The sequence below is a fragment of the Methylobacterium radiodurans genome (assembly GCF_003173735.1).
Lineage (GTDB): Bacteria > Pseudomonadota > Alphaproteobacteria > Rhizobiales > Beijerinckiaceae > Methylobacterium > Methylobacterium radiodurans.
In genome coordinates this window covers 4552374-5000556 of sequence record NZ_CP029551.1, presented here as the reverse complement: position 1 = coordinate 5000556, position 448183 = coordinate 4552374, and the positions used below count along the sequence as shown (strand labels likewise).

Below are 448183 nucleotides of genomic sequence, written 5' to 3'. Positions count from 1 at the left end.
GCGCCGCGGCCTCCGCGCTCACCCGCGCCATCCTTGAGGGCGGCCACCGGGTGCACGAGAACCCGGAGGAAGCCGCGCGGATCTTCTCGGGCTACGGCGGCAAGGGCTCGGTCGAGGATCTCGCCGCGATGCTGCGCAGCCAGCACCACGGCGACCGCCCGGTCGGGGCCGACCTGAAGCGGCAGCTCGTGCTCTACGGCGACGAGCTGAAGCAGGTGAACGTCCTCAAGCGCAGCACCGACACGGCGAAGTTCGCTGAGCGCGTCTACGCCGACGTGCTGAGCTGAGGGGGCCGGCATGGCAAGCTCACCGGCAAGCACAACCGGCGTCGCAGCCGGGGTCCCGCGCGAGGTCCGGCGCCGCGCCGCCGACCGGCTCCCCGTCCTGTCCCTGCGCGGCCTCGCGGCGGGCGCGGCCTGGCTCGCGCTCGCGGGCGCGACCTACGGCCTGCCGGAGGAGGGCGACTTCCCCTACACGGTCGCCTTCGCGACGGCCGCTCTCGCCGTTGGGCTGGCTCTGCCGCCAGCCTCGGCCCTCTCGGGGCGCCTCGGACGCGTCGGCGTGTCGCTCGCCTACTGGACGCCCTGGCTCGCCGCCCTGGCTCTGGCCTTCCTCGCCTGGGAGCTGATCACCGCCAAGTTCGGCCTCCTGCCGATGCCGTTCTTCCCGCCGCCGCAGGCGATCCTGGAGGTCTTCCTGGAGGATTGGCCGAAGCTCGGCGGCAGCATCCTCAACTCGCTGAAGCTGCTCCTCGGCGGCTACCTGATCGGAGCGGCACTCGGCTTCGCGGCGGGCGTCGCCATCGGCTGGTCGAAGGCGGTCGGCTACTGGGCCCACCCGGTGCTGCGCTTCGTCGGGCCTCTCCCCGCGACAGCGTGGCTGCCGCTCGCCTTCTTCGTCTTCCCGTCCTCATGGTCGGCCAGCACCTTCCTGGTCGCGCTGGCCACCGGCTTCCCCGTCACGGTGCTGACCTGGTCGGGGGTGGCGGGGGTCAACAAGGCCTATTTCGACGTGGCGCGCACCCTCGGCGCCTCGCCGGCCTTCCTCGTCCTGCGGGTGGCGGTCCCGGGCGCGCTGCCGCACGTCTTCGTCGGCCTGTTCATGGGCCTCGGCGGCTCCTTCGCGGTGCTGGTGGTGGCCGAGATGCTCGGCGTGAAATCCGGCCTCGGCTGGTACCTGCAATGGGCGCAGGGCTGGGCGGCCTACGCCAACATGTACGCGGCGCTGATCGTGATGGCGCTGATGTGCTCCGGGCTGATCACCCTGCTGTTCGCGGTCCGCGACCGGGTGCTCTCCTGGCAGAAGGGGCTGGTGCAATGGTAGCCGCGACGCGCGAGCACCCCGACCCCGGCACCTCTGCCGGGACGGTCCCGGCGGGCGCCCGGCTGACGGTCGAGGCCGTCTCGCACGCCTTCGACATCCGCGGCACGCCCCTGCCGGTGCTCGACCGGCTGAGCCTCGACGTGGAGCCCGGCGGCTTCGTGGCGCTGCTCGGCGCCTCGGGCTGCGGCAAGTCCACCCTGCTGCGGCTGGTCGCCGGGCTGGAGCCGCCCAATGCCGGCCGCATCGCGGTCGATGGCGCGGCGGTGACCGGACCCGACCCGTCCCGCCTCCTCGTCTTCCAGGATCCCACGCTCTATCCCTGGCGTACGGTGCGCGGGAACGTGGCGCTTGGCCTGGAGGCGCGGGGCATCGGCCGCGAGCGGGCGGCCCGCGCGGACGCGGCTCTGCGCCTCGTGGGGCTCGACGGGTTCGCCGAGGTCTACCCGCACCAGCTCTCAGGCGGCATGGCCCAGCGCGCGGCGCTGGCCCGGGCGCTGGTGAACGAGCCCCGCCTGCTCCTGCTCGACGAGCCGTTGGGCAAGCTCGACGCCCTGACGCGGCTCGCGATGCAGGCCGAGATCCTGCGGCTCTGGCAGCGCGCGCGCTTCACCGCGGTCCTCGTCACGCACGACGTGGAGGAGGCGCTGGTGCTGGCCGAGCGGGTGATCGTGCTTTCCGAGCGACCCGCCGCAATCCGGGCCGACATCCCGGTCGACCGGACCTACCCGCGCCACCGCGACGATCCCGAACTCGTGCGCCTGCGCCGCGAGATCCTCGGGATCCTCGGCCAGCCGACCTGAGCCTGCTCGCCTCCGTCAACAGGCTCGCGCCGCCGCGCGGGCCCTCTACCGCGTTTCCGAACCCCATTCTTCGAGGATCCGATGTCCCTGTCCCGCCGCGCCGTGCTCGCCGGCCTCGCCGCCCCCGCCCTCCTCGGCCTTCCGGCCCGCGCCGCGGCGACCTTGCGGATCGGCTATCAGCGCTCTTCCACGCTGGTCGCTCTGCTGCGTCAGGACGGCAGCCTGGAGGCGGCGCTCCAGGCCCAGAGCACAGGTCTGTCCTGGCATGAGTTCACCAGCGGCCTGCCGATCATGGAGGCGCTGAACGCCGGGCAGATCGACGTCTCGGCCGACGTCGCCGACACGGTGCCGGTCTTCGCGCAGGCGGCCGGCGCGGGCATCACCTACGTGGCTCAGGAGGCGGCCTCACCCGAGGCACAGGCGATCCTCGTGCCGGCCGGCTCCCCCGCCCGCACGGTCGCCGACCTGAAGGGCAAGCGGGTCGCGCTGACCAAGGGCGCGGGCAACCATTTCCTGGTGCTCGCCGCCCTGAAAGAGGCCGGGCTGAGCTTCCGCGACATCGTGCCGGCCTACCTCACGCCCGCGGACGGGCGGGCGGCGCTGGCGAGCGGCGGTGTCGAGGCCTGGGCTGCCTGGGACCCGTTCCTCACGGCGGCGCAGCAGCAGACGGGCGCGCGGATCCTGCGCGACGGGACCGGGCTGTCCCTCTACAAGCGCTACTATCTTGCGGCCGATGCCTACGTGGCGGCCAATGGCCCGGTGCTGGGCGTGCTCTTCGCCAAGCTCGCCCAGACCGGGGCCTGGGTGAAGGCGAATTCGGCCGAGGCCGCCGCCCGGCTCTCTCCGCTTTGGCGGCTGGAGCCGGACATCGTCGTCACGGCCAACGCGCATCGCAGCTATCGGGTCGAGCCTGTCACGCGCGAGGGCCTATCCGAGCAGCAGACAATTGCCGACGCGTTCCGGGCCGAGGGGCTGCTGCCGCGCTCCGTAGATACTACCGCCCTTGGGATCTGGGCGCCGCCCGTCCGCTGACTTTTGCAGGCGTCGGCGAGCGTGGACCTATCGAAAGACGAGGTCAGAGCGAGCCGAGATGAACCTGGAGGCTAGTCCCGATTTAGCCGAACACGAGACGATCAGTATCGATCGACTATCCCGCCCATCAGCCTGCCCGTATGCGGAAGTTGCGAGGATCTGCTTTAGGTCAGAAGCAGCGGTCTGGGTCCGACGACGCGAGTGTCGGCTTGTGCTGCAAAGATCTGTCATTCGACATTGGGCCTATCGGCAGCAGCGGGTTCCTCATGACGAGCTCCTAAACCCAGGAGCCTGTCATGCCCGAAGTCGTCACCGTTCCCACTAGCAAACGTGTACCCTGGAACCGCGGCCATTTTGTCGGACCTAAACCGCCACTGAAGCCGAAACACATCTGGGCCCTGCGCACGCGCCTACAGCTTGCCAATCGCACGCGAGACCTCGCCCTCTTCCACCTCGCCGTCCACAGCAAGCTGCGCGGGTGTGATCTCGTCCGCCTGCGCGTGAGCGACATCCATCTGGGCGATGCCGTGCGTCTCCGAGCCACTGTGTGCCAGCGTAAGACCGGCAGGCCGGTCCCGTTCGAGATCACCGAACCAACGCGCGAGGCTCTTCACGGCTTTGCTGGCTGCGCGCAGGTTGTGAGCCGGTGATTGGCTGTTTCCAAGCCGCAGCCGATGCGGAGAGCATCTCACGACACGGCACTACAGCGGGTTAATCGACCGCTGGGTCGGCTTGATCGATCTGGACCCTTCGGCTTCGGCACACACAGCCTGCGCCGCAGGAAGGTCGCGCTGGTTTACAAGCGAACCGGCAATATTCGAGCCTGCCAACTGCTGCTCGGCCACATCAAGCTGGAGAGCATGGTGCGCTACCTAGGCATCGAAGTCGACGACTCCCTCATCGCCTCAGAGCAGACCGAGATCTGAACCGGGCGCCGCGGTCGAAATGGCCGCGGCGTGCCAGTAGAATGATCGTCCCTTAGGGTGCCGAATGCTTCAAAGCGGGCGCGAAGGGGGTCCGCTTCGGGGCAGTCTGATATGCTGGTAAGGATCTCGAAAGTACATAATTTCCAATTTCATGCCGGTGCGCGCACATCCCAGTCCGATCCATCTCGGATCACGATGAGCGCTGGGACGGCTCATACACGACGATTTGGCGGTTGGGCGGCAACGAGGTCGAGGCACTAAATGTTCGGTCCCGGCATGCGGCATTGCTCAAGGCGCGCGGATGTCTGAACGGCCATTCCTATGAGAGGTGCAGGCATCATAAGATTGGAGGTCCGTGCCAAAACCTGACGTGACCGGCTGGTGGCTTTGGACCGGGCTGATCGAGAGGATCAGCTAGGACCGAAGGAGTCGGACATGCGACGAGGACAGAAGACGAGCGCGGAGCAGGTCGTGCTGAAGCTGCGCCAGATCGAGGTGCAGACCGCCCAGGGCAAGAGTTTGGCTTTGGCTCAGCTCAGGAGGCGGAGATCTCCGAGCAAAGCTATTACCGATGGCGCAAGGTGTACGGTGGCTGATCGGCCCCCACGCGGTGGTCCAAGTTCTAATTTAGTGCAGGGTCAGTGTGGGAAGCTTCCGCGATTGCAGCCATAGGGCTTCCGTGTCCAAGCAGGTCTGCTGCTAGAACAAAGCTATTTCGAGCGGGTGGCGGTCCGGTTGTCCTCGGTCCGCGTCATCGACGAGGGTGTGGAGTACGACGCGACAAACGTGCGAGCCTTGATGCTGGCCGCACGACTTAACTAAGAGGGGCGTGGCAGGCTGTCGCATCGGGAGATTGGCCAGCAGCTCTCGCACTTATAAGCCCCTGTGCCGACTCTTGTGCGTCGTCGATACACCGTCTGTTCCGGTGTATCGAAAATGTCTCGCTCCGCAAGCTGTTGAAGCGCTTCGGAAGTTTGGCTGGGGCGCCAGGATTCGAACCTGGGAATGGCGGTACCAAAAACCGCTGCCTTACCACTTGGCGACGCCCCAACGGCGGACGGCGCTCTCTAGCCCTGGAACGGGCCCGTGGCAACAGCTATGCAGCGCACGGCTTCTTCGGTCGAGGACGACGGGCATGGGCGCACGGATCGCAGTGATCACCGGGGCCGGATCCGGGATTGGGCGCGCCGTCGCGATGGCGCTCGGCGCCAACGGGTACCACGTCGTACTCAGCGGCCGGCGCCGAGCCTCCCTTGAGGCCGTCGCGCGGGAAGTAGAGGGCGAGACGCTCGTCGTCGAGGCCGACGTCGCGGTCGAGGCCGAGGTCGATCGCCTCTTCGCGCACACACGAGAGGCGTTCGGCCGCGTCGACGTGCTGTTCAACAATGCGGGCATCTTCCCGCGGGCCGCCGCCATCGACGAGATCGCGTTGGCCGACTGGCGCGCGAGCCTCGACACGAATCTTACCGGTGCCTTCCTGTGCACCCGCGCCGCCTTCCGCCTGATGAAGGCGCAAGAGCCGCGGGGCGGGCGCATCATCAACAACGGCTCGATCTCGGCGCAGGTGCCCCGTCCCCACTCCGCACCCTACGCCGCGACGAAGCACGCGATCACCGGGCTGACGAAGGCCACGGCCCTGGATGGGCGGCCCTACGACATCGCCTGCGGGCAGATCGACATCGGCAATGCCGAGACCGAGATGACGCGCGGCTTCGCCCAGAGCGTGCGGCAGGCCGACGGCTCCCTCCGGGCCGAGGCCGTGATGGATGTCCGCCACGTCGCCGATGCGGTCCTCTACATGGCGGGGCTGCCGCTCGCGGCCAACGTCCAGTTCATGACGCTCGCCGCGACCCAGATGCCCTGGATCGGCCGCGGCTGAGCGCGCCGCTTTTGCGCTCCGAGCCCGATCGGCTTACATGCGGACGACCCGCCCCAGAACCATCGAACCCGCCGCGACCGCCCGCCCGGACCCGCGGTGTTCCGAGCTTGCCCCATGCTGATGCAGACCCAGACGAAGGCCGACCCCGCCGAGCAGGATCCCGTGGCGCGGCGACGGACCTTCGCGATCATCTCCCACCCGGATGCCGGCAAGACCACGCTGACCGAGAAGCTCCTGCTCTTCGGCGGCGCCATCCAGCTCGCGGGCGAGGTGAAGGCCAAGCGCAACCGCGTCTCGACCCGCTCCGACTGGATGGGTATCGAGAAGGAGCGCGGTATCTCGGTCGTCACCTCGGTGATGACGTTCGAGTACGGCGACTGCGTCTTCAACCTGCTCGACACGCCGGGCCACGAGGACTTCTCGGAGGACACCTACCGCACGCTCACCGCGGTCGATTCGGCCGTGATGGTGATCGACGCCGCCAAGGGCATCGAGGCGCGCACGCGCAAGCTGTTCGAGGTCTGCCGCTTACGCGACATCCCGATCGTCACCTTCGTGAACAAGCTCGACCGCGAGGCCCGCGACCCGTTCGAGCTCCTCGACGAGATCGAGAAGACGCTCGCCCTCGATGTCGCGCCGGTCACGTGGCCGATCGGCCTCGGGCGCAACTTCGCCGGCACCTACGAACTCGGCGGCAACCGGGTGCGCCGGCTCGACGCCGCGGACGATGCCGGCACGATCCCCGTCTCCGGCCCCGGCGACGCGCTCTTCGACGAGCTCCTCACCGAGGACGGTGCCGCGCAGGCGTGGCGGGACGAGGTGGAACTCGCCGAGGGCGGGCTGAAGGCCTTCGACCTCGCGGCCTTCCGCGAGGGGCACCTCACCCCCGTCTTCTTCGGCTCGGCTCTGCGCAACTTCGGCGTGCGCGACCTCATCGACGGGCTCAGCCGGTTCGCACCGCCGCCGCGCGGGCAGGACGCCGACAAGCGCACCGTCGAGCCCTCCGAGCCGAAGATGACGGGCTTCGTTTTCAAGATCCAGGCGAACATGGACCCGAACCACCGGGACCGCATCGCCTTCATGCGTGTCTGCTCGGGGCGGCTGAACCGGGGCATGAAGGCGCGGCTGGTGCGCACCGGCAAGCCGATCTCGCTCTCGGCGCCGCAGTTCTTCTTCGCGCAGGACCGCGCCATCGCGGACGAGGCCTATGCGGGCGACGTCGTCGGCATCCCCAACCACGGGACCTTGCGCATCGGCGACACGCTCACAGAGGGCGAGGAGATCGTCTTCCGGGGCGTGCCGAGCTTCGCGCCAGAGATCCTACGCCGGATCAAGCTCACCGACGCGATGAAGGCCAAGAAACTGAAGGAGGCTCTCCAGCAGATGGGCGAGGAGGGCGTGGTGCAGGTCTTCCTGCCGCAGGACGGCTCCCAGGCCATCGTCGGCGTCGTCGGCGCGCTGCAGCTCGACGTCTTGAAGGAGCGGCTCGCCGCCGAGTACGGCCTGCCGATCGACTACGAGACCTCACGCTTCACGGTCTGCCGCTGGGTCTCGTCGGATTCGGAAGCCGAGCTCGACAAGTTCGTGGACAGCCACGGCTCCAGCATGGCACGCGACCTCGACGGCGCACCGGTCTTCATGGCCACCACCGCCTTCTCGCTGCGCTACGAGGAGGAGCGCTACCCGGCCGTGCGCTTCACCGACATCAAGGACTACCAGAAGCGGGCCGCCTGAGGGCGGGCCGCTGGGCGAGTCCTCAGAACTTGCCCAGCATCGGGAAGTCGACGCTCAGGCTCGTCTCGGCCGCGACCGGCGCCTCGCGCCGGCGCGGCTTGCCGTTCAGCACCTGCTTCAGCTTCGACTTCAGCACGGCCATGTCGAAGGGCTTCAGGATGAATGCGTCGGCGCCGGCCTGGTGGGCCACGTTGATGTCCTCGAAGTCGAAGGAGGCCTCCGTAAGGATGAAGGGCGTGTTCATCAGGGCGTCGTCGGCGCGAATCTCGCGCAGCAGCGCGATGCCGTCCATCGGCTCCATCTCGAGGTCCGAGATCACCAGGGCGTAGCGGCGCTCGCGCATGCGCTCGAGCGCCTGGAGGGCGTCGGTCACGCCCTCGACATCGGGGAAGCCGATGCGGTTCATCAGCATCACCACGAGGCGCAGGAGCTTTTCCTGGTCGTCGACCACGAGGATCGGAGGCGTCTCGGTCTCGCTCATCGGCGTCTACTCGGGTTCGGAACGCGGGCTGGGCAGTCGAACCGCCATACCCGAACTAGATGAACAGGTGGTCGATGCCCTGCTTAGACATGGCGTCGGACTGCAGCGCGGTCGCGAGCGCCAGGATCGCGCTCGCCTTCGGCGTGCCCCGCTGGAGCGACGGCGTGAGGTTCGCCTTGGCGAAATGGGCCTCGCTGGCCGGCCCGCGGACCACGACCTTGAACGAGTTTACGAACTCGCGCTTCGGAATCTCGCGCCACTCGCAGATGAGCACGTCGCGGTGGCGCTGGTCCTCCGCGATGCGGTTGAAGGTCTCTTGGACGAGCGTGCGCTCGCCCTCGATGATCTGCACGGCGAAGCTCTGGTCGATCATCAGGAAGCTGGTGATCACCGAGAACTCGTTCTTCTTCTGCGCCTGGCGGGTGATGTCGCCGATCTGGCTGGTCCGCAGCTGCGGCTCGGAGGACAGGCTCAACCGCGAGAAGTAGATCAGATGGACGAGGCTCGTCCGCTTGCCGCGCATGCTCCTTCCCCCGACGATCCGCGTGGAGCATGCTAGGCGAGGCCCGATAACGGCGCGTAAACGGCCGCCCGCCGGGCTTCAGCGGTGGAAAGCCAGGGAGCCGACAGGACGGTCCCAGGCGCGGCCGCGGTCTCGCACCGGACGCGGCGAGCGTCGCCGTCGCGTGTCCTGTGTCGGCCACCACGATCCCGCCGCTTTTCAGGGGCTCAGACGCGGGACGCAGCAGGTTCGCGCCGTGAGGTCCGCGCATGGGGTTCGTGTCGCCGTTTTGCTGGCTCGGATGCGCCGCGCTCCTGGTCCTGCTCGCCGGCCCGGCCGCGGCGCAGGACAGGCCCTCGCTCGCCCTTCCGGCTCTCGACTTGCCCAAGCTCGATCTGCCGAAACTCGAATCGCCCGATCGCGCGGCGCCCCCTCGCGCGGTACCGTGGCCGCGCGGCGCGGAAGCCTGCCCGACGCTGGGCACGGGCTTCGTCCGCCTGCCCGGCAGCCGGACCTGCCTTCGTCTCTCGGGGCGCGTCGCGGCGGGCCTCGACCTGCGCGCCGACCGCGCGGGCGCTGCCGCCAGGCCCGACGCGGCGGGCCGCTTCGCCCTGGACACCCGCACCGACACCGATCTCGGCCCGGTGCGCACCTATCTCCGGGTCGGCAGCGGGCATCGCTGAGCGGGGGCTCTGCCGCCCGTCTCAGCGCGCGCCGCTCACAGATTCCGCGACAGGATCAGCGGCCCGCTGCGCACGCCCCGTCCGTAGGGCGAGGGGGCGACCGAGGGACGGCCGTAGGTCATCGGAACAGCGGCCCGGCCGAGATCGTCGGCGAGCGACTTGATCAGGGTCTCCGACACTGAGCGCGCGGTGCCCAGCACCGTCTGGTTGCGCTCGACCGCGGCGGTGAAGCGGCGGTGCTCCGCGCGCAGGCGCTCCAGCCCGCCGGGGGCGAAGCGCGCGAGCGCCACGGCGTTCGCCTTCACGGCCTCCAGCCGCAGCACGTAGGCCGCCGCGAGCGCGCTCTTCTGGGCCGGATCGGCGAGGCCCTGGCGCAGGCGGCCGGTCCCGACCGCACAGCTCTCCGCGGCGAGCAGCGCCTCGAGCGCCTGCATGGCCTCGCTCACCGAGGCGACGAGCGCGTCGGCGCCCGCCTTGTCGGCGACGCGGGGGAGGGGGCTTGCGGCGGAATCAGCCACGGGCCGCCCCGTCCGTCGCCCCCTGGAGCTTCATCATCTCGCGAAACACCTGATCGGCGATGCCGACGCCGCCGCTCTTCACGATCTGGCCGGCATATTCCTTGGTCAGCATCGAGCGGTAGACGCCGCCGCCCGTGCCGTTCTCGCCGAGCGGCCCGTCCGTGCCCTCGGACTGGGTGAGCCGATCGAGCGAGGATTCGAGGAACATCGATTCGAAGTCGGTCGCGGTCTTGCGCAGCTTCGCCGCGGACTGGGCACTCGGCTGCGCGCTCGACTGGCTGGCGGACTGCGCGATGGAGGAGGCGATGGACTTGCCGACACCGATGGCGGCCGAGGCCGCGAAGGTCGCGAGCGGGAGCATGGCGGTTCGGTCTCCTGTATCCGGGGAAAAGTCACATCAGCTCGATGTCGGCCTGCAGCGCGCCCGCCGCCTTGATAGCCTGGAGGATCGAGATCAGGTCGCGCGGGCCGACGCCCAAGGCGTTGAGGCCGTCGACCAGCTCGCGCAGGCTCACGCCCTCCTTGACCAGGGCGAGCTTGTTGCCGTCGCCGGTATCGACCTTCACGCCCGTGCGCGGGACCACCACGGTCTGGCCGTTCGAGAGCGGGGCGGGCTGGCTCACCTGCGGCTGCTCGGTGATGGTGACGGTGAGGTTGCCCTGCGCGATCGCGACCGTCGAGACGCGCACGTCGCGGCCCATCACGATGATGCCGGAGCGCTCGTCGACCACGACCCGCGCGGTCTGGTCCGGCTCGACCTTCAGCTGCTCCACCTCGGTGATCAGTCGGATCATATTGCCGTTGTAGCGGGGCGGGATCTGGATCGTGACGGTGGCCGGATCGGTGGGCTCGGCCGTGTCGGCGCCCATGAAATCGTTGATCGCCGCCGCGATCCGCTTCGAGGTGGTGAAGTCGGGGTTGCGAAGCGACAGGCGCAGCGACCGCGCGTCGTTCAGCTTGAAGGCGATCTCGCGCTCGATATTGGCGCCGTTGGCGATGCGGCCGTTCGTCGGCACGCCGCGGGTGATCTTGGCCGCGTCCCCTTCCGCCGAGAATCCGGCGATGGCCACCGACCCTTGGGCCAGCGCGTAGACCTCGCCGTCGGCGCCGAGCAGCGGCGTTACGAGCAGCGTGCCGCCCTGTAGGGACTTCGCGTCGCCCAGCGAGGAGACGGTGACGTCGATGCGCGTGCCCTGCGCGGCGAAGGGCGGGAGATTCGCCGTCACCATCACGGCGGCGAGGTTCTGGGTCCGCATGGTGGCGCCGCGGGTGTTGACGCCGAGCCGCTCCAGCATCGCCTGGAGCGACTGCTTGGTGAACGGGATGTTGTTGAGCGTGTCGCCCGTGCCGTTGAGGCCGACCACGATGCCGTAGCCGACGAGCTGGTTCTGCCGCACGCCCTCGATCGCCGCGAGGTCCTTCACCCGCGAGAGCGCGAGCGCGGGCTGGGCGAGGCCGAGCACCGAGAGCGCGAGTGCGGCCACCAGACGGGTGAGGAAGCGGAGCGGGAGGGGCAAGGTGTGCATGCCGGCTGTCGGGGCGGTCGGGTCCGGCTTCACCGTTGCCAGCCGCGTGCCACCAGGATGCCGACCTGCAAGCATCTGGCCGGTAAGGATTTTATCGGACGCCCGCATCGAGCGGCCGGCCTCGGTGCCGGTCCCGTTCGTGCCGGGTCGGCAGCTTCTGCCGGGCCGTTTACTGCCGCTTAACCCTGCCGACCGTCTTGTCTCGTACCAGGACGCGCCCCCGCGTTCGGAGTAGTCCTGACGATGCGCGTCGATCCCCGCACCGGTCTCCCCGCCCTGTCCGCCCCGGCGACGACGCGCCGGGCGGAGGGGGCCGCCCGCTTCAACCTGGAGGCGCATGCGGGTGCCGCGCGGGCCGGCGCGACAGCCGGCACCGCTGGCGCGGCGACGCTCGCGGGACTCGACGCCGTGCTGATGCTGCAGACGGAGGCCGATACACCGCAGGAGCGCCGCCGCCGTAGCGTGCGCCGCGGACACGATCTCCTCGACGGGCTCGACCGTCTGAAGGCCGCGCTCCTCGGCGGGCGGGTGGCCGCGCAGGACCTGCGCGCCATCGCCGGGCGGCTCGCCGAGCGCTCAAGCGCCTCAGGCGACCCGCGCCTCGACGGGCTGATGGCCGAGATCGAGCTGCGCGCGGCGGTGGAGCTCGCGAAGCTGGAGAGGCGGCCCGCGGCCTGAACTCCGGACGGCCGCGTCAGGCCGATGAGAGCAGGATAACCCCGCCGATCAGCACCGCGCAGCCGGCGAGGCGCCAGGGGCCTGCCGCCTCGCGCAGGACGATCATGCCCAGCACGGCGCCCACCATCATCGACATCTCGCGCATCGGCGCGACGATGCTCAGCGGCGCGCCGCCGTCGAGCGCCGCCAGGACCAGGATGTAGGAGAGCGGCGACATCAGCCCGACGCCGAGCGCCACCAGCCGGTAGCCCCGCATCGCCGCCCAGGCGCGGCGCGGGTCGGCGAGCACCAGGGGCGCCAGGAGGACGAAGCGCAGCAGGTTGTTGCACCAGTCGAGGACCACGGGCGCGATGCCGAGCGATTTCACCGCGTACGCATCGACCACGGTGTAGGTGGCGATCAGGCCGCCCGTTGCCGTCCCCCACTGGACGCCCGCCGCGCCGCCGGGCCCGCGGAAGGCGGCGAGCCGCCCCTGCGTCGCGATGAGGCCGATGCCGGCGACCACCAGGGCCAGTCCGGCGAGCGCCCGGCCCGAGGGCAGCTCGCCGAGGACGAGGATCGCCCCGAGGCTCGACAGCATCGGCCCCGTGCCCCGCGCGACAGGATAGACGACCGAGAGGTCCGCCACTTGGTAGCCGCGCTGGAGGCAGAGGCTATAGGCCAGATGGATGAGCCCGCTCAGGCCGACGATGGCGGCACCCGCCCAGGTCCAGGCAGCGCCGCCGTTGGCGAGGTGCCAGACCACCCAGGGCGCGTAGGCGACGAAGGCGACGAGGTTGTAGGCGAAGACGAAGAGCGGGCCGAGCGGGGCGGCGCGCTTGGCCAGCAGGTTCCAGCCGGCATGCAGGAAAGACGCGAGGACGACGAGGGACAGGGAGGCGAGCGTCATGGAGATCTCCCGAGAGCGCCGCAGCGCCGGTGATCTCGACGTCTCCGCCCCTGGGCTTTTGTCCCTTGGGTGCAGCCGCGGAACGCCCGCGGTCTCTGCAACGCTCGGTCCAGCGGCGCGCCCGAAGGTGCCTTGCGCCCGGAACCCTAGTTGCCACTCGGTCGATGCGACGAGCCTAGCAGGGCCGGCGTCGGAGGATCAAGGGCGCGGCACGGCCCCGATTGACGCCCCGTCCCCGATCCCCGACAAGGCCGCGGCGAGCGGCCCGATCCCGCGGGCCCGACCGCGATCCGACTCCCTCCGGCGGTGCGGCCGGTTCGACGGCCGATGCTGTTCAACTCCTTCGTCTTCCTTCTCGCCTTCCTGCCGGCCGCCCTGGCGCTCCACGCGCTGACCGAGCGCGTCCGGCCGGATTGGCGTTTGGGCCTGCTCGTCGGGCTCTCCTTCGTCTTCTACGGCTGGTGGGACCCGCGCTTCGTGCCCCTGCTCGCGGCCTCGGTGCTGCTGAACTGGTGGGTGTCGCGCCTCTACCTGCGCGCGCCCGGCCCCTGGCTGATCCCGCTGGCGATCGCCCTCAACCTCGCGGTGCTGGCGCTCTTCAAGTATCTGGACTTCCTCACCGACCTCGCCGACCTGATCCCGGGCGTCGATCTCGCCCGGCCCGGCTGGGTCCTGCCGCTCGGCATCTCGTTCTTCACCTTCCACCACATCATGTACCTGACCGACCTGAGGGCCGGCCGTGCGCCGGGCTTCGGGCTGACCAAGTACGCGCTCTATATCGCCTTCTTCCCGCAGGTTCTCGCCGGCCCGCTCGTGCGCTGGAGCGAGATCATGCACCAGTTCGACGAGCGGCCCTACGACCGCCCGGACGCGGCCGAGCGGGTCGGGCGCGGGCTGATGCTGCTGACTGTCGGCCTCGCCAAGAAGGTGTTCCTGGGCGATCCGCTGGCGGCCTACGTCAACCCGGTCTTCCAGGCGGCCGCGGCCGGCAAGGCCGTGACGGCGGCCGAGGCGTGGCAGGCGACCCTCGGCTTCACCTTCCAGATCTACTTCGACTTCTCGGGCTACACCGACATGGCCCTCGGCATCGCGCTGCTGTTCGGCGTGGTGCTGCCGCAGAACTTCGACGTGCCCTACCGGGCGACCAGCCTGCAGGATTTCTGGCGGCGCTGGCACATGACCCTGTCGCGCTTCCTGCGCGACTACCTCTACATCGGCTTCGGCGGCAACCGCCGGGGCCTTGGCCTTCAGCTCCTGGCGCTCCTCGCCACCATGACGCTCGGCGGGCTCTGGCACGGGGCCGGGCTCACCTTCGTGGTCTGGGGCGCGCTGCACGGGGCGGGCCTCGGCGCGGGCGTGCTCTGGCGCCGGACCGGCCTGCCGATGCCGGCCCCTGTCGGATGGGTGCTGACCGGTCTCTTCGTGGTACTGACCTGGGTCTTGTTCCGCGCGACCAGCTTCGAGGCGGCGCTCGCGATCTACAAGGGGCTCTTCGGCCTCACCGAGTTCGGCTCCGGCTTCAAGTGGCGCGCCCTCCTGCCGGCGGCGCTCGTCGCGCTCGTCGGACCGACCGCCTGGGCCGCGGTCCACCGCCTGCCGCCCCGGCGCGGGCTCGCCATCCTGTTCGGACTCCTGTTCGTGGTCGTGCTCCTGAAGATCGGGGACGATGCGAACTACGAGTTCATCTACTTCCAGTTCTGAGCCGATGCCCGCGCGCGAAACTCAAGAGCGGAGCGGGGACGCGTGGCGCGGCTTCGCCCGGCTCCTCGTCGGCACGGCCGCCGCGCTGGCGCTCGGCTATCTGGCGCTCGCCTTCGCGGTCGATCCCTACGACAGCGGGCGCTCGAGGCTGTTCTCGGTCGGCGCGGTCCGGCCGCAGGGACCGCGCACCGCCGCGGCCGTCCGCGGGCGCGACGCCGCCTTCTCGGGCGCCATCATCGGCAACTCGCACATCCAGCTGATCGAGCCGGCGCGGCTCTCCGCGCTCACCCACATCCCCTTCGTGCAACTCGCAATCCCCGCCACGGGCCCCGGCGAGCAGCTCAGCGTCCTCGACTGGTTCCTGCGCCACCACCCGGCGCCCGCCGCCATCGTGCTGGCCCCGGACGACTTCTGGTGCACCGACGACCCGGCGCTCGCCAACGACAAGCCCTTCCCGTTCTGGCTGTTCGCCCGCGACCTGCCGGGCTACCTGCGCGGCCTGATGCGCTACGCCGTCGCCCAGGAGGTCGTCGGCCGGATCGGCTGGCTCGTGAAGACGCGGCGCCCGCTCGCCCGTGCGGATGGCTGGTGGGACTACGAGCCGGACTACCTCAACCTCGGCTTCGGCCGCGACCCGAAATGGGAGGCGACCCGCGAGGCGCCGGTGCCGGACACGCCCGATCCCCGCAAGGCCGGTCCCTTCCCGGCGGCCGAGCGCCTGCGGGCGGCTCTCGCCCAGGTGCCGGCGGAGACAGCGGTCGTCGCCGTGCAACCGCCGGTCTACCACGCCGGCCTGCCGCGCCCCGGCACCCCCCGTGCCGCCGCGGAAGCCGCCTGCGCGGCGGCGATCGGGCAGGCGCTGGCGACGCATCCCCGCAGTGCCCTCCTCGATTGGCGCCGGGACGGCGAGACGGCGCGCGACCCGGCCCTGTTCTTCGACCGGACGCATTACCGCCACCCGCTCGCCCGCCGCGTCGCGGAGGACATCGCCGCCGCGATCCTCCGTCTGCGCGCCCCGAAGGAGTAGTGGACCGTGGCCGCGAAGCCGCAGCCGCGCGGGCCCGTGACATCCGGGTCCGAACCTTGCGTTGGCCTCCGTTGTAGCAGCAAAGCGCCTCGACTATACGGCACGGGACATCGCCGCCGGCAGGCTGCACGCAGAATGTGAGGGCGAGACATGGCGAAGGTAACGCTGGAGGACGGCTACGCCCCGTCCGACGACGAGCCCTTCATGAATGACCGGCAGCGCGAGTATTTCCGGCGCAAGCTTCTGAGCTGGAAAAGCGACATCCTGCGCGAGGCGCAGGACACGCTGGCCGCCCTCCAGAGCGAGAACGAGAACCACCCCGACATCGCCGACCGTGCCTCTTCCGAGACCGACCGGGCGATCGAGTTGCGCGCCCGCGACCGTCAGCGCAAACTCACCGGCAAGATTGACGCCGCGCTCGCCCGGATCGAGGACGGCTCCTACGGCTACTGCGAGGAGACAGGCGAGCCGATCTCCCTGAAGCGCCTCGACGCGCGGCCCATCGCCACCCTGTCGCTGGAGGCGCAGGAGCGCCACGAGCGCCGCGAGCGGGTCTACCGCGACGACTGACCGGGATCCCGGAGGGGCGGGCGTGACGGGGTACGCGGAACTCGCCGTCCAGACCAACTTCTCCTTCCTACGCGGCGCCTCGCATCCGCAGGAATACGTGGAGCAGGCGCTGGCCTACGGGCTCGACGCCATCGGCATCGCCGACCGCAACACCACGGCCGGGCTGGTGCGCGCCTACGCGGCGGCGCGGGTGAAGCCCGGGGGCCCGCGAAAGCCCGGCGATCCCGAGACCTGGAAAATCCGCTTCCTGCCGGGCGTTCGCCTCGTCACAGAGGAGGGCTTCGAGGCGATCGCCTACCCGATGGACCGGGCGGCCTACGGCCGGCTCTGCCGCCTGCTCTCGGCCGGCAACCGGCGCGCGACCAAGGGTGCGTGCCGCTTCGGCTTCGAGGAGATGCTGGACGCGTGCGCGGGCCAGATCCTGATCGCGCTGCCGCCCGAGGGCGGGATCGAGCCGCCGGAGGACTTCATAGCACACCTCGCCCGCCTCGCCGCGGCGGCGCCCGGCCGGACCTATCTGGCCGGCAGCCACCGGCGACGCGGCGACGAGCGCGCCCGGCTCGGGCGCTTGGCCCAGATCGGCGATCGGCTCGGCGCACCGCTCGTCGCGGTCTCGGACGCGCTCTACCACCACCCGGACCGGCGCCCGCTGCAGGACGTGGTCTCCTGCATCCGGGAAGGCTGCACCCTGGCCGAGGCCGGCTACCGGATGGAAGCGAACGCCGAGCGCCACCTGAAGCCGGGCGACGCGATGGCCCGGCTCTTCGCCGACCATCCGGAAGCGCTGGCCCGCACGGTCGAGATCGCCGAGTCCTGCAGCTTCTCGCTCGGCGACCTCGCCTACGAGTACCCGGACGAGCCCGTGCCGCCCGGCTGGACGGCGCAGGCCTACCTGGAGGCGAAGACCTTCGAGCGGGCGCGCTGGCGCTATCCGGAGGGCGTGCCGAACCCGGTCGCGTCAACTTTGCGCGCGGAACTCGGGCTCATCGCGAAGATGGGCTACGCCCGCTACTTCCTCACCCTTTTCGACGTAGTGGAGTTCGCCCGCTCGCGGGGCATCCTCTGCCAGGGGCGGGGCTCGGCGGCCAACTCCGCCGTCTGCTACTGCCTCGGCATCACCGCGGTCGATCCGACCAAGATCCGGCTGCTGTTTGCCCGCTTCATCTCCGAGAACCGGGACGAGCCGCCCGACATCGACGTCGATTTCGAGCACGAGCGCCGCGAGGAGGTGATCCAGTACCTCTACGGGAAGTATGGCCGGGAGCGCGCCGCGATCTGCGCGACCGTGATCCACTACCGTCCCCGCTCGGCGATCCGCGAGGTCGGCAAGGTGCTGGGCCTCTCCGAGGACGTGGCCGCGTCCCTCGCCGACACGGTCTGGGGCTCCTGGGGCAAGGACCTGCCGGACGCCCACATCGCGCAGGCCGGCTTCGACCCGAGGAACCCCGCGATCCGGCAGGCGGTCGATCTCGCGACCGCTCTGGTCGGCTTCCCGCGCCACCTGTCCCAGCATGTCGGCGGCTTCGTGCTGACCCGGGAACGCCTCGACGAGACCGTGCCGGTCGGCAACGCCGCGATGCCGGGGCGCACCTTCATCGAGTGGGACAAGGACGACATCGACGTGGTCGGCCTGATGAAGGTCGACGTGCTGGCGCTCGGCATGCTGAGCTGCCTGCGGCGCGGCCTCGCCTTCCTGGAGGAGGATTACGGCCTCCGTTACGAGACCCTGGCCGACCTGCCGGCAGAGGAGGCGGACGTCTACGCCATGCTGGCCCGGGCCGATTCGGTCGGCGTGTTCCAGGTCGAGAGCCGGGCCCAGATGGCGATGCTGCCGCGCCTGCGGCCCAGGGAGTTCTACGACCTCGTGGTGCAGGTCGCGATCGTGCGGCCGGGCCCGATCCAGGGCGACATGGTCCATCCCTACCTGCGCCGCCGCACCGGCGAGGAGCCCGCCACCTACCCGGCGCCTCATCCGGACCACGGGCCGAAGGACGAGCTCCGCGCCCTGCTACAGCGGACCTACGGCGTGCCGCTCTTTCAGGAGCACGCCATGCAGATCGCCATCACGGCGGCGGGCTTCACGCCGGCCGAGGCGGACGGCCTGCGGCGCGCCATGGCGACCTTCCGGCATGTCGGAACGATCGGAGGCTACGAGCAGAAATTCGTCGGCGGCATGACGGCCCGCGGCTACGCGCGCGACTTCGCGGAACGCTGCTTCAAGCAGATCAAGGGCTTCTCGACCTACGGCTTCCCGGAGAGCCACGCGGCGAGCTTCGCGCTCCTCGTCTACGCCTCGGCCTGGCTGAAGTGCCGGCACCCCGACGTGTTCCTGGCCGCGATCCTGAACGCGCAGCCGATGGGCTTCTACCGGCCGGCCCAGCTCGTGCGCGACGCCCGCGCCCACGGCGTCGAGGTGCGGGGTATCGATGTCAACGCCAGCGCCTGGGACTGCACCCTGGAGCCCGCCGCCGAAGCCACGCCGCCCGGCACCGCGCGGCGGCTCGCGGTGCGCCTGGGCTTTCGCCTCGTCAGCGGCCTGCCGGAGGCCGCGCTACGGCGCCTCGTGGACCTCCGGGCCAACGGCTACGCCAGCATCGAGGGGCTGCAGGCGGCGCTGGGCCTGCCCCGGGCCGTTCTCGAACGGCTCGCGGAGGCCGACGCCTTCCGCTCGCTCGGCCTCGACCGGCGCGGCGCGCTCTGGGCCGTGCGCACCCTCGACGGGGGAGGGGCCCGCCGCGCGCCGGAGGCGGAGGAGCGGCGCGCGCATCTGCTGGAAGCGCCCCTGCCGCTCTTCGCCCTCCACGCCGACGACGGCCTGTTCCGCCACGAGCCGGCCGTCGATCTGCCCGCGATGCCGCCCTCCGAGGCGGTCGCGGAGGACTACACCGCGACCGGTCTCTCGCTGCAGGGGCACCCGGTCGCCTTCTTCCGCACGCGGCTCGCCCGGATCGGCGTCGTGCCGGCCCGCGACCATCTCGATCCGGGGCTGCCCCTGAACGCCCGCCTCAGCGTGGCGGGCCTCGTCCTGACGCGGCAGCGGCCGGGCACCGCCAAGGGCGTGGTGTTCCTGACCCTGGAGGACGAGACCGGCATCGCCAACGTCATCGTCTGGAAGTCGGTCTTCGAGGCGAACCGCCACGTCGCGATGAATGCCCGGTTCCTGGCCGTGCAGGGCCGGGTGCAGCGGGCGGGCGCTGTGGTCCACCTGATCTCGGAGCGGTTTCGCGATCTCACCGGCGAGCTGCGGCAGCTACGCGACGGCGGCCTGCGCCTCGACCCGGAGACGAACGATTTCAGCGCGGACGTCGACCGGCGGGTCTTCCGCAGCCGCGACTTCCACTGATCGCACGAAGGCTGGGTATCCTCCCCCTCGTGCAGGGACGGGGCTGCGTCAGCCGTCCCGCCGCGGGGGGCAGTGCACGGCCAGCCACACGGTCGGCTCGTCCGGGCTGGTCCACGCGACCCGGTGGCGGGTGCCTGCCGGCAGCAGAACATGATCGCCCGGCGTGAGGGCACGGTCCTCCGCCTCGTCGGCGAGGCGCAGGCGGGCGGCGCCCGCGAGAACCAGCACCCACTCGTCCCACGGCTGGTCGTACCAGAAGCCCGGAGGGCTGGCGTGACCCGTCGAGACGATCCGCTCGATCCGCAGGTCCGGCCGGGACAGGATCTCGGAGAGCATCTCCTCGGGCAGGCTGGGGGGCAGGCCGGCGAGAAGGTTGGCAGGGGCAGGGGGCATGGGACGCTCCGGTGACCTCGGACTCTGCCCCGCTGCCTACTGGAGGGAAAGCCTGCGCGGAGGCTCGACAGTGCGGCGGCCCTGCTTCATGCCTAGGTCCATGCTGCGCCTCGCCCTCGCCTGCCTCCTCCTCATCACTGGCGCCGCCCGCGCGGACGAGTGCGACGGTCTCGCCCGCCAGATCGCCGAGTCGATCGGCGGCAAGGTCGGCCGGCGCTCCGGCCCCAGCATCGACATCCGTATGCCGGGCGCGATCAAGGTCGACGTGACCTGCCGGGCCGAGCCGATCGTGCAGGCGAGTTCCGCCGAGGCTCAGCCCTCGCCGGCGTTCTTCAACGATCTCGCGGTCGCCTCGCAGATCCTGGTCGGCGAACCGGCCGCGACCGTCGCCCGAATCATCGCCCGGGCGCACGCCGCCTCGCTCGCCGAGCGGCGCAAGTCCTTCATCCAGCAGAACGGCTGGTCGGCGAGCTGCTACACCGATCCGGGGGGTAGCAGCTTCCGCACGCTCTGCTCGGTCGGGCGCATCCCGCCGGGGTGAGACGCGCCGGTCGAGCGCGTCCCGCGGCGATCAGTAGTCGATCACGTCTTCCAGCGCGTAGTGCTTCACCGTCTTGCGGTTGGCGATCAGCTCCTCGACGGTCGGCTCGCCCTTCATCGCGCGGCCGATGGCGAGCTTCGTGGCCTCGTAGTTGGTGCGGTAGAGGTCCTTGCGGTCGAGATCCTCGTGAGCGGCGCAGCGCTCGTCCAGCCAGATCATGATGATCATGCAGAGCTCGTCGAGCCCGTCCTGGGGAAGGATGCCCTCGATGATGCAGTCGATGATGGCGTCGCCGGTCGCCGCCTGGACGACGCCGCCGAGCAGTTCGGCGTACTCGGCCGTGTGGATGGTGACCTTGGTGGTCATCATGGTGGCCGGGCGCACCAGCTGGTTGAGGTCGCGCACCACGAACATGCGGGTGTGGCCCTGCACCTGACCCATCATCGACGCGAAGGCCTGGCCCACCGGGCCGCGGACCGAACCGATCAGCACCTCGGGCATCGCGTCTGTGTACTGCCCCTCGGCGGCGAGCACGGTGGCCTCGCCGGTGCGGAACCAGATCTCGGACATGGTCTTTCCCTTGCGCTGTTGTCGGGGCGTTTCTTCGGGCGCTGCTCGGGGCTGTTCTTGTGCGAGCGCCGAGCGGGGCCGCGCCTCGGGCGGGAGAAGCACCGCGGGCGCCGCAGGTCAATCGCCCGGGCCTCTGGTCAGGCGGGATTCGATCGGCCATTGAGGCGGACGGACCTGCCGCGGGGGCGGGCGTGTCCGGGACGGGAAGATGCGGATGCCGGGTCAGGGCAGAGAGACGGGCGGCTGGAGCCTCGCCGCCACGCCGGTCGCCGACGGCGTGCGGCTCGAACTCGGGCTCGCCGATCTCGGCGGCGCGCCGGCGACCGCGATCATCACCCTCGACCGGTCCGAGGCCCGCGCCTTCGCCCGGGCGCTGCTCGCCGCCGCGGGCGACGCGGCGGAGCGGACCTTCACGCCGCCGCCGGAGCGGGATTAGGCCTCAGCGCGGCCCGAGTCCCGGATTGATCCTGCCCGGCAGCCGCGGCACCGTGGTGCCGCGCGGCTCGATCGGCGCGGCGCAGGTGTAGCGGAACTCGGTCTGCAGGTCGTTGAAGACCCGCTCGCCGACGATCCTGCAATCCTCCCGCACGGTCTCATCCAGATAGGTGCGGGCCGCGAGCCGGAAGCGCTCGACCCGCGTCTCGGCCGGATCGCGCCCACGGAAGGCCTCGCCGACGCTGCAGCCGGTCACCTCCCGCAGGGTGTTGGAGACGACCAGCATGCTGCGGGTCTGGCGCTGGTCGTAGACCTCGTAAGGGTCCTTGCAGCCGATCGTCACCACCTGCGGGGTGAGGCTGACATAGGTCTTCGAGATGTAGGCGAAGCCCGTGCAGCCCCCGAGAGTGAGCGCCAGGACGAGCGCGCCTGCGAGCCGTCGCATCCTCGTCGCCACTCCGTCACGCGCCCTCGGGAAGGCGCATTGAAACGGCTCCGCTTGTCGGGTCAAGCGCGCGCGGGACACAGGGGGTGGATCACGGGCTGTGGAGCCTGCGATATCTCGGACGGAGGTACCGCAGGCGGTGTTCGCGCAGCCTATTCGGCGGCAGCCGCGAGGTAGCGGGCCGGGTCGTAGTTCAGGATCGGCCCGAGCCAGCGCTCGACTTGCGCCACGTCCATGCCCTTGCGGGCGGCGTAGTCCTCGACCTGATCGCGCTCGACCTTGGCGACGCCGAAATAGTGCGCCTCCGGATGGCCGATATAGATGCCCGACACGGAGGAACCGGGCCACATCGCGTAGGATTCGGTGAGCTTCACGCCGATGCGGCTCTCAGCCTTGAGGAGGTCGAACAAAGTCGTCTTCTCGGTGTGGTCGGGCTGGGCCGGGTAGCCGGGTGCCGGGCGGATGCCATCGTACTTCTCGTGCACGAGATCGTCGGCGGTGAAGCTCTCGTCGGGCGCGTAGCCCCAGAACTCCTTGCGCACCCGCTCGTGCATGCGCTCGGCGAAGGCCTCGGCGATGCGGTCGGCGAGCGCCTTGACGAGGATCGAGCGGTAATCGTCGTTCGCCCGCTCGAAGCGCTCGGCGATGCGCACCTCCTCCAGGCCCGCCGTCACGACGAAGCCGCCCACGTAATCGGCGATGCCGGTCCCCTCCGGCGCCACGAAGTCCGACAGGCAGGTATTCGGGCGCCCGTCGCGCTTCGAGAGCTGCTGGCGCAGGCCGTGGAAGGTCGCAAGCCGCTCCTGCCGGCTCTCGCCGGTATAGAGCGCGATATCGTCGCCGACGCTGTTGGCCGGCCAGAAGCCGATCACCGCCTTCGGGTTGAACCAGCGCTCCTCCACGATCTGCTTGAGCATGGCTTGCGCGTCCTCGAACAGGGCGCGGGCGGCCGGGCCCTGCTCGGGATCGTCGAGGATCGCGGGAAAGCGGCCCTTGAACTCGTAGGTCTGCAGGAAGGGCGTCCAGTCGATGTAGGGGACGAGGTCCGCCACCTCGTACGACCCGTAGACGCGCGTTCCGGTAAAGCTCGGCTTCGTCGGCTTGTAGCCCGACCAGTCGATCTTGAAGGCGTTGGCCCGCGCCTTGGCCAGCGGCAGGCGCTGCTTGTCGGCCTCGGAGCGGCGATGGGCGTCGGCCACCTTGGCGTACTCGGCCCGCACCTTGTCGATCGTCGCCCCGCGGGTCTCCTTCGAGATCAGGCTGGAGACGACGCCGACCGCGCGGCTCGCATCCGTCACGTAGACCGCCTGGCCGCGCTCGTAGGCCGGGTGGATCTTCACGGCGGTGTGGACGCGGCTCGTCGTAGCGCCGCCGATGAGGAGCGGCACCTCCAGACCCTCGCGCTCCATCTCGGAGGCGACGTGAACCATCTCGTCGAGGGAGGGCGTGATCAGCCCTGAGAGGCCGACGATGTCGACCTTCTCGCGCTTGGCCGTCTCCAGGATCTTGGCGGCCGGCACCATCACGCCGAGATCGATGATCTCGTAGTTGTTGCAGGCCAGAACCACGCCGACGATGTTCTTGCCGATGTCGTGGACGTCGCCCTTCACGGTCGCCATCAGCACCTTGCCGGCGGCCTGGCGCTGGCCGGTGCCGCCGTTGGCCCGCTTCTCCTCCTCCATGAAGGGTTCGAGATAGGCCACCGCCTGTTTCATCACCCGGGCCGACTTCACGACCTGGGGCAGGAACATCTTGCCCGACCCGAACAGGTCGCCGACCACGTTCATGCCGGCCATCAGCGGACCCTCGATGACGTGGAGCGGGCGCTCGGCCGCTTGCCGCGCCTCCTCCGTGTCCGCGACGATGTACTCGGTGATGCCGTTGACCAGAGCGTGCTCGATGCGCTTCTCGACCGGTCCCTCGCGCCAGGAGAGGTCGGCGGTCTTGGCCTGGGCGGAGGCGCCGGTCTTGAAGCGCTCGGCGGCCTCCAAGAGGCGCTCGGTCGAGTCCTCGCGCCGGTTGAGGACGACGTCCTCGCAGAGCTCGCGCAGCTCCGCCGGGATCTCGTCGTACACGGCGAGCTGGCCGGCATTCACGATGCCCATGTCCATGCCGGCGTTGATGCAGTGGTACAGGAAGACCGCGTGCATCGCCTCGCGCACCGGCTCGTTGCCGCGGAAGGCGAAGGACAGGTTCGAGACGCCGCCCGAGATGTGGGCGTGCGGCAGGGTCTCGCGGATCTTGCGCGTGGCCTCGATGAAGGCGACGCCGTAGGGGTTGTGCTCCTCGATGCCGGTCGCGACCGCGAAGATGTTCGGATCGAAGATGATGTCCTCGGGCGGGAAGCCGACCTGCTCGGTCAGCACCTTGTAGGCGCGGGTGCAGATCTCGACCTTGCGCTCGAACGTGTCGGCCTGGCCCTGCTCGTCGAAGGCCATCACGACGACCGCGGCGCCGTAGGAGCGGCAGACCTTCGCGTCGTGGATGAACTTCTCCTCGCCCTCCTTCATGGAGATCGAGTTCACGATCGGCTTGCCCTGCAGGCACTTCAGGCCGGCCTCAATCACCTCGAACTTCGAGGAATCGACCATTACCGGCACGCGAGCGATGTCGGGCTCGGCGGCGACGAGGTTGAGGAACTCGACCATCGCCTTCTGGGAATCCAGCAGGCCCTCGTCCATGTTGACGTCGATGACCTGGGCTCCCGCCGCGACCTGGTCGCGGGCGACGTCGAGCGCGGCCGCGTAGTCGCCGTTGGTGATGAGCTTGCGGAACTTGGCCGACCCCGTGACGTTCGTGCGCTCGCCCACGTTCACGAAGGGGATTTCCTTCGTGAGCACGAAGGGCTCCAGGCCCGACAGCCGCATCAGGCGCGGAATCTCGGGGATCGCCCGGGGCTTCTTGTCGGCGACGGCCTCTGCGATCGCCCGGATGTGGTCCGGCGTGGTGCCGCAGCAGCCGCCGACCATGTTGACGAGGCCGGATTCCGCGAACTCGCCGACGAGCTTGCCCATCGCCTCCGGGCTCTCGTCGTAGAGGCCGAACTCGTTGGGCAGGCCGGCATTCGGGTAGGCGCAGACCAGGGTGTCGCAGATGCGCGACAGCTCGGCGATGTGGCCGCGCATCTCACGCGCGCCGAGCGCGCAGTTCAGCCCGAAGGTGAGCGGGCTCGAATGGCGGAGCGAGTTCCAGAAGGCGGCGGGCGTCTGGCCCGACAGGGTGCGGCCGGACAGGTCCGTGATCGTGCCCGAGATCTGGATCGGCAATCGGATGCCGGTCTCCTCGAAGACCTGCCACGCGGCGGCGACCGCGGCCTTGGCGTTCAGCGTGTCGAAGATCGTCTCGATCAGGATCAGCTCGGCGCCGCCGTCGATCAGGCCGCGCACCTGCTCGACATAGGCTTGGCGGACCTGGTCGAAGGTCACGGCCCGGTAGCCGGGGTTGTTGACGTCCGGCGAGATCGAGAGCGTGCGGTTCGTCGGGCCGATGGCGCCGGCCACGAACCGGCGGCGGCCGTCCTTCTCCTGCGCCAGCTTGGCGGCCTCGCGGGCGAGCCGGGCGCCTTGCGCGTTCAGCTCGTGGATGATCGATTCCATGCCGTAATCGGCCTGGGCGATCGTGGTGCCGGAGAACGTATTGGTCTCGCAGACGTCGGCGCCGGCCAGAAAGTAGTCGAGGTGGATCTGCCGGATCGCGTCGGGCTGCGACAGGATCAGGAGGTCGTTATTGCCCTTCTGGTCGTGCGCGTGGTCCTTGAAGCGATCTCCGCGAAAGTCCTCTTCCGAGAACTTCAGGCGCTGGATCACCGTGCCCATCGCCCCGTCGAGGACGAGGATCTTCTCGGAGGCGCGCTGGCGCAGCGCGCGCTCGATCTCGGTGCCGTCGACGGGGGGGAAGTCGGTCATGTCAGCTTTCTCGATCGTCCGGCGCGGATATGCACCGAACCGAGGATGAAGTCAGGAGCGGGGATCGGGGCCGGTCAGGCCGCCTTGGCGGGCGCCACCTTCGGGGCCTGCGCCCGCAGTCCCAGCAGGTGGCAGATCGCGTAGACGAGGTCGGAGCGGTTCATCGAGTAGAAGTGGAAGTCCTGCACGCCCTCGTCCACGAGGTCGATGACCTGCTCGGCCGCCACCGCCGCCGCGACGAGGCGGCGGGTCTCGACATCGTTCTCAAGGCCCTCGAAGCGGGCGGCGAGCCAGTAAGGCACCGAGGCGCCGGCCCGGCGGGCGAAGTTCGCCGCCGCCTTGAAGTTCTGCACCGGCAGGATGCCCGGCAGGATCGGGATCTCGATCCCGGCCGCCCGCACCTTGTCGCGATAGCGCAGGTAGATCTCGTTCTCGAAGAAGAACTGGGTGATCGCCTGGTCGGCGCCGGCATCGACCTTGGCCTTCAGGGCGTCGATGTCGGCGTCCAGGCTCGCGGCCTCGGGGTGCTTCTCCGGATAAGCCGAGACCGAGACCTGGAAGTCGCCGATGCGCTTGATGCCGGCGACGAGCTCCGCGGTCGTGGCGTAGCCGCCGGGATGCGGCCGGTAGGCGTGGCCGACGCCCTCGGCCGGATCGCCGCGCAGCGCCACGATGTGGCGCACGCCCGCGTCCCAGTAGGATTGCACGACCGCGTCGACCTCCTCCTTCGTCGCGTCGACGCAGGTGAGGTGGGCGGCGGGCTTCAGGCTGGTCTCGCGCACCATGCGGGCGACCGTGTTGTGGGTGCGCTCGCGGGTCGAGCCGCCGGCCCCGTAGGTCACCGAGACGAATTTTGGCTGGAGCGGCGCGAGCCGCTCGATCGAGGTCCAGAGGATCTTCTCCATCTCCTCGGTCTTCGGGGGGAAGAACTCGATCGAGACGCGGATCGGGCGGTAGCCGTCGCGGCTGGCGCGGTGATGAGAGGCGGTGGGCATCGGGGCGTCCTCTAGGTCGTCGGTTCGGACGTGTGTGGGAAAGGGGTTCAGGCGACGGCGCGGGTGAGGGCGGGCGCCGCTCCCGCCGGCTCGCGCGCATCGTCCTGGGCGAGCCAGAGCGTGACGGTGAGCTGGCCCTGCTCTGCCGGTGCGAGATCGCGGGTCGCGATCCCGCTCAAGCCCGCCTCGGCGAGCCATCCGGCGACCTGATCGGCCGCGAAACCGAGGCGGCGGTGAGCCTGCGACTCGCGGAGGAATTCGAGGTCGTGCGGCGCGAAATCGACGACGAGCAGGCGGCCGCCCGGTGCCACGAGGCGGGCGGCCTCGCGGAGGGCGCGGGCCGGATCGTCGAGGTAGTGCAGCACCTGATGCACCACCACGAGGTCGAAGCTGGCGCGGGCGAAGGGCGGCGCGTGGATGTCGCCCTGGCGCAGGTCGACTCTGGCCAGCCCCAGGCGCTCCAGGTTGGCGCGGGCGACCGACAGCATGGCGTGGCTCGAATCGAGCCCCGTGGCGCGCTCGGCCCGGGGCGCGAGCAGGCCGAGCATCCGGCCGGTGCCGGTGCCGAGATCGATCAGGTTGCGGATCGGGCGCGGGCCCAGCGTGTCGAGCACCGCCGCCTCGACGGTCGCCTCCGGCACGTGGAGCGAGCGCAGCTGGTCCCATTTCGGTGCGAGCCGGGCGAAGAAGGTCTGGGCGGCGTCCGCGCGCTGGGCCCGCACGGCGTCGAGCCGGGCGCGGTCCTCGGAAAGCGGCGGGCCTGCGCGCTCCAGCCCGGCGATCAGCGGATCGACGAGGCCGGCGCGGGTGTCGCAGAGCCGGAAGAAGGCCCAGGCCCCCTCGCGGTGGCGCTCGACCAAGCCTGCCTCGACCAGGAGCTTGAGGTGGCGGGAGATGCGCGGCTGCGACTGGCCCAGGATGTCGGTAAGGTCCGAGACCGACAGCTCGCCCTCGGCCAGCAGGGCCAGGATGCGCAGGCGCGTCTCCTCGGCCGCGGCGCGGAGCACGCCGAGCGCGTGGGGAAACGAGACTGCGACAGGCGCCCGAGCGCTTTCGAGAGACATAAAGATATCTTTATGTTCGTTTCGAGGGCGGCGCAAGCGCCTTTTCGCGGGTGCGCGTCCGTCGGCTCCTCTCTCAGGCGAACAGCCCGTGCACGAACCAGGCCGCAGGCTGGCCGGGGGCGTGCGGGCCGCTGCGGTAGAGCCAGAGCCGCCGCCCGGCCTCGCACTCGATCACGTAGTAGTCGCGCTCCGGCAAATCCTCCGCATCGGCCCGCCACCATTCGGGGCCGATCCGCTCCGGTCCCTCGGCGTGGGCGACCAGGTAGCGGCGGGCGCGCCAGCGGAAGCGGCGGGGCGGCCCGTCCGGGACAAGGGCGAGCACGTCCTCGGCCGGCTCGCTGCGGGCGAGCAGCACCAGCGGGCGCGGGGGCAGGGGGGCCGCCGCCCACAGGCCGGCCTCCGGCGCGCCCGGCGACCAGGGCGCGAGCCGATCGGCCCGCTCGGGCAGGTGGCTCGCCCGCGGGATCAGACGGACCAGGGAACGGCCGAGGCGCTGGCGCAGGCGGTCGGCGAGATCGGCGACGTCATCACCGGGTGAGCCGGCGGCGCCGAGATCCGGCTGCCGGTCCGGCATCCGCTCAGCCGCGACGACGTCGAGGCCCACGCTCTCGAAGCCGAAGCCGGCATCGAGGCCGGGGCCCAACCGGTCGAGGCGCAGGCGCAGCAGCGCGGCGAGGGCGTCCGGGCAGCGGCTCGGGCGCGACAGGGCGAGATCGAGCGCCCGCATCACCCCATCGACCCGGTGCAGCGTCAGGCGGACGAGGCGGGCCCCGAGCCCGTCGGCCTCCAGCGCCGGGGCGATCCGCGCCATCAGGGCGCTGGCGGCCGCCACGACCGCCTCCTGATGCAGGATCGGGTCGAGGAAGCCGCGGCGCGCCCCGTAGCGGGCGGGTTCGGCCAGGTCCGCCAGGGGCTCGGGCCTGTCGCCGAGCGCCTGGTCGAGCCGGTGGATCAGGTCCAGCCCGAAGCGGCGGGCGAGCGGCGCCCGCGGTGCTCCGATCAGCGCGCCGACGCGCTTCAGGCCGAGCCGCTTCAGGGCGATCACGTTCGCGGGCGCGCAGCGCAGGGCCTCGACCGGCAGGGGGGCGAGCGCCGCGGCGGCGGCGCCCGGGGATATGTGGATCGCATCCTCAGACCCGTGGCGGGCGAGCGCGAAACCCGCGCCGGGGCTATCGGCGAGCGCCAGCCGCGCCGGGATGCCCGCCGCGGCGAGCCGCCGGGCGAGGTCGGCGAGAAGGCCGGCCTCGCCGCCGTGCAGATGGCAGGCGCCGGTCACGTCGAGATGCAGGCCGTGGCAGCCCTCCGCCGGGCCGAAGGGCGCGAGCCGCGGCGTGTAGCGCTGCGCCCAGGCGCAGAGGCGCGCGAGCGCGTCGGCGTCCGCCTCGGGATCGTCCGGCATCACCCGCAGAGGCACGCCGACTCGCGCCCGCACCCGGCCGAGGGGTTCCCCCGGGGCGAGTCCCAGCGCCCGCGCAGCCGGGTCGAGGGCGGTGAGGCGCAGGCCTCCGGAGCCGGCGGTGGCGAACGCCAGCGGCAGGCCGTCGTCAGGAACGCCGCCCGCCCGCCGCAGACGCGTGACCGGCCAGTCTCTCAGCCAGACCGAAACGACGCGCGGCACGGTCCCACTCCACGATCCAGGTGCCGGTGCGGCCGTTGCGGCAGCGGTCGAGCCGGAGGCGCCAGCGGGGCGCGACCGGATGGCCGAAGCAGTCGCGGGCCGCCGGCGCCGCGGCGATCCGCCAGCGCGTCGCGGCGCCGTTCGGCTGCTCGGCGCCGGTCGGGCGCAGGACCAGCAGCAGCGCGTCGCCGCCGACGATCCGGAGACGGCGGCCAGCGATGAGCGGCAGCCCCTCGCTCACCAGCCCCGCGACGGCCCGCAGGGCACGGGACTGCAGCGCCGCCTCGAGCGCGCGGAACACATCCGCCTCGCTGCCGACCTCCAGGATGAGCAGGCGCTCCGGATCGAGCCCGAGCCCGGCAAGGCCGTGGCCGTAGGGGAGGGGGTGGCCTGGGGCGAGGACGAGGAGCGCCTCCCCGGTCGCCTCCGCCAGCCGGCGCGCCACCAGCGCGAGCGCGAAGCCGAGAGAGGCGGCCTCGTCGCCCGGCCCGTCCGGCACGACCTCGTGCGGCAGGCCGAGCCCGAGCCCGCCGGGGAGACACCAGTCGATGAGGGGGACACCGAGGGGTAGGAGCGGGCAGGACGCGGCATCCGGCAGCACGATCCGGGCGCGCAACGCCTCGATCCGCTCGGCCCGCGCGGCCGGACTGGTCGAGGGGAGCAGGTCTTCGTCCGATCCATCACGTTGAGGCTCCATCCTGTCGGCTCCGACCCGGCCCAGGAATCCTCGATGCAAAGAACAAAGCAAGAACATAAAGGCATCGTGCGTCCCGGAGGCCAGTGAGGCCCTTCATTCAGACACTTAGCCTGTGGGTTGCTGTGGACAGCTGTGGATTGCGGGGACGGACGGTGTCGCCATTCCGGGTTGACCGGAGGCTGAGGGCTCCGCCAATGTCCCGCCGCCGGATCGACCGGCCGGGGGAAACGACAGATGGGTTCTGGCCTGGGTCCGACGCGCGCGCTCGCTCTCCTGGCGGGACTACTCCTCACGGCGGGCGCGGCCCCGGCCCAGAACGCACCCGCCGGTGCGGCCCCGCCATCCGGCGCCCGCGCCGCCCGGCCGGCGCCGCGCCCGCCGAGCCAGCCGATCATGGTCTACGACGCACGCATCGAGGCGGGAGACCTGCGCATCTCCGGCTCGGTGCGCAAGCCGAACGCCATCGTGGTGATGGACGAGGACATCTCGATCCAGGCCGACCGGCGCGGCCGCTTCGTCTTCCGGCTGCCCTATCGGCCGGGCACCTGCGTGGTCAGCCTGAAGAGCGACGAGGACGAGCGCGAGGCGGTGATCGCCAACTGCGCGCCGGAGGGCCAGCCCGGCCCGAAGGGCGATCCGGGCCCGGTCGGCCAGGCCGGGGCGCAGGGTCAGCCGGGGGAGACCGGCCCCAAGGGTGAGAAGGGCGACACGGGCCCGGCCGGGCCCGCTGGGATGGCGGGTCCCGTCGGCCCTCAGGGCCAGGCCGGGATCCCCGGGCCCAGAGGCGAGGCGGGCCCCAAGGGTGATCCTGGTCCGAAGGGCGATGCTGGCCCAAAGGGCGAGCCCGGCCCGCGTGGGCTGGTGGGAACGGCGGGCGCACCCGGTCCGGCCGCGAGTGCCCCCCTGCGGGCAGTGCGCGCCGAATCCTGCGGCGCGGGCGGCTGCACCGTCTCCTGCGAGCGCGGCGAGGTGTTCGTCTCGGCGTACTGCCTGAAGTCCGGGCATCCGGTCTACGCGGAAGGGGAGGGCGCCCCGAACGCGACCTGCCCGAGCGAGGCCGCCGGGATGGTAGGGATCTGCGGGCGGCTCTAGCTCGGTTCCCGAACAGCTCATCGCTAAGAGCGCGCGATCCATCCGGGCGGCGGCGAGGGCTTCAGCGCGCGCCGTCCGGCCGCGCCGCCAGCCAGATCCTGTGGCGCGCCCCGCCGCGCCGGCCGTTGGCCCGCACCGGCACCTCCTCGACCGTGAAGCCGGCGTCTCGCAGCCGCCGGGTGAAGGCTGCGTCCGGATGGGCCGACCAGACGGCGAGCACGCCCCCCGGCCGCAGGGCTCTTCGGGCGAGACCGAGGCCGCCGTGGTCGTAGAGGCGGTCATTGCCCGGATGGGTCAGGCCGTCCGGCCCGTTGTCCACGTCGAGCAGGATCGCGTCGTAGACCGCCCGCGCGGCGCCGATCGGGGCAGCCACATCCGTCTGGAGGAGCCGCACCCGGGGGTCGTCGAGGATGCCGCCGAACACCTCGGCGAGGGGCCCCCGCGCCCAGGCTGCGACGGAGGGCACGAGTTCGGCCACCTCCACCAGGGCCCGCTCCGGGAGCGTCTGGAGCGCGGCCCGCAGGGTGAAGCCCATGCCGAGCCCGCCGATCAGGACGCGTGCACCCGAGCGCGCGGCGATCCGGCCGCAGGCAAGTTCGGCCAGCGCCACCTCGGAGCCGCTGAGGCGGCTGTTCATCAGCTCGTTCTGGCCGAGCTGGATCGAGAATTCTTGCCCCCGCCGCATCAGCCGCAGGGTGCCGCCGCCGTTCGGGATCGTGCCCGTGTCGATGTGGACCCAAGGGATCATGCCGCGTCTCCTCGCTCCGCCGGAAGGTCCCGGAGCCATGCGAGCATGCCAGCCGCCGCCGCCCGGCCGGAGGCGAAGGCGCCCTGCAGCAGGTAGCCGCCGGTAGGCGCCTCCCAATCGAGCATCTCGCCCGCCGCGAACAGGCCGGGCCGCTCCGGCAGCATGAAGCGCGCGTCGACGCCCCGCAGGCCGCCCGCGGTCGAGATCGCGCGCGCGATCGCCTCCGGCCCGTCGAGGGTGAGGCGCGCGGCCTTGATCCGGGCGGCGAGGGCGCGCGGCTCGGCGGGCAGCGGGCCGCCGAGAGACTCGCGCAGCAGCCCCGCCGCGACGGGCGCGAGCCCGGCCGCCTTGCGCAGGCGGCTCGCCGTGGATTCGCCGGGCCGGGCTCGCGCGAGGCGCGTTGCCAGATCCGCCTCCGGGAGGTCCGGCCGCAGGTCGAGGGTCAGGACGGCCGACCCTTCCGCCTCCGCCGCCTCCCGCAGGACGCGCCCGAGCGCGTAGACCGCGCCGCCTTCGAGGCCGGTGCGCGTCACCACCATCTCGCCGCGCACCTGCCGCCCGCCGGCGCTGAGTGCCACGCGCTTCACCGGCTCGCCCGCGAAGCGCGCCCGGAACACCTCGGACCACGCCACCCGGAAGCCGACATTGGCCGGCCGCAGCGGCGCGACCGGGACGCCGAGCCCTTCGACGAGCCCGACCCAGGAGCCGTCCGAGCCGAGCCGCGGCCAGCTCGCGCCGCCGAGCGCCAGGAGCGCTGCCCTGGGCGCGTGGCGAAGCGGACCGTCCGGCGCGTCGAGGACGAGCGTCCGGCCGTCGATCGCCGCAAGCCTGTGCCGGGTGCGGATGCGGACACCGAGCCCGTCGAGCCGCCCGAGCCAGGCCCGCAGCAGCGGCGAGGCCTTGAAGGCGCGCGGGAAGACGCGCCCGCTCGACCCGACGAAGGTCGGCTGCCCGAGCCCCTCGCACCAGGCGCGCAGCGCCTCGGGCGGGAAGGCCCGGATGGCGGGCTCCAGGCTGCCGGCCGGGTGGTAGCGGGCGAGGAAGTCCGGCAGCGCCTCGCTGTGGGTAAGATTGAGCCCGCCCCGGCCCGCGATCAGCAGGCGGCGCGCCACGGACGGCATGCGCTCGTAGACCGTGACGGTGTGGCCGGCCTCGGCCAGACGCTCGGCCGCGGCGAGACCGGCGGGGCCGCCGCCAACCACGGCGAGATCCTGGTTCTGTGTCTCCAACGGCATGCGCCCGGCATGAGGCGGCCGGGCGCCGGCCTGTCAAGCGTAGGTGTATCCTTTAATCTGTGTCCTTGAATCGCGCCGCATGGCGCCCCACCTCGCGCCGGTCGGCTGCGGGCCCCTCTGGCGGGATGCGTCCTCATGCTCCCGTGATGTCGGAGCCGATGCCCCCTCGTCAGGAGCATCGCGCCCCCATGATGGACATTCTCACCTACGCGTGGCTCGGCAAGCCGATCTGGATGTGGATCGGCTTCCACGCCCTCGTCATCGGCCTTCTCGCCTTCGATCTCGGTCTGCTGCACCGGGACAAGAACCACGAGATCGGCGTAAAGGAGAGCCTCCTCCTCACCGCCTTCTACTTCGGCCTCGGCCTCGCCTTCGGCGGCTGGATCTGGTGGTACATGGGCCCCCAGCCGGCCCAGGAATACGTGACCGGCCTCGTGATCGAGAAGTCGCTGTCGATGGACAACGTCTTCGTGATCGCGGTGATCCTGACGTCTCTCGGCATCCCCCGGGCGGCGCAGCACCGGGTTCTGGTCTGGGGCATCCTCGCCGCGGTGCTGCTGCGCGGCCTGATGATCGGCCTCGGCGCCGCCCTGGTGAACCAGGCCCACTGGGTCCTGTCGATCTTCGCCGCCTTCCTGATCTATGCCGGCGCCAAGATGCTGTTCTCCCGCGAACAGGAGGAGGGCGACATCCGCGACAGCGCCATGGTGCGCTTCCTGCAGCGCCGGCTGCGGGTGACGCCGGAGCTGCACGGCCAGCGCTTCCTCGTGCGCAAGACCGACCCGAAGACGGGCAAGCTCGCCACCTTCCTGACGCCGATGGCCTTCGCGCTGGTGCTGGTGAACGCCGCCGACGTGCTCTTCGCCGTCGACAGCGTGCCGGCGATCTTCGCGATCACCACCGACACCTACATCGTCTACACCTCGAACATCTTCGCCATCCTGGGGCTGCGCGCGCTCTACTTCGCGCTCGCCGCGATGGTGGACCGCTTCGCCTACCTCAAGACGGCGCTCGCGCTGATCCTGATCTTCATCGGCGCCAAGATCGTGGTTGCCGACACCTTCGAGCTGGTCCACGTCCCGGCCTGGGTCTCGCTCGTGGTCACGCTGGTGCTGCTCGCGGGCGGCGTCGCCTACAGCCTCTGGCGCACCCGGGGTGCCATCGCCCACGCCTCGGAGCACGGGGCCGGCGAGCACAGGGCGGAGGCCGGCGGCCGCGCGTGAGGCGCGACCATCCCGCGCGCCGGGCGCGCCTCGCAAGGCGGCCTGCCCGGCCCTAGAATGAAGAGGCGCCCGGGCCGATCCGCGGGCGCCTCTTGCGAGCGGAGCGGCGGATGAGCGCCCTCGACTGGTTCGGGCTGACCCTGGCCTTCCTGGCGCCGCTGCCTCCGGAACGGCCCATACCGCCGGAGCCGATGCGCGGCAGCGCGCTGGCGGCGGCCCTGGTGATCGGCAGCATCTGCCTCGTGATGATCCTGCCGATGGTGATGATCTGGAGCTTCCACCGGCCGGAGGGCGATTTCCGCCGGCACTGCGAGGCCCGGGGTGGGCTGGTGCGGCCGACCTATCTCGACGGCAGCGGCCCGCAGCGCTGCGATCTCGGCGGCCGGCACTCCACGGCCTCCTGAGCCGGAGAGGCCCCTCGGCTGGCCATCGACTGGTCCTCGGCCGCGTTCGTCTCTAGACGACGGGCAGCCGGCGCGCCGGCTCTCCGCGGGAACCACGATGGCCATTGAATCGAAGCTTCTGGACGTCGGCCCGTCCGATCAGAACATCGTCGATCTGTTCCAGGGGGAGTGGTCCTCGCGGATGCCCGGCGATCTCGTGGCCGAGCCCGGCCACGCCGAGCTGTTCGCCGACCATCGCCTGCACTGGGCGAACGCGCAGATCGGCCCCTTCGCGGATCTCGACGTGCTGGAACTGGGCCCCCTGGAGGGCGCGCACGCGACGCTGCTGGAGGGCCTCGGCGCCCGCTCGGTCACCTCGATCGAGGCGAACCCACGCGCCTTCCTCAAGTGCCTGTGCGTGAAGGAGCTGTTCGGCCTCACCCGGACCCGATTCAAGCTCGGCAGCTTCCTGCCCTTCCTGGAGACCTGCGGGCGCTTCGACGCGGTAATCGCCTGCGGCGTGCTCTACCACATGGCCGAGCCGCTGCGCCTGCTCGACCTGATCACGGCGCGCACCGACCGGGTCTTCCTGTGGACGCACGTCCACCAGGGCGACATCGTTGCAACCCGCGCCGATCGCGCCCTGTTCTGGCCGCCACTGCCGATCGGCGGCACGCCCTATCGCGGCGCGCGCCGGCTCTACCCGGACGTCGCAAAGTCCTGGCAGGGCTTCAGCGGCGGCGGTGAGAGCCACGCGGTCTGGCTGGAGCGCGATAGCCTGCTCGCCTATTTCCGCGATCGCGGCTTCACCGTGACGATCGACTTCGACGAACCCGACCACGTGAACGGGCCGGCGCTGGCGCTCTGCGCGCGGCGCTGAAGAAGGTCTGGCCGCAGGAATTCAGACATGCCCTCTCCCCGCCTGCGGGGAGAGGGCCGCGACGATCCTGTCGTCGGCGCGGCGAGGCGGCGCATCGATCCCAAAGGTATCGGCCCGATGGTGAGGGGGCTTGTCCGTAAGAGCCTCCTTCGTCGAAGCCCCCTCACCGCCACTCCGGCTTCGCCTTCGCTTCCGGTCTGCACGACGAGGTGCAGACAGGCCTCTCCCCGCGCGCGGGGAGAGGGGTCCGCCGTCCCGGACCGATCAGCCGGCCTCCGGTGTCCCGACCTGGTCTAGCGCATCCACCACCTCCGCCATCAGCGGCCGCGCGCCGACGTCCGGCTGAACGCAGGCCCGCTCCAGTGCGCGCAGGGCCGCCATCTCCGCGGGCACCGGATCGCAGCGGTCGAGAATCTCGCCGAGCAGCAGCCCCCAGGCCCGCACCTCGACCCGCTGGAATGCGAAGCCGGACTCCTCTGGCAGGGCGCAGGCCGCGCCGAAATCGCTCAGCACGGCCGCGCCGGCCGACCCGTCCCAGAGCAAGTTGTGGGCGTAGAGATCGCCGTGCATCAACCCGCGGGCGTGGAGATGCGCTGCCCCCAGGGCAGCGGCGCGCGCGAGGCGAAGGCCCACCGCGGGCGCGAAGCGCAGGCTGTCGTCGTAGACGTCCCGGCTGCAACTCGCGAGGCTCGGCGGGCCGGCGAGCGCCCGCCATTCCGCCGGCAGGAGCGGCATCAGCAGCCCGTCCGCGCTCTCGGGATGGCCGACGAGCCGGCCGAGGCCGCCGGAGAGGTTCGGGTGGGCGCCGGCCGCGAGACAGGCCGCCATCTCGCGCTCGGGCAGGCCGTCGCTCGTCATCGTGCCCTTGAACAGCTTCAAGGCGACGTCGTGCGCCCCGTCGGCGCGGCGCCAGCGGGCCGCGTGGATCCGGCCCGACGCGCCCTCACCCAGAAGCGCGCCGGGTTCGAGGTCGTCCCAGGGCACGTCGGGCATCGGCGCGAGCGGCAGCAGCGGCTCGAACGGGTTGCCCGCGCAGGCGAGCCAGGCGAGCCGCGGCAGGCCGGCGAGCCAGACCGGGGGTGCGGCGAAGCGGTTCGCCGCAATGCGCAGGAGTTCGAGATTCGGCGCGCCCGCGAGGCTGTCGGGCAGGGCGGAGAGCCGGTTGCCGGAGAGCATCAGCTTCTGGAGCATCGGCCGTTCGCCGAGCGCGGCCGGCAGGGCCGCGATCCGGTTGTCCGTGAGCGTGAGCCAGCGCAGGCGCGGCGGCAGGGCCTCGGCCGGCACCGCCTCCACACCCGCGCCGCGGCAGCCGATCTGCTCCAGCGCCGGGCAATCGCCCAGCACCGGCGGCAGGCAGGCGAACCGACCGCCGGAGCAGAACAGCACCCGCAGGTGCCGCAGCCGCGAGAGATCCGGCGGCAGGTCGCAGAGCGGGCTGCCGCCGATGTCGAGGAGTTCGAGCGTGTCGGCGAGCCCGAAGATCTCGGTTGGGAATTCGGCGAGGCCCGGCGGCAGCCGCAGGACGCGCGCGCCCGCGAGATCGCCGCGGCGGAGGGCCCTGAGGGTGTCGGCCGGTTCTGTCATGGGGGAGGGGCCTAGCAGGTTCGGGCACGCCGCGCCGCATCCTCCCGCCGGGTATCCGCTGGGTATCCCTGAGGCTCGGCCTGTGGGAGAGGGAGCGCGCCCATCGACGCGCCCCGCGAACCACCGCCAGCTGACCATGTTCGAGCCCTTCCGCGCCATCATCGACGGCGACGAGCCGCCACCGCCGGGAAGCCGCGCTCCGGACGCCGAGGAGCTGTCGCGCGCGCTCCAGGTGCTCCTGAAGGCGCAGGTGATCTACTCGAGCACGCCCGGCATCGGCCGCTCCTACGAGCTGGCGCGGCACTATCAGCCCTTCTTCACCGACTACTTCGCCTGCCTCGGCTACCAGATGGCGGTCTCGCACCGGGACCAGATGGTCTCGCTGACCCTGCCGATCGACGCGGCGCGCCACGACATCGTCTCCGAGCGCCTGCGCAAGGACGAGACGCTGGTGCTGCTGGCTCTGCGGCTGGCCTACGAGGAGGGGGTGCGCGACCACCGCATCTCGACGGACGGCATCGTGGAGATCACCACCGACGATCTCGTCGAGTCGATCCGCACCGCCGCCCGCTCCGAGCCGCCAGACGAGGCCCGGCTGATCGAGACCCTGCGCCTGTTCGCTCGCCGCGGCGGCGTCCGGCTCGGGGAGCGCGACCGGTCCGAGCGGGTGACGCCCGTCATGGTCCTGCCCGGCATCCTCGTGCTGGCCTCGGATGGCTGGCTGGAGCGGATCGAGGCCTGGGCCGGCGCGGCGGACGGTGCAGGCGAGAGTACGGGCGAGAGTGCGGGCGACGGTGGAGAGTGAGACCCCGGCGGCTTGCATCCGCCGCGATCTGCCCGCACAGGGCGCCACGCTTCCGCAACCCCCGCTATGGCAAGACAGGGTGTACCGTCTCACCGACATCGCGATCTCGAACTGGTACCTCATCCGCCGCGAGCAGATCCGCGTGCGCGGCGCGACGGCGCTCGTCGGCCCGACAGGGGCCGGCAAGTCCACGATCTTCGACGCGGTCGGCACGGTGCTGGCCGGCAACAACGCGAGCCGGCTCGCCCTCAACGCCTCCGCGTCCGGCCGCAGCGCCCGGACGGTGCGCGACTACTGCCTCGGCTGGATCAGCGACCCTGCCGAGGGCGGGCGCCCGACCCGCGAGGCCTGCGAGACGGTGCTGGTCCTCGTCTTCGAGAACGAGCACACGGGCCGGGTCGTCTCGGTCGGGCTGGCGCTCGCCGCGCGTGCCGGCGAGAGCCGCGAGACCGTGCTGTCGCGCTTCATCGCGACCGGCCACCGCTTCGAGATCGGCGACTACGCCCGCCAGAACGGGGAGGGCAGCTACACCGCACCCTGGAGCGAGATCGCCGCTGACCTGCGCCGACGCTCCGAGAGCTTCGAGGAGTTCCGCTCCTCGGGCGAGCGCTTCACCGCGGAGCTCCTGGCGACGCTGCGCGAGGGCGCGCCGGTGCCGGACCCGCGCCATTTCCTGCGCAGCTTCGCCAACGCGGTCGCCTTCAAGCCGATCTTCGACACCAGCGCCTTCGTGCGCGCCTTCGTGCTCGACGCCGAGCCCCTCGACGTCGCGCGGGTGCGCCAGTCCGTCGAGAACTGGCGGGCGCTCCTCGACACCATCGCCGAGCTGGAGCTGAAGCTCGGCCGCCTGCGCCGCCTGCTCGGCCGCTACGAGGCTTGGGGCGACGCGGTGCTGGCGGCCGTGATCCACGAGGCGCGGGCGGCCAGCATCGAGCTGCGCCGCCGCTGCGTCGATCTGCTGGCGATCCGCACCCGCCTCTCGGAGGGCGCCGACGCGCTGCGCATCGCCCGCGAGAGCGTCGCGTCGAGCCGCGGCTACGTCCGCGACATCGACGCCGAGATCGCCGAGAAGAAGGCGCTGGTGGCAGCGCAAGCCGCGGAAGGGCGGCTCGCCGCCTCGAATCTCGGCCTCTCCATGCTGGACCGCGACCGGCGCGACCTGACGCTGCGCGTCACCGACCTCGTCGGCCTCGTTCTGCAGATGGGCAAGCTCCAGCCCGTCGCGTCCCTGCTGCGCCCGGAGGCGCCGGACGCGGCCTCCCTCGCCGAGGCCTGCGCCCGCTCCGGCCTGCGCAAGGAGGCGCCGCTGGCGGACCTCTTGCGGGGCGATGGCCAGCTCGCGACGCTGGTCGAGCGGCTCGGCCGCCTCGGGCCCTTCGAGGAGGTGCTGGAGCGCGCCGCCGAGGATACGGGCCTGCGCGCCCGCGCCAAGGAGGCAGAGGCCGAGCGCACCGCCCCGGCGCCGGTCTCGGGATCCGCCGCGCGCCTCTCCTCCGACACGGTGGCGTTCCGCAACGAGCTGGCGCGGCGCGGCATCGACGCGACGCCGATCTGCGAGCTCGCCGAGATCGTCGATCCGGTCTGGGGTCAGGCGCTCGAGGGCCTGCTCGGCCGCGCCCGCGAGGCCCTGGTGGTCGAGCCGCACCATCTCGACGACGCCTTCGGGGTGCTCCAGCAGAACCGCGACCGCTTCAGCCGCTGCATCCTGGTCAAGACCACGGACACCGCCCGCCAGAGGCCCCGCCGCTACGACGACGGGCCGATGGCGGTGATCGAGACGCAGGACCCGCACGCGGAGGCGTTCCTCGGCGTCCGGCTCGGCGGCTACGACCTCGCCAAGAACGACGCCGAGCTGAAGCATCTCGCCCGCGCCGTGGCGCCCTCCGGCCGCACCACCGCGGGCATGGCCTACACGGTTACGCGCTCGGTCGACCTCCTGATGACCCGCGGCCAGCGCGGCCCCACCGCCGACAGCCGGCGCCAGCACGAGGCGGCCGTGGCCGAGGCGCGGCGCCTGCGCAACGAGGCCGTGGTCCTGCGCGAGGCCGCCCGCACGGCCGCCGCGATCCGCGTCCGGATCGAGCGCGGCCTGGAGGACGTCGACACGCTCCGCGCCGAGGTCGACGGGCTGGAGGGGCGGCGCAAGACCCTGGCTACCGAGCGCGAAAACCTCTCGAAGCAGGATGCGGGCGGGATCGAGGCCGAGATCAAGGCACTCAACGGCGAGCGCGTCGCCTATCTGCGCGAACTTTCAGAGGAGCTGGAGCCCAAGCTCGACCGCCTGCTCGCCGACGAGGCGGCGCTGAAGGCGCGCCAGGGCTCGGCCCGCGAGGCGGCCCGCGCGGCGCTCAGCGCCCGCCGCGGCGCGATCAACCGGCTCGGCACGGGCGACGCCATGCGGGTGCGCCTGCTGCGCGAGACCCCGCCGGACTTCTCGGGCGTCGCCTCCGTGCGGCGGGACCTCGCCGGGCTCGACGGCAAGGGGATGAGCGCGCGGGCGGCGACCGAGCGCACGCTCGCCCGCGAGGCCGCCGAGACCGCGCGCGCGCAGGGACGCGCCGCCGAGCGCGACCTCACCGAGTACTGCGCGCAGTGGCGCATCGCGAACCCGCTGGGGCAAGGCGAGGCCCCGGCGAGCCTCGGCTACGACTTCGCCAAGCGCGAGCACGACGCGGTGGCGGGCCACGAGCTGCGCCGCTACCGCGCCCAGGCCGAGCGGGCCGAGGGCGAGATGCGCCGCCTGATGACCGAGGACCTGCTGACGCGGCTGGCCGACAAGTTCGAGCGCGTCCAGGCCCGGCTCGACGCGTTGAACGAGCGCCTGTCGTCGCGCAGCTTCACCGGGCAGACCTACGCCTTCGAGGCGGCGGTCGACCGGCGCTACGCCGCGGTGCACGCGCTGGCGACCGAGGTCGCGCGCTCGGCCGACGCCGCGCAGGCGCTCCTCGTCTCGGAGGAGGGCGGTGCGATGGCGGCGGCGCTGGAGGAGATCCAGGCGCTGATCGGGGGAGCCGAGGACGCGGCGCGGCTCGCCGACTACCGCAACTACTTCGTGTACGAGATCGGTATGCGCGGCCGGGACGGCTCGCGCACCACCATGTCGAGCCGGGCGCTGCGCGGCTCCGGCGGCGAGGCGCAGGCGCCCTTCTACGTGGCGATCGCGGCGTCCCTCGCCAGCGCCTACTATCCGGGCGACCGGCCGGGCGACGAGAATCCGGGCCTCGGCCTCTGCCTCCTCGACGAGGCCTTCTCAAAGCTCGACGTGCGCAACAGCCAGGCGCTGGTCGATCTCTACGGCGCCTGGGGCCTGCAGCTCCTGATCGCCGCTCCGGAGGACAAGCGCACCACGCTCACCGAGGTGATGGACACCATCGTGACCGTCTACAAGAGCCCGGACCTGAAGGCGGTGCGGATCGAGTCGGAGCATCCCCTGGAGGCGGCCAAGCGCGCGCTCGCCCAGATCAATCCGGAGCGGCACGGGATCGACGGCGCGGCGACCGAGGCCTGAAGCGGCCCGGTGATGCGGGCCCGGAAGGGGGGCGCCGCCGACACGAAAGCGATCGGGAGGAAAGATTCGGTCGGCGACGCCGGCCGGACGAGAGGGGGGATAACTCATCCGACTGGCTGCCAGACTAGGTGCGCTGCAACCGGCCGCATTCACATATGGCAAGGCTCGGTTGAAAAATCGAGCCTTGCACAACTTCGAGCGGCAGGGTCAGGGCGCCCGCGCGGTGGTCAGCGTGCAGCCGCTCTCCTCCAGCTTGGCGTACGCCTCGGGTCCCGGGATCGTCGCGAGCAGGCGGTAGAGGTCCCACGGCCCCTTCGATTCGGCGGGCTTCTTCACCTCGAACAGGTACATGTCGTGCACCATGCGGCCGTTCGGCAGCACCGTGCCGCCCTTGGCGAAGACATCATCGACCGGCATCGTCCGCAGCTTGGCGTTGACCGCATCGGTCTCGTCGGTGCCGGCCGCCTTCACGGCCTTGAGGTATTGCAGCACCGCCGAGTAGGTGCCGGTATGGACCATGTTGGGCATCTTGCCGGTGCGCTTCATGAAGCGCTGCCCGAAGGCCCGGGTCTCGTCGTTGAGGTCCCAGTACCAGCCCTCGGTGAGCGTCAGCCCCTGCGCGACCTGGAGCCCGAGACCGTGCACCTCGGCCAGGGTGAAGAGCAGCGCGGCCAGCCGCTGCCCTCCTTGCGTGATACCGTACTCCGCCGCCTGCTTGATGGCGTTCGAGGTGTCGAGGCCGGCATTGGCCAGCCCGATCACCTTGGCGCCCGATCCCTGCGCCTGGAGCAGGAACGAAGAGTAGTCCTGCGCCGCCAGCGGGTGACGAACCCCGCCCACGACCTTGCCGCCCTTCGAGGTGACGTAGCGGGTGACCTCGGCCTCCAGCGAGTGGCCGAAGGCGTAGTCGGCCGTCAGCATGAACCAGGTATTGCCGCCCTGTTGCACCAGCGCGCCGCCGGTGCCGACAGCGAGCGCCCGGGTGTCGTAGGCCCAGTGGTAGCCGTAGGTCGAGCACTGCTTGCCGGTGAGGTCGCTGGTGGCCGCCCCCGTGGTGATGGTGATCCGCTTCTTCTCCTTGGAGAGCCCTTGTACGGCCAGCGCCACCGAGGAGGTGGTCAGCTCCATGATGGCGTCGACCTTGTCCCGATCGTACCATTGCCGCGCGATGCCGGACGCGATGTCGGCCTTGTTCTGGTGGTCGGCCGAGACGATCTCGATCGGCGCGCCGTTCACGCTGCCGCCGAAATCCTCGACCGCCATGCGGGCCGCCTCGATCGAGGAGCGGCCGCCGAACTCGGCGTAGACTCCGGACTGGTCGTTGAGGATGCCGATGCGCACGGCGCCATCCGAGATGCCTTGCGCGGCGACTGGGCTCGCGAGGAGCGCTGTTGCGGGCAGCGCGGTGGACAAAGCGGTGGACAGTGCGGCGGCGAGCGCCCGGCCGAGACCCGGCCGTGTCGTTGTCATGCGTTCCTCCCGAAGGATCGTCTTCTCTGGGACGGCCACGCGTGGCGAATCGGGCCGTCATGACAGCGTAGGCTGCCGCCCGGGCGCAGCGCCAGCCGCAGAGGCGACAACAACGATCGGTTGAATGCGGCCGGCCCGCAGTAAGGCGCGGGAAGTGGTGGACCTCTCGCTTAACCATAGCGGTTAACCTTGCGTTTCGGCGGCTGATCCATGAAAAGCCCGGTGCTCCGGAAGCTGCGCCGTGCGGCGCCGGTGCAAGGCCACCGTCCCGGGTCGAGGAAAGACGATCCCATGCTCGATTACGCGCAGGCGCGACGCCTGATGGTCGATTGCCAGCTGCGGACGTTCGACGTGAACGACAACGCGGTGCTGGACGCCTTCGATTCCGTCCCGCGCGAGCGCTTCGTCCCACCGGGCCGCGAGACCTTCGCCTACATCGATCAGACGCTCCGCTTCGCCGGGACCGACGCAGAGGCACGCTGCCTGCCGGCCCCGATGGTGCTGGCCCGGATGATCCAGGCGCTCGCCATCCGGCCGGGCGATCGGGCGCTCGACGTCGCCGGCGCCTACGGCTACGCGGCGGCGATCATGGCGCGACTCGGCGCCGCCACGACCCTGCTGGAACCGGCCGCCGACCTCGCTGCCGGCGCGCGCGAGCGCCTGGCCGGAGAGGTCGAGGTCGTGGACGGTGCGCTCGCGGCCGGCGCGCCGGCGGGCGCGCCCTTCAACGCCATTCTGGTCAACGGTCGGGTGGAGGTGCGGCCTCAGAGCCTGCTCGACCAGCTCGCGGACGGCGGCCGCCTCGTCTGCGTGCTCGGTCCGGATCGGGCCGCCAAGGCGACGCTGTTCGTCCGGGCCGGCGACGCCTTCGGATCGCGGCCGATCTTCGACGCGGCGCTTCCCGCGCTCGCGGCCTTCGCCGCGGAGGCGGGCTTCGCCTTCTGACCCGGCGACGCGACTGTCGCCTTTATACGCCACCCGGACAAGATTCAGGTGCAGCGCCGCGGACAGCCTGGGCGCCGCGGCCTAGCATCGGTTAAGGTCAGGCCAGGGCGGGCTTGATCGGGTAAGCGCAGCGTAACGCGCAGCCGTCGCGTTTCGGCGGCCATCCGAGACAATCGAGAAACCGCAAGGGCTGTTCGACGTGAGAAGACGTACACCTGCGACGCGTGCCGCGTTCCGGCTGGCCGGCCTTGCCGTCACCGCCGGTCTCACGGCCGGACTCCCCGGGCAAGCCGCGGCCGAGTCGCTGGAGAGCGCGCTCGCCAAGGCCTATGCCGGCAACCCGCAGCTCAACGCGAGCCGCGCGCTGACCCGCGTGCGCGACGAGGACGTCGCCATCGCCCAGTCTGGCTACCGTCCGACGGTCGGCATCAACGTCCAGGCCGGTGTGACCCAGACGGAGGGCAACACGCTCTCCGCCCAATCCATCACCGGTGGAGCGGGCCGTAGCATCGCCATCCTGACGAAGCCCGCCACGGCCGGCATCACCATCAACCAGAACCTGTTCAACGGGTTCCAGACCGACAACAACACGCGCCGCGCCGAATCCGGCGTCTACAGCCAGCGCGAAACCCTGCGCTTCACCGAGCTGAGCACCCTGTACAGCGCCGTTCAGGCCTACATGAACGTGCTCTCGGACACCGCCACGCTGGAACTGCGCCGCAACAACGTCGAGGTGCTGGAGGAGCAGCTGCGCCAAACGCGCGACCGCTTCAACGTCGGCGAGGTCACCCGCACCGACGTCGCCCAGGCCGAGGCGCGCCTCGCCGGCGCGCGCGCCGAGGTGAGCGCGGCCGAGTCGCAGCTGCGCACCAGCATCGGCGTCTACCGCCAGATCATCGGGGTCGATCCGCGTCAGCTCGCCCCCGGCCGGCCCCTCGACCGCTACGTGCCGGCGAGCCTCGATGCGGCCATCGCGATCGGCCTGAAGGAGCACCCTCAGATCCTCTCAGCGCTCCACGCGGTCGACGCCTCCGAGGCGCAGGTGAAGGTCCTGGAAGGTGCGCTCGCGCCGCAGCTCAGCGTTCAGGGCGCGGTGCAGCAGTTCTACGACCAGCAGCTTCCGAACACGCAGGGCGTCGCTGCCTCGATCCTCGGCCGCCTGACCATCCCGATCTACCAGGGCGGCCAGGAATACGCCCAGATCCGCCAGGCAAAGGAGACGGTCGGCCAGACCCGCATCCAGGCCGAGTTCGTGCGCGATCAGGTGCGCGCGCAGATCGTCAGCTTCTGGGGCAACCTGGAGGCAGCCAAGGCCCGCGTGATCGCCTCGCAGGCCCAGGTCCAGGCCAACGAGGTGGCGCTGAACGGCGTGCGCGAGGAGGCCCGCGTCGGCCAGCGCACCACGCTCGACGTGCTGAACGCACAGCAGGAGCTGCTCAACGCCCGCGTGAACCTGATCGTGGCCCAGCGCGATCGGGTGATCTTCTCCTACGGCGTGGTGCAGTCGATCGGCCGCCTGACAGCTCGCTTCACGGCCGTGCCGGTGGCGCTCTACAGCCCCAAGACGCACTTCGATCAGGTCAAGGATCTGTGGTTCGGCGTCGGCACGCCGGACGGTCGCTGACGCGGCCGGCCCGGCGGATCGCATCTCTCCCGAGCGGATTATCCAGAGTGGATTTCCCCGGGACTGTGCTCCGGACGCGCTTGTACGGTTAGCCAAGCGTGAAATACTGGCGCTAGCCGATGCGGATCGGCGTCAGAACACCCCCGCCCGAGCGCCGTCCGGATGAGTGCAGCGAGCCCAAAGATTCAGGACAAGTCGGCGGAGAAGGCGCACGAGCCTTCGATGGAGGAGATCCTCGCCTCGATCCGCCGGATCATCGCCGACGATCAGGCGGCCAAGCCCGCGGAGCCCGCTCCCAAGCTCGCCGCGGTCCCGGAGCCCGACGACGTGCTCGACCTCGCCGAGTTCGCCGAGCCGGCTCCTGCGCCGAAGCCCGCCCCGCTCGATCCCGACCCGCTCGACTTCGGTGTCGACGAACTCGACTTCGACGCGATCAGCGTCGAGCCGGACCCCGTACCGGAGCCGCCCGCGCCTCCGCCGCCGCTGCCCCAGGCCCGCGCGCCCGAGCCGGCTTTCGCCGAACCGACGACGGCCGAGCCCCTGATCTCGGCCGCGACCGATGCCAGCGTGAACAGCGCCTTCAACGCGCTCGCCCACACGGTTCTGTCGCGCAACGCCCGGACGCTGGACGACCTCGTCGCCGAGATGCTGCGGCCGATGCTCAAGGCGTGGCTCGACGACAACCTGCCGGTGATGGTGGAACGGCTGGTCCGCGCCGAGATCGAACGGGTCTCGCGCGGGCGCTGATCCCGCCTCGGATGGGCGTGCCGTGTTGACGGGACGCCCGCGACGGGTTGAAAGCGGGCAGCTTCCAGACACGCCCGCGATCGGCCCGAACATCCCATGATGGACAAGACCTTCGACCCCGCCGCCGTCGAGGCGCGCGTCTCCGGCGCCTGGGAGGCGGAGGGCGCCTTCCGCGCCGGCCGGCCCGAGCGCGCCGGGGCCGAGCCCTACTGCATCGTCATCCCGCCGCCAAACGTGACGGGCACGCTCCATATGGGGCACGCCCTCAACAACACCCTGCAGGACGTGCTCTGCCGCTTCGAGCGGATGCGGGGCAAGGACGTGCTCTGGCAGCCCGGCACCGACCATGCCGGCATCGCCACCCAGATGGTGGTGGAGCGCAAGCTCGCCGCCGACGGCGAGCCGGACCGCCGCAGCCTCGGCCGCGAGGCCTTCCTGGAGCGGGTCTGGGCCTGGAAGGCGGAGTCGGGCGGCGCGATCGTCAACCAGCTCAAGCGGCTCGGCGCCTCCTGCGACTGGTCGCGCGAGCGCTTCACCATGGACGAGGGGCTCTCGGCCGCCGTCCTCAAGGTGTTCGTGGACCTGCACGCGCAGGGGCTGATCTACCGCGACAAGCGCCTCGTGAACTGGGACCCGAAGTTCCAGACCGCGATCTCCGACCTCGAGGTCCAGCAGATCGAGACCAAGGGCCATCTCTGGCACTTCGACTATCCGGTCGTGGACGAAAATGGCGCCGAGACCGGCGCGGTCATCACGGTCGCCACGACCCGCCCGGAGACGATGCTCGGCGACACGGCGGTCGCGGTCCACCCGGAGGACGAGCGCTATACCGCGCTGGTCGGCAAGCGGGTGCGCCTGCCCCTCGTCGGTCGCCTGATCCCGATCGTGGCGGACGCCTATTCCGACCCCGAGAAGGGCACCGGCGCGGTGAAGATCACGCCCGCGCACGACTTCAACGACTTCGAGGTGGGCAAGCGCCACGGCTGCGCGCTGATCAACGTGCTCGATCCCGAGGCCCGCATTCTCATCGACGGCAACGCCGCCTTCCTGGCGGATGCCGCGCCCGAGGCCGAGACGCTGGCGCTCCACGGCCTCGACCGGGCCGAGGCGAGGAAGCGCGTCGTCGCCCTGATGGAGGAGCGCGGCCGCCTGCGCCAGATCGAGCTGAACATCCACGCGGTGCCGCACGGCGACCGTTCGGGCGTCGTGATCGAGCCCTACCTCACCGACCAGTGGTACGTGAACGTCAAGCCGCTGGCCGAGCGCGCGCTCCAGGCGGTGCGCGACGGGCAGACCCGCTTCGTGCCGGACAACTACGAGAAGATCTTCTTCCAGTGGCTGGAGAACATCGAGCCCTGGTGCATCTCGCGCCAGCTCTGGTGGGGCCACCAGATCCCTGTCTGGTACGACGACGAGGGCGGCATCTACGTCGCGCCGGACGAGGCCGGGGCGCTGGAGAAGGCCGAGGCCGCGCGCGGCCGGCCGGTCGCGCTCACCCGCGACCCGGACGTCCTCGACACGTGGTTCTCCTCCGGCCTCTGGCCCTTCTCCACGCTCGGCTGGCCGGAGAACACCACGGAACTCGCCCGCTTCTACCCGACCAGCACGCTGGTGACCGGCAAGGACATCCTGTTCTTCTGGGTCGCCCGCATGATGATGCTGGGGCTCCACGTCACCGACCGGGTGCCGTTCGCGACCGTCTACCTGCACACGCTGGTGCGCGATGCGTCGGGTGCCAAGATGTCGAAGTCGAAGGGCAACGTCGTCGATCCGCTCGGGCTGATCGACCAGTACGGCGCCGACGCGCTGCGCTTCACCCTCGCCGCGATGGCGGCGCAGGGCCGCGACATCAAGCTCGCGGTCAACCGCGTCGAGGGCTACCGCAACTTCGCGACGAAGCTCTGGAACGCCGCCCGCTTTGCGGAGCTCAACGGCTGCCGGCTCGATCCGGCCTTCCAGCCGGAGGATGCGCGCCAGCCCGTCAACCGCTGGGCGCTCGGCGAGGCGGCCCGCGCGGTCGCGGAAGTCGAGGCCGCGCTCGACGCCTACCGCTTCAACGACGCGGCCACCGCCGCCTACCGCTTCGTCTGGAACATCTTCTGCGACTGGTATCTCGAACTGGCCAAGCCCGTACTGCAGGGCGAGGGCGTCGATGCGGGCCTGAAGGCCGAGACGCAGGCCAGCATCGCCTTCCTGATCGACCAGATCGCCAAGCTCCTGCACCCCTTCATGCCCTTCCTCACGGAGGAGCTCTGGGCGATCAAGGGCGCGGGGCTGCCCGGGCGCGGCCTGCTTGCGCTCGCCCCCTGGCCGGCGCTCGCCGGCCTCGCCGATCCCCGGGCGGAGGCGGAGGTCGGCTATGTAGTCGATCTGGTGACCGAGGTCCGCTCCGCCCGCTCCGAGACGAGTGTGCCGGCCGCCGCCCAGGTGCCGCTGGTGATCGTCGGCGCGAGCCCGGAGGTGCGCGCCCGGATCGAGGCGTGGCGCGACACGCTGGTGCGCCTCGCCCGGCTCTCCGACATCACCTTCGCCGAGACCGCACCGAAGAACGCCGTGCAGCTCCTCGTGCGCGGCAGCGTCGCGGCCCTGCCGCTGGAGGGCATCGTGGACCTCGCCGCCGAGGTCGCCCGCCTGCACAAGGAGGCCGCCAAGGCCGAGGGCGAGATCCGCAAGATCGACGGCAAGCTCGGCAACGCGGACTTCATCGCCCGCGCGCCCGAGGAGATCGTGGAGGAGAACCGCGAGCGCCGCGACGCGGAGAGCGAGCGGCTGGCCAGGATCCGCGAGGCGCTGAGCCGGCTGGAGACGTGAGGCCTCAGCTCGCGAACTTCAGCCCCGCGATCCCGGCCACGATCAGCCCGATGCAGGCGATCCGGGCGGCGGTCGCGGGCTCGCCGAACAGCACGATGCCGAGGATCGCCGTGCCCACCGCGCCGATGCCGGTCCAGACCGCGTAGCCGGTCCCGACCGGCAGGGTGCGCAGCGCGATCGAGAGCAGCACCACGCTCGCCGCCATCGTGGCGAGCGTCAGCACCGAGGGCACGAGCTTCGTGAAGCCCTCCGTATATTTCAGGCCGATCGCCCAGCCGGTCTCCAGCAGGCCGGCGAGGAAGAGGATGATCCAGGCCACGGTTCCGCATCTCCCGAGGTTGCCCGCGCTCTGTGCGCGATCGGCGCGCGCGAACCAACCCCGGGGCCGAACCTGACCAAAGCGTAATCCGCCAGCCACGGGCGGGTCAGGGGCGCCCCGGTAGGACGGTCTCATCGCCGCTCGCGCGGCGCAGAGCTTCCCGACCGGAGATCCCGATGCCCGAGACCCGTACCCAGCGCCGCGCCCTCGCTTCCGTGGCCGCAGCCGCCCTCGTGACGACCGGGGCGATCGGCGGCGCCTACCTGCCCGCCGCCACCCCGGCCTATGCCCAGGCCCTGCCCAAGACCCCGATCGAGGCGCCCGAGCACCCGCCGGGCTCGTTCGCCAACATCGTCGACAAGGTGAAGCCCGGTGTCGTCTCGGTGAAGGTCAAGCTCGACGACACGGCGAGCGCGGACGACGACGACGGCCCCGGCCAGAGCGGCCGCAACATGCAGAACGTGCCGCCGCAGCTGCGCGAGTTCTTCCGCCGCTTCGGCCAGAATGGGGCTCCGGGCGGCCCGCAGCAGCGCGGCGGCAGCCGCGGCGCCGTGGGCTCGGGCTTCATCATCTCGGCCGACGGCTACGTGGTGACGAACAACCACGTGGTCGATCACAGCAAGACCGTGCAGGTGACCCTCGACGACGGCCGCACGCTCGACGCCAAGGTCATCGGAAAGGATTCCAAGACCGACATCGCCCTCCTGAAGATCAAGGAGGCCGGCAGCTACCCCTACGTCCAGTTCGGCAAGGGCGCGCCCCGCGTCGGCGACTGGGTGGTGGCGATCGGCAACCCGTTCGGCCTCGGCGGCACGGTCACGGCCGGCATCGTCTCGGCCCGCGGTCGCGACATCGGCGCCGGCCCCTACGACGACTTCCTGCAGATCGACGCCCCGATCAACAAGGGCAACTCGGGTGGTCCCACCTTCAACGTCAACGGCGAGGTGGTGGGCGTGAACACCGCGATCGCCTCGCCGTCCGGCGGCAGCGTCGGCCTCGCCTTCGCGATCCCGGCCGAGACCGTCCAGGCCGTGGTCGAGCAGTTGCGCACCGACGGCAAGGTCGCCCGCGGCTATCTCGGCGTGCAGGTCCAGCCGGTGACGCAGGACATCGCCGAGGGCCTGGGCCTGGCCAAGCCCAAGGGCGCTCTGGTCGATCACGCCGAGGACGGAACGCCCGCCGCGAAGGCCGGCCTCAAGTCCGGCGACGTGATCGAGAAGGTCAACGGCGAGCCGATCAACGACGCCAAGGAGCTGTCGCGCAAGATCGCCGGCCTCAAGCCGGGTTCCAAGGTCGAACTCGCCTACCTGCGCGGCAGCAAGAGCGACACCGCGACGGTGACGCTCGGATCGCTCCCGACCGACGGCAAGGTGGCGAGCCGGGGCAGCGGCGAGGAGTCGAACGGCCAGCCGCGGCTCGGCCTGAGCCTCGCTCCCGCCTCCGAGGTCGGCCTCGCCGACCAGGGCGTCGCGGTGGTCGAGGTCGACCCCGACGGGCCGGCCGCCGCCAAGGGCATCGAGCAGGGCGACCTGATCCTCGATGTGGGCGGCCAGAGCGTCAGCAAGCCCTCGGAGGTCGCCGCGCAGATCCGCTCCGCCGAGAGCGCCGGCCGCAGGGCGGTGCTGATGCGGGTCAAGAACGGCAAGGGCGTCACCCGATTCGTCGCGGTGCAGCTCAACAAGGCGGGCTGACCGCAGGTTCGCCCGACGATCAACGGGAAGGCGCCGTCCGGCAGCGGGCGGCGCCTTCCTGGCTTCCGCGCCCCTGTTCACCGATGCCGGACGCGGGCTACATCGATGCCATGCGCGCCGCCCCGCTCCTTCTCGCTCTCGCCTGCCTGTCCGCCACCCCGGCGCGCGCGGATTCCTGCGACGCGCTCACCGCGCGGGTGATCCGCGTGACGGGCGCCTCGCTCGCGGGCCGGGCGGAGCCCGGCGCGGTGTTCCGGGCAGCGGACGCCGACCGGATGAGCCTCGATTGCCGGGCGCCCGCCCGGATCGTGATCGGTTCGGCCGAGCGCCGGCCGCCGGTCGGCTGGTTCACGCTGGTGGGGCTCGCGGCCGAGTCGCTGGGCAGGGCTCGGCTCCGGGACGCGCAGGTGGCGGCGCTCAACCTGCACCAGGACGCGCTGCTCGCCGGGGCGCCGATGCTGGCCCAGGTCGACGACGTGGCGATCCGCTGCGAGGCCGGCCCCGGCGCTGTGGCCCTCTCCGGCTGGGCCAGCCTCTGCGTGGTGGAGCGGCGGCGCGAGCGGCCGGGACGGCGGGGCGCCCTCGTGCGCAAGGCCGCCCTTCCGCAGGCGCGCCCGGCCGGTTAGACCGGCGCCATGTCGGACTCAGTCTCGCCTATCCCAGCCACCGCGCCCGCCACCGTGAAGGTCGGCGGCGCCGCCTTCGGCAACCACCTGCCGCTCGCCCTCATCGCCGGCCCCTGCCAGCTCGAGGGACGCGCCCACGCCCTGGAGATCGCCGCCGCCCTGAAGGCGATGGCCGAGGCGCGCGGGATCGGCCTCGTCTTCAAGGCCTCCTTCGACAAGGCCAACCGCACCTCCGGCATCGCCGCCCGCGGCCTCGGCCTGGAGGGCGCGCTGCCGATCTTTGCCGAGATCCGCGAGACGCTGGGGCTGCCGGTGCTGACCGACGTGCACGCGGCCGAGCAGTGCGCGCCGGTCGCCGAGGTGGTGGACGTGCTGCAGATCCCGGCCTTCCTCTGCCGCCAGACCGACCTGCTGCTCGCCGCCGCGCGCACCGGCCGGGCGGTCAACGTCAAGAAGGGCCAGTTCCTCGCGCCTTGGGACATGCAGCACGTTGCCGCCAAGGTGACGCAGGCCGGCAACCCGAACGTCTTGGTCACCGAGCGCGGCGCCTCCTTCGGCTACAACACGCTCGTCTCCGACATGCGCAGCCTGCCGATCATGGCCCGCGTCACCGGCGGCGCGCCCGTGGTGTTCGACGCGACCCACTCGGTGCAGCAGCCGGGCGGGCAGGGGGCAAGCTCCGGCGGCCAGCGCGAGTTCGTCGCCGTTCTCGCCCGCGCCGCGGTCGCGGTCGGCGTGGCGGGCGTCTTCATCGAGACCCATCCTGATCCCGACCGGGCCCCTTCGGACGGCCCGAACATGGTGGCGCTGCCGGACATGCCGGCCCTGCTCGACGAACTCGTCGCCTTCGACCGGCTGGCGAAGGCGCGGCCCGCCGCCTGAGCCGGCGTCCGGGCGCCCCCTTCGTCGTCGCGTCCGAGCCGTCGAGCCCAAGCCATCGTCCGGGTTCGCCCGCGGCGCCCCGGACTGACGATGGAGGGATCCTGACCGATCCGGTCGGCCGGGAACGGGATCACGCCACGCTGCGCTCGATCTGCTCCTCGTCGCAGATCACGCCCGCGCTGCCCTCGAACTCCGCGGTGATGTCGGCCGCGGCCTGGACCGGGGCCGGGACGGCGCGGTCCTTCGCGAAGGTCTGCAGGAACAGGCGCATCACGTGGCGCACGCCCGCGTCGTTGATGGTGCGCTGGTCGTCGTTGTAGTAGCGGCCCGCGTTCACGTTGCTGGTGACGATGTCGTAGGCGGGGAAGTACACGGCCCGCGGGTCGCCGGTGCAGACCTCGCCGGCCGCCACGCGCAGCACCGACTTGGAGTAGCTGTTCGACTCCATCACGTGTCGGTCCATGTAGGTCGCGATCATCGGCACGGGCGAGACCGTGAAGATCACCCGCGCGGCCGGGTTCACGCTCCAGAGCCGGTCGAGGAAGCCGCGTAGATCCCCCAGCACCTCCGCCGCGCCCGCATTGACGCACTCGTAGAGGTCCGGGTCGAAGGTGCCGCCCGCGACCCCCGGCGCCAGCGGCAGCGCGGCCCCGTCGGCGCGCCAGCGCCAGCCCTCGGTGAGGCCGAGCGTCAGCACGAAGACGTCCAGGGTCTCGAACAGGCGGCGCACCTCGGCGAGGTGCGCGTCGCGGGCGGCGATCACCTCCGCCTCGCTGGCGAAGCCGTCAGGCTCGACGGTCGGCCGGAACGGATCGACGTAGCGCCCGTCCTCGCGCAGCCACGCCGTCAGCTCGGGCTCGAACCGGCCGTAGGCCCGGTCGAAGAGCTGCACGAACTGGCGCGTGTAGTAGAGGTTGCCGTAGCGGGCCGAGAAGGTGCCGAACTGGCGGGCATTGGCCTCGTTGCCGCTCATGCCGGGCGCGGGCGCCTCGGTGAGGTAGTAGTTGAACCCGGCCTCCCGCAGGGCCTCGGCGACGCGCTGGGCGAAGCAGGAGCCGCCGGTCGCGACCTTGTCGGTCCGGGCGATCGCGAAGGTCTCCTTGGGGTGCGGGTTGACCGCGAAGGGCGGCACGTTGGTGACGACCTTGCGCCAGAATCGCTCGGCCGGTAGACCCGTATACGGATTTGAAGCCAACTTCCCGATCCTTCGTCCGATGCGGTAAGAGCGTCTCGCATAGACCGCGAACCCCGCTCCCGCGAGACCCCCGGCACAGCCTTGGCCATCAGCGATCTGCCCCGGCGCGCCCGCAGCGCGTTCTCCTTGTCGGCGCCATCCTGGGCAAGACCGTGGCGCGCGAAGGCGGTCGATGACGGGCGCAAGGGTCCGAGCATCGCAGTGCTGGGCAACTGCCAAGGGCGCGGCGTGGCGCAGGCGATGCGGCTCTTCGCTCCCGAGAGCCCGGTCCGCTATCTCTCGATGGGCACGCTCCGGCGCGACCACGGCACGCTCGACGGGCTCGCGGCGACGCTCGCGGGCTTCGACCACGTCTATTCCCAGGCCTTTCCGGGCGGTTTGCTGCCGGGCGGCGACAGCGGCACGCTGTTCGCGCGCGAGAAGCGCCTGAAGATGTTCCCGACGATCGTGTTCTCGGCCTTCCACCCGGACATGGTCTATGCCGGGCGCACCCAGAACCTCGCCGACCAGAAGCTCGCGGCCTCGCCGCTCGGCCAGTACCACTCGGCGATCGCGCTCTGCGCCCACCGCCTCGGCCTCACCGTGGCGCAGACCGCGAGCCTGTTCCGGGAGGACGTATTCCAGCGCCTCGGATATTTCGACCACTGGGACCCGGCGGTGCGCGAGCTGGTCACAAGCTCGGCGGGCATTGGCTTCGGCCTGGAGCGCGAGGTCGGCCGCTGGAGTCGCCGCGGCGCCTTCATGCACGTGATCAACCACCCGAAGGCCTACGTCATCGGCGACATCGCCCGGCGGCTGCTCGCCGAGAGCGGGTTCACGCCCGAGCCCGTCGCGGTCGAGGACTACCTCGGCGACGAGCTGGTCCACGACGTGGTCTGGCCGGTCTACCCGCCGGTGGCGGAGCAGTTCGGCATCACCGGCTCCTACCTGTTCAAGCGCAAGCCCCGCGGGGCGGCCTTCCCGGTCCTCTACGATCTGGAGGGCTTCATTGCGGCAAGCTTCCAGCTCTACGACGATGCCGCGCCAGGCGACCTCGCCTGTCCGCGCGTCGAGACCTGGGCAACCTCGCCCTGGATCGCCGAGATCTTCCTGGCGGCGAAGGGGTAGAACTCAGCCCGCGGCCCGCAGGCCCTGGTCCGACACGCCGTCGCGCATCATCCGGAACAGGGCGTTCACCTCGCGGATCTGGAACGGCTTGCGCAGGTAGAGGCTGCCCGGCACCGCCCGCGGTGGCAGCTTCGGGGCCGTCGAGGTGTAGACCACCGGCCGGTCGGGATGGGCGGCCCGGAACGTCTCCGCCACGGTCCAGCCGTCGATCAGGCCCGGCAGGTTGATGTCGGTGAACAGCCAGTCGATCGTCGCGCCGCGCTCCCGCAGGATCGTCAGCGCGGCCTCGCCGCTCGAGGCCTCGATGACCTGCGTGCCATGCGACGCGCAGAGCTGCGTGATGATCTCCAGGAGCATGAAGCTGTCCTCGACCACGAGGACGTTGTGTACAGGGCGCATCGTTCGAACCATTCCGTCGATCCGGCTGAATTCGCGGCCCTCTTGGTTGAAGAAGGGTTAAACCCCTCGGCGAGGACTGTTCTCCAGCCCCTGTCCTGTAGCGTCTGCGCAACGCTCGACCCGGATCGAGACGAGAAAACCCTGCATCGCCGCCGCGATGCCGCATTCCGGGCCTGTAAGCGCGGCCGTGGTGCGGTGCCGAAGGGCCGGCGCCGCGCCCCGGGCCGGACGGGGTGCGCGGGCACACGGCGGAGCGCCGCGAAGCCTGATCGAAAGCTCCTGTCAAGGTTGACGGAACCACTGCTTAACCGGGCCGGCCTATGAGGGTCGCAAGACACACGCAGCGGATGCGCCTTGAAGACCGGTTGCCGGCCTCGGGTGCCCGCCTCCAGGAGTTGAGACCAGCCATGACCGTTTCCCCGCGCCTGCGCGCCGTCTCCCTCGGCCTCGCGCTCTGCGCGGCGCTCGGCCTCGGCGCCTGCTCGAAGGACTCGAACCTCGCCGACGCCTCGGGCTTCGGCGCGGGCGGCGGCGCCGGCGGTGCGGGCGTGCCCGGCAGCGCCCAGGACTTCGTCGTGAACATCGGCGACCGCGTCTTCTTCGAGTCCGACTCGACCGACCTGACGCCGACCGCGACCGCTACCCTCGACAAGCAGGCCGCCTGGCTCCAGCGCTACCCGCGCTACAGCTTCCTCATCGAGGGCCACGCCGACGAGCGCGGCACCCGCGAGTACAACTTCTCGCTCGGCGCCCGCCGCGCCCAGGCGGTGAACGACTACCTCGCCTCCCGCGGCATCGCGGCCGGCCGGATGCGGACCGTCTCCTACGGCAAGGAGCGCCCGGTCGCGGTCTGCAACGACATCTCCTGCTGGTCGCAGAACCGCCGCGCCGTCACGGTGCTCGACCGCGGCGCCGGCTCGTAAGCCAAGCTCTTAAGCTTTACCGCGGCGCCGCATTTTTGCCGCGGCGCCGCGCATCTGCTACCGGCAGGCCGCGCCGGCGCGAGATCGCCGGCGCGGCCTGCCGCAACGTCCGGTGCCGACATCCATGCTCCGCCGCCTCCTGCTCTCGACCGCCCTCGTCCTCGCCACCGCGCTGCCGGCCGCGTCCCAGGACGCCTCCGAGTTCGTGGTGCGCCTCGGCCGCCTGGAGAACCAGTCGCGGATGATGGCCGGCCAGATCGAGACCCTCCAGTACGAGAACCGTCAGCTCAAGGAGCAGCTGCGCAAGTTCCAGGAGGACGTCGAGTACCGCCTGAACGAGAAGAGCGGCGCCAAGCCCTCCGGTGGGACGGGCCCGGTCAACGGCACGAATCCGGGCGCGGCCAAGCCGCAGAAGCGCGGTGACGCCTTCGACCCAGAGCAGAATCCCGGTCAGCCCGGCGCCCCGCGCCAGCTCGGCAGCACGGCGCCCTCCGCGCCCGTCGCCGTCGCCCCGCCCGTCACCCAGACACCTGCGCCGGTCGCGCGCCGCCTGCCCCAGGGCGCGATCGACGATGCCGAGGAGGCCGAGGCCGCCGCCCCCGGCTACGACGAGCCCGTCGACCTCGCGCCGCCGGCCCGCGTCGGCACCACCGGCGCCCTGCCGGCCCGCCCGAGCGCCAGCGTCGCGGCCACGGGCACGGGCGACGCCCGCTCGGACTACGAGACCGCCCTCGTGAATATCCAGGCCCGGCGCTACGAGCAGGCCGAGATGGATCTGCGCCAGTTCATCCAGTCGCACCCGCGCGACACGAACGTGCCGGCCGCGACCTACTGGCTGGGCGAGAGCTACCTGCAGCGCAACCGCAACCGCGAGGCCGCGGAGCAGTTCCTGAAGGTCTCGACCGACTATGCCCGCTCGCCCCAGGCGCCCGAGGCGATGCTGAAGCTCGGCGTCTCCCTGAACGCGCTCGGCGCCCGCGAGCAGGCCTGCGCCACCCTGGCCGAACTCGAGCGCAAGTTCCCCTCCGCCGGCCCCGGCGTACGCCAGGGCGTGGCGCGCGAGCAGAAGCGCGCCCGCTGCACCGCTTGAGCGGCGAGCCGGGCGACGCCCTCCGGGCGGCGCTCGCGCCGCATCTGACGGAACCCTGCCTGCTCGCCGTCTCGGGCGGGCCGGATTCCACCGCCCTGATGCACGCCGCGGCCGAAACCTGCGACCCGGCGACACTGCGCGCCGCGACGGTCGATCACGCGCTCAGGCCCGAGGCGCGGGCGGAGGCCGAGGCGGTCGCCCGGCAAGCCGCCGCGCTCGGCATCTCGCACAGCATCCTCACCTGGGAACCGGACGGTCCGCCCCCCCGAACCGGAATCCAGGCCGCGGCGCGCGCGGCGCGTTACCGCCTGCTCGCCGCCCACGCCGCGGAGACCGGCGCCGCGCGCCTCCTCACGGCGCATACCCGCGACGATCAGGCCGAGACGGTTCTGATGCGCCTCTGCGCCGGCAGCGGCCCGGCCGGGCTTGCCGGGATGCGGCCCGTCCGCGCGCTCGGCGCCGGGCTGGTCCTCGCCCGGCCCTTCCTCGCCCTACGGAAGGCCGATCTCGTCGCGTGGTGCGAGGCCCGCGGCGTCGCCTACCACCGCGATCCCTCGAATCAGGACGACCGCTTTGCGCGCGCCCGCTTGCGCCGGGTGCTCCCGCTCCTCGCCGGGGAGGGCCTGTCGGCCGAGCGCCTCGCCCGCCTCGCCGAGCGCGCCGCCCGCGACGACGACGCGCTCGGGCGAATCGCCGAGGACGCGCTGTCGCGCCTCGAGCACTCGGGGGAGGGGGCCCTCGATGGGCGCGCCCTCGCGGCCCTGCCCGAGGCGGTCGCCCTCCGGGTGCTCGACCGCGCCCTCGACCGGGCCGGAGCAGCCGCGGGACGGCTCGACCGCCTGGAGCGTCTGGGCGCCGCGCTCCTGCCGGCGCTGCGGGAGGGCCGGGCGCTGCGGCGCACCTTCCGGGGCTTCCTGATCGCGGCCGATCCGGGGGGGACGATCCGTCTCGCTCCGGCACCGCCGCGGGCGGCTCTCCGCGGCGACGACTTACTTGGCAACGGGTAGGCCTCTGCCTACATTGGACGCTGAGTGCCGGATCGCCCGCAGCGCCGGGCGAGGGGGCCTGCACTCGCTAAGGAATGGTCGATGAACCCGAATTTTCGCAATTTTGCCTTGTGGGTCGTCATCTTCCTGCTCGTGCTCGCCCTCGTGACCCTGTTCCAGAACCCGGGTCATCGCGGCGGCGGTAGCGAGATCGCCTACAGCCAGCTTCTGAACGATGCCGATGCCGGCAAGATCCAGTCGGTGGTGATCTCCGGGCAGGATGTCAGCGGCACCTATGTGGGCGGCGGCAACTTCACCAGCTACGCGCCGAACGATCCCGGCCTCGTGTCGAAGCTCCAGGGCAAGGGCGTGCAGATCACCGCTCGGCCCCCGTCTGACAACACGCCCTGGTTCATCCAGCTTCTCGTGAGCTGGCTGCCGATCCTCGTCTTCATCGGCGCCTGGATCTTCCTCTCGCGCCAGATGCAGTCGGGCGCCGGTCGCGCCATGGGCTTCGGCAAGTCGAAGGCCAAGCTGCTGAACGAGGCGCACGGGCGCGTCAGCTTCGACGACGTCGCCGGTGTCGAGGAGGCCAAGGAGGATCTTCAGGAGATCGTCGAGTTCCTGCGCGATCCCCAGAAGTTCCAGCGCCTCGGCGGCCGGATCCCGCGCGGCGTGCTCCTCGTCGGCCCGCCCGGCACGGGTAAGACACTGATCGCCCGCGCGGTGGCGGGTGAGGCCAACGTGCCGTTCTTCACCATCTCGGGCTCGGACTTCGTCGAGATGTTCGTAGGCGTCGGCGCGTCGCGTGTCCGCGACATGTTCGAGCAGGCCAAGAAGAACGCGCCCTGCATCATCTTCATCGACGAGATCGACGCGGTCGGCCGCCATCGCGGCGCCGGCCTCGGCGGCGGCAACGACGAGCGCGAGCAGACCCTGAACCAGCTCCTCGTGGAGATGGACGGTTTCGAGGCTAACGAGGGCGTCATCATCATCGCGGCGACGAACCGCCCCGACGTGCTCGACCCCGCCCTGCTGCGTCCCGGCCGCTTCGACCGCCAGATCATGGTTCCGAACCCGGACGTGACCGGCCGCGAGCGCATCCTGCGCGTTCACGTCCGGAAGGTGCCGCTGGCGCCTGACGTCGACCTCAAGACGATCGCGCGCGGCACTCCGGGCTTCTCGGGTGCAGACCTGATGAACCTCGTGAACGAATCTGCCCTTCTCGCAGCACGTCGCGGAAAACGTATCGTCACGATGCACGAGTTCGAGGACGCGAAGGACAAGGTGATGATGGGTGCGGAGCGCCGCACCTTGGTCATGACCGAGGACGAGAAGCGGCTCACCGCCTATCACGAGGGCGGCCACGCCATCGTCGCCTTCAACGTGCCGGCCACCGATCCCGTCCACAAGGCGACGATCATCCCGCGCGGCCGGGCGCTGGGCATGGTTATGCAGCTCCCTGAGCGCGACAAGCTCTCGATGAGCTACGAGCAGATGACCTCGCGGCTGGCCATCATGATGGGCGGACGCATCGCCGAGGAGATGATCTTCGGTCCCGAGAAGGTCACCTCGGGCGCGCAGTCGGACATCGAGCAGGCGACACGGCTCGCCAAGATGATGGTGACACGCTGGGGCTTCAGCCCCGAGCTCGGTACCGTCGCCTACGGCGACAACAACGACGAGGTCTTCCTCGGCATGTCGATGGGCCGGCAGCAGTCGGTCTCGGAGGCGACCGCCCAGAAGATCGACGCCGAGGTGCGCCGCCTCGTCGAGGCGGGCCTCGAGGAGGCGCGCCGGATCCTCGCCGAGCGCAAGGACGACCTCGAATGCCTCGCGCAGGGCCTCTTGGAGTACGAGACCCTGAGCGGTGAGGAGATCCGCAACCTGCTCAAGGGACAGCCCCCGGTCCGCGACGGCGGCGACGTGCCGCCGACCCCGGCCCGCGGTTCCTCCGTCCCCTCCGCCGGCCGCGGCCGGCCGCGGGAGAACGACGGCGGACTGGAGCCGCAGCCGCAGGGCTGACGAAACGGGGCCGTTCCCGGCCGACGACATCAAAAGGGCGCCTTCGGGCGCCCTTTCCTTTGGAACGAGCGGTGAGCGCCCGCGGGCATTCACCGTAATCGCAATCCATCGACCGGGCACGGCCGGGATCCGGTAGCGTGCGCGTTTGAGATCCGGTCGCTTGCGCGGAGTGGGACGTGCGGAAGTATTTCGGGACCGACGGCATTCGGGGTCGGGCCAACGGCGTGATCACGCCCGAGCTGGCGCTGAAGGTCGGTCAGGCGGCGGGCCTCGTCTTCCAGCGGGGCGACCACCGCCACCGCGTCGTCATCGGCAAGGACACGCGCCTCTCCGGCTACATGATCGAGACCGCCCTGGTCGCGGGCTTCACCTCGGTCGGCATGGACGTGCTGCTGCTCGGCCCCGTGCCGACGCCGGCTGTGGCCATGCTGACCCGCTCGATGCGGGCGGATCTCGGCGTGATGATCTCGGCCTCGCACAACCCCTTCGAGGACAACGGCATCAAGCTGTTCGGGCCGGACGGGTTCAAGCTCAACGACGAGGTCGAGCGCGAGATCGAGGCGCTGATCGACGGCGACCGCAACAAGAAGCTCGCGGGCGCCAACGACCTCGGCCGTGCCAAGCGCATCGAGAGCGTGCACGCCCGCTACATCGAATTCGCCAAGCGCACGCTCCCGCGCCACGTCACCCTGGACGGCCTGCGTGTGGTGGTCGACTGCGCCAACGGCGCCGGCTACCGCGTCGCGCCCGAGACCCTGTGGGAACTCGGCGCCGAGGTCATCGCGATCGGCACGGAGCCCGACGGCTTCAACATCAACCGCGCGGTGGGCTCCACCGCGCCGGCCGCCCTGGTCGAGAAGGTGCGCGAGCGCCGGGCCGATATCGGCATCGCGCTCGACGGTGACGCCGACCGGGTGCTGATCGTGGACGAGAAGGGGCAGGTGGTGGACGGCGACCAGCTCATGGCGGTCGTCGCCCGCTCGTGGAAGGAGGATGCCCTGCTGGCCCAGCCGGGAATCGTCGCCACCATCATGTCGAATCTCGGCCTGGAGCGATTCCTCGGCGGCATCGGCCTCTCGCTCGCCCGCACCGCGGTCGGCGACCGCTACGTGCTGGAGCACATGCGCGAGCACGGCTACAACCTCGGCGGCGAGCAGTCCGGCCACATCATCATGTCGGACTACACCACGACCGGTGACGGGCTGGTGGCGGCGCTCCAGCTCCTCAGCGTGGTGCAGCGGCAGAACCGGCCGGTGAGCGAGGTTTGCCACTGCTTCGACCCGCTGCCGCAGATCCTGAAGAATGTCCGCTATCGCTCGGGCGAGCCCCTGCGCCAGGACAGCGTGGTGACGGCGATTGAGCAGGCCCGCGAGCGCCTCGGCAATGCCGGCCGCCTCGTGATCCGCCCATCCGGCACCGAGCCGGTGATCCGCGTCATGGCCGAGGGCGACGACCGGGATCTGGTCAACGAGGTGGTGGACGAGGTCGTGGACGCCGTGACGAAGGCCGCGGCGTAGCCGGCCTCAGACCTCCACGATGACCCGGTTCGGCAAATCGTCCACCGCGTGGGGCCCGGCCGGCACGTGCTGCGCGAGGCAGGCGCCGAGGCGCTCCACGGCGCCGATCAGGCCCGCCTCCGTCTCGCCGCGGGCGAGCGCCGCCGTCAGTTCCGAGAGCGTGCCGCACCAGGATTCCGTGCCGACGCGCGCCACGATGCCGGCATCGGCCACGATCTCGGCGTGGTGCTCCGCCAGCGCCACGTAGAGGAGAAGGCCCGTGCGGGCGCGGGTACGGTCGAGCCCGCGTGCGTGGAAGGCGCGCACCGCCGCGTCGCGGGCGCGGGCCCGCAGAACTGGGCGCGGCACCAGGGCGAGGCGCAGCCGCTCGGAGAGGCCCGCCGCGAGCAGGGTCGCCACGAGGGCACCCTGCGCGAGAAGGATCGCCGCCGCGCTCCAACGCGTCAGCCAGAGCAGCAGCCAGGGCAGGACGAGGCCGCCCACGAGCGCGGCCGCGAGGGGCGCCGAGCGGTAGAGCCCGGCGCGGGCGCTCACCATCACCACGATCTCGCCCGCGGTGCCGGCCTCCGCGCGGGCCACCGCCTCGGCGATGCGGGCGCGCGCCGCCCGGGACAGGCCGATTTCACCAGTCACCGGACGCTCCTCCGCCACCCGAAGAGCCCCCACCGCCGGAGAACCCGCCGCCGAACCCGCCCGATCCGCCATCGCCCCAGGTGCCGCCGCTCCAGCCGCCGCCGATCGGGCCCGGCAGCACCACGAGGCCGCCGCGGCGCCCGCTCCGGTTCATCCGCCAGACCGCGAACAGGACGACGAGAAACAGGACAACGAAGATCGCGACCTGCGCGGGATCGACCTGATCCTCGCGCACCTCCGGCCGGCGCTGCCACTCCTCCGCATCCTTCGAGAGGATCGACAGGATGCCCTCGACCCCCGCCGAGACGCCGCCCGCGTAGTCGCCCTCCTTGAAGCGGGGGGTGATCGCGCTCGCGATGATCACCCGGGAGAGCGCGTCGGTGAGCGACCCTTCGAGTCCGTAGCCGACCTCGATGCGGACCTTGCGCTCGGTCGGCGCGACGAGCAGGAGGACGCCGTTGTCGGTCTTCGCCTGACCCAGCTTCCAGTGCCGGAACAGGCGGTTGGCGAAATCCTCGACCGTCGTGCCCTGCAGGCTCGTCACGGTCGCGACGACGACCTGATCGGAGGTCTTCTCCTCGTAGGCCTTCAGCCGCGCCTCAAGGGCCGCCCGCCGGTCGGCCGGAAGGATGTTCGCGGCATCGACTACCCGGCCGCTCAGCTCCAGGAAGGTCAGCTCGGCAGCGAGCGCGGGCAGGACCGCGAGCGCCAGCGCGAGGAGGCCGAGGAGCGGCGCGAGGAATCGGATCGTGCGCGGGACGGGCGGCACGCTGGGGAGCGGCCTAGAACTTCACGTTCGGCGGACGCTCGGAGCCCGGCGTCGCCGCGAAGGTCTCCATCGGCTTGGCCTCGGGATAGAAGATGCTCGCGATCCAGCGTCCCGGAATCGTGCGGATCTCGGTGTTGTAGGCCTGGACCGCGCCGTTGTAGTCGCGCCGCGCCACGGCGATCCGGTTCTCCGTGCCTTCGAGCTGGGACTGGAGCGCCAGGAAGTTCTGGTTCGACTTCAGGTCGGGATAGCGCTCGACGGTGACGAGCAGCCGGCCGAGGGCGCCGGAGAGCTGGTTCTGCGCGTCCTGGAACTCCTTGAGCTTCTGCGGGTCGCTCACCGTCCCCGCGTCGACTTTCACGCTCGACGCCTTGGCGCGGGCCTCGGTGACGCCGATCAGCACGTCCTTCTCCTGCTGGGCGTAGCCCTTCACCGTCTCGACGAGGTTCGGGATCAGGTCGGCACGGCGCTGGTACTGGTTCTGCACCTCGCTCCAAGAGGCCTTGGCCTGCTCCTCCAGGGTCGGCACCCGGTTGATGGCGCCACAGCCGGAAAGGCCGAGCGCCAGCATCAGCGCGACGAGCGCGCTCGCGACCCGCGCCGCCACGGAGGTCGGCGCCACCGCACCCTGGATCGACGACATGCTACGCATCCCTGAACCGCGGCCGCACCGTCGCCGCACCCTCTAGATAGGCGCGCCGGTCCCGGGACCAGAGCCGGGCGCGCGCCTCAGAGCAGATCCTCGCAGCGGATCGGCAGGCGGCGCAGGCGGCGGCCGGTGGCGTGGTGCAGGGCGTTGGCGATAGCCGCGTTGACGCCAATGATGCCGAGCTCGCCCAGGCCCTTGACCCCCAGCGCGTTCACGCCCGCATCGTCGTCGCGCACGAGGATCGCCTCGATCACGGGCGGCACGTCCGCCGCGGTGGCGACGAGATATTCGGCCAGATCCGCGTTCGGGTAGGTGCCGCGGTCCACCACCGTCTCCTCCAGGAGCGCCGAGCCCAGGCCCCAGATCATCCCGCCGGCAAGCTGGCTGCGGGCGGCCAGCGGGTTGAGCACGCGGCCCGCCGCGAAGGCCCCGGTGAGCCGGGCGACGCGGATCTCGCCGGTCTCCTCGTGCACCCGCACCTCGGCGAACTGAGCGCCGAAGGCCCAGGACAGGGCGGCGCCGCCCGCGCTCAGCGCGATGTGCCCGGCCTTCACCGCCGCGAGGCCCTCCGGGCCGACGCCGTCCGGCACGAACTCGGCGACGGTCTCCACGCCGCGCAAGTCGAGCGCGGCGACCGCGCGGCCCAGCGCGACGCTGCGACCGTCCCGGGCGGCGAGAGAGCCGCCGGCGAGCCGGATGTCGGCGGTCTCGGCGCCCGCGAGCGGGCCGCCCTCGGCGGCGGCCCCGGCCGCGAGCCGCGCCCGCAGCGACCGGCAGGCCTGATCGAGCGCGTTCATCAGGCTCGTCGTGGTCGAGGAGCCGCCCGAGAGGCCGGCCGGCGGCAGGTCGGTGTCGCCGAGCCGGACGGTCACGCTGCCCACCGGCACGCCGAGCCAGTCGGCCGCCCCCATGGCGAGCAGCGTGGTGATGCCGTTGCCGATCTCGTGGTGGGCGCTCTCCACAGCCACTGTCCCGTCCGGGGCGATCGCGACGCGCATCACCGCAGGCGCGATCTTCACCGGGCGCACCGAGGCCGCGCAGCCGAGCCCGACGAGCCAGGCTCCGTCCCGCTCCGGCCCGGCCCGGCGGCGCCCCCAGCCGAAGGCCTCGGCGCCCGTCTCGAAGCAGCGGATCAGCGGTCGGGTGGTGAAGGGCTTGCCCGAGACCGGATCGGTGCTCGTGTCGTTGCGCCGCCGCAGCTCGATCGGGTCGAGACCGAGCACGGCCGCCATCTCGTCGACCGCGCTCTCGAGCGCGAACAGGTAGGGCACCTCCGGCGGGGCCCGCATCGGCCCCGGCGTGTTTCGATCGAGGCGCACCGCCCGCTCCTCCGTGCGGATCGCCGGGCAGGCGTAGAGGCTTGCGGTAACGTCCGTTCCTTCCATCGCGAAGGGATCGAAGCGCGAGGCGCCCATTTCGGCCTCGTGCACCAGGGCGGTGAAGCGGCCGGCACGGTCGGCGCCCAGGTGGATCTCGTGGCGCGTCTCGGGCCGGTGGTTGGCGATGGTGAAGCATTGCCGCCGCGTCGGCACCAGGGCGACCGGGCGTCCCAGGCGTCGTGCGGCGAGCGCGACGAGGGCGGTGTGCTGCGAGAGCGCGAGCTTGGAACCGAAATGGCCGCCGATCGGACCCGAGACCACGCGCACGTTGCCGGGGTCGAGCCCGAGCTGCTCGGCGAGGCCGTGCTTCAGGGCGCCGACGTAGCGGGTCGGCTCGTGTACGGTGAGGCGCTCGCCCTCCCAGAGGCAGGTGGTGGTGAACAGCTCCAGCGGGTTGTGGTGCTGCACGGGGGTCCGGTAGAGCGCCGAGATCCGGTGGGGCGCTGCGAAGAGCGCCGCGTCGGCGTCTCCCCGGCGCGGGTCCTCGTGCTTCTCCTTGAGGTCGGCGAGGCGGACGGTCTCGGCACCCGGCGCGTCGAGGCTCGCCGCGAAGGCCTCGGGCTCGTAGCCGACCGTCACGAGCGCCGCCGCGGCCCGGGCCGCCTCATCCGTCTCGGCCACCACCAGCGCCAGGATCTGGCCCGCATAGGCGATCCGATCGGAGCCGAGCGGCAGGTGCGAGCTGTTGGCGTAGCCGCCCGCCATCAGGTGCGCCACGGGCCGGATCCCGCCGGCGAAGTCCCGATGGGTGAAGACGCCGAGCACGCCGGAAATCGCGGCGGCCGCCGCCGTCTCGATGCCCAAGATGCGCCCCCGCGGGATCGCGCTGGTCACGAGCGCCCCGTGGGCGAGGTTCGGAAACCGGCGATCCGAGGCGTAGCGGGTTGCGCCCGTGACCTTCTGCAGGCCATCCACGCGGATGTGCGGGCGCCCGAGCAGCGCGGCGTCGGCGTGAACGGCTCCAGCCATGGCGGGTCTCCTCGTACCGGAGCCCGGGAGGTGTGGCCGGCCGGCGCCGAGACAATGCGCGCGGCGCCGATGTCGCGGTCCGAAGCCGCGTCCGGGACGCTTGCCTCAGCGGAAGCCGGCGACCCGGCGCTCGCGCTTGCGCTCGGTGGCGGGCTGGTAGGCGATCTCGGCGTGGTGGGTGCAGTAGGGCAAGCCGGTGATCGAGCGGGCGCCGCAGAAGCGGAAATCCGGTGTCGTCGGGTCGCCGAGCGGCCAGCGGCACATCGAGTCCCGCAGGTCCATGATCGTCACGCGCTGCGAGACGGCCAGCGCCGTGGGCGCGGCGGGGGACGGAGGCGGCGGAAAGGCGGGCGCGGGGCGGTGCGCGACGATGGCCACGGGCTCGGGAGCCTCGGCCTCCACCACGGCGATGGCGGTCTCGATCTCGGCGACCGGAGCCGGCGCGCGGGCTGCGCGCGACACGCTCTGGGCCTCCTCGCCGGGCTTAGCCCGGCCGGCAAGACCGAGCCGGTGCACCTTGCCGATCACCGCGTTGCGGGTGACGCCGCCGAGCTGAGCCGCGATCTTGCTCGCGCTCTGGCCGTCCTCCCACAGACGGCGGAGGAGCGCCACGCGCTCGTCGGTCCAGCTCAGGCCCGCTTCCATAGTCCCCCTCCCAACCCTGCGCGCATGCGCGCCGCCCGCGAGGACGGTCGGCATGGGTGAGCGCGCGTAGGGCCGCAATCCCAGGTTCCACAGCGGCCGGGGCAGCTGTGAACCGGTGCGGAAATCCTCAACGCACGCCGGTGGTCATGGTCGGCGGCGGCGCCTCGCCTCCGTCGACAGGGAGACCCTACAAGAGGGCTCGCGGCGGAGGCAAGGGTCGTAAAAGAGGGCTCGGGGTCGGTCGCGGCGGCTGTCCACCGGCAATGGCCGGGGCCTCACCGGCACCGGCCCGGCCCGCTCAGAACCGGCCGCCCATGCCCACGCCGCCGCTCGGCGTCAGGGCAGGGCTCATGGAGCCGGAGCTGGTGCCGCCCGCGGCGTTCCCGCCCTCGATGTCCTCGCGCCGGATGCGGCGCTCGGCCTGCGCGGCGGCGCGCGTCTCGCCGCGGGCATTCTTGGGCAGGTCGAGGGAGCGGGTCGGGGCAGTCTGGAGCGGGCGACCGTCCTCGTCGACATTGGCGCCGCGCACCGGACGGTTCGGCAGGCTGCTACGCAGGGAGGGCGGCGGCCCGACATCGCCCGCCGGCATCACGCCGCCGCTGCCGCTGAGCGCCTGGCAGCCGCCGAGCGCGGCGAGGCAGGCCGTCAGCAGCGCGATGCGCGTCGGCGTGAGACGGGACGGCTGCGCCGGAGAGGCAGGCGACGGTGACATGGCAGGTCCTCGGGATCGCGACCGCGTTGAGTTCATCGCGGCTCGCATCGTTGCTCCGGCCTGTCTATGACGGAGATTGCGCGAAAACCAAGACATCGCGGCGGGGCCACGGCCCTCATCCGACGCGTTTCGGTGGGTGGCGTGGCGCGCGGGCCCGGATCTTGCCCGCAGACCATGCTCTCAGGTGCGGCCTGCGCAGTTGCTGGCCGTCCGCGGCCGGAGCCCGGCCGATCCATAACTTCGCCCAGGTCGGCGTGCAGACAGTGCCCGTCGGCGGGCCGGAACCCGCCGGAACGGCCGCGGTTGTGCCGGCAGCCCGAACGACCCCGAGAAACCGAGGCCCCCGCGTGTTCAGACTCGACCGGATGATCGCGACCGCCACGATCACCCTGTGGGCGGCCGTCGCCGCGGCGCAGACCGTTCCGAGCGGGGAGGGGCCGACTGCCCAACCTCCTGCTGCCCCGCCGGCGCAAGCCGTCCCCCCGCCGCCTCCGCCCGCTGCGCAGCCTCCGTCGGCCGTGCAGGCGCCATCCCCCGCGCCGGCTCAAGCACCCGCCCAGGCCCCGACCCAGCAGCAGGGCACGCCGGCGACCGTGCTCGACACGCAGGATTACGAGACCCTGCTCGGCAAGGGCGTGCGGGGTGCCAACGGCGACGAGTTCGGTCGCATCATCGACGTCGTGATCGACCGGGACGGCCGGCCCCGCGCCGCGATCATCGATTTCGGTGGCTTCCTCGGTGTCGGCTCGCGCAAGATCGCCGTCGATTGGCGGGCGCTGCGCTTCAGCACCGACGGCAAGGCGGGCCGTATCTCGCTCCAGCTGAGCCGCAATCAGGTCCGCGTCTCGCCCGAGTACAAGGCGGGCGACCCGATCGTGGTGCTCGGTCCCGCGAGCCCGGCCGGGCCGGAGGGCGACCAGGCGGCCCAGCCCTCCGCCTCCCAGCCCGTGCCGGCACCCGCGGCGCAGACGGCGCCCGTGCCGGCCTCGCCCGCGCCCACGCAGGCACAGCCGGCCGCGCCCGAGAAGGCTCCCGATAAGTGACGGTGGCGCGTACGAAGAACCGGCGGGTGATCCCCCACCGCGAGCGCGAGTTGCCGCGCCACGAGGCACGGACGCGACCGGTCCGCCTCAAGGATGCCGCTCCGGATCCGGTGGTGCCCGCGATGCCCGAGCCCGCGCCGACGAGCGGCGCGGTCTCCCGGGGCAGCCGGCGGGGCCTCGACGCCTTCGCGTTCTTCGTCGCGAATCTGCAAACCGGCTTCGGCCCGTTCCTCGCGGTCTACTTCTCCCAGGCGCAGTGGACGCAGTCCGACATCGGCTTCGCCCTGACGGTGGGCAGCCTCGTCAGCCTTCTGGGTCAGGTGCCGGGCGGCGCCTTCGTGGACGCGGTGCGCTCGAAGCGCTTCGCGGCCGGCGTCTCGGTGGCGGCGATCTCGGCGAGCGCGCTGGCCCTCGTCGTCTGGCCGAGCTTCCTCATCGTGCTGCTCGCCATGGCGGCGCACTCGGCGGCGAGCTGCATCCTGACGCCGGCGATCGCCGCGATCAGCATCGGCCTCGTCGGTCACGCCCGCGCGGGGGAGCGCCTCGGGCGCAACGCGAGCTTCCAGGCGATGGGCAATGCCTGCGCGGCGGCCGTGATGGGCGCCTGCGGCTACTACCTGTCGAACGGCGCCGTTTTCTACCTTACCGCCGCGCTGGTGCTGCCGACGATCATCGCGCTCTCCTTCATCCGCGCCGACGAGATCGACGCGAACGTGCGAACGCAGGACGTGGCGCCCGCCGAGAGCGGGGGGCTGCGCACGCTCCTCACCAACCGGGGCCTGCTCGCCTTCGCCGGCTGCATGACCCTGTTCTTTCTGGCGAACGCCGCGATGCTCCCGCTCGTCGGCAGCGCCCTGACGCTGCGGGCGAGCGAGACCGCGACGGCGCTGGTCGCCGCCTGCATCATGGTCCCGCAGGCGGTGCTGGCGGTCTGCGCGCCCGCGGTGGGCCGCGCCGCCGAGCGTTACGGGCGCTATCCCGTGCTGCTGGCCGGCTTCGCCGCGCTCCCCCTGCGCGGCCTGCTCTTCGCCTACACCACCGACCCCTACCTACTTGTCGCGATCCAAGTTCTCGACGGCGTCTCCGCCTCGGTGCTCGGCGTGATGGTGCCCCTCGTCGTCTCTGACCTGACCCGGGGAACCGGCCGGTTCAACCTCGCGCTCGGCGCGGTCGGCACCGCCATGGGCATCGGCGCGGCGCTCTCGACCTCGCTGGCCGGCGTCATGGCCGACAGGCTCGGCAGCCACGCGGCCTTCCTAGGTCTCGCGGTGGTGGGACTCGCCGCCTTCCTGCTGGTGGCGCTCGCCATGCCGGAGACCCGCCGGGAGCCGCGGGCGGCCTAACCGCGGCATCGGAATCGCATGTCGGTCAAGCGACGTTCAGATTCTGCAGGTAAAACGAGCTAGGGGGCTGATCGCCGCGGCTCATTGCAACATATGGTGGCGCTGTCGCGTTGCTGCCGCGGGCTGGCCCGCCCGCGCTCACGTTTCGTCCGGCCCCGAACACCCTGTCCGCCGCGCATCCGCGTCGTTTGAAATCGAGATCCCATCGCGATGGAAGACCTCTGCCAATACGCCGACAGGCCGTTCGCCTTCGTGGGGCGCTACCTGAAGCGCCGCTGGCTGCCGCACCTGGTGATCCTGATCTCGGTGCTCGGCGCCGTGGGCTTCTCGGTGAGCACCGACTACGCGCTGAAGGGCGTGGTCGACGCGCTCGGCAAGGGGCCGGAGGCCAACCTCGTCTGGGGGGCGCTCGCCGTCCTCATCGCCTTCATCGCCGCCGACAACCTGCTCTGGCGCGTGGCCGCGCTCGTGGGCGCCTTCACCTTCGTGGGCGTGACGGGCGACATCCGCCGGGACCTGTTCCGGCACCTCACCGGCCACTCGCCGACCTTCTTCTCCGACCGGCAGCCGGGCACCCTGGCCTCCCGCATCACGGCGACCTCGAACGCGATCTTCACGGTCGAGAACATGTTCGTGTTCAACGTGATGCCGCCCTGCGTCGCGGCGGTGGGCTCGCTCGTCTACATCAGCACCGTCAACGTCACGATGGCGGCCGTGCTCGCGGCGGTCTTCACCTCCGTCGTGGTGCTGATGTTCAAGATGGCATCGGCCGGCAAACCGCTCCACCACGACTTCGCCGCCAAGGCCGCGAGCGTGGACGGCGAGATGGTCGATCTCGTCGGCAACATGCCGCTGGTGCGCGCCTTCTCGGCCTTCAAGCGCGAGGGCATCCGCTTCGAGGGCACGATCAAGACCGAGATGAGCGCCCGGCGCTCCTCGCTGCTCTACCTCGAGAAGCTGCGCATCGTGCACGCGGTGCTCACCGTGCTGGCGATCTTCGGCCTGCTCTACTGGGCGATCTCGATGTGGCAGGTTGGCCAGGCCACGAACGGCCAGGTCGTGCTGGTCTGCACGCTCGGCATCCGCATCCTGGCCGCGACCCGCGACCTCGCGGTGGCGCTGGTCGACGCCACCCAGCACACCGCCCGCCTCTCAGAGGCCCTGCACACCCTGCTGCAGCCGCACGACCTCGTCGATCACCCGGAGGCGAAGGCGCTGACCGGGCAGGGCGCCAAGATCGACTTCCGGCACGTCGCCTTCGACTACCCGGACGGGCGCTCGGTCTTCACCGATTTCGACCTCGGCATCGAGCCGGGCCAGAAGGTCGGCCTGGTGGGCAAGTCGGGCGGCGGCAAGTCGACGCTGTTCTCGCTGATCCAGCGCTTCTACGACGTGAAGGGCGGCCAGATCCTGATTAACGACCAGAACATTGACCGGGTGACGCAGGAATCGCTGCGCGAGGCGATCACCGTCGTGCCGCAGGACGTCTCGATGTTCCACCGCAGCTTGCGCGAGAACATCCGGTACGGCCGACCCGAGGCGAGCGACGAGGATGTCTGGAAGGCGGCCGAGGCCGCGCACTGCACCGACTTCATCAAGGCGCTGCCGCAGGGGTTCGACACGATCGTGGGCGACCGCGGCGTGAAGCTCTCGGGCGGCCAGCGCCAGCGGATCGCCATCGCCCGCGCGATCCTGAAGAACTCGCCGATCCTGCTCCTCGACGAGGCGACCTCCGCGCTCGACGCCGAGTCCGAGGAGGCGATCCGGCACGCGCTCGCTAACCTAATGGAGGGCCGCACCGTGATCGCGATCGCCCACCGCCTCTCGACGCTGAAGGATTTCGACCGGATCGTCGTGCTGGAGGGCGGGCGCATCGTGCAGGACGGCTCGCCCGAGAAGCTGACGCATCTCGACGGCTTCTACCGCGAGCTGATCAAGAAGGAGTCGCTGTCGATGTCCCAGGCGGCGGCCTGAGCCGCCATTCCGGGACATCGAAGGCGAGCCCGGGATGCGCGGGCGGCGAAGCTCAGGCCGCGCGAGCGGCGGCCAGCGTCGCGTGCTCGGCCTGGACCAGCACGTCGAGCGCGCCCCAGGGCTTGCGGATGAAGACGGCCTCCTTCGGCAGGCGCGCGTCGTCGCGGGCGTCGTCGCCCGAGGTCACTACCACCCGGACCTCCGGCCAGCGGTCCTCGACGGTACGGGCGAGCGAGATCCCGTCCATCGCGCCCGGCAGGCGGACGTCGGCGAAGAGCAGCGCGACGTTGACGTCACTGCGCTCCAAGATCGAGATCGCGTCCTCGGCGCTTGCGCACGCGATGACGTCGAGGTCGGTCTCCTCCAGAACCGCGGCGGCGAGGTTGCGGACCGCGTCGTCGTCCTCCACCACGAGGGCGACGGGACAGTCTGGCAGTGCTTGACCCATGGGGTCTCCTTCGATCTGAGAGATGCCGGTCTAACGCCTTCACGGACGGCCTCGTTGGTGGGCCGCTGATTCCCCGATTCGGCAATGGTGCGCCGCCTGGAACCCCGGAACAAGAGTCGGGCGGCGGTCGATGCGCGTGCGGCGGGGCGGGCACGCGCGCTCGAACGTGATGCCGGCTCGCCCCACTGTGCCGGCAACGCATCAGACCGGCCGGTGTTGCGGCACGTTAAGAACCTGTTCACCCTGTCGCCCTGTAAATCACGGTTCCATGACGGCGGGTATCGAAACGGTACGCGCCTTGCCTGTCGGACAGGATGGGACCGGACCTGCGAGCCGGACGAGCGTCGCGATCGCGCCGCATCCGCATCACGCGGTTGGCGCAAATGGCGTGCTCTGTGCCGGATCTCGCGAACAGGAGGTGTGCGTCAGCCATGTGCCGCTTTCTCGCCTACAGCGGTGAGCCGGTCTTTCTCTCCGAACTGGTCTGCGCGCCCGCGCACTCCCTGGTGCACCAGTCGCTGCACGCCGACGAGGGGAAGACGGAGACGAACGGCGACGGCTTCGGCATCGGCTGGTACGGCGAGCGGGCCGAGCCCGGGGTCTACCGGGACATCTCCCCGGCCTGGTCGGACGAGAACCTCGTGAACCTCTGCGGGCAGGTGCGGGCCAGGACCTTCTTCGCCCATGTGCGGGCCGCGACCGGCACCGCGACCGCGCGGGCGAACTGCCACCCCTTCGCCCACGGCCCCTACCTGTTCATGCACAACGGCCAGATCGGGGGCTATCACCGGATCAAGCGTCGCCTGGAAGCGCTGATCCCGGACGAGTTCTACGACCGCCGCCGCGGCAGCACGGATTCCGAGGCGATCTTCCTGCTGGCACTCGCCAACGGGCTCGCCGACGACCCGGTCGGCGCGATGGCCGAGACGCTGGCGCAGGTCCGCGGTCTGATGCAGGCGGCGGGCGTCTCGGAGCCGCTGCGCTTCACCGCCCTCCTCACGGACGGCGAGACCCTCACCGCCTACCGCTGGGCCTGCGACGGGCGCCCGCCGAGCCTGTACTACCGCGAGACGGAGACCGGGCTCATCGTGGTCTCGGAGCCGATCGACGGGTGCCGCGAGGGCTGGACCGTGGTGCCGAAGGGCGGGACCCTGAGGGCCCGCCGCGGCGGTGCCGTGACGGTGCGGGGCGCGGAACCAGTGCGGACCCCCGTCGCTGCCTGATCCGCGCGGGTGGCAGCAACCCTTCCGGTGAACGGACGCGAGTCCGGCGCGTTTCCCGCCGAGAGACGGAGGGAACCCATGCAGCAGACCGAGTACGGCCGCACCGCGGCCAACACGCCCGACCACCGCTCGGGCCAGAATGTCGATACCCAGGACCAAGTGTCGAGTGTCACCCTGCTGGGCCTCGCGGCCGCGGGCGCGGCGGTGTCCCTGCTGCTCGTGCACCTCGCGGGCGGCTGACGCGCCTGACGCCGTGGCGCGCTCCGTCCCGCGCGGGGCGCGTCAGGCCGCTCGCGCGATGCAGGCCGCGATCGCGTCGATCATCCCCGTATCCTCGCCGGCCATCGCGTCCATCGCCGCCATCCGGCGCAGCACCGTCGCGGCGATCGCCTCCTCGACGGTGTCCTCCGCGTAGGCGTAGTGGATCACCGCGGCCTCGCCGTCGCGGTGGCAGCGGCCCTCGATCTGGGCGAGCTGGATCGCGCTGTGGCGCATGTCGTGGACGACAAGAGCCCGGGTCCTCTCACCGCCCGGCAACTCGTTCCGATGCAGTGAGATCGATTCGGTGACCGTGAAGACGACCGCGTCGAGGGCACCGGTCTGGAAGGCGAGACGGGCCGCCTCGTTCTCCTCGGCCGTGCGCGTGCCGTCGATCGCGTCGACCCGCCAGCCGCGCCCCCGCAGGGTCTCGATCAGGGAGGCGCCCGTCTCCAGAAAGGCCACCGAGAGCGCCACCTGCTCGCCCGCCTCCAGCAGAAGCTCGGCGAAATCCGCGGTGCCGGCGACGCGCAGCAGGCTCGCCTTCTGGCGGAAGCGCAGGTCGGCGGCCCAGCCGGCGGGGCGCCGGTTGCTGCCCCCGGCCAGCCCCCATTCCCGGCGAAACTCCCGCCAGGTCGCGTCGTAGAGGCGGCGCGCGTCGGGCCTCAGCGCGGTCGGCGCCAGTTCCCGCTGCACCTCCGGCCAGCCCGCGATGTCGGCCGGGCGGCGGCGCAGGCCGATCGCGCGCGGGCCCGTGTAGAGAAGGTCCGCCATCACCGCACAGTCGCGGGCGTTGGCGCTCCACGACCAGTTCACCCAGCGCCCCTTGGCGCGGCCGATGCCGAGGCGCTGCATCAGGGCACGGAAATCCGCGAGCGTCTCGGTCGGGCTGCCCACCGCGTGGCCGAGCAACCGGCCGAGATAGCCGAGCTCGTGCGGGGCCTGGCCCGCGGTGGCGCTCATGTAGACCGTGAAGGTGGCCGCGTCCGCGAGTTGGCGGCAGACCATCGTCTGCTGGGCGTAGGGGTTGCGCAGCCGGTGGCTCTCGTCGAACACCACCAGCGGCCAGACGCGCTTCAGGCTGCCGTGCTTCGCCAGCTCGTTGTTGCGCGCCCGGGTCGAGCGGCGGGTGCTGACCTGCGGCGGGGCCATCAGCGCCTTGGTGCGCTCGTAGTTGACGAGCGTCACGTCCTTCGGCGCAAGCCCCGCGTCGCGGATCGTGCGGCGCCATTGCGGCATGGCGCCCTTGGGGCAGACGACGAGCACGGCCGGCTCCGGCATCGCGGCGAGCGCCGACCAGACCGAGAGGGTCTTGCCGAGCCCCGTCATGTCGCCGAGGAGGAAGCCGGGCCGGCCCGCCGCGCGCGCCGCGAGGATCGCGCGGGCGGCCTGCGCCTGATGGGGCCGGGGGACCAGCGCGAGGCCGGAATCCGGCACCGGGTCCAACGCCATCCGCGCTGGCTCAGGCGGCGCGCAGCTGCGCGATTTCCGCCAACACCGCACTCCGCATGGCGTGCAGGCGGGCGAGCGCCGGCGCATATCCCTGCCGCGTCTCACACGCTTGCTCCACCTCACGGCAGAGCCGAGCGAAGGCAGTGAAGCCGAGCACGCCGCTCGCCGAGATCATGGCGTGCGCGTCGTGGGCCAGTTGCTCGGGGCCGGGCGGCGCGTCTTCCGCGCCGAAGCGCTCGGTAATCTCCTTGGCGAGGGTGGCGAGGAGCTGGCGCATTCGCTCCGGGCCCAGCACGGCGGCGACCTCGCGGTAGGTGTTGAGGTCGAGCGTCCCCGTCACGGCCCGCGGCGGCAGGTCCTGGGGCGCCCAGCGGTCGATAATCGCGTAGAGCGCGGCGCGCTTGAAGGGCTTGCCGATATGGTCGTCCATCCCGGCCTCCCGGAAGGAGGCGACTTGCTGGGGCAGGACGTTGGCGGTCATGGCGACGATCGGGACCCTGGCGGAGGGGTGCGCGAGCGCGCGGATCGCCCGCGTCGCGGCGAGCCCGTCCATGCCGGGCATCTGCACGTCCATCAGCACGAGGTCGTAGCACCCGGCCTGGACCGCCGCGATCGCCTCCGGCCCGCTCTCCACCGCGTCGACCCGGTGTCCGGCGTCGCGCAGCACGGCCAGCGCCAGCTCCCGGTTCAGGGCCACGTCCTCGACGAGAAGGAGATGCCGGGGTCGGGCGGGCCCGGCCTGCTGGACCGGCGCCTCCTCCGTCTCCGCCGACCCGGCGACGGGCAGCGGCAGGCGGAACCAGAAGGTCGAGCCCTCGCCCACCGCGCTCTCAAGGCCGATCGCGCCGCCCATCAGCTCGACGAGCTGTTTCGAGATGGCGAGACCGAGGCCGGTGCCGCCGTATTCACGCTGGATCGTGCCGTCCATCTGGGAGAAGCGCCGGAACAGGTGGGCGTGCTTCTCGGCCGGGATCCCGATGCCGGTGTCGCGCACGGCGAAGCGCAGATGCGCCGCATCGGCCGGGCCGTCCAAGCGCGCGACGCTCAGCGTGACGCTGCCGGAGGCAGTGAACTTCACCGCGTTGTTGAGGAGGTTGAGCAGGACCTGCCGCAGCCGGTCCGGATCGCCGACGACGCGCTCGGGAAGGCCGGGCCCGGTCTCGACCGCGAGGCACAGACCCTTCTGCTCCGCCGCCGCCCGCATGATCGCCACGGCCTCGTCGGTGACCGCACCGAGCCCGAACGGCTCGGCGGCGAGTTCCACCTGTCCGGCCTCGATCTTCGAGAAGTCGAGCACGTCGTTGACCACGGTGAGCAGGCTCGAACCGGCGCCGCGGATGCGCTCGGCATGGAGCCGGGCCACCGTCCCGGGCTCCAGCTCGTCCACCAGGAGTTCGGCGTAGCCGAGCACCCCGTTGAGCGGCGTGCGGATCTCGTGGCTCATCGTGGCCAGGAAGTCGCTCTTGGCGGCGCTCGCCCGCTCGGCATCGCGCTGCGCCGCCTCCGCGGCGGCCTTGGCCCGCAACAGGGCGTCCTCGGCCGCCTTGCGCGCCGTGACGTCGATGTTGAGGCCGATCACCCGCTGCGGCGTCCCGTCCGCATCGTAGAGGGCGCGCCCGGTCCCGAGGATCCAGCGCACCCCGTCGGGCGTGGGGATGCGGAACTCGACCGCGAAGCTCGTGTGCTGCTCCGCGGCCGCCGCGGCGGCAGCGAGCGCCGCCGCGCCGTCCGCGCGATCAATCATCGCGAGCCACTCCTCGGTGCCGAGCACGTAGCCGCTCGGGGCGTCGATGCCGTGGAGCTTGGCGCTCTCGGCCGACCACGTGATCCGGCTGGAGGCGAGGTCGAGATCCCAGGTGCCTGCGCCGGCCGAATCCTGGGCGAGCTGGAGGAGCTTGCCGGTTTCAGCCAGCTTGCGCCGGGCCGTGACGATGTCGTCGATGTCGAGCGCCGTGCCCAGCATCGCCACCATCTCGCCGCGCTGGCGGATCGGGATCATCACCAGCCGGTGCCAGCGATAGGCCCCGTCGTGGCGGCGCAGGCGTCCCTCGATCTGGTAGGGGCTGCGGGTCCGGATCGCGGTGCGCCACGCCCGGTCCATCCGCTCCGCATCCTCCGGATGGTTGCGGGCGAGGCGCTCGGCGCGGGACGGCCCGATCGAACCGTAGAAGCGCTCGAACTGCTGGTTGACGTAGGCGTTCTCGCCCGTCTCGATCGAGAAGATCCAGATCAGCTGCGGCAGGGCGTCGGCGAGCGCGCGGTAGCGGGCCTCGCTCGCCTCGCGGGCGGCGATCTCCTGCTGCTGCCGGATATTGGCCTCCTGCAGGCGCAGCTGGCCGACCACGATGCCGGCGAGGTCCCGCAGCTGGTTTTCCTGCGCCGGGGTAAAACTGCGGGGCCGCGTGTCCATCACGCACAGCGTGCCGACCCGCAGGCCCGGGGCGACGATGAGAGGCGCGCCGGCATAGAAGCGGATACCCGCCGGGCCGGTGACGAGGGGGCTGTCGGCGAAGTCGGGGTCACACAGGGTGTCCTCGATCACCAGCGGATTGTCGGACTGGATGGTGTGGGCGCAGAACGCGCCCTCCCGCGGGATCGGATGCGCGTCGGCGCCGCAGGCGGCCAGCGGGCGCAGCTGCGTCCGCTCGACGAGGGGCACCACCGCGATCGGAGCGTCGAACAGGCTCGCGGCGGTCCGGGCGATCGCCGCCAGATGCGCGGCCGCCTCGCCCCCAAGATCGCCGAGCGCTTCGAGCGCGGCGAGGCGCCTGGCCTCGTCGGCCGCGACCGGAAACGTCATCTTACCGCCCCTTCCGCTGGCGTTCCCGGAGGCGCGCTCGCGTCGCCACCGGCATCACTCGTGGGAAGGAAAGCATTAACCGCGCCTTAACCTCGCGCGCGCCGACAAAAGTTTCGAAGCTTTGTCAGGCGGTGTGGCCGCGAGCCGGACGGGGTCGAACGCGATCGTGATCGGCGGTCCTGGCCCGGGCACCGCCCCGCGCCATCTTCGGCGGACCCGACCGAGGCCCCGCCGGACCGCATGCGCGTCTTCTTCACCGCCGACACCCATTTCGGGGATACCCACATCCTACGCCAGCGCGGCGCGCGCTTCGCCTCGATCGAGGCGCACGACGCGGCGCTGATCGAGCGCTGGAACGCGGTCGTCGGGCCGGGCGACGCGATCTGGCACCTCGGCGACTTCGCCGCGCACGCGGACCGGAGCTACTGCGCCGCCGTGTTCGAGCGGCTCAACGGGGTGAAGCGGCTGGTCCGGGGCAACCACGACAGCAAGCGGGTGCTCGGACTCGCCTGGGCGGACCCGCCCGTCGAGAGCGCCCGCATCACGCTCAAGGACGGCGCGGGCGGCATCTGCCGCCTGTTCCTGGCCCACTACGCCCACCGGGCCTGGCCCGGCCTGTGGCGGGGCACCCGCCATCTCTACGGCCACACCCACGGCACGCTGGAGGACACGCGCCGCTCCTGCGACGTCGGCGTCGATGCCTGGGACTACCGGCCGGTCGCCCTGCCCGAGATCGTCGCCCGGCAGGAGGCTGCGACCCGCCTGCCCGAGGAACTCGCCCGGGACGCGCGGCGCGCGGACGCCGCGGAGGGCCGCGACAGGATTCCCGGCCCGGGCTTGGAAAACGCGGCCGGTGCCGCAGATTGACACCGATTGCGCCCGATCGATCGACGAGCCCGATGCCGACTGCCATCTGCCTGCACAGGCCCGAACTCACCACCGCGCTCGCGAACGGCGACCGGAAGCTCGACGACCTCACGGCGCCTTGCCCCCGTGCCTTCGCGGCGGGCACGACGATCGTCGCGCAAGGGGCGGAGCACGGCTTCGTCTACCGGCTGCGGACCGGCTGGGTCGGGCGCGTGCGCCAGCTCCCGGACGGCCGGGCGCAGTACCTCATGGTGTTCCTGCCCGGCGACCTCTTCGCCATCAAGAGCGCCTTCGTGGCGGCGCACCCCGACGCGGTCGTCGCCCTCTCCGACGCCACCGTCGAGCGCCTTGAGCAGCGGCGGCTGCGCGAGGCCTTCGAGTCGGATCCGGAGGTCGCCCTGCGCTGCACGTGGCAGATCGTCGAGGAGGAGCGGCGGCTGCACAACTGGGTGGTCAGCCTCGGGCAGGGCAGCGCGGAGGAGCGCATCGCCCACCTGCTGATCGAGTTCAGCGCCCGGCTGGGGGCCACGGCCGGCACGGCCCAGGCCCTCGAATACCCCTTTCCGCTGACGCAGGACCAGCTCGGCAACGTGCTCGGCCTCACCTCCGTGCACGTCAACCGCGTGCTCCGGCGCCTGCGCGAGGAGGGCCTCGTCAGCATCCGCAACCGGGTCGTCAGCATCCACGATCCCGAGGCGTTGGAGCGCATCGCGGAGCCGCTGCGAGACGCCACGGTGCAGAACGCCGGCGACGCGTTGGCCGCTGGCTGAGGCCGGGCGGCACTCAGGCCTCGGTTCCGGCCAGGACGCCCGCGAGGATCGACGGCACCGCGGGGGACAGCTCGCGGGCCAGGAAGCCGATGCCGCCGCAGTCGCGCGCGCACCTGCGGCCCGCCGCGCCGTGCAGCCAGACGCCCCAGAGCGCCGCGTCGCGAGGCTCGGCCCCGCGCGCGAGCAGGCCCGCGATCAGGCCAGCGAGCACGTCGCCCGAACCCGCCGTGGCGAGGCCCGGATGACCGGCCTCATGCCGGTAAGCCGTGCCGTCCGGCAGCACCACATGGGTGCGGGCGCCCTTCATCACCGTGACGGTGCGGAAGCGGCTCGCCGCCTCCCGGGCCGCGCCCAGCGGGTCGGTCTCGATCGCGTCGCGCTCCCGGCCGAGCAGGCGCGCCATCTCGCCCGCGTGCGGCGTGATTACCGCGTGCGGCTCCAGGCAGCGCACGAGATCCGGATCCTCGGCGAGCGCCGCCATCGCCCCGGCATCGAGCACGAGGGCCGCCCCGGGCGGATCTGCCAAGAGGGCGCGCACGAGACCGCTTGTGTCCGCGTCGTCCATCATCCCGGGACCGACGAGGAAGGCGTCGCATCCCCGCGCCTGCCCGGCGACGAGGCCGGCGGCTTCAGGGGCGATGCGGCCCTCCGGCGTCTGCGGAAGGGCGAGGACGCGTGCCTCCGGCAGGGCGAGGCCCACCGGCAGCGCGAGATCCCGGCAGGTGGCGATCCGGACCTTGCCGGCGCCGACGCGCAGGGCCGCCTCGGCGCAGAGCAGGATCGCGCCGGGCACCTCCAGGCATCCGGCCGCGACCAAGACGCGGCCCCGCGCGTCCTTGCTGTCGCCCCCGGGCTCCGGCAGGCCGACGGCACGCAGTAGCTCGGGGTTGACCGGGATGCTGGCGTCCACGCTCGGGGCTCCTGGGGCGGGCGCCCGGACCCGCCGTCCGGTGCCTTCAGGAGAACCCGCCTGCGGCCGAAACGTCCCCAGGGACGTGCCGCCCGGCGATGGCCGCGGCGGAGACACAGGGTTAACACTTTCCCCGGTAGGCTCTGCGCCGTTCAGCCGGAGTAAACCATGACGCTGCTGCTCGTCGTCCTTCTGATCCCGCTGGTCGCCGCCATCGTGCTTGCGGGCGGACGGCCGGGCCCGATCATCGGCTGCCTCTGCCTGATGGGGATCGGCTGCCTGATCGCCTGCTCGGGTCTAACCCGCCTCGTGCGCCAGCGAGCCTGAGCCGGCCGCTCAGCGCCGGCCGAGAGAAGCCCCCGGAGCGCCGCCGGTGGGCGGGACCAGCGCGGGGCCGTCCTGCGACGCGGCGGCGCGCAGCATCACGCTCTGCAGCTCCTCCGGGGCGACCTCGATGCCGTTGGCGCGCAGATCCGCCCGGACCCGCTCGACGAGATCGGCGTCGCGCTGCCCCTCGATCATCGCGGCGATGAGCACTCGCGCGTAGGCCTCGGCCGTGCGGCCATCGACGCCGAGCTTGGCCATGGCGAAGGCGGCGAGCACCCGGATGCCGCCGCAATGCGCCGCGAAGCGCGCCTCCTCGGTTCGGGCGAACAGGGTCTCGGCCGCGCGCTCGCGGTCCTCGAACGCCTTCAACATGCGTCTCGCCTCCCTGTTCTCGCGCCGCGCGTTCGGCGGAGATCAGGTTTGCGCCCCGGGCCCCGGGGGCGACAACCGCATTTGATAGGAGACCTTGATAGGGGACCTTGCACCGGGCCCGCCCCCGAACCTCATCCCGGCAGGGCGGCGATCAGGTCGCGCAGCGTCGTGATGGTCGAGGCGTCGGCAACGCCGTCCACCCGGGCAGGGCGGAAATGGCGCTGGAAGGCGGCGACGACAGCGTGGGTACGGTCTTCGAACATCCCCGTCACCGGCTGGTCGTAGCCGTAGAGGCCGAGCATCGCCTGCAGGGCCTCGACCGGCTGGCCGGCATCGCCCCGGGCGAAGAAGCGCCCGTCGCGGATCGGGACGGGGGGCACGAAATGCCCGACCCCCGCGGCGGCGAGCCGGTCCCAGGGGAAGTTCTCGCCCGGATCCTCCTTGCGCTCGGGCGCGACGTCGGAATGGCCGAGCACGCGCTCGGGCGGAATGCGCCAGCGCGCGCAGAGGTCGGCCGCCAGCGCGACCACCGCCTCCACCTGCGCCTCCGGATAGGGCGGCAGGCCGCCGGCATGGCCGGGATGGACGATCTCGACGCCGAGCGAGCGGGAATTGACGTCGCGCTCGCCCCGCCAGCAGGCGGCACCCGCGTGCCAGGCGCGGCGGGCCTCCGGAACCATCTGCAGGACGCGCCCGTCCTCGAACACGACGTAGTGGGCCGAGACCTCGGCCAGCGGGTCGCGGAGCCGTGAGATCGCGGCCGCCGCCGTCTCCATGCCGGTGTAGTGCAGGACCAGCATGTCCGGCCGCGCGGGAAGCCCGCCATCTCCCGCCTTGCCGCGGCGCTCGCCGTGGTTCGGCGAGGGCAGGACGCCCTGCGCGACTGGGCTCTCCGGCCTCGCCGCCGCCGTCACCGGAGGCCCCGCTCGGCCGCGATCCGGTCGTAGGCCGCGTTGATCGCGGCGAGCCGGTTCGTCGCGATGGCGATCGCCTCCTCGGGCAGGCCGCGGGCGATGGCGCGGTCGGGGTGGTTCTCGCCGACCAGCTGGCGGTGCCGCGCCTTGACCGCGGCATCGTCCGCCCCGTGCTCCAGGCCGAGCACGAGATAGGGGTCGTCGGCAAGCCGGACGTGGCGGGCGGCTATGCGGCGGAAGGCAGCCTCGTCGAGGCCGAAGATCTCCGCCACCGCGTGCAGGTAGCGCTCCTCACCCTCGTGGATCGCGCCGTCGGCCGTCGCGATGTGGAATAGGCCGTCGAGCACGTCCTCCAAAAGGGCCGGCTCGTCCCGGAAGGTCGCGGCGAGCTGCCCTGCGTAGGCCTCGAAGCCGGCGGTCGTGGTCTTGGCGAGGTTGAAGAGACGCTCGATCCCGGCGCGCTCGGCTTCCTCGACCTGCACGACCCGGCCGAAGGCCTCGATCTCGGAGGGCACCACCACGCCGTCCGACTTCGCCATCTTGGCGGCGAGCGCCACGAGGCCGGTGGTAAAGGCCACCGCGCGGGGCGTGCGGCCGAAGGGCGCGCCCTCGCGGTCGAAGAGGTAGTGTCCGGCGACGCTGCCCGCGAGCGCGCCGAGAGGGCCGCCGAGTGCCATGCCGATGCCCGCACCGCCGAGCTTGCCCCAGAGACCGGAGGTCATCGCGGCGTCCGCAAGGAGGGGGCTGGGAGGATCATCGTGGGCGCCGCAGGCATGGGAGCCGTCTGCGATAGCCGCTCGAGCCCGAACGGAAAAGGGCCGGAGCGCGAAGGCTCCAGCCCCGAACCATGCGGTTGCCGCAGGGTCGTTGAGGATCGCTCAGCGGCAGTAAACGTCGCCGTAGGCGTCGCGGTAGGTGCCGTAGGGGCAGCGCGGCGCCGTGGCGGCACCCGCGATGGCGCCGCCGGCGCCGCCGATCGCCGCACCCGCCAGGGCGCCGCCGGCCCGACCGGTGGCGAGGCCGCCGACCGCCGCGCCGAGGCCCGCGCCGAGGACGCCGCCGCCGAGCGCACGGTCCTGCGGCGTGTTGCACGCGCCGAGCGAGAGGGCCAGGGTGCCGGCGAGCGCCACAGCAGCGAGCTTCTTCATCATGGGGGTGTCTCCCTTGTGCGGTCCGGCGTTCCGCCGCGACGATGGTACGGATCGAGCTTAGCCGTTATGGCAGATGAACGCGAAGCGAACGGCCAAGGTTCCCTACGCACGAGGTTCCGTGCGCGACGGCTTCCCTTCGCGCCGCCGCGTCCCGACATGCGGGCTGCTGCCCGCGACGACGCAATCCCTTCAGGCTTCCACAGCGAGGACCCCATGCACAGAGCCACGACCCTGGTGCGCAGACCCGCGGTGCGGCCGGACGCCGTTATCGACACCGTCGTCCTCGACCACGCCGCGCGCGGCCGGACCAGCGGCCACCTGCACGCCGAGGGCGGGCTCGCCTTCGATCTCGCGCTCACCAAGGCCGCGGGCATCGAGGACGGCGACGCGCTGCGGCTGGAGGACGGGCGGCTCGTGGCGGTGCGGGCCGCGCCCGAGGCCCTGCTCGAGGTCCGCGCCGAGAACCCGGCTCGCCTGATGCGCCTCGCGTGGCAGCTCGGCGGCAACCACGTGCCCGCCGAGATCGCGGCCGACGTGCTCTACGTGCCCGACACGCCGGCCAATGCCGAGCTGATCCGGGGCCAGGGCTGTGCCGCGGCGGCGGTCTCGCGTCCCTTTCGCCCGGAACGCGAGGCCCACGACCACAGCACCTGCGGGCACGACCACGGCCACCACCACCACGGCCACGCGCACGAGCCCCACGATCATGGACACGATCATGGGCATGATCACGGACACGCGCATGGCCACTCGCACGACCACTCGCACGGGCACGACCACGCCCATGAGCACGGCCACGTGCACGGCCCCGGCTGCAATCACGGGCACTGAGCGGGATCCGCACACCCGATCCGCGCTGCCGGATCGTGCCGGCGGCGCCTTGAACCCGGGCGGCCCGTCCCCATTGGTCTGAAGGACGCTCACGAGCCCAGAGAGGACCAGACCGCCCGATGTCGGCTCCGCTTGCCTTCGACAACAGCTACGCCCGGCTGCCCGACCGCTTCTTCCGACGGCTTGCGCCGACGCCCGTCGCGGATCCGCGCCTGATCAAGCTCAACCGCGACCTCGCGCTGAGCCTCGGGCTCGATCTGGACTGGCTCGCCGGTCCGGAGGGGGTGGCGATGTTCGCCGGCAACAGGATGCCGGAGGGCGCGGAGCCGCTCGCCGCGGCCTATGCGGGCCACCAGTTCGGAAACTTCGTGCCGCAGCTCGGCGACGGGCGCGCCATCCTGCTCGGCGAGGTGACCGACCGCGACGGGCGGCGGCGGGACATTCAGCTCAAGGGCTCGGGCCCGACGCCGTTCTCCCGCCACGCCGACGGCCGGGCGGCGATCGGGCCGGTGCTGCGCGAGTACCTCGTCAGCGAGAGCATGGCGGCGCTCGGCATCCCGACCACCCGGGCGCTCGCTGCGGTCACCACGGGCGAGCCGGTCATGCGCGAGCGGGTGTTGCCCGGCGCCGTGCTCACCCGCGTGGCGTCGAGCCACATCCGGGTCGGCACCTTCCAATTCTTCGCCGCACGCGGCGACACGGACGGCCTGCGGGCGCTCGCCGACCATGTGATAGCGCGGCACTACCCCGAGGCCGGGACGGGCGCCGAGCCCTACCGGGCGTTGCTCGAAGGCGTGATCGGGGCGCAGGCCGACCTCGTTGCCCGCTGGCTGCTGGTGGGCTTCGTCCACGGGGTGATGAACACCGACAACATGTCGGTCGCGGGCGAGACGATCGATTACGGTCCCTGCGCCTTCCTCGACGCCTACGATGCGCGCACGACGTTCAGCTCCATCGACCAGAACGGGCGCTACGCCTACGGCAACCAGCCGCGCATCGCCCTGTGGAACCTGTCCCGGCTGGCCGAGGCCCTGCTGCCGCTGCTGGCCGAGACCGAGGACGCGGCGGTAATAGTGGCCGAGGCGGCGCTCGGAGGCTTCGCGCCGAGCTTCGAGGCGGCCTATCATGGAGGGCTCGCCCGCAAGATCGGTCTTCCGCTTCCAGGCGCGGGCGACGCGGAACTGGCAGGCGACCTTCTGCGGCGCATGGCCGAGAACCAAGCCGACTTCACCCTGACTTTCCGGCGCCTCGCCGACGCGGCCGCGGACCCGGCGGCAGACGGGCGGGTGCGCGACCTCTTCGTCGATCCGACCGCCTACGATGCCTGGGCCCTGCGCTGGCGCGAGCGCCTGGGGCGCGACGCGCGCGGGCCGGGCGAGACGGCGGCGGCGATGCGGGCGGTGAACCCGGCCTTCATCCCACGCAACCACCGGGTCGAGGCGGTGATCGAGGCCGCGGTCGAGCGGGCGGATCTCGGCCCGTTCGAGGAGCTGCTGCGCGTGCTGGCACAGCCTTACGCCGACCAGCCGGACTTCGCCCGATACGCCGAGGCGCCCGAGGGCGGGGGGGTCGGCTACCGAACCTTCTGCGGCACTTGAGCGGTTCCGGGTCGGCCACGACGACTGGCACGCGGCATCGCCTCCTCGGACGGGAGGCAGGACTCGGGCTTCCGCTCGCATCAAGGAACACCAGCATCGGACCAGTCCCGAACCGTGCCGCGCCCGCTCCCGCCGTTAGCGGGCCGGGCTTCACAGCTATCGATTGAACGCGCGGCGCAACTTCAAGCCTGGCGCAAGGCTGATCTGTTCGACCTGTCATCGTAAACCGGACACGCACGGCCCGGTCGTCCGCCATGCCGAACCTTCGGAGCCTGACATGCCCGAACTCTCGCACGCCGATCGCGAGGCCGTCGACCGGTTGACCTTCCGGCTGTTGAAAGAGATCTGCTGCTCGGTGACGGATGCCATGGGCAAGACGAACCCCGAGGCGGCGCGGACGCTTCTGCTCGGCGTCGAGACGCTGATCACGGCCGCGATCGGCCGCATGGCGGCGCAACAGACCGAGGGCGCGAACTCGACGGCCATCGCCGTCGCGGTCGGAGGCCGAATCGCGGAGGTTCTCGACCAAGCCCGCGCGGGTCTCGACGAGGGCCGTGATCGCACAGGTTACGCCGTGCCGCTACGCGTGGCGTGACGTCGGCGCCGCGCCCCGCAGGGACAGGTTTTCGAGGAGGTGTTCGCGATGAAGGTTTCGGCCGATTTCTGCATCGTTCCGATGGGCGTAGGCCCATCGGTCTCGCCCTACGTGCGCGAGATCAAGACACTGATCGAGGCGAGCGGTCTCGACGCGACGATGCATCCCAACGGCACCAACATCGAGGGCGAACTCAGCGCGATCTGCAGCCTGGCCGAGCGTTGCGAGGCGCGTCTCGCCGAGATGGGCGTACAGCGCACCTTCTTCACGCTGATCTTCTCGACCCGGCGGGACAAGGAGCAGTCGATGGCCGACAAGCTCCTCGCCGTTTCCTGACGCGCGTGGTGCTCAGCTCTTCCGGCGCCGGCCTCCGGCCGGCGGCTCCTTCTCGGCGGGTGCCGCCCGCTCGGCCATCGCGCCTGGCCGTCCGAGACCGATCTGCTTGGCGAGTGCCGAGCGCTGCGCGGCGTAGGCGGGAGCGACCATCGGGTAGTCGTCGGGCAGGCCGTAGCGCTGGCGGTAGGAGCGCGGATCGAGGCCGTGGGTGGTCAGGTGGCGCTTGAGCGTCTTGTAGGTCTTGCCGTCGATGAAGCTGATCAGGCCCTCATCGGTGACCGACTTGCGGATCTGGGCGGCGGAAGGCTTCTCGACCGGCTCCTCGGCGGGAGCGCTGCTCGCGCCCGCGAGCGTCAACCGCAGCAGCGCGGCGTGCACGCCGGCGATCAGACCACCGAGCTCGGCCGCAGGAACCGAGTTGTTCGAAACGTAGGCCGATACGATGTCGACCGCCTCTTCGACGAGATTGGACCGCACATCCGTCGCTTGTTCTGCCATCGCCAAAATCCGATCAGGAGACCTACAGGAGCTAGATCTGCGAGCAGTGCGCCAAGATCAAGCAGGAATGTCGATTTGTGCACACAAGCTTCCCCAAGAGGATCGAACATACCTACGGTCAGAAGCTGGTAGGAGCTTGAGCGCTGGCACCGGTCAGATCCCCGCTATAACTTCAGGTTGTTTTTAACAGTCCCTGAATTTTACTCGAAACTTAGAAAGCTCATTTGCAATACATGAGAATGGCGCTGGATTCTGCTCGGTCTGGCACACCAAAAACGCGCGCTGGACCTGCCCATCGAGGGCCGAGCACCATCTGGAACGAGTGTTGGGCATGATCTTCGTCACGAACGCCGCCGGGAAGGCGATCTATCTCAGCTCGGAATGGACCGCCCTCACCGGGCAGACACTCGCCGAGGCGGTCGATTACGGTTGGGCCCGGGTCGTGCATCCCATGGACCGGGACTTCGTGCGCGCGATCGTCGGCGAGGCGATCCGGCAGCAGCAGCCCTTCAGCGTGCGCTACCGCGTGCAGTGTCTCGATGGGCGGAGCGTCTGGCTGCTCGGCGGCGCAGTGCCCTCCTTCGGACCGCCGGACCGCAGGTTCCTGGGTTTCCTGGGATCGATCACGCAACTGCCGGACGCGTTGGTGACGGAGGGAAGGGCGCAGGGATCGGTCGGATCCTTCGAGCCGGCGCCGGATCCATCACGATCTGGCCTGGAAGCGGCCGCCGATCACCTTATCATGGCACACGTCCTGCTCGGCCAAGGCGGCGACGATCACCTGCTGACGGCGCTACGGACGGTGCTTTATCAGGTAGGGCTGAAACTGGCCGCAGGCGGTTCGGACGCCGGACAGTCGACGCAGATCCAATGAGACCACTATTGCGGCCTAGCCAGAGGCCGCGCCGGGACTACAACCATGCGGGCAGGACATGCCCACCTCTGTACCGATGCCGTGGTGCGGCGCAGCAATCCGTGTCATACGGAGATCGCGCAGCCGCGACGGCGTCGCGGTCGCGCAGCCCATCTTGGGCGTTTCCTCCCTAGACTTCGGGCCGCTCCCTCGGGAGTGGCCTTTTTTCTTGGGTGCGATGCGGACGACTTCTCTCAGCGAGATTGCGCATTGCCCGTGCGGCGGGTGGTAGGGCGGCGCAGGTCGGCGGGGAGACCAAACGATCGAATTCGCCAGGGCAGTCGCGAGACCGGCTAGCTCTGCTCGGCGACGATCGCTGCGAGGAAGGCGAGGATGCGCTCTGCGGCCTCCGGCTCGCGGACGCGCGACCAGAGCCGGAGCAGTTCCGCGGTCTCGGCGAGGCGCGCCTCGACGGGCGTACCGTCCGTAAAGATGGTCGGGGGATAGCCCAGCGCCACGGCGATGCGCTCGATCGGCGTGCTGTCGAGATCTATCGCCGACGCCTGCGCCGTGACATCCGGCCGCCGTCTCGTTCCTGTGCCCATCGGGATGCCGTAGCGTGGATTGGACCGCCCAGGGACTCGATTGCGCGCAATGCAGATCTGCGATCTGGGCTCGCCCCCGCGTCGGATCCTCCATCAAACGGGAAAGCCCCGGGCGTTTCCGCCCGGGGCTCTCAGTATTTTGGGTCGCTGCGCGACCCGGATGTTCGATCTTAGTACGAGCCGAACTTGTAGTTCAGGCCGGCGCGGACGACGGCGAACTCGGTGTCGCGGCGGTTGTTGGTGACGCCCGAGACCAGGGCGACGCCGGGCGAGGCGACGGTGACGAGGCCGCCGGCCGGCGTGGTGGCGAAGGCGCCGATGTTGCGGTTGCCCTGGTCGAGGTTCACGTAGAGACCTTCCACCTTCAGCGTCACGGCCGAGGAGCGGAAGAAGTTCAGGAACGAGTCGGTGGGCAGGGCGTACTCGATGCCGCCGCCGACCGCGTAGCCGGTCTGGAACTCGTCGCGCGAGGAGTTCGGCAGGCCGAAGTCGCGGCCGCCGCCCGAGCCGTAGGCGAAGCCGCCCGTGGCGTACACGAGGGTGCGGTCGAAGGCGTAGCCGAGGCGGCCGCGCACGGTGCCGAAGTAGTCGAGGGTCGACAGGCCGTTCGGGTTGAACACGCCGACACCCGGCAGCAGGCCGGCGCCGGCCAGGGCGAAGCGGTTCCGCTCACGGCCGAAATCGACGTACTGCGCGTCGGCCTCGATGCCGAACACCACGCCCGAGCCGGGGGTCAGCTGCCAGTTGTAGCCGATCTGGCCGCCGCCGACGAAGCCGTCGGTGTTGGAGCGGTTGTTGCTGAAGCCGAGGGCGGCCGAGGTGCCGGGGGCGACCAGGCCGCTGGCGCCGTTGACCAGCACCACGGTGGGGGCCTGACGATCGTTGCCCGTGCCGAAGCCGTAGCCCGCGTTGAAACCGGCGTAGAAGCCCGTCCAGGTGAAGACCGGAACCGGCGTGAACACCGGCGGCGGCGCAGCACGACGCGGAAGGTCGGCGGCAGACGCGGCAGCGGTCAGGCCGGCGAGCACCGTGGAGGCAAGCAGGATCTTCTTCATGGCTCAAATCCTCGTCCCCGGGGCGGGGACCATGAGCAGAGAGAAAAACCAAAGCGTCGCCGCTCGATAGTGCAGACCTGCAACACGGCCGGGACCGGCCGGCAGCCGCATGGCTCCTGGAGTGCGCGACCGCACAGCCCTGTAGCGCAGCCGTTGAATTTCGGTGAGAGCCAAGTCGGCATTAATGGAGCGCGAGGGATTTCCCGCTTGAGCCGCTCGATCGTGCACGATTGTGCCGTGCGACCTCAGGCGATGGAAGAGGGCGCACCAGCCTCGTCCTCAGAATACGTGTCTTCCGTCGTACGTTTGGGCCGGTAATACCGCTGCGGTCACCGCGACGCGGTGCGACATCTTGGGTCCGCCATTCGCGCACCCGGCGCTGAAACCTCCGCCGACCCGCCGCGTTGACCCGCCAGATTGGACTTCTTCTAATTCCGAACCGTGCGGTGTCCAGACCCGCACCGGCAAGCGAGGAGCAACCCGATGGCCAACACCATGAACGCCCAGTGCCAGAGCTGCCGCTACTTCGACACCCACAAGGCGGCGCAGACGGCCGGGCAGGGCGACGAGGGCCTGTGCCGCTTCAACCCGCCGGTGACCCAGCCGGGGCCGCAGGAGCACGGGCTCTGGCCGGTCGTGTCGGCCTCCGACTGGTGCGGCCACTACTCGCCCGAGATGATGGCCGGCGAGTAAGCGCCCTTTCCGGACTTTCCGCCCCGGCACGCGAAAGGCCAGCCCGCCGGGCTGGCCTTTTCTCATGGCCCCGGCGCCGTCGACCTACCGGGTGGGCCCGGGCGCGGCGTGCGGCACGGTTCCGGGATCCGCCTCATCGCGCGGGCCGACGAAGCGTCCCAGCAGGCGACCGAGCACGCGGGACAGGCTGTCCACTAGGAGGAAGACGGCCGGCACGAAGATCAGCGAGAGCAGGGTCGAGACGATCAGGCCGCCGATCACCGCCACCGCCATCGGTGCGCGGAACTCGCCGCCAACGCCGAGCGCCAGCGCCGAGGGCACCATGCCGGCCGCCATCGCGATCGTGGTCATCACGATGGGCCGCGCCCGCTTGCGGCCCGCATCGACGATCGCGGTCACCGGATCGACGCCGAGCCGCATCTCCTCGACGGCGAAATCGACCAGCATGATGGCGTTCTTCGTCACCAGCCCCATCAGCATCAGGATGCCGATGACCACCGGCATCGAGATCGACATGTTGCACAGGAGCAGGCCCAGGATCGCGCCGCCGATCGAGAGCGGCAGCGAGAACAGGATGGTCAGGGGCTGCAGGAAGTTGCCGAACAGCAGCACCAGCACCGCGTAGACCATCATGATGCCGGCGCCCATCGCCAGAAGGAAGCCGGAGAACACCTCCTGCATGATCTCGGCGTCGCCCGTCTGCTTGATGGTGACGCCGGGCGGCAGGTTCCGGGCGGTCGGCGTCTCGAGAGCCCGGGCGATCGCCGTGCCGAGGGCGTCCGAACCTTCGAGATTCGCCTCGACGGCGACGCGCACCGCGCGGTCGTAGCGATCGATCGCGCCCGGTCCCTGGTCGAGCTCGATGTCGGCGACCGCGGCCAGCGGCACGGCGGTGCCGTTCTTGGCCGGCACCTTGAGGTTCTCCAGCCGCGAGAGGGCGCCGCGGGCGCTCTCGGGCAGCATCACCCGGATGGGCACCTGCCGGTCCGCCGCGTTGAACTTGGCAAGGTTGAGCCCGATGTCGCCGATCGTGCCGACCCGCACGGTCTCCGCGATGGTGTCGGTCGAGACGCCGAGATCGGCGGCCGCTCCCTCGCGCGGGCGGATGCGGACCTCGGTGCGGTTGAGCGGCGCCGTCGACATCACCGAGACGAGGTGGGGGATCGCCGTCATGTCGCGCTGCAGGCGGGCTGCGACCTCGGTCACCACCGCGACGTCCGGCCCGCTCACCACGAGGGCGAGGTCGCGCTGGCCGCTCTCGCGCAGGGTCCAGGAGCGGATGTCGGGCTCCTCGGCGAGCATCCCGGCGATCTCGGCCTCGATCGTCCACTGCCGCTTGGCCCGCTCCGATTTCGGCGTCAGGTTCACGATGAGGGTGGCGAGCCGCGTCTCCTTCTTGCCCGGCAACTGGCGCCCGCCGTCGACGAAGACCGAGACGACCTCGGGCATCTGGCGGATACGCTCCACCACCCGGTCGGAGACCGCGACCGTGTCGGCGAGCCGGGCGCCCGGCGCCAGCTCGACCATGAACAGGGTGCGGGCGTTGTCCTGCTTCGGGATGAAGCCGGAGGGCAGCAGCCCGGTCGAGACGAGCGAGCCGGCAAACAGCGCGAGGCCGGCGATGAGCGTCAGGAAGCGGTGGCGCACCGACCACGTCACGACGCGGGCATAGGTGCGCATCACCGCGCCCTCGCGCGCCTCGTGGTGGCCGTGGTCGCGCAGGAAGTAGGCGGCCATCAGCGGCGTGATCAGGCGTGCGACGAGCAGCGACATGAAGACCGAGACCGCGATGGTCAGGCCGAACTGGATGAAGTAGCGGCCCGCGATGCCGCCCATGAAGGAAACCGGCGCGAAGACCGCGATCAGGGTCGCCGTGATGGCGATGACGGCCAAGCCGATCTCGTCGGCGCCCTCCAGGGCGGCACGGTAGGCGGACTTGCCCATCCGCATGTGCCGGACGATGTTCTCGATTTCCACGATCGCGTCGTCCACCAGGATGCCGGTGACCAGCGTGATGGCGAGCAGGCTGATGCCGTTGAGCGTGAAGCCCATCGCGTCCATCGCCCAGAAGGTCGGAAAGACCGAGAGCGGCAGCGCCACCGCGGCGATCAGGGTCGCGCGCCAGTCGCGCAGGAAGAGCAGCACCACCACGACCGCGAGCGCCGCGCCCTCGATCAGGGTGTGCATCGCCGATTCGTAGGAGCCGCGCGTCGCCTCGACCGAGGAATCGATCCGCTCGAAGCGGATCTCGGGATAGCTCGCCCGGATCTCCGCCATCTTCTTCTCGACGGCGGTCGCGACCTCGGCATCGCTCGCGCCCGAGCCGCGCGAGACGGCGAGCGCCACCACCGGCTCGCCGTTGAAGCGGGCGAAGGTCCGCGGCTCCTCGATCGTGTCCTCGATGGTCGCGAGGTCGTCGAGCCGGACCTTGCGGCCGCCGGGCAGCACGATCGAGGTGGCCTTCAGGTCGCGCACGGAGCGGGAGGCGGCGAGCGTCCGGATCGACTGCTCGCGCCCGCCGACCTCGCCGCGCCCGCCCGCCATGTCGGCGGAAGTCAGGCGCAACTGCCGGTTCACGTCGGCCGCGGTGATGCCGAGCGCGAGCAGCCGGTCCGGCTGGAGCGTGACGCGCAGCTCCCGCGCGACGCCGCCGACGCGCTCGACGCCGCCCACGCCCTTCACCCCCTGGAGCGTGCGGGCGACGTTGTCCTCGACGAACCAGGACAGGTCGGCTGGCGTCATCGCGGGCGAGGTGACGCCGTAGATCAGGATCGGCAGGCCGGTGATCTCGACGCGCTGGATCACCGGCTCGTCGATGGTGCGCGGCAGGTTGATGCGGATCTTAGAGATCGCGTCCTTCACGTCGTTGACGGCGCGGTCGGTGTTCACCTCCAGGCGGAACTCGACCGTGGTCACGGAGGATCCTTCCGTGATCGACGAGGTGATGTGCTTGACGCCCCGCACGCCCGCGATCGAATCCTCGACCCATTTGGTGACCTGGGTCTGAAGCTCGGAGGGCGCGGCGCCCGACTGCGTGATCGAGACCGAGACGATCGGCACGTCCACGTTGGGCATGCGGGTGACGGCCAGCCCCCGGAAGCTGACAAGGCCCAGCACCACCAGCACGAGGAAGAGGACGAGGGGCGCGATCGGGTTGCGAATCGCCCAGGCGGAGACGTTGAGGCGCATCGGGCGGTTCCTGGGGACGTTCCGGCGTGAGGGGCGGGCGGCGCGTCAGGGCGCGCCGGCATCCGCCGTGGTGCGCGCCGCCGGCATCGCGGCGACGGCCGGGGCGGGGGTGGCGACGAGGACGGGCCGCACCCGGTCGCCGTCGCGCAGGAAGCTGCCGGCGCGGGCGACGACGCGCTCGCCGGCCTCCAGGCCCTCGCGGATCTCGATGTCGTCGTCGTCGGTGAGGCCGGTGCGGACAGAGCGCGCCTCCACCTTGTCGCCGACCACGACCAGCACGCTGGAGCGCTTCGCCCCGCCGTAGAGGACCGAGGCTTGCGGAACGGTGACGCCGCGAGTGCGGGCGAGCTCGACGGCGCCGCGGGCAAAGGTGCCGATGCGCAGGCGCGGGTCCGGGTCCAGGCGAACACGGACCTTGCCGAGGCGGCTCGCGCGATCGACCTCCGGGTAGACCACGCGCACCCGTCCCTCGACGCGCTCGCCCTCGCCGATCTCGATCCAGGCCGGCGAGCCGTCGCGCAGGCGCGGCAGCTTGGTCTCCACCACCTCGCCCTCCAGCTCGATCTCGCCGCGGGCGATCAGGCGGAACAGGGGCTCGGCGGAGGCGGAGGCCGTCATGCCGACGCGGGCGGTGCGGCGGCTGACGATGCCGGCCTCGGGCGCGCGGATCTCGGTGCGGGCGAGCCGCAATTCCAGCTCGTCCTTCACGGCGCGCGCCTGGGCGAGCTCGGCCTTCGCGATGACGAGCCCGTTGCGCGCGAAGGCGAGCTTGCCCTCGGCCTGCCGCAGGGCGGCGGTGCGCGCCTCCATGATGGCGGCGGTGCCGTTGCCGGAGGTCAGGAGCTGGCGGGCCCTCTCGTAGGCGAGGCGCGCCTCGGTCTCGGCGGCCTCGGCCTGCTCGATGCTGCTCTGGGCCTGCGGCACGACCGCCGCGGCCTTGTCGATCAGCGCGTTCTGCTGAGCGAGCTGGCGGTCGATCAGGTCGCGCGAGAGCCGCGCCAGCACTTGGCCGCGCTCGACGCGCGCGCCCTCCTCGACCAGCAACTCGGTGATCCGGTAGCCCTCGATCTCCGGCGTCACCAGGATCTCGTCGCGCGGCATCAGGGTGCCGGTGACGACCACGGTCTCGGCGATCTCGCGGCGCGCGGCCTCGACCACGCTGACGGCGGGCAGGGGCGGTGCCTTGGGCGCGGGGGCTTCGGGCCGGGCGCCCGCCGGGATCCCAGCGAGCGCCAGCCCGAGCAGAAGCGCGGCGGGCGCGGCGCGCAGGAGGGGGGGTCTCATGATACGGTCTCCCCGAGGGGGCGTGCGATGGTCGCCAAGCGGCCTTCGAGGCCGGCATCCATCAGGGCGCTGAGGCGCGCGGCGGCCGGAGCCGGGTCGTAATCGGGGTTGAGTGCGCGGGCCACCACGATGCCCTTCATCTGAGCGTCGAGCTGCGCGTGGAGCGCGACCGGATCACAGTCGGGCGTCGCCGCGAGCGCGGCGAAGATCTCGGTCATCCAGCACCGTGCCTCGTCCTCGCCCTGCTTCACCAGGGCGGCGATGTCGGGATTGCGGGTCGCCTCCGACCAGAGATCGACGCGCAGGACCGCATCCTCCCGCGTCATGTGGGCGAAGTAATGTTCGATGATGCGCAGCAGCGCGCCGCGCCGGTCGCCCGCCCGCTCGAACTCCTCGACCAGCGCCATGCCGCGCTCGCGGTCGCGCTCGGCGAGGCCGCGCACCACGGCCTCCTTCGACTCGAAGTAGCGATAGATGTTGCCCGGACTCATGCCGGCCTCGCGGGCGAGGTCCTGCATCGTGGTCCGGTGGAAACCGTTGCGCACGAAGCAGGCTTCTGCCGCGTCCAGGATGTGCTCGCGCCGCTGCGCCTGCGCGCTGCGGACCTCCGCGACGGCAGCCGCGCCGCTCACGACGCGCGCCCCGGCTCGGCGGAGCGCAGGACGGCGGCCTCGTCCGTGACCTGGACGGCGCCGCAGGCGCGGGGCTGGAGATCGAGCCCGGCGCAGAGACGCGCCTGCCAGCCGGCAGGTCCGGCGCCGGTCCAGCTGACGAGGGCGAACCAGCCGAGCAGCAGCACCGCGCCGAGGGCGAGATTGGCGGGCGCCAGCGCCTCGCGCAGCACCGCGACGAGGCGCGGCTCGGACACGGCCTCGGTCCGGCGGCTCGGAAGGATCTGGCTCGACGCGCGCATACGCAACTCCTCGACTGCGACGCAGTGTAATGAACGTTCATTCTCACGTCAATGAACGTTCATTCTCACAGGTTGGCCGGGCGGCGGAGGGACGGCCCGGTACGGATGCCTCTCCACATCGGCCCGGATCGGCCCGGCGCCGGGCCAATCCGACGTTTCCACCAGCCGCACCCACGGATCGAGAGCGCACGGCCCTTTCCCGGACGCCTGGAGCGCAGCGGAAGGTGATCCGGGACCCCGCGGACGGGCCGGAAACGAACCGCCGGCCCTTCAACAGCGTATGGCCATCGCGTCCGGAGGGTCGGGACGGGAGCGCGAGGATGGACGGGATGCGGCGTTGGCTCGGGGTTCTGGCGCTGCTGGCGCTCGCGTCCTCCGGGGCGGCGGCCGCGGAGGCGGATGTCCGGATCGTCGGCACGGACCTGCGCCTGCCGCCGGATTCCCATGAGCCGCAGCGGGCCCTGGTCTCGCTCCGGAACGCGGGCGGCCCGGCGCGCGGGCTCGGCCTCGCCTGCACCTTCCGGGACGGGGACGGGCGGGCGCTCGAGACGGTGGAGGCGTCCGTGCGCGAGATCGCCGAGGCGGCGAGCGCGGTCGCGGAGGTGATCTACTACGGCTGGCCCCGGGCGAGCGGCGTCGCCTGCCGCCTCGTGGGAGAGCGTTGAGGCGCGGATTCTGATCTGCGCCGCGCGGATAGCAGGTCCGGTCGCCATCTCGCGGGCCTGCGCGCCGCCGGGATTGAATACGCGCTCTTGCGCCGCGACCGGTTACAGGTTCGGCCAACCCTCGCCGAGGCGCGGCCGGGCGGCGCCCCGGCGGGCGCTCGCCACGCTACTCCTGTCGCCAGCCGGACGGCAGCCGTCCGCACGAAGCGACAGACGGAGGAGATCCATGGCAAGCCCGACGCTGGACGCCGCGATCGGCGGCGAGGTGGCGGAGACCACCACGACCTCGCCGGAGCAGGTGCAGCGCCTCGTCTCGCGGGCGCGGGCCGCACAGGCCGTGTTCGAGACCTTCTCCCAGGAGAAGGTCGACGCGATCGTGCGCGACTTCGCCAAGTACGTCTACGACAACGCCGAGGCGCTGGCCGGCATGGCCCACAGGGAGACCGGCCTCGGCGTCTACGAGGACAAGGTCGCCAAGGCCAAGGGCAAGTCCCGTGTCATCTGGAACAACCTCAAGGGCAAGCGCTCCCGCGGCATCATCGGCGAGGACGCGGAGGAGGGGCTCATCCTGGTGGCCAAACCCATGGGCGTGGTCGGGGCGGTCTGCCCGGTGACGAACCCGATCGTCACGCCGATGTGCAACGCGATGTTCGCCCTGAAGGCCGGCAACGCCATTATCTTCGCGCCACACCCGAAGGCCGACGATTCCACCTGGCACCTGACCAGGGAGTACCAGCGGATCGTGCGCGAGCACGGCGGACCCGAGCATCTCGTCCAGGCGGTGCGGCGCGGCTCGGTCCAGACCACCCAGACCCTGATGCAGGCGGTGGACGTGGTGGTGGCCACCGGCGGCGGCGCCATGGTCAAGTCGGCCTACTCCTCGGGCAAGCCCTCCTATGGGGTCGGGGCCGGCAACGTGCCGGTGGTGATCGACCGCGGCGTCGACCTGCGGGAGGCGGCGGAGAAGATCGTGGCGGGCGCCTCGTTCGACAACGGCATCATCTGCTCGCACGAGCAGTTCGTGCTGACCCCCGAGGAGCGCTACGCCGACACGGTCGCGGCCTTCCGCGACACCGGGCGGGTCTTCTTCACCGACGACCCGGCCGAGGTCGACCGGGTGCGCGCCGTGGTGTTCGACCACGGCCATCTCAACAAGGACGTGGTCGGGCGCTCGGCCCAGGAGATCGGCGCGCGGGCCGGCCTTGCCGTGCCCGAGGGCGCGCGGATCATCCTCGTCCCGGCGGACGGGGCGGGCAACGACGACGTGCTGGCCAAGGAGAAGCTCTGCCCCGTGGTCGCGATCCTGCCCTACGGAAGCTTCGAGGAGGCGGTGGAACTCGCCAAGGCCAACCTCCTGGTCGAGGGCGCCGGGCACTCGGCGGCCCTGCACTCGGCGGACGAGGCGCATATCCGCGCGATGGGCGTGGCGTTGCCGGTGAGCCGGCTGGTGGTCAACCAGTCCTCGGCGCTGACCGCGGGCGGCTCGCTGACGAACGGCTTCGCGCCGACCACGACGCTGGGCTGCGGCTCCTGGGGCGGCAACTCGATCTCGGAAAACCTCGACTACAAGCACCTGATGAACGTCTCCCGCATCGGCAACGTCATCAGCCGACCGGTGCCGAGCGACGAGGAGATCTGGGCGGCCTGAGGCGAGGCCGCACGGCTCCAGGCCATTGTCTCGACGCGCTCTCGTTCGCCGGATCGGCATCCACTTCGGCGAAGCCCGCTCACTTCGCGTTGCAGCCGATGCAGATGCCGGTGCTGATCCCACCGCGCGTCTGCCCGTCCGGTGCGCGCTCCGTATCGCTCCGCGCGGTCGGGCTCGCGGCGCGGCCCGGCGGCTTGGTCTGGCCGGACGCCGTCACGTTGCCGGCGCGCTCCGTGGAGAGCGGACCGCCGCCGGTTCCGGTGCGGTCGGCCTGGGCGCGAGCGGGCGTCGGGAGCAGTGCGGCAACCAATACGGCGCGGGCGAGGGACAGGGGCATCGGATCTCCGGGTCTACGGGAGGCCAACGCGCGAACCCGTCATCGGCCCCCGACCACGCGGCGATCGGACGCCCGCTCAGAAGGGCCAGGGCGCCTCGGCCGTCTCCGCCTCGGGTGCCAGCCGCTCGCCCGGGGCGATCAGGCCGACGATCGCGTCGAGCGATTGCGGCACCCGGATCGTGCGGCCGGCAGCCGTGATGAAGGTCTCGTTGCGCAACGGATCGGTGTCGGAGAGCGCCTGGACGGCGGTGACGCGCAGGAGGTGTCGGCAGCCCTCCTCGTCCTGCACCTGAAGGTAGCTCCCGACCCGCTGCACAGCGTCCACGGCGATCCCCTGTCGCGGCCCATGTTCATCAAATGTTCTAAACCGGAACGCGGACCGATGCACGCGGAACCGCGAGCGAGCCGCGCGTCAGCCGGGAAGCGCGTAGCCGATGGCGGAGAAGGTCACGGCCATCGCGGTGGCACAGGCGGCGAGCCGGCCCATCCCGCCATGCGAGGGGGACTCGGTGACGATCCTCTCGTCCTGATAGCGCGCAATCATGGTCTCGACGCTCGGGAGCGCCCGCAGCGCGAGCCGGATCCACAGCGCGAGCGCGGTCAGTCCGAGGATCAGGCCGCCGTAGGTGAAGCTATCGTCCAGCACACGCGTTCCCGCTGCCAGACCCCCTTGGCCGGACCTTAGGCTTGCCGCGTGCCGGGCCGCAAGCGCGCCGACGACACGGTTCCGGGCCGCAGATCCGCGATGTGCTCTGGCGCGCATGGCCCGACTGCTGTTCGTGCAGGGCAGCCCCCTCGTCCGCGCGCTTCCGCATGGGCGTCGAGGGCTTACCTGACGGGCGCCGCGCGGGCCGCATGGTGTCCTGCCCGCGGCCGCTTCCCCGCGCGCGCGCCCTCCGCTCCGGGCGCCCCCAGCAGCAGATGGAGCTTCGCTGATGCGAACCTACACGCTTGCCATCGCCGACGACGTCCTGTTCGTGTGCCTGCCCGACGAGGCCGACATCGCGGGCGCCATCCGCGAGACGACCTGCACGGCCTACGGCCACGGGATCGAGCTGGAGATCAGCCGGGGGGCGATCCTCACCGACCGCCCCGAGGCGGAGGATCAGGTCATCTGGGCCGACAGCCCGAATGGCGAGCTGACCGACGCGGATGGCCGCGCCTACCGCTACGCCGTACGTCGCAGATCCTGAACTGCGGGAGCGCCGAGCCACTCGGCGAGCTTCGTGTAGCGGCGGCGATGCCCGCCGCGCACCGCCATGGCGATCGCCCGGCGCTGGCCGACCAGCACCACGAGCCGCCGCCCGCGTGTCACCCCGGTATAAAGCAGGTTGCGCGCCAGCATCGTGTAGTGCTGCGTCACCAAGGGGATAACCACAGCCGGGTACTCGGAGCCCTGGCTCTTGTGGATCGTGGTCGCGAAGGCCGGCACCAGCGTGTCCAGCTCACCGAACGGGTAGCTGACCTCCCGACCCTCGAAATCGACCACCACGGCGCCCTCGTCCTCGTCGAGGCGCAGGATCCGGCCGAGATCGCCGTTGAAGACCTCGCGGTCGTAGTCGTTCTGCGTCTCCATCACCCGGTCGCCGGAGGCGAAGCGCCAGCCGAAGCGCTCGACCTGGGCCGGCGGATCCGGATTCAGGACGCGCTGGAGGGCGACGTTGAGGCTGCGCGCACCCATCGCGCCGCGCTGCATCGGCGTCAGCACCTGCACGTCGCGGTTCGGGTCGAGCCCGAAGGCCGCCGGGATGCGCCGGGTCACCACCTCGATCAGGCGCTCCACGCCCGCTTCCGGATCCTCAACCTCGACGATGTAGAAGTCGGCCCGCTCGCCCGGTCGCGGGCGCTCCGGTATCCGCCCGGCATTGATCCGGTGGGCGTTGAGCACGATCCGGCTCTCGGCCGCCTGCCGGAACACCTCGGTCAGCCGCGCCACCGGCACGGCGCCCGAGGCGATCACGTCGGCGAGCACCTGACCGGGCCCGACCGAGGGAAGCTGGTCGACGTCGCCGACGAGGAGGAGGCCGGCCTGCTCCGGCACGGCCTTCAGGAGCGCGTGCATCAGCGGCACGTCGATCATCGAGCACTCGTCGAGGACGAGGAGGTCGCAGGGCAGGGGGTTCTGCTCGGTCCGAGTGAAGCCGCCGTGGCGCGGGTCGAACTCCAGCAGGCGGTGGATCGTGCGCGCCTCCAGCCCCGTCTGCTCGCTCATGCGCTTGGCCGCCCGGCCGGTCGGCGCGGCGAGCAGCACCCGCACGCCCTTGGCCGTGAGGATGCGCAGCACCGAATCGAGGGTGCTGGTCTTGCCGACGCCGGGGCCGCCGGTCATCACGGCGATCTTCGAGGCAAGCAGCAGGCGCACGGCCTCCCCTTGCGAGGGCGAGAGGGTCTTGCCCGTCCGCTCCTCGACCCAGGCGAGCGCCCGGTCGAGATCGATCGCCGGCCAGGGCGGGGCGCCCGCGGCCCGGCGCAGGAGCCGCTCGGCGATGCCGCGCTCGGCCGCGTGCAGGCCCTTGAGGAAGACACAGGGCTCGCCCGCCGCCGTGTCGGCGACGACGTCCTCGGCGCGGGCGAGCGCTTCGAAAATCGCCGCGCGCACCAGCGGCGCCTCGACCTCCAGGAGCTTCTCGGCGAGGCCCGAGAGGTGCTCCAGCGGCAGCGCGCAATGCCCCTCGTCCATCGCGGTCTGAAGCGCGAAGGCGACGCCCGCGCGCAGGCGTTGCGGCGCGTCGGGCCGGAGACCCAGCCTCATCGCGATGGCGTCGGCGGTGCGGAAGCCGATGCCGCGCACGTCCCGGGCGAGCCGGTACGGGTCCTCGCTCATCACCGCGATCGCCTCGTGACCGTAGGTCTTGAAGATGCGCACCGCGCGGGCCGTGCCGACGCCGTGGGCGTGCAGGAACAGCATGATCTCGCGCACCGCCCGCTGCTCGGCCCAGCCCGCGACGATGCGGGCGGCGCGGGTGCGCCCGATCCCGCCGATCTCGGTGAGCCGGTGCGGCTCGGCCTCGATGATCTCGAAGGTGCGTTCGCCGAAGGCCGCGACGATGCGCTTCGCCATGGCCGGCCCGATGCCGCGCATCTGGCCCGAGCCGAGGTAGCGCTCGATGCCCTCCGGCCCGGTCGGCGGGGTGACCTTCAGGGTGTCGGCCCGGAACTGCAGCCCGTGCTGGCGGTCGGAGACCCACGCCCCGGTGGCGGTGATCCACTCACCGGCCGCGATCGCGGGGGCGTGGCCGACGACCGGCACGAGGTCGCGCCGGCCCCTGGCCTGCACTTTGAGCACGCAGAAGCCGCTCTCGGGGCTGTGGAAGGTGACGCGCTCGATCGTGCCGGCCAGCACCTCGACGGGCGCGCCGCGCTCTACGCTCTGCGGTCTTACCCGCTGGTTCATACGCCGCACGCTCGCTCGCGCCGCCGGGGCCGGAGCACCCTAGCGCCGCCGAGCGGTGCCCGCGATCCGCGCCGCCCGCCCGTCACCAGGAGTCTCCAATCTCCGGACAAGAGATCGGCACGGGCGCGCCCGACGAGAAGGCGGCAGATCGTCCGACCCCGGGCCGTCCCTCAGCGGTCGTCGTAGAGGTCGTAGGGGTCGAGCACGGCGCGCAGCGTCCGCGTGCCTGGGTCAGTTCGTAGCGCGACTTCACGGTCGAGGCCGCGCAGGAAGGCCTGCCGTCCGTCCTGAAGGTCGCGGCCGAGCCCGGCGAAGCGCTCCTCCGGCTCGACATGGGGCGGGTTCGTGGTGACCACGAAGCCGATCCCGCAGCTGGGCAGGACGGGTGTCCCGGGCGGGCGCAGCCAGTAGCAGACCCGAACACGGGCAAAGCCCTCGCCGGGCCGGTGCTCGGCCCGGATCTCGGCGAGCCGGAAGCTGTCGGGCCGCTCGCGCGCCGCGTAGGCCAGGGTCTGCGCGACCGTGACGTAGCCGTTGGTCCGGTGCTCGCGCACCAGGCGCACCGCCTCGGCGACGGAGGGGAGGGCGGGTTGCGCCCCGGCCCCGGAGGCGCAGAGCGCACCCGCCGAGAGGGCAGCGGCCAGAGCGGTGCGGAGCAAGGCGTCGAGTCTCCAGGGGCAGGCGGGCGGCACTCTAGGCGAACGGCTCCGCCTGTCGAGGCGCTTCATTGGTCCGCCCTCGGGACCGACAGGATCAGAGCACGGCCCGGATCTGCTTCAGGGCGAGGTCCTGGCCAGCCGCGAGGTCGAGCGGGCCGACGAAGCGGCCGGCCGCATCCATCAGGTAGAGCATCGCGGTGTGCTCGAAGGTGTAGTCCCCGGCCTTCAGCGGCACCCGGCGCACCTCAGCGCGGAAGGCCCGCTCGACTTGGCCGATCTCTTCGGGCGTGCCGGTCAGGCCGGTGATCCGGTCGCTGAACGAGGCCATGTACTCGCGCATCACCGCGACCGTGTCGCGCTCGGGGTCCACCGTGACGTAGTAGACGCCGATGTCGCGGCCCTCCTTGTGAAGGGCCTCGATCAGGTTGGTGAGGTCGGCCAGCACCGTCGGACAGACATTCGGGCAGTGCGTGAAGCCGAAGCCGACGAGGTAGGGCTTGCCGGCGAGCGTCGCCGAATCGAGCACGCCGCCCTTGGTCGATTGCAGGCGGAACGGGCCGCCGATCACCGACATGGCCGGCGCGCTCGGACCGCCCGGCAGCAGCGCCACCGTGGTGCCGACGATCCCCGCGAGGCCGAGGCCGAGCAGGCCGAAGGTCAGGAGGACGCTGCGGCGCGAGGCCCGGGCGGCCCCCTCAGTGGGCATGTTTGTGCCCGGAATGATCGTCGGCCCCGCCCTCGGCCGGCGCCTTGGCGGCGATGCTCTCCACCGCGAACTCGACCGGCACGGTGCCGGCCTTCTCGAAGATCAGGGTGCCCTTGATCCGCGCGCCCTGCTTCAGCTGGGTCTTCAGGTCCAGGAACATCATGTGGTTGCCGCCGGGCGCCAGCTTGATCGTCTCGCCGGGCGCGATCGCGACGCCGCCCTCGATCGGGGCCATCTTCATCACGTCGCCCTGCATCGACATGCTGTGCAGCTCGGTCCGGCCGGCCTCGCTGAGCGAGCCGCCGACGAGCCGGTCCGGCTCGGTGCCCGTGTTGGTCACGGTGACGTAGCCGCCCGCGACCTTGGCACCGCCCGGCGTCGCCCGGGACCAGGGATGACCGATCTTGAGGCTGCCGGCCGCGTAGTCGTGCGCCGCCGCGAGGCCGGCCGAGCCGAGGAGCACCAGCCCAGCGAGGCCCAGCGCGCCGAGGCGGGAGAGGCGGGCGGCCGGCGGGATGCGGTTCATCGCGAGGTCTCCTGAGGACGTGTCATGGGGCAAGTGGTCGGCTGGGCGCCGGTCGGACAAGCGCGTAGCGCCCCGCGGCGCGGGCTGGAAGCCCCCGGGCAGACGGCGCCGGAGCGACATGATGACTACCCGATATGACGACCCGATGCCCGTCCGTCGAAGCCGGTGCACGGCCCGTCCCTCAGGCCGCCTCGGCGGCGAGCCGCTCCACCTCCGCGCGCAGGGCATCCTCGTTCTCGGCGATGCGGCCCGCGAGCCGCGCGGCGGCGACCGGCAGCGTCCAGGCCCGAATGTCGGCGAGCCCGACCCGCGGACCCGGGCCGCGGCGGTAGCAGAGCGTGTACCAGAAGGCCACGAGGGCGCGCAGCGGCGCCGCGGTGGCGGCCGCGCGCGGACCATCGACCACGCGGCCGAATCGGATGAGCATCGCGGTGCGCGCCGCATCCGCGGCCGGGTGTCCCGCCACCGCCTTCTGCCAGTCCACCACGCGCCAGCCGCCGGGCGTCACCAGGACGTTCTCGGGATGCAGGTCCCCGTGGCAGAGGGCCTCGCCCCCCGGCAGGCGCTCGAGCCGGGCGAGCGCGGCCGTCCGCGCGCCCTCCGAGATTCGGGCGCGCACGATACCCTCGCGCAGGACCGCGCGCTGGTCGGGTAGCCCCGCGCCCGAGCGGGCATGGATGCGCCGCTGCAGGAGAGCGAGGGAGCGGAAGCCCAGCATGACCCGGTCCGGCCGCATGCCGCAATGCCGCAGCAGGCTGCGCCCCTCGACGCGATCGAACAGGATGCCGGTGCGCGCCCCGTGCGCGACGACCGCGTGGGCGCGCGGAGCGGGCAGACCCTGCCCGTGAGCGAGGCGCGCGGCGCGGAACTCCGCCGCGATCGCCTCCGGATCGGATCCCTCGACGAAGAGCTTGAGGACGCGGCCCGGAGCGTCCGCGAAGACCTCGGCGCTGCGGCCGATGCCCAGACGATGGGCGGGATCCGGCGCGAGCGGGATCGACGAGAGAACGTGAGGCGAGGCCTGACCGGGCATGGCTTTCCACCATCGGCACCGGCCCCCTTGGGCTAAGCTATCGGCACGACGGTCCGTCCCGTCAACGGAACCGGAAGCCGGCGGCACCTGTCGGCACGCGCCTGTTGCGCCGGCTCAACAGGTCAGCGGATCCCGGGACGGTGCCCGGCGGCCAGCACTTGCGCCCGGCCCCGCGATCAGCGAGCCGCGCTTGAGTGGAGTCAGGCAGCGTCGACCCGCTGGTCGATCAACATCCGGAGGGTCGCCTCCGCCGGGGCGGGCCGACCGAGGTGGTAGCCCTGCATGAAGACGCAGCCCAGAGCTTCCAGCGTGTCGAGGTCCTCGGCGGTCTCCACGCCCTCGGCGACCACGTCGAGGCCGAGGGCGCGTCCGAGGCCGAGAACCGCCTGGACAAGCCCCCGCTTGTCGTCGGCGGCGGCGAGGCCGGTGACGAGGCTGCGGTCGATCTTGATCCGGTCGGCCCTCAGGGTGCGCAGCGAGGCGAGGGCCGAGTAGCCGACCCCGAAATCGTCGAGCGCGAGGCGGATGCCGGCCTGGGAGAGGGCGACGAGCTTGCTCTGCGTGGCCTCGATGTCGAGCGCCGTTTCCTCGGTGATCTCGATCTCCAGCATCGTGAGCGGCAAACCGAGGGCGCGCAGCCGGCCGAGGACGATCTCGTCCACGGCGATCTGGGCCATCTCGCGGGGCGAGACGTTCATGGCGACGCGCACATCGCCGCGGCCGCTCTCGCGCAGGCTCTGCATCATCGCGCAGACCCGCTCCAGAATGAAGCGCAGGAGCGACTCGGTGAGGCCGGCCGCCGAGGCAGCCGCAACCAGCTCGCCCGGCGGAATCCAGCCGTGCACCGGGTGATGCCAGCGCAGGAGCGCCTCCAGGCTCGCGACCCGCCGCCCCGCCTGGCCGAAGATCGGCTGGAACCACACCGCGAGGCCGCCCTCCGCCAGCGCGCGGGAGAGGTCGCGCTCGCAGGCGCGCCGCATCTCCAGGCGCCGCAGGAGGCCCTCGTCGAAGACGCGAAATCGGTTCCGGCCCGCGGCTTTCGCGGCGTAGAGCGCCTGATCGGCGCAGGTCAGCAGATGGGTCAGGCTGTCGGCCGGGATCTGGCAGATGCCGATGCTCATGCCGAGGCGCCCGATGTCGAAGCCCTCGAAGGGCTCGGCGACGCGCCCGATCAGGCTCTCGGCGAGCGCCTCCGGCGGGCAGCCCGAGGTTTCGGGGTCGTACAGGAGGGCGAACTCGTCGCCGCCGAGGCGGGCGGCGGAGGATCCCGGCGGAAGGCAGGCGGCAACGCGCCGGGCGACCTCGGCGAGCAGGCGGTCTCCCGTGGTGTGGCCGTAGATGTCGTTGACGGACTTGAAGCCGTCGAGATCCAGCAGCATCAGACAGGACTGGCCCGCGAGCCGACCTTCGGCCTGCTGCGCGAAGCCGGCACGGTTCAGGAGGCCGGTCAGCGCGTCGTGGGTCGCACGCACCCGCATCGCCTCGGCTAGCGCGCTGGCGCTCGCGTGGGCCACCTCGTGCGCTTCGGCCAGAGCCGTGGCCTCGTGCTTCAGGCGGCTCGTCTCGCGAAAGCTTGCCTCTGAGGAGAAGGCGCTGCGCGTGAGCGCCGCCAAGTAGAGCAGCACGGTGGCGGCAAGGCAGTTGCGGTCGAAGCCGCCGGCGACGAGCAGGCAAGCCGCGGCCGAGAGGAGCGGCGGGGCGATGAAGCAGACCGGGACCTGTGCGAAGGCCGTGCCGTAGGTGACCGCCCCCGCGGTGATCCCACAGGTGATGGTGAGATAGAACAGCGTCTGGTCGGAGGTGTAGCCCGCGCAGAGCAGCGGCAGGAAGGCCCAGACCGTGCCCGACAGGAGCGCCGCGAGCCAGCAGAGGCGCAGGTGCCGGTCGATCGAGCGCGCCGCGGCGGGCGCCTGCTCCGGTGATGTCGCAGGCGTCAGCGCGAGACCAGGGCACGGCGCCTGGCAGAGGCCGACGCGCAGCAGGTTGACGCCCGTCGAGACCGCGAACCAGATCAGTCCCGCGCGCATCTCGCCCGCATGGGCCGCCACGAGCGTGCCGGCGAGGCCGAGAAGCACGTTGATGGGGATCGCGCCGAGCACGCTGCGGCGGACGGCGTCGAGCTGGTCGCGCCGAATCAGCCAGTCTTGGGGAGGTTCGGCGCTCCGCAGGAGGCGCATGCCAAGTCGCTGTTCCAAGCCGCCCCGGCATTGGGGCTTTCCGGTTCTGTAAGCCGGAACAGGTAACGAAGCGTTGATGAGATCCGCAATGCCCGCGGCCCGGGATCTTGAACGGCGCTCGACAGCCGAAAGGACCGCCCATTGGGCGGTCCTTATGGTCTTTCCCACGGTTTCTGCTTGCGGAGATCTATCCGGGACTTTGTCCTACAGGCCGGCGAGCACGTCGAGAGAGCCCCAGAGCGTGAGACCGAGACCGACCACGAACACACCGATCATGCCGTAGGAGAACGCCTTCATCAACGTCAGCATCCGGAGTCCCTTCAGCAACGGTTGCCGCCCGCGGTCTGACCGTACTGCTTCACTGGGAAGTTCTGCTGGTTGGCGTTCCCCTCAGCGGCCGAGCTCATCCGGCAGTCGGCCGGGTTGCGGCTGCCATGGAAGCCGATCGAGCCCGTCACGTCCGGCTCGTAGGGCAAGAAGCCGGTGTAATGGCCGCGCGACGCCTCGTAACCTGAGGCCAAGGCAGACGAGGCCGGGGCAGCAACCCCGAGCATGAGAGCGGCAACAGTGGCGGCAATGCGAGTATTCATAACTATTTTATCTCCTTCAGTATTACCGGTCGGCGATTTTTTATCCGCATCGACTTGCGTGATCTGTATATAGACGGCGCAGGGACGATGCGACGTGCCGGGACGCACCTTCCATCGGGGAACATCGTCCGGCCTGACGACGTGCTGCGCGAGGCGGGGCGGAAGCGCGGCGATCCCGTAGGCCGGCCTGGGCAGTTCCGAAGCGAGGGATGACAAGCCCGCCGGCCACGGGCATGCCACCGGGCAGGCGTGGGGTGCCGGGACGAGGCCGCGGGCGGCCCAGCTTGCAGGGGCGGGCGCAGGACCGGCGATGATCCGAGTATGATCCCGCCGGCCCCGTGACCGCGGCTTTGAACGATCGCCGCGGAGGCCTGCCCATTCCTCGCCCCGCCCCACGGGGCGAGGGCGCTTGCATAGGGCCGGGAGGCGAGATCGTCCGTCGGCCAACCCGGATGCCGCACGCGGCGCCGGCCCCCTCCTCGGCAGGCGCGATCCGAGGCACGTCGTGATCGCCGTATGCGAAGGCCATCGCCCCGTCCGCGCGGGAGAGTGACGGCGATCCGGATCAATCGAAGACCCTGCAACGCGAGAAGGCGGCGATCGCTCGCCGCCTTCCTCGTACCGAGACCGCTGCGCCTACTGCGCGATCGATCGTCCCGGCAGCCGCGGGAGGCCGTGCTTCAGGACCCAGACGGCGGCCTGGGTTCGATTCTGCACGCTGATCTTCCGCAGGATCCCCTTGACGTGGATCTTCACGGTCGCCTCCGCGATGGCGAAGCGGCGGGCGATCAGCTTGTTCGACTGGCCGTCCGCGAGGCAGGTCAGGATCTCGATCTCCCGGTTCGAGAGCGCGCGGGCGCCGGGCGGCATCTCGGCGCCCGCGTTCTGGACCGAGAGGCGGACGGCCTGTGCACCGTCGCCGCCGAGATGCGGCACCGCGTGCATCGGCATCACGATATTGCCGCGCATCACGACGTTGAGCGACTTGATCAGGGCCTCCGGCCCCGTGACCCGGTCGAGACAAGCCTGTGCGCCCGCCTCGAGCGCGGCGCGGAAGGTCGCGGGATCGCGCATGTCGGTGAGGACGACGATGCGGGCCTGCGGGAACATCGCGCGCAGCAGGCCGATCGTGCCGTCGGCCACCTGTGCGGCCCCGAAATCGCTGAGCAGCACGAGAGCCGGGTCGCAGGTCGGATCGATTTCCGCGAGCGTCTCGAAACCGTCGAGGACCGCGTAGGCGTGCGCGTCGAGGATCCGCACGAGACCGTCCCGGGACAGCCCGGCCGATCCGAGGAGCAGCGTCGCGATCGTCGGCACAAGGGCCGGAGTTCCGGAAAGCTGCCGCGCCGCCAGCGGGGCGCGGGTCGTGCCACGTCCGGTTCCGTACTGGAAATTGATCGTGCCAGGCATCCATCCGCCTCCGAATTGGCGCGCGTCGTCGATGAGACCGTGCGCTCGCTCAGGCGCCCGGCCCCTGATGAAGTCCCCCACTTTGACTGTCCGCTCCGCATCGCAGCGTAACGTAGGCGTACCCTAACCCAGGTTATCTGGATTGCAAGCACCTATAGATGCTACTCGAGCGGGAAATTCAGGATTCCCGCTCCGGGCCTTCTGTAAGCGCTCGGAAGTTCCGGAGATCGCCCGGGCGGAAATACACATACGATAAAGCGTGATCCCCGCGGCGCGTCCGCTCCACTGCGAATCGGCCGCGCCGCGGGACCTGAGCGCCGCGACCTCCAAAATCCGTGCGCGGGATGGCCGCGATCCCTGTCGGGAAAGGACTTGACGTTGGCGGGGCGGAGCGGCGCGAACGCACCGAATACGCGTCGTGCGCTGGGACGCGCCTCCTGAGATCTCGGCGGCGGTCCGCTTTGTCTTAGCCGAACAGGTCGTTCCGCGTCGGCCAGTCCGGGTCGATCAGCGCCTCGGCGTCGGCGGGCATGAAGCTGCGCGACGGGCGCTCCTCCGGCTGGCCGCGGACCAGCGCGTCGGTCTCGCAGCGCTCGCCCGCCCGCAACTGCTCGGCCAGGAGTTGGAGATAGCTCGCCGCCGCCGTCGCGCCGAAGGCCTCGGCGAAGCACTCGTGCGCCACCGTGACCATTGTCTCGACGACCGCTTGTGGCGGCGCGCCGTTGGCGACGGCCGCGTCGAGGGTCGAGCGCCACGCGCGAGACAGCTGCTCGCGGATTTCGGGGGTGTCGTCCAAGGCCGGGCTCATTCGGGACCGGGTTCAGGTAGCCCCCGTTCCCGGCCCGAAGTCAAACCCCGAAGTCAAACACAGAGCCGAACCCGCAGCGGGCTCAGCGGTCGCGCGGCGCGAGCCCGAACGTCTTTTCCAGGGCGACGCGGCCACCCCGCTCCACCCAGAAGCGGGCCGTGAAGGTGCCGGCGGCCCATCCCTCCACAGGACGCTTCCGCCCGACGAAGAGCAGCGACTGCGCCCGCGGACGCTCCAGGGCGGGCTGGACGCTCTGGGCCACGACCGCGCCGCCCGGATCGGTGAGGACGAGGCTCTGCACGTCGCCGGTCTCCAGCCCGATCGCACGCACGTAGGCGACGAGCGCGCCCGAATCCGCTCCGGGCATGCGCAGCGTCGCGGCCTCGACGTCCTCCATACTCACCGCCGCGTCGGCGAAGCCGGCATTGAGGACGCTGCCCGACTGATAACCGAGGGCAGCAGCAGTCTTCGGCTCCCACAGCGTGCCGCCGCGCCCCGGCGCCGCCGGATCGCAGGTATCGGGTGCCCCCTCCGGCGCGAAGGGATCGACGACCTGCCCGTTTTGCCGCAGCGTAAGGTGGAGATGGGGGAACTCGGTCATGCCCGAGAGGCCCACCTGGCCGAGAGTCTGGCCGGCGGCGACCGGGTCACCGGGGCGAACCACGAGGCTGTCCCGCGCCATGTGGCAATACTGGCTCTCCCAGCCGTCCGCGTGGGCGACGACCAGCCCGTTGCCGCATTCCACGCCCTTGATCTCGGCGGCGTCCGCCCCGCGCACGCGCCCGTCCGCCATGTCGGAGCGGACCCGCAGGACACGCCCAGGCGCCACCGCGAGGACGCGCCCCGCCTCCCCCCGCGCCTCCGCGCCGGTCCGCACGCGGAAATCCGTGCCGTCGTGCTTGTCGTAGGTGCGGCTGCCGCAGGCGTAGTCGCGCGCACCCGGCCCCGGGTCGCGATCGACGTAGTGCTGCACGAAGCACGTCCGTCGGGGCTCGCAGGCGAGGGGCAGGTGCAGGCGGATCCCGTCCGCGAGCGCGGGCGGCGCGGCCAGCGCTGCGGCGAGAAGGGTGCGCGGTGCCCGGGGCTTCCGGCGGGCTTGGCGGGTCGTGCGGTCGATCATGCCGCTACTGAGCCGGAGGCCGCCCATCGGCGCCTGCTTGCGAAGCCCCGATGAGGGGCCCTACTTGGCACCGCAGCCGATGCAGATGCCCTTCTGGATCTTGTCGTCGGCCTTCATCTGCGGCGTCCGCTCGAGGCGATCCATTCGCGAGTCGGCCTCGGCGCCGCCCGCTCCGGGCCGCGGCATCACCCGCCCCACCGACGAGGCGTTCGGGGCGGTCACGGTCGAGGTCGGGCCGCCCCCGGTGCCGGTCTGCGCCTGAGCCTGAGCGCCGGTCGGCGCGGCGATCGCGAGGGCGGCCGAGAGCACGGCCGGGACAGTCAGGATCGCGCGCGTCAGTGAGAAGCATGAGTGGATCATCGGGAAGATCCTCCTTTCGCGCCCCCAACGCGGCAGAGCGGCCCCGGTTCGCCGCATCGTTCGCGGCCGGCGTCCTGCGACGCGGGTTCCCGCGCCTCCCGCAGCTGCACGGCCTTTGCAGAACCGCCCCATCACCGTATCAGGACGCGCCGTCCGCGCCCGTGCCATCAGACACCCTCCGGAGCCGCCACCGCGATGCGGGACCCGAACGCGATCGACTTCTGGCGCGGCCTCGCCCTGGTCACGATCTTCATCAACCACGTGCCGGGCAATACGTTCGAGCGCTACACCTACTCGCAGTACGGCATCTCGGACGCGGCGGAGTTGTTCGTGTTCCTGGCCGGCTGGTCGATCGGCATCGCCACCCGCGGCCGCGACGGCCATCCCGAGCCGCGCGGGCGCACCGTCGTGCGCCTCCTGTCGCGCACGATCGAGGTCTACCGCGCGCAGCTCACCGTGATGCTGCTGGCGCTCGCGATCATCGCGGGCACCGCGCTGGTGCTCGACAACCCGCTGATCCTCGAATGGCACAATGCCGGCACCTTCTTCGCCGACCCGATCCAGACCGTCGTCGGCGTCGCGCTGCTCACGCATCAGCTCGGCTTCTTCAACATCCTGCCGCTCTACGTCGTGCTGCTCGGCATCGCGCCGGTCTTCATCCTGATCGCCCGGGAGAGCCGGGCCGCGGCGCTCGTCTTCTCCGGCGGCCTCTATCTCCTCAGCCTGATCGAGGAGTGGAACCTGCCCTCCTGGCCGGGCGAGGGCGACTGGTTCTTCGACCCCCTGTGCTGGCAGTTCCTCCTCGTCCTCGGCTTCGTGCTTCAGGACTGGAGCCGCGAATCGGATACGCTCGCGCGCTGGTCGCGCAGGCTGATGCCGGTCGGCATCGCGCTCGTCCTTCTCGGTATCGCCTCCGCGGTGCTGGAGATTCGGCCCGATCCGTTACGCGTGCCGGAACCGCGGCTGCTGTTCACCTTCGACAAAACTTACCTGACGCCCGCGCGGCTGATACACTTCCTCGGCGTGTTGCTGGCGTTCCGCGCGGTCTACGGGCTCGTCGCGCCCCGGATCGGGCCGGTCGCCGGCTACCTGGCGCGCCTCGGCCGGAATTCCCTGGCCGTGTTCTCGATGGGGTCGCTCCTGAGCCTGGGCGGGCAGCTCCTGCGTTTCTGGACGGGCGGCGGCCTGCTGGTCGACCTCGTCATCCTCTGCCTCGGCCTGCTCGCGATGGGCTACACCGCATGGTTCGTCGAATGGCGCTCCCGCAAACCGCGCCCCCGGGTCTGAGGCCGATCCTCCTCCTGGGCGCGCTGCTCCTCGGGGCAAGTCTCGCCCGGGCCGAGGAACCCGCGCAGTCGCCCGCGCAGCCGATAGCCCCCCGGCCGGTGCCGACCGTCGTCTCGCCTCCGACCACCGCGGAGCCGGGCGATGCCAGTCTCTCGCCGGAATGCCGCGTGCCGGGCTCGCAGCTCTACACCCTGGCAAAGCTCCGGGCCGTGAAGGCGGCCCTGAAGGAGAAGCGGCCGGTGCGGGTGCTCTCCATCGGCGGTATCTCGGCGGGGCTCGGGGCCTCGGCCACCTACCCGGTCAAGCTGGAGACGGCGCTGGAGCGCTCGCTGCCGGACGTCGACGTCGAGGTCGAGGCGCGCGGGCTGCAGGGCGAGATCGCCTCCGGGGCGGCCGAGCGCCTGCGCAGCATGGTGGCGGAACTCGAGCCCGATCTCGTCGTCTGGCAGGTCGGCACCCACGACGCGCTCTCCCGCGTCGAGCTCTCCGCCTTCGCGGACGCCCTCGACGACACCGTGCGCTGGATCAAGTCGCACGACATCGACGTGGTGCTGGTCGATCCGCAATACACCGCGAGCCTCGCCGACGACGTCTACTACAACGACGTGGTACGCACCGTGCGCGAGATCGCCGCCCGCGAGCAGGTGCCGCTGGTGCAGCGCTACGAGGCGATGCGCTACCTCGCGGGCCGCGCCGACAAGGGCGAGGGCCACATGCTCGGGCGCCAGTTCCGCCTGAACGATCTCGGCCTGCGCTGCATGGCCGAGCACGTCACCCGGGCCATCAGCCTCTCGCTGCTCCAGCAGGACGGGGGCACCCGCGAGGCGCCGACACAGCAGGCGGGCCAGCCCGCCGCCCGTTAACGGCCCGCGAACCGCCCCGCCCCCATAGTGGTGGGGGGGACTTGGTGTGGAGCGGGCATGGCCGTCTCGGCTGTTGCTGGCGCGACCTGGCTACGCCTGAGCACGGGCGCGGCCGGAGCCGCGCTGAGCGTTTTCGCGATCCGCGTCTCCGCCGCGGGCCTCGCCTACGGTGCCCAGGTGATCGCCGCCCGGCTGATGGGCTGGGAGGGCTACGGCATCTATGCCAGCCTCTGGGTCTGGGCGGCCATGCTCGGTCACACCCTGACGCTCGGCCTCTCTCAGGGCGCCTGCCGCTTCCTGCCCGTCGATCAGGCGCGGGGCGACATCGACCACGCCCGCGGCTACCTGCTGGCCGGCGCCCTGATCGCTCTGGCGACCTCCGTCGGCGTCGCGCTGCTCGGCCTCGGGGCCCTGGGGTTGGCGCCCGGGCTGCTCACTGACTCGTACCGCACCCCCTTCCTGCTGGCGGCCTGCCTGCTGCCGCTCCTGACCTTCCAGGACTACCTCGAAGGCGTTGCCCGCAGCCAGAACTGGGTCGTGCTGGCGATCCTGCCGACCTACCTGCTGCGCCAGCTCGTGATGGTGTCGGCCCTGACCACCGCCATGCTGGCCGGGGCCCCGCCCCGGGCCGAGGTCGCGATGGCCTGCATGCTGCTGGCGGCGGCGCTCTCGACCGCCCTCCAGGCCCTCGTCCTGTCGGCCCGGCTGCGGCGGGTGCTGCCGGCGGGGCCGCGCCGCTTCCGCGCGCGGCACTGGCTGCGCACCTGCCTGCCCATCGCGCTCGTCGATCTCGCCACCACCGCCTTCGGCTTCGTCGACGTGCTGCTGCTCGGGCTGCTGATGCCGCCCGCCGCGGTCGGCCTCTATTTCGCGGCGACCCGGGTGCAGCAATTCATGGCCTTCGTGCCCTTCGCCGCCACCGCGGCGACCGCCCAGCGCTTCAGCGCCGCCCATGCCCGGCACGACCGAGACGGGCTCGCACGCCTCGTCCGGCTTCAGGGGCGGGCGACCGCCGCGGCCACGCTCGCGGCCGGGCTCGCGGTGCTCGCCGCCGGCCCGCCCCTGCTGGCCCTGTTCGGCGACGGCTTCGCCGCGGGCGTGCCCGTCCTCGCCGTTCTGGTGTTGGGTGGCGTCGCCGCCAGCGTGTTCGGGCCGGGCGAGGATCTGCTGACCATGCTGGGCGGCGAGCGGCTCTGCGCCGCGATCACGCTCGCCGCGCTGCTCCTGGCGGTACTGTTCGGCCTCTGCCTGATCCCGGCGTTCGGCCTCCTGGGCGCGGCGGCATCCATGGCGGCCGCAACCGTCCTGCGGGCAGCCGCCCTGGCCTGGGCCGCCCGCGCCATGCACGGGCTCGCGACCCCGGTCTGGTCGGGCGTCCGGGCGGTGCGGGCGGACGCCGCGCGCTGATGGGCGCGGGGAGCACGAGGAGCGATGTCGCGCTCGTTCCGCTGGCCGGCCTCGACGCGGCCGCCTGGGACGACCTCTTCGCGCGGGCCCGCGCGCCCCATCCGCACTATAGCCGGCACGTGCTCGCGGCGCATCGCGCCGCGGGGCTGGCAGCCGCCGACCTCTCCGTCCTCACGGTCCACCGGGGCCGCCGGCTCGACGCGCTCCTGCCCATCCGGTCGCGTCGCGACATCACCGGACTCGGCCGATCTGTCGCCGTTCCGTTCCGCTCGGCCTTCGTCACGGCCACAGGTCCGCTCGTTGCCGCGGACGCGCCGGACGCCCTCGACGCCCTGGTGCGGGGGCTCGCCGCCGCCGCGCCGGGCCGGGCCTGGCGCTGGCCGCTGCTGCCGCAAGCCTGTGCGGATCCGCTCCGCGCCGCCCTGGATCGGGCTGGCTGGTCGCACGGGGCGGTGGCGGAATTCGCGCGCCCGGTGCTCGACCGGCGCGAGAGCCACGCCGACTTCCTCGCCGCGCATCCGCGAAGCGGCCGGCTGAAGGACCTGCGCCGCCGGGCCCGCCGCCTCGCGGGCGACGGTCTGCTGAGGCTCGAGACGGCGACCGCCGGGTCCGAACTCGCCGCCGCGGTCGAGGCGTTCCTGGATCTGGAGCGGCGTGGCTGGAAGGGTGCGGCCGGCACCGCCATGGCCTGCCGCCCCGAGACGGCGCGGCTCGCCCGCGCCTTGTTCGCCGACGCGGACGGCCCGGTCCGCGCCCGGGCCGACAGCCTGACCCTCGACGGCGTGCCGGTCGCGATCAGCCTTGCGCTCACGGACGGCCGCACCGCCACCCTGCTGAAGACCGCCTACGACGAGGGTCGCCGCGCCCAGGCGCCCGGCCTCGTGCTGGAGGCGGAGATCGTCCGGGCCTTCCATGAGACCCGCTTCGCCGACCGGCTCGATTCCGCGGCCCTGCCCGGATCGGCACTGGAGGACCTCTACCCGGAGCGGGAGAGCGTGATCGAGATTCTGGCCCTTCCAACGGGCGCGCGGGGCCCGTCGCTGGCCGGGCGAATCCGGCTCGCGCGGGCCGAGCACCGCGCCCGCGCCGCGGCCAAGCGCATGCTCGGGCGGCGCTGAGCGCGGAGCGGGCGCGGGAACGCGCGGCACCCGCACCCGTTCTGCCCGCGATGGCCGAGCCGCCCCCCGTCTCCCGTTCCCGACGCGACGCTTCCGGTGCCCCGGCCGGGGAAGCCGGGACCGGTCGCGGCACGGCGGCCCGCTGGACGAGGCTTGCCCGGGCCCTGATTCTGGCGGCGACCCTCGTCGCCGTCGCCTGGGTCGCCTTCCACCTGCGCTGAACCGGTGCGGATGCACCTGTGGCCCGGTCGCGACAGCCGGCCGAATGCGGCGCCGCGCCCTCGCCGCGCGGAGCCCAGTGCCCATGTCTTGATCAGCCGGTTGCGACGACCCGGCGATGCTTCGGTCGGCCGTCCCCCGATCCGGCCGGCCGAAGCCCCTCACCGCACCGGGCAAGCGCCCCGCTTTCTGCCCGAGGGCCCTCAGCCTGCCGGAGCGAGGTCCTATCCGCGCAGCCGTGCGGGATTGCCGACCGCGACGCCGCCCGCCGGCACGTCGCGCGTCACCACGCTGCCCGCCCCGATGATCGCGTCGTCCCCGATCGTGATGCCGGGCAGCAGGATGGCGCCGCCGCCGATCCAGACATTCGCCCCGATCGTGACGGGGCGGCCGAATTCCAGCATCTGCCGCCGCTGGGCCGAGTCGCGCGGGTGGTCGGCGGTCAGGATCTGCACCCCGGGTCCGATCTGCGTCATGTCGCCGATGCTGACCCGGACCACGTCCAAGATGCAGCAACCGTGATTCATGAACACGCCCCGGCCGAGGCTGATGTTGTAGCCGTAGTCGCAGTGGAAGGGCGGCCGGATGTTGCAGCCTGGGCCGACGCTCGCGAACATCTCCTCCAGAAGCGCCTGCCGCTCGGGCTGGCTCAGGGTCTGGGTGGCGTTGTATCGGTCCATCCAGGCCGAGATGCGCCGGTTGTCGGCCGCGAGCTCGGGATCGTCGGCGATGTAGAGATCGCCCGCGAGCATCCGCTGCTTCTGGGAGCGGCCGTCCGGCACATCGGTCATGGATCCTCCTGGCTTCGTGATCGCGCGCCGGTCAGGCCTGACCGACGCGCTCCAGCCACTGCGCCTCGGTCAGCACCGTGACGCCGTGCTTCTCCGCCTCCTTCAGCTTTGAGCCAGCGCCCGGTCCCGCCACCACGAGGTCGGTGTTGCCGGAGACGGAGGAGGCGACCTTCGCGCCGAGCCGCTCGGCGGTCGCCTTGGCCTCGTTGCGGGTCATCCGCTCCAAGCTGCCGGTGAAAACCACGATCTTGCCGGCAAGGTCGCTGGCGCCGGCCGGTGCCGCCGCCTCCGGCCGCTCGGTGCTGACCGCGTCGAGGAGCGCCCGGACGGCGTCGCGGTTGTGCGCCTCCGCGAAGAAATCGATGAGCGCGTCCTTCACCACGTCGCCGACATCGCTCGCCCCTTCGGCGAAGCGCAGATAGGCGTCGCAGGGCCGCTCGCCGGCCGCGCGCAGCAGGGCCGCGTCGAGGGCTTCGCCCTCTCCGAAGGCGGCGACCAGCTTCTCGCGCGCGGCGGCGCCCAGCCCCTTCACGGCACCCGCCGCGAGGATGTCGGGCGGAAGGCCCTGCGCCGACCGCTCCGCGACGCGGTCGAGGAGCGCGTCGCGCACCACCGGGCCGATCCGCTCCACCGCGTCGAGTTCGAGCCACGCGACTCCCGGGCGGCAGGCGCCGGCCGCGTCCACGGCCGCGATCAGGGCCGGCATGTCCGGGAATACCTTGGCGAGTTCCTTCGCGGTCACCTCGCCCACGTTCGGGATGCCGAGCCCGAAGATGAAGCGAGGCAGGGCGACGCTGCGCCGGGCCTTGATCGCCGCGAACAGGTTCTCGATGGCGAGCGCCCGCTCCTCCTTGCGCGCCGCCTTCTTCGGTTGGCGGATTGTCTCGCCGGCCGCGCGCGCCGCCTCCTCCTTCTGCCGGGCGCGAGCGTCGGCGAGCGCCCGGCGGCGCGCGGCGAGCGCGTCCCGCACCGCGTCGAAGTCGAGCCGGAAGATGTCGGCGGGCTGGCGGATCAGCCCGTCCTCGTAGAGCGTCTCGATATAGGTCTCGCCGAAGCCCTCGATGTCGAAGGCGTTGCGCGAGACGAAGTGCTTCAGCCGCTCCAAGCCTTGCGCCGGGCAGATCAGGCCGCCGGTGCAGCGGCGCACCGAATCCGGCTTCTTGGTGCGCGGGTTGAAGGCGCGCACTGCCTTGCTGCCGCAGGCCGGGCAGGTCTCGGGGAAGGCGTAGGGCCGTGAATCCGCGGGCCGCTTGTCGAGCACCACGTCCATCACCTTCGGGATGACGTCGCCCGCCCGCAGCACGATCACGGTGTCGCCGACACGGATGTCGCGGCCCTCGCGGATCGGCTCCCCGTCGCCGCCCACGCCCTTCACGTAGCCCTCGTTGTGGAGCGTCGCGTTCGACACGACCACGCCGCCGACCGTGACCGGCCGGAGCTTGGCCAGCGGGTTGAGCGATCCGGTGCGGCCCACATTGATCACGATGTCCTCGACCACCGTGAACGCTTCCTGGGCGGCGAACTTGTGGGCGAGCGCCCAGCGCGGCGAGCGCGAGACGAAGCCGAGCCGGCGCTGCAGGGCGAGGTCGTCGACCTTGTAGACCACGCCGTCGATGTCGTAGCCGAGATCGGCCCGGTCGGCCTCGATCCGCCGGTAATGGGCGAGCATCGCGTCCGTGTCGGTGCAGCGCAGGGTGAGGGGGTTCACCGGCAGGCCCCAGGCCCGGAAGCGCTCCATCACCCGCGACTGCGTCCCCTCGAAGGCGGGCTCCACCGCGCCCCAGGCATAGGCGAAGAAGCGCAAGGGGCGCGAGGCCGTGATGGCCGGGTCGAGTTGGCGCAGCGATCCGGCGGCGGCGTTGCGCGGGTTGGCGAAGAGCGGCTTGCCCTGCGCCTCCTGGCGCGCGTTGATGCCGGCGAAATCCGCGTGGCTGAGATAGACCTCGCCCCGCACCTCGCAGACCGCCGGGACGCCCGCCCCCGTCAGCCGCTCCGGGATGTCCCGCACGGTGCGGGCGTTGGCGGTCACGTTCTCGCCGACCTCGCCGTCGCCGCGCGTCGCCGCGGTGACGAGCACCCCGTCCTCGTAGCGCAGCGACAGGGAGAGCCCGTCGATCTTCGGCTCGGCCGTGAAGGCCAGCGGCTCGGAATCCGGCCAGTTCAGGAAGCGCCGCACCCGCGCGACGAACTCCTCCACCTCCGTGTCCGCGAAGGCGTTGCCGAGGGAGAGCATCGGCACCGCGTGCCGGACCTTGGCGAACTTCTCCGAGGGCTTCGCGCCGACCGAGGCGCTCGCCACGCCCGTGCCGGCCAGTTCCGGGAAGCGTCCCTCGATGCGCTCCAGCCGGCGGCGCAGGCGGTCGTACTCGGCGTCCGTGATCTCGGGCGCGTCCTCCTGGTAATAGAGGCGGTCGGCCTCGGCGATCCGCTCCGAGAGCCCCGCGTGCTCGGTGCGCGCGGCGGCCTCGGTGCCGGGCAGATCGTCCTCTGCGGTTTTCGCGGTGGCGTTCGCGGCGGAGTTCGGCATGATCGCGGCTGACATGGCTGAGGGCCAGGCGCTTCTACCGCAAGGCGGCGGCCGAAGGCGACCGGCCGCGGCGGCGTCCACGCCATTCCCCACCCCGCGCCCGGGAAGACCACAGTTTATGACGGCCGACCCGAGGGGGACCCGCGCATGACCGGTGATACGGCGGCGGAGTTCGGACCGGTGGTGGGGGCCTGCGTCTGGATCATCGATCTCGCCCTATCGCCGTCGGCGCTCGCGGCCTGCGACGCAGTGCTCTCGGAGGACGAGCGCGTCCGGGCCGGCCGCTTCCTGCGCTCCGAAGATCGCGACCGCTACCGCGCCAGCCACGCAGCCCTGCGGCTGATCCTCGGCCGGGCCCTCGGCATGGATCCGCGCGCCCTGACGTTCTCCGCCGGGCCTGCCGGCAAGCCGGAGCTGGCGGGGCCCGAGCGGGGGGTGCTCGCCTTCAACCTCTCCCATTCCGGCCGGCGCGCCCTGGTGGGTCTCTCGACGCGCGGCTACATCGGCGTCGATGTCGAGGTGATCCGCCCGCTGCCGGACGCGCTCCGCATCGCCCGCGGGCATTTCGCGTCCGATGAGGCGGACGCTCTGGCGCGCCTACCCGAGGAATTCCGCGAGGCCGCCTTCTTCAGCCTCTGGACGCGCAAGGAGGCGGTGGTCAAGGCGCTCGGCGCCGGCCTCGCCCTGCCGCTCGATCGTTTCAGCGTGACGGTCCCTCCTGCCGCGCCGCGGCTCCTGCGGATGGGCGGCGGGCCCGGTGCCTGGACGCTTCACGACCTCGATCCCGGGCCCGGCCACGCCGCTACCGCGGCCGTGATGGCCGCGGGTATCCCACTCGTTCGGCACAGATTTCCGGCAGACTGGCCGAGCCGTCTCTCCTGACCGGAAAGATTCTCGCGCGAGGCCGCTTGCGGCGGAGCGGGGCCGCGGCTATACACCCGCTCGCCGGCGCCGACCGGCCTTCGGAGTGTAGCGCAGTCTGGTAGCGCACCACGTTCGGGACGTGGGGGTCGCAGGTTCAAATCCTGCCACTCCGACCAAAATTCCCGAGATCTTCAAAAAACTTGTGACTTAAGCTCTTGCGGAAGCGCTAAGCCGTGGACCGCTTGGCCGCCTGCGGTTTGCGGGTGATGTTGTCCGCCGCCGCCAGCTGGAAGCCCGGCGTGTGGTACCGGTTGACCCGGATCAGCGTCTCGAACGTCATGCCGAGAAAGTCCGAGGTCTTCTCGACGGCGTTCCGTTCGCGACCAGCCACGTTGCCGCCGCGTGCCGCAGGGCGTGAGGTGTGACGTGGACCAGCTTCGCGTCCCCGCAGGCCTGCGCGAAGGCTTTCTCGACGCCCGTCCCGACAGGCCTGCCGTTCCATCCTACGGCATAGGTCTGGCTGTTCGCCCGCCAGCGGCTCAGGTGCGCGAGCGGACTGTCCGAGATCTGCGCGGGCGGCTGCAGCTTCTTTGACTCGCGCTGGCCGGCCGTGCGGCGTCTAGAAGACGAAGCGATCAAGGTCGATCCAGCCTATGCCCTTCACCCGTTCGAGCGGGCCGAGCGAGATGGCGTCCTCGCGCGTGCCGGTATCGAGAGCGATTGGATGGAGCCGGCCGACAAGCCGGTGCGAGGGGCGGCGTTGCGCGAACATCAACTCGTCCTGCGAGTACCGTCCGCAAGTGATCATGGGATGCGGATGCATGGGCGATGTCGTGTATTTTCGCAGATTGCAGCCATAGGTTGCAATCTGCGAAGTGAGCGATTTCTGCCCAGATTTTTAGTTCAACATTAATGTCGTTGCCATCATTAAGAACGCAGTGTTGTTCCAGATGGCATGCCATGAAGACCGGTATCCGTTCGCGCCTGTACGCCGGCTTTGGAAGCCTCATGGTGATCGCTGTCGGTGTCGGCGGCTTTTCCTACTATGAAACGCAAAATATATCTCAATTATATGAGAAGCGTGGATACTTGGAGTCGCTCGCCCGGGATATTTTCACCGTCAATGGGCTGGCGACGAAGCTGAATGCCCAGGCGGAGGAATACCGTGCCACGCCTCAGCCAGATAAGCTGACAGCATTGAGCGAGACGCGTCAGACGATCGAAGCGATGGGTGAGCGCCTCATCGCTGCAGCCATCTCGGAGGATCGGCGGCAGATCTACATCAAGCTCCGGGATACGAGCAAGGATCTCAAGAACGAGATTCAACGGCTCGGAGCCGCCGGGGCGACGATTGCCGAGACGAAGGACAGGCTGTTCAAGGGCGGTGACGAACTCACGCGCTCGACGAATGTGCTGCTTGCCGAGATGCGCGCTCGCGGCACTGATGCTCAAGTTGCCCAAGCCGCGGCCACCGAGAGCGCCGTACTCCTGGTTCGTGTCGCCAACTGGCGCTTCCTGGCCACTCTGGATCCCAAAGGCCCCGCGACGTTCGCGACCAATACCGGAAAGGCTGAAGGCGCTCTGAAGACGCTGCGCGCGCTCGATCCAGCGGGAGGTTTCGCGCAGCCGATCAAGACCCTCGAGCAGGCCCTGGCCACCTACGCGGCGGCATTCCACGCCAACAATGCCGCCATGGAGGCAAGCCAGAACGCCTTCGACGTCGGAATCAAGCCGCGGACGGCCGCGATCTTGGAGGCCGGCGATACCGTCCGATCCAAGATCCAGACTGCGGTCAACGGCATCGCGGTCGAGACCGCCTCCCAGGTCAGCACGGCGCGATCCGTGCAGATGGCTATGCTGGTCTTCGCACTGGGCCTCGGCGCGATCCTCGCTTTCCTGATCGCTCGCAGCATCATCCAGCCCGTTGCGGGTATGACGGCCGCGATGAAGCGCCTCGCATCTGGCGACAATGCCGTCGACGTGCCCTCGCGCGACGCAGTCGACGAGATGGGCGAGATGGCAAAGGCCGTCGACGTGTTCCGGCAGAACGCCATCGCGCGCGTCGAACTGGAGGCTGCCCAGGTCATCGAGCAATCCGCGCGCCAGCGCCGGGCCGATCTCGTCGACCACCTTGTCCGCAGCTTCCAGCAGAAGGTCGCCGGCTCGCTGGAGATCGTCACCTCGGCCGCGACCGAACTCGATGCGACGGCCCGCTCCATGACCAAGGTCGCCGACGCGACAAACGGCCAAGCCGCAGCATCGAGCGCGGCGGCGCAGCAGACATCGGCCAACGTCCAGACGGTCGCCGCGGCCGCCGAGGAGATGGTGTCCTCTCTTCAGGAGATCCAGCGGCAGGTGGTGCGCTCCAACGAGGTCGCCACCCACGCCGCCAGCGAGGCCGAGGCGAGTGGCGCGGCCATGTCGGCCTTGAGCACGGCAGCAGATCAGATCGGGGCAGCCGTGACCACGATCTCGCAGATTGCCAGCCAGACGAACCTGCTGGCCCTCAATGCGACGATCGAGGCGGCACGGGCCGGCGATGCGGGCCGCGGCTTCGCGGTGGTCGCCGCGGAGGTGAAGGAACTGGCCAATCAGACGAGCCGGGCGACGGACGAGATCGGGGGGCAGATCGGACAGATCCAGACGGCGACCGCCCAGGCCGCGCAGGCGATCCGGCAGATCGGACGGACGATCGCTGCAATGAACGAGATCAGCGGCACGATTGCCGCGACCGTGACGGAGCAGACGGCTGCGACCAGCGAAATCTCGCGCAACGCGAACCAAGCGGCCCGGGGCACGGAGCACGTCTCGGCGAACGTTGCGCGGGTGCTCGCCACCTCGGGGGAAACCGGCAGTGCGGCGACCCAGGTGCTCACAGCCGCAGCCGAACTCGCCACACAGTCACTGAGCGTCAAGCAGGAGGTCGATAGCTTCCTGCGCAACATCCAGGCCGCCTGATACCGGCTGGCATCTCGCTTCTACTCAGCAGGTCGGGGACCGTCCTCCTAGGTGAGGGCGGTCCTCTCCGCATGGGCGGACTGCTGCCGGTGTCGTGTCGTGTCGTGTCGTGGGATCCGTGCCTGGGCTTTCCCACGATCGCGGAAGCGATCTCGCTCGACCAGTGGCAGCGGGCGGCCGCCAACGTCCTCGCGCGACGGTCGCCCGCGGAGCCTAAAATGGTCGATGTGCAGGCTGCGTGAGCAGTTCAGCTTGTCGCGCGTCGATTGAGGAACGGCGGACATCGACGGTTGCTGTCGGACCAGCCGACTCCATGCCGCGCCGAAACATCGGGGAGCCTTCGCCGGCTCTTCAGATGCTCGATCATGCGTCGGATCGCAGCCACCACCGCGATCCAGCCGTTCCTCAAGGTGTCCATCGGTGGCTGCCCCATCCCTCGGGGAACTCGGACGGCTTGGCATGGTGGGGCTGGGCAGCCTGATCTTCGGCCTCGGCCTCGCAGTAGTGCAGGGCAAGGTGGGGCGCAGGCGCGGATCGCCGGGATGGCCCGGCCGGCACGCACGTCTACCTCATGCTCAACAGCGCGCCCTCCATCCCGCCCGCCTCGGCACCGATGCGGGTTTCTTTCTTCGTGCATCGTCACCCGCAGAGGTTGTGCGCTCATCATCGGTCGGTAGGATGCCGGCACCCGATCGCGTGACGCTGATCGGCCCTGGAACTCCCCCCGCCCGGTTCGCCGTGGCGGGTTTTTTCTGTCTCACACGCGATGACATAGGCCGCCTTCGCGGGTCGTTTCGAATTGAAGGCGCGGCGTCCCATCTGCGCCAGAGTCGCGAAATAGACCGCAGGTTGCGGGCAAGCTGTGCTGTTGCGAACGCCAGAGAGCAACAGTCCCCACGGAAATCTGATCGTGTCATGACAGGCCAGCCGTGAGAGTCAGACTATGGCGGGCGGTACAGGCAGCGTTTCGACCTTCACTGAGACGCGGGGACAAAGCCATTTGGCTTGAGCTTGGCAGATGAGGGCGCACGCGAGCATGGTGACGGCGAGCCAGGCCCGGATGCGCTCCACGCTTCACCGATAGCGACCGAGCCGTTAGCGGCTCTCGATGCCGCGCCGACCTGGGCGCTCGTCCGGCGCCGTATCGAGCGTGGCGGCCAGCTCACGGCGTCGTGACAGTTGGCCCCGTGAGCCTCAGGCCAAGCGACGTGCCGTGTGCGTCCAGGACGAGGTGGCGCGTCTGATCCGGCTTGCCCCGGCCCGTCGGGTTCGAGCCCGTGGCCGTGCGCCTCATTGGCGGGCAGGCAGGTGCTGGCGAGAGCGGCCCGCGACCAGGCGAGCGCGTCGGCATTCTGAAGCCGCTCCGCCGCACGCGGTGAAGCACCACCCGGCCGCCTTTCGGCTTCTCGGGCTCGGGTGGCAGGAGCGCCTCGATCGTCGCCCGAGGTCAGGTCAGGGGCCGCCGTCGAGACGCCAGTTATCCAGCGCTTCGTCTGCCCGCTCGACGTACCGGCCGCCTCAAGCGCGTCCAGGGCTTCGCATAGGAGGGTGTGACGCGACGGCTTGAGCATGGCGGCAGGATGGATGGTCAACCCTTGAAAGCTCGGATCAGCCCGATGGGCAGGAACCGCCGAGGGCGGAGGGCGCAATCTGTCCCTCTACCGGGGAGCTGCCGTTCCGCATCCGACCCAAGGTGACCGCCGGGGTTGCCGTTGGTCTTGCTCCGAAGCGACCGTAGGTCTGACGTCCGGGAACGTTGGTTCAGGCTGGAAAGCCGTCATTTCGCCTGATCCTCGAAGGATCTGCTTTCCGGGAACATCCCAAGCTCCGTTCCTGATCTCGCCAGCATCGGCAAGGCCCCGATACCGACTGAGGTCACTCCAAGAGGCGCTGCATCGCGGCGATGCCGTCGCGCTGTGCTCGCTGCTCGGTGCGGAAGGAGCGCTCGGCACGCTGATAAGGGCGGCCATCCCGACAGATCAACCAAGTGTACCACCCGGTCGGGCGGAAGGCCGCCGAGATCGTCAGGGTGATGAGGCCGTGATTGGTGTTCTGGGAGATCTCCCGCATCGTACGCGCTGCATCGGAAATATCATTCGGAGAAGGTGCGGCCCGAGCTGAGCCCGCTGGACCGGAGCGTGCCCTCAGGTCGCTGAGGCGATCCGTTGCTCCACCCGTCGCACCTGCGCGGGATACCAGCGATCGCCGCGCGCGCTCGGCACACCCAGTTCGTTCAGGGCATGCGCAACCTGCTCGAACGTAGTGGCTCCCGCAGCGCGGATCTCCGCCAGGACCGGGGCGACGCTGAGCGCCCGCTCCATCGTTCGGGGCCTGCAGACCGGATCAGGCCGAACGCGGTCGTCGCTGGGCTCTTCGTGTGCCTGTCGCTTCCGGCCCCCCAGGCGGGCCAGGAAGTCGCGCCTGCGCAGGGCGCGCTCACTATTCTCGTTTGGCACCGCGTAGGCTTCGAGGGCAGCCAGGATCCCGATCGTGCTCTCGTTCGCCTCGGGCGTGCGCGTCACCGCGAGGAGAACGCCGAGGCGGGTGAGGTCGCGGCGCAAGTCCGTGAGGAAGGCCGGATCGCGCGTCAGTTGATCAAGCCCTGGGACAAGAAGCACGGCGCCGTGCTGCCGGCATAGGGCGAGGGCCCTGCGCAGCGCTGGACGTGAACCGTAGGCGTCGGCGCGTCGGATCTCCCGCACCTCCGCGATAAGATGGCCGCCGCATTCCGACAGATGGGTAGCGATGGCCGCGCGCTGGGCGGCCATCGCGAGGCTGGGACCCGTGCTCTCGCGAGCCTCGGCGGACAGATAGGAGACGAAGTTCACTGGAAGCATACGCGCTGCATCACATCACGGGCCGGCCCCTCCCGCCGCTACGCGTCGAGCTTGCCGCCCCCTCCTGGGCCTGCGAAGTTCGTTTTTAATGACAGTTGCGAGGCCATCAATATGAAGCCATCTGCCGAAGAGCCCGCGATACGGGTGGCGCTGAGCCTTGGCGGTACCCTCAACCTCGGTCCCGCCACCCTCGACGTTTCCGGCTTGGTCATTGCCCTGGAGGCGATCGAGCGCACGGGCACCGTTCAGGGGCTCGCCGACGCCCTCGGCCTGTCATACCGCACTGCCTGGGCTCGCCTGCAGGCCTTCGAGACGGCGCTTGGGCAGCCGCTGGTGCGCAAGGTCCGCGGCCATGGCAGCGCCCTGACAGAAGCGGGGCAGGCGCTGGCCGGGGCGCTCGTCGAGGCGCGTGCCAGCCTGGACGCGGTCTTAGGACGCGAGGCCCGCGCTCTGGAGCACCGCCTGACGCGCTTGGTGAGCGGCACGCAGGGCCTCCTGCGGATCGTGGGTAGCCACGATCCGCTGCTGGTCGAGGCGGTTTCGGAGCGGTCCGACTGCGAGTTGAGCGTGCTCGGCAGCAGCGAGGCCGTGCGGCAACTCCTCCTCGGTCAGGCCGACGTAGCGGGCTTCCATTGCGGGGCGCTCGCTCCCGCAACGGCTGGGATGCCCTTCTCGGCAATCCAGGCCAGCGAGGGCCTGACCCTGCGCGCGGCCTTCAAGCGTGAACAAGGCTTGATGTTGGCGCCCGGCAATCCGATGAAGGTCCGCAGCGTCTCTGACTTGGCGGGCACGCGGGCGCGGTACGTGAACCGGCAGAAGGGCTCGGGAACGCGGATCTGGTTCGACCGCCTGCTCGAGGCTGCCGCGATCCCGCCCGCGGCGATCCGGGGCTACGGCGTCGAGGAGTTCACCCATCAGGCGGTGGCGGCGGTGATCGCCTGCGGCGAGGCGGATGCGGGGCTGGGTGCGCGGGCCGCGGCCGAACGGCTCGGCCTCGCATTCGTGCCGGTAGGCTGGGAGGTCTACTACCTGGCGGCAAGCCGGTCCCTCGGCCCGACCGTTCTCGACGAACTCGTCGCCGATCTCGCCGAGCGCGCGAGCCGCCAGTCCGGGTACCGGCCGGGGCACGATGCGTCCGCCGCCGCGGTGCCCTAGCTGCGATGCGCCGGATCACCCCGTGGTCACCCGCCGCCTCTCGGAAGGGTGGGTGCCGCGAATCCATGCCGCGCCAGGATGTTCTGACCTTCGGGCGACAGGATGAACAGGGCGAGGCGGTAGGCACCCTCGGAGGCGCCGTTGATCACCGTAAGGCCGTAATCGGCGCCGACCGCAACGGCCTCCGGCAGGTCGATGACACCGGCCCCCGCGACTTCAAGCGCCGCGACGCGCGCGTTCGTGCAGTACGTCAGGAACAGGTCTGCCTCGCCGCGCTCGATGATGGCGCCGTAGACGCTGCGCCCGGTTGGCGGCCGCGGGCTCGCCGGACCGCCCGTCAGGCGAAGCGCCTTGTCGTCGAGCGCCGCGAAGCTGCCGGGACGCGCGACGTCGATCCGGCGAAAGACCTCCTGGGCGTAGTCACCGGACGGATCAGCGCGCGGCGTCGAGGTTGCCAGCCTGATCCCTGGATCGAGCATTCGGTCGACGAGGGTCGCGCCGGTCACCGTCAGGCCGGGTCGGACGAGTGCGCAGAGCTGGTTGCGTGCGAACAGCACCACCGGAGAGCCGCGCCCGGCCGCCGCAAGGGAGCGCGGGTGGTCCATGTTGGCGGAGGCGAAGATCTCGGCTCCTGCTCCCGCGACGATCGCGTCCCGAAGCAGGCCGGATGCGCCGAATTCGCTGGCGACCGGCGGGCCACCGGCAGCCTCGAAGGCGTGGGCGGCCTCGGTGAGGGCCGCGCGCAGGCTGCCTGCCGCGTGGAGGCGAACGGCGTCGGCCGCGTGACCGGGTGCAGGAAGGAGCGCCATAAGGCCGATGAGGAAGGCCAGAACCTGCCGCATCACGGTGTTCCGTTCGTCCCTGCATTCGGGAAGAAGAGCTGCTCGCCTTCGATCTTGTAGTCCGCGATGGCAGCCTGACCCACCGGCGAGACCAGCCAGTCGATGAATGCCTGACCCGCCTTCACCTTCACCTGCGGGTGCTTGTCAGGATTCACCAGCATCACGCCGTACTGGTTGAACAGGCGCCGGTCACCCTGGACCAGGACGGCGAGGTCGCCCCGGTTCTTGAACGACAGCCAGGTGCCGCGGTCGCTCAGCACGTACGCATTCATGGCCGATGCTGTGTTGAGGGCCGGCCCCATGCCCTGACCGATCTCCTTGTACCAGTCGCTGCGCGTGGCCGCGACGTCGATACCTGCATCCTTCCAGTACCGCAGCTCCGCCGCGTGCGTGCCGGAACGGTCACCGCGCGAGACGAAGGGGGCCTGGGCGGCGGCGATCCTCCTGAAGGCCGCGGTCACATCCTGGCCTTGCGCGCCGGCGGGATCCGTTTTCGGGCCCACGACGATGAAGTCGTTGTACATCACCTCGCGGCGCCCCACGCCGGCGCCCTCGGCCACGAACTTCTCCTCCGCGGCCTTGTCGTGGACGAAGACAACGTCCGCGTCGCCGCGGCGTCCGACATCCAGCGCTTGGCCCGTGCCGAGCGCCACGACCTTGACCCCGATCCCCGTTGCTGCGGTGAACTTCGGCAGCAGAACCTTGAACAAGCCCGACTGCTCCGTGGAGGTCGTCGAGGCGACGGTGATCGTGTCCGGCGGTTCGGCGGTGGCCGGCCCGGCCACAAGGATCGTGAGCGCGAGGCTCAGAAGGCTGCGGCGTAGGATGTCCATGGCAGTTCTCGCTTGATGTAGGCGCGGGCTTCCGGGGTGCGCGGTGCGGAAAGCACCTGCTGGGTTGGGCCGTGCTCGACGGCGCGCCCCTGCGATAGGACGATCACGTCGTCGGCGAGGCGGCCGACCTGACCGAGATTGTGCGAGACGAGGAGCACTTTGGTGCCCCGCCCTGCCGCCTCGACGACGAGGGCCTCGATCTCCTCCGTGGCGGTCGGGTCGAGGCTGGCGGTGGGCTCGTCGAGCAGCAAGATCTGCGGCTCCGCTGCAAGGGCGCGGGCGAGCGCGAGGCGCTGCTGCTCGCCGCCCGAGAGCTTGGTCGCTGGATCGTCGGCCCGAGCCAGCAGATCCACCCGCGCGAGAGCGGCTCGAACGCGGTCGCGGCGCTCCCGACCGGTCAGGTCGAGCGTCCTCAAGCCAAGAGCGACGTTGTAGGCGGCGCTCGCCCGGATCATCGCCGGACGCTGGAACACGAAGGCGCGGCGCACCGGCGTCCGGTCCGTGCCGATGCGAATTGCGCCAGCCTCGGGAGCGAGAAGGCCGTCGATCAAACGCAGGGTGACGCTCTTGCCGGCGCCGTTTGGGCCGATCAGCGCCGTGATGCCCGGCGTGGTGATCGTTGCATCGAGCCGATCGATGATTGTCTTCACGCCTACCCTGTAGACGAGCCCTTCGAGGCGAACAGGCAGTGGGGAACTCATTCGATCCGGACAGGCGCCGCCAGGGGCAGGAAGGCGGTCCGACACGACACTTCCTGTGCTGCCGGGGCAATATGAAATCGAATTCATATACGACCAAATCCGCTGGGCGCTTGCGTTGTCCCGCCAGAGCGCGGCCTCGGCGCTACCGAATTCGGAGCGCACCAAAGTGCTGCCGGACCTAGCGCTGGGTGTTGCACCAAGCCGAGGCGATCCTCGGGGCGGACGGTTTCCCGAGCCAGGGCTTGGGCGTGGGATTCGCCGTGACCGCGCGGCGCGACGATGTCTGCCGACGCTCGCCGGACACGCATCGTCGGTCCGATGACGCGAGGGCGAGCCACAGGTGCGACAGGCCAATGCGCAGGCTCGTTCGATAAGCTTGGCTGCCCTGCTCGCCTTGCTCCGGCGAAGGGCGCCGTCGGACCGGCCATGAGGGCTCCCGCGCACCCGCTCTGCACTGCGTTTACGCTGCGGTCGCACTGTTTCGACAGGCGTACGGGGGTGGATCTCCCCGTCCGGTCGAGGATATCCGAGGCTGCGTCTCAGGTCAGTCGCGGCGGACGGCGGATGCGGCGCCAAGCAGGCGGATGCGGACGAGCGAGACGGTCACCCCGTCCTCACGGGTGATCATGCGCTTCCTCCGCCGCCCCCAGCCCAGCGCGGAAGGCGGCGAGCGGCGCCTCGATGGCGAACACGTGGCCCGTGGGTGGATAGGAGAGTTCGACCTCGCCTCCGACCTGCCCGGCGAGACCCCGCTCGATCAGTCGCGTGCCGAACCCCTTCCGCGCCGGTGGTGTGACCGGCGGGCCGCCGCGCTCGGTCCAGGTCAAGCGCAACCTCGCCCCGGCGCCAGCTTCCCGAACCTGCCACACGACCGCGACCCGGCCCGCGGCGTTCGAGAGGGCGCCATACTTGGCTGCGTTCGTCGCCAGCTCATGCAGCATCAGCGACAGCGATAGGGCAACCTGGCCGCCGACGAGGACCTCGGGCCCCGAGATGTCGAAGCGTCCCGTCGCATCGACGTGCAAGGGCAGGGCGCGGGTCACCACGTCGTGGATGGAGCCTGCTCCCATTTCACCGTCGAGGAGCAGATCGTGCGACTGGCCCAGCGCGGCCAGCCGGCCCGCCAGCACCTCGCTTGCGGCGGCAACGGTGTCGGCCGAGCGCAGGGTCTGCGTGGCGACGGCCTGAACCATCGCCAGGATGTTCTTCAAGCGGTGGCCGACCTCCTGGGTGCGGAGTTGCCGCTGCTCCTCGGCCGCGATCCGCGCCAGAGCCAGGCGTGCCCGCTCGGCCAGGGCCTGCGCGAAGGCGACTGCGTCGGCCGTCCAAGCCCGCGGTGCGGCGTCGTGCAAGCAGAGGACCCCGATGAGGCGCCCCTCCGCCATCGCCGGCACGTTGACGAGGGCGCCGATGTCGAGCCGCCCGGGCGCCTCATGCGTCGCTGCGGTGCGCGGGTCGGTCCGCACGTCGGAGACGACGACGGTCTCGCCCCGGCGCAGGTCGTCAACGTAGCTGCCGTAATCCGCGTAGCGGTGATGGCCGACCAAGCTGCGCTGGCCTGGCCGCGTCCACTCCCGCTCGAAGGAGATGCCGTTCCCCGAGGGGTCGACGGCACCGAAGGCCGCCCGCGACAGGCCAAGCGCCTGCCCGGCCGTCTCGGTGACGATCGCCTGCACCGCGTGGGCGTCCGCGAGATCCCGGAGGCGGTCGCCGAGGCTCGTGAGGGCGGCCTGCCGCTCTGCTGCGAGCCGCTCCTGCGTCCGGTCGCGCGACACGGCCAGCAGACGGTCCGGCTTGCCATCCGCACCGCGTATGGCGGTGACCGACACGTCCCAGAACTTCAGGACACCGCGCAGGGTGCTTGCCCAGCCCTCGAAGTGCCCGGTACCCCCGCGGCGCGCAGTCGCGAGCGCTGCGCGGGCCTTGGTCTGGCCGGCACCCGGCCAGAACGCCTGCCAGTAGCTGCCCGCGATGTCCGCGAACGCATCCACATCCATGGCGCGCAGGCCGGGTCCGTTCATGGACGAGAGCCTGCCGTCGAGGTCGAGCACCTTGATGCAGTCGGGCGAGGCAGCCAGCACGCTGTGGAGAAACGCCTCGCTCGCCCTGAGCTTCGCCGCCTCTGCCTCCCTTGCGAGCAGGGCGCGCCGGGCCTCGAACAGCGCCATGACCTGCTCGGCCAGCGTGCCGAGTATGCCCGACTGGGCGGCAATAAGGCCCTCCGCGCGCGGCTCGCGGTCGATGATGCACAGCGTGCCGAGTCCGTGGCCGCACGGGCTGCGCAGCTGGGCGCCCGCGTAGAAGCGGAACGCCGACGGAAAGGAAGCTGAGAGGTTTGATACCTACGTTCAGGCTCGAGTTCAGTGCTATCGGGGTTCGAAGTGCATCATTTATTTGAAGTTGGCATTTGAAACTTGCAACCGCTCACGGCTGCCGGTCGGCGGGTGAAAGCGCCTATGTCGTGTCCGGGTCCGGTGCCTTCCCGTGGCTTGCCGCTCCCGTCCCGACCTCGCCGGCCCGCGCCGCCTCGATGGAGGCGCCGAGGGCCAGAACGTCGCCCCGCGCGCCGAGGATCGGTCGCTTGCGGCGAGACAGGTTCGGCCTTGCTGCGGTGGCCCTCACGGCGAACGAACACGGCGTCGCGCGCCGGGCCTGCGGCCGGCTTCGTATCGACCGCGCGTCGGACCTCCGCGTTCATGACGTTGGCGGCAATCCGAGTGTTTTGCAGAATGACCGTCGCGGTCCCGCCGAGAATGTCCCTGATGCGGCCGACCGCGAGCTCGGACTCGTCGATGACGCGAGACCCGACGACAGGCGTCCATTCGCGATCCGGAAACCCGGCCCACCGCCCTCGGTGCGGCTGCTCTTCCCTGCCTCGGATCAGAAGAGCGAGGCGGAGCGCAAGGTCGCGCAGCGCGCGGCCGACCGGCACGGCACCGAGGCGGTGCTCGTCGTCGACGACCGCCCGGACGTGGCGGCGACTGCGGGCACGATCCTGGAGGATTTCGGCTACAAGGTCACGGTCGTCGACGGGCCGTTGGCTGCCCTCGAAGCGCTCGACGGCGAGGGCCGGATCGACCTCCTGTTCACCGACCTGATCATGCCGGGCGGATGAACGGGGTGATGCTGGCCCGCGCCGCCCGCGAGCGCCAGCCCCGGATCAAGGTGCTGCTGACCACGGGCTACGCAGAGGCCTCCCTGGAGCGCACCGACGCGGGCGGCGCCGAGTTCGAGATTATCAACAAGCCCTACAAGCGGATGGAACTCGCCCGGCGGGTGCGCCGCGCGCTCGACGGGCCGACGGGCGTCGGCTAGCGCGCGCCGCGGGCGCAGAGAACGGCCGGGATCGTCGCCAGCAGGATGTAGAGGTCGAGCCAGAGCGACCAGTTGCGGATGTAATAGCCGTCCTGGCTGCGCTGCACGTCGAGGTCGCCATCGCTGCGGGCCGAGATCTGCCAGAGGCCTGTCAGCCCCGGCGGCACGCTGGTGCGCAGGGCCCGGAAGGCCGGCTCGAACCCGTCCATGTGATAGGCCGGGAAGGGTCGGGGACCGACGAGGCTCATGTCGCCCCGCAGGACGTTCCAGAGCTGGGGCAATTCGTCGAGGCTGGTGCGGCGCAGGAAACGACCGATGCCGGGCAGCACCCGCGGATCGTCGCGCAGCTTGAAGAAGCGCGCCCACTCGGCGGCGGCTGCCGGATCGGCCGCGAGGTGCCCGGTAAGGCGCGCGTCGGCGTCGCGGTACATGGTGCGCAGCTTCCAGACGCGGATCGGGCGCCCGTCCCGGCCGACCCGGACCTGGGCGTAGAACGGGCTGCCCGGGTCGATCCGGCGGACCGCCCCGGCGAGCGCGGCGATCAGCGGCCAGAGCAGCAGCAGGCCGATGCCGGCGAGCACCCCGTCGAGCAGGCGCTTCAGAAGGAGATTGCGCGGGCGGTAGAGCTCGCGCCGGATCTCCAGGCCGATGGCATCGCCCAGCGGCCGCACCTGCATCCACATGTTCTGCAGATCCTGGATCTGCTGAGCGAGCACGATACGGCCGAACGGCAGCCGGCCGAGCCGGCCCTCGTGCTGCGCGAGATCGGCGCAGTTCGCGAAGACCGCCACCTCGGCGGCGGCCCCGGCGGCGCCGTCGAGGCGGCCGAGATGGGGCAGGTCGGGGTGAGCGGTCGAGGCGGGCTCGTGCGGTCGTGCGGGGTCGGTGAGGTAGCCGACCGGACGCAGGCCGAGTTCCGGCCGGGCGAGCAGTGTGCGGGCCAGCGCGTGGGCGTGGGCGTCGGTGCCGACGATCACGGCGGGCGCCCCCCAGGCGGCGCGCCGGATCAGGAGGCCGCGCAGGGCCGCCTCGCCGTAGAAGCCGACGAGGACGAGGAGGAACGCCGCCGCAGCGACCTGCCCGAGAAGGGCCAAGCCCGGCAGCTCACCCGTCGCCAGGAGGCAACCGAGCGCGTAGATCGCGACGCCGAAGGCCCGCAGCCGCAGCCGCTCGGGCGGACTCGGCCCGTAGACCGCGTAGAGGCCGAGCGCCGCGAAGATCGGAAGCACGCAGAGCGTCGGCAGGGGCAGGGGACCGGCGAGAAGCGGCCCCGCGCCGCGCTGCCCGGCCGCCAGGGCGAGGGCCGAGCCGGTGGTGAGGGCCGCCGCGGCGTCTCCCAGGATCAGGGTTGCGGCCACGCGGGTGGCCCGGCTCCGCGCCCGCTGGGCCGCACGGTCGGGCGGGACGCGCCCAGTCAGCTCGATCGCGGTGGCGACGGTCTCGGTCGTGTCCATGACGGGCCCTCGGAACGCGAACTGTCGCGGTCATGCTGTCCCGGTCCCCGGGACCGGTGCGGACGGCGCCTCAGCCCCGCGCCGCCCGCTGCGCCGAGCCCCCAGCGGGTCCGGTGAGCGCACGTCTGGCGAGCTGGAGGCCCGCCAGGACGAGGAAGCGTGGCACGATGCTGGCGTAGCGGCGGGCGAGCCGGCGTGGCTCGGTCGCGAGCCGGAACAGCCATTCGAGCCCGCTTCGCTGCATCCAGCGCGGCGCCTGCCGCTTGGTGCCCGCCAGGAAATCGAAGGCGGCCCCGACGCCGATCATCACGGGCGCGTCGATCCGCCCGAGATGGGCGGCCATCCAGCGCTCCTGCTTCGGCGTGCTGAGCCCCACCCAGACGATGTCGGGCTTGGCCGCGTTGATCTCGGCCACGACGGCCGCGTCCTCCGCGTCGGTGAGCGGCCGGAAGGGCGGGCAGTGCGTGCCCACCACCACGATGCCGGCGTAGCGCTGCCGCAGGACCTCGGCGAGGCTCTCGGCGACGCCTGGCGCCCCGCCGTAGAGGAAGTGCCGGTAACCGCGGACGGGCGAGTCCCGGCAGACCGCCCGCATCAGGTCGGGCCCGTAGACCCGCTCGACGGGGCCGTAGCCCAGCCGGTTGGCCATCCAGACGAGCGGCATCCCGTCCGGCGTCACGAGGGCGGCCGCCTCGTGGATCGCCCGGAGATGCGGGTCGGACCGGCTCTCGATCACGCCGTGCACGCCCGTGATGCAGACGTAGTGCGGCCGGCGGGCGCGCACGAAGGCGTCGAGCGCGTCGAGCGCGTCCCGGAAGGTGATCGCGCTGACGCCGAGGCCGAGGACCGGGGCCCGCGGCCCGAGCCAGCGCTGGGAGCCCTGCGCGCTCATGCGGGGATCGTCCGCCGGTCCTGCTCGAGCGGCAGGACGGATCCGCGTGAGCGCGCCAGCAGCGCGTCGAAATACGCGATGGTGCGGGCGAGCCCGGTGTCGAGATCGACCCGGGGCGACCAGTGAAGTGCCGCGCGGGCGCGCGCGATGTCGGGGCAGCGCCGCCGCGGATCGTCCTGGGGCAGGGGCAGGCAGGTGATGGTCGAGGGCGAGTTGCAGAGCTCGACCACCCGCTGGGCGAGCGCCAGCACGGTCGTCTCGACCGGATTGCCGAGATTGACCACGTCGCCCGGATGCGCGTCGACCGCCATCAGCCGCATCAGGCCCTCGACGAGGTCGTCCACGTAGCAGAAGGAGCGCGTCTGCGAGCCGTCGCCGTAAATGGTGATCGGCTCGCCCTTCAGCGCCTGGATGATGAAGTTCGAGACAACGCGCCCGTCCTGCGGATGCATGTTCGGGCCGTAGGTGTTGAAGATCCGCGCGACACGCACCTGCATGCCGTGCTGGCGTCGGTAATCGTGGAACAGCGTCTCGGCGCAGCGCTTGCCCTCGTCGTAGCAGGCGCGGGGCCCCGCGATGTTGACCGAGCCGCAGTAGGATTCGGGCTGCGGGTGCACGTCCGGATCGCCGTAGACCTCCGAGGTCGAGGCCTGGAGCACGCGGACCTTCAGGCGCTTGGCGAGCCCCAGCACGTTGATCGCGCCCATGACGCTGGTCTTCGTGGTCTGGACCGGGTCGCGCTGGTAGTGGACCGGCGAGGCCGGACAGGCGAGATTGTAGATCTCGTCGACCTCGACGTAGAGCGGGAAGGTCACGTCGTGGCGCATCAGCTCGAAGCGCGGGTTGCCGAGCATCGGCTCGCAATTCGCCCGCGAGCCGGTGAAGAAGTTGTCGACGCAGAGCACCTCGTGCCCCTGTCCCAGGAGCCGTTCGCACAGGTGCGAGCCGATGAAGCCGGCCCCGCCCGTCACCAAGATCCGCTTCATGCCGGATACCCCTCGTCCGAATGTCGGGTTCACCCCTCCGGCGGCGCGGCGCGGCCTGTCCGGATGTGCGGGAACAATGGAGCGGCGCGCTGCACCGCGACAACGGAGCATCCGGCGGAGCCCGCAGGGATGCGGGCAGCTTCGGCGGTAATACTGACGAAGGGCCTATTCTTTACGGAAATCTTGGAACGGTATTCCGATTTCGCTGCGGCTCGACTGAGCAGGCGCGGGAGGTAATCCGATCGAGACCGTTTCCTCGTCCGAAGGGCGCGGGCACCGCCAGAGGAGCGCCGACTAGGATCCGCCTCGGCTCGGACCTGCCGGGCCCGGCCCGTCGCCCAGCCCGTCGCGACGGCGGGCCGTAGCCGCGGGCCAGGAGAGCTGAGGCGCATGATCCGCACGGCCAGCCGACACCGTTCCATCTCGCCCAGGCGCCGCGCACGGGTGGGGCTCGCGCTCCTCCTCGCCCTCGGGCTGGGGCTGCCCGCCGCCGCGCAGGACGCGAGCTACCGGCTCGGGCCGGGGGACCGGATCAACTTCTCGGTCTACGGGCAGACGGAGCTGACGGGCGATTACACGGTGGGCGGCGGCGGCAACCTCTTCCTACCGCTGATCGGCGAGGTCGCGGTGGGCGGCCTGACCCTGCCGGAGGCGCAGGGACGGGTGGTCGCGCGGCTGGCCGACGGCTTCCTGCAGCAGCCCGTCGTGACCCTGCGGGTCAGCGAGATGCGGCCCTTCTACGTGCTCGGCGACGTGCGCGCGCCGGGCAGCTTCCCGTTCCGCTACGGCGCCTCGGTGCTGAGCGGCATCGCACTGGCGGGCGGCTTCGCCGAGCCGCAGCAGGTGCAGCTCGGCCAGCGCACCGATTTCCTGGCCGCCGACGAGCGGGTGCGGGTGCTGGAGGCCAACCGCCGGCTTCTCACCGTGCGCCGCGCCCGCCTGGAGGCGCAGCGCCGCGACAAGGACGCGTTCGAGCCCCCGCCCGGCACGGACACCGATCCGCGGATGGCCGCCGCGCTCGCGGAGGAGCGCGAGATCCTGAAGGGCCAGCGCGCCGCGCTCGATCAGTCGCTCGACCTCCTGCGCGCGCAGAAGCCGCGGCTCGAGAGCGAGATCACCGGCGTCCAGGCCCAGCGCGCCTCCGAGGAGACGCAGCTGCGCCTGATCCAGGCGCATATGGAGGATTACGAGAAGCTGATGGCGAGTGGACTGGCCCGGCGCTACCAGGGCATCGAGTTCGCCCGCGAGGAGGCGCGCAACAAAGCCGCCATCGCGCGTCTCGGCGCCGACCTCGCCCGGCTCGACCTCGCCATCGGCGACCTCGCGCTGCGCATCCAAGAGACGGTCGAGGCCTATCGCCGCCGGGTCATGTCCGACCTGCAGGACGTGACCACCCGGCTCAACGAGATCGAGACCCAGTTGCCGAGCGCCCGGGAGATCCGCGAGGCGCGGCTCCAGGCCGGCGGCGCGCTCGGCACCCAGGCGCAGGGCAGCCTCGCCCGCAAGGTCTTCATCACCCGCGGCCGGGACGGCACCCCGGAGACCTTCGAAGCCGACGAGCGCGCAGCATTGATGCCGGGCGACATCGTCGAGGTGCGGCGCGAGCTGCCGGCCCGCGCGGGCCAGGCGGGTCTGGAGCCCGCCGGCCAGGTCGCCGCCGCCGAGACGCGCTGAGACGCGCTGAGACGCGCCGAAGCGCACCGAGCCTCAGGCGTGATCCGCACCCAGGGGCGAGACCCAACGCATCATCGAACACCAGGGATCATCGGAGAGGCACCATGACCGAGATCAGGCCGCTCATCCTCTGCGGCGGCAACGGCACCCGGCTCTGGCCGGTCTCGCGCGCGGCGCTGCCGAAGCAGTTCGCCGTGCTGATCGGCGAGCGCTCGACCTTCCAGCAGTGCGTGCTGCGGGTGGCGCGGCCGGGCTACACGCTGCGCCCGCTCGTCGTCACGAACGCGCTGCACCGCTACCTCGTAGAGGAGCAGCTCGCCGAAATCGGCGTCGAGGCCGACATCCTGATCGAGCCGGAGGGGCGGGATTCCGGGCCCGCGATCCTGGCCGGCGCCCACGAGATCGCCCGCGAGGATCCGGACATGCCGGTCCTCGTGCTCGCCTCCGACCAGGCGATCCAGGGCGACGCCCTGTTCCACGAGGCGGTGCGGCAGGGGCTCGCGGCCGTGGAGGCCGGGCACCTCGTGACCTTCGGGGTGATGCCGACGCACCCGGCCACCGCCTACGGCTACATCCAGGGCGGCCCCGAGATCGCTGGGGGCGCCCGCTCCGTCCTGCGCTTCGCCGAGAAGCCCGAGGGCATGCTCGCCGCCCGCTACGTCCGGGAGGGCTACCTCTGGAACGCCGGCAACTTCCTGTTCCGCGCGGGCGCCCTGATCGGCGAGTACGAGCGGCACGATCCGGCGACCTGTGCGGCGGTCGCGGCGGCGGTCGCGGAGGCTCGGCGCGAGATCGGTACGACGACCCTGGAGCCCGAATCATTCGGGCGCGCCCGCGCGCAGTCCATCGACTACGCGGTCTTCGAGCACACGCGGCTCGCCGCGGTGGTGCCGCTTCCCTGCGGCTGGTCGGATGTCGGAAGCTGGGAGGCGCTCTGGAGCCTCGGCGAGAGCGATCCGGACGGCAACGTCGCCCGGGGCCCGACCGAGCTGCACGACGCCCGCGGCTGCTACGTGGCGAGCGACGGCCCGCTCACCGCGGTGCTGGGGCTTCAGGACGTGGTTGTGGTGTCGAGTGGCGACGCGATCCTGGTGGCCGACAGGCGCCGCACCGGCGAGGTCAAGGAGATCGTCGCCTCCCTGCGCGGCCGCGGGCGGGCGGAGGCGGAGCAGCACCCGCGCGTCAACCGGCCCTGGGGCTGGTACGAGGTGATCGAGGCGGGCGCGAGCTTCCAGGTCAAGCGCATCTGTGTGCGCCCGAGCGGTCGCCTCTCGCTCCAGAAGCACCGGCACCGGGCCGAGCACTGGGTCGTGGTGGCGGGCCACGCCCGCGTCACGGTCGGCGACGCGGTGCACGAACTCGGGCCGAACCAGCACGCCCACATCCCCCTGGGGGCCGTCCACCGTCTCGAGAACTTCGGCAACACCCCGGTCGAGATCATCGAGGTGCAGCACGGCAGCTATCTCGGCGAGGACGACATCGTGCGCATCGAGGACGTCTACGCGCGGGTGTGAGGAGCCCTCCGCGAACGCCCCGGACGGGATTCGCACGATCAGGTCGGCGGGCGCGGTTCCGCCTCTCCCAGCCCGCGGGGAGAGGCGGAACCGCACCCGCCGAATGCCCAAGTAACGACCTCCAACACGAGGAAACACCCGATGATCCGCGTCCTCTCGGCGATCGTGGTGCCGCCGCACATGTCTGTCAGCGGGGGAGCCCGGGCGGGGGAGATGCTGAGCGCGGCGCTCCACGCACATTGCCGGATCGACGTCGCCAGCATGATGGGGAGTCCGGAGGATCCCGGTCCCTGCGGGCGCCTCGCCGTCCGCACGCATCTGCCGCCGGGCCTGCCCTGGTCGCGCCTGCCCAACCGCTACCGCTCCCTGTTCTACCGCTCGGACATTCCCGGGCGGGTGCGCGGCTACGATCTGGTGCACCTGCACAACCCGATGCCGTCGCTCGAGATGGCCCGCATCGCCCGCGCGGCCCGCAGGGCCGGCGTGCCCTACGTCATCTCGACCCACGGCTTCAACGAGGTCGCCAACGGCGGCAGCATCTACGGGTTCGGGCCGGCGCGGCGGGCGCTGTGGCGCGGCCTCGTCCACGGACCGGTCGCCGAGGCCGTGCGGGGCGCCGCCGGGATCCTCGCCCTGTCGCCGGCCGATTTCGACATCGTGCGCGCCATGGGGTTCCGCGACGGCCTCATGGAGGTGGTGCCGAACGGCGTCGCGGTGCCGGAGCCCGCTGATCCCGGCGAGGACGCGATTCTGCTCGCCCGCTTCGCCCTGCCGGCACCGGACCCGGCGGGGCCCCTGACCCTGATGTTCCTGGCCAACCATACGCCCAACAAGGGTCTGCCGGTGCTGCTCAGGAGCCTGCAGGCTCTCAGGCGGCCGGTCCAGCTCATCGTCGGCGGCGAGACGCGGCCCGAGATCGACTACGCGGGCCTGCTCGGGGCGCTCGCCCCGGACCAGCGCGTCGTCGTGACCGGCCGGCTCTCGGACGCGGAGGTGGGAGCGCTGATGCGCCGGGCGGACCTCTTCGTCTTCCCGACACTCGCCGACACCCTGCCGCTGGTGGTGTTCGAGGCGATGGCGCAGGGGGTGCCGGTCCTCGCCTCGGCGGTCGGCGGGATCCCCTACCAGATCGATCCGAGCTGCGGGCAGCTCGTGCCGCCGGGCGATCCCGCCGCGCTCGCCGCGGCGGTCGAGCGCCTCGGGCAGGACCGCTCACGGCTGCGCCGGATGGGCCTTGAGGCCCGCGCGCGAGTGGCCACCGGCTTCACCTGGGCGGCGGCGGCGTCCAAGGCCCACGAGGCCTATGGCCGCGTCCTTGCCGCATCCGAGCGGGCGACGGAACACCAAGTGCCGCCGATCGCGCCGGCCCGAAGCACGGCGGCCGGCCGCTAGAGCGCGCAGGATCGGGGCCCGGGCGGCTCCCAGCTACGTCCTGATGCGTATCCGCGCCTCGCGGACAAGGTCGCGCGATCCCGTGTTTCGCGTCCTTCTGAAGATAGTGGACTAATCCGTACGTATGGATCTTTTTTAGATGCAAAGGTGCGCGACGACATGAGATGCTTTCACATCCATTCGACCGAATGCTCGATTGTTGTGCATTCGGCTCGCATCTGACCTGGAGGGCCGACGATGAACACGCCGACCTTGCCCACGCAGGCGCCCGCCGTGCAGAATCGGCTTCTGCGCGCCCTGCCCGGCGAGGTGTTGACCCTGATGCTCCCGCAACTGGAGGAGGTCCCGCTCGCGACCGGCGAGCGGGTCGTCACCGCGGGCGAGCCGATCCCCTACGCGTGGTTCTTCGAGGGCGGGCTCGCCTCGGTGATGCTGCACACGACCGAGCGCGGCTCCTACGAGACGCTGGTGGTCGGACGCGACGGGATGGTGAGCACGGCCCTGGTGCTCGGCGTCGAGCACATGCCGGTCGATGTCGAGGTGCGCGTGCCCGGCACCGCCCTGCGGATGGGGGCGGGGGCGCTGCGGCAGATGATGGCCCAGAGCGGGGTCCTGCGCGAGGTCCTGATGCGCTACGTTCAGGTGGCGATGCTCTGGATGGGCCAGATGGCCCTCTCGAACCGGCGCCACCGCATCGAGGAGCGCCTCGCCCATTGGCTGCTTCTGGCGACGGACCGCATCGACGGCAACGAGATCGTGATGACCCACGAGGCGCTGGCCCAGGTGCTCGGCACCCACCGGCCCGGCATCACGGTGGCGCTGCACGAGCTGGAACGAGCCGAGATGATCGCGACGCGCCGCGGCCAGATCACGGTCATCGACCGGACACGGCTGATCCGGGCGGCCGGCGAGAGCTACGGCCTCGCCGAGGCCGAGTACAAACGCCTAATTGGGCCGTTCGCCTGAAGCGCGCCGCTCTTTCGGCGTAGTTCGCAAGCCGAATGGAAAGTACATCGGAGATCATGCCAGTAATTACCTGCCTTCGTCACAGGTAAGGACTGACCAAGATGATCCCCGTCCTCGTAACTGGAGCCGGCGGCTTTATCGGCCACCATCTCGTGAAGTATCTCGTCGGCCGGGGCTACTGGGTCCGCGGCGCGGATCTCAAGCTCCCCGAATACGAGCCCACCGCCGCCCACGAGTTCCTGCAATGCGACCTGCGCCTGCACGACGCCTGCCAGCGGGCGAGCCAGGGCATGGAGCAGGTCTACCATCTCGCCGCAGACATGGGCGGCATCGGCTTCATCAGCGGGTCGCACGCCGAGATCACGCTGAACAACACCCTGATCAGCGCGCACATGGCCAAGGCCGCGGCCGACAACAGGGTGAAGCGCTTCCTGTTCTCGTCCTCGGCCTGCGTCTACCCGATGCACCTCCAGACCTCGCCGGACGTCACACCGCTCTCCGAGGACGTCGCTTGGCCGGCCCAGCCCGAGGAGGGCTACGGGCTGGAGAAGATCTACATGGAGAAGCTGTGCCAGTACATGACCGAGGATTGGGGCCTCTCGACCCGGGTCGTGCGCTTCCACAACGTCTACGGGCCGCTCGGCACCTATGACGGCGGCCGCGAGAAAGCGCCGGCCGCGATCTGCCGCAAGGTCGCGCTCTGCCCGGACGGCGGCACGATCGAGGTCTGGGGCGACGGTCTCCAAACCCGCTCGTTCATGTATGTCGACGACTGCGTCGAAGGCCTCTACCGGCTGATGCAGTCCGACTACACGGCGCCGCTCAACCTCGGCACCGACGAGATGATCAGCATCAACGATCTGGTCGACATCACCGCCGCGGTGGCGGGCAAGCGGATAGCCAAGCGCCACGACGTCTCGAAGCCGCAAGGGGTGCGGGGCCGCAACAGCGACAACGCGCTGATCCGGCAGGTGCTGGGCTGGGAGCCCGCCACCACGATCCGCGCCGGGCTTGAGCCGACCTACCGCTGGATCGAGGCCGAACTCGCCGCCGGACGCGGTGACCGCCTGCCGGACGCCGCCGAGTAGGGCGCGCCGCCTCAGCCCTTCCCCCGCGCGGGGGAGGGGATCCCTCCAGCGACCGAGCGTGCGATGACCGATCAGACCGGGGTGCTGCCGCGCCTCGACATCCGCCACCTCGTGGTCGAGGAGGCCGAGCAGTCCCGGATGAACGGCGTGCATCTCGTGGCGAACCGGCTCGCCCGCGAGCAGATGCGCCTCGGCCAGACGGTGCGCGTCGTCGTGCTTCACCCGCCGGGCAAGGCCGTCGACCAAGCGGTCTGGGACGCCCCCGTCCAGGCGCTGCCGCTGGAGGGCCGCGGCCTCTTCGGCCACCTCGTGCAGCCGGGACCGCGCCTCGTCGCCGGACTCGTCGCCGGAGCGGGGCCGAACACGCTGGTGCACGTGCACTGCGCCCGCCGGCCGCTGCTGCTCGCGATCGGGCGGGAACTCGCGCGCCGCGGCATCCGCTACGTGGTCACGGTCCACGGCCGCTACGCCCACGTCGCCGACGCGGAGATGCGCCGGGCGCACCGCTCGACCAGCCTCTACCTCGCGATGTTCGAGCGCCGGATCCTGGAGCGGGCCTGGTTCGTCCACGCGCTGACGGAGCAGGAGGCGGACGCGATCCGGCAGATCGCGCCCCGCGCGCGCATCGCGATCGTGGCAAACGCGGCCTACTCGAGCGCCTTCGACGTGAGCCCGCCTCCGCCGGACCGGGCCTTTCCCTCGCCGGACTTCCCCCTCTTCGGGTTCTGCGGTCGCTACGCTGCCCACCACAAGGGGCTCGACCTGGCGGTCGAGGGCCTCGCGGCCCATCGGGCAATGGGCGGGCGCGGACGCCTCGCGCTCGTCGGCAACGGGGCGACGGGGGAGGAGGGCGCCGCCCTGCGGGCGCTCGCGGCCCGCGCCGGCATCGGGTCCGCGGTCTCGGTGGGCGGCCCCGTCTTCGGCTCCGAGAAGGACCGAGCCTTACGCGGCTGGGACTTCTTCGTGCAGGTCTCGCGCTTCGACGGGTTGCCGATCGGCGTCGTGGAGGCGGCACTCCTCGGCCTGCCGCTGATCGTCTCGACAGCGACCGGGCTCGGCGACCTCGTCGAGCGCCACGGCGCCGGCTTCGTCGTGCGCGACCTCTCGCCCGCCGGCGTCGCGCAGGCGCTCGGCCGGGCGGCGGATCTCGCGCCCGATGCCTGGGTGCGGATGTCGCGCGCCGCCCACGCGATGGCGCTGGTCACGGGTGATTGGGCCCGCTCGGCCGACGCGCTCCAGCACCTCTACGCGGCCGGCGAGGCCGATCTCAGGCTCGCGGGCTGATCCGGCCGGGGAGGATGCCATGCAGGCGCGCGCCGTCACCATGCCCGCGGCAGCGCGGGACCCGAACGACCTCTACCTGCGGTGCCTCGCCTGCGCGCTCGTCGGCTACGCGGTCTTCGGCAAGGGCTTCGCGGTGCTGGGCGTCGCGCCGCTCTACGTCGGCGAGTTGACCCTCGGCCTCGGCCTCCTCGCGCTGATGCGGACGCGCTGCTGGTTCGCGATGCTGGCCACGCCCACGAGCCTGCTGCTAGCCGTGCTGATCGTCTGGGTGCTGGTCCGGACGGTGCCGTTCATCGGCGCCTACGGCGTGGACGCGGTGCGCGACAGCGTGATCGTCGTCTACGGGCTGTTCGCCTTCGTGGTGGTCGCGCTGCTGCTCGAGAAGCCCGCGCGCCTCGGCTGGATCCTAAGGGCGTATGCGGGTTTCGCCTTCCTGTACGGGCTGATCGGCGGGTTCCTGTTCGCCACCACGGTCACGATGGCCGACAGCCTCCGCATCCCCGGCACGCAGATCCAGTTGCCCTACGTGCGGGCGGGCGAGGCGGCGTTCCACCTCGGCGGTGCGGCTGTCTTCGTGCTGCTCGGCCTCCGCCGCGTGAACGCGCTCTGGTGCTTCGTCCTGTGCATCAACATGGCCGTGGTGACGGTGAGCCGGGCCGCGACGCTCGCCTGCCTCGTGCCGATCCTGCTCGGGGTCGTGCTGGGACGGCAATTCCGGCGCTTCGCGCCGGCCGCCCTGATCGGGCTCTCGCTCCTGGCGGGGGCCGCGCTGGCGGACCTGCGCGTGATGATGCCGGGCGACCGGGAGGTCGGCGCCATGCAGATCGTCGAGGGCATCAGCAGCGTCTTCGGCGCCAGCGAGGCGGCTAATTTCGAGGGCACCAAGGAGTTCCGCCTGCGCTGGTGGCGCACGATCCGGGACTACACCCTGCACGGCCCCTATTTCTGGAGCGGCAAGGGCTTCGGGGTGAACCTCGCGATGGAGGACGGCTACCATCACTTCGTCACCCAGGAGGCGACGCTGCGCAGCCCTCACAACGGCCACATGACGGTGCTGGCGCGGGCGGGTGTGCCGGGCCTCGCGCTCTGGATCGCGCTGCTCGGCGCGTGGTTCGGCATGCTCCTGCACAGCCTGCTGCTGGCGCGGCAAGCCGGCCACGGACGCTGGGCTGCGGTCTTCGTCTGGATCACCTGCTACGGCGCCGGTATCCTGGTGAACGCCTCTTTCGACGTGGCGCTGGAAGGACCGATGTCGGGGATCTGGTTCTGGTCCGTGGTCGGACTCGGGATCGGGGCCAGCATGATCTACCGGGCGGGCCTCGTGGACGCGATCGGCGATCCGGCCTGACGGTCTCGCCGGGGGCAGGCCCTCGCGTGTTCAATTCAGACGAACACGCGTCGACGCCAGCTTTCCCCCCCTTTGCGGGCAGGCCCGTCGCGTATGGCGATTGGGCAGGATCGTCGATCGGGCAACGCGGATCCCGCACGGGGCGCGGGTCCCCTCTCTTGTAGGGAGAGGGCGGGGTGAGGTGTCTGACGTAACCGAGAAGGGTTGGCGCTGAGCGCGCCTCGATGGCGTGCTCAATCCTGCACCGTCTGTGCCCCCATCCCAGCCCCGCTCTGTATGGACAGAGGGCGCCGTGCGGTTCGGCGCTGGTCCATAACCGTTGGCTGTCAGCGGCGACCGCCCCGCCTCCGCTGGCGGAGGCCCGGGACAGCTTTGTGAATGCCTCGGATCGGCCTCACTCCGCCGCCACCGGCCTCGGCGGGTCGGCGGCGATGAGGCGGCGCAGCAGGAGTTGGGAAAGGAGTAGCCGCACGAGGCTCGCAAGGACCAGGGCCGCGCAGGCGCCATTGAGCCCGAGCCACAGCGTGAGCGGCGCGGCGGCGGCGAAGGTCGCGAGGGTGCCGGCGGCGTTCACCACGAGGGCTTGGCGCGCGGCCTCCACGCCGTGAAAGTAGGAGCACACCATGTCGGTGGCGTAGGCGGCGATCGCGGCGATCGCCAGCAGACGCACCGGCCCGGCCAATCCGAGATACGGCGAGGCCGGCCCGTAGACGAGGCGCAGCACCGGCTCCGGCGCCGCGAACAGCACGCAGAAGAACAGGAGGGCCACCGGCGCGCCGGAGAGCGCGAAGGGCCGGGCCGCGCGCCAAGCCTCCTCCTTGCCCCGGGCATGGGCCCGCGCGGCGGTCTGCGGGATGATGTTGCACAGCCCGATCACCAGCGGGTTCATCAGGTTCACGAGGTTATGGCTCGCCTGGAGCTGGGCCGTCAGTGCCGCACCCGAGAGCGCGGCGAGTAGCCAGAACAGCACCTGGCCGCGGAGCGTGCCCAGCATGTTGTTGGCGAGGGACCAGCTGCCCAGGCGCCAGAAATCGCCGAGGATCGCGTGCAGGCGCGGCGCGGGCCCCGTGCGTGATCCGAGCCCGGCGTGCCCGGCCTGGAGCAGGGCGCCGAGCCCGGAGGTGAGCGCCATCGCGCAGAGCGCGCTGGCGAGCGTCAGATGCCCGCTCCACCCGAGCCAAAGCACGAGCGCCACCTGTCCCAGATAGCTCACCGCGTCGCCGGGAATCGCCGCGGCGAAGCGCAGCTCGGCGAAGAGGTAGCGCCGGAATGCCTCCTGGATCTGCCAGAGCAGGAAATAAGCGAGGGCGGGCAGGGCCAGATCGGCCCGGCCGGCGGCGAGCGCCGCGAGCGCGAGCAGCGCCCCGGCCGGCAGGAAGAGCAGGCCGAGGAGGTCGAGGCTCGCCCGCATCAGGCCGGCGCTCTCCTGCGGCCCGACCGCGCCGGCCCGGACCGAGAGCGGGTAGAACACCAGCGAGGACGTGACCATGTGCAGGATCATCAGCCCGCCGAGCAACAGGGCGAAAATCCCGTACTCCGCGGGCGGGAGCGCGCGCGCCAGCAGAATCGTCAGCCCGAAGGTGCCGACGCTGGCGATGCCCTGGTCGATCAGCGGCAGGGCGAGGCGCGCGGCATGGCCGCCGATCCGGCGCCCGAGGGCGCCTCCGTCCCGAGGCGCCGCGGCTGAGCCTGGCTTCCACGACCACCGCATGGTCTCGTCCTGAAGGTTCGGTAGGGCTGGATCCCGGGGGCCACGTGGCATCGGGGATGACGATTCCGGTCATACGGGTCGAAAGAGCACGCGCTCCCCCTCTCCCCGCCAGGCGGGGGGAGGGCTCCGGCGACCTCGTCATCGCCGGAGCGAGCCGGCAGGCGAGGGTGAGGGCGCTTGAACAGAGAAGCCTCTTTCCGAGCCGCCCCCTCACCCTCGCTAACGCTCGGCTCGCCCCCGACGAGGGGGGCCTCGCCCCTCTCCCCGCGTGCGGGGAGAGGGGGATGCACGGTCTCGGCGGTGATCGGCCGGACGCCGCCCGCGTGCGTCAGCGCGCGTCCGCGACCGGCGTTCCCACCGGCGCGGCGGGCGGCGCGGAGGTTCCCCGCGCGCGCCGGGCGGCCCGCACGAGGTCGGCATAGGCCCAGACGAGGTAGGGCTTCGTCTCGCGCATCCCGTCCGCGAAGGCGAAGCGCGGCGCGTAGCCGAGCATCCGGCGCGCCTTGCCGATCTCGGCGGTCGCCCGCGTGGTGTAGAGGGCGGCCTTCTGCGGGTCCGGCACGATGAGCGCGCCGAAGACCGGGCCGCCGCCGCCGAAATAGTAGCGGTCGACCAGCGCCCGCAGGGGCTTCGGCAGGGCGTCGAGGCCCGCCTGGAGGGCCGAGCGGGCCGGGGGCCAGCGCACGATGATCTGGACGATGCGCTTGGGGTTGCGCAGGACGAGCTTCACGTCGCGCACGAAGCCCTGGTTCTGCTTCGAGACCTCGGCCAGCGGCCACGATGTCGGACCTGGCACGCCGAGCGCGCGGGCGAACTCGCCGAAGAACGTGCCCCAGCTCACCGTGTCGGGTCCCGACAGGATGAAGCGCTCGCCGACCGCCGCGTCCCGCGTGGCGGCGAGCAGCATGCCGTCCACGAGGTCGTCCACGAACACCGCGCTGCAGCGGCCTGCGCCGCCGTCCGGCAGCACCACCTCGCCATGGATCAGCTCCTCGGCCGGGGCGTTCGTCCAGGGCTTGCAGAAGGGGCCGTAGACGATGGTCGGCTGCACCACGGTCGCGGGAACGCGCCCATCGCGGGCCGCGGCGAGCATCTGGCCCTCGATGTCGAGCTTGTCCTTCACGTAGATCCAGGCGCGATCGCCGTCGCGTGTCTCCTCGGTGAGCGGCGTCGGCGGGAAGGGCTCGTAGACCGAGAAGGTGCTGACATGGACGAGCCGGCGCACCTTGGCCTCGGCGGCGGCCTCGATGAGCACGCGCGCGCCCTCGAGATTCTGCCGCCGCGAGCGCGGATCGTAGGCGCAGTGGAACACCGTGTCGGCGCCGGCAAGCGCCGCGCCGATCGCGGCGGGGTCGGTCAGATCCGCCTTGACCAGCCGTACGGGCAGGCGGGCGAGGCGCGTGGCGCTGCCGATCTCGCGGATGATGCAGGTGACGTCGACCCCGGCCCGCAGCAGCCACTCGACCAGCCGGCCGCCGATGAAGCCGCTGGCCCCCGTCACCACCGCGCGGGCACCGGGCGGCAGACCGTCGGCGAGCGCCGCGTGGGCGGCGTCCCAGGGCTGCTCCAGCGGCTCGCGCAGGGCGTAGCAGCGCTCGATCCGCCGCACCGAGGCGAGGCCCTCGGCCCCGCCGACCGCCGGGGGGCGGCCCTGCGCGACCGCGTCGCGGAAATCGCGCATCTCGGCGTCGAAGAGGGCGGGGAAGAGCTGCGGCTTCATCGTGGTCCCGCTCACGCCCGCATGGGTGAAGGCCAGCGCGTTGGGAGAACCCGCCACCACCTCGTTGCGGTAGAGCGCGACCTCGACATGGCCGTGCGTTCCCTCGATCCGGGCGGTGTTGGCGAGGTTGCGGGTCCGGCTCAGCTCGACCCGGACCTCGCCGCCGCCGTCGAGCGCGAACTCGGCCACGCAATCGGCCTCGACGCCGCTGGCGCCGTCGTCGCGGTAGCGCACCGGCTCCATCGTGCCGAGCCAGTGGCCCAGGATGTCGAGGGTGTGGGCGCCCGTGTCCATCAGCACGCCGCCGCCCGAGAGGTCGCGGCGGAGCAGCGCGTCCGAACTCGTGGCCCAGTTGAAGACGAAGCCCTCGCGTGCGTCGACCCGCCGGATCGTGCCGATCGTGCCGGACGCGATGAGCGCCCTGGTCCAGTCCGCGATCGCGAGGTTGCGCCGCAGCAGGCCGACCGCGAGGACGAGGCCCAGCCGCCCGGCGGCCGCGATCATCGCCTCGCCCTCCGCGCCGGTCGTGGCGAGCGGCTTCTCCATGAAGACGTGCTTGCCGGCCTCCAGCAGGGCCAGCCCGATCGGGCCGTGGGTGGTGTGCGGCGTCGCCACCAGCGCTGCGTCGAAGCGGTCGGCGACGTCCCGCCAGTCGGCGGCCGTGACGATGTCGGCTCGGCGCCGCCCGGCGCGGCCCGCCAGCAGGGCGAGCCGCTCGGGCGAGCGGTCAATCAGGACGCTCGGAGCCCAGCCCTGGCGCTTCAGCGCGGGCAGGAGGTGATGGTCCACCACGGCGCCGCAGCCGATGATGGCGAGGCGGGCACCGGGGTTGGCGACGGGCGTGGAAAAAGGCGTGGACATGGTCGTTCTGGACCTTCCGGTGTCGTCGGGGAGAGGGAATCCGCGGGGTGTCGCTCAGGAGGCGGGCCGCAGCATCTCGGCGGGCGGGCTCACCTCCGCGGAGCGGGGCGCCGGGGCGGGCCGGTACTTCGCGGTCAGGTGGTGCGGCAGATCGGGCCGCTCCCAGAGGTCGGCGAGCGCGGTGTCGATCGTGTGCCGGGGACGCCAGCCGAATAGCTCGCGGATGCGCCCGATGTCGGCGGCGAGCACCGGCCGGTCGACGGCGCGCAGCCGGGCCGGGTCTGTCTCGACCGTGAAATCCGCCCCGCCAATCCGGCGCAGGCGCGCCAGGATCTCACCCACCGCGTAGGCCTGGCCCGTGCCGAGATTGACCGTGACGGTCTCGCCGGGGGCCACCGCGCCCGCGAGCGCCGCCGCCCGGAAGCCGCGGGCCGCGTCGTCCACGTGGATGTAGTCCCGCCGCGCCGTGAGGTTGCCGAGGCTGATCCGCCTGTGGCCCGCGAGGAGCTGTGCCAGAATCTCGGGCAGGAGGTGCGGGTTCGTCTCCCCCGGCCCGATCACGTTGAACAGCCGCACCACCACCGCCGCAAGGCCGCGCTGGCGCGCCATGTGGCGGACGTAGTGCTCGCCGTGGAGCTTGGTGAAGCCGTAGATGTCGCTGGGCTGGATCGGGGAGGTGTCCTCCCGGTGGGCCCGAGCCTCCGGCGCGTAGACCGCGCCGCTGCTCGCGAAGACGAAGCGGCAGCCGGGCGGGCAGGCGGCGAGGAGGTTCACCGTGCCGGCGACGTTGGTGCGCGCGGCAAGCACCGGATCCTGGTCGCATTCCGGGATATAGTGGATCGCCGCCAGGTGGATCACCGCCTCCGGCACGAAGGTCCGCATCACCGCCTCGACCTGCTTGGGATCGGTGATGTCGGCCTGGATCATGAGGAGGCGGGCGAGTTCCTCCGGCGGAAAGCGCGGCGGCCCGTAGCGCATCGCGTCGAGCACGCAGACCTCGTGCCCGTCCGCGAGCATCCGCGTCAGCGGCCGGCCGACGAATCCGTTGCCGCCGATCACCATGATCCTCATCGGGGTCGCTCCTTGGGTTGCGGAAGGTCAGCCGCGCTGGGCCGGGCTCAGGGCGCGGGGGCGGGCGCGGCGGGCTTGGGATCAAGCGACCTCGGCTCGGCGCGCTCGGTGGCGCCGGGATCGGCCTCGGCGGATCCGGGCTCGCCGGGGCGCGGCAGCCCGGCTCGCGCCGCCGCCGCGCCCGCCGGAGACTCGGCCGCGCGCGCAGCGCCCGCGCTCTCGAAGAAGCTCCGATACCGGTGGTAGTGAGAGCACGCGTCGGCGAAGGGCTCGTGCCGGTGCTGATCGAGATCGACCCGGGTCAGCACGAGGCCCCGCACCCGCACCGAGAGATCCTGGAGCCGCTGCAGGGTCGCCAGCACCGTCTTGCGCGGGGTCGAGGCCCAGCGCACCGCCAGGATCGCCGCGTCGGCGACGTGCGCGAGCGGCACGAAGTCGAGCACCAGCATCGCGGGCGGCGCCTCGATCAGCACGAGGTCGAAGGACGCGCGCGCGCCCTCCATGAAGGTCTCGAAGGCGGGCGAGAGGTAGAAGTCCTGCGCGGTCGCCCGGCCCCGCCCGTGCAGCAGTGTGACGGCGCGGTCCTGTGCGCGCGCCAGGAAGGCCGCCTGGTCGCCGAGCACGACGTCCTCCAGCGCCGGCATCCGGCTCGCCGGGCTGGCCGGCCGCGCGCCGGTCGCGTCGATCACGAGGATGCGGGTGCCGCGAGCTGCGAGCAGCTTGGCAAGGGCCATGCAGAGCAGCGACTTGCCCTCGTCCGGCACCGATGAGGTGACGAGCAGGACCCGCGGCGCGCCGGCGGCCCGGGGCCAGCCGAGCGAGGCGGCCACCATGCGGATCGCCTCGTCGAACATCCGCACCTCGCCCGCGCCCGAGGCGGTCGAGATGTCCGGCACCATGCCGAGGCAGCGCAGGGCCGTGTCCTCGGCAAGCTCGCCGCCGGAGCGGAACCCGGTGTCGCGCCGCCCCATCAGCAGGGCGTAGCCGACGCCGAGCGCCCCGGCGCCCGCCACCGCGAGGCCGATATAGAGGGCGCGCAGCGGGCCCGAGGGCGCGACCGGGCTCTGCGCCCGCATCACCACCTGGGCGGTCGAGGACTTCATCGCCGCGAGCGCCAGCGCCTGGGCGTGGGCGTCGCCGAGGGTCTTCAGGCGCTCGCGGATCGCGGTCGCGTTGGCCTGGAGTCCGCGCAGGCGCGCCTCCGCACCCATCGCCTCGATCACCTCGGCCTTCAGCCCCGCCACACGGGCGGCGACGGCCTCCTCCTCGCCTGCGGCCGTGCGGACCTCGCTCTTCAGATTGTCGACCGCTCGGTCGACCTCCTCGCGCAGGCGCTGCTCGGCATCTTCCAGCGCGGCCTTGGCCTGGAGGTAGCGCGGGTGGCGCGGCCCGGTGAGGAGCTGCGCGGCGACCTCGCGCTTGGCCGCCTCGACGTTCTCCAGCATGCGCTGGATCACCGGCGCGCCGGCCAGATCCTGGGCCGAGGGCACGCCGCCGGAGCGGAAGATCTCCTGCGCCCGGCCGAGGCGCGTCTCGGCGGCCGTGCGGGCCTGTCCCGCCGCGGCGAGCTGCACGCTGGCATCGCGCAGGGCCTGCTGGGGCAGGCTCACGCTCGCCGTGCCGCCCTCGACCAGGCCGGTGCGCTGCCGGAATCCCTCGATGGCCTTCTCGGCCGCCTCCAGGTCCGCGCGGCTCGCCGTGATCTGCCCGTCGAGCCAGGTGCCGGCGCGTTCGGCGTTGGCGACGCCCATCTCCAGGCGGTTGCTCAGGTAGGCGTCGACGAAGGCGTTCGCGATCCGGGCCGCGCGGGCGGGGTCGGTCGCCGTGTAGCCGACGGTGATCAGGTAGGACCGGCTGTCGTTGGTGACGGTGAGGCCGGAGGCGAGCGCCAAGGCGGCGCGCTCGGCGGCGGCGGGATCCGGACCGGCCGGCGCGTGGGCCCGCCAGAAGGCGAGGCGGTCGAGGAGGGCGCCGCCCCGGGATCCGAGCTCGTCCGCGAGGCCGAGATCCGCAACGACCCGGCGGGCGACCGCGCGCGAGCGGATCACCCGGGCCTCGCTCTCGACGATCGCGCCGGTATCGGGGGCGGCGGTCTGGCCGGCCTGGCCGACCGGCACCGAGACCGGGCGCCCGAGATCGACCTGCAGGATGGCCTCGGCGGTGTAGCGGTCGCGCAGGGTCAGGCAGACGGCGCCGGCCCCCACGAAGGCGAGGGCCAGCAGGATCCCGATCGCGCGGCGGCGCCGCCAGATCGCCGTGAGGATGCCGAGGTTGCGGGCCTCGTAATGCGCCTGCAGCGACAGGCTCCCGTTCCTGTTCGGCTGCTCCGGAACCCAGTTCATCCCGACCTCGCGCGCACGCCCGGCGCAGGGTCGGGTTCTGCCCGAGCGCTGCGCCGTCCGGCCCCAGATGCGGGGCCGGACGACGCGATAGGACCGTGCGCGAGCCGGTTTTGGGAGTTCCAATCCGGGATTAGCCCGATCGTACCGCAGTGCGGCGAGGAAGCTCGCGCCTCAGGCGAGGCGCCGCGCCCCCGCCGCGCAGGCCGCCACCGCGGCCGCGACGAGCGGCATCAGCGGGTCGATCGCCTCGCCGAGCACGAGCGCGGCGAGCGCCATCCCCAGGAAGGGCTGCAGCAGCTGCAGCTGGCCCGTCACCGCGATCCCGCCCCGCGCCAGAGCCCGGTACCAGAACACGAAGCCGACGAGCGAGCTGAGTGCCGCCACGTAGGCGAGCCCGGCCAGCGCGGCGGGCGTCACGGCTCGCGCATGCTCGGGGATCAGCCAGAGCGCAGCGGGCAGCGTCGCGGGCAGGGCCAGAACGGTCGCCCAGGCCACGACCTGCCAGCCGCCGAGGCGCCGGGCGAGGCGCGCGCCCTCGGCGTAGCCGAGACCGCAGACGAGGATCGCGGCGAGCATCAGCCCGTCGCCGAGGAGCGAGCCCGGCCCAGCCCCGCGCGCCGCGAAGGCGGCCGTGACCGCGCTGCCGAGGCCCGAGAGCAGCCAGAAGGCCCGGGACGGCCGCTCGCCCGCCCGCAACGCGCCGAAGATGGAAGTGGCGAGCGGCAAGAGGCCCACGAACACGCTCGCCCGCCCGGCCCCGATCTGGCCGAGCGCGAAGGCCGTGAAGAGCGGGAAGCCCAGCACCACGCCGAAGCTGACGACGGCGAGCGCCGCGAGGTCGGCACGGCGTGGGGTCGGCTGGCGGAGCGCGGCCAGCACCGCACCGGCCGCGAGCCCGGCCAGCGCCGCCCGGATGAGGGTGAGGGCGACCGGCTCGAAGGAGGCGAGCGCAAGGCGGGTCGCCGTGAGCGTCCCGCCGAAGATCGCGACGCCCACGAGCCCGTCGCGCAGTGCTCCGGCGGCCGGCACGGGCCGCGCCGAGACCGGCGCGGCGAGGATCGGGTTCGCCATGGCTCAGCCGAGCGGCCAGATCAGCGGCAGGGCGAGCCCGATCCCGCCGGCCACCAGCATCGCCAGATCCAGGAACTGCCGGCCGATCCGCTGGGCGTCGTGCCGGTCTCCGCTCGTCGCTCCCATCCTGTCCTCCTCGGGTTCAAAATCCTCGCCTTCGAGGGCTGGATGCAGCGATTCCGGGTTCCGCGACAGGGACGGGTTCGGTACGATCCGTCCAAACTGTCCGGTACGGCGGGCAGTACGATCGAGGATCGGGATGGCGTACGGAGCCCTGGAACCGGATCTCGCGCCGGGTCTCACCCGGGTCGAGGCCGTGATGGCGGCGATCGAGGCCCGCATCGGCGGGCGCCATCTCGCGCCGGGAGCCCGGCTGCCCTCCGTGCGCGCCTTCGCGGAGAGCCTGGGCGTCTCGAAATCGACCGTGGTCGAGGCCTACGACCGGTTGGCGGCGCAGGGCGCCATCGTCTCGCGGCCGGGCTCGGGCTTCTACGTGGCGGGGCGGCCCGAGCCCTTCTGCCTCGCCTCCGCGGGTCCCCGCCTCGACCGGGCGGTCGATCCGCTCTGGATCAGCCGGCAATCCTTCGAGACCTATCCGGACGTGCTGAAGCCCGGCTGCGGCTGGCTTCCGCCGGACTGGCTGCCCGAGGAGGCGCTGCGCCGGGCCCTACGCCGCGTCGCGCGCGAGGGCGGACCGGCGCTGACGGGGTACGACCAGCCGCACGGCCTGACGCCCCTGCGCGAGCACATCGCCCGCCGGATGGGGGAGCGCGGCATCGCGGCCCACCCGGACCAGATCGTCCTCACCGACTCGGCGACGCAGTCCCTCGACCTGCTCTGCCGCCTCCTGATCGAGCCGGGCGACACCGTGCTGGTGGACGATCCCTGCTACTTCAACTTCCAGGCCCTGCTGCGCGCGCAGCGGGTCAAGATGGTCGGCGTGCCCTTCGGGCCGCAGGGGCCGGACCTCGCGGCCTTCGAGGCGGCGCTCCGCACGCACCGACCGCGCTTCTACCTGACCAACTCGACGCTCCATAACCCGACGGGCGCCTCGCTCGGACCCGCGATCGTGCACCGGCTGCTGCGCTTGGCGGAGGCGCACGACACGCTGGTGGTGGAGGACGACATCTACGCCGATTTCGAGGTCGAGCCGGCCGCGCGGCTGGCGGGCTTCGACGGGCTGGAGCGGGTGATCCAGATCGGCGGCTTCTCGAAGACGCTCTCCTCCGCCAGCCGCATCGGCTACGTCGCGCTCCGGCAGGATTGGGTTGAGCGCTTCCTCGATCTGAAGACCGCCTTGACCCTCGGCAACCCGCACCTCGCCTCCACGATCGTGCACCGGGCGGTCACCGATGCCCGCTACCGCCACGACCTCGAGGCGATGCGCGCGCGGCTGGCGCAGGCGCGCGGGCGCGCGATCCGGCGGCTCGCCGCGCTCGGGATCACCGTGCCGTTCGTGCCGGGGGCCGGCATGTTCGTCTGGGCGCGCCTGCCGGACGGGCTCGACGCGGCCGAGGTCTCGCGCCGGGCGCTGGCCGAGCGGGTGGTGCTGGCACCCGGCAACGTCTTCAGCGTCGGCCAGGGCGCGAAGGACTATCTCCGCTTCAACGTCGCCCAGTGCACGGACCCGCGGGTGTTCGCGGTGCTGGAGCGGGCTATGGCGCGGTGAGATGTTGAGTTCAGTCTCCCGGAGGCGGAGTTCAGTGCGCTGAAGACGCCGCCCTTTCTCGGAGGGAGTGTCAGAGAAAGGGTGGCGCTTCATTGGTCGTGGTCAGAGCCGCGGGCGAGGCGGCGCGACAGCCCGCCCCGGCCTACGGCGCCGGCTCGACCACGTGATGGCCGTCGAGGGCGACGTCGGCGCTCGGCCGGGTCTCGGCCACGGCCTCGGCCCGGCGGATGTCGGGCGCGGTCGCCTCGTCCACGAAGGCGGCCACGGCCTCGGCGAGCGGCAGGGTCTTCGTGCCCTGGCTGCCGAGCCGGCGAATCGAGACGGTGCGCTCCTCGGCCTCGCGGCGGCCCAGCGCCAGGATGACCGGCACCTTGGCGAGCGAGTGCTCGCGGACCTTGTAGTTGATCTTCTCGTTGCGCAGGTCGGCCTCGACCCGGAGCCCCGCGCGCTCCAGCGTTCGCACGACCTCGCGGGCGTAGTCGTCCGCATCGCCGGTGATCGTCGCCACCACGATCTGGGTCGGGGCGAGCCAGAGCGGGAAGTGGCCGGCGAAGTGCTCGATCAGGATGCCGGTGAAGCGCTCCATCGAGCCGCAGATCGCGCGGTGGACCATCACCGGGGGCTTCTTCTGGCTGTCGGCGTCGACGTAGAAGGCGCCGAAGCGCTCGGGCAGGTTGAAGTCCACCTGCGTCGTGCCGCACTGCCAGTCGCGGCCGATCGCGTCGCGCAGCACGTACTCGAATTTCGGCCCGTAGAAGGCGCCCTCGCCGGGGTTGACCGCGGTCTTGATCCGGCCGCCCGACTGCTCCTCGATCTGGGCCAGCACGCGCGTCATCACGGATTCCGCGTGGTCCCAGAGCGCGTCGGAGCCGACGCGCTTCTCGGGACGCGTGGAGAGCTTCACCAGGATCTCGTCGAAGCCGAAATCCGCGTAGGTCGAGAGGATCAGGTCGTTGATCTTCAGGCACTCGGCGGCGAGCTGGTCCTCGGTGCAGAAGATGTGCGCGTCGTCCTGGGTGAAGCCGCGCACGCGCATCAACCCGTGCATGGCGCCCGACGGCTCGTAGCGGTGGACCACGCCGAACTCGGCCATGCGCAGCGGCAGGTCGCGGTAGGATTTGAGCCCGTGCTTGAAGATCTGCACATGGCCCGGGCAGTTCATGGGTTTCAGAGCGAACCAGCGCTTGTCCTCGGCCTCCTCGCCCGCGCTCTGGGCCGCGAACATGTTCTCGCGGTACCAGCCCCAGTGGCCCGAGGTCTCCCAGAGCGCCTTGTCGAGGATCTGGGGCGCGTTCACCTCGGCATAGTCGCCCTTGAGGCGGCGGCGCATGTAGGCGATCAATTCCTGGAAGATCGTCCAGCCCTTGGCGTGCCAGAAGACGACGCCCGGCCCCTCCTCCTGGAAGTGGAACAGGTCCATCTCGCGGCCCAGGCGCCGGTGGTCGCGGCGCTCGGCCTCCTCCAGCCGGTGCAGGTAGGCGTCGAGATCGGCCTGGGAGGCCCAGGCGGTGCCGTAGATGCGCGTCAGCATCGGGTTGTTGGCGTCGCCTCGCCAATAGGCACCCGCGACCTTCATCAGCTTGAAGGCGGTGCCGACCTTGCCGGTCGAGGTCATGTGCGGGCCGCGGCAGAGGTCGAACCACTGGCCCTGGCGGTAGATCTTCAGATCCTCGCCGGCCGGGATCGCGTCGACCAGCTCGACCTTGTAGCCCTCGCCCTTGTCGGCGAAGAGCCGGCGCACGTCGTCGCGGGTCCAGATCTCCTTGGTGAAGGGCGCGTCGCGCGCGATGATCTCGCGCATCTTGGCCTCGATCTTCGGGAAGTCCTCCGGCGTGAAGGGCTCGTCCCGGGCGAAGTCGTAGTAGAACCCGTTCTCGATGACCGGACCGATCGTCACCTGCGTGCCGGGCCAGAGTTCCTGCACGGCCTCGGCCAGAACGTGGGCGCAATCGTGCCGGATAAGCTCCAGGGCGCGGGGATCGGTGCGGTCGAGGAACTCGATCCGGACGTCACGGTCGATCGTGTCGTCGAGGTCTGCCACCACGCCGTCGAGCGCCATCGCGACGGTGCGCTTGGCCAGCGACTTGGCGATGCCCTCCACGACCGCGCGGCCGGTCACGGCCGCGTCGTAGGCGCGCGTGTTGCCGTCGGGGAATGTCAGCGTGGGCATCGCATGTCGCTCCGGGCTCACTCCTGCGAACGCGGCAGGTAAGCGGGGGATTGGGGTGGCTCCCGCGCCGCGGCGCGGGAGCGGCCGTTTAGACCGATTTTCGCCGGGATGAAACGGGCGCGGGTCACGTCCGGCGGGTGAGCCGGCTCACGAAGAAGCCGTCGAGCCCGCCGCGCGCGTCCGTGCCGCCCCCGAGATGGCAGGGCAGGGTGCGCAGGTCGCCGTTGGGGTCGATGATCTCGGCGAGGCCGCCGACCTCATCGGGCCCTACGGGCACGCGCGCGAAATCCGCGTTCCGGTCCAGGAAGGCCGCGATCTGGGCCTCGCCCTCTTCCGGTTCCAGCGAGCAGGTGCAGTAGACGAGGCGCCCGCCCGGCCGCAGCAGCGTCGCGGCGTGGTCGAGCAGCCGCGCCTGCAGGCCGGCGAGGCGGGCGATATCGTCCGGCCGCTTGGTCCAGGCCACGTCCGGATGGCGGCGGATCGTGCCGGTGGCCGAGCACGGCGCGTCGAGGAGCACCGCGTCGAAGCTCCCCGGCCGGTCGAGCGCCAGCGCGTCGCCGACCACCACCTCCGCGGCGAGGCCGAGACGTTCCAGGTTGCGGCGCAGGCGCTCCAGGCGCGGGGCGGAGCGGTCGATGGCGCTGACGGCGGCGCCCGCGGCGGCGAGTTGCGCGGTCTTGCCGCCGGGCGCGGCGCAGAGATCGGCGATCCGCTCGCCGGCCCTGGCGCCGAGGAGCTTTGCGGGGAGTGCGGCGGCGGCGTCCTGCACCCACCACGCGCCCGCCTCGAAGCCGTCGAGCGCGCCGATCGGGCCCGATCCCGCGGCCAGCCGCAGCGATCCGGTCGGCAGCGAAACGGCACCGAGACGTCCGGCCCAACCTTCGGGATCCGCCTTCACGGTGATGTCGACGGTGGCGCCCGCCAGATGCGCTCTGCCGATCGCCTCCGCCCGGTCCGGCCCGTAGGCGGCGCGCCAGCGGGCGGCGAGCCAGTCCGGCGCGCCGTCGCCGAGCGGGTCGCCGCCAGCCAGGATCGCGTCGCGCTCGCGGGCGACCCGGCGCAGCACGGCGTTCACGAGGCCGCCGAGATGCTGGGTCCGCCGGTCCGCCTTGGCGAGGCGCACCGCGAGATCGACCGCGGCGTGGTCGGGCACCGCGAGGTCGAGGATCTGCGCGGCGCCGGTCGCGAGCAGCGCCAGGAGCAGGGGCTGGTCCTCTGGCAGGCCCTGGTCGAGACGGCCGCGCAAGGCCTCGCGGATCAGGCCGAACCGGCGAAAGGTGGCGGTGGCGATGGCCCGCGCCAGAGCGGCCTCGGCGGGCTCCAGGCCGCGGGCGGCCTGGGCCAGGGCGTCCTCCAGGGCGAGCGCCCGGTTCTGCCCGATCAGCTCGGCCACCGCCCGTTGGGCGGCGGCGCGCGCGCCGAGCCCAGCGACCTCCGGCGGCGCCTCGGCGGGCGCGCCATCCTGCTGTGCCGGCCCGGATGCGCTGCGGCCGCCTCGTCCGTTGCGCGGTGTCTGCCGTGATGCCACTTGTCTCGTCATCCCGAACCTGCCGGCTTGGTGCCGGTGCGCTGCCCTTCCATCCGAGCGAGCCCGATGCAAGACGAAACGCCGTTACCCGCCGAATCGAACCCACGCACGCTGAGCCCCGCGGCCGAGCGCGCGCTCGCGGAGGCAGCCGCGCGCCGCGCCGCGATCGATGCCCGGGCGGCCGAGATCGCGGCCAAGCCCGAGCGCCAGGGCCGCGGCGGCCTCGAACCGGTGCGCTACGAGGATTGGGAAGTGAAGGGCCTCGCCGTCGATTTCTGACGCGGCGCACGGTCGGCGTTCCGGACGCGGGCCCTGCTTCTCCCGCAGGCGTGAGATCCTCTCGGCATTCCTTCGGGAATCCCGATGTCACGCCCCCTTGGCCACCACCTCGATGTCGCGGTCCATGCCGCTCTCGACCTTGAACTCGCGGGTGTAGACCTGCCCGTCGTGGCGGGCGATCAGCACGTAGTCGCCCTCCGCCAGCGTCACCTGCGGGAAGGCGCCGATCGCCTCGCGGATCGTGTCGCCGCCGGGCGTCAGCACCGAGAAGGCCGTGCCCGCGAAGGCCTCGGCCCCGGGCGCGGCCACGAGCTTCAGCGTCACGGTCGCGGCCCGGTGGTTGAGCGTCGCGTCGGTGATCTTGCCGTTCTCGACCTTGAGGTCGGCGCGCTGGATCGCGTTCGATTCCCCGTAGGTCGAAACCACGTGATAGGTCCCCTCGGGCAGCCGGATCAGCTCCCCGGCCTTGACGCCGCTGCGCACCAGCCGTCCCTCCGAGTTGGTCCCCACCGGCACGAAGACCGAGAAGGCGAGCTGCGCGGGCGCGATCCGCTGGTCGCCGACCGCGCCCGAGAGCTTCAGCGCCCCCGCGCTCACCCGCAGCGTGTCGGTCTGCTGCTGGCCCGCCATGGTGATGCGCTTCGAGGCGCTGGCGAACCCGTAGGTCACGGTGGCGACGTAGGCGCCGGGCGCGAGGCGGAAACTCGGCGCAGGGTCGGTCGAGCGGGCCACGATGCTCGGCCGGTTGCCGTCGCCGCGATCGTCGTAGATGCGCCACGCGAGCCCCGCCCGCAGCGGCTCGCCGATGCCGGCGAGGATCGCGCTGAGCGAAAGGCTCGCCTCCGCCTCTGCCGGGCCCGGCGGGAAGGAGGGGGCCGTGATGGAGGGCGACGGCACGCCGGAGCCGAGGCGGTTCGGGAACGCGTCCTGCGCCGCCGCCGCTGCGGGCGCGAGCGCCGCCAGCAGGCAGACGCTGCGCAAACCTGCCCCGCGCAAACCTGCACCGATCCGCGCGCGCATCCTCAGCCTCTCCTGCCCGAGCCGTCGTCGTGACCCGCTCTCTGGCGCGGGACCGTGGCGGCGGCAAGGCGTCGCCCGCCGCTTCCCTCCGGCCGGCGCGCATGCCAAGTCCCGGATCGGACAGCCCACGGGACGCGCCCCATGAACGCCACCCTCGATCTTCTCCGCACCCGCCGCTCCGTGCCGCCGCCGCGCCTCGAGGCGCCCGGCCCGAGCCGCGAGGAACTCGACGCGATCCTGGCGGCCGCCTCCCGGGTGCCGGACCACGGCAAGCTCGCGCCCTGGCGCTTCATCGTGATCGAGGGCGAGGCCCGCCACCGGGTGGGCGAGACGCTGGCAGCGATCCACGCCGCCGACAACCCGAACGCGGATGCCGGCCGGCTGGAGCAGGAGCGCAAGCGCCTCGCCCACGCGCCGGTGGTGGTCGGGGTCGTCTCCCGCGCCGGGCCGCACGTGAAGATCCCGGAGTGGGAGCAGGTGCTCTCGGCGGGCGCGGCGGCGATGAACCTCATCGTCGCGGCCAACGCCGCGGGCTTCGCGACCTCCTGGCTGACCGAGTGGTTCGCCTACGACCGCCGCGCCCTCGACGCGCTCGGCCTCGCGCCGAGCGAGCGCATGGCGGGCTTCATCCATATCGGCCGACCGGCCGAGATCCCGAGCGACCGGCCGCGGCCGGATCTGGCCGAGATCGTCACGCGGCTCTGAGGTTTCTCCGATGGACTACGATTCCGAGAACCGCACCCTGCCGCACAACCCGCTCAAGGCGATCATCGCGCCCCGCCCGATCGGCTGGATCAGCGCGATGGACCGCGACGGGCGGCTCAACCTCGCGCCCTACTCGTTCTTCAACGCGGTCGGGGACGACATGGTGGCGTTCTCCTCCACAGGCCGTAAGGACGCCTTGACCTTCGCGGAATCGGGCGGCGACTTCGTCTGCAACCTCGCGAGCCACGGCCTTCGCGAGGCGATGAACGCCTCCTCGGCGCCGCTGCCCCGGGGCGAGAGCGAGTTCGATTTCGCGGGGCTCGCCACCGCCCCGTCCCGGAAGGTGCGCTCCCCCCGCGTCGCGGAGGCCGCCGCGGCGATCGAGTGCCGCTGGCTCCAGACCGTACCGCTGCGCCCGCTCGACGGGTCCGAACCCGCCAACTTTCTGGTGATCGGGCAGGTGGTCTCGATCTACATCGACGACCGCTTCGTGGCGGACGGCCGCGTGGACACGGCCGCGATGGAGCCGATCCTGCGCGGCGGCTACTTCGACTATTTCCGGATCACCCCCGAGAACCGGTTCGAGATGAACCGGCCGAAGGGCGGCGGGGATTTCAGGCGCCCCTGAGCGCGCCCGCCGCGTCGCTGACGAGAGCGACGAGCGGCACGCCCGCCGCCGCCGCGGCCAGCGCCAGCATGGTCCGCGCCCCGGCGCGCTCCGCAGGCCCCAGCACCTGGTCCAGGGCGGCCGCGTCGAGGCCGAGCGCCGCGAGGCGCGGGCCGGCCTCTGCGAAGCTCGCCGCCTGCAGCACGCCGCGCGCCGTCGTCAGGACAGGAACGATCCGGAGCGTCCCGTGGGTGAGGCCGGTCTCCGCCTCGTGCACGGCGAGCAGCGCGCCGAGCCGCACCACGTCGCGCCCGTGCTCGGCGCCGGTCAGCAGGACGCCCGCGGGCGTCGGGTCCAGAGCCTCCCCGAGATCGCGGGGCGTCCGGTCGAGCACGGCGTAGGAGCGGGGATCGTCGTCCGGCCGGAGGGAGAGCGTGCAGCGCATCGCCGCCCGAGGGTTAGGGATTGGGGACCGCACTTCAAGCTTTCTTTACCATGACGGCAACAGGATCCCGGACGGGAACGGCGGCGCGCCGTCCCGGCGCCAGCGGCTTCCCGGACCGGCGCGAATCCTCTCGCGGCGGGCCCGATGTTCCTGTTCACCACGCCCTCCAGCCCCCCCGAGCCCGCCCCGGCGGCGCCGCGGGGCGCCAATCCGGGCGTCAATCCAGGTGTCCTGCAGGCGATCCGCGAGGGTGCGCGGGCGAGCGGGGCGGGCTTCGACTACCTGCTCGCCACCGCCCAGCGCGAATCCGCGCTCGACCCCGGGGCCCGCGCCGGCACGTCGAGCGCCACCGGCCTGTTCCAGTTCATCGAGCAGACCTGGCTCGGCGTGATGAAGAATGCCGGGCCCCGCCTCGGCCTCGCCGCCTACGCCGACGCCATCACCGCCCGGGCCGACGGCGGCTACACGGTCGAGGACCCGGCCCAGCGCCAGCAGATCCTGGATCTGCGGCGCGATCCGAAGATCTCGGCGACGCTGGCGGGCGCGCTGACCCAGAAGAACGGCGAGGCGCTCGCCGCCGCGCTCGGGCGCGATCCGACCCCGGGCGATCTCTACGTCGCCCACGTTCTGGGCGCGCGGGGCGCCGCCGCGCTGATCGGCGCCGCCCGGGACACGCCGGACCGGGCCGCCGCCCTCGACATGCCGGAGGCGGCCGCCGCCAACCGGGCCCTGTTCTACGACCGCGCAGGCCGCCCGCGCAGCGTCTCCGAGCTCTATGCCAACCTCTCGGCCGCCGCGCGGGGCGTGGCCGACCTCGGCATCCAGGCCCAGGCCAGCGGCCTGCCGCAGGCCACCACCTCCTACGCGGCCTCGGCCTACGCCGCGGGTGCTGACCTGCGCAGCCTGTTCCAGACCGACCGCCGCACCGGCCCGGTGGCGCAAGGGCTCGGCCGGCTCTGGCAGGGCCGGGCCGAGGGCGCGGGGACCGAGCCGGCGCGACCTGCCCCGAGCTACTTCCCGCGCTCCGACCCGCGCGAGGACGTGGTCCGGGTCGAGGCGAGCGCGGAGACCGTCGCGACCACCGGCGCGATCGCCGCCCTGCCGCCGGCTGGCGCCGTCATCCGCAACCCGCCGCTGCCGCCGCGGCGCCCGGCCGCGCTCGCGGCCGCGCAGGCCCCCCTCCAGACCTCGCTCTTCGTCACCCGGAGCGGTCCATGATCATCCGACAGTTCCTGGCCTCCACGCAGCACACGTCCGCCGGCCAGCGGGCCGAGGCCGCCTCGGCGCTCGCCCGGGCCTTCCTCTACGGCAATCTCGGGCCGGAGGCGGCCTGGGAGGCCAAGACCGCGATCCTGGCGCTCCTCGACGACCCGGCCCCGATCGTGCGGCGCGCGCTCGCCGAGGCCTGCGCCGCCTCCGCGCGGGCGCCGCGCCCGCTCATCGTGGCGCTGGCGGGCGACCAGACGGAGGTCGCCTGCCTCGTGCTCGCCCGCTCGCCGGTCCTCACCGACGCGGACCTCGTCGATGCCGCCGCGATGGGCTGCGAGAGCGTGCGCGCCGCGATCGCCGCCCGCCATCACCTCTCCCACGCGGTCGCCGGGGCGCTCGCCGAGATCGCCGGGCCGGAGACGCTGGCGGTGCTCGCCCGCAACCCGACCGCCCGCATCACCACCGGGCGGATGCTGCGCATGGTCGAGCGCCAGGGCGCGGAGCCCGCGGTCCGAGAAGCCCTGCTGGCCCGGTCTGACCTGCCGATCGAGGTGCGCCACGCGGTCGGCGCGCGGCTCGCCCGCGACCTGGAGCACTTCGTCACCGGCTGCGGCTGGCTGACCCCCGAGCGCGGCGCCCGGATGAGCCGGGAGGCCGGCGAGCGCGCCGTGCTCGACCTTTGCGCCGGGGCCGGCCCCGCCGCGACCGCGCGCGTCGTGCGGCACCTGCGCGCCACCGGCCAGCTCAACGCCGGCCTGATCCTGCGGGCGATCCTCTCCGGCGCGGTCGCATTCGCGGAGGCCGCCTTCGCGGATCTCACCGCGCTCGAACCGGCCCGGGTCGCGACCCTGATGCGCGAGCCCCGCGGCGTCGCCGAGCTGCACCGCCGCGCCGGCCTCGCCGAGGCGCTTCTGCCCGCCATCGCCGCCGCGCTCGGCGCGTGGCGCGAGGCGCAGGACGGCGCGACCGCGGCGCACGGGGCCGGCCTGTCGCGCCGGATGATCGAGCGGGCGCTCACCGCCTGCGAGGACATGCCCTTCGGCGAGATGCAGGCCGTGATGGCGCTGCTCACCCGCTTCGAGGCGGAAGCCGCCCGCGACGAGGCCCGCGAGGTCGCCCGCGCCATCGCCGACGCGGCGCTCGCCCGCGAGGCCGCCCGCCGCGCGAGCCGCGACGAGGGCGCGGCGTGGGAGGCGGCCCAGGCCGCCGCACGGACGGCGGCGCGGACAGCGCCGGCACCCGTCCCGGTCGCGACTCTTCCGGAGCCTGTGCCGGGTGCGATGCTGGCATCCGTGCCGCACGCCCCGGAGACGGCCGCTTCCCCTTCCATCGACGCCCTCGACGCGGTGCTGGACGCGCTGCCGGGCGCGATCCTGGCGAGCTTTCGCGAGGAGCAGGAGCGCCTGCGCGAGGAGGCCGCCCGCGCGGACGCCCCGGCCGAGACCGAGATTCGGGAACGGCTCGCGGCCTGAGCAGCGGGACCCGCCGCTTTCCTCCCACGTCCGCGGGCTGCTGGCCGGACGACGTTGGCCGGCAGTTGCCGTGAGGGGATGAGCCGCCTTCCGCACGGCTCGCCCCGATCAAGGCCGGCTCGCCGTCTTTTCCGAACCTTGTGGTGCCGAGCCCGATGCGGCAAAGCGGGCGCGTCATCGCCCGAGCCAGCCCATGCACGACATCCGCGCCATCCGCGAGAACCCGGACGCCTTCGACCGCGACCTCGAGCGCCGCGGCCTCGCGCCCCTCTCGGCCGAGCTGATAGCCCTCGACGACGCCCGCAAGGGCGCGACCGCGGCGGCGCAGGCAAACCAGGAGCGCCGCAACGCGCTGGCCAAGGAGATCGGCGGCGCCAAGAAGGCGAAGGACGAGGCCCGCGCGGCCGAGCTGATGGCCGAGGTCGCCCGCCTCAAGGAGGAGGGGCCGGCGCTGGAGGCTGCGCAGAACGAGGCCGGCAAGGTCCTGGACGAGCGCCTCGCGGCGATCCCGAACCGCCCGAAGCCGGACGTGCCCGAGGGCGCCGACGAGCACGGCAACGTCGAGTACCGCCGCCACGAGGCCGGCCGAGAGCGCCTCACCGCCGGACGCCAGCACTTCGAGATCGGCGAGGCCATGCGGCTGATGGATTTCGAGGCGGCGGCGAAGATCTCCGGCTCGCGCTTCGTCGTGCTGAAGGGTCAGCTCGCCCGGATGGAGCGGGCACTCGGGCAGTTCATGATGGACCTGCACACGAGCGAGCACGGCTACACGGAGGTGGCGCCGCCGGTGCTGGTGCGCGACGAGGCGATGTTCGGCACGGCGCAGCTGCCGAAGTTCCGCGATGACCAATTCGCGGCGGGTGACGATTTCTGGTTGATCCCGACGGCCGAGGTCCCGCTGACCAACCTCGTGCGCGAGTCGATCCTGGCCGAGGACGAGCTGCCGCTGCGCTTCACCGCACTGACCCCCTGCTTCCGCGCGGAAGCCGGCGCGGCCGGCCGCGACACCCGCGGCATGCTGCGCCAGCACCAGTTCAACAAGGTCGAACTCGTCTCGATCACCGCGCCGGAAAAGTCGGCGGAGGAGCACGAGCGCATGCTCGCCTGCGCGGAGGCGGTGCTGAAGAAGCTCGATCTCACCTACCGGGTGATGACGCTCTGCACGGGCGACATGGGCTTTGCGAGCCAGAAGACCTACGACATCGAGGTCTGGGTACCGGGCCAGGAGACCTATCGGGAGATCTCCTCCTGCTCGGTCTGCGGCGACTTCCAGGCGCGGCGGATGAACGCGCGCTACCGCCCGAGCGGGCAGAAGGGCGTTCAGTTCCTGCACACGCTCAACGGCTCGGGCGTCGCGGTCGGCCGCGCGCTCATCGCCGTGATGGAGAACTACCAGAATCCGGACGGCAGCGTCACGGTGCCGTCCTGCCTGCAGCCCTATATGGGCGGCCTCACCCGGATCGAGGGACCCGCGAACTGATGCGCATTCTCGTCACCAACGACGACGGCATCCACGCGCCGGGCCTCGCCACGCTGGAAGCGATCGCCCGCGAGATCTCCGACGACGTCTGGGTGGTGGCGCCCGAGACCGACCAGTCGGGCGTGTCGCACTCGCTCTCGCTCAACGATCCCTTACGCCTGCGGCAGGTCTCGGAGCAGCGCTTCGCCATCAAGGGCACGCCCTCCGACTGCGTGATCATGGGCGTGCGCCACATCCTCGGCGACCATCCGCCGGACCTCGTCCTGTCGGGGGTCAACCGCGGCCAGAACGTCGCCGAGGACGTGACCTATTCGGGCACGATCGCCGCCGCGATGGAGGGCACGATCCTGGGCATCAAGTCGATCGCGCTCAGCCAAGCCTACGGTCCGGGCGGGCGCGGCGCGCTGAAATGGGACTGCGCCCGGACGCACGGGCCCCGGGTGATCGCTAAGATCCTCGACGCCGGCATCGAGCCCGGCATCCTCGTCAACGTGAACTTCCCTGATTGCGAGCCCGACGCCGTCCAGGGCATCGCGGTGGCCGCGCAGGGCCAGCGCAACCAGGCGCTGCTGGCGATCGACGCCCGCACGGACGGCCGCGGCAACCCCTACTTCTGGCTCACCTTCGCCAAGGCGCGGTTCGAGCCGGGCAACGGCTCCGATCTCAAGGCCATTGCCGAGCATCGTATCTCGGTGACGCCTCTGCGCCTCGACCTCACCGACGAGCCGACGCTGACCCGCTTCGCCCAGGCGTTTGCCGAGTAGCGCGGGTGGGGCCCGACAGCGGCGCCGAACCCGGCCTCACGGGCGGTCCGGCCGAGGAGGCGATCGGCAATGCCGCCTTCGTGCTGGCCCTGCGCGCGCGGGGCCTGCGCGACCGGGCGGTGCTGCGCGCGATGGAGCGGGTGCCGCGCGCCCGCTTCGCGCCGCCCGAGCACGCCGACCTCGCCCGGCGCGACCTCGCCCTGCCGCTGCCCTGCGGAGCCGTGATGACGGCGCCCGGCACCGTCGCCCGGATGCTGGCGCTGCTGAGTGTCGAGCCCGGCCAGCGCGTGCTGGAGATCGGCACCGGCTCCGGCTACGTCACGGCGCTGCTCGCCGAACTCGGCGCCGCGGTGACGAGCCTGGAGCGCTACGCCGCGCTGGCAGAGGCGGCACGCGGGCGGATTAGCCCGGATGCGCCGGTCGCCGTCCGCCAAGCGGACGGCCTCGCCGAGGCGGGGGAGGGCCCCTACGACCGGGTGCTGGTGAACGGCGCGGTCGGCGCGCTCAACCCGGGCTGGATCGCGGCGCTGGCGCCGGCCGGGCGCCTCGTGGCGGGTCTCGGCGCCCCGGGCGGCTGCCGGCTGACGCTCTACCGCCACGCCCCGGAGGGCTGCGAGACCGGCCCGCCGGCCCGCCTCGCGGGGCTGGTGCCGGGACGGGCGCTGGCGCTTTAGAACGCTCCCGGTCGGTCACGCCGGACACCGCTGGATCCCCTCTCCCCGCCGCGCGGGGAGAGGGTAACCCGCCCCACCCGGGTCAAGACCTCGGAAAGCTCTGAACCGTCGCCCGGCATGGTTTACGGGAACGGTTGCTTAACCTGAATCCGGTTTGAATGGCCGCATCAAGTTGCGTCAGGCAAACGGGTGCGTCGATGCGGGTTCGCGTGGCTGGACGGGGGATGCGGACGCTGTCGCGCGTCGCCCTCATCGGAATCATCGGCGGGGGTGCCGCCGCCTGCTCGTCGGACACGATGCGGCTCGGCGATCCCTTCACCAATCCCTTCGCGTCGAACCGGACGAGCGAGCCCTCCGCGACCGGCAGCCTGCCGGACAACGACCTCGCGCCGGCGCCCGCCATCCGCACGGGCCGGATCCAGTCGGAGGCGCTCGGCGCCCCCTCCGCCCCGATCACGCCCCGTGCCCTGCCGGCGCCCACCCCGGTCGCGATGAAGCCCGCTGCCGCGGCGCCCGCCACCCGCGTCGCCTCGACGGGCGCGGCCGGCTGGTCGGCCTCGGGCGGCACCACCATCACGGTCTCGCAGAACGACAGCCTCAATCAGATGTCGACCCGCTTCGGCGTGCCGGCCTCGGCGATCCTCTCGGCCAACGGCCTCACCAGCGCCAGCCAGGTCACCCCCGGCCGCCAGATCGTCATCCCGGTCTACAACGCGTCCGGCATGAACCCGGCCGCCACCCCCGCCATGAGCGCCCGCGCCGTGCCGGCGGCGCCTGCCGAGCGCCTGAAGGCCGCCGAGGCCAAGCGCCAGGACGAGCAGAAGCGCGTCGCCGAGACCAAGCGCGAGGCCGCCGCCCGCGAGGCCGCCGCCAAGGCCGAGGCGTCGCGGGAAGCCGCCAAGGAGGCCTCGAAGAAACTCGCCGAGGCCAAGGCCGCCAAGGAGGCCGCCCAGAAGGCCGCGGCGCTCGAGGCCGAGAAGAAGAAGCACGTCCGCCCCGGCCAGACCGCCAAGGTCGAGCCGAAGGACGCGAAGGCCGATCCGAAGGCCGAGGCCGCCCGCAAGGCCGAGGCCGAGGCCAAGCTCGCCAAGGCGGAGGCCGCCAAGGAGGCGGCCAAGAAGCTCGCCGAGGCGAAGTCGGCCAAGGACGCCGCCAAGGACGCCGCGAAGGCCGCGGCCGACAAGGCCGCCGCCGAGAAGCTGGCCGCCGACAAGGCCGCCGCGGCGGAGAAGAAGGTCGCGGCCAAGCCCGCCGAGAAGGCGGAGCCCGCCAGCACCGGCTCGGTCGCCCAGGCGCCCGCCGCCCCGGCGGGGCCGGACCAGAATTTCCGCTGGCCCGCCAAGGGCCGGGTGATCTCGGGCTACGGGACGTCCGGCAACGAGGGCATCAACATCGCGGTCCCGGAGGGCACCGCCGTGAAGGCCGCCGAGGACGGCACGGTCGCCTATGCGGGCTCGGACGTGAAGGGCTACGGCAAGCTCGTGCTGGTGCGCCACCAGAACGGCTACGTCTCGGCCTACGCCCATAACGGCGAGCTCGACGTGAAGCCGGGCGAGAAGGTGAAGCGGGGCCAGACGATCGCCAAGTCCGGCGCCTCGGGCAACGTCACCTCGCCCCAGCTGCACTTCGAGATCCGCAAGGGCGGCGCACCGATCGACCCGATGACGCACCTCGCCAGCAACTGATTGTTCTGGACCTCGGGAAGGACGGCGGCCGGAGACGGCCGCCGTTCGCGTTTCAGCCGAGCCGCTGCCCGAGCCGGCCGGCGAGATCCTGGATGAACTGGAAGGCCGTGCGGCCCGAGCGCGAGCCGCGGGTGGTCGACCATTCGAGCGCCTCGGCCCGCAGCCGGTCGGGCTCCACGCTCAGGCCGTAATGGTCCACGTAGGCGCGGATCATCGCCAGGTACTCGTCCTGGCTGCACTTGTGGAAGCCGAGCCAGAGCCCGAACCGGTCGGAGAGCGAGACCTTCTCCTCAACCGCCTCGCCCGGGTTGATCGCGGTGGAGCGCTCGTTCTCGACCATCTCGCGGGCCAGCAGATGCCGCCGGTTCGAGGTGGCGTAGAACAGCACGTTCCCGGGCCGGCCCTCGATGCCGCCGTCGAGCGCGGTCTTGAGCGACTTGTAGGAGGTGTCGTCGGCGTCGAACGAGAGGTCGTCGCAGAACACGATCCAGCGGTGCGGGTCCGGCCGCAGCAGGGCCATCAGGTCGGGCAGCGCCTCGATGTCCTCGCGGTGGATCTCCACGAGCTTCATCGGCAGGTCGCCCGCCGCGCGCCCCGCGTTCACCTCGGCCTGCACCGCCTTGACCAGCGAGGACTTGCCCATGCCCCGCGCGCCCCAGAGCAGCGCATTGTTGGCCGGAAGCCCCTTGGCGAAGCGCGCGGTGTTGTCGGCCAGGATGTCGCGGTTGCGGTCGATGCCGGTGAGCAGCCCCATCTCGACGCGGTTGACCTGGGGCACGGGTTGCAGCCGGCGGTCCGACCCCCAGACGAAGGCGTCGGCCTGGGTCACGTCGGTCGGCACGCGCTGCGGCGGGGCCGCACGCTCCAGGGCTGTGGCGATCCGCTCCAGGAGCGGCATCAGGTCGTCGAGGGTCGTTGTCATCGAAGAACGCATCCAGGGGTGGCAAAGCCCCCGGCGCATACACCCGAGCGCGCCCCGCGATCCACCGCGGACATCCTCGAACCGTGGCGGAAGGTCCGCCGGGCGCCGTTGCTTTCGGGTCGGCGGCGGCTATAGTCCGCGCGCTTTTGGAGGGGGCCCGCGTACCGGCCCCTCAATCGTTTTGTGAGGAGACGCGCTTGATCACCCCCGCCTTCGCGCAAGGATCCGCCCCGGCCGGAGGCGCGGAGATCGCCTTGCAGGTGGTCCCGTTCATCCTCATCTTCGTGATCATGTACTTCCTGATCCTGCGACCCCAGCAAAAGCGGGTCAAGGAGCATCAGGCTCTGATCAAGAACGTGCGCCGCGACGACACGATCGTGACCACGGGCGGCCTCGTCGGCCGCGTCACCAAGGTGCTGGACGACGCCTCCGAGATCGAGGTCGAGATCGCGCCGAACGTGCGGGTGAAGATCGTCCGGACGATGATCTCCGAGGTCCGCGTCAAGGGCGGCCCGGTCAAGGCCGCCTGAGGCACACCCTGCGCGACGCCCGCCCTCGCGGCGGGCCTTGAGAACACAAGAGACGACGGCGGATGTTGCGCTTTTCCCGTTCGAAGATCATCGCGACGCTCGCCGTCATCCTGATCGGTCTGAGCTTGGCCGTGCCGAGCTTCTTCCCGGCCGACAGCCGGAAGGCCTTCATGGCCTCACTGCCGAGCTGGTTCCCGACCTGGATCGTCCCGACCCGCGCCATCGTGCTCGGCCTCGACCTGCAGGGCGGCTCGCAGCTCCTGCTCGAGGTCGACCAGAACGACCTCGTCGCTTCTCAGGCCAAGGGCCTGCGCGACGACGTGCGCCGCATCCTTCAGCAGGAGGGCGTGCGCGCCGACGGCGGCATCGGGCTCCAGCCGCGCGGCGTGCAGGTCCGCATCGCGGATGCCGCGGCCCGCGCCAAGGTGATGCCGAAGCTGCGCGAACTCGCCCAGCCGATCTCCAACGCGCTGGTCGGCCAGACCGGCGCCCGCACCCTCGACATCACCGAGCAGCCGGACGGCCTGATCCGCCTGACTCTGACCGATGCGGGCATCACCGACCGAACCCGCCGCGCGGTGAGCCAGGGTATCGAGGTCATCCGCCGCCGCCTCGACTCGACGGGCACCACCGAGCCCTCGATCCAGCAGCAGGGCGCCGACCGCATCCTGATCCAGGTGCCGGGCGAGCAAAATCCCGAGCGGCTGGAGAAGCTCCTGGGCTCCACCGCCAAGCTCGAATTCCGGATGCTCGCCGACTCGCCCTCCGGCGACGTCGACATGCTGCCGTCCCGCGACGAGAAGGGCGCCCGCGTCCCTGTCGAGCGCCGCATCATGGCCGACGGCGGCGACCTCACCGACGCCCAGCCCTCGTTCGATCAGCAGTCGCGCGAGCCGATGGTGAGCTTCAAGTTCAACCTCAAGGGCGCGCAGCGCTTCGGTCAGGCCACCGCCGAGAACGTCGGACGCCGCATGGCGATCGTGCTCGACAACGAGGTGGTCTCCGCCCCCGTGATCCGCACCGCCATAACCGGCGGCTCGGGCCAGATCACCGGCAACTTCACGGTGCAGCAGGCCAACGACCTCTCGGTGCTGCTGCGCGCCGGCGCGCTGCCGGCGAAGTTCACTGTGGTGGAGCGCCGCGTGGTCGGCCCCGGTCTGGGCCGCGACTCGATCGAGGCCGGCAAGATGGCGACGCTGGTCGCCGCCGCCCTCGTGGTCGCCTTCATGTTCGCGACCTACGGCACCTTCGGCTTCATCGCCAACATCGCGCTGATCGTCCATGTCGGCCTGATCCTCGGCCTGATGTCGGTGCTGGAGGCCACGATGACCCTGCCCGGCATCGCCGGCATCGTGCTCACCATCGGCACGGCGGTGGATTCCAACGTGCTAATCTACGAGCGCATGCGCGAGGAGGCCCGCGCCGGTCGCTCGCTGATCTCGGCGCTCCAGGCCGGCTTCGACCGGGCGTTCGCCACCATCATCGACTCGAACTCGACCATGGCGATCGCCGCGCTGATTCTGTTCTTCCTCGGCTCCGGCCCCGTGAAGGGCTTCGCGGTCGTGTTCATCCTCGGCATCCTCACCACGGTCATCACCGCCGTGACGCTGACCCGCATGATGATCGCCGTCTGGTACAACACCCTCCGGCCCAAGGCCCTGCCGTTCTGAACCCTTTGACTGGGGAGCCTGCATAAGACCTTCCCGAGCACGAGACCGATCATGCGCCTGCTTCGCCTCTGGCCCGACGAGTCGCACTTCGACTTCATGCGCTTCCGGCGCTTCACCTTCCCGCTCTCGGCGCTCCTGTCGGTGGCGACGGTGGTTCTGTTCGTCACCGTCGGCCTGAACTTCGGCATCGACTTCAAGGGCGGCACGTTGGTCGAGCTGCAGGCGAAGTCCGGCAAGGCGGACGTGGCGGCGGTGCGCCACACCGCCAACAGCTTCGGCTTCGGCGAGTCGGAGGTGCAGGAACTGGGCGGCGAGGGCCAGATCCTCGTGCGCTTCCCGCTCCAGGCCGGCGAGCAGGGCCAGACCGCGGTGATGAACAAGGCGCACGCCGCCTTCGACGCGGATTACGATTTCCGCCGGACCGAGACGGTGGGCCCGCGCGTCTCGGGCGAACTCGTGCAGTCCGGCACGCTCGGCGTCGTGCTCTCGGTCGTGGCCGTGCTGCTCTACCTCTGGTTCCGCTTCGAGCGGGAGCTGGCGCTCGGCGCCATCGTGGGCACGCTGCACGACATCGTGCTGACGGTCGGAATCTTCATCATCACCCGCATCGAGTTCAACATGACCTCGATCGCCGCGATCCTGACGATCGTCGGCTACTCGCTGAACGAGACCGTGGTGGTGTTCGACCGCACCCGGGAGCTGATGCGCCGCTACAAGACGATACCGACCGTCGAGCTGCTCAACCTCTCGATCAACTCCACCATGTCGCGCACCGTGATGACCTCGATCTCGACCGCGCTGTCGCTGCTGGCGCTGGTGCTGTTCGGCGGCGAGGCGATCAAGGGCTTCGCGGTGGTGATGCTCTGCGGCGTGGTGATCTGCACCTACTCGGCAATCTTCGTCTCGACCCCGGTGCTGATCTATCTCGGCCTGATGCTTTCTGGCGTGAAGCGCGCCTCGGAGAGCCGGGGCGGCGTGCCCCAGGCGGCGGAGTAGCGGCTTGGCAGCCTTCGACGCGGGCTTCCTGCCGGGACGCTTCCCGATCGACGCCTACGGCAACGGCGGCTTCCGCTTCGGCGACATGTCGCATCGCGGATCGATCCTCGTTCTGCCCATCGGCATCCGTGCCTGGGACGTCGCGGATCCGCGCCGCATCGACCGCACGGCGCTCCGCCCGGTCCAGGCCGAGGCGGAGTCGATCGAGCTCCTGCTCGTCGGCACGGGCGCCGACATCGTGCCGCTGCCCCCCGACCTGCGCGGCTGGCTCAAGGACATGAAGATCGGGCTCGACGTGATGCAGACGGGCGCGGCGGCGCGCACCTACAACATCCTGGCGGGCGAGAACCGCAAGGTCGCCGCCGCCCTGATCGCGGTGGCGTGAGGCGCCGGATGGCCGACCCGTTGAGCGAGAACGCGGCGGCGAACGGGGAGGGGGGCGGCCTCGACTTCGCCTTCCGTCACTGCGAGGCCCTGGTGCGCGCGGGCGACCCGGACCGCTACTTCGCAACCCTCTTCGCCCCGGCCGCGGCGCGGCCCCATCTCTTCGCCCTCTTCGCCTTCAGCCTCACGATCGCTCGCGTGCGCGAGGCCGCCACCAACCCGATGGCCGGCGAGATCCGCCTGCAATGGTGGCGCGACGCGCTGCAGGGCGAGGCCCGCGGCGACGTGCGGGCCAACCCCGTCGCGGCGGCGCTCGAGGACGCGATCGTCGCGCGCCGGCTCGGGCGCCAGCCCTTCGTCGATCTGATCGACGCCCGCGTCTTCGACCTCTACGACGACCCGATGCCCCGCCTGAACGACCTGGAGGGCTATTGCGGCGAGACAGCCTCCAGCCTGTTCCGGCTGGCCAGCCTGATCGTCGCGGACGGGACGGATCCGGGCGGCGCGACGGCCGCGGGCCACGCGGGCGTGGCCTACGGTATCACGGGCCTGCTGCGGGCGCTGCCCTGGCACGCCCGCTCGGGCCACGTCTACCTGCCGGCCGACATCCTGGGCCGGCACGGCGTCACCCGCGAGGATATCGTGACGGGCCGCGGCGGCCCGGGCCTCAAGGGCGCCTGCGCGGACCTCCGCGACGTGGCGCGGCGCCATCTCGAAGCCGCCCACGCCCGGGACGCCGCCCTGGCGCCGGCCGTGCGTCTCGCCTTCCTGCCGCTCGCGCTGACCGAAGACTATTTGGCGGCGATGGAGCGGGTCACCTACGACCCGCTCAACACGCCGGTGGAGATCCCGCGCTGGCGCCGGCTCTGGCGGTTGTGGCGCGCGGCGCGGGCCGCGCGATGAGGCCCGAATCTTCGGCCGATCCTGTACGGGCCCAGCCCGACGGGCGAACCGGATCCCCCTGAACCGTCAAGCCACCTCCTTCATCGGCGCGCTCATCCCGTGCGCGCCGGGCGCGGCGAGCAGGGCCGTCAGCTCAGCCCGCGGCATCGGGGCGCCGAAGAGGTAGCCCTGGCCGTAATCGCAGCCCTGGCCCGAGAGCCAGTCCACGCTCGCATCCGTCTCGATGCCCTCCGCGGTGGTGACGAGGCCGAGGCTCGCCGAGAGCTTGATGATCGCGTCCACGAGCTTGGCCCGCTCGTCGCTCATCGTGATGGTGTCGACGTAGGAGCGGTCGATCTTCAGCTTGTCGAACTTCAGCTCGCGCAGGTGGTAGAGGCTCGAATAGCCGGTGCCAAAATCGTCGAGCGCGATGCGGACGCCGAGGTTCTGCAGCGAGGTCAGGGTGGTGCGGGCGGCCTCCAGGTCCTGCACCAGGGCGCTCTCGGTGATCTCCACCTCCAGGCGCGAGGGCGGGAAGCCCGTCTCCGTCAGGATCGACAGGATGCGCTCGCACAACCAGCGGTCCTGGAACTGCTGGGGCGAGATGTTGACCGCGAGCAGGAGGTGGGAGGGCCAGTCGCGCGCATCGAGACAGGCTTGGCGCAGCAGGCGGTAGCAGAGGTCGGCGATCATGCCGGTCTCCTCCGCGATCCCGATGAAGTGGCCGGGCGTGAGCAGGCCCCGCACCGGGTGGCGCCAGCGCGCCAGCACCTCGACGCCGATCAGCGTCTTCTCCGGCAGCGCCACGACGGGCTGGTAGAAGGGCTCGATCTCGCCGCGCTGGATCGCGTCGCGCAGCTCGCTCTCGAGCTGGGCGCGGGCGCGCAGCTCGAGATCCATCGCGCTCTTGAAGACCCGGTAGGTGCCGCGCCCGTCCTTCTTGCCCTGGTACATCGCGAGGTCGGCCGCGTGCAGCACCGCGTCGGCATCCGCCATCTCGGTCTCGACCAGCGCGATGCCGACGGTGCCGCCGACCTTCAGCGCGTTGCCGCACCAGAGGACCGGCTCGCCGATCGCCGCGATCATCGCCTGGGCGAGGCGCACGAGGCCGTCGCTGCCGCTTTCGAGCGGCACCAGCACGGCGAACTCGTCGCCGCCGAGGCGCGCCGCGACGCCGCCCGCCGGGATCAGCCGGCGCAGACGCTCGGCGACCGCGCAGAGCACCGCGTTGCCGGCCGCGTGGCCGTAGATGTCGTTGACCGGCTTGAAGCGGTCGAGATCGAGCAGCAGAACGGCGTGGCTCGGCACCGGCCCGGCGCCCGCGCGCTGCGCCTTGACGGCTTCGAGGAAGAGACGGCGGTTGGCGAGACCCGTCAGCACATCGTGCCGGGCGATGGCCTCGGCCTCTCGGGCCGCCGCATCCCGCTCGCGCAGCGCGTCGCGCAGCAGCAGCGACTTGCGCACGCTGGCACCGAACATCGCGAGCCCCATCAGGGCGACCAGCATGAAGAGGTCCGAGACGCCGTGACGCGCCACGAAGGCGTTCAGGCTCTCGAAGGCGTGGAACTGCGCGCCGATGATCCAGAGGCACGCCCCGATCATCAGGAGACAGAGTGCCTCGTAGAGCTCACCCTCACCCCAGCTGCCGCGTTTCGACATCGCTCACCTCTCCTGTCGGAGCAGGAAGCCATCGCGGTGGTTTCGTGCGGGCTAAGGACGGAGGCGGAGAGCGGGGCTGAGCGGCTCCAAGGTGAATCGGGGGTTAAGCGGACGGATGCGGTGCCGGGTGCCGGCCTCCGGCACGCCCAGGGTCCCGGCGTTGAGCCACAAGCAAGGCTCTGTTAGAGGCCGAGCAACGGGACCGTCCAAGAGACGGCTCGATCGGAGGATACGCCCCCCGTGACAACCTGGAACCAAGTCTACGACCCGTTCGGGAACGCGTGGCTATCGACGTTTGCCGCCTCGCTTCCTGTGATTGCCCTGCTTGGCATGATCGCCAGCGGCAAAGTGCAGGCGCATATCGCCGCCGTACTATCGCTCATCATCGCCTTTCTGGTGGCGACGTTCCTGTTCACCATGCCGATGGATCTGGCGTTCCGCGCCTCCGTGCTCGGCATGGTCACCGGCTTCTTCCCGATCGGCTGGATCATCCTCAACGTGATCTTCCTCTACCGGCTCACGGTGGAGAAGGGCTGGTTCGCGACCCTCCAGCAATCGGTCGCCGGCATCACGGCGGACCGGCGCATCCAGCTTCTCCTCGTGGCCTTCGCCTTCGGCGCCTTCTTCGAGGGCGCGGGCGGCTTCGGCACCCCGGTGGCGGTAACGGGCGCGATCCTGATCGGCCTCGGCTTCTCGCCGCTCGCGGCCTCGGGCCTCTCGCTCATCGCCAATACGGCGCCCGTCGCCTACGGCGCGCTCGGCGCCCCGATCCAGGGCCTGGCCTCGGTGACGGGCTACGACCCCTACGTGCTCGGCGCGATGATCGGCCGGCAGCTGCCCTTCTTCTCGGTGATCGTGCCGTTCTGGCTGATCTGGGTCTTCGCGGGCTTCCGCGGCATGATCAAGATCTGGCCGCCGATCCTCGTCTGCGGCGCCTCCTTCGCGGCCGCGCAGTTCCTGATCTCGAACTACGTCAACCCGTGGATCGTCGATATCGGCGCCTCGCTGGTCTCGATGGGCGCGCTCGTCCTGTTCCTGAAGTTCTGGCAGCCCCGGGAGATCTGGACCTCGCCGGCGCTTCGCGGCAACGACCCGTCGATCGGTTACGGTACCCCGCGCCCCGCCTCGCTCGGCGCCGCGGTGCCTGGCGACCTGCCCAAGGTCGAGCTCGGCGGCCGCACCGCCTCGTCCCGCGAGATCATGATGGCGTGGGTGCCGTGGATCATCCTCTCGGTCGTGGTCGCGATCTGGGGCACGGGCTGGTTCAAGGGCATCGTCAACCCGCTCTTCACCTGGAAATACGAGGTGCCGGGGCTGCACAACGTGATCATGAAGGTGCCGCCGGTCGAGGCGCATCCGAAGGCCGAGCCCGCGATCTTCGCCTTCACCTACATGTCCTACACCGGGACCGGCGTGCTCTTCGCGGCGCTGATCTCCGGCCTGATCATGCGCTTCTCGCCGCTGCGCCTCGTCACCGCCTACATCGAGACGATCTGGGTGCTGCGCTACTCGCTCATCACCATCGCGGCGATGCTGGCGCTGGGGGTGCTCACCCGCTACGCGGGCGTCGACGCCACGCTCGGCCTCGCGTTCGCCGGCACGGGCATCCTCTACCCGTTCTTCGGCACGCTGCTCGGCTGGCTCGGCGTGGCGCTGACGGGCTCCGACACCGCCTCCAACGTGCTCTTCGGCGGCCTGCAGAAGATCACCTCGGAGCAGCTCGGTCTGTCGGGCATCCTGATGGCCTCGGCGAACTCGTCAGGCGGCGTGATGGGCAAGATGATCGACGCCCAGTCGATCGTCGTAGCCTCGACCGCGACCGGCTATTTCGGCCAGGAGGGCAAGATTCTGCGCTTCGTGTTCTGGCACTCGATCGTGCTGGCCTGCCTCGTGGGCGGCCTCGTGATGCTGCAGGCCTACGTGCACCCGTTCAGCGCCATGGTGATCCACCCGCCCGCGCCCTGAGAGCACCGGACCTGAGCCAGCCGCCCTGAGCGACCCGTCCCGGACGTCCGGGGCGGGTTTTTTCATGGGCGAGCGGGATTAAGCCGCTTCCGGCAACCGTGCCTTCCCGGCGCCCGCGCGCGCACCAGATCCTGCGGGATGTTCCTCCGCCGCTTCCGACAGGACACGCTCACCGATCTGCCCGGCCTGACGACCGAGCGGCTCGCCATCGCGGGGCTCGCGCCCGGCGACGCGGAGGCGATGCGCCGCCTCACCGACGATCCGGCGATCACCGGCGCCGTCGACTTCCTGCCCGATCCGTTCACGCTGGAGGACGCGCGGGCCATGATCGCGGGCGGCGCGCGCGGGCGCGACCGCTTCCTCGGCGCCTGGACCCGGGCCGACCGCGGCCTCGTCGGCGTCGTCGGCGCCCACCTGCGGGGCGAGGGGGCGGTCGAGATCGGATACTGGATCGGCGGAGCCGCGCGCGGGCGCGGCTTCGGGGCCGAGGCGGTCTCGGGGATCGTCGGGCTGCTGAAGGGGCGCTTCCCCCGCCGCACGATCGTGGCGGAGTGCCGGCCCACCAACACGGCCTCATGGGGGCTGCTGACGAAGCTCGGATTTCGCGATACGGGCGACGACGGCCATCGGCCAGGCCGGCGGGTGATGGTCTGGGGTCAGACGATCTAGCGGGGCCGTGTGCCGCGAGGGCCGCGCTTCTTCGCGCGCCATCGATCGGCTACGGTTGCCCGCCCGATGACCGGTGATCCCTCGACATGAACGCCCGCACGAACGCCCGAGCGGCCCTCCGGCCCGGCCTCGCGGCCTCGCTCCTCCTCGCCGTGCTCACGGTCGCCGGTGGCGCGCCGGCCCGCGCGGGCGGAGCCGAACCCTGGCCGGTCTCGGGCAAGCTCTACGGAGAGCCGGACCAGAACCGTCCCGAGGACACCGCCGCGAGCGACAAGGCCGACGACGTCAGCGGCATCGCCTGCGCGACCGATTCGGGCTTCCCACGCGTCTGCCTCGTGGCGGACGACGAATCCCAGGGTGCGCAGATCGTGATCCTGCGCGACGGTGCCCTGCGGGCCGGCAGCTTCATCCGCCTGATCGATGCCGCCCATGAGGGGGTGCCGCTCGAACTCGACGCGGAGGGCGTGGCCTACGCGGACGGTGCCTTCTACGTGATCGGGTCACACGGTCGCCCGCGGCGCGCCGCGGGCAAGCCGGAGGCCGGCACGGTGGCCCGGGCCGAGGCGACGCGGCAGCTGTTCCGGATCCGCTTCGACCCCGCCGCCGTCGATCCCGAGACCGGCGTGCTCAAGGGCAATCCCGAGATCACCGGCACGCGGGCGCTTGCGCGGCTGATCCGGGAGGATCCCGTGCTGAAGCCCTTCCACGACCGCCCGCTCGAGGAGGGCGGCGTGACGGTCGAGGGGGTCGCCGTGCGCGACGGCCAACTCCACGCGGGCTTCCGCGGGCCGGTCCTCGAAGGCGGCGACGCCGTGGTCATCTCGGTGCCTCTGACGAACCTGTTCGAGGGGGAGCCAAGCCCCGCGCAGGTCAGCCGGATCGCGCTCGGGCGCGACACCACCGGACAGGCGCGCGGAGTGCGCGATCTCGTCGCCGTGCCGGAGGGCTTCCTGATCCTGGCCGGTCCGATGCTGGACCCGAAGGGCGACGGCGTCGAGGCCGGGGACTACGCGGTCTATCGCTGGAACGGCACCGACGCCCCCGTTCAGGCGCTCGCCCTCGACGGCTACGGCCGGAAGGTCAAGCCCGAGGCGCTCCTGCCGCTGGACCGGACGACGGAGCGCCAGCGCGCCCTGGTGCTATTCGACGGGCCCAAGGAAGGCGCGCCGCGGGTGGTGGAGATCCCGCTGCGCTGATGCGCTTCGGGGCGTCGCCCTGAGAACCCGCCGCTGGGTATCGCCCCCTTCGGGGTCCCAGTCGGGCCGACCTATTCCGCCGCCGCGCGCGGCGCGTCGCCGCCGATCCAGGCCGCGAGGTCCGCCCGTGCCCGATCGGTCAGCGCACGCTTCTTCAGCGCCGCCTTCTCGGGGCCGCGCAGGCGTCGGCCGGTCTCGTTGCGGGGCATCCGGTCAAGCGGCGGGAACAGGCCGAAATTGACGTTCATCGGTTGGAAGGAGCGCGGCGCGCCCTCGTCCTGCGCCTCCACATGCCCCCCTGTGATGTGGGCGATGAGCGCGCCGAGCGCCGTCGTCTGCGGCAGGGGCGCGAGCGGCCTGCCCTCGGCCTCCGCCACCGCGAAACGGCCCGCCATCAGGCCGACGGCGGCGCTCTCGACGTAGCCCTCGCAGCCGGTGATCTGGCCTGCGAAGCGCAAGGCGGGCCTCGCCTTCAGCCGGAGCGTGGCGTCGAGGAGCCGCGGGCTGTCCAGATAGGTGTTGCGGTGCAGCCCCCCGAGGCGGGCGAACTCGGCGTTCTCCAGGCCCGGGATCGTGCGGAAGATCCGCACCTGCTCGGCGTGGCGCAGCTTCGTCTGGAAGCCGACCATGTTGTAGAGGGTGCCCAGCGCGTTGTCCTGGCGCAGCTGCACGATGGCGCAGGCCTTCACGGTCGGGTTGTGCGGGTTGGTGAGGCCAACGGGCTTCATCGGGCCGTGCCGCAGGGTCTCGGGACCGCGCTCGGCCATCACCTCGATTGGCAGGCAGCCGTCGAAATAGGGGGTCGAGGCCTCCCACTCCTTGAAGCCGGTCTTCTCGCCCGCGATCAGGGCAGCGATGAAGGCGTCGTACTGCTCGCGGTCCAGCGGACAGTTGATGTAGTCGGCACCCGTGCCGCCCGGCCCCGCCTTGTCGTAGCGGGACTGGAACCACGCCTTGCCCATGTCGATGGAATCGCGGTGCACGATCGGCGCGATGGCGTCGAAGAAGGCCAGCGATTCGGCACCGGTGAGCGTCCGGATCGCCTCGGCGAGGCCGGGCGCGGTGAGCGGGCCGGTCGCCACGATGGTCGGGCCCCAGCTCTCGGGCGGCAGGTCGTCGATCGCCTCGCGCCGGATCTCGACGTTCGGGTGCGCCGCGAGCGCGGCGGTGACGGCCTCGGAGAAACCGTCGCGGTCGACCGCCAGCGCGCCGCCGGCCGGCACCTGATGCGCGTCGCCGGCCCGCATGATCAGCGAGCCGAGGGTGCGCATCTCTTGGTGCAGCAGGCCGACGGCATTGCCGTTCGGGTCGTCGGAGCGGAAGGAGTTCGAGCAGACGAGCTCGGCCAGACCTTCGGTCTGGTGCGCCTCGGTGCGACGGACGGGCCGCATCTCGTGGATCACGGCCCGGTGGCCGGCCTCGGCGATCTGCCAGGCGGCCTCGGAGCCGGCGAGCCCGCCGCCGACGATGTGGATGATGCTAGCCTCGGTCATGCGCCGGCATAGCGGAGGCGGGGGCCCTCAATCAACGGGCCCGCCGGGTGCGGAAGGCGGGCGCGGTCAGTGGCGCGCGAGGCCGCGGATCTCGTGACGGCTGATGCCGAGATCGGCGAGTTCGCGGTCGCTCAGGCGGGAGAGCTGCGTGACGGTGTCCCGGTAGCGCAGGTAGGCGCGGACACGGTTCAGAACGCTGCGGGCGGCGGCCATGGAAAAACGGAACCTCTGCTGACGGCGAGGCCGCCCATTGCGTGGGCAGCTCCGCCTGTGATTGGTGCAACGCATATATGGCTCGCCGCACCGCAGCAGGAGTCGGTGCGGCGAGCGGCTGATATGCAGCAAGAGCATGTTCCGCTTAAGGTTTCGGCAATCCACCGGGGTGACCGATCTCGCGCCAGGACGAGCTTGGAAAGCTTCTCCCGAACCTGCCCGCCCGGCAGGCCTGCAAAGGAAAAAGGCACCTCGCGGTGCGAGGTGCCTTCCTGGTTCTTCGGCCGATGAGCCTACCAGCGCGGGCCATAGACGCCGTAGGGCCGGTAGGGGCGCGGATAGGGTCGGCCGTACGGTCCCCAGCCGATCGGACGGCGATAGTAGGGTCGCGGGCCCCAATAGGGGCGGGGGCCCCAGTTCGGGCGGCAGACGCCCCAGGGATTCGGGTGGAAGCCGGGACCGCAACCGCCCGCGACCGTCTGGACCGTCGCCTCGCCCGAGAGGGGGGCCGGGGCGAGCGGTGCGGCGCTGGCCGGCCCTGCGAGAGCGAGGCCGCCCGCGACGAGGGCGGCCAGACCGAGCACGCGCGTGCGCGGCGCGTTCACATGCGTCATGACGGATCTCCTTGATATCCGGGCCGGAGGCTCCGGACGGCGCAGGGGAAGCTGCACCCGTGCGGATGAACCGGCGCTGATAGGCGAAGCTAGCCTTCGGTCAGGAAAAGCCTCGCGGGATGCTCAACGCGAGACTGCGGGCGAGGGTTCTGCGCCGCACCGACAGCGCCGGACGGCTCAGTGCAGCGGCGGGCTGATCAGGAAGCGCTCGCGGTCGCCGGAGACCACCGTGAGCTTCAGCGTGCGCCCGTCGCGCCGCACGGTCAGCGGCACGCGCACGCCCGCCTCGCCCAGCGCCCAGACGCTGCGGAAGAGATCCGCGAGATCGGCGACCGGCTCGCCCGCCACGGCCTCGATCAGGTCGCCGATCCGCAGGTCGGCGCTCTCGGCCGGGCCGTTGTCGGCGAGCCCCATCACCACAAGGCCCTCGTCGCTCTCCGTCGCGTAGAGGCCGAGCCACGGCCGGGGCGGCCGGTTCGGCCGGCCGCGCGCGATGATGTCGTCGAGGATCGGGGGCAGGAGCTCGATCGGTACCACCATGTTGATCGCGCGGGCACTGCCCCCGCCCTGCTGCAACTGCAGCGAGCCGATGCCCAGAAGTTCGCCCTCCGGCCCGATCAGGGCGGTCCCGCCCCAGTGCGGGTGGGACGGCGCGGTGAAGAGCGCCTCGTCCAGGACGTATTCCCAGTAGCCGGCGAATTCCTGCCGGGCGACGAGTTCGACGGAGACGGCCCGGGAGCGCCCGCCCGCACCGGCAACCACCGCGCGGTCGCCGACCTTGAGGGTACGGGAATCGCCGAGCCGCAGGACCGGAACGTCGAGCCGCCCGAGCGCCTGCACGAGACCGAACCCGGTGGCGGCGTCGAACCCCATCACGTGGCCGGGCACCGAGCGGCCGTCATGGGTGGTCAGCCACACGGTCTCGGCCTCGGTGACGAGGTAGCCGATGGTGAGGACGAGGCCGTCATCGCGGATCACCACGCCGTTGCCGGCCCGCTCGGTGCCCAGCACCTCCGCGGTGAAGGCGGTCTCCGGGATGCGGGTCGACAGTGCCACGACGGCAGAGACCGCCCGTTCGAGGTCGTAGTGGTAGTCGGCGGCCTTTGGCTGGACGGATGCCGGGATCTTCCAGTCGCCCTGGCTACTCATGCCGCTCACCCGCCGCTCGCGTCTCCGGCCCTGCCGGGAAGGTCCCGGCCTGGGGATCCGCGCTGAGATAGGACACCGCCGCGCCGCCGACAGCCGTTTCGGCCGATCGGATTCGACGCCGGACGAAAAATGAGAAAGCCGCCCGGCGATAACCGGGCGGCTCTTCCGAAGCGCGATGGACGGGCGCCCGAAGGCGCCCGAACCGGCGATCAGTACTTGCGCACCAGCGGAGCCGGGGCGATCGGGGCAGCCGGGGCCGCCGCGGTGTAGAGCGGGGCGATGATGCGGAACCAGCCGTCGGTCGAGTAGTTGTCGCGGGTCCGGCCGAGGGCGTCCAGGTAGCGGGCGCCGGTGGCGACGTCGCGGGCGACGTAGAGCTGGGCGGTGAAGGGTCCGAAATCGTAGCCGATGAGGCCGCCGAGGGCGAACCGGCCGCGGTTGCCGGCAGCGGCCGACAGCGGGCCGATGTCGAAGTTGAACGTGCCGTAACCGACGGCGCCGATCTCGAGCTTGCCGAACTTCTTCGTCGCGGTGAGGTCGATGTTCAGCGCGTCGGAGATGTTGATCGGGCCGATCAGGCCGCCGACGCGGCCGGGGAAGCGGCCGGGCGAGTCGTAGATGTTGGCCGTCAGGTTGGCGGTGATGTTCCAGCCGTCGGCGGTGTAGCTGCCGGCGACGCCGAAGCGGTAGGTGTTCGACGAGAGCTGCGGCAGCACCGGGGTGCAGAGGGGGGTCAGAGCAGCGGGGTTGCAGAGCGAGCCGCGGTCGCCGTTCAGGTCGTTCAGGTACACGCCGCCGAGCAGGGCGGTGCTGAAGCCGCCGCCGAGGTCCCAAGCCAGCTGGGCGGACACGAAGGTGCCGACGTTGATCGAGATGTCGCGGTTGGCGACGCCGGCCGGGTTGCGCGTGAAGGCGAAGACCGTCGGCGCGGCGACGAGGAACCGGAGGTTCGCATCGAGCGGACGCCAGGGGGTCGACCAGACCAGCAGCGGGATGTTGACCGCCGTGTCGGCGGAGCCGGACAGCGCCGAGGAGGGCGCATCAGGACGGCGGTAGGTGAAGGTGTTGATCGCGTAGATACCCTCCGGGAGCGGCGCGGCGGCCGCGAGGCCGACCTGCTCACCGGGCACCGTGGTCGTCTGAGCGAGCGCCGGCGTCGCCGTCGCGCCGGCCGTGAGCGCGAGCGCGCCGGCTGCGAGCCACTTCTTCATCATGTTATCGTTCCTTCCCAAGGATCCCTGGCCTCCGTCCCGCAGCCCCGGCACTTCGGTTCCGGTCCGCTGCCGTGCAGCCCCCGAATCGCCCGGTGCCGGGTGCCCCCTTACGGCGCCACCCCAAGTCTCAACGATTGGGACTATTCTACACGAAGCCTCGGAAGGACAGTGGAATGCCTGCCCGGCGGGCAGAAGCGCTCGCAGCGTTGCGCAAAAGCCGCATTCCTGCCGCAGCGCCGAAGGACCTGTTCTTGTCTGATCTGCCACCGCCGCGGCGGACGACCCGGCAAAATAACTCAGAATGGTCAAGCTGTTGCGCGGGGCGGCCGCCCGGGAGAATCCGGCAAGGAAGGCCGGGAGGGTCGCCACCGCCGCCCCGGTGCGGGAGCGGGCGCTGCCCGCTCGTGGAGCAGGTTCGTGCCGCTTCGGCACGCGGACAGTCCGCGCGCCGCTCCGAATCGAGCCGGCAGCCCGGAGAATCACCCCCCCGCGGGAGGCGCGAGTCTGCTACTCGGCCGCGTCGCGCCGCGCCGCGGGCGGCTGGCGCTCCGGCACCTTGGCCGCGAGCGGGCGGCGCTCCAGCACCTCGCGCAGGAACCGGCCGGTATGGCTGCCGCCTACCCGGGCGATCTGCTCGGGCGTGCCCTGGGCGACGACCTGTCCGCCGCCGCTGCCGCCCTCGGGCCCCATGTCGATCACCCAGTCAGCCGTCTTGATGACCTCCAGGTTGTGCTCGATCACCACGACGGTGTTGCCCTGGTTCACGAGTTCGTGGAGCACCTCCATCAGCTTGGCCACGTCGTGGAAGTGCAGGCCCGTGGTCGGCTCGTCCAGGATATAGAGTGTTCGTCCCGTGGCGCGCTTCGAGAGCTCCTTGGAGAGCTTCACGCGCTGCGCCTCGCCGCCGGACAGCGTCGTCGCCTGCTGGCCGACCCGGACGTAGTGCAGGCCGACGCGCTTCAGGGTCTCCATCTTGTCGCGGATCGAGGGCACCGCCTTGAACAGCTCGGCCGCCTCCTCGACCGTCATGTCGAGGACGTCGGAGATGGAGCGCTCGCGGTACTTCACCTCCAGCGTCTCGCGGTCGTAGCGCTTGCCCTTGCAGACGTCGCAGGTGACGTAGACGTCGGGCAGGAAGTGCATCTCGATCTTGATCACGCCGTCGCCCGAGCAGGCCTCGCAGCGCCCGCCCTTCACGTTGAAGGAGAAGCGCCCGGCCTGGTAGCCGCGGGCCTTGGCCTCGGGCAGGCCAGCGAACCAATCGCGGATCGGCGTGAAGGCGCCGATATAGGTGGCGGGGTTCGAGCGCGGCGTGCGCCCGATCGGCGACTGGTCGATGTCGATGACCTTGTCGAGGTGTTCCAGCCCCTCCAGCCGCCCGTAGGGGGCCGGGTGCTCCAGGGCGCCGTTCAGCTTCTTCGCCACCGCCTTGTAGAGCGTGTCGATGATGAGGGTCGACTTGCCGCCGCCCGAGACGCCCGTGATGCAGGTGAAGGTGCCGAGCGGGATCTCGACGTCGACGTCCCGCAGATTGTTGCCGCGCGCGCCGTAGAGGGCGAGCTTGCCCTTGCGGCCCTTCCGGCGCGTGGCGGGCGTGCGCACCGAGAGCGCGCCGGTCAGGTATTTGGCGGTCAGTGAATCGGGGTGCGCCAGCACCTCCTGCGGCGTGCCCTGCGCGATGATGCGTCCGCCGTGGATGCCGGCGCCCGGGCCGACATCGACCACGTAGTCGGCCTGCAGGATCGCGTCCTCGTCGTGCTCGACCACGATCACCGAGTTGCCGAGATCGCGCAGGCGCTTCAGCGTGCCGAGCAAGCGCTCGTTGTCGCGCTGGTGCAGGCCGATCGAGGGCTCGTCCAGCACGTAGAGCACGCCGGTCAGCCCCGAGCCGATCTGCGAGGCGAGGCGGATGCGCTGGCTCTCGCCACCCGACAGCGAGCCGGAGCCGCGCGCGAGCGTCAGGTATTCGAGACCGACATCGACCAGGAAGGTCAGGCGGTCGCGGATCTCCTTCAGGATGCGGACGGCGATCTCGTTCTGCTTCGCGGTGAGCTTCTTGGGCAGGTCTGAGAACCAGCGATGCGCGTCCGAGACCGAGAGCGCCGTCACCGCGGCGATGTCCTGCATGTCGATCTTCACCGCGAGCGCCTCGGGCTTCAGACGCTTGCCGGCGCAGGCCGCGCAGGGCGTCTCGCTCATGAAGCGGCCGATCTCCTCGCGGGCGGCGTCGCTGTCGGTCTCCTTGTAGCGGCGCTCGAGGTTGGGGATCACGCCCTCGAAGGGCTTCGTGACCCCGTAGGCGCGCGTGCCGTCGTCGTAGGCGAAGCGCACCGCCTGCTCGCCCGTGCCGTAGAGGACCACGGCGCGGGCCGAGGCCGCCAACTCGTCCCAGGGGGTCGTGGTCTTGAAGCCGAAATGCTTGGCGAGCGCGTCGAGCGTCTGGCCGTAATAGGGCGAGGTGGACTTCGCCCAGGGCGCGACCGCGCCGCGCTTCAGGCTCAGCGCCCCGTCCGAGATCACGAGTTCGGGGTCGATGCGCATCTCGTGCCCGATGCCGCCGCAGGTCGGGCAGGCGCCGAACGGGTTGTTGAACGAGAACAGCCGGGGCTCGATCTCGGGAATCGTGAAGCCGGAGACCGGACAGGCGAAGCGCGACGAGAAGGTGATCTTGCGTGGCGCCTCGCCCTCGGGCGCGTCGGCGAACTCGATGTCGGCGATGCCGTCGGCGAGATCCAGCGCCGTCTCGAACGACTCGGCGAGCCGCGAGCCGATATCGTCGCGCACCACGATCCGGTCCACCACGACGTCGATATCGTGCTTCAGCTTCTTGTCGAGCTTGGGCACGTCGTCGATGGCGTAGTACTCGCCGTCGATGCGCAGGCGCTGGAAGCCCTTCTTCTGGTACTCGGCGATCTCCTTGCGGTACTCCCCCTTGCGCCCGCGCACCACGGGCGCCAGCAGGTAGAGCCGAGTCTTCTCCGGCAGGGCCAGGACGCGATCGACCATCTGGCTGACCGTCTGGCTCTCGATCGGCAGGCCGGTGGCCGGCGAGTAGGGAATGCCGACCCGCGCCCAGAGCAGGCGCATGTAGTCGTAGATCTCCGTGACGGTGCCGACCGTCGAGCGCGGGTTCTTCGAGGTGGTCTTCTGCTCGATGGAGATGGCCGGCGAGAGACCGTCGATCTGATCGACATCGGGCTTGGCCATCATCTCCAGGAACTGGCGCGCGTAGGCCGAGAGCGACTCGACGTAGCGGCGCTGCCCCTCGGCATAGATCGTGTCGAAGGCCAGCGACGACTTGCCGGAGCCGGACAGGCCCGTGAACACCACCAGCTTGTCACGCGGGATCGTCAGGTCGACGTTCTTGAGATTGTGCTCGCGCGCGCCGCGCACCGCGATTACGCGCCGATCGCCGGGTGCGGCGCCCTCGAACAGCCGGTCGAACCGGTCCTCGGCCTCGGCCACCCTGGAGGCCGGCGCTGCGACCCGCGCCTTCGTAGCCGCCTTTGTAGCCGTTTTGATCGCGTCGGCCGTCTCGGCCGCGGCACTGCCCGCCTTGCGGGTCACCTTGCCGGCGCCGGACTTGCTGGTACCGGACTTGCCGGCCGAGTTCTTCGCGGCGACGTTGGCTTTGGCCATGGGCGGGCGGTCTTTCGGGGCGTCTTCGTGCGGCGGCGTTCGGGCGGGGCGGCCTGCGCCCTGCCGCTCATGTCGGACGCGCCGCGCCGGTGACAAGGCGGGGCGACGCGCAAGCCTCAGCCGAATCGTCGGGCCTCCTTAGAACGAAAAGGGTACAGCCACAATCCCGCGCACGGGATCGTGGGCAGGGGACAGATGCCGCCCCGCTTCGACGCCAGGGACCGGCCAAGCTGTAATGGGAGCGCACGTATAGCCGCAGAATCATCGGACGCGAGATTGGATATGCGATGGATTGGACCAAACGGGATGCAAGATGCACTTAAGTTGAGCATCACCCACCGCTGCAAGGATTCCTTCATGCCGGAAGCTGCAGAGCTTAGCGAAAGAGGAAAGCGAAAAAAGGCGAAAGGGCCATGACTGGGGGTTTTCTGGCGTCTCTGCGCGGGCGCATCGTCGCGGTGGCGCTCGCGCCCTGCCTCGCCTTCGGGGCTGTGACGGCGATCACGGTGTCCGAGCGGGCGGAGCAGCGGACCGAGATGGCGCGGATCGCGGATCTGGCCGGGCTCGCGACCCGCATCAGCGCCTTCGTGCACGAGGCGCAGCGGGAGCGGGGTGCGTCCAGCCTGTTCGTCGGCTCGAAGGGCGCGCAGTTCGGCGCGGAACTCGCCGCCCAGCGCGCGCGGACCGACGCGGCCCTGACCGGGCTCGCCGAGGCGGCGAACGACCCGATCCTCGGCGGGCGGGGCGCGCGCTTCGCGCAATCGCTCGGCGGGATCGCGGCCCATCGGCGGAGCGTGGACGGGCTCGGGCTCTCCCCGCCGCAGGCCGTCGCCTTCTACACCGGTGCGATCAGCGAGGGGCTCGGGATCGTGCGCGGGATGGCGGGCCTCGTGAGCGAGGCGAGCATCGCCGGCCGCGCGGCGGCCTACGCGGCCTTCCTCATCCTCAAGGAGAATGCCGGCCAGGAGCGGGCGGCGGCCTCCGCCGCCTTCGCGGCCGGGCGGCTCGACCAGGCGGGGCTGGTGCGCCTCGCCGCGCTCGGCGCCGGCCAGACGGGGGCCGAGGCCCAGTTCCGGGCCGGCGCGACGCCCGAGCAGGCGGCCCTCCTCGACGCCGTGGAGGCGACCGCGCCGGCGCGCGAGGTGGTGCGCCTGCGCCGGCTCGCCCTCGACACGGCGCCGGGCGAGGCCCTGGCCTTCCGCGACGCGCCGCACTGGTTCGGTCTGTCGACGCAGCGCATCGACGGGCTCAAGGGCGTCGAGGACCGCCTGAGCGCCGAACTCGTCGCGGCAGCGGACGCGATCCGGGCCGGGGCCGACCAGGCGCTCGCCCTCTGGCTCGCAGCCGGGCTCGCCACCCTAGCGCTCTCCGCCGGGCTCGCGCTCGGCCTCGGCAGCGCCATCGCCCGGCCGCTGACCCGGATGGCGACGGTGCTCGGCGCGATCGGGCGCGGCGAGGAGGACGTGACGATCCCGCAGGGCGGCCCGCGCGAGGTCCGCGCCCTCTCGCTGGCCGCCGAGGCGTTCCGAGCGAGCGTGGCCGAGGGCCGCGCCCACCGAGCGGAGCGGGAGCGGAGCGCGGCGGAGACCGCGGCGGCGCAGCGGCGGGCCGTGCTCGACATCGCCGACGGCTTCGAGGCACAGGTCGGCGGCATCGTCGGGGCCGTGTCGGAGGCCGCGGGCCAGTTGCAGACCGCCGCCACCGCGATGGCGCAGGCCGCTCAGGAGACAACCGCGCTGAGCCGCCAGGTCGCCAGCGCCTCGCAGGAGGCGGCGCTGTCGGCCGACACCGTCGCGGCCGCGACCGAGGAGCTGTCCGCCTCCGTGCGCGAGATCGCCGCCCAGGCCTCCACCTCGGCGGGCCTCTCGGCCGAGGCCGAGCGCGACGCCGCCGCGATGTCCGGCGAGGTCCAGCGCCTCGCGCACGCCGCGGGCAGCATCGGCCAGATCGTCGGCCTGATCTCGGAGATCGCCGACCAGACCAACCTGCTGGCGCTCAACGCGACGATCGAGGCGGCGCGCGCGGGCGAGGCCGGTCGCGGCTTCGCGGTGGTGGCGGCCGAGGTGAAGAACCTCGCGGGCCAGACCGCGCGGGCGACCGCCGAGATCGGCGCGAAGGTCTCGGAGATCACCAGTTCCACGGACGCCTCGGTCGCGGCGATCGGCGGCATCAACGGGGTCATTCATCGCCTCTCGCGGATCGGCGGCGACATCGCGGCGGCCGTCGAGGAGCAGGGGGCCGCGACCGTCGAGATCGCCCGCACCACCGCGCAGGCCTCGCAGGGGAGCCGCACCGTCTCCTCCCATATCGCCGGCGTCAGCGAGACGGCGGCGACCGCGAGCGCAGGCTCGGCCCAGGTGCTCGCCGCCTCCGCCGAACTCTCCCGGCAGGCGAGCGACCTGCGGGCAGCGGTCGGCGGGTTTCTGGCGACCGTGCGGGCGGCCTGAGCCGTTCTTCAGAAGTCCGATAAGGTCCGAGGTCGGCGCGCGCCTACTCGGCGGCCTGGAAGCCGCTGAGGGGGGCGGCGACCCGGCAGGCCAGCCCCTCGGGCGCGTAGTCGAGGCTCACCGCGCCGCCGACCGCGCCGGCGAGCCCCCGCTCGATCAGCCGCGAGCCGAAACCGCGATGCGCGGGTGGAACGACGGGCGGTCCGCCCCGCTCCGTCCAGGCGAGATTGACGGTTGCGTCCGCCCCGTCCGGCACGACCGACCACGCGACCGCGATCCGGCCGTCGGGCAGGGACAGGGCGCCGTACTTCGCCGCGTTGGTGGCGAGCTCGTGGATCATCAGCGCGAGCGACAGGGCGGCCCGCGGCCCGACCGCCACCGGCGGCCCGCTCAGCGCGAAACGTCCGGGCCGACCGTCATCGTGGAGCGCGAGCGCGCCCGCGATCACCGCCGCCATCGCGGCACCCTCGGAATCGCCCGTGAGCAGGATGTCGTGCGCCTTACCGAGCGCGACGAGGCGGGCGGCCAGGGCCTCCTTGGCCACCTCGAGATCCTGCACGTCGCGCAGGGTCTGCGAGACGATGGCCTGCACCATCGCCAGGGTGTTCTTGAGCCGGTGGCTGAGCTCCCGGTTGCGCAGGGATTGCTGGTCCTCGGCCTGCATGCGGCCGAGCCCGTCGCGGACGCGCTCGGCAACCTCGCGCACGAAGTCGATCTCGTCGGGCGTCCAGGTGCGGGGCGCCGCCTCATGGACGCCGAGCACGCTGACGACACGCCCGTGCGCGCCCACCGGCACCAGGATCGCCGCGCGGGTGCCGAGCGCCGCGAAGGCCGGCGCGTCGTCCGCCACCCGCGGATCGTGCGCGATGTCGGCCACCGCGAGGCGCGCGCCCACGCGCAGGAGCGCGACGGCGGCGGGGCAGCGGAGCCCGGCGCCGAGGACCCCGGGGTGGGCCTCCCCCGGCCGGTGCCAGAGCGCCTCGGCCGGCGCGAGGCCCGCCGCCCCGTCGAGGCTGCTGAAGCCGGCCCAGCGCGCCTGAAGGGCCCGACCGATCACCGAGACCGCCGCCGCCAGCACAGCCCCGCGCCCGCGCGCCGCGCGCAGGGCATCGCCGATCTCGACCAGCGCCTGCCGGCGCGCCGCGTCCAGGCGCTCCTGCGTGATGTCCTCAATCATCGCGGTGGTCAGGATATCGTCGCCGAACACCTGCGAGACGAGGTTGACCCGCGCCCAGATGATCCGCCCGTCCGCCCGCCGGTAGCGCTTCTCCAGGGTCTCCTGCAGGATCTCGCCCCCGGCGAGGCGGCGATGCAGCCGGTCCCGGGCCTCGGCATCCTCCTCAGGGGTCCAGACCGCGACGGAGCGGCCGACGATCGCCTCGGCGGGCGCCCCCCAGAGCGCGCAGAGCTTCGGGTTGACCCGCAGCACCGTGAGGCTGCGGGGATCGAGCTGGACGATGCCGAGATTGGCGCCCTCGAAGATCGCGCGGAACTGCGCCTCGCTCCGGTTGCGCTCGGTCACGTCGAGCATCGCGCCGATGATGCGCAGCGGGCGCCCCTCGGCGTCCCGGACCATGTAGCCGCGGTCGAGCACCTCCGCGCAGGACCCGTCCCCGCGCCGGAAGCGGTACTCGTGGCGCCACTCGGCGGCGCTCCCGGCGATCACGGCGCGGATGTCCTCCTCCACCCGGTCGCGGTCGGCCGGGTGGATCTGGGCGAGCCACCAGGCGCCGGTCGGCTCGACCCGGTGCGGCTCCCAGCCGTAGGCGCTGGTCAGCGCCTCGTTCCACTCGACCACGTCGGTAGCGAGATTCCAGTCCCAGATCGCGTCGTTGGTGGCGCGGGTGACGAGCCGGTAGCGCTCGCGCACAGCCTCCTCGGCGCGCGCGGCCCGCATGCGGCGGGAGATGTCGCGCACCGTGCCGACGATTTGGGTCGTGCGGCCGCCCGCGACCACGTGCCGGCCCCGGACCGCCAGCCAGCGCTGCACGTCCTCCGACCCTCCGGCGCCCGGGGGGCGGACGCGGCACTCGACGTCGAGCAGGCCCGGCCCGTCCGGTCGCAGAGCCTGCCGGAACGCGGCGTCCACGGCGTCGCGGTCCTGCGGATGCAGGAGCGGCAGGAAGGTGCCCGCGTGGCTCGGCGGCTCGTCCGGGCCGAGTCCGAACAGGGCGCGGGTCCGCCCGTCCCATTCGAGCCGGTCCGCCACGGGATCATAGGCCCAGATCCCGATATCGCCGGCATCGAGGGCGAGGCGCATGAGGAGCGCGCTCTCGCCCAGGCGCACGAGGCGCGGGTCCGGGCTGTCGAGGCGCCCGGTCTCGCGGGCATCGTCGGCTGGGCGGTCGGTCATCGGTCCGGTCGGGACGGCGGGTCCTCGTCCCGCGCGATGTCGCGGGAGCCGGACTGGCCGCGATGCCTTAACGGGCGCAACCGTCCGGTCAAGGGGCGGGTTCGCGGACGCGGCATCACCGTCAGCGCGCGAAACCCGGCAGGATTCCCCCAAGCACCGCCTCGTAGTGCTGGCGCACCACCGCGTGGCACTCGCAGGCGCCGGCCTCCATCTCGGGGCGGCCGAGCACCTGGATGCGCCCGCGCCCCACCCGGATCAGCCCCTGTGCCTGCAGCGCACTGAGCACCCGGGTCAGGTATGTGCGCTGCACGCCGAGCATCGCGGCCAGCACCTCGTGCGTGACCGGCAACTCGTCGGTACCGAGCCGGTCCTGGAGGGTGAGGAGCCAGCGCAGGCAGCGCTGCTCGATCGGATGCAGGGCGTTGCAGGCGACGGATTGTAGGACCTGGGCGAGCAGGCAGTCGCCGTAGCGGCTCAGGAGGTCGCGCAGGGTGGCGGAGCGGCGCTTGGCATCCTGAAGGCGCACGGAATCGATCCGCAGGATGCGTCCGCCGATCTGGACCACCGCCTGGGTCGAGGCCGGGATGCGGCCGTTGCTGACGATACCGCCGACCGCGCCCTCGCGCCCGATCGTGGCGGTCTCGGCGCGACGTCCGTCCTGCATGGTTATCAGGAGCGAGACCACCGTCTGCTCGCATGGGAAGATGATCGTCTGGACCTCGCTTCCGGCCTCGAAGAGAATCTCGCCTCGCCCGACCGTCACGGTCTCCAGATGTGGTACGACGAGACCGCGGTCCGCATCGCTCAGCGCCTTGAGAAGGTGATTGCCCTCGAACGAGGAAACGGGCGCTGCCGGCATAGCTTATGTCTGGTGGGAGAGTGCCGACTCTCCTACAACATCGATTGCGCGAAATCTGTCTGCTTCTAGACAGACCGTGAACACATCCCGAGTTTTCTTTCCCGCATCGTCATTTGTCGTTGCAGGCGGTGTTCGGGCGAGCCACCCGAGCCCACTCACTTTCCCGAGCAGAGCCCCTGCGAGGACAGGCGGTGATGGTCGCGCGGGTCGCAATCCGTCGAGAGGAACGAGGCCCATTCCGCCTGAGTGCCGTAGAAAGCGTTGCGATCCACGTCGCCGCGCACGCCCGGAACCCGGCCCGTCGAGGTGAACTGCCAGAGCATCCAGCGGCGGTTGGCGAAGCGCTGCTCGGGCTCCGCGGCGGTCGAGCGCAGCCAGTGCGGGTAATCCGGCAACTCGCCTTCCAGCACATCCTTGTGGAAGGTGATGTCGGTGTAGATGATCGGGCGCTTGCCGGTGTAGCGCTCCATCTCCTCCAGCATGTAGCGGGTCATCGCCAGCGCCTGCTCCTTCGGGAGCTTCTTCGGGCAGGTCTGCGAGTGGCCGTTCCACTCGACGTCGAGCACCGGCGGCAGGGCGGTCGGGTCGTTCGGCACGTTGCGCTTGAACCAGTCCATCTGGTCCTTGGCCGAGCGGCACCAGAACACGAAGTGGTAGGCGCCCCGCGGCACCCCGGCGCGGCCCGCGCCCTCCCAATTCTCGCGGAAACGCTCATCGACGTGGTCGCCGCCCTCTGTCGCCTTGATGAAGGCGAACTGGGTGCCCGCGGCGCGCACCGAGGCCCAGTCGATCGGGCCCTGCCACTTGGAGATGTCGATACCCTGGATCGGGTGGCGCTTGGCCCGCGCCACGCCCGGGTGGGGCTTCACGTCGCCCTTGGTCGGGTAGAAGTCGCTGTTCTGGGCGCAGGCGGCGAGGCCGGCGAGCGCCGCCACGGCGATGGCCCGGCGGGCGAGACCGGCGATGCGGCCGCGCGCAAGCCGGGGCGACGTCAGGAGAGATCCAATCCTCAGCGACATCGATGCCCCGCACCCGCCTCATGCGCCAATCAGAGGGGTATTCGATGCCCTTCTGGCGGTTAACAGAACTTTGCGGGCAATGCGGCGGAATTCCGGAACGCGTGGCGGGCCGGGCACATAGACGCCGCCGTGACGCTTTGCGCGACGCGCTCCGTCGCCCTAAGTACCTTGCCCGCAACGCCTCTTCGGATCGCTCGCTTGGGTAAGACTCTGTTCACCATAGGCTACGAAGGCCTCGATCCCGAGCGCCTCACCGCGGCTCTGCGCGACGCCGGCGTGGGGCTGCTCGCCGACGTGCGGGCGGTGGCGAACTCGCGCAAGCGCGGCTTCTCGAAGTTCGCCCTCAAGGCCGGCGTCGAGGAGAAGGGGATCGGCTACGCGCATCTGCGCCCGCTCGGCACGCCGAAGGCCGGCCGCGAGGCGGCGCGCGCCCACGATGCGGGGCTGATGCGCCGGATCTACTGCGAGGCGGTGCTCGACACCGCTGATGGCGGCCTTGCCCTCGACGCGCTCGCCGAGATGGCGGCGGGCGCGCCGACCTGCCTGCTCTGCTTCGAGCGCGATCCGGAGCGCTGCCACCGCCGCGTGCTGGCCGAGCGCTTGGCGGCGCGCGGCTTCACGACGGTGGACCTTTTTGGCTGAGGGACAGGCAGAAGAGGCTGGCCGCGCCGCCTCTGGCCCTGGAGGAAAACGGATCTCGACGGCGCGTACCGGACGGCAGCGCACCGTTCGAGGAGCCGGAATCAGCCCCCCTGCACGAAACCCAGGCGGAAGCGTGGGCGCGGAGCGGAGCGCTGCCGGCCGGAGAGGAGTGCGGGCAGCCCGGCGAGGCGTCTGCGCCAGACCGACGCCAGGGTGAGGGCCTGAGCCCGCCAGGGCGCGACGAGCTGGACGAGGCGCGCGGGCGGCCGGATCGCCTCGGCCCGGCGCAAGGGTGCGGCCGGCGCGGGCGCGGACACCGGCACGTAGAGGGCTTCGAAGAACGAGACGTCGAACAGGCTCGCGCCGCCATCGACGGTCACGGCCAGCTCGGCGTTGAGCAGCCGCGGCTCGCCCCCGTGATCGGCCACCAGCCGGCGGACGATGATGCGCGCGAGGTCGCGCGCCTCGGCCTCGTCCTCCACCCACTGTCCGGTGCGCTCCGGCAGGTAGGCATCGTCGAGCCGGATATTGAAGAATACGCGGATCATGATCAGGCGCTCCCTGTTCATGCCGGCGGGACGCGACTCCGCACCCGCCCTGCGGGGTGGGTGAAGGGTCAGGCGGCCTGCGGCGTCTCGGCGGGCTCGCCCGACTGGGGCTGGGACTGCGTTTGCAGGTGAGCCTGCACGGGGCGCGGGTGGAAGGCGTCGGCCAGGAGGTTGAGGCGGTGGGCCATGTCGCGCACCTCGTTGAGCGCGATCGACTTCTGGCCTTCCTTGACCGCGCGGGTGATGTCGCTGATCTGCGCGGTGGCGATGCGCTTCAGCTCGGCGGCGAGCTGGTCCTTCGTCATCATGCTCGGATCCCGGAGGGTACTGGACAGATCCACACCCTCGCGCGCTCACCGTTACCAGAGCGTTTCGTCCCCTCTCGCCGGGCTGTGCCGCGCCCGGCGGGCGCCGGACCGCTCAGCGCCCGGTGCCCGTCTCCTCGGAGGCCGCGTCGCCGGACAGCTGGTGTCCGATCCGGCCGAGCAGCGCCTCCAGCGGCTCGCGGATCTCCGCCGGCCCCTCGCGGGCGACGATGCCGTGCGCCTCGATGCAGATCTCGGCGAGGCGGCGCAGGGCCGCCAGCGTGTCCGGATCCGCGAGGGCGACCGGGTCAGGGCCCAACGGAAGGGCGTCGATGTCGGACTGGAGCTTGCGCATGGAGTCTCTCCCGGATCGGTTCTTCAGCTCGCGAGGCGCAGCGGGCGGCCGGGCCGCGCGCTGAGGACGGTGGCGTCGTCGCCGCGGGTCGCGCGCAGGCGGGCCAAGGTGCGCTCGTCGAAGGCAGCGCTCACCGCGACCGTCTCCTCGCCGGCGATCGGGCGGGGCAGGCCGAGCGGCGTCACCCGGAAATGGAGCTGCACGAGGCGCAGCAGCCAGAGCGGGTTCATCTCGATGACGATGGCGTCCACGCCGGATTCGAGGCCCCACTCGACGATACCGGTGAGCAGGGCGCTGCCCACGGGGCTGAGGATGCGGCCCCGGTCACGGTGCCCGCGCTCGACGGCGTAGCGGGTCCATTCCCAGACATGGGGGCTGCGCGGCGGCTCGACCTCGCAGAGTTCGGAGAGCACCTCGGTGAGGAGGTAAGGACGGGTGGTCGGCAGCATGCGCTGGTAGCCGACGACGGTGCCCGCCTCGATCGCCAGCATGTGGAGGGCGTGGGCGTCGTCGAAGCCGTCGATCTCACGCCCGTCGGGCCGCGCGAGGTCGGACCAGCCCTTCTCCTCGACGAAGACCCGGTGACGCAGGCGCCAAGCCTGCTCCAGGGCCTCCGCGTAGCGCGGCGCGTTCTCGGCCGTGACGATGTGGATCATGACGATCTCCGCGATGGATGATCGCCGTTATCCGCAACCTGGAAGAAACCTTACAGTCCGCGATCGCGTACCATTCCGCCGCCGCTGGGTACCTGATCCTAAACGGAGAACACGGCCAGCGCGCGGCGCGGCGTTGCGCTGACGTCGGCACAGAGGATAACTCTAGGTTATCAAACCCCGCCGCAGCGCCTCGGCGACGGCCTGCGTGCGGCTGCCGGCGCCGAGCTTGCGGTGAACCGAGCGCAGGTGCTTCTCGGCCCCGTGCTCAGAGATCGACATCAGGGCGCCGATCTCCCACTCGCTCTTGCCCGCGGCGGCCCATTGCAGGGCCTCGCGCTCGCGCGGCGTCAGGCGGACGGCCGCACGGTCATCCTGGACTGGCGTATGGCTGAGGATCAGCGAGCGGCCGAAGACGTAGGATGCGATCAGGTGCAGCATCCCGCGCAACTCCGGCGAGAGATCGAGCCGCTCGGCGCCGAAGCTGAAGCCCGCGACCCGACCGTCGAGGGTGACGAGGGGCACGGTGAAACCCTGCCGCAGCCGGAAATCGCCGGCCTCGTCCATCACCCGGCGCGCGGCCGGATCCTCCCGGTAGAGCGGCTCGATCTCAGACCAGAGAAACGGCGTAGCTTCCGTGGTGAGGCGCCGGATCGTCGGATCCCGGTCGAGGTGACCGGCCCGGAAATAGCGCTCGCTCCATCCCGGCGGCGTCCGGTCGATCAGGACGTGGGCGGCCTGCGCGCTGCGGCCGGAGCCGGGCAGCGGGATGACGCCCGCGAAGGTGCTCTCGACGCCGAAGCGCCCCACCGCCCGCAGGAGGCAGGCGTTCAGATCCTCCACGCTGCCCGCCCGGTCGAAGGTGCGGAACAGGTCGTAGGTGTGATCGATGAGCTTGGGCAGCATGCCGGACCGCGCGAGGTTCAGGACACGAAGTCCCCGACCGACAAATCTATAGGACGAGAATTCGCGTTTCCGCTATAGCCAGCGGCCCGGTGGCAATGGTGAGAGGGGACTGCGCGTGGAACACGTCTCGGAAGGCGATCCGCAGGCGGGCCCCGCATTCGGACGCACGGCGTCACTTCTGGCCGAGATCGCGGTGATCCTGCGGGTCGATCCGGTAATCTTCTTCGACGGCGAGATCCGGAAGCGCGTGGACCAGGACCTTGCCGTCGACGAACTCGCCGACCTGCTCGCACTGCTCCGCTCCGTGGATGGACCTGACCTGCGCGCGGCGGCGCGCGACCTGATCCGGGCCTTGAAGCGGAACGAGGCGGACGAGGACTGAGTTCGGCCGCGACCGATCCCCGCGGCAGCGCTCGAAACCTTGCACGATGCGCCGCACATGCCCTAATGACGTGGGAAAATATCCCACACTGGCGCGGACACGATGGCTCGGTTCTTCATCGACCTGCACGACGGCGCAAACTTCGTGCGCGACGGCGTCGGCTTCGACCTCGCGGACGAAGCGGACGTCAGGGCCAAGCTGGTCCGGATCATGGCGAAAATTGCCCAGGGCCTCATGCCCGGTCCGGATCGCCAGGACTATCTGGCGGTGGTTCGGAACGACCGGCGCGAGGTGATCCTGCGGGCGCATCTCTCACTCGACATCGAGCGCGTCGAGACGCCCTGAGCCTCCGGCCTACCAGCAGACCCGCGGCAGACGGCGTTTCCAGCGCTCGCCGAGCGGCAGAACCTTCTCGGACCGCCGGATGGTTCGCCGGGCGGGCTCCGCGGGATCGGCCGACTTCGGCTTGGCCGGCGCCGGCAGGGTTGAGACGCGTTCGGCGTGCGCCGGGTCGGCTTGCATCGCGGAGGACTCGGCGCGCGCCGGTGCCGCGGCGGCGCGCGGAAGCTTGACCCGGCGCACCCGCGGCAGCCGCGCCTCGCGCGCTGCCGGCTCGGCCTCTTCCTCCAGCACGGGAGCGGGCGGCTCGATCAGACTCGGCAGGATGCGGCGCGGCGCCGGCCGGCCGGCTGGCGCCGCGCCGTCCTCGACCCGCTTGGCGGGCTCCCCGCCGAAGAGCGCGGCGGCCTCAAGGCTCGGGAAGGCGATGGAGGGCTGCTCGAGCAGCGGCGCACGCACGGGGAGGATCGCGGGCGCCTGGCGGCCGCGTGCTTTCGTCTCGACGGTAAAGGACCGCCGCACGCGATTGCGTGACATCTTGGGGATTTGTCTCTCAAGAATCGATGTTGCGCGACACGCGCATCCGAAGAGATGGAGCAGCGCGGCCGTTTTGTCGAGGCTTCGCCGACCGGATCCTTCGGATACGCAGGTCTCCGAGCCCGCTAGTGCCGAATGTCGTCGTTCAGCGGAGGCAGGGTTACGGCCTCGGCGAAGGGAAATTCCAGCACGGTCTCGCCGGCCTCGTCGGTGACGACGAGGCTCGCCGTCATCAACCGAGCCTGGTTCGCCCGGTCGCGGCCCATCAGGGTGCGGGCCGTGGCCCGGGCGGTCTCCCAGGCCTCATCCGGATCGCAAAGCTCGACGCCGTCCGAGTCTGTGACCCGGTCCGCGCCGATCTGAGTGTGGAAGAAGTAGCGGGGCATCGGCCGCGCGCGTGACGCTCACTGCGCCTGAGGCTGGCCATTCTGCGCAGGCTGCCGGCCCTTCTTGCCAGCCTCGTGGTGGCCGATTGCGCAGCCGGCCGCGGCACCCGCCTTACCGTGGCCAGCCGCGTAGCCGGCGACGCCGCCCACCACAGCGCCCTTCAGGCAGCCTTTGGCCTCCGCGGCGGTCGCTCCGAAGCCCAGTGCCATCCCGACGGCGAGGAGGGGGAGAAATGCGGTTCTGGTCTGCATCATCGAGAACACTCCTTCGGCGGGACAACCGGCATCGGCGGGCGGCCGTTCCGCCGACCGCGCCCCCGCGCGTTCGAAGGTCACCGCGTCGCGGATCGCAGCCTCAGCCGCCCATGGGCGTCGTAGATCTCGTTGAACGGAATCTGCCACAACTCCCGACCGGCCTCGTCACGGATTTCGAAGGCGAGATCGCGGGCGTGCTCGCCTTCGCGCTGCAGATCCACGAGCATTCCCGGGATCGCCTTGCAAGCTTCGAGATATGCGGCCTCGACGCTGCCGAATTCAGAGCCGATGTCGTCCGGCTCGACACCCCGCGGCGTGCGCACATCGAAGAAGAAAAGCGGCAAACCTGCTCTCCATGCCTGTTCCCGAGAAGACACGTTGTTCGAATATTGCGCGCCGGGCAACCGAGGTTACCCTTCACGATCCCGTGTCCGGCGGGAACCCGCGGGCGTTCGAGCAGGCCGCGACGGGGTCGCACGGGAGGAGGGGTGAAACCGACCCAGCGGCGGCTGGCTCGCAGCCGCGTCATGGATGCCCGCAGTACAGGGGCAGGCCTCCCCCTCGAGGCCTCATACGAGGATCCTGCCTTCGATACGAGATCGATACGAGATCAGGCCGGGGGTCAGGCCAGATCTCGACACAAACATTCAATCATCGGATAAGTAACCTTCAGAGAGATTTAGCCTGTTATGAAATCATTCTGGTCGAATTTTGAAAACTTCAAGAACTTATTCGCAGCAATGCAACTCGCCTGGTCCAAACAGACCATACTGATTATCTCGTAGCGCAATCCGTTGCGCGGATTGTCCATTCTGACCAAGCTAACCGGATCGGCTGAGGGCTATGTCGGCCCGGGCCGGCTTACCCTCGCCGCGGTGGGCGGATCGCTGTGCACGCGTATGTGCTACCCAGCGCGCCCACCGCCAACGCGATCATCACGGTGTTCGCCGACATCCGCATCGGCGAGGCCGAGCATCTGATGTTGACGACGGATGCGGAGCAGGCCGCAGCCGAGAAGGCGATCGCAGAAGCCCAGGTTAAGTTTCAACAGCTGAAAAGCCACCACTCGGCGATGATCAAGCGCAATAAATCCGATCAAATCACGATCTTAGGCACAATCTTATCAAGAAAACGGATATTCTACGCTGGAAAAATAGCCATATTACACCGTTTTTCAAAAATAATTCGGCCGACATTGGAAAACATAGGCGCGGCTTTGCACGGGCGCGACAATAGTACAGAATTCTGATGTGTAAATTACCCATCATATTTACAAAAACCAACAACAATAAGAAATATAATGAAATTAAAGTCTGAAACGCGCCTCTAACCAGCTGCGCCACCCTAATAATGCGGCATTCCAGCATACCCCTCCTGCCGATCTTGTTCGACTCGGGTATCTTCGCCCTGCTCTGGGTCAGCCGCTCGATCTGCCGGCTGACCATCGTGATGAACCAGGTGGCACGCGGCAACGACGATGCCGAAAGCCCCTGCACCGACCGCACCAACGAGGTCGGTGCGATGGCGCGCGCCTTCCGCGACCAGTGCGAGATGCGCCGCCGGCTCGCCGCCCAGCACGCCCGTGCTGCGGAGCCCGCCCAGAAGCGCCACATGCTGATGGTCGGCCTCGCCAACGATTTCGAGACGGCTGTCGGCGGCATCGCGACGGCACTCGCCGCATCGGCCACCGGGATACAGCCCACCGCGCCGACGCTGACCGTCTCCGCCAGCCAGACTGCCGGACAATCGACGGCGGTCGCCGCGGCCGCGGAGAGGGCGGCGACCGACGTGTTCTCCGGCTCGGGCGCGGCCGAGGAACGCGGCGTCTCGGTGGAGGAGATCCGCCGGCAGGTCCCTCACTCGTCCGATCTGGTCCAGAACGCCGTGACGGAGGCCGGCACGGCCTCCGCCGTCGTCTCCGCCCTCTCCGCAGCGGCGGTGCGGATCGGCGACGTCGTGCAGATGATCTCGACGATCGCCTCGCAGATCACCCTGCTGGCCCTCAGTGCGACGATCGGGGCGGCGCGGGCCGGCGATGCCGGCCACGGCTTCGCGGTGGCCGCCGCCGAGGTCGGGAAACCCGCCGGCCAGACCACCCAGGCGACCGACGGCCAGATCGCGACGATCGAGGGCACGATGCAGGCGGCGGTCGAGGCCATCGCCGCGATCAGCACGATCCAGGTGATCAACGAGGCTGCGGGCAGCATCGCCGGGGCCGCCGAACAGCAGGGAGCGGCGACCCGCGAGATCGTTACCGCTGTCTCCCAGACCTCGGCGGGGACCAGAGCGGTGACCGCCAAAAGGCAGGGTTTGCCGGTTCTTGCTCGCTTTCCGTGGATCGGGCGGCAGGAATCATGCGGCGCGTCAGGACATCAGGCCCTGCCTGTCCGAAGCATCGGCGTTCGATGAGCTTGAGCAGACCGACCCGCCCGACAGCCCTCGGTTGCCGGCAGGCAGCACCGCCGCTCCGCTGACCAGAACCATCGTCCAGTCGTCAGACCGCAAAAGAAGAAGGAGCCGGCGCGCCCGCCAACTCCTTCGCACCGTTCGGCAAATTCGATGGTACCACCGCCCCGGCTCGAACGGGGGACCCCCAGATCCACAATCTGGTGCTCTAACCAACTGAGCTACGGCGGCACTGGCTGCGATCTATCCCGTGCGGCGGGGCTTTTCAAGCGGGTTGTCGGGAGCGGCAGCGGGATTGTTGCGCGAACCGCGGCGGCCCTGTGGATCGGTCCGCGCCGACGCCCTAGGAAGGGAGGCGTGAGCCAGCGCAGCACCCGCAGACGCGCGCCGGCCGCCGGCGCCGAGGCTCCGGCGCGGCCGGCTCCCCCCGCGAAGGCGCCGCGCGGCGGTGAAGGCCGCCGCGTCGGCCGTGCCTGGATCCAGGCACCGGAACGCCTGCGCGCCTTCGTTCGGCGCAGCGAGGCCGGCCTCGTTCTGCTCGCGGCGGCGACCGGCTGCGTCAGCGGCCTCGCGGTCTCCGGCATGAGCGTCGTCACGCAGCGCCTGCGCGAGCTGCTCTACCGGCTGCCGGCCGGGACGCGTCTCAGCGCGAGCGACGGGATCGATCCGCTGGCGCTCCTGCTCGCGCCCTGCCTCGGCGGCGCGGCGCTCGGCCTCCTGGTCCTCCTGGTCGGCAGGGCGCGCGCGATGCGGCGGGCGGCGGTCGACCCGATCGAGGCCAACGCCCTCCACGGCGGCCGGATGTCGCTGCGCGACAGCCTCTGGGTCGCCCTGCAGAACGTGATCTCGAACGGCTCGGGCGCCTCGGTCGGGCTGGAGGCCGGCTACACCCAGATCTGCGCCGGGATCAGCTCGCGCCTCGGGATCAGCTTCGAGATGCGGCGCGCGGACCTGCGCACCCTGGTCGGCTGCGGGGCGGCGGCCGCCATCGCGGCGGCGTTCGGGGCGCCGCTGACCGGCGCCTTCTACGCCTTCGAGCTGATCATCGGCACCTACGCCATCGCGACGCTGACGCCCGTCGTGGTGGCCGCGCTCTGCGGCAGCCTCGTCGCGCAGGCGCTCGTGCCGGCCGAGCCGCTCGTCGCCTTCGACAACATGCAGGCGGTGGTCACCTCCCGGGTCACCAGCGCGGAGATCCTGCCGAGCCTCGCCCTCGGCCTCGCCTGCGCGGGCCTCGGCATCCTGATCATGCGGGGCGTCACCCTGGTGGAGCGGCTGGTCCAGGCGAGCCGGATCCCGCAGGCGGCGGCGCCCGCGCTCGGCGGCCTCTGCGTCGGCGCGCTGGCGCTCGCGGCCTCGCCGCAGGTGCTCTCCGGCGGCCACGGGGCGCTGCACCAGCACTTCGCCGATGCCGGACAGGGCTACGACGCCGGGGCGCTCGCGATCCTGTTCCTGGCCAAGGCCGTCGCCTCAGCGATCTCGATCGGCGCAGGGTTCCGCGGCGGCCTGTTCTTCGCCTCGCTCTTCCTCGGGGCGCTCGCCGGCAAGCTCTTCGCGATCCTGGCGCCGATGCTGGTGCCCCCGCTCGCCGCCTTCGGCCTCACACCGCTCGCCTACGCGGTGATCGGCATGAGCGCGCTCGCTGTCGCGGTGATCGGCGGCCCGCTCACCATGACGTTCCTGGCGCTGGAAGCCACGGGCTCACTGCCGATCACCGGCCTCGTGCTCGCCGCGGTGCTGGCCTCCTCGCTCACGGTGCGCAAGACCTTCGGCTACTCCTTCGCCACTTGGCGCTTCCACCTGCGCGGCGAGAGCATCCGCAGCGCCCACGACGTCGGCTGGATCCGCAATCTCACGGTCGGGCGCCTGATGCGGCGCGACGTCCGGCCCGTCGCCCTCGACACGCCGCTGGCGAGCTTCCTGCGGGCGCACCCGATCGGCTCGCCCTCGCGGGTGATCGTGGTGGACGGCGCGGACCGCTATGCCGGGATCGTGCTGGTCCCCGAGGCCCACGCAGCCCTGCGCGACGCGGACGGGCGCGGCGTGACGCTGAAGGACGTGCTGCGCCACCCCGACGAGTTCCTGACCCCCGAGATGAACGCCAAGGAGGCGGCGGCGGCCTTCGACGCCAGCGAGAGCGAGGCGCTCGCGGTCGTCGAGGGCGGCGACCGGCGCCGGGTGATCGGCCTGCTCACCGAGAGCCACACGCTGAAGCGCTACAGCGACGAGTTGGAGCGCCAGCGCCGCACGATCGCCGGGGAACCCGGTTGATTGTCAGCGCGGCTTGCCGCGCGCCCGTTGACCGGCGCGCCGCGCAGGCTAATGCGGGCGCAACCAGAAGCTTTGGAGGACGGCATGGGCAGCGCACGCAAGCACCGCATCGCGGTGATCCCGGGTGACGGCATCGGCAAGGAAGTCGTGCCCGAAGGTGTCCGCGTGCTCGAAGCCGCCGCCAAGCGCCACGGCTTCGCGCTGCAGCTCGACTGGTTCGACTTCGCCTCCTGCGACTACTACGAGCGTCACGGGCGGATGATGCCCGAGGATTGGAAGGCGCAGATCGGCTCGCACGACGCGATCTTCTTCGGCGCGGTCGGCATGCCCGAGCGCGTCCCCGACCACATCTCGCTCTGGGGCTCGCTGATCCTGTTCCGGCGCGAGTTCGACCAGTACGTGAACCTGCGCCCCGTGCGCCTGATGCCGGGCGTGCCGAGCCCGCTCGCGAACCGCAAGCCCGGCGACATCGACTTCTGGGTGGTGCGCGAGAACACGGAGGGCGAGTACTCGAACGCGGGCGGGCGGATGTTCGCCGGCACGGAGCGCGAGTTCGCCGTGCAGGAATCGGTCTTCACCCGGCACGGCACCGACCGGGTCCTGCGCTTCGCCTTCGAGCTGGCGCAGTCGCGGCCGAACAAGCACCTGACCTCGGCCACGAAGTCGAACGGCATCTCGATCACGATGCCGTACTGGGACGAGCGGGTCCGCGCCGTGGCCGAGTCCTACCCGGACGTGCGCTGGGACCAGTACCACATCGACATCCTCACCGCGCATTTCGTGCTGAACCCGGACCGGTTCGACGTGGTGGTGGCCTCCAACCTCTTCGGCGACATCCTCTCCGATCTCGGCCCCGCCTGCACCGGCACGATCGGCATCGCGCCGTCGGGCAACATCAACCCGGAGCGGCTCTTCCCCTCGGTGTTCGAGCCGGTCCACGGCTCAGCCCCCGACATCGCCGGCCAGGGCATCGCCAACCCGATCGGCCAGATCTGGTCGGGCGCGATGATGCTGGAGCATCTGGGCGAGCGGGACGCGGCCGCCGAGATCGTGTCCGGGATCGAGCGGGTGCTGGCCGAGCGGACGCTGCGCACCCGCGACCTCGGCGGAAACGCCGGCACGCAGGCCTGCGGCGAGGCGGTCGAGCAGGCCCTGGGATAGGGCGCCAGCCCGGGCCCTCGCGGCCTATCCGGGTGCGCGCAGCAGCGCGTCGAGCCTCTCGGCCAGCGCCTGGGCGTCGCCGCTCAGCTGCAGCACCTTCTGGCGCCCGGTCGCACCGGACAGGATCCGCACGTCCGATCGGCGCAAACCGAGCGCCTCGGCCAGGAACCGCACGAGCGCGGCGTTGGCCGCTCCGTCCACCGGGGGCGCCGCCAGCCGCACGGCGAGGGAGGGGCGCCCCTCGGCGTTGCGGACGAGCCCCCCGATGGCCGCGCGCCCGCCCCGGGGCGTCACCCGTACGGCGAGGCGCAGGCCCTGCCCATCCGCCGCGTAGGGTAGGTCGCGCCCGGCCGGTCCGCCGCTCATCCGTTCTCCTCACGCGGACCCGCCCCGCGACCGGACCGTTTACACGGGTTCCCCGCTCCGGCATCAAGCGCCCATCCCGGCGACCCGGGCGGCGAGTCCGGAGACGGCATGAACGCGCGTGATGCCCTCCTCGACGCTCCGCGGCTGGTGCCGCCGCGGCGGGAACCGGCCGCGCGCCCGCTGCGGCTGATCCCCTACATCCAGTCGCTGCGCTCCAATGCCCTGCTCGCCTGGCCGCGCGCAGCCTACGAGGAGCCGGTCACGCGGCGCCGGGTGCTCGGCCGCAACACGTTCACGGTCAGCGACCCGGACGCGATCCGGCACATCCTCGTCGACAACCAGGCGAACTACCTGCGCACCTCCGGCTCGGTACGCATCCTGCGCCCCATCCTGGGGGACGGCCTGCTGATCAGCGAGGGCGCGGCCTGGCGCCACCAGCGCCGGGCGCTCGCTCCTGCCTTCACCCCGCGGGCGATCGACCGCCTCGCCCCTCACATCACCTCCGCGGTGGACGACGCGATGGTCGAGCTGGAGGCGGAGGCCGCCCGCGGCCCGGTCGAGCTCTTCGCGTTCCTGCACAGGCTGGCCCTGGAGATCGCCGGGCGCAGCATGTTCTCGGTGGCGATGGAGCGGCACGGGCCGGAGCTCCGGCGCTTCATCGCCGCGTACTCGGTGCGGATCGGGCGCCCGCACCTCCTCGACATCCTGATCCCGCTCGGCTGGCCCGCGCCCCTCGACCTGCCCCGCGCCCTGTTCCGGCGCCGCTGGACGCCCTTCCTCGACACGATCATCGCGGCCCGCGCCTCGGAAGCCGCCCCGCGCGAGGCGCGCGATCTGCTCGACCTGCTGATGGCCGTGCGCAACCCCGATACCGGCGAGGCCTTCAGCTACGGCGAGTTGCGCGACCAGGTCGCCACCATGATCCTGGCGGGGCACGAGACGACGGCCGTCGCCCTGTTCTGGGCCCTCTACATGCTGGCGCTGGCGCCCGAGCTCCAGGAGCGGATCGCGGAGGAGGCGCGAGGCGCCGACCTCGCCGATGCGGCGGGCTGCGCCAGCGACGGACGCCTGCCGCTGACCCGCGCGGTGGTGGACGAGACCCTGCGGCTCTACCCGCCCGCCTTTCTGATCGTGCGCCGCGCGGTCGAGGCCGATCGGATCGGCGAGCAGGCGATCGCGCCGGGCGACGTCGTGGCGATCCCGCCCTGGGTGCTGCACCGGCACCGCCGCTTCTGGCGCGACCCGGACGCGTTCGATCCGGCACGCTTCCTGCCGGGCGCCCCTTCGGTGCCGCGCTACGCCTACCTGCCCTTCGGCGTGGGCCCGCGGGTCTGCATCGGCGCGCAATTCGCATTGACCGAGGCGGTGCTGGCGCTCGCCCGCATCGTCGGGCGCTTCCGGATCAGCCCGGTCGATCCGCGGCCGATCCTGCCGGCTGCGGTGGTGACGACCCAGCCCGAGCGCACGCCGCCGTTCCGGCTGGAAGCGCGGTAGAGGCTCAGGGGCGTTCAGAGTGTCCCAGCATCTTCAGGGCTCGCCGGAACTCGGCCTCCGGGAAGATTGAAAACGGGGTTCCTTTTCCGGACGCCCAGAGCGTCAGGGGAGAGTGAGCCGCGAAAGAGAATGGGTGTCTGGAAAACGGACCCTCGATCTGTACACGGGCACAAAAAAACCCGCGGATCGTGTCGATCCGCGGGCGTCAGGCCGTCCCCCGACAAGCCATTCAGGCGGCCTTCTTCTCCTTCTCCGCCGCGAATTTCGCGGAGGAGTTGAGCGGTAGCTCGATGTCCACGCCGAGGGTGGAGACACCCTCGCCGCGGTCGAGGGTGATCTTCACCTTGTCGCGCTCCACAGCGACGTGCTTGGCGATCACCGCGAGGATCTCCTCGCGGAGCGTGATCACGAGGTCCGGGCGCCCGCTCTCGGCGCGCTCGTGCGCCAGGATCAGCTGCAGCCGCTCGCGGGCGACCGTGCTCGATGTCCGCTGCTTGAAGATGCCCCGCAGGTTCATGCCGCCCTCCGCATCAGGAGCTTGTCGAGGAAGGACTTGCGCTCGGTCGGCATCGTCATCGGGATGCTCTCGCCGTTCAGGCGCTTGGCGGCGTCCGCGTAGGCGCGGGCCGGGGCGCAGAGCGGGTTGTTGAGCGTCACCGGGCAGCCGACGTTCGAGGCCTTCAGGACCTCCTGGCTCTCCGGGATGATGGCGAGCAGCGGGATCGAGAGGATCTCCAGCACGTCCTCGGTCTTCAGCATGTCGCCGCGGTCGGCCCGGCTGGGGTCGTAGCGGGTGAGGATCAGGTGCTTGTCGATGGTCTCGCCCCGCTCGGCGCGCGCCGTCTTCGAGTCGAGCAGGCCGATGATCCGGTCGGAATCGCGCACCGAGGAGACCTCGGGGTTCGTCACCACGACCGCCACGTCCGCGTGCCGCATGGCGAGCTGCGCGCCGCGCTCGATGCCGGCCGGGCTGTCGCAGATCACCCAGTCGAACTTCTCGCGCAGCTCCTCCATCACCCGGGAGACACCCTCGTCGGTGAGCGCGTCCTTGTCCCGGGTCTGGGAGGCCGGCAGCAGGTGGAGCGTCTCGAGGCGCTTGTCCTTGATCAGCGCCTGCGGGAGCTTGGCGTCGCCGTTGACCACGTTGATGAGGTCGTAGACGACGCGCCGCTCGGCGCCCATCACGAGGTCGAGGTTGCGCAGGCCGACGTCGAAGTCGACGACGCAGACGCTCTTGCCCGACTGCGCCAGGGCGGCGCCGAGGGCCGCGGTGGTCGTCGTCTTGCCGACGCCACCCTTACCGGATGTAACGACGAGAACCTTTGCCATTCTCGTTCCTCCTCAATCCAAGCTTGCCATTCGGATAGCGCCGCCATCGAGCCAGATCTGGGCGGGACGACCCCGCAGATGGGACCCCATGTCCTCGGCCGTGCGGACGAGGCGGTCGATCCCGAGCAGCTCGGGCTCGAACTTGCGGCAGCAGATGCGGGCGCGGGGATTGCGGGCGGCGCCGGCGATGGCGCGCCCCCGCAGGGCGCCGTAGATGTGGATGGAGCCGCCGGCCAGGATCTCGGCCCCGGAGGAGACCGAGCCCATCACCGTCACGTCCCCGGTGCGGTGGACGATCGACTGACCGGAGCGCACAGAGCCCTCGATGGTCAGCGAGGTCGTCTCGGGCTCCGCCGGCGGCAGCGCCGGCAGGTCGAGATTCTGGGTGGGCCGGCCGTTCAAAAGCAGCGGCGGCAGGCCGTCGTCACCCGGATCGACCCCTTCGAGGCCGAGGATCCGGATGCGGCGCTGGCGCAGATCCGAGAGGATCGTGCGGAGCGCCTCCGGCTCCGGTTGGAGCGCGGCGAGGTCGAGGATCACGGCGCGGCCGTCGAACAGGGTCGGCGACCGCCGGAGCGCCGCGTCGAGACCCGCGAACCAGTCGGCGAGCGGCATCTCGGGCGTCAGCGCCAGCGCCTTGAAGGCGCGCCCGCGGAAGGCGGGGGGGCGGGGTGAGGGAGATTCCGGAAGGGTCTGGCTGGTCACGGCTCAACGATTCCTTACCGGATCATTGACGGCCGACATGGTTACCGAAGCGTTAAGGTCCGGGATCCTGTGCGCATTTCATGCGGGGATCCTTGGATGAGCCGATAACCCGAAAGAGGATCGACGGCCGAGCGAAGCATCGCGCCGAGACGATCGAAGAGGAGCGGTGAGCCTCTCCCGCCGACGGCACAGCCGGATCGGCTCACCCCCGTTCGAGCAGCGCCAGCCGGATCGCGTCCTCGACCAGTCGAACCTCGACCGGCTGCGCGCGAAAGGCCGGGTCGAGGTCGTCGGCCGCCTTGTAGAGCCCGTCGATCGCGACGAGTTCGGGCTCGAACTTGCGGCACCAGATCCGGGCGCCGGCTTGGCCCGCGGCGCCCGCGATGGCGCGTCCGCGCAAGGGGCCGTAGACATGGATCGAGCCGCCGGCGATTACTTCGGCGCCGGAGGCGACGGCGCCGAGCACGATCACGTCGCCTTCGAGATGCAGGATCGTCTGGCCTGAGCGCACCGGCTGATCGAGGATCAGCGAGCGGGCGGGCGGCGGCGCGGCGGGGGCCGCAGACGCGGCCGGGGCGGCGTCGGACGCGTCGGCCTCCGGGGGCACGACCTCACCCGCCGGCCGGCCGCCGGAGAGAGCGGGTGGCAGGCCCGGCCCCAGAACGCCGGTCGGGGCGCCCTCGATGCCGAGAATCGCGATGTCGCGCGCGGCGAGATCCGCGACCAACTCCGCGAGGTCCGCCTGTGTCAGGCGCAGCCCCGTCAGGTCGAGGATCACCGGGCGCCCCGCGAAGAAGGCGGGGGCCCGGCGCCCGAGCGCGTCCAACTCGGCGAGCCAGTCGGCGACCGGGGGCAGGGGGGCAAGCACGGTCGCCATGAAGGAGCGGCCGCGGAAGCGGATCGGCGGACGGGCCGGGACGGTGCTGGCGGGGGAGCTGCTCTGGGTCACGGGGCGTCGCGCCGCTCGGACGCGCCTCTGGGCTGGATCTGCTCTCCCCCGTGTCATGCGGCGGGCGGCGGGGCCAGGGCAATCCCGGCCCGCGCGGCGGATACTCTATCCGGCGCGCCGTCCACCGCTCGCGGCCCCCCTCAGGCTGCCGCGTCCGCGGGCTCCGGAACACCGGCTGAGATCTCCCGCAGCAGCATCGGCACCCGTGCCCAGGGCTCGGTGGCGCTCGCGCGTCCCGCGCGTACCCCAGACCCGCAGCGCCCCGCCGCGACGATCTCCGGCCAGCACCGCACGAACGCCGCGACGCAGGCCGGATCGAAATGGCGCCCGCTCTCGGCCTGGATCAGGTCGAGCGCATCCTCGAACGGCACCGCCTTCTTGTAGGGGCGCTCGCTCGTCAGCGCGTCGAACACGTCGGCCACGGCCACGATCCGGGCCGCGAGCGGGATCGCCTGTCCGGCCAAACCCCGCGGATAGCCGCTGCCGTCCCACTTCTCGTGGTGCGCGCCCGCGATCTCGGCCGCGAGCTGGATCAACTCGGACTCGCTGTCGCCCAGGATGCGGCGGCCGATCTCGGCGTGGGTCTGGATTAGCGCGAACTCCTCCGGGTCGAGCTTGCCCCGCTTCAGCAGGACGCCGTCCGGGACCGCCACCTTGCCGACGTCGTGCAGCGGCGCGGCGAGGTAGAGACGGCGGCAAGCATCCGGGGGAAGACCCAGCGCCTCGGCCATCAGTTCACTGTAGCGAGCGACCCGCCAAGTATGGTCGCCAGTGTCGTTGTCCCGGTACTCGACGGCGAGCGATAGGCGGAAGATGATCTCTTCCTCGCGCTCGTGCATGTGCCGCATGGCGGCTTCGGCCGCGCCGTCGAGGAGCGCCGCCTGCTCGGCGAGGCGGCGGACCGCGGCGGCCAGCCGCACGAAATTGCGCAAGCGAGCGCGCAACTCCACGCCCGTGGTGCGCTTGGCCAGGAAGTCAGTGGCCCCGGCCTCGACGGCGGCGAGGCGCACCGCATCGCAGACGTCGCTGGTGATCATCACCACCGGCACCTGCGCGTAGTGCGGGATGGTGCGGATCCGCTCGATGAATGCGAGGCCGCTCATCTCCGGCATGTGGTAGTCGACCAGGATGAGATCGAAGGCCCGCATCTGCGCCTCGATCAGGGCCGCGGCCGGGTTGGCATGCGCGTTGACCGCGACGCCCGGCTCAGCCGCGAGCATCTCGCGCAGGCGCATGCGGCTGGTCGAGCTGTCGTCGACGAGAAGTGCATCCATGGCTCGGTCCTGCCCCGGCCGATCAGCGCGGGAACCCGGCGCGCGGGCCGGAACCGAATGGAGTCCGCGACATCTCTTTACGCGCGTAGGTTGTCACCGAACCCGCACTCCTCTGCCGGCGAGACCCGCTGAGGGGGTCAGCCGCCGCCGTCCACGCCGGTGTGGGAGGAAATTCCCGCAATCGCGGACGCAATCTAAGATGCAACCTGCTTCTTTCTTCCTTTCTCGGACGTTAACTGCGCCGCACAAAGGTGCCTATGCATCATGGTGCCGCTCTCGTCGGCCGGAGGACGGGACCAGTAGCGCAATCTTCAATTGAATTGGATGGGAGACCGGCCTCTCCGAACGTGCAAGAGGTCTGCTCGTCCGCGGCGCCCGAAACAGGCGCACGTTCGGTCGGATCATTCCATCCCCCTCAATTGCGGTTGCGAAGACTTTCCGTAGTCGCGCCGATGAGCGCAGCAAGTCGTCGCAAGCGTATTTGGAACGATTCCGAAACATAGCAGTTGCGTGAGCCGTGACGGGCTTGTTAGCTCGCCCCATGTCGTCCTCCCACCACGTCCACTTTTCCCGGCAGCGCGCGTCGGAGCAGGCCTCGTGAGCCTGCGCACGGGCCCGACCTCGGTCTATCGCGCGGCCGTTCTCGGCCGGATCCTGCTCGCGGCATTCGGCGGCTACGCGGTGGCGGCGCTGGCGACGGGTCTGCTCGCCCTCGTCCTGCCGATGTCCCGCTCGGAGGCCGTGACCACGGCGACGCTGCTGAGCTTTGCCGTGATGGTCGCCGTGGTGGTGGCGGTGTTCGCGGTACGGTCCGTAGGGCGGGCCGCCGCGCTGGTCATCGGGCTCGCCACCCCGCTCGCGGGCGGGCTCTGGCTCGCCGGCGCCTTCACCGGCTGAGGCGGCGATGCGGCAGGGTTTCCGGCCATCGATGGCGTGGCTGCACGCCTGGTCCGGCCTCGTGGTCGGCTGGGTGCTGTTCGCGGTCTTCGTCACCGGAACGGCGAGCTTCTACAAGACCGAGATCTCGCGCTGGATGCGGCCGGAACTCGTCGCGACCGAGACAGATCCGGGCCGCGCGGCCGAGCTCGGCGCCGGCTTCCTGGCGCGCCAGATGCCCGACGCGCTGGGCTGGTACATCGAGCTGCCGAGCCCCGAGAAGCCCGCGATCTCGGTAAACTGGTGGAAGAGCATGGACGGGCCGTTCCACCAGGCGCTACTCGATCCCGTGACCGGCGCGCCGAGCGCCGCGCGCGCGACGCGGGGCGGGGACTTTCTCTACCGCTTCCACTACGAGCTGAGCATGCCGCCGACGCTCGGGCGCTACGTCGTCGGGGCCTGCACCCTTGTGATGCTGGTGGCGCTCATCTCCGGCATCGTCACGCACCGGCGGATCTTCGCCGACTTCTTCACCTTCCGGCGGGACCGCTCGGCCCAGCGCGGCTGGCTCGACGCCCACAACGTCGCGGGCGTCCTCGGCCTGCCTTTCCACCTGATGATCGCCTATACGGGCCTGACCCTGCTGGCGACGCTCTACATGCCCTGGGGCGTGCGCACGGCCTACAAGGGCGACGAGATCCGTTACTTCGTCGAGGCCGGCCTGATGCCGGAGTTGCGCTGGGCAACCGGAAAGCCCGGCACGCTGACGCCGCTCGGCCCGGTCGTCGCGGCCTCGGTCGCGCGCGGCGGCGAGGCACCCGAGGGGCTGTCGGTGTGGAACCCGGGCGACGCGGCCGCAACGGTGGTCGCGATCTTCGAGGAGCCTCACGGCCTGTCCCACCACCACCCGCAGATCGCCTTCGACGGGCAGACCGGTGCGGTGCTCGGCCAGACCGGCGCGGTCGGTGCCGCGACCGGGACCGGCACCGTGATGGCGGGGCTCCACATGGGCCACTTCGCGGGCCCAGCCCTGAGGGTCCTGCTCTTCCTCTGCGGCCTGATGGGCGCGGCGACGGTGGCGACCGGTCTCGTGCTCTGGGCGGTGGCGCGAGCGCCGAAGGGGGCTGCGCCCACGGGCTTCGGCCTGCGGCTGGTGCGCGCGCTCAACCTCGGCACGATCGCCGGCCTGCCGGCGGGCATCGCCGCCTACTTCCTGGCGAACCGCCTGCTGCCGGTCGGCTTGGCCGAGCGGGCCTCCTGGGAGATCGGCGCCTTCTTCGGGGCCTGGGCGCTCGTCGCCCTGCACGGGGCCCTGCGGCCGGGGCCGCGGGCTTGGCCGCACGCGCTCGGAATCGTCGGCGCGCTCTACATCGCGGTGCCACCGGTCTCCGCCCTGACCGTAGGGCTGACGCTGTCCGGAGGCGCGCTCCGCTTCCCGGGCTTCGATCTCACGATGCTGCTCCTCGGGCTCGGCTTCGTTCTGGCGGCCCGCAAGGCCGCCGCCCGCGCGGGTACGCCGCTCCGTCACCCGGCCCGCGGCATGACCGGTGAGGAGGCTCTCCGCGCATGACGCCGCTCGTCGTCGCCCTCAACCTCGCCCTGTGCTTCGCCGGATTCGCGGCGCTGGCGCTGAGCCTCGACCGCCACCACCGCGACGCGCTCGCGGGCCGCGTCCCGCCCGGCCGCGTCCTGCCGATGCGGCTCGCGGGCTGGGGCCTACTCGCCCTCTCGCTCGCCGGAGCGGTGGCCTGGGAGGGCTGGAATTTCGGGCCGGTGCAGTGGATCGGCGCGCTCACCGGTGCCGCGCTCCTCGTGGTGCTGGTGCTGAGCTACCGCCCGGCCTGGCTGCGCCCGGCCGCCCTCCTGGCGCTGCCGCTCGGCCTCGCGCTGGTCCCGGCGATCCTGCTCGGCTGAGACCGACGGGATCGCCGGCAAGCGCGCGCAGGTTGTGCGGCCCGCGCCGCCCGCACTTGCCGGACGCGTCCGCACCTTCTATTGCAACGCGGAAAGCCCTGAATCCGCCACCACACCCGGCGGGACGGCCACCTGCGGCCGGCCCCGTGGCGGGTTCTTCACGCTTCGGACATCCTTATGAAGCTGCGCAACATCGCCATCATCGCCCACGTCGACCACGGCAAGACCACGCTCGTCGACAAGCTGCTCCAGCAGTCCGGCACCTTCCGCGAGAACCAGCGGGTCGAGGAGCGAGCGATGGACTCGAACGACCTCGAGAAGGAGCGCGGCATCACCATCCTGGCCAAAGCGACCTCGGTCGTCTGGAAGGACACCCGCATCAACATCGTGGACACCCCCGGTCACGCCGATTTCGGCGGCGAGGTCGAGCGCATCCTCTCGATGGTCGACGGTGTGATCGTGCTGGTCGACGCCGCCGAGGGTCCGATGCCGCAGACCAAGTTCGTGGTCGGCAAGGCGCTCAAGATCGGCCTGCGCCCGATCGTGGCGATCAACAAGGTCGACCGTCCGGACGCGCGCATCAACGAGGTGGTCAACGAGGTCTTCGATCTGTTCGCCGCCCTCGATGCTACCGACGAGCAGCTCGACTTCCCGATCCTCTACGGCTCGGGCCGGTCCGGCTGGATGGCGACCGCGCCGGACGGCGACCAGAGCGAGGGCCTGAGCCCGCTCTTCGATCTCGTCCTCCAGCACGTGCCGCCGGCGCGTACCGAGGAGGGGCCGTTCCGGATGCTCGGCACACTGCTCGAGGCCAACCCCTTCCTCGGCCGCATCATCACGGGCCGCATCGCCGCTGGTACGGTCAAGCCCAACCAGTCGATCAAGGTGCTCGATCGCGAGGGCAAGGTCGTGGAGACCGGCCGCGTCTCGAAGATCCTGGCCTTCCGCGGCCTCGAGCGCGCCCCGATCGAGGTCGGCGAGGCGGGCGACATCGTCTCGATCGCGGGCCTCGTGAAGGGCACGGTGGCCGACACATTCTGCGACCCGCAGGTCGACACCCCGATCCAGGCCCAGCCGATCGACCCGCCGACCGTGACGATGTCGTTCATCGTCAACGACTCACCCCTCGCGGGCACCGAGGGCGACAAGGTCACGAGCCGCATGATCCGCGACCGCCTATTCAAGGAGGCCGAGGGCAACGTCACGCTCAAGATCGAGGAGGCGGCCGATAAGGATAGCTTCTACGTCTCGGGCCGCGGCGAGCTTCAGCTCTCGATTTTGATCGAGACCATGCGCCGCGAGGGCTTCGAGATCGCCGTCTCGCGTCCCCGCGTGGTCTACGAGAAGGACGAGTCGGGCCAGATCCTCGAGCCCGTCGAGGAAGTCGTGATCGACGTGGACGAGGAGCACTCGGGCGTCGTCGTGCAGAAGATGTCCGAGCGCAAGGCCGAGATGCTGGAGATGCGTCCCTCCGGCGGCGACCGCCTGCGCCTCGTCTTCCACGCCCCCACCCGCGGCCTGATCGGCTACCAGGGCGAGCTGCTGACCGACACCCGCGGCACCGCGATCATGAACCGGCTGTTCAAGGCCTACGAACCCTACAAGGGCGAGATGCCGGGCCGGCGCAACGGCGTGCTGATCTCGAACGACAAGGGCGAGGCCGTGGCCTACGCCATGTGGAACCTCGAGGACCGCGGTCCGATGATGATCGAGCCCGGCTGGAAGGTCTACCAGGGCATGATCGTCGGCGAGCACAACCGCGAGAACGACCTCGAGGTGAACGTGCTCAAGGGCAAGAAGCTCACCAACATCCGCACCACCTCGAAGGACGAGGCCGTGCGCCTGACGCCGCCGATCAAGATGACGCTGGAGCGCTCGCTGGCCTGGATCCAGGACGACGAGCTGGTCGAGGTCACGCCGAAGTCGATCCGCCTGCGCAAGGCCGTGCTCGACCCGAACGACCGCAAGCGCGCCGAGCGCGCGAAGGAAGCGCTGGCCTAGAGCCAACGTCCCGCCGCGACCTTCGAAGGCCCGGAGCGCCCGCCGCTCCGGGCCTTCCTCGTTTCTCCGCGAGGTGCAGGGCGTCGCGAATCGCGGCCGGTGTCAGGCCTTCCGGGCGCGACCCTCCCGACGAGCCTCGCATCCGGTCGCCGGCTCGGCGACAAGGAGGCGTCCCCTTCGGAGACCCGACCCACGATGCGCGCCCTCCTCGCCCTCGCCCTCATCGTCTCACCGCTCGCGGCTCGGGCCGCGGAGAGGCTGCCGACGATTCCGCCGAACCAGTACACGCCCGAGCAGAAGCAGGCCGCCGAAGCCTTCGAGGCGGCGCGCAAGACGCCCGTCTTCGGCCCCTTCGAGCCGCTGATGTACTCGCCCGAGGTGATGACGCTCGCCCGCTCGATGGGCGATTATCTGCGCTACAAGCCGAAGATCGGCACCACGCTGTCGGAACTCGTCATCCTGATCACGGCGCGGCGCTGGACGCAGGACTACGAGTGGTACGTCCACGCGCCGATCGCCAGGAAAGCCGGCATCGCCGATCCGGTGATCGCGGCGATCCGGGATGGGCGGCGCCCGGACGGCATGAGCGCCGACGAGACGCTGGTCTACGACTTCACCAGCGAGCTGCAGGAGAACAAGCGCGTCTCGGACGCAACCTTCGCCAGGGCGGAGCAGCGCTTCGGCAAGGCCGGCGTCGTCGATCTCGCGGCCATCAGCGGCTACTACACCTTCCTGGCGATGGAGCTGAACACGGCCCGCTATCCTCTCCCGAAGGACGGCACCCCGCTCCCTCGCCTGCCGGAATGACGGACCGCCCGCGTTCCTCAGCTCCCCGGCTTCCACACCGCGTCCGACACGGTGATCGGCTTCGGCAGGAGCTTCAACTTGTGGAACGTGTCGGCGACGCGCTGCTGGTCGGCGATGGCAGCAGCGTCGAGGGGGGCGACGCCGTAGGATTGCCGCCGCAGCGCCACCGCCAAGATCGGCGCCGGGATGCCGACGCTGGGCGCCAATTCGGCCGCTACGGCATCGGTGTTGTCCTTGGCCCAGGCGTCGATCTCGGCGACCGCCGCGATCAGCGCGTCGATCGCCTTGCGGTTCTGGTCGGCGAAGTCGCGGCGCGACAGGTAGAACTGCCGGTTCGGGGCCAGCCCCTCGCCGTTCGCCAGCGTGCGCGCACCCGTCGAGCGCTCGCCCGAGGCCTGGTAGGGGTCCCAGATCACCCAGGCATCGACGGCGCCGCGGGCGAAGGCGGCGGCACCGTCGGCCGGCGTCAGAAAGGCGGTCTTCACCTCCTCGTAGGGCACGCCCGCCTCTTCGAGGGCCCGCACCAGCAGGAAGTGCACGTTCGAGCCCTTGTTGAGGGCGACCGTGCGGCCGCGCAGGTCCGCGACCGTCTTGATCGGGGAATCCGGCTTCACCAGGATCGCCTCGCCCTTGGGTGCCGGCGGCTCGGCCGCGACGTAGACGAGGTTCGGGCTCGCGGCCTGGGCGAAGATCGGGGGCGCCTCGCCGGCCGAGCCGAAATCGACGGCGCCGGCATTGAGCGATTCGAGGAGCTGTGGTCCTGCCGGGAACTCGGCCCACTGCACCCTGTAGCCCAGCGGCGCGAGCTTCTTCTCCAGCAGCCCCTTGCCCTTGAGGAGCACGAGGGTGCCGTACTTCTGGTAACCCACGCGAAACACCTTGTCCTCGGCGCGGGCGGTGAGCGCCGTCAGCAGGATCAGGGCGAGGGCGGTGAAGAGCGTCCAGGTGTGGTGAAGGGGTGCGCGCGCGGCGAGGCGTGCGGCTCGGGCCTGCATGGGATAATCTCCTCGGGTCGGGAAATGGATCGAGTGAGGGGCGCGAGGCGCCGCGGTTCCACCCCGCTGGGGGGAGGGGGAGCGACGGGAGCGCCTCAGTGCGCGCTCACCCGGCGCAGCGGCACGATGTCGTTGGCCATGACCTCGCCGACCGGGCCGCGGTCGCGCGTCGCCGGCCCGGTGGTCGCCCGCAGGGGCAGCTTCGGAAAGACCAGCTCGGCGAAGCGGTAGGCCTCCTCCAGGTGCGGGTAGCCGGAGAGAATGAACCGGTCGATGCCGAGTTCGATGTATGCCTTCATGCGGTCGGCGACCTGATCGGCCGAGCCGACCAGAGCGGTCCCGGCGCCGCCCCGCACCAGCCCGACCCCGGCCCAGAGATTCGGCGAGACCACGAGCTTGTCGCGCGAGCCACCGTGGAGCGCCATCATGCGGTTCTGGCCGACCGAGTCCTGGCGCTTCAGGGTCTCCTGCGCGCGGGCGATCGTGGCGTCGTCGAGCCGCGAGATCAGGCGCTCGGCCGCCTCCCAGGCTTCCGATACCGTCTCGCGCACGATGACGTGGAGCCGAATGCCGTACGAGAAGGTCTTGCCCCGTCGCTCCGCGGCCGTGCGGGCTGCCGCGATCTTCTCCGCGACGGCCTCCGGCGGCTCGCCCCAGGTCAGGTAGACGTCGCAGTGCTCCGCCGCGACCTCGATGCCGGCCGGCGACGAGCCGCCGAAGTAGAGCGGCGGGTAGGGCGCCTGCACGGGCGGATAGATCAGCCGGCCGTTCTCGGCGCGCAGGTGGCGGCCCTCGAAGCTCACCGTGTCGCCGCGCATCAGGCCGCGCCAAATCGAGAGGAACTCGTCGGTGACGGCGTAGCGCTGGTCGTGATCGAGGAAGACGCCGTCGCCGCGCAACTCCACCGGGTCGCCGCCCGTGACCACGTTGATCAGCAGGCGTCCGTCCGAGATCCGATCGAGGGTGGAAGCCATGCGGGCAGCGGCGGAAGGCTCCATCAGGCCGGGCCGCACCGCCACGAGGTAGCGCAGGCGCTTCGTCAGGGGCACCAGCGCCGAGGCGACGATCCAGGAATCCTCGCAGGAGCGGCCGGTCGGCAGGAGCACGCCGTAATAGCCGAGATCGTCCGCACCTTGAGCGATCTGCCGGAGGTAATCGAGCGTGACGTCGCGCGCGCCCTCCTCGGAGCCGAGATAGCGCCCGTCGCCGTGGGTCGGCAGGAACCAGAGGACGTCGGTGCGCCCATCGGTCGATTGGGTCATGGGGATACTCCAGTCACTCAGGCGGCCGGGCTCTCGCCCAGCAGGTGTTCGAGGATGCGGCCTTCGAGCGCCGCGAGATCCGGGTCGCCGCGGCGCCGCGGCCGGGGCACGTCGACCCGCACGTCGAGGGCGACGCGGCCGGCATCGACCACGAGGATGCGGTCGGCGAGCGCCACCGCCTCCGCGACGTCGTGGGTGACGAGGAGCGCGGTGAAGCCCTGCTGCTGCCAGATCCGCTCGATCAGACCCTGCATGCCGATGCGGGTGAGCGCGTCGAGCGCACCCAGCGGCTCGTCGAGCGCGAGCAGGCCCGGCCCGCTGACCAGGGCGCGGGCCAGCGCCACGCGCTGGCGCTGACCGCCGGAGAGGGTGGCCGGCCACTGCCCGGCCTTGTCGGCGAGCCCGACCTCGGCGAGGGCGGCGAGCGCCCGCTCCCGCCGCTCCTTGCGCGAGCCGAGCCCGGTGAGCCCGACCGCTACGTTGTCGACGACGCGCGCCCAGGGCAGCAGGCGCGGATCCTGGAACATGATGCGCTTCGGGGGCGCGTTGCGGCGGGTGGCGCCCGCAGGGTCCGCCAGATCGATGCGCCCGCCGCTGGGCGTCTCCAGCCCCAGGATGAGCCGCAGCAGGGTGCTCTTGCCGCAGCCCGAGCGGCCGACCACCGCCGTGAACTGGCCGGCGGGAATGTGCAGGTCGAGATCCTCGATGACGGTGTGGCCATCGAAGGCCTTGCGCAGGTCGCGCACCGTCACGGCGATGCCGCGGCCGGACGGCGCCGGCCGGTTCGCCGTGACGCGGGGCGCCTCGCTGGCGGATGCGGCGTCGCGTGTGGACCCGCGGCGAGGGGACGCGAACGCGTCGGGTCGGGAAACGTCGAGCAGCATCAGGCGGTCCTGTAGGCGGGGTTCCAGGCGAGGGTGGCGCGCTCCAGCTGGCGGGTCAGGGCGTCGGCGAGCTTGCCGAGCAGCGCGTAGATCAGGATCGCCAGCACCACGACGTCGACCAGCATGAACTCGCGCGCCTGCATGGCCATGTAGCCGAGGCCGGAGGAGGCGGAGATCGTCTCGGCGACGATCAGCGTCAGCCACATGATGCCGAGTCCGTAGCGCAGACCGACGAAGATCGACGGCAGGGCACCGGGCAGCACGACGCGCCGGAATAATTCTGCCCGCGACATGCCGTAGACACGGCCCATCTCGATGAGGCCGGGATCGACCGAGCGGATGCCGTGGAGCGTGTTGGCGTAGATCGGGAAGAACACCCCGAGCGCCACGAGGAAGAGCTTGGCCTCCTCCCCGATGCCGAACCAGAGGATCACCAGCGGGATCAGCGAGAGATGGGGCACGTTGCGCACCATCTGCACGCTGGTGTCGGTGAGCCGCTCGGAGAGGCGCGACAGCCCGTTGGCGAGGCCGAGCGCGAAGCCGATGCCACCGCCGATGGCGAAACCGGCGAGCGCGCGGAGCGCGCTCACGCCGAGATTGGTCCAGAGCTCGCCGGTGCTCGCCGCCGCGAGGCCGGCTCGGGCGACGTCGAGGGGGGCGGGCATGAAGCGGTTGGAGACGAGGCCGGCCGAGACCGCGGCCTGCCAGCCGGTCAGCGCCAGCGCCGGCAGCAGCCAGGGCGCGGCGCGGCGGCCGAGATCGCTCAGAAGGGTGGAGGTCATGATGGGTCGGATCAGCCGTTGCGGGTCGGAGGCGTCCAGACCGCGTCGGCGACGCGGATGGGTTTGGGGATGAGCCGGATCGCGTGGAAGCGGTCGGCGATGCGCTGCTGCTCGGCGACCACGCCGGGGTTCATCGGGCCGATGCGGTAATCGGCGCGTTCGACGGCGCGGCGGGTGGCGGCGAGCGGCACGCCGGTGCCCTTCGAGAGGATCGCCGCCACCTCGCCACGATTGGCCTCGGCCCAGCGAGCGACCCCGTCGAGGGCCGCGATCGTCTCGGCCACGACCGGGCCGGCGCGCTCGGCGAATCCGCGATTGGCCAGGAAGAAGGTGTTGGGCCGGGCGACGTCGGTCGCGTAGGTCAGCACCCGCACCCCGTCGCCCGCCTCAGCGATGGCGAAGTAGGGGTCCCAGATCGTCCAGGCATCGACGCTGCCCCGGGCGAAGGCCGCCGCGGCGTCGGCGGGCGCAAGCGTCACCGGCTCGATGTCGGTGTAGGCGAGCCCCGCCTTCTCCAGGGCCGCGACCGTGAAGTTGTGGGCGCTCGACGCCTTGGCGAAGGCGACGCGCTTCCCCTTGAGGTCACCGAGCGTCCGGATCGCCGAGCCCTTCGGCAGCAGGATGCCGGCGCCCGAGCCGGCGGCCTCTTGCGCTGCGGCGTAGACGAGGTTTCCGCCGGCCGCCTGGGCGAAGATCGGCGGCGCGTCGCCCGTCTGGCCGAAATCGATCCCGTCGAGGCTCAGCGCCTCGAGGAGCGGGGGTCCGAACGAGAACTCGACCCACTTGACCGTGTGGCCGAGCGGCTTCAGCCGCTCCTCCAACACGCCCTGCTGCCGGGCGATGACCAGGATGCCGTTCTTCTGGTAGCCGATGCGCAGGACGCCGGGCTCGCCCGCCCGGGCGGGGCGGGCGACGGCCGGGAGCGCGGCGGCCAGCACACCCGCGAGGAGCGTGCGGCGCGCGATCATCGGGCCACCGCCGCGACGCGGGCCTGGGGCTCGATCCGCACGCCCGGCAGGGTGCCGCGGGTGGCGAGCGCCGCGAGCTCGGCGCCGGCCTGGGCGGCGCGCGCCCGCACGGCCTCGTCGGTGAGTTGGTAGTCGGTGAAGTCGGGGTCCGAGCCGTAGACGGTGGTCGGGATCTGCAGGGCGTTGAAGAAGCCGAAGAGCGGGCGGAAGGCGTGCTCGACCACCAGGGCGTGGCGGGCGCCGCCGCCGGTGGCCACGAGCGCCACCGGCTTGTTGGCGAGCGCGGTCGGCGGGATTAGGTCGAACAGGTGCTTGAACAGGCCCGTGAAGCTACCCTTGTAGACGGGCGAGCCGACCACGAGGACGTCGGCCTCCTCGATCGCCTCGATCACCCGGCGGGCGGGCAGCGACAGGGCGTCCCGGCTCCAGGCCGCGCCGAGCCCGGTGCCGGCATCGACCAGATCGTAGTGGCGCACGTCGAGGGGCACGCGCGCGGCGGCCTCCTCGGCGACGGCCTCGACCAGCACGCGGGTCTTGGAGGGGCGCTGCAGGTTGGCGCTGAAGCCGACGAGTCTCGGTCGTGTCATGCGTCTTATCCGTCCGGTGGCTGGCCGCGAGAGGGCGGCGCACCGCCCTGTTCCGATATTTCAAAGGCTGAGGGACGGAGGGTCTTCGGTCAATGAAACGTTCTTATAAATGAACACGGCAGCAGAGATGATCGTGTTCCGACCGTCGCCAGGGGGAGAAAATTACCGTTCCTTCCCGAAATTGCACTGCGTTACCGGCGATTTTCGGAACCAGTACGATGCGCAGCGTTCGATTTACGGAACGACTCGCGGCGCCGGCCACAGTTGCACACGATACTGGTCGCCACGGGTCGCCTGGGCCCGGATCCGGGCAACCGGGGACGAACGTGTCGCTCGGCGCCGGCCACAGGGGAACGATGTCTTAGGATCGGCTGAAAGAAAGCACAAACCTGCCTTTGACGCGCAGCATCGAGACCTGAATACTTCGTCTCGCACAATCGAGACAGCAATGACGGCTTCTTGCCCCTGCGAGGGGCGGGGACCGTCGGAGATGCGACCGGAGGAGAATCGCCATGGCCGTCAGCACGCGCGGGTCCGAGCCGATCCGTTTCGCCTACTGGGTCCCGAACGTCTCGGGCGGCCTGGTGATCAGCAAGATTCCCCAGCGAACGAGCTGGGACGCGGACTACAACCGGCGCCTCGCCCAGATCGCCGAGGCGGCGGGCTTCGACTACGCGCTGACGCAGATCCGCTTCACGGCGGGCTACGGCGCCGAGTACCAGCACGAATCGGTCGCCTTCAGCCACGCGCTGCTCGCCGCGACGAGCCGGCTCAAGGTCATCGCCGCGCTGCTGCCCGGCCCCTGGAACCCGACGCTGGCCGCCAAGCAGGTGGCGACGATCGCCGAGCTGACGGGCGGGCGCATCGCCGTCAACATCGTGTCGGGCTGGTTCTCGGGCGAGTTCCGGGCGATCGGCGAGCCCTGGCTCGACCACGACGAGCGCTACCGCCGCTCCGAGGAGTTCATCCGGAGCCTGAAGGGGATCTGGACGCAGGACAATTTCAGCTTCCGCGGCGACTTCTACCGCTACGCGGACTACACGCTGAAGCCGAAGCCGAGCGCGGGCCTGCCCGAGATCTTCCAGGGCGGCTCGTCCCGCGCGGCGCGCGACATGGCCGCCCGGGTCTCGGACTGGTACTTCACCAACGGCAACACGCCGGAGAACATCCGGGCGCAGGTGGAGGACGTGCAGGCCAAGGCCCGCGAGAACGGGCACGCGGTCAGGATCGGCGTGAACGCCTTCGTGATCGCGCGCGACACGGAAGCGGAGGCCCGCGCCGTCCTGCAGGAGATCATCGACCACGCCGACCCGGAGGCGGTGAAGGCCTTCGGCCACGAGGTGAAGAATGCCGGCAAGGCGAGCCCCGAGGGCGAGGGCAACTGGGCGAAATCGAGCTTCGAGGATCTCGTCCAGTACAACGACGGCTTCAAGACGAACCTCATCGGCACGCCGGACCAGATCGCCGAGCGCATCGTGGCGCTGAAGGATGTCGGCGTCGATCTCGCCCTGCTCGGCTTCCTGCACTTCCAGGAAGACGTCCAGTATTTCGGCGCGCACGTGATCCCGCGGGTGCGGGCGCTCGAGGCCGCCCGCGAGCGGCGCGCCGAGGCGGCCTGACAGGATCGGAGGCAGCCCATGAACATCGCCGTCAATGCCGGAACTCTGGCCGGCACGCTCGCCGAGACCCCGCGGCCGGTGCCGGGCCGTCCGCGCCCGGCCGAGCCCGCCCACGTCATCCGCGACGACGCGGAGGCGATCCGGGTCGCCGAAAACCTCGCCGACGCCTTCCGGGCCGGCGCCTCCGAGCGCGACCGCACCGGCGCGCGCCCGGCCGAGGAGCTCGACGCCTTCTCGCAGAGCGGGCTCTGGTCGATCAACGTGCCGCGGGCCCATGGCGGGCCGGGCGTGTCCTACGCGACGCTGGCGCGGGTGGTTGCCATCGTCTCGGCGGCCGACCCGTCGATCGGCCAGATCGCCCAGAACCATCTCGGCATCGTGGCAGCGATCGACACGGTCTCCGACCCCGAGCAGAAGGCGCTGCTTTTCGGCGAGGTTCTGCGCGGCAGCCGCTTCGGCAACGCCTTCTCGGAGCGCGGCACCAAGCGGGCCGCCGATTTCGAGACGCGCTTCACCGACGCGGGCGACCACGTCGTGGTGCGGGGGCAGAAATTCTACTGCACGGGCGCGCTGCTCGCCCATCTCGTGCCGATCGTCGCGACCGACCCGGAGGGCCGCGCCTGGTACGCCATCGCCGAGCGGGACGCACCCGGCCTCTCGGTCATCGACGATTGGTCGGCCTTCGGGCAGCGCGGAACCGCGAGCGGTACGGTGCTGATCGAGGACGTGCGCGTGCCGAAGACCCATCTGGTTCCGGCCTGGAAGGGCTACGAGCGGCCCACCGCCGACGGGGCGATCTTCCAGATCATCCAGGCGGCGGTCGATGCGGGCATCGCCCGGGCGGCCCTCGACGACACGATCGACTTCGTGCGGACGAAGGCACGGCCCTGGATCGACAGCGGGCAGGAGCGGGCCTCGGACGATCCCTACACGGTCCAGGCGGTGGGCGAGCTGACCATACGCCTCCACGCCGCAGAGGCCCTGCTGGAGCGGGCGGGGCGCGCCATCGACGCGGCGGTGGCGACGCCCGAGGCTGAGAGCGTCGCGGCGGCCCAGCTCGCCACCGCGGAAGCGAAGGTGCTCACCACCGAGGTGGCGCTCGCGGCTTCCAACAAGCTGTTCGAGCTTGCCGGCACCCGCTCGACGCTGGCCGAGCACAACCTCGACCGACACTGGCGCAACGCCCGCACCCACACCCTGCACGACCCGGTGCGCTGGAAATACGCCATCGTCGGCAACCACGCGCTGAACGGCGTGAACCCGCCCTTCCACGCCTGGAGCTGACGAGCGGGGCTCCGCCCCACATCCCACTGACGGGCCTGAGGCCCTTCGGAATCGCCGAACTTCAGAGACGCCGTCCGCCTTCCGGCTCGATCACCACCGTGGGCGGGACCTCCGTCGGGCGCAGGACGCCCGGCAGCGGGCCGGTCGCGGGCTCGGGCGGTGCGGCCTCGCGCTCGGCCCGCACCGTCGCCACCGCGTCGTGCGCGATCAGGCCGAGGCCGGCCGCGTGTTCGGCCATCGCCACGCTGTCGGGCGCCAGCACGAAGCTCGCTCCGGCCGCCGTCACGCCCGCCGCGATGCGCTCGATCTCGGCGATGCGCGCGGCATCCGCCGAGACGTTGCGGATGTAGACGGCCCGCACCCGGCCCGGATGCGCGGCCACCACCTCGGCGTACACCTCCGGGTCGTGCTGGCCGCTGTCGCCGATCAGCACGAAGGGCAGGTCGCGGTAGAGCGCCAGCATGTTGCCGATCAGGATGCGCTTGTGGTCCTCGGCCCGGCGCGGCAGCGGGTGGGTCCAGGACAGGCCCCATTCCCGCAGGAAGAGCACCGGCCCGGCGGGGATCGCGTGGCGGGCGAAGAACTCGCTCAGCACGTCGTAGAGACCCCAGGGAGCCCGCGAGACGTAGAGCATCGGGTTCTGCTCGCCGTCCGCGCCGTCGTGCAGGGCCCGGTAGAGCGTGGCGACGCCCGGGAAGGCGGTGCGGCTCTCCGCATCCTCCACGAACAGGCGCCAGAGCATCACCAGCTTGTTGGCCACGCCCGTGTGCATCACCGTGTCGTCGATGTCGCTGACCACCGCGAAGCGCGCGTGGGCCGGCGGCACGTAGACCTCCGCCCGCGCCTCGACCGGGGGCTCGGCGTCGAGCGTCAGGCCGACCGCGCGCCAGGGGTCCGCGCAATCCGGCATCGCACGGGGCTTCAGGTGGATGCGGAAATAGCCGTCCCGGTCGGTCGCGACGCGCTGCTCGGTGCCTCCGAACCGGGCGGTGACGGCCGCCCCACGGACCGCGCGCCGGGCGATCCGGCGGCCGACGTCGCGCCAGAGGTCGCGCAGCGAATCGCGGTCGGCGTCGGGGGCGGGCCGGGATTGCCGGAAGACGCGGCCGATCAGGAAGATCTCGTCGCAGGAGCCGTAGCCGCGATAGGGCTCCAGCACGATCCCGCCCCGGCCCTGCGCCCGCCGCACCGGGCGCGACAGCAGCCGCAGCGTGCCCCGGGTAACCTTGTAGAGCCTCGACCGCACCATCCCGCTCTCCTCGACGGAATCATATGATCCGAGAGGCCGGAAAGTTCGCGCGCGGCACGAAGACCGGGGCAGCAGACGGGATCAGGCCTCCAGGTGCCGCGCCCGCACGAGGCGCCAGGCGAGGCCGCCCTGCGGACCGGCGACCAAGGAGACGGCGTAGAGGGCGCCCGCCGCCAGCACGATGGCCGGGCCGCTCGGCAGGTCGAAGCGATAGGAGAGGGCGAGGCCGATCACGCTCGACAGGGCGCCTACCAGCATCGAGACCGGGATCAGGCCGCTCAGGCCGCGCGCCCAGAACCGGGCGGCGATGGCCGGCAGCAGCATCAGCCCGACGGCGAGCAGCGTGCCGAGCGCCTGGAAGCCGGCCACGAGGTTGACCACCACGAGCCCCAGGAAGGCGTAGTGCGCCGGCCCGCCGGCCCGGCTCACGGTCCGCAGGAAGAGCGGATCGACGCACTCCATCACCAGCGGCCGGTAGAGCAGGGCGAGCGCGAAGAGCGTGAGCGTGCTGATCCCGCCGAGAAGCCACAGGGCGGGATCGTCGAGGGCCAGCACCGTGCCGAACAGGATGTGCAGGAGATCGATCTGCGAGCCGCGCAGCGACACGAGGAGGACGCCGGCCGCCAGCGAGATCAGGTAGAAGGCTGCCAGACTCGCGTCCTCGCGCAGCACCGTCGAGCGCGTGACGAACCCGGCGAGTAGCGCCACCGCCAGGCCCGCCACGAGGCCCCCGAGCGTCATCGCGGGCAGCGACAGGCCGGCCACGAGGAAGCCGACTGCCGCCCCGGGCAGGATCGCGTGGCTCATCGCCTCGCTCATCAGGCTCATGCGCCGCAGCATCAGGAAGACGCCCAGCGGCGGCGCCGAGAGCGAGAGCGCGAGGCAGCCGACCAGGGCCCGGCGCATGAAGCCGAACTCGATGAAGGGGGCGAGAAGGTCGCTCACGCCGCGCTCCCGTGCCGGTGTCCGGCATGCGCGTGGCCCTCGTGCGCGTGACCCTGGTCGTGGGCGTGCCCATGATCATGGCCATGATCGTGCCCATGCACGGTCTCCTGCACGGTCCCCTGCACGGTCGCGGGCTCCGCCGGGGCGTGATCGTGGCCCCGCGCGCACACGGCGGCGGCCTCGTCCCAGGCCTCGGAGAGGCGGGCGGCCCGGGCGAGGTTCTGCGGCGTCAGCACCGTCTCGGTCGGCCCCCAGGCCACGGGCTCGCGGGCGATGAGCAGGGTGCGGGGGAAATGCGCCCGCACCTGCGCGAAATCGTGCAGCGCCGCCACGACCGTGCGTCCCTGCGCGTGCCAGCGCCCGATCAGCCCGACGAGGTCGTCGACGGTGCGCGCGTCGATGCCGGTGAAGGGCTCGTCCAGGAGGATCACGGCCGCGTCCTGCAGGATCAGCCGGGCGAAGAGCACGCGCTGGAACTGCCCACCCGACAGCGTGCCGATGGCCCGCCCCTCGAAGCCCGAGAGGCCGACCGCGCCCAGCGCGTCGAGCACCGCGCCGCGGCTCCGGCCGAGGCTGCGCCACGCGCCGGCCCGCCGCCACAGCCCCATGCTGGCGAGGTCGAGCACGCTCAGCGGGAAGCTGCGGTCGATCTCGTCGGCCTGCGGCAGGTAGGCGACGGCCTCGCGGGGCACGCCGCGCAGGATCGCGCCGTCGAGGCACGGGATCTCGCCGACGAGGCCCTTCAGGAGGGTCGATTTGCCGGCCCCGTTGGGGCCCACCACCGCCAGCATGTCGCCCGCGGGGATCGTACCGTCGAGGTGGTGCACCGCCGGGTGCCGGTCGTAGCCGAGGGTGAGCCCGGCGAGCCGGATCGCGCCCGGCGGGGCTTGAAGGCCCGGTGAGGCCCGGAGCGGCGCGCTCACGCGGTCGCCCACAGGATGGCGAGCCAGAGCGGCAGGACGACGCCCGCCGCGAGGGCGAGGCGGAAGCCCAGGCCGCTGCGGAACAGCGAGGCGTGGCGGAGGGGCGTCTGATTCGGGGACAAGGATGCCGTCACGTGTGGGAAAGCCGGCCCAGGGGCGCGGCGGCGCGTGCGACCGCGCGCGGTTTGCCGCAGGATCGGGGGCCGCCTATATGGACGGCTGATACACTGTAACACGCGGCGCGTTCAATGCGGGCCCCTCCGGTGCCCGTTCCACCCGCGCGTCTTCTCCGGGGATCGCCATGCACGGGCACGAGCACGGTGCCGGCCACCACCACGCGCACGGCTTCGACGTCGTCGCGCGCGCCGAGGAGATCTGCCGGGCGCGCGACCTTCAGTTCACACGCCTGCGCCGCGACGTGCTGGAGACGGTGGCGGCGGCGCAGGGGCCGCTCGGGGCCTACGACATCGCCGAGCGGCTGAGCGTGCCGGGCCGGCGGGTCGCCGCGGTCTCGGTCTACCGCGCGCTCGACTTCCTGACGGATCTGAACCTCGTCCACCGGATCGCCAGCCGCAACGCCTTCGTCTCCTGCGCGCACGAGCACGGGGCCGGGGAGGGGCTGGTCTTCCTGATCTGCCGCACCTGCGGCGGCATCGGCGAGACCACGGCGCCGGAGATCGAGGCGGGGCTCGACCGGGCCCTCGACCGGGCCGGCTTCAAGCCGGCGAGCCGGATCGTCGAGGTGGAGGGCGAGTGCGGGGCCTGCCGGGAGCGGCAGGGGTAGGGCAGTTCACCGCCCTCCGGATAGGGCGCTCCCGTGCACGGGACGCGTGCGGACAACCCTGCGCGCGCTCCCTTCCCCCTCTGCGGGGGAGGGTGGCCGTTGCGTCAGCGAGAGTCGGGAGGGGGCTGAACGGGGCAGAATGAGGCTCAGCCCTGCATGCAGGCCGCGCCTCTTCCGGAAGCTGGGTTCCCCTCTCCCGTCCCGCTTTGCGGGCCACCCTCCCCCGCAGAGGGGGGGAGGGAGAGCGCGGCGGGGTCTGCACGAGACGTCTGACCGCGCCGCAGCAGTCGCCTCACTCTTCCGGCGGGTAGGGATGTTCCCGCCCCTGCGGGTCCGTCACCCGCGTGCCCTGCGGCCCCTCCCGCAGGTAGCCCGGTCCGACTGGGACCTTGCCGTGGCCGCCCGGAATGTCGAGCACGTAGGTCGGCTGGGCGAGGCCCGAGAGGCGGCCGCGCAGCGCCCGCATCAGCGCCTGCCCCTCGGCGATCTCCGTGCGCAGGTGGCCGGTGCCGGGGGCGAGGTCGCCGTGGTGCAGGTAGTAGGGCTTCACCCGGTTCTCCACGAAGATGCGCATCAGCGCCTCCAGGCTCGCCGGATCGTCGTTGACGCCCCGCAGCAGCACCGACTGGCTCACCATCGGGATTCCGGCATCGACGAGCCGCGCCACCGCCGCGCACGCCGCGTCGGTGAACTCGCGGGCGTGGTTGGCGTGGAGCGCCACGAACACCGCCCGGCCGAATGTCTTGAGAGCGTGGATGAATTCGTCCGTGACCGTCGCCGGGCTCACCACCGGCACGCGGGTGTGCACCCGCATCACCCGCACGTGCTCGATCCGCCCGAGCCGCCCGGCGATCATGCCGAGGCGGCGCGGCGAGAGCGCGAAGGGGTCGCCGCCCGTCAGCACAACCTCCCAGATCGCCGGATGCGCGGCGATGTAGGCGAGCGCGCGATCGAGTTCCGCCTCGCTGAGCGTGCCCAGTCCGTCCGGCCCCACCATCTCGCGGCGGAAGCAGAAGCGGCAGTAGACCGGACAGACATGGAGCGGCTTCAGGAGCACCCGGTCGGGGTAGCGGTGCACGATCCCGGGAACGGGGGCGTGCGCCCCGTCGCCGATCGGGTCGGCGCGCTCCTCCGGAGCCGTCACCGCCTCCTCGGCGCGCGGCACGAACTGTCGGGCGATCGGGTCGGCCGGGTCGGCGCGGTCGATCAGCTCTGCCGTGTCGGGCGTGAGCGAGACGGCGTAGCGCTGGGCCACCGCGGCGAGGCCGGGCAGGTCGTCGGCCGCCACGAGGCCCGCGGCGGCGAGATCGTCGAGGCTGCGCAGTGGCCGGGTCATCCGGCGACCGGGGTCCAGAGCACGTCCTCGATCCGCCGCGCGCCGACCGCCAGCATCACCAGCCGGTCGAGGCCGAGTGCGCTGCCGGAAGCCTCGGGCATGGCGGCGAGCGCTGCCAGAAACTCCTCGTCGATCGGGTAGGTCTCGCCGTAGACCGCCTGCTTCACCGCCATCTCGGCCGAGAAGCGGCGGCGCTGCTCCTCCGGGTCGGTCAGCTCGCCGAAGGCGTTCGCCAGCTCGACGCCGCAGCAATACAGCTCGAACCGCTCGGTCACCCGCGGGTCGGCCGGGCTCGGGCGGGCGAGCGCGGCCTCGCTGATCGGGTACTCGCAGAGGATCGTCGGACGACCGAGGCCGAGTTCCGGCTCGATCTTCGCCACGAGGACCCGGCTGAACAGATCGGCCCAGGAATCGTCCGCCGCGACCCGCAGGCCGGCGCGGGCCACCGCGGCCGCGAGGCCGTCCCGGTCGGTCTCGCCGGTGGCTGAGACCGTCGCGAGCAGATCGATGCCGGCATGGCGGTCGAAGGCCGCAGCGAGGCTCAGCCGTTCCGGCTCGGCGAAGGGGTCGGCCTCGCGCCCGCGCCAGGTGAACCGGGCCGCGCCGCCCGTCTCGGCGGCGAGCCGCAGCAGGTCGGCGCAATCGTCCATCAGCGCCGTGTAGGGCTCACCGGCCCGGTACCATTCCAGCATGGTGAATTCGGGATGGTGCAGCGGCCCGCGCTCGCGGTTGCGGAAGACCCGGGCGAGGCTGAACAGGCGCGGCTCGCCCGCCGCCAGCAGCTTCTTGCAGGCGAATTCCGGCGAGGTGTGCAGGTAGAGGGGTGCCCGCGCTCCGTCCGCGCCGATGGCCTCCGTGCCGAAGGCCGAGAGATGCGCCTCGTTGCCGGGCGAGACCTGCAGGCAGGCGGTCTCCACCTCCACGAAATCGCGCACGGCGAAGTGCGCGCGCAGGGCGGCCGTGATCCGGTTGCGCGTGAGGAGCACCGGGCGGCGGTCGGCGTGGCGCGCGGGCGCCCACCAGGGAGACTCGAGGGCTGTCGGCACGGTTCGGGCCCGGCGGCTGGCGACGCGGCGGCTGGCAAGCCGGCTGCGGATAGGATAGTGCCGGGGCCAGCCGTGGCCCCGGCGGGCGAACGCCCCGCGCTTGGCGCGCGCGTCCCGCCTTGTCAAATCTAGGACCAGTCCCGTGAAGGTGATCGCCTCAACGCTCCGCAAGGGCAACGTCGTCGAGAAGGACGGCAAGCTCTACGTCATCCTCTTCGCCGAGAACATCCACCCCGGCAAGGGCACGCCGGTGACGCAGCTCGACATGCGCCGCATCACCGACGGCGTGAAGGTCTCGGAGCGCTACCGCACCACCGAGCAGGTCGAGCGCGCCTTCGTGGAGGACCGCGAGCACACCTTCCTGTACCAGGACGGCGAGGGGTTCCACTTCATGAACCCCGAGAACTACGAGCAGGTCGCGGTGCCGGAGGACGTGGTGGGCGATGCCGCCCCCTACCTGCAGGAAGGCATGGCCGTGATGCTCTCGATCCACAACAGCACCCCGCTGACGATCGAGCTGCCCCAGCGCGTGATCCTGGAGGTCGCCGAGACCGAGCCGGTGCTCAAGGGCCAGACCGCCTCCTCGTCCTACAAGCCGGCGACGCTCTCGAACGGCGTCCGCACCACCGTTCCGCCCCACATCGCCGCCGGCACCCGCGTGGTGGTGATGACCGCCGACGGCTCCTACGTCGAGCGCGCCAAGGACTGAAGTCGAGCCACGGACCTTCCCGGGCCGGCACCCGCCCGGGAGGGCCGGCACCTCAGGGTGCGCCCCGCGTGCCCTCAGCGGCCTCGTAGCAGGCCTGCGACAGCGCCTGCGCCCGCAGGCGCTCCTCGCCCGTGAACGCCCGGTCCTGCGCGAGCCAGAGCGTCTCGCGCCGGAGCGCGGCCACGGTGCAGCGGGCCGCGATCCGGCAGGCCCGGGCCTCGCCGCCGGTCCGGGTGCAATGCGCCGCGTAATCGGCCCGGAAGGCCCGCTCGCCAGCCCGCGGATGCGGGCCGGTGAGCGCCGCCACACTCGTCAGGGCGCCGAGCAGCAGAGGCTGGTGCACGAGATAGATCGCGAGGCTGTGCCGCCCGGCGAAGCCGGCCGCGCGACCGATCCGCCCGGCCGGGCGCCAAGCGCCCAGTGGCGAGCGGGCGAGGCGCGGCAGCCCCAGGCGCCCGAGCGCGATGCCCGCGAGCACGATCCCGAACCAGGGGAAGAGCGGCACGTAGTCGTTCGTGCGCGGAAGGCCCTGCCCGAGCCCGAGAAAGAACAGGGCGGGCGCGTCGAGGAACTCCGCCCGCACGAGATGCGGCGCCGCGACGACCAGCGCGGCCGCGAGCCCGGTGACCCAGACCGGCACGAACAGGAACGGCAGCCCGAGCAGGCTCGACACGGCGATGCAGTGCAGGACGCCGAAGAACACGAAGCTGTCCGGGAAGGCGAGCCAGGTCGCCAGGGTGACCGCCAGCGCCGAGAGCCCGATGCGGGAGACCCGCAGCAGCGTCGGGCGGGGGCGGAAGCGCTCGCCATTCATCAGCACCATGCCGACGCCGACGAGCAGCAGGAAGCTGCCGGCGATGAGGTGGGCGGCGACCCGGCCCGCGGGGCTGAGCGCCAGGTTCTCCGGCGTGAGCCGGAGGTAACCGAGGTCCCAGGTCGCGTGGTAGGCCGCCATCGCGGCGAGCGCGGCGCCGCGCAGGGCATCGATGACAGCGAGGCGCCCGCGCGTCGGGTCGGGGGCGGGCGCTGGGGACGGGGTCTGCATGGCGCGGCCATAGCAACCCCGCGCCCGGTTTCGCACCCCGCGGCGATGCGGAGGCCTCTCGCAAAATCGTGATGCCGGACCCGGCGCGCTCACGCGGGGCGCGTCCCCAGGACAGCCGCAAGCCCGGATTTCAGCGGTGCGGCACGGGCCTGCACCCTGTCGGAGCCCGCCGGAACTGCATGTTGCAGCCCTGCCGATACGGCCAAGATTGCATCCCCGGCGGGCGGCCTGCCGGTCAAATGGGCTTCCGCAGAATCAGGACTTCGTTAATCCTGTCCTCGAACCGCGTTGTGCGATTCGGTGTGGGTAGCGCGTGATGTCTGACGATTTCGGATTTGGGTCGGGGGACCCCAGGACCGTAGGGGACATCGAGGGCGCGGCCCGGCGCGAGGCACCCGAACAACCGCTCGACCTCGTGGAGATCGCCGGCCGCATCAAGTGGTTCGACGTGTCCAAGGGCTTCGGCTTCATCGTGCCGGACGACGGCTCGCCGGACGTCCTGCTGCACGTCACCTGCCTGCGCCGCGACGGCCACCAGACGGCCAACGAGGGCGCCCGCATCGTGGTGGAGGCCGTGCAGCGCCCCCGCGGCTGGCAGGCCTTCCGGGTGGTCTCGCTCGATGCGTCGAGCGCGCTGCACCCTTCCGAGTTGCCGATGCCGCGCACCCACGTCACCGTGGTGCCAACGAGCGGCCTGGAGCCGGCGGTGGTGAAGTGGTTCAACCGCCTGCGCGGCTTCGGCTTCGTCTCGCGCGGGGACGGCACGCCCGACATCTTCGTGCACATGGAGACCCTGCGGCGCTACGGCATCGCCGAGCTGAAGCCCGGCGAGACGGTGCTGGTGCGCTACGGCGACGGTTCCAAGGGAGCCATGGCGGCCGAAGTGCGGTTGTTGGACGCCACGCTTCCCGCCTCCCACTGAAGGTTCGCTCTGTGCTGCGTATCCTCCGGGCGCTCGCGCTCGTCGCCCTGCCGCTCGCGGCGGCCCCCGTCCTGCGTCCCGCCGCCGTCCACGCCCAGGACGCGGCCCGCACCGAGCCCCTGACGATCGCGACCCGCGCCGGCCCGCAGCGCTTCGATGTCGAGGTCATGCGCAACGACGCCGACCGGGCACGCGGCCTGATGTTCCGGCGCAGCATGGCGCCGAACCACGGCATGCTGTTCGACTTCGAGCGGGTCGAGCCGGTCGCGATGTGGATGAAGAACACCTACCTGCCGCTCGACATGCTGTTCATCCGGGCCGACGGCACGGTGGCGCGCGTCGCCGCTGATACCGAGCCGCTCTCGACCGCGACCATCCTGTCGGGCGAGCCGGTGCTGGCCGTGCTCGAACTCAACGCCGGCACTGCGGCGCGCCTCGGGATCCGGCCCGGCGACCGGGTCGAGCACCCGCTCTTCCGCAAGGGGCGCTGAGGGCGCGACGCCGTCCCGCCGGATGTGAACGCAAAGGGAACGCGGCGCTTGACGCCTGTGTCGTTCCGGGCCAGTGTTCCTCGAATGTTCCAGCTGGCGCGGTGACGACGATCCACCCCGCGCGCAAGAACAACCGGGGAAGCAGCCATGAACAACGCCGGCGCGGCCGTGACCTTCCGCAACGACGACTGGTCGCTGTCCGAGGACGGTCTGGAGCACGCCAGCGGCTACTTCATCGGCCGCTCCGTCCTCGGCGCGCGGCGCGAGGAAGGGCTCTGGGACTGGCCCCTGCAGATGGCCGAGAAGCGCTGGTGCCGGCCGAGCCTGTTCCGCGAGGCTTTCCTGGCCGCCCTCGACCGCTTCGGCCTGGAGCGCGACGCCGCGCTCGGCCGCTCCTTCGCGCTGGGCTTCGGCATCCGGGCGGGGCAGGGCGGCGCGGACGGGTTCGTGACGCTCGGCGCCCTGCTGCGCCCGGCCGCTCCGACGGCCAGGCCGACACCGGCGCGTCGTCCCGCCCGCGCCGCGGTCAGCGCCTGAGGGAACATCCCTTCGGCACGGTGCCCAGCCTCTGACGGTCTGGCGCCCATGCGGCGGACCGGCGGCCGGCCCTGATCGGGATCGCACACTCCGCCCAAGCTTCCTCAGGTGGGTCGCCGACGGGCGGAGCCTGCCTGTTCGGCGCGCGGCGAACGGTAGCGGGTGTCGACCCAGATCGCTGCCGCGAGGCCCGATGCCCTCTCGCGAAGCCCGGTCGCTCTCGCGGAAAAAGGAGAAGGGCGGCTGCCGTCACCGGCAACCGCCCTCATCGAGAGCTCGTCCGAGCCGGGTCGAACCCGGCCGGAGATCGGTATCAGTAGCTGCCGAACTTGTAGTTGAAGCCGGCGCGAATCAGCTGGCCCTCGGTGTTGAAGCGCGAGGTGTAGGAGCCGTTCGCGGTCGGCACGAACTGGCCGCCAGTCGTCGGGTTGATGCTGCTGACCAGGACGTTACGGCTGCCGAGATCGTAGCGCAGGTACTCGGCCTTCAGGGTCACGTCGGCCTTGAGGCCGAGGTAGCGACCGACGCTGAAGAAGTTCAGGAAGCTGTCGGTCGGGATCGCCCACTCGACGCCGCCGCCGTAGACGTAGCCGGTCTCGAGGTCGTCGTAGCGGCCCGCATAGGCCAGCGGGAAGCCGGCGGCCGCGTTGTTCGAGCGGAATTGCGCGTCGTAGAACACGTTGCCGTAGGCGAAGCCGCCGGTCCCGTAGACGAGGAACCGGTCGAAGGCGTAGCCGACGCGACCCGTCACGGTGCCGAGCCAGTCGAGGCTCTGGCGGTAGGTGCTCACGTCGTTCAGGCCGCTGACGAAGGAGCGGCCGCGGGTGAGGTCGGTCCAGGTCCAGGAGGCCTCGACGCCGACGACGAAGCCGGAGCCCGGCGTGAACTGGTAGTTGTAGCCGATGCCGCCGCCGATCTTGCCGATCTTGTCGGTCTCAGTGCTGAAGGAGGCCGGACGACGGCCGCCCGCGACGTTGCCGACGGTGTCGGTGAAGTTCGGGGCCAGCAGCGTGCCGGTGGCGGCGCTGTTGTTGCCCAGCGTGCGGATGTTACCGTTCTCGGTGATGCCGTACGAGGTGTGCGTGCCGGCGTAGAAGCCCGTCCAGGTGAAGACCGGCACCGGCGTGAAGATCGGCGGCGGGGCGGCGCGGCGGGGCAGGTCGGCGGCGCTCGCGGCACCGGCCACGAGGGCCGAGGCGGCGCTCGCCAGGAGGAGCTTCTTCATCATGGGGTGAAGACCTGAAGGTTTCGGTGATCCTGAAACCACCGGTATAGCGACCGGCAAAGCTTCACTATGCCCGCCGCGCCACACCGGGCGAAAACCGCTCAGCTTCAGCACTCGACAATTTTGTTCGGGTCAAACGCTGAGGCACGATTCGGGAGGAGGCGCATCCCGGGCCGGGTCAGGCGCCAAGTCGCCCTCTATCGGCCGGCCCTTGATCAAAGGACGGGTTCCCTCTAAGCGATCCGCGCTTTTCGCCGGCCCCAGGCTCGCGCGGGCGGCGACGATCGGCCCGGCCGATCGCCAGAACCGGCGCCCGTGCGCCGCGGCCCTTCTCGGTAGGATTCAGGACGCTATGGGCAAGGAAAAGTTCAGCCGTACGAAGCCGCACTGCAACATCGGCACGATCGGCCACGTGGACCACGGCAAGACCTCGCTGACGGCGGCGATCACGAAGGTCCTGGCCGAGTCGGGCGGCGCGACGTTCACGGCCTACGACCAGATCGACAAGGCTCCCGAGGAGAAGGCGCGCGGCATCACGATCTCGACCGCCCACGTCGAGTACGAGACCACGAACCGCCACTACGCCCACGTCGACTGCCCCGGCCACGCCGACTACGTGAAGAACATGATCACGGGCGCCGCCCAGATGGACGGCGCGATCCTGGTGGTCTCGGCCGCCGACGGCCCGATGCCGCAGACCCGCGAGCACATCCTGCTCGCCCGCCAGGTCGGCGTGCCGGCGCTGGTGGTGTTCCTCAACAAGGTCGACATGGTCGATGACGAGGAGCTCCTCGAGCTCGTCGAGCTGGAGGTGCGCGAGCTCCTCTCGAAGTACGACTTCCCCGGCGACGACATCCCGATCACCAAGGGCTCGGCCCTGATGGCGCTCGAGGACAAGGAGCCCAAGATCGGCCGCGACGCCGTGCTCAAGCTGATGGAGACGGTCGACGCCTACATCCCGCAGCCGGAGCGCCCGATCGACCTGCCGTTCCTGATGCCGATCGAGGACGTGTTCTCGATCTCGGGCCGCGGCACGGTGGTGACGGGTCGCGTCGAGCGCGGCATCGTGAAGGTGGGTGAGACGGTCGAGATCGTCGGCATCCGGGCGACCACGACGACGACGGTGACGGGCGTCGAGATGTTCCGCAAGCTGCTCGACCAGGGCCAGGCGGGCGACAACGTGGGCGTGCTGCTGCGCGGCACGAAGCGCGAGGACGTGGAGCGCGGCCAGGTCGTGTGCAAGCCGGGTTCGGTGAAGCCGCACACCAAGTTCAAGGCCGAGGCCTACATCCTGACGAAGGAGGAGGGCGGGCGCCACACGCCGTTCTTCACCAACTACCGGCCGCAATTCTACTTCCGCACCACCGACGTGACGGGCGTGTGCACCCTGCCGGAGGGCACCGAGATGGTGATGCCGGGCGACAACGTGACCATGGACGTCGCGCTGATCGTGCCGGTCGCCATGGAGGAGAAGCTGCGCTTCGCCATCCGCGAGGGCGGCCGCACCGTCGGCGCCGGCGTCGTCGCCGCCATCACCGAGTAATATTTGGGACCGGGCGCGCGGCTTAGATCGCGCGCCTCACCGTCGCGACTGACAGGGGTCGGCCTTCTGGCCGGCCCTTTTCTTGTCGGGCCCAGGGGAATCGGCGCCCTCGCGTCACGATACCCTTGCATCCCGGCCCGGCTTGCGGCATGAGCAGGCCGCGCGCCGCGAGGCGCCGCGCAGGAGTGTAGCTCAACTGGTCAGAGCGCCGGTCTCCAAAACCGGAGGTTGCGGGTTCGAGTCCCTCCACTCCTGCCAGTTCGATTTTCCTGCCTTCCCTTCTCCGCTAGCCCGCCCGAAGCCGCACTGTCGACAAGGCGTTCGACTTGCGCTAGAGCGGGCGCACTCCGAGATCCTGAGAGGCCGTCGGTGCGGGCTGGGCACGAGCCCCCGGCACCCGATGGCCCGTTCCCGGAGGCGGTGTCCGGGCGGGCTCGATCACCGTCGTCAAGAACCAAGACCCTGGCGCCATGGCATCGAACGAAGCGAGCAAGAAGGTGGATACGGCCCGCGCCGCGGCGCGAGGCACGGGCACGCCTGCGCCCTCCCGTCAGGTGCCGCCGCAGCGTCCGGCGCCCAAGCGCGTCGGCCCGGTCGAGTTCCTGTCCCAGGTCCGCGACGAGGGCCGCAAGGTCACGTGGCCGTCCCGGCGCGAGACCACGGTGACCACCATCATGGTCTTCGTGATGGTGATCCTGGCGAGCGTGTTCTTCACGGTCGTCGATCAGGCCCTGCGCTACGGGGTCGGGCTGATCCTCGGCCTGTGAGATGAGCGGGGCCCTCGGGGTCCCCGGATTGGTCCGGAGTTGAACTGAACCGTGTCGAAGCGCTGGTACATCGTCCACGCCTACTCGAACTTCGAGAACAAGGTCGCCCAGTCCATCAAGGATCAGGCGGCCCAGCGCGGGCTGACCGACCTCTTCGACGAGGTGATGGTGCCGACCGAAAAGGTCACCGAGGTGCGTCGCGGCCGCAAGGTCGATGCCGAGCGCAAGTTCTTCCCCGGCTACGTGCTGGTGAAGTGCGACCTCACCGACGAGGTCTACCACCTCATCAAGAACACCCCGAAGGTCACGGGCTTCCTCGGTGCCGACAAGTCGAAGCCGGTTCCGATCCCGGATGCCGAGGCCGAGCGCATCAAGGGCCAGGTCGCCGAGGGCGTCGACCGCCCGAAGCCCTCGATCTCCTTCGAGGTCGGCGAGACGGTGCGCGTCTCGGACGGCCCCTTCGCCAGCTTCAACGGCACGGTGGAGGAGGTGGACGAGACCCGCTCCCGCCTCAAGGTCGCCGTGTCGATCTTCGGCCGCGCCACCCCGGTGGAGCTGGAATACGGCCAGGTCGAGAAGGTCTGATTTTTCGTCGTCTCCGATCGGTCGTCACGGACCTGATCGTCGCTTTTCCCGGCGAGGCCTCGGCCGCGCCGTGAAACGCCGTTGCGGGCACGAGCCCCCTCGGCATCATTCGCGGGAGGCCCGCCCGGATCGCCGCCGGGAGCCCCGGTCCGCACCGCGACCTGCAATCGCCCGTCCGCCCGCGCCTAGGCAGTGCGGCGACGCGCAATTCTTGGGAGTTGTCCCATGGCGAAGAAGATCACGGGCTACGTGAAGCTTCAGGTCCCGGCCGGCGCCGCCAACCCGTCGCCGCCGATCGGCCCCGCGCTCGGTCAGCGCGGCCTCAACATCATGGAATTCTGCAAGGCCTTCAACGCGAAGACCGCGCAGATGGAGAAGGGCACCCCGATCCCGGTGATCATCACCGCGTATCAGGACCGCTCCTTCACCTTCGAGATGAAGCAGCCCCCGGTCACCTTCTTCCTGAAGAAGGCCGTCGGCCTGAAGATCGGCAAGAAGCCGGCCTCCGGCTCGAAGACCCCCGGCAAGGGCCCGACCGTCGGCAAGATCACCGAGGCGCAGCTTCGCGAGATCGCCGAGAAGAAGATGCCCGACCTGAACTGCGACTCGGTCGATTCGGCCGTCGCGATGATCCGTGGCTCCGCGCGGGCCATGGGCCTCGAGATCGTGGCCTGAGGGAGGGCAGCATGGCTAAGGAAGGCAAGCGTATCCGCGCAGCCCGCGAGGGCATCGACCCGACCAAGCTCTACGGCCTGGACGAGGCGATCGCGCTGGTGAAGTCGAAGGCGAACGCCAAGTTCGACGAGACCGTCGAGATCTCGATGAACCTCGGCGTCGACCCGCGCCACGCCGACCAGATGGTCCGCGGCGTCTGCAACCTGCCGAACGGCTCGGGCCGCACGGTCCGCGTGGCGGTCTTCGCCCGCGGCGCCAAGGCGGACGACGCCCGCGCGGCCGGTGCCGACATCGTGGGCGCCGAGGATCTCCTTGAGATCGTCCAGGGCGGCAAGATCGAGTTCGACCGCTGCATCGCGACCCCGGACATGATGCCGCTCGTCGGCCGCCTCGGTAAGGTGCTGGGCCCGCGCGGCCTGATGCCGAACCCGAAGGTCGGCACCGTCACGATGGACGTGAAGGGTGCGGTGGGTGCCGCCAAGGGCGGCGCCGTCGAGTTCCGCGTCGAGAAGGCGGGCATCGTCCACGCCGGCATCGGCAAGGTCTCGTTCGACCAGCAGAAGCTCGTCGAGAACATCAAGGCCTTCGCCGACTCCGTCGCCAAGGCGAAGCCGGCCGGCGCCAAGGGCACCTACATCCAGCGCATCGCCGTCACCTCGACGATGGGCCCGGGTGTAAAGGTCGAGCCGGCCACGGTTCTGACCGCCTGAGGCGCGGCCTCGAGCCACGCAAGATCGGAGCGCCCGGCCGGAGACGGCCGGGCGTTTCTCGTTTCAAGGGTGCGACCTCGTGTTCCGCCTCACCGCAATCTCAACAACGAGGGGGCGCCAAGCTCTTGGGCTGTGCTAGATAGCGCCCCATGCGATGCTCCCTTCCGGTCTCCTCCAAGCGACGCATCCTGTGCGTCTTCCCCGCCTACACGCCGTCCTTCGGCACCTTCTCGCATGCCTACCCACTGATGGGCGGCGTGAAGGCCTTTATGCCGCCGCAGGGGCTGCTGCTGATCGCGGCCTACATGCCGGAGGCCTGGGAATGCCGCTTCATCGATGAGAATATCCGCCGGGCGGCCCCCGCGGACTTCGCCTGGGCGGACGCGGTCTTTGTCTCCGGCATGCACATCCAGGAGCCGCAGATCCACGACATCCGCGAGCGCGCGCACGCGGCCGGCACGGTCGCGGTGCTGGGCGGCCCCTCGGTGTCGGGCGCGCCCGAGAAATACGCCGATTTCGACTACCTGCATCTCGGCGAGATCGGCGACGCCACGGACCGGCTCGTCGAGATCCTCGACCGCGACGTGTCCCGCCCGGCCGCCCAGGTGAGGCTGGAGACCGCCGACCGCCTCGCGCTCGCCGACTTCCCGGCGCCCGCCTACGAGCACGCGCCGCTCAAGCGCTACCTGATCGGCTCGCTGCAATTCTCCTCGGGCTGCCCCTATCGCTGCGAGTTCTGCGACATCCCGCAGCTCTACGGACGCCAGCCGCGGCTCAAGAGCCCCGAGCAGATGTGCGCCGAGCTCGACGCCATCATCAGCCAGCCCGGCCACCCGGCGGTGGTCTACTTCGTGGACGACAACTTCATCGCCAACCGCAAGGCCACGCGGGAGATGCTGCCCCACCTCGTGGCGTGGCAGAAGCGGAACAACTATCCGCTCCAGTTCGCCTGCGAGGCGACGCTCAACATGGCCAAGCAGCCCGAGATCCTCGAGCTGATGCGCCAGGCGAACTTCATGACCGTCTTCGTCGGCATCGAGACGCCGGAGGCCGACGCGCTCAAGGGCATCGACAAGACCCACAACGCCGCCGTGCCGATGTACGAGGCGATCGAGACGCTCAACGCCTACGGCCTGGAGGTCACCTCCGGCATCATCCTCGGGCTCGATTCGGATACCGACAAGTCCGAGCAGAACCTGATCGACTTCATCGACCGCTCGGCGATTCCCGTGCTGACGATCAACCTGCTGCAGGCCCTGCCCAAGACCCCGCTCTGGGACCGGCTGGAGCGGGAGGGCCGCCTCCTCCACGACGCGAGCCTCGAATCGAACGTGCTGTTCAAGCGTCCGCACGACACGGTGGTGAGCTCCTGGCGGCGCGCCATCGCGCATGCCTACACCCCCGAGAAGATCTTCGAGCGCTTCAAGCACCAGTGCGCGGTCACCTACCCGCACCGGATCAAGACGCCCACCAAGGGCAAGCTCACCCGCACCAACCTGCGCCGCGGCCTGATCCTCGGCTTCAACATCGTCACGCGGGTGGGCATCTTCTCCGACTACCGCCGGCCCTTCTGGCAGGCGGCGGGCTATGCCCTGAAGCGGGGGCAGATCGAGGCGGTGTTCAACATGGGCTTCGTCGCCCATCACCTGATCCGCTTCACCCGCGAGGCCCTGCGCGGCGAGCACAACGCCTCGTTCTACGCCGCCAAGGCCGCCGAGGCGAAGGCGGCGCGCGAGCGGAGCTGGTGGGAGAACGCCCGCCGCCGCATCGTCCCGGAGCGCGAGGCGGCCTGAGCTGCGGAGCGGATCGCCTCCTTGCCTGCGGCGTAAAAGTCGCGTTCCGCCCCTTGGCAAGGTGCTTGCAGGCCTCTATACACCCGCTCACGCAATCACATGATCCCATGGAACGGAGCCGTATGGCTGCGCTCCATCATGAGATCCGCTCGGGCGACCGAGCGGGATGGCCGGACGGCGACGCGGGGCGAAAGCCCTTCGGAGCCTCTTCCGGCCATGTCCTGTCCGAGACTGCAGGTGCCGGCACCCGGCTTAATCCACCCGGCCTGCACAGACGGGGATGACCGAATTCAACACCCTCGCCACGGCCTCGTCGGGCCGCGGGGAGGCATCGGTTTGAACCCACTCGCCCTGGAGGCGGCCCGGAGACGGGCAGCATCCGGGAACAGGGCCGCGAAGCGTCGCACGAGGACGTTCCCGGTCTTCCCCGACCGCGTCCGTTCCCGGCGGCATATGCAACCGGCGGACCCCTCCCGGGTTCCGCCAACCGGAGAGAGCCCCAGTGGACCGGACAGCAAAAGCTGATCTCGTCTCGACGCTCAACGGCGTGTTCACGAACAACGCCGTCGTCGTCGTGGCCCACTACAAGGGCCTCACGGTCGCCGACATGCAGAAGCTGCGCTCGCAGATGAAGCAGGCCGGCGCCACCGTGAAGGTCGCAAAGAACACCCTTGCGAGCCTCGCTCTCGATGGCACTGACGTCGCCTCCATCAAGCCCCTCCTGAAGGGCCCGACCCTGCTCGCCTACTCGGGCGACCCGGTCGCCGCCGCCAAGGTCGCGGTGGACTTCGCCAAGACGAACGACAAGCTCGTGATTCTCGGCGGCGCGATGGGAACGACTGCCCTGAACCCGGACGGCGTGAAGGCCCTGGCCTCGCTCCCGTCCCTGGACGAACTGCGCGGCAAGCTCGTGGGCCTCATCCAGGCGCCCGCGACCAAGCTCGCCCAGCTCACCAACGCGCCGGCGGCCAAGCTCGCCCGCGTGTTCGGGGCCTATGCCAAGAAGGACGAGGCGGCCTGAGGCCGTTCGCCCCTTTAAAACCCTTTCGTTCAAACCGATATCAAGGACATTGAATCATGGCTGATCTCGCCAAGCTCGTCGACGACCTCTCGTCGCTGACCGTTCTCGAGGCCGCCGACCTCGCCAAGATGCTCGAGGAGAAGTGGGGCGTCTCGGCCGCCGCTGCCGTCGCCGTTGCCGCCGGCCCGGCCGCCGGTGGTGGCGCCGCTGCCGCCGCCGAGGAGCAGACCGAGTTCACGGTCGTGCTCGCCTCCGCCGGCGACAAGAAGATCGAGGTCATCAAGGAGGTCCGCGCGATCACCGGCCTCGGCCTCAAGGAGGCCAAGGACCTCGTCGAGGGCGCGCCGAAGCCCGTCAAGGAGGGCGTCGCCAAGGACGAGGCCGAGAAGCTCAAGGCCCAGCTCGAGAAGGCCGGCGCCAAGGTCGAGCTCAAGTAAGACCCCGGTGGGCCGCACCCGGCCCATCACTCCACGGCGGCTCATCCACAGCCGATCGTGACCGGAGCCCGCGGGTGTCGCCACCCGCGGGCTAAGGTCGCTTAAAGCGGCCGGCGGACCCTGGAACGGGCCCGGACAGGATTTCGAGACGGGTGGCGCGGTCCGGCGGGGCGCGCGTCACGGGCCCGGCGCGGGAACGACGGTTTCCCCGGGCCACCAGGACGCGGGTAGGAGCGAGGTCACATGGCCAACACGCTGGTCGGTCGCAAGCGCATTCGGAAGTTCTTCGGCAAGATCAAGGAAGTCGCCGAGATGCCGAACCTCATCGAGGTTCAGAAGGCGTCCTACGACCAGTTCCTGATGGTGGACGAGCCCGAGGGCGGCCGCGGCGACGAGGGCCTCCAGAGCGTGTTCAAGTCGGTGTTCCCGATCTCGGACTTCGCCTCGACCTCGCTGCTCGAGTTCGTGCGCTACACCTTCGAGCCGCCGAAGTACGACGTCGACGAGTGCCGCCAGCGCGGCATCACCTTCGCGGCCCCGCTGAAGGTGACGCTGCGCCTCATCGTGTTCGACGTCGATCCGGACACCCAGGCGAAGTCGGTCAAGGACATCAAGGAGCAGGACGTCTACATGGGCGACATGCCCCTGATGACGGAGAACGGCACCTTCATCGTCAACGGCACTGAGCGCGTCATCGTCTCGCAGATGCACCGCTCCCCGGGCGTGTTCTTCGACCACGACAAGGGCAAGACGCACTCGAGCGGAAAGCTGCTGTTTGCCGCCCGCATCATCCCGTACCGCGGCTCCTGGCTCGACGTCGAGTTCGACGCCAAGGACATCGTGCACGTCCGCATCGACCGGAAGCGCAAGCTCCCCGTCACCTCGCTGCTGTTCGCCCTCGGGCTCGACGGCGAGGAGATTCTGTCGACCTTCTACAACAAGGTGATCTACGACCGCGACGGCGCCGACTGGCGCGTGCCGTTCGACGCCGAGCGCCTGAAGGGCTTCAAGGCCTCCGTCGACCTGATCGACGCCGATTCGGGCGAGGTGGTGCTCGAGGCGGGCAAGAAGCTCAACGCCCGCAACGCCCGCCAGATCACCGAGAAGGGCACCAAGTTCCTCAAGGCGACCGACGAGGACCTGATCGGCCAGTACGTGGCCGAGGACCTCGTCAACATGCAGACGGGCGAGATCTGGGCCGAGGCCGGCGAGGAGATCACCGAGAAGCTGCTGAAGGCGCTCGACGAGGTCGGCATCACCGAGATGCCGGTGCTCGACATCGACCACGTCAATGTCGGTCCCTACATCCGCAACACGCTCGCGGTGGACAAGAACTCGGGCCGCGAGGGCGCGCTGTTCGACATCTACCGGGTCATGCGCCCGGGCGAGCCGCCGACGCTCGACACCGCCGAGGCGATGTTCCACTCGCTGTTCTTCGACGCCGAGCGCTACGACCTGTCCGCGGTCGGCCGCGTGAAGATGAACATGCGCCTCGACCTCGACGCCGCCGACACCGTGCGCACGCTCCGCAAGGAGGACATGCTGGCGGTCGTCAAGGCGCTCGTGGAGCTGCGCGACGGCAAGGGCGAGATCGACGACATCGACCACCTCGGCAACCGCCGCGTCCGCTCTGTCGGCGAGCTGATGGAGAACCAGTACCGTCTGGGTCTGCTGCGCATGGAGCGCGCCATCCGCGAGCGCATGAGCCAGGTCGATATCGACACGGTGATGCCGCAGGACCTGATCAACGCGAAGCCGGCCGCCGCCGCCGTGCGCGAGTTCTTCGGCTCCAGCCAGCTCTCGCAGTTCATGGACCAGACCAACCCGCTCTCCGAGGTGACGCACAAGCGCCGCCTGTCGGCGCTCGGCCCGGGCGGTCTGACCCGCGAGCGCGCCGGCTTCGAGGTGCGCGACGTGCACCCGACGCACTATGGCCGCATCTGCCCGATCGAGACGCCGGAAGGCCCGAACATCGGTCTGATCAACTCGCTGGCGACCTTCGCCCGCGTAAACAAGTACGGCTTCATCGAGACCCCGTTCCGCCGCGTCCGCGACGGCGTGGTCACCGACGAGGTCGCCTACCTCTCGGCCATGGAGGAGGCGAAGTACTACGTCGCGCAGGCCAACGCGCAGATGGACGAGAATCGCAAGCTCACGGAGGACCTCGTGGTCTGCCGGCGCGCGGGCGAGGTCATCGTCGTCGGCCCCGAGCGGGTCGACCTCATGGACGTGTCGCCGAAGCAGCTCGTCTCGGTCGCCGCGGCGCTGATCCCGTTCCTCGAGAACGACGACGCCAACCGCGCGCTGATGGGCTCGAACATGCAGCGCCAGGCGGTGCCGCTGGTTCGCGCCGACGCGCCCTTCGTCGGCACCGGCATGGAGGCCGTGGTCGCCCGCGACTCCGGCGCGGCCATCGCCGCGCGCCGCACCGGCATCATCGATCAGGTGGACGCCACCCGTATCGTCATCCGGGCCACCGAGGAGGCCGACGCCAACAAGCCGGGCGTCGACATCTACCGCCTGCAGAAGTTCCAGCGCTCCAACCAGTCGACCTGCATCACGCAGAAGCCGCTGGTCCGCGTCGGCGAGTTCGTGAAGAAGGGCGAAATCATCGCCGACGGTCCCTCGACCGAGTTCGGCGAGCTGGCGCTCGGCCGGAACGTGCTCGTCGCGTTCATGCCGTGGAACGGCTACAACTTCGAGGACTCGATCCTGCTCTCCGAGCGGATCGTGAAGGATGACGTGTTCACCTCGATCCACATCGAGGAATTCGAGGTGATGGCCCGCGACACCAAGCTCGGGCCGGAGGAGATCACCCGCGACATCCCGAACGTCTCGGAGGAGGCGCTCAAGAACCTCGACGAGGCCGGCATCGTCTATATCGGCGCCGAGGTGCATGCCGGCGACATCCTCGTCGGCAAGATCACGCCGAAGGGCGAGAGCCCGATGACGCCGGAGGAGAAACTGCTCCGCGCCATCTTCGGCGAGAAGGCGTCCGACGTGCGCGACACCTCGCTCCGGGTTCCCCCGGGCGTGACCGGCACGATCGTCGAGGTCCGGGTGTTCAACCGCCACGGCGTCGACAAGGACGAGCGCGCCCAGGCGATCGAGCGCGAGGAGATCGAGCGCCTCGCCAAGGACCGCGACGACGAGCAGGCGATCCTCGACCGCAACACCTACGCGCGTCTCTCGGACCTGCTGATCGGCCAGGCTCCGATCGCGGGCCCGCGCGGCTTCCGCAAGGACACGGTGCTCACCCGCGAGGTGATCAGCGAGTACCCGCGCTCGCAATGGTGGCAGTTCGCCGTCATCGACGACCGTCTCATGACCGAGATGGAGGCGATGCAGAAGCAGTACGACGAATCGAAGAAGCGCCTCGAGCAGCGCTTCCTCGACAAGGTCGAGAAGCTGCAGCGCGGCGACGAGCTTCCGCCCGGCGTCATGAAGATGGTCAAGGTCTTCGTGGCGGTGAAGCGCAAGATCCAGCCCGGCGACAAGATGGCCGGCCGTCACGGCAACAAGGGTGTCGTGTCGCGCATCGTGCCGATCGAGGACATGCCGTTCCTTGAGGACGGCACCCACGCCGACATCGTGCTGAACCCGCTCGGCGTGCCGAGCCGCATGAACGTCGGCCAGATTCTCGAGACGCACCTCGGCTGGGCGGCTGCGGGCCTGGGTCGCAAGGTGTCCAAGGCGGTCGATGCCTATCTGAAAACGCAGGACATCGCGCCGCTGAAGGAGGAGATGAAGGCGATCTACTCCCCCCACGAACTCGAAGGCCTGACGGACGAGGAGTACGCCGAGGTCGGCAACAACCTGCGCCGCGGCGTGCCGATGGCCACGCCCGTGTTCAACGGCGCCAAGGAAGCCGACATCGAGCAGATGCTGGAGATGGCCGGGCTGGACCGCTCGGCGCAGTCGACCCTCTACGACGGTCGCACCGGCGAGCCCTTCGACCGCAAGGTCACCATGGGCTACATCTACATGCTGAAGCTCCACCACCTCGTGGACGACAAGATCCACGCGCGCTCCATCGGTCCCTACTCGCTCGTCACCCAGCAGCCGCTGGGCGGCAAGGCGCAGTTCGGCGGCCAGCGCTTCGGCGAGATGGAGGTCTGGGCGCTGGAGGCCTACGGCGCGGCCTACACGCTGCAGGAGATGCTGACCGTGAAGTCGGACGACGTGGCCGGCCGCACCAAGGTCTACGAGGCGATCGTCCGAGGCGACGACACCTTCGAGGCCGGCATCCCCGAGTCCTTCAACGTGCTGGTGAAGGAGATGCGCTCGCTCGGCCTCAACGTCGAGCTGACGAGCTCCAAGCAGCAGCAGGCCGCCAACGACCAGATCGAGCCGCCCGCCAACGCGGCCGAGTAAGCAGACGACACCTCCCGTGCCGGCGCATGAGCCGGCACGGTCCGAGCGGGGAGGGGCGGGGCCTCCACTCAAGAAGACGGCCAGCGGCGCCCGGGAGGGCGCTGCGCCGAGGGTGTTTTTCGGACGTGGCGGCGCAGGCGCGGCGCGGCCCGTCGAGCCAAGGAGCGGATCATGAACCAAGAGGTCATGAACCTTTTCAATCAGCAGGCCCAGCCCCAGAGCTTCGACCAAATCAGGATCTCGATCTCCAGCCCCGAGAAGATCCTCTCGTGGTCCTACGGCGAGATTAAGAAGCCCGAGACGATCAACTACCGCACCTTCAAGCCCGAGCGCGACGGCCTGTTCTGCGCGCGCATCTTCGGGCCCATCAAGGATTACGAGTGCTTGTGCGGCAAGTACAAGCGCATGAAGTACAAGGGCGTTATCTGCGAGAAGTGCGGCGTCGAGGTCACTCTCGCGCGCGTCCGGCGCGACCGCATGGGCCATATCGAGCTGGCCGCCCCCGTCGCGCACATCTGGTTCCTGAAGTCGCTGCCCTCGCGCATCGGCCTGCTGCTCGACATGGCGCTCAAGGACCTCGAGCGGATCCTGTACTTCGAGTCGTACTGCGTCATCGAGCCGGGTCTTACCCCCCTGAAGGAGCGTCAGCTCCTCTCGGAGGAGGAATACCTGCGCGCGCAGGAGGAGTACGGCGAGGATTCGTTCACGGCGATGATCGGCGCCGAGGCCATCCGGCGCATCCTGCAGGAACTCGACCTCGACAAGATCGCCAACGACCTCCGCGAGGAGATCGCCGTCACCACCTCGGAGCTGAAGCCCAAGAAGCTCCTGAAGCGCCTCAAGATCATCGAGGCGTTCCAGATGTCGGGCAACCGGCCCGAGTGGATGATCCTGACGGTCGTGCCTGTCATCCCGCCGGACCTGCGCCCTCTGGTCCCGTTGGACGGCGGCCGCTTCGCCACGTCGGACCTCAACGATCTCTACCGCCGCGTCATCAACCGCAACAACCGCCTGAAGCGGCTGATCGAGCTGCGCGCGCCGGACATCATCATCCGCAACGAGAAGCGCATGCTTCAGGAGGCGGTGGACGCGCTGTTCGACAACGGCCGCCGCGGCCGCGTCATCACGGGTGCCAACAAGCGCCCGCTGAAGTCGCTCGCCGACATGCTGAAGGGCAAGCAGGGCCGCTTCCGCCAGAACCTGCTCGGCAAGCGCGTCGACTACTCGGGCCGCTCGGTCATCGTGGTCGGCCCGGAGCTGAAGCTGCACCAGTGCGGCCTGCCGAAGAAGATGGCGCTGGAGCTGTTCAAGCCCTTCATCTACGCGCGCCTCGACGCCAAGGGCTTCTCGGCCACCGTCAAGCAGGCCAAGAAGCTCGTCGAGAAGGAGAAGCCGGAGGTCTGGGACATCCTCGATGAGGTGATCCGCGAGCACCCGGTGATGCTGAACCGTGCGCCTACGCTGCACCGCCTCGGCATCCAGGCCTTCGAGCCGAAGCTGATCGAGGGCAAGGCGATCCAGCTGCACCCGCTGGTCTGCGCCGCGTTCAACGCCGACTTTGACGGCGACCAGATGGCCGTGCACGTCCCCTTGAGCCTCGAGGCTCAGCTGGAAGCGCGCGTCCTGATGATGTCGACCAACAACATCCTGCATCCCGCGAACGGCCAGCCGATCATCGTGCCGTCGCAGGACATCGTTCTCGGCCTCTACTACCTGTCGATCGTCGCCGACGGCGCGGTCGGCGCGTACAACGCCGACAACAAGCAGAACCCGATGCAGGGCGTCTACGGCGACATCGGCGAGCTGGAGCACGCTCTGGCCGCCAAGGCCGTGTCGCTGCACTCGAAGATCAAGTGGCGCTGGAAGGGTATCGGACCCGACGGCGAGCCGCTGACCCAGATCTACGAGACCACGCCGGGCCGCGTGATCCTCTCGGGTGCACTCCCGAAGCACCGCAAAGTGCCCTTCGACGTCGTCAACAAGCTGATGACCAAGAAGGAGATCTCGGCGATGATCGACACCGTCTACCGCCACTGCGGTCAGAAGGAGTCGGTGATCTTCTGCGACCGCATCATGGCGCTCGGCTTCAGCCACGCCTTCCGCGCCGGCATCTCGTTCGGCAAGGACGACATGGTGGTGCCGGACAACAAGTGGACCATCGTCGACGCGACCCGCACGCTCGTGAAGGACTACGAGCAGCAGTACAACGACGGCCTGATCACTCAGGGCGAGAAGTACAACAAGGTCGTCGACGCCTGGGCGAAGTGCTCCGACAAGCTAGCCCAGGAGATGATGGGCCGGATCTCGTCGGTGCAGAAGGACGAGAACGGCGCCGACAAGCAGGTCAACTCGATCTACATGATGAGCCACTCGGGTGCCCGCGGCTCGCCGGCGCAGATGAAGCAGCTCGCGGCGATGCGCGGCCTGATGGCCAAGCCCTCGGGCGAGATCATCGAGACCCCGATCATCTCGAACTTCAAGGAAGGCCTCGACGTTCTCGAGTACTTCAACTCGACCCACGGCGCCCGGAAGGGTCTGGCGGACACGGCGCTCAAGACCGCCAACTCCGGCTACCTGACCCGCCGCCTCGTGGACGTGGCGCAGGACGCGGTGATCCGCGAGGTGGATTGCGGCACCACCAACGGCATCCGGATGCGCGCCATCATCGACGCGGGTCAGGTCGTCGCCACGCTCGCCACCCGCATCCTCGGCCGCGCCACGGCGGAGGATCTGGTCGCGCAGGACGGCACGGTCATCGTCAAGACCGGCGAGACCATCGAGGAGAAGCACCTACCGGCCATCCAGGCCGCCGGCATCCAGGAGGTGAAGATCCGCTCGGTGCTCGTCTGCGCGACGAAGAGCGGTGTCTGCGCCACCTGCTACGGGCGCGATCTCGCCCGCGGCACGCCCGTCAACATGGGCGAGGCCGTCGGCGTCATCGCGGCGCAGTCGATCGGCGAGCCGGGCACCCAGCTCACCATGCGCACCTTCCACATCGGTGGCGCGGCGCAGATCGCCGACTCGTCGTTCATCGAGTCGAGCTTCGAGGGGACCATCAAGATCCGCAACCGGGCGCTCGCGAAGAACTCGGACGGCGACCTCATCGCCACCGGCCGCAACGTGGCCGTGGTGATCGTGGGCTCGGACGGGACCGAGCGGGCGGTCCACCGCCTGCAGTACGGCGCGCGCGTGCGGGTCGATGAGGGCGACAAGATCAAGCGCGGGCAGCGGATCGCCGAGTGGGATCCCTACACCCGTCCGATCGTCGCCGAGGTGGACGGCGTCGTGGCCTACGAGGACCTCTACGACGGTCAGTCGATCACCGAGACGGCCGACGAATCGACGGGCATCTCCAAGCGCGTCGTCATCGACTGGCGGGGTTCCGCCCGGACCTCGGACCTCAAGCCCGCGATGGTCATCGTGGACCAGGACGGCAAGCCGATCCGCCTGCCGCGCGGCTCGGAGGCCCGCTACCTCCTGCCGGTCGACGCCATCATCGGCTACGACCCGGGCGGCACGGTGAAGGCCGGCGACATCCTGGCCCGCGTCTCGACCGACTCGGCCAAGACCCGCGACATCACCGGCGGTCTGCCGCGGGTGGCGGAGCTGTTCGAGGCGCGTCGTCCAAAGGACGCGGCGATCATCGCCGAGAAGTCGGGCACGATCGCCTTCGGCCGGGACTACAAGAACAAGCGCCGGCTCTCGCTGACGCCGCACGACGGTTCGGAGACGGTCGAGTACCTGATCCCCAAGGGCAAGCACATCCACTTGCAGGACGGGGACGTGGTGGAGCTCGGCGACTACATCGTCGACGGCAACCCGGCGCCGCACGACATCCTGGCGATCAAGGGCGTGGAGGAGCTTGCCGCCTACCTCGTCAACGAGATCCAGGAGGTCTACCGGCTCCAGGGCGTGTCGATCAACGACAAGCACATCGAGGTAATCGTCCGGCAGATGCTGCAGAAGGTGGAAGTCACCGAGAGCGGCGATTCGGACATCATCCCGGGCGACCAGATCGACCGGACCGAGCTGACCGAGATCAACGAGAAGCTTCTGGCCGAGGGCAAGAAGCCGGTCGTGGGCGTGCCGGTTCTGCTCGGCATCACCAAGGCCTCGCTGCAGACGAAGTCGTTCATCTCGGCGGCCTCGTTCCAGGAGACCACGCGCGTCCTCACGGAAGCCGCGGTCAACGGCAAGGTCGATACCCTGGAAGGCCTCAAGGAGAACGTCATCGTCGGCTCGCTCATCCCGGCCGGCACGGGCTCCTTGGTCGCCGACATCCGCTCGATCGCGCGCCGCCGCGACAACCTCATCCTGCAGCAGAAGCAGGCCGAGAGCGGCGCCGGGCAGATCGAGGAGTTCTCGCCCGCGGCGGAGTGATCCTCCGGGTCTGAGGCTTTGGAGAGGGCGGTCCTCAGGGGCCGCCCTTTCTCGTTCGGGCGCATCGATGCACGTCCGGCATCGATCCATCCAGTCTTTGAGTTGGACCCGGAAGGGTCGGCCAACCACTCTGGCATCCACGGAGAATCCTCGGGATCCTCCGTCCGTCACGGCAAAAGCCGGGCGGCCCCTCAATGGGAGGAACTGCCCGTGAGCGCACAGATGAGCGCCGGCATCGCCGTGTCCGATGCCCGCCGGAGCCGCGTCCGGCTCGGCATCGTCCTGATGCTGTTCGTCGCCACGACGATCAACTACGCCGACCGCGCGACGATCTCGATCGCCGGTCCCGCCCTGTCGAAGGACCTCGGCCTTAACGCCGTGCAGATGGGCTACGTCTTCTCGGCCTTCGCCTGGTCCTACGTGCTCGCCCAGATCCCGGGCGGCTGGCTCCTGGACCGCTACGGCACGAAATGGGTCTACGCCGCCGCGATCTTCCTGTGGTCGGCCTTCACGCTCGTGCAGGGGGCGGTCGGCTTCTTCTCGGGCGCCACCGCGGTCGCGCTGCTCTTCGCCCTGCGCCTCGCGGTCGGCCTCACCGAGGCGCCCGTCTTCCCGGCCAATGCCCGCATCACCGCGGCGTGGTTCCCGGCGAAGGAGCGCGGCATGGCCTCGGCCTTCTTCAACTCGGCGCAGTACTTCGCCACGGTGCTGTTCACGCCGCTGATGGCCTGGGTGGTCCACCATTTCGGCTGGCACCACGTCTTCACCATGATGGGCGCCCTCGGCATCGCCTTCGCGCTGCTCTGGACGCAGGTGATCCACAGCCCGAAGGACCATCCGGGCATGAACCAGGCCGAGCGCGAGTACATCGAGAAGGGCGGCGCGCTGCTCGACATGGACGGCCAGGGCTCGGCCAAGCAGGCCAATGTCGGCCGCACGCTGAAGCAGCTCCTCGCCAACCGGATGCTGCTCGGCATCTATATCGGCCAGTACTGCATCACCACGCTGACCTACTTCTTCCTGACGTGGTTCCCGGTCTACCTCGTCAAGGAGCGGGGGCTGTCGATCCTGCAGGCGGGCTTCGCCGCCGTGCTGCCGGCGCTCTGCGGCTTCATCGGCGGCATCCTCGGTGGCGTGATCTCCGACATGCTGCTGCGCCGCGGGTACACGCTGACCGCCGCCCGCAAGATCCCGATCGTCGGCGGCATGCTGCTCTCGATGTCGATCATCGGCTGCAACTACGTGCAGGCGGACGCCGTCGTGGTCGGCCTGATGGCGCTGGCCTTCTTCGGCAAGGGCATCGGGGCGCTCGGCTGGGCGGTCGTCTCCGACACCTCGCCGCGGGAAAGCGGCGGCCTGTCGGGCGGCCTGTTCAACACCTTCGGCAACACCGCCGGCATCACCACCCCGATCGCGATCGGCTACATCGTGCAGACCACGGGCTCGTTCAACGGCGCGCTGGTCTTCGTCGGGCTCAACGCGCTGGTCGCCTGCTTCTGCTACCTTGTGGTGGTCGGCGAGATTCGGCGGGTCGAGCTGCGCTGACCCGGCAACCCTGAACAAGACCGGCCGGGGCCCGACTTGGGATCCCGGCCGCTTCCTGTCGGCCGCCGGTGCAGGGGCCGGATCTTCAGGACATCGCCATCATGCCCATCGACCGTCGCGCCTTCCTGGCGGGCGCCGCCCTGCCGCTCGCCGCGCCCGCTCTGGCTGCCTGGGAGCCCGCGCAGCGCCTGCCGGACCCGGCCGTCGAGGTGCTCGACCCGGCCTTCGCCCCCGTACGCCTCTCCCTCGCCGCGGTCGAGCGCGTCGCGACGGGCCTGCGCTGGGCGGAGGGGCCGGTCTGGTTCGGCGACTGGAACGCGCTGCTCCTCAGCGACGTCACGAACGACCGCATCCTGCGCTGGGACGCGGGGACGGGCAAACTCTCGACCTTCCGCAAGCCCGCCAACTACGCCAACGGCAATACCCGCGACGGCCAGGGCCGGCTCATCACCTGCCAGCACGCCACCCGCAGCGTGGTGCGCACCGAGCATGATGGCAGCCTGACGACGCTGGCCGACAGCTTCGATGGCCGGCGCCTGAACTCCCCGAACGACGTCGTCTGCCATGCCGACGGCACAATCTGGTTCACCGACCCGGCCTTCGGCCCGAACCCCTACGAGGCGATGGCCGCGCCTGAGCTGCCCGGCAACGTCTACCGGCTCGACCCGGCGACCGGGGCCCTCACCGTCGCGGTCTCGGAGCTGAAGGGACCGAACGGGCTCTGCTTCGCGCCGGACGGGCGCCGGCTCTACGTCATCGAGGCGCGGGCGGAGCCCAACCGCCTGATCCGGGCCTACGACCTCGCCGACGGGAGCCGACGTCTGACCGGGGGCGACGTGCACGTCGATTGCGGACGCGGCACCGCGGACGGGATGCGGGCGGACGTCGCCGGCAACCTCTGGTGCGGCTGGGGCATGGGCGAGGCCGAGGACGGCGTCGCGGTGTTCTCGCCCCAGGGCCGGATGATCGGCCGGATCCGCCTGCCGGAGCGCTGCGCCAACCTGTGTTTCGGGGGCCCGAACCGCAACCGCCTGCTGATGGCCGCCACCCATTCGGTCTATAGCCTCTACGTCAACACGCGCGGTGCCGGCTCTTGCTGAACCCGGATCCGGTCCTCGCGGCTGACGGGCCGGCGCCGGGGAGGCCGATGTTCGATTTCAGCCAATTGCGCTGCTTCGTGGCGGTGGCCGAGGAGCTGCATTTCGGCCGGGCCGCCGCCCGGCTGAACATGACGCAGCCCCCGCTCTCCCGGCAGATCCAGGTGCTGGAGCGCGTGCTCGACGCGCAGCTCCTCGACCGGACGAGCCGCTCGGTGCGGCTCACTGCGGCGGGTCGCAGCTTCCTGCCGGAGGCGCAGCGGATCCTCAGGCTCGCGGAGACCGCCGCCCACGTCACCCGGCAGGTGGCCGCGGGTCGCGCCGGCGTCTTGAAGCTCGGCTTCACCGCGGCCTCGGCCTACGATTTCCTGCCCCGCCTCGTCACCGCCTGCCGGGCCGCGATGCCGGACGTCACCCTGTCCCTGCGCGAGATGGTGACGAAGGATCAGGTCGAGGGCCTGCTCTCGGGCCAACTCGACGCGGCGCTGGTGCGCCCGATGGTGACGCATCCCGAACTCGAAGCCGCGCGGGCGCTCGCCGAGCCGCTGGTCGCCGCCGTGCCGGCCGAGCACGTGCTCGCGGCCCGGCCTGCGCTGACGCCGGAGGATTTTCGGGGCGCGGCCTTCGTCGCCTACGCGCCGCACGAGGCGCGCTACTTCCACGATCTCGTGGCAGCGCTCTTCGCGGAAGCCGGCGTGCAGCCGCGCGTCCTGCAGCAACTGACCCAGATCCACTCGATCCTGGCGCTGGTGCGGGCCGGGATCGGCCTCGCCCTCGTCCCGGCGGCGGCCGAGCGCCTGCGCTTCGAGGGCGTGGCCTTCCGGCCCCTCATCCTGCCGCGGCCGCACCCGGCCGAGCTGATCCTGACCTGGCGGCGTGACCATGACAACCCGCTGGTCGATGCCCTGCGCGGCATCGTGGACGATCTCGTGCACTGATGCGGGTGCAGTCGCGCTCGCGACCGACCGATGCGCCACCGGCATCGGTCGATCCAGAGCCGGCATTGGATCTGCGCCGTCGGCGGGACTAGCCTGATTCCAAAATCGGGCCTCCGTCCAAGGGGCGCCCGGCCGGAGGAAACCGATGCTGAGCGATCTGGAAGCCCCGCCGCGTCCCGTCGGCGACGCGCCTCGTACCATCCGAGTCCACCCGGACGACAACGTCGCCATCGTGGTCAACGCCTTCGGGCTGCCGGCCGGCACGGTCTTCCCGGACGGGCTCACGCTCACCGAGTTCGTGCCCCAGGGCCACAAGGTGGCGCTCGTTGACGTGAAGCGGGGCGGCCATGTGGTGCGCTACGGCGAGGTGGTGGGGATCGCGCTGCGCGACATCGCCCGCGGGTCCTGGGTCGAGGAATCCTGCGTCGAGACACCGGTCGCGCCCGCCCTCGACGCGCTGGAGAAATGCACGCGCGTGCCGGCCGCCCTGCCACCGCTCGACGGCTACACCTTCGAGGGCTTTCGCAACCCGGACGGCAGCGTCGGCACGAAGAACATCCTGGCGATCTCGACCAGCGTGCAGTGCGTCACCGGCACGCTCGATGTCGCGATCCGGCGCATCAAGCAGGAATTGCTGCCGCGCTACCCCAACGTGGACGACGTGATCGGCCTGACCCACGCCTATGGCTGCGGCGTCGCCATCAACGCGCCCGAGGCGGTGATCCCGATCCGCACGCTGCAAAGCCTCGCCCAGAACCCGAATTTCGGCGGGGAGGTGATGGTGGTGGGCCTCGGCTGCGAGAAGCTCGTCTCCGAGCGCCTCGTGCCCGGCCGGCAGGGCACGGAGGAGGATCCCGCCAACGTGGTGCGCCTGCAGGACGAGCGCCACGAGGGCTTCGGCAGCATGATCGACAGCATCATGGCAATGGCCGAGGCGCGGCTGCAGGTGCTGAACCGGCGCACCCGCGAGACCTGCCCGGCCTCCGACCTCGTGGTCGGCCTGCAATGCGGCGGCAGCGACGCCTTCTCGGGCGTCACCGCCAACCCGGCGCTCGGCTTCGCAGCGGATCTCCTCGTGCGCTGCGGCGCGACCGTGCTGTTCTCCGAGGTGACGGAGGTGCGCGACGCGATCCACCTGCTCACCCCGCGGGCCGCGACCCCGGAGGTCGCCGACGCGCTGATCCGCGAGATGGCGTGGTACGACGATTATCTCGAGAAGGGCGGCGCCGACCGGCGGGCCAACCCGTCGCCGGGCAACAAGCGCGGCGGGCTCAACAACATCGTCGAGAAGGCGCTGGGCTCGGTGGCCAAATCTGGCACCAGCGCGATCGCGGGCGTGCTGGCGCCGGGCGAGCGGGTGCGCGAGCGGGGCCTGATCTTCGCGGCGACGCCGGCCAGCGACTTCGTCTGCGGCACCCTGCAGCTCGCCTCCGGCATCACGCTTCAGGTGTTCTCGACAGGCCGCGGCACGCCCTACGGCCTCGCCCAGGCCCCGGTGATCAAGGTCGCCACGCGCAGCGAACTCGCCCGGCGCTGGTCCGACCTGATCGACCTCGACGCGGGCCGCGTCGCCACCGGCGAAGCGACGATCGAAGAGATGGGCTGGGAGCTGTTCCGCCTGATCCTCGACGTGGCGAGCGGGTGCAAGCAGCCCTGGTCGGACCGCTGGGGCCTCTACAACGACCTGACCCTGTTCAACCCGGCACCGATCACCTGATCCTACCCCGCTCTCCGCCCCGCCCGGTCAGGCGATGCCGCGCCCCGTCCGCGGATCGACCGCATCCGCCAGCCCGTCGCCGAGGCGGTTCAGCGCTACCAGCGTCGTGACCAGCAGGAGGGCCGGGGCCGCCAGCATGTGCGGGGCCGACTCGATCGCCCGCGAGCCCTCGGCCACCAGCACGCCCCAACTGGTCTCGGGCTCCTGCACGCCGAGGCCGAGGAACGAGAGAAAACTCTCCAGGAGGATCACCCGGGGTACTAGCAGGGTCGCGGCGACGAGGATCGGTCCCAGCGCGTTCGGCACCACGTGGCGCACGAGGATCTGCCGCGCAGTCAGCCCCAGCGCCTCGGCGGCGCGGACGAAGTCGCGGGCCTTCAGCGCCTGCGCCTGCCCGCGCACGATGCGGGCCATGTCGAGCCACTCGACCGCCGCGATGGCGAAGAGGATCAGCCCGAGGCCGGGGCGGAAGAACACCACCAGCACGATCACGAAGAATACGAAGGGCAGGGCGTAGAGCACGTCCACGAGCCGCATCATCACGGCATCGACCGCGCCGCCCGCGAAGCCCGCCACCGCCCCGTAGGCGACGCCGACGACGAGGGCGACGAGCGTCGCCGTGAGGCCGATCAGGAGCGAGACCCGACCCGCCACGAGGCTGCGGGTGAGGAGGTCGCGCCCGTGCACGTCGGTGCCGAGGGGAAAGTGCAGCCGCCGCAGCGGCGCCTCGACGACGAGGCGGCGCCCCTCCGCGGACGCCTCGACCACCCGGGGCTCGCCGAACAGGTCGGAGCGCGGCAGGTAGACGAGGCCGCGCCGGTCAACCGTCTCGTCCGAGCCGAGAACGAGGCGGATGGAATCCGGGCCCACCTCGAACCCTTCGAGGCGCGCGCGCATCCGGAAGGCGAGGCGTTCCAGCGCCGGCCCGATCCGGTCGGGCGCGGGCTGGGGGCCGAACCCCGCGCCGAGCTGGCGCAGGTCCGGATAGGCGCGCTCGGGCGCGTGGCCGGTGAGCAGCGGTCCGACGAGGCAGGCCGCCGCCAAGAGGACGAGCACGGCGAGGCTCGCCCACGCCCCGCGGTCGAGACGGCGGAGGACCCCACGGCCCGGCGCGCTCACGCGCGCCCCCGCAGGCGCGGGTCGGCCCAGGCAGCGGCGAGGTCGGCCGCGAGGTTCAGCACGACGACGAACACGCCGACGAGCAGCACCGTGCCCATCACCAGCGTGTAGTCGCGGTTGAGCGCCCCCTCGACGAAGTAGCGCCCGATGCCGGGCAGGCCGAACACCGTCTCGACCACCACGGACCCGGTGAGGAGGCCGGTGGCGAGGGGCCCGGCCAGCGCGATCACCGGCAGGAGCGCGCCGCGCAGCGCGTGGCGCAGCACCCGGGCCGGAGGCAGCCCGAGGCTGCGCATGGTCCGGACCGGCTGGGCGCGGAGCGCCTCGGCGAGGGAGGCCCGGGTGAGCCGCGCCACCGCGCCGATCTGGGGCAGGGCGAGGGTGATCACCGGCAGGACGAGGTGGCTCGGCGCCCCCCCGCCCCAGCCGCCGAGCGGCAACCAGCGCAAGGTCAGCCCGAAGGCGATCTGCAGGAGGGGTGCCACGACGAAGCTCGGCAGCGAGAGGCTTAAGCCCGCCAGCAGGGTGACGGCGCGGTCGGTGGCGCCCCCCTGCCGCAGCGCCGCGAGGCAGCCGAGGCCGATGCCGAGCCCGAGGGCGAGGAGGAGGGCGAGCGCTCCGAGCGTCAGCGAGACCGGCAGCCCGCGGGCGAGGAGATCGGCCACGGTCAGATCGCGAAACGAGAAGGAGGGTCCGAGATCGCCCCGCGCCAGGGCGCCGAGGTAGCGGCCGAACTGGACGAGGAGCGGCTGGTCGAGCCCGTAGACCCGGCGCAGGTTCTCCATCGCGGCCGGCGCGAGGGGACGCTCGAGGTCGAACGGGCCGCCGGGCGCGAGCCGCATCAGGAAGAAGCTCGCGGCCACGACGAGCAGGAGGGTCGGCACGGCCTGCGCGAGGCGGCGGAGGACGAGGCCGATCATGGGCGGGCGCCCGCCCCGAGCGCGCGGAGCATTGATCCCATCACCCCTCCAGCCGCAGGAACCGCGTCGGCGCGGCGTTGCGGAGGTTCGGGTGGTAGCCTCCCAGCCGCGGGCTGATCAGCGCCTTCGAGCGGGTGTGCATCACCGGAATCCAGGGCAGGTCGCGCATCAGGATCGCCTCGGCGCGCCAGAGCAGGTCGGCGCGGGCGGCGATGCCCGGCTCGCGGGCCGCCGCGTCGAGGAGCGCGTCGTAGGCCGGATCGGCGAAGCGGCCGGGATTCATCCCGTCGTTGCCGGAGCGGAGCAGGAACAGGAAGTTCTGCGGGTCCGAGTAATCCGCGATCCACGACATCCGGGCGACGTCGAAGTCGCCACCGTCGCGCAGATACGCGAAATGCGTCTTGGCGTCGGTGTAGACGAAGCGCGTCTCGATCCCGAGTTCGCGCCACATCTCGGCCAGGGCCACCGCGGTGTTGCGGTTGTTGTCCGTGGTGTTGAAACGGTACTCGACCCGCAAGGGGCGGCCCGGCCCGAATCCGGCCTCGGCCAGCAGGCGCCGCGCCTCCGCCTCGTGGTCGATCGGAAAGCCCCGGCGCCCCTCAGTCTCGGGCGGGGCGCGGTAATTGTCGAGCCCCGGCGGGCAGAAGGACCAGGCCGGGCTCATCGTGCCGCCCCAGAGCGCCTCCGCCAGATAGGGCCGGTCGATCGCGAGCGAGAGGGCGCGACGCACCCGCGGGTCCGAGAAGGGTGCCTTGCGGGTGTTCACCGCCAGCGCGTAGAGGCCGAGGCCGGGCCCGAGCACGACCTGATCGCCGAAGCGGCGCTTCAGCGCCGCCATCTGGTCGCCCGGCAGGTCGGCGAGCGAGTCGATCTCGCCGGCAGCGTACCGTCGCACCGCGCCGGCCAGGTCCGGCGTCGGCAGGAAGGCGACCTCCGGGATCGCGACCTCGGCGGCCGCGTGGAAATGCGGGTTGCGCACGAGCGTGATCCGGTCGTTCGGAACGAGGTCGCGCAGCCGATAGGGTCCGTTGGACACGAGGTTGCCCGGCCGCGTGAAGGCGTCGCCGAACCGCTCGACGGAGGCCGGGTGCACCGGCAGGCTGGTCTGGTGGGTGAGGAGTTCGAGGAGGTAGGGCGTCGGGTTGTCGAGCGCGATCACCAGGGTGCGCGGGTCCAGCGCCGTGACGCCGAGCTGATCCGGGGACATCGCGCCGGCATTGACCGCGGCGGCGTTGCGGATCGGAAAGAGCACCTCGGCGTATTTCGCCGCCGTCGCGGGGGCGAGGATCCGACGCAGGGCGTACACGAAGGCCCCCGCCTCGACCGGCTCGCCGTTCGACCAGCGCCCCTCGGCCCGCAACCGGAAGGTGTAGGTGCGGCGATCGTCCGAGATCGTCCAGCTCTCGGCCGCGCCCGGGATGATGGCGCCCCGGTTGTCGTAGGTGAGCAGTCCCTCGAAGAGGTCGCGCAGGATGTGCGCCTCGGCCACCGTCGAGGAGCGGTGCGGGTCGAGCGTCTCGGGATCGGCGTCGTTGCCGCGCCGGTAGAGCGGCGCGCCCACGGCTCGCGCCGGGCGGGGCAGGGCGGCGAGCGCCGCCGCGCCGGAGACGAAGTCGCGGCGCCGCAAGAATGTCAGGCGCCGGTCTCCGGCACGAGGCCCGCCGCCTCGATGCCGGCCACCGCGCAGGCCTCGTCGTTGTCCGAGGTGTCGCCCGAGACGCCGACGGCACCGAGGAGCCGCCCGTCGCGGGCGCGGATCAGCACGCCGCCCGGGACCGGCACGAGCCCCGCGGGGCCCGCGACCTCCGCGACCGCGGTGAGGAAGTAGGCCTGGACCTCGGCCCGCTTGTGCAGCGCCCGCGAGCCGAGCCCGAGGGCGAGCGCCCCGTTCGCCTTGCCCATCGCCACCTCGGCCCGGCGCAGCGAGGTGCCGTCCTCCACCTGGACACATTTCAGAGACCCGCGGGCGTCATACGCAACCACCGCGAGTGGCTGCAGGCCGCGCGCGCGGGCCGCCGCCAGGGTGGCCGCAACGATGGTCCGGGCTGCGTCGAGCGTCAGGTCGATCATCGTCACACGTCGAGGGGGATGAGGATCAGGGGCGGGCCGGGCACCCGCCGCAGAGCGGAGACGGATCCATTACCATGCGCCGTGCGATCATCCATATCGGAATGCCGCGGACCGGCTCGACCTCCTTTCAGGAGGTCCTGGCCGGGCTCCGGCCGAAGCTTGCCGAGACCGGATTGCTCTATCCGGAACTCGCACCGCCGGGCTCGCACCCGGATCGCGACGTCAACCATCAGCCACTGGGCGAGGTGCTCGACGGGCGCCGGCCCAGCGCCGAGCGCGCCGTCGTCCTCGGCCGTCTCGACGAGGCGCTGCGCCGGACGCAGGCCGACACGGTGATCCTCTCCTACGAGGACTTTTCCGTGCAGCGCCGCCGCTTCGGCGTCCCCGAGATCCTGCGGGAGCTCTTGGCGCGGCACGGCTTCGCCATGGAGGTGCTGATGGTGGTCAAGCAGCCTTTCGACTTCCTGAACTCGGCCTACGCCCACCGCGCCCAGCTGATCCGCGAGACGGGCAGTTTTCGCGACTACCTCGCGCATCACTGGCGCTCGGGCCGGATCGACTACCGGGCGCTGGTCGCACCCTGGGCCGAGGCCGCGGACGGACGGGTCACGGCGTTACCGCTCGCCGACCGCCGCTCGGCCGAGCCGTTGGTCGGCCGCATCGTGGCTGCCCTCGGCCTCGACAACCGGCTCAGCGGCCTCATCGGCGCGGAGAGTGCCGGCTACCGCACGAACCGCTCCTCTGGCCCGGTCGCCGTCGAAGCCTCGCGCCGCCTGCGCACCCTACGGGTGCACCGGCAGGTCACGGGCCACCGCCGCCGCGTCGGCCACGCGCTGGATCAGGCCGCCTGGGCCCGCGGGCTCGATCCAGAGCCGTTCAGGGGCGACGCGCCGGAATTCTGCGCGCGCATCGCGGCACACACTTACGAGACTCGCGAGCGCTTCGCGCAACTCGCCTGGGGCCTACCCTGGGACGCGGTGGTGGCGCCGGGGCGCGACCTGCCGCCGAACGAGCTCGCCCACCGGCCGATCCCGCCCGAGACGGAGGCGCAGGTCGACGCGCTCGTGCGCGAGACGATGCGCCGTTTCGGCTGCCGCCCGCCGGCGCCGCTGCTCGCCCGCCCGGCCGCCTGGATCGAGGACGGTGCGCTGGGCCTCGCCCGCCTTGCCGGGATCGAGAGCCGCTGGCGGGTCTGCTGAGCCGCGCGGCTCAGGCGAGGCCGCCGGCCTCCTCGATGAAGCGGGCGACCGTGTCGGCGCCCGCGCCCTCGCGGAGCGAGGCAAAGACGTAGGGGCGCGGCCCACGCATGCGGCGCGTGTCGCTCTCCATCACCCCGAGATCGGCCCCGACGAGGGGGGCAAGATCGGTCTTGTTGACGATGAGGAGGTCCGAGCGGGTGATGCCCGGGCCGCCCTTGCGGGGGATCTTCTCGCCGCCCGCCACGTCGATGACGTAGAGCGTGATGTCGGCCAGTTCCGGAGAGAAGGTCGCCGCGAGGTTGTCGCCGCCCGACTCGATCAGCACGAGGTCGAGCTTCGGGAAGCGGCGGCGCATCTCGGCTACCGCCGCGAGGTTGATCGAGGCGTCCTCGCGGATCGCCGTGTGCGGGCAGCCGCCGGTCTCGACGCCCATGATCCGCTCCTCGGGCAGCGCGCCCGCCACGGTGAGGATGCGGGCGTCCTCCTTCGTGTAGATGTCGTTCGTGATGGCGCAGATCTCGTAACGGTCGCGGAAGCGCCGGCAGAGCTGCTCCATCAGGGCGGTCTTGCCCGAGCCGACCGGGCCGCCGATGCCGACGCGCAAGGGACCGTTGATGGGGCCGTTCTGCGAAGTCATCTGCGAGGTCATGGACGAAGCTCTCCTCGGTTGATGCGCGCCAGGACGTCGAGCGCGCGCCCGATCTCGTCCTCGCTGTTGTAGACGTGGGGCGAGAGCCGCACGAGCGGGGGCAGCGCCCGCGCCTCCGCGTCGAGCGGGGCGGCGGCGTGCAGCGACAGGCCCGCAGCGATGCCGGCCCGGCCGAGCGCGGCCCGCACCGCGGCCGAATCCTGGCCGGCCAGCGTGAAGGTGACGAGCCCGGCAGGATCGGGGCCGAGATCGTGGACGCGGGCGCCCGGCAGCGCGCCAATGCCCTGCCGGAGCGAGTCCGCGAGGACGCCGATGCGGGCCGCGATCTGGTCGAGGCCGAGGCCGAGCGCGTACTCCGCCGCGACGCCGAGGCCGAGCCGGGCGGCATGGTCGTGCTCGTAGGTCTCGAACCGGCGGGCGTCGTCGCGCAGCCGGTAGCCGTGCCCGTCGAGAGGGGCGCCGAAATGGTCGAGCATCGCCGGTTGCAGTTGGTCGATCCAGGCGCGCCGCACGTAGAGGAAGCCGGTGCCGCGGGGCCCGCGCAGGAACTTGCGCCCGGTCGCCGCCAGCAGGTCGCAGCCGAGCGCCGCGACGTCCACCGGGCGCTGGCCGACCATCTGGCAGGCGTCGAGCAGGAACGGGATCGCGTGCGCCCGGGCCAGCGCCCCGATCTCCGCCACCGGGTTCACGAGGCCGCCGTTCGACGGGATCGCGGTGGCCGCGATCAGCCGGACGCGGCCGTCGAGCATGCCCCCGAGCGCCGCGACGTCGATTGGTCCGTCGGGCGTCGCGGGGAGGACCTCGCAGACGGCGCCGGTCGCCGCCGCGACCTGGCGCAGGGCGACGAGGCTCGCGCCGTATTCCTGCCGGCCGATCAGGATGCGGTCGCCCGGCCGGAGGCTGCGGGCCAGCGCGTAGAAGGCCATCTGCCAGGCGCGCGTGGCGCTCTCCGTCAGGGCGATCTCGTCGGGGGCTGCCCCGATCAGCCGGGCCACGCTGCCGTAGACGCCGCCCAAGCGCTCCGCCTCGCGCTCGGCCGCGCCGTGGCCCGACCAGGCAGCTTCGAGGTCGAAATAGGCCTTCACCGCCTCGACCACCGGGCGCGGCATCAGGCTCGCGCCGGCATTGTTGAGGTGGATGCCGTGGGCGGCGCCGGGCGTGTCGGCGCGAAGCTGCGCGAGATCGAGACCGCTCACGAGCGGAAGATCCGCGAATACTGCGTCTCGTGCCGGAACGAGCCGAGATCGAGCCGGAAGGTGGCGGAGCCGACCGCGTCGAGATCGAGATCCGCGACGGACTCGGCGAGCGCCGCCACCCGGGGCGTCAGCCCCGCGATCACCCGCGTGCCGGCCGCCTGGCCCACCGGGGCCGCGCGGAGCGCCGCCGAGACGAGGTTCTGGACGAAGGCGAGGCCGTAGGCGGCCCGCATCGCGCCCGCCGCGACGCCGTGCGCCCCGGCCGCGGCGCCGACCGCGACCGGGTAGGCGAGCGAATCCGGCAGCGCCGCCGCGACGCCGTCGAGTCCCGGGCAGGGCCAGGCCTGGAGCGTCGCGTCGAGGAAGCTGCGGCCCTGCTGGCTGGTCTCCAGATGGAGTTCCCGCGAGGGCGCCAGCGCGAGGGCGAGGTCGTTCACCGCGGCCAGCGCGGGGGCGTCGTGCGCGGCACGGTGGGCGTTGTCGGCGAGGATCAGGTCGTTGCGCAGGGAGCCCCGCTCGACCACGTCGTCGAGCCAGCCGGCGAGGCTCGCCTCGTCGCGCACGTCGCCCGCCTCCACGGCCCATTCGAGCCCGTGCGAGTAGGCGTAGGCGCCGACCGGGTAGGTCGGCGCCAGCCACGCCATCAGCAGCAGGGCGTCACTCATGCGGGTGGCGATGGTGATGCCCGTGGCCGTGATCGTGGTGATGGTGGCCGTGATCGTGCCCATGATCATGGTCGTGACCACGGGCATGGCCGTGCCCGCCCGCATAGGCACCGCCCTCCGGGCAGAACGGGCGCTCCACCGGCTCGGCGCTGCCACCGAGGCCGCGCACCATCTCGGCGAGTACGTGGTCGTAGCCGATGTAGACGGCATCCGGCGCGATCTCGGCCGGGATGTGCCGGTTGCCGATGTGCCAGATCAGCCGCTTCAGGGCGTGGTCGGAGGGCGCGCGGATCTCCAAGAGACGCTCGGGCGCGGCCTCGACCCAGACGAGCCGCCCATCCTCCAGCACCAGGGCGTCGCCGTCCTCCAGCACCGTGGCCTCGGGTAGATCGAGCAGGAAGGCGAGGCCGCCCAGCCCCCGCATCGCCATGCGGCGGCGATGCCTGTCGCCGTGGTCGAGCACGATGCGGTCGACGATCTCGCCGCCCGAGAGGGCGTCGCGGCGGAGGAGGCGGGTGGCGCGGATCATGGATGCGGGGGAACTCAGAACAGGAAGTAGCGCTGGGCCATCGGCAGCACCTCGGCGGGCTCGCAGACCAGCAACTCGCCGTCGGCGCGCACGTCGTAGGTCTCGGGATCGACCTCGATCACGGGCGTGGCGTCGTTCAGCACCATGCTCTTCTTCGAGATGCCGCCGCGCACGTTCTCGACCGCGACAAGCTCCTTCTGGACGCCCAGGCGCTCGCGCACCCCGTCCTCCATCGCCGCCCGGGACACGAAGGTGAGGGCAGTGGAATAGGGCGTGCGGCCGTAGGCGCCGAACATCGGGCGGTAGTGGACAGGCTGCGGCGTCGGGATCGAGGCGTTCGGGTCGCCCATCGGAGCGGCCGCGATGCTGCCGCCCTTCAGCACGAGGTCGGGCTTCACCCCGAAGAAGGCCGGGGTCCAGAGAACGAGGTCGGCGAGCTTGCCGGGCTCGACCGAACCGATGTGCCGCGAGACGCCGTGCGCGATCGCCGGGTTGATCGTGTACTTGGCCACGTAGCGCCGCGCCCGCAGGTTGTCGGTACCCGACGCGTCGCCGGGAAGCGCCCCGCGCTGCCGCTTCATCTTGTCGGCGGTCTGCCAGGTGCGGATGATCACCTCGCCGACCCGGCCCATCGCCTGGCTGTCGGAGGACATCATCGAGAGCGCGCCGATATCGTGCAGGATGTCCTCGGCCGCGATGGTCTCGCGCCGGATCCGGCTCTCGGCGAAGGCGAGGTCCTCAGGAATCGCCGGGTCGAGGTGGTGGCACACCATCAGCATGTCGAGATGCTCGTCGATGGTGTTCTTTGTGTACGGGCGTGTCGGATTTGTAGACGAGGGCAAGACGTTCGGCAGGCCGGCGACCTTGATGATGTCCGGCGCGTGACCGCCGCCCGCGCCCTCGGTGTGGAAGGCGTGGATGGTGCGGCCGCGGAAGGCCGCGATCGTGTCCTCGACGAAGCCCGACTCGTTCAGCGTGTCGGTGTGGATCATCACCTGCACGTCGTGCTGGTCGGCGACCGTGAGGCAATTGTCGATGGCGGCGGGCGTCGTGCCCCAGTCCTCGTGCAGCTTCATCGCGCAGGCGCCCGCGCGGATCATCTCGATCAGGCTTTCGGGCCGCGCCGCGTTGCCCTTGCCGGCGAAGGCGAGGTTCATCGGGAAGGCGTCGGCCGCCTCGATCATCCGGGCGATGTGCCAGGGGCCGGGCGTGCAGGTGGTGGCGAAGGTGCCGTGCGCGGGCCCCGTGCCGCCACCGAGCATGGTGGTGACGCCCGAGCAGAGCGCCTCCTCGATCTGCTGCGGGCAGATGAAGTGGATGTGGCTGTCGAAGCCGCCGGCCGTGAGGATCTTGCCCTCGCCCGCGATCACTTCGGTGCCGGGCCCGACCACGATGTCGACGCCCGGCTGCACGTCCGGGTTGCCGGCCTTGCCGAGCTTCGCGATGCGCCCCCGCACGATGCCGACGTCGCACTTCACGATGCCCCAGTGGTCGAGCACCACCGCGTTGGTGATCACCGTGTCGACGGCGCCCCCCGCGTTCGTGACCTGGGACTGGCCCATGCCGTCGCGGATGACCTTGCCGCCGCCGAACTTCACCTCCTCGCCGTAGGTGGTGAAGTCGCGCTCGACCGTGATCTCGAGGCTGGTGTCGGCGAGCCGGATGCGGTCGCCCACGGTCGGGCCGAACATCGCCGCGTAGGCGCCGCGGGGCAGGGCGGCGGGCTTCGGGGTGCGGGTCATGATCAGAGCTTCCCCATCACGTCGCCGCGGAAGCCGTAGACGGTGCGCCCGCCCGACAGCGGCACCAGCGCGACCTCCCGCGTCGCGCCCGGCTCGAAGCGCACGGCCGTACCTGGCGCAATGTCGAGGCGCTTGCCGCGGGCCTCCTCGCGCTCGAAGACGAGACCCGGATTGACCTCGTAGAAATGGTAGTGCGAGCCGACCTGAATCGGCCGGTCACCGGTATTGGCCACCGTGATCACGGTGCGCTCGGCGCCCGCGTTGAACACGATCTCGCCGGGCAGCACCGTCACGGTGCCGGGCACGTCGGCGGAGGGCAGGCCGCGGATCGGGTGGTGCACGGTCACGAGCTTCGTCCCGTCGGGAAACGTCGCCTCGACCTGAATGTCGTGGATCATCTCGGCCACGCCCTCCATCACCTGCGAGGCGTCGAGCACGGTCGCACCCGCCTGCATCAGATCGGAGACGGAGCGGCCGTCGCGGGCACCCTCGACCACGAAGTCGGTGATCAGCGCGACCGCCTCCGGGTGATTGAGCTTCACGCCCCGGGCGAGGCGATTGCGCGCCACCTGCGCCGCCATGGCGACGAGGAGCTTGTCCTTCTCGCGGGGGGTGAGGAGCACGGCTGGGGACCTCGCATCTTGGCCGGGATCAATGGCCGGGAGCAAGGATCATGCGCGCGCGGCGGTCAAGCCCGACCCGCATCCGTCGCCGGAGTCCGCGAGCCCAAATGCAGCAATCGCTCGGTCGTAACCGGTCCTCCCATACGGATGTGCCGATCCGTGCAGGGAAGACGTTGGGATATGTCAGAAGAACTGGCTCCCCGAGCAGGACTCGAACCTGCGACAAGGCGATTAACAGTCGCCTGCTCTACCAACTGAGCTATCGGGGATCAGTGAGGCTGGGCTCTAGGCCATCCCGGGACCGGGGTCAACCAGGATGTGCGCCCGACCTCAGGGACGCGCCGTCCGGTAGAAGGCGTAGGCCGCGAAGGTCAGGGCGGACAGGCCGAACACCAGCAGCTCTTCGGGCATCGGGACGCTCCCTCGGCGAAACCTTGACGGTTCGTTAATGCCCGAGCCCGCCACGCGTTCCGCAATCGGGCCCTTCACGGACCTGTGCTGCCGACGGAGGACAGTACGACGCGGTCTTACCGCATACCGAAGCCGCCACTGCCGAGCGGCGAGTTCGCCTCGGCGCCGCGACGGCCGAGTTCCTCCTCAGACAGGGCCGGGCCGGACTGCCGGATCGTTCCCGCGGGCACGAGCGGCTCGACCAGGCCTCCGGAGGTCAGCCTGTCGGGGCAGATCTGCGCGCAGATCGGCTCGATCTCCCCGCGCGAGGAGCAGGCGGCCACCGCCCGGCCGGCGATGCAGGCGCAGCGGCAGGTCGCGTCGGCCGCGGTGGATGCCAGCACCAGCATGCTGACCAGAACGATCCCTCTCAACGCCCGCGCTCCCGGCCTCTCATCCGGGCGCATCCTAACCCCCACGGCCTTCGCGGCATAGCACCGGCGACCGGACGGATCGCCCTCAACCTTTTGTTAACCGCGCCCGCCGAGGGTCCGCCGGCCCGGACCGGAGAGGAGCCTGCCGATGCGGCCATCCCGAGCGAACGGCGGTGCCAGCCAGAACGCCGCCACCCGCACCGGCCCGCACACCGACGACGGGCCAGCCAGGATCCTGACGGGGGACGCGACCGTGCCCTGCCGGCTGCGGCCGGAGGGCCGCGCGGCGCGCCTGTCGCTGCCGAGTGCCGCGGGCATCCCGGAGTTCTTCGTACTCTCGGACGAGGCAAGCGGCGACGAGCGGCTCGCCCGGGTCATCTGCCGCAAGCAGGGGGCGGATGGCGCGCTGCTCTGGGTGGATTTCCTGGGTCCGGCCCGACTCGCGGCGTAATGAATAATCCGCAACATCCGCCGGACTTCGTCACTCCCTCGTAAATATTTGTGAACGCGCCGGCGCGCCAGATCTGGCACAGCATCTCCCGAGCCGACAAACAGGGAGGATGACCGATGCGAACGGTCAAGCTGCGACCGGAACCGGCAATCGCGCACCTGTGGGATGCGCCGCCGAAAGGTGCGCCCGCTGGGATCGCGTCCGGCCCGATGGCCCTCGGCGTTCACCCCTGGATCGCCTTCCTGCTCGAACCCTGGCTCGCGGCGATCGAGCAGGCTGGTCCGGGCACCACGCACTGGCTCCAGGAGACGAGCGCGGCGATGAGCGCCTGCCTCGCCGAGTGGGTCGATCCGACCCCGGGAATCGACCGGGCGCTGGATGGCGCCCGCGCCGCCTCGGACCTGCTGGTCGCCTCCATCAACCGGGCCGGCTGGGCGAACGCGGAAGCCCAGCGCCAAATCGCGCGCGCGGCGATGGGCGCGCTGATCGAAGCGCTGGCCCGGGCCGAGGCCAGCGAGAGCAAGTCGGAGATCGGCCTCGGCTTCTGAACCGGTCAGGCGGAACGGTCCGGATCGTCCCGCGCGGGCGGGGCGGTGTTCGCGCGCTTCGGCGCGGCGCCGTCACGGACCAAGGGCGCAGGCCCCGGCGGCAGCACGACCTCGCGGAACTTGGGCCTGATCCGCACGGCGAAGGCAGGGATCGTCGGTTTGGTCGTGCCCGTCATCGCAGCTCCGGGCGGCTAGCGCGGCCCATCGGCGTTGCCGGCATGCGGGGGCCGGCCTTCGCCGAAGGGCGTCGGAGCATCCCGTTCCCATTCGGGGGAGGGGATGCCCGCGCAGCTTACGACGACTTGGCCAGGAATCAGGCCAGGATCGCCGCCTGAGTCGGCGTCGCCCTATCCGATGCCATCCCGATGACGTTGCCTTCGCCGCTCCTATCCGGCGCCGCGGCATCCGCCAGGACGCGCTCGCATGACTCGGCAGGGCCCTCGGGCTGACGATCCGTGTCGCTCGGAAGCGGGGGCCAGATCGGTCGATCGGGGAACACGGGCTTGGGCATCGTGCGGCTCCTCTCGCAAATCCTGAATTCGGCACCTCTTGGAATATGGCATGCCAAGCGGTTTTCAAGGTTTTCCCGCTGCGCGTCCGCCACGCTCCACTGCGATCCGCTACAGGCTGTAATACTTACAATGTACAGCCCAAACATTGCCTCTCGCCGGCCGAAGCCTAGCCTCCTGTCCGTTTCCGGGTGAACGGACAGGAGCGATATTGGAACAGCCATTTAGTATTCCGGATACAATACCGCGGAATCGTCGCACGGGGTGGCCGGTGGCCGGCGCGGCCTGGTCCCTCGCACATCTGGATCGCCATCGGGCCGGCTACGTCGCCTGCGCCCGGCAGATCCTGCGCTGCGCGGCGCTCGCCGAGGACGTGGTGCAGGACGTGCTGCTGCGGCTCGCCGCCGAGCCGCCGCCGGTGCCGGCCTCCGCCCAGGCGGCCTATGCGGGGCGGATGGTGCGCAACCTCGCCCTCGACCGCGCGCGGCGCCGGAGCTTCGAGCGGCGGGTCTTCGCCGATCTCGACGGCGCGGCGCGCAGCGCGCCCGACGGCGCGACGCCCGAGTCCGAGGTCGCGGCGCGCGAAGCCCTGCGGCGGGTGGAGGCGGCGCTCGCCGACCTGCCCGAGCCCGCCCGCACGGTGTTCCGGCTGCACCGGTTCGAGGGCGTGCCGCAGAAGGCGGTGGCAGCCCAGATGGGCGTATCACGCGCGCTCGTGTGCGGGCTGGTGCGGCGCGGCCACCTGCACTGCCTCGCGGCTCTCGACGGCTCCTGCGGCGTCTCTCGCGCCTGCCCGGCGCGCCTCACCGCGCCACCAGGCGAGGAGGAGGACGGCACCCAGCGCATCGGCGGTGAATTCGGCGACGATCCGGCTCGCCAGCACGCCGTCGTAGCCGTAGAGACGCGGCAGGATCAGGAGCGGGGGGATCAGGGCGAGTCCCTGCGCCGCGAGCGAGACCGCCGCCGCCCGCCGCGGCGCCCCGACCGCCTGGAACAGGGTCGCGGCGGCGAGTTGCAGCCCGACCGGGCCGAAGGCCAGCGCGAAGGCCGCGGTGGCGCGCGCGCCCTCCGCCCGCGCCGCCGGATCCTCGGCGAAGAGGCCCGCGAGCGGGTCTGAGAACAGGGCCATCAGGCCGGAGGCCGCGACGCCGTAGGCGAGGGCGGCGGCGGTGACGAAGGCGAGCGCGCGGTCGCGCCGGGCGCGCTGCCCGGAGAGAGCCGCCGCCCCGTGCGCGAAGCCGATCACCGCCTGGGCGCCGGCCATCAGGCCGAGCAGCGGCAGGGCTGCGACGAGCACGATGCGCAGGCCGAGCCCCAGCCCCGCGACAGCGGCGGCGCCGTAGGCCGCGCCGGCCTGGACGAACAGCGCCATGGCGAAGGCCGCCAGCAGGCTGGAGAGCGTCGCGGGCGCGGCGAGCCAGAGCATCTCGCGCAGGAGCGGGCCGGCGGCCGGCCCGCAATCGCCGAGCAGGCGGCAGGGCGTGCGGAAGCGGATCCGTGCCGCTCCCCGCTCCCGCCGGAAGTGCCGGAGATAGGCGAGGGCGCCCGCGCCTTGCGCCAGCACGGCGGCCCAGCCGGCCCCCGCGGTACCGAGCCCGAGCACGCGGATCAGCAGCGCGTCGAGCAGGACGTTGAGGCCGAAGCTCCCGACCAGGATGGCGCCGCTGAGGCGCGCCAGCCCCTGCGCCCGCACCACGAAGCCGCCCACGACGATCACCAGCATCAGGCAGGTGCCGAGCGTCGCCAGTGCCGTGTAGGGCGCGGCGGCCTGGGCGAGGCCCGCATCGGCTCCGAGCAGCCCCAGCCAGAAGGCCGGCCGCAGCGCGATGAGTCCGGTGAGCAGCAGCCCGGGCGGCAGGGCGAGCCAGAAGCCGAGGGAGGCGGCGGCGTCCGCGAGAGGGCGGTCGCCCCGCCCGAGCGCCCGCGAGAGTACGGAGGCCGCCGCGATCCCGGCGCCGTAGCCGAGCGCGGCGACGAGCAGCGTCACCGGGTAGGCGATGCCGATCGTGGCGATCGCCGCGGCGCCGAGATCGGCCACGAACCAGCCGTTGGCCAGCATCTGCAGCGCGTGCGCCGAGATGCCGAGGATCGCCGGGCCGGCGAGCCGCAGGACGAGCGGGACGACGGGATCGCGGGCGAGGTCGGCGGGGCGCCCCCCGCCCCGCGGGGCGGACAGCCTCACTCGGCCGCCGGCCGGATCGCGGCGCGGGCCGCCCGCTCCAGATCGAGGATCGTGGCGGCGATCTCGCCGGCCCGGATCGGCAGGATCGAGAGCAGCGTCTCGGTCAGGCCGTGGCTCGCCTCGGCGAAGCCCTGCAGATGCAGGCTGACCCGGGGCTCGGCGGGGGCGAGCGGCAGCCGGTAATGCCGATCCACCGTCTCGCCCTGCATGAAGGGGCGGAGCGGGTCGAGCATGGCCGGAACCGCCGCGCGGGTGTAGCCGGTGGCGCAGATCACGGCATCGTAGACCTCGGCGACCGCCGTGCCGGCGACGTCGTCGCGCAGGGTCGCGGCGAGACCCGCGGGCCCCGGCTCGATCGCCACGACCCGGGTGCTGCGCAGGAGGCGGTAGCGCGTCTCCCCGCTCACCGTCTGCTCGTAGAGCGTCTGGTAGAAGGACTGGATCAGGTCGGCATCGACCACCGCGTAGTTGGTGTCGCGGTGCGCGGCGATCAGCTCAGCCCGCACGGGCTCGGGCGCGTCGTGGACCCGGTCGACGGCGGCCGGGTCGAAGATCTCGTTGACGAAGGGGCTGTCGTCGGCGGGCTTCAGCGCCGGCGCGCGGATCGCGAGATCGATGCAGGCCCGCGGGTAGCGCGCGCCCGCATCGACCGCGATCTCGACCGCGCTCTGCCCGCCGCCCACCACGAGGACGCGCCGCTCCGGCCCGTCCAGGGTGGGTGGGCCCAGGGCCGCGGCGATCCCCGGCAGGTACCACGAGGAGTGGATCAGGCGCCGGTCCCCGCGCAGGCGCCCGAAGGGCTCGGGGATCCAGGGGTCGCCCCCCGCCGCGAGGACGAGGTGGCGGCAGCGGCGCGTGCGCGCCTCGCCCGATGCGGTGCGCCCCGCGACCCGGAAGGCGGCGAGCCGCCCCTCGCGGATCTCCGGCTCCACGGACTCGACGCCCTCCCCGTAGGACACGCTGTCGGCGAAGTGCTCGGCCGCCCAGGCGAGATAGTCGTTGTACTCGACCCGCGAGGGGTTGAACGTCTTCAGGTTGAGGAAGGCTGTGAGCCTTCCCTTCTGATGCAGGTAGTTGAGGAAACTGAACGGGTTCGTCGGGTCGCGAAGCGACACGAGGTCCTTGACGAAGCTGATCTGCATGTCGGCGCCGGGCAGCATCATCGCCCGGTGCCAGCCGAAGCTCGCCTGCCGCTCGAGGAAGCGCGCGGATGGCCGGACCGGGCCGTGCCGCGCCTCGCCCTCCAGCGCGATCGCCAGGGCGAGGTTGGAGGGGCCGAAGCCGATGCCGAGGATGTCGTCGGTGGGGGGCTGGTCCGTCGTCGCTGTCATCGCGGGACAATCCCTCTGAGGGCGCGCTCGGGGTTCGGGGTCGGGGCAGCGTCAGCCCGGAACGTCCGGCGGGCGCGGGCGGGCGTCGGGTGCGGCGGCGCCCGGCACCCAGAGGCGGTCGCGCACGAAGCGCTCGCGGGTGAGGGCGACCAGCACCGCGCGCTTGTGCGGGAAATCGATCGTGGCGAGCGGACCGAAGCCGGAACCCGCGAGATTGCGCAATTGCTGCGCGTGGTCGGCCCGCGGCTCGCCGACGATGCGCCACGTGCGCGGCTCGTCGAGGAAGAGGTAGTGCATCAGGGAGGGCAGCCAGGCCGAGAGATGGGCCCGGCCCCGCACCGCGGCCTCGCCGATCGCCACGTGCCAGCCGCGGTCGTAGGGCTCGGATTCGTAATGCGCCCCGAGGCGGCTCTCGCGGGCCCAGTACAGCTCGAAATAGCCGAAGGGCTCCCCGTCGAGGCAGCCGAACAGCGGCAGCTGGTGCGGGTCCGCCCGCAGGCGGTCGATATAGGCCCGGTGCTCGGCGAGGCTCCCGGTCTCGGCCCAGACCTCGGCGACGCGGGGATCGTTCATCCAGCGCGAGAACAGGGCGGCGTCGCCGGGCTCGCCCAGGGTGCGGAAGCTCAGGGTGCGGCCGAGCCAGGGGATGCGGCGCGCGTAGACCGTGCCCTCGGGGGGCGCCGGCCGCAGCGGGTGGCGGCGTCCCTCGGTCAGCGTCTGCACCTCCGGGAAGGGCGGGCGCGCCTCGGGCAACCAGCGGGCGGCGCATTGCCAGAGGAGGCCCGGCAGGATCTCGACGCCCTCTGTGTGGCGCCGCGCCGCGCCGAGGGCGACGAGGCGCCGGCCCACGCCGTCCGCTGCCTCGACCCCGATGCGGCGCACGGCCGTATCCTCCGCCGTCAGCGCCTCGGCACGGGCGAGCACGGCCTCGGCGGCGCCGTGCTCGGGCCCGTCCGCGACGCGGATCACCGGCCCGTCGGCCGGGCCCTCGACCGCCAGCCGGACCTCCGCCCCACGCTCCGCACGCACGCTCTCCAAACCGTCCTCCTGCTCCGGCGCCGCCGACGGGGCGGCCACCTCCATGACGATCGGGGCGCGGCGCGGTTCAGGGCCGGCGATAACGTTTCCCATCACGTTTCCCTTGGCACGGGTGAACCGGCGCCCCGCTCGTCCGTCATGAGGGGCGTGAGCGACGCGGAGGCACAAAGCATGGCGGATGACGCGGAGGAGTGGACCGAGCACCCCCTCGTGGTGGCGGGCGACGCGGCCGGCCACGCGGCCTTCTGGCCTGCCGCCCGGCCGCTGCCTGAGGGCTGGGGCGCGCTCCACGGCCCCTGCGACCGGGCGGCGGCCCGCGCATGGGTCGCGGAACCGGGCCGCCTGCCCGCCTCTCCGGCCGCACGTCCGGGCTGGGGCGAGGCCGAGAGCGTGCCGGCTCGCCTCGCGCGCCTCGCCGCTGCGGCGCCGGAGCGGCCCGCGATCCTGTTCGGCACTGAGACCGTCACGCGCGGCGATCTCGACGCCCGCGCCCGGGCCATCGTCGGGGGCCTGATCGCGCGGGGTGTCGAGCCCGGTGCCCGCGTCGCCGTGGCGCTGGAGCGGAGCCCGCTCGCGGTCGCGGCCTATCTCGGCGTCCTGCGAGCGGGCGCGGCCTACCTGCCGCTCGACCCGGCCTACCCGGCGGCCCGCATCACCATGATGCTCGACGATGCCGGCATCAGGCACTGCCTGACCGTGCCGGACCTCGAGGGACGCCTGGAGCTCCCCTCCGGGATCGCGTGCCACGATGCGGGAGCTTTCGTCCGGGAGGCCGGGGAGGGCGGCGCGCTGCCCGAGTCGGCGCCAGACGACCCCGCCTACCTGATCTACACCTCGGGCTCGACCGGCCGGCCGAAGGGCGTTCTGGTCGAGCACGGTCCGCTGGCCGCCCATTGCCGCGCCACGGCCGCGGCCTACGAGATGGACGAGGGCTCGCGCGAGCTGCACGTCCTCTCCTTCGCCTTCGACGGCGCCCACGAGCGCTGGATGACGCCGCTCACGGCCGGCGGCTGCATCGCGCTGCGCGGGCCGGACCTGTGGACGGCCGCCGACACGCTCGCGGCGATCCGGCGCCACCGCGTCACCCATGCGGGCCTGCCGACGAGCTTCATCGGCCAGCTCGCCGAGTGGGCCGCGACGATCGGCGAGGCGCCCCCGGTCGCGGTCTACTCCTTCGGCGGCGAGGCGATGAGCCGCGAGACCTTCGGCCGGGTCGGCCGGGCCCTGAAGCCGCGCCTGATGATCAACGGCTACGGGCCGACCGAATGCGTGATCTCGCCCCTCGTCTGGAAGGTCGCCCCCAGGACGGATTTCGCCGAGCCCTACGCCCCAATCGGCCGCCCGGTCGGCGACCGCCGCGCCTACGTGCTCGGGCCGGACCTCGAGCCGGTGCCCGAGGGCGAGACCGGCGAGCTCTACATCGGCGGCCTGCTCGCCCGGGGCTATCTCGACCGCCCGGCCGAGACCGCGGAGCGCTTCCTGCCCGACCCGTTCCGGCCCGGAGGCGGCCGCATGTACCGGACCGGCGACCGCGTCCGGCAGCGGGCGGACGGTACCCTGTCCTACGCAGGCCGGACGGACGATCAGGTGAAGATCCGCGGCCACCGCGTCGAGATCGGCGAGGTGGAGGCGGCCTTGCGCGGGCTCGATACGGTCGGGGAAGCGGTCGTGGTCGTTCGCGAGGCTGCGGGGGCAGCGCGGCTTGCCGCCTACGTGACGCCGGCCCGGGGCCGCCGGCCGGAAGCCGGGCGCCTGCGTGCCGAACTCGCCCGCTGCCTGCCCGACGCGATGATCCCGGCGAGCCTCACCGTGCTGCCGCGCCTGCCCGTCGGCGCTAACGGCAAGATCGACCGGCTTGCCCTGCCGGACCCGGCCGAGGCCGGCACGGGCCGCCGGCCGGGCAGCGCCACCGAGCGGCGGCTCGCCGCGATCTGGTCGGAGGTGCTGGGCTACCCGGTCGAGGCCGTCGACTGTCCGTTCCTGGCGCTCGGGGGCGACTCGCTCTCGGCGCTGCGCCTGCTCGGGCGCCTGCGCCTGATCGCGCCGCAGGGCGGGATCGGGGTGGCGGACCTCCTGCGCAACCCGACGATCGCGGAGCTCGCCGCCCGGATCGACGCAGGAGGCGCCGGCGCGGCGGACGGGCTCGCCCCCATGGTTCGGCTCGCGCCCGGGCGTCCGGGTTCGGCGCGGCCGCTCCTCGTCCTGTTCCCGGGCCTCCTCGTCAGCACCCGCGAGTACGAGCCCCTCGTCGCGCATCTCGGGCCGGACCAGCCCGCCTACGGCTTCCTCTGCGCCTCACTGGTCGAGGAGGCACGGCCGCTGCCGGCGGTCGCCGAACTGGCAGAGGCCTACGCGGAGCGGGTGCGGGCGCTGATGCGGGACCACGCGGCCTGCGTCTTCCTCGGCTGGTCCTGGGGCGGGGTCCTGGCCTACGAGACCGCGCGCCGTCTCGGGCCGGACTTCCCGCTCGACTACGTCGGCATGCTCGACGCCTGCGGCCTGGAGGCGAACTTCGCCCCCGGGGCGGGCCGGCCGATCGCGCCCTCCGAGCGGGACGCCCTGGACGCGATGGTGGAGACCTGGCTCGCCCGCTCGCCAATGCGCGCGCAGTGGGAGGCCTTGCGCGCCCGCATGGACCCGGAGGCCGCCGTGCAATTCGCGCGCTTTCTTGCCACCGAGCCGCAGCCACTCCCCGTCGACGGGCCGGCGGTCGGCAGCCGCGAGCGCATCCTGTGGACGCTGGTGGACCACGCGCTGCAGTTCCGCACGCTCGTGCTCGAACCCGGCGGGGTCCCGATCCGCTCCTTCGAGGCAAGCGATTCGCGGGCGCGGCATCTGCCGATCATCGACTGGCGCCCGCTCACCCCGAATCTTCTCTCGGTCGAGGTGATCCAGGAGACCGACCATCTCGACATCGTGCTGAGCCCGGTCCTGCACGACCGGATCGCCGCCCTGACGGCCCCGGCGGCGCGGACTGCCCGCGCGGCGGGGGCCGCGTGAGCGCGCCCGATTTCGAACGGCTGCGCGACGCCCATATCGATGCGCTGAGCGGCGGCTTGCTGGACGGGGTCGAGACCGGTCCGGACGGAACCTGCTATGCCTGGTCGCGGACGATTCCCGATCCGACCCTCAACTTCGCCTTCGGGGTGTCCAAGCCGGCCCAGTTCGCCTGGGCCGGAGCGGTCGCGCTGGGGCGCGGGCGCGACCCCGCCTTCCTGGCCCGGGACGCGGCGGAGGCGGCCGCCCTGCGGCGCCTGTTCGAACCCGCCGCCGTCTATCCGGCGAGTTGGATGGTGGCGCGCGCCCGCGCGACGCCCCAGCTGCCGGCGCCGCTGCAGGTCGCGGAGCATGTCGGCGCCCGTCCTCCGCCGGCCTTCGAGACGGTGTTCCTGCACCTCTCCGACGACGAACCCGTGCGCGCCCACCTGCGCCGTCACTACCTTCCGGCCTTGCGCGCGGCCCGGGCCCGGGCGGGAGTCGCCGCACTCCACCTCGTGCTGGAGGACGGGACCGGGCCGGCGGCGTGCGCGAGTCTCTACCTGCGCGGGGGGCTCGCGGGCCTCTACAATGTCAGCACCCGGGCGGACCGCCAGCGGCGGGGGCTGGGCGCTCGGATCACCGCGGCGGCGCTGGCCGCCGCCCACCGGCACGGCGCGCGCGAGGTCTTCCTGCAATGTCCGGCCGGCGGCCCGGTCGAGCGGCTCTACGCCCGTGCCGGGTTCGAGACCCGCTGCGCGCCGATCTTGATCTGCACAAGCCGGCCCTGAGAAAGATCCCCTGCGCGAGCGCGCAGGACGGGAGCGGCGGCGGTCGCGCGCGGACCGATAAGGAACATAGTCCAGGCCGATGGGGCGCAACCCATTGCCGCCTATAGGCTTCGTCAAATGTTGCCGAGTCGCAACATGGTGGGGGAACCGCCCACCGGAGCGGGAATCCACGTTGCCCGGGACACTCCCTTCGCACAGAGTGGAATCGCATCAAGGGTTTCGCGAAAGCGAGCCCGCACGAGCCTGCCGGAGATGCAGGCCGAACAAGACAAACGACCCGAGGGCGGCGACAGAAGCCGCCGCCCATCGGGTTCCTCTCGGGTCTCGAAGCTTTTGGAGATATCGATGAAGCTCTTGAAGAGCTCCCTGCTCGGCTCGGCCGCGGCCCTCGCCGCTGTCACCGGCACCCAGGCCGCCGATCTTCCGGTGAAGAAGGCCGCCCCGATCGAGTACGTGCGCGTCTGCTCGACCTACGGCGCCGGCTTCTTCTACATTCCCGGCACCGACACCTGCCTGCGTCTCTCGGGCCGCGCCCGCTTCGAGTACGGCTATCAGGCCCCGCTCGCCCGCAGCCAGGGCAACGGTGACTACAGCGGCTATCGTGGCCTGGCCCGCATCAACCTCGATGCCCGCACCCAGACCGCCTACGGCACCCTGCGCGCCTTCGTCCGCCTCGAGGCGGCGAGCCGCACCGGCTTCCCGACCATGCACTCGGGCACCCAGAACCGCATCGCCAACGCCTTCCCGGCGCTCGGCGTCGACGGGTTCGGCCGCGTGCAGCAGTACTTCAACACCGACAAGGCCTTCGTGCAGTTCGCCGGCTTCACCGCCGGTCGCGCGTCCTCGTTCTTCGACTTCTACGCCCACGACTTCGAGATCCAGGCCGGCACGCTCGGCTCGGACGTCGCCTCGACGAACCTCGCGGCCTACACCGCCACGCTCGGCAACGGCTTCTCGGCCACGGTCTCGATGGAAGACCCGAGCTTCCGCCGCACGCCGGTCTACTCGCCCGCCAACGTCGCCGCTGCCGCGGCCGTGCTCGGCAACTCCAGCCTGCAGACCTTCGCGGTGACCCAGTCCCCGGCGCCGGTCTTCCTCGGCTTCAACGCCGCTGGGCTGCCGGTCGGCCTCGGCTTCGAGGACACGATCCAGCGCAACCGCATGCCCGACTTTGTCGGCGTGCTGCGCTACGACCAGCCCTGGGGCTCGGCCCAGATCTCGGGCGCCGTGCACGAGATCAACGTCGGCACCATCAACTCCGCCGCCGCCCAGATCATCGGCACGAACCCCGGCACGCTCGGCCGCACGTCTTCCGAGTACGGCTGGGCCGTCCAGGGCGGTCTGAAGATCAACCTGCCCTTCATCGCCCCGGGCGACACCCTGTACCTGCAGGGCGCGTACGGCGAGGGCGCCGGCATGTACACCGGCGTCTCGGCCTGGGCCGGCTCCTACATCCAGTCGGCTACCTCGCTCCAGGGCGCGCCGTTCCAGCAGTTCTTCAGCGACGCGGTGCTCAACCCGCTCAACAACCGGCTCGAGCTGACGCAGACCTTCTCGGTCGTCGCCTCGTTCCTGCACTACTGGAACCCGACCCTCCGCTCGGCCCTGTTCGGCTCGTACGGTGAGGTCGCCTTCGCCCCCGGCGCCCGCGCCGCTCAGGCCTCCTACAACGGTCTCGCCATCGCCGGCCTGACCAACATCGGCGCCTTCAACTCGAGCTACTACAACCTGAACCAGATCCTGCGCGACACCTACGCCTTCAACGTGGGTGGCAGCCTGATCTGGTCGCCGGTGAAGGACCTCGATATCGGTGTCGAGGGCGTCTACCAGAACTACGGCGTGCAGAGCGGCCGCGTGATCGACGCCAACCGCTCGCCCGGCATCACCTCCCAGGCGCTGCTGAACGCCGCGGCCGCCAACGGCACCCTGCGCACCGTCACGAACGCCGACGTGTTCCAGGTCCGTGCCCGCGTCCAGCGCGACTTCTAAGGCTCGCGTCTCACCGTGTGGACGCCTCGGCGTCCACACGGTCTGCGAAAGCTTCCAACTCGAGACGAGCCCGGCCGAAAGGTCGGGCTTTTTCCGTCCTGGATCAGGGACGTGGCGGCCCCGGCGCGGAGGAGCGTCCGTTCGGCACCCAGGGCCGCGCCAGACAGGGCCATCGCCGACGCTCCCGGCTTTCGAGCCCTGCCGGCGGATCTCGGTGCCGCGCCCCGACGCGCGGCACGCTTGTCTCAGTGGCTGCTGCTGCCGTCGCTGCTGCGCTGCATGCAGCGCCAGCCGGCCAGGCAATTCGGCTCGTCGGTCGTCGGCACGTAGACCGGCTCGCTCGTTTCGCCGTTGACGTTGAGGCACGCGCCGCCCTCCGCGTGAACGATGTCGTAGGCGGTCTCGCTCGACGCCACGACGACGTCCCGGCCGCGCGCCACCGCCGTCTTGAGCGCCTGGCAGGAGAGCGCCGGTGCGAGGAGCCGCTCCTGTGCGGCACCCGGACCGGCGAGGAGCGGGAGAAGGCAGGTGGTGAGGACGAGACGGCGCATGATTCGGTTTCTCTGACGGCGATCCCGACCAAGCCGGGGCATCCGGTATCAGCCACACTTCAAGCGCGAATGGAAATCGCGCGCCCGTGACTCCCGTCGCTGCGGGCTCGGTCGCTCAGATCACCGGCAGGCCGAAGCCCTTTGCCTCCTCGCCGGGCTCGACATGAATCGTGACGACGGCGCCGGGCACATCGGCCTCCAGCGCCGCCTCCACGCGGTCGCAGATCGCGTGGGCCTCCCGCACACTCATCTCGCCGGGCACCACGAGGTGGAAATCGATGAACGTCGCCTGACCGGCAGAGCGCGTGCGCACGTCGTGCGCCTCCAGGGCACCCGCACCGTGACGCGAGATCAGGGTACGGATCTCCGTGACCATCTCGGGAGGCGCCGCCCGGTCCATCAGCCCATCGATCGATTCGCGCACCATGGTCCAGCCCGACCAGAGGATGTGCAGCGCCACCAGCCCCGCCACCACGGGATCGAGCACCGGATAACCCGTGGCGAGCACCGCACCGAGGCCGGCCAGCACGCCGACCGAGGTGACGACGTCGGCCAGCACGTGGCGCGCGTCGGCGATCAGGGCGGGCGAGCGCCATGTCCGGCCCCAGCGCAGCAGCGCGACCGCCCAGACCCCGTTGATCACGGTCGCCACCGCGTTGACTGCGAGGCCCATCGCCGGAGCGTCGAGGGGCTTCGGCTCCAGGATGCCGTAATAGGCTTCCCGCAGGATCAGCAGCGCCGCCACGGCGATCAGGATGCCCTCGATCACCGCCGAGAAGAACTCCGCCTTGTGGTGGCCGTAGGGATGCTCGGCATCGGCCGGGCGGCCGGCCACGTGCAGCGCCGCGAAGGCGCCGCAGGCCGCCACCACGTTGATGATGCTCTCCAGCGCGTCCGACCAGAGCGCGAGACTGCCGGTGAGCCACCAGGCCAGGAACTTGAGGCCGGTGACGGCGAGTCCGACGCCGGCGCTCGCGAGCGCGGCCTTCTGGGTGCGGTTCATGCGGCGCGTTCCGGATAGGGTCCGGGGCGCATACGGGAGCCGGCGCCACAACGCCACGGCAAAGGTCTTAGCCTGGGCTAACGCGCGGTCTCGTCCCCGGGCGGATGGCCCAGAACCGCCGCGATGAAGTCGGACTTGGCGGCGCGGTAAGCGGCCATGCAGCGCCCGGCATGGGCGCGCTTCAGCGCATTGTAGCGCACGACGAGTCCGGGCTCGGCGTGGAGCCGGTGGCGGAAGCGCACGAAGACGTCGAGCACCGATCCGAGCACGACGAGCTGGATGCCGAGCGGCGGGTCGGCGGCCTCGTCGATGAAGGCCGCGAAATCGGTCGTCCGGACCGAGCCGGGATTGCCGGCGTAACGCTGTCCCAGCTGCGCCAGGCAGACGGCGAAGCAGCCGGACGGCACTCGGACCGCGATGTCGAGATCGCCTTTTCCGAGGCAGCCTGGCACGGCGGTCGCGCCGACATGCTCGATCTCGGCCTCTGCCGGCAGGCGGGCGCGAAGCTCCGCCCGGACGCGAGCGAACTGGATCCGGGCAGCGCGTGCCGAGAGTTCCGGCTCGGCCAGGCGGAGGATCTCGGGCTCAGCCCCCATCCCGCGTGAGGCCCGTGTCCGCCAAGTCCGATCCGGGGGCCCCCGCGGTCGGCGCGTTGCCGCGCGCGACCTCCCGGGCGCGGCTGCGCTCGGCCTGCGCGCGGGCCTGGGCGGATTTGCGCAGGTAGCGCCGCCGCTGCCAGCCGAACCGCGCCTCCGCCGCCAGCGCATCGAGGCGCGCGGCCTCGCGCTCCCAGTAGCCGATGAGCTGGCCGTCGAGGGTGATCCGGGCTTTGCGTCCGGAGGGCGTCGCCATGGGCGCCTCCTCAGTCTTTCGGAGCCGGCGGCTCGGCGGTCTCCGAGACCAGCATGGCATCCGGATCGTTGCGAAAGCTGCCGGCGCCGGCATCGGGCACCGGCACGGCCGGCGTGCCGTAGGGCTCGCTCGGATAGGCCTGCAGGAACTTCGCCCGTGCCTCGTCCGCGTCAGCGGCTTTCAGCACCAGGTCGGGTTCGCCCGGCAGCGGCCAGCGCGGATCGGCCGGATCGCGCGGGCGCAGAGAGAACCAGGGCATGAGCGTCCTCCCGTCGTGCTGGGCCCTGCGGACAGGACCATCGCCGCAACCCGAACCGCCCCGCTGCGGTTCCGCCGCGCGGGTCGGGGAAATTGATTCGCGCGCGCATTCCGTGCAGGTGGCGCCCGATGCGTGTGGACCTCTTCGATTTCGACCTGCCCGAGGCGAGCATCGCGCTGCGCCCCGCCGAGCCGCGCGGCTCGGCGCGCCTGCTCGTGGTGGATCCGGACGCCGGCCTCGCCGACGCCCGGGTCGCCGACCTGCCGGGCCTGCTCCGGCCGGGCGACGCCCTGGTCTTCAACGACACGCGGGTGATCCCGGCGCGTCTCCACGGCCTGCGCCTGCGCCCGGGCGCGCCGGGCCAGCGCATGGAGGCGATGCTCCACCTGCGCGAGGCGCCGGATCGCTGGCGCGCCTTCGCGCGCCCGGCCAAGCGCCTCGCGATCGGCGACCGGATCCGCTTCGGCCCCCAGACGGACCAGGCCTGCGACCTCGCCCGGCTCGACGCGACCGTGACGGGGAAGGGGGAGGGCGGCGAGGTCGTGCTACAGTTCGACGTCGCGGGCCCGCACCTCGACGAGCGGATCGCCGCGCTCGGCATCCTGCCGCTGCCCCCTTACATCGCGGGCAAGCGCCCGGTCGATGCCCGGGACACGGCCGATTACCAGACGGTCTACGCCCGCGAGCCCGGCGCGGTCGCGGCCCCGACCGCGGGCCTGCACGTCACCGAGGATCTGCTCACCGCCCTCGACGCCGCCGGTCTCGCGCGCCACCACGTCACGCTGCATGTGGGCGCCGGCACCTTCCTGCCGGTGAAGGCGGAGGACACCGCCGAGCACCGCATGCACGCCGAGATCGGCCATCTCGACGCCGAGACAGCGGAGGCGCTCAACGCGGTCCGGACGCGGGGCGGCCGGGTCGTCGCTGTGGGCACCACGGCGCTGCGCCTGCTGGAGAGCGCGGCCGACGCGGCGGGCCGCCTGCACCCCTTCGCGGGCCCGACCGAGATCTTCATCACGCCGGGCTACCGCTTCCGCGCGGTCGACGCGCTGATGACGAATTTCCACCTGCCGCGCTCGACCCTGTTCATGCTGGTCTCGGCCTTCTCCGGCCTCGACACGATGCGCGCGGCCTACAGTCACGCGATCCATTCGGGCTACCGATTCTACTCCTACGGCGACGCCAGCCTGCTCTTCCCGGCAGCGCGCACGGACGAAACCCCATGATGCGCCTCATGACCGAGCCCCAAGCGACGCCCGACTTCCGTTTCCACGTCCACGCCACGGATGGGCACGCCCGCACCGGCGCGATCACGATGCCCAGGGGCGTCGTCCGCACGCCGGCCTTCATGCCGGTCGGCACCGCCGCCACCGTGAAGGCGATGTACGCGGACCAGGTGCGCGACCTCGGCGCCGACATCGTGCTCGGCAACACCTACCACCTGATGCTGCGCCCCGGCGCCGAGCGCATGGCCCGCCTCGGCGGCCTCCACCGCTTCATGCGCTGGGAGGGGCCGATCCTCACGGATTCGGGCGGCTTCCAGGTGATGTCGCTCTCGGCGCTCCGGAAGCTCGACGAGGACGGCGTCACCTTCCGCTCGCACATCGACGGTACTAGTCACCGCATGAGCCCGGAGCGGTCCATCGAGATCCAGGGCCTGCTCGGCTCCGACATCCAGATGCAGCTCGACGAGTGCGTGCGCCTGCCCGCGCCCCCGGAGGCGATCGAGAAGGCGATGCGCCTGTCCCTGCGCTGGGCCGAGCGCTGCCGCGCGGCCTTCGGCGAGCAGCCGGGCAAGGCGATGTTCGGCATCGTGCAGGGCGGCGACGTGCCGGAATTGCGCGTCGCGAGCGCGCGGGCGCTGGTCGATCTCGACCTCAAGGGCTACGCCATCGGCGGCCTCGCGGTGGGCGAGCCCCAGGCCGTGATGCTCGCCATGATCGAGACGGTGGAGCCGCACCTGCCGGCCCACAAGCCGCGCTATCTCATGGGCGTCGGCACGCCGGACGACCTCCTGCGCTCGGTCGAGCGCGGCGTCGACATGTTCGACTGCGTGATGCCGACCCGGGCCGGGCGCCACGGCCTCGCCTATACCCGCCACGGCCGGATCAACCTGCGCAACGCCCGCCACGCCGAGGACACGCGGCCCCTCGACGAGACCTCCGCCTGCCCGGCGGCGCGCGACTATTCCCGCGCCTACCTGCACCACCTCGTCCGCTCGGACGAGATCCTCGGCATGATGCTGCTGACCTGGAACAACCTCGCCTATTACCAGGAGCTGATGGCGGGCATACGGGCGGCGATCCGGGAGGGCCGCTTCCTGGCTTTCGCGGAGGAGACCCGCGCGGGCTGGGAGCGGGCGGAGGCTGCGGCGAAGGCCGGAGGCTGACGCCGGGCCGTGTCACCCTCGCGCCGGTCATGCAGGGCTCCGCCCTGCACCCGCGAAAGGCCCGGGCCTTTCGGTACCGTGATCCCTGCGCCTCAAGGGTGGGCGAGCACCCGGTAGAACCCGTCCGGCGCGTCAGCGCCGGTGCGGGCCGCGTCCTTCAGCCCGGCCACGATCCGGTCCGCCACCGGCAGGCGGTAGTGCAGGGCGTCCCAGTAGTTCGCGTCCTCGGTGGTGACGGGTGACGGAATGCGGAAATCGACCGCCAGGGCGCCGCGCACCCGGCCGATCTCGGCAACCCTGGCCTTGCAGGCCGCCTCGCGCCGGCCGGCCTCCGTGCCGGGCTGCCCCTGCGCCGCGGCGTGGACCGGCATGAAGGCCAGGATGCGCCGCGTCTCGCGCGGGAGCGCCGCGAGCAGCGCGTCGAGCCGGTCGAGCGCCGGCATCCCGCCCTCCGCCGGCCCCGCGCCGCCGGGCGCGACGGCGTCGGGATCCATCGCCGTGCCCGCGCGGATGTGCGCCCGCGCGCGGGTGAGATCGTAGGCGGTCTCCGGCGGCGTGAATACGGCGTAGCCGTCGGACCGGATCCGGGCGGGCGCGAGGTGCAGGGCGTGCAGCGCCACGCGGGAGGCCACCGTGAGCGCCTGCCAGCTCACCTGATGCCAGAGGCCCAACGGCGCGTCCGGCGCGTAGAGCCAGTCGGGGAACGGGTGCTGCGTACGGGCCGGCGGCGCGGCGGCGCACCACGTCGCGTCGAGCCCGAACAGGACCGTCCGGGGCCGCCCCGCGGCGAGGAAGAGCCCCGCGAGCCTCATCTGCTCGTCGGGCGTGGCCGCGTTGACCGCGAGATTGGTGAAGCGCCCGCCGAAGGCCTCCGCGAGCGCCCCGGGTTCGAGCAGGCGCGCGGTCGAGGTTCCGAAAACGGCGGCGTCGAAGGCGCCGCTGCGGGCGATCTGCGGGTACATGAAGCGCTGGTTGCGGTCCATGATCGGCCCGGGCGCCCGCCCCGGCCCCGTCCGCAGCCCGTAGGGATCGAGGACGGCCACGAGACCGACCACGGCGAGGCCGAGCGCCAGCACCGTCCCGGCGAACAGGATCGCGAAGGCGCGCCACGTTCCGGCGGGTTCGGACAGGGGGCGCGGGGCGTCACGGCTCATGGATCCGCCGCTCTCACCCAACCGTGGCGGCGTCGGGGCAAAGCCCGGGGCGCAGCCACCTTCCCGGTTGACCGCCCCCGACCGCTCCCCTATTGCGGGCCATGCTTCGGACCGGCCACAACGAGCGCCAGACCGGATGCGAGCGCGTAGCTCAGCTGGTAGAGCAACGGACTTTTAATCTGTAGGTCCTGGGTTCGAGCCCCAGCGCGCTCACCATTCCAGACCAAGTGTACTCCCGGTTCTCAACCGCCTCGGCGACCAAAGGTCGGCAATTCGTGAGGCGTCTCGCCGGCCAGGACTATTCTGCGGCTTCGTTCGCTTCCGGAGCTCCGGCCCTGTCGAGAACCAGAAATTCCGCCGGCAGCCTTTAAACGAAGTGTGCGGGCAGAGCCGCAGCCTGGACATATTGCAGAAGCGCCGTCGCCAGACCCGCCAGCAGGGCCCAAATCACGATCTTATCAGTCGCGGTCGTGGCCCAGATCGTCGTCTTGGTCGTCATCCTGAAAACCTCTCGCTGTCGCGGCCCTGTTTCGGTCCTGCCGTGAGAGGGGCTTGTGAGCGAGATCGATGTCGGGACGATTGCTTCGCGTATTGCGTGCGCCGCGTCTGCCACAGAGCCAAGTCCCGCAGACAGCACCGTTGGTATGGACGGACGCGGCCGGCATGCGATACGCAGTGTTCGTGCTAGCAAAGTAGAAAGCGCATCCTCTTGCCGGACTACGTTCGCTCAGCCGGCATCGCACAGCGCGTTTTCGTCGTCGGCGCCATCCCAGTCGTCATCGCGGTCCTGATCGCCTTCGCCGCATGGGCGCTTCTGATCCGAGTGGAACGAGCCCGAGACGGAACTGTACTTTCAAGCGAGACGTTCCATACCTTCACATCGCTCAACAAGGCACGGGACGACTATATCGGACGGGTGTTCGCTGATCGCGAAACCTCGCGCCAACGCTTTGACGGCCTCGTCTCAGTTACAACGCACCAGCTAGACCAGCTGGCGCCCGTGGCACGGACCGCAGATCAGGCCGGCCGCATCGAGACGGTCCGGCAAGACCTCACAGCCCTCTCGGACCAGATGCGGTCGCTCGTCCGGCTCGACAGTGCACTCGTGGCATCCACAGAACAGATGGCCCACCGCGCCGAGACGCTCGTCGCGCTGACCGATGCCGAGCGGCAGCGGCAGCAAGGCGAGAACGGCACGCTGGTCACGGTGCTCACGAGCAAGGACGCCGCCCTGGAGAAAAACCAAGTTCTGGTCAGCGCTCTGCGCGACCTCCGCGAGGCGATCTCGGCCGTCGAGCTGAACAAGACTCGCATCGGGCGGCCAGTCTTTCAGATCGAGTTCGACGAACTCGACGGCGACATCCGCCAGCTCAACGAGGCCGGCACGCGGCTGCAGGAGGTCCTGCGGAAGCAGGCGCGCGATCCTGAAGCGGCCGAGCTGGCGGCGCTGCTGCAGAGCTACCGCGTCAGGAGCGAGGCCTCGACCGGCCTGAGCCGCATCATCGCGGAGGGGTTCGAGCTCACACGGGCCACACAGTCGGGCAACGATCTGATCGTCTGGAGCGACCGGCTGATCCGGGAGAACCGCGCGCAGCAGCAGTCGCTCCAATCCGAAGTCGCAAGCCTGATTCGGAATTCCGTCACGTCGAACGAGGCGGAGCTCACCGCGCAGAGCCTGGCACTGGCCGCGCTGCGCCTCGCGCAGCAATCGACATCCGCACTCGCCCGCCGCAGCATCGCGGAAGCGTCGTCCACCGTCCGGGAAGGAGCCGAACTCGCTCGTCGCGCCCACTCACTCGCGATGCCGGCAAGCATCCGCGGCGGGATGAGTGCGGCGATCGAGGGCTGGCGGGAGCAGCTTGCGGCGACCGTCGCGAAACTCGGCGAACAGAACGCGCTGATCGCCGATATGGATCGGCGCGCGATGGTGATGAGCGAGAATGCGCGCGCGCTCGCGCAGGCCTTCATCGAGGACGCCGACCGTTTCGGCACCTCGATCCGCCGGCTGCTCCTCGCCGGGACTGCGGGCGCCCTGCTCATCGGCACGGCCGCAGTGTTTGGCGTCGCCCGCTCGATCACCCGGCCGCTGCGCAGACTTCAGGACACGCTGGTGCGCGCGACGACGGACCCGGCGATCGGGCATGTCGCCCTCGCGACTCGGCGGGACGAGCTCGGCGACATCGCCCGGGCCTCGAACGCATTCCTGGCCGAGCTGAGGCACCGGGAGGAAGGGTGGCGCGACGCGGCCCGGCGCGCCGACGAGGCGCTGACGGAGCTGCGCCGAACCCAGGACGACCTCATCCGGGCGGAGAAGCTCGCCTCGCTCGGTCAGCTCGTGGCAGGCGTGTCCCACGAGATCAGCACGCCGCTCGGGATCGCCTTGACGACCGCGACGCAGGTCGAGGCCGACTCGGCGAGCTTCGAGCAGCTCGTGGAGGACAACCGGCTCTCGCGCTCCCGCCTCCTGCACTATGCGGGCCGCATGCGCGAGGGATCCCGCCTCGTGACCGCGAACCTGATGCGAGCCTCAAACCTCATCCACAGCTTCAAGCAGGTTGCCGTGGACCAGCTCCTGGAGGAGCGGCGCGAGATCGATCTCGGCGCGTGGATCGAGGATCTCCTGAGGAGCCTGCGCGCGCTCACCCGCCCAGGACGACACGAGATCCTCGCGGCCTGTCCCCCGAGCGCGGTGCTCGACACCTATCCGGGACTCCTGGCTCAGGTGCTGACCAACGCGATCAAGAACGCGATCGACCACGGATTGCGCGACCGCCAAGGCGGCCGCGTCACCGTGACAGTGACTCCGGAGCCCGAGCGGATGACCATCGAGATCGCCGACGACGGGGTTGGTATCGAGCCCGACCATCTCGGCCGGGTCTTCGACCCGTTCTTCACCACGGCGCGGTCGCGCGGCGGTACGGGCCTCGGGCTCCACATCGTCCACAACCTCGTCGTCAGCCGCCTGGGCGGAAGCGTCGCCCTGCGGAGCGAACCCGGACGCGGGACGGTCCTGCGCCTCCAGCTTCCCCGCCGCCTGGGCTGATGTCGATTCGATTGCGGAGCAGGACTATCCCGACGATCAGCTTCCTTCTCGGCCTTGTCCTGGCAGCCCTGCCGGGGCTCGCCTGCGCCGCCACGGAGCTTCAGCTCTGGCACTCGCTCGACGGGGCGAACGGCGCGCTGGTGGCGCGCATCGCGGACGACTTCAACGCCTCGCAGGGCGCCTACCGGATCGTCACGATCTACAAGGGGCCCTACGCCGAGACGATCAACGGGGGCATCGCAGCCTATCGGGCCGGCGAGGGACCGCACCTTCTCCAAGTTTTCGAGGTCGGCAACGGCACCATGGCCGCCGCTATCGGTGCGGTGCGGCCGGTCTCGGACGTCATGCGGGAGGCCGACCGCGCGATCGCGCCCGAGGCATTCCTGCCGGTGATCGCGACGAACTATCTCGGGCGGGACGGCGGCATGCTCTCCCTGCCGTTCAACATCTCCGCGATGGTGATGTGGATCAACCGCGACCGCTTCCGCGAGGCGGGGCTCGATCCCGACCAGCTGCCGGAGACCTGGCCGCAGGTCTTCGAGGCCGCCCGCACGCTGCATCGGGCGAACCCCACCGGCTGCGCGCTCTCGACCGCCTGGCCCACCTGGGCTCACATCGAGCAGCTCTCGGTCTGGCACGACCGGCCGATCGCCACGCGCTCGAACGGCCTCGACGGCTTCGACACCGAACTCGTCTTCAACCGGCCCTTCCAGGTGCGGCACCTCCAGAACATCGTCGACCTGCATCGCGCGGGCGTGTTCGCCTATGCAGGCCGGACCAACCGGGGAGAGGCGCGCTTCATCGCGGGCGAGTGCGGGATCTTCCTGACGTCGTCGAGCATGTACGGCTCGATCGCGGTCCGCGGGCGGTTCGATTGGACAATCCGCCCGATGCCCTACTATCCCGACATCGTCGCCGAGCCGCAGAACGCGATCCTGGGTGGCGGCTCTCTCTACGTCATGCAGGGCAAGACGTCTCACGAGTACGCGGGCGTTGCCGCGTTCCTGGCCTTCGTGCTGAGCTTCCCGCAACAGGCACTGCTCTACCAGAACTCCGGTTACGTCCCCGTCACCCGCGCCGCCTACGAGGATGCCCGCCGCACCGGGTTCTACGCGCAGAATCCGAAGCTCGAAGTGGCGGTGCGGGCGATCATGCGCCGGGAACCGACGCGCAATTCGGCAGGTCTCCGGCTCGGGAACATGCTGCAGATCCGCGACCTCTGGGCCGAGGAGATCGAGGAAGCGCTCGCCGGGTCGAAATCACCGCAGCAGGCGCTCGATGCCGCCGTGGCCCGGGGCAACGCGGTGCTGCGCCTCTTCCAACGCAGAACCGCGCGCTGATGGGCAGCCCGGGGGCCTGGCGCGATCCTCTGCGGCAGGCCCTGGGACCGCGTTGGGGGACGTTGCGGCCACGACGCCGAACCTCTCTTGGAGCGTCGGCGGCGCGCGGCCGGCAGCAGCAGCAGCGGGATAGGGGCCCGTCCCCAGCACGGCCCGAAGCAGGGCGCAGTCCTCGGCGTCGCTGATACCGTCCTGAGAGATGTGCATCCCGGCCTCCCTCACCGCGCAATCATCGACGCGGCGGCGCTGGCGCGGCCGTCGATGGGGATCGTCCGGACCGCGCGGGCGGGGCCGCGTCGGCCGCCGCGGCGGCGGGAGCCCGCGGCGGTGGCAAGACCGGCGTCGTGGGCGCGCGCTCCGAGACGATCACGGTGACCAGGCCCAGGGCCGTGGCGAGTGCCGCGCTGGCCGACGCCAAACCGAGATTGTGGCCCATGATCCCTCCGACATCGTTCTCGGGGACCTCAAGGCCCCCGCTCCGATCGCGGGGTTTAAGCAGCTCGGTTCGCGGCCGTGTTGCGTCGCGCGCGGTCTCGGGCAGGTTCCGGCGGAGACGTGTTTCGCTGCGGCGCGAACGACGCAACAATTCGCGCCCGGCCGCGGCTCAAAGCAGCGCGACCGCCTCGTAAGGGAACCGGATCGAGAAGGTACTGCCGCGCCCCGGCCCCTCGCTCGCGGCCTCGGCGCGACCGCGGTGGAGTTCGGCGATGCGCTTGACGATCGACAGGCCGAGGCCGGTCGATCCTTCACTGCCCGTAGGCTTGGCCGAGAGCCGCTGAAAGCGGCCGAACAGGCGCCCGGCATCCTCGGGTGAGAGGCCGGGCCCATGATCGGTGACCGCGCACACGATCTCGCTCGCATCGCGCTCGACGCGGATCGTGATGGTGCCTCCGACGAAGCTGTACTTGACGGCGTTCGAGACGAGGTTGTCGACCGCTTCCCGCAGACGCTCGGCATCGCCGCACATGTAGGCCTCCTCGGGTAGGTCGAGCTGGAGGATCTGACTCTTGGACTCTGCGAGCGGCCTGTTCGCCTCGCAGACCTCCCGGGCGAGGGCGGCGAGGTCGACTGGCTCGCGCCTCAGGGTGATGTCGAGCGCGTCTGTCATCGCGTCGGCCATCAGGCTGTCGATCATGCCGAGGAGGCGGGTCGCCGAAGTACGGATATAGGCGACCTGGGTGGCGAGTTGATCCTTCGGCGCGCGCTCCAGGGCGATCAGATCCGTCAGCATCTCGGAGCGCCCGAGGATGACCGAGAGCGGGTTCTTGAGGTCGTGCGCCACGGTACCGAGAATCTCGGTCTTGAGGCTGTTGGCGCGACGGAGGTCGGAGCGCTGGGCGGCCAGACGCCGGTTGGCCCGGATCAGCTCGGCGGTGCGCTCCACGACCCGCTGCTCCAGCGTGACGTTCGCCCGCTGCAATTGCTCGTACAGGATGACGTTGTCGAAGGCGATCGAGAGGCGGCTGGTCAGCAGGGCGATGAGCGCCCGGTCGGTGTCCGAGAGCGGGCGGTCGGTGTCGATCAGCGCGACGATTTCGCTGCCGCTCGCGGTCTGCAAGTAGAGCGTCGACCAATGATCTCCGAAACTGTTCCGCCGCTCCTCGAAGGCGACCTCGACAATCGGTTGGATCTGCGGGTCGAGCGGCCAGGGAGGGTTCCGGTCGACGTAGTCGCTGTACAGGCCGGAGCCCGCGAGCACCGAGAAGCGCTGCGCGGAGGCGTCGTTCTCGCGCAGCACGAGGATCCCCGCGCAGGCCACGTTGAGCAGGGAGGCCACTTGGGTGAGCACGCCCTCGGACAGCCGTTGCAGCGATTTGTGGTCGAGCAGCGTCGGGGCGGCGTCGATGATGATCTCCAGGCCGCGCCGGGTATCGTCGAGGCGCTTGAGATGCTGGTAGGCTCGTAGGGCCGCGGTCAGGCTGGTGAAGAGCTTGTCGGCGGTGAGCTCGGTCTTCGCCCTGTAGTCGTTGATGTCGTAGTCGACGATCACCCGTCGCTCCGGAGCCTGGCCGGGCTGTCCCGTGCGCAGGATGATGCGTGCCGTCTCGTCCCCGAGGTCCCGCCGGATGTACTCGACGAGGTGGAGGCCGGCATCGTCCGTCTCCATCACGACATCGAGCAGGACGACGGCGACGTCGCGCCGCTCGGTCAGGAGCGTGCGCGCCTTGGTGGCCGAGTGGGCCGACAGGATTTCGAGGCCGCGTCCATCGAGAACGTATCCGGCGAGCGCGTAGCGGGTGCCGTCGTGCACGGCGGGATCGTCGTCGACCACCGCGATCGTCCAGGGACGGACGCGAGGGGCGGCCTCGTCCGCCTCGTCCGGAATCAGGTGAAGGATATCGTCATCCATGGGTTGAGCACGCCCGCACATAGCAGCCATCCCGACCGACCAGGACGGAATGACCGAGGATGGTGATAAAAGATAGACTCCGTGTTGCCCTTGTCAGCAACGGGCGCCCCTTCCAAGCAAGGCTCCGTCCTTCTGTGAGCAGTGCCGTGCGCAACAAGGAAATCCGCTTGGGACAACGCGGGCGAGCTCTGAACTCAGAGCTTGGCCTGTCACGGGCATGCTGTATACCCAATCCGGCTGATCATTCCGCCGACGGTCGCGCGGGGACGATCGGCGGCGGGTGCCGACGGGACCGATGAGTGCAGGCGCAGCCCATATCTTTGTCGTCGACGACGAGGCCGACGCCCGCGCGATGGTCGGCGATTATCTCAAGATGCACGGATTCGAGGTCACCCTCTGCGACGGCGGGCGTGCCCTGCGGGCCGCGATCGCGCAGCGCACCCCGGATCTCGTGGTGCTCGACCTGAACATGCCCGAAGAGGACGGGCTCTCGATCGTGCGGGACCTCAAGGCGCGATCGGTGATCCCGATCATCATGCTCACCGCCACGGCGAGCGCCATCGACCGCGTGGTCGGGCTGGAACTCGGCGCCGACGACTACCTGCCGAAGCCGTGCGAGCTGCGCGAACTCGTCGCCCGCGCTCGCTCTGTTCTGCGGCGGGTGCAGGGAGCGACCGCTAGCGCCCCCACTGGGACAGCCCCAGCCCCGGAAGCGGGGCGGCGGGTCCGCTTCGGCACCAAGTGGCTCGAACTCGACGCCCTGCGCTTGCGGGACGAGCGCGGCGAAGAGCAGGCTCTGACGCGCTCCGAATTCGATCTTCTGAAAGCCTTCGCCGACCACCCGAAGCGGGCCTTGTCCCGGGAACGCCTGCTCGACCTTGCAGATGCGCGCGACCCCGACGCATTCGACCGCGCGATCGACGTGCGGATCAACCGGATCCGCAAGAAGATCGAGCCGGATCCGGCCAATCCCAGATTCATCTGCACCGTGCGGGGCTTGGGCTACGTCTTCCGCCCGGACGGCGATTAGCTTCCCGACCACGGCAGATTCAATCACAGATCAGCACGGCCAAGGGTAGGATCGTCGCGCTGACGAAGTTGCAGAGGATGAGGGCGGCGAGGACGTTCATGGCTACCGCCCTCATCGTGCCGGAACGGAGACGTGCGCGACCGGGGCCGCGCTCGCGGGCGAGAGTGCCGGTGCGTAGGCCATCGCGAGCATGCTGCTGCCAACGATGATCAGTCTGGTGATGATCTGAAGCATGGTCGTTCCCCGCGCGGCCTTCGCTGGCCGTCCTGGCGGCAGCCATGTAGGGGCGCCGCGTTGCAGCCGTGTTGCGCGCGTTGTTGCGTCTTGGATGGAATTGTCGCGGCAGGTGCATGTCCGCTCGGACGATGCGTCGGGACGCCGTCCTGGCGCGAGCCCTGAGAATCACAGTCCAGATGGGATGACTGCATGCACAGGCTGCTGCTCAAGCTCGGCCTCCGCTTCGAAGATCCCCGCGAGGAGAGCCGGTTCGTCCAGCAATTCACCCTCGACGACCTGGGCCGCACCCGGGCCGCGATGGTGCTCGGCGCCTTCGTGTACTGTTCCTTCTCGGCCATGGACTGGATCCTGAGCCCGGATGCCTGGGCCGTGGCCACCGCGATCCGGCTCGGCGTCGCGCTTCTGGTCCTCCTCCCGGCCACCCTCCTGCTCGCCCGGCCCGACGCGCACCCTTGGGCAGAGCAGATCTACCTCGTGTACTGCGTCGTCCCGGGCTGCATGCTCAGTGTGATCTACGTCTTCCTGAGGCCGAGCTTCGATCACGGCGCCGCGGGCATGATTGTGGTGATCCTGTTCGTGTCGACGCTGCTCCCGTTGCGGGTGTCCTCGTTCGGTGTCTTCGCCGTCCTGACCTGGACCTGTTTCGCCCTCTTCGAGACGGTGGCGACGCACGACAATTCCGGCTTGGCCCTCGTCAACAACGCCGAGATCGGCGCGGCCTACGCGCTCTCGCTCTACGGTGTCGGCGCCCGGGAATTCCGTGCGCGACGCCAATTCCGGACGAGACAGGAGCTGCAGGTCGAGAAGGAGCGCTCTGAGGCGACGCTGACCGAGTTGCGCGCGGCACAGGCCCATCTGATCCAGGCCGAGAAGCTCGGCGCGCTCGGGCAGCTGGTGGCGGGCGTCGCCCATGAGATCAACACGCCAATCGGCTTGGCGCTCACAACCTCGACCGCCTTCGATCACAGCCTCGCGGACCTGCGCCGGACGGTCGGTTCGGCACAGGTTCGCCGCTCGGACCTGATCCGAGGCATCGAGCGGCTGAATGAGGGATCGGCCCTGGTCTTCTCCAACCTCATGCGCGCCGCCGACCTGATCCAGAATTTCAAGCAGGTCGCGACCGATCAGGCGGCAGGGGACCTGCGCACCTTCGAAGTCCACGATTGGCTCGTCGAGTTGATGAGCACCCTCGGTCCACTCCTCCGGCGCAAGGGACACCAAGTCAGGCTCACCTGCGCCGATGGGATCCTCCTCAACTCCTATCCTGGGGCGCTCGCGCAGGTCGTCAGCAACCTCGCGCTGAATTCCGTGATCCATGCCTTTCCCGAAGGTCACGCGGGCACGATCACGATCGACGTGGCCCGCCTTGACGACGCGCAGGTCCGGATCGTCTTCCGCGACGACGGAAAGGGCATTCCAATGGAGAACCGGCAGCGGATCTTCGATCCGTTCTTCACGACACGCCGAGATAAGGGGAGCACCGGCCTCGGTCTGCACATCGTCTACAATCTCGTCACCTCAACCCTGCAGGGTCGGATCGAGCTGGAGAGCGATGAAAATTCCGGAACGCAGTTTACAATTTACGTTCCAACACTGATAGTATAGTTTGTAAGAATATTAACCGGATAATATCTGAGATATTCAGTCACTCATCGTGCCGCCGCCTATCCATAGGACGATCGCTTTCATGCTCGCGCAAGAGCGCGGTGCGGTTGAACCGAGCGCAGAAACGGCCGACGCTGCGACTGACCGAAAAATCTCTATTGTCGCACTGCCTATAAAGGCGTTACCTTGGTATCATCGCTCGACTGACCAGAAATAAACATTTTCAGGCGCCCTGCAGTAGGCAACGCTCAAGGTGCTGCATCAGAGGCTTCAAGGAGATTGGCCAGCGTCGGTCGTCTCAGGGCAATCACCCTGCTGGCGGAGGCCGACGCGAAAAGCAGGCCGGAAGCCGATGCCCAGGCACGAACGGAGATGGAAACCAATATCCGGGCGGAAGCGGAAGCCAAGTCGCGCACCGAGGCCGAGGCGACGGTCAGAGCAGACGTGGCGAGAGCCGAGCCGCCCGCGAAGGCTGACCGCGCGAACAGTGCTTCGAGTGAGACTAGCGCCAAGCACCAGCGCGGGCCGCAAGATCATCACGCGGCGTGGAATGAGATGCAGAGATAGGTTCAGGGCCGCTTGAGCACTCGGCGCTCGCCTCGAGCCACCGGAGCCGGCGCGAGCGCGTCGAGAAAGCGAGTTCCGTGGCGAACGGCCTCGGCTAGCAGCGCATCGGCGACGTGGGAGCGGCTGGCTCCCCGAGCAGGACTCGAACCTGCGACAAGGCGATTAACAGTCGCCTGCTCTACCAACTGAGCTATCGGGGATCGCGAGGGGGTATCTACACAGGCGGGCGAGGGCTGGCAAGCGAAGATTTCGGCGCCCTGCCCATGTCTGCCCGGCTCGCGGGACGGGCACGTGAAAACTACGCACAAGTCGTTCGCGGGCATGAAAAAACCGGCCCTGGACATCGTCCCGGCCGGCTCGCTCATCGATGCGCGCAGCGCGAAATTTGGAGGCCTCGCCCGGAATCGAACCGGGGTGCAAGGATTTGCAGTCCTCTGCGTAACCACTCCGCCACGAGGCCTTCGGCGTCTGCTCCCCGTAGGGGCATCGCGTCCCGAGCCGGGCGGCCGGCTCAAGGTGGGCGGTCTCTAGCAGAGGTGAGGGGCGCGAGGCAACGGCCTTGCGGGCGCTCGTGCCCCCAAACCTGCGCCGGCCTCTCAGGTCTGCCAGACCCGGGGGAGAGGGGCCGCCCGATAGGCTTCGAGGAAGCGGGCCGCGAGCACCCGCAGCGGGCCGATCGCGGGCGCGAGCATCCGCACCGCGAGATGGCCGTTCCAGGCGCTGGCACCCGCCTCGACGCCGAGGGAACCCGCGCCGTCGAGAAGCGCGCGCGCCTCGTCGAGCCGGGCCTCGGCCCCCGGCGCGAGGTCGAGCAGGGTGGCGCAGGCGGCGGCCCCGCCGCCGATCGCCGGACGGGCCAGCAGGCCGCCGACCGGCCCGTCGAGCCGGACCGTGTCGGCGTAGACGAGACGGCCATTCCTGCGCACGCGCCACACGTCCTCGAACAGGGCTTCGGAGAGGATCTCGCCCCGCGCCGTCCGGCCGAACGCCACCGCCTCGAAGATCAGGAGCGCGGCATCAGGCGCGAGATCGGCCTCGAAGCGCCGGCGCACCCGCGCGCGGTCGAACAGGATCGTCTCCTGCGGCAGCCAGGCGAGCTGCGCGCCCGCGGCCAGCCCGACGCGGTTCTCGATCCGGCTCACGGGCCCGTCCGAGCGGTAGAGCTTTTCCGCAGCCGTGCTGGTGAAGCAGAGCCGGGCGCCCTCCGCGAGGTCGATCGCGACGCTGAAGCGGTCGCCGCAGGCGACGCCCCCGGCGGTGTTGACGAGGACGGCCTCCGTCTCGCCGGCACCGTGGCGGCCCGGGAAGCGCAGGCGCAGCGGGCCCGCCTCGGCGAGGTCGCGTAGGCGGGCCGGCCCGGGCCCGTCGCAGACGAGCGCGACGCGCCCGACCGAGCGCTGGCGCGCGGGCGCCGCGCCGGTTGAGGCGCCCGCCGGAGAGACGCGCGCGTTCATGCCGGGCCGCGTCCGGGAAGGGCCTCGATCGGCGGCGTCGGGCGGTCGAGGATGCGTCGGCCGAACAGGCTCGCGACCAGCTCCACCAGCACGCGGGCGCTGCGGCCGCGCTCGTCGAGGAACGGGTTCAGCTCGACCACGTCGAGGGAGCGGACCAGCCCGGAATCGTGCAGCATCTCCATGATCAGATGCGCCTCCCGAAAGGTCGCACCGCCCGGCACCGTGGTGCCGACGCCCGGCGCGAGCGCGGGGTCCAGGAAATCGACGTCGAAGCTGACGTGCAGATGGTCGCCCGCCTCCGCCACGCGGTCGAGGATGCGCCGGAGCGGGGCCACCACGCCGAACTCGTCGATGTCGCGCATGTCGATCACGCCCAGCCGGCGCGCGCGGACCAGCGCGCGCTCGCCCGCATCGATCGAGCGCAAACCGAACAGGTGGACCCGCGCGGGGTCGAGGCTCGCCCGATCGGCATCCTCGAACAGCCCGGAAAAGCCCGGCTCGCCGCAGAGCGCGGCGAGCGGCATGCCGTGGATGTTGCCCGAGGGCGAGGTCTCGGGCGTGTTGAAGTCGGCGTGCGCGTCGAGCCAGAGCACGGAGAGGGCCCGCCCCGCGGCCGCGCAATGGCGCATCGCCCCCTCGACGGAACCCAGGGACAGGCTGTGGTCTCCGCCCATCACCAGCGGCAGGCCGCCCGCATCGAGCGCCGTCTCCACCGCCCTTGCCAGGGCTCGGGTCCAGGCGGCGACGGCGGGCAGGCCGCGCGCCTCCGGGACGAGGCCCGGCGCCACGTCGCCCGCGTCGACGACCTCGTGGCCGAGATCGCGCAGGCTGAGGATCAGGCCGGCCGTGCGCAGGGCCGCCGGTCCCATCAGGGCTCCGGGCTCGCTGGTGCCGACCTCGATCGGCGCTCCGATCACGACGATCCTGCGCCCCGCCGCGCCGCCGTCGGGCAAGACCTCGTTCAAGACCCTGCTCTCCTGCCATGTCCGGACCCGGGCGCTCTAGCAGAGGCCGGGCCAGAAGGCGAAGGTGCTCAGCTATCCGGCCTCCCTGCACAGGCCCGGGGCAGGCAAAGCGTCAATCGCCTACAGATTAGGCATATCGGCGTGCGTCCGCGTCAGGGCACTGCATACGCCGCAGGCCGTCTGTTGAAACCGCGCGCAGTCGAAGGCCGCGCATTCTGGCACGGCCATTGCTGAAGGGCCTCAGCCGCGGAAACAGCGGCCGGGGAACCGCACGATGACACGACTGAAGACCTGGGTTTCGGCCGCGGCGCTCGCCGGCGGCATGGCGCTGGCCTCTCTGGGCGCCGGCACGGCACGGGCGCAGGAGACCATCAAGGTCGGCATCCTGCACTCGCTCTCGGGGACGATGGCGATCTCCGAGACGACGCTGAAGGACGCGATGCTGATGCTCATCGCGGAGCAGAACAAGAAGGGCGGCGTGCTCGGCAAGAAGCTGGAGCCGGTGGTGGTCGATCCGGCCTCGAACTGGCCGCTCTTCGCCGAGAAGGCCCGCGAGCTGATCGCGAAGGACAAGGTCTCGGCCGTGTTCGGCTGCTGGACCAGCGTCTCGCGCAAGTCCGTGCTGCCGGTGTTCAAGGAGCTGAACTCGATTCTGTTCTATCCCGTCCAGTACGAGGGTGAGGAGAGCGAGCGGAACGTGTTCTACACCGGCGCCGCGCCGAACCAGCAGGCGATCCCGGCCGTCGACTACCTGATGAAGGAGGAGAAGGTCGAGCGCTGGGTTCTGGAGGGCACCGACTACGTCTATCCGCGCACCACCAACAAGATCCTCGAGGCCTACCTGAAGGCCAAGGGCGTGAAGCCGGAGGACATCTCGATCAACTACACGCCCTTCGGCCAGTCCGACTGGCAGACGCGCGTCGCCGCCATCAAGAGCTTCGGCTCGGCCGGCAAGAAGACCGCGGTGGTCTCGACCATCAACGGCGACGCCAACGTGCCGTTCTACAAGGAGCTCGCCAACCAGGGCATCAAGGCGACCGACATCCCGGTGGTCGCCTTCTCGGTCGGAGAGGAGGAACTCGCCGGCATCGACACCAAGCCGCTCGTCGGGCACCTCGCCGCGTGGAACTACTTCGAGTCGATCGACACGCCGGAGAACAAGGCCTTCATCCAGCAGTGGCAGGCCTACAAGAAGAACCCGAAGGCCGTGACCAACGACCCGATGGAGGCGCACTACATCGGCTTCAACATGTGGGTGAAGGCTGTCGAGAAGGCCGGCACGGTCGATCCCGACAAGGTCATCGCGGCGCTGCCGGGCACCGAGCAGAAGAACCTGACCGGCGGCACCTCGACCATGCTGCCCAACCACCACATCACGAAGCCGGTCTTCATCGGCGAGATCAAGGACGACGGCCAGTTCGACGTGGTCAACAAGACCGAGGGCCTGATCCCGGGCGAGGCGTGGTCGAAGCAGCTCGAGGGCTCGAAGGACCTCGAGGCCGACTGGGTCAAGCTCAACTGCGGCAACTACAACACCAAGACGAAGAAGTGCGGCGGCGCCTGAGCCGAGGCTTCGTCGGACCCGAACCGTGATTCCGGGGCGCCTGGGGCGACCCCGGAATCCACGAACAGCGCGATCGGTCACCCTGACACGTCGGTGGGCACGGATCCCGGGCGCCGCTCCGCGGCCCCGGGACGACGGCGCGGGTGTCGGACACCGTCGCGCCTCCGCAGACACCGCCGAGACGGCGCCCACCCGCGCGACCGCGGAGACCCGAGCTTCATGATCCGCATCCTCATCCTCTCGCTCCTGCTCGGCCTCGCCGCGCCCGCGCGCGCGCAGGACGCACCGCCGCCGGCCGACGCCTACGCGCGCCTCGCGAGCGACAGCTACGGCGACATCGAGGCCGGCATCGCGGGCCTTGCCGCGAGCGGCGATCCGCGGGCGGGCGCCGTGCTCGCCGCCCTCGCTGAGGGCAGGCTGCTCTACCGCCCGGCCGACAAGGCGCTCTTCATCAAGCAGGGCAACGCCCTCGCGGACGCCCGAACCGGCGCACCCGCCGAGGCCGAGGGGCTCAAGCCGGTCCGCGCCAACAACAAGATCCGCCGCGCGCTCGACGCCGCGCAGGGTCAGCTCAACCTCACCAGCCCCGATCCCGCCCGGCGGCGCGAGGCCGCCGACGCGGTGTTCAAGGCGCGCGATCCCCTGGTTCTTCCGGCGGTCGAGCGCGCGCTCGCGGCGGAATCCGATCCGGGTGTGAAGCGGGTCCTCGCCGCCGCGCGCGCCGCCGTGCTGCTCGCGAAGCCCGACACGCCGGAGAACGAGCGGGTCGCGGCGCTCGCCGCGATCCAGGCCCGGGGCGACGGCGACGCCATCGCGATCCTGCGCAACGTCGCGGCCAGCGACCCGAGCGAGATGGTGAAGGCCGCGGCCGCCCGCAGCATCCAGGCCGTCGAGACGCGGCTCGCCGTGGCGGCGGCCGCCCAGAACGTCTGGTACGGCGTGTCGCTCGGCTCCGTGCTGCTGCTCGCCGCGATCGGGCTCGCCATCACCTTCGGGGTGATGGGCATCATCAACATGGCGCACGGCGAGATGGTGATGCTCGGCGCCTACACGACCTTCCTCGTGCAGGACGCGATCCGGGCGCACGCGCCGGGCCTGTTCGACTGGTCGCTCGCCATCAGCATCCCGTGCGCGTTCCTGGTGGCGGGCGCGGTGGGCGTCGCGATCGAGCGCGGCATCATCCGCTTCCTCTACGGACGCCCGCTGGAGACACTGCTGGCCACCTTCGGCGTCAGCCTCGTGCTGCAGCAGGGCGTGCGCTCGATCTTCGGGCCGACGAACCGCGAGGTCGGCTCGCCGGGCTTCATGTCGGGCGCCTTCGACATCGCCGGCCTCTCGATCACCTGGGGCCGGATGTGGATCGTGCTGTTCTCGTTCAGCGTCTTCCTCGGGCTGCTCTTCGTGCTGCGCAGGACATCGTTCGGCCTGAAGACCCGGGCGGTCACCCAGAACCGCCGCATGGCCGCCGCCATGGGCATCCGCACGCCCTGGGTCGACGCGATGACCTTCGGCCTCGGCTCCGGCATCGCCGGCATCGCGGGCGTGGCGCTCTCGCAGATCGACAACGTCTCGCCGAACCTCGGCCAGGGCTACATCATCGACTCGTTCCTGGTCGTGGTGTTCGGCGGGGTCGGCAATCTCTGGGGCACGCTGGTGGCCGCGCTCACGCTCGGCGTCGCCAACAAGCTGTTCGAGCCGTATTTCGGCGCGGTGCTCGCGAAGATCGCGCTCCTCGTCTTCATCATCCTGTTCATCCAGAAGCGCCCGCGCGGCCTGTTCGCGCTCAAGGGCCGGGCGGTGGAGTCCTGAGCATGACCCGCACCCGCCTCATCGATCCCAAGGGCTGGATCTTCCTCGGCGCGCTCGCCGCCTTCTGCCTCGCGGTGCCGCTCCTCAACCTCGGGGTCGCCGAGGGCTCCGGGCTGCACCTGCCGACCTATCTGGTCTCGCTCTTCGGCAAGTATCTCGCCTTCGCGCTGCTCGCGCTCAGCCTCGATCTCGTCTGGGGTTATTGCGGCATCCTCTCGCTCGGCCACGGCGCCTTCTTCGGGCTCGGCGGCTACGCGATGGGCATGTACCTGATGCGGCAGATCGGCCCGCGCGGCGTCTACGGCAATCCGGTCCTGCCCGACTTCATGGTGTTCCTGAACTACAAGGAACTGCCCTGGTACTGGCTCGGCTTCGACCATTTCGCCTTCGCGGCGCTGATGGTGCTGGCGGTGCCGGGGCTGCTCGCCTTCGTGTTCGGCTGGCTCGCCTTCCGCTCGCGGGTGACGGGCGTCTACCTGTCGATCATCACGCAGGCGATGACCTTCGCGCTGATGCTGGCCTTCTTCCGCAACGACATGGGCCTCGGCGGCAACAACGGCCTGACCGACTTCAAGGACATCCTGGGCTTCCCCGTCCAGGCGCAGGGCACGCGCGTGGCGCTCTTCGTGGCGACCGGGATCGCGCTGGCGCTCGGCTACCTGGTCGCCCGCTTCATGACGGTCTCGGCCTACGGCAAGATCCTGATCGCGGTGCGGGATGCCGAATCGCGCACGCGCTTCCTCGGCTACCGGCCGGAGCACTACAAGACGCTGGCCTTCACGGTTTCGGCCATGATGGCGGGCGTGGCCGGGGCCCTCTACGTGCCGCAGGTCGGCATCATCAACCCGGGCGAGTTCGCGCCCACCAACTCCATCGAGGCGGTGATCTGGGTCGCGGTCGGCGGGCGCGGCACGCTGGTCGGAGCCGCGCTCGGCGCCGTCATCGTCAACTACGCCAAGACGGTGCTCACCGGCGCGATGCCGGATGCGTGGCTCTTCGCGCTGGGCGCCCTCTTCGTGGTCGTGACGCTCTTCATGCCGAAGGGCATCGTCGGCAGCCTGATCGAGCGCTTCGGCAGCCCGCGCGCGCGGGCCAAGCTGCCGCCCGAGCCCGAGATCGCGCCGAAACTCGCCGAAGAGGGGCAGGGCCGATGAGCGACGCCGACCTCCTGACGCCGGTCAGCGCCACCGCGCCCGGGCGGCCCGACGACGGGCGCGCCGCGGCCCAGCCCAAGCGCGTCACCGACGCGCTGCTCTATCTCGACGATCTCAGGGTCACCTTCGACGGCTACCGGGCCCTGCGCGGCCTCTCGCTCACCCTCGACCGGGGCGAGATGCGGGCGATCATCGGCCCGAACGGCGCCGGCAAGACCACGATGATGGACTGCATCACCGGCAAGACGCGGCCGGACACGGGCATCGCGCTCTTCGACGGCGTGCACGACCTGACGAAGCTCGACGAGCCGGCGATCGCCGACCTCGGCATCGGCCGCAAGTTCCAGAAGCCGACCGTGTTCGAGAGCCACACGGTGGCCGACAACATCCTGCTGGCGCTCAAAGGCCCGCGCTCGGGCGTCGCCTCGCTGTTCGGCTGGCGCAACCGGGTCGAGGCCGAGCGGATCGACGCGCTGCTCACCAAGGTCGGGCTCATCGCGCACCGTGGGCGTCCGGCCGCCGACCTCTCGCACGGGCAGAAGCAGTGGCTGGAGATCGGCATGCTGCTGGCGCAGGACCCGAAGCTGCTGCTAGTGGACGAGCCGGTCGCCGGCATGACGGACGCCGAGACCGCCGAGACCGCGACGCTGCTCCGCGAGATCGCCCGCGACCACGCGGTGATCGTGGTCGAGCACGACATGCACTTCGTGCGCGCCCTCCAGTGCCGCGTGACCTGCCTGCACGAGGGCGCGGTGCTGGCCGAGGGCTCGATCGACGCGGTCTCGGCGGACCCGAAGGTGGTCGAAGTCTATCTGGGGCGCTGAGCACCGTGTCGGCGCCCTGCCAAGTCATGGTTTCGAAAGGTCGAGACCTTTCGCGGGTGCAGGGCAGAGCCCTGCTGTCGAAGCCCGGGCCCGGCAAAGCCGGGTCCCGGTCTCAACACCCGGGGCGCCGCCCCGGGATTCCGCCAAAGGGCCTGGAGGCCCTTTGGGATCCCCGGAACTCCATCGAGCAGGCAGCAGGACGATGCTGACGGTCGACTCCATCGATCTGTACTACGGCGCCGCCAAGGCTTTGCGGGCCGTCTCGCTGACCGCCGAGCCCGGCCGGGTCACGGCGGTGCTCGGCCGCAACGGCGTCGGCAAGACCTCGCTGATGCGCGCCATCGTCGGCCAGCAGCCGATCGCCAAGGGCTCGATCCGGCTGGGCGACACGGTGCTGTCGGGCCTCGCCCCCTACGACCGGGCGCGCGCCGGCGTCGCCTTCGTGCCGCAGGGCCGCGAGATCTTCCCGCTGCTCACCGTGAAGGAGAATCTCGAGACCGGCTTCGCGCCGTGCAAGCGGTCCGACCGCTACGTGCCGGCCGAGATCTACGACCTGTTCCCGGTGCTGAAGGACATGCTGCACCGGCGCGGCGGCGACCTCTCGGGAGGCCAGCAGCAGCAGCTCGCCATCGCCCGGGCCCTGGTGACCCGGCCCAGGCTCCTCGTCCTCGACGAACCGACCGAGGGCATCCAGCCCTCGATCATCAAGGATATCGGCCGGGCCATCACCTACCTGCGCGGCAAGGGCGAGATGGCGATCGTGCTGGTCGAACAGTATTTCGAGTGGGCCCGCGATCTCTGCGACACCTACGCGGTGATGGATCGCGGGCAGGTGGTCGATGCGGGCGCGCGCGCCGACATGGACGAGGCAGCCGTGCTGCGTTGGCTGTCCGTCTAGACGCGCGCGCCCCGGCTGATCAGGTGCGGGTGGCGATGAAGAACCAGCGGGTTCCGTCCAGGGACCGGGTGTCGTCCAGCGGCGTGAACGGACCCGCATCCGTCCGGCAGAAGTAGCGGTCGAAGCGCTCCGCGTCGAAATGGGCGAGCAGCCTGTCGACGGAGCCGCCGAACTTCTCCAGCCCGGCGCCGCCGTGCACCTCGATGAACCAGTTCTTCACCTGCGAGAGTGCCCCGGACGCGCCCTCGAGCACCGCACACTCGAAGCCCTCGACATCGAGGTAGATGATGTCCGGGACGCCGAATTCTCCGATCAGGCTGTCGACCGACCGGCTCGGCACCCGGATGACGCCGTGCGTCCCTGCGCCGCCATCGACCTGACCGTTCAGGCTCTCGTTGAAGGCGATCTCGCCATCCTCGGACGCGGCGGCCGCGTGCAGGAGCGTGAGGTTGTGCGCGCCGTTCAGCGCGATGTTCTCCCGGGCCACCTGCGCGTTGTGCGGGTTGGCCTCGAGCGCGACGACCCGGCCCGAGGCGCCGACGCAGGCGGAGAGCTGGAGCGCCACGACGGCTTGGTGCGCGCCGAGATCGAAGACGATGCCCCCCTCGCGCAGCGCGCCGGCATCCTGGAAGAACCTGATCTCCGCGAGCGTCTCCTGGTCGTGGTCGTACCATTCTTCGGCGACCGGGTCGCGCAGGCTGACCTTGAGGTCGAGCCCACCGAACCGGTGCGAGACGACGCGCCGGTTGAACGACCTGATCTCGCGCTCGCGCCGCGTCCGGCGCCCGAGCGATTGCAGCCAGCGCGGCATCGTCTTCTTCGACAGAGCGATCAGCATCTCGTTCCACTCCGACTCGACAAAGCGGTTCTCGTATGAGCGTTTTCATAGCGCCAACTGCGGGATGGCGGCAGCGGAAAATAGACCTCGCTGTTGTCATCTTCGAGTTTCAGTTAACATCGCTCACCGTTGTAGAGATATTATCCGGATGGCATCACGAGATTGAGAGATCCGATCCGACACATTTCTGAACAGGACGTGTCATGTTGGGCCGCAGAACGCCGCGACGTGAGGTGTCGTGCTTCAGATCCGGACAACGCCGCCGACGCCCGATGGTCCGGCGGGCGCGCGTCGTGGCGGGAGCCCGATCCAAAATCCACCAGCGGGCCGCTCAACGAGAGCAGGGCCGGATGCTCGGAGCCGACAGCCCCCACGGGTAGGGCCACGATCCGGTCGACCGGTCGGACAGTCCGGACAGGGGAGGGACCGCCCGAAACGGTCGAAGCCAGTCCGGCGCGCGAGCGCGGATCGGCACAAAAGCCGAGGGCCCCCGGTCGCGACACGACCGGGGGCCCTCGTATGCGTCTGAATACGTGCCTGTCTCGCGGCGGGTGACCCGCGGGCCGGTTACTCCGCCACCGCCTCGGCGACGCTGACGCGGCCCGAATCCTCGACGATGGCGGCGGCGGCGGCCTGCGCCAGCAACGCGTAACCGCCATCGGTCATGTGGAGCCCGTCAGCCGCGAAGAGCTGCTTGCGGGTCAGCTTGCCCTCGCGGATCCAGTCCTGCATCAGGTCGGCGCGCCGGATCACCGGGACACCCATATCGTCGCCGATCTCCCGCACCGCGTCGCGGAACCGGTAGGAGCCGGGCGTCGCATCGAGCGCCGGGCACCATTGCGGCTCCATCAGCACCACGTCGATGCCGGCCTCCTGCATGCGCTTGATCGCGCCGACCGTCGCCTCGCGGAAATGGTCGATGGACACGCCGCGCAGCGGGTCGTTGCTGCCGGTCTGCCAGATCACCAGCTGGGGCTCGGCCGCGATCACGTCCCGGTCAAGGCGCTTGAGCATGTCGTCCACGTGCTCGCCGCCGATGCCGCGGTTGAGCACCGTGACGCCGCCGAGCTGCGGGTAGAGCTTGCGCAGCGAGGCTTCCAGAAGGGGCGGGTAGGCCTTGGTCGGGCTGCTGGCACCGATACCCTCCGTCGAGGACGAGCCGAAGGCGACGATGCGCAGGGGCGCGCCGATCGCGATCTGACGGGCGACGTGGGGGAGATCGGGCTGCTCGGCCGAGCCGAGGCCCAGCACGTCGAGATTGAGCGGCACCGGAAGCAGATCCGCGTAGGCCAGGACGGCCGAGGGAAGCACCATCAGGCCGGCGATCAGGCCGGCGGTGCGGGCGCTCGTGCGAGCGAACTTCGTGGCGGCGCGGAGAGCGGTGAGGGCAGGCACGACCGGAACCATCAATCTGTCGTTCGACGCAGATAGAGAGTGCCACGCGGCCCCGGAAGACCGGGTTCCGCCCGACACTCGAATCCCGGGTAAATTCGTAACTCAAAATTAAGGCTGGAATGAAGCGCGCCCCGCTCGCCCTCCCTGTGATCCACAGGCAGGGCGGGGCGTGGTTCAGGCGCAAGCGAGCTCTTGCGGGGCTCGTTCCTCCTGGAATGCGGCGGCGGCCTCTCCGGCCCGCCAGCACGCGGCCTGATGCCCGTCGCCGACGGATCCCAGCGGCGGGCGCTCGCGGCGGCAGCGCTCCTCGGCCAGGAAGCAACGCAGCGCGAAGGGGCAGCCGGGCGGCCGGTTCGTGAGGTCCGGTGGGCTACCCGGAATGGTCTGGAGCCGGGCACCCTTGTCCATCGCGCCCTCGGCGCGACTGCGCAGCAGGCCGATCGTGTAGGGGTGGTGGGGCTCGCGCACCACCTGGCGGGCCGAGCCGGTCTCCACGATGTGGCCCGCATACATCACGCTGATCCGGTCCGCGACCTCGACCGCCGCACCCAGATCGTGCGTCACCAGGATGATCGACAGGCCGAGATCGCGCTGCAGCTCGCGCAGCAGGAGCAGGATCTGGATCTGTACCGTGGCGTCGAGCGCGGTGGTCGGCTCGTCGGCCAGCAGCACCTGCGGCCGGCAGGCCAGCGCGAGCGCGATCATCGCGCGCTGGCGCATGCCGCCCGACATCTCGTGCGGGTAGTTGTCGAGGCGCCGTTCCGGGCTCGGAATGCGGACCCGCTCGAACAGGGCGAGCGCCCGCGCCCGCGCCTCCTGCTTAGAGACCTTCTCGTGGCGCAGGATCGCCTCGGTGATCTGCTGGCCCACCGTGTAGACCGGGTCGAAGGCGAGCAGCGGCTCCTGGAAGATCATCGAGACCTCGCGCCCGCGGTAATCCGCGAGCTCCCGCTTCGAGAGGCCCAGCACGTCGCGGCCCGCGACCGCGACCGCGCCGGTGATCCGGCTGCGGCCCTCGGGAAAGAGACGCAGGATGGCGCGCAGCGTCACGCTCTTGCCGGAGCCGGATTCGCCGATCAGGGCCATGGCCTGGCCGCGCTCGAGCGTGAGATCGACGCCGTCCACCACCTGGACCTTGCCGAAGCCGACCTTGAGGTCCTTCAGCACGACGGCTTGTGTGTCGGTCATGCGCGTCTCTCCTCAGGCTGCGGCCTGGACTGCGGGCGCGGCCGGGTGCCCGGAGCCGGGCTGGCGCGCGAGGCAGGCGGCCCTGTGGGCAGGCCCGACCGGGTCGAGGGGCGGCTCGGTGACCGAGCAGACCGGGGCGACGAGGCGGCAGCGCGGGTGGAAGCGGCAACCGGAGGGCGGGTCGATCGGGTTCGGCGGATCGCCCGCGAGCAGCGCTTCCTGGGTCCGGTTGTCCGGATCGAGGGAAGGCATCGCGTGGAGGAGCGCGTGGGAGTAGGGGTGCGCGGGCTCGGCCAGGACGGTGTCGGACGGGCCGATCTCGGAGACGCGCCCGAGATACATCACCATCACGCGGTCCGAGATGAAGCGGACCACGTTCAGGTCGTGGCTGATGAAGATGTAGGTCAGCCCGAACTCGGCCTTCAGGTCGAGGAGGAGGTTGAGCACCTGCGCCTCGACCGACTTGTCGAGGGCCGAGACCGCCTCGTCCAGGAGCACGAGGCGCGGTTCGAGCGCGAGCGCGCGGGCGATGTTCACGCGCTGGCGCTGGCCGCCCGAGAGCTCGTGCGGGTAGCGGCCGGCGAAGCGCTTCGGCTCCAGGCCGACCCGGGCCAGCAGCGCCCGGGCGCGCTCGACCGCTTGGCGCCCCGGCACGCCGTTGACCTTCGGGCCGAAGGCGATCGAGGCCTCCACCGTCATGCGCGGGTTGAGCGAGGCGTAGGAGTCCTGGAACACCATCTGGACCTGGCGGCGATAGGCGCGCCAGGGCAGCGCCCGGCCGCCCACCGGCTCGCCGTCGAACAGCATGTCGCCGGCATCGCGCTCGATCAGCCCCATCAGGAGCTTGGCGGTAGTGGACTTGCCGCAGCCCGACTCGCCGACGATGCCGAGCGTCTCGCCCTTCAGCGTCTCGAAATCGACGCCGTCGACGGCGCGCACCACCTGCTTCGGGCCGCTGCCCTTGCGGACGGGGAAGTGCTTCTTCAGGCCCGAGACCGAGAGCAGCGGCTGGGCGGGGCCGCCGCGGTCGCGGGGATCGGTTGGCGCCCGGACGAGCGGGTTGGCGAGGGCGGGGGAAGGAGAGAGGGTGGTGACGCTCACTGGCGGATCTCCATGGCCGTCCGCAGGCCGTCCGAGAACAGGTTGAAGGCGATCGAGACGACGAAGATGGCGAGCCCCGGCAGCGCCGCGACCATCGGGTTGACGTAGATCGCGGTGCGCAGGGTGTTCAGCATCAGGCCCCATTCGGGCTCGGGTGGGCGGACGCCGAGGCCGAGGAAGGAGAGGCCCGAGGCCAGGATCATCGACACGCTGATCAGCGAGGTCGCGTAGACGAAGATCGGCCCGACCACGTTGCCGAGCACCTGAACGCGCATGATCGTCAGCGCCGAGGCCCCGGAGAGCTTGGCGGCGTCGATGTAGTCGCGCTTGCGGATGCCCGTCGTCACGCTCTCGGCGACGCGGGCGATCTGGGGCACGAACACGCAGGTCAGCGAGACGATGGCGTTGAAGATGCCGGCGCCGAGCGCGCCGGACAGCGCGATGGCGAGCAGCACCGACGGGAAGGCGAAGAACACGTCGATGGTGCGCATCAGGATCGTGTTGGTCCAGCCGCCGACGTAGCCGGCCAGGATCCCGATGCTGGAGCCGATCGCGAAGGCGATCAGCACGGGCGTCACGCCCATGAAGAGCGAGAGCCGGGCGCCCACCATCAGGCGGCTCAGCATGTCGCGGCCGAGCTCGTCCGAGCCCAGCCAGTAGGTGGCATCGCCGACCGGCTTCAGCCGGCGCAGCATGGAGCCCTTGTAGGGATCCATCGGGGTGATCCAGGGCGCGAAGATCGCCACCAAGACGATGGCGAGGATCACGGCGCCCGCCGCCATGGCGACGGGATCGCGCACGAGCCGGTGGCCGACATGGCCCCAGAAGCCGCGGGAGGGCGCGAAGGCCTCGGCTTCCGCGACGGGGGAGGTGGTCGAGACGGCGCCGTCGAGGGCGACGGAGGCGGCGGTGACGGGTGCAGTCATGGAAGCCTCCTCAGGCCCGCTCGATGCGCGGATCGAGGGCGGTCTGCATCACGTCGACGATGAGGTTGAGGGCCACGAAGAACATCGCCAGCACGAGGATCGAGCCCTGCAGCAGGGGCAGGTCGCGCTGGAAGATCGCGGCGTTCAGGAGGAAGCCGGTGCCGGGCCAGGCGAACACGGTCTCGATCAGGATGGAGCCGCCGAGCAGGTAGCCGAGCTGCAGGCCCATGATGGCGAGCGCGGTCGGGGCGGCATTGCGCACGACGTGCTTGAACACGCCCCACTCGTTCATGCCCTTGGCGCGCAGGGCCTCGACGAAGTCCTGCGCGAGGATGTCCGCCACCAGCGCCCGGACCGTGCGGGCGATGATGCCGGTCGGGATCACCGACATCGTGACCGCCGGCAGGATGATGTAGCGCAGGTGCTCGAAGTCCGGCCGCCAGTTGCCCGAGCCGTCAGGCCCAGCGCCCGTCGGCGGCAGCCAGCCCAGCGTCGCCGAGAAGATGATCACCAGCACCATGCCGAGCCAGTAGTGCGGCACGCTCACCCCGAAGACCGAGAGCGCGGAGGCCGCCCGGTCGAGGATCGAGTTGCGGTGGTAGCCCGCGACGAAGCCGAACAGGGTGCCGAAGGTGAAGCCGATCAGCGTCGCGACCGAGGCCAGGATCAGGCTGTTGACAACCGCGCGGGAGACCTCGCCCAACACCGGGCGGCCGGTGGCGATGGAGATGCCGAGATCGCCCTGAAGCACATGCCAGAGCCAGATCGCGTACTGCACGGGGAGCGGCTTGTCGAAACCGTAGGCCGCGCGCATCTCGTCGATGGTGGCCTGGGTGGCATCCGCCGGCAGCACGGCGCTCAGGGGATCGCCCGGGGCCAGATGCACCAGCGCGAAGCAGACTACGCTGACGCCGAACGCGACGGGCGTGACGTAGAGCAGGCGTTTCAGGATATAGAGCAGCATCGGCCAGGGTTACTCTGCTGTTTTCAGCGGTACGCGCGACATTTGGACGAAACCTCCGAACCGTCCCGGTGCAGACCCGAAGCCCGGACTGGCGAGGGTCCCCTCTCCCGCACGGGAGAGGGGCCTGTCGTGGCTCCGGCCCGCGGGCCGGCGACGGTCGTCAGCGGCCCGCGGTCGCCATCGTGATCTGCGAGAAGTCCTGGAACCAGTTCTGCGCCTGGGTGAAGCCCTTCACCTTGGCGCTCATGGCGCGCGGATTGACGTCGTGCGTGATCATCACGAACAGCGCGTCGTCGACGAACTTCTCCTGGACCTTCTGCAGGACCTTCTCCTGCTCGGACTTGTCGAAGGCGTTGCGCACGCCGTCGAACAGCTTGTCCATCGCCGGATCGCAGTAATAGCCCCAGTTCGTGCCGTTCGGCGGCGCGAGGTTGCACTGCAGGTGGCGGATGAAGCCGGTGAAGGGATCCTGGATGAAGTACGAGTAGTTGATCGCCGAGACGCCGCGGGAGATGTCGGCATTGGCGCCCGCGCGCCAGATGTTGATCAGGGTGTTCCACTCGACCACCTCGAAATCGACCTTGAAGCCGACCTCGGCGAGGCTCTGCTGCACGAACTCGTTCATCGGCAGGGGCTGCATCTGGCCCGAGCCCGAGGCAGAGATCCCGACCTTGATGGCGAGCGGCTTCTGCGGGGTGTAGCCGGCCTCGGCCATCAGCTTCTTGGCGGCCTCGGGATCGTACTTCACGTCGAAGCCGGGCTTGCCGAACCACTGGTGGCCGGGCGGCATGAAGCCCTTGGCCGGGATGGCGAGGCCGCCGAGCAGCTCCTTCAGCCCCTCGCGGTCGATGGCGAGGTTGGCGGCCTTGCGCACCCGGATGTCGTTCCAGGGCGAGCCCTCGATGCGGGAGAGGTGCCAGGTCCAGTTGTGCGGGTAGGCGTTGGTGACGATCTTGAAGCCGGCCGACTTCAGCGAGGCCACGGCGTCGGGGGCGGGGGCCTCGATCCAGTCGACCTGCCCGGAGCGGAGCGCGGCGACGCGGGCATTGGCCTCGGGCAGCGGCACCAGCACGAGCTTGTCGAGCTTCGGAACGCGGGCCTTGTCCCAGTAATTGGCGTTCGGCACCATCTCGGCGCGCTCGCGGGGCGCGAACAGGGTCATCTTCCAGGGGCCGGTGCCGGACGGGGTCTTGGCGAAGGCGTCCCAGTTCTTGCCGAGCTTCTCCCACTGGGCGGGGGAGGACATCATGATCCAGGCGAGCTGGTAGAGCAGGGTGGCGTCGGGCGCCTTGGTGACGACTTCGAGCGTCATCGGGTCGAGCGCCCGGTAGCTCGCCACCGCCGGGATGCGGGTGCGCCCCTGGGCGGACTGGCGCGGGTCGTATTGCGGGGAATCGTTCTTCAGGAGCTTGTCGAGGTTCCAGACCACCGACTCGGCGGTGAAGTCGGAGCCGTCGTGGAACTTCACGCCGGGCCGGATCTTGAAGGTCCACTTCGTCTTGTCGGTCGGATCGACCGTCCAGCTCTCGGCGAGGCCCGGAACGATGTCGGACGGCTTGTCGGCGGAGGAGAGGTCCCAGTTCACCAGCCCGTCGTAGACCGTGTAGCCGGTGAAGCGCATGCCCTCGCCGCCGTTGTCGGCCTGACCGGTGGTCAGCGGGATGTCGGATGCGGTCATGCCGATGCGGAGCACGCCCTGGGCGAGGGCACCCGGCACGGCGACCGACACCGTGAGGGCGCCGGCCAGGGCCGCACGGGCGCCGAAACGTTTCGCGGTTGAGAACATATCGAAGGTGCTGGCTCCGTGGGGGGGACACATCGGTGCCCTTGGGACGCCTCCCCCTATGCAAGGGGTCGGCCAACACCCCCTCCTGCTCCGCGCTTTCTCAGCTGCGCCGCAATCCGGCGCGCGCGAGATCATCGCTCGACTTGAGCGAGGCCTTCGGCGAGGCCCGGAGCGTGCGCGTTTTTCGGGGCGGATGCTTGGCGGGGCATCCGGACTCGCGCCCGCACCGAGCCCGGCGCCTCACGCCGGCCCCTCGTCGTCGATGACGCTCACATGGGCGGCGACGATCTTCCAACCCTCGGGCAGGCGCGCCCAGGTCTGGCTCTGGCGCCCGACCCGGCCGGGCGCCCCCTCGCGCCGGAACAGGGTCATGGCGGTGGCGAAGTCGCGGCCGTAGGTGGTGATCACGGTCCGCTCCAGGGTGCGGGCGAGACCGGCGGGCGAGCGGGACCGCCGGAAGGCCCGGATCGCGTCCATGCCGTAGAGGTTCTCCCCCGCGCCGTACCGGATGGTGAGGGGGTCGTCGCGGAACAGGGCTTCGAGCGTCGCCACGTCGTTGCCGACGAGGGCGGCCTCGTAGACCCGGAACAGCGCCTCGACCTCGGCCTTCACAGCGGGATCGTCGATCTGCATCGCAACCTCCTCAGCCCTGCGCGACGGACGGCATCGCGACGGGTGCCGCGACCGCGCCGACCCGCTCCAGGTGTCGGGCGACGCGCAAAGCCGCCTCCTCTCGCCAGGGCGCGGCGATGACCTGGACGCCGAGCGGCAGGCCGTCGTCGAGCCGGACCGGCACCGCCACGACCGGCAGGCCGATGAACGAGATCGGCTGCGTGAACAGGCCGATATTGGCGCGCACCGGCAGCTCGACCCCGTCGATCACGAAGTGGGTCTGGCCGCGGCGCGGGGCGCGGCAGGGCGTTGCCGGCGCGAGGATCACGTCGACCTCGCCCAGGAGATCCAGCACCGCCGCGCGGTACCAGCGGCGGAAGCGCTGCGCGCGCTCGACATGGGGGGCGGGGATCATCGCGCCCGCGATCAGGCGGTCGCGCACCGCGGGATCGAAGTCGGCGGCGCGCGCACGCAGGCGGTCGAGATGGAGGGCGGCGCCCTCGGCGGCGGTGATCAGGTAGGCGGCGGCACGGGCACGGCGCGCCTCCGGAATCTCGACCGTCCGGCTGGCGCCGAGCGCGTCGGCCACCCGCGCGACGGCCGCGAAGGCCTCCGGATCGCCGCCGCCCGCGAAGTAGCCGCCCGCGACCGCGATGCGCAGATCCGCGATGCCGGAGTCCAGAACCGGCAGGACGGGCTCGGGCGCGCGGTCCGTCGCGACCGGATCGGCCGGGTCCGGCCCCTGCATCGCGTCGTAGGCGCGGGCGAGGTCGCCGACGCTGCGCGCCATCGGCCCGAGATGGTCGAGGCTGCCCACGAAGGGGAAGCTGCCCGCCCGGCTCAGGCGCCCGTAGGTCGGCTTCAGGCCGAAGCAGCCGCAGAAGGCCGAGGGCACGCGGATCGAGCCGTTGGTGTCGGAGCCGAGGGCGAGCGGCACGAGACCCGCCGCCACCGCCGCGCCCGAGCCGCCCGACGAGCCGCCGCTCATATGGGCCGGGTCATGCGGATTTCGGCTGTCGCCGTCGTGCACGTTCTCGCCGGTGAAGTCGTAGGCGTACTCGCCCATGTTGAGCGCGCCGACGAGGATCGCGCCCGCCGCCTCCAGGCGCTCGACGAGCGTCGCGTCGCGGGTGGCCGGCGGCCGTTCGCGGTTGATCCGCGCGCCCGCGCGGGTCGGCAGGCCGGCGACGTCGATGAGGTTCTTGACCGCGACGGGCACGCCGGCGAGCGGGCCCCGGACCCGGCCTGCATCGACCGCCTCGGCCCGCGCCCGCGCCCGCGCGGCGGTCACGTCCGTGAAGGCGTTCACCGCCGGGTCGAGGGCCGCGATGCGCGCGAGCGTCGCCTCGGTCACCGTGCGGGCGCTGACGCGGCCGGCGGCCACCGCCTCCGCCACCGCACCGGCCCCGGCCGTGCTCCAATCCGTCATGGTCTCGTCAGTCATGGTCCTAGGCCTCGAAGACCGGGGCCGCCTCGGCCTCGTCGGGCAGGGGGAAGCCCGCGACGAGGTCGGCGGCGGCGAAGAGCACCGCGAGGTTGCGGCGGACCGGCTCGATCCAGGCGGGATCGAGGGCGAGCCCTAGGAGCGGGGCGGCGGCAGTAGCGTAGGCCGTGAGATCCGGCGTCTCCGGCGTATCGGGCGGGACAGGGGCCATCGGGTTCCTCGTGGACAGGGAATGGGCGCGGGGCAGCGAACTGCCCATCATGCGGGCAGCCGCGCGCGGTTCTGCGGGAGGACAGAGCAGGTCGGCGGTCGACCAGATGCCTTTTTCTTGAGCAAAGCTCACTCCGCCATCGGCTTGCCCAGCGGCTGGTCATCCATCGGGGCGTTGGCGAGTGTGAGCAGAGTGTGCAGCAGAACGTCTGCGCCGGCCGCGCAATCGGCGGAGGTGGCCGATTCTGACTCGTTGTGGCTGACGCCGTCCTTGCAGGGCACGAAGATCATCGCGGCCGGCATCAGCCCGGCGAGGTTGCAGGCGTCGTGGCCGGCGCCCGAGATGATGCGGCGGCGGCTGAGCCCCAGCCCCTCGGCGGCGCCGTCGACCGCCGCCACCAGGCGCGGATGGAACGGCACCGGCTCCTTGCGCCAGATCCGGGTGAGTTCGAGGCTGAGGTTGCGCCGGGCGCCGATCTCGGCGGCGGCCTCGTTCAGCGCGGCCTCCAACGCGTCGAGCACCGCCGAGGCCGGGTCGCGCACGTCGAGGGTGAAGCGGATCTGGCCCGGCACGACGTTGCGCGAGGGACTGACGATCTCGGCCTCGCCCATCGTGGCGACGGCGGAGGGCGCGTGCGCCAGCGCAATGCGCTCGACCGCCAGCGCGAACTCGGCCAAGCCCAGCATCGCATCCCGGCGGCGCGGCATCGGGGTGGTGCCGGCATGGCTCTCGAAGCCCGTCACCGTGCCATCGAACCACGCGATGCCCTGGCCGCCCTCGACCACGCCGATGGTCCGGCCCTCCGCCTCCAGGATCGGGCCCTGCTCGATGTGCAGTTCCACGAAGGCGCCGATCTCGCGCGCGCCGACCGGTTCGCCGCCCTGGTACCCGATGGATTCCAGCGCCTCGGAAACGCTGACGCCCTTCGCGTCGCGCTTCTGCAGGATCTCCTCCGTGGTGAACTCCCCCGCATAGGCCGCCGAGGCCATCATGGCGGGGGCGAAGCGAGAGCCCTCCTCGTTGGTCCAGTTGACGAGGAGTAATGGCGCCTCGGTCTCGATGCCGGCGTCGTTCAGGCTGCGCATCACCTCGAGGCCGGCCAACACGCCGAGGATCCCGTCGAACTTGCCGCCGGTCGGCTGGGTGTCAAGATGCGAGCCGCAGGCGACGGGCTTCCGGCTCATGTCGCGGCCGCGCCGCAGGGCGAACTGGGTGCCGAGCGCGTCGGTGCCGACTTCCAGCCCCGCCGCCTCGCAGGCGTCCCGGAACCAGTCGCGCACCGCGCGGTCCTCCTCCGACAGGGTGAGACGGTTGATCCCGCCGGCAGGGGTCGCGCCGAAGCGCGCGGTCTCCATCAGGGTGGACCAGAGGCGCGATCCGTCCACGCGCAGGTTGTGGGTCTTCGTCGGGGTCTCGACTGACATCAGCAACGCATCCTCTCGCCGGCATGAACCGGGACCGGCGGGCTCAGGGTACAGGTTCGGCGCGCGGCGTGTCGCCCGCGCGCCGCACTGGACCAGCAACTGGAATGCCAGCCGCCCGGGCCGACCGCGCACCGAGCCATGCACCGAACGCAGAGTTATGGGATCCCAAAGGGCCCGAGGCCCTTTCGGCGCCTGAAGGCGCGGCAGGCGGCGTCTGGGGCGCGCAGCCCCGGATTGGAGCCTCTGCCCCGGCAAAGCCGGGACGGAGGCTCCAAATGCAGGGCTCTGCCCTGCACCCGCGAAAGGTCTCGACCTTTCGAAACCGATCACCCCGGGTAACGGTACGGATCGGGCGTGCGCGCCGCCTCGTAGACCGGCTCGCCTGCGACCCAGGTTGCCTGCACGCGCTCGGGTCCGAGGGTCATCTGGACGAACAGAAGCTCCTCGATGTCGGTGCAGTAGCGGGCCCGGTGGGCGAGGAGCGGCGAGGCCGCCGTGTCGAGCACGCAGAGATCGGCCTCGTAGCCGACCGCGATGCGGCCAATCCGGTCCTCCAGGTGCAGCGCCTCGGCGCCGCCCGCGGTGGCGAGCCAGAGGGCGCGCACCGCGTCGAGCTTGTCGCCGCGGAGCGCCGCCACCTTGTAGGCCTCGCCCAGCGTCCGCACGAGCGAGAGCGTGGTGCCGGCCCCGACATCGGTGCCGAGCCCGACCCGGACCGGGCGGCGCGGGTCGAGCGCGTCGAAGAGGCGGAACAGGCCGCTACCGAGGAAGAGGTTCGAGGTCGGGCAATGCGACAGCGCCGCGCCGGTGCGGTGGCAGGTGCAGAAATCCTCCTCCGCGACATGGATCGCGTGGCCGAAGACCGCGCGCGGCCCGACGAGCCCCGCGTGGGCGTAGACGTCGAGGTAGCTCGCGCGGGCGGGGAAGAGGTCGCGCACCCAGGCGACCTCGGCCGGGCTCTCACTCAGGTGGGTCTGGAGATAGAGCCCGTCGTGCTCCCGCAGCAGCGCGCCGGCCGCGTCGAGCTGCGCCTCGGTGCAGGCCGGGGCGAAGCGCGGCGTCACGCCGTAGAGCTGGCGCCCCCGCCCGTGCCAGCGCCGGATCAGGGCCTCGCTCTCGCGGTAGCCGCGCTCGGCGGTGTCGAGGAGGGCGGAGGGCGCGTTCCGGTCCATCAGGACCTTGCCGGCCACCATCCGGGTGTTGAAGCGCTCGGACTCGGCGAAGAAGGCGTCGACCGAGTGCGGGTGGACCGTGCAGTAGACGGCGGCCGTGGTGGTGCCGCAGGCCAGCACCTCGCGCAGGAACAGCCGCGCCGTGTCCTCGGCGTGACGCCGGTCCGCGAAGGACACCTCCGCCGGAAAGGTGTAGCGCTCCAGCCAGCCGAGCAGCTGCGCCCCGAAGGCGCCGACCATCTGGATCTGCGGATAGTGCACGTGGGTGTCGACGAGCCCCGGCAGGATCAGCGCGTCGGGGTATTCCGTCGGCACCACGCCCGCAGGCAGGGCCGCCTTCGTCAACTCGTATCCGCCGAAGGCGGTGACGCGCCCGCCCTGCATCACGACGAGCCCGTCCTCGTGGTGGACGAGGCAGGAGCCGGGCTCGGCGAGGAACGGGTTCCCCTTGAGCGTGAGAACGCGGCCGCGGACGGCCCGGATGGTGTCGGCGGGTGCGGTCAGTGGGCGGCTCCGGTGGCGACGAACTTGAGGAGGAACAGGGCGGCGATAACCCAGGCCACCGGCTTCACATCGCGCGCCCGGCCGGTCAGCAGCTTCAGCACCGCGTAGGTGATGAAGCCGAAGGCGACGCCCGTGGCGATCGAGTAGGTGAAGGGCATGAGGAGCGCGGTCACGCAGGCAGGGATCACCTCCGTGAGGTCGTCCCAGTCGAGATCGACCAGTTCGCGCAGCATGAGGCAGGCGACGTAGAACAGAGCCGGCGCGGTCGCGTAGGGCGGCACCGAGCCGGCGAGCGGGGCGAAGAACAGGCAGGCCAGGAACAGGACGGCGACCGTCACCGCGGTGAGCCCGGTGCGCCCGCCCTCCTCGACGCCCGACGCGCTCTCCAGATAGGCGGTGGTGCTCGACGTGCCGAGCAGCGAGCCGGCGAAGATCGCGGCGGAATCGGCCATCAGAGCCCGGTCGAGCCCTCCCGTGCGCTCCGGCGTGAGCAGGCCCGCCCGGCTCGCCACGCCCATCAGCGTGCCGGTGGCGTCGAACAGCTCCACCAGGAACAGCACCAGCACGACGTTGAGGATCCCGGCCGAGAGCGCGCCGGAGAGATCGAGCGCCAGGAAGGTCGGCGCGAGCGAGGGCGGCATCGAGACCACGCCGCCGAAGCTGTTTCCGGCGACGAGGAAGCTCAATGTGGTCACGCCGAGGATCGAGATCAGCAGTGCGGCCTTCACCTTGCGGACCGAGAGCACCGCCACCGCCAGGAAGCCGAGGACGGCCAGCACCGTGCCGGGCCTGTGCAGGTCGCCGAGCGTCACGAAGGTCGCGGGGCTGGCCGCGACGATGCCGGCATTCTTGAGCGCGATGATCGCCAGGAACAGGCCGATCCCGACCGTGATCGCGATCCGCATGGAGCGCGGGATGCCGTCCACGATCACTCGGCGCAGGCCGGTCAGCGTCACGACGAGGAAGCAGAGCCCGGAGACGAACACCGCGCCGAGCGCCGCCTGCCACGTGTAGCCCATGCCGAGCACCACGACGTAGGCGAAGTAGGCGTTGAGCCCCATGCCGGGCGCCATCGCCACCGGCCAGTTGGCCAGCAGGCCCATGACCGCCGAGCCCAGCGCCGCCGCGAGGCAGGTCGCCACGAAGACGGCGCCCCGGTCCATGCCGGCGTCGGCGAGGATGCTCGGGTTGATGAAGACGATGTAGGCCATCGTCAGGAAGGTGGTCAGCCCCGCCAGCATCTCGGTGCGGGCGGTGGTGCCGTGCGCCCGGAGCCGGAACAGGCGCTCCAGCGGGCCGCCCGGCCGGGCCGGTGCGATGTCGGGTGTCGCGTCCATGCCGTCCCCCGCTCCCGGCGCCCTACGCGGCCCTGCCGACCGTCGCCTCGATCTGGCCGTGCGGCTCGTCGGTCGGCAGGAAGACCGTGCCGGGGTTATCGAGCCCGAAGGGCCTGAGATTGATCGGGATGTAGTGCTTGTTCGGCATGGCGAAGGCGATCTCGGCGATCTCCGGGATCGCGGCGAGCACGGCCTCGCCCATCCGGTACATCGAATCCTGCACGCTCGCCGAGTAGGTGGTGCCGAACACCCGGATCAGGGTCTCGAGCACGGCCGCGTTGGCGGTCGCGTAATCGATGGGCGCGTCCCGCCAGGTCCAGGTGGCGTCCATGCTGGTGGCGGCGATGCGGTCGTCGGTGTCGGCGAGCGTGCGGTAGCCGTCGTCGAAGAAGTTCGACCAGCCGGACTGCGTGGTCTTCATGAAGGTGTAGCCGCGCAGGCCCGAGCGCAGCACGGCGCCCGCACGGTTCGCCACGAGCCCGACGTAGCCGGTGCCGTTGCCGTCGAGGGTGAAGGTGTGGCCGTGAGGCGTGCCGTCGATCGCGTGGCGCAGCCAGCGCGTCTCGCGCCCCTCGATCGAGATCTCCGCGACCTGCGGGTAGGTGTCGAGGAAGAGGGCGGCGACGGCCTGCACGAAGGCCTCCGCGTCGAGGGCGACGTTGCGCGCCGCCACCACGTTGACGATGTTCTTCACGGTGTCGGTCGCGATGCAGGCGCGGTTGTCGGCCTGCGTCCAGGCGGCGTCGAACCCGCCCTTCATGAGCACCGTCAGCGTCAGCTCCCGCGGCGTGTGGTGGTCGCCGTCCCGGGCGAGCCGCATCACGCGGACGCGGCCCTTGCCGTAGGTCGAGGCGGTCAGGGGCATCGTGGGCTCCGGTCGGTTCGCGGTGCGGTCAGTGGGCTTCGGCGACCCAGGCCTGGCGGATCGCCGCGTCGCGGGCCTCCGCGGCGGCGCCGAGCCTGTTGAAGAACAGGTTCAGGCCCACCGCCGAGATCGCCGCGAGCAGGATGCCCGATTCCAGCAGCGGATGCAGCGCGTGCGGCATCTGCTTGAAGAAGGTCGGCGCGACCAGCGGGATCATGCCGAAGCCCACCGAGACCGCGACGATGAACAGGTTGTTGCGGTTGCCCGCGAAATCGACGCCCCCGAGGATGCGCGTGCCGGTGGCGCCGACCATGCCGAACATCACGAGGCCTGCCCCGCCGAGCACGCATTGCGGCACGGCCTCGACGAGCGCCGCGAGCTTCGGGATCAGCCCGAGACCGAGCATGATGAAGCCGCCCGCCACCGTGACCCAGCGCGAGCGCACGCCGGTCACGCCCACGAGGCCGATATTCTGCGAGAACGAGGTGTAGGGGAAGGTGTTGAACACGCCGCCGATCACGGTGCCGAGTCCGTCCGCGCGCAGGCCCCGGGCGAGGCGCCGCTCGTCGACCGGATCGGCGGTGATCTCCGAGAGCGCCAGGAACATGCCGGTCGACTCGATCATCACGACGATCATCACGAGGCAGAGGGTGATGATCGCGACCGGGTCGAAGGTCGGCCAGCCGAACGCGAAGGGGCGCACCACGTCGAACCAGGCGGCCGCGGCGACCCGGTCGAGATGGACGAGGCCTGCGAAGCCGGACACGATCATGCCGAGCACGATGCCGATCAGGACCGAGGCCGAGGCGGCGAAGCCCGTGGCGTAGCGGGCGACGAGCAGGATGACGCAGAGCACGAAGGCGGCGATGCCGAGATAGAGCGGCGCGCCGTAGTTCGGGTTGCCGACGCCGCCCGCGGCCCAGTTCACGCCGACGCGCATCAGCGAGATGCCGATGACAAGGATGATCGTCCCGGTCACCACTGGCGGGAACAGGGGCAGCAGCCGCCCGACCAGGGGCGCGACCAGGAGCCCGAACAGGCCCGAGGCGATCACCGCACCGTAGATACCGGTCAGGCCGATCTCCGGGTTCACGCCCATCGCCACCATCGGGGTGACCGCCGCGAAGGTGACGCCCATCATCACCGGCATGCGGATGCCGATACCCGGCAGGCCCCAGCTCTGGATCAGGGTGACGATGCCGCATGCGAAGAGGTCGGCGCTCACGAGGAGCGCCACCTGCTCCGGGGAGAGTTTGAGGGCGCGCCCGACGATGAGGGGCACCGCCACGGCGCCCGCATACATCACCAGCACGTGCTGGAGGCCGAGACGCCCCAGCGCGCCGCGGGACAGCCGGGCTCCGGGGACCGGATCGGACCCGGCGGCGGACGGCGCGGGAGAGGGCAACGACATGGACAGCCTCCGTGAGCGGCGTCGGCCTCGGCGTTCCGGCGCCGGCCTGACGCATTCGATGCAGACCATGTGCCAGAGGCAGGCGGCGACCGGGTCGATCTGCATCCCAGCACGGAACATTTCTCAGCATTCGGTCCTTTAGGGCCCAGACCGCGTGACAACCGCGTCGACGAAACCTGGACACTGCCGGACCATGACTAGATCAGCGTCGCTCGCCGCCGCCCTCGCGCTCGGCCTCGCCATGTGCGGCTCCGCCCAGGCCCAGTCGGTCGGTGCGCCGGCCGGCCGGGAGCCGGCCACCGCGGCCGGCGGGACGCAGGGGATCGCCGGCAAGCGCAACGTGGAGCGCGCCTTTCGCCAGGGCGACGCCGTGCGCGCGCCCCGGGGCCTCGGTGTCCCGGTCAAGGCCAGGCAGCGGCGCTGAGCGGGACGCCCCCAAGGGACAGTCTCAGAAGACGTGGATCGACACGCCGGCCAGGAAGGTATTCTCCTCCGCGCCGGCCCCGGAGATGCCGGCGGTGTAGATCCCCGGCGTGACCGCCCGGTTGTAGTAGTCCATGTCGTTGCCGAACTTGTTCCGCTAGTACTGGAACCCGACGAACGCGTCGAGACGGCCGGGCTGGTTCCAGATCATCTTGCCCACATCGAGCACGAGGTTGGTGCGGGACAGGAACTCGACGGTCGTCGGCGTGGATGTGGGCGTGCTCGTCCGCCCCTTGGGCATCACGATGTTGTTGAACCCCGCGACCCGCAGCGGGAAGCCGCCGAGCAATCCGTCCAGCGGGAAGCTGTAGACGATCTCGAATTCCGGCGTCGTGTCGAAGCCGACGTCGCGATAGAGCGCCACCGCGAAGCCGTTGCGGTTCCACTCCTTCGAGGCGTGGACCGCCACGTTCAGGAAGCCGATTGTGACGTCGACGGAGAAGACGAGACCGCCGACCACGAGGCGCTTGCGCGGCCCGAACGGCGTGTTCTTCGCGTTGGCGTCGAAGCCGAAGGAGAGCGAGACGTCCTCGATCAGCCCGCCGATCGCGAAGGCCTTGGTATCCGTGATCTTGTTGCCGCTGAGCGTGCCGCGATAGAGGCCGTAGGCCTCCGTCGCGCCGTAGCCGAACGGCGTCGTCTGGCCCGGGATCTCGTTGCGCGTCCCGGCGGGATCCTGGGAGCCGGATTTCAGCACGTCCAGCGAGAGGAAGTTCGTGCCATAGGCCCAGGCATTCGCGTGCGCGATATTGAGGACGTTCTTCGGGATATCGCGCCCGTCGCTCGGATCAGCGGTCTTGAGCCTGGGAATGCCCGGCTCCGCGGCGGTGAAGACATACCGGTAGCTGATCTGCGTGTCGGCGAAGACGAAGAAGGGCGCCTCCTTCGGCTCGGCACGCTCGGGCGCCGCCCGCTGCCGCACCGCGTCCATGTCGGCGGCGCTCGCCGCCGCGACCATCCCCAGCGGTAACACCGCCGCGACCGCTACCGCCGCCTTCCACCCGACCATGACAATCCCCCGATCGGACCTATTCAGTCTTTCGGTCGCAATCGAGGTGCCATTCCGGCGCTCGAGAAATCCTGTTCGCCAAGCCATCTCCAGAATGCAACATCCCACACGATAAAGATGATCAGCGCTTCGGCAAATAGTGAGATATGCTGCAGGACTGGGCGCGCCCGGAGCCCGTGTTGGGCATACCCCGCTCCCTCGACGGGATTCAGCTGATCAACGGACGCGTCGAGCGGCGGGCTCGCCTGGGCATTGCGCCGCGGTGGGCGCCCCGGATGCCGGTTCCTGGCGCAAGGCCTGCTATGCCGGGCAGCGCCCCGGATCGCCGGCGCGCCGACCGAGAGAGACGATGGCTTCCGCTCCCCTCACCCTCACCGCCCTCAACGCGATGCCGGAGCCGGACTTCGTCGCGGCGCTCGGCGCGGTCTACGAGCACGCGCCCTGGGTGGCCGCGGCCGCCTCGGCCCGGCGGCCCTTCGCGACGGTCGAGGCGCTCGCGGACGCGATGCGGGCGGTGATCGAGGAAGCGCCGGACGGGCAGCGTCTTGCCCTGCTTGCCGGCCATCCGGAACTCGCCGGGCGCGCCGCGCGGGCCGGGCGGATCGAACCCGCTTCCGTCGCGGAGCAGGCGGCGGCCGGGCTCGATCGCCTGTCGGAGGCCGAGTACGCCCGCTTCGAGGCGCTGAACGCGGCCTACCGGGCGCGGTTCGGGATCCCGTTCATCCTCTGCGTGAAGCGGCACGGCCGGGCCTCGCTGCTCCGCCGCTTCGAGGCCCGGCTCGCCTCGGCCCCGGAGACCGAGCGGCGCACGGCCCTCGCCGAGGTCTTCCGCATCGGCGCGATCCGCCTGAACGGGCTGGTCGCGGGGGAGGGGCCGCCGCGCACCACGGGGCGGATCTCGACCCACGTGCTGGACACGGTGCGGGGCCGGCCCGCCGCGGGGATCGGCGTGGAACTCCACGAGATCGTCTCGGCCGAGGAGACCGTCCTCGTCGCCCGCGCGGTGACCAACGCGGACGGGCGCACCGACGCGCCGCTGATCGGCGGGCGTCCGGTGCCGATCGCGATCTACGAGCTGCGCTTCGCGCTCGGCGCCTACCATCGCGCGGCCGGATACGACTTGGCCGATCCGCCCTTCCTCGACGTCGTGCCGCTGCGCTTCGGCGTGTCGGAGCCGGAAGGGCACTACCACGTGCCCCTGGTGGCGACGCCCTGGAGCTTCCAGACCTATCGCGGCAGCTGAGGCGGGCTTGCCGGCCGGGCGCGCCGGCCCAGTTCCGCAGGCGACCGGAGGGTGATGCGGTGAGCGGGACGAAGACCGTCGCGGTGGTGATCAGCGGCCGGGTACAGGGCGTGTCCTACCGGGCCTGGACCGAGCGCGAGGCACGGGCGCGCGGCCTCTCGGGCCATGTGCTTAACTGCGAAGACGGCACGGTCGAAGCCATGTTCTCAGGGCCCGAAGCCGCGGTGGATGCGATGCTTGCGGCCTGCCGTCAGGGGCCGCCGGGGGCGCGGGTGGACGACGTGGTGGCGACGGCGCCGGCCGAGGCACCGCCCTCCGGCTTCCGCATCCTGTCGTAGGATCGCATCGAGAGGACTTGGGCCCCCGATACACTTGGCTGACGGAAGGGCTGCTCAGGGTGGTAAGCGAACGGGCATCCCATGCCGTGGCCGATCTGCTATCCTGCTTGAATGCGTGCTGGCGAAACTGAACTTGAGATGGTCAGACGGCACGTCGAGGAGGGTGCCGGGCACATCGCGAACCAACGCGCGCTGATCGCTCGCCTCCGGGAGGATGGCTTGCCGACCCAAGAGGCAGAGGCGCTCCTTGAGACCTTCGAAGACCTCCAGCGCCAGCACGAGGACCACCTTGCGCGGACGCTCGGTAAGCAGGTGTAAGAGGTCCGTTCAGGGTTTCATGCAGCGCCCGGCCGGTCCCGCAAGTCGGGCCTCGACCCCATAAACGCCTTCCGACCCCGGCGCCCGGCTGATATGCCCCCGCGGCAACGATCCTCCGGCAGACCATGACCGACCTGAAGACCGCCGCCGCGGCGTTCTCGCCGCTCGACCTGGGCGCGCTCCTGTTCTTCGTCGCCGCCTGGACCGGCTACGCGCTCTCAGTCGGGCGCCTGCGCGGCCGGATGGTGTCGCTCTCGCAGATCATGAACCGGCAGCGCGAGATCTGGGCGCGCCAGATGATCCAGCGCGACAACCGGGTGGTCGACACCACGATCAACGCCTCGCTGCAGAACGGCACCGCCTTCTTCGCCTCAACCTCGCTGATCGCGCTCGGCGGCGTGCTCACGCTCTCGCGCTCGAGCGACGACGTGCTCAGCCTGTTCGGCGCGCTGGCGCTCGGCGGCGCCGCCACCCGGCTCACCTGGGAGATCAAGGTGGCGGGGCTCGCGGTGGTCTTCGTCTACGCCTTCTTCAAGTTCACCTGGGCCTACCGCCTGTTCAACTACGGCTCGATCCTGATCGGGGCGGTGCCGCCGAAGGGCTCGGGTGCGGACGAGGCCGCGATGCTGCGCGCGGCGCGCCGCGCCGCCGCGATGAACATCGCCGCCGGCCAGCAGTTCGCGCGGGGCCAGCGCGCCTTCCTGTTCGCGCTGGCCTATCTGGGCTGGTTCGTCAGTCCCTATCTCTTGATGCTCACCACCACCGCGGCGGTTCTGGTGATGTGGCGCCGCCAGTTCGCCTCCGAGATCCGGAGCGCGCTCCTGGAGGAGGACGAGGTTCTGAAGGAGAGCGCGCGATGAACGGACCCGGCAAGAGTGCGGAAAAGAAGAGCGCGGACAAGAAGCCCGGGCAGACGGCGAACGAGGCCCTGATCGAGACGACGCTGCTCGACCTCGTGGACGGGCGTGGGCCGGGCAAGACGGTCTGCCCGTCCGAGGTCGCCCGCGCCATCGGCGGCCCGCATCCGGACGGGTGGGGCAAGCTGATGCAGCCGGTGCGGCGCGTCGCCGTGCGGCTCGCCAAGGCCGGGCGGATCGCGATCCTGCGGAAGGGACGCCCGGTCGATCCGGACGACTTTCGCGGCGTCTACCGGCTCGGACCCGCAGGGGACGCGTCGTCGGGCCCCGGCAGCCAGCCGGAGGTGTAGCCCGCGAACCTGTAGACCGCGAGGCCGATCCATTCCTTCACGGCGAGATCGAGCTGGAACAGCCCGTCCGAGGCGAAGCTGACCGGGCGGTAGAGGTCGCCCCAGCCGCCGGTGCGGTAATCGACCGGGAAGGCGGTGACGCGAAAGCCCGCCTGCCGGAAGCAGCCGACCGCGCGCGGCATGTGCCAGCCCGAGGTGACGAGGAGCCAGCGCTCCTCGGGCTTGGGCTGCACCAGCTCGGCGCTGAAGCGGGCGTTCTCGTGTGTGTTGCGCGAGCGGCCCTCGAGGATCAGGCGCGAGCGCGGCAGGCCGAGCGTATCGGCGTAGCGGCTGATGATGTCCGCCTCGCTGTCGCCGCCGGCCCTCAGGTTGCCGCTGCCCCCCGAGAACACGAGGCGCGCCTGCGGGTAGCGCCGGGCCAGGGCCGCCGCGTAGGTCTGGCGCTCGTCCGCGTCGTTGCCGACGAACTGGCCACGGGCCGTGGCGATGCGGGTCTCGATCCCGCCGCCGAGCAGGATTATGCCGGTGACGGGCTCGCCGTCGTCCTCGAAGCGGGGGAAACGCTCCTCCAGCGGCAGCATCGCCAGCGCAGGCAGCGGCGAGAGGCCGCCGAGCGCCAGCCCGACGCCCGCGAAGACGACGAGGAAGCCGCCCGTCCCGCGCCAGCCGAGGCCGAACAGTGCGGCCCCCGCGAGCACGCAGAGGATCAGGAAGTTCGACGGGGTGATCAGGAAGAAGATTAGCTTCGAGGCGGGGAAGAACATCGTCGGCTCAAGGATTCTTCGTCTCGGCCTCGAAGCGGGCGCGCGTCTCCGCGTCCGGCGGCAGCAGGGCCGATAGGTCGGCGCCCCGCTCGGCCTCTCTGAGAAGCCAGAGGTCGAGCCGCTGCTGCTCGACGGCCTCCAGCGCGACCGACTCGGCGATGTCGGCAGGCAACACGACGGCGCCGTCCGGTCCTGCCACCACGATGTCGCCCGGATGCACCGCCGCGCCCGCACAGGCGACCGGTTCGCCTGTTCCGGCCAGCGCGAGCCCGGTGGATCCCGGGGTCCGGCCGAGGTCCCGGCCCCAGGCGGGCAGGGCGAGGTCGTCGGGCAGGCCCGCATCCGTGACGAGGCCGGCGACGCCGGCCCGCGCCACGGCGGCGGCCAGGAGGCGCGCGAAGGGCAGTGCGCCGCCGCTGCCGGCGGCGTCGATCACCAACACGGCGCCCTCCGGCACCTCTCCGATCGCCTGCGCCAGATCGCCTGCCGCCTCGTCGCGCGCAGGGATCAGCCGCAGGGTGTGGGCGGGCCCGGCAATGGGCGTAGAGGCGCGCAGCTCCAGCCCCGCGAAGGCGTGCGCACGGATTCCGCGGCGGGCGAGCGCCCGGGCGAGGCTGGCCGGGCTCACCGCGAGGAGCGCGTCGCGCAGGGTCGGGTCGATCATGGGCGGATCCTCGGGCGGGCCTTCGGGTCGTTCGGCCCCGGCGAAGTGGGTCGCCGGGCGGGCGCGGCAAGGACGGCCGCCACGAAGGCGTGCGCGAAGTCTCACGAAGCTCCCGCCGCCCTTGCCCGGCCCGGTCCGGCGACCTATCACCGGCCCTCGACATGACCCAAGTCGCGCCCCCGAGCTTCCCCCACCGCCATCTCCTCGGCATCGAGGGGCTGACGCGCCCCGAGATCGAGGGTCTGCTCGACCGGGCGGACGCCGCCGTCGACATCTCCCGACAGGTCGAGAAGAAGCGCACGACGCTCCGGGGCCGCACCCAGATCAACCTGTTCTTCGAGCCCTCGACCCGGACGCAATCCTCGTTCGAGCTCGCCGGCAAGCGGCTCGGCGCCGACGTGATGAACATGTCGGTCGCCTCCTCGTCTGTGAAGAAGGGCGAGACGCTCATCGACACCGCCGCGACCCTGAACGCCATGCGGCCCGACATCATCGTGGTGCGCCACCAGTCGGCGGGCGCCGTGCATCTCCTCGCCCGCAAGGTCGATTGCTCGGTGGTGAACGCGGGCGACGGCGCCCACGAGCATCCGACCCAGGCGCTCCTGGACGCGCTGACCATCCGCCGCAACAAGGGCCGGATCGAGGGGCTTCAGGTCGCGATCTGCGGCGACGTCCTGCATTCCCGCGTCGCCCGCTCGAACATCATCAGCCTGCAGGCGCTGGGCGCCCGGGTGCGGGTGATCGGGCCGACCTCCTTGCTGCCGGCCGGCATCGCGCGCTTCGGCGTCGAGGTCTTCACCGACATGCGCGAAGGCCTCAAGGGCTGCGACATCGTCATGATGCTGCGCCTGCAGCGCGAGCGCATGAACGGCTCCTTCGTGCCCTCGGTGAAGGAGTATTTCCGCTATTACGGCCTCGACGGCGACAAGCTGGCGCTGGCCAAGCCCGACGCCCTGGTGATGCATCCGGGCCCGATGAACCGCGGCGTCGAGATCGCCTCCGACATCGCCGACGGCGCGCAGTCGCTGATCCGCGAGCAGGTCGAGATGGGGGTTGCCGTCCGCATGGCGGTGCTCGAAGCCCTCGCGACCCACCTGCCGAACGGGTGATGCCGATGTCCCTTCGTCCGCTCCTCCTCACCAACGCCCGCCTGCTCGACCCGGCCACCGGGCAGGAGACGCCCGGAAGCGTCCTCGTCCGCGAGGGCCGCATCGCCGACGTCGCCCACGGCGCAGCTCCGGGCGCGCCGGAGGGTGCGGAGCGGATCGACTGCCTCGGCAACGTGGTGGCGCCGGGCCTCGTCGACATGCGCGCCTTCGTGGGCGAGCCGGGCGCGGAGCATCGCGAGACCCTGGCCTCGGCGAGCGCGGCCGCCGCCGCCGGCGGCGTCACGACGCTCGTCTGCATGCCCGACACCAACCCGGTGATCGACGGGCCGGCCATCGTCGACTTCGTGCTGCGCCGCGCCCGCGACACGGCCTGCGTCAACGTCCTGCCGGCGGCGGCCGTCACGAAAGGCCTCGCGGGGCGGGAGATGACCGAGTTCGGCCTGCTGCAGGAGGCCGGCGCCGTGGCATTCACGGACGGTCTCAAGGCGGTGACGAACGCCCAGGTGATGCGGCGCGCCCTGACCTACGCCCGCGATTTCGGCGCGCTCATCATGCAGCACGTCGAGGAGCCGGACCTCGTCGGCGAGGGAGTGATGAACGAGGGCGAGTTCGCCTCCCGCCTCGGACTCGCGGGCATCCCGCGCGAGGCCGAGACGGTGATGCTGGAGCGCGACATCCGCCTCGTGCGCCTCACCGGCGCCCGCTACCACGCGGCGATGATCTCGTGCGCCGATTCCGTCGAGATCGTGCGGCGGGCCAAGGAGGCGGGGCTTCCCGTGACCTGCGGCGTCTCGGTCAACAACCTCGTGCTCAACGAGGGCGATATCGGGCATTACCGCACCTTCTGCCGCCTCGCGCCGCCGCTTCGCCACGAGAGCGACCGGCAGGCCGTGGTGCAGGCCCTGAAGGAGGGCGTCATCGACGTGGTGGTCTCGGACCACAACCCGCAGGACGTCGAGACCAAGCGCCTGCCCTTCGCGGAGGCCGCCAACGGTGCGCTCGGCATCGAGACCCTGCTCGGCGCCGCGCTCCGCCTCGTCCACACGGGCGATATCGGCCTGCCGCGCCTGATCGAAGCCCTGACGGCGGCGCCTGCCGGCATCCTCGGTCGCGAGGCCGGGCGGCTCAATGCGGGCGCCCCGGCCGACATCGTCGTGATCGATCCCGACCTGCCCTACGTCCTCGACAAGCGGCAGCTGAAATCCCGCTCGAAGAACTCGCCCTTCGACGAGGCCCGCCTGCAGGGCGCGGCGGTGCTGACGCTGGTCGGCGGGCGCGTCGTGCACCGTCTGCCCGAGATCGCGGTGGCGGCGTGATCGCGATCTTCGACTTCGCGACCGCGACGGTCGCCGCCTGCCTCGCGCTGGGCTACGCGCTGGGCTCGATCCCGTTCGGGCTGATCCTGACCAAGTTCGCCGGGCTCGGCGACGTGCGGGCGATCGGCTCGGGCAATATCGGCGCGACGAACGTGCTGCGCACCGGCCGCAAGGGGCTCGCCGCCGCGACGCTCCTCGGCGACGCGCTCAAGGGCACCGCCGCGGTTCTGATCGCGGCCCGCTTCGGGGAGGCCGCGATGCTGGCGGCCGGGCTCGGGGCGTTCCTCGGCCATCTCTTCCCGGTCTGGCTCGGCTTCCGCGGCGGCAAGGGCGTGGCGACCTTCATCGGCGTGCTGCTGGCATTCAGCCCCCTCGCGCTCCTGGCCTTCGCGGCCATCTGGCTCGGGCTCGCCTTCGCGCTCCGATACTCCTCGCTCGCGGCTCTGGCGGCCTCCGCCGGCACGCCCCTCGTGCTCTGGGCGCTGGGCCGTCCGGCGGAGGCCCTTCTGTTCGGGCTGCTCGGCCTGCTGCTCTGGTGGAAGCACGAGCCCAACATCCGGCGGCTGATCGCCGGCACCGAGGGGCGGATCGGCCAGAAGGGCTGAGCGCGGGCGCCGCCCCTGTGATAGGGTTCCTAGGACCCTGATCCGGAACCCGCTCCATGCAGCTCACCGACGCGCAGCGCATCGACTGGCTCCGGCTGATCCGCACCGAGGGCGTGGGTCCGCGCACCTTCCGCACCCTGATCAACCGCTACGGCGGCGCGGCCGGCGCCCTCGACGCGCTGCCCGCGCTCACCCGCCGCCAGGGGCGGCCGGTGACGCCGCCGAGCCGTGCGCAGGCCGAGGACGAGATCGCGGCGGCCGCGCGCCTCGGCGCCCGGCTCGTCGCGACCGGCGAGGCGGATTACCCCCGGCTCCTGCAGGTCACCGACAGCGCGCCGCCGCTCCTGGCGGTCCGGGGCGCCGCCGCCGCGCTCGGCCAGCCCGCCGTCGCGATCGTCGGCTCGCGCAACGCCTCGGCGCTGGGCGGCGCCTTCACCGAGCGCCTCGCCCGCGGCCTCGGGGAGGCCGGCCTGACGGTGGTCTCGGGGCTCGCCCGCGGCATCGACGCCCGCGCCCACAAGGCCGCCCTCGGCACCGGCACGGTGGCGGTGCTGGCCGGCGGGCACGACCGGATCTACCCGGCGAACCACGCCGGCCTCGTGGACGAGATCGTCGGGGCGGGCGGCGCCGTCGTCGCCGAGATGCCTATGGGCTGGGAGCCCAGGGGCCGCGACTTCCCGCGCCGCAACCGCATCATCTCGGGGCTCGCCTACGGCACCGTCGTGGTCGAGGCCGCGCGCCGCTCCGGCTCGCTGATCACCGCCCGCTTCGCCCTGGAACAGGGCCGCGAGGTCTTCGCGGTGCCGGGCTCGCCGCTCGACCCGCGGGCGGAGGGCACGAACGACCTGATCCGCCAGGGCGGAACCCTGGTCGCGGAGGTCGATCACGTCCTCGCGGTGATCGCCCCGCTCGTCGGCGGGACGGTGCCGGAGGCGCGGGACGCGCCCGACCTCGCCGACCAGCCGGTCTTCTGGGACGAGATCGACCTCGACGGCATCGCGGTGCCGGTGCCGGCGCCCGGCCTCGACGCGCCCGAGCTGGAGGAGACGGCCGACCCCCGGGCCCGGCTGATCGGCGCGCTGAGCCCCAGCCCGGTCGGCACCGACGCGCTCGCCCGCGCCACCGGCCTCGGCGTGCGCGCGGTGCAGACGCTGCTGCTCGAGCTCGAACTCGACGGCCGGATCGAGCGTCACGGCAGCGGCACGGTCTCGCTGATCCGCTGATGCGACAGGCCTCGTCCCGGCTTCCGTCCCTCAGGGTCCCTCAGGAATTCCGGTTGCGCCGAGGCCTGCGGAAACGCCTCGGCCCTGCTAGGATGCAACGGGTCCGCGCGGCCGGCGATTGTACCGGGGCGCGCAACGTCATGCGGTAGGAGGGCCGGAATGCCGAAACCGGGCTCGGGCACAGCGACCGAGACGCAGCGTCGAAGCCGGACGCCGGACGGCGCGGGCTCCCGCTGTGAGGCCGCGTCGGAGCGCGCACGGCACGCGGCCCTGAACCGTTTCTCCTACAGCGGCGGCTTCGACGGTTACGAGGGCCGCATGACATGCCCGCCGGCCTGGCGCAGGACAGCGTTCCGGGAGGACGAGCGCCGGGGCGAGAGGAAAGCCGCGCGCGATTGAGCCGGCTTCCGCGCCGGCTCCTACGGGTAGACCGGGAACCGATCGCCCCCACTGTCGCCCTCGTCCGATTCCTGCATCATGTCGAGCGCGCCCTGCAGGATGTAGGCGGCGGCAAGCTTGTCCACGAGCTGAGCGCGCCTGGCCCGCGAGGCGTCCGCCTCGATCAGCGCGCGGGTGACGACCGCGGTCGAGAGGCGCTCGTCCTGGAACAGGACCGGCAGGTCGAGGATCGGCTTCAGGTTGCGCACGAAGGCGCGGGTCGATTGCGCCCGCGGCCCCTCCGAGCCGTCCATGTTGAGCGGCAGGCCGAAGACGAGGCCCCCGACAGCGTGCTTCAGGCAGAGGTCGCGCAGGCGCTGCGCATCCGGCGTGAACTTCACCCGCCGGATCGTCTCCAGCGGCGAGGCGATGCGGCGCTGCACGTCGGAGAGCGCGAGCCCGATCGTCCGGGTGCCGAGATCGACGCCGATCAGGCGCGCGCCCCCGCGGGACGCCTCGGCGAAGGCACGGATATCCGCGACGCGGGCGTCCTGGCGGGTATCTTGGCTGGAATCTTGGCGGGGATCCGGGCTGGCCATGGCACCGGCCTTACGGGGCTTCGGCCCCGCGCGCCAGCACCGCGGCCTCGATCCCCTCGAAGAGCGAGGGCAGGGGCTCGGCCGCCTCGCCGAGAACGGTCCGCACGCCCTCGCCCTGCAGCCGCCGGAACAGGGCGTCGAGGCTCTCGCCCCCGAAGCGAACCGTCTCGAGATCGGGTGCCAGGAGCCAGATGTCGTATTCCGGCTCGCCCGCCAGATCCTCTCCCTGCACGTCCCAGAACAGGAAATGGCCGTCCTCGGTCTCGCCGAAGAAGCAGGCCCGGTCGAGCACGCCCGGGTCGTCGCCCTCGACGGCGAAGGCGGGCGGCGCATCGAGCAGGCCGATCGCCGCCTGAATGCTGTGGGCGATCAGCTCGGCGCGCACGACGAGGTCGGCGGCCGGGTAGGGCACGGGTGTCGCCACCCGCACGAACCCGCCCGCGAGCCCCGCCCCGCACGCGCAACAGAAGCTCCGGTACGATTCGGGCAGCGGGAAGCCGAGTTCCCGCTCGGCCCGCGCCATCTCCGCCTCGTCCGAGGGGCAGCCGCGGCGCAGTTCCGCGAATATCTCAGCCCACATCAGCCCCTCCATCCACAGCCGTTAACCCTGTGCGCAGTTCGACGTGGCGCAGGCTGGCACGGTTCCGGCATAGGGTCGTTAACGTCCCGTTAACGCTCCCGGAGGGCCCGCGCTTGACCGCCGCCTCGCCTCGTCCCGCCCGCCGCCTGCCCCGCAAGCACCGGCTGATGCTGCTCCTCGCCTTCGAGATCCTCGTCTTCGGCGCGGGGCAAGCGCACCTCAACCCTGTGAAGCGCGGCGTCGTGGTCGATGTCAGCACAACGCCCAACCACGTGGTGACCTGAAGCATCGCGGCCGGCGCGCAGGTCGCTCCGGCCCCCGCGTTGCGGCGCCGCGAAACCCGGTGCTATAGCCCGGCGGATTTCTTCGATCAGGCCCGCCCCTCCCGGGGCGCGGAACGGGTGAGCATGTCGGTCGACGCACAGACGGTCAGGCGCATCGCGCATCTGGCGCGCATCGCGGTCTCGGAGGAGGAGGTCGCGCCGCTCCAGGGCGAGCTCAACGCCATCCTGGCCTTCGTCGAGCAGCTCGGCACGGTGGACGTCTCCGGCGTCGAGCCGATGACCTCGGTCACCCCGATGGCGATGAAGAAGCGCCAGGACGTCGTGACGGACGGCGAGCGCGCCGCGGACGTGGTGGCCAACGCTCCCGAGACCGAGGACAACTACTTCCTCGTCCCGAAAGTGGTCGAGTAGGCCGGCCCGCGCCCGGCAGCACCCGCCTTGAGCGCCCGGCCGAGCCGCCGGGCAGGCCCCGCCGCCGCACGGCGGACGTGAGGACGGAACACGTGAGCGAACTCAACGAACTCTCCCTCGCCGAGGCGCGCGACGGCCTGAAGGCCAAGCGCTTCTCCGCCCGCGAGCTGACGCAGGCCCATGTCACGGCGGTCGAGCAGGCCCGCGCGCTCAACGCCTACATCTTGGAGACGCCCGAGCGCGCGCTCGCGATGGCCGACGCCTCGGACGCGAAGATCGCGGCGGGCGAGGCCCGCCCGCTGGAGGGCCTGCCGCTCGGCATCAAGGATCTGTTCTGCACCGAGGGTACGAAGACCACCGCGGGCTCGAAGATCCTGGAGAACTTCACGCCGCACTACGAGTCGGCGGTCTCGGCCAATCTCTGGCGCGACGGCGCGGTGATGCTGGGCAAGCTCAACCTCGACGAGTTCGCCATGGGCTCGTCCAACGAGACCAGCGCCTACGGTAACGTCATCTCGCCCTGGCGCCGCAACGGCTCGGACGCGCCGATCGTGCCGGGCGGCTCCTCGGGCGGGTCGGCGGCGGCGGTCGCCGCGCATCTGTGCCTCGGCGCGACGGCCACGGATACCGGCGGCTCGATCCGCCAGCCCGCGGCCTTCACCGGCACCGTCGGCATCAAGCCGACCTACGGGCGCTGCTCGCGCTGGGGCACGGTGGCCTTCGCCTCCTCGCTCGACCAGGCCGGCCCGATCGCCCGCACGGTGCGCGACTGCGCGATCCTCTTGGGCTCCATGTCCGGCTCGGACGCGCGCGACACCACCTGCGCGGACCTGCCCGTGCCCGATTTCGAGGGGGCGGTCTCCCGCGGCGTGAAGGGCCTGACCATCGGCATCCCCCGGGAGTACCGGGTGGACGGCATGCCGGCCGAGATCCAGCGGCTCTGGGACCAGGGCGCGGCCTGGCTCAAGGACGCGGGCGCGACGATCCGGGAGATCTCGCTGCCGCACACCCAGTACGCGCTGCCGGCCTACTACATCGTGGCCCCGGCCGAAGCCTCCTCGAACCTCGCCCGCTACGACGGGGTGCGCTACGGCCTGCGCGTGCCGGCCAATGATATCGTGGGCCTCTACGAGAAGACCCGCGCGGCGGGCTTCGGCCGCGAGGTGAAGCGCCGCATCATGATCGGCACCTACGTGCTCTCGGCGGGCTACTACGACGCCTACTACGTGCGCGCCCAGAAGATCCGCACCCTGATCAAGCGCGACTTCGAGGAGGCCTACGCGGTCGGCGTCGACGCGATCCTCACCCCCGCGACCCCGTCGGCCGCCTTCGGCATCGGCGAGAAGGCCTCGGCCGACCCGGTCGAGATGTACCTCAACGACGTGTTCACCGTGACGGTGAACATGGCCGGCCTGCCGGGCATCTCGGTGCCGGCGGGGCTCGACGCCCAGGGCCTGCCGCTCGGCCTCCAGCTGATCGGCCGCCCCTTCGACGAGGAGACGCTGTTCGCGGCGAGCCAAGTGATCGAGGACGCGGCCGGCCGGGTCAGCCTGCCGAAGCCCTGGTGGGCATGACCGTCCCGTTCTACCCCTGGACCGTCTGGATCTGGGCCGGGCTCGACCCGATCCTCGTTCTGCTGGCGCTCTATCTCGGCTGGACCGCGAGCCAGTTCGGCAAGGTCTTCATCGCGGCGATCATCGCGCTCGCCGTCTCGGTGCTGGCCTCCTGGGCGATCGGCGCGATCGGGATTCCGTGGCCGGCCCCGGTCAGCCACGACGGGCCGACCTTCTTCCCCGTGCGGACGATCGCGGCGCTCCTCTGGGCGATCGTCGGGTTCGGGGCGCGCCGCGCAATCCGGCCCCGCGCTTGACCCGCGCGGGCACCGGCCCCTAACTCACCGCCACAGCGCGAGGGGCTTCAAGCCCCCCGCTCACCCCGCGACCTCCCCCGAGGATCGGCCCGGACGACCATGAACGCACCCGTGAACCCGAAGAAGCTGATCAAGGGCGGCCTGCACGACTGGGAGGTCGTGATCGGCATGGAGATCCACGCCCAGGTCACCAGCCGCTCGAAGCTGTTCTCCGGCGCCGCGACCGCCTTCGGGGCGGAGCCGAACGCCCACGTCTCGCTGGTCGACGCGGCCATGCCCGGGATGCTGCCGGTGATCAACGAGGAATGCGTGGCGCAGGCCGTGCGCACCGGCCTCGGGTTGAAGGCGAAGATCAACCTGCGCTCGGTCTTCGACCGGAAGAACTACTTCTACCCGGACCTGCCGCAGGGCTACCAGATCTCGCAGTACAAGGACCCGATCGTCGGCGAGGGCGAGGTCCTGGTCGATCTGCCCGAAGGCGAGTCGATCACGGTCGGCATCGAGCGCCTGCACCTGGAGCAGGATGCCGGCAAGTCCCTGCACGACCAGGCGCCGAACCTGAGCTTCGTCGATCTCAACCGCTCGGGCGTCGCCCTGATGGAGATCGTCTCGCGGCCGGACCTGCGCTCGTCCGAGGAGGCCAAGGCCTACGTGACGAAGCTGCGCACCATCCTGCGCTATCTCGGCACCTGCGACGGCGACATGGAGAAGGGCAATCTCCGCGCCGACGTGAACGTCTCGGTGCGCCGCCCCGGTGAGCCGCTCGGCACGCGCTGCGAGATCAAGAACGTCAACTCGATCCGCTTCATCGGCCAGGCGATCGAGACCGAGGCGCGCCGCCAGATCGCGATCATCGAGGACGGCGGGACGATCGTGCAGGAGACCCGCCTGTTCGATCCGGGCAAGGGCGAGACCCGCTCGATGCGCTCGAAGGAAGAGGCGCACGATTACCGCTACTTCCCCGATCCGGACCTTCTGCCGCTCGAATTCGATCAGGCCTATGTCGACGGCCTCGCGGCGGGCCTGCCGGAACTACCGGATGCCAAGAAGGCGCGCTTCGTGGCCGATTTCGGCCTCTCGCCCTACGATGCGGGCGTGCTGGTGGCCGAGCGGGCGTCGGCCGACTTCTACGAGGCGGTCGCCAAGGGCCGCGACGGCAAGGCCGCGGCGAACTGGGTGATCAACGAGCTGTTCGGGCGCCTGAACAAGGAGGGTCTCGGCATCGACGAGAGCCCGGTCTCGGCCGACCAGCTCGGCGCGATCATCGACCTGATCGGCGAGGGCACGATCTCCGGCAAGATCGCCAAGGACCTGTTCGAGATCGTCTGGACGGAGGGCGGCGACCCGCGCGCCGTGGTCGAGGCCCGCGGCATGAGGCAGGTCACCGACACCGGCGCCATCGAGACGGCGATCGACCAGATCATCGCCCAGAACCCCGACAAGGTCGCGCAGGCCAAGGAGAAGCCGACGCTGCTCGGCTGGTTCGTCGGCCAGACCATGAAGGCCACCGGCGGCAAGGCCAACCCGGCCGCGGTGAACGCCCTGCTGAAGGCGAAGCTCGGGATCGAGTGAGGTCCGGCTGAGAGTGCGGGCCTCTCCGCTCCCCGCAAGCGGGGAGAGGGGATCCCGCTGCTTGCGGAGCGATCGACCGCCACATGGGTTCAGCCCGCACGCAGCCTGCGGGGCTGTCGGCGAGCGCTCGGCACCTTCGCGATGGTCATCATCCCCGGCCCTGCCGGAGAGAACCGCGCCGGAGACGGCTTGAAGTGGGGCATTTCGCGTGTTCGAAGTCGCGCCGTTCGGCCGCTTCTGCGCCCCTGGAGCCGTCTTCCGCCGGGCTGTCCGCCTGATCTGCCGCTAGGCTCCCGGCCGGACCGGTCCGGGAGTGGTCGTTACGGCGTGCTGCTGGGGTGGAGTCATTCCTGTCTCCTTCAGCTTCGCTCACGGATCGTCGCGCCAGATATTCGCGCCGTGCGCGCCGTATCCGGAACGGTTGTGCTTCCCTTCCCGAAGCACACAGAGAGACTGCGTCCGTATTCGGCAGCCGTCAACCGGAAAATTGCGCCTTCGGTTGGAAGTATTCGCCCCAAGCTCGAACCTTCGCAGCGCACGCCTGACGGATCAGCGACTTAGCCGGCCCTCTTCCGCGCCGCAAAAATCCATGCCCGGTTCGACCGGCATGGACTCGCCCGGCATGGACTCGACCGGCACCAGCTCAGCGCGTGCCGCCGATCGTCCGGCCCAGGTCAGCGAACCAGGCTGGGCGGCTGCCGACGCCGTTGTTGACCACGACCGTCGCGGTCATGCCGGCCACCAGGGGCACGCCCTCCGGCACATGATCGATGCGGATGCGCACCGGGACCCGCTGGGCGAGCCGCACCCAGGTGTAGACCGGATCAACGTTCGGCAGGCCCTGCGTGCTCGTCGATGCGTTCGCGGTGGCGATGCCGAGCGTGATGCTCTCCACCGTGCCCTTCAGCGCCGGCTCGAAGCCCATGAGCTGCATCTCGGCCGGGTCGTTCACGTGGATGTTGGCCATCTTCGTCTCCTCGAAATAGCCGTCGATCCAGAACGAGTCGGTATCGACCACCCGGACGTTGACCGTGCCGGTCGTCGCGTAGTCGCCCTCGCGCAGCAGCAGGTTGGTCACGCGCCCGTTGACCGGCGCGCGCACCTCTGTGCGCTTCAGGTTGATCTGCGCCTGGGAGAGCTGCGCCTTGGCGGTCTCCAGCGCGGCCTCGGCGATCTTGGCGGTGCCCGCGTATTGCTGCTTCTCCTCGACCGAGGTCGAGACGGTGGTCAGCGCCTGCCGCCGCGCGGACTGGGCATTCTTCACCTGCAGGTCGGCCTCGCGGTTCTTCACCTCGGCCTCGGCCTGCGCGACCGCGACCTCGAAGTCGAACGGATCGATCCTGTAGAGCACGTCGCCGCGCTTCACCGCCTGGTTGTCGACGACCTTCAGCGCCACGATCTGGCCCGAGACCTGGGGCGCGACGGCGGCCACCTGGACGCGCACGCGCCCGTCCCGGGTCCAGGGCGCCGTGACGTAGAAGTGCCAGACCACGGCCGCCGCCGCGAGGGCGAGGATGAGGATCGCGGCGGTCGCCCCGATCCGCAGGAGCTTGCGCGCCCGGCCGCCGCGGGGCGACCTCTTCTCCCGAAGCGCGGGCGGCTCGGCGTCCGGGGTGCCGGCGGCGCCGGGTTCGGCCGCGCGGCCCGCTTTCGGATCGTCCTCGTCGGCCATCAGAGCAGCACCACCAGCAGGGCGAGAATGCAGACGTAGATGCCGGCCTCGGCCAGCGGCGGGTTCGCCACGTAACGGCCAAAGCGGATCCGGGTGAGGAGCGGGCGCAAGGCGGCGAGGATCGCGAAGGCGCCGAGCGCGTAGGCGACGAAGGGGGAGATCAGCACCCCGCCAATCTGGAGATCCGCGTGCATTCGCTCCCTCCTCAGAACGGCGCGACGGCGAGGCGCCGCAGGAAGCGGCGGTGGCGGCCGATCACCCGCGCGGCGGTCGCCAGGTCGGTCGCCGCGCGCGCCGTCGTCATCCGCACCGAGCGCGGCTCGTCCGCGGCCGCCCGCGCGAGGTCGCGCGCCGCGGCCTTCAGCCGCCCCGGATGACCGGAGGCCAGAGCCTCCCGGGCCCGCAGGATCGGTGCCCGCAAGCCCTGCGCCCCCCACAGAATCCGCATCTGCGCGTGGGCGCGGGCGGCGGCGGCCTCGATCTGCGCGAGGGCGAAGGCGTGGACCAGCCCCGTGCGCCGCACCGCCCCGCTGCCCGAGCTGTACCGGGCGAACTGGAACAGCCGGTCGGCATGCAGGCTGGTGCGCGCCGTCGCGTCGCCGCCCTCGCCGACGAGAGCCTCGGCGAGGGCGCGCCGGGCGGAATCCAGGGCGAAGGCCCGGTGCTGCGCCGGCGAGATCGGCAGGACGAGGCGCACCGCGAGGAAGAGGATCACCGCCGCCAGGACGACGAGGAGCACGTTCAGCAGGAAGGACGCGGCGTCGTAGCTCTGGGGATTGGACGGCGCCATCAGGGCCGGGAAGAACACCAGGGCGATGAAGCCCACCGTGAAGGTCGGTGGGTTGAGGGACAGGAAGCAGCCGAGGAAGACCGGCGGCGCCATCGCGAGCGCGAGCAGGGGGAAGCCCTGGTAGCCGTTGAGGACGCCGTAGAGCACCACGCCCGCGAAGAGCCCGGCGAGCGGCATGCCGATCAGCACGCCGCGCGCGAAGGCGCGCGGGTCGGGCGTGACCGAGGAGAGCGCGCAGGTCGCGGCGACCTGGACCAGCGCGAAGGAACTCTGCGGCAGGCCGGCCAGGATGAACAGGAAGGCGCTGATCCCGAACGCGATGGCGACGCGCAGGGCCGCCCGGAGGGCGACCGGGAAATCGCGGTGGGTCGGCAGCGGCACGTCGCGCAGGGGCCTGTGCCCGTCGCACATCGCCCGCAGGCCGTCGTCGGCGAAGGTCGCGGCGTTGACGACGTCGAGCGCGCTCTGGAGCAGCATCAACTCGTCGAGCGAACGGTCGCCGTCGCGGATCGCCGCGTCGACGAGGTCGCGCAGGCGCGCGTCGTGCCGGTCGAGCGCCGCGGGGCCGGGCTCGGCCACGTCGCCCGCCGCGACTGCGCGGCAGATCGCCAGCGCCTCCTCCACGGCCGGGCTCCGCGTCTCCAGGCGGCCGGCGGCGCGCGCGACGGCGCGGCACGCCGCCAGCATCGTGTAGAGCGCCGCGATACAGCTGCGCGCCCCCGCCGCGCGATAGGGACCGTCGTCGAGCTCGCCCGCGATGGCGCTCGCATCCGCCCGCATCGGCGCGATTCGACCGATCATCGCGGCGGTGCGCTCGACGCCCGGATCACCGCTCTCGAAGGCCTCCCGCGCGAAGGCCTTCACGCCCGCGAAAGCTTGCGCGAGGGGTGGGCGGAGCGTCCGCCACGTGCTCGGCGAGGCGAGCGCGTCGTTGACGAAGGTGATCACCACCACCGCCACCATGATCGCGGCGAGCCGGGCCACCGCGGCCTCGAACGTGTCCTGCGGCGCGTCGATATGGGCGATCGCGATGATCGCCACCGTGTAGCCCGACAGCATCGCCCCGTAGGCGCGCGTATCCTGGAGGTACTGCGCGACGAACACGCAGAGGCCGAGCCAGGCCGTGAAGGCGACCAGCAGCATCACCCGGTCCTGGCCGAACAGGGCCATGAATAAGATTGCCATCGCGCCGCCGACCGCCGTGCCGAGCAGGCGGTAGACGGCCTTCGAGATCGCCTGGCCGCGCTTGGGTTGGGCCAGGATCGCGACGCCGACCGCCGCGGTCGAGGCACTGTCGAGCTGGAGCCAGAAGGCGACGTAGAGCGCCGCCGTCATACCGATCCAGATGCGGAAGGCGAAGGCCCAGGCCGCCGGCTTCGGCACGAGGGCGTCGAGCCGGTCGATCAGCCGGTCGAGCCGCGATGAGGGCTGCGAAGAGGGCCGTGAGGGGACCCGCGCGGGCACGGGGCTGGCGGCCGCCTCAGACATCCGGGCCGTGATCCGGCAGGGTGGCGGCCGCGTCCCGGGCCCGCGTCGCCACCCGCATCTGCCACAGGCAGAGCAGCGGCGTGACGACGAGCTCCATGCCGAGGGCGCCCAGCATAGTGAGCGACGGGATTCCGGTGAGATAGAGGCCGAGCAGGCGCGCGAGCCCGCCGAGCACCACCACCAGGGTGAGGAAGCGGAACAGCCGCCCCTTGGCCTCGATGCCCGGCACGCAGGTCCAGAACAGGATGCCGATGCCGGCGAGCAGGCCCGAGAGATAGCGGAAGTGGCTGTCCGTCGAGACGCTCTCGACGCCCGGCGAGAGCCCGTTCACGCCGAACAGCACCCCGTAGAGGCCGGCCGTGACCGGGATCACGGCCCCGACCGCCACCACACGCTGAAGTGCCTGCCGCTCGTTCATCGCCCCCCGCGCGCGCCTTCGCCCATCCGCGGATCAGAACCCGCGGGCCGGCCCCGGGTTGCGGGTGCCGTCAGGCTTTGTCGTTGCCCTTCAGGCGCTTGTTGCACTTGCTCCAGTACTGAGGCCATTTCGGTCCTTGCGCGGTTTTCTGCGCGTCGGTGAGCGCGCGCCACTCGGTGCCGCACTGCTTCTGGCGTGCGCGGGCCGCACTCTGGCCGGCGCTCGGCTCCTTGGCAGGCTTGGCGGCTCCCGCCGCCTCCTTGGGCGCCTCCCGCGCCAGGGCCGGCGCGGATACCAAAAGGGGCAGGGCGAGCGCCGCGCCGGCGAGAAGGCGGTGGAGCATGATGGGTATCCGGTCGTTCAGGCCACGAGTCGATTCGCGGCGGGCAATGGGACTTCAGACCCAGGACAACCGGCACGCAAGAGCTTGGCGGTCGCAGTCCCCCGGCATCGCCTGACGGATACGGAGAGCCGTAGCGCAGCTGCGCGGCCAGCGCGCGCTTGAGCGTGGCGCAGGATCCGCGCTAGCTAGGCCTTAGCGGACGGCGCCTGACCGGCCGGCACGCCGGACTTCACATCGGACTTGCGCATCGGACTTGCGGACGCGCATCGTCCTTAACCTCACAGGCTCGCCCGGCGCCCGCCGCCCGGCGAGAACGAGCCGGAGCCCCGATCCATGGCCGCCGTCGCGGGTAAGCCCATCGACCTCCACACTTGGAGCACGCCGAACGGCTGGAAGATCCCGATCATGCTGGAGGAGTGCGGATTGCCCTACCGGGTGGTCCCGGTGAACATCGGCAAGGGCGAGCAGATGGCGCCCGAGTTCCTGAAGATCTCGCCCAACAACAAGATCCCGGCCATCGTCGATCCGGACGGGCCCGGGGGCGAGCCGATCGCGATCTTCGAGTCCGGGGCGATCCTGCAATATCTCGGGCGCAAGACCGGCTGCCTCTACCCGGCGGACGAGCGGGCGCGGGTGGCTGTCGATCAGTGGCTGTTCTGGCAGGTCGGCGGCTTCGGGCCGATTCTGGGCCAGACGCACCATTTCAAGATCTACGCGCCGGAGAAGATTCCCTACGCGATCGACCGATTCGAGGCGGAGGCGCGGCGCCTCTACGGCGTCCTCGACGGGCAGCTCGACGGACGCGACTACATCGCGGGCGACTACTCGATCGCCGACATCGCCACGCTGACCTGGGCCAAGTTCCACGGCAAGCAGGGCATCGATCTCTCGGGCTTCGCGAACGTGCGCCGCTGGCTCGATACGGTGCTGGCCCGCCCCGCCGTGCAGCGCGGGCTCGCCGCGGTCTGACGCAGCCGCCCGCGCGTAGGCGGAACCGCTCGTTACTCCGGCTTCGCGCTCTTCGGCGGCGCGGCGGCCTTGGCGGGCTTGGGCGCCTCCGGCGGGACGACTGCCGCCTGCTGGTTCACATCCGGCACGCGCGTCCAGGTCTGCGAGCCACAGAGGATCTTGAGCAGGCAGCCAGAGACCGAGAGTTCCTGCGCGCTCTCGCGCTCCAGGCTGACCTGATAGGTCTTGCCCTCCTCGATGTTGTAGAGTTCGCCCGAGAACTTCTCCTCGTCGGGCTTCAAGCCCTCGATGAGCTGGAGCCCGATCACCGGCCGGCTGCGCTTCTTCGGATCGGGGTTCTTCAGGTCCGTGCGCGGGGCGCCCGCGTCGGTGTTGGGCACCTTCAGCCACACGACCTTGCCGCAGACGAGGCTCTGGCCGGGGCCGCAGCGGTCGAGGCGGATCTTGGCGCGGCCGTCGCCGGTGAGCCAAGTGCCGCTGGGATCCTTCGGGGCCTCCGCCGAGGCGGTGGCGAGGCCCGCGAGCAGGAGGGCGGCGGAGCCGAGAGCGAGGCGCATGCGGAGATCTCCGAGGCTGGGCGCGCGGGGCGCCGTGGGCGGGAGGAACGTCTGCAAGCGATTACGCGGTCGCAATCGGGCGATTTTTCGGCCCTGTTGCAGCAAAGCCATGGCCGCGCTTGCGCGTGCGGGACGCGGCGCGCGGGTTGAGAGGGCAGGGGCGGGCCGCTATAAGCCCGGCGGCGCAACGGCTTTTCGCCCGACGGACAAGCCGCCGAACCTCTTCCTCGAAAAACACGGACACCGCCAGCATGGCCACCGAGCGCACCTTCTCCATCCTCAAGCCCGATGCCACGCGGCGCAACCTGACCGGCGCCGTCAACGCGGTGATCGAGAAGGCCGGTCTCCGCATCGTCGGCCAGCGCCGCATCCAGATGAGCCGCCAGCAGGCCGAAAAGTTCTACGAGATCCACAAGGAGCGCCCCTTCTTCGGCGAGCTCGTGGAGTTCATGACCTCCGGCCCGGTCGTCGTGCAGGTGCTCGAGGGCGAGAACGCCGTCGCCAAGTACCGTGAGGTGATGGGCGCCACCAACCCGGCCCAGGCCACCGATGGCACCATCCGCAAGCTCTTCGCCGAGTCGGTCGGCGAGAACACCGTGCACGGCTCGGACAGCGCCGAGAACGCCAAGATCGAGATCGCCCAGTTCTTCCAGGACGGCGACATCGTCGGCTGAGGCCCCAACGGCCTTCCCGTACTGCTCGAATCCAAGGCCGCCGGGGCACACCGGCGGCCTGCTTGTTTTCAGGCTCGCGCCGCGCCGCCGAATGACTGCCGGTGTGGCGGCGCCGCCATTGACGGCGAGTCCGGCCGGGCGTCCAAGGGCACGGTCAAGCTTCTCCGCCCCGGACTGTCTCCATGATCCGCCGCCTGTCCCTCACGCTCGCTGCCGGCCTCCTGGCGCTCGGCGCCACCGCGGCCCTCGCGGGCGGCTCCTCGGCGCCCTTCGAGCAGTACCAGCCCGATCCGGCTCTGCGCACCGTGCCGAAATCCAACCTCGAGGCCCGCGTCCGCCGCGCCTGCGCGGTCGTCCAGGCCCGCATGACCAGCGCCTCCGAGGCATCGCTCGAGCGCCCCTGCGGCTGCTACGCAAGCCGCACCATGCGCAGCCTCGACGACGCCGAGATCGAGGCCTATCGCACCACCGGCTACTTCAACGATTCGGCCCGCGCCAAGGCGCTCGGCGCGCTCGACTCCTGCAAGCTGCAGCGGCCGGTCTGAACGTCCGGATCACATCGAGAGCGCCCTCAGCATCCCCTCTCCCCGCCGTGCGGGGAGAGGGCCGCGACGACCCTGTCGTCGGCGCGGCGAGCCGGCAGGCGACGGTGAGGGGGCTTCGACGAAGGGGACTCCTCCGGATGCGCCCCCTCACCAACGATACCGCTCGGCTCGCCCCCGGCAAGGGGGGCTCGCCCCTACTCCCCGCGCGCCGGGAGTAGGGGATACCGCGGCGCCGGAGCGAACGATCGAATTCGCTACAGGCTGAGGAGGGCGCCGTCCGGCCGGGCGGTCTCGCCCGAGAAGATCACGCGCTCCCCCTCCAGGCGCGCCCGGCCGCTGGCCACGAGGGCGAGAGCCGCCGGGTAGAGCCGGTGCTCCTGCACGATGACGCGGGCCGCGAGGCTGTCGGCGTCGTCGCCCGCCCGCACGGGCACCGCCGCCTGCGCCACGATCGGGCCGGCATCGAGTTCGGGCACCACGTAGTGCACCGTGCAGCCGTGGAGCCGCACGCCCGCCTCCAGCGCCCGCTCGTGCGTGTGCGTGCCCTTGAACAAGGGCAGCAGCGAGGGATGGATGTTGAGCATCCGGCCCGCCCAGCCCTCGACGAAGCCGGGGGTGAAGATCCGCATGAAGCCGGCGAGGCAGACCAGCTCTATTCCGGCCGCGCGCAGCTCCGCGTCGAGCGCCGCGTCGAAGCTCGCGCGGTCCGGATAGGCCGTGTGGTCCACGGCCCTTGCACTGATGCCGGCCTCCGCCGCGCGGGCGAGGCCGGCGGCGTCCGGGCGGTTCGACAGGACCAGCACGATCTCGGCCGGGAAGTCGGGCGCGCGCGCCGCCTCGATCAGCGAGACCATGTTCGAGCCGCGTCCCGAGATTAGGATCGCGACGCGGGTCTTGCGCACCGTGCTCACAGCTTGAGCGTGCGTTCGAAGGTGACGGGCGCAGCGCCCCGCGGGGTGATCCGCCCGAGCCGCACCGGCGCCTCGCCGGCCGCTTCGAGCGCGGCGATCACGGCGTCTGCCTGGGCGGCATCCACCACCACGGCCATGCCGATGCCGCAGTTGAAGGTGCGCAGCATCTCGGCCTCGGCGACGCCCCCCTCGCGGGCGAGCCAGCCGAAGACCGGCGGCGGCGTCACGGCCTCGAGATCGACCGCGATGCCGACATCGTCCGGCAGCACGCGCGGCAGGTTGTCGGGAAAGCCGCCGCCCGTGATGTGGGCGAGCGCCTTGATCCCGTCGGTTGCCTTCAGCGCCGCGAGCAGCGGCTTCACATAGATCCGCGTCGGCTCCAGCAGCGCCTCACCGAGCGAGCGGCCCGTGTCGAAGGGGGCCGGCGCGTCCCAGGCGAGGCCCGTGCGGGCCACGATGCGGCGCACCAGCGAGAAGCCGTTCGAGTGCACGCCCGACGAGGGCAGGCCGAGCACGAGATCGCCCACCGCGATGCCCGCCTTCGGCAGCAGCGTGCCGCGCTCGGCCGCGCCCACCGCGAAGCCCGCGAGGTCGTAGTCCTGGCCGTCGTAGAGGCCGGGCATCTCCGCGGTCTCGCCGCCGATCAGCGCACAGCCCGCCTGCCGGCAGCCCTCCGCGATGCCCCGCACGATGTCGGCGCCGACACCCGGCACCAGCTTGCCGGTGGCGTAGTAGTCGAGGAAGAACAGCGGCTCGGCGCCCTGCACCACGAGGTCGTTCACGCACATCGCCACGAGGTCGATCCCGATCGTGGCGTGGCGGTTCGTCTCGACCGCGATCTTCACCTTGGTGCCGACGCCGTCGTTGGCCGCGACCAGGATCGGGTCCTTGAAGCCCGCGGCCTTCAGGTCGAACAGGCCGCCGAAGCCGCCGATCTCCGCATCCGCGCCCGGCCGGCGCGTGGCCCGCACCAGCGGCTTGATCGCATCGACCAGCGCGTTGCCCGCGTCGATGTCGACGCCGGCCTGCGCGTAGGTCAGCCCGTTCTCGTTCTCGGCCGTCATCGGCGCCCGTATCCTCGTCTTGGTCAGGGGCTCTTTAGCCCAAAGCGCCGCGCCGTCGAACCCGCGGGATCCAAGAATTCCGCGGCATCCACCTCGCGGCCGCACAGCCTTGACCGCCCGGGACCGCGTTCCCACTCTCCGGCCGGGCAGGAACGGAGAGAGCCGGCGATGCGCGCACGGGCTGTGATCGGGCTGGCGGCGCTCGTGGGCTTGAGCCTCCTCATCTACCTCCTGCGCGACGTGATGCTGCCCTTCGTGGCCGGCATCGCGCTCGCCTACCTGCTCGATCCGCTGGCCGACCGGCTGGAGCGGCTCGGCCTCGGGCGGCTCGCCGCCAGCCTGCTCATCCTGGCGCTCTTCGTCGTGGTGCTGGTGGTGAGCCTGCTCCTCCTCGCGCCGCTCGTCGCCAACCAGGTCGCCGCGCTGATCGCGAGCCTGCCCCAGATGGTGGCGCGGCTCCAGGCGATCCTGGCCGAGCGCGCCGGCCCGCTCCTCCAGCGTGTCGGCGGGGCGGACGCGATCAGCGAGCTGCAATCCTCGGTCGGTACGCTGGCGAGCCAGGGCGTGACCTGGCTGCTGGCCTTCCTGAAGTCCCTCTGGAGCGGCAGCCAGGCTCTGATCTCGATCGCCTCACTGCTCGTGGTGACCCCGGTCGTGGCCTTCTACATCCTCGTCGACTGGGACCGCATGGTCACGGCGATCGACGGCTGGGTGCCGCCGCGCCACCGCACCACGGTCCGCGGGCTCGCCGCCCAGATCGACCGCGCCATCATCGGCTTCGTGCGCGGCCAGACGCTGGTCTGCGTGATCCTCGGCACCTTCTACGCGGTCGGGCTCTGGCTGGTCGGGCTGAACTTCGGCGTGCTGATCGGGCTGATCTCGGGCTTCCTCACCTTCATCCCGTATGTGGGCACGCTCACCGGCTTCCTGCTCTCGGTCGGCGTCGCGCTGGTGCAGTTCTGGCCGGGCTCAGACTGGCTCCATATCGGCCTCACCATCGGGGTGTTCCTGGCGGGCCAGTTCCTGGAGGGCAACATCATCTCGCCCAAGCTCGTCGGCGACTCGGTCGGCCTGCACCCGGTCTGGCTGATGTTCGCGCTGCTCGCCTTCGGCTCGCTCTTCGGGTTCCTCGGCCTGCTGCTCGCCGTGCCGGTCGCGGCCTCGATCGGGGTGCTCGTCCGCTTCGCCCTGCGGCAATACCTGCAGAGCCGGCTCTACCACGCCGAGGCGCCGGTGCTCATCGAGGTCGGCCGGCGCGAGCCGTGAGGCGGGCCATCGCCGGCTGTCCGGGTGTATAAGCGGCCCTATGCGCGACACCGCCCCGCCCCGCCAACTCGCCTTCGACCTGCCCCTCGATCCCCGCTACGGCCGCGAGGACTTCCTGGTCGGGCCCGCCAACGAGGGCGCCTACGCCCTGATCGAGGCTTGGCCGGACTGGCCCGACACCGTGCTGGTCCTCACCGGCCCGGCCGGCAGCGGCAAGAGCCATCTCGCCTCGATCTGGGCGACGCGGGCCCATGCCTGGACCGTGCCGGCCGCCGGGATCGGGGCGGCGGATGTCGGCCATCTCGTCTCGAACGGCGCCCTGGTGATCGAGGACATCGACCGCGCGGGGCGGGCCGATGAGGCCGCCCTGTTCCATCTCCTCAACCTCGCCCGCGAGCGCCGGGCGCCGGTGCTTCTGACGAGCGGTCAGCCGATCGAGGCCATCGGCCTCGTCACCGCGGACCTGCGCTCGCGCCTGCGGCTCGCGCCCTCCGCGGCGATCGTCGCCCCCGACGACGCGCTGCTGCGGGCGGTCATCGTCAAGCTCTTCGTGGATCGCCAGCTCGTGGTCGATCTCGGGGTGATCGACGCGCTGGCGCTGCGCCTCGACCGCTCGCTCGGCCGCGCCCGCGCGGTCGTGGCCGAGCTCGACCGCGACGCCCTGGGGCGCGGACGCCGCATCACCAGGCCGCTGGCGCTCGCCGTGCTGGAGCGGATGGGCGGCGGGGAGGAAGCGTCCGAGGATTCCCCGGATGATCCGGTCGGGGATTAGAGGTGGGCGCGAAGCCGTCATCGAACCGTCACGCGGCGGCGCCGATTTCCTGCTAGAGGGCGCGGCGCCGCAGAACTGGAGGACAGGTGTTGCCGGAGATGGAGCCGAGGGTCGGGGCCCGAGAGAGCGACCAGGTGCACGAGGAAGCGGAGGCCGATCGACCGGCCGCGCCCCAGCGCCGGACGGCACCGTCCCGGCGCGCGACGCGCTCCGCCGCGGCCGCGCCGGCGAGCACCGACCGGGGTGACGAGTGGCCGGTGGCCGCCGACATCCCGGAGCCCCCGCTTCACGCCGAAGAGCCTGCCCGCGAGACCGTGCTGGAGGCCGGCCGGATGCTGCGCCACTCGCCCGAGCGCTTCGTGAACCGCGAGCTGTCCTGGCTGCAGTTCAACCGCCGGGTGCTGGAGGAGGCCTCGAACACCGGCCACCCGCTCTTGGAGCAGCTGCGCTTCCTCTCGATCTCGGCGAACAACCTCGACGAGTTCTTCATGGTCCGCGTCGCGGGCCTGCACGATCAGGTCCGGGCCGGCCTGACGCTGCCCTCGCAGGACGGGCTGACGCCCTCCGAGCAGCTGACCCGTATCGGGGCCGAGGTCTCGCGGCTCGCTGAGGATCAGCAGACCCGCTGGCGGGAGCTGCGCGCGGAGCTGCTCGGCGTGGACATCGCGCTGGTCGAGCCCGGCGACCTGATCGCCGAGCACAAGGCCTTCCTGGAAGAGTACTTCCTCAACCACGTCCTGCCGGTGCTGACGCCGCTCGCGATTGACCCGGCCCACCCTTTCCCGTTCATCCCGAATCTCGGCTCGACCATCGCCCTGATGCTGGTGCGGCCGAAGGACGGGCGGACGCTCCGGGCCCTCATCCGCATGCCGGGCGTGCTCGACCGCTTCGTGCGCCTGCCGGCGGTCGAGGGCGATCCGGCCGCGCGCTTCATCGCGATCGAGCAGGTGATCGTGATGTTCACGGGCCGGCTCTTCCCCGGCTACCACGTGCGGGGGCAGGGCGCCTTTCGGGTGGTGCGCGACTCCGATCTTGAGATCGAGGAGGAGGCCGAGGACCTCGTCCTGCACTTCGAGACCGCGCTCAAGCAGCGCCGCCGCGGCGTCGTCATCCGGCTCGAGATCGAGGCCGGGATGCCCGAGGATCTGCGCAGCTTCGTCGCCGACGAGCTGGAGATCTCGCCCGACGCCATCTTCCTCGTCGAGGGTATGCTGGCGCTGAACGAGCTCTCGCAGATCGTCTCGATCGACCGGCCGGATCTGAAGTTCAAGCCCTACAACCCGCGCTTCCCCGAGCGCATCCGGGAATCCGGCGGCGACGTCTTCGCGGCGATCCGGCAGAAGGATTTCTGCGTCCACCACCCCTACGAGTCCTTCGACTCGGTGGTGCAGTTCCTGGCCCAGGCCGCGCGCGACCCGAACGTGGTGGCGATCAAGCAGACGCTATACCGCACCTCCTCGAACTCGCCGATCGTGGCGGCGCTCGCGGAAGCCGCCGAGGCCGGCAAGTCGGTGACCGCGCTCGTCGAGCTGAAGGCCCGCTTCGACGAGGAGGCCAACATCCGCTGGGCCCGCAACCTCGAGAAGGCCGGCGCCCAGGTGGTCTTCGGCTTCGTCGAGCTGAAGACCCACGCCAAGCTCTCGATGGTGGTGCGCCGCGAGGGCGACCGCCTCGTCACCTACTGTCACATCGGCACGGGCAACTATCACCCGATCACGGCGCGCATCTACACGGACCTCTCCTTCTTCACCGCGGACCCGGCCATCGCCCGGGACGTCTCCCGCATCTTCAACTTCATCACGGGCTACGCCGAGCCCGCGGAACTCGAGCGCATGGCGGTCTCGCCGCTGACGCTGAAGCCGCGGCTTCTCGAACACATCGAGGCCGAGATCGCCCATGCGAGGGCCGGTCGCCCCGCGGCGATTTGGATCAAGTGCAACTCGCTGGTGGACGGGCAGATCATCGACGCGCTCTACGACGCCTCGGAGGCCGGCGTGCAGATCGACTGCGTGGTGCGCGGCATCTGCTGCCTGCGTCCGGGCGTGCCGGGCCTCTCGGAGACGATCCGGGTCAAGTCGATCGTCGGGCGCTTCCTGGAGCACGGGCGCATCTACGCCTTCGGCAACGGCGTCGGGCTGCCCCACCCGAAGGCCACCGTGTACATCTCGTCCGCCGACCTGATGAGCCGCAACCTCGACCGCCGCGTCGAGGCGCTCCTGCCGATCACCAACCCGACCGTGCACCAGCAGGTGCTCGACCAGATCATGCTGGCGAACCTCCTCGACAACCGGCAGAGCTGGCGCGTGCTGGCCTCTGGGGCGAGCGAGCGCGTCCAGCCCGCCGAGGGCGAGGAGCCCTTCAACGCCCACAAGTACTTCATGACGAACCCGAGCCTCTCGGGCCGCGGCAAGGCCTCGAAGAAGTCGAGCCCGCGGGCGCTGAGCCGGCGGGCGCGGGGGTAGGCAGAACAGTGCTCCCCCCTCCCTCCGCGTGCGGGGAGAGGCCCGCGGGCACCCCGTCATGCCCACGGGAAGCGAAGGCGAAGCCAGAGCGGCGGTGAGGGGGCTGCCGCCTCGCTTCGGCACGACGAGGTCGCCGGAGCCCTCTCCCCACCCGGCAGGGAGAGGGGAGGCGCGGCAGCTCGCGGCCTACTCCACCCAGCCCCGCAATTCCCGCCGCACCACGTGCTCGATGACCTCCATGCCGAGGTCGCCGTCGTTCAGGCAGGGGATGTAGGCGAACTTCTCGCCGCCGTTCTCCTCGAAATAGTGGCGGTTCTCGCCGTCGAGTTCTTCCAGCGTCTCCAGGCAGTCGGCGGTGAAGCCCGGCGCCACGATCGCCATGCGCTTCACGCCCGACTTGGCGAGCGCCTGCACGGTCTCGTCGGTGTAGGGCTTCAGCCACTCCTCGTTGCCGAAGCGCGACTGGAAGGTGGTGCGCATCTTGTCCGGGCCGTAGCCGAGCGCCTCGCGGATCAGGCGGCCGGTCTTCACGCACTGGCAATGGTAGGGGTCGCCCTTTAGCAGGTAGCTCTTGGGCACGCCGTGGAACGAGGTGAGGATCACCTCCGGCTCGAAATCGAGCTTGGCCAGCCCCTCGCGGATCGAGCGGGCGACCGCGTCGATGTAGACCGGGTCGTCGTGGTAGGGCGGTGAAACCCGCACCGTCGGCTGCCAGCGCATCTGCATGAGCGCCTTGAAGGCCTGGTCGCAGGCGGTCGCCGAGGTCGCGGCGGCGTATTGCGGATAGAGCGGCACCAGGAGGATGCGGTCGCAGCCCTGGTCGAGCAGCGCCTGGATGCGGAGCGACACCTCGGGCTTGCCGTAGCGCATCGCCCAGTCGACCACGACCGAATCGCCGAGCGCCGCCTGGAGCCGGTCGCGCTGGCCGCGGGTGATGGTCTTGAGCGGCCCCTCGTCGAGCTCGTTGTTCCAGACGCTGGCGTAGTCACGGCCCTTCGGACCCGGGCGCTTCGACAAGATGACGAGGTTGAGGAGCGGCCACCAGATCAGCCGCGGCACCTCGATGACGCGGCGGTCCGAGAGGAACTCCTTGAGGTAGCGCCGCATCGGCCAGTAGGTCGTGCCCTCCGGCGTGCCGAGATTCATCAGCAGCACGCCGACCCGGCCCCAGCGAACCGGCGGGTGATCGGTCGGCAGCGTGCCGGCGCTGACGGGGGCCTGCGGCGCCAGGGGTTGGCGGGCCGCCAGCGTTGCGGGTTCGACGCGTTCGTTCATCACACAGGGCTTTCCGGTCCGCGGCGGCACCCCGCCCGGCGCGCTTGCGGCTGCCGGGGGCGGGTCACGTGAGCGCGCCGCGATTGTCTCGACGGGCTTATCTATCTAGAGCACGAGGCGGCTTTTCGAAGATCGACAGGACAGGGCGCGACATGCCGTCTCCCCGCTACTTCCTCCGGCACTTCGTGCCGTTCACCGGCTACCCCTACACGGGCGCGCACGCGACGTGCAATCTGTGCGGATGCGCCGATTCCGTGGTGGTGGCCGAGAGCGACCGGCGCCTGAAGGTGCTGCGCTCGATCGCGTGCACCCAGTGCGGCCTGATCCGCACCGATCCGATGCCGACGCCGGCCGAACTGGCCGAGTACTACGCCACCGCCTACCGGGCCGATTACCAGCTTGCCTTCGCGGGCGGCCCGCCGCCCCACCACGTCAAGCGCTCGGGCCGCGAGGCCGCCTTCCGGGCCGACCTCCTGGCACCGAAGCTCGTGCCGGGGGCGCGGCTCCTCGATTTCGGCTCGGGATCCGGCGAGTTCCTGGCCGCCGCCCGGGCCAAGGGCTGCGAGGTGGTCGGCGTCGAGCCGGGGCGCGACTACGCCGCCTTCGCTCGCAAGACCTACGGGGTCGAGGTGCTGGACGAGGCGGACGACGCGACCTTTGCGCCCGGCAGCTTCGACGTGGTCAGCACGCACCACGTGCTGGAGCACCTGCGCGACCCGGCCGAGGTGATGGAGCGCCTCGCCCGCTGGCTGAAGCCGGACGGACGGCTCTACGCCGCGGTGCCCAACATGGCCGCCACCGGCAAGCCGCCGCACGAGCGCTTCCACTTCGCCCACGTGCACGGCTACGTGCGCGAGACCTTCGACCTACTGGCCCGCCGCGCGGGGCTGGTGCCGGACGAGGCCTACTGGCGCGAGGACACCACGGTCGTCTACCGCAAGACCGACGCGCCGGCGGGCAGGCTCGCGGTGCCGGGGCTCGCCGAGCGGCTGGCCGCGGACCTGCGCCCGATGGCGCCCGGGGCCTATCTCGCCTCCGGCGCCTGGATCTGGCCGATGGTCCGCCGCAACGCCAAGGCGGTGCGCGACACGTTCAGCCGGTGAGGCGTCATCGGCACGTCGGAGGCGCAGGATAGGCGAGGGGGCATGCGCGAACCGAGCCGCCGCCAGACCTTCGGACTCGGGCTTGGAGCCGGCCTCGGCGCCACCCTGCCGGCCGGCGCGGCCGGGGCGCCCGCCGACCGCCCGACCCTCACCCTGCTCCTCGTCAACGACATCTACCTGATGGGCGAGGTCGAGGGCCGCGGCGGCTTCGCGCGGTTGAACGCCGTGGTGAAGGCCGAGCGGGCGCGCGGTGTGCCCGTCCTCTACGCGCATGCGGGCGATACCCTCTCGCCCTCGCTGATGTCGGGCTTCGACCGGGGCGCGCACATCATGGCGCTCCTGGCGCTCGCCCCACCCGACGTGTTCGTGCCGGGCAACCACGAGTTCGATTTCGGGCCGGCCGTGTTCCAGGAGCGGATCCGCGGCGGCGCCTTCCGCACGCTGGCGGCCAACCTCCGGGACGGGGAGGGCCGGCCGCTGCCGGACGTCGCGGACCGCTTCGTCACCGATCTCGGCGGCGTGCGGGTCGGCGTCACCGGCATCGCGCTGAGGAGCACGCCCGAGAAGTCGCAGAGCGGCGCGCTCCGCTTCGGCCCGGAGGCCGAGACGCTGGCCGAGCAGGCCCGCCTGCTGCGGGCGGAGGGCGCCGAGATCGTCGTCGCGGTGGTCCACACGGATCGCGCCACCGACATGGCGATGATGGCGGCCGGCCACGCCGACATCATCCTGTCGGGCCACGACCACGACCTGTTCCTGCGCTACGACGGCCAGCGGGTGCTCGCCGAATCGAGCGTGGACGCCCATTTCGTCACCGCGATCGACCTGCGCTGCACCCACGAGGGGGAGGGGGCCGAGCGGCGCCTGCGCTGGCGCCCGAGCTTCCGCATCCACGACACGCGCGATGTGACGCCCGATCCCGAGACACTGGCGCTGGTGCGCCGCTTCGAGTCCGACCTGTCGCGCGAACTCGACGTTCCGGTCGGGCGGACCAGCCTGCCGCTCGACAGCCGGGTCGCCAGCGTGCGCGCGCGGGAGGCGAGCTTCGGCGACCTCGTGGCCGACGCGGTGCGGGCCTCGACGGGCGCGGAGGTCGGGCTGATGAACGGCGGCGGCATCCGCGGCAACCGACTCTACCCGGCGGGCACCGAACTCACCCGGCGCGACATCCTGCAGGAACTGCCCTTCGGCAACACGGTGGTGCTGGTCGAGATCACGGGCGCCACGCTGCTCGACCTCCTCGAGAACGGGCTCGCCGATTACGGCCGGCCGGCGGGGCGCCTCGTGCAGGTCTCGGGCCTCGTGGTCCGGCTCGATCCGGAACGCCCGCCGGGCTCGCGCGTCCTCTCGGTCGCGGTGGACGGCGCGCCGCTCGATCCGGCGCGAACCTACACGGTCGCGGCGAACAACTTCCTCTACGACGGCGGCAACGGCTACGGGGCGCTGCGCAGCGGGCGCACCCTGATCGGGGCTACCGACGGCAAGCTCGTGGCGAACGAAGTGATGATCTATCTGCGCCGCAACGATCCCCTCGCGATCCGCGAGGGCGAGCGCCTGGTGCTGGCCCGATGAGCGGCGCGCCCGTCGCCGACGCGCTGGCCGCCTTCCGCGCCTCGCGCTCACCCTGGGCGGACCTGCCCTTCTTCCGCGAGGGCGCGGCCGACGCGGTCGCCGCCCGGGTCGATGCCCGCATCGCCGAGGGCGCGCGGGTGCTGCCGGAGCCGCGCAACATCTTCGCGGCGCTGGCGCTCACCCCGCCGGAGGCCGTGAAGGTGGTGATCCTGGGCCAGGACCCCTACCCGACGCCGGGCGACGCCAACGGGCTCGCCTTCTCGTATGTCGGCGCGCGGCGGCTGCCGGCCTCCCTGAAGGTGATCCTGGCCGAGGTCGATCCGGAGAAGCCCCGCTCCGGCGACCTGACGCCCTGGGCGCGGCAGGGCGTGCTGCTGCTCAACAGCGCGCTCACCGTCGAGGCCGGCAAGGCCGGGGCGCATCTGCGCTACGGCTGGGCCCGGCTCACCGACGAGGCGGTGGCGGCAATCTCGGCCAGGACGGAACCCGCGGTCTTCCTTCTCTGGGGCGCCCAAGCCCGCGCCCGCGCCGCACTGATCGACACGGACCGGCACGCGGTCATCGAGAGCGGACATCCGTCGCCGCTCAACCGGGCGCGGGACTTTCCGGGCTCGCGGCCCTTCGAGAAGGCGAATGCCTGGCTGGAGGCGCGAGGGATCGAGCCGATCGACTGGCAGCTCGGCTAGGCGAGCCGCCGCGCGCGCTCACGCCTTGCGCGCCACCGTGAAGCGGGCCGCGTCCCGCAGGGTCTGGGCCCGGTCGCCCCAGCGCGCCACCGCCTCGTCGCAGACGCCGACCAGCCGGTCGCACTCGGCGCGCGCCCCGTCGAGGCCGAGCCGGTCGACGAGCGTCGCCTTGCCGGCATCCTTGTCCTTGCCGGTCGCCTTGCCCATCGCCTCCGGGGAGGCCTCGCGGTCGAGGATGTCGTCGGCGATCTGGAAGGCCTGGCCGAGCGCCACGCCGTAGCGCAAGAGCGCGGCGCGCTCGTCCGCGCTCGCCCCGCCCACGATGGCGCCGGCCTCGACCGAGAAGGCCAGGATCGCGCCGGTCTTCATCGCCTGCATGCGCAGGGTGTCGTCCACGTCGAGGGCGACGGCGCCGAAGCGGCCCTCCGCCGAGAGATCGAGGAGCTGGCCGCCGACCATGCCACCGAGGCCCGACGCCTTGGCGAGGCCGAGCACGAGGTCGGCGCGGATGCCCGCATCGGCCTGCCATTGCGGGTCGGCGGTGATCTCGAAGGCCAGCGTCTGAAGCGCGTCGCCCACCAGAATCGCGGTCGCCTCGTCGTAGGCCTTGTGCACGGTGGGCTTGCCGCGGCGCATGTCGTCGTTGTCCATCGCCGGCATGTCGTCGTGAACGAGCGAGTAGCAGTGGACCAGCTCGACGCCCGCGCCCGCGGCCATCGCTCCGGCCTCCGGGCCGCCGAGCATGCGGGCGGTCTCGATGGTGAGAAACGGGCGCAGGCGCTTGCCGCCGCCGAGCACCGCGTGGCGCATCGCCTCCATCAGCCGGGGCGGGCGCGCGATCTCGCCGGGCCGGACCTCGCCGTCGAGGAGATCGACCATGAAGCGCTCGACCTCGCCCGCCACCGTGGCAAGCCTGTGGGTAAACGCATCCTGGGTCCCGGCCACCTTGACCGATCCGGGGGTCGCCTGCGTTGAGGAGGGGAACGAGGTCATGGTCACAGGGCCTTGGGGAGGGTGAGACGCGTCGCTGTGCGGGCGGAGGAGACCAGAGTCGAGCCCCGCCCGTCGGCGGCGATTGCGGAGGAGCGGCCGCTGCGGCGCCGGTCGGGCATCGCTGAGCGCAAGACAGGTCCCGGGCGCCTGCGCCGGCTCGTCGGGCTCGTCCTGCTCGTCCCGGCCATCGGGCTCGTCCTCGTGCTCGCGCTGGGGCTCGTCTATAGCGCGGTGACGCCGCCCTCAACCCTGATGCTCGGCCGTTGGTTGACGCTGCAGCCGGTGGCGCGCGAGGCCGTGCCGCTCACCGCCATCGCGCCGGCCCTCGTCCAGGCGGTGCTCACCTCCGAGGACCAGCGCTTCTGCCTGCATCACGGCGTCGATCTCGGCGCCCTGCGGGAGGTCGTGGACGACGAGGAAGGCCCGAGCCGCGGGGCCTCCACCATCGCGATGCAGACGGTGAAGAACGTCTTCCTCTGGCCGGGCCGGTCCTACCTCCGCAAGGCCCTGGAGATCCCGCTGGCGGCGGCCTTCGACGCGCTCTGGGGCAAGCGTCGCATGCTGGAGATCTACCTCAACGTCGCCGAGTGGGGCGACGGGATCTACGGCGCGCAGGCCGCCGCGCGGCACTGGTTCGGCAAGGATGCCCGCAACCTGACCCGTCTGGAGGCCGCCCTGCTGGCTGCGACCCTGCCGAACCCGATCCTGCGCAAGGCCGGCAAGCCCTCGCGGAGCGTGCGCGCCATCGCCGGGCGGATCCAGGCCCGGATGGGGCAGGTGGACGGGCTGATGGGCTGCCTGAAGGATTGAGACGCCGGGCGCCCTCACGGGGATCTCGGGGGCATTGCCGGGCCCGACGCCCATGCCTAAGCGATGCCGCGAGGGCTCGCGAGGCCAAGGGAATCGGCGAAGGGATACGGGCATGCGGCCTGGGATAGTGGGGATCGGGCAGGGGGCGGCCGTGCTGCTGGCTCTCGCGGCCCTGGCGGGCCCGGCCCGGGCGAACGACAGCGCCGCCGCGCTCGATGCCGGCGGCCTCGTGCTGATCCGCGATCCGGAGATCGAGCTGGCGAGCGAGGATCTGCGCATCGGCGTGGACCGCATCGCCGTGGACTACGTCTTCCGCAACCGCTCGGCCGCGCCCCGTACCGTGCGGGTCGCCTTCCCGCTGCCGGACATCGACGGAGCCCAGCTGGCGACGAGCGCGCTCTCGCTACCCTTCGAGGACCGCGCCAACTTCGTCGGCTTCACCGTCACGGTGGACGGCGCCGCGATCGCGCCGGACCTGGAGGAGCGGGCCTATCTCGGCCCGCGCGAGGTCACGGAGCAGCTCCGCCGCCACAACCTGCCGCTCAACCCGATGCGGCGCGGCGACCTGGAGGCGGCGCTGAAGCGGCTCGGTCCCTCGGATCTCAAGGCGCTGGAGGGGGCGGGCCTCCTCTCCGAGGCTGCTGCCGACGCGATGCCGCAGTGGCGCAGCGCCGCGAAGTTCCACTGGGAACAGACTTTCCCGGCAGGCCGCGACCTGAAGATCGCCCACGCCTACGTGCCCGTGAAGGGCAACCACCTGCTCGACGCCAAGGAGGCCGCATCGCGCGACTACCGCGCACGCTACTGCCTCGACGATGCCGGCCTCGTCGGGGTCCGCCGGCTCGCCGCCGGCCGGGAGGGCGGCCTGACCCGGGCCGTCGAGGTGCCCTACATCGTCACGACCGCGAAGAACTGGGCCGGCCGCATCGGCCGCTTCACCCTCACGGTCGACAAGGGCCGGCCGGACGCGCTGGTCAGCTTCTGCCGCGCGGGCGTGCGCAAGACCGGTCCCACCACCTTCGTCTGGGAGGCGCGGGATTACCTCCCCGACCAGGACCTGCGCGTGCTCATCGTCTCGAACGACGACGCCTTCCTGGGCATCCGCTGAACCGCGACAGTGCGGAGGGGCGCGACAGGTCCGGGAAATCGGGTATGGAGGCCCGAGCCGAGGAGAGCCCGATGCCCGAGACCGAGATCACCCTGGAGCGGATCGCCCTGATCCGCCGCCTCGTGGTGGCCTGGAACCCGCAAGGACACGGCGCGCCGACGATTCACCCGGACGCGCCCTACGGCAGCACCGACCGGGACGGCGACATCGCCAACGTAACGGGCGACGACGAGGGGGCGGAGGAGGAGCACAGGGCGGTCGGTGCCGCGCTCGCGGCCTTCGTGCGGCACGCGAGCCTGAAGCCCGGCCGCTTCACCTACCACAACCCGCTGGTGAAGCTCGATCCCGCCCGCAGCGGCGACGTGTTTCGCGATGCGGGCGGCGCGTCACCGGAGCAGATCACCTTCGACGTCGAGGCGGCGCATCTCGCGCTGATCCCACACCTCGCCGTGCTCTGGGACGAAGGCCGGGCGGTGCCGTTCGTGGACCCCGCCGGACCCTACGGCGATGCGGACCTCGCCGGCTCGATGGCGCGGATCCTGGGCGGCGCGGCGGAGGATCCGGCCCGCCTGCACCACGCGATGCAGCCGGCCCTGCAGATTTTCCTGCGCTACGCCGACATCGCGCCGGGGGATTACGCGTAGCGCGCGATCTCCCTCCCCCCTCTGCGGGGGAGGGTGGCCCTCGCGTCAGCGAGGGTCGGGAGAGGGGAGAACGCTTCAGGGTTGGGCTGTGCCCTGCGTGAAGGCCGCGCCTTTTCCGGGAGCTGGTGTCCCCTCTCCCGTCGCCCTTCGGGCGCCACCCTCCCCCGCAGAGGGGGGGAGGGTTGGTTCCGCGCTTACCCCTCGCGCTTCTTCCGCTGGGCCAGCGTGCGCAGCCGCAGCGCGTTGAGCTTGATGAAGCCCGCCGCGTCCCGGTGGTCGTAGGCCACCGCGCCCTCCTCGAAGGTGACGAGATCCTGATCGTAGAGGGAGTTCGGGCTCTCGCGGCCGATCACGTGGACGCCGCCCTTGTAGAGCTTGAGCCGCACGCTGCCGGTCACCTTCTCCTGGCTCTTGTCGATCAGCGCCTGGAGCATCTCGCGCTCCGGCGAGAACCAGAAGCCGTTGTAGATCAGCTCCGCGTATTGCGGCATCAGCTGGTCCTTCAGATGCGCCGCCCCGCGGTCGAGCGTGATCGACTCGATGGCGCGGTGGGCCGGCAGCAGGATCGTGCCGCCGGGCGTCTCGTACATGCCGCGGCTCTTCATGCCGACGAAGCGGTTCTCGACGAGGTCGAGGCGGCCGATGCCGTTGGCGCGGCCCAGCTCGTTCAGCTTGGCCAGCAGCGAGGCCGGCGAGAGCTTTTCCCCATCGATCGAGACTGCGTCGCCCCGCTCGAAGCCGATGGTGATCACGGTCGGCTGGTCGGGCGCCTCCTCTGGGGAGAGTGTGCGCGAGTAGACGTAGTCCGGCACCTCAACGGCCGGATCCTCCAGCACCTTGCCCTCCGAGGAGGCGTGCAGGAGGTTGGCGTCGACCGAGAACGGGCTCTCGCCGCGCTTGTCCTTGGCGATCGGGATCTGGTGCTGCTCCGCGAAGGCGATCAGTTGCTCGCGCGAGCGCAGGTCCCACTCGCGCCAGGGGGCGATCACGGTGACGTCGGGCTTCAGCGCGTAGTAACCGAGCTCGAACCGGACCTGGTCGTTGCCCTTGCCGGTGGCGCCGTGGCAGACCGCGTCGGCCCCGACCTTCTCGGCGATCTCGATCTGCTTCTTGGCGATGAGCGGCCGGGCGATCGAGGTGCCGAGCAGGTACACGCCCTCGTAGACGGCGTTGGCCCGGAACATCGGGAAGACGTAGTCGCGGACGAACTCCTCGCGCAGGTCTTCGATGTAGATGTTCTCCGGCCGGATGCCGAGCAGCTCCGCCTTCCTGCGGGCCGGCTCCAGCTCCTCGCCCTGGCCGAGATCGGCCGTGAAGGTGACGACCTCGCAGCCGTAGGTGGTCTGCAGCCACTTCAGGATGATCGAGGTGTCGAGGCCGCCCGAATAGGCCAGCACGACCTTCTTCACGGGCTTCTGGTCGGGAGCGGACATCGGGGCGTTCCGGAGCGTGAGGGCAGGGGTCGCGGGCGGCTTATCGCGCGGACCCTCGGGCTGCAACCGGCGTGCCGGCCGGGGCGTTCGACCTGCAACGCTCGCGCCCCATCTCAGGGTTGAAGCGCCGCACCACCGCCCTGGCGTGCCGGCTCGGCGCTTGCTTTCCTGTTCCTCCGTCCGGAGATGCGTTCCCCATGGCCCGCCAGCCGACCATCGAGTTCTGGTACGAGTTCGCCTCGACCTACTCCTACCTCGCCGCGATGCGCATCGAGGCGGCGGCGGGCGAGGCGGGCGTCGCGGTGCGCTGGCGTCCCTTCCTGCTCGGGCCGATCTTCGCCGCGCAGGGCTGGACCACCTCGCCCTTCAACATGTTTCCGGCCAAGGGCCGCAACATGTGGCGCGACCTCGAACGGGAGGCCGCCCGCCACGGGCTTCCCCCGGTGACGCGCCCCGATCCCTTCCCGCAGAACAGCCTCTCGGCCACCCGCGCGGCGATCCTCGGCCAGGGCGAGGACTGGCTGGTCCCCTTCAGCCAGGCGGTCTACCGGGCGAGCTTCGCGGAAGGGCGCTCGATCGCCGAGCCCGCTTCCGTCATCGCGATCCTCGATTCGCTCGGGCTCGACGGCACCCAGCTCCTGAAGGCCGCGAGCGCGGAGGCCAACAAGACCCGTCTCCGGGTGGCGGGCGAGGAGGCACGCTCGCGCGGCATCTACGGAGCGCCGAGCTTCCTCACGGAGGACGGCGAGCTGTTCTGGGGCAACGACCGGCTGGAACAGGCGCTGGCCTGGGCGGCGGGCGAACGGCCCGGCACTCTGCGCTGAGCCTTGATCGGGCCGAAACCGGCGATCCGCCGTTCGGCCCAGCTTCCGCCGGGAAGCCTGTCTATCTCCGGGTGGCGCCGCTAGAAGGCCGGCGCCCCGAGAGACGGAACACGACCCGATGCCCCTGACACGCCGCCACCTTCTCGCGGCCTCCGCCGGAGCGGCGCTCGCGCCGGCCGCCGGCCTCGCCCAGTCCTACGGCCAGCGCGTCGCGGTCGAGAACGACGAGGGCAAGGCTGTCGCCAACGCGGTCCTGCCCGGCGAGATCACCGGCCAGATCCCGGCCCTGCGCGGCGTCACCTATGCGGGGCCGAAGGAGGCGGAGACCGCGCTCTACGAGTTCTTCGACTTCAACTGTCCCTGGTGCCGGAAGGCCGCCGCCGACGTCGTCTCGCTCCAGGGCAGCGACGCGGCCCTGCGGATCGGGCTCGTGCACAACCCGATCCTCTCGCCCCAGTCGGCGCAGGCCGCGAAGGTGATGCTCGCGGTGCAGCGCCGTCTCGGCTCGGCGGCCGCCTGGGACTTCTACCGCACGCTGCTCGGGCGACCCGGCCGAATCGACGGCCCGGCGGCGCTCGCGGTCGCGGGCGGCCTCGGCGCGCCCTCCGGCGAGATCGAGACGATCGCCGACAGCGAGGAGGTGCGGCTGGCGCTCAGGAGCCACATGCGCATGGCCGCCGATCTCGGCCTCTACGCCACGCCCTCCTACGTCCTCGGAAACGCCGGAATCCTCGGCCATCCGGGAGCCCGCTCGCTCGCCCGGATGATCGCCAGCACCCGGCGCTGCGACAAGCTCGCCTGCTGAACCGGTCCCGTCCCGCGCGAGGGCAGCCTCCGGAAAGGATCGGCGCCCATCCTGGCGCCGCCCGCCCCCGGCTCAGCGGGGCGGTACAGAGCCTGTGGACAAACGATGCACGCCCTCGCCGCCCAACTCCTCGCCATGGTCGCCGCCGTCATCGCGGGCGTGCTCGTGGCCGAGAGGATCGAGTCCCCCGTCCGCGGCTGGGCCAGCCGCCTCGGCGCCGGCCGCCGCCGCTGAGGCTGAACGCCCGCCGAATCCCTCATCACCACCGCTCCGACGCAGACCCGATCGCCCGCGCCCTTCGCCTTGCGTGCCACCGTGTTGCCATGCTAGGCGGTCGCCGCGCCGGGCAGGGGTCTCTATGCCCCCGGTTTCCCGGGACAATCCCATTTCCCACGGTCTCCGGTCAAAACCTCGCCAGCGGGGTCGGATCAGGGGTCAAACCGCGGGCAAGGCAAAGAGAGAGCGGCGGGTGGCGCAGAACGGTTCCGAGGCAGGTCCCCTCGTCGCGGGCATGGCAGGCCGCTACGCCTCCGCCCTGTTCGATCTGGCCCAGGACGAGCGCCAGATCGATGAGGTCGCCGCCGGTCTCGACCGGTTCGACGCGCTGCTCAAGGAGAGCGCGGATCTTCGCCGCCTCGTGAAGAGCCCCGTCTTCACCGCTGAGCAGCAGGCCGCCGCCATCGGCGCCGTGATCGAGAAGGCCGGCCTCACGGGGCTCGCCGCCAACTTCATCCGGCTGACCGCCGCGAACCGCCGCCTGTTCGCGCTGCCCGACATGATCACCGCCTTCCGCGCCCTGGTGCAGGAATCGAAGGGGATCGTCCGCGCCGAGGTGCGCGTGGCCGAGAAGCCTTCCGACGCGGTTCTCGAGGAGATCACCGCGTCCTTGCGCGACATCGCCAAGGCCGAGGTCGCGGTCGACCTCCACGTCGATCCGAGCCTGATCGGCGGCCTCGTCGTGAAGATGGGCTCGCGCATGGTCGACGCCTCGCTCCGCACCAAGCTCAACGGCATCCGCCTCGCGATGCGCGAAGCCCGGTAAGCCCGGCGCACCGCATCCGACACCGATACTGAACAGATCCAGACAAGAGGCCCGACGATGGACATCCGCGCCGCCGAGATCTCCGCGATCCTGAAAGAGCAGATCAAGAACTTCGGCGAAGAGGCCGAAGTCTCCGAGGTCGGGCAGGTCCTGTCCGTCGGCGACGGCATCGCCCGCGCCTACGGCCTCGACAACGTCCAGGCCGGCGAGATGGTCGAGTTCGAGTCGGGTGTGCGCGGCATGGCGCTCAACCTCGAGCAGGACAACGTCGGCATCGTGATCTTCGGCTCGGACCGCGAGATCAAGGAAGGCCAGACCGTCAAGCGCACCGGCGCCATCGTGGACGTGCCGGTCGGCAAGGGCCTGCTCGGCCGCGTCGTCGACGCGCTCGGCAACCCGATCGACGGCAAGGGCCCGATCCAGTCGACCGAGCGCCGCCGCGTCGATGTGAAGGCCCCGGGCATCATCCCGCGCAAGTCCGTGCACGAGCCGATGGCCACCGGCCTCAAGGCGATCGACGCCCTTATCCCGGTCGGCCGCGGCCAGCGCGAGCTGATCATCGGCGACCGCCAGACCGGCAAGACCGCGATCGCGCTGGACACAATCCTCAACCAGAAGCCCGCCCACCAGGGCACGGACGAGAAGGCCAAGCTCTTCTGCATCTACGTCGCCGTGGGTCAGAAGCGCTCGACGGTGGCCCAGTTCGTGAAGGTGCTGGAGGACCAGGGCGCTCTCGAGTACTCGATCGTTATCGCGGCGACCGCCTCCGACGCCGCCCCGATGCAGTTCATCGCGCCCTTCGCCGGCTGCGCCATGGGTGAGTATTTCCGCGACAACGGCATGCACGCCGTGATCGTGTACGACGACCTCTCCAAGCAGGCGGTCGCCTACCGTCAGATGTCGCTGCTGCTGCGCCGCCCGCCGGGCCGCGAGGCCTATCCCGGCGACGTGTTCTACCTCCACTCGCGCCTGCTCGAGCGCGCCGCCAAGATGGGCGACGCCGCCGGCAACGGCTCGCTGACCGCGCTGCCGGTCATCGAGACCCAGGCCAACGACGTCTCGGCCTACATCCCGACCAACGTGATCTCGATCACCGACGGCCAGATCTTCCTCGAGACCGACCTGTTCTACCAGGGCATCCGCCCGGCGGTGAACGTCGGCCTCTCGGTCTCGCGGGTGGGCTCCTCGGCCCAGACCAAGGCGATGAAGAAGGTCGCCGGCAAGATCAAGGGCGAGCTCGCGCAGTACCGCGAGATGGCCGCCTTCGCGCAGTTCGGCTCGGACCTCGACGCCTCGACCCAGCAGCTCCTGAACCGCGGCTCGCGGCTCACCGAGCTCCTGAAGCAGCCGCAATTCTCGCCGCTGAAGATGGAGGAGCAGGTCGCGGTGATCTACGCGGGCGTCAACGGCTACCTCGACAAGCTGCCCGTGGCGAAGGTCCGTCCCTTCGAGGACGCGCTGCTCTCCACGCTCCGCTCGAAGCACCAGGACCTGCTCGACGCGATCGGCACCTCGAAGGACCTCTCGGACGACAACGCCGCGAAGCTGAAGAGCGTCGTCGAGGGCGTCGCCAAGAGCGTCGCGTAAGCGCACGGCATCAACTGCGGGGGCACCATCGGGCGCCCCCGCCTCTGGCCCTTGAGACCACCGGACCGCTTCGATGCCGAGTTTGAAGGACCTGCGGAACCGCATCACCTCGGTGAAGGCGACGCAGAAGATCACCAAGGCCATGCAGATGGTCGCCGCCGCCAAGCTCCGGCGCGCCCAGATGGCCGCCGAGAACGGCCGCCCCTACGCCGAGAAGATGGCAGCGGTGCTCGGCAACCTCGCGGGCAACCTCGTCGGCGGCGTCGGCGCTCCGCGCCTGCTCTCGGGCACCGGCCAGGACCGGGTGCACCTGCTCGTGGTCTGCACCGGCGACCGCGGCCTTGCCGGCGCCTTCAACTCCTCGATCGCGCGGCTGGCCCGCGACCACGCCAACCGGCTGCTCGCCGAGGGCAAGACCGTCAAGATCATGACGGTCGGCAAGAAGGGCCTCGACGTCCTGCGCCGCCAGTTCCGCGACCACATCGTCGCCTCGCGCGACATCCGCGGCAACAAGCCGGTCGATTACGAGTTCGCCTCCGAGATCGCCGAGGACATCCTGGCCCGCTTCGAGGCCGGCGAGTTCGACGTCGCCACCCTGTTCTACGCGGAGTTCCGCTCGGTGATCTCGCAGATCCCGACCGCGCAGAAGATCATCCCGGCCGAGCTGCCGGAGGCGCAGGCCAAGGGCCCCGGCTCCGACGCGGCCCTGGAGTTCGAGCCCGACGAGGAGTCGATCCTCGACGCGCTGCTGCCGAAGAACCTCACGGTGCAGATCTTCCGCGCGCTCCTGGAGAACGCCGCCTCCGAGCAGGGCGCCCGCATGAGCGCCATGGACTCCGCCACGCGCAACGCCGGCGAGATGATCAAGAAGCAGACGCTGGTCTACAACCGCACGCGTCAGGCCATGATCACCAAGGAACTCATCGAGATCATCTCGGGCGCCGAGGCGCTCTGATCCTGAAACGAATCCCGAGCGCGCTGAGCGCGCTCCGTCCGCCACGGAATTGAAGGGTCCGCACACATGGCCAGCACCGCTCTCCCCGGCACCGGCTCCAACAAGGTCGGCAAGATCACCCAGGTCATCGGCCCGGTCGTCGACGTGCAGTTCGACGGCCACCTGCCGGAGATCCTGAACGCCCTCGAGACCAAGAACAACGGCTCCCGCCTCGTGCTCGAGGTGGCCCAGCAGCTCGGCGAGAACACCGTCCGCTGCATCGCGATGGACACCTCCGAGGGCCTGACCCGCGGCCAGGAGTGCACGGATACCGGCGAGCCCATCAAGGTGCCGGTCGGCATGAACACGCTCGGCCGCATCATGAACGTCATCGGCGAGCCGATCGACGAGGCCGGTCCGGTCGTCACCGACACCTACCGCGCCATCCACCAGCCCGCTCCCCCCTACGCCGACCAGTCGACCGAGGCGCAGATCCTCGTCACGGGCATCAAGGTGGTGGACCTGCTCGCCCCCTACGCCAAGGGCGGCAAGATCGGCCTGTTCGGCGGCGCCGGCGTCGGCAAGACCGTGCTGATCATGGAGCTGATCAACAACATCGCGAAGGTGCACTCGGGCTACTCGGTCTTCGCCGGCGTGGGTGAGCGCACCCGCGAGGGCAACGATCTCTACCACGAGATGATCGAGTCCAACGTCAACAAGAACCCGAAGGAGAACAACGGCTCGGCCGAGGGCTCCAAGTGCGCCCTGGTCTATGGCCAGATGAACGAGTCGCCGGGCGCCCGCTCGCGCGTTGCGCTCACCGGCCTGACCATCGCGGAGCAGTTCCGCGACGAGGGCCAGGACGTGCTCTTCTTCGTCGACAACATCTTCCGCTTCACGCAGGCGGGCTCCGAGGTGTCGGCGCTTCTCGGCCGCATCCCCTCGGCCGTGGGCTACCAGCCGACGCTCGCCACCGACATGGGCGCCCTGCAGGAGCGCATCACCACCACCACCAAGGGCTCGATCACCTCGGTGCAGGCCATCTACGTGCCGGCCGACGACCTGACCGACCCGGCGCCCGCCGCCTCGTTCGCCCACCTCGACGCCACGACCGTGCTGTCGCGCTCGATCGCCGAGAAGGGCATCTACCCGGCGGTGGACCCGCTCGACTCCACCTCGCGCATGCTCTCGCCGACCATCCTCGGCGAGGAGCACTACTCGGTCGCGCGCCGCGTCCAGCAGACCCTGCAGCGCTACAAGGCGCTCCAGGACATCATCGCGATCCTGGGCATGGACGAGCTGTCCGAGGAGGACAAGCTGACGGTGGCCCGCGCCCGCAAGATCGAGCGCTTCTTCTCGCAGCCCTTCTCGGTGGCCGAGGTGTTCACCGGCTCGCCCGGCAAGCAGGTCGCGCTGGAAGACACCATCAAGGGCTTCAAGGGCCTGGTGAACGGCGACTACGACGACCTCCCCGAGGCCGCCTTCTACATGGTCGGCACCATCGAGGAGGCCCAGGAGAAGGCCAAGAAGCTGAAGGCCGCCGCCTAAGGCAGCCTTGGTCCCTCCCCGTCGCCGGGGAGGGGCGCCCTATCGGCTCCGGCCCGTGAGCGGGCCGGGCGAGCCTCTCGGACCCGGGAACAGTTCAGGCGATGGCCACCTTCCACTTCGATTTCGTCGGCCCCGAGCGGACGCTGTATTCCGGCGAGGTCGAGTCGGTGCAGCTGCCCGGCTCCGAGGGTGAGATGACCGTGCTGCCGGGCCACGCGCCGGTGCTTACCACCCTGCGGGTCGGCGTCATCGTGGTCACGGAGGCCCAGGGCAGCGGCAAGCGCATCTACGTGCGCGGCGGCTTTGCGGATGTCGGTCCGACGAGCGTGACGGTCCTAGCGGAGCGCGCCGCTCCGATCGAGGAGCTGACGCCGGAATCGATCGATCGCGACATCGAGGCGGCCCAGCTCGCCTATGACGCGACCGAGGACCAGCAGAAGCGCCAGGAGCTGAACGCGCAGATCGTGCAGCTCCAAGAGACCAAGAATCTCCTGCGGCTCTGATCCCGTCCGCATCGGTCGAGCTTCGATCACGGGCCCGCCGCAACGCTCCTCAGGGACCGTCGCGGCGGGCTTTTTAGTGTCTGATCTAGATCGCCGTCCCGTCGAGCGCGTGGGTGATGAGCGCTTCCCGGCTCTCCGGGTCGAGCGGGCAGCCCAGCGCGAGCCAGCGGGCACGGGCGCGGGCGAGCGCCTGCCCGACTGCGCGGCCCGGCGCGAGGCCGCGCTCGACGAGGTCGGCGCCCGTCACCGGCAGGATCAGAGGCGGTCCGACGCGAAGAGCCTCCAGGATGACGCCGGCGTCCCGGGGGAGGGCGGGGCGCGGCTCGCCCGCCATCACGGCGAGCGCGCCCGCCGCCGCATCGAGCCCGTGGACGGCGGCGAGCGCCCGGATCTCGGGCTCGGTGAGCGTGTCGCGGCTGCGGGCGGCGGCGAGCGCGGCGGCGTAGCGGTCGAGTTCCTGATGCTCGGCGTTGGACAGGCGCAGGCGCTCGCGCAGCCGCTCGGCATCCTCGCGGGTCAGAACCGCCAAAGCCGCGAGCGGCGCCGGCTGGCCGGCCGCGAGCGCCCGGTCCAGGCGGCCGAGTTCGCCGACCCCGCCCAGGATGCGGGCGAGCAGACCCGTCTCGCTCAGGACGGCGACCATCGCGAGTGCGCCCGGCGCCGCCAGCAGCTTCAGGAACTCGGCCCGCACCCGCTCGCGCGACAGCCGGTCGAGGCTGTCGCGCGCCGCGATGCAGGCGGCGAGGGCCTGGGCGTCCGGCGCCCCTCCGCCGAAGCGGGCGTGGAAGCGGAAGAAGCGCAGGATCCGCAGGGCGTCCTCGCGGATCCGGGTCGCCGGATCGCCGATGAAGCGGACGCGGCCCGCCGCGAGATCCGCGACGCCATCCGTTGTGTCGTGCAGGCGCCCCTCAGCGTCGAGGGAGAGGGCGTTGACGGTGAAGTCGCGCCGCGCGGCATCCTGCGCGAAGTCGCCGCCGAAGCGCACCACCGCGTGCCGGCCGTCGGTCTCGACATCCTCGCGCAGCGTGGTCACCTCGATTGGCTCGCCGGCCGCGATCACCGTGACGGTTCCGTGCTCGATCCCGGTCGGCACCGCCTTCAGGCCGGCGGCGCGGGTCCGCTCCATCACGGCCTCGGGCAGATGGGTGGTCGCCAGATCGATGTCGGCTGCGTCGCGGCCGAGCAGCGCGTCGCGCACGCAGCCGCCGACGAGGCGCGTCTCGGCGCCGGGACCGGCCAGCGCGGCGAGCGCCGCCCGCACGCCTGGCCGCTCGCGCAGGCGCGCGAGGCCCCGCGCGTCGAGGTTATGCCGATTGAGATCCTGCATCAGCGGAACTGCCCCGGCACGAGCCGCCCGTTCTCCATGTGGGCCGGCACGTAGCCGCCGCTGCTACGCTCGGAGAACAGGCCCGTATAGACCAGCGAGGCGATGACCAGGGCGAGGCCCGCGAGCCCCAGCCGCAGGCTCTGGCCGTCCCAGTGCGCCCGGCGCAGCGGGTTGCGGCCCGTCACGAGCAGGTAGGCGCAGAACAGCGCGAAGGGGACGAGGAAGATCCCGAATTCTTCGATGAGGCGGCGCAGCATGGCGGTCGTGGCGACGGAGGGCTCGGACTCTGCTAACGCGCGAGCCGTTCGCGCAAGTTGTGCAGGATGCCGGCGGTGACGCCCCAGATCAGGCGCCCGCCGAAGGGGAGGGCGTAGAAGTACCGGGTGCGCCCCTGCCATTCGCGGGCGCGCAACTCGTAGCGCGCCGCCTCCATCAGGAAGGCGAGGGGCACCTCGAAAACGTCGGCCACCTCGTCCGGGTTCGGCCGGAAGGCCGCCTCCGCATCGACCAGCCCGATCACCGGGGTCACGAGAAAGCCAGTGCCCGAGAGATAGGGGTCGAGGTAGCCGAGCGGGCGCACGGCCTCCGGGGCGAGCCCGATCTCCTCGCGGGCCTCGCGGAGCGCCGCGTCGAGCGGGCTCTCGCCCGGCTCGATCTTGCCGCCCGGCAGGGCGACCTGCCCGGAATGGTCGCGCAGATGCGCGGCGCGCTGGGTGAGGACGAGGACCAGGCCCTCGGGGCGCGCCACCACCGGCACCAGCACGGCGGCGCGGCGATGGGGCGGAGGCGGGACCACGGCGCTGCCGTCCGGGTCCAGGCTGTGGTCGCCGCGCGGATTCGAGGTCGGGTCGTCGGGGCCGGGCGGCACCCGCGCGAGGTGCTCGGCACAGGCCGCGAGGAAGCCGGCGCGATCGAGGCTCACGCCGCCTCGGCGGGCGCGATGGGGTGGAACAGGCCGCCGGCCTGGAGGCCGAGCCAGGGCCGGCCGTCGAGCGCGCGCTCCTCGGCCATCGCAACGAGGTCGTAGGTCAGCGCCCGGCTCACCAGGGCCCAGAGGCCGCCGCGCACCAGAAGGTAGGGCTTCAGCGCACCCCCCTCCGCCTGCTCGAAGCGCAGCGGGTGATCGGGCCCGACCGCGACGAGGTCGTCCACGTTGGTCCGGAAGCTGATGCGGCGGTCCGCGCCGTCCCCCTCCACCGCCATCTCGACGGCCACGAACGGCGCGTCATCAACGGTGATGCCCACGCTCTCGACCGGCGTGACCATGCGGATGGCGCCGTCCGGCTCCGCCCGCAGGATCGAGGCGAACAGCCGGACCATCCGCTCGCGGCGGATCGGGCTGCCGTTGTGGAACCACGTGCCGTCGGCGGCGATGCGGATGTCGATCGCCCCGCAATAGGGCGGGTCCCAGAGGTGGACCGGCGCGGGCCCGCGCTTCGGCAGGCCCGCCAGGGCTGCGCTGAGCCGGGCGAGCGTCGGGTCTCCTGGAGCGTCGGTCGTGGCGGACATGAGCTGGAGATAGCGCGCTCAGGCGCCCGCGGCATCGGGCCGGCGGCGCAGGATCTTCCAGACGCCCGAGGCGTACGCAACCCGTCGCTCGGCCGCCATGAGGTCGGTGCGCAGGAAGACCAGCGAGCCGGTGCGCCGCAGAACCTCCGGCCGGGTCTCGATCCAGTCGCCGAGCCGGGCCGCGTCGATGAACTGCATCTCCATCTGCACGGTGACGCAGTTGGCCCCGTCGGCCGCCGCCATCGCGGTCTCGCCGAGCGCCCGATCGGCGAAGCTCATCAGCATGCCGCCGTGCACGACCCGGATCAGGTTGGCGTGCTTCTCCGCCGCCCGGAAGGCGTAGGCCCCATCCGCCCGGCGATAGACCGGGCCGACATGGGCGATGAAGCCGGAATCGCGGATAAGCTCCCAGCCGGCGGGCGCGTCGAATGTGTCAGGGGCATCGCTCATGCGGTCATCCTAGCGGCAAGCTCGGCCTTGTGTCCCGCCGCGTCTCACGTCCCCCGTGGCTTGGCCCGCCGGGTCGGCGCCTCGGCTAGTGGGTCCTCCGGCCAGGGATGGCGTGGGTAGCGCCCGCGCATCTCGGTCCGCACCGCGGCCCAGGACCCGCGCCAGAAGCCCGGCAGGTCGCGGGTGATCTGGATCGGGCGCTGGGCCGGTGAGAGCAGGTGGAGCACGAGGGGCCGTCCGCCGGCCGAGGGATGCCGGTCGAGACCGAACAGCTCCTGCACCCGCACGGCGAGCACCGGGCCGCCTTCCGCCTCGTAATCGACCGGGATGCGCGAGCCGGTCGGCACCTCCACATGGGTCGGCGCCGCCGCGTCCATGCGGGCACGCAAGGACCAGTCGAGCAGACCGTGCAGCGCGCGGCCCAGATCGTCCGCCGTGATCGCGTCGAGGCCGGTGCGGCCGACGATCTCCGGGGCGAGCCAGTCCGCCGCCGTCGCGGCGAGCACCGCGTCGGAGAGGTCCGGCCAGGGCTCGCCCTCGGCCGCGTGCAGGAAACGGGCGCGGGCGAGCCATTGCCGCAGGGCGGGCGTCCAGGGCAGGCGATCGAGGCCGAGCCCGACGACGCCGCGGGCGAGGATCGCGGCCGACTCCAGGTCGGCCGGCACCGGCAGGGTGCGCTCGCCCAGCGTGATCGCACCGAGCCGCCGCAGGGCGCGGGCGCGCAGCGCCCGGGCCTGCGGATCGAAGCTCACCTGCGTGGCCGCCACGATGCGGTCGGCGAACCCGGCCTCGATCGACTCCAGGGCGATCGCGGCGGCGGCGAGAATGCGGGCATTGCCGGCCGCGCCCGCGAGGTCGGCGACTACGACGAACGGCTCGCGCGCCAGCGCGGCAGCGGGGTCGAGGCGCCCGGCCCGGCCGTTCGCCATCACGAACTCGCCGTCCCGCCCGCGCCCCTTCGCGACCCGGTCCGGATAGGCGAGGGCCAGGAGCGAGCCGATGTCGGCGGGTTCGGCGGCATCATTCCCGCCCGCGAGCTTCGCCCAGCCGGCGCCGAGCCGCCGCATGTCGGCGGCGCGCTGGCCGCGGTCGCGGCGGAAGCGGTCCAGCCGCTCGGCGAGATCGACCGCGTCGCCCCCGAGTCCCCGCTCGACCAGCACGGCGGCGAGATCCGCGGCGGCGCGGGCCTGCCCGCGATCGGCGGCGCTCACCAGCATGCGGGCGAGGCGCGGCGGCAGCGGCAGGGCGCGCAGGCGCCGGCCGGCGGCGGTCAGGCGCCCGTCCGCGTCGAGGGCGTCGAGGTCGGCGAGCATCGCCCGCGCCTCGCGGAGCGCGGGCGCGGGCGGCGCGTCGAGAAAGGCGAGGGTGGTCAGGTCGGCCACGCCCCAGGCGGCGCAATCGAGCACCAGCCCGGCCAGGTCCGCCGCCAGGATCTCGGGCCGCCCGAACGGGTCGAGCGCGCCGGTCGCGGCCTCGGACCAGAGGCGCCAGCACACGCCGGGCTCGGTGCGGCCAGCGCGGCCCCGGCGCTGGTCGACCGAGGCGCGCGAGGCGCGCACGGTCACGAGGCGGGTGAGCCCGAGGCCGGGCTCGTAGTGGGGTACCCGGGCAAGGCCGGAATCGACCACGATGCGCACGCCCTCGATGGTCAGCGATGTCTCCGCGATCGAGGTCGCGAGTACCACCTTGCGACGGCCGCGCGCGGCCGGAGAGACAGCCCGGTCCTGCTCGGCCGGGGTCAGGGCCCCGTAGAGCGGCGCCACGTCGACCTCCGGCCCGACGCGTCCCTCGAGCGCCTCCGCCACCCGGCGGATCTCGGCCTGGCCCGGCAGGAAGGCGAGGACCGAGCCGGGATCGGCCCGCAGCGCCCTGAGGATCAGGTCGGCCATTGCCGCCTCGATCCGCAGGTTCGGGTCGCGCTCGACGTAGCGGGTCTCGACCGGGAAGGCGCGGCCCTCCGAGGCGATCACGGGCGCGTCGCCCAGGAGCCCCGCGACCCGCGCCCCGTCGAGGGTCGCCGACATCACCAGCACCCGCAGGTCCTCCCGCAGGGCGCCCTGCGCGTCGAGGGCGAGCGCGAGGCCGAGATCGGCGTCGAGCGAGCGCTCGTGGAACTCGTCGAACAGCACGGCGCCGAAGCGCGCGAGTTCTGGATCGTCGAGGATCATCCGGGTGAACACGCCCTCGGTCACCACCTCGATCCGGGTGCGGCCCGAGATCTTCGAACCGAGGCGCACGCGCAGGCCGACCGTGTCGCCGACGCGCTCGCCGAGCGTCGCGGCCATGCGCTCGGCCGCCGCGCGGGCGGCGAGGCGCCGCGGCTCCAGCAGGATGACGCGCCGGTCGCCGAGCCAGGGCGCGTCGAGAAGGTCGAGCGGCACACGGGTGGTCTTGCCGGCGCCCGGCGGAGCGACCAGCACGGCGCTCGCGCGTTCCGCCAGGGCCGCGCGCAGGCGCGGCAGCACCGCGTCGATCGGCAGGGAGGACGAAGGGGTCGGGGCCATCGCGGCGGTGATGGCGCGCCCGCGTCCGCAAGGCAATCGGTCGAGCAACGCCGGGATGCGCAAGGCTGCACGCAGAGCGCCGGGACGGCTCACGTTCAGACCTCAGCAATCGTCCGCGGAAAATGCACCGAAAAGTGAGGAATTTTTGCAGATCGCGCTGGAACCGCAGAAGTTGGAATGACTTGTCGGCTCGACGCGCGCAGCCTGCGCGACGTGGAGACTGACATGACGCGCATTGCCCTCACCCTGGCGACCGGCCTGCTGCTCGGCGGCCTCGCCGCGCTGCCCGCCTCGGCCGCTCCGCTCACGGTTCCGGCCGGTGTCACGGCCTCCGACAGCGTCGAGTCGGTCGCCTACCGCCATCACCACCGCTACCGCCATCACTCGACCCGGGCCGAGCGCCGGATGCGCCGCCTGAACACCATGCGGTACGGCAACCCGAACGCCCGCAACCCGGAGCGCCCCGGCTACAAGCAGCAGCTCGGCAACACCACGGGCGGCCCGCGCTACTGATCCGACGCTTCTGTTTCGAGGGGTCCGAGGGGCTGCCGCGCGAGCGGCGGCCCCTCTCCGTTGAGCGGCCGCGCTTCTCCCCAGCGATGCGGCGACCCGCGCCTGATTCGACGGCCCGCCTCTGGTAGAACGGGGCATGGCCCGCAGCACCGCCGCCCGTCAGATCGCCAGCAGCCCGGAGGCGGCGCCCGCGCCCGACCTCTCCGGCGCGACGCCCATGATGGCGCAGTACATCGAGATCAAGGCGGCCAACCCGGACTGCCTGCTGTTCTACCGGATGGGCGACTTCTACGAGCTGTTCTTCGCCGACGCGGAGACGGCCTCGCGGGCGCTCGGCATCGTGCTGACGAAGCGGGGCAAGCACGGCGGCGCCGACATCCCGATGTGCGGCGTGCCGGTGGAGCGGGCCGACGACTATCTCAGCCGCCTGATCGCCCTCGGCCACCGCGTCGCGGTCTGCGAGCAGACGGAGGATCCGGCCGAGGCCAAGCGCCGGGGCCCGAAATCGGTGGTGCGGCGCGAGGTCGTGCGGCTCGTCACCCCCGGCACCATCACGGAGGACCGGCTGCTCGATCCGGCGCGGGCGAACCTGCTGCTCGCCATCGGCCGCCGCAAGCTCTCGGAGACCGCCCACGCCTACGGGCTCGCGGCGGTGGACATCTCGACCGGGCGATTCTCGCTGAGCGAGGTCTCGGGCCAGGAACTCTCCGGCGCGATCAGCCGGCACGACCCGCGCGAGATCGTGCTCTCCGAAGCGCTCCACGCCGACCCGGCTCTGGCGCGCGTCTGGCAGGAGACCCGCGCGGCAATCGTGCCGCTGCCGCAGGGCGAGTTGGAGCCGGCCGCAGCCGAGCGGCGCATCCGCGAGCAGTACGGCGTCTCGACGCTGGAGGGCTTCGGCCAGTTCAGCCGGGCCGAGATCGCGGCGGCGGGCGCCGCACTCCTCTACATCGCCCGTACGCAGCTCGCCGCGCGGCCGCCGCTCCAAGTGCCGACCCGCGAGGCCGGCGGGGCGACGCTCAGCATCGACGCGGCGACGCGGGCCAATCTCGAACTCACCCGCACGCTCTCCGGCGAGCGCCAGGGCAGCCTGCTCGACGCCATCGACCGAACCGTGACGGCGAACGGCGCGCGGCTGCTGGCCGAGCACCTGGCCGGCCCGCTCACGGACCTCGCCGCCATCGCGCGCCGGCAGGAGGCGGTGGCCCGCCTCGCCGAGGAGCCGTGCTTGCGCGGGACCTTGCGCGACACGCTCGCCCGCGCGCCCGACATCGCCCGGGCCCTGTCGCGCACGGGCCTCGGCCGGGCGGGGCCCCGCGACCTCGCGGCGATCCGCGACGGCCTCGACGTGGCGGCGGCGCTCGGGGCTCGGCTCGGCGCGGAGCCCGACCTGCCCGACGCCCTGGCGCGGCTCGCGCGGCGGCTCGCCCGGATCGACGCCGACCTCGTGGAGACCCTGCGGGCGGCGCTCGCCGACGAGCTGCCGCTGAACCGCCGCGACGGCAATTTCGTGCGGGCCGGCTACCACCCCGAGATCGACGAGGCACGGGCGCTGGGCCAGGATTCGCGCAAGGTCATCGCGGCGCTCCAGGCCCGCTACGCCGAGGAGACGGGCTGCCGCACGCTCCGGATCAAGCACAACAACATGCTCGGCTACTTCATCGAGGTGCCGCAATCGGTGGGCGAGGCCTGCCTCAAGGGGCTGATGCAGGACTTCGTGCACCGCCAGACCATGGTGGACGCGATGCGCTTCACCAGCGTGGAACTCGGCGAGCTCGAATCGAAGATCTCCGGCGCCTCCGACCGGGTGCTGGCGCTGGAGAGCGCGGTGTTCGAGGATCTTGCGGGCCGCGTGCTGGCGGGCGCCGAGGCCATCGCCGAGACCGCGGAGGCGCTGGCCCGGCTCGACGTGGCGGCGAGCCACGCGGAGCTCGCGGTCGAGCTCGACTGGCGCCGCCCGGTGGTGGACGATTCCCTGAGCTTCGCGGTGACGGCCGGGCGTCACCCGGTGGTCGAGGCGGCGTTGCGGCGCCAGGGCGAGGCCTTCATCGCCAACGATTGCGACCTCTCGGGCGACACGCGCGGGCGGATCCGCCTGATCACCGGCCCGAACATGGGCGGCAAATCGACCTTCCTGCGCCAGAACGCGCTCATCGCGGTGCTGGCGCAGATCGGCAGCTTCGTGCCGGCGGCCGAGGCCCGGATCGGGCGGGTCGACCGGCTGTTCTCACGGGTCGGGGCGGCCGACGACCTCGCGCGCGGCCACTCGACCTTCATGGTCGAGATGGTCGAGACCGCCGCGATCCTGAACCAGGCGACCCGGCGCTCGCTGGTCATCCTCGACGAGATCGGGCGAGGCACCGCGACCTTCGACGGGCTCTCGATCGCCTGGGCCTGCCTGGAGCACCTGCACGAGTCGAACGCCTGCCGGGCGCTGTTCGCCACGCATTTCCACGAGCTGACGGCGCTCGGCCAGCGGCTGGCCCGGCTCGACAACGCGACCCTCAAGGTGGCCGAGCACCGGGGCGAGGTGGTGTTCCTGCACGAGGTGGTGCCGGGCGTGGCCGAGCGCAGCTACGGCCTGCAGGTCGCCCGCCTCGCCGGGCTCCCCGCCGCCGTGGTGGCGCGGGCCGGCGCGATCCTGAAGGGCCTGGAGAAGGCCGAGCACGACCGTCCCGGCCGCCCGCGCATCGACGACCTGCCGCTCTTCGCCGCCCTCGCGCCGCCGCCCCCGCCGCCCGAGCCAGAACCGGCGGACGACGCGCTGGGGCTCCTCCTGGACGCGATCGACCCGGACGCGCTCACGCCGCGGGAGGCGCTGGACGCGCTCTATCGCCTCAAGCGGGCGCGGGCCGAGGCCTGACCGGCTCCGCGCCTGCGGGGCGCCCGGATCCGCACATCCGGTCTCGACCGCGTCGGGAGAGTGACTTGCGCACTTCGGGTCGCATTCAAACTGCTCCCCGCCCCTCTTCCATACGGGAGAGGGGACCCGCCTCCACTCTGGATCGGAGAGGCTCGGCAGAACCGAACCTCCGGTCCGGAGACCCTATCAGTGCGCGGCCGCGAAGGCGGGTGCGGGGTGGAAACCGTCGGGGCAGGAGACCGGCGGATGGCCGGCGCGGCAGCCCGCCACGTAGGCGAGGGTGCTCGCTACCACGCGCTCGGAATAGGGCTTCGCGATCACCCCCAAGGCGCCCGCAAAATCGTCCGGGATGCGCTTGGCGTTGGCGGTCATGAACACGACTGTCGTGCGCGGGTCGGCGGCGAGCGCCCGCGCCACCTCCACCCCGGTCGGGCCGTCGACCAAGTGGATGTCGACGAGCGCCACGTCCGGCGCGGTGGCGCGGCCGACCGCGATGGCCTCGCTGGAATTACAGGCGACGCCGACCGTCACATAGCCCAGATCGTCCAAGAGGCATTCGAGTTCGAGCGCGATGAGCGCCTCGTCCTCGACCACGAGAATCCGGAGCGGGGAGCTCGATGGTCCAGCGTCAGCCGTCATGGAGTCAGCCGTCATGGAGCCTCATGCGATCCCTGGACCGGGTGGCGTTCCGCTCTCGGCCCGGTCGACGGCGGATGCGGGACATCCGCCATAGCGGCGCCAGACTGCGCGAAGATCCGACGCATCTCAAGCCGCCCCCCGAAGCGGCACGCGGATCTCCACACGGGTGCCGGGCGTTCCGTCGGCCCAGACGATCGAGCCGCGCAGCTGCCGCACCACCATGTCGACCAGGGTGCGGCCGAAGCCCGCCGGGTTCGGGGGCGCCGCCGCGAGGCCGACGCCGTCGTCGGCGATCACCAGGACCAGCGTCTCGTCCTCGCGGTGGGCGTTCACGGTGAGGCGCCCGCTCCGGCCGGCCGGGAAGGCGTGCCGCACGGCGTTCGTGGTCAGCTCGTGGATCATCAGCGAGAGCGGCGCGGCCATCGCCGCCGCCACCGCGATCGGCTCGACCCTTGCCTCGATCCGGGTGCGTTCGGGGTCGAGCCCCGCCTCGAGATCGGAGAGGAAGTCGCCCGTGAAGTCGCTGAGATTGAAATGCGCGACGTCGCCGGACGAGTAGAGCATCCGGTGCGCCGTCGAGAGCGCGCCGATGCGCTCAGCCATGTTCTGCAGGGCGTCCCGCGCCTCGCCCTCGGGCGTGCGGCGTGCCTTCAGCAGCATCAGCGAGGAGATCACCTGCAGGTTGTTCTTCACCCGGTGATCGACTTCGTGCAGCAGCGCGGTCTTCTGGGCCAGCGCGTATTCCAGGTCGGCGGTGCGCTCACCGACCTGCCGCTCCAACTCGTCGTTGGTGCCGCGCATCGCCGTCTCCGCCCGGCGCTTGTCGGTCATGTCGGCCTGGGCGGCGAAGAAGTAGGCGATGTCGCCCGCCGCGTCCCGGATCGGGTTGATGGTCATGCCGTTCCAGAACGGCGTGCCGTCCTTTCGGTAGTTCAGGATCTCGACGGCGACCGGCTCGGCCGCGGCCAGGGCCGCGCGCATGCGCGCGACCTCCCGGCTATCCGTCTCCGCCCCCTGCAGCATGCGGCAGTTGCGGCCGACCAATTCCGCGCGTGCGTAGCCGGTCTGGGCCAGGAAGGCGTCGTTGACCCAGATGATGGGGTTGTCGGGGGCGCGCGCATCCGTCACGAGCATCGGCGTCGGGCTCGTGTCGAAGGCGAGCGCGAAGGTTGCCGGCGCGATCGTCGGCGAGTGGGCGCTGTCCTGCGTCATGCTGCAACCGTCCGTGACGCCAGCCACAGCGCGCGCGTCCGGACCCCGGAAGCGGTCGTTCCCCCGGCCGTGCATCTCAAGGACCAGTTTTCGGCAAAGCCGTTAACGAAAGGTCGAGCATGATTCCCCCGTCATGTCGATCGCGTCGACCGCCCGCGATCCGCTCGCTTCCGCAAGTCGGCCACGGTCCTGCGGGACAAGGCGCATGGCTGTGAGGAGTTCCATTCCATGGCAGGCAGAACGGCGATGCACACAGGAACGAAAGCCGCGCCGCGGCCCGCCTCCGTCAGGCCGCGCCTGCGCCTGCGCGACGTGCTGGAGGACGCGCGCATCGCCCTGATGCTGGCGCTGGGCTTCGCCTGCGGCCTGCCGATCCTGCTCGTGTTCTCGACGCTCTCAGCATGGCTGGCCACCGCCGGCATCCAGCGCACCAGCATCGGATTGCTCTCCTACGTCTCCTTCGCCTACTCGCTGAAGTTCCTCTGGGCCCCGGTGATCGACCGGGCCGACCTGCCGTTCCTCTCCCGCCGGCTCGGGCGCCGTCGCTCTTGGATGGTGCTGTCGCAGGTGGTCGTCGCGGCGGGCCTTCTCGGCATGAGCCAGGGCGACCCGGCCGCCTCGCTCAGCTTCATGGTGATCTGCGCGCTCGTCACCGCCTTTGCCTCAGCGACGCAGGACATCGTGGTCGATTCCTGGCGCATCGACGCCGCGCCGACCGAGCGGCAGGGCGTGATGCTGGCCGCCTACCAGCTCGGCTACGCCATCGCCCGGGCCTTCGCGGGGGCGGGCGCCCTCTACATCGCGCAAGGCGCGGGCTGGAGCCTCGCCTACGGGGCGATGGCGGCGCTGATGCTGGTCGGCCTGACCGCCGCCTTCCTGGCCCCGCGCCAGGATCCGGTCACCGTCGAGGGCGAGCGCCGCTCGCTCGGCACGACGCTCCGGGTCGCGGTGGTCGATCCCTTCTCGGACCTCGTCCGTCGGAAAGGCGCCCGGCTGGTGCTGATCCTGGCGCTCATCATGCTCTACCGCCTGCCCGACATCATCTCGGGCGTGATGGCCCAGCCCTTCTACATCGAGCAGGGCTTCACCCTCACCGAGATCGCCAACGTCACCAAGGTCTACGGCGTGATCGTCGGGGTGGTGGGGGCGCTGGCCGGGGGCTGGGCGGTGATCCGCTTCGGGCTCCAGGCCTCGCTCCTGTTCGGCGGCATCGTGGCGGCGGCCTCGAACCTGATGTTCTCCTGGCTCGCCCTCTCGGGCCACGACACGATGCTGTTCGTGCTCAGCATCTCGATCGACAATTTCGCAGGCAACTTCGCCGGCACGGCGCTGATTGCCTACATGTCGAGCCTCGCATCGCCCGCCTTCGTGGCGACGCAGTACGCGCTGCTCTCCTCGCTCTACGCGCTGCCCGGCAAGTTCGTGGGCGGCTTCTCGGGCTTCATGGTCGATGCGATGGGCTATCCGATCTTCTTCGCGGCGTCCGCCGGCATCGGCATCCCGGTGGCGCTGCTCTGCCTCGCGCTGATCGCCCTGAAGGAGGGCGCGGCCGAGCCCGAACCGGCTCCGGTGCCGGAGGCCGAGGCGATCGCCGCCAAGGCCTGAGTGCGCCCGGACCGCGCGGAACCAAGGCGGGGGCGCGGCGCTTGCTCAGGGCCACGCGGCCGCGGCGGCCCCCCGGCGCGCGGCAGCCCTCCGGCGGCCTGCATCCGCGAGGCCCGAAGCTCGAGTCGAGGACACGGACCGTGAGCGACCTCATCCGCGCCGACGAGACCCTGCCGGCCCCGATCGAGCCGGCGAGCGTCGAACTGAGCCCCGAGGATCTGGCGGCGCTGCGCCGCGCCGTGCGCGCGCTGGAGCAGCCGGGCCTCGCAGCGCGGCTCTCGGCGGCGGCAGGCGCCCCCCTCGACATGATCGGCCGCTCGCTGCCGGCACCCGTGACGGAGGTGGTCGGCCGCAGCACGGAGGCCGCGATGCGCGGCGCCCTGCGGGTGGCGCTGGCGACCCTGCCGCGCAAGCAGGTTGTGGCGGGCGACGGGGAGGGAGGCGGCACCGCGGTCGAGGTCGCCGTCAAGGCCGAGGAGCGGATCGAGAGCCGGCTCGCGCGGCTGTTCGGGTCGAGCGAGACCGCCCACAAGGCGCTCGCCGCCGTGTCGGGCGCGGTCGGCGGGGCTTTCGGCCTCGCCACGCTCGCGGTGGAATTGCCGGTATCGACCACGATCATGCTGCGCTCGATCGCCGAGATCGCCCGGGAGGAGGGCGAGGATCTGGAGACGCCGGAGGGCGCGCTCGCCTGCGTGCAGGTCTTCGCGCTGGGCGGCCGGCCCGGGCAGAGCCTCACCGAGAGCGGCTATTTCGCGGTGCGCGCCGCGCTCGCCAAGACCATGGCGGAGGCCGCCCGCTACGCCGGCAGCAAGACGCTGCTGGACCAGAGCGCGCCCGCCCTGGTGCGCCTCACGGCGCAGATCGCCGCGCGCTTCGGCATCGTGGTCTCGCAGAAGGTCGCCGCACAGGCCGTGCCGATCCTCGGCGCGGTGGGCGGCGCCACGGTCAACACCGCCTTCATGAACCATTTCCAGACGATGGCCCGCGGGCACTTCACCGTGCGTCGCCTGGAGCGCGCCTACGGCCAGGACGCGGTGCGGGCCGCCTACGAGCGCGAGAAGGCGATGCTCGGGATCGCCTGACGGCTCGCCCTACTCGGCGGCGAGCGCCGCGCCGGCCGAGGCGTTGTCGAGGAAGAGCCGGTAGGCCGGGTTGTCGGTCTCGTCGAAGCACGGGTAGCCCAGCGCCGCGATCGCCGCATCGAAGCGCGGCCGGTCGGCCGGGCGAACCTCGATGCCGCAGAGCACCCGGCCGTAATCGGCGCCGTGGTTGCGATAGTGGAACAGGCTGATGTTGAAGTCCTCGCCGAGCGCCTCGAGGAAGCGCAGCAGCGCGCCCGGCCGCTCCGGGAACTGGAAGCGGTAGAGCCGCTCGTGGGCCAAGCCCAGCGCCCGGCCGCCGACCATGTAGCGCACATGGACCTTGGCCATCTCGTTGTCGCTCATGTCGAGCACGCGGTAGCCGCCGTCCTGCAGCCCCGCGATCAGCGCCCGCTTCTCCGCCTTGCCGCCGGAGAGGTTGATGCCGACGAAGATCTGGGCGTCCGCGCCCTTCGCGTAGCGGTAGTTGAACTCGGTGATCGCGCGGGGCCCGAGCGCCTGGATGAAGGCGCGGTAGGCGCCGGGCTGTTCCGGGATCGTGACGCCGATCAGGATCTCGCGCTCCTCGCCGATCTCGGCGCGCTCGGCGATGTGGCGCAGCCGGTCGAAGTTGAGGTTGGCCCCCGACGAGATCGCCACGAGCGTACCGGCGCCCGGGTTCTGCGCCGCCCAGGCCTTGGCGCCGGCGAGACTGAGCGCGCCGGAGGGTTCGGAGACCGCCCGGGTGTCGTCGAAGATGTCCTTCACGGCCGCGCACATCGCGTCGGTGTCGACCGTGATCACCCCGTCGAGATGTTCGCGGCAGAGGCGGAAGGTCTCCTCGCCGGCCTGCCGCACGGCAACGCCGTCGGCAAACAGGCCGACCGTCGGGAGCACCACGCGCTCATCGGCCTTCAGAGCCTCGGCCATGCAGGCGGCGTCGTCCGGCTCGACGCCGATCACCTTGGTGCCGGGCCGCAGGTACTTCACGAAGGTCGCGATGCCGGCGGCCAGGCCGCCGCCGCCGATCGGCACGAAGATCGCCTCGATCGGCCCCGTGTGCTGCTCCAGGATCTCCTTGCCGATCGTGCCCTGGCCGGCGATCACCTCCGCGTCGTCGAAGGGGTGCAGGAAGGTCAGGCCGTGCTCGGCCTCCAGGCGGCGGGCCTCGGAGAGCGCCTCGTCGAAGGCGTCGCCGTGCAGCACCACCTCGGCACCGCGGGCCCGGCAGGCATCGACCTTGATGGCGGGCGTGGTGCGGGGCATCACGATCACCGCGCGCACGCCGAGCTTGGCCGCGCCCAGCGCCACGCCCTGCGCGTGGTTGCCGGCGGACGCGCAGACCACGCCGCGATCGAGCTGCTCCCGGGTGAGCCCCGACATCTTGTTGTAGGCGCCGCGCAGCTTGAACGAGAAGACCGGCTGCAGGTCCTCGCGCTTGAGCAGGACCGGCCGGCCGAGGCGCGCGGTCAGCCGCGGCATCGGATCGAGCGGGCTCTCGATCGCCACGTCGTAGACGCGCGCGGTGAGGATCTTGCGGATGTAGTCGGTCACGGGCTCGCCGGTGCTGCGGGTTCAGATCTGACCCCGGCAGATACGCCTTCGCGCGGCGAGATGCGAGCGCACGCCCGTCCGGGCCGGTATGCGGCGGCGCAGGCGAAGCGCCGCAGGCGGCCCCTACGAGAGCCGCTCGATCAGCGCCGCGATCCAGACGAGCGCCGCGATCATCTGGGCCAGGAAGGCGCCCGCCGAGGCGAGGTCCTTCACGGTGCCGATCGCCGGATGGCGATCGGGATGCAGGTGGTCGCAGAGCTTCTCCAGCGCCGTGTTCAGGAACTCGGCGGCGAGCATCAGGAGCAGGCTCGCGATCAGCGCGACCTTCACCCAGAGGCTCGCGCCGAGCACCAGGGCGATGGGCACACCGAGCGCCAGGAGCGCGAGTTCCTGGCGCACCGCCCGCTCGGTGCGGGCGCCGTGGCGCAGGCCCCGCCAGGAATTCAGGAAGGCCATGATGATCTCACCCATCAGGCGGACCTCTCGGGAACGGCGCGCGTGATCCACTTGGCGAGCAGCGGGCCGGTGACCAGCACCACGAAGAGCCGCAGGGTCTGCACCGCGAGCACGAAGGAAACGTCGGCGTGGGTGCCGACCGCGATGATCGCCACCGAGTCCAGGCCGCCGGGGCTGGTGGCCAGGAAGGCGGTGAGGAAGTCGATCGCCAGGATGTGGGTGAGGGCCCAGGCCCAGCCGCCGCAGAGCAGGATCACCGCGAAGGTCGCGACCAGGATGCCCGGCAGCGCCCGCAGGGTCACGCCGAGCGTCTCGCGGGTGAAGCGCAGGCCCACGTACCAGCCGATGGCCGCATAGGCGAGGTCGAGGATCGGAGCCGGCAGCGCCATATCGGCGAGCCCGGTGGCGTGCAGCGCGGCGCCTAGCACCATGGGACCGATCAGGGCGCCCGCCGGCAGCCGCAGGGCGAGCGCGATCGCGGCGCCGATGGCGGCGACCGCCAGGGTGGTGAACGTCGAGAGCACGCCGACGCTCCCGGCTCCGGACGGGGCCGGGGGGGTGTCGGGGCCGGAGAAGATGAACCGCGTCACCAGCGAGGCGGTGAGCACCACGGCGACGACCCGGACATATTGCATGAACGCGACGAGGCGCGGGTCGGCGCCGAACTGCTCCGACATCGCCACCATGGCGGCGGCGCCCCCGGGCGACGAGCCCCAGGCCGCCGTGGTGCCGGGCAGGACGCGCAGGCGCGTCAGCGCCCAGCCGACCACGCCGCCCGCCATCACCGTCACCAGAACCACCGCGACGATGATGAAGCCGTCGGCCCGCAGGGTCGCCACGATGCTGCCGGTGACCGCGTGCGCCACGAGGCAGCCGATCATCGCCTGCGCGGCCATGAAGGCCGGGCGGGGGACGCCGAGGCCCGCGCCGCCCACCCCGAAGGCGATGGCGGTGAGCATCGGCCCGACCAGCAGGGCGGCGGGGAACTGGGCCCGATACAGGCCGTAGGCGAGGAGCGCGGAGACGGCGACGAGCGCGCCCCACAGGGCGAGCGGGCGAAGGTGTGACCTGAGCTGTGACACGGCGATCCCGGCCGGACGCGAGGCCCGGCGCGCCGGGTGTCTGACACGGCGTGGCGCTACACCGCTTCGGCCCGCCTGTCACGGTTGCGCAGGGGCAGATCGGGTGACGGGCGCGCGGCATCGTCGCGGCAGGCCGCGGTGGCGGGAGGCGCGTGAGCCCGGAAGAAGGCGGCGAGATGCGCGAGCCCAGCGGCCCGCGGGTCGCTCGACCGCCACGCCAGCGCGATGGTGCGGCCCGGCCCGTCCGCGTCGAAGCCCCGCGTCACGGTGAGCCCGCTCGGATCGGGGCCGGCCGGCACGGCGAGCGCCGGCAGCAATGTGTAGCCCGCCCCCGCGGCCACCATCGAGCGCAGGGTCTCCAGGCTGGTGGCGTGGCGGCCGGCCGAGCTTCCCGCGCCGCAGGCCGCCACCGTCTGGTCGCGCAGGCAGTTGCCCTCGTCGAGGAGCAGGAGGTCCGGCCCGGCGATGTCGCGCGCTCGCAGCGCCCCACCCTGCGCCAGGGGATGCTCGGCCGGGCAGGCGAGCCAGAACGGCTCCACGAAGAGCGGCGAGACCGTGAGCCCGCCCGCCGGAACCGGCAAGGAGACGAGCGCGGCGTCGATGCGCCCGTCCCGCAACCCGTCGAGGATCTCGGCGGTGCGCGCCTCGGTCAGCGCGAGCGAGAGGAGGGGGAATTCCTGGCGCAGCAGACGCAGCACGAGGGGGAAGTAGTAGGGCCCGAGCGTCTGGATCGCGGCCAGCACCAGCCGCCCGGTGAGCGGTGCGCCGCGCCCCTCGGTCGCGAGCGCCAGGAGGCGCTGCGCCTCGCCGAGCACCGCGCGAGCCTGCCGCACGATGGCCTGCCCGGCCGCGGTCATCAAGACACGCCGGTTCGATCGTTCGAACAAGACGAGGCCCAGCGCGGTTTCCAACTTGCGCACCTGCACCGACAGGGTCGGCTGGCTGACGTTGCAGCGCTCCGCCGCACGGCCGAAATGGCCCTCGTCCGCGACGGCGACGACGTATTCGAGATCACGGAGCGACAGACCGGAGACGTTCATAGGCGCAGCCTATCACAGCCTTTGTGACGATGCATTTGCCTCGGGGTCACGGGGGGTTCATAAGCCTTCACCAGAACGGTTCCAGGTTGGCCGCACCGCCGCCCGAAGCCTTTCATCCATTTGGAGAGACGGTACGCATGAGCGATCAACGCCCGATCCTGACCACCCGCCAGGGCCATCCGGTCCGTGACAACCAGAGCACGCGCACGGTCGGTGAGCGGGGCCCTGCGACTCTCGAGAACTACCAGTTCATCGAGAAGATCACGCATTTCGACCGCGAGCGGATCCCGGAGCGCGTGGTGCATGCCCGCGGCGCCGGCGCCCACGGCTGGTTCGAGGCCTACGGCAAGATCGGCGACGAGCCCGCCTCCAAGTACACCCGCGCCCGCGTGCTGAACGAGACCGGCGTCAAGACGCCGATGTTCGTGCGCTTCTCGACGGTCGCCGGCGCCAAGGAATCGCCTGAGACCGAGCGCGACCCGCGCGGCTTCGCGGTGAAGTTCAAGACCGTCGAGGGCAACTGGGACCTTGTCGGCAACAACCTCAAGGTCTTCTTCATCCGCGACGCGATCAAGTTCCCCGACATGATCCACGCGTTCAAGCCGGATCCGGTGACGAACCGGCAGGAGGCGTGGCGCTTCTTCGACTTCGTGGCCCAGCACCCCGAAGCGATCCACATGGTGACGCATCTGAAGTCGCCCTGGGGCATCCCGGCGAACTACCGCGAGATGGAGGGCTCGGGCGTCAACACCTACAAGCTGGTCAACGACCAGGGCGAGGCGGTGCTCTGCAAGTTCCACTGGGAGCCCAAGCAGGGCGTCCGCAACCTGACCTCGGCCCAGGCCGCCGAGATCCAGGCCAAGGATGTCGGCCACGCGACGCGCGACCTCTACGACAACATCCAGGCCGGCAACTTCCCCGAGTGGGAGTTCTGCGTGCAGATCATGCCGGACGGCCCGAACGACCACCTGTCGTTCGATCCGCTCGACGACACGAAGCTGTGGCCGGTCGACCAGTTCCCGCTGCTGCCGGTGGGCCGCATGGTGCTGGACCGGGTGCCGGACAACTTCTTCGCCGAGGTCGAGCAGTCGGCCTTCGGCACGGGCGTGCTCGTCGACGGCATCGACTTCTCGGACGACAAGATGCTGCAGGGCCGGACCCTGTCCTACTCGGACACGCAGCGCTACCGCGTCGGCGCCAACTACCTGCAACTGCCGATCAACGCGCCGCAGCCCGGCGTGAAGGTCTACTCGAACCAGCGCGACGGCCAGATGACCTATGGCGTCGACGGCACCGGCCCGAACCGGCACATCAACTACGAGCCCTCGACGCTGGCCGAGGGTCTGCGCGAGGCGCCCAAGCCCGCCAAGGATTACCACCAGCCGGTCACGGGCAATCTCGGCCGCTACCAGACCTCGCGCACCGAGGACGACTACACCCAGGCAGGCGTCCGCTACCGCTCCTTCGAGGATTGGGAGCGCGACGACCTGATCGCCAACTTGGTCGCCGACATGAAGCAGTGCCCCGAGCCCATCCAGCTCCGGATGGTCTGGCACTTCTGGCACGCGGACGAGGATTACGGCCGCCGCGTCGCCGAGGGTGCGGGCATCGACCTGGAGAAGGCCAAGGCCCTGCCGCCGCTGCCGGGCCGCGCCGCCCCGGGCAAGCGCCTGACGCCCGAGACCTACACGGACGGCAGCCAGGCCCATAAGGTCGCCGCCGAGTAACGGCCGCACCGCTCGAAACCTCCGACCCCGCGCAGGCATCCCCTGCGCGGGGTTTTCTTTTGCCCCCCCGCCGCCCCACATCGTCGGGATCCGACGGGCAGGAGGTGGCGCCATGGGTCAGGTCTATCGGGTAGGGGGTGTCCCCAACGTCACGATCGGGGGCATGCGCGTGCACTACCTCGCCCGCAGCGGGGCGACCCGGGACGCGCTCGGCATCTACCGGATGGAGCTGGCGCCCCGGTCGCCCGGCGCCGGCCTCCACCGCCACGCCCGGCTCACCGAGACCTTCGAGGTCCATGCCGGCCGGCTCACCGTACGGATCGAGGGCCACACGCTGGAGCTCGGACCCGGAGACTTCGTGCTGATCCCGCCCGGCCAGCCCCACGCCTTCGCCAACCGCGGCGAGGCCCCCGTCAGCTTCACCCTGAGCTTCACCCCGGCGCTCGGGCGCGAGGGATTCTTCGAGGGGCTGGCCGAACTCGCCGCCTCCGACCGGCTCGGCGACGAGGCGGCGATGGACGCCCTGATGAGCCGCTACGACCAGGAGCCGCTGGAGGGCTTCTCCGGCTGGACGACGCTCGACTGAGATGCATCCGGGAGGCGGCGATGGACTACGAAATCGGCGTGTGGACGAAGGGGAACGTGTTCGACGACTGCGGGATAGAGGGTGCGGCGGGGGAGGCGGAGGCGACTGACGCCCGAGGGGGCTTGAAGCGGGCGCGTCCGCGGCCGACAACCTCCCGATGACCGCATATGCGCCGACGGTGGCCCAGGGGAGCCGCCACGACACCTACCCCGACGCCGAGATCCGCCGGATCCTGCGGGAAACGCGCACGATCGCGCTGGTCGGCGCCTCGGCGAACCCGGCGCGGCCGAGTTGGATTGTGCTCAAGTACCTGATCGACCGCGGCTATGCCGTGACGCCGGTCAATCCGGGGCTCGCCGGGCAGGAGCTTCTCGGGCGCCGCGTCGCCGGCAGCCTCGCCGAGCTGGCCGGACCGGTCGACATGGTCGAGATCTTCCGAAATTCCGCCGCGGCTGGCCCGCTGGTGGACGAGGCGCTGGCTCTGGCGCACCCGCCGCGGGTGATCTGGATGCAGCTCGGCGTGCGCGACGACGCGGCAGCCGCCCGCGCCGAGGCGCGGGACCTCACCGTGGTCATGAACCGCTGCCCGAAGATCGAGTACGGCCGGCTCTCCGGCGAGATCGGCTGGAGTGGCGTGAATTCCCGCATCATCAGCGCCCGCAAGCCCAAGCTGGCGAAGGGCGTGCAGAAGCTGACGATCGAGTCGCGCGGGCCCTGAACTCGCGTACGGAAATACGGTATCCTGATACCTATAAACCTAAGTGCCTTCAGAGGAACGGATTTTTCGAAAATTCGCACCCAGAAAAGCGTTGACGCCTGAACCGCCTGCCGCTATGCACCCGTCATCGCCGCCGCGTCCCCACGCGGCGGCGCCTCATTTTCACGAAACCCCATCACGCCACGGGACTTGGCCATGAAGACCACATCGCTGAAGCCCGCCGACGTCGACAAGAAGTGGATCGTGATCGACGCGGAGGGCCTCGTCGTGGGTCGCCTCGCCTCGATCGTGGCAATGCGCCTGCGCGGGAAGCACAAGGCCGCCTACACGCCCCACGTCGATTGCGGCGACAACGTCATCGTCATCAACGCCGACAAGGTGAAGTTCACCGGCCGGAAGTACACCCAGAAGAGCTACTTCCACCACACGGGCTACCCGGGCGGCATCAAGGAGCGCACGGCCAAGTTCATCCTCGAGGGCCGCTTCCCCGAGCGCGTCGTCGAGAAGGCCGTCGAGCGCATGCTGCCCCGCGGCCCGCTCTTCCGCCAGATCCTCGGCAACCTCCGTGTCTACAAGGGCGCCCAGCACCCGCACGAGGCCCAGCAGCCGCAGACGTTCGACGTCGGCGCCCTCAACCGCAAGAACGTGAGCGCTTGATCATGGCGACCCTTCAGTCCCTCGCCGACCTCAACCGGTCGAACGCCGGCGGCAGCGATGCCCAGAACGAGGCGCCCGTCCACGTCCAGAAGCTGGACGCCCAGGGCCGCGCCTACGCCACCGGCAAGCGCAAGGACGCGGTCGCCCGCGTCTGGATCAAGCCGGGCTCCGGCCAGATCACCGTCAACAAGCGCCCGGTCGAGACCTACTTCGCCCGTCCGGTGCTGCGCATGATCCTGCGCCAGCCGCTGCAGGTCGCGGGCCGCGTCGATCAGTACGACATCGTCGTGACGGTCGCCGGCGGCGGCCTCTCGGGTCAGGCCGGCGCCGTGCGCCACGGCCTCTCGAAGGCCCTGACCTACTACGAGCCGGAGCTGCGCGGCCCGCTGAAGCGCGAGGGCTTCCTCACCCGCGACGCCCGCGTCGTCGAGCGCAAGAAGTACGGCCGCGCCAAGGCCCGCCGCAGCTTCCAGTTCTCGAAGCGCTAAGCGAACCGCGATCCTCGGGATCGTTCGAGGGCGGCTCCGCGAGGAGCCGCCCTTTTTCATGTCAGGCGTGGACGGCCCGCTCCAGCTCGGCCTTCGACATCTTCGAACGGCCGGCGACGTTCTGGGCCTTGGCCTTCTTCATCAGCTCGGCCTTCGTCACCTCCGCCTTGCCTCCGGCCTTGGATGCGGATTTGGCCGACTTGCCGGTCTTGCGCGCGGACGCCGCCTTCTCGGCGATGTCCTTCGGCTGCTTGGAGAACTGCTTGCCCTTGGCGCTGTCGGCCCGCTTCTTCGCGGTGCTGCGCTTGTACTCCTCGTCCGTGAGCTTCTGCCGGGCCTTCTTGGGCAGGTAGCGCTCGCCGGTCTTGCCACTCTCCTTACCGGACTTCGTGCCCCACTCCTCGTCGGTCCACTGCTTCAGGTGGTTGTCGTCCGACTTCTGGCCGCTGTAGCCGCCGCCCTCCTTCTTGTACTCGGCGGTCGCCATCTGCGCCTTGCGGGCCGACCACTGGCCGGGCTTGCCGCCCTTCGATGACTTGGTGACGTCGGACTTCACCTTCTCCCAGAGTTTGGGATCCGTCTTCTTCGCGGTTCCAGACATGACATCCGCTCCATCAGGTTTGGCGGACAACAGGCAGCCCGGAACCATGTTCCTGCGGCATTGCGGAGCCTGTGGACGACGACCGTCACAGAACGTCCATTGACACCGGGGCGACGACCGGCCACCTCCCGCGGCGCAGCGGGCGCACCCGGCGTCCGCGCAGGGAATCCACCATCATGGCGAATGCGGGCGCGCGGCCGACGGTCTTCATCGATGGCGAGGCGGGCACCACCGGCCTCGGCATCCGCGAGCGCCTGGAGCGCGACGGCCGGGTGAACTTGCGCAGCATCCCGCACGAGAACCGCAAGGACGTGGCGGTGAAGCGCGCTCTGCTGGCCGAGGTCGACCTCGTCGTGCTCTGCCTGCCGGACGACGCGGCCAGGGAGACCGTGGCGCTCGCCGACGCGCTGCCGGAGGGCGGTCCGAAGATCCTCGACGCCAGCACCGCCCACCGGGTCAGCCCCGGCTGGGCCTACGGCTTTCCCGAGCTCACCCGTGAGCAGGACCAGGTGATCGCCGGGGCCCGGCGGGTCGCCAATCCGGGCTGCTACCCCACTGGGGCCATCGCGCTCCTGCGCCCCCTCGTCGAGGGCGGGCTGATCCCGGCGGACTTCCCGATCAGCATCAACGCGGTCAGCGGCTACAGCGGCGGCGGCAAGGGCATGATCGAGCGCTACGAGGCCGGAGAGGCCGAGCCCTTCCTGCTCTACGGTCTCGGCTTCGGCCACAAGCACCTGCCGGAGACGCAGACCTATAGCGGCCTGACGCGCCGTCCGATCTTCATCCCTTCGGTGGGTAACTTCCGCCAGGGCATGCTGGTCAGCATCCCTCTCCATCTCGACGCGCTGCCGGGCCGTCCGGCGGCGGGCGATCTCGAGGCCGCGCTCGCCGACTGGTACGCCGGCCGCGCGCTCGTGCGCGTGGTGCCGGGCGCGGAGGAGGGCGTGCACCGCGAGCGCCTCGAACCCGAGGCCCTGAACGACACCGACCGGCTGGAGCTGCGCGTCTTCGGCTCCGACACGCACCGGCAGGCGGTGCTGGTCGCGCGGCTCGACAATCTCGGCAAGGGCGCCTCGGGCGCCGCCGTGCAGAATATCGGGCTGATGCTCGGCCTCGACGGCTGAGCGTATCGCCCCAGCGACCCGACCGCGACGCGGGAAGCCCGGCACCCCGACAGGGCGCCGGGCTTTCGCGCGTCCGCGCTCCGCCGAGGATCGCCGACCGAGCGCACGGCAACGCCGCATAGTCTTCGATCCACTTCAGAAATCACAATGATGTGATGAACAAAAACTGCTCAGACGTTGAGCCGAGCGCAACTTTCCACAAGCGCATAGCCGGGTTTTGCTACGCATCATTGAGGTTTTGCCTTGACCTGATTTCCGGATTCGATTGTATCGAACGACGCATCGGCGCAACTCGACTTTCGGTCTGCGGTGAACCGGGCGGACCAACGCGCAGGATATTGCAGCATGACAGAACCTGAAGTTGACAAAACACGCTTCGTCGCGCTCACGGCGGAGATCGTCTCCGCCTATGTCAGCAACAACCATGTCCAGGGCAGCGAGCTGCCGGGCCTGCTCGGCCTCGTGCACGGCGCACTCTCGGGGCTCGCCGGGAAGGACGCTCCGGCGCCAGGACCGCAGAAGGCGACGCCCCAGGAGATCCGCCGCTCGATCACGCACGAGCATCTCGTGAGCTTCGAGGACGGCAAGCCCTACAAGACGCTGCGCCGCCACCTGACCCTGCGCGGGCTCACGCCCGAGGCCTACCGCGAGAAATGGGGCCTGCCGCGGGACTACCCGATGACCAGCGCGAGCTATTCCGAGCAGCGCTCGGAGCTGGCCCGCGCCCTCGGCCTCGGCCAGCAGCGCCGCAGCCAGCCGGAGCCCGAGCCGGCGCCCGCCGCCGAGGCGCCCAAGCGCCGCCGCGCCGCGCGCCAGACGCAGGCGGCCTGAGCGCCGGCCTCCGGAGCCCCGCGCGGGCCGGAACGTTCCGGTCCGCGCCGACTTCCCTCGTCGGATGCGGGCGGCAGCGCCGCCGGGTGGGAAGAGGACCGCGATGGCCTTCATCGAGACCGGGGACGGGACGCGGCTCTACGTCAAGGACTGGGGCAGCGGGCGCCCCATCGTGCTGATCCACGGTTGGCCACTCGACGCGGACATGTGGGAGTACCAGCAGCCAGCGCTGACGGAGGCGGGCTTCCGCACGATCGCCTACGACCGCCGCGGCTTCGGCCGCTCCGACCAGCCCTGGACGGGCTACGACTACGACACCTTCGCGGACGACCTGAAGGCGGTGCTGGACGGGCTCGACCTCCAGGACGTCGCGCTCGTCGGCTTCTCGATGGGCGGCGGCGAGATCGCGCGCTACATGTCCCGCCACGGGGGCGCGCGCGTCGCGAAGGCCGTGCTGGTCTCGGCCGTGCCACCCTACCTGCTGAAGAGCGCCGATAACCCGGACGGCGTCGACCGCTCCGTTTTCGAGGGCATGATCGACGGCCTCAAGCAGGACCGCCCACACTTCCTGGCGAACTTCGCAAAGACCTTCTTCGGCGTCGGCGTGTTCTCCTCGCCGTCCTCGACAGAACTTATCGAATGGACCGGCAACCTCGCCATGCTGGCCTCGCCCAAGGCGACGGTCGCGTGCGTGCGCGCCTTCGGCGAGACGGATTTCCGGGCCGATCTCCCCCATTTCAAGGTGCCGACGCTGGTGATCCATGGCGATGCGGACCAGACCGTGCCGGTGGATATCTCGGGTCGGGACGCGGCGGCCGCGATCCCGGGCGCGCGCTTCGTCGCCTACGAGGGCGCGCCGCACGCCGTGCCCTTCACCCACGCGGAACGCCTGACCGCCGACCTGCTGGACTTCCTGCGCACCTGAACGGCCACTCGCCCGCCGCATCCGGGCGCGATATGAGCCCCCAGACGACCAGAGCGATCCGGCCCCGGGCGCGCCTTCTCGCGCCGCGCCTCCGGAGCCGTCGCGTGCGGTCCCCAGATCCGGAGCCCGGCATGCCTCGCACCCTCGCGCCCATCCTCTGCGCCGCCACGGGCGCTACCCTGGCGCTCGCGACCCTCACCCAGGCCGCGCAGGCCCAGCAGAAGACGCCGGAGCCCTACGCCGCCAAGGAGAGTCTCGCCACCAAGCCCGTGCCGCAGAGCCGGGGCGAGGTGCAGCTCTCCTTCGCACCCGTGGTGAAGCGGGCCTCGCCCTCCGTGGTCAACGTCTACGCCTCCCATGTCGAGAAGCGCTCGAACGCGCGGGCGAACGCCATGGAGGAGTTCATGCGCCGCTTCTTCGGCGAGGAGAGCGGCGGGCGCGGGCCCCGCGGCCTGCCCGGCGAGCGGGCGCAGCGCTCCCTCGGCTCCGGCGTCATCCTGGACGAGTCCGGGCTGATCATCACGAACAACCACGTCATCGACAACATGAACGAGGTGCGGGTGGCGCTCGCCGACAAGCGCGAGTTCGAGGCCCAGATCGTCCTGCGCGATCCCCGCACGGACCTCGCGGTGATCAAGATCAAGAACCCGACGGGCGGGCTGATCGCGATGCCCTTCGGCGATTCGGAAGGCTTGGAGGTCGGCGACTTCGTGATGGCGATCGGCAACCCGTTCGGCGTCGGCCAGACGGTGACGCAGGGCATCGTCTCGGCGCTCGCCCGCACCCAGGTCGGCTCGTCGGACTACCAGTTCTTCATCCAGACCGACGCGGCGATCAACCCGGGCAACTCGGGCGGGGCACTGGTGGATCTGCGCGGACAGCTCGTCGGCATCAACACCGCGATCTACTCGCAGTCCGGCGGCAGCCACGGCATCGGCTTCGCCATCCCCGCCAGCATGGTCAAGGCGGTGGTGGACTCGGCCAAGGGCGGGGCCAGCACGGTGCGCCGGCCCTGGCTCGGCGCGCGGGTCCAGAACGTCACCCCCGACATCGCCGAGAGCATGGGCCTCGACCACCCGACCGGCGTGCTGGTGGCCAACCTCGTCCCGAAGAGCCCGGCCGAGGAGGCCGGCCTGAAGCGCGGCGACCTGATCCTCTCGGTCGACGGCCAGACGGTCGACGACCCGGAGGCCTTCGGCTACCGCTTCGCGCTCAAGGGCATCCAGGGCCAGACCAAGTTCGGCATCCTGCGCGGCACCAGCCGCATGACCCTGCCGGTGAAGCTCGGGCCCGCCCCGGAGACCCGCCCGCGCGAGCCCGTGAAGGTGCGCACCCGCTCGCCGTTCCTCGGCGCCACCCTCGTCAACACCTCGCCGGCGGTGGCCGAGGAGATGCAGGTCGATTTCCCCTCCGAGGGCGTGACCGTGCAGGCGGTGGAGGAGAACTCGTTCGCCGCCCGCGCCGGCCTGCGCAAGGGCGACATGGTGCTGGCGATCAACGGCGCGCCCGTCACCTCGACCAAGGACATCGAGCGCCTGACGCGCAACCCGATGAGCATGTGGGAGGTGGCGATCAACCGCGGCGGCGAGGTGCTGACCTCGGTGTTCGGGGGCTAGAGCGCTCTCCGCCGAAGTGGACGCCGGTTCGGCACAAGAGAGCGCGTCAAAACAAGGGACTAGAGCCGTTCCCGATTGCAACGCGATCGGGAACGGCTCCAGGGGAGCGGCAGGGAATTGCCGGCGGCGCGGGCTTGCCGGCCCGCGCCGGACCGGTGTTGATGCGCCGATGTCCGACCTCTTCGCCTCCTCCGAGCCGACGCCACCGCAGAATCCCAACGCCCCCCGACCGCTCGCCGACCGGCTGCGGCCGGCCCGGCTCGACGAGGTGGTGGGCCAGGAGCACCTGACTGGGCCGGACGGGGCGCTGACCCGGCTCCTGCGCTCCAAGAGCCTCGGCTCGCTGATCTTCTGGGGCCCGCCCGGCACCGGCAAGACCACGGTGGCGCGGCTGCTCGCCGACCAGACCGACCTGCATTTCGAGCAGATCTCGGCGATCTTCTCGGGCGTGCCGGACCTGCGCAAGGTGTTCGAGGCGGCGCGCAGGCGCCGCCAGGGCGGGCAGGGCACGCTTCTGTTCGTGGACGAGATCCACCGCTTCAACCGAGCCCAGCTCGACGCCTTCCTGCCGGTGATGGAGGACGGCACGGTGACGCTCGTCGGCGCCACAACGGAGAACCCGTCCTTCGAGCTGAACGCGGCGCTGCTCTCGCGCGCGCGCGTCCTACTGTTCCGCAGCCTCGACGACGCGGCGGTGGCCAAGCTGCTCGCCCGCGCCGAGGCGCTGACCGGCCAGGCCCTGCCGCTCGACGAGGAGGCGCGCGGCGTGCTGGTCCGCATGGCGGACGGCGACGGGCGGGCCGCGCTCACGCTCTCCGAGGAGGTCTGGCGCTCGGCCCGGCCCGGCGAGACGCTCGACGCCGAGACGCTGCAGGAGATCGTGCAGCGCCGCGCACCGATCTACGACAAGGCGCAGGAGGGGCACTACAACCTGATCAGCGCGCTGCATAAGACCGTGCGGGGTTCCGACCCGGACGCTGCCCTGTACTACCTCTGCCGGATGCTCGACGGCGGCGAGGACCGCCTGTTCATCGCGCGCCGCCTCGTGCGGATGGCGGTGGAGGATATCGGGCTCGCCGACCCGCAGGCGCTCGTCGTCGCCACCGCCGCCAAGGACGCCTTCGACTTCTTAGGGTCGCCCGAGGGCGAGTTGGCGCTGGCGCAGGTCACGGTCTACCTCGCCTGCGCGCCGAAATCGAACGCGGTCTACGAGGCCTACAAGGCGGCGACCCGGGTCGCGAAGGCCGCCGGCTCCCTGCCGCCGCCGCGCACCATCCTCAACGCGCCGACCAAGCTGATGAAGCGCATGGGCTACGGCGAGGGCTACCGCTACGACCACGACGAGCCCGACGCCTTCTCGGGCCAGGATTACTGGCCGGAGCGGCTGGGCCGCCAGCACTTCTACGCGCCGACCGAGCGCGGCATGGAGAGCCGCTACCGCGACCGCCTAGAGCACTGGGAGCGCTTGCGCCGGGAGCGCCGCGGCGAGGACTGAGCCCGGAGGTTCTGGATTCCAAAGGTCGACATCTTCCGCGGGTGCGGGACGGAGCCTGCCCCGGGGCAACGCGCCACGGACCCCGCCAAAGGGCCTAAGGCCCTTTGGGATCCCCCGGATTGTCCGACGCCGACCCACCCCGCGCCTCAGGCTCTGGACCGGCGGGACGACGGCCTGTAGAGCGGCCGGCCCTTACCCGTCCGATCCCCACGATTCCTGCGCCGGAGAGCGTTGATGGCGGCCTGCGGCCTCGATTTCGGCACCTCGAACACCACCCTCGGCCGCAGCGCCGCCGGCCGACCCGAACTCGTCCCCCTGGAGGGCCGCCACCTCACGGTCCCCTCCGCGATCTTCTTCGCGCCCGGACGGCCCCCGATCATCGGGCGGGCCGCCACCGAGGCCTATGTCGAGGGCGTGCCGGGCCGGCTGATGCGCAGCCTCAAGTCGGTGCTGGGTTCCGGCCTCGTCGAGGAGACGACCCCGCTCGGGCGCGAGCGCCTGCGCTTCCGCGACGTCATCGCCCGCTACCTCGCCGCCGTGAAGGCGCGGGCGGAGGAAGCCGCCGGCACGGGTTTCGACGCGGTGGTGCACGGCCGTCCGGTCCATTTCGTGGACGGCGATCCCGAGGGCGACCGCCGGGCGGAGGCGACGCTGCGGGAGATCGCCGAATCGATCGGCTTCCGGAGCGTGTCCTTCCAGTACGAGCCGATCGCCGCCGCGCTCGATTACGAGCAGGGCGTACGCGCCGAGGAGATCGCGCTGATCGCCGATATCGGCGGCGGCACCTCGGACTTCTCGATCGTGCGCCTCTCGCCCGAGCGCCACGCGCGGGCGGAGCGCGCCGACGACATCCTGGCCAATGACGGCGTGCGGATCGGCGGCACCGATTTCGACCGGATGCTGAGCCTCGGCACCGTGATGCCGCTGCTCGGCCTCGGGAGCCCGATGAAGCGCGGCGACCTCGCGGTGCCGAACGCCTATTTTCACGACCTCGCGACGTGGTCGAGCATCAACCGGCTCTACAACCCCAAGACCCTGCGGGAGATTGAGGAGACCCGCCGCGACGCCGCCCGGCCGGATCTGATCGACCGGCTCTACAATGTGGTCGAGGCCGAGCGAGGCCACGGCCTCGCCATCGCGGTCGAGGGCGCCAAGATCGGCGCGAGCGACAGGGGCACGGCGAGCCTCGATCTCGGCTTCGTGGAGCGCGGACTCCGGGCGGCCGTCGACCAGGAGAGCCTCGGCGCCCAGACGGGAAGCTTGGCCGAGCGCATCGGCGGGCGCGTCGGGCGCTGCCTCGCGCAGGCCGGGATCGGCGCGGAGCGGATCGATGCGCTGTTCCTCACCGGCGGCTCGACCGGCCTGCCGCACGTGCGGGCCGCGCTCACCGCCTGCGTACCGGGCGCCCGGGTGGTGGACGGCGATACCTTCGGCTCGGTCGGCGTCGGTCTGACGATCGAGGCCGCGCGGCGCGGCGCATGACGAATCGCGCGCCGGCGAATTGTCGCCGTCGGGCCAGGATGATAGCAGCGGCCGCATGACGCAGAAGCCTCCCCATCGCGGCGGCCCCGGAAAGGGCGGCCGCGGCTCCAGCGCGGGCAAAGGGCCGCCCAAGGGCCCCCCGAAGGGTCCGGCCGCCGGACGCGGCGCGAGCCGCGGGCCGCGTCCGGCGCGCCCGGAGCGCGCCCGCACCGGCCCGCGCAGCAGCGCCCTCGACGCGGCCCAGCGCGCGGCGCAGTTGCGCGGCGACGAGCGCGACGCGCGCCAGCCCTGGTCACCGGTCGACGCGGAGGCGCCCGCGCCCGCGAAGGTCCGCCTCGAGAAGTCCCGGACCGAGAAGCCCCGGGCAGAGCGTGCGCCGCGGCGCACCGACGCCCCGCGCACGCCCGCCGCCCCCGCGGCGGCACCCGCCCCGAGCCGGCGCGAGCAGCGCGCGGCGGCCTCCGCCACCCTGGCCTCCGGCGTGCAGACCCTGACGGTCGAGCCGGACGAGGACGGGATGCGGGTCGACCGCTTCCTCACCGCGCGGTTTCCCCAACTCCCCTTCACCCGGATCCAGAGCCTCGTGCGCAAGGGCGAGCTCCGGATCGACGGCAAGCGGGCGAAATCCCAAGACAGGCTGGCGCCGGGCCAGAGCGTGCGCGTGCCGCCGCTGAAGCTCGACGCGGAGGCGCCTCGCCCGCGCAACCCAGTGCGCGACCGGGACGACGCGGAGTTTGTGCGCTCGCTGATCCTCTACGAGGACCAGGACATGATGGTCTTGAACAAGCCCTTCGGCCTCGCGGTCCAGGGCGGCTCGGGCACCGTGCGGCACGTGGACGGCCTGCTCGACGCGCTCACCGGCCCGGACGGGCAGAAGCCGCGCCTCGTCCACCGGCTCGACAAGGACACGGCCGGCTGCCTCATCGTCGCCAAGACCCGGCTCGCCGCCTCGACCCTCGCCAAGAGCTTCCGCTCGCGCGCCGCGCGCAAGATCTACTGGGCGCTGACGGCGGGCGTGCCGAAGGTGCGCCAGGGCCGGGTCTCGACCTATCTGGTGAAGGACGAGCCGGCCGAGGCGGATGCCCGCATGCGGGTGGCCAAGCACGGCGAGGAGGGCGCCTCCCACGCGCTCACCTACTACGCGATGGTCGATCAGGCGGCGCAGAAGCTGTCCTGGATCTCGTTCAAGCCGGTGACGGGACGCACCCACCAGTTGCGGGCGCACGCCGCCCATATCGGACACCCGATCGTCGGGGACCCGAAATATTTCGACGTCGAGAACTGGGCGCTGCCCGGCGGCATCCAGAACCGGCTGCACCTGCTGGCTCGCCGCATCGTGATCCCCCACCCGCGCACCGGCCGGCCAGTGGACGTCAGCGCGCCGCTGCCGCCGCACATGGCCCAGAGCTGGAACCTGCTCGGCTTCGACGCCGCCCGCTACGACCCGGTGGTCGACGCGCCGGAGGATTGAGGCGGCGCTGGGTCCCCGTGCGTGCGGTTTGGCGAGGGGGCCGAGGCGGCTCGGCGAGGCGGCTTGGCAAGCGCGTGCGTCGAACAATATTCTCGCGGAGGCGGCCCGGCGCGTGACCGGTCCGCAGGCCCGTCTTGCGAACCGCGCGGTGAGACCTCATCGACATGAAGCACGCCACGCTGGCCCGGCTCGCCGCCCTGAGCCTGCTCGGATCGGCGACATTCGCGCTCGCCCAGCAGCCGCCCCGTCCGGCGCCGCAGCCCCCCGCCGCGCCGGCCGAGCAGGCGCCGCAGGCCAAATCCCCAGCGCCGCCGGCGCAGCCGCAGGCCCAGTCTCAAGCGCCGCAAGCCGCCCCGGCGCGTCCAGCAGCCGGCGGTGGCCGCGCCGAACGCCGCCGCCCCTCCTACGCGAGCTGCAACCGGGCCTCGCACCAGCGGGGCCTGCAGGGCGGCAGACGGCGGCGCTTCCTCATCCGCTGCCGGCTCGGCTACGAGCGCCCGCGCCAGCCCCCGGCGGTACGGGGCGCGGCCCCGCAGGCGCAGCCCCCCGCCCAGCCCGGGCCGCGCCCGTGAGGACCCAGAGGAGGCGGCAGAGCCGCGCCCGGCCGTGAAGCTCATCGTCTTCGACGTCGACGGCACGCTCGTCGACAGCCAGCATCTCATCGTCGCCGCGCAGGGCATGGCGTTCGCCGAGCACGGCATCCCGGCGCCCGAGCGCGCGGAGGCGCTCTCGGTCGTGGGCCTGTCGCTGCCGCAGGCCTTCCGCCGCCTCGTCGGCGAGGATGGGCCGGTGCAGTCGCTTTCCGAGAGCTACAAGCGCGCCTTCCAGACCCTGCGGCTCGACCCGACCTACGAGGAGCCGCTGTTTCCCGGCATGGGCGAGCTCGTGGCCCGGCTGCACGCGCGGGACGACGTGCTGCTCGGGATCGCCACCGGCAAGTCGCGCCGCGGCGTGAACCACCTGATCGAGGTCCAGGGCTGGGAGGGCTGGTTCAGCACCACCCAGAGTGCCGACGACGCGCCCTCGAAGCCCGACCCGGCGATGCTGCTCCAGGCCATGGCCGAGACGGGCCTCGGCCCGGGCGCGACTGTGATGGTCGGCGACACCTCCTACGACATGGCGATGGCGGTGGCGGCGGGCGCGGCCCCGGTCGGCGTGGGCTGGGGCTATCACGTCCCCGGCGCCCTCTACGCGGCCGGGGCGGTCACGGTGGTGGACAACGCGGCCGCGCTCGGCGCCCTGTTCGGCCGCGAGGCCGACCCGGCCTGCACCGGCTGACGCCAGCTCGACGCGACCGGCCGGTCCCGGCTATGCTCGCGCCATGCGCCCGCTCCTGCTCCTCGCCCTGCTGCTCGTCTCCGTGCCCGCTGCGGCGCAGACGGTGGACGGCCCTGTGGCCGGCGGCGCCTTCGGCATGAGCGGCGCCGACTATTTCGGGGACATCCACGACCGGCCGCGGCTCGATCGGGAGGCTCGTCCCGCCCGCGCGCAGCGGCACCGCGTCGCATCGGCGAAGCCCCGCAGGGTCAAGCCGGCCGGGCGCCGCAGCAGCGCTCTCTAGCGCGCGGCGCACAGGACGATCGAGGCGCCGTCCGGGCGGCCCCTCTCGCGTCCGCCACCTCTCAATCGCTGGCCTGCGCGCTCGCCAACGCCTTCGCGCGGCTTTGCGCGTGGCGCCAATCCGCCGGCTCCTCGAACACCCCGGCCCAGATGCCCTTGCGGGTCGCCCAGGCTCGGCGCTCCTGATGCGTGTAGCCCTGCGCGGCCTCCCGGAGCGCGAGCGCGTGGCCGTGCCCGACCATCCAGGCCGAGAGATCGGTGCTGCCCGCCCGGCAGAGCGCCGTCAGGCGCTCCTTCGCGGCGGGACCTTGCGGCTCGCAGGTGACCGCGGCGCTGCCGATCTGCTGGCGCAGGGCCGCGGCGGCGGCCTGCCCGCAGCGGTAGGGCGTGCCGGACGCGGTCTCGCAGGTCTGCGCGGCCTCGGGCGCGTCGATCCCGTAGAGGTCGATGCGCCGGCCCCGCACATCGATCGTGTCGCCGTCGATCACGGTCGGGTGGCCAGTCACAGCCTCGGCGGCGAGGGCGGGTGTGGCGAGGAGCAGGCAGAAGGGGATCAGGCGCAGCATCGATCGGGAACCCTGGAAGGATCGGGGCGGGTGCAGGAAGCGGGCCGAAACGCGGCCGATCCCGGCGCCAGCACCGCGCCGGGTGCGGGCGAGGGAGACCGGACCGGCACCGTTGCGGCGCCCTTGAGCCTGCTCGGGGCGATGCCGGATTGCAGCACGGCATTCTGGCGGAATGGTGCCGCCTCCTGCGGCACGCTGTCCGCTCAGACGGCGTCGGCGCCCCGCACCCCCGCGCGGTCCAACCGGGTGCGCGGGGACCGCAGCATGCGGCGCAGGTTCCAGCGCGCGAGGCGCAAGAAGAAGCGCAGCCAGCGCCGGAGCGACCAGGACAGGCCGGAACCGGTCGAGAGCGCCCGCAGCTCGAACGCCTTGGCGGCCGAGAGGGTATCACAGGCCCGCTTGACCGGATCGGCGTAGAACGCCGCGACCTTGTCCGTCCCCGTCTCCGGCCCGGCGAGCCAGGCCGGGACGTGGTGGTTGCAGAGCCGCTCCACGTCGGTGAAGACCTTGAGCGAGCCCGTACCGGTCGCCGGGCAGGGAGTGGCGAAGGCGTCGCCCACCAGCACGACACCCGGCTTCTCGATCCCGTGCGCGACGTGCAGGTCGGTCGGCCGGACCTTGACCGGGCCTGCTACCCGATAGGGACCGATCAGGCGCTCCAGCCGCGGCATCAGCTCGCGCAGGGCGGCGTCGGGATCGGCCCGGAACCGGGCCAGCCAGGGACTGCGCAAGGGTTGGTACAGGAACAGGTTCGCCCGCACGCTCGCACCGATCCGGAACAGGGTCAGGTAGGCCAGGCCCTGGTCGTAGCGCTCCGGGTTGTACTGCAGTCCCGGAAACGCGAAGGGCAGGCCGTCGGCGCGCTCAATGTCGAACCCGACGGTCACCGAATGGCAGGCGCTGACGAGATCCCGGTGGATCCCAAGGTCCTCGCGCAACCGCCAGTTCAGCCCGCTCGCGAGCACCACGAGGCGGGCCGCGACCGCACCGCCGCCGGGCAGGTGAACGCGCGGTCGGACCGGGTCCGGCTCGACCGCGTCGGCGACCGTCCGCAGGATCCGCACCGTGGGCGGGATCTCTTCCCGCACCGCGTTGACGAGACTGTCGTAGGCGAGGCCGTACTGGCGGAAGGGCACCTTGTCGACGACGCGGCCGAAGCGGGCGATCCAGAGCGTGTCGGCACGCGTCGCGGCCCGGATCACCGGCTCGGCCAGGCCGGTGCGGCGCAGGACCTCGATATGGCCCTGCTCCAGCTTCTCGCAGCGGAAGTCCGGCGGGTAGACGGCGTGCGGATCGATCAGCACCACGTCGCGCCCCGCCCGGCCCAGCATGGCCGCGGCGAGCGAGCCGGCGAGGCCGCCGCCCACGATCGCGATCTCGGCGCGTGCTCCGTCAACCGTCCCGTCCGGCATGGTGCCCCCCTGCGCGCCCGATCCCCGGCCGCCGGTCGTCGGCCTGATTCCCGGTTCGGGCAGGCTGACGATAAGCAAGGCTGCGAAACTAATCCGCTGATCCGTGGACTTAGTCCTTTCGTGGCCCGCCGGGGCGTGCGGCGGACAGCCCGAGATCCGTTGCCCCTTCGTTCTTGCCTTGAGGCCTACGAATCGGCGATAGGTCCGGGTATGCGCCGCCCCGTGCTCCGCCTCGTCCTCGCTCTCGCGGGCGCCCTCGCCGCCGGGCCGTCGCTCGGCCTCGGCACCGGGCCGACGCGGCCTCAGGGCGAGATCGAGCGGCTGGAGCAGGCCTGGCACCAGTGCCTACGGGAGGCCTCCGGCCACCAGCCCCCGGGCCAGAGCCGTGCGGGTGACCAGCGCAACGCCCTCGACGCCTGCCGCGAGCGCGAGGACGCCGTCGTGGCGGCCCTGATGGCGGCGCGCGGCGGGACGCAGGCGGAGCGCTCGCTCGGCGCCCGGGCGCGGAGCTGGGCGGCCTCGGTCGCCGCCTACGTGCTCGACCCGGTCTCGTCCTGGCTCGGCATCCTCGGGCGCTGACGAGCCGAAGGTCTTCGAAACGGCGCCGGGCTTATCTGAAGGTTAACCAAACCGGCCGCTCAATAGGCTTCCGTCAAGGTTGATGTTTCCCGAACAGGCCGGTGCCGCCCCGTTCGCTCGCGCGCCGAGCGGCGGCCGGTCGTCCGCGTCCCGTGCGGGGCCCGCGTAGCCGAGTAACCCGCATGACCGTGCCCGCGTATCCGTCCGCGCACCGCGTCCGTCACCCGCACCGCCGCCCGCGTCGCGGGCTCCTCGGGCGTTTCCTCGGCGGGTTTATGGGACCGGCGGCGGCCGCGACGATGGCCTGCGCGGTGCTCGCCCGCTTCTACCTGCCCGAGCCCCAGGCGCCTGAGGCGCGCCCGCCCCAGGTCGAGCGGGCCCAGGCGGCAGCGCAGACCGGCAGATCTCCGGCGGATCCGCCGAGGCCCGCGCCGGCCCGCGTCGCCTGGATGCTCGATCCGACGCCGATCCTCGGAACCGGCACGCGCTCCTTCTCGGTCGCGACACCGCCGCGGGCCTTCGCGCCGTCGCCCGCCGCCTCTGCCGTTCCGGTTGCGCCGGCCGCCGCCCCGAAGTTCGCCGAGGCGCAGGCGCGCAAGCCCGAGCCGGTCCGGCTCGCCGAGCAGACCGTACCGTTGCCGATGCCGCGCCCGGCGGAACTTCGCCCCGAGGCGGAAAGGCCTCGCACCGCGGGGCGCCAGCGGCTGGCCGCCCGGGCCCAGCGGCAGGCTGTCGTCCAGCCCCAGGCTGACGCGGCGGCCGAGCGCTCCTTCTTCGACGCGGTGTTCGGCACGCGGCCGGCGCCCGAGACGCGGCCGGAGACGGCGATGGCCTACGCCTCCCTGGAGCGCGATCCCGTCGCGGCGATCCCGCGCCGGACGCTCGTGCCGGAGCCCACGGCCGAGGCGACGGCGATCTACGACATCACCGCCCGCACCGTGACCCTGCCGAGCGGCGAGGTGCTGGAGGCGCATTCGGGCCTCGGCCCGGCGCAGGACAACCCGAAGCTCGTCCACCTGACGATGCGCGGCGCCACGCCGCCCGGCACCTACCTGCTGACCGAGCGCGAGGCGCTGTTCCACGGGGTGCGGGCGATCCGGCTCAACCCGGTCGGCGGGAGCGGCGCTGTGCACAATCGGGTCGGGCTGCTCGCCCACACCTACATGCTCGGTCCGAGCGGTGCCTCGAACGGTTGCGTCGTGTTCCGCAACTACGATCGCTTCCTGCGGGCTTTTTTGCGCGGCGAGGTCCGCCGGCTCGTCGTGGTTGCCGGCAGCCGGCAGGACCGCCTGCCCGCCGTGGCGCAGAGCCTGTTCGGCCGCTAGCCGAGGCGGATCCGGCGCGGGTATCGAGAACCCGCGCCATCCGGCGTGCTCGTGCTACTCGGCCGCCTCGGCGGCGGACTTTTTCCGGCCCCGCCCCTTGGCGGGTGCAGGCGCCGGCGTGGGCGTCTCGGCAGCCTTGCGGCGCCCCCGCGTCTTCGGCGCCTCGGCCGGCGCCTCCTCGGGCTCGGAGACCGTCTCGGCCGGCGCGGTGTCCAGGGCAGCGGCCTCGCTCTTGCGGCCGAGGCCGAGGCTGCGCGCCAGTTCCGAGCGCTTGGCGGAGTAGCTGGCGGCGGTGGCCGGGTAGTCGGCCGGCAGGCCGAAGCGCTGGCGGTAAGCCTGGAAGTCCAGCCCGTGCTTGGTGAGGTGGCGCTTCAGCGTCTTGTAGGGCTTGCCGTCGATGAAGCTGATCAGCGCGTCCGGCGTGATCGACTTACGGATCTGGGCCGGTGTCAGCTTCTCGGCCGGGGCTTCGGCCTGCTCGGCCGGCTTCGACAGATCACCGAGCGCGGCGTGCACGGTGCCGATCAGCGTCGGAAGATCGACGGCTTGGATATGATTGTTCGAGACATAAGCCGAGACGATATCAACCGTCAGCTCGATCTGATCCGACCCTAGAACTTCATCACTTTCCGACACGACGACCTCCCGACCACAACGGTTCGAGAGAAAGGGCAGGCGCCACGATCCGTCAAGACAGCCGATAGTCAAATGCGTCGGCAAAACGCATTCGGTGCAGCGATCTCACAGAAAATTCTATCCCAATAACGTTTCCGAATGCGTCGGAAGGCTTGTCAGCACCAACCGAGGCCGCTCGGAGCGCCGACCCGATCTTGGATTGCCGCCAACGCCATCCCGGCCTGCTTTCGTCCGAATCGTTGGCCGCTGCGGGGGCATCCTCTGATCGGAGGATGCTCCCGCAGCGCTCCCGTGCATTCTGGCCCACGGGTCTGCCGACACGGTGAGGGAACGCGGTGATGCCAGGACGGAACAGAGGGGCGCTGCCCGGCTGGCTCGCACGGCGCCGATACAGCCCGCGCCTGAAGCGGCACCTTGCCGACAAGCCGCGCGCCGCGCGCGTACAGCCCGCGCGGGCGGTGTCGGTCGACTGGACAGTCTTGGCAAACTTCGGGGGCAACGTGGTCCCGCTGCGGCCAGGCGCCGCGTCGATGGCGGAGCCCCGCTAGGACAAGGGCCGCAAGGCCCGGTTGCGCAGCGCTCAAGCTTGCTGGCACAAGTTCCGCATACCGGCGAGGGTACTTCCCGGTCCTCCGACAGGGCCTCCCGGTCGAAGCGTGGACATGATGCGCATGCGGTGTGATGCTCTGACGATGCCGATGAAGAACGCGCTGCTCGCCGCCGGACTCGCCCTGGGCCTCCTCGGGGGCTCGTCCCTCGCGCAGGCCCAGAACGTCTTCCGCTTCGCCTTCCAGGGCGACATCAAGTCGCTCGATCCCTACTCGCTGAAGGAGACCTTCACGATCGGGATGCACGGCGCCGTCTACGAAGCGCTGATCATGCGCGACAAGGACATGAAGTTCGTGCCCGCGCTCGCCGAATCCTGGGAGACGCCGGAGCCGACGCGCTGGCGCTTCCACCTGCGCAAGGGCGTGAAGTTCCACGACGGCTCGCCCTTCACCGCCGACGACGTGATCTTCTCGGTGCAGCGCGTGCGCGCGCCGGGCTCCAACTTCCAGACGAACGTGCCGGCCGACGCCGAGTTCGTGAAGGTCGACGACTACACCGTCGACATGAAGCTGAAGACGCCGAACCCGATCGCGATCGCCCAGTTCCCGACCTGGTACATCATGTCGAAGACCTGGGCCGAGAAGAACAACGCCGTCCAGCCCTCGGCCCCGACCGCCACCTCGCCGAGCTTCGCCACGCTGAACGAGAACGGCACCGGCCCCTTCGTCGTCACCGAGCACCAGCCGGGCGTGCGCACGGTGTTCAAGAAATTCCCCGGCTACTGGGGCAAGGTCGAGTCGAACCTCGACGAGGCGGTCTTCACCACGATCGGCAACTCGGCCACCCGCGTCGCCGCGCTCCTGTCCGGCGAGGTCGACTGGATCGATCCTGTGCCGTTGCAGGACCAGCCCCGCGTCGAGTCGAGCGGCAACGCCGTGGTGATGGCCGGCCCCGAGCTGCGCACGATCTTCCTGGGCATGGACCAGTGGCGCGACGAGCTGAAGGATTCGAGCGTCAAGGGCAAGAACCCGTTCAAGGACAAGCGTGTGCGCGAGGCCTTCTACCTCGCCATCGACGAGGACACGATCGCCAAGCGCGTGATGCGCGGTCAGGCGACCCCTTCCGCGATCCTGATCGCCCCCTCGCTCTACGACCGCTCGGGCGAGTTCAAGCGCCCGGCCTACGACCCGAAGAAGGCCAAGGCGCTGCTGACCGAGGCGGGCTACCCGGACGGGTTCACCCTCACGATGGATTGCCCGAACGACCGCTACGTCAACGACGAGGCGATCTGTCAGGCCGTCGTCTCGATGCTCGCCCGGGTCGGCGTGAAGGTGAACCTCAACGCCCAGCCCAAGGCCAAATACTTCGCCAAGGTGCTGGCGCCCGCCTACGACACCTCGTTCTACCTCGTCGGCTGGACGCCCTCCTCGCAGGACAGCCACAACATCCTGTACGAGATCGCGGGCTGCCGGAACGACCCGAAATCCGGCCGCGGCGGCTGGAACATCGGCAATTACTGCAACCCGAAGATCGACGAGATCGCCGACAAGGTCGAGCAGGAGACCGACAAGACCAAGCGCGACGCCCTGATCAAGGAGGGTTTCGACACGATTTCTGCCGATTGGGGCTACATCCCGCTGCACCAGCAGGCGCTCGCATGGGGCGTGTCGAAGAAAGTCACGCTGACCCAGCGCCCGGATAACTACCTCTACCTCTACTGGGTGTCGAAGAAGCCCTGAGGCGGCAAGCGTGCTCGCGTTCCTGATCCGCCGCCTCGCCCAGGCCTTCGTGGTGCTGGGCGTCGTCGGCCTGATCGCCTTCGCCATGTTCCGGTTCGCGGGCGACCCCGTGAACCAGATCGTCGGACCGGACACGCCGGTCGCCGAGCGGGCCGAGATCCGCAGGAGCCTCGGCCTCGACGACCCGATGCTGGTGCAATTCGGGCGCTATGCCGGAAACGTCCTCAGGGGCGATTTCGGCATCTCCTACCAGTTCCGTCAGCCGGTGACGGCGCTCTTGGCCGAGCGCATCCCGGCGACGCTGGAGCTGGCCTTCTGCGCCACGCTCTTCGCCCTCGGCGTCGGCATCCTGATGGGGGTCTACTGCGCCCTCAAGCGGGACACGTTTCTCGCCAAGCTGTTCCAGGCGATCTCGCTCGTCGGCGTCTCGCTGCCGACCTTCCTGATCGGCATCCTCTTGATCTTCCTGTTCTCGGTGACGCTCGGCTGGCTGCCCTCCTACGGGCGTGGCGACACGGTGCGGATCGGGGGCTGGACCACGGGCTTCCTCACCGTCTCGGGCCTGAAGGCCCTGATCCTGCCCTCGGTGACGCTGGGCCTCTACCAGATGACCCTGATCATGCGGCTCGTCCGGGCCGAGATGCTGGAGGTGCTGCGCACCGACTACATCCGCTTCGCCCGTGCCCGCGGCTTGTCCACCCGCGCCATCCATCTCGGCCACGCCCTGAAGAACACGCTCGTGCCCGTCATCACCATCGCGGGCCTTCAGCTCGGCTCGGTCATCGCCTTCTCGATCATCACCGAGACGGTGTTCCAGTGGCCCGGCATGGGTCTGCTCTTCGTCCAGGCGGTGCAGAACGTAGATATCCCGATCATGTCGGCCTACCTGCTGCTAGTGGCCGCGATCTTCGTGACGATCAACCTCGTGGTCGACATCCTCTACACGGTGGTCGATCCCCGGCTCCGCACCAGCGTGGGGCGCGCCGCATGAGTGCCGCGATGGACGATGCCGCCGAGGCCCCGGACGTCCGGCACCCCGCCCGGTCCCGGCTGGCGCGCCTTCTCGATTCCGATCTCTGGGCGAGCTTCCGCCGCTCGAAGACGGCGATGGCGGCCTTCGTGGCGACCGTGCTGCTGTTCGCGCTCGCCTTCGCCGCGCCCTGGATCGTGCCGCAGAACCCCTACGACCCGGCACAGCTCGACCTGCTCAACTCGAACCTGCCGCCCATCTGGAAGGCGGAGGGGCAGGCATCCTTCCTGCTCGGCACCGACGACCAGGGCCGCGACGTGCTCTCGGCGGTGCTCTACGGCCTGCGCCTCTCGCTGATCGTCGGGATGCTGGGCGTCCTGGTCTCCGGCACGCTCGGCATCGGGCTCGGGCTCGTCGCGGGCTACGTGGGCGGGGTCCTCGACACGATCATCATGCGCGTGGCCGACGTGCAGCTGACCTTCCCGGCGATCCTGATCGCGCTTGTGGTGGATGGCGTCGCCAAGGCCTCCTTCGGCGGGGCGCTGGACACCAACGCCACGATCCTCCTCATCGTGGTCTCGATCGGGCTCTCCTTCTGGGTGCAATACGCCCGCACCGTGCGCTCCTCCGTGATGGTGGAGCGCGGCAAGGACTACGTGCAGGCCGCCCGCCTGATCGGCCTGTCCACGCCCGTCATCATGGTGCGGCACGTCCTGCCGAACGTCACCGGCCCGGTCTTCGTCATCGCCACCATCAACCTCGCGCTCGCGATCATCACCGAGGCGACCCTGTCGTTCCTCGGCACGGGCCTGCCCGAGACGATGCCCTCGCTGGGCACCCTGATCCGCACCGGCAACCGGTTCCTGTTCTCGGGCGAGTGGTGGGTGGTGGCCTTCCCCGGCATCGCGCTGGCCGGCCTCGTCATCGCCATCAACCTGCTGGGCGACTGGCTGCGCGACGCGCTGAACCCGAAGCTGCAATGAGCGACACCGTCCTCTCCGTGCGCGACCTGCGCGTCGTCTTCGAGACGCGCCGGGGCACGCTGACCGCCATCGACGGCGTCTCCTTCGACATCGGCCGCGGCGAGATCCTGGGCGTGGTGGGCGAGTCCGGGGCCGGCAAGTCGGTGACGGGCGCGGCCGTCATCGGGCTGATCGACCCGCCCGGCCGCATCGCCGGGGGCGAGATCCGGCTGGGCTCAGAGCGCATCGACAACCTGCCACCCGAGAAGATGCGCCGGGTGCGGGGGCGCCGCATCGGCATGATCTTCCAGGACCCGCTGACCTCCCTCGACCCGCTCTACCGGGTCGGCGAGCAGATCGTGGAGACGATCCGCACCCACACCGACCTCTCCGCCAAGGCCGCCAGGGCCCGGGCAATCGATCTCCTCACCGAGGTCGGCATCCCGGCGCCCGAGCGGCGCATCGACGGCTACCCGCACGAGTTCTCCGGCGGCATGCGCCAGCGCGTGGTGATCGCGCTGGCGCTCGCGGCCGAGCCCGAGCTGATCATCGCCGACGAGCCGACGACGGCCCTCGACGTCTCGGTCCAGGCCCAGGTGATCGCGCTCCTCAAGCGCCTCTGCCGCGAGCGCGGCACCGCCGTGATGCTGGTGACCCACGACATGGGGGTGATCGCCGAGGCCGCCGACCGGGTCGCCGTGATGTATTCGGGCCGCATCGCCGAGATCGGCCCGGTGGAGAGCGTGGTGCGGGCGCCCCACCACCCCTACGCCCGCGGCCTGATGGGCGCGATCCCGACGCTCAGCGACACCGCCGAGCGCCTGACCCAGATTCCCGGCGCGATGCCGCGGCTCACCGCGATCCCGCCGGGCTGCGCCTTCAATCCACGCTGCCCGAACGTGTTCGGGCGCTGTCGGAGCGAGCGGCCGGAGCCGGTCGCGGTCGAGCGGACGCGGGTCGCCTGCCACCTCTACGACGGGCGCGGAGAAGCCGCATGAGCGCCTATGTCGAGGTCGAGGACCTGCGCCGGGTCTTCGACGTGTCGAAGCCCTGGCTCAACCGGGTGATCGAGCGCGCCCCCCGGCAGACCCTCAAGGCGGTCGACGGGGTCGGCTTCACGATCGCCCGCGGCGAGACCTTCGCGCTGGTGGGCGAGTCGGGCTCTGGCAAGTCGACCGTCGCCCGCATGGTGGTGGGGCTGCTGCCGCCCTCGGGCGGCGAGGTCCGGATCGCCGACATCTCGATGACGGATCCTCGCCAGGAGGCCGCCCGGCGGCGCCTGCGCGCCCGGATCCAGATGATCTTCCAGGATCCCTACGCCTCGATGAACCCGCGCTGGCGCGTCGGCGCGATCGTCGCGGAGCCGATCCGGGCCTTCGGCCTGATCCAGGGCGAGGCGGCGATCCGCGCGCGCGTCGGCGAGTTGCTGCGCCTCGTCGGCCTGCACCCGGACGACGCGCGCAAGTACCCGCACGAATTCTCGGGCGGCCAGCGCCAGCGCGTCGCCATCGCGCGGGCGCTGGCGAGCCAAGCGGAGTTCCTGGTCGGCGACGAGCCGACCTCGGCCCTCGACGTCTCGGTCCAGGCCCAGATCCTGAACCTGATGCGCGACCTGCAGGACCGGCTCGGGCTGACCTACCTGTTCATCAGCCACAACCTCGCCGTGGTGCGCCATATGGCGACGCGGATCGGCGTGATGTATCTGGGCCGCCTCGTGGAAGTCGGCGACAAGGCGGCGATCTTCGAGCGCCCGCGCCACCCCTACACCCGCATGCTGCTCGACGCGGTGCCGGACCTCGCCCATATCGGCCGCGCCCGCACGCCGGTCTCGGGCGAGATCCCGAACCCGATCGATCCGCCCTCGGGCTGCACCTTCAACCCGCGCTGCCCGCACGCGAACGCGCGCTGCCGGTCCGAGGTGCCGCGGCTCCTCGACGGCGTCGCCTGCCACGCGGTGGAAGAGGGCCGGCTGACCGCCTGACTACGCAAAAAAAAGAGCCGCCCGTGCGGGCGGCCCGAGTCAGGGGAGGAAACGCTCCGAGCGTCCGGCACGCCGCCGTGCCGTATCGGGTGAACCGGAGGTCGCCGGCTCCGTTCCGCGAAAACTTCGTGCCCGCACCGGAATCAGATCGGGCCCTCGCGCCAGAGCAGGCTGATCGGCGCGTCCACGAGCAGGAGCAGCGTCGAGCGCAGGAGCTCGACCCGGCGCACGGGATCCCGCTCAAGCCCCGAAACGGGCCCGAGCGCGGCCTCGAGCCGCGCGTCGGCCTCCGGCGAAGCCCCCAGGAAGCCCATCGACCAGGTGCCGAACAGGCGCCGCTCGGCCTCGCCCATCTCGATCACCGAGACGCTGCGGTGGCGCCGGTCGACAAGCAGGCGCTCGAACACGGCCAGGACCTCGACCTGTCCGCCCTCCAGCACCTGCAGGAACCCGGTACCCGTATAGACGAGGACGCCGGAGATGCCGTGCTCGCCATTCCGCCGACGCGAGGATTCCAGAATGGCCGGCAGGTTGGGCGCCCGGAACATCTCCTCCGCCTCGTGGCGCGCCGCGCTCTTGTAGATCAGACGGAACAAGGACGGTCCTGTGCGTAACTCCGGGAGAGGCGGCTCGGCGCGCCGGCCGAACGGCGGGAGCGCACATCATCACAGGGCAGGCCGGGGATAAACCCCGTTCCGCGGCACGGCGTCGTCCTGCCGCGCAGGCGGCTCCATTGACGCTTCTTTTGAGTTGTTCTAATTAAGAACTCGCGAGCGAGGTGCCGGCTCGGACGGCCGGCAGCCCGCGATGGATCACCACGCGAACGGAGACCTGACCATGGCCGGTACCAACGCCTCCTGCGAGAGCTGCCGCTTCTTCGACGACCACAAGCTCAACGGCGCCCAGGCCTCGGGCGACGAGGGCCTGTGCCGCTTCAACCCCCCGGTCAGCCAGCCGGCCCCGGAGTCGAAGGGCCTGTGGCCCGTCGTCGCCTCGCAGGACTGGTGCGGGCACTTCACCGCCGACGTGACCGCGGCCGAGTAAGCGGCCTCCCACAATCGGACGTCTCGAAGGGGTCGGCGCGCGGGCGCCGGCCCCTTCTCCGCGTCGGCGGCAGGGCGGGGGATGGTGCGAGCGGGCGCCCGCGTTGCCGCGAAACCGCGCCACCGCTAGCGTGCCGGCATGACGCTGACGCTGCGCGAAGCGGGTCCCGGTGACATCGGGGCGATCACCCGGATCTACGCGGAGGCCGTGCTGAACGGCACCGCGACCTTCGAGACCGAACCGCCGAGCGAGGCGGAGATGGGCCGCCGGCATGCGGAACTCCTCGCGGCGGGCCTGCCCTGGCTCGTGGCGGCACGCGGCGCCCTGGTCGTCGGCTACGCCTATGCCGGCCTCTACCGGACGCGCGCGGCCTACCGGTCGACGCTGGAAACCTCCGTCTACGTTGCGCCGGAGGCGCGGGGGCAGGGCGTCGGGCGCGCGCTGCTCGGAGCCCTCATCCCGGCCTGCGCGGCCCTCGACGCGCGCCGGCTCGTGGCGGTGATCGCGCATCCTGGGTCCGACGCCTCCGTTGCCCTGCACGCGGGCGCGGGCTTCGTGCCCGCAGGCAGCCTCCCGGGGGTCGGCTACAAGCACGGGCGCTGGCTCGACACCCTCTTGATGCAGCGGGCGCTGGGCCCGGGATTGGACCGGCCGCCGACCCGGATCTAGCCAGCCGCGCCGGAAGGGGGCCCGGCATCGCCTCAGCGCAGCAGGAACTTCTCGGGCTCCAGCGGCTCGGGCACCGGCTCGCCGAGCGCGTCGAGCACGATCGCGTCGACCGTGCGCAGCATCGCGTCGAGGGGCAGGTCGTTCGGGTCCGTGCCGAAGGGCTCCTCCAGTTCGTCGCCCAGCGCGTCGAGGCCGAAAAAGGTGTAGGCCACGAGCGCGACCGCGGCCGGCGTCGCCCAGCCGAGCGAGCCGGAGAGGCCGACCGGCAGGAAGAGGCAGTAGAGCCAGGCCGTGCGGTAGAGCAGCAGCGTGTAGGCGAAGGGCAGGGGCGTCGTCCGGATGCGCTCGCAGGCCGCTTGGATCGCCGAGAGGTCGGCGAGCTTGCGCTCCAGCAGCCCGAACAGGACGTCGCTGAGGACCCCCCGTCGCATCGCCCCGGCGAGGTCGGCCGAGAGACCCGCCAGCACCGCGTCCGTCGGGCAGAGGCCGCCCGGCGCCTCGCCCGGCGGCAGCCAGGGCGCGACCGCCGCCGCCTCATCGGCGCCGCGCAGGCGCGCGTGCAGGCCGTGGGCGAAGCCCGCGACGCGCCGCAGGGCGGCCCGTCGCAGGGCGGCCTCCCCGGTGCCGGGCAGGAGGGCATTCAGCGCGCGGGCGAGGCCGCGCGATTCCACGATCAGCCCGCCCCAGAGCTTGCGGGCCTCCCACCAGCGCTCGTAGCAGGCGTTGTTGCGGAAGCTCAGGAAGATCGAGAGCGCGAGGCCGATCAGCGTGAACGGGCCGATCCCCGCGGTGACCGGGAAGGCCTCGGGCCAGCGCTGCTCGGCGGCCACCACGAGGCAGGCGAAGGCGGCCAGCCCCAGCACGGTCGGGGCGACCTGCGGCAGGATCGAGCCCCGCAGCGTGAACAGGATGGCGAGGAGGTTCGGGCGCGGGCGGACGATCATGCAGGCGCAGGGATGAAGCCGGGGATCTGAATGCGGCGGGATGCCGGATCGGTGCGAGATCTCACCGGACGTCATGATGCGGTCAACTTCGGGGCGGATTGCGGACCCCGACAGGCCAGCCCGCCCCGCGAGGGGTCGAGGGGCTGCCGGGACAGTGTGCAGACGAGCGGGGCCGGAGGGGCGCGGCCCGCTTCGCTTGGGAGTATGGCATGACGTTTCGACTGATCGCGGCGGGCACAGTGCGGGCCGGCCTCCGGCGCGCGATGCTGCCGGCCGCGCTGCTGGCTGGCCTGACGGGCGCGGGCCATGCCGCCACCCCGGCGGACGCGACCGGCACCTTCCTCACCGAGGACGGGCGCGCCCGCATCCGCATGGAGAAGTGCGGCCCGGCCGAGAAGAACCTCTGCGGCTACGTCGTGTGGCTGAAGGTGCCGCTCAACGACAAGGGCCAGCCCCGGATCGACTTCAAGAACCCGGACCCGAAGAAGCAGGCCCGGGCCTCCCTCGGCCACCAGCTCATCCTCGGCCTGAAGCCGAACGCGGATGCCCGCTACGAGGGCCGGATCTACAATTCGGAGGACGGCAAGTCCTACGACGTGACGATCTGGTCCGAGACGCCGGGCGAGCTGACCGTGCGCGGCTGCCTGATCGCCTTCCTGTGCAAGTCGCAGACCTGGAACAAGGTCACGGACGTGCTGCCGGGCCAGCTCACCGGCCCGACCAACGGCCCCGGCGGTCCCCGCTCCGATCCCGAGTGGCTGCCGGCCAAGCCCGCCGCCACGGGCTCGACCGCCGCGCCCGCGGGCACCGCCGCGGCGAAGCCGGCCGCCAAGCCGCAGGGTGCCGCCCCCAAGCCCGCCGCCGAGTAACCCGCTCGGGCGGATCGCGCGGGCCGGCATCCGCTGTGGTGCCGGCCCGCGCCCGTGCTATGCTGCGCTCGTCTCCCCGGGACGCCTCGCACCGGCCCAACGGTCCATGTCCTGCCGCCACCAGCCCGACGCGCCGAGGCCCGGCGCCCTCCAGGACGCGCCCTCCTTCTCGCGCAAGTGGCGCCGCTTCCCGAGCGCGCTGCCGCCGGCCTGCAACGACAACCAACGTCCGGGCCGCCTGCGCGCCGCGGTGCTCGCCGGCGCAGGCCTCGCCGGGCTCCTGGCCGGCCTGCTCGCCGTCGCGGCGGCGCTGATCTGAGGCGTCCTCAGCCCTCGTAGGCCGGCACGGTGCGCTGGTCGGGCAGCGGCACCTCCATGTGGAAATGCAGGCCCGCCGGCTCGTAGGCGAACGCGATCTCCGCGCCGCACTGGATCTTCAGAACCCGCTGGAGCAGCGTCGAGCCGAACCCCCTGCGGGTCGGCTCGGCGACCGGCGGGCCGCCGCTCTCGCGCCAGTCGAGCCGCAGCACGCGGGCCCCCTCCGCCTCGCGCACGTCCCAGCGCACCGCGACGCGCCCCTCCGGCGTCGAGAGCGCGCCGTGCTTGGCGGCGTTGGTGGTGAGTTCGTGGATCGCCATGCCGGTCGGCACGGCGAGATCGCCGATCAGCTCGACCGCCGGCCCGTCGAGCCGGATGCGCCCGCCCCGCTCGTCGTCGTAGGGGCCGAGCTCGTTGACCAGCATCTCGCGCAAGGAGGCCTGCTGCCAGTAATCCTCGGTCAGCAGGTTGTGGGTCTTGGCGAGCGAGATGATGCGCGCCGAGAAGGCGTTGTAGAAGGCATCCACGCTGGTAGCCGCCCGCGCCGAGGCGCCGAGCAGCCCCTGGACTGTGGCCAGCGTGTTCTTCACCCGGTGGTGCAACTCGCGGATCAGCAAGGCCTGGCGCTCGGCGGTGCGCTCGCGCTCCTCCAGATGGGCCCGCGCATCGTGCTGGCGGCGGCGCGCCCGCTCCGCGAAGCGCGCGGCCATCACGAGCGTGGAGGGGTGGAAGGGCCGCTCCAGGGAGTTGACGTTGCCGAGCGCCTCGGCGAGCCGCGGGTCGGGGTGGCCCCGGCGCAGGGTCAGCAGGATGAAGGGAAAGTCCGACCAGGGGGGTTGGCGCGCGACCCAGTCTGCCAGGATCTGGCGGTTGGCCGCGAGCAGGGCCTCCTCGGTCACGACCGCGCAGGTCGCGCCGTCCAGCGCCTCCACCAGCTCTGGCAACGAGGCGCAGATCCGGTTCGGAATGCCGGCCTCGGTCAGGATGGAGGTGGCGACCTCGGCGTCCCGCCCCTGCGGCGCCAGGATCAGGACCGGCAGGGCGGGTTCAGGCATCGGGGTTGGGCAGGAGAGCGTCCGCCTCGCCGTCGAAGGTGGGCACCCCGGTCATCACCCCGCGGAACCGCCGCAGCGGCTCGCCGACCGTGATTCCGCCGCTGTCGATCCGCAACTCGCGGATGGTCGATTCGTGCCCGCCCGTGCGCTTCTTGGCCACCGAGATCGCGCGGCGGAGCGCGCCCGCCGCCTCGAAGGTCCGGAACAGCAGGATCGTGTCGCTGAGATAGGTCAGGTCGACCGCCGCCTTCATCGGGCCGACCATCCCGTGCTGGGCGAGGATCAGGAGCGTGACCACGCCCTGCTGGTTCAGATAGGTCAGGATCTCGTGCATCTGGAGGAGCAGGAAGCGCTCCTCCGGCATCGCGTTGTGGTAGCCGGTGAGGGAGTCGATCACCACGATGCCGGCGCCCTCGCGCTCGACCGCGTCCTGCACCCGCGCGGCCATCTCGCCCGGCGAGATCTCGGCCGGATCGATCTGCTCGATGCGCAGGAGCCCGCTCTCGACGTGGGGGGCGAGGTCCAGGCCGAGGCCGCGGCAGCGGCGCATCAGCACGCTCGTGCTCTCGTCGAAGGAGAGCATCAAGGCGCGCTGGCCGCGCTCGAGCGCAGCGATCACGTAGGCCGCAGCGACCGTCGACTTGCCGACGCCCGAAGGGCCGATCAGCATCGTGCTGGTGCCGCGGTCGAGGCCGCCGCCGACCAGGGCGTCGAGGGCGCGGTTGCCGCTGCCGATCCGCGCCTCCGGGAAGCTGGCCGGATGGTCCGCCGCGACGAGGCGCGGGTAGATCACGAGGCCGCCGCGGCGGATGACGTAGTCGTGGAAGCCGCCCCGGAAGGCGGTGCCGCGCATCTTGATCACGCGCAGGCGGCGCCGCTCCGCACCGTAGAGCGGCGCGAGGTGCTCCAGGCGGATCACCGCGTGGCTGAGACTGTGCAGGTTGAGGTCGTCGGCCTCGGCCGTGAGGTCGTCGAGCAGCAGCGCGGTGGTGTTCTGGATCAGCAGGAAGCTGCGCAGGGCGTGGACCTGCCGGCGGTAGCGCAGGGACCCCTGCGAGAGCAGCCGGATCTCCGAGAGGCTGTCGAAGACCAGACGGTCGGGCTTGGCCCGCTCGATCTCGGCCATCGCGAGGTGCACGGTCTCGCCGAGTTCGAGGTCGGAGGCGTGGACGAGGCTCTGCTGCTGGCGCGGGTCGAGGCTGAGTTCGGGCGGCACCAGCTCGACGATCTCGATGCCGTCGAGGGACCAGCCGTGCCGCCCGGCGATGTTCATCAGCTCGCGGCGGCTCTCCGTCAGGGTGATGTAGAGGCAGCGCTCCCCCCGCCGCGCGCCCTCCAGCAGGAACTGCATGGCGAGGGTGGTCTTGCCGGAGCCGGGCCGGCCCTCGATCAGATGGGACCGGTTGCGGGCGTAGCCGCCGCGCAGGAGGTAATCGAGGCCGTCCACGCCCGCGGGCACGGGTTGGGCATCGCTATCGGGAATCTGCACGGTCGCGCGCCTCGATCGGCAAACGATGTCGGGCCTCGGGGACGGGCCGACGGACTCTTGCTCTACACCACCGGCCGCAGCGCCAAAACCGCCTCCGCGACGCACGAGGCCAATGCCGGGCGCGGATCATCACGCGATCATCCCTCGATCATCTCGCGGATGCGGCTGGCCAGCGTCTCCATGACGAAGGGCTTGGTGAGCACCGCCATGCCGGGTTCCAGATGCCCGTTCCCGACCGCGGCGTTCTCGGCGTAGCCGGTGATGAACAGGACCTTCAGGCCCGGCCGGCCGACGCGGGCGGCGTCCGCCACCTGCCGGCCGTTCATGCCGCCGGGCAGCCCGACATCGGTGACGAGCAGGTCGATGCGGATGTCGGACTGGAGCAGGCGCAGGCCGGAGGGCCCGTCCGCCGCCTCGATGGCGGTGTAGCCGAGATCCTCCAGAACCTCCGTCACCAGCATCCGGACCGAGGGCTCGTCGTCCACGACGAGCACGGTCTCGCCCTGCTCGGCGCGCGGTGCGGCGGCGAGGTCGGGCAGCGGCTCGGCGCCCTCGGCCGCCCCGTGGTGGCGCGGCAGGTAGAGGCACATGGTCGTCCCCTGGCCGACCTCCGAGTAGATCCGCACCTGACCGCCGGACTGGCGCACGAAGCCGTAGATCATGGAGAGGCCGAGGCCCGTGCCCTGGCCGATCGGCTTCGTGGTGAAGAACGGGTCGAAGGCCTTGGCGATCACCTCGGGCGTCATGCCGGTGCCGGTATCCGTGACGCACAGCGACAGGTACTGCCCGGGATCGAGGTCGCGGTCTCGGGCGGCGCGGTGGTCGAGCCAGCGGTTGGCGGTCTCGATGGTGATGCGCCCGCCCTCCGGCATGGCGTCGCGCGCGTTGATGCAGAGGTTCAGGAGCGCGTTCTCGAGCTGGCTCGGATCGACGAGCGCGGACCAGAGGCTCGCGGCGCCGACCACCTCCAGGGTCACGGACGGGCCGATGGTGCGGCGGATCAGCTCCTCCATGCCCGCCACCAGGCGGTTCACGTCGGTCGGCTTCGGGTCGAGGGTCTGGCGGCGCGAGAAGGCGAGAAGCCTGTGCGTCAGGGCGGCAGCGCGGCGCGCCGCCCCCTGCGCGGCGTTGATGTAGCGGTCGAGATCGGTCATCCGGCCCTGGCCCATGCGGGTCTGCAGGAGTTCGAGCGAGCCGGTGATGCCGGTGAGCAGATTGTTGAAGTCGTGGGCGAGGCCGCCGGTCAACTGGCCCACCGCCTCCATCTTCTGCGACTGCCGCAGGGCCGCCTCTGCGCTCTCGCGGGCGGCGACCTCCTCGGCGACGCGCCCCTCCAGCGTCGCGTTGAAGGCCTCGAGCGCCGCCTTGGCGCGCAGCTCCGCCTCGATGTTGCGGGCCTCGATCACCGTGCCGATGGGCCGGCCCGTCTCGTCGCGGATCGGGCTCGCCGTGAAGGCCACGGGGTAGAACGAGCCGTCCCGGTGGACGAAGACCTCCTCGCCCTGCTCCTGGTTGTTCTCAGGGAAGGCCTGGTCGATCGGGCACTCGCAGAGGGGGTAGGGCGAGCCGTCCGGCCGGGTGTGGTGCACGACGTCGTGCAGCGCGCGCCCGGCGGTCTCGGCGAGGCTGTAGCCGGTGAGCTGCTCGGCCGCCCGGTTCATGTAGGCGCAGTGCTGGCGCTCATCCATCAGGAAGATCGCCTGGGTGGCGTTGTTGAGGATGGCGTCGAGCCGGCGCGTGGCGTCCACCAGGCGCTGCTCGGCCTCCTTGCGGTCGTGGATGTCGGCGACCGAGCCGATATAGCCGAGGAAGCTCCCGTCCTCGGCGAGCCGCGGCTCGGCCGCGTCGATGAACCAACGGTAGCGCCCGTCCGCCCCGCGCAGGCGGTATTCGATCCGGAACGGCGCCTGCCGGGCGTTGGCGGCGAGGAAGGTCTCGCCCGACCAGCCGCGGTCGTCCGGATGCACCGCGTCGAGCCAGCCGAGGCCGAGCCCCTCCGCCTCGCTCTGGCCCGTATAGGCGTACCAGCTCCGGTTGAGGTAGGTGCAAGCCCCGCTGGGATCGGTCACCCACATCATGACCGGGGCGTGGTCGGCCATGTTGCGGAAGCGCGCCTCGCTCTCGGCGAGCCGGGTCTCGGCGGCCTTGCGGGCGCCGACATCGATGGCGGTGCCGGTGAAGCGCAGGCAGCGCCCCGCCTCGTCGAACTGGCCGCGCCCCTTGGCGGCGACCCAGCGCACGACACCATCGTCAAGGCCGACAGCCCGGTACTCGACGTCGTAGAGGGCGCGCCGGGCCGGATCGAGGGCGGCGTCCAGCACCGCCCGCACCGCCGCACGGTCGTCCGGGTGCAGGGCGGCCTCGAAATCCGCGAGGACGATCGGCCGGTCGTCGGAGACCCCGAACATCGCCCGGACCCGCTGGTCCCAGAACAGGCGCCCGTCCGCGCAGTCGAGGTCCCAGAGCCCGATCTCGGCGGCGTCGGCCGCCATGCGCAGGCGCGCCTCGCCCTCGCGCAGCCGCATCTCGGCGTCGCGGCGCGCGGTGGATTCCAGGAACAGCACGGCGAAGCGCTCGCCGCCGAGCGCGATGGCGTGCCCGTCGTACCAGCGGTCGAACACCTCCACGCGCCGCGAGAAGGTGACGGTCGCGGCCTCGGCCACGGCGCGGGCGGCGTCCGCGATCCAGGCCTCCTCGATCCCCGGGATCAACTCGCGCAGCGTGCGGCCGACGGCCCGCTCGCGCGGGATGCCGACGAGGCGCTCCCAGGCCGGGTTCACGTCGAGGTAGCGCCAGTCGACGACGGCGCCGCCAGCGTCGCGCACGACCTCACCGATCAGCAAACCCTCGTGCAGCCGCTCGAACAGGCCGCGCCACGGCGCCTCGCCCTGTGCCGCGCCGGCCCGCACCGTCCCCCCGCCTTCCACCGTCAAACCGTCTCCTGCCGCGCCGGGGCACCTCGCCCTGAACGCCCCGGGGCGGGCGCTGTTCCGGCCCTAGTCTATCAGGGCCGCGTAGGTCATCACACGCAGCTCCTTGCGGATCGGCAGGGCCGAGGAGGGGATGAGCTGCGTCAGCAGGACGACCGCCAGCTCCTCGGACGGGTCGATCCAGAAGGCCGTCGAGGCGAGGCCGCCCCAGGCGATCTCGCCCGGGCTTCCCAGGATCTGGGCGCGGGCGGGATCGAGCATCACCGAGAAGCCGAGGCCGAAGCCGATCCCGTCGTAGGAGGTCTCGGCGAAGCGCGGCGTGCCCATCGCGGCGAGGTCGCCCCGCAGATGGTTCGCGGTCATCAGCGCCACGGTCTTGCGCCCGAGAAGCCGCACGCCGTCGAGCTCGCCCCCGTTCAGGACGAGGCGGCAGAAGCGCAGGTAGTCGGCGGCCGTCGAGACGAGGCCGCCGCCGCCCGACGCGATGGCAGGCGGCTTCATGAACACCGTCTCGACCGCGTCGTCGTACTGGGTCAGCCGCCGCTCGCCGTCGTAGACGTAGCAGGCGGCGAAGCGGTCCCGGTTCTCCGGCCGGACGTGGAAATCGGTGTCGTGCATGCCGAGCGGGCGGATCACGCGCTCGCGCAGGTAGGCGGCGAAGTCCTCCCCCGACACCACCTCGACGAGGCGCCCGAGCACGTCGGTGGCGACGCTGTAGTTCCAGGCCGCGCCCGGCTGGGCGAGGAGCGGCAGCCCGGCGACGGTCCGGGTCACCTCGGCGAGTGTGGCATCGGCGCGCAGGAAGTCCGCGCCCTGCTGCCGGTAGAGCGCGTCCACCAGCGTCGCCTCCATGAAGCCGTAGGTCAGCCCCGCCGTGTGGGTGAGGAGGTCGCGGATGGTGATCGTCCGGCGCGCCGGCTCGGTCTCGAGCTTGGCCCGGTTGCCGCCGGTCGCGACGCGCATGTCCGAGAATTCCGGCAGGAAGCGCGCGACCGGGTCGTCGAGCTGGAAGCGGCCCTCCTCGTAGAGCTGCATCACGGCCACCGAGGTCAGCGGCTTCGTCATCGAGTAGATGCGCGTCACGGTATCGAGGCCGAAGGGCGTGCCGCGCTTGAGATCCGCGAGGCCGTGGGCCCGCGCGAAGGCGAGCTGCCCGCGCCGCATCACTGAGACCGAGAGGCCGGCGAGCCGGCCGTCCGCGACCAGCCGGCGCATCCAGCCGTCGATGCGCTCCAGCCGCCCGGGACAGAGGCCGAGATCCTTCGGATCCGCCACAACCTGCATCGCCACTCTCCGCTCGCGCCTCATGGGCGAGGTATAGCGGGGCAGGGGGTCCTGGCGAGCCCTGGGGCCGCCGTGTGCCGGGCGTTTGCGGCGACGTCCGGCAGCGTGCTAGCTCGGGTGGGATACCCGACCCGCCGGAGCGCGCCGCGTGAGCCTTGCCCTGTTCCTCGATTTCGACGGCACTCTCGTCGAGATCGCGCCGCGGCCGGACGCCGTGCGGGTCGATCCGGATCTCGTGCCCACCCTGGAGCGCCTGCGCGAGCGGCTCGGCGGCGCGCTCGCCATCGTCACCGGCCGTCCGGTCGCCGTGATCGACGGGTTCCTCGCCCCCGGCCGCTTCGACGTCGCCGGCCTGCACGGTGTCGAGCGCCGCACCGACGGGGCGCTGACGGGCGGGCGGGCCGAGGATCATCCGGCCCTGCGCGCCGAGGTGCAGCGGCTCAAGGCCCGGGTCGCAGATCTCGACGCGGTGCTGATCGAGGACAAGGGCGCCTCGGTCGCGGTCCACTGGCGCCTCGCCGCGCCGGAGGATGCCGAGCGCGCCGAGACGATCGTGAAGGAGGCCGCCGCCGCGCTCGGGGCCGATTACCGCCTGCAGCTCGGCAAGGCGGTGGGCGAGATCGTGCCGGCGAGCGCCACCAAGGCCCACGCCATCCGGGCCTTCCTGGAGGCCGCGCCCTACGCGGGCCGGCGCGCCGTCTTCCTGGGCGACGACCGCACGGACGAGATCGCCTTCGCGTCCGTGAATGCGGACGGGGGCGTCTCGGTGCGGGTCGGCGACGGCGACACGGTCGCGAGCCGGCGCCTCGCCGATCCAGCGGCCGTGCGCCAGCTTCTCACCGCCTGGGCGGACGGCGCGCCCCTCGACCCGGACGCCCTGCCCGGAGCCTGATCCTCCCGTCCCCGCCGTCCGGCCCAGAGGAGCGCGGTCCGCATGTTCGAGTTCCCGGTCCTCGTCGGCGATATCGGCGGCACCAACGCGCGCTTCGCGCTCGTGCCGGAGAAGGGCGCCGAACCCCAGGCCCTCTCGCACGAGCCGACCCACGGCCACCCCGACCCCACGAGCGCGATCCGGGCGGCCCTCGCCAAGGGAGCGCGTGGTCCGGCTCCACGCTCGGCGATCCTCGCCATCGCGGGCCGGGTGGACGGGCCGGAGATCCAGCTCACGAACGCGCCCTGGCTGGTCGCGCCGTCCCGGATCGGGGCCGATTTCGGCCTCGGACGCGCGGTCGTCGTCAACGACTACGTGCCGGTGGCGGCGGGCGCGGCCGACATCGCGCCGACCGACCTCACCCCGATCGGCCCCGCCAAGGACTGCCCGGTCGAGCCGCCCGCGGGCGCCCGCGTGGTGCTCGGGCCCGGGACCGGCTTCGGTGCGGCCGCGCTCGTGCCCTACGGCGACCACCTCGCCATCGTCTCCACGGAAGCGGGCCACACCGATCTCGGGCCGGCGACACCCGACGAGGAGGCGGTCTGGCACGTGCTGCCCCCCGCCGAGGGCCGCATCTCCGTCGAGACGGTGCTGTCCGGCCCCGGCCTCGCGCGGCTGCACGCGGCCGTGCGGCACGTCCGCACTGGCGTCCCGGCCGAGCGGATCGACCCGGCGGCCGTGACCGAGGCCGGGCTCGCGGCCGCCGACCCGCACGCGGCCGAGGCGCTGGCCCTGTTCGGGCGCCTGCTCGGCCGGGTCTGCGGCAACCTCGCGCTCACCTTCCTGGCGACCGGCGGCGTCTATATCGGCGGCGGCATCGCGCCCCGGATCGTGCGGGTGCTGCAGGAGGGCGATTTCCGCACCGCCTTCGAGGACAAGGCGCCGTTCTCCGCGCTGATGCGCGAGATCCCCACGAGCGTCATCACCGTGCAGGATCCGGCCTTCACCGGGCTCGCGGCGCTCGCGAGCGAGGGCGACCGCTTCGTCTACCACGCCTCCGAGTGGCGGCAGGGCTGAGGCCGGTGGATTCCGACGCGATCACGGATCTCGGCGCCGTCGCGCTGGCGGCGGCGATCCGGGCGCGGCAGGTCTCCTGCGCGGAGGTGATGCGGGTCTATCTCGACCGGATCGAGCGCCTGAACCCGCGCGTCAACGCGATCGTCGGGCTTCAGGACCGCGCGGGGCTCCTCCGGCAGGCCGAGGCCCGCGACGCGCAGCTCGCCCGCGGCGAGCCTGCGGGCCCGCTGCACGGCTTTCCACTGGCGGTGAAGGACCTCGATCCGGTCCGCGGCCTGCCCTTCACGCAGGGCTCGCCGATCTTCCGCGGCCGCGTGGCCGAGACCGACTCGATCATGGTCGCGCGGCTGCGCGCGGCCGGGGCGATCTTCGTCGGCAAGACCAACGTGCCGGAATTCGGCCTCGGCTCGCACAGCTTCAACCCGGTTCACGGCGCGACCGGCAACGCCTACGATCCCGCGCTCAGCGGCGGCGGGTCGAGCGGCGGAGCGGCGGTCGCTGTGGCGCTCCGGCTGCTGCCGGTGGCGGACGGCAGCGACCATGCCGGGTCGCTGCGCAACCCGCCGGCCTTCAACAACCTCTACGGCCTGCGCACCAGCCACGGCCGCATCCCGGCCGAGAGCCCGGACCTCTTCACGCCCTCCCTCGGCGTGCTCGGCGCGGTCGGGCGCTCGCCGGCCGATATCGGGCTGATGCTCTCGGTCGTCGCGGGCTACGACCCGCGCGTGCCCCTCTCGAACCGGGAGGATCCGGCCGTCTTCGCCGCCCCGCTGGAGCGGGACTTCACAGGCACCCGGATCGCCTGGATGGGCGATCTCGGCGGGCACCTGCCCTTCGAGCCGGGCGTGCTGGAGACCGGCAGCGCCGCCCTCGACACGTTCCGGGCGATCGGCTGCACGGTCGAGGCGGCGTACCCGGCCTTCGACTATCAGGCGCTCTGGCGCGACTGGCTGACGCTGCGGGCCTGGACGGTCGCGGCCAGTCTGCGGCCGTTCTACGAGAACCCGGCGACCCGCGCCCAGCTCAAGCCCGAGGCGGCCTGGGAGGTCGAGCGCGGCCTGACCTTGAGCGCCAAGGCCGTCACCCGGGCGCAGGAGGGGCGCACGCGCTGGTACCGGGCGCTGCGGGCCTTCATGGAGACCTACCCGTTCCTCGTCGCCCCGTGCGCCCAGGTCTTCCCGTTCCCGATCGACTGGCGCTGGCCCCACGCGGTCGCCGGCCGGCCGATGGACACCTATCACCGCTGGATGGAGACGGTGATCCCGGCGACGATGTCGGGCCTGCCGGCGCTCGCCGTGCCGGCGGGCTTCGGCCCCGGCGGCCTGCCGACCGGCATCCAGATCGTCGGGCCGAACCACGGCGAGCGCGCCTGCCTCGAACTCGGGGCCGCCTACGACGCGGCGAGCGGCTGGGTGGAGCGCCGCCGGCCGCCGGAGGCTTGAGGCCGCCCGCCGCCGGCCCGCCAGCGTGAAACTTTGTGGCTGGCGCCCGTTGACCGTTGGAGTCCCCTCCGCTATCACGCCCGACACTTTCCGGCAGGAGCCCAGACCTGGGACCGTCGGCAGGAACGGTTCCGGATCGGACTTCACGCGATGCGCACGGCCCTCATCGTAACGCTAGCGCCACTGACGGGGCGGCCCTGATCCACGGGCCGCGATCCGGGCGGTGGCGCATGCAGGGTCCCTCGGGGCCCTTTTTTGTTGCCTGAGGCCCGGGCTGATCGAACCGAAGACACACGAGACGAAGACGGGACGAGGAGGAAGACGATGGGCGGCGAGGTCATGACCGGGGCCGAGATGGTCATCCGGGCTTTCCAGGATCAGGGCGTCGATACGCTGTTCGGCTATCCGGGCGGCGCGGTGCTTCCGATCTACGACGCGCTCTTCCACCAGGAGGCGGTCAAGCACGTGCTGGTGCGCCATGAGCAGGGCGCGGTCCACGCGGCGGAAGGCTACGCGCGCTCCTCGGGCAAGGTCGGCTGCGTCCTCGTCACCTCGGGCCCCGGCGCCACCAACATCGTCACCGGCCTCACCGACGCGATGCTCGACTCGATCCCGCTCGTCTGCATCACCGGCCAGGTGCCCACGCACCTCATCGGCACCGACGCGTTCCAGGAATGCGACACGGTCGGCATCACCCGGCACTGCACGAAGCACAACTATCTGGTCAAATCGATCGACGACCTGCCGCGCATCCTGCACGAGGCCTTCTACGTCGCGAAGAACGGCCGTCCGGGCCCGGTCGTCGTCGACCTGCCGAAGGACATCCAGTTCGCGACCGGCCTCTACGAGAAGCCCTCGTCCTCGCAGCACAAGACCTACCGCCCGGCCGTGGATGGCGACCGCGAGCGCATCCGCGCGGCCGTCGAGCTGATGGCGGGAGCCCGCCGGCCGATCTTCTACACCGGCGGCGGCGTCATCAACTCGGGCCCCGAGGCGTCGCGCCTGCTGCGCGAGCTGGTGGCCGAGACCGGCTTCCCCGTCACCTCGACGCTGATGGGGCTCGGCGCCTTCCCGGCCTCGGACGACAAGTTCCTGGGCATGCTCGGCATGCACGGGACCTACGAGGCCAACCTCGCGATGCACGAGTGCGACGTGATGATCTGCGTCGGCGCGCGCTTCGACGACCGCATCACGGGCCGCCTCGACGCCTTCTCGCCCTTCTCGAAGAAGATCCACATCGACGTCGACGCCTCCTCGATCAACAAGGTGGTCAAGGTCGATGTCGGCATCGTCGGCGACTGCGCCTCGGTGCTCGAGGACATGCTGGACGCCTGGCGCGCCCTGCCGTCGCGGCCCGACAAGAGCAACCTCGAGGGCTGGTTCGGCAAGATCGCCACCTGGCGCGCCCGCGAGTGCCTCGCCTACTGGCCGTCGGGCACGATCATCAAGCCGCAATACGCCGTGCAGCGCCTCTACGAGGCCTGCAAGGACCGCGAGACCTACGTCACCACCGAGGTCGGCCAGCACCAGATGTGGGCGGCCCAGTACTTTAAGTTCGAGGAGCCGAACCGCTGGATGACCTCCGGCGGCCTCGGCACCATGGGCTACGGCCTGCCGGCGGCCATCGGCACGCAGCTCGCCCACCCGAACGGGCTGGTCATCGACATCGCGGGCGAGGCCTCGATCCTGATGAACATCCAGGAGCTCTCGACGGCGGTGCAGTACCGGCTGCCGGTCAAGATCTTCATCTTGAACAACGAGTACATGGGCATGGTGCGCCAGTGGCAGGAGCTGCTGCACGGCTCGCGCTACTCGCAGAGCTACTCGGAGAGCCTGCCGGACTTCGTGAAGCTCGCCGAGGCCTACGGCGCCAAGGGCATGCGCTGCGAGAAGCCGGGCGACCTCGACGCCGCCATCGCGGAGATGCTGGCCTATGACGGGCCGGTGATCTTCGACTGCGTCGTCGACAAGACCGAGAACTGCTTCCCGATGATCCCCTCGGGCAAGGCCCACAACGAGATGCTCCTGTCCGACTACCTCGGCGAGACCGGGGTCGAGCTCGGCGACGTCATCTCGGAAGAGGGCAAGATGCTGGTCTGAGGATCCCGCTCGGGGTTCTCAGCGGTGCGCTCCGGCGTCCTGGGTGCTGCGGCCCGTCCGCAGCACCCGCCAGGCCAGGGCGACCCGCGCCCGCCAGCCCAGGGGCGGCGGGGGCGGGGGCTCTGGCAGGTCGTGGTGGCGGCGCAGATCGAGGCGCGGCGTCGCGGCGGCCCGCTCGGCCGGGCTCGCGGCGGCGCGCTTGCGCAGGCTCACGTAGAACTGCAGCTGCTCGTGCTCGGTCGGCGCGATCGCGGCGATCTCGAACGGGATCAGGTCGAGGGCGATCAATTCGCCGAAGACGGCGAGGAAGCTCACCGGCGTGTAGACCGTGCAGTGGGCGTCGAAATAGGTGCCGGTCTCGGCCACCAGCCTCGCGTCGCGCAGCGCGCTGACGAGTTGGTTGTCGAAGAGGGGCGGGGGCTCGCGGCCCGCGCCCGCCCAGATCGCCACGAGATCGACGCTCGCCGTGCGGGCGGTGTGCTCGAAGATCTGGGCCGGGCTCGTCGTGGTGGCGCCGGCCAGATGGTGGGCGACGAGGTCGCCCGTGGTCGAGGGCGCGCGCCGGAAGTCGAAGGTGAAGCGCTTGTCGGGCACGGCCAGGAACAGGACGCCGCCCTCGCGAAGGCTCGCGGCCATGTCGCCGAGCCAGCCGATCGGATCGGCGACGTGCTCCATCACGTGGCTCGCCACGATGTAGTCGACGGGCGCCCGGTGACCCAGCGCCTCCGCCAGCGTCCGGCCCTCGAGGACGAGGTCGACCTCCATGAGCGGGGCGGCGTCGGGCCCGGTGACGTCGGGATGGGTCGCGTACTTGGTGCGCAGATCCGCGGTCGTGCGGTGGTCGGCGTAGAGGATCTCGCCGTCGTCGCGGCGGATCAGCGGCCGGTTCAGCGGGCCGATCTCGACGCCGATCCGGCCGCGGGGCTGCACGGCGTCGAGGGCGCGCTGGCGGGAGGTCATGGGCGGCGCCGTATCACAGGCGCGCCTTGGGGGTCCAGAAACCGAGGGTTCAGAAAACGGTTCACCGCGGGGCGGTGCGGCCGATAAGAGAGGCGGGAGAGACGAGGCCATGAACGCGATGAACACCCACTACCCCGATCCGGTGAAGGTCGAGCCGGTCAACCGCCACACGCTCGCGGTGATCGTCGACAACGAGCCGGGCGTGCTGGCCCGCATCTCCGGCATGTTCTCAGGCCGCGGCTACAACATCGAGAGCCTGACGGTGTCCGAGACGGAGGCCGAGCGCCACATCTCGCGCATCACCATCGTGACCTCGGGCACCGACGCGGTCATCCAGCAGATCAAGGCGCAGCTCGACCGGCTGGTGCCGGTGCACCGGGTCGTCGACCTGACGCTCCAGGGCAACGCCATCGAGCGCGAGATCTGCCTGGTGAAGGTCGCGGGCCAGGGCGAGCACCGCAGCGAGGCGCTGCGGCTGGCCGCCGCCTTCGGCGCCAAGACGCTCGACGCCACGCTGAACTCCTTCGTGTTCGAACTCACCGGCACCACCGAGGAGATCGACCGCTTCGTGCGCCTGATGACGGTGATCGGCCTGGTGGAGACCTGCCGCACCGGCATCTCGGCGATGGGCCGCGGCGCCGAGCCGTTGTAGGATCGGACACGTATCTCCGGCGGCGCGGCCCGCGCGCCGGCTCCCGCAGGCCTGCGCGATGGAATCCAAAGTCCTTCGCTGGGGCGACGACCTCATCGTCCGGCTCGACCCAGCGGAAGCCGAGGAATTCGGCATTCGCGAGGGCGAAACGGTGGAGATCGTCTCCAAACCGTAAGCCGAGCCGCAGCAATGGACCGGCCGCCGCTACGTCGACGGCCTGCCGGTCTACACGATGGCGGAGATGATCGCCGAGATGCGTCGGCTCGGTCCCGAGGCCGAACCACCGACCGTCGATTGGGGTCGCGATCGCGGCTCCGAGATCATCGATGACCCCAACGACCCGTACTGATTGGCGACCGGGTCCGGGCGAACGCCTCTTCGTTGATCTCAGTCCGGTCCGCGACACAGAGCAGGACGGCATCCGTCCGGCCCTCGTCGTCTCGGACCCGGATATGAACGTGCTGACGCGGCGCGTGATCGTCTGCCCGATCACGCGCAATCCGCATCCCTGGCCGACCAAGATGTTCCTGCCGCCCGGCCTGGCTGTCGAAGGCGCCGTGCTGGTCGATCAGGTTCGATCCATCGACCGGGCCACGCGGATCCTGAGACATCTCGGCACGGTGCCCGATGCGGTTGTCGCGGAGGTGCGCGGCAAGCTGCGGACCTTCTCGGGATGAGCCTGGGCCGCTAAGGCGAACGCGACGCCACACGAAGGTGAGCATCCCGCCCCATGACCACACCCACCCTCTACTACGCCCCCGGCGCCTGCTCGCTCGCCTCCCACATTGCCCTGGAGGAGGCCGGCCACCCGTTCGAGACGGAGCGGCTCAACCTGCAGGCCGGCGACCAGCGCTCCGCCCGCTACCTCGCGGTGAACGAGCGCGGCCGGGTGCCCGCCCTCGTGACCGGCGACTGGGTGCTTACCGAGAACACCGCGATCCTGCGCCACGTCGCGCGCCTCCATCCCGCCCTCTGGCCCGCGGACCCGCGCGAGCAGGCGGTCGCCGACGAGTGGCTGGCCTGGCTCTCCACCAACCACCACACGACCTACGCGCATATCCGCCGGCCCGAGCGCTACACCGCCGACGAGGCGGCATTTCCGGGCATCCAGGCCAAGGCCCTCGACGCGTTCGGCGACCTCTGCACCATGACGGAGGTGCGCCTCTCGAACGGCGGCTGGGCGGTCGGCGGCCATTTCAGCGTGGTCGATCCCTACCTGCTGCTGTTCTGGACCTGGGGCCGCGGCCCGGCCTGCCGGTTCGACATGGCCGAGCGCTTCCCGGCCTGGACGGCGCATGCCCGCGCCATGGCCGAGCGCCCTGCGGTGCAGGCGGTGTTCGCCCGCGAGGGGCTCGACCTGCCGCGCTGATCCCGAACGCGCCCCCTTGCCGAAGGGGGCGAATCGGCTTAGAGCGATGCCGTACCGTACGGTACGGTACTGCCAAGCAGCCGATGCAGCCGAGCCTCACCAGACCGGACGAGACGGTCCCCGAGACCGCCGCCGAGATGCCCTCCGCCCGCCAGCAGGCGGTGCTCGATGCCGTGCTCGCGCTGATGGTGGAGGAGGGCGACCAGCTCACCATGGACGCGGTGGCGCGCCGGGCCAGTTGCTCGAAGGAGACGCTCTACAAGTGGTTCGGCGACCGCGACGGGCTGCTCACCGCGACCGTTCGCTGGCAAGCCTCGCGAGTCCATGCCGGCCGCTACGCCCTGAACGCCCTCGACGTGGCCACCCTGCGCGAGAGCCTTCAGGACTTCGCCGCGACTTGGCTGAAGGTGATCGCGAGCGATACTTCGGTCGCGCTCAACCGCTTGGCGATCGGCCATGCCGGCTCGCGCAAGAGCAACCTCGGCGCCATCGTGCTGGCGAACGGGCGTTTCGCCATCGGCGAGCGGGTCAAACCCGTGCTGGAGGCGGGCCGCGCGGCCGGGCTGCTGGCCTTCGACGACACCGAGGCGGCCTTCCGGACCTTCTTCGGTCTGGCCGGCCGCGACATCCAGATCCGCCTCCTGCTCGGCGACGCGCTCCCCCTCGACGCCGGCGAGATCCGGCGCGATGCGGGTCGCGCCGTCGAGCAGTTCCTGGCCCTGTACGGCCGGGCCTGAACCCCGGACACCGAGCTTCGAGAAAGGAAGACTGACATGCGTGTTTACTACGATCGCGACGCCGACCTGAACCTGATCAAGGGCAAGAAGGTCGTCATCGTCGGCTACGGCTCCCAGGGCCATGCCCACGCGCTCAACCTGCGCGATTCCGGCGTGAAGGACGTCGTCATCGCGCTGCGCGAGGGCTCGGCCACCGCCAAGAAGGCCGAGGCCGAGGGCTTCAAGGTCATGAACGTGGCCGACGCCGCCAAGCAGGCCGACGTGGTGATGATGCTCACCCCCGACGAGCTGCAGGGCGACATCTACAAGGAGTCGCTGGAGCCGAACATGAAGCAGGGCGCCGCGCTCCTGTTCGCGCACGGTCTCAACGTGCACTTCAACCTGATCGAGCCCCGCAAGGACCTCGACGTGCTGATGGTCGCCCCGAAGGGCCCCGGCCACACCGTGCGCGGCGAGTACCTCAAGGGCGGCGGCGTGCCGACGCTCATCGCCATCGCGCAGGACGCCTCCGGCAACGCCCACGACCTCGGCCTCTCCTACGCCTCGGCCAATGGCGGCGGCCGCGCTGGCATCATCGAGACGACCTTCAAGGAGGAGTGCGAGACTGACCTGTTCGGTGAGCAGGCCGTGCTCTGCGGCGGCCTCGTCGAGCTGATCAAGGCCGGCTTCGAGACGCTCGTCGAGGCGGGCTACGCCCCCGAGATGGCCTATTTCGAGTGCCTGCACGAGGTGAAGCTGATCGTCGACCTCATCTACGAGGGCGGCATCGCCAACATGAACTACTCGATCTCGAACACCGCCGAGTACGGCGAGTACGTGACCGGCCCGCGCATCGTGACCCCCGAGACCAAGGCCGAGATGAAGCGCGTCCTCAACGACATCCAGTCGGGCATCTTCACCCGCAACTGGATGCTGGAGAACAAGGTCGGCCAGACCTCGTTCAAGGCCACCCGCGCCAAGCTCGCCGCCCACCCGATCGAGGAGGTCGGCGCCAAGCTCCGCGGCATGATGCCGTGGATCTCCGAGAAGGCCCTCGTCGACAAGTCCAAGAATTGATTTGGAACTTCGGAGGCCGTGCTTCGCTCGGCCTCCACCGTCGTGCCCTGGGGCCGGTGTCGTGGAAGCGGCACCGGCCTTTCTCATGGGCGGGGCTTGGCCTAAACACCGCTCTCAAGGGCCCGAGGACGAGGCTCCGGAGGAGACGCTACAATGGCATCGCTCTACTCGGACGCGCACCGCGCGCTCCAGGAGGAGTTCGGCACGGTCAAGCTGGCGAACCGCCTCGACACCGACTGGGTGCACGAGACCATCCAGCCCGACGAGGCCGCCTTCATCGGCAGCCGCGACATGTTCTTCCTCTCGACCGTCGATCCGGACGGGATGCCCACCGTGTCCTACAAGGGCGGCGGCACCGGCTTCGTGAAGGTCGTGGACCAGACGACGCTCGCCTTCCCGGGCTTCGACGGCAACGGCATGTTCTACTCGATGGGCAACATCGAGGGTCAGGCCAAGGTCGGCCTGCTGTTCATCGACTTCGAGACGCCGCACCGCGTCCGCGTGCAGGGCCACGCCCGCCTGATGCGCGACGACCCGCTTCTGTCCGCGTACACGGAGGCGAAGTACGTCGTCCGGGTGGACGTGACGAAGATCTGGGTCAACTGCCCGCGCTATATCCACAAGTACCGGAAGATCGAGCAGAACAAGTACGTGCCGCGGCCGGATCGCGAGACCCCGCTCGCCGCCTGGAAGCGCCTGGACCTGGCCGGCGACGTGATCAGCGACGACGACAAGGCCCGCGTCGCCCGGGAGGGCCGGCTGGAGGTCTCCGAGTACGAGGCCCTCGTCGCCCGCGGCGAGGCCTGAACGCCTCGGCGACTTGGAGCGGGCGGGCGGCGCGCGCTATGCGGAGCGCCGCCCCCCAGCGGAGACCGGACCGGACATGCCCCACATCGTCGTCAAGCTCTATGCCGGCAAATCCGAGGCGCAGAAGGCCGAGATCGCCGAGGCGCTGACCCAGGCCCTGATGGCGAGTTCGGGCTGTTCCGAGAAGGCGGTCTCGGTCGCGATCGAGGACGTCGCGCCGGAAGCCTGGGCGGAGCAGGTCTACCGCCCCGAGATCGCCGCCCGGATGGACAGCCTCTACCGCAAGCCCGGCTACGACCCGCTCTGAACCCTCAGCCGCCGGCCGCGAGGTCCGTGGTGTTGAGCCGGACCTTGTCATCGACCGCGGCGACGAGGTCGGCGTCGAAGCTGTGGTGCTGGCCGTGGGCCGCCGGGTCCTTGCGGGTCAGCCGGATCCGCCGGCCCTCGACCGCGTCCACGGTGCCGACATGGCTGCCGTCCGGGCCCACCACCTCCATGTGGCTGCGGATGAGGGAGAGATTGATCGTCATGGCGGGTCCGTCCTGCGGCTGAGCGTTTCCGTTCGGGACAACGGACCGGGCGGGCCCGGGGTTCGCGCGGCGGCGACCCACCAGGGCCGGCCTCCTCTCACGCCGCCCCCAGCAGCTCCTGGGTGAGCGGGTCGGGCTCCCCGTCGAAGAACGCCGCGAGCGCCGCGCCGAAGGCCGGCTCGTCCGGGTCGGCGCGGCCGAACAGGGTCATGCTGGAGCGGAACTTCATGTCGTCGGGCGAGCCGAACAGGGCGCGGGCCGAGAGGCCCGGATGCCCGTTCGCGGCCCGCGTGCAGGCGAGCAGCCGCGGCCCGAGCAGCGGGTGGGCGAGATAGGCCCGCGCCTCGGCGAGCGAGGCGATGGCGTAGCGCTCGGCCATCGGGCTGCGGCCGAGCCCGGCGACCTGCGGGAAGATGAACCACATCCAGTGGCTGCGCTTGGCACCCGCCCGCAGCTCGGCCAGAGCTGTGTCGTAGACGTCACGCTGCGCCGCCACGAAGCGGCGCAGATCGTACGGCTCGTCGGCCGGATCGCTCATGGGGTTCTCCGTGATGCCTGCGCGGGCCGACAGGATCCGCCCTCGGAACGCCGCTGTCGACGGCTCCGCGCCGCGGATATCCGCCCCCGCCGGGTCGCGCGAAGACGGCCGGAGGCGGCTTTGTATCTAGAATAATTACATAACATAGCACTTGGAAAGGGGTGCATTCTTGGTATCAGGTCGATCACGTCCGCGTGACGCCAGCGTAATTGCGACGATGAGAGCATCCGATCGTCGCATCGAGGTCGAGATAATGAAGACGAACCGCCCCTCCACGACAGGGATGAACTCCGTAACGACTCTAAACGGCTCGCTGCGGATAGCGCTTCTCTCGACAACATTTGCTCTGGCGCTCCCAACGGCGGCCTGGGCTCAGGCCGCGGTCGGGACCGAGATCGAGCTGGCGGAGCTGAGCGTCACGGGGCAGGGCGTGCGCACCCTCGGCGGTGCGCTCTACGGGCCGGGCGGGGCGAGCGGCGCGGTGCCGGGCTACGTCGCCAGCCGCAGCACGGTCGGCACCAAGACCGACACGCCGATCCTCGAGACGGCGCAGTCGGTCTCCGTGATCGGCCGCAAGCAGATCGAGGACCAGAACGCGCTCACGATCAACCAGGCCCTGCGCTACACGCCGAGCGTCACGACCGAGCAGCGCGGCGGCGCCGGCTCGACCCGGCTCGAACAGTTCTACATCCGCGGCTTCACGGCGCCCCTCTTCCTCGACGGCCTGCCGCTGCCCGGCAACCGCGACGCCTTCCCGACCGTCGATCCCTTTCGGCTGGAGCGGGTCGACGTCATCAAGGGCCCGGCCTCGGTGCTCTACGGCCAATCGGGACCGGGGGGCATCGTCAACCTCGTCTCCAAGGTCCCGCAATTCGTCCGGCACGGCGAGCTCTTCGTGCAGGGCGGCGGCTTCAACGAGGTGCGGGGCGGCTTCGACGTCGGCGGTCCGCTCACGGCCGAGGCCGGCCCCCTGGCCGACCAGTTCGCCTACCGCGTCGTCGGCCTCGGCTGGAAGGGTGACGGCCCCGCGGTGACCACGCAGGTCGAGCGTTTCTTCATCAATCCGAGCGTCACCTGGCGTCCCTCCGCCGACACGCAGCTCACCGTGATCGGCAACTACGAGCGCGACCCGTTCTCCGGTTTCTACGGCGGCTTCCCGGCGGTCGGCACGGTCTTCGCGCGCAACTTCGGCAGCGGGATCACCGGCCGCCTCCCGGTCGACTTCTACGACGGCGACCGCAACTTCGAGCGCTCGGACCGGACGCAGGCCTCAATCAGCTACCTGTTCGACCACCGGGTCAACGAGAACCTGCGCTTCCACTCCGCCGGCCGCTACCTGCGCTCGGAGGGCGATTACCGCAGCGTCTACAGCGCCTTCGCGGACCAGAACGGGCCCTTCGCCAGCGGGCCGCTGATCCCGCGGGCGCGCATCGCCACCCAGGTCGGCATCGACGCCTACACGATGGACAACAACGTCGTAGCGAATTTCGACACGGGGATGTTCGGACACACCGTGCTGGTCGGCGTCGACCACCGCACCTTCGAGACCCGGTCGCTGACGAGCCAGTTCCCCTCGGCGCCTGACCTGAACGTGCTGGCGCCGAACTACGCGATGAACATCCCGGCGCCGCCCTTCGTCTCGGACGCCCGGATCAGCTCGACGCAGACGGGCGTGTACTTCCAGGATCAGGTGAAGTTCGACCGGCTGCTGCTGACGCTCGGCGGCCGCTACGACATCGCCCGCCAGTCGGGTCCGACCCGAACCATCGCGACGGGCGCAGTGGCCAACCAGGACGTCCCCTCCGACGCCTTCACCGGCAGGGCGAGCCTGCTCTACCTCTTCGACAACGGCATCGCCCCTTACGTCTCCTACAGCGAGGCGTTCGAGCCGATCACGTCGGGGCGCATCTTCGACAGGACCTTCGGCACGGCGGGGCGCATCCCCGATCCGGTCACGAGCAACCAGTACGAGGCCGGCATCAAGTACCAGCCGCCCGGCACCGATATCCTGCTCACCGCCGCGGCCTTCGACATCCGGCGCCAGAACGCCACGAACGCCGACCCGGCCAATCCCGGCTTCGTGGTCCAGACCGGCGAGGTCGGCGTCCAGGGCATCGAGTTCGAGGCGCGCGCCAACATCACCGAGAACCTCAACCTCGTCGGCGGCTTCTCGCTCATCGACATCCGCACCACCCGCGACATCGGGACGACCCGCAACGACCTCACCGGCCAGCAGGTCCCGCTGCTCGGCCGCCGGCCCTACTTGGTTCCGGATTCGACCGCCTCACTCTTCGTGGATTACCGCTTCAGCGAAGGCCCGCTCCTCGGTCTCGGGATCGGCGGCGGCGTGCGCTATCTCGGGCCGTCCTGGGGCGACCTCGCCAACACCTTCAAGGTGCCCGAGAGCGTGCTGGTGGACGCGGTGCTCTCCTACGACCTGAAACACCTCGACGCGACGCTGCAGGGCTTCCAGTTCCAGCTCAACGCCCAGAACCTGCTCGACGAGCGCTACGTCACCGGCTGCTTCGGCTACCAGGGCTGCTATTACGGCCTGCCCCGCACCGTCTTCGCCACCCTGCGCTACCGCTGGTAAGGTCCGATCATGCGCAACGGTTTCCGGCAATCGATGGCGTGGCTGCACGCCTGGTCCGGCCTCGTGGTCGGCTGGGTGCTGTTCGCGGTCTTCGTCACCGGCACGGCGAGCTACTACAAGCCGGAGATCGCGCGCTGGATGCAGCCGGAGCTCGTGGCCCGGGAGCCGCTCGCGCCGGAGGCCGTCGCGGCGGCCGTCGAGCGCGGCGTCGCCTACATGCAGGTCCACGCGGCCGAGGCGCGGGGGTGGTTCGTCACGCCGCCGCGCCCCGACCGGCCGGTGACCGAGCTGTTCTGGCGGACCCGGCCCGGCGGTCCGACCGGCCACGTCCTGCTCGACCCCGCGACCGGGGAGCCGGCGCGCGTCCGCGACACCAAGGGCGGCGACTTCCTCTACCGCTTCCACTTCGAGCTGCACATGGCCCCGCTCTGGGGTCGCTGGATCGTCGGCATCTGCGCCATGATCATGCTGGTGGCGCTGGTCTCCGGCGTCGTCACACACCGGCGCATCTTCGCCGATTTCTTCACCTTCCGGCGCGGCGCGAAGTCCGCCCAGCGCGGCTGGCTCGACGCGCACAACCTCACCGGCGTGCTGGCGCTGCCCTTCCACCTGATGATCACCTACACGGGCATCGTCACCCTGGCGATCATGTACATGCCCTGGGGCGTGCGCACCGCCTACGACGGCAACGCCCAAGCGCTCTTCCACGAATCCGGCCAGATCACGAAGCCGCGCCCGCCCGCCGGGCGGCCCGGCACGCTGGCGCCGATCGGGCCCATGGTGCTCCAGGCCGTCGCCGCGGTGCCGGAGACGCTGGAGCGGATCGCGATCCAGAACCCGCGGGATGCCAACGCCACGGTGGTGGCGGTGTTCGAGGAGCCGCACGGGCTCTCGCACGAGCACCCGCAGGTCGCCTTCGACGGGACGACCGGCGCGATCCTGGAGGTCCGCCAGGGCGCCTTGAGGCCCGCGACAAAGACCTTCTCGACGATGGTCGGCCTGCACGAGGCGCATTTCGCCGGCCCGGTCCTGCGGCTGCTGTTCTTCCTGTCCGGCCTCACCGGGAGCGCGATGGTGGCGACGGGGCTGCTGCTCTGGGCGGTCGCGCGGGTGCCCAAGCCCGGCGAGAAGCCGGGTTTCGGCCTGCGCCTGGTGCGGGGGCTCAACATCGCGGCGATCGCCGGCCTGCCCGCGGGGATCGCCGCCTTCTTCCTCGCCAACCGCCTGCTACCGGTCGACCTCGCGGCCCGGGCCGAGTGGGAGGTGCGGGCGTTCTTCGCCGTCTGGGTCGCGGTCGGCCTCGCGGGCGTCCTGCGCCCGCAGGGGCGGGCGTGGTCGGAGATGCTCTCCGCCTGCGCGGCGCTCTACGCGGGCGTCGCCGTGGCCGATGGAATGCGGATCGCCGGCGCCGGGGGGGCCGATGCGGTGATCCTCGGCTTCGACGGGGCGATGCTCGGGCTTGCCGCGGTGCTGCTGTTCGCGGCCCGCAAGGCCGCAGCCCGAGGCGCGACCGCCCGGGACGCTAAGGGCCGCGAGAGCGTGCCGGGGCAGGGCGTGGTGCTGGCACGCAACGCGGGCGGCCTCAGGACGCAGCCCTGAGGCGTCCTCGGTCTCAGACCGCGGCAAGCCGCGTGCGGCGCACGAAGCCGACGATGTCCTTGACGGCGTCGAGGGTCGGAGCCGCGATGGCCTCGGCCCGCGCGGCGCCGTCGGCCAGCACCGCGTCGATATGGCCGGGATCGGCGGTCAGGCGCTTCATCTCGGCGTTGATCGGCGCGAGCTTCTCCACCGCGAGATCGACCAGCGCGCCCTTGAAGGCCGAGAACTGCGCGCCGCCATACTGCGCCAGCACCGCCTCGCGGGTCGTCTCGGCGAGCGCCGCGTAGATGCCCACGAGGTTGTCGGCCTCGGGCCGGCCTTTCAGACCTTCCGCCTCCGAGGGGAGGGGGTCCGGGTCGGTCTTGGCCTTGCGCACCTTCTGGGCGATCAGGTCCTGGTCGTCCGTGAGGTTGATGCGCGAATTGTCGGAGGCGTCGGACTTCGACATCTTCTTCGCGCCGTCGCGCAGCGACATCACCCGCGCGGCCGGGCCGCCGATCAGCGGCTCGGTCACGGGGAAGAACCCGTCCTCGCCGTGGCCGTGGGCCGCGATCGAGCCGGCGAAATCGGTGTTGAACTTCTGGGCGATGTCGCGGGTCAGCTCGAGGTGCTGCTTCTGGTCCTCGCCCACGGGGACGTGCGTCGCCCGGTAGGCCAGGATGTCGGCGGCCATCAGCACCGGGTAGGCGTAGAGGCCGACCGAGGCGTTCTCGCGGTCCTTGCCGGCCTTGTCCTTGAACTGCGTCATGCGGTTGAGCCAGCCGATGCGGGCGACGCAGTTGAAGATCCAGGCGAGCTCGGCATGGGCCGGCACCTGGCTCTGGTTGAAGACGATGGAGCGCGTCGGGTCGATGCCGGCAGCGAGGAACGCGGCCGTGACCTCGCGGATCTGGCCGCGCAAGGCCTGCGGGTCCTGCCAGAGCGTGATCGCGTGCATGTCGACGACGCAGTAGAGGCACTGCGCGTCGCGTGTCTGCATCTCCACGAAGCGCTTGATGGCGCCGAGATAATTGCCGAGATGCAGGTTCCCGGTCGGCTGCACGCCGGAGAACACCAATTCGTTGAACGCGGCCATCGCGCGCCTACCCCGCCTCACTGAGGCCCGCCGACCTGGCGGGACCCGGCTTCTGATCAGGTGGCAGGGACGGGGTCAAGCTTGGGCGCGGGTGGTCGTGGGTCCCAAGGGTCGAAGACCTTTGGCGGGTGCAGGGCAGAGTCCTGCATTTGGCCTCTTCGACCCGGCAGAGCTGGGCCGGAGAGGCCAATCCCGGGCCTGCGCGCCCCGGACCCCGCCTGCAGTGCCTTTAGGCGCCGAAAGGGGCCTCGGGCCCCTCGGAACCCCGCGACACGACCCGCGCGCTCGGGCAGATCGCGGCGAGCACGCACCGGCCGCAGGCCGGGTTGCGGTGGTGGCAGACGCGCTGCCCGTGCAGCATCAGGATCTCGTGGTTGTCGTAGAGGTCCTGCGCGCTCCAGGCCGCGGGCAGCTGCGCCCGCAGGATCGGGTGCGCGGGGCCGACATCGACCCGCGGGCCGATCAAGCCGAGGCGCTGCGCCACACGGTGATGGTGGCTGTCGACGGGCAGGGCCGGCATCCTGAGCACCGAGAAGCTCAGCACCGCAGCGCTGGTCTTCGGGCCGATGCCCGGGATGGCCTCGAGCCAGGCGCGGGCCGCCTCCACCTCCATCCCGGCGAGGAACCCGAGATCGAGCGCGCCGGCCCGCTCCCGCACGGCGGCCAGCACCGCCTGGATGCGCGGCGCCTTCAGCTCCGGCCACGTCACGCCCGCGATCGTCGCCTCGACCTCCGGGGTCGGCGCCGCGATCAGCGCCGCCCAGTCCGGGTAGCGGGCGCGCAGCGCCTTGAAGGCGCGTCCCGAATCCGCGTTGCGCGTGCGGTGCGATAGCAGCGAGGAGACCAGCTCGCTCACCGGGTCGAGGGCGTGGAAATAGGGGATCGGGCAGCCGTAGACCGGGCAGAGCAGCCGGTGCACGGCGAGCGCCTTGGCGGCGAGGTCGGGCGCGGGCGCCGGATCGGGCTTCGCGCCGCGCGGGCGCCGGGGCGCCTCGTATCTGTGGGGAACGGCCATGCGGGCTCGAATCCGCGGAACGATCCCGCGGTTCCGGCCCCGGACGGCACGCCGCAGGCGAAGGCCCTTAAGGCTTTGCTGAGCGCGCTCGTGGATCCTGCCCACGCTTCACGCCTGCAAGCGTCCGGACCCCGCCCGATGCACGCCACGATCACCGCCGCATCGGGCAGCCCCTCCGGCCCGGCCCAGGGCGCCTCCCGGCTCGGCCGCCTGCCCGTCCGCGCGGCACTCGAGTCGCTCGCCTACGGCCTGTTCTGGCTGTTCCTGTTCTTCACCTGCTTCACCTTCCTGCGACCCTCGCCCTACGATTTCGTGGCGATCCCGACCCTGCTGCTCTGGACGCTGCTGGGTCTCCGCTTCCACCGGGCGGCACTCCCGATCTTCGCGCTGCTCCTGATCTACGGGACCTGCCTCGTCCTCGCGCTGATGCCCTATCTCGACGAGACGCTGCCGGGGGAATGGACCTTCCAGTCGGTCTACCTGATCGTCACCGGCGTCTTTTTCGTGATGTTCTTCTCGGACGAGACCCACCGGCGCGTCGCGTTCGCCCTGAACGCCTATCTGGCGAGCTGCCTGTTCGCCGCCGTCTGCGGCATCCTCAGCTACTTCGACGTGCTCGGCGACGGCGTCCTGTTCAAGATGGACGGGCGGGCCTCGGGCGTGTTCGAGGACCCGAACCTGCTGGGCTCCTTCCTGATCCTCGCGGCGCTCTACCTGATCCACAACCTGATCACCGGGCGCACCCGCCGGGTCCTCGGCTCGCTCACGGGCCTCCTCGTCATCCTAGCCTGCATCTTCCTGTCCTTCTCGCGCGGCTCCTGGGCCGCCTGCGTGCTCGGCATCGGCCTGATGAGCACGATGGCCTGGATCACCGCACCGACCCGGGCGCTGCGCCGCCGCATCGCGGGCCTCGGCGCCGTGGCGCTGGTCTGCGGGACTGCGATGATCGGCAGCCTCTTCGCGGTGGACGGGATCGCGGCCCGATTCAGCGACCGCGCCGTCGCCACGAAGGACTACGACGAGGGCGAGACCGGGCGCTTCGGCAACCAGCGCCGGGGCATGGAGATGCTGCTGGAGCGGCCCGAGGGCTTCGGGCCCTTGCGCTGGCGCCGCGTCTTCAACCTGGAGCCGCACAACTCCTATATCGGCGCCTTCTCGAACGGCGGCTGGATCGCCGGGTTCGCGTTCCTCGGCATCGTGCTCGCGACGGCCTGGGTCGGGTTCCGGCTCTGCCTGACGCCATCCCCCTACCAGCGCCTTGCCCAGATCGCTTGGCCGGCGCTGCTGATGTTCTTCCTCCAGGCCTTCCAGATCGACATCGAGAAGTGGCGCCACGTCTACATGATGCTCGGCATGGTCTGGGGCCTGCACGCTGCCCGCTGGGCGTGGCTGCGGACCCGCTCCGGGCAGCCGCGGTGAACGCTTAACGCTGCTCCGGGATGCGGGCCGAGGCGAGAGCCCCCGTTAAGCCCCGGGCCCTACGCTCCCGTGAGAGCCGCGCAGGAGCGTGTCGGGGCCCCATGAACCAGATCGTTCCCATCCAGATCCTGCGGGGCATCGCGGCGCTCACCGTGGCCTTCGGTCACGCCCAGCACGACGCCAAGGTGCAGAGCGTCAGGATCGGCGGCGATTTCGAGCGCATCTTCACCCTGCCCTGGGGGGCGGGAGTGGACCTGTTCTTCGTCATCTCCGGCTTCATCATGGTTTACAGCTCGGAGCGGCTGTTCTCCCGTCCGGACGCGGCCGGGCACTTCCTCGGCCGGCGCCTCGTGCGCATCGCGCCGCTCTACTGGCTGTTCACCGGGCTCTACCTCGCGCTGCTGATCCGCGCCGCCGCGACCGAGGGCAAGGTGCTGCCCGCGTTGCCGGACATCCTGGCCTCCTTCGCCTTCTGGCCGACCGACGCCTTCGGCGACGGCATCCCGCGCCCGATCCTGACGCTCGGCTGGACGCTCAACTACGAGATGTTCTTCTACTGCGTCTTCGCACTTTTCATCGGGTTCGCGCGCGACCGCGCCGTGCTGGGCGTCGCCACGCTGCTCGGCGCCCTGGTGCTGCTCGGCGCCTTGGTGCCGGCCGTGCCGCAGGGACCGTTCGGCGCCGCCGCCTTCTTCTGGACGCGCCCGATCCTCGTCGAATTCGCCTTCGGCATGGGCCTCGCGCTGCTGCTCCGCGCCGGGGTCCGCCTGTCGGCGCCGGTGCGCGGCGCGCTGGCCGCGACCGCGGTCGCCGCGCTTGTCTGGGACGCGATGGGCTCCGGGCATCAGGCCCTCGACTGGACCACTCCGAACGAGGGCCTGCGGGTCCTCGGCTGGGGCGTGCCGGCGGCGCTACTCGTCGCGGCCGCCGCGCTCGGGCCGCTGTGGCGGCTCGCGGGTCCCGGCCAGCTGATCACCCGGATCGGCGCACGGCTCGGTGATGCCAGCTACGCGCTCTACCTGAGCCACCCCTTCGTGATCTTCGGCTTCCGCAAGGCCTGGATGGCGGCGGGGCTGCACGACAGGCTCGGCTTCTGGCCGATGCTGGCCATCTCGCTGGTCCTGTCGTGCCTCGTGGCGCTCCTCGTCCACGCTCTCGTGGAGAAGCCGCTCACCACTTGGCTGCAGGCGCGCACGGCGCCCCACCCCTCGGCCGCGATGTCGCCGCCAAACGCGGCCTAACGGATGCCGACGGAGCGATGGCGCAGGCTCAGGC

Annotated in this window: 422 protein-coding genes, 8 tRNA genes and 5 pseudogenes (2 of these 435 only partly in view); 223 read left to right on the top strand and 212 right to left on the bottom strand. The window is 71.3% G+C overall.

Going from position 1 to position 448183, the window contains the following annotated elements; translation table 11 throughout:
* The 7 genes and pseudogenes from DK427_RS23465 to DK427_RS23440 all read left to right on the top strand — a co-directional run.
* Window positions 1-287, top strand: the 3' portion of a protein-coding gene (locus DK427_RS23465) for an ABC transporter substrate-binding protein (RefSeq protein WP_109953493.1). Its footprint begins 805 nt before the window's first position; only the last 287 of its 1092 coding nucleotides appear in the window; its start codon lies off the left edge, out of view; the stop codon is at window positions 285-287.
* 10 nt (window positions 288-297) lie between these two features.
* Window positions 298-1323, top strand: coding sequence for an ABC transporter permease (locus DK427_RS23460; protein ID WP_109953492.1), 1026 nt, complete (start codon window positions 298-300; stop codon window positions 1321-1323).
* Window positions 1317-2123, top strand: coding sequence for an ABC transporter ATP-binding protein (locus DK427_RS23455; protein ID WP_109953491.1), 807 nt, complete (start codon window positions 1317-1319; stop codon window positions 2121-2123). Before DK427_RS23460 ends, DK427_RS23455 begins: the two co-directional genes overlap by 7 nt.
* A gap of 81 nt (window positions 2124-2204) precedes the next feature.
* Entirely contained in the window at window positions 2205-3155 is a 951-nt protein-coding gene (locus DK427_RS23450) for an aliphatic sulfonate ABC transporter substrate-binding protein (protein WP_109953490.1), read from the top strand.
* Between the two features lie 296 nt (window positions 3156-3451).
* Window positions 3452-3805: a site-specific integrase gene (locus DK427_RS27610; protein ID WP_425452498.1), complete on the top strand. Its 354-nt coding sequence runs from the start codon at window positions 3452-3454 to the stop codon at window positions 3803-3805.
* Window positions 3806-4081 carry a site-specific integrase gene (locus DK427_RS27605; protein ID WP_425452497.1) on the top strand — a complete coding sequence of 92 codons (276 nt, stop codon included), beginning with the start codon at window positions 3806-3808 and terminating at the stop codon, window positions 4079-4081. It begins immediately after the preceding gene.
* Window positions 4082-4516: 435 nt separating this feature from the next.
* A pseudogene (locus DK427_RS23440) lies at window positions 4517-4674 on the top strand (IS3 family transposase); the annotation flags it as partial.
* Window positions 4675-5056: 382 nt separating this feature from the next.
* Here DK427_RS23440 and DK427_RS23435 read toward each other — a convergent pair.
* Window positions 5057-5131, bottom strand: a tRNA-Gln gene (locus DK427_RS23435).
* An 85-nt stretch (window positions 5132-5216) separates the two neighbouring features.
* Between DK427_RS23435 and DK427_RS23430 the strand changes: the two genes are divergently transcribed.
* Both DK427_RS23430 and DK427_RS23425 read left to right on the top strand, forming a co-directional pair.
* Entirely contained in the window at window positions 5217-5960 is a 744-nt protein-coding gene (locus tag DK427_RS23430) for an SDR family oxidoreductase (RefSeq protein ID WP_109953489.1), read from the top strand.
* Between the two features lie 114 nt (window positions 5961-6074).
* Window positions 6075-7694, top strand: a complete 1620-nt coding sequence (locus tag DK427_RS23425) for a peptide chain release factor 3 (protein WP_109953488.1) — start codon at window positions 6075-6077, stop codon at window positions 7692-7694.
* 22 nt (window positions 7695-7716) lie between these two features.
* Here DK427_RS23425 and DK427_RS23420 read toward each other — a convergent pair whose 3' ends face one another.
* Both DK427_RS23420 and DK427_RS23415 read right to left on the bottom strand, forming a co-directional pair.
* Window positions 7717-8175, bottom strand: coding sequence for a response regulator (locus DK427_RS23420; protein WP_109953487.1), 459 nt, complete (start codon window positions 8173-8175; stop codon window positions 7717-7719).
* A 55-nt stretch (window positions 8176-8230) separates the two neighbouring features.
* Window positions 8231-8698 (bottom strand): BLUF domain-containing protein, encoded by a 468-nt coding sequence (locus DK427_RS23415; RefSeq protein ID WP_109953486.1) that lies wholly within the window; start codon window positions 8696-8698, stop codon window positions 8231-8233.
* Window positions 8699-8946: 248 nt separating this feature from the next.
* On the opposite strand from DK427_RS23415, the gene DK427_RS23410 reads away from it, so the two are divergent.
* A complete protein-coding gene (locus DK427_RS23410; RefSeq protein ID WP_109953485.1) occupies window positions 8947-9360 on the top strand; it encodes a porin in 414 nt (137 codons plus the stop codon).
* Window positions 9361-9395: 35 nt separating this feature from the next.
* On the opposite strand, the gene DK427_RS23405 is transcribed toward DK427_RS23410, so the two are convergent.
* The 3 genes from DK427_RS23405 to DK427_RS23395 are packed head-to-tail and all read right to left on the bottom strand — an operon-like array spanning window position 9396 to window position 11404.
* Window positions 9396-9878, bottom strand: coding sequence for a hypothetical protein (locus DK427_RS23405; protein WP_109953484.1), 483 nt, complete (start codon window positions 9876-9878; stop codon window positions 9396-9398).
* On the bottom strand, window positions 9871-10239 hold the full coding sequence (locus DK427_RS23400; RefSeq protein WP_109953483.1) for a rod-binding protein: 369 nt from the start codon (window positions 10237-10239) through the stop codon (window positions 9871-9873). Before DK427_RS23400 ends, DK427_RS23405 begins: the two co-directional genes overlap by 8 nt.
* Window positions 10240-10270: 31 nt before the next feature.
* Window positions 10271-11404, bottom strand: a complete 1134-nt coding sequence (locus DK427_RS23395; RefSeq protein ID WP_109953482.1) for a flagellar basal body P-ring protein FlgI — start codon at window positions 11402-11404, stop codon at window positions 10271-10273.
* A gap of 243 nt (window positions 11405-11647) precedes the next feature.
* On the opposite strand from DK427_RS23395, the gene DK427_RS23390 reads away from it, so the two are divergent.
* Window positions 11648-12082 (top strand): flagellar assembly protein FliX, encoded by a 435-nt coding sequence (locus tag DK427_RS23390; RefSeq protein WP_109953481.1) that lies wholly within the window; start codon window positions 11648-11650, stop codon window positions 12080-12082.
* Between the two features lie 16 nt (window positions 12083-12098).
* Here the strand turns inward: DK427_RS23390 and DK427_RS23385 are convergent, their stop codons facing one another.
* Window positions 12099-12971, bottom strand: coding sequence for an EamA family transporter (locus DK427_RS23385; protein WP_109953480.1), 873 nt, complete (start codon window positions 12969-12971; stop codon window positions 12099-12101).
* Between the two features lie 327 nt (window positions 12972-13298).
* On the opposite strand from DK427_RS23385, the gene DK427_RS23380 reads away from it, so the two are divergent.
* From DK427_RS23380 to DK427_RS23365, 4 genes are all read left to right on the top strand, one after another.
* Entirely contained in the window at window positions 13299-14672 is a 1374-nt protein-coding gene (locus DK427_RS23380) for an MBOAT family O-acyltransferase (RefSeq protein ID WP_109953479.1), read from the top strand.
* A 4-nt stretch (window positions 14673-14676) separates the two neighbouring features.
* On the top strand, window positions 14677-15699 hold the full coding sequence (locus DK427_RS23375; RefSeq protein ID WP_109953478.1) for a hypothetical protein: 1023 nt from the start codon (window positions 14677-14679) through the stop codon (window positions 15697-15699).
* Between the two features lie 150 nt (window positions 15700-15849).
* The gene (gene dksA, locus DK427_RS23370; protein ID WP_109953477.1) at window positions 15850-16269 is read left to right on the top strand and encodes an RNA polymerase-binding protein DksA; all 420 of its coding nucleotides are present in this window, start codon (window positions 15850-15852) and stop codon (window positions 16267-16269) included.
* Window positions 16270-16291: 22 nt separating this feature from the next.
* Window positions 16292-19612, top strand: a complete 3321-nt coding sequence (locus tag DK427_RS23365) for an error-prone DNA polymerase (RefSeq protein ID WP_109953476.1) — start codon at window positions 16292-16294, stop codon at window positions 19610-19612.
* 48 nt (window positions 19613-19660) lie between these two features.
* Here DK427_RS23365 and DK427_RS23360 read toward each other — a convergent pair whose 3' ends face one another.
* Window positions 19661-20005 carry a cupin domain-containing protein gene (locus tag DK427_RS23360; RefSeq protein WP_109953475.1) on the bottom strand — a complete coding sequence of 115 codons (345 nt, stop codon included), beginning with the start codon at window positions 20003-20005 and terminating at the stop codon, window positions 19661-19663.
* Between the two features lie 100 nt (window positions 20006-20105).
* On the opposite strand from DK427_RS23360, the gene DK427_RS23355 reads away from it, so the two are divergent.
* Window positions 20106-20546 (top strand): hypothetical protein, encoded by a 441-nt coding sequence (locus tag DK427_RS23355; protein WP_109953474.1) that lies wholly within the window; start codon window positions 20106-20108, stop codon window positions 20544-20546.
* Window positions 20547-20576: 30 nt separating this feature from the next.
* Here DK427_RS23355 and fae read toward each other — a convergent pair whose 3' ends face one another.
* Window positions 20577-21116: a formaldehyde-activating enzyme gene (fae, locus tag DK427_RS23350; RefSeq protein WP_109953473.1), complete on the bottom strand. Its 540-nt coding sequence runs from the start codon at window positions 21114-21116 to the stop codon at window positions 20577-20579.
* Window positions 21117-21324: 208 nt separating this feature from the next.
* On the opposite strand from fae, the gene DK427_RS23345 reads away from it, so the two are divergent.
* Window positions 21325-21552, top strand: a complete 228-nt coding sequence (locus tag DK427_RS23345; RefSeq protein WP_204165224.1) for a hypothetical protein — start codon at window positions 21325-21327, stop codon at window positions 21550-21552.
* Between the two features lie 3 nt (window positions 21553-21555).
* Here the strand turns inward: DK427_RS23345 and DK427_RS23340 are convergent, their stop codons facing one another.
* From DK427_RS23340 to DK427_RS23315, 6 genes are all read right to left on the bottom strand, one after another.
* Window positions 21556-21996 carry a hypothetical protein gene (locus tag DK427_RS23340; RefSeq protein WP_245930685.1) on the bottom strand — a complete coding sequence of 147 codons (441 nt, stop codon included), beginning with the start codon at window positions 21994-21996 and terminating at the stop codon, window positions 21556-21558.
* A 152-nt stretch (window positions 21997-22148) separates the two neighbouring features.
* Window positions 22149-25901, bottom strand: coding sequence for a methionine synthase (gene metH, locus DK427_RS23335; RefSeq protein WP_109953470.1), 3753 nt, complete (start codon window positions 25899-25901; stop codon window positions 22149-22151).
* A 74-nt stretch (window positions 25902-25975) separates the two neighbouring features.
* Window positions 25976-26896, bottom strand: a complete 921-nt coding sequence (gene metF / locus DK427_RS23330) for a methylenetetrahydrofolate reductase [NAD(P)H] (protein ID WP_109953469.1) — start codon at window positions 26894-26896, stop codon at window positions 25976-25978.
* Between the two features lie 47 nt (window positions 26897-26943).
* Window positions 26944-27960, bottom strand: a complete 1017-nt coding sequence (locus tag DK427_RS23325) for an ArsR/SmtB family transcription factor (protein WP_109953468.1) — start codon at window positions 27958-27960, stop codon at window positions 26944-26946.
* A 73-nt stretch (window positions 27961-28033) separates the two neighbouring features.
* Window positions 28034-29578: a Y-family DNA polymerase gene (locus DK427_RS23320; RefSeq protein ID WP_245930684.1), complete on the bottom strand. Its 1545-nt coding sequence runs from the start codon at window positions 29576-29578 to the stop codon at window positions 28034-28036.
* A complete protein-coding gene (locus DK427_RS23315; protein WP_109954338.1) occupies window positions 29505-30275 on the bottom strand; it encodes an ImuA family protein in 771 nt (256 codons plus the stop codon). The genes DK427_RS23320 and DK427_RS23315 overlap by 74 nt, the downstream gene beginning before the upstream one ends.
* Window positions 30276-30509: 234 nt before the next feature.
* Here DK427_RS23315 and DK427_RS23310 point away from each other — a divergent pair, with 234 nt between their 5' ends.
* Window positions 30510-31367: a collagen-like protein gene (locus DK427_RS23310; RefSeq protein ID WP_109953467.1), complete on the top strand. Its 858-nt coding sequence runs from the start codon at window positions 30510-30512 to the stop codon at window positions 31365-31367.
* A gap of 61 nt (window positions 31368-31428) precedes the next feature.
* Here DK427_RS23310 and DK427_RS23305 read toward each other — a convergent pair whose 3' ends face one another.
* Together DK427_RS23305 and DK427_RS23300 are read right to left on the bottom strand one after the other, a co-directional pair.
* Entirely contained in the window at window positions 31429-32115 is a 687-nt protein-coding gene (locus tag DK427_RS23305; protein WP_109953466.1) for a spermidine synthase, read from the bottom strand.
* Entirely contained in the window at window positions 32112-33350 is a 1239-nt protein-coding gene (locus DK427_RS23300) for a TIGR03862 family flavoprotein (protein ID WP_109953465.1), read from the bottom strand. The genes DK427_RS23305 and DK427_RS23300 overlap by 4 nt, the downstream gene beginning before the upstream one ends.
* Window positions 33351-33538: 188 nt before the next feature.
* Between DK427_RS23300 and DK427_RS23295 the strand changes: the two genes are divergently transcribed.
* The 3 genes from DK427_RS23295 to DK427_RS23285 all read left to right on the top strand — a co-directional run bounded on the left by DK427_RS23295 (window position 33539) and on the right by DK427_RS23285 (window position 35836).
* Window positions 33539-34573, top strand: coding sequence for a TerC family protein (locus DK427_RS23295; protein WP_109953464.1), 1035 nt, complete (start codon window positions 33539-33541; stop codon window positions 34571-34573).
* Window positions 34574-34683: 110 nt separating this feature from the next.
* The gene (locus DK427_RS23290; RefSeq protein WP_109953463.1) at window positions 34684-34977 is read left to right on the top strand and encodes a hypothetical protein; all 294 of its coding nucleotides are present in this window, start codon (window positions 34684-34686) and stop codon (window positions 34975-34977) included.
* Between the two features lie 97 nt (window positions 34978-35074).
* Window positions 35075-35836 (top strand): class I SAM-dependent methyltransferase, encoded by a 762-nt coding sequence (locus DK427_RS23285; RefSeq protein ID WP_109953462.1) that lies wholly within the window; start codon window positions 35075-35077, stop codon window positions 35834-35836.
* A gap of 264 nt (window positions 35837-36100) precedes the next feature.
* Here the strand turns inward: DK427_RS23285 and DK427_RS23280 are convergent, their stop codons facing one another.
* Window positions 36101-37420, bottom strand: coding sequence for a leucine-rich repeat-containing protein kinase family protein (locus tag DK427_RS23280; protein WP_109953461.1), 1320 nt, complete (start codon window positions 37418-37420; stop codon window positions 36101-36103).
* A gap of 136 nt (window positions 37421-37556) precedes the next feature.
* On the opposite strand from DK427_RS23280, the gene DK427_RS23275 reads away from it, so the two are divergent.
* Both DK427_RS23275 and DK427_RS23270 read left to right on the top strand, forming a co-directional pair.
* On the top strand, window positions 37557-38225 hold the full coding sequence (locus DK427_RS23275; RefSeq protein ID WP_109953460.1) for a DUF4194 domain-containing protein: 669 nt from the start codon (window positions 37557-37559) through the stop codon (window positions 38223-38225).
* 79 nt (window positions 38226-38304) lie between these two features.
* Window positions 38305-41733 carry an SbcC/MukB-like Walker B domain-containing protein gene (locus DK427_RS23270; RefSeq protein WP_109953459.1) on the top strand — a complete coding sequence of 1143 codons (3429 nt, stop codon included), beginning with the start codon at window positions 38305-38307 and terminating at the stop codon, window positions 41731-41733.
* 207 nt (window positions 41734-41940) lie between these two features.
* Here the strand turns inward: DK427_RS23270 and DK427_RS23265 are convergent, their stop codons facing one another.
* Window positions 41941-43203 carry an ABC transporter substrate-binding protein gene (locus DK427_RS23265; RefSeq protein WP_109953458.1) on the bottom strand — a complete coding sequence of 421 codons (1263 nt, stop codon included), beginning with the start codon at window positions 43201-43203 and terminating at the stop codon, window positions 41941-41943.
* A gap of 291 nt (window positions 43204-43494) precedes the next feature.
* Between DK427_RS23265 and DK427_RS23260 the strand changes: the two genes are divergently transcribed.
* The 4 genes from DK427_RS23260 to DK427_RS23245 all read left to right on the top strand — a co-directional run bounded on the left by DK427_RS23260 (window position 43495) and on the right by DK427_RS23245 (window position 49330).
* Window positions 43495-44148, top strand: coding sequence for a protein-L-isoaspartate O-methyltransferase family protein (locus DK427_RS23260; protein WP_109953457.1), 654 nt, complete (start codon window positions 43495-43497; stop codon window positions 44146-44148).
* A gap of 199 nt (window positions 44149-44347) precedes the next feature.
* Window positions 44348-45772: a TolC family outer membrane protein gene (locus DK427_RS23255; RefSeq protein WP_109953456.1), complete on the top strand. Its 1425-nt coding sequence runs from the start codon at window positions 44348-44350 to the stop codon at window positions 45770-45772.
* 222 nt (window positions 45773-45994) lie between these two features.
* Complete coding sequence (locus DK427_RS23250; RefSeq protein ID WP_109953455.1) at window positions 45995-46519, top strand: PopZ family protein; 525 nt, start codon at window positions 45995-45997, stop codon at window positions 46517-46519.
* 96 nt (window positions 46520-46615) lie between these two features.
* Window positions 46616-49330, top strand: a complete 2715-nt coding sequence (locus DK427_RS23245; protein ID WP_109953454.1) for a valine--tRNA ligase — start codon at window positions 46616-46618, stop codon at window positions 49328-49330.
* A gap of 4 nt (window positions 49331-49334) precedes the next feature.
* Here the strand turns inward: DK427_RS23245 and sugE are convergent, their stop codons facing one another.
* Window positions 49335-49649: a quaternary ammonium compound efflux SMR transporter SugE gene (gene sugE, locus DK427_RS23240; RefSeq protein ID WP_109953453.1), complete on the bottom strand. Its 315-nt coding sequence runs from the start codon at window positions 49647-49649 to the stop codon at window positions 49335-49337.
* A 176-nt stretch (window positions 49650-49825) separates the two neighbouring features.
* On the opposite strand from sugE, the gene DK427_RS23235 reads away from it, so the two are divergent.
* From DK427_RS23235 to kdsA, 3 genes are all read left to right on the top strand, one after another.
* On the top strand, window positions 49826-51340 hold the full coding sequence (locus DK427_RS23235) for a Do family serine endopeptidase (protein ID WP_109953452.1): 1515 nt from the start codon (window positions 49826-49828) through the stop codon (window positions 51338-51340).
* 83 nt (window positions 51341-51423) lie between these two features.
* Window positions 51424-51966 carry a hypothetical protein gene (locus tag DK427_RS23230; protein ID WP_109953451.1) on the top strand — a complete coding sequence of 181 codons (543 nt, stop codon included), beginning with the start codon at window positions 51424-51426 and terminating at the stop codon, window positions 51964-51966.
* Between the two features lie 9 nt (window positions 51967-51975).
* Window positions 51976-52848 carry a 3-deoxy-8-phosphooctulonate synthase gene (kdsA, locus tag DK427_RS23225; RefSeq protein ID WP_109953450.1) on the top strand — a complete coding sequence of 291 codons (873 nt, stop codon included), beginning with the start codon at window positions 51976-51978 and terminating at the stop codon, window positions 52846-52848.
* Between the two features lie 130 nt (window positions 52849-52978).
* Here the strand turns inward: kdsA and DK427_RS23220 are convergent, their stop codons facing one another.
* Window positions 52979-54043, bottom strand: a complete 1065-nt coding sequence (locus DK427_RS23220; protein ID WP_109953449.1) for a GSCFA domain-containing protein — start codon at window positions 54041-54043, stop codon at window positions 52979-52981.
* A gap of 81 nt (window positions 54044-54124) precedes the next feature.
* Here DK427_RS23220 and DK427_RS23215 point away from each other — a divergent pair, with 81 nt between their 5' ends.
* Entirely contained in the window at window positions 54125-55150 is a 1026-nt protein-coding gene (locus DK427_RS23215) for a WcbI family polysaccharide biosynthesis putative acetyltransferase (RefSeq protein WP_109953448.1), read from the top strand.
* A 3-nt stretch (window positions 55151-55153) separates the two neighbouring features.
* Here DK427_RS23215 and DK427_RS23210 read toward each other — a convergent pair whose 3' ends face one another.
* Entirely contained in the window at window positions 55154-55549 is a 396-nt protein-coding gene (locus DK427_RS23210) for a response regulator (RefSeq protein WP_109954337.1), read from the bottom strand.
* Between the two features lie 407 nt (window positions 55550-55956).
* Between DK427_RS23210 and pal the strand changes: the two genes are divergently transcribed.
* The 5 genes from pal (at window position 55957) to glmM (ending at window position 62090) form a co-directional block, all read left to right on the top strand.
* The gene (gene pal, locus DK427_RS23205) at window positions 55957-56472 is read left to right on the top strand and encodes a peptidoglycan-associated lipoprotein Pal (RefSeq protein ID WP_109953447.1); all 516 of its coding nucleotides are present in this window, start codon (window positions 55957-55959) and stop codon (window positions 56470-56472) included.
* A gap of 124 nt (window positions 56473-56596) precedes the next feature.
* On the top strand, window positions 56597-57562 hold the full coding sequence (ybgF, locus tag DK427_RS23200) for a tol-pal system protein YbgF (protein WP_109953446.1): 966 nt from the start codon (window positions 56597-56599) through the stop codon (window positions 57560-57562).
* Window positions 57559-58569, top strand: coding sequence for a tRNA lysidine(34) synthetase TilS (gene tilS / locus DK427_RS23195; RefSeq protein ID WP_109953445.1), 1011 nt, complete (start codon window positions 57559-57561; stop codon window positions 58567-58569). Before ybgF ends, tilS begins: the two co-directional genes overlap by 4 nt.
* An 81-nt stretch (window positions 58570-58650) precedes the next feature.
* On the top strand, window positions 58651-60573 hold the full coding sequence (gene ftsH, locus DK427_RS23190) for an ATP-dependent zinc metalloprotease FtsH (protein WP_109953444.1): 1923 nt from the start codon (window positions 58651-58653) through the stop codon (window positions 60571-60573).
* 176 nt (window positions 60574-60749) lie between these two features.
* On the top strand, window positions 60750-62090 hold the full coding sequence (glmM, locus tag DK427_RS23185) for a phosphoglucosamine mutase (protein WP_109953443.1): 1341 nt from the start codon (window positions 60750-60752) through the stop codon (window positions 62088-62090).
* Window positions 62091-62096: 6 nt separating this feature from the next.
* On the opposite strand, the gene DK427_RS23180 is transcribed toward glmM, so the two are convergent.
* From DK427_RS23180 to DK427_RS23155, 6 genes are all read right to left on the bottom strand, one after another.
* Entirely contained in the window at window positions 62097-62723 is a 627-nt protein-coding gene (locus DK427_RS23180; RefSeq protein ID WP_109953442.1) for a TPM domain-containing protein, read from the bottom strand.
* The gene (locus DK427_RS23175) at window positions 62713-63492 is read right to left on the bottom strand and encodes a TPM domain-containing protein (protein ID WP_109953441.1); all 780 of its coding nucleotides are present in this window, start codon (window positions 63490-63492) and stop codon (window positions 62713-62715) included. The genes DK427_RS23180 and DK427_RS23175 overlap by 11 nt, the downstream gene beginning before the upstream one ends.
* Before the next feature lie 13 nt (window positions 63493-63505).
* On the bottom strand, window positions 63506-64135 hold the full coding sequence (locus tag DK427_RS23170) for a LemA family protein (RefSeq protein ID WP_109953440.1): 630 nt from the start codon (window positions 64133-64135) through the stop codon (window positions 63506-63508).
* An 86-nt stretch (window positions 64136-64221) separates the two neighbouring features.
* Complete coding sequence (locus DK427_RS23165) at window positions 64222-66489, bottom strand: xanthine dehydrogenase family protein molybdopterin-binding subunit (protein ID WP_109953439.1); 2268 nt, start codon at window positions 66487-66489, stop codon at window positions 64222-64224.
* A 105-nt stretch (window positions 66490-66594) separates the two neighbouring features.
* Window positions 66595-67134, bottom strand: coding sequence for a GcrA family cell cycle regulator (locus DK427_RS23160; RefSeq protein WP_109953438.1), 540 nt, complete (start codon window positions 67132-67134; stop codon window positions 66595-66597).
* A 298-nt stretch (window positions 67135-67432) separates the two neighbouring features.
* Window positions 67433-67846: a hypothetical protein gene (locus tag DK427_RS23155; protein ID WP_245930683.1), complete on the bottom strand. Its 414-nt coding sequence runs from the start codon at window positions 67844-67846 to the stop codon at window positions 67433-67435.
* A gap of 518 nt (window positions 67847-68364) precedes the next feature.
* On the opposite strand from DK427_RS23155, the gene DK427_RS23150 reads away from it, so the two are divergent.
* The 3 genes from DK427_RS23150 to DK427_RS23140 all read left to right on the top strand — a co-directional run bounded on the left by DK427_RS23150 (window position 68365) and on the right by DK427_RS23140 (window position 72206).
* The gene (locus tag DK427_RS23150; protein ID WP_425452496.1) at window positions 68365-68889 is read left to right on the top strand and encodes a PRC-barrel domain-containing protein; all 525 of its coding nucleotides are present in this window, start codon (window positions 68365-68367) and stop codon (window positions 68887-68889) included.
* On the top strand, window positions 68886-70232 hold the full coding sequence (locus DK427_RS23145) for an MFS transporter (protein ID WP_204165221.1): 1347 nt from the start codon (window positions 68886-68888) through the stop codon (window positions 70230-70232). Before DK427_RS23150 ends, DK427_RS23145 begins: the two co-directional genes overlap by 4 nt.
* Before the next feature lie 210 nt (window positions 70233-70442).
* The gene (locus DK427_RS23140) at window positions 70443-72206 is read left to right on the top strand and encodes an ABC transporter ATP-binding protein (protein WP_109953436.1); all 1764 of its coding nucleotides are present in this window, start codon (window positions 70443-70445) and stop codon (window positions 72204-72206) included.
* A gap of 52 nt (window positions 72207-72258) precedes the next feature.
* On the opposite strand, the gene DK427_RS23135 is transcribed toward DK427_RS23140, so the two are convergent.
* Window positions 72259-72654, bottom strand: a complete 396-nt coding sequence (locus DK427_RS23135) for a response regulator (RefSeq protein WP_109953435.1) — start codon at window positions 72652-72654, stop codon at window positions 72259-72261.
* 431 nt (window positions 72655-73085) lie between these two features.
* On the opposite strand from DK427_RS23135, the gene DK427_RS23130 reads away from it, so the two are divergent.
* Window positions 73086-73877: a class II glutamine amidotransferase gene (locus DK427_RS23130; RefSeq protein ID WP_109953434.1), complete on the top strand. Its 792-nt coding sequence runs from the start codon at window positions 73086-73088 to the stop codon at window positions 73875-73877.
* A 78-nt stretch (window positions 73878-73955) separates the two neighbouring features.
* The gene (locus DK427_RS26820) at window positions 73956-74117 is read left to right on the top strand and encodes a hypothetical protein (RefSeq protein WP_204165220.1); all 162 of its coding nucleotides are present in this window, start codon (window positions 73956-73958) and stop codon (window positions 74115-74117) included.
* 42 nt (window positions 74118-74159) lie between these two features.
* On the opposite strand, the gene DK427_RS23125 is transcribed toward DK427_RS26820, so the two are convergent.
* On the bottom strand, window positions 74160-75587 hold the full coding sequence (locus DK427_RS23125; protein WP_109953433.1) for a DEAD/DEAH box helicase family protein: 1428 nt from the start codon (window positions 75585-75587) through the stop codon (window positions 74160-74162).
* Between the two features lie 10 nt (window positions 75588-75597).
* The gene (locus DK427_RS23120) at window positions 75598-78387 is read right to left on the bottom strand and encodes a GAF domain-containing hybrid sensor histidine kinase/response regulator (protein WP_109953432.1); all 2790 of its coding nucleotides are present in this window, start codon (window positions 78385-78387) and stop codon (window positions 75598-75600) included.
* 240 nt (window positions 78388-78627) lie between these two features.
* Between DK427_RS23120 and DK427_RS23115 the strand changes: the two genes are divergently transcribed.
* Entirely contained in the window at window positions 78628-79254 is a 627-nt protein-coding gene (locus DK427_RS23115) for a metallophosphoesterase (protein ID WP_109953431.1), read from the top strand.
* Window positions 79255-79286: 32 nt separating this feature from the next.
* Entirely contained in the window at window positions 79287-80024 is a 738-nt protein-coding gene (locus DK427_RS23110) for a Crp/Fnr family transcriptional regulator (RefSeq protein ID WP_109953430.1), read from the top strand.
* Window positions 80025-80037: 13 nt separating this feature from the next.
* Here the strand turns inward: DK427_RS23110 and DK427_RS23105 are convergent, their stop codons facing one another.
* On the bottom strand, window positions 80038-80934 hold the full coding sequence (locus DK427_RS23105) for an NAD(P)H-hydrate dehydratase (protein ID WP_109953429.1): 897 nt from the start codon (window positions 80932-80934) through the stop codon (window positions 80038-80040).
* 168 nt (window positions 80935-81102) lie between these two features.
* Between DK427_RS23105 and DK427_RS26815 the strand changes: the two genes are divergently transcribed.
* Complete coding sequence (locus tag DK427_RS26815) at window positions 81103-81261, top strand: hypothetical protein (RefSeq protein WP_204165219.1); 159 nt, start codon at window positions 81103-81105, stop codon at window positions 81259-81261.
* Between the two features lie 9 nt (window positions 81262-81270).
* Here the strand turns inward: DK427_RS26815 and DK427_RS23100 are convergent, their stop codons facing one another.
* The 4 genes from DK427_RS23100 to DK427_RS23085 form a co-directional block, all read right to left on the bottom strand.
* Complete coding sequence (locus DK427_RS23100; RefSeq protein WP_109953428.1) at window positions 81271-81633, bottom strand: ATPase inhibitor subunit zeta; 363 nt, start codon at window positions 81631-81633, stop codon at window positions 81271-81273.
* A 131-nt stretch (window positions 81634-81764) separates the two neighbouring features.
* On the bottom strand, window positions 81765-82547 hold the full coding sequence (locus tag DK427_RS23095) for an N-acetylmuramoyl-L-alanine amidase (RefSeq protein ID WP_109953427.1): 783 nt from the start codon (window positions 82545-82547) through the stop codon (window positions 81765-81767).
* A complete protein-coding gene (locus DK427_RS23090) occupies window positions 82544-83269 on the bottom strand; it encodes a TerB family tellurite resistance protein (RefSeq protein WP_109953426.1) in 726 nt (241 codons plus the stop codon). The genes DK427_RS23095 and DK427_RS23090 overlap by 4 nt, the downstream gene beginning before the upstream one ends.
* A 156-nt stretch (window positions 83270-83425) precedes the next feature.
* Window positions 83426-83695 carry a hypothetical protein gene (locus DK427_RS23085; protein WP_109954334.1) on the bottom strand — a complete coding sequence of 90 codons (270 nt, stop codon included), beginning with the start codon at window positions 83693-83695 and terminating at the stop codon, window positions 83426-83428.
* A 216-nt stretch (window positions 83696-83911) separates the two neighbouring features.
* Here DK427_RS23085 and DK427_RS23080 point away from each other — a divergent pair, with 216 nt between their 5' ends.
* The 4 genes from DK427_RS23080 to DK427_RS23065 all read left to right on the top strand — a co-directional run bounded on the left by DK427_RS23080 (window position 83912) and on the right by DK427_RS23065 (window position 87058).
* On the top strand, window positions 83912-84529 hold the full coding sequence (locus DK427_RS23080) for an urease accessory protein UreE (protein WP_109953425.1): 618 nt from the start codon (window positions 83912-83914) through the stop codon (window positions 84527-84529).
* Window positions 84530-84648: 119 nt separating this feature from the next.
* Window positions 84649-86127, top strand: a complete 1479-nt coding sequence (locus tag DK427_RS23075) for a protein adenylyltransferase SelO (protein WP_109953424.1) — start codon at window positions 84649-84651, stop codon at window positions 86125-86127.
* A gap of 163 nt (window positions 86128-86290) precedes the next feature.
* A complete protein-coding gene (locus DK427_RS23070) occupies window positions 86291-86722 on the top strand; it encodes a hypothetical protein (protein ID WP_162559882.1) in 432 nt (143 codons plus the stop codon).
* A gap of 48 nt (window positions 86723-86770) precedes the next feature.
* Complete coding sequence (locus DK427_RS23065; RefSeq protein WP_109953422.1) at window positions 86771-87058, top strand: MTH1187 family thiamine-binding protein; 288 nt, start codon at window positions 86771-86773, stop codon at window positions 87056-87058.
* Window positions 87059-87070: 12 nt separating this feature from the next.
* Here DK427_RS23065 and DK427_RS23060 read toward each other — a convergent pair whose 3' ends face one another.
* Window positions 87071-87556: a Ros/MucR family transcriptional regulator gene (locus DK427_RS23060; RefSeq protein ID WP_109953421.1), complete on the bottom strand. Its 486-nt coding sequence runs from the start codon at window positions 87554-87556 to the stop codon at window positions 87071-87073.
* 322 nt (window positions 87557-87878) lie between these two features.
* Between DK427_RS23060 and DK427_RS23055 the strand changes: the two genes are divergently transcribed.
* A complete protein-coding gene (locus tag DK427_RS23055; protein ID WP_281276967.1) occupies window positions 87879-88430 on the top strand; it encodes a PAS domain-containing protein in 552 nt (183 codons plus the stop codon).
* A 332-nt stretch (window positions 88431-88762) separates the two neighbouring features.
* Here DK427_RS23055 and DK427_RS23050 read toward each other — a convergent pair whose 3' ends face one another.
* Entirely contained in the window at window positions 88763-89014 is a 252-nt protein-coding gene (locus tag DK427_RS23050) for a hypothetical protein (RefSeq protein WP_109953419.1), read from the bottom strand.
* A 170-nt stretch (window positions 89015-89184) separates the two neighbouring features.
* Window positions 89185-90069, bottom strand: a complete 885-nt coding sequence (locus DK427_RS23045; protein WP_109953418.1) for an outer membrane protein — start codon at window positions 90067-90069, stop codon at window positions 89185-89187.
* Between the two features lie 483 nt (window positions 90070-90552).
* On the opposite strand from DK427_RS23045, the gene DK427_RS23040 reads away from it, so the two are divergent.
* On the top strand, window positions 90553-90762 hold the full coding sequence (locus tag DK427_RS23040; RefSeq protein ID WP_109953417.1) for a hypothetical protein: 210 nt from the start codon (window positions 90553-90555) through the stop codon (window positions 90760-90762).
* Window positions 90763-90846: 84 nt separating this feature from the next.
* On the opposite strand, the gene DK427_RS23035 is transcribed toward DK427_RS23040, so the two are convergent.
* The 4 genes from DK427_RS23035 to DK427_RS23020 are packed head-to-tail and all read right to left on the bottom strand — an operon-like array spanning window position 90847 to window position 96148.
* Window positions 90847-93951 carry an efflux RND transporter permease subunit gene (locus DK427_RS23035; protein WP_109953416.1) on the bottom strand — a complete coding sequence of 1035 codons (3105 nt, stop codon included), beginning with the start codon at window positions 93949-93951 and terminating at the stop codon, window positions 90847-90849.
* A 45-nt stretch (window positions 93952-93996) separates the two neighbouring features.
* A complete protein-coding gene (locus DK427_RS23030) occupies window positions 93997-95235 on the bottom strand; it encodes an efflux RND transporter periplasmic adaptor subunit (RefSeq protein WP_204165218.1) in 1239 nt (412 codons plus the stop codon).
* On the bottom strand, window positions 95232-95867 hold the full coding sequence (locus DK427_RS23025; protein WP_245930682.1) for a TetR/AcrR family transcriptional regulator: 636 nt from the start codon (window positions 95865-95867) through the stop codon (window positions 95232-95234). The genes DK427_RS23030 and DK427_RS23025 overlap by 4 nt, the downstream gene beginning before the upstream one ends.
* Window positions 95864-96148: a hypothetical protein gene (locus DK427_RS23020; RefSeq protein ID WP_245930681.1), complete on the bottom strand. Its 285-nt coding sequence runs from the start codon at window positions 96146-96148 to the stop codon at window positions 95864-95866. Before DK427_RS23020 ends, DK427_RS23025 begins: the two co-directional genes overlap by 4 nt.
* 329 nt (window positions 96149-96477) lie before the next feature.
* Here DK427_RS23020 and DK427_RS23015 point away from each other — a divergent pair, with 329 nt between their 5' ends.
* Complete coding sequence (locus DK427_RS23015; protein ID WP_245930680.1) at window positions 96478-96813, top strand: hypothetical protein; 336 nt, start codon at window positions 96478-96480, stop codon at window positions 96811-96813.
* Window positions 96814-97039: 226 nt separating this feature from the next.
* Window positions 97040-98461 carry an aldehyde dehydrogenase family protein gene (locus DK427_RS23010; RefSeq protein ID WP_109953412.1) on the top strand — a complete coding sequence of 474 codons (1422 nt, stop codon included), beginning with the start codon at window positions 97040-97042 and terminating at the stop codon, window positions 98459-98461.
* 79 nt (window positions 98462-98540) lie between these two features.
* On the opposite strand, the gene DK427_RS23005 is transcribed toward DK427_RS23010, so the two are convergent.
* The 3 genes from DK427_RS23005 to DK427_RS22995 form a co-directional block, all read right to left on the bottom strand.
* Window positions 98541-98798: a hypothetical protein gene (locus tag DK427_RS23005; RefSeq protein WP_109953411.1), complete on the bottom strand. Its 258-nt coding sequence runs from the start codon at window positions 98796-98798 to the stop codon at window positions 98541-98543.
* A gap of 76 nt (window positions 98799-98874) precedes the next feature.
* Complete coding sequence (locus tag DK427_RS23000) at window positions 98875-99123, bottom strand: hypothetical protein (RefSeq protein WP_109953410.1); 249 nt, start codon at window positions 99121-99123, stop codon at window positions 98875-98877.
* 87 nt (window positions 99124-99210) lie between these two features.
* Window positions 99211-99444: a hypothetical protein gene (locus tag DK427_RS22995; protein ID WP_109953409.1), complete on the bottom strand. Its 234-nt coding sequence runs from the start codon at window positions 99442-99444 to the stop codon at window positions 99211-99213.
* Window positions 99445-99733: 289 nt separating this feature from the next.
* On the opposite strand from DK427_RS22995, the gene DK427_RS22990 reads away from it, so the two are divergent.
* Window positions 99734-99991, top strand: coding sequence for a hypothetical protein (locus DK427_RS22990; protein WP_109953408.1), 258 nt, complete (start codon window positions 99734-99736; stop codon window positions 99989-99991).
* Here DK427_RS22990 and recD2 read toward each other — a convergent pair.
* From recD2 to DK427_RS22935, 11 genes are all read right to left on the bottom strand, one after another.
* Window positions 99967-102192, bottom strand: a complete 2226-nt coding sequence (recD2, locus tag DK427_RS22985; protein WP_109953407.1) for an SF1B family DNA helicase RecD2 — start codon at window positions 102190-102192, stop codon at window positions 99967-99969. The two genes, DK427_RS22990 and recD2, sit on opposite strands and share 25 nt — an antisense overlap.
* 170 nt (window positions 102193-102362) lie before the next feature.
* Window positions 102363-102851 carry a hypothetical protein gene (locus tag DK427_RS22980; RefSeq protein ID WP_245930679.1) on the bottom strand — a complete coding sequence of 163 codons (489 nt, stop codon included), beginning with the start codon at window positions 102849-102851 and terminating at the stop codon, window positions 102363-102365.
* A 94-nt stretch (window positions 102852-102945) separates the two neighbouring features.
* Window positions 102946-103557 (bottom strand): SCO family protein, encoded by a 612-nt coding sequence (locus DK427_RS22975; RefSeq protein WP_109953406.1) that lies wholly within the window; start codon window positions 103555-103557, stop codon window positions 102946-102948.
* Window positions 103547-104083, bottom strand: a complete 537-nt coding sequence (locus DK427_RS22970) for a copper chaperone PCu(A)C (protein ID WP_109953405.1) — start codon at window positions 104081-104083, stop codon at window positions 103547-103549. The genes DK427_RS22975 and DK427_RS22970 overlap by 11 nt, the downstream gene beginning before the upstream one ends.
* Before the next feature lie 181 nt (window positions 104084-104264).
* Entirely contained in the window at window positions 104265-105116 is an 852-nt protein-coding gene (locus tag DK427_RS22965) for a phosphotransferase family protein (protein WP_109953404.1), read from the bottom strand.
* A gap of 200 nt (window positions 105117-105316) precedes the next feature.
* Window positions 105317-107293: a putative bifunctional diguanylate cyclase/phosphodiesterase gene (locus tag DK427_RS22960; RefSeq protein ID WP_109953403.1), complete on the bottom strand. Its 1977-nt coding sequence runs from the start codon at window positions 107291-107293 to the stop codon at window positions 105317-105319.
* 320 nt (window positions 107294-107613) lie between these two features.
* On the bottom strand, window positions 107614-107883 hold the full coding sequence (locus DK427_RS22955) for a hypothetical protein (protein WP_109953402.1): 270 nt from the start codon (window positions 107881-107883) through the stop codon (window positions 107614-107616).
* 636 nt (window positions 107884-108519) lie between these two features.
* Entirely contained in the window at window positions 108520-109293 is a 774-nt protein-coding gene (locus tag DK427_RS26810; protein ID WP_204165217.1) for a LuxR C-terminal-related transcriptional regulator, read from the bottom strand.
* Between the two features lie 466 nt (window positions 109294-109759).
* Window positions 109760-110089, bottom strand: a complete 330-nt coding sequence (locus DK427_RS22945; RefSeq protein ID WP_162559881.1) for a hypothetical protein — start codon at window positions 110087-110089, stop codon at window positions 109760-109762.
* Window positions 110090-110183: 94 nt separating this feature from the next.
* Window positions 110184-111221, bottom strand: a complete 1038-nt coding sequence (locus tag DK427_RS22940) for a M23 family metallopeptidase (protein WP_109953400.1) — start codon at window positions 111219-111221, stop codon at window positions 110184-110186.
* Between the two features lie 60 nt (window positions 111222-111281).
* On the bottom strand, window positions 111282-111581 hold the full coding sequence (locus tag DK427_RS22935; RefSeq protein WP_109953399.1) for a hypothetical protein: 300 nt from the start codon (window positions 111579-111581) through the stop codon (window positions 111282-111284).
* 195 nt (window positions 111582-111776) lie between these two features.
* On the opposite strand from DK427_RS22935, the gene DK427_RS22930 reads away from it, so the two are divergent.
* The 4 genes from DK427_RS22930 to DK427_RS22915 are packed head-to-tail and all read left to right on the top strand — an operon-like array spanning window position 111777 to window position 116256.
* Window positions 111777-112868 carry an OpgC family protein gene (locus tag DK427_RS22930; RefSeq protein ID WP_109953398.1) on the top strand — a complete coding sequence of 364 codons (1092 nt, stop codon included), beginning with the start codon at window positions 111777-111779 and terminating at the stop codon, window positions 112866-112868.
* Window positions 112835-113731, top strand: coding sequence for an SGNH/GDSL hydrolase family protein (locus DK427_RS22925; RefSeq protein ID WP_109953397.1), 897 nt, complete (start codon window positions 112835-112837; stop codon window positions 113729-113731). The genes DK427_RS22930 and DK427_RS22925 overlap by 34 nt, the downstream gene beginning before the upstream one ends.
* Window positions 113732-113788: 57 nt before the next feature.
* On the top strand, window positions 113789-115138 hold the full coding sequence (locus DK427_RS22920) for a lipopolysaccharide biosynthesis protein (RefSeq protein ID WP_109953396.1): 1350 nt from the start codon (window positions 113789-113791) through the stop codon (window positions 115136-115138).
* On the top strand, window positions 115138-116256 hold the full coding sequence (locus DK427_RS22915) for a GNAT family N-acetyltransferase (RefSeq protein ID WP_109953395.1): 1119 nt from the start codon (window positions 115138-115140) through the stop codon (window positions 116254-116256). The genes DK427_RS22920 and DK427_RS22915 overlap by 1 nt, the downstream gene beginning before the upstream one ends.
* A 443-nt stretch (window positions 116257-116699) precedes the next feature.
* Here DK427_RS22915 and DK427_RS22910 read toward each other — a convergent pair whose 3' ends face one another.
* Both DK427_RS22910 and ligA read right to left on the bottom strand, forming a co-directional pair.
* On the bottom strand, window positions 116700-117266 hold the full coding sequence (locus tag DK427_RS22910; protein WP_109953394.1) for a sugar O-acetyltransferase: 567 nt from the start codon (window positions 117264-117266) through the stop codon (window positions 116700-116702).
* 31 nt (window positions 117267-117297) lie between these two features.
* Entirely contained in the window at window positions 117298-119793 is a 2496-nt protein-coding gene (gene ligA / locus DK427_RS22905; RefSeq protein WP_109954331.1) for an NAD-dependent DNA ligase LigA, read from the bottom strand.
* Between the two features lie 147 nt (window positions 119794-119940).
* Here ligA and DK427_RS22900 point away from each other — a divergent pair, with 147 nt between their 5' ends.
* Both DK427_RS22900 and DK427_RS22895 read left to right on the top strand, forming a co-directional pair.
* Window positions 119941-120675 (top strand): 4'-phosphopantetheinyl transferase family protein, encoded by a 735-nt coding sequence (locus tag DK427_RS22900; protein ID WP_109953393.1) that lies wholly within the window; start codon window positions 119941-119943, stop codon window positions 120673-120675.
* Between the two features lie 81 nt (window positions 120676-120756).
* Window positions 120757-120833, top strand: a tRNA-Pro gene (locus DK427_RS22895).
* Between the two features lie 50 nt (window positions 120834-120883).
* Here DK427_RS22895 and DK427_RS26540 read toward each other — a convergent pair.
* Genes DK427_RS26540 through DK427_RS22885 form a run of 3 tightly spaced genes read right to left on the bottom strand, consistent with a single transcriptional unit; the run spans window position 120884 to window position 121429 of the window.
* A complete protein-coding gene (locus DK427_RS26540; RefSeq protein WP_162559629.1) occupies window positions 120884-121048 on the bottom strand; it encodes a hypothetical protein in 165 nt (54 codons plus the stop codon).
* Window positions 120994-121296 carry a tyrosine-type recombinase/integrase gene (locus DK427_RS27600; RefSeq protein ID WP_109953392.1) on the bottom strand — a complete coding sequence of 101 codons (303 nt, stop codon included), beginning with the start codon at window positions 121294-121296 and terminating at the stop codon, window positions 120994-120996. Before DK427_RS27600 ends, DK427_RS26540 begins: the two co-directional genes overlap by 55 nt.
* Window positions 121277-121429 carry a hypothetical protein gene (locus tag DK427_RS22885; RefSeq protein WP_162559880.1) on the bottom strand — a complete coding sequence of 51 codons (153 nt, stop codon included), beginning with the start codon at window positions 121427-121429 and terminating at the stop codon, window positions 121277-121279. The genes DK427_RS27600 and DK427_RS22885 overlap by 20 nt, the downstream gene beginning before the upstream one ends.
* Before the next feature lie 188 nt (window positions 121430-121617).
* Between DK427_RS22885 and DK427_RS22880 the strand changes: the two genes are divergently transcribed.
* Both DK427_RS22880 and DK427_RS26535 read left to right on the top strand, forming a co-directional pair.
* Window positions 121618-123615, top strand: coding sequence for a HAMP domain-containing methyl-accepting chemotaxis protein (locus DK427_RS22880; protein ID WP_109953390.1), 1998 nt, complete (start codon window positions 121618-121620; stop codon window positions 123613-123615).
* 71 nt (window positions 123616-123686) lie between these two features.
* A complete protein-coding gene (locus tag DK427_RS26535; RefSeq protein WP_162559879.1) occupies window positions 123687-123857 on the top strand; it encodes a hypothetical protein in 171 nt (56 codons plus the stop codon).
* Between the two features lie 694 nt (window positions 123858-124551).
* Here the strand turns inward: DK427_RS26535 and DK427_RS27255 are convergent.
* The 3 genes and pseudogenes from DK427_RS27255 to DK427_RS22870 form a co-directional block, all read right to left on the bottom strand.
* Window positions 124552-125050 (bottom strand): annotated as a pseudogene (locus tag DK427_RS27255) (hypothetical protein).
* A 440-nt stretch (window positions 125051-125490) separates the two neighbouring features.
* Entirely contained in the window at window positions 125491-125685 is a 195-nt protein-coding gene (locus DK427_RS22875; RefSeq protein WP_109953389.1) for a hypothetical protein, read from the bottom strand.
* A gap of 74 nt (window positions 125686-125759) precedes the next feature.
* Entirely contained in the window at window positions 125760-126443 is a 684-nt protein-coding gene (locus DK427_RS22870) for a recombinase family protein (RefSeq protein WP_245930677.1), read from the bottom strand.
* A 120-nt stretch (window positions 126444-126563) separates the two neighbouring features.
* Between DK427_RS22870 and DK427_RS22865 the strand changes: the two genes are divergently transcribed.
* Entirely contained in the window at window positions 126564-127607 is a 1044-nt protein-coding gene (locus DK427_RS22865; RefSeq protein ID WP_109953387.1) for a substrate-binding domain-containing protein, read from the top strand.
* 26 nt (window positions 127608-127633) lie between these two features.
* Here the strand turns inward: DK427_RS22865 and DK427_RS22860 are convergent, their stop codons facing one another.
* The 5 genes from DK427_RS22860 to DK427_RS27640 form a co-directional block, all read right to left on the bottom strand.
* Window positions 127634-128449, bottom strand: coding sequence for a molybdate ABC transporter substrate-binding protein (locus DK427_RS22860; protein WP_204165216.1), 816 nt, complete (start codon window positions 128447-128449; stop codon window positions 127634-127636).
* Complete coding sequence (locus tag DK427_RS22855) at window positions 128449-129282, bottom strand: ABC transporter substrate-binding protein (RefSeq protein ID WP_109953386.1); 834 nt, start codon at window positions 129280-129282, stop codon at window positions 128449-128451. Before DK427_RS22855 ends, DK427_RS22860 begins: the two co-directional genes overlap by 1 nt.
* Complete coding sequence (locus DK427_RS22850; RefSeq protein WP_109953385.1) at window positions 129255-129983, bottom strand: ATP-binding cassette domain-containing protein; 729 nt, start codon at window positions 129981-129983, stop codon at window positions 129255-129257. Before DK427_RS22850 ends, DK427_RS22855 begins: the two co-directional genes overlap by 28 nt.
* Window positions 129984-130597: 614 nt before the next feature.
* Window positions 130598-132151, bottom strand: a complete 1554-nt coding sequence (locus DK427_RS22845) for a PAS domain-containing sensor histidine kinase (protein WP_109953384.1) — start codon at window positions 132149-132151, stop codon at window positions 130598-130600.
* Window positions 132152-132369: 218 nt separating this feature from the next.
* Window positions 132370-132915 (bottom strand): cache domain-containing protein, encoded by a 546-nt coding sequence (locus tag DK427_RS27640; protein WP_484195350.1) that lies wholly within the window; start codon window positions 132913-132915, stop codon window positions 132370-132372.
* Here DK427_RS27640 and DK427_RS22840 point away from each other — a divergent pair.
* A pseudogene (locus DK427_RS22840) lies at window positions 132823-133298 on the top strand (response regulator); the annotation flags it as partial. The gene DK427_RS27640 and the pseudogene DK427_RS22840 sit on opposite strands and share 93 nt — an antisense overlap.
* Here DK427_RS22840 and DK427_RS22835 read toward each other — a convergent pair.
* The 3 genes from DK427_RS22835 to DK427_RS22825 form a co-directional block, all read right to left on the bottom strand.
* Window positions 133295-134752 (bottom strand): sugar transferase, encoded by a 1458-nt coding sequence (locus tag DK427_RS22835; protein WP_109953383.1) that lies wholly within the window; start codon window positions 134750-134752, stop codon window positions 133295-133297. The pseudogene DK427_RS22840 and the gene DK427_RS22835 overlap by 4 nt on opposite strands.
* A 70-nt stretch (window positions 134753-134822) precedes the next feature.
* Window positions 134823-135644 carry a WecB/TagA/CpsF family glycosyltransferase gene (locus DK427_RS22830; RefSeq protein WP_109953382.1) on the bottom strand — a complete coding sequence of 274 codons (822 nt, stop codon included), beginning with the start codon at window positions 135642-135644 and terminating at the stop codon, window positions 134823-134825.
* Complete coding sequence (locus DK427_RS22825) at window positions 135641-136630, bottom strand: UDP-glucuronic acid decarboxylase family protein (protein WP_109953381.1); 990 nt, start codon at window positions 136628-136630, stop codon at window positions 135641-135643. The genes DK427_RS22830 and DK427_RS22825 overlap by 4 nt, the downstream gene beginning before the upstream one ends.
* 390 nt (window positions 136631-137020) lie before the next feature.
* Here DK427_RS22825 and DK427_RS22820 point away from each other — a divergent pair, with 390 nt between their 5' ends.
* From DK427_RS22820 to DK427_RS22790, 7 genes are all read left to right on the top strand, one after another.
* The gene (locus DK427_RS22820) at window positions 137021-138304 is read left to right on the top strand and encodes a polysaccharide biosynthesis/export family protein (RefSeq protein ID WP_109953380.1); all 1284 of its coding nucleotides are present in this window, start codon (window positions 137021-137023) and stop codon (window positions 138302-138304) included.
* 104 nt (window positions 138305-138408) lie between these two features.
* Window positions 138409-139818 (top strand): mannose-1-phosphate guanylyltransferase/mannose-6-phosphate isomerase, encoded by a 1410-nt coding sequence (locus DK427_RS22815; RefSeq protein ID WP_109953379.1) that lies wholly within the window; start codon window positions 138409-138411, stop codon window positions 139816-139818.
* A 141-nt stretch (window positions 139819-139959) separates the two neighbouring features.
* Entirely contained in the window at window positions 139960-141210 is a 1251-nt protein-coding gene (locus DK427_RS22810; RefSeq protein WP_109953378.1) for a glycosyltransferase family 4 protein, read from the top strand.
* Window positions 141211-141447: 237 nt separating this feature from the next.
* Window positions 141448-142176, top strand: coding sequence for a Crp/Fnr family transcriptional regulator (locus DK427_RS22805; RefSeq protein ID WP_109953377.1), 729 nt, complete (start codon window positions 141448-141450; stop codon window positions 142174-142176).
* A gap of 101 nt (window positions 142177-142277) precedes the next feature.
* Window positions 142278-143264, top strand: a complete 987-nt coding sequence (locus DK427_RS22800) for an NAD-dependent epimerase/dehydratase family protein (protein ID WP_109953376.1) — start codon at window positions 142278-142280, stop codon at window positions 143262-143264.
* A 63-nt stretch (window positions 143265-143327) separates the two neighbouring features.
* Window positions 143328-144548: a glycosyltransferase gene (locus DK427_RS22795; RefSeq protein WP_109953375.1), complete on the top strand. Its 1221-nt coding sequence runs from the start codon at window positions 143328-143330 to the stop codon at window positions 144546-144548.
* A gap of 19 nt (window positions 144549-144567) precedes the next feature.
* Window positions 144568-145896: an O-antigen ligase family protein gene (locus tag DK427_RS22790; protein ID WP_162559878.1), complete on the top strand. Its 1329-nt coding sequence runs from the start codon at window positions 144568-144570 to the stop codon at window positions 145894-145896.
* Between the two features lie 394 nt (window positions 145897-146290).
* On the opposite strand, the gene DK427_RS22785 is transcribed toward DK427_RS22790, so the two are convergent.
* The 6 genes from DK427_RS22785 to DK427_RS27435 form a co-directional block, all read right to left on the bottom strand.
* Window positions 146291-147607 (bottom strand): lipopolysaccharide biosynthesis protein, encoded by a 1317-nt coding sequence (locus DK427_RS22785; protein ID WP_109953373.1) that lies wholly within the window; start codon window positions 147605-147607, stop codon window positions 146291-146293.
* 328 nt (window positions 147608-147935) lie between these two features.
* Window positions 147936-150188, bottom strand: coding sequence for an NAD-dependent epimerase/dehydratase family protein (locus tag DK427_RS22780; protein ID WP_109953372.1), 2253 nt, complete (start codon window positions 150186-150188; stop codon window positions 147936-147938).
* A 54-nt stretch (window positions 150189-150242) separates the two neighbouring features.
* Window positions 150243-151259, bottom strand: coding sequence for an NAD-dependent epimerase/dehydratase family protein (locus tag DK427_RS22775; RefSeq protein WP_109953371.1), 1017 nt, complete (start codon window positions 151257-151259; stop codon window positions 150243-150245).
* A 47-nt stretch (window positions 151260-151306) separates the two neighbouring features.
* Window positions 151307-153601, bottom strand: a complete 2295-nt coding sequence (locus DK427_RS22770) for a GumC family protein (RefSeq protein WP_109953370.1) — start codon at window positions 153599-153601, stop codon at window positions 151307-151309.
* A 171-nt stretch (window positions 153602-153772) separates the two neighbouring features.
* Window positions 153773-154672, bottom strand: a complete 900-nt coding sequence (locus DK427_RS22765) for a DMT family transporter (RefSeq protein ID WP_109953369.1) — start codon at window positions 154670-154672, stop codon at window positions 153773-153775.
* A gap of 3 nt (window positions 154673-154675) precedes the next feature.
* Window positions 154676-154798, bottom strand: coding sequence for a hypothetical protein (locus DK427_RS27435; RefSeq protein WP_281276966.1), 123 nt, complete (start codon window positions 154796-154798; stop codon window positions 154676-154678).
* A 133-nt stretch (window positions 154799-154931) separates the two neighbouring features.
* On the opposite strand from DK427_RS27435, the gene DK427_RS22760 reads away from it, so the two are divergent.
* On the top strand, window positions 154932-156341 hold the full coding sequence (locus DK427_RS22760; protein WP_425452494.1) for an aminotransferase-like domain-containing protein: 1410 nt from the start codon (window positions 154932-154934) through the stop codon (window positions 156339-156341).
* A gap of 142 nt (window positions 156342-156483) precedes the next feature.
* Here the strand turns inward: DK427_RS22760 and thrS are convergent, their stop codons facing one another.
* Together thrS and DK427_RS22750 are read right to left on the bottom strand one after the other, a co-directional pair.
* Window positions 156484-158511: a threonine--tRNA ligase gene (gene thrS, locus DK427_RS22755; protein WP_109953368.1), complete on the bottom strand. Its 2028-nt coding sequence runs from the start codon at window positions 158509-158511 to the stop codon at window positions 156484-156486.
* 124 nt (window positions 158512-158635) lie between these two features.
* Window positions 158636-160039: an RsmB/NOP family class I SAM-dependent RNA methyltransferase gene (locus DK427_RS22750; protein ID WP_281276965.1), complete on the bottom strand. Its 1404-nt coding sequence runs from the start codon at window positions 160037-160039 to the stop codon at window positions 158636-158638.
* 66 nt (window positions 160040-160105) lie between these two features.
* Here DK427_RS22750 and DK427_RS22745 point away from each other — a divergent pair, with 66 nt between their 5' ends.
* Complete coding sequence (locus DK427_RS22745; RefSeq protein WP_109953366.1) at window positions 160106-160318, top strand: DUF1674 domain-containing protein; 213 nt, start codon at window positions 160106-160108, stop codon at window positions 160316-160318.
* Between the two features lie 87 nt (window positions 160319-160405).
* Here the strand turns inward: DK427_RS22745 and DK427_RS22740 are convergent, their stop codons facing one another.
* Window positions 160406-161338 carry a hypothetical protein gene (locus DK427_RS22740; RefSeq protein ID WP_109953365.1) on the bottom strand — a complete coding sequence of 311 codons (933 nt, stop codon included), beginning with the start codon at window positions 161336-161338 and terminating at the stop codon, window positions 160406-160408.
* Between the two features lie 141 nt (window positions 161339-161479).
* On the opposite strand from DK427_RS22740, the gene DK427_RS22735 reads away from it, so the two are divergent.
* Window positions 161480-162043 carry a nitroreductase family protein gene (locus DK427_RS22735; RefSeq protein ID WP_109953364.1) on the top strand — a complete coding sequence of 188 codons (564 nt, stop codon included), beginning with the start codon at window positions 161480-161482 and terminating at the stop codon, window positions 162041-162043.
* A gap of 10 nt (window positions 162044-162053) precedes the next feature.
* Entirely contained in the window at window positions 162054-162671 is a 618-nt protein-coding gene (locus DK427_RS22730; protein WP_109953363.1) for a flavin reductase family protein, read from the top strand.
* Here DK427_RS22730 and DK427_RS22725 read toward each other — a convergent pair.
* A complete protein-coding gene (locus DK427_RS22725) occupies window positions 162658-163095 on the bottom strand; it encodes a hypothetical protein (RefSeq protein WP_109953362.1) in 438 nt (145 codons plus the stop codon). The genes DK427_RS22730 and DK427_RS22725 overlap by 14 nt on opposite strands.
* Window positions 163096-163239: 144 nt before the next feature.
* Between DK427_RS22725 and DK427_RS22720 the strand changes: the two genes are divergently transcribed.
* From DK427_RS22720 to DK427_RS22695, 6 genes are all read left to right on the top strand, one after another.
* Window positions 163240-164313 (top strand): lysozyme family protein, encoded by a 1074-nt coding sequence (locus DK427_RS22720; protein WP_109953361.1) that lies wholly within the window; start codon window positions 163240-163242, stop codon window positions 164311-164313.
* On the top strand, window positions 164310-165776 hold the full coding sequence (locus tag DK427_RS22715; RefSeq protein WP_109953360.1) for a DUF2336 domain-containing protein: 1467 nt from the start codon (window positions 164310-164312) through the stop codon (window positions 165774-165776). The genes DK427_RS22720 and DK427_RS22715 overlap by 4 nt, the downstream gene beginning before the upstream one ends.
* Window positions 165777-165969: 193 nt before the next feature.
* Window positions 165970-167256 carry a serine--tRNA ligase gene (gene serS / locus DK427_RS22710; protein WP_109953359.1) on the top strand — a complete coding sequence of 429 codons (1287 nt, stop codon included), beginning with the start codon at window positions 165970-165972 and terminating at the stop codon, window positions 167254-167256.
* Entirely contained in the window at window positions 167256-168020 is a 765-nt protein-coding gene (surE, locus tag DK427_RS22705; RefSeq protein WP_109953358.1) for a 5'/3'-nucleotidase SurE, read from the top strand. Before serS ends, surE begins: the two co-directional genes overlap by 1 nt.
* A 5-nt stretch (window positions 168021-168025) precedes the next feature.
* Window positions 168026-168694, top strand: a complete 669-nt coding sequence (locus DK427_RS22700) for a protein-L-isoaspartate O-methyltransferase family protein (RefSeq protein WP_109953357.1) — start codon at window positions 168026-168028, stop codon at window positions 168692-168694.
* A 197-nt stretch (window positions 168695-168891) separates the two neighbouring features.
* On the top strand, window positions 168892-170379 hold the full coding sequence (locus tag DK427_RS22695) for a peptidoglycan DD-metalloendopeptidase family protein (RefSeq protein WP_109953356.1): 1488 nt from the start codon (window positions 168892-168894) through the stop codon (window positions 170377-170379).
* Between the two features lie 52 nt (window positions 170380-170431).
* Here the strand turns inward: DK427_RS22695 and DK427_RS22690 are convergent, their stop codons facing one another.
* Window positions 170432-171301: an ATP-binding protein gene (locus DK427_RS22690; protein ID WP_109953355.1), complete on the bottom strand. Its 870-nt coding sequence runs from the start codon at window positions 171299-171301 to the stop codon at window positions 170432-170434.
* Window positions 171302-171498: 197 nt separating this feature from the next.
* Between DK427_RS22690 and yajC the strand changes: the two genes are divergently transcribed.
* The 5 genes from yajC to DK427_RS22665 all read left to right on the top strand — a co-directional run bounded on the left by yajC (window position 171499) and on the right by DK427_RS22665 (window position 175784).
* Window positions 171499-171831, top strand: coding sequence for a preprotein translocase subunit YajC (yajC, locus tag DK427_RS22685; RefSeq protein ID WP_109953354.1), 333 nt, complete (start codon window positions 171499-171501; stop codon window positions 171829-171831).
* A gap of 62 nt (window positions 171832-171893) precedes the next feature.
* Complete coding sequence (gene secD / locus DK427_RS22680; protein WP_109953353.1) at window positions 171894-173501, top strand: protein translocase subunit SecD; 1608 nt, start codon at window positions 171894-171896, stop codon at window positions 173499-173501.
* Window positions 173502-173552: 51 nt separating this feature from the next.
* Window positions 173553-174497, top strand: a complete 945-nt coding sequence (secF, locus tag DK427_RS22675) for a protein translocase subunit SecF (RefSeq protein WP_109953352.1) — start codon at window positions 173553-173555, stop codon at window positions 174495-174497.
* Window positions 174498-174501: 4 nt separating this feature from the next.
* Window positions 174502-174882: an Mth938-like domain-containing protein gene (locus DK427_RS22670; RefSeq protein ID WP_245930676.1), complete on the top strand. Its 381-nt coding sequence runs from the start codon at window positions 174502-174504 to the stop codon at window positions 174880-174882.
* Between the two features lie 8 nt (window positions 174883-174890).
* Entirely contained in the window at window positions 174891-175784 is an 894-nt protein-coding gene (locus DK427_RS22665; RefSeq protein WP_109953351.1) for a phytoene/squalene synthase family protein, read from the top strand.
* 66 nt (window positions 175785-175850) lie between these two features.
* Here DK427_RS22665 and DK427_RS22660 read toward each other — a convergent pair whose 3' ends face one another.
* Window positions 175851-177422: a putative bifunctional diguanylate cyclase/phosphodiesterase gene (locus DK427_RS22660; protein ID WP_109953350.1), complete on the bottom strand. Its 1572-nt coding sequence runs from the start codon at window positions 177420-177422 to the stop codon at window positions 175851-175853.
* A gap of 240 nt (window positions 177423-177662) precedes the next feature.
* Between DK427_RS22660 and DK427_RS22655 the strand changes: the two genes are divergently transcribed.
* The 3 genes from DK427_RS22655 (at window position 177663) to DK427_RS22645 (ending at window position 181252) form a co-directional block, all read left to right on the top strand.
* Complete coding sequence (locus DK427_RS22655; protein ID WP_109953349.1) at window positions 177663-179387, top strand: L-lactate permease; 1725 nt, start codon at window positions 177663-177665, stop codon at window positions 179385-179387.
* 138 nt (window positions 179388-179525) lie between these two features.
* Complete coding sequence (locus tag DK427_RS22650; protein WP_109953348.1) at window positions 179526-180056, top strand: GNAT family N-acetyltransferase; 531 nt, start codon at window positions 179526-179528, stop codon at window positions 180054-180056.
* Window positions 180057-180142: 86 nt separating this feature from the next.
* Entirely contained in the window at window positions 180143-181252 is a 1110-nt protein-coding gene (locus tag DK427_RS22645; RefSeq protein WP_109953347.1) for a DUF3616 domain-containing protein, read from the top strand.
* A 71-nt stretch (window positions 181253-181323) separates the two neighbouring features.
* On the opposite strand, the gene trmFO is transcribed toward DK427_RS22645, so the two are convergent.
* The 6 genes from trmFO to uvrA all read right to left on the bottom strand — a co-directional run bounded on the left by trmFO (window position 181324) and on the right by uvrA (window position 189574).
* Window positions 181324-182745, bottom strand: a complete 1422-nt coding sequence (trmFO, locus tag DK427_RS22640) for a methylenetetrahydrofolate--tRNA-(uracil(54)-C(5))-methyltransferase (FADH(2)-oxidizing) TrmFO (RefSeq protein ID WP_109953346.1) — start codon at window positions 182743-182745, stop codon at window positions 181324-181326.
* Between the two features lie 66 nt (window positions 182746-182811).
* Window positions 182812-182958 carry a DUF1127 domain-containing protein gene (locus DK427_RS22635; RefSeq protein ID WP_109953345.1) on the bottom strand — a complete coding sequence of 49 codons (147 nt, stop codon included), beginning with the start codon at window positions 182956-182958 and terminating at the stop codon, window positions 182812-182814.
* 293 nt (window positions 182959-183251) lie between these two features.
* Window positions 183252-183572 carry a GCG_CRPN prefix-to-repeats domain-containing protein gene (locus DK427_RS22630; RefSeq protein ID WP_109953344.1) on the bottom strand — a complete coding sequence of 107 codons (321 nt, stop codon included), beginning with the start codon at window positions 183570-183572 and terminating at the stop codon, window positions 183252-183254.
* A 177-nt stretch (window positions 183573-183749) separates the two neighbouring features.
* Window positions 183750-184721 (bottom strand): S1C family serine protease, encoded by a 972-nt coding sequence (locus DK427_RS22625; protein WP_109953343.1) that lies wholly within the window; start codon window positions 184719-184721, stop codon window positions 183750-183752.
* Window positions 184722-184930: 209 nt separating this feature from the next.
* Window positions 184931-185935 carry a transporter gene (locus DK427_RS22620; RefSeq protein ID WP_109953342.1) on the bottom strand — a complete coding sequence of 335 codons (1005 nt, stop codon included), beginning with the start codon at window positions 185933-185935 and terminating at the stop codon, window positions 184931-184933.
* 507 nt (window positions 185936-186442) lie between these two features.
* The gene (gene uvrA, locus DK427_RS22615) at window positions 186443-189574 is read right to left on the bottom strand and encodes an excinuclease ABC subunit UvrA (protein WP_109953341.1); all 3132 of its coding nucleotides are present in this window, start codon (window positions 189572-189574) and stop codon (window positions 186443-186445) included.
* Window positions 189575-189987: 413 nt separating this feature from the next.
* On the opposite strand from uvrA, the gene DK427_RS22610 reads away from it, so the two are divergent.
* Window positions 189988-192021 carry a methyl-accepting chemotaxis protein gene (locus DK427_RS22610; protein WP_109953340.1) on the top strand — a complete coding sequence of 678 codons (2034 nt, stop codon included), beginning with the start codon at window positions 189988-189990 and terminating at the stop codon, window positions 192019-192021.
* Between the two features lie 43 nt (window positions 192022-192064).
* Here the strand turns inward: DK427_RS22610 and DK427_RS22605 are convergent, their stop codons facing one another.
* The 3 genes from DK427_RS22605 to DK427_RS22595 form a co-directional block, all read right to left on the bottom strand.
* A complete protein-coding gene (locus DK427_RS22605; RefSeq protein ID WP_109953339.1) occupies window positions 192065-194374 on the bottom strand; it encodes a PAS domain-containing sensor histidine kinase in 2310 nt (769 codons plus the stop codon).
* Between the two features lie 121 nt (window positions 194375-194495).
* Entirely contained in the window at window positions 194496-195233 is a 738-nt protein-coding gene (locus tag DK427_RS22600; protein ID WP_109953338.1) for a Crp/Fnr family transcriptional regulator, read from the bottom strand.
* A 155-nt stretch (window positions 195234-195388) separates the two neighbouring features.
* On the bottom strand, window positions 195389-196252 hold the full coding sequence (locus DK427_RS22595) for a glycoside hydrolase family 25 protein (protein WP_109953337.1): 864 nt from the start codon (window positions 196250-196252) through the stop codon (window positions 195389-195391).
* A gap of 198 nt (window positions 196253-196450) precedes the next feature.
* Between DK427_RS22595 and DK427_RS22590 the strand changes: the two genes are divergently transcribed.
* The gene (locus DK427_RS22590) at window positions 196451-196894 is read left to right on the top strand and encodes a DUF488 domain-containing protein (RefSeq protein ID WP_109953336.1); all 444 of its coding nucleotides are present in this window, start codon (window positions 196451-196453) and stop codon (window positions 196892-196894) included.
* Between the two features lie 101 nt (window positions 196895-196995).
* Here DK427_RS22590 and DK427_RS22585 read toward each other — a convergent pair whose 3' ends face one another.
* The 5 genes from DK427_RS22585 to DK427_RS22565 form a co-directional block, all read right to left on the bottom strand.
* Window positions 196996-197442, bottom strand: coding sequence for a DUF6894 family protein (locus tag DK427_RS22585; RefSeq protein ID WP_204165215.1), 447 nt, complete (start codon window positions 197440-197442; stop codon window positions 196996-196998).
* A 68-nt stretch (window positions 197443-197510) separates the two neighbouring features.
* Window positions 197511-197750 carry a hypothetical protein gene (locus tag DK427_RS22580; protein ID WP_109953335.1) on the bottom strand — a complete coding sequence of 80 codons (240 nt, stop codon included), beginning with the start codon at window positions 197748-197750 and terminating at the stop codon, window positions 197511-197513.
* A 112-nt stretch (window positions 197751-197862) separates the two neighbouring features.
* Window positions 197863-198102 (bottom strand): hypothetical protein, encoded by a 240-nt coding sequence (locus DK427_RS22575; protein ID WP_109953334.1) that lies wholly within the window; start codon window positions 198100-198102, stop codon window positions 197863-197865.
* Between the two features lie 23 nt (window positions 198103-198125).
* Window positions 198126-198758, bottom strand: coding sequence for an acyl-homoserine-lactone synthase (locus tag DK427_RS22570; RefSeq protein ID WP_109953333.1), 633 nt, complete (start codon window positions 198756-198758; stop codon window positions 198126-198128).
* Between the two features lie 162 nt (window positions 198759-198920).
* Complete coding sequence (locus tag DK427_RS22565; protein WP_109953332.1) at window positions 198921-199661, bottom strand: autoinducer binding domain-containing protein; 741 nt, start codon at window positions 199659-199661, stop codon at window positions 198921-198923.
* Window positions 199662-199776: 115 nt separating this feature from the next.
* On the opposite strand from DK427_RS22565, the gene DK427_RS22560 reads away from it, so the two are divergent.
* Both DK427_RS22560 and DK427_RS22555 read left to right on the top strand, forming a co-directional pair.
* The gene (locus DK427_RS22560; RefSeq protein ID WP_109953331.1) at window positions 199777-200043 is read left to right on the top strand and encodes a hypothetical protein; all 267 of its coding nucleotides are present in this window, start codon (window positions 199777-199779) and stop codon (window positions 200041-200043) included.
* A 102-nt stretch (window positions 200044-200145) separates the two neighbouring features.
* Window positions 200146-200388: a DUF6894 family protein gene (locus tag DK427_RS22555; protein WP_109953330.1), complete on the top strand. Its 243-nt coding sequence runs from the start codon at window positions 200146-200148 to the stop codon at window positions 200386-200388.
* A gap of 9 nt (window positions 200389-200397) precedes the next feature.
* Here DK427_RS22555 and DK427_RS22550 read toward each other — a convergent pair whose 3' ends face one another.
* The 4 genes from DK427_RS22550 to DK427_RS22535 form a co-directional block, all read right to left on the bottom strand.
* Window positions 200398-200919 (bottom strand): DNA-binding protein, encoded by a 522-nt coding sequence (locus DK427_RS22550; RefSeq protein ID WP_162559877.1) that lies wholly within the window; start codon window positions 200917-200919, stop codon window positions 200398-200400.
* 125 nt (window positions 200920-201044) lie between these two features.
* Window positions 201045-201305 carry a DUF6894 family protein gene (locus tag DK427_RS22545; protein WP_109953328.1) on the bottom strand — a complete coding sequence of 87 codons (261 nt, stop codon included), beginning with the start codon at window positions 201303-201305 and terminating at the stop codon, window positions 201045-201047.
* 18 nt (window positions 201306-201323) lie between these two features.
* Window positions 201324-201557, bottom strand: coding sequence for a hypothetical protein (locus tag DK427_RS22540; protein ID WP_109954327.1), 234 nt, complete (start codon window positions 201555-201557; stop codon window positions 201324-201326).
* 80 nt (window positions 201558-201637) lie between these two features.
* Window positions 201638-201904 carry a DUF6894 family protein gene (locus DK427_RS22535; protein ID WP_109953327.1) on the bottom strand — a complete coding sequence of 89 codons (267 nt, stop codon included), beginning with the start codon at window positions 201902-201904 and terminating at the stop codon, window positions 201638-201640.
* 596 nt (window positions 201905-202500) lie between these two features.
* Between DK427_RS22535 and DK427_RS26530 the strand changes: the two genes are divergently transcribed.
* Window positions 202501-202809: a hypothetical protein gene (locus DK427_RS26530; RefSeq protein WP_162559876.1), complete on the top strand. Its 309-nt coding sequence runs from the start codon at window positions 202501-202503 to the stop codon at window positions 202807-202809.
* A 134-nt stretch (window positions 202810-202943) separates the two neighbouring features.
* A complete protein-coding gene (locus DK427_RS22530; RefSeq protein ID WP_162559875.1) occupies window positions 202944-203969 on the top strand; it encodes a methyl-accepting chemotaxis protein in 1026 nt (341 codons plus the stop codon).
* Window positions 203970-204120: 151 nt separating this feature from the next.
* On the opposite strand, the gene DK427_RS22525 is transcribed toward DK427_RS22530, so the two are convergent.
* Window positions 204121-204197 (bottom strand) — tRNA-His (locus DK427_RS22525).
* 351 nt (window positions 204198-204548) lie between these two features.
* Here DK427_RS22525 and DK427_RS22520 point away from each other — a divergent pair.
* Both DK427_RS22520 and DK427_RS22515 read left to right on the top strand, forming a co-directional pair.
* Window positions 204549-206237: a chloride channel protein gene (locus DK427_RS22520; protein ID WP_245931089.1), complete on the top strand. Its 1689-nt coding sequence runs from the start codon at window positions 204549-204551 to the stop codon at window positions 206235-206237.
* 84 nt (window positions 206238-206321) lie between these two features.
* Window positions 206322-207398, top strand: coding sequence for a tartrate dehydrogenase (locus DK427_RS22515; protein WP_109953324.1), 1077 nt, complete (start codon window positions 206322-206324; stop codon window positions 207396-207398).
* A gap of 24 nt (window positions 207399-207422) precedes the next feature.
* On the opposite strand, the gene DK427_RS22510 is transcribed toward DK427_RS22515, so the two are convergent.
* Window positions 207423-207764, bottom strand: coding sequence for a DUF167 domain-containing protein (locus DK427_RS22510; protein WP_109953323.1), 342 nt, complete (start codon window positions 207762-207764; stop codon window positions 207423-207425).
* Window positions 207765-207872: 108 nt separating this feature from the next.
* Between DK427_RS22510 and DK427_RS22505 the strand changes: the two genes are divergently transcribed.
* On the top strand, window positions 207873-209258 hold the full coding sequence (locus DK427_RS22505) for a cytochrome P450 (RefSeq protein ID WP_109953322.1): 1386 nt from the start codon (window positions 207873-207875) through the stop codon (window positions 209256-209258).
* Between the two features lie 229 nt (window positions 209259-209487).
* Here DK427_RS22505 and minE read toward each other — a convergent pair whose 3' ends face one another.
* From minE to DK427_RS22480, 5 genes are all read right to left on the bottom strand, one after another.
* Window positions 209488-209775, bottom strand: a complete 288-nt coding sequence (minE, locus tag DK427_RS22500) for a cell division topological specificity factor MinE (protein WP_066924195.1) — start codon at window positions 209773-209775, stop codon at window positions 209488-209490.
* On the bottom strand, window positions 209772-210587 hold the full coding sequence (minD, locus tag DK427_RS22495) for a septum site-determining protein MinD (RefSeq protein WP_109953321.1): 816 nt from the start codon (window positions 210585-210587) through the stop codon (window positions 209772-209774). The genes minE and minD overlap by 4 nt, the downstream gene beginning before the upstream one ends.
* 12 nt (window positions 210588-210599) lie before the next feature.
* A complete protein-coding gene (gene minC / locus DK427_RS22490) occupies window positions 210600-211202 on the bottom strand; it encodes a septum site-determining protein MinC (RefSeq protein WP_216858845.1) in 603 nt (200 codons plus the stop codon).
* A 292-nt stretch (window positions 211203-211494) separates the two neighbouring features.
* Window positions 211495-212169: a septum site-determining protein MinC gene (gene minC / locus DK427_RS22485; RefSeq protein ID WP_245931086.1), complete on the bottom strand. Its 675-nt coding sequence runs from the start codon at window positions 212167-212169 to the stop codon at window positions 211495-211497.
* Between the two features lie 212 nt (window positions 212170-212381).
* Window positions 212382-213515 carry an HD domain-containing phosphohydrolase gene (locus DK427_RS22480; protein WP_109953318.1) on the bottom strand — a complete coding sequence of 378 codons (1134 nt, stop codon included), beginning with the start codon at window positions 213513-213515 and terminating at the stop codon, window positions 212382-212384.
* Window positions 213516-214112: 597 nt separating this feature from the next.
* Between DK427_RS22480 and DK427_RS22475 the strand changes: the two genes are divergently transcribed.
* The 5 genes from DK427_RS22475 to DK427_RS22455 all read left to right on the top strand — a co-directional run bounded on the left by DK427_RS22475 (window position 214113) and on the right by DK427_RS22455 (window position 219113).
* Window positions 214113-214412, top strand: a complete 300-nt coding sequence (locus DK427_RS22475; protein WP_109953317.1) for an iron transporter — start codon at window positions 214113-214115, stop codon at window positions 214410-214412.
* A 7-nt stretch (window positions 214413-214419) separates the two neighbouring features.
* Window positions 214420-215961, top strand: coding sequence for a PepSY-associated TM helix domain-containing protein (locus DK427_RS22470; RefSeq protein ID WP_109953316.1), 1542 nt, complete (start codon window positions 214420-214422; stop codon window positions 215959-215961).
* Window positions 215958-216305 (top strand): DUF3325 domain-containing protein, encoded by a 348-nt coding sequence (locus tag DK427_RS22465; RefSeq protein ID WP_109953315.1) that lies wholly within the window; start codon window positions 215958-215960, stop codon window positions 216303-216305. The genes DK427_RS22470 and DK427_RS22465 overlap by 4 nt, the downstream gene beginning before the upstream one ends.
* A 177-nt stretch (window positions 216306-216482) precedes the next feature.
* Window positions 216483-218306: a translational GTPase TypA gene (gene typA / locus DK427_RS22460; RefSeq protein WP_109953314.1), complete on the top strand. Its 1824-nt coding sequence runs from the start codon at window positions 216483-216485 to the stop codon at window positions 218304-218306.
* Window positions 218307-218501: 195 nt separating this feature from the next.
* Window positions 218502-219113 (top strand): carboxymuconolactone decarboxylase family protein, encoded by a 612-nt coding sequence (locus DK427_RS22455; protein WP_109953313.1) that lies wholly within the window; start codon window positions 218502-218504, stop codon window positions 219111-219113.
* A gap of 17 nt (window positions 219114-219130) precedes the next feature.
* Here the strand turns inward: DK427_RS22455 and DK427_RS22450 are convergent, their stop codons facing one another.
* The 6 genes from DK427_RS22450 to msuE form a co-directional block, all read right to left on the bottom strand.
* Entirely contained in the window at window positions 219131-220108 is a 978-nt protein-coding gene (locus tag DK427_RS22450) for a sulfonate ABC transporter substrate-binding protein (RefSeq protein ID WP_109953312.1), read from the bottom strand.
* Window positions 220109-220203: 95 nt separating this feature from the next.
* Window positions 220204-221370 carry an FMNH2-dependent alkanesulfonate monooxygenase gene (gene ssuD / locus DK427_RS22445; protein WP_109953311.1) on the bottom strand — a complete coding sequence of 389 codons (1167 nt, stop codon included), beginning with the start codon at window positions 221368-221370 and terminating at the stop codon, window positions 220204-220206.
* Window positions 221371-221387: 17 nt separating this feature from the next.
* The gene (locus tag DK427_RS22440; RefSeq protein WP_109953310.1) at window positions 221388-222254 is read right to left on the bottom strand and encodes an ATP-binding cassette domain-containing protein; all 867 of its coding nucleotides are present in this window, start codon (window positions 222252-222254) and stop codon (window positions 221388-221390) included.
* On the bottom strand, window positions 222254-223036 hold the full coding sequence (gene ssuC / locus DK427_RS22435) for an aliphatic sulfonate ABC transporter permease SsuC (RefSeq protein ID WP_109953309.1): 783 nt from the start codon (window positions 223034-223036) through the stop codon (window positions 222254-222256). Before ssuC ends, DK427_RS22440 begins: the two co-directional genes overlap by 1 nt.
* An 11-nt stretch (window positions 223037-223047) precedes the next feature.
* Window positions 223048-224004, bottom strand: coding sequence for an aliphatic sulfonate ABC transporter substrate-binding protein (locus DK427_RS22430; protein ID WP_109953308.1), 957 nt, complete (start codon window positions 224002-224004; stop codon window positions 223048-223050).
* Window positions 224001-224591, bottom strand: coding sequence for an FMN reductase (gene msuE, locus DK427_RS22425; RefSeq protein ID WP_109953307.1), 591 nt, complete (start codon window positions 224589-224591; stop codon window positions 224001-224003). The genes DK427_RS22430 and msuE overlap by 4 nt, the downstream gene beginning before the upstream one ends.
* 512 nt (window positions 224592-225103) lie before the next feature.
* Between msuE and sfnG the strand changes: the two genes are divergently transcribed.
* Window positions 225104-226210 (top strand): dimethylsulfone monooxygenase SfnG, encoded by a 1107-nt coding sequence (gene sfnG / locus DK427_RS22420; RefSeq protein ID WP_204165214.1) that lies wholly within the window; start codon window positions 225104-225106, stop codon window positions 226208-226210.
* A gap of 18 nt (window positions 226211-226228) precedes the next feature.
* Window positions 226229-227494 (top strand): SfnB family sulfur acquisition oxidoreductase, encoded by a 1266-nt coding sequence (locus DK427_RS22415; protein WP_109953305.1) that lies wholly within the window; start codon window positions 226229-226231, stop codon window positions 227492-227494.
* A gap of 61 nt (window positions 227495-227555) precedes the next feature.
* Here DK427_RS22415 and DK427_RS22410 read toward each other — a convergent pair whose 3' ends face one another.
* The 4 genes from DK427_RS22410 to DK427_RS27430 form a co-directional block, all read right to left on the bottom strand.
* The gene (locus DK427_RS22410; protein WP_109953304.1) at window positions 227556-228743 is read right to left on the bottom strand and encodes an App1 family protein phosphatidate phosphatase; all 1188 of its coding nucleotides are present in this window, start codon (window positions 228741-228743) and stop codon (window positions 227556-227558) included.
* A gap of 81 nt (window positions 228744-228824) precedes the next feature.
* Window positions 228825-229649, bottom strand: coding sequence for a metal ABC transporter permease (locus tag DK427_RS22405; protein ID WP_109954326.1), 825 nt, complete (start codon window positions 229647-229649; stop codon window positions 228825-228827).
* Window positions 229650-229684: 35 nt separating this feature from the next.
* The gene (locus tag DK427_RS22400; protein WP_245930675.1) at window positions 229685-230611 is read right to left on the bottom strand and encodes a metal ABC transporter ATP-binding protein; all 927 of its coding nucleotides are present in this window, start codon (window positions 230609-230611) and stop codon (window positions 229685-229687) included.
* Window positions 230608-230733, bottom strand: coding sequence for a hypothetical protein (locus tag DK427_RS27430; protein WP_281276964.1), 126 nt, complete (start codon window positions 230731-230733; stop codon window positions 230608-230610). The genes DK427_RS22400 and DK427_RS27430 overlap by 4 nt, the downstream gene beginning before the upstream one ends.
* Window positions 230734-230912: 179 nt before the next feature.
* On the opposite strand from DK427_RS27430, the gene DK427_RS22395 reads away from it, so the two are divergent.
* Window positions 230913-231395 carry a Fur family transcriptional regulator gene (locus tag DK427_RS22395; RefSeq protein ID WP_109953303.1) on the top strand — a complete coding sequence of 161 codons (483 nt, stop codon included), beginning with the start codon at window positions 230913-230915 and terminating at the stop codon, window positions 231393-231395.
* Between the two features lie 292 nt (window positions 231396-231687).
* Here the strand turns inward: DK427_RS22395 and DK427_RS22390 are convergent, their stop codons facing one another.
* Together DK427_RS22390 and epmA are read right to left on the bottom strand one after the other, a co-directional pair.
* On the bottom strand, window positions 231688-232731 hold the full coding sequence (locus DK427_RS22390; protein ID WP_109953302.1) for a lysine-2,3-aminomutase-like protein: 1044 nt from the start codon (window positions 232729-232731) through the stop codon (window positions 231688-231690).
* Entirely contained in the window at window positions 232728-233777 is a 1050-nt protein-coding gene (gene epmA / locus DK427_RS22385; protein ID WP_109953301.1) for an EF-P lysine aminoacylase EpmA, read from the bottom strand. Before epmA ends, DK427_RS22390 begins: the two co-directional genes overlap by 4 nt.
* Window positions 233778-233919: 142 nt before the next feature.
* Here epmA and efp point away from each other — a divergent pair, with 142 nt between their 5' ends.
* Complete coding sequence (gene efp, locus DK427_RS22380; RefSeq protein ID WP_109953300.1) at window positions 233920-234486, top strand: elongation factor P; 567 nt, start codon at window positions 233920-233922, stop codon at window positions 234484-234486.
* 52 nt (window positions 234487-234538) lie between these two features.
* Here the strand turns inward: efp and DK427_RS22375 are convergent, their stop codons facing one another.
* Window positions 234539-235531: an acetyltransferase domain-containing protein gene (locus DK427_RS22375; protein WP_109953299.1), complete on the bottom strand. Its 993-nt coding sequence runs from the start codon at window positions 235529-235531 to the stop codon at window positions 234539-234541.
* Between the two features lie 316 nt (window positions 235532-235847).
* Here DK427_RS22375 and DK427_RS22370 point away from each other — a divergent pair, with 316 nt between their 5' ends.
* From DK427_RS22370 to DK427_RS22360, 3 genes are all read left to right on the top strand, one after another.
* Entirely contained in the window at window positions 235848-236453 is a 606-nt protein-coding gene (locus tag DK427_RS22370) for a cold-shock protein (RefSeq protein WP_109953298.1), read from the top strand.
* Window positions 236454-236464: 11 nt separating this feature from the next.
* Entirely contained in the window at window positions 236465-236944 is a 480-nt protein-coding gene (locus DK427_RS22365; RefSeq protein ID WP_425452492.1) for a DUF192 domain-containing protein, read from the top strand.
* 147 nt (window positions 236945-237091) lie between these two features.
* On the top strand, window positions 237092-237481 hold the full coding sequence (locus tag DK427_RS22360; protein ID WP_109953297.1) for a hypothetical protein: 390 nt from the start codon (window positions 237092-237094) through the stop codon (window positions 237479-237481).
* A 313-nt stretch (window positions 237482-237794) separates the two neighbouring features.
* Here the strand turns inward: DK427_RS22360 and DK427_RS22355 are convergent, their stop codons facing one another.
* Window positions 237795-238709, bottom strand: coding sequence for an outer membrane protein (locus tag DK427_RS22355; RefSeq protein WP_109953296.1), 915 nt, complete (start codon window positions 238707-238709; stop codon window positions 237795-237797).
* A gap of 349 nt (window positions 238710-239058) precedes the next feature.
* Between DK427_RS22355 and tuf the strand changes: the two genes are divergently transcribed.
* From tuf to garD, 15 genes are all read left to right on the top strand, one after another.
* The gene (gene tuf, locus DK427_RS22350; RefSeq protein ID WP_066923801.1) at window positions 239059-240249 is read left to right on the top strand and encodes an elongation factor Tu; all 1191 of its coding nucleotides are present in this window, start codon (window positions 239059-239061) and stop codon (window positions 240247-240249) included.
* Window positions 240250-240430: 181 nt separating this feature from the next.
* Window positions 240431-240507: transfer RNA gene (locus DK427_RS22345), tRNA-Trp, on the top strand.
* Between the two features lie 212 nt (window positions 240508-240719).
* Window positions 240720-241016, top strand: a complete 297-nt coding sequence (secE, locus tag DK427_RS22340) for a preprotein translocase subunit SecE (protein WP_109953295.1) — start codon at window positions 240720-240722, stop codon at window positions 241014-241016.
* A gap of 51 nt (window positions 241017-241067) precedes the next feature.
* Entirely contained in the window at window positions 241068-241601 is a 534-nt protein-coding gene (nusG, locus tag DK427_RS22335; RefSeq protein ID WP_109953294.1) for a transcription termination/antitermination protein NusG, read from the top strand.
* Window positions 241602-241826: 225 nt separating this feature from the next.
* Window positions 241827-242276 carry a 50S ribosomal protein L11 gene (gene rplK, locus DK427_RS22330; protein ID WP_066922303.1) on the top strand — a complete coding sequence of 150 codons (450 nt, stop codon included), beginning with the start codon at window positions 241827-241829 and terminating at the stop codon, window positions 242274-242276.
* A gap of 11 nt (window positions 242277-242287) precedes the next feature.
* Window positions 242288-242986 (top strand): 50S ribosomal protein L1, encoded by a 699-nt coding sequence (gene rplA / locus DK427_RS22325; protein ID WP_109953293.1) that lies wholly within the window; start codon window positions 242288-242290, stop codon window positions 242984-242986.
* 149 nt (window positions 242987-243135) lie between these two features.
* A complete protein-coding gene (locus tag DK427_RS22320; RefSeq protein ID WP_109953292.1) occupies window positions 243136-244779 on the top strand; it encodes a B12-binding domain-containing radical SAM protein in 1644 nt (547 codons plus the stop codon).
* 502 nt (window positions 244780-245281) lie between these two features.
* The gene (gene rplJ / locus DK427_RS22315; RefSeq protein WP_109953291.1) at window positions 245282-245800 is read left to right on the top strand and encodes a 50S ribosomal protein L10; all 519 of its coding nucleotides are present in this window, start codon (window positions 245282-245284) and stop codon (window positions 245798-245800) included.
* Window positions 245801-245856: 56 nt separating this feature from the next.
* Entirely contained in the window at window positions 245857-246237 is a 381-nt protein-coding gene (rplL, locus tag DK427_RS22310; RefSeq protein ID WP_066920555.1) for a 50S ribosomal protein L7/L12, read from the top strand.
* A gap of 243 nt (window positions 246238-246480) precedes the next feature.
* On the top strand, window positions 246481-250611 hold the full coding sequence (gene rpoB, locus DK427_RS22305) for a DNA-directed RNA polymerase subunit beta (RefSeq protein WP_109953290.1): 4131 nt from the start codon (window positions 246481-246483) through the stop codon (window positions 250609-250611).
* A 171-nt stretch (window positions 250612-250782) separates the two neighbouring features.
* Entirely contained in the window at window positions 250783-254991 is a 4209-nt protein-coding gene (gene rpoC / locus DK427_RS22300; protein ID WP_109953289.1) for a DNA-directed RNA polymerase subunit beta', read from the top strand.
* A gap of 222 nt (window positions 254992-255213) precedes the next feature.
* A complete protein-coding gene (locus DK427_RS22295) occupies window positions 255214-256536 on the top strand; it encodes an MFS transporter (RefSeq protein WP_109953288.1) in 1323 nt (440 codons plus the stop codon).
* Window positions 256537-256637: 101 nt separating this feature from the next.
* A complete protein-coding gene (locus DK427_RS22290; RefSeq protein ID WP_109954323.1) occupies window positions 256638-257636 on the top strand; it encodes an SMP-30/gluconolactonase/LRE family protein in 999 nt (332 codons plus the stop codon).
* A gap of 47 nt (window positions 257637-257683) precedes the next feature.
* Window positions 257684-258571 carry a LysR family transcriptional regulator gene (locus tag DK427_RS22285; RefSeq protein WP_109953287.1) on the top strand — a complete coding sequence of 296 codons (888 nt, stop codon included), beginning with the start codon at window positions 257684-257686 and terminating at the stop codon, window positions 258569-258571.
* A gap of 145 nt (window positions 258572-258716) precedes the next feature.
* Entirely contained in the window at window positions 258717-260288 is a 1572-nt protein-coding gene (gene garD / locus DK427_RS22280; RefSeq protein ID WP_109953286.1) for a galactarate dehydratase, read from the top strand.
* Between the two features lie 27 nt (window positions 260289-260315).
* Here the strand turns inward: garD and DK427_RS22275 are convergent, their stop codons facing one another.
* The 4 genes from DK427_RS22275 to DK427_RS22260 are packed head-to-tail and all read right to left on the bottom strand — an operon-like array spanning window position 260316 to window position 264397.
* Window positions 260316-261407, bottom strand: a complete 1092-nt coding sequence (locus tag DK427_RS22275; RefSeq protein ID WP_109953285.1) for an ABC transporter permease — start codon at window positions 261405-261407, stop codon at window positions 260316-260318.
* Window positions 261404-262327, bottom strand: a complete 924-nt coding sequence (locus tag DK427_RS22270) for an ABC transporter permease (RefSeq protein WP_109953284.1) — start codon at window positions 262325-262327, stop codon at window positions 261404-261406. The genes DK427_RS22275 and DK427_RS22270 overlap by 4 nt, the downstream gene beginning before the upstream one ends.
* A gap of 40 nt (window positions 262328-262367) precedes the next feature.
* Window positions 262368-263963: a peptide ABC transporter substrate-binding protein gene (locus DK427_RS22265; RefSeq protein WP_425452609.1), complete on the bottom strand. Its 1596-nt coding sequence runs from the start codon at window positions 263961-263963 to the stop codon at window positions 262368-262370.
* Window positions 263960-264397, bottom strand: a complete 438-nt coding sequence (locus DK427_RS22260) for a GlcG/HbpS family heme-binding protein (protein ID WP_109954322.1) — start codon at window positions 264395-264397, stop codon at window positions 263960-263962. The genes DK427_RS22265 and DK427_RS22260 overlap by 4 nt, the downstream gene beginning before the upstream one ends.
* A 74-nt stretch (window positions 264398-264471) precedes the next feature.
* Here DK427_RS22260 and DK427_RS22255 point away from each other — a divergent pair, with 74 nt between their 5' ends.
* Complete coding sequence (locus tag DK427_RS22255; protein ID WP_109953282.1) at window positions 264472-265596, top strand: hypothetical protein; 1125 nt, start codon at window positions 264472-264474, stop codon at window positions 265594-265596.
* A gap of 10 nt (window positions 265597-265606) precedes the next feature.
* Here DK427_RS22255 and ureG read toward each other — a convergent pair whose 3' ends face one another.
* The 8 genes from ureG to DK427_RS22215 form a co-directional block, all read right to left on the bottom strand.
* Window positions 265607-266233, bottom strand: coding sequence for an urease accessory protein UreG (gene ureG, locus DK427_RS22250; protein WP_109954321.1), 627 nt, complete (start codon window positions 266231-266233; stop codon window positions 265607-265609).
* Window positions 266234-266241: 8 nt separating this feature from the next.
* Window positions 266242-267441 (bottom strand): aminotransferase class V-fold PLP-dependent enzyme, encoded by a 1200-nt coding sequence (locus DK427_RS22245; RefSeq protein ID WP_245930674.1) that lies wholly within the window; start codon window positions 267439-267441, stop codon window positions 266242-266244.
* Window positions 267438-268106: an urease accessory protein UreF gene (locus DK427_RS22240; protein ID WP_109954319.1), complete on the bottom strand. Its 669-nt coding sequence runs from the start codon at window positions 268104-268106 to the stop codon at window positions 267438-267440. The genes DK427_RS22245 and DK427_RS22240 overlap by 4 nt, the downstream gene beginning before the upstream one ends.
* Window positions 268099-268635 (bottom strand): urease accessory protein UreE, encoded by a 537-nt coding sequence (locus DK427_RS22235; protein ID WP_109953281.1) that lies wholly within the window; start codon window positions 268633-268635, stop codon window positions 268099-268101. The genes DK427_RS22240 and DK427_RS22235 overlap by 8 nt, the downstream gene beginning before the upstream one ends.
* Window positions 268636-268649: 14 nt before the next feature.
* The gene (gene ureC / locus DK427_RS22230) at window positions 268650-270377 is read right to left on the bottom strand and encodes an urease subunit alpha (RefSeq protein ID WP_109953280.1); all 1728 of its coding nucleotides are present in this window, start codon (window positions 270375-270377) and stop codon (window positions 268650-268652) included.
* Window positions 270378-270379: 2 nt separating this feature from the next.
* The gene (locus DK427_RS22225) at window positions 270380-271000 is read right to left on the bottom strand and encodes an urease subunit gamma (protein WP_109953279.1); all 621 of its coding nucleotides are present in this window, start codon (window positions 270998-271000) and stop codon (window positions 270380-270382) included.
* Window positions 271001-271193: 193 nt separating this feature from the next.
* A tRNA-Asn gene (locus DK427_RS22220) sits at window positions 271194-271269 on the bottom strand.
* Between the two features lie 258 nt (window positions 271270-271527).
* Window positions 271528-271824, bottom strand: a complete 297-nt coding sequence (locus DK427_RS22215) for a hypothetical protein (RefSeq protein WP_162559874.1) — start codon at window positions 271822-271824, stop codon at window positions 271528-271530.
* Between the two features lie 148 nt (window positions 271825-271972).
* Between DK427_RS22215 and DK427_RS22210 the strand changes: the two genes are divergently transcribed.
* On the top strand, window positions 271973-272275 hold the full coding sequence (locus tag DK427_RS22210) for a hypothetical protein (RefSeq protein WP_109953277.1): 303 nt from the start codon (window positions 271973-271975) through the stop codon (window positions 272273-272275).
* Between the two features lie 209 nt (window positions 272276-272484).
* Entirely contained in the window at window positions 272485-272823 is a 339-nt protein-coding gene (locus tag DK427_RS22205; RefSeq protein WP_109953276.1) for a hypothetical protein, read from the top strand.
* Between the two features lie 5 nt (window positions 272824-272828).
* Here the strand turns inward: DK427_RS22205 and DK427_RS26525 are convergent, their stop codons facing one another.
* Window positions 272829-272999, bottom strand: coding sequence for a hypothetical protein (locus DK427_RS26525; RefSeq protein ID WP_162559873.1), 171 nt, complete (start codon window positions 272997-272999; stop codon window positions 272829-272831).
* Between the two features lie 604 nt (window positions 273000-273603).
* Between DK427_RS26525 and DK427_RS27250 the strand changes: the two are divergent.
* Window positions 273604-274011 (top strand): annotated as a pseudogene (locus DK427_RS27250) (sigma-70 family RNA polymerase sigma factor); the annotation flags it as partial.
* Between the two features lie 24 nt (window positions 274012-274035).
* Here the strand turns inward: DK427_RS27250 and DK427_RS27245 are convergent.
* The 3 genes from DK427_RS27245 to DK427_RS22180 are packed head-to-tail and all read right to left on the bottom strand — an operon-like array spanning window position 274036 to window position 277976.
* A complete protein-coding gene (locus tag DK427_RS27245) occupies window positions 274036-275514 on the bottom strand; it encodes an MATE family efflux transporter (protein ID WP_109953274.1) in 1479 nt (492 codons plus the stop codon).
* The gene (locus tag DK427_RS22185; protein ID WP_109953273.1) at window positions 275511-276845 is read right to left on the bottom strand and encodes a lysine N(6)-hydroxylase/L-ornithine N(5)-oxygenase family protein; all 1335 of its coding nucleotides are present in this window, start codon (window positions 276843-276845) and stop codon (window positions 275511-275513) included. The genes DK427_RS27245 and DK427_RS22185 overlap by 4 nt, the downstream gene beginning before the upstream one ends.
* A gap of 51 nt (window positions 276846-276896) precedes the next feature.
* Window positions 276897-277976 (bottom strand): GNAT family N-acetyltransferase, encoded by a 1080-nt coding sequence (locus tag DK427_RS22180; RefSeq protein ID WP_245930673.1) that lies wholly within the window; start codon window positions 277974-277976, stop codon window positions 276897-276899.
* 78 nt (window positions 277977-278054) lie between these two features.
* Between DK427_RS22180 and DK427_RS22175 the strand changes: the two genes are divergently transcribed.
* The 3 genes from DK427_RS22175 (at window position 278055) to DK427_RS22165 (ending at window position 283639) form a co-directional block, all read left to right on the top strand.
* Window positions 278055-280883, top strand: a complete 2829-nt coding sequence (locus DK427_RS22175) for an amino acid adenylation domain-containing protein (RefSeq protein WP_245930672.1) — start codon at window positions 278055-278057, stop codon at window positions 280881-280883.
* Entirely contained in the window at window positions 280880-281650 is a 771-nt protein-coding gene (locus DK427_RS22170; protein ID WP_109953270.1) for a GNAT family N-acetyltransferase, read from the top strand. The genes DK427_RS22175 and DK427_RS22170 overlap by 4 nt, the downstream gene beginning before the upstream one ends.
* 345 nt (window positions 281651-281995) lie before the next feature.
* Complete coding sequence (locus tag DK427_RS22165; protein WP_109953269.1) at window positions 281996-283639, top strand: porin; 1644 nt, start codon at window positions 281996-281998, stop codon at window positions 283637-283639.
* A gap of 245 nt (window positions 283640-283884) precedes the next feature.
* Here the strand turns inward: DK427_RS22165 and DK427_RS22160 are convergent, their stop codons facing one another.
* The 5 genes from DK427_RS22160 to DK427_RS22140 form a co-directional block, all read right to left on the bottom strand.
* The gene (locus tag DK427_RS22160) at window positions 283885-284190 is read right to left on the bottom strand and encodes a hypothetical protein (RefSeq protein WP_109953268.1); all 306 of its coding nucleotides are present in this window, start codon (window positions 284188-284190) and stop codon (window positions 283885-283887) included.
* Between the two features lie 115 nt (window positions 284191-284305).
* Window positions 284306-285193, bottom strand: a complete 888-nt coding sequence (locus tag DK427_RS22155) for a cation diffusion facilitator family transporter (protein WP_109953267.1) — start codon at window positions 285191-285193, stop codon at window positions 284306-284308.
* A gap of 77 nt (window positions 285194-285270) precedes the next feature.
* Complete coding sequence (locus tag DK427_RS22150; protein ID WP_109953266.1) at window positions 285271-285789, bottom strand: GrpB family protein; 519 nt, start codon at window positions 285787-285789, stop codon at window positions 285271-285273.
* Window positions 285779-286045: a hypothetical protein gene (locus tag DK427_RS22145; RefSeq protein ID WP_109953265.1), complete on the bottom strand. Its 267-nt coding sequence runs from the start codon at window positions 286043-286045 to the stop codon at window positions 285779-285781. Before DK427_RS22145 ends, DK427_RS22150 begins: the two co-directional genes overlap by 11 nt.
* A 10-nt stretch (window positions 286046-286055) precedes the next feature.
* Window positions 286056-286304, bottom strand: coding sequence for a hypothetical protein (locus DK427_RS22140; protein WP_109953264.1), 249 nt, complete (start codon window positions 286302-286304; stop codon window positions 286056-286058).
* Window positions 286305-286432: 128 nt separating this feature from the next.
* Between DK427_RS22140 and queA the strand changes: the two genes are divergently transcribed.
* Window positions 286433-287530: a tRNA preQ1(34) S-adenosylmethionine ribosyltransferase-isomerase QueA gene (gene queA / locus DK427_RS22135; RefSeq protein WP_109953263.1), complete on the top strand. Its 1098-nt coding sequence runs from the start codon at window positions 286433-286435 to the stop codon at window positions 287528-287530.
* Between the two features lie 8 nt (window positions 287531-287538).
* Entirely contained in the window at window positions 287539-288693 is a 1155-nt protein-coding gene (gene tgt, locus DK427_RS22130; RefSeq protein WP_109954317.1) for a tRNA guanosine(34) transglycosylase Tgt, read from the top strand.
* A 92-nt stretch (window positions 288694-288785) separates the two neighbouring features.
* Here the strand turns inward: tgt and DK427_RS22125 are convergent, their stop codons facing one another.
* Window positions 288786-289847 carry a hypothetical protein gene (locus DK427_RS22125; RefSeq protein ID WP_109953262.1) on the bottom strand — a complete coding sequence of 354 codons (1062 nt, stop codon included), beginning with the start codon at window positions 289845-289847 and terminating at the stop codon, window positions 288786-288788.
* 140 nt (window positions 289848-289987) lie between these two features.
* On the opposite strand from DK427_RS22125, the gene DK427_RS22120 reads away from it, so the two are divergent.
* Window positions 289988-290063: transfer RNA gene (locus tag DK427_RS22120), tRNA-Lys, on the top strand.
* Between the two features lie 151 nt (window positions 290064-290214).
* Here the strand turns inward: DK427_RS22120 and DK427_RS27425 are convergent.
* Window positions 290215-290346 carry a hypothetical protein gene (locus DK427_RS27425; RefSeq protein WP_281276963.1) on the bottom strand — a complete coding sequence of 44 codons (132 nt, stop codon included), beginning with the start codon at window positions 290344-290346 and terminating at the stop codon, window positions 290215-290217.
* A 501-nt stretch (window positions 290347-290847) separates the two neighbouring features.
* On the opposite strand from DK427_RS27425, the gene DK427_RS22115 reads away from it, so the two are divergent.
* Both DK427_RS22115 and ugpB read left to right on the top strand, forming a co-directional pair.
* Window positions 290848-292890, top strand: a complete 2043-nt coding sequence (locus DK427_RS22115) for a sensor histidine kinase (protein ID WP_245930671.1) — start codon at window positions 290848-290850, stop codon at window positions 292888-292890.
* Entirely contained in the window at window positions 292890-294230 is a 1341-nt protein-coding gene (ugpB, locus tag DK427_RS22110; protein ID WP_109953260.1) for a sn-glycerol-3-phosphate ABC transporter substrate-binding protein UgpB, read from the top strand. Before DK427_RS22115 ends, ugpB begins: the two co-directional genes overlap by 1 nt.
* Before the next feature lie 604 nt (window positions 294231-294834).
* On the opposite strand, the gene DK427_RS22105 is transcribed toward ugpB, so the two are convergent.
* Window positions 294835-296580: a DUF3369 domain-containing protein gene (locus DK427_RS22105; protein WP_109953259.1), complete on the bottom strand. Its 1746-nt coding sequence runs from the start codon at window positions 296578-296580 to the stop codon at window positions 294835-294837.
* Window positions 296581-296875: 295 nt separating this feature from the next.
* On the opposite strand from DK427_RS22105, the gene DK427_RS22100 reads away from it, so the two are divergent.
* Window positions 296876-297610, top strand: a complete 735-nt coding sequence (locus DK427_RS22100; protein ID WP_109953258.1) for a response regulator — start codon at window positions 296876-296878, stop codon at window positions 297608-297610.
* Window positions 297611-297721: 111 nt separating this feature from the next.
* Here the strand turns inward: DK427_RS22100 and DK427_RS27420 are convergent, their stop codons facing one another.
* Entirely contained in the window at window positions 297722-297844 is a 123-nt protein-coding gene (locus DK427_RS27420; RefSeq protein WP_281276962.1) for a hypothetical protein, read from the bottom strand.
* Window positions 297845-298036: 192 nt separating this feature from the next.
* Here DK427_RS27420 and DK427_RS22095 point away from each other — a divergent pair, with 192 nt between their 5' ends.
* Window positions 298037-299452, top strand: a complete 1416-nt coding sequence (locus tag DK427_RS22095; RefSeq protein ID WP_109953257.1) for a sensor histidine kinase — start codon at window positions 298037-298039, stop codon at window positions 299450-299452.
* Between the two features lie 279 nt (window positions 299453-299731).
* Window positions 299732-300019 (top strand): hypothetical protein, encoded by a 288-nt coding sequence (locus DK427_RS26520; RefSeq protein ID WP_162559872.1) that lies wholly within the window; start codon window positions 299732-299734, stop codon window positions 300017-300019.
* A 124-nt stretch (window positions 300020-300143) separates the two neighbouring features.
* Here DK427_RS26520 and DK427_RS22090 read toward each other — a convergent pair.
* The 4 genes from DK427_RS22090 to rocF form a co-directional block, all read right to left on the bottom strand.
* Window positions 300144-300219: transfer RNA gene (locus DK427_RS22090), tRNA-Asn, on the bottom strand.
* Between the two features lie 186 nt (window positions 300220-300405).
* A tRNA-Cys gene (locus tag DK427_RS22085) sits at window positions 300406-300479 on the bottom strand.
* 136 nt (window positions 300480-300615) lie between these two features.
* Window positions 300616-301473, bottom strand: coding sequence for an urease accessory protein UreD (locus DK427_RS22080; RefSeq protein ID WP_109953256.1), 858 nt, complete (start codon window positions 301471-301473; stop codon window positions 300616-300618).
* Window positions 301470-302438, bottom strand: coding sequence for an arginase (rocF, locus tag DK427_RS22075; protein ID WP_245930670.1), 969 nt, complete (start codon window positions 302436-302438; stop codon window positions 301470-301472). Before rocF ends, DK427_RS22080 begins: the two co-directional genes overlap by 4 nt.
* A 322-nt stretch (window positions 302439-302760) precedes the next feature.
* Between rocF and urtA the strand changes: the two genes are divergently transcribed.
* The 5 genes from urtA (at window position 302761) to urtE (ending at window position 308687) form a co-directional block, all read left to right on the top strand.
* The gene (gene urtA, locus DK427_RS22070; protein WP_245931084.1) at window positions 302761-304002 is read left to right on the top strand and encodes an urea ABC transporter substrate-binding protein; all 1242 of its coding nucleotides are present in this window, start codon (window positions 302761-302763) and stop codon (window positions 304000-304002) included.
* A gap of 219 nt (window positions 304003-304221) precedes the next feature.
* Entirely contained in the window at window positions 304222-305811 is a 1590-nt protein-coding gene (gene urtB, locus DK427_RS22065) for an urea ABC transporter permease subunit UrtB (protein ID WP_109953254.1), read from the top strand.
* A 2-nt stretch (window positions 305812-305813) separates the two neighbouring features.
* Complete coding sequence (gene urtC / locus DK427_RS22060) at window positions 305814-306965, top strand: urea ABC transporter permease subunit UrtC (RefSeq protein ID WP_109953253.1); 1152 nt, start codon at window positions 305814-305816, stop codon at window positions 306963-306965.
* Window positions 306962-307789, top strand: coding sequence for an urea ABC transporter ATP-binding protein UrtD (gene urtD / locus DK427_RS22055; protein ID WP_109953252.1), 828 nt, complete (start codon window positions 306962-306964; stop codon window positions 307787-307789). The genes urtC and urtD overlap by 4 nt, the downstream gene beginning before the upstream one ends.
* Window positions 307790-307991: 202 nt before the next feature.
* Complete coding sequence (gene urtE, locus DK427_RS22050) at window positions 307992-308687, top strand: urea ABC transporter ATP-binding subunit UrtE (RefSeq protein WP_109953251.1); 696 nt, start codon at window positions 307992-307994, stop codon at window positions 308685-308687.
* 19 nt (window positions 308688-308706) lie between these two features.
* Here urtE and DK427_RS22045 read toward each other — a convergent pair whose 3' ends face one another.
* The 15 genes from DK427_RS22045 to DK427_RS21975 form a co-directional block, all read right to left on the bottom strand.
* Window positions 308707-309525: an FkbM family methyltransferase gene (locus tag DK427_RS22045; RefSeq protein WP_109953250.1), complete on the bottom strand. Its 819-nt coding sequence runs from the start codon at window positions 309523-309525 to the stop codon at window positions 308707-308709.
* Between the two features lie 567 nt (window positions 309526-310092).
* Window positions 310093-310932: an SGNH/GDSL hydrolase family protein gene (locus DK427_RS22040; protein ID WP_109953249.1), complete on the bottom strand. Its 840-nt coding sequence runs from the start codon at window positions 310930-310932 to the stop codon at window positions 310093-310095.
* 162 nt (window positions 310933-311094) lie between these two features.
* Entirely contained in the window at window positions 311095-312108 is a 1014-nt protein-coding gene (locus DK427_RS22035; protein ID WP_109953248.1) for an ABC transporter ATP-binding protein, read from the bottom strand.
* A 12-nt stretch (window positions 312109-312120) separates the two neighbouring features.
* Window positions 312121-313113: an ABC transporter ATP-binding protein gene (locus DK427_RS22030; RefSeq protein WP_245931080.1), complete on the bottom strand. Its 993-nt coding sequence runs from the start codon at window positions 313111-313113 to the stop codon at window positions 312121-312123.
* Window positions 313114-313205: 92 nt separating this feature from the next.
* Entirely contained in the window at window positions 313206-314135 is a 930-nt protein-coding gene (locus DK427_RS22025; protein WP_109953246.1) for an ABC transporter permease, read from the bottom strand.
* A 10-nt stretch (window positions 314136-314145) separates the two neighbouring features.
* Window positions 314146-315099 carry an ABC transporter permease gene (locus DK427_RS22020; RefSeq protein ID WP_109953245.1) on the bottom strand — a complete coding sequence of 318 codons (954 nt, stop codon included), beginning with the start codon at window positions 315097-315099 and terminating at the stop codon, window positions 314146-314148.
* Between the two features lie 160 nt (window positions 315100-315259).
* Entirely contained in the window at window positions 315260-316885 is a 1626-nt protein-coding gene (locus tag DK427_RS22015) for an ABC transporter substrate-binding protein (protein WP_109953244.1), read from the bottom strand.
* Window positions 316886-317125: 240 nt separating this feature from the next.
* Window positions 317126-317518: an oxalurate catabolism protein HpxZ gene (gene hpxZ / locus DK427_RS22010; RefSeq protein ID WP_109953243.1), complete on the bottom strand. Its 393-nt coding sequence runs from the start codon at window positions 317516-317518 to the stop codon at window positions 317126-317128.
* 10 nt (window positions 317519-317528) lie between these two features.
* Window positions 317529-318941 carry an AtzE family amidohydrolase gene (locus DK427_RS22005; protein ID WP_425452491.1) on the bottom strand — a complete coding sequence of 471 codons (1413 nt, stop codon included), beginning with the start codon at window positions 318939-318941 and terminating at the stop codon, window positions 317529-317531.
* Between the two features lie 4 nt (window positions 318942-318945).
* Window positions 318946-319152, bottom strand: coding sequence for a DUF4089 domain-containing protein (locus DK427_RS22000; protein ID WP_109953241.1), 207 nt, complete (start codon window positions 319150-319152; stop codon window positions 318946-318948).
* A gap of 128 nt (window positions 319153-319280) precedes the next feature.
* Window positions 319281-320576: a Zn-dependent hydrolase gene (locus DK427_RS21995; RefSeq protein WP_109953240.1), complete on the bottom strand. Its 1296-nt coding sequence runs from the start codon at window positions 320574-320576 to the stop codon at window positions 319281-319283.
* Between the two features lie 326 nt (window positions 320577-320902).
* Window positions 320903-322252, bottom strand: coding sequence for a guanine deaminase (gene guaD / locus DK427_RS21990; protein WP_425452608.1), 1350 nt, complete (start codon window positions 322250-322252; stop codon window positions 320903-320905).
* Window positions 322249-323589, bottom strand: coding sequence for an NCS2 family permease (locus DK427_RS21985; protein WP_109953239.1), 1341 nt, complete (start codon window positions 323587-323589; stop codon window positions 322249-322251). The genes guaD and DK427_RS21985 overlap by 4 nt, the downstream gene beginning before the upstream one ends.
* 22 nt (window positions 323590-323611) lie before the next feature.
* Window positions 323612-324454 carry a factor-independent urate hydroxylase gene (gene pucL / locus DK427_RS21980; protein ID WP_109953238.1) on the bottom strand — a complete coding sequence of 281 codons (843 nt, stop codon included), beginning with the start codon at window positions 324452-324454 and terminating at the stop codon, window positions 323612-323614.
* 28 nt (window positions 324455-324482) lie between these two features.
* Window positions 324483-325865: a nucleobase:cation symporter-2 family protein gene (locus tag DK427_RS21975; protein ID WP_109953237.1), complete on the bottom strand. Its 1383-nt coding sequence runs from the start codon at window positions 325863-325865 to the stop codon at window positions 324483-324485.
* A gap of 193 nt (window positions 325866-326058) precedes the next feature.
* Here DK427_RS21975 and DK427_RS21970 point away from each other — a divergent pair, with 193 nt between their 5' ends.
* The gene (locus tag DK427_RS21970; RefSeq protein ID WP_109953236.1) at window positions 326059-326289 is read left to right on the top strand and encodes a hypothetical protein; all 231 of its coding nucleotides are present in this window, start codon (window positions 326059-326061) and stop codon (window positions 326287-326289) included.
* Between the two features lie 24 nt (window positions 326290-326313).
* On the opposite strand, the pseudogene DK427_RS21965 reads toward DK427_RS21970, so the two are convergent.
* Window positions 326314-327306 (bottom strand): annotated as a pseudogene (locus DK427_RS21965) (hypothetical protein).
* Window positions 327307-327706: 400 nt separating this feature from the next.
* On the opposite strand from DK427_RS21965, the gene uraD reads away from it, so the two are divergent.
* The 4 genes from uraD to DK427_RS21940 all read left to right on the top strand — a co-directional run bounded on the left by uraD (window position 327707) and on the right by DK427_RS21940 (window position 330463).
* A complete protein-coding gene (gene uraD, locus DK427_RS21960; protein ID WP_109953235.1) occupies window positions 327707-328600 on the top strand; it encodes a 2-oxo-4-hydroxy-4-carboxy-5-ureidoimidazoline decarboxylase in 894 nt (297 codons plus the stop codon).
* Between the two features lie 59 nt (window positions 328601-328659).
* Window positions 328660-328938 (top strand): acylphosphatase, encoded by a 279-nt coding sequence (locus tag DK427_RS21955; RefSeq protein WP_109953234.1) that lies wholly within the window; start codon window positions 328660-328662, stop codon window positions 328936-328938.
* 443 nt (window positions 328939-329381) lie between these two features.
* Window positions 329382-330116 carry a DUF599 domain-containing protein gene (locus tag DK427_RS21945; RefSeq protein WP_109953232.1) on the top strand — a complete coding sequence of 245 codons (735 nt, stop codon included), beginning with the start codon at window positions 329382-329384 and terminating at the stop codon, window positions 330114-330116.
* Window positions 330113-330463 carry a DUF3253 domain-containing protein gene (locus tag DK427_RS21940; RefSeq protein WP_109953231.1) on the top strand — a complete coding sequence of 117 codons (351 nt, stop codon included), beginning with the start codon at window positions 330113-330115 and terminating at the stop codon, window positions 330461-330463. Before DK427_RS21945 ends, DK427_RS21940 begins: the two co-directional genes overlap by 4 nt.
* On the opposite strand, the gene DK427_RS21935 is transcribed toward DK427_RS21940, so the two are convergent.
* Both DK427_RS21935 and DK427_RS21930 read right to left on the bottom strand, forming a co-directional pair.
* A complete protein-coding gene (locus tag DK427_RS21935) occupies window positions 330403-331227 on the bottom strand; it encodes a YdcF family protein (protein WP_109953230.1) in 825 nt (274 codons plus the stop codon). The two genes, DK427_RS21940 and DK427_RS21935, sit on opposite strands and share 61 nt — an antisense overlap.
* Before the next feature lie 7 nt (window positions 331228-331234).
* On the bottom strand, window positions 331235-331891 hold the full coding sequence (locus tag DK427_RS21930) for an RraA family protein (protein ID WP_109953229.1): 657 nt from the start codon (window positions 331889-331891) through the stop codon (window positions 331235-331237).
* Between the two features lie 161 nt (window positions 331892-332052).
* Here DK427_RS21930 and DK427_RS21925 point away from each other — a divergent pair, with 161 nt between their 5' ends.
* Genes DK427_RS21925 through dprA form a run of 4 tightly spaced genes read left to right on the top strand, consistent with a single transcriptional unit; the run spans window position 332053 to window position 336144 of the window.
* A complete protein-coding gene (locus DK427_RS21925) occupies window positions 332053-333000 on the top strand; it encodes an aspartate carbamoyltransferase catalytic subunit (RefSeq protein WP_109953228.1) in 948 nt (315 codons plus the stop codon).
* A gap of 5 nt (window positions 333001-333005) precedes the next feature.
* Entirely contained in the window at window positions 333006-334316 is a 1311-nt protein-coding gene (locus tag DK427_RS21920) for a dihydroorotase (RefSeq protein ID WP_109954314.1), read from the top strand.
* Complete coding sequence (gene plsY, locus DK427_RS21915) at window positions 334316-334921, top strand: glycerol-3-phosphate 1-O-acyltransferase PlsY (RefSeq protein WP_425452607.1); 606 nt, start codon at window positions 334316-334318, stop codon at window positions 334919-334921. Before DK427_RS21920 ends, plsY begins: the two co-directional genes overlap by 1 nt.
* A 56-nt stretch (window positions 334922-334977) precedes the next feature.
* On the top strand, window positions 334978-336144 hold the full coding sequence (gene dprA, locus DK427_RS21910; RefSeq protein ID WP_109953227.1) for a DNA-processing protein DprA: 1167 nt from the start codon (window positions 334978-334980) through the stop codon (window positions 336142-336144).
* 419 nt (window positions 336145-336563) lie between these two features.
* Here dprA and ruvX read toward each other — a convergent pair whose 3' ends face one another.
* Together ruvX and DK427_RS21895 are read right to left on the bottom strand one after the other, a co-directional pair.
* Window positions 336564-337055, bottom strand: a complete 492-nt coding sequence (ruvX, locus tag DK427_RS21900; RefSeq protein WP_245931078.1) for a Holliday junction resolvase RuvX — start codon at window positions 337053-337055, stop codon at window positions 336564-336566.
* Between the two features lie 76 nt (window positions 337056-337131).
* Window positions 337132-337701: an SMI1/KNR4 family protein gene (locus DK427_RS21895; RefSeq protein ID WP_109953224.1), complete on the bottom strand. Its 570-nt coding sequence runs from the start codon at window positions 337699-337701 to the stop codon at window positions 337132-337134.
* A 113-nt stretch (window positions 337702-337814) separates the two neighbouring features.
* Between DK427_RS21895 and DK427_RS21890 the strand changes: the two genes are divergently transcribed.
* From DK427_RS21890 to gatB, 5 genes are all read left to right on the top strand, one after another.
* Window positions 337815-337985, top strand: coding sequence for a hypothetical protein (locus DK427_RS21890; protein ID WP_204165356.1), 171 nt, complete (start codon window positions 337815-337817; stop codon window positions 337983-337985).
* A gap of 123 nt (window positions 337986-338108) precedes the next feature.
* Window positions 338109-338396, top strand: coding sequence for an Asp-tRNA(Asn)/Glu-tRNA(Gln) amidotransferase subunit GatC (gene gatC, locus DK427_RS21885; RefSeq protein ID WP_109953223.1), 288 nt, complete (start codon window positions 338109-338111; stop codon window positions 338394-338396).
* Between the two features lie 92 nt (window positions 338397-338488).
* Window positions 338489-339970: an Asp-tRNA(Asn)/Glu-tRNA(Gln) amidotransferase subunit GatA gene (gene gatA, locus DK427_RS21880; RefSeq protein WP_109953222.1), complete on the top strand. Its 1482-nt coding sequence runs from the start codon at window positions 338489-338491 to the stop codon at window positions 339968-339970.
* On the top strand, window positions 339967-340266 hold the full coding sequence (locus DK427_RS21875) for a hypothetical protein (protein ID WP_109954311.1): 300 nt from the start codon (window positions 339967-339969) through the stop codon (window positions 340264-340266). The genes gatA and DK427_RS21875 overlap by 4 nt, the downstream gene beginning before the upstream one ends.
* A 99-nt stretch (window positions 340267-340365) precedes the next feature.
* Window positions 340366-341838 (top strand): Asp-tRNA(Asn)/Glu-tRNA(Gln) amidotransferase subunit GatB, encoded by a 1473-nt coding sequence (gene gatB / locus DK427_RS21870; RefSeq protein WP_109953221.1) that lies wholly within the window; start codon window positions 340366-340368, stop codon window positions 341836-341838.
* A gap of 643 nt (window positions 341839-342481) precedes the next feature.
* Here the strand turns inward: gatB and DK427_RS21865 are convergent.
* The 5 genes from DK427_RS21865 to DK427_RS21845 all read right to left on the bottom strand — a co-directional run bounded on the left by DK427_RS21865 (window position 342482) and on the right by DK427_RS21845 (window position 346549).
* Window positions 342482-343513, bottom strand: coding sequence for an efflux RND transporter periplasmic adaptor subunit (locus DK427_RS21865; RefSeq protein ID WP_425452606.1), 1032 nt, complete (start codon window positions 343511-343513; stop codon window positions 342482-342484).
* The gene (locus DK427_RS21860; RefSeq protein ID WP_109953219.1) at window positions 343510-343704 is read right to left on the bottom strand and encodes a DUF1656 domain-containing protein; all 195 of its coding nucleotides are present in this window, start codon (window positions 343702-343704) and stop codon (window positions 343510-343512) included. The genes DK427_RS21865 and DK427_RS21860 overlap by 4 nt, the downstream gene beginning before the upstream one ends.
* A gap of 11 nt (window positions 343705-343715) precedes the next feature.
* Complete coding sequence (locus tag DK427_RS21855) at window positions 343716-345788, bottom strand: FUSC family protein (protein WP_109953218.1); 2073 nt, start codon at window positions 345786-345788, stop codon at window positions 343716-343718.
* Window positions 345781-346206, bottom strand: coding sequence for a DUF4345 domain-containing protein (locus DK427_RS21850; protein ID WP_109953217.1), 426 nt, complete (start codon window positions 346204-346206; stop codon window positions 345781-345783). Before DK427_RS21850 ends, DK427_RS21855 begins: the two co-directional genes overlap by 8 nt.
* Before the next feature lie 70 nt (window positions 346207-346276).
* Window positions 346277-346549 carry a hypothetical protein gene (locus DK427_RS21845; protein WP_109953216.1) on the bottom strand — a complete coding sequence of 91 codons (273 nt, stop codon included), beginning with the start codon at window positions 346547-346549 and terminating at the stop codon, window positions 346277-346279.
* 333 nt (window positions 346550-346882) lie between these two features.
* On the opposite strand from DK427_RS21845, the gene DK427_RS21840 reads away from it, so the two are divergent.
* The gene (locus tag DK427_RS21840) at window positions 346883-347518 is read left to right on the top strand and encodes a glutathione S-transferase family protein (protein ID WP_109953215.1); all 636 of its coding nucleotides are present in this window, start codon (window positions 346883-346885) and stop codon (window positions 347516-347518) included.
* 32 nt (window positions 347519-347550) lie between these two features.
* Here DK427_RS21840 and DK427_RS21835 read toward each other — a convergent pair whose 3' ends face one another.
* The gene (locus DK427_RS21835) at window positions 347551-348075 is read right to left on the bottom strand and encodes a DUF2147 domain-containing protein (protein WP_109953214.1); all 525 of its coding nucleotides are present in this window, start codon (window positions 348073-348075) and stop codon (window positions 347551-347553) included.
* A 251-nt stretch (window positions 348076-348326) separates the two neighbouring features.
* Between DK427_RS21835 and ndk the strand changes: the two genes are divergently transcribed.
* On the top strand, window positions 348327-348749 hold the full coding sequence (gene ndk / locus DK427_RS21830; protein WP_109953213.1) for a nucleoside-diphosphate kinase: 423 nt from the start codon (window positions 348327-348329) through the stop codon (window positions 348747-348749).
* Window positions 348750-348931: 182 nt separating this feature from the next.
* Window positions 348932-349294: a hypothetical protein gene (locus DK427_RS21825; protein WP_109953212.1), complete on the top strand. Its 363-nt coding sequence runs from the start codon at window positions 348932-348934 to the stop codon at window positions 349292-349294.
* A 254-nt stretch (window positions 349295-349548) separates the two neighbouring features.
* On the opposite strand, the gene purN is transcribed toward DK427_RS21825, so the two are convergent.
* Both purN and purM read right to left on the bottom strand, forming a co-directional pair.
* Window positions 349549-350205, bottom strand: coding sequence for a phosphoribosylglycinamide formyltransferase (purN, locus tag DK427_RS21820; RefSeq protein WP_109953211.1), 657 nt, complete (start codon window positions 350203-350205; stop codon window positions 349549-349551).
* Complete coding sequence (purM, locus tag DK427_RS21815) at window positions 350202-351269, bottom strand: phosphoribosylformylglycinamidine cyclo-ligase (RefSeq protein WP_109953210.1); 1068 nt, start codon at window positions 351267-351269, stop codon at window positions 350202-350204. Before purM ends, purN begins: the two co-directional genes overlap by 4 nt.
* A gap of 168 nt (window positions 351270-351437) precedes the next feature.
* On the opposite strand from purM, the gene DK427_RS21810 reads away from it, so the two are divergent.
* From DK427_RS21810 to DK427_RS21800, 3 genes are all read left to right on the top strand, one after another.
* Window positions 351438-352535 (top strand): AI-2E family transporter, encoded by a 1098-nt coding sequence (locus tag DK427_RS21810; protein ID WP_109953209.1) that lies wholly within the window; start codon window positions 351438-351440, stop codon window positions 352533-352535.
* 40 nt (window positions 352536-352575) lie between these two features.
* Complete coding sequence (locus DK427_RS21805; protein ID WP_109953208.1) at window positions 352576-353307, top strand: P-loop NTPase family protein; 732 nt, start codon at window positions 352576-352578, stop codon at window positions 353305-353307.
* Window positions 353308-353405: 98 nt separating this feature from the next.
* Window positions 353406-355769 (top strand): RNA degradosome polyphosphate kinase, encoded by a 2364-nt coding sequence (locus DK427_RS21800; RefSeq protein WP_425452488.1) that lies wholly within the window; start codon window positions 353406-353408, stop codon window positions 355767-355769.
* Between the two features lie 186 nt (window positions 355770-355955).
* Here the strand turns inward: DK427_RS21800 and hemH are convergent, their stop codons facing one another.
* Complete coding sequence (hemH, locus tag DK427_RS21795) at window positions 355956-357044, bottom strand: ferrochelatase (RefSeq protein WP_109953206.1); 1089 nt, start codon at window positions 357042-357044, stop codon at window positions 355956-355958.
* A gap of 152 nt (window positions 357045-357196) precedes the next feature.
* On the opposite strand from hemH, the gene DK427_RS21790 reads away from it, so the two are divergent.
* Genes DK427_RS21790 through DK427_RS21780 form a run of 3 tightly spaced genes read left to right on the top strand, consistent with a single transcriptional unit; the run spans window position 357197 to window position 360402 of the window.
* Window positions 357197-358147 carry a class I SAM-dependent methyltransferase gene (locus DK427_RS21790; RefSeq protein WP_109953205.1) on the top strand — a complete coding sequence of 317 codons (951 nt, stop codon included), beginning with the start codon at window positions 357197-357199 and terminating at the stop codon, window positions 358145-358147.
* Between the two features lie 42 nt (window positions 358148-358189).
* A complete protein-coding gene (locus DK427_RS21785; RefSeq protein WP_109953204.1) occupies window positions 358190-359716 on the top strand; it encodes a bifunctional metallophosphatase/5'-nucleotidase in 1527 nt (508 codons plus the stop codon).
* Window positions 359713-360402: a uracil-DNA glycosylase gene (locus DK427_RS21780; protein WP_109953203.1), complete on the top strand. Its 690-nt coding sequence runs from the start codon at window positions 359713-359715 to the stop codon at window positions 360400-360402. Before DK427_RS21785 ends, DK427_RS21780 begins: the two co-directional genes overlap by 4 nt.
* Before the next feature lie 18 nt (window positions 360403-360420).
* Here the strand turns inward: DK427_RS21780 and DK427_RS21775 are convergent, their stop codons facing one another.
* The gene (locus DK427_RS21775; RefSeq protein ID WP_109953202.1) at window positions 360421-361395 is read right to left on the bottom strand and encodes a polyprenyl synthetase family protein; all 975 of its coding nucleotides are present in this window, start codon (window positions 361393-361395) and stop codon (window positions 360421-360423) included.
* 21 nt (window positions 361396-361416) lie between these two features.
* On the opposite strand from DK427_RS21775, the gene mtgA reads away from it, so the two are divergent.
* The 3 genes from mtgA to DK427_RS21760 all read left to right on the top strand — a co-directional run bounded on the left by mtgA (window position 361417) and on the right by DK427_RS21760 (window position 363957).
* Entirely contained in the window at window positions 361417-362205 is a 789-nt protein-coding gene (gene mtgA, locus DK427_RS21770) for a monofunctional biosynthetic peptidoglycan transglycosylase (RefSeq protein ID WP_425452487.1), read from the top strand.
* A gap of 112 nt (window positions 362206-362317) precedes the next feature.
* Window positions 362318-363313 carry a DUF4424 family protein gene (locus DK427_RS21765; protein WP_109953200.1) on the top strand — a complete coding sequence of 332 codons (996 nt, stop codon included), beginning with the start codon at window positions 362318-362320 and terminating at the stop codon, window positions 363311-363313.
* Window positions 363314-363384: 71 nt separating this feature from the next.
* A complete protein-coding gene (locus tag DK427_RS21760) occupies window positions 363385-363957 on the top strand; it encodes a hypothetical protein (RefSeq protein WP_109954310.1) in 573 nt (190 codons plus the stop codon).
* A 194-nt stretch (window positions 363958-364151) separates the two neighbouring features.
* On the opposite strand, the gene DK427_RS21755 is transcribed toward DK427_RS21760, so the two are convergent.
* Window positions 364152-365390, bottom strand: a complete 1239-nt coding sequence (locus tag DK427_RS21755; RefSeq protein ID WP_109953199.1) for an argininosuccinate synthase — start codon at window positions 365388-365390, stop codon at window positions 364152-364154.
* Between the two features lie 197 nt (window positions 365391-365587).
* On the opposite strand from DK427_RS21755, the gene DK427_RS21750 reads away from it, so the two are divergent.
* The 8 genes from DK427_RS21750 to DK427_RS21720 all read left to right on the top strand — a co-directional run bounded on the left by DK427_RS21750 (window position 365588) and on the right by DK427_RS21720 (window position 372633).
* Window positions 365588-366214 carry a 2-hydroxychromene-2-carboxylate isomerase gene (locus DK427_RS21750; RefSeq protein WP_109953198.1) on the top strand — a complete coding sequence of 209 codons (627 nt, stop codon included), beginning with the start codon at window positions 365588-365590 and terminating at the stop codon, window positions 366212-366214.
* 118 nt (window positions 366215-366332) lie between these two features.
* Window positions 366333-367019 carry a DsbA family protein gene (locus tag DK427_RS21745; RefSeq protein WP_109953197.1) on the top strand — a complete coding sequence of 229 codons (687 nt, stop codon included), beginning with the start codon at window positions 366333-366335 and terminating at the stop codon, window positions 367017-367019.
* A gap of 105 nt (window positions 367020-367124) precedes the next feature.
* On the top strand, window positions 367125-367253 hold the full coding sequence (locus tag DK427_RS27415; protein ID WP_281276961.1) for a hypothetical protein: 129 nt from the start codon (window positions 367125-367127) through the stop codon (window positions 367251-367253).
* Between the two features lie 235 nt (window positions 367254-367488).
* Window positions 367489-368061, top strand: a complete 573-nt coding sequence (locus tag DK427_RS21740) for a F0F1 ATP synthase subunit delta (RefSeq protein ID WP_109953196.1) — start codon at window positions 367489-367491, stop codon at window positions 368059-368061.
* 57 nt (window positions 368062-368118) lie between these two features.
* On the top strand, window positions 368119-369648 hold the full coding sequence (gene atpA, locus DK427_RS21735) for a F0F1 ATP synthase subunit alpha (RefSeq protein ID WP_109953195.1): 1530 nt from the start codon (window positions 368119-368121) through the stop codon (window positions 369646-369648).
* 73 nt (window positions 369649-369721) lie between these two features.
* Complete coding sequence (locus DK427_RS21730; RefSeq protein WP_109953194.1) at window positions 369722-370603, top strand: F0F1 ATP synthase subunit gamma; 882 nt, start codon at window positions 369722-369724, stop codon at window positions 370601-370603.
* 66 nt (window positions 370604-370669) lie between these two features.
* On the top strand, window positions 370670-372130 hold the full coding sequence (gene atpD / locus DK427_RS21725) for a F0F1 ATP synthase subunit beta (RefSeq protein WP_109953193.1): 1461 nt from the start codon (window positions 370670-370672) through the stop codon (window positions 372128-372130).
* 101 nt (window positions 372131-372231) lie between these two features.
* Window positions 372232-372633 (top strand): F0F1 ATP synthase subunit epsilon, encoded by a 402-nt coding sequence (locus tag DK427_RS21720; RefSeq protein ID WP_109953192.1) that lies wholly within the window; start codon window positions 372232-372234, stop codon window positions 372631-372633.
* An 85-nt stretch (window positions 372634-372718) separates the two neighbouring features.
* Here DK427_RS21720 and DK427_RS21715 read toward each other — a convergent pair whose 3' ends face one another.
* Genes DK427_RS21715 through hrpB form a run of 6 tightly spaced genes read right to left on the bottom strand, consistent with a single transcriptional unit; the run spans window position 372719 to window position 378423 of the window.
* Window positions 372719-373960, bottom strand: a complete 1242-nt coding sequence (locus tag DK427_RS21715; RefSeq protein WP_109953191.1) for a CCA tRNA nucleotidyltransferase — start codon at window positions 373958-373960, stop codon at window positions 372719-372721.
* Window positions 373960-374217 carry a DUF6111 family protein gene (locus tag DK427_RS21710; protein ID WP_109953190.1) on the bottom strand — a complete coding sequence of 86 codons (258 nt, stop codon included), beginning with the start codon at window positions 374215-374217 and terminating at the stop codon, window positions 373960-373962. The genes DK427_RS21715 and DK427_RS21710 overlap by 1 nt, the downstream gene beginning before the upstream one ends.
* A 32-nt stretch (window positions 374218-374249) precedes the next feature.
* Window positions 374250-374882 carry a CoA pyrophosphatase gene (locus DK427_RS21705; protein WP_109953189.1) on the bottom strand — a complete coding sequence of 211 codons (633 nt, stop codon included), beginning with the start codon at window positions 374880-374882 and terminating at the stop codon, window positions 374250-374252.
* Window positions 374879-375469, bottom strand: coding sequence for a DUF1285 domain-containing protein (locus DK427_RS21700; RefSeq protein ID WP_109953188.1), 591 nt, complete (start codon window positions 375467-375469; stop codon window positions 374879-374881). The genes DK427_RS21705 and DK427_RS21700 overlap by 4 nt, the downstream gene beginning before the upstream one ends.
* 18 nt (window positions 375470-375487) lie before the next feature.
* The gene (locus DK427_RS21695) at window positions 375488-375919 is read right to left on the bottom strand and encodes a PaaI family thioesterase (RefSeq protein WP_109953187.1); all 432 of its coding nucleotides are present in this window, start codon (window positions 375917-375919) and stop codon (window positions 375488-375490) included.
* A gap of 44 nt (window positions 375920-375963) precedes the next feature.
* Window positions 375964-378423, bottom strand: a complete 2460-nt coding sequence (hrpB, locus tag DK427_RS21690; RefSeq protein WP_109953186.1) for an ATP-dependent helicase HrpB — start codon at window positions 378421-378423, stop codon at window positions 375964-375966.
* A gap of 225 nt (window positions 378424-378648) precedes the next feature.
* On the opposite strand from hrpB, the gene DK427_RS21685 reads away from it, so the two are divergent.
* Together DK427_RS21685 and mutS are read left to right on the top strand one after the other, a co-directional pair.
* Window positions 378649-378936 carry a hypothetical protein gene (locus DK427_RS21685; protein ID WP_109953185.1) on the top strand — a complete coding sequence of 96 codons (288 nt, stop codon included), beginning with the start codon at window positions 378649-378651 and terminating at the stop codon, window positions 378934-378936.
* A 136-nt stretch (window positions 378937-379072) separates the two neighbouring features.
* Window positions 379073-381799, top strand: a complete 2727-nt coding sequence (gene mutS / locus DK427_RS21680) for a DNA mismatch repair protein MutS (protein WP_109953184.1) — start codon at window positions 379073-379075, stop codon at window positions 381797-381799.
* A 186-nt stretch (window positions 381800-381985) separates the two neighbouring features.
* Here mutS and DK427_RS21675 read toward each other — a convergent pair whose 3' ends face one another.
* Window positions 381986-382453, bottom strand: a complete 468-nt coding sequence (locus DK427_RS21675; protein WP_245930669.1) for a response regulator — start codon at window positions 382451-382453, stop codon at window positions 381986-381988.
* A gap of 111 nt (window positions 382454-382564) precedes the next feature.
* Window positions 382565-383650: a PAS domain-containing protein gene (locus DK427_RS21670; RefSeq protein WP_109954309.1), complete on the bottom strand. Its 1086-nt coding sequence runs from the start codon at window positions 383648-383650 to the stop codon at window positions 382565-382567.
* A gap of 246 nt (window positions 383651-383896) precedes the next feature.
* Here DK427_RS21670 and DK427_RS21665 point away from each other — a divergent pair, with 246 nt between their 5' ends.
* Both DK427_RS21665 and DK427_RS21660 read left to right on the top strand, forming a co-directional pair.
* Window positions 383897-385255, top strand: coding sequence for an AmpG family muropeptide MFS transporter (locus DK427_RS21665; protein WP_245930668.1), 1359 nt, complete (start codon window positions 383897-383899; stop codon window positions 385253-385255).
* A 140-nt stretch (window positions 385256-385395) separates the two neighbouring features.
* Window positions 385396-386337 (top strand): EcsC family protein, encoded by a 942-nt coding sequence (locus DK427_RS21660; RefSeq protein ID WP_109953182.1) that lies wholly within the window; start codon window positions 385396-385398, stop codon window positions 386335-386337.
* 9 nt (window positions 386338-386346) lie between these two features.
* On the opposite strand, the gene ilvA is transcribed toward DK427_RS21660, so the two are convergent.
* The 4 genes from ilvA to DK427_RS21640 all read right to left on the bottom strand — a co-directional run bounded on the left by ilvA (window position 386347) and on the right by DK427_RS21640 (window position 390466).
* Window positions 386347-387888 (bottom strand): threonine ammonia-lyase, biosynthetic, encoded by a 1542-nt coding sequence (gene ilvA, locus DK427_RS21655; RefSeq protein ID WP_109953181.1) that lies wholly within the window; start codon window positions 387886-387888, stop codon window positions 386347-386349.
* A 123-nt stretch (window positions 387889-388011) separates the two neighbouring features.
* Entirely contained in the window at window positions 388012-388359 is a 348-nt protein-coding gene (locus DK427_RS21650; protein ID WP_109953180.1) for a diacylglycerol kinase, read from the bottom strand.
* On the bottom strand, window positions 388359-389426 hold the full coding sequence (locus DK427_RS21645; RefSeq protein WP_109953179.1) for an AbrB family transcriptional regulator: 1068 nt from the start codon (window positions 389424-389426) through the stop codon (window positions 388359-388361). The genes DK427_RS21650 and DK427_RS21645 overlap by 1 nt, the downstream gene beginning before the upstream one ends.
* A 56-nt stretch (window positions 389427-389482) precedes the next feature.
* Window positions 389483-390466 carry a LysR substrate-binding domain-containing protein gene (locus DK427_RS21640; RefSeq protein ID WP_109953178.1) on the bottom strand — a complete coding sequence of 328 codons (984 nt, stop codon included), beginning with the start codon at window positions 390464-390466 and terminating at the stop codon, window positions 389483-389485.
* A 137-nt stretch (window positions 390467-390603) separates the two neighbouring features.
* Between DK427_RS21640 and DK427_RS21635 the strand changes: the two genes are divergently transcribed.
* The 5 genes from DK427_RS21635 (at window position 390604) to rpsI (ending at window position 394642) form a co-directional block, all read left to right on the top strand.
* Entirely contained in the window at window positions 390604-392193 is a 1590-nt protein-coding gene (locus DK427_RS21635) for a catalase (RefSeq protein ID WP_109953177.1), read from the top strand.
* 112 nt (window positions 392194-392305) lie between these two features.
* Window positions 392306-392779 (top strand): cupin domain-containing protein, encoded by a 474-nt coding sequence (locus DK427_RS21630; protein WP_109953176.1) that lies wholly within the window; start codon window positions 392306-392308, stop codon window positions 392777-392779.
* 157 nt (window positions 392780-392936) lie between these two features.
* On the top strand, window positions 392937-393497 hold the full coding sequence (locus DK427_RS21625; RefSeq protein ID WP_109953175.1) for a CoA-binding protein: 561 nt from the start codon (window positions 392937-392939) through the stop codon (window positions 393495-393497).
* A 195-nt stretch (window positions 393498-393692) separates the two neighbouring features.
* The gene (rplM, locus tag DK427_RS21620) at window positions 393693-394154 is read left to right on the top strand and encodes a 50S ribosomal protein L13 (protein WP_066924431.1); all 462 of its coding nucleotides are present in this window, start codon (window positions 393693-393695) and stop codon (window positions 394152-394154) included.
* A 2-nt stretch (window positions 394155-394156) separates the two neighbouring features.
* Window positions 394157-394642, top strand: a complete 486-nt coding sequence (gene rpsI, locus DK427_RS21615; protein WP_066924432.1) for a 30S ribosomal protein S9 — start codon at window positions 394157-394159, stop codon at window positions 394640-394642.
* A gap of 61 nt (window positions 394643-394703) precedes the next feature.
* On the opposite strand, the gene DK427_RS21610 is transcribed toward rpsI, so the two are convergent.
* A complete protein-coding gene (locus tag DK427_RS21610; protein WP_109953174.1) occupies window positions 394704-395243 on the bottom strand; it encodes a hypothetical protein in 540 nt (179 codons plus the stop codon).
* Window positions 395244-395419: 176 nt separating this feature from the next.
* On the opposite strand from DK427_RS21610, the gene argC reads away from it, so the two are divergent.
* From argC to DK427_RS21560, 10 genes are all read left to right on the top strand, one after another.
* On the top strand, window positions 395420-396367 hold the full coding sequence (gene argC / locus DK427_RS21605) for an N-acetyl-gamma-glutamyl-phosphate reductase (RefSeq protein WP_109953173.1): 948 nt from the start codon (window positions 395420-395422) through the stop codon (window positions 396365-396367).
* A 345-nt stretch (window positions 396368-396712) separates the two neighbouring features.
* Entirely contained in the window at window positions 396713-397198 is a 486-nt protein-coding gene (locus DK427_RS21600) for a Ros/MucR family transcriptional regulator (protein WP_109953172.1), read from the top strand.
* A gap of 103 nt (window positions 397199-397301) precedes the next feature.
* Window positions 397302-398123: an alpha/beta fold hydrolase gene (locus DK427_RS21595; protein ID WP_109953171.1), complete on the top strand. Its 822-nt coding sequence runs from the start codon at window positions 397302-397304 to the stop codon at window positions 398121-398123.
* 131 nt (window positions 398124-398254) lie between these two features.
* Complete coding sequence (locus DK427_RS21590) at window positions 398255-399739, top strand: DegQ family serine endoprotease (protein ID WP_109953170.1); 1485 nt, start codon at window positions 398255-398257, stop codon at window positions 399737-399739.
* Between the two features lie 169 nt (window positions 399740-399908).
* The gene (locus DK427_RS21585) at window positions 399909-401234 is read left to right on the top strand and encodes a replication-associated recombination protein A (protein WP_109953169.1); all 1326 of its coding nucleotides are present in this window, start codon (window positions 399909-399911) and stop codon (window positions 401232-401234) included.
* Window positions 401235-401468: 234 nt separating this feature from the next.
* The gene (locus DK427_RS21580) at window positions 401469-402716 is read left to right on the top strand and encodes an Hsp70 family protein (protein ID WP_109953168.1); all 1248 of its coding nucleotides are present in this window, start codon (window positions 401469-401471) and stop codon (window positions 402714-402716) included.
* A 55-nt stretch (window positions 402717-402771) separates the two neighbouring features.
* A complete protein-coding gene (locus tag DK427_RS21575) occupies window positions 402772-404187 on the top strand; it encodes an RluA family pseudouridine synthase (protein ID WP_109953167.1) in 1416 nt (471 codons plus the stop codon).
* A gap of 164 nt (window positions 404188-404351) precedes the next feature.
* Entirely contained in the window at window positions 404352-404759 is a 408-nt protein-coding gene (locus tag DK427_RS21570; protein WP_109953166.1) for a hypothetical protein, read from the top strand.
* Window positions 404760-404793: 34 nt separating this feature from the next.
* A complete protein-coding gene (locus tag DK427_RS21565; protein ID WP_109953165.1) occupies window positions 404794-405465 on the top strand; it encodes an HAD-IA family hydrolase in 672 nt (223 codons plus the stop codon).
* 43 nt (window positions 405466-405508) lie between these two features.
* Window positions 405509-405748, top strand: coding sequence for a hypothetical protein (locus DK427_RS21560; protein WP_109953164.1), 240 nt, complete (start codon window positions 405509-405511; stop codon window positions 405746-405748).
* Between the two features lie 61 nt (window positions 405749-405809).
* Here DK427_RS21560 and DK427_RS21555 read toward each other — a convergent pair whose 3' ends face one another.
* Together DK427_RS21555 and DK427_RS21550 are read right to left on the bottom strand one after the other, a co-directional pair.
* Window positions 405810-406313 carry a thermonuclease family protein gene (locus DK427_RS21555; protein WP_109953163.1) on the bottom strand — a complete coding sequence of 168 codons (504 nt, stop codon included), beginning with the start codon at window positions 406311-406313 and terminating at the stop codon, window positions 405810-405812.
* Between the two features lie 203 nt (window positions 406314-406516).
* Window positions 406517-407725: an FAD-dependent oxidoreductase gene (locus DK427_RS21550; protein WP_109953162.1), complete on the bottom strand. Its 1209-nt coding sequence runs from the start codon at window positions 407723-407725 to the stop codon at window positions 406517-406519.
* A 210-nt stretch (window positions 407726-407935) separates the two neighbouring features.
* Between DK427_RS21550 and DK427_RS21545 the strand changes: the two genes are divergently transcribed.
* Entirely contained in the window at window positions 407936-408304 is a 369-nt protein-coding gene (locus DK427_RS21545) for a hypothetical protein (RefSeq protein WP_109953161.1), read from the top strand.
* Window positions 408305-408486: 182 nt separating this feature from the next.
* Window positions 408487-409629, top strand: a complete 1143-nt coding sequence (locus DK427_RS21540; RefSeq protein WP_109953160.1) for a DUF2778 domain-containing protein — start codon at window positions 408487-408489, stop codon at window positions 409627-409629.
* Window positions 409630-409683: 54 nt separating this feature from the next.
* Here DK427_RS21540 and DK427_RS21535 read toward each other — a convergent pair whose 3' ends face one another.
* Window positions 409684-410265 carry a Ros/MucR family transcriptional regulator gene (locus tag DK427_RS21535; RefSeq protein WP_109953159.1) on the bottom strand — a complete coding sequence of 194 codons (582 nt, stop codon included), beginning with the start codon at window positions 410263-410265 and terminating at the stop codon, window positions 409684-409686.
* A gap of 692 nt (window positions 410266-410957) precedes the next feature.
* Between DK427_RS21535 and DK427_RS21530 the strand changes: the two genes are divergently transcribed.
* From DK427_RS21530 to DK427_RS21510, 5 genes are read left to right on the top strand one after another with little or no spacing between them, the layout of a single operon-like run.
* Window positions 410958-412553 carry an ABC transporter substrate-binding protein gene (locus DK427_RS21530; protein WP_109953158.1) on the top strand — a complete coding sequence of 532 codons (1596 nt, stop codon included), beginning with the start codon at window positions 410958-410960 and terminating at the stop codon, window positions 412551-412553.
* A gap of 10 nt (window positions 412554-412563) precedes the next feature.
* Window positions 412564-413544, top strand: a complete 981-nt coding sequence (locus DK427_RS21525) for an ABC transporter permease (protein WP_109953157.1) — start codon at window positions 412564-412566, stop codon at window positions 413542-413544.
* An 8-nt stretch (window positions 413545-413552) separates the two neighbouring features.
* Window positions 413553-414506 carry an ABC transporter permease gene (locus tag DK427_RS21520; protein WP_204165213.1) on the top strand — a complete coding sequence of 318 codons (954 nt, stop codon included), beginning with the start codon at window positions 413553-413555 and terminating at the stop codon, window positions 414504-414506.
* Window positions 414503-415483: an ABC transporter ATP-binding protein gene (locus DK427_RS21515; RefSeq protein WP_109953155.1), complete on the top strand. Its 981-nt coding sequence runs from the start codon at window positions 414503-414505 to the stop codon at window positions 415481-415483. The genes DK427_RS21520 and DK427_RS21515 overlap by 4 nt, the downstream gene beginning before the upstream one ends.
* A complete protein-coding gene (locus DK427_RS21510; protein WP_109953154.1) occupies window positions 415480-416466 on the top strand; it encodes an ABC transporter ATP-binding protein in 987 nt (328 codons plus the stop codon). Before DK427_RS21515 ends, DK427_RS21510 begins: the two co-directional genes overlap by 4 nt.
* A gap of 143 nt (window positions 416467-416609) precedes the next feature.
* On the opposite strand, the gene DK427_RS21505 is transcribed toward DK427_RS21510, so the two are convergent.
* On the bottom strand, window positions 416610-417062 hold the full coding sequence (locus DK427_RS21505; protein ID WP_109953153.1) for a BLUF domain-containing protein: 453 nt from the start codon (window positions 417060-417062) through the stop codon (window positions 416610-416612).
* 241 nt (window positions 417063-417303) lie between these two features.
* Here DK427_RS21505 and DK427_RS21500 point away from each other — a divergent pair, with 241 nt between their 5' ends.
* Together DK427_RS21500 and DK427_RS21495 are read left to right on the top strand one after the other, a co-directional pair.
* Window positions 417304-417510, top strand: coding sequence for a hypothetical protein (locus DK427_RS21500; protein ID WP_066921646.1), 207 nt, complete (start codon window positions 417304-417306; stop codon window positions 417508-417510).
* A gap of 138 nt (window positions 417511-417648) precedes the next feature.
* Window positions 417649-418179, top strand: coding sequence for a GNAT family N-acetyltransferase (locus DK427_RS21495; protein ID WP_109953152.1), 531 nt, complete (start codon window positions 417649-417651; stop codon window positions 418177-418179).
* 32 nt (window positions 418180-418211) lie between these two features.
* On the opposite strand, the gene DK427_RS21490 is transcribed toward DK427_RS21495, so the two are convergent.
* Entirely contained in the window at window positions 418212-419123 is a 912-nt protein-coding gene (locus DK427_RS21490; RefSeq protein WP_109953151.1) for a bestrophin family protein, read from the bottom strand.
* Between the two features lie 209 nt (window positions 419124-419332).
* On the opposite strand from DK427_RS21490, the gene DK427_RS21485 reads away from it, so the two are divergent.
* Together DK427_RS21485 and DK427_RS21480 are read left to right on the top strand one after the other, a co-directional pair.
* Window positions 419333-419992 (top strand): DUF2147 domain-containing protein, encoded by a 660-nt coding sequence (locus DK427_RS21485; RefSeq protein ID WP_109953150.1) that lies wholly within the window; start codon window positions 419333-419335, stop codon window positions 419990-419992.
* Window positions 419993-420098: 106 nt separating this feature from the next.
* The gene (locus tag DK427_RS21480) at window positions 420099-420311 is read left to right on the top strand and encodes a hypothetical protein (protein WP_109953149.1); all 213 of its coding nucleotides are present in this window, start codon (window positions 420099-420101) and stop codon (window positions 420309-420311) included.
* Window positions 420312-420318: 7 nt separating this feature from the next.
* Here the strand turns inward: DK427_RS21480 and DK427_RS21475 are convergent, their stop codons facing one another.
* The 4 genes from DK427_RS21475 to DK427_RS21460 all read right to left on the bottom strand — a co-directional run bounded on the left by DK427_RS21475 (window position 420319) and on the right by DK427_RS21460 (window position 427068).
* Window positions 420319-421365 (bottom strand): sensor histidine kinase, encoded by a 1047-nt coding sequence (locus tag DK427_RS21475; protein WP_109953148.1) that lies wholly within the window; start codon window positions 421363-421365, stop codon window positions 420319-420321.
* Entirely contained in the window at window positions 421358-422854 is a 1497-nt protein-coding gene (locus tag DK427_RS21470) for an ATPase domain-containing protein (RefSeq protein ID WP_109953147.1), read from the bottom strand. The genes DK427_RS21475 and DK427_RS21470 overlap by 8 nt, the downstream gene beginning before the upstream one ends.
* Window positions 422855-422991: 137 nt before the next feature.
* A complete protein-coding gene (locus DK427_RS21465) occupies window positions 422992-425781 on the bottom strand; it encodes a hybrid sensor histidine kinase/response regulator (RefSeq protein WP_245931070.1) in 2790 nt (929 codons plus the stop codon).
* 69 nt (window positions 425782-425850) lie between these two features.
* The gene (locus DK427_RS21460) at window positions 425851-427068 is read right to left on the bottom strand and encodes a serine hydrolase domain-containing protein (RefSeq protein WP_109953145.1); all 1218 of its coding nucleotides are present in this window, start codon (window positions 427066-427068) and stop codon (window positions 425851-425853) included.
* A 148-nt stretch (window positions 427069-427216) separates the two neighbouring features.
* Here DK427_RS21460 and otsB point away from each other — a divergent pair, with 148 nt between their 5' ends.
* The 4 genes from otsB (at window position 427217) to DK427_RS21440 (ending at window position 432558) form a co-directional block, all read left to right on the top strand.
* Window positions 427217-427960: a trehalose-phosphatase gene (gene otsB, locus DK427_RS21455; protein ID WP_109953144.1), complete on the top strand. Its 744-nt coding sequence runs from the start codon at window positions 427217-427219 to the stop codon at window positions 427958-427960.
* A 42-nt stretch (window positions 427961-428002) separates the two neighbouring features.
* Entirely contained in the window at window positions 428003-429016 is a 1014-nt protein-coding gene (locus DK427_RS21450; protein ID WP_109953143.1) for a glucokinase, read from the top strand.
* 5 nt (window positions 429017-429021) lie between these two features.
* Window positions 429022-430458, top strand: coding sequence for an amidase (locus DK427_RS21445; protein ID WP_204165212.1), 1437 nt, complete (start codon window positions 429022-429024; stop codon window positions 430456-430458).
* A 324-nt stretch (window positions 430459-430782) separates the two neighbouring features.
* Window positions 430783-432558 (top strand): acetolactate synthase 3 large subunit, encoded by a 1776-nt coding sequence (locus DK427_RS21440; protein WP_109953142.1) that lies wholly within the window; start codon window positions 430783-430785, stop codon window positions 432556-432558.
* An 18-nt stretch (window positions 432559-432576) separates the two neighbouring features.
* Here DK427_RS21440 and DK427_RS21435 read toward each other — a convergent pair whose 3' ends face one another.
* Window positions 432577-433518: a class I SAM-dependent methyltransferase gene (locus DK427_RS21435; protein WP_162559871.1), complete on the bottom strand. Its 942-nt coding sequence runs from the start codon at window positions 433516-433518 to the stop codon at window positions 432577-432579.
* Between the two features lie 109 nt (window positions 433519-433627).
* Between DK427_RS21435 and ilvN the strand changes: the two genes are divergently transcribed.
* The 7 genes from ilvN (at window position 433628) to DK427_RS21395 (ending at window position 438446) form a co-directional block, all read left to right on the top strand.
* Complete coding sequence (gene ilvN / locus DK427_RS21430; protein WP_109953140.1) at window positions 433628-434170, top strand: acetolactate synthase small subunit; 543 nt, start codon at window positions 433628-433630, stop codon at window positions 434168-434170.
* A 326-nt stretch (window positions 434171-434496) separates the two neighbouring features.
* Window positions 434497-434847 (top strand): type II toxin-antitoxin system PemK/MazF family toxin, encoded by a 351-nt coding sequence (locus DK427_RS21420; RefSeq protein WP_109953139.1) that lies wholly within the window; start codon window positions 434497-434499, stop codon window positions 434845-434847.
* Between the two features lie 53 nt (window positions 434848-434900).
* Window positions 434901-435539 (top strand): glutathione S-transferase family protein, encoded by a 639-nt coding sequence (locus DK427_RS21415; protein WP_109953138.1) that lies wholly within the window; start codon window positions 434901-434903, stop codon window positions 435537-435539.
* 83 nt (window positions 435540-435622) lie between these two features.
* Window positions 435623-436276: a TetR/AcrR family transcriptional regulator C-terminal domain-containing protein gene (locus DK427_RS21410; protein WP_109953137.1), complete on the top strand. Its 654-nt coding sequence runs from the start codon at window positions 435623-435625 to the stop codon at window positions 436274-436276.
* A gap of 36 nt (window positions 436277-436312) precedes the next feature.
* Window positions 436313-437332, top strand: coding sequence for a ketol-acid reductoisomerase (gene ilvC, locus DK427_RS21405; RefSeq protein ID WP_109953136.1), 1020 nt, complete (start codon window positions 436313-436315; stop codon window positions 437330-437332).
* Between the two features lie 153 nt (window positions 437333-437485).
* Window positions 437486-438139: a pyridoxamine 5'-phosphate oxidase family protein gene (locus tag DK427_RS21400; RefSeq protein WP_109953135.1), complete on the top strand. Its 654-nt coding sequence runs from the start codon at window positions 437486-437488 to the stop codon at window positions 438137-438139.
* Between the two features lie 76 nt (window positions 438140-438215).
* The gene (locus tag DK427_RS21395) at window positions 438216-438446 is read left to right on the top strand and encodes a tautomerase family protein (protein WP_109953134.1); all 231 of its coding nucleotides are present in this window, start codon (window positions 438216-438218) and stop codon (window positions 438444-438446) included.
* A gap of 4 nt (window positions 438447-438450) precedes the next feature.
* Here the strand turns inward: DK427_RS21395 and DK427_RS21390 are convergent, their stop codons facing one another.
* Window positions 438451-438669, bottom strand: a complete 219-nt coding sequence (locus DK427_RS21390; RefSeq protein ID WP_109953133.1) for a DUF2171 domain-containing protein — start codon at window positions 438667-438669, stop codon at window positions 438451-438453.
* Between the two features lie 97 nt (window positions 438670-438766).
* Window positions 438767-439207: a DUF1810 domain-containing protein gene (locus DK427_RS21385; RefSeq protein ID WP_109953132.1), complete on the bottom strand. Its 441-nt coding sequence runs from the start codon at window positions 439205-439207 to the stop codon at window positions 438767-438769.
* Window positions 439208-439490: 283 nt separating this feature from the next.
* Here DK427_RS21385 and DK427_RS21380 point away from each other — a divergent pair, with 283 nt between their 5' ends.
* Window positions 439491-441800, top strand: a complete 2310-nt coding sequence (locus DK427_RS21380) for a TonB-dependent siderophore receptor (RefSeq protein WP_204165211.1) — start codon at window positions 439491-439493, stop codon at window positions 441798-441800.
* A gap of 9 nt (window positions 441801-441809) precedes the next feature.
* Window positions 441810-443399, top strand: a complete 1590-nt coding sequence (locus DK427_RS21375) for a PepSY-associated TM helix domain-containing protein (RefSeq protein WP_109953130.1) — start codon at window positions 441810-441812, stop codon at window positions 443397-443399.
* 13 nt (window positions 443400-443412) lie between these two features.
* Here DK427_RS21375 and trpS read toward each other — a convergent pair whose 3' ends face one another.
* Entirely contained in the window at window positions 443413-444474 is a 1062-nt protein-coding gene (gene trpS, locus DK427_RS21370) for a tryptophan--tRNA ligase (protein ID WP_109953129.1), read from the bottom strand.
* A 229-nt stretch (window positions 444475-444703) separates the two neighbouring features.
* Window positions 444704-445489 (bottom strand): endonuclease III domain-containing protein, encoded by a 786-nt coding sequence (locus DK427_RS21365; RefSeq protein ID WP_109953128.1) that lies wholly within the window; start codon window positions 445487-445489, stop codon window positions 444704-444706.
* Window positions 445490-445627: 138 nt separating this feature from the next.
* Between DK427_RS21365 and DK427_RS21360 the strand changes: the two genes are divergently transcribed.
* Window positions 445628-446908, top strand: a complete 1281-nt coding sequence (locus DK427_RS21360; RefSeq protein WP_109953127.1) for an O-antigen ligase family protein — start codon at window positions 445628-445630, stop codon at window positions 446906-446908.
* Between the two features lie 101 nt (window positions 446909-447009).
* Window positions 447010-448149 carry an acyltransferase family protein gene (locus tag DK427_RS21355; protein WP_245930667.1) on the top strand — a complete coding sequence of 380 codons (1140 nt, stop codon included), beginning with the start codon at window positions 447010-447012 and terminating at the stop codon, window positions 448147-448149.
* 28 nt (window positions 448150-448177) lie between these two features.
* On the opposite strand, the gene DK427_RS21350 is transcribed toward DK427_RS21355, so the two are convergent.
* Window positions 448178-448183 carry the 3' end of a hypothetical protein gene (locus tag DK427_RS21350; protein WP_109953126.1) on the bottom strand. Its footprint extends 246 nt past the window's final position, so the window shows 6 of its 252 coding nt (coding positions 247-252); its start codon lies off the right edge, out of view — the gene reads right to left on this strand; it ends in the stop codon at window positions 448178-448180.

What these genes read in the sequence shown, in the direction of transcription:
- DK427_RS23460 (WP_109953492.1), top strand. Translation starts at nt 298, where the DNA reads ATGGCAAGCTCACCGGCAAGCACAACCGGCGTCGCAGCCGGGGTCCCG.
- DK427_RS23455 (WP_109953491.1), top strand. Translation starts at nt 1,317, where the DNA reads ATGGTAGCCGCGACGCGCGAGCACCCCGACCCCGGCACCTCTGCCGGG.
- DK427_RS23450 (WP_109953490.1), top strand. Translation starts at nt 2,205, where the DNA reads ATGTCCCTGTCCCGCCGCGCCGTGCTCGCCGGCCTCGCCGCCCCCGCC.
- DK427_RS27610 (WP_425452498.1), top strand. Translation starts at nt 3,452, where the DNA reads ATGCCCGAAGTCGTCACCGTTCCCACTAGCAAACGTGTACCCTGGAAC.
- DK427_RS23430 (WP_109953489.1), top strand. Translation starts at nt 5,217, where the DNA reads ATGGGCGCACGGATCGCAGTGATCACCGGGGCCGGATCCGGGATTGGG.
- DK427_RS23425 (WP_109953488.1), top strand. Translation starts at nt 6,075, where the DNA reads ATGCTGATGCAGACCCAGACGAAGGCCGACCCCGCCGAGCAGGATCCC.
- DK427_RS23420 (WP_109953487.1), bottom strand. Translation starts at nt 8,175, where the DNA reads ATGAGCGAGACCGAGACGCCTCCGATCCTCGTGGTCGACGACCAGGAA.
- DK427_RS23415 (WP_109953486.1), bottom strand. Translation starts at nt 8,698, where the DNA reads ATGCGCGGCAAGCGGACGAGCCTCGTCCATCTGATCTACTTCTCGCGG.
- DK427_RS23410 (WP_109953485.1), top strand. Translation starts at nt 8,947, where the DNA reads ATGGGGTTCGTGTCGCCGTTTTGCTGGCTCGGATGCGCCGCGCTCCTG.
- DK427_RS23400 (WP_109953483.1), bottom strand. Translation starts at nt 10,239, where the DNA reads ATGCTCCCGCTCGCGACCTTCGCGGCCTCGGCCGCCATCGGTGTCGGC.
- DK427_RS23395 (WP_109953482.1), bottom strand. Translation starts at nt 11,404, where the DNA reads ATGCACACCTTGCCCCTCCCGCTCCGCTTCCTCACCCGTCTGGTGGCC.
- DK427_RS23390 (WP_109953481.1), top strand. Translation starts at nt 11,648, where the DNA reads ATGCGCGTCGATCCCCGCACCGGTCTCCCCGCCCTGTCCGCCCCGGCG.
- DK427_RS23385 (WP_109953480.1), bottom strand. Translation starts at nt 12,971, where the DNA reads ATGACGCTCGCCTCCCTGTCCCTCGTCGTCCTCGCGTCTTTCCTGCAT.
- DK427_RS23380 (WP_109953479.1), top strand. Translation starts at nt 13,299, where the DNA reads ATGCTGTTCAACTCCTTCGTCTTCCTTCTCGCCTTCCTGCCGGCCGCC.
- DK427_RS23375 (WP_109953478.1), top strand. Translation starts at nt 14,677, where the DNA reads ATGCCCGCGCGCGAAACTCAAGAGCGGAGCGGGGACGCGTGGCGCGGC.
- dksA (WP_109953477.1), top strand. Translation starts at nt 15,850, where the DNA reads ATGGCGAAGGTAACGCTGGAGGACGGCTACGCCCCGTCCGACGACGAG.
- DK427_RS23360 (WP_109953475.1), bottom strand. Translation starts at nt 20,005, where the DNA reads ATGCCCCCTGCCCCTGCCAACCTTCTCGCCGGCCTGCCCCCCAGCCTG.
- DK427_RS23355 (WP_109953474.1), top strand. Translation starts at nt 20,106, where the DNA reads ATGCTGCGCCTCGCCCTCGCCTGCCTCCTCCTCATCACTGGCGCCGCC.
- fae (WP_109953473.1), bottom strand. Translation starts at nt 21,116, where the DNA reads ATGTCCGAGATCTGGTTCCGCACCGGCGAGGCCACCGTGCTCGCCGCC.
- DK427_RS23345 (WP_204165224.1), top strand. Translation starts at nt 21,325, where the DNA reads ATGCGGATGCCGGGTCAGGGCAGAGAGACGGGCGGCTGGAGCCTCGCC.
- DK427_RS23340 (WP_245930685.1), bottom strand. Translation starts at nt 21,996, where the DNA reads ATGCGACGGCTCGCAGGCGCGCTCGTCCTGGCGCTCACTCTCGGGGGC.
- metH (WP_109953470.1), bottom strand. Translation starts at nt 25,901, where the DNA reads ATGACCGACTTCCCCCCCGTCGACGGCACCGAGATCGAGCGCGCGCTG.
- metF (WP_109953469.1), bottom strand. Translation starts at nt 26,896, where the DNA reads ATGCCCACCGCCTCTCATCACCGCGCCAGCCGCGACGGCTACCGCCCG.
- DK427_RS23325 (WP_109953468.1), bottom strand. Translation starts at nt 27,960, where the DNA reads ATGTCTCTCGAAAGCGCTCGGGCGCCTGTCGCAGTCTCGTTTCCCCAC.
- DK427_RS23315 (WP_109954338.1), bottom strand. Translation starts at nt 30,275, where the DNA reads ATGGAGCCTCAACGTGATGGATCGGACGAAGACCTGCTCCCCTCGACC.
- DK427_RS23310 (WP_109953467.1), top strand. Translation starts at nt 30,510, where the DNA reads ATGGGTTCTGGCCTGGGTCCGACGCGCGCGCTCGCTCTCCTGGCGGGA.
- DK427_RS23305 (WP_109953466.1), bottom strand. Translation starts at nt 32,115, where the DNA reads ATGATCCCTTGGGTCCACATCGACACGGGCACGATCCCGAACGGCGGC.
- DK427_RS23300 (WP_109953465.1), bottom strand. Translation starts at nt 33,350, where the DNA reads ATGCCGTTGGAGACACAGAACCAGGATCTCGCCGTGGTTGGCGGCGGC.
- DK427_RS23295 (WP_109953464.1), top strand. Translation starts at nt 33,539, where the DNA reads ATGATGGACATTCTCACCTACGCGTGGCTCGGCAAGCCGATCTGGATG.
- DK427_RS23290 (WP_109953463.1), top strand. Translation starts at nt 34,684, where the DNA reads ATGAGCGCCCTCGACTGGTTCGGGCTGACCCTGGCCTTCCTGGCGCCG.
- DK427_RS23285 (WP_109953462.1), top strand. Translation starts at nt 35,075, where the DNA reads ATGGCCATTGAATCGAAGCTTCTGGACGTCGGCCCGTCCGATCAGAAC.
- DK427_RS23280 (WP_109953461.1), bottom strand. Translation starts at nt 37,420, where the DNA reads ATGACAGAACCGGCCGACACCCTCAGGGCCCTCCGCCGCGGCGATCTC.
- DK427_RS23275 (WP_109953460.1), top strand. Translation starts at nt 37,557, where the DNA reads ATGTTCGAGCCCTTCCGCGCCATCATCGACGGCGACGAGCCGCCACCG.
- DK427_RS23265 (WP_109953458.1), bottom strand. Translation starts at nt 43,203, where the DNA reads ATGACAACGACACGGCCGGGTCTCGGCCGGGCGCTCGCCGCCGCACTG.
- DK427_RS23260 (WP_109953457.1), top strand. Translation starts at nt 43,495, where the DNA reads ATGCTCGATTACGCGCAGGCGCGACGCCTGATGGTCGATTGCCAGCTG.
- DK427_RS23250 (WP_109953455.1), top strand. Translation starts at nt 45,995, where the DNA reads ATGGAGGAGATCCTCGCCTCGATCCGCCGGATCATCGCCGACGATCAG.
- DK427_RS23245 (WP_109953454.1), top strand. Translation starts at nt 46,616, where the DNA reads ATGATGGACAAGACCTTCGACCCCGCCGCCGTCGAGGCGCGCGTCTCC.
- DK427_RS23235 (WP_109953452.1), top strand. Translation starts at nt 49,826, where the DNA reads ATGCCCGAGACCCGTACCCAGCGCCGCGCCCTCGCTTCCGTGGCCGCA.
- DK427_RS23230 (WP_109953451.1), top strand. Translation starts at nt 51,424, where the DNA reads ATGCCGGACGCGGGCTACATCGATGCCATGCGCGCCGCCCCGCTCCTT.
- kdsA (WP_109953450.1), top strand. Translation starts at nt 51,976, where the DNA reads ATGTCGGACTCAGTCTCGCCTATCCCAGCCACCGCGCCCGCCACCGTG.
- DK427_RS23210 (WP_109954337.1), bottom strand. Translation starts at nt 55,549, where the DNA reads ATGCGCCCTGTACACAACGTCCTCGTGGTCGAGGACAGCTTCATGCTC.
- pal (WP_109953447.1), top strand. Translation starts at nt 55,957, where the DNA reads ATGACCGTTTCCCCGCGCCTGCGCGCCGTCTCCCTCGGCCTCGCGCTC.
- ybgF (WP_109953446.1), top strand. Translation starts at nt 56,597, where the DNA reads ATGCTCCGCCGCCTCCTGCTCTCGACCGCCCTCGTCCTCGCCACCGCG.
- ftsH (WP_109953444.1), top strand. Translation starts at nt 58,651, where the DNA reads ATGAACCCGAATTTTCGCAATTTTGCCTTGTGGGTCGTCATCTTCCTG.
- DK427_RS23170 (WP_109953440.1), bottom strand. Translation starts at nt 64,135, where the DNA reads ATGTCGTCGATCCAGGGTGCGGTGGCGCCGACCTCCGTGGCGGCGCGG.
- DK427_RS23165 (WP_109953439.1), bottom strand. Translation starts at nt 66,489, where the DNA reads ATGGCTGGAGCCGTTCACGCCGACGCCGCGCTGCTCGGGCGCCCGCAC.
- DK427_RS23160 (WP_109953438.1), bottom strand. Translation starts at nt 67,134, where the DNA reads ATGGAAGCGGGCCTGAGCTGGACCGACGAGCGCGTGGCGCTCCTCCGC.
- DK427_RS23155 (WP_245930683.1), bottom strand. Translation starts at nt 67,846, where the DNA reads ATGTCACCGTCGCCTGCCTCTCCGGCGCAGCCGTCCCGTCTCACGCCG.
- DK427_RS23140 (WP_109953436.1), top strand. Translation starts at nt 70,443, where the DNA reads ATGGAAGACCTCTGCCAATACGCCGACAGGCCGTTCGCCTTCGTGGGG.
- DK427_RS23135 (WP_109953435.1), bottom strand. Translation starts at nt 72,654, where the DNA reads ATGGGTCAAGCACTGCCAGACTGTCCCGTCGCCCTCGTGGTGGAGGAC.
- DK427_RS23130 (WP_109953434.1), top strand. Translation starts at nt 73,086, where the DNA reads ATGTGCCGCTTTCTCGCCTACAGCGGTGAGCCGGTCTTTCTCTCCGAA.
- DK427_RS26820 (WP_204165220.1), top strand. Translation starts at nt 73,956, where the DNA reads ATGCAGCAGACCGAGTACGGCCGCACCGCGGCCAACACGCCCGACCAC.
- DK427_RS23125 (WP_109953433.1), bottom strand. Translation starts at nt 75,587, where the DNA reads ATGGCGTTGGACCCGGTGCCGGATTCCGGCCTCGCGCTGGTCCCCCGG.
- DK427_RS23120 (WP_109953432.1), bottom strand. Translation starts at nt 78,387, where the DNA reads ATGACGTTTCCGGTCGCGGCCGACGAGGCCAGGCGCCTCGCCGCGCTC.
- DK427_RS23115 (WP_109953431.1), top strand. Translation starts at nt 78,628, where the DNA reads ATGCGCGTCTTCTTCACCGCCGACACCCATTTCGGGGATACCCACATC.
- DK427_RS23110 (WP_109953430.1), top strand. Translation starts at nt 79,287, where the DNA reads ATGCCGACTGCCATCTGCCTGCACAGGCCCGAACTCACCACCGCGCTC.
- DK427_RS26815 (WP_204165219.1), top strand. Translation starts at nt 81,103, where the DNA reads ATGACGCTGCTGCTCGTCGTCCTTCTGATCCCGCTGGTCGCCGCCATC.
- DK427_RS23100 (WP_109953428.1), bottom strand. Translation starts at nt 81,633, where the DNA reads ATGTTGAAGGCGTTCGAGGACCGCGAGCGCGCGGCCGAGACCCTGTTC.
- DK427_RS23090 (WP_109953426.1), bottom strand. Translation starts at nt 83,269, where the DNA reads ATGACCTCCGGTCTCTGGGGCAAGCTCGGCGGTGCGGGCATCGGCATG.
- DK427_RS23085 (WP_109954334.1), bottom strand. Translation starts at nt 83,695, where the DNA reads ATGAAGAAGCTCGCTGCTGTGGCGCTCGCCGGCACCCTGGCCCTCTCG.
- DK427_RS23080 (WP_109953425.1), top strand. Translation starts at nt 83,912, where the DNA reads ATGCACAGAGCCACGACCCTGGTGCGCAGACCCGCGGTGCGGCCGGAC.
- DK427_RS23075 (WP_109953424.1), top strand. Translation starts at nt 84,649, where the DNA reads ATGTCGGCTCCGCTTGCCTTCGACAACAGCTACGCCCGGCTGCCCGAC.
- DK427_RS23065 (WP_109953422.1), top strand. Translation starts at nt 86,771, where the DNA reads ATGAAGGTTTCGGCCGATTTCTGCATCGTTCCGATGGGCGTAGGCCCA.
- DK427_RS23060 (WP_109953421.1), bottom strand. Translation starts at nt 87,556, where the DNA reads ATGGCAGAACAAGCGACGGATGTGCGGTCCAATCTCGTCGAAGAGGCG.
- DK427_RS23050 (WP_109953419.1), bottom strand. Translation starts at nt 89,014, where the DNA reads ATGGGCACAGGAACGAGACGGCGGCCGGATGTCACGGCGCAGGCGTCG.
- DK427_RS23045 (WP_109953418.1), bottom strand. Translation starts at nt 90,069, where the DNA reads ATGAAGAAGATCCTGCTTGCCTCCACGGTGCTCGCCGGCCTGACCGCT.
- DK427_RS23040 (WP_109953417.1), top strand. Translation starts at nt 90,553, where the DNA reads ATGGCCAACACCATGAACGCCCAGTGCCAGAGCTGCCGCTACTTCGAC.
- DK427_RS23035 (WP_109953416.1), bottom strand. Translation starts at nt 93,951, where the DNA reads ATGCGCCTCAACGTCTCCGCCTGGGCGATTCGCAACCCGATCGCGCCC.
- DK427_RS23030 (WP_204165218.1), bottom strand. Translation starts at nt 95,235, where the DNA reads ATGAGACCCCCCCTCCTGCGCGCCGCGCCCGCCGCGCTTCTGCTCGGG.
- DK427_RS23020 (WP_245930681.1), bottom strand. Translation starts at nt 96,148, where the DNA reads ATGCGCGCGTCGAGCCAGATCCTTCCGAGCCGCCGGACCGAGGCCGTG.
- DK427_RS23015 (WP_245930680.1), top strand. Translation starts at nt 96,478, where the DNA reads ATGCGGCGTTGGCTCGGGGTTCTGGCGCTGCTGGCGCTCGCGTCCTCC.
- DK427_RS23010 (WP_109953412.1), top strand. Translation starts at nt 97,040, where the DNA reads ATGGCAAGCCCGACGCTGGACGCCGCGATCGGCGGCGAGGTGGCGGAG.
- DK427_RS23005 (WP_109953411.1), bottom strand. Translation starts at nt 98,798, where the DNA reads ATGCCCCTGTCCCTCGCCCGCGCCGTATTGGTTGCCGCACTGCTCCCG.
- DK427_RS22990 (WP_109953408.1), top strand. Translation starts at nt 99,734, where the DNA reads ATGCGAACCTACACGCTTGCCATCGCCGACGACGTCCTGTTCGTGTGC.
- recD2 (WP_109953407.1), bottom strand. Translation starts at nt 102,192, where the DNA reads ATGAACCAGCGGGTAAGACCGCAGAGCGTAGAGCGCGGCGCGCCCGTC.
- DK427_RS22975 (WP_109953406.1), bottom strand. Translation starts at nt 103,557, where the DNA reads ATGCCCACTGAGGGGGCCGCCCGGGCCTCGCGCCGCAGCGTCCTCCTG.
- DK427_RS22970 (WP_109953405.1), bottom strand. Translation starts at nt 104,083, where the DNA reads ATGAACCGCATCCCGCCGGCCGCCCGCCTCTCCCGCCTCGGCGCGCTG.
- DK427_RS22965 (WP_109953404.1), bottom strand. Translation starts at nt 105,116, where the DNA reads ATGCCCGGTCAGGCCTCGCCTCACGTTCTCTCGTCGATCCCGCTCGCG.
- DK427_RS22960 (WP_109953403.1), bottom strand. Translation starts at nt 107,293, where the DNA reads ATGCGCCTCCTGCGGAGCGCCGAACCTCCCCAAGACTGGCTGATTCGG.
- DK427_RS22955 (WP_109953402.1), bottom strand. Translation starts at nt 107,883, where the DNA reads ATGAATACTCGCATTGCCGCCACTGTTGCCGCTCTCATGCTCGGGGTT.
- DK427_RS26810 (WP_204165217.1), bottom strand. Translation starts at nt 109,293, where the DNA reads ATGCCTGGCACGATCAATTTCCAGTACGGAACCGGACGTGGCACGACC.
- DK427_RS22940 (WP_109953400.1), bottom strand. Translation starts at nt 111,221, where the DNA reads ATGATCGACCGCACGACCCGCCAAGCCCGCCGGAAGCCCCGGGCACCG.
- DK427_RS22935 (WP_109953399.1), bottom strand. Translation starts at nt 111,581, where the DNA reads ATGATCCACTCATGCTTCTCACTGACGCGCGCGATCCTGACTGTCCCG.
- DK427_RS22930 (WP_109953398.1), top strand. Translation starts at nt 111,777, where the DNA reads ATGCGGGACCCGAACGCGATCGACTTCTGGCGCGGCCTCGCCCTGGTC.
- DK427_RS22925 (WP_109953397.1), top strand. Translation starts at nt 112,835, where the DNA reads ATGGCGCTCCCGCAAACCGCGCCCCCGGGTCTGAGGCCGATCCTCCTC.
- DK427_RS22920 (WP_109953396.1), top strand. Translation starts at nt 113,789, where the DNA reads ATGGCCGTCTCGGCTGTTGCTGGCGCGACCTGGCTACGCCTGAGCACG.
- DK427_RS22915 (WP_109953395.1), top strand. Translation starts at nt 115,138, where the DNA reads ATGGGCGCGGGGAGCACGAGGAGCGATGTCGCGCTCGTTCCGCTGGCC.
- DK427_RS22910 (WP_109953394.1), bottom strand. Translation starts at nt 117,266, where the DNA reads ATGACCGATGTGCCGGACGGCCGCTCCCAGAAGCAGCGGATGCTCGCG.
- ligA (WP_109954331.1), bottom strand. Translation starts at nt 119,793, where the DNA reads ATGCCGAACTCCGCCGCGAACGCCACCGCGAAAACCGCAGAGGACGAT.
- DK427_RS22900 (WP_109953393.1), top strand. Translation starts at nt 119,941, where the DNA reads ATGACCGGTGATACGGCGGCGGAGTTCGGACCGGTGGTGGGGGCCTGC.
- DK427_RS22885 (WP_162559880.1), bottom strand. Translation starts at nt 121,429, where the DNA reads ATGTTCGCGCAACGCCGCCCCTCGCACCGGCTTGTCGGCCGGCTCCAT.
- DK427_RS22880 (WP_109953390.1), top strand. Translation starts at nt 121,618, where the DNA reads ATGAAGACCGGTATCCGTTCGCGCCTGTACGCCGGCTTTGGAAGCCTC.
- DK427_RS26535 (WP_162559879.1), top strand. Translation starts at nt 123,687, where the DNA reads ATGGGCGGACTGCTGCCGGTGTCGTGTCGTGTCGTGTCGTGGGATCCG.
- DK427_RS22875 (WP_109953389.1), bottom strand. Translation starts at nt 125,685, where the DNA reads ATGCGGGAGATCTCCCAGAACACCAATCACGGCCTCATCACCCTGACG.
- DK427_RS22865 (WP_109953387.1), top strand. Translation starts at nt 126,564, where the DNA reads ATGAAGCCATCTGCCGAAGAGCCCGCGATACGGGTGGCGCTGAGCCTT.
- DK427_RS22860 (WP_204165216.1), bottom strand. Translation starts at nt 128,449, where the DNA reads ATGCGGCAGGTTCTGGCCTTCCTCATCGGCCTTATGGCGCTCCTTCCT.
- DK427_RS22855 (WP_109953386.1), bottom strand. Translation starts at nt 129,282, where the DNA reads ATGGACATCCTACGCCGCAGCCTTCTGAGCCTCGCGCTCACGATCCTT.
- DK427_RS22850 (WP_109953385.1), bottom strand. Translation starts at nt 129,983, where the DNA reads ATGAGTTCCCCACTGCCTGTTCGCCTCGAAGGGCTCGTCTACAGGGTA.
- DK427_RS22845 (WP_109953384.1), bottom strand. Translation starts at nt 132,151, where the DNA reads ATGGCGCTGTTCGAGGCCCGGCGCGCCCTGCTCGCAAGGGAGGCAGAG.
- DK427_RS22835 (WP_109953383.1), bottom strand. Translation starts at nt 134,752, where the DNA reads ATGGACACGACCGAGACCGTCGCCACCGCGATCGAGCTGACTGGGCGC.
- DK427_RS22830 (WP_109953382.1), bottom strand. Translation starts at nt 135,644, where the DNA reads ATGAGCGCGCAGGGCTCCCAGCGCTGGCTCGGGCCGCGGGCCCCGGTC.
- DK427_RS22825 (WP_109953381.1), bottom strand. Translation starts at nt 136,630, where the DNA reads ATGAAGCGGATCTTGGTGACGGGCGGGGCCGGCTTCATCGGCTCGCAC.
- DK427_RS22820 (WP_109953380.1), top strand. Translation starts at nt 137,021, where the DNA reads ATGATCCGCACGGCCAGCCGACACCGTTCCATCTCGCCCAGGCGCCGC.
- DK427_RS22815 (WP_109953379.1), top strand. Translation starts at nt 138,409, where the DNA reads ATGACCGAGATCAGGCCGCTCATCCTCTGCGGCGGCAACGGCACCCGG.
- DK427_RS22810 (WP_109953378.1), top strand. Translation starts at nt 139,960, where the DNA reads ATGATCCGCGTCCTCTCGGCGATCGTGGTGCCGCCGCACATGTCTGTC.
- DK427_RS22805 (WP_109953377.1), top strand. Translation starts at nt 141,448, where the DNA reads ATGAACACGCCGACCTTGCCCACGCAGGCGCCCGCCGTGCAGAATCGG.
- DK427_RS22800 (WP_109953376.1), top strand. Translation starts at nt 142,278, where the DNA reads ATGATCCCCGTCCTCGTAACTGGAGCCGGCGGCTTTATCGGCCACCAT.
- DK427_RS22795 (WP_109953375.1), top strand. Translation starts at nt 143,328, where the DNA reads ATGACCGATCAGACCGGGGTGCTGCCGCGCCTCGACATCCGCCACCTC.
- DK427_RS22790 (WP_162559878.1), top strand. Translation starts at nt 144,568, where the DNA reads ATGCAGGCGCGCGCCGTCACCATGCCCGCGGCAGCGCGGGACCCGAAC.
- DK427_RS22785 (WP_109953373.1), bottom strand. Translation starts at nt 147,607, where the DNA reads ATGCGGTGGTCGTGGAAGCCAGGCTCAGCCGCGGCGCCTCGGGACGGA.
- DK427_RS22780 (WP_109953372.1), bottom strand. Translation starts at nt 150,188, where the DNA reads ATGTCCACGCCTTTTTCCACGCCCGTCGCCAACCCCGGTGCCCGCCTC.
- DK427_RS22775 (WP_109953371.1), bottom strand. Translation starts at nt 151,259, where the DNA reads ATGAGGATCATGGTGATCGGCGGCAACGGATTCGTCGGCCGGCCGCTG.
- DK427_RS22770 (WP_109953370.1), bottom strand. Translation starts at nt 153,601, where the DNA reads ATGAACTGGGTTCCGGAGCAGCCGAACAGGAACGGGAGCCTGTCGCTG.
- DK427_RS22765 (WP_109953369.1), bottom strand. Translation starts at nt 154,672, where the DNA reads ATGGCGAACCCGATCCTCGCCGCGCCGGTCTCGGCGCGGCCCGTGCCG.
- DK427_RS27435 (WP_281276966.1), bottom strand. Translation starts at nt 154,798, where the DNA reads ATGGGAGCGACGAGCGGAGACCGGCACGACGCCCAGCGGATCGGCCGG.
- DK427_RS22760 (WP_425452494.1), top strand. Translation starts at nt 154,932, where the DNA reads ATGGCGTACGGAGCCCTGGAACCGGATCTCGCGCCGGGTCTCACCCGG.
- thrS (WP_109953368.1), bottom strand. Translation starts at nt 158,511, where the DNA reads ATGCCCACGCTGACATTCCCCGACGGCAACACGCGCGCCTACGACGCG.
- DK427_RS22745 (WP_109953366.1), top strand. Translation starts at nt 160,106, where the DNA reads ATGCAAGACGAAACGCCGTTACCCGCCGAATCGAACCCACGCACGCTG.
- DK427_RS22740 (WP_109953365.1), bottom strand. Translation starts at nt 161,338, where the DNA reads ATGCGCGCGCGGATCGGTGCAGGTTTGCGCGGGGCAGGTTTGCGCAGC.
- DK427_RS22735 (WP_109953364.1), top strand. Translation starts at nt 161,480, where the DNA reads ATGAACGCCACCCTCGATCTTCTCCGCACCCGCCGCTCCGTGCCGCCG.
- DK427_RS22730 (WP_109953363.1), top strand. Translation starts at nt 162,054, where the DNA reads ATGGACTACGATTCCGAGAACCGCACCCTGCCGCACAACCCGCTCAAG.
- DK427_RS22725 (WP_109953362.1), bottom strand. Translation starts at nt 163,095, where the DNA reads ATGCGCTGCACGCTCTCCCTCCGGCCGGACGACGATCCCCGCTCCTAC.
- DK427_RS22720 (WP_109953361.1), top strand. Translation starts at nt 163,240, where the DNA reads ATGTTCCTGTTCACCACGCCCTCCAGCCCCCCCGAGCCCGCCCCGGCG.
- DK427_RS22715 (WP_109953360.1), top strand. Translation starts at nt 164,310, where the DNA reads ATGATCATCCGACAGTTCCTGGCCTCCACGCAGCACACGTCCGCCGGC.
- serS (WP_109953359.1), top strand. Translation starts at nt 165,970, where the DNA reads ATGCACGACATCCGCGCCATCCGCGAGAACCCGGACGCCTTCGACCGC.
- surE (WP_109953358.1), top strand. Translation starts at nt 167,256, where the DNA reads ATGCGCATTCTCGTCACCAACGACGACGGCATCCACGCGCCGGGCCTC.
- DK427_RS22695 (WP_109953356.1), top strand. Translation starts at nt 168,892, where the DNA reads ATGCGGGTTCGCGTGGCTGGACGGGGGATGCGGACGCTGTCGCGCGTC.
- DK427_RS22690 (WP_109953355.1), bottom strand. Translation starts at nt 171,301, where the DNA reads ATGACAACGACCCTCGACGACCTGATGCCGCTCCTGGAGCGGATCGCC.
- secD (WP_109953353.1), top strand. Translation starts at nt 171,894, where the DNA reads ATGTTGCGCTTTTCCCGTTCGAAGATCATCGCGACGCTCGCCGTCATC.
- secF (WP_109953352.1), top strand. Translation starts at nt 173,553, where the DNA reads ATGCGCCTGCTTCGCCTCTGGCCCGACGAGTCGCACTTCGACTTCATG.
- DK427_RS22665 (WP_109953351.1), top strand. Translation starts at nt 174,891, where the DNA reads ATGGCCGACCCGTTGAGCGAGAACGCGGCGGCGAACGGGGAGGGGGGC.
- DK427_RS22660 (WP_109953350.1), bottom strand. Translation starts at nt 177,422, where the DNA reads ATGTCGAAACGCGGCAGCTGGGGTGAGGGTGAGCTCTACGAGGCACTC.
- DK427_RS22650 (WP_109953348.1), top strand. Translation starts at nt 179,526, where the DNA reads ATGTTCCTCCGCCGCTTCCGACAGGACACGCTCACCGATCTGCCCGGC.
- DK427_RS22645 (WP_109953347.1), top strand. Translation starts at nt 180,143, where the DNA reads ATGAACGCCCGCACGAACGCCCGAGCGGCCCTCCGGCCCGGCCTCGCG.
- trmFO (WP_109953346.1), bottom strand. Translation starts at nt 182,745, where the DNA reads ATGACCGAGGCTAGCATCATCCACATCGTCGGCGGCGGGCTCGCCGGC.
- DK427_RS22635 (WP_109953345.1), bottom strand. Translation starts at nt 182,958, where the DNA reads ATGGCCGCCGCCCGCAGCGTTCTGAACCGTGTCCGCGCCTACCTGCGC.
- DK427_RS22630 (WP_109953344.1), bottom strand. Translation starts at nt 183,572, where the DNA reads ATGACGCATGTGAACGCGCCGCGCACGCGCGTGCTCGGTCTGGCCGCC.
- DK427_RS22625 (WP_109953343.1), bottom strand. Translation starts at nt 184,721, where the DNA reads ATGAGTAGCCAGGGCGACTGGAAGATCCCGGCATCCGTCCAGCCAAAG.
- DK427_RS22620 (WP_109953342.1), bottom strand. Translation starts at nt 185,935, where the DNA reads ATGATGAAGAAGTGGCTCGCAGCCGGCGCGCTCGCGCTCACGGCCGGC.
- uvrA (WP_109953341.1), bottom strand. Translation starts at nt 189,574, where the DNA reads ATGGCCAAAGCCAACGTCGCCGCGAAGAACTCGGCCGGCAAGTCCGGT.
- DK427_RS22610 (WP_109953340.1), top strand. Translation starts at nt 189,988, where the DNA reads ATGACTGGGGGTTTTCTGGCGTCTCTGCGCGGGCGCATCGTCGCGGTG.
- DK427_RS22605 (WP_109953339.1), bottom strand. Translation starts at nt 194,374, where the DNA reads ATGACCGACCGCCCAGCCGACGATGCCCGCGAGACCGGGCGCCTCGAC.
- DK427_RS22600 (WP_109953338.1), bottom strand. Translation starts at nt 195,233, where the DNA reads ATGCCGGCAGCGCCCGTTTCCTCGTTCGAGGGCAATCACCTTCTCAAG.
- DK427_RS22595 (WP_109953337.1), bottom strand. Translation starts at nt 196,252, where the DNA reads ATGTCGCTGAGGATTGGATCTCTCCTGACGTCGCCCCGGCTTGCGCGC.
- DK427_RS22585 (WP_204165215.1), bottom strand. Translation starts at nt 197,442, where the DNA reads ATGATCCGCGTATTCTTCAATATCCGGCTCGACGATGCCTACCTGCCG.
- DK427_RS22580 (WP_109953335.1), bottom strand. Translation starts at nt 197,750, where the DNA reads ATGATGACGAAGGACCAGCTCGCCGCCGAGCTGAAGCGCATCGCCACC.
- DK427_RS22575 (WP_109953334.1), bottom strand. Translation starts at nt 198,102, where the DNA reads ATGCGCAAGCTCCAGTCCGACATCGACGCCCTTCCGTTGGGCCCTGAC.
- DK427_RS22570 (WP_109953333.1), bottom strand. Translation starts at nt 198,758, where the DNA reads ATGATCCACATCGTCACGGCCGAGAACGCGCCGCGCTACGCGGAGGCC.
- DK427_RS22565 (WP_109953332.1), bottom strand. Translation starts at nt 199,661, where the DNA reads ATGCTGCCCAAGCTCATCGATCACACCTACGACCTGTTCCGCACCTTC.
- DK427_RS22555 (WP_109953330.1), top strand. Translation starts at nt 200,146, where the DNA reads ATGGCTCGGTTCTTCATCGACCTGCACGACGGCGCAAACTTCGTGCGC.
- DK427_RS22550 (WP_162559877.1), bottom strand. Translation starts at nt 200,919, where the DNA reads ATGTCACGCAATCGCGTGCGGCGGTCCTTTACCGTCGAGACGAAAGCA.
- DK427_RS22545 (WP_109953328.1), bottom strand. Translation starts at nt 201,305, where the DNA reads ATGCCCCGCTACTTCTTCCACACTCAGATCGGCGCGGACCGGGTCACA.
- DK427_RS22540 (WP_109954327.1), bottom strand. Translation starts at nt 201,557, where the DNA reads ATGCAGACCAGAACCGCATTTCTCCCCCTCCTCGCCGTCGGGATGGCA.
- DK427_RS22520 (WP_245931089.1), top strand. Translation starts at nt 204,549, where the DNA reads ATGAGCGTCGTCACGCAGCGCCTGCGCGAGCTGCTCTACCGGCTGCCG.
- DK427_RS22515 (WP_109953324.1), top strand. Translation starts at nt 206,322, where the DNA reads ATGGGCAGCGCACGCAAGCACCGCATCGCGGTGATCCCGGGTGACGGC.
- DK427_RS22510 (WP_109953323.1), bottom strand. Translation starts at nt 207,764, where the DNA reads ATGAGCGGCGGACCGGCCGGGCGCGACCTACCCTACGCGGCGGATGGG.
- DK427_RS22505 (WP_109953322.1), top strand. Translation starts at nt 207,873, where the DNA reads ATGAACGCGCGTGATGCCCTCCTCGACGCTCCGCGGCTGGTGCCGCCG.
- minE (WP_066924195.1), bottom strand. Translation starts at nt 209,775, where the DNA reads ATGAACCTGCGGGGCATCTTCAAGCAGCGGACATCGAGCACGGTCGCC.
- minD (WP_109953321.1), bottom strand. Translation starts at nt 210,587, where the DNA reads ATGGCAAAGGTTCTCGTCGTTACATCCGGTAAGGGTGGCGTCGGCAAG.
- minC (WP_216858845.1), bottom strand. Translation starts at nt 211,202, where the DNA reads ATGCCGCTCGCCGACTGGTTCGCGGGTCTCGACGCGGCGCTCCGGCGG.
- minC (WP_245931086.1), bottom strand. Translation starts at nt 212,169, where the DNA reads ATGGCGACCGTGCTTGCCCCCCTGCCCCCGGTCGCCGACTGGCTCGCC.
- DK427_RS22480 (WP_109953318.1), bottom strand. Translation starts at nt 213,515, where the DNA reads ATGGATGCACTTCTCGTCGACGACAGCTCGACCAGCCGCATGCGCCTG.
- DK427_RS22470 (WP_109953316.1), top strand. Translation starts at nt 214,420, where the DNA reads ATGCGGCAGGGTTTCCGGCCATCGATGGCGTGGCTGCACGCCTGGTCC.
- DK427_RS22465 (WP_109953315.1), top strand. Translation starts at nt 215,958, where the DNA reads ATGACGCCGCTCGTCGTCGCCCTCAACCTCGCCCTGTGCTTCGCCGGA.
- typA (WP_109953314.1), top strand. Translation starts at nt 216,483, where the DNA reads ATGAAGCTGCGCAACATCGCCATCATCGCCCACGTCGACCACGGCAAG.
- DK427_RS22455 (WP_109953313.1), top strand. Translation starts at nt 218,502, where the DNA reads ATGCGCGCCCTCCTCGCCCTCGCCCTCATCGTCTCACCGCTCGCGGCT.
- DK427_RS22450 (WP_109953312.1), bottom strand. Translation starts at nt 220,108, where the DNA reads ATGCAGGCCCGAGCCGCACGCCTCGCCGCGCGCGCACCCCTTCACCAC.
- ssuD (WP_109953311.1), bottom strand. Translation starts at nt 221,370, where the DNA reads ATGACCCAATCGACCGATGGGCGCACCGACGTCCTCTGGTTCCTGCCG.
- DK427_RS22440 (WP_109953310.1), bottom strand. Translation starts at nt 222,254, where the DNA reads ATGCTGCTCGACGTTTCCCGACCCGACGCGTTCGCGTCCCCTCGCCGC.
- ssuC (WP_109953309.1), bottom strand. Translation starts at nt 223,036, where the DNA reads ATGACCTCCACCCTTCTGAGCGATCTCGGCCGCCGCGCCGCGCCCTGG.
- DK427_RS22430 (WP_109953308.1), bottom strand. Translation starts at nt 224,004, where the DNA reads ATGATCGCGCGCCGCACGCTCCTCGCGGGTGTGCTGGCCGCCGCGCTC.
- msuE (WP_109953307.1), bottom strand. Translation starts at nt 224,591, where the DNA reads ATGACACGACCGAGACTCGTCGGCTTCAGCGCCAACCTGCAGCGCCCC.
- sfnG (WP_204165214.1), top strand. Translation starts at nt 225,104, where the DNA reads ATGGCCGTCAGCACGCGCGGGTCCGAGCCGATCCGTTTCGCCTACTGG.
- DK427_RS22415 (WP_109953305.1), top strand. Translation starts at nt 226,229, where the DNA reads ATGAACATCGCCGTCAATGCCGGAACTCTGGCCGGCACGCTCGCCGAG.
- DK427_RS22410 (WP_109953304.1), bottom strand. Translation starts at nt 228,743, where the DNA reads ATGGTGCGGTCGAGGCTCTACAAGGTTACCCGGGGCACGCTGCGGCTG.
- DK427_RS22405 (WP_109954326.1), bottom strand. Translation starts at nt 229,649, where the DNA reads ATGCGCCGGGCCCTGGTCGGCTGCCTCGCGCTCTCGCTCTCGGCGCCG.
- DK427_RS22395 (WP_109953303.1), top strand. Translation starts at nt 230,913, where the DNA reads ATGCACGGGCACGAGCACGGTGCCGGCCACCACCACGCGCACGGCTTC.
- DK427_RS22390 (WP_109953302.1), bottom strand. Translation starts at nt 232,731, where the DNA reads ATGACCCGGCCACTGCGCAGCCTCGACGATCTCGCCGCCGCGGGCCTC.
- DK427_RS22375 (WP_109953299.1), bottom strand. Translation starts at nt 235,531, where the DNA reads ATGCAGACCCCGTCCCCAGCGCCCGCCCCCGACCCGACGCGCGGGCGC.
- DK427_RS22370 (WP_109953298.1), top strand. Translation starts at nt 235,848, where the DNA reads ATGTCTGACGATTTCGGATTTGGGTCGGGGGACCCCAGGACCGTAGGG.
- DK427_RS22360 (WP_109953297.1), top strand. Translation starts at nt 237,092, where the DNA reads ATGAACAACGCCGGCGCGGCCGTGACCTTCCGCAACGACGACTGGTCG.
- DK427_RS22355 (WP_109953296.1), bottom strand. Translation starts at nt 238,709, where the DNA reads ATGATGAAGAAGCTCCTCCTGGCGAGCGCCGCCTCGGCCCTCGTGGCC.
- tuf (WP_066923801.1), top strand. Translation starts at nt 239,059, where the DNA reads ATGGGCAAGGAAAAGTTCAGCCGTACGAAGCCGCACTGCAACATCGGC.
- secE (WP_109953295.1), top strand. Translation starts at nt 240,720, where the DNA reads ATGGCATCGAACGAAGCGAGCAAGAAGGTGGATACGGCCCGCGCCGCG.
- rplK (WP_066922303.1), top strand. Translation starts at nt 241,827, where the DNA reads ATGGCGAAGAAGATCACGGGCTACGTGAAGCTTCAGGTCCCGGCCGGC.
- rplA (WP_109953293.1), top strand. Translation starts at nt 242,288, where the DNA reads ATGGCTAAGGAAGGCAAGCGTATCCGCGCAGCCCGCGAGGGCATCGAC.
- DK427_RS22320 (WP_109953292.1), top strand. Translation starts at nt 243,136, where the DNA reads ATGCGATGCTCCCTTCCGGTCTCCTCCAAGCGACGCATCCTGTGCGTC.
- rplL (WP_066920555.1), top strand. Translation starts at nt 245,857, where the DNA reads ATGGCTGATCTCGCCAAGCTCGTCGACGACCTCTCGTCGCTGACCGTT.
- rpoB (WP_109953290.1), top strand. Translation starts at nt 246,481, where the DNA reads ATGGCCAACACGCTGGTCGGTCGCAAGCGCATTCGGAAGTTCTTCGGC.
- rpoC (WP_109953289.1), top strand. Translation starts at nt 250,783, where the DNA reads ATGAACCAAGAGGTCATGAACCTTTTCAATCAGCAGGCCCAGCCCCAG.
- DK427_RS22295 (WP_109953288.1), top strand. Translation starts at nt 255,214, where the DNA reads ATGAGCGCCGGCATCGCCGTGTCCGATGCCCGCCGGAGCCGCGTCCGG.
- DK427_RS22290 (WP_109954323.1), top strand. Translation starts at nt 256,638, where the DNA reads ATGCCCATCGACCGTCGCGCCTTCCTGGCGGGCGCCGCCCTGCCGCTC.
- DK427_RS22285 (WP_109953287.1), top strand. Translation starts at nt 257,684, where the DNA reads ATGTTCGATTTCAGCCAATTGCGCTGCTTCGTGGCGGTGGCCGAGGAG.
- garD (WP_109953286.1), top strand. Translation starts at nt 258,717, where the DNA reads ATGCTGAGCGATCTGGAAGCCCCGCCGCGTCCCGTCGGCGACGCGCCT.
- DK427_RS22270 (WP_109953284.1), bottom strand. Translation starts at nt 262,327, where the DNA reads ATGATCGGCCTCGTCCTCCGCCGCCTCGCGCAGGCCGTGCCGACCCTC.
- DK427_RS22260 (WP_109954322.1), bottom strand. Translation starts at nt 264,397, where the DNA reads ATGATCGACCTGACGCTCGACGCAGCCCGGACCATCGTTGCGGCCACC.
- DK427_RS22255 (WP_109953282.1), top strand. Translation starts at nt 264,472, where the DNA reads ATGCGCCGTGCGATCATCCATATCGGAATGCCGCGGACCGGCTCGACC.
- ureG (WP_109954321.1), bottom strand. Translation starts at nt 266,233, where the DNA reads ATGACTTCGCAGAACGGCCCCATCAACGGTCCCTTGCGCGTCGGCATC.
- DK427_RS22240 (WP_109954319.1), bottom strand. Translation starts at nt 268,106, where the DNA reads ATGAGTGACGCCCTGCTGCTGATGGCGTGGCTGGCGCCGACCTACCCG.
- DK427_RS22235 (WP_109953281.1), bottom strand. Translation starts at nt 268,635, where the DNA reads ATGATCCGCGCCACCCGCCTCCTCCGCCGCGACGCCCTCTCGGGCGGC.
- ureC (WP_109953280.1), bottom strand. Translation starts at nt 270,377, where the DNA reads ATGACCCGCACCCCGAAGCCCGCCGCCCTGCCCCGCGGCGCCTACGCG.
- DK427_RS22210 (WP_109953277.1), top strand. Translation starts at nt 271,973, where the DNA reads ATGCGGCCATCCCGAGCGAACGGCGGTGCCAGCCAGAACGCCGCCACC.
- DK427_RS22205 (WP_109953276.1), top strand. Translation starts at nt 272,485, where the DNA reads ATGGCCCTCGGCGTTCACCCCTGGATCGCCTTCCTGCTCGAACCCTGG.
- DK427_RS26525 (WP_162559873.1), bottom strand. Translation starts at nt 272,999, where the DNA reads ATGACGGGCACGACCAAACCGACGATCCCTGCCTTCGCCGTGCGGATC.
- DK427_RS22185 (WP_109953273.1), bottom strand. Translation starts at nt 276,845, where the DNA reads ATGACAGCGACGACGGACCAGCCCCCCACCGACGACATCCTCGGCATC.
- DK427_RS22180 (WP_245930673.1), bottom strand. Translation starts at nt 277,976, where the DNA reads ATGGGAAACGTTATCGCCGGCCCTGAACCGCGCCGCGCCCCGATCGTC.
- DK427_RS22175 (WP_245930672.1), top strand. Translation starts at nt 278,055, where the DNA reads ATGGCGGATGACGCGGAGGAGTGGACCGAGCACCCCCTCGTGGTGGCG.
- DK427_RS22165 (WP_109953269.1), top strand. Translation starts at nt 281,996, where the DNA reads ATGAAGCTCTTGAAGAGCTCCCTGCTCGGCTCGGCCGCGGCCCTCGCC.
- DK427_RS22160 (WP_109953268.1), bottom strand. Translation starts at nt 284,190, where the DNA reads ATGCGCCGTCTCGTCCTCACCACCTGCCTTCTCCCGCTCCTCGCCGGT.
- DK427_RS22155 (WP_109953267.1), bottom strand. Translation starts at nt 285,193, where the DNA reads ATGAACCGCACCCAGAAGGCCGCGCTCGCGAGCGCCGGCGTCGGACTC.
- DK427_RS22150 (WP_109953266.1), bottom strand. Translation starts at nt 285,789, where the DNA reads ATGGGGGCTGAGCCCGAGATCCTCCGCCTGGCCGAGCCGGAACTCTCG.
- DK427_RS22145 (WP_109953265.1), bottom strand. Translation starts at nt 286,045, where the DNA reads ATGGCGACGCCCTCCGGACGCAAAGCCCGGATCACCCTCGACGGCCAG.
- DK427_RS22140 (WP_109953264.1), bottom strand. Translation starts at nt 286,304, where the DNA reads ATGCCCTGGTTCTCTCTGCGCCCGCGCGATCCGGCCGATCCGCGCTGG.
- queA (WP_109953263.1), top strand. Translation starts at nt 286,433, where the DNA reads ATGCGTGTGGACCTCTTCGATTTCGACCTGCCCGAGGCGAGCATCGCG.
- tgt (WP_109954317.1), top strand. Translation starts at nt 287,539, where the DNA reads ATGACCGAGCCCCAAGCGACGCCCGACTTCCGTTTCCACGTCCACGCC.
- DK427_RS22125 (WP_109953262.1), bottom strand. Translation starts at nt 289,847, where the DNA reads ATGAGCCGTGACGCCCCGCGCCCCCTGTCCGAACCCGCCGGAACGTGG.
- DK427_RS27425 (WP_281276963.1), bottom strand. Translation starts at nt 290,346, where the DNA reads ATGACGACCAAGACGACGATCTGGGCCACGACCGCGACTGATAAGATC.
- ugpB (WP_109953260.1), top strand. Translation starts at nt 292,890, where the DNA reads ATGTCGATTCGATTGCGGAGCAGGACTATCCCGACGATCAGCTTCCTT.
- DK427_RS22105 (WP_109953259.1), bottom strand. Translation starts at nt 296,580, where the DNA reads ATGGATGACGATATCCTTCACCTGATTCCGGACGAGGCGGACGAGGCC.
- DK427_RS22100 (WP_109953258.1), top strand. Translation starts at nt 296,876, where the DNA reads ATGAGTGCAGGCGCAGCCCATATCTTTGTCGTCGACGACGAGGCCGAC.
- DK427_RS27420 (WP_281276962.1), bottom strand. Translation starts at nt 297,844, where the DNA reads ATGCTTCAGATCATCACCAGACTGATCATCGTTGGCAGCAGCATGCTC.
- DK427_RS22095 (WP_109953257.1), top strand. Translation starts at nt 298,037, where the DNA reads ATGCACAGGCTGCTGCTCAAGCTCGGCCTCCGCTTCGAAGATCCCCGC.
- DK427_RS22080 (WP_109953256.1), bottom strand. Translation starts at nt 301,473, where the DNA reads ATGAACGCGCGCGTCTCTCCGGCGGGCGCCTCAACCGGCGCGGCGCCC.
- urtA (WP_245931084.1), top strand. Translation starts at nt 302,761, where the DNA reads ATGGCGCTGGCCTCTCTGGGCGCCGGCACGGCACGGGCGCAGGAGACC.
- urtB (WP_109953254.1), top strand. Translation starts at nt 304,222, where the DNA reads ATGATCCGCATCCTCATCCTCTCGCTCCTGCTCGGCCTCGCCGCGCCC.
- urtC (WP_109953253.1), top strand. Translation starts at nt 305,814, where the DNA reads ATGACCCGCACCCGCCTCATCGATCCCAAGGGCTGGATCTTCCTCGGC.
- urtD (WP_109953252.1), top strand. Translation starts at nt 306,962, where the DNA reads ATGAGCGACGCCGACCTCCTGACGCCGGTCAGCGCCACCGCGCCCGGG.
- urtE (WP_109953251.1), top strand. Translation starts at nt 307,992, where the DNA reads ATGCTGACGGTCGACTCCATCGATCTGTACTACGGCGCCGCCAAGGCT.
- DK427_RS22045 (WP_109953250.1), bottom strand. Translation starts at nt 309,525, where the DNA reads ATGCTGATCGCTCTGTCGAAGAAGACGATGCCGCGCTGGCTGCAATCG.
- DK427_RS22040 (WP_109953249.1), bottom strand. Translation starts at nt 310,932, where the DNA reads ATGGTTCCGGTCGTGCCTGCCCTCACCGCTCTCCGCGCCGCCACGAAG.
- DK427_RS22035 (WP_109953248.1), bottom strand. Translation starts at nt 312,108, where the DNA reads ATGACCGACACACAAGCCGTCGTGCTGAAGGACCTCAAGGTCGGCTTC.
- DK427_RS22025 (WP_109953246.1), bottom strand. Translation starts at nt 314,135, where the DNA reads ATGACTGCACCCGTCACCGCCGCCTCCGTCGCCCTCGACGGCGCCGTC.
- DK427_RS22020 (WP_109953245.1), bottom strand. Translation starts at nt 315,099, where the DNA reads ATGCTGCTCTATATCCTGAAACGCCTGCTCTACGTCACGCCCGTCGCG.
- DK427_RS22015 (WP_109953244.1), bottom strand. Translation starts at nt 316,885, where the DNA reads ATGTTCTCAACCGCGAAACGTTTCGGCGCCCGTGCGGCCCTGGCCGGC.
- hpxZ (WP_109953243.1), bottom strand. Translation starts at nt 317,518, where the DNA reads ATGCAGATCGACGATCCCGCTGTGAAGGCCGAGGTCGAGGCGCTGTTC.
- DK427_RS22005 (WP_425452491.1), bottom strand. Translation starts at nt 318,941, where the DNA reads ATGACTGACGAGACCATGACGGATTGGAGCACGGCCGGGGCCGGTGCG.
- DK427_RS22000 (WP_109953241.1), bottom strand. Translation starts at nt 319,152, where the DNA reads ATGGCCCCTGTCCCGCCCGATACGCCGGAGACGCCGGATCTCACGGCC.
- DK427_RS21995 (WP_109953240.1), bottom strand. Translation starts at nt 320,576, where the DNA reads ATGTCAGTCGAGACCCCGACGAAGACCCACAACCTGCGCGTGGACGGA.
- DK427_RS21985 (WP_109953239.1), bottom strand. Translation starts at nt 323,589, where the DNA reads ATGGACGCGACACCCGACATCGCACCGGCCCGGCCGGGCGGCCCGCTG.
- pucL (WP_109953238.1), bottom strand. Translation starts at nt 324,454, where the DNA reads ATGCCCCTGACCGCCTCGACCTACGGCAAGGGCCGCGTCCGCGTGATG.
- DK427_RS21975 (WP_109953237.1), bottom strand. Translation starts at nt 325,865, where the DNA reads ATGTCGTTGCCCTCTCCCGCGCCGTCCGCCGCCGGGTCCGATCCGGTC.
- DK427_RS21970 (WP_109953236.1), top strand. Translation starts at nt 326,059, where the DNA reads ATGACTAGATCAGCGTCGCTCGCCGCCGCCCTCGCGCTCGGCCTCGCC.
- uraD (WP_109953235.1), top strand. Translation starts at nt 327,707, where the DNA reads ATGGCTTCCGCTCCCCTCACCCTCACCGCCCTCAACGCGATGCCGGAG.
- DK427_RS21945 (WP_109953232.1), top strand. Translation starts at nt 329,382, where the DNA reads ATGACCGACCTGAAGACCGCCGCCGCGGCGTTCTCGCCGCTCGACCTG.
- DK427_RS21940 (WP_109953231.1), top strand. Translation starts at nt 330,113, where the DNA reads ATGAACGGACCCGGCAAGAGTGCGGAAAAGAAGAGCGCGGACAAGAAG.
- DK427_RS21935 (WP_109953230.1), bottom strand. Translation starts at nt 331,227, where the DNA reads ATGTTCTTCCCCGCCTCGAAGCTAATCTTCTTCCTGATCACCCCGTCG.
- DK427_RS21930 (WP_109953229.1), bottom strand. Translation starts at nt 331,891, where the DNA reads ATGATCGACCCGACCCTGCGCGACGCGCTCCTCGCGGTGAGCCCGGCC.
- DK427_RS21925 (WP_109953228.1), top strand. Translation starts at nt 332,053, where the DNA reads ATGACCCAAGTCGCGCCCCCGAGCTTCCCCCACCGCCATCTCCTCGGC.
- DK427_RS21920 (WP_109954314.1), top strand. Translation starts at nt 333,006, where the DNA reads ATGTCCCTTCGTCCGCTCCTCCTCACCAACGCCCGCCTGCTCGACCCG.
- dprA (WP_109953227.1), top strand. Translation starts at nt 334,978, where the DNA reads ATGCAGCTCACCGACGCGCAGCGCATCGACTGGCTCCGGCTGATCCGC.
- DK427_RS21895 (WP_109953224.1), bottom strand. Translation starts at nt 337,701, where the DNA reads ATGTGGGCTGAGATATTCGCGGAACTGCGCCGCGGCTGCCCCTCGGAC.
- gatC (WP_109953223.1), top strand. Translation starts at nt 338,109, where the DNA reads ATGTCGGTCGACGCACAGACGGTCAGGCGCATCGCGCATCTGGCGCGC.
- DK427_RS21875 (WP_109954311.1), top strand. Translation starts at nt 339,967, where the DNA reads ATGACCGTCCCGTTCTACCCCTGGACCGTCTGGATCTGGGCCGGGCTC.
- gatB (WP_109953221.1), top strand. Translation starts at nt 340,366, where the DNA reads ATGAACGCACCCGTGAACCCGAAGAAGCTGATCAAGGGCGGCCTGCAC.
- DK427_RS21860 (WP_109953219.1), bottom strand. Translation starts at nt 343,704, where the DNA reads ATGCACGCGGATCTCCAGATTGGCGGGGTGCTGATCTCCCCCTTCGTC.
- DK427_RS21855 (WP_109953218.1), bottom strand. Translation starts at nt 345,788, where the DNA reads ATGTCTGAGGCGGCCGCCAGCCCCGTGCCCGCGCGGGTCCCCTCACGG.
- DK427_RS21850 (WP_109953217.1), bottom strand. Translation starts at nt 346,206, where the DNA reads ATGAACGAGCGGCAGGCACTTCAGCGTGTGGTGGCGGTCGGGGCCGTG.
- DK427_RS21845 (WP_109953216.1), bottom strand. Translation starts at nt 346,549, where the DNA reads ATGCTCCACCGCCTTCTCGCCGGCGCGGCGCTCGCCCTGCCCCTTTTG.
- DK427_RS21840 (WP_109953215.1), top strand. Translation starts at nt 346,883, where the DNA reads ATGGCCGCCGTCGCGGGTAAGCCCATCGACCTCCACACTTGGAGCACG.
- DK427_RS21835 (WP_109953214.1), bottom strand. Translation starts at nt 348,075, where the DNA reads ATGCGCCTCGCTCTCGGCTCCGCCGCCCTCCTGCTCGCGGGCCTCGCC.
- ndk (WP_109953213.1), top strand. Translation starts at nt 348,327, where the DNA reads ATGGCCACCGAGCGCACCTTCTCCATCCTCAAGCCCGATGCCACGCGG.
- DK427_RS21825 (WP_109953212.1), top strand. Translation starts at nt 348,932, where the DNA reads ATGATCCGCCGCCTGTCCCTCACGCTCGCTGCCGGCCTCCTGGCGCTC.
- purM (WP_109953210.1), bottom strand. Translation starts at nt 351,269, where the DNA reads ATGACGGCCGAGAACGAGAACGGGCTGACCTACGCGCAGGCCGGCGTC.
- DK427_RS21810 (WP_109953209.1), top strand. Translation starts at nt 351,438, where the DNA reads ATGCGCGCACGGGCTGTGATCGGGCTGGCGGCGCTCGTGGGCTTGAGC.
- DK427_RS21805 (WP_109953208.1), top strand. Translation starts at nt 352,576, where the DNA reads ATGCGCGACACCGCCCCGCCCCGCCAACTCGCCTTCGACCTGCCCCTC.
- DK427_RS21800 (WP_425452488.1), top strand. Translation starts at nt 353,406, where the DNA reads ATGGAGCCGAGGGTCGGGGCCCGAGAGAGCGACCAGGTGCACGAGGAA.
- hemH (WP_109953206.1), bottom strand. Translation starts at nt 357,044, where the DNA reads ATGAACGAACGCGTCGAACCCGCAACGCTGGCGGCCCGCCAACCCCTG.
- DK427_RS21790 (WP_109953205.1), top strand. Translation starts at nt 357,197, where the DNA reads ATGCCGTCTCCCCGCTACTTCCTCCGGCACTTCGTGCCGTTCACCGGC.
- DK427_RS21785 (WP_109953204.1), top strand. Translation starts at nt 358,190, where the DNA reads ATGCGCGAACCGAGCCGCCGCCAGACCTTCGGACTCGGGCTTGGAGCC.
- DK427_RS21780 (WP_109953203.1), top strand. Translation starts at nt 359,713, where the DNA reads ATGAGCGGCGCGCCCGTCGCCGACGCGCTGGCCGCCTTCCGCGCCTCG.
- DK427_RS21775 (WP_109953202.1), bottom strand. Translation starts at nt 361,395, where the DNA reads ATGACCTCGTTCCCCTCCTCAACGCAGGCGACCCCCGGATCGGTCAAG.
- DK427_RS21765 (WP_109953200.1), top strand. Translation starts at nt 362,318, where the DNA reads ATGCGGCCTGGGATAGTGGGGATCGGGCAGGGGGCGGCCGTGCTGCTG.
- DK427_RS21760 (WP_109954310.1), top strand. Translation starts at nt 363,385, where the DNA reads ATGCCCGAGACCGAGATCACCCTGGAGCGGATCGCCCTGATCCGCCGC.
- DK427_RS21755 (WP_109953199.1), bottom strand. Translation starts at nt 365,390, where the DNA reads ATGTCCGCTCCCGACCAGAAGCCCGTGAAGAAGGTCGTGCTGGCCTAT.
- DK427_RS21750 (WP_109953198.1), top strand. Translation starts at nt 365,588, where the DNA reads ATGGCCCGCCAGCCGACCATCGAGTTCTGGTACGAGTTCGCCTCGACC.
- DK427_RS21745 (WP_109953197.1), top strand. Translation starts at nt 366,333, where the DNA reads ATGCCCCTGACACGCCGCCACCTTCTCGCGGCCTCCGCCGGAGCGGCG.
- DK427_RS27415 (WP_281276961.1), top strand. Translation starts at nt 367,125, where the DNA reads ATGCACGCCCTCGCCGCCCAACTCCTCGCCATGGTCGCCGCCGTCATC.
- atpA (WP_109953195.1), top strand. Translation starts at nt 368,119, where the DNA reads ATGGACATCCGCGCCGCCGAGATCTCCGCGATCCTGAAAGAGCAGATC.
- DK427_RS21730 (WP_109953194.1), top strand. Translation starts at nt 369,722, where the DNA reads ATGCCGAGTTTGAAGGACCTGCGGAACCGCATCACCTCGGTGAAGGCG.
- atpD (WP_109953193.1), top strand. Translation starts at nt 370,670, where the DNA reads ATGGCCAGCACCGCTCTCCCCGGCACCGGCTCCAACAAGGTCGGCAAG.
- DK427_RS21720 (WP_109953192.1), top strand. Translation starts at nt 372,232, where the DNA reads ATGGCCACCTTCCACTTCGATTTCGTCGGCCCCGAGCGGACGCTGTAT.
- DK427_RS21715 (WP_109953191.1), bottom strand. Translation starts at nt 373,960, where the DNA reads ATGCAGGATCTCAATCGGCATAACCTCGACGCGCGGGGCCTCGCGCGC.
- DK427_RS21710 (WP_109953190.1), bottom strand. Translation starts at nt 374,217, where the DNA reads ATGCTGCGCCGCCTCATCGAAGAATTCGGGATCTTCCTCGTCCCCTTC.
- DK427_RS21700 (WP_109953188.1), bottom strand. Translation starts at nt 375,469, where the DNA reads ATGTCCGCCACGACCGACGCTCCAGGAGACCCGACGCTCGCCCGGCTC.
- DK427_RS21695 (WP_109953187.1), bottom strand. Translation starts at nt 375,919, where the DNA reads ATGAGCGATGCCCCTGACACATTCGACGCGCCCGCCGGCTGGGAGCTT.
- hrpB (WP_109953186.1), bottom strand. Translation starts at nt 378,423, where the DNA reads ATGGCCCCGACCCCTTCGTCCTCCCTGCCGATCGACGCGGTGCTGCCG.
- DK427_RS21685 (WP_109953185.1), top strand. Translation starts at nt 378,649, where the DNA reads ATGACGCGCATTGCCCTCACCCTGGCGACCGGCCTGCTGCTCGGCGGC.
- mutS (WP_109953184.1), top strand. Translation starts at nt 379,073, where the DNA reads ATGGCCCGCAGCACCGCCGCCCGTCAGATCGCCAGCAGCCCGGAGGCG.
- DK427_RS21675 (WP_245930669.1), bottom strand. Translation starts at nt 382,453, where the DNA reads ATGACGGCTGACTCCATGACGGCTGACGCTGGACCATCGAGCTCCCCG.
- DK427_RS21670 (WP_109954309.1), bottom strand. Translation starts at nt 383,650, where the DNA reads ATGACGCAGGACAGCGCCCACTCGCCGACGATCGCGCCGGCAACCTTC.
- DK427_RS21665 (WP_245930668.1), top strand. Translation starts at nt 383,897, where the DNA reads ATGCACACAGGAACGAAAGCCGCGCCGCGGCCCGCCTCCGTCAGGCCG.
- DK427_RS21650 (WP_109953180.1), bottom strand. Translation starts at nt 388,359, where the DNA reads ATGGGTGAGATCATCATGGCCTTCCTGAATTCCTGGCGGGGCCTGCGC.
- DK427_RS21640 (WP_109953178.1), bottom strand. Translation starts at nt 390,466, where the DNA reads ATGAACGTCTCCGGTCTGTCGCTCCGTGATCTCGAATACGTCGTCGCC.
- DK427_RS21635 (WP_109953177.1), top strand. Translation starts at nt 390,604, where the DNA reads ATGAGCGATCAACGCCCGATCCTGACCACCCGCCAGGGCCATCCGGTC.
- DK427_RS21630 (WP_109953176.1), top strand. Translation starts at nt 392,306, where the DNA reads ATGGGTCAGGTCTATCGGGTAGGGGGTGTCCCCAACGTCACGATCGGG.
- DK427_RS21625 (WP_109953175.1), top strand. Translation starts at nt 392,937, where the DNA reads ATGACCGCATATGCGCCGACGGTGGCCCAGGGGAGCCGCCACGACACC.
- rplM (WP_066924431.1), top strand. Translation starts at nt 393,693, where the DNA reads ATGAAGACCACATCGCTGAAGCCCGCCGACGTCGACAAGAAGTGGATC.
- rpsI (WP_066924432.1), top strand. Translation starts at nt 394,157, where the DNA reads ATGGCGACCCTTCAGTCCCTCGCCGACCTCAACCGGTCGAACGCCGGC.
- DK427_RS21610 (WP_109953174.1), bottom strand. Translation starts at nt 395,243, where the DNA reads ATGTCTGGAACCGCGAAGAAGACGGATCCCAAACTCTGGGAGAAGGTG.
- argC (WP_109953173.1), top strand. Translation starts at nt 395,420, where the DNA reads ATGGCGAATGCGGGCGCGCGGCCGACGGTCTTCATCGATGGCGAGGCG.
- DK427_RS21600 (WP_109953172.1), top strand. Translation starts at nt 396,713, where the DNA reads ATGACAGAACCTGAAGTTGACAAAACACGCTTCGTCGCGCTCACGGCG.
- DK427_RS21595 (WP_109953171.1), top strand. Translation starts at nt 397,302, where the DNA reads ATGGCCTTCATCGAGACCGGGGACGGGACGCGGCTCTACGTCAAGGAC.
- DK427_RS21590 (WP_109953170.1), top strand. Translation starts at nt 398,255, where the DNA reads ATGCCTCGCACCCTCGCGCCCATCCTCTGCGCCGCCACGGGCGCTACC.
- DK427_RS21585 (WP_109953169.1), top strand. Translation starts at nt 399,909, where the DNA reads ATGTCCGACCTCTTCGCCTCCTCCGAGCCGACGCCACCGCAGAATCCC.
- DK427_RS21580 (WP_109953168.1), top strand. Translation starts at nt 401,469, where the DNA reads ATGGCGGCCTGCGGCCTCGATTTCGGCACCTCGAACACCACCCTCGGC.
- DK427_RS21575 (WP_109953167.1), top strand. Translation starts at nt 402,772, where the DNA reads ATGACGCAGAAGCCTCCCCATCGCGGCGGCCCCGGAAAGGGCGGCCGC.
- DK427_RS21570 (WP_109953166.1), top strand. Translation starts at nt 404,352, where the DNA reads ATGAAGCACGCCACGCTGGCCCGGCTCGCCGCCCTGAGCCTGCTCGGA.
- DK427_RS21560 (WP_109953164.1), top strand. Translation starts at nt 405,509, where the DNA reads ATGCGCCCGCTCCTGCTCCTCGCCCTGCTGCTCGTCTCCGTGCCCGCT.
- DK427_RS21555 (WP_109953163.1), bottom strand. Translation starts at nt 406,313, where the DNA reads ATGCTGCGCCTGATCCCCTTCTGCCTGCTCCTCGCCACACCCGCCCTC.
- DK427_RS21550 (WP_109953162.1), bottom strand. Translation starts at nt 407,725, where the DNA reads ATGCCGGACGGGACGGTTGACGGAGCACGCGCCGAGATCGCGATCGTG.
- DK427_RS21545 (WP_109953161.1), top strand. Translation starts at nt 407,936, where the DNA reads ATGCGCCGCCCCGTGCTCCGCCTCGTCCTCGCTCTCGCGGGCGCCCTC.
- DK427_RS21540 (WP_109953160.1), top strand. Translation starts at nt 408,487, where the DNA reads ATGACCGTGCCCGCGTATCCGTCCGCGCACCGCGTCCGTCACCCGCAC.
- DK427_RS21530 (WP_109953158.1), top strand. Translation starts at nt 410,958, where the DNA reads ATGCCGATGAAGAACGCGCTGCTCGCCGCCGGACTCGCCCTGGGCCTC.
- DK427_RS21520 (WP_204165213.1), top strand. Translation starts at nt 413,553, where the DNA reads ATGGACGATGCCGCCGAGGCCCCGGACGTCCGGCACCCCGCCCGGTCC.
- DK427_RS21515 (WP_109953155.1), top strand. Translation starts at nt 414,503, where the DNA reads ATGAGCGACACCGTCCTCTCCGTGCGCGACCTGCGCGTCGTCTTCGAG.
- DK427_RS21510 (WP_109953154.1), top strand. Translation starts at nt 415,480, where the DNA reads ATGAGCGCCTATGTCGAGGTCGAGGACCTGCGCCGGGTCTTCGACGTG.
- DK427_RS21500 (WP_066921646.1), top strand. Translation starts at nt 417,304, where the DNA reads ATGGCCGGTACCAACGCCTCCTGCGAGAGCTGCCGCTTCTTCGACGAC.
- DK427_RS21495 (WP_109953152.1), top strand. Translation starts at nt 417,649, where the DNA reads ATGACGCTGACGCTGCGCGAAGCGGGTCCCGGTGACATCGGGGCGATC.
- DK427_RS21490 (WP_109953151.1), bottom strand. Translation starts at nt 419,123, where the DNA reads ATGATCGTCCGCCCGCGCCCGAACCTCCTCGCCATCCTGTTCACGCTG.
- DK427_RS21485 (WP_109953150.1), top strand. Translation starts at nt 419,333, where the DNA reads ATGACGTTTCGACTGATCGCGGCGGGCACAGTGCGGGCCGGCCTCCGG.
- DK427_RS21480 (WP_109953149.1), top strand. Translation starts at nt 420,099, where the DNA reads ATGTCCTGCCGCCACCAGCCCGACGCGCCGAGGCCCGGCGCCCTCCAG.
- DK427_RS21475 (WP_109953148.1), bottom strand. Translation starts at nt 421,365, where the DNA reads ATGCCTGAACCCGCCCTGCCGGTCCTGATCCTGGCGCCGCAGGGGCGG.
- DK427_RS21460 (WP_109953145.1), bottom strand. Translation starts at nt 427,068, where the DNA reads ATGCAGGTTGTGGCGGATCCGAAGGATCTCGGCCTCTGTCCCGGGCGG.
- DK427_RS21450 (WP_109953143.1), top strand. Translation starts at nt 428,003, where the DNA reads ATGTTCGAGTTCCCGGTCCTCGTCGGCGATATCGGCGGCACCAACGCG.
- DK427_RS21440 (WP_109953142.1), top strand. Translation starts at nt 430,783, where the DNA reads ATGGGCGGCGAGGTCATGACCGGGGCCGAGATGGTCATCCGGGCTTTC.
- DK427_RS21435 (WP_162559871.1), bottom strand. Translation starts at nt 433,518, where the DNA reads ATGACCTCCCGCCAGCGCGCCCTCGACGCCGTGCAGCCCCGCGGCCGG.
- ilvN (WP_109953140.1), top strand. Translation starts at nt 433,628, where the DNA reads ATGAACGCGATGAACACCCACTACCCCGATCCGGTGAAGGTCGAGCCG.
- DK427_RS21420 (WP_109953139.1), top strand. Translation starts at nt 434,497, where the DNA reads ATGACCCCAACGACCCGTACTGATTGGCGACCGGGTCCGGGCGAACGC.
- DK427_RS21415 (WP_109953138.1), top strand. Translation starts at nt 434,901, where the DNA reads ATGACCACACCCACCCTCTACTACGCCCCCGGCGCCTGCTCGCTCGCC.
- DK427_RS21410 (WP_109953137.1), top strand. Translation starts at nt 435,623, where the DNA reads ATGCAGCCGAGCCTCACCAGACCGGACGAGACGGTCCCCGAGACCGCC.
- ilvC (WP_109953136.1), top strand. Translation starts at nt 436,313, where the DNA reads ATGCGTGTTTACTACGATCGCGACGCCGACCTGAACCTGATCAAGGGC.
- DK427_RS21400 (WP_109953135.1), top strand. Translation starts at nt 437,486, where the DNA reads ATGGCATCGCTCTACTCGGACGCGCACCGCGCGCTCCAGGAGGAGTTC.
- DK427_RS21395 (WP_109953134.1), top strand. Translation starts at nt 438,216, where the DNA reads ATGCCCCACATCGTCGTCAAGCTCTATGCCGGCAAATCCGAGGCGCAG.
- DK427_RS21390 (WP_109953133.1), bottom strand. Translation starts at nt 438,669, where the DNA reads ATGACGATCAATCTCTCCCTCATCCGCAGCCACATGGAGGTGGTGGGC.
- DK427_RS21385 (WP_109953132.1), bottom strand. Translation starts at nt 439,207, where the DNA reads ATGAGCGATCCGGCCGACGAGCCGTACGATCTGCGCCGCTTCGTGGCG.
- DK427_RS21380 (WP_204165211.1), top strand. Translation starts at nt 439,491, where the DNA reads ATGAACTCCGTAACGACTCTAAACGGCTCGCTGCGGATAGCGCTTCTC.
- DK427_RS21375 (WP_109953130.1), top strand. Translation starts at nt 441,810, where the DNA reads ATGCGCAACGGTTTCCGGCAATCGATGGCGTGGCTGCACGCCTGGTCC.
- trpS (WP_109953129.1), bottom strand. Translation starts at nt 444,474, where the DNA reads ATGGCCGCGTTCAACGAATTGGTGTTCTCCGGCGTGCAGCCGACCGGG.
- DK427_RS21365 (WP_109953128.1), bottom strand. Translation starts at nt 445,489, where the DNA reads ATGGCCGTTCCCCACAGATACGAGGCGCCCCGGCGCCCGCGCGGCGCG.
- DK427_RS21360 (WP_109953127.1), top strand. Translation starts at nt 445,628, where the DNA reads ATGCACGCCACGATCACCGCCGCATCGGGCAGCCCCTCCGGCCCGGCC.
- DK427_RS21355 (WP_245930667.1), top strand. Translation starts at nt 447,010, where the DNA reads ATGAACCAGATCGTTCCCATCCAGATCCTGCGGGGCATCGCGGCGCTC.